The 461373-nt window shown below is 61.7% G+C and carries 389 protein-coding genes, 2 tRNA genes, 13 pseudogenes and 1 riboswitch (2 of these 405 cut by a window edge); of the genes and pseudogenes, 215 read left to right on the forward strand and 189 right to left on the reverse strand.

Translation table 11 applies throughout. The annotated features are described in order from the left end of the window. From hisC to B0G81_RS27415, 8 genes are all read right to left on the reverse strand, one after another. Nucleotides 1-591, reverse strand: the 5' portion of a protein-coding gene (hisC, locus tag B0G81_RS27380; RefSeq protein WP_134139489.1) for a histidinol-phosphate transaminase. 489 nt of this gene lie to the left of the window's left edge; 591 of the gene's 1080 nt are visible here — the first part of the coding sequence; the start codon lies at nucleotides 589-591; the stop codon falls past the left edge of the window. A gap of 70 nt (nucleotides 592-661) precedes the next feature. Further along, nucleotides 662-1264 (reverse strand): aminoacyl-tRNA hydrolase, encoded by a 603-nt coding sequence (gene pth / locus B0G81_RS27385; protein ID WP_134139492.1) that lies wholly within the window; start codon nucleotides 1262-1264, stop codon nucleotides 662-664. 151 nt (nucleotides 1265-1415) lie between these two features. Further along, complete coding sequence (locus B0G81_RS27390; RefSeq protein WP_106282125.1) at nucleotides 1416-2039, reverse strand: 50S ribosomal protein L25/general stress protein Ctc; 624 nt, start codon at nucleotides 2037-2039, stop codon at nucleotides 1416-1418. Between the two features lie 163 nt (nucleotides 2040-2202). Continuing rightward, nucleotides 2203-3159 carry a ribose-phosphate pyrophosphokinase gene (locus B0G81_RS27395; RefSeq protein ID WP_006048037.1) on the reverse strand — a complete coding sequence of 319 codons (957 nt, stop codon included), beginning with the start codon at nucleotides 3157-3159 and terminating at the stop codon, nucleotides 2203-2205. A 44-nt stretch (nucleotides 3160-3203) separates the two neighbouring features. After that, nucleotides 3204-3280 (reverse strand) — tRNA-Gln (locus B0G81_RS27400). Nucleotides 3281-3329: 49 nt separating this feature from the next. Continuing rightward, on the reverse strand, nucleotides 3330-4211 hold the full coding sequence (gene ispE / locus B0G81_RS27405) for a 4-(cytidine 5'-diphospho)-2-C-methyl-D-erythritol kinase (protein ID WP_134139494.1): 882 nt from the start codon (nucleotides 4209-4211) through the stop codon (nucleotides 3330-3332). A gap of 65 nt (nucleotides 4212-4276) precedes the next feature. Next, nucleotides 4277-4909, reverse strand: coding sequence for a lipoprotein insertase outer membrane protein LolB (gene lolB / locus B0G81_RS27410; RefSeq protein ID WP_116118910.1), 633 nt, complete (start codon nucleotides 4907-4909; stop codon nucleotides 4277-4279). Then, nucleotides 4909-6750 (reverse strand): tetratricopeptide repeat protein, encoded by a 1842-nt coding sequence (locus B0G81_RS27415; RefSeq protein WP_134139497.1) that lies wholly within the window; start codon nucleotides 6748-6750, stop codon nucleotides 4909-4911. Before B0G81_RS27415 ends, lolB begins: the two co-directional genes overlap by 1 nt. An 87-nt stretch (nucleotides 6751-6837) precedes the next feature. On the opposite strand from B0G81_RS27415, the gene mutM reads away from it, so the two are divergent. Beyond that, nucleotides 6838-7668 (forward strand): bifunctional DNA-formamidopyrimidine glycosylase/DNA-(apurinic or apyrimidinic site) lyase, encoded by an 831-nt coding sequence (gene mutM, locus B0G81_RS27420; RefSeq protein ID WP_012431652.1) that lies wholly within the window; start codon nucleotides 6838-6840, stop codon nucleotides 7666-7668. A 7-nt stretch (nucleotides 7669-7675) separates the two neighbouring features. After that, nucleotides 7676-8803 carry an A/G-specific adenine glycosylase gene (gene mutY / locus B0G81_RS27425; RefSeq protein WP_208328559.1) on the forward strand — a complete coding sequence of 376 codons (1128 nt, stop codon included), beginning with the start codon at nucleotides 7676-7678 and terminating at the stop codon, nucleotides 8801-8803. 29 nt (nucleotides 8804-8832) lie between these two features. Here mutY and B0G81_RS27430 read toward each other — a convergent pair whose 3' ends face one another. The 11 genes from B0G81_RS27430 to kdsD form a co-directional block, all read right to left on the reverse strand. Further along, complete coding sequence (locus tag B0G81_RS27430) at nucleotides 8833-9468, reverse strand: LON peptidase substrate-binding domain-containing protein (protein ID WP_012431654.1); 636 nt, start codon at nucleotides 9466-9468, stop codon at nucleotides 8833-8835. A gap of 39 nt (nucleotides 9469-9507) precedes the next feature. Further along, on the reverse strand, nucleotides 9508-10401 hold the full coding sequence (gene rapZ, locus B0G81_RS27435; protein WP_106282307.1) for an RNase adapter RapZ: 894 nt from the start codon (nucleotides 10399-10401) through the stop codon (nucleotides 9508-9510). A gap of 97 nt (nucleotides 10402-10498) precedes the next feature. After that, a complete protein-coding gene (hprK, locus tag B0G81_RS27440) occupies nucleotides 10499-11467 on the reverse strand; it encodes an HPr(Ser) kinase/phosphatase (RefSeq protein ID WP_012431656.1) in 969 nt (322 codons plus the stop codon). 127 nt (nucleotides 11468-11594) lie between these two features. After that, nucleotides 11595-12110 carry a PTS sugar transporter subunit IIA gene (locus tag B0G81_RS27445; RefSeq protein WP_106282115.1) on the reverse strand — a complete coding sequence of 172 codons (516 nt, stop codon included), beginning with the start codon at nucleotides 12108-12110 and terminating at the stop codon, nucleotides 11595-11597. Nucleotides 12111-12408: 298 nt separating this feature from the next. Beyond that, on the reverse strand, nucleotides 12409-12765 hold the full coding sequence (gene raiA, locus B0G81_RS27450) for a ribosome-associated translation inhibitor RaiA (RefSeq protein WP_106282113.1): 357 nt from the start codon (nucleotides 12763-12765) through the stop codon (nucleotides 12409-12411). 250 nt (nucleotides 12766-13015) lie between these two features. Continuing rightward, nucleotides 13016-14527 (reverse strand): RNA polymerase factor sigma-54, encoded by a 1512-nt coding sequence (locus B0G81_RS27455; RefSeq protein ID WP_116118913.1) that lies wholly within the window; start codon nucleotides 14525-14527, stop codon nucleotides 13016-13018. Nucleotides 14528-14714: 187 nt separating this feature from the next. Continuing rightward, the gene (gene lptB, locus B0G81_RS27460; RefSeq protein WP_106282109.1) at nucleotides 14715-15500 is read right to left on the reverse strand and encodes an LPS export ABC transporter ATP-binding protein; all 786 of its coding nucleotides are present in this window, start codon (nucleotides 15498-15500) and stop codon (nucleotides 14715-14717) included. Further along, complete coding sequence (gene lptA / locus B0G81_RS27465; protein WP_106282107.1) at nucleotides 15497-16168, reverse strand: lipopolysaccharide transport periplasmic protein LptA; 672 nt, start codon at nucleotides 16166-16168, stop codon at nucleotides 15497-15499. Before lptA ends, lptB begins: the two co-directional genes overlap by 4 nt. 20 nt (nucleotides 16169-16188) lie before the next feature. Beyond that, nucleotides 16189-16797 (reverse strand): LPS export ABC transporter periplasmic protein LptC, encoded by a 609-nt coding sequence (gene lptC, locus B0G81_RS27470; protein WP_012431662.1) that lies wholly within the window; start codon nucleotides 16795-16797, stop codon nucleotides 16189-16191. Further along, nucleotides 16794-17354: an HAD family hydrolase gene (locus B0G81_RS27475; protein ID WP_106282105.1), complete on the reverse strand. Its 561-nt coding sequence runs from the start codon at nucleotides 17352-17354 to the stop codon at nucleotides 16794-16796. Before B0G81_RS27475 ends, lptC begins: the two co-directional genes overlap by 4 nt. Further along, nucleotides 17354-18337, reverse strand: a complete 984-nt coding sequence (kdsD, locus tag B0G81_RS27480; protein WP_134139505.1) for an arabinose 5-phosphate isomerase KdsD — start codon at nucleotides 18335-18337, stop codon at nucleotides 17354-17356. Before kdsD ends, B0G81_RS27475 begins: the two co-directional genes overlap by 1 nt. A 161-nt stretch (nucleotides 18338-18498) precedes the next feature. Between kdsD and B0G81_RS27485 the strand changes: the two genes are divergently transcribed. From B0G81_RS27485 to purU, 5 genes are all read left to right on the forward strand, one after another. Then, nucleotides 18499-20502, forward strand: a complete 2004-nt coding sequence (locus tag B0G81_RS27485) for a cation:proton antiporter (RefSeq protein WP_121308610.1) — start codon at nucleotides 18499-18501, stop codon at nucleotides 20500-20502. A 90-nt stretch (nucleotides 20503-20592) separates the two neighbouring features. Then, nucleotides 20593-21159, forward strand: coding sequence for an adenine phosphoribosyltransferase (locus tag B0G81_RS27490; RefSeq protein WP_106282100.1), 567 nt, complete (start codon nucleotides 20593-20595; stop codon nucleotides 21157-21159). A gap of 55 nt (nucleotides 21160-21214) precedes the next feature. After that, nucleotides 21215-21829, forward strand: a complete 615-nt coding sequence (locus B0G81_RS27495) for a LysE family translocator (RefSeq protein ID WP_134139509.1) — start codon at nucleotides 21215-21217, stop codon at nucleotides 21827-21829. A 33-nt stretch (nucleotides 21830-21862) separates the two neighbouring features. Then, nucleotides 21863-22726 carry a DUF4743 domain-containing protein gene (locus tag B0G81_RS27500; protein ID WP_134139515.1) on the forward strand — a complete coding sequence of 288 codons (864 nt, stop codon included), beginning with the start codon at nucleotides 21863-21865 and terminating at the stop codon, nucleotides 22724-22726. 100 nt (nucleotides 22727-22826) lie between these two features. Continuing rightward, on the forward strand, nucleotides 22827-23696 hold the full coding sequence (gene purU / locus B0G81_RS27505; RefSeq protein ID WP_134139521.1) for a formyltetrahydrofolate deformylase: 870 nt from the start codon (nucleotides 22827-22829) through the stop codon (nucleotides 23694-23696). Nucleotides 23697-23777: 81 nt separating this feature from the next. On the opposite strand, the gene B0G81_RS27510 is transcribed toward purU, so the two are convergent. The 3 genes from B0G81_RS27510 to uvrA form a co-directional block, all read right to left on the reverse strand. Continuing rightward, the gene (locus B0G81_RS27510) at nucleotides 23778-25004 is read right to left on the reverse strand and encodes a PepSY-associated TM helix domain-containing protein (RefSeq protein ID WP_134139528.1); all 1227 of its coding nucleotides are present in this window, start codon (nucleotides 25002-25004) and stop codon (nucleotides 23778-23780) included. 186 nt (nucleotides 25005-25190) lie between these two features. Beyond that, a complete protein-coding gene (locus B0G81_RS27515; RefSeq protein WP_106282090.1) occupies nucleotides 25191-26276 on the reverse strand; it encodes an AI-2E family transporter in 1086 nt (361 codons plus the stop codon). Nucleotides 26277-26309: 33 nt separating this feature from the next. Continuing rightward, the gene (gene uvrA, locus B0G81_RS27520) at nucleotides 26310-29186 is read right to left on the reverse strand and encodes an excinuclease ABC subunit UvrA (RefSeq protein ID WP_106282088.1); all 2877 of its coding nucleotides are present in this window, start codon (nucleotides 29184-29186) and stop codon (nucleotides 26310-26312) included. Nucleotides 29187-29531: 345 nt separating this feature from the next. On the opposite strand from uvrA, the gene B0G81_RS27525 reads away from it, so the two are divergent. The 9 genes from B0G81_RS27525 to B0G81_RS27565 all read left to right on the forward strand — a co-directional run bounded on the left by B0G81_RS27525 (nucleotide 29532) and on the right by B0G81_RS27565 (nucleotide 39190). After that, on the forward strand, nucleotides 29532-30719 hold the full coding sequence (locus B0G81_RS27525; protein WP_166679064.1) for an MFS transporter: 1188 nt from the start codon (nucleotides 29532-29534) through the stop codon (nucleotides 30717-30719). 136 nt (nucleotides 30720-30855) lie between these two features. Next, nucleotides 30856-31395 carry a single-stranded DNA-binding protein gene (locus B0G81_RS27530; RefSeq protein WP_012431674.1) on the forward strand — a complete coding sequence of 180 codons (540 nt, stop codon included), beginning with the start codon at nucleotides 30856-30858 and terminating at the stop codon, nucleotides 31393-31395. Between the two features lie 295 nt (nucleotides 31396-31690). Then, nucleotides 31691-32191 carry a MaoC family dehydratase gene (locus B0G81_RS27535; RefSeq protein WP_012431675.1) on the forward strand — a complete coding sequence of 167 codons (501 nt, stop codon included), beginning with the start codon at nucleotides 31691-31693 and terminating at the stop codon, nucleotides 32189-32191. Nucleotides 32192-32334: 143 nt separating this feature from the next. Continuing rightward, nucleotides 32335-33765, forward strand: a complete 1431-nt coding sequence (locus tag B0G81_RS27540; RefSeq protein WP_134139533.1) for an MFS transporter — start codon at nucleotides 32335-32337, stop codon at nucleotides 33763-33765. 5 nt (nucleotides 33766-33770) lie between these two features. Then, nucleotides 33771-35183 (forward strand): MmgE/PrpD family protein, encoded by a 1413-nt coding sequence (locus B0G81_RS27545; RefSeq protein ID WP_134139536.1) that lies wholly within the window; start codon nucleotides 33771-33773, stop codon nucleotides 35181-35183. A 10-nt stretch (nucleotides 35184-35193) separates the two neighbouring features. Continuing rightward, complete coding sequence (locus B0G81_RS27550) at nucleotides 35194-36357, forward strand: acyl-CoA dehydrogenase family protein (RefSeq protein WP_134139538.1); 1164 nt, start codon at nucleotides 35194-35196, stop codon at nucleotides 36355-36357. Further along, on the forward strand, nucleotides 36354-37544 hold the full coding sequence (locus tag B0G81_RS27555) for a CoA transferase (RefSeq protein WP_134139543.1): 1191 nt from the start codon (nucleotides 36354-36356) through the stop codon (nucleotides 37542-37544). Before B0G81_RS27550 ends, B0G81_RS27555 begins: the two co-directional genes overlap by 4 nt. Nucleotides 37545-37590: 46 nt before the next feature. Further along, nucleotides 37591-38343 (forward strand): GntR family transcriptional regulator, encoded by a 753-nt coding sequence (locus B0G81_RS27560; RefSeq protein WP_106302037.1) that lies wholly within the window; start codon nucleotides 37591-37593, stop codon nucleotides 38341-38343. Nucleotides 38344-38377: 34 nt separating this feature from the next. Beyond that, the gene (locus B0G81_RS27565) at nucleotides 38378-39190 is read left to right on the forward strand and encodes a CoA ester lyase (protein ID WP_134139546.1); all 813 of its coding nucleotides are present in this window, start codon (nucleotides 38378-38380) and stop codon (nucleotides 39188-39190) included. A 14-nt stretch (nucleotides 39191-39204) separates the two neighbouring features. Here B0G81_RS27565 and B0G81_RS27570 read toward each other — a convergent pair whose 3' ends face one another. Next, complete coding sequence (locus B0G81_RS27570; RefSeq protein ID WP_106282072.1) at nucleotides 39205-40005, reverse strand: hypothetical protein; 801 nt, start codon at nucleotides 40003-40005, stop codon at nucleotides 39205-39207. Nucleotides 40006-40301: 296 nt separating this feature from the next. Between B0G81_RS27570 and B0G81_RS27575 the strand changes: the two genes are divergently transcribed. After that, the gene (locus B0G81_RS27575) at nucleotides 40302-41951 is read left to right on the forward strand and encodes a methyl-accepting chemotaxis protein (protein ID WP_134139549.1); all 1650 of its coding nucleotides are present in this window, start codon (nucleotides 40302-40304) and stop codon (nucleotides 41949-41951) included. A 142-nt stretch (nucleotides 41952-42093) separates the two neighbouring features. On the opposite strand, the gene B0G81_RS27580 is transcribed toward B0G81_RS27575, so the two are convergent. The 7 genes from B0G81_RS27580 to B0G81_RS27605 all read right to left on the reverse strand — a co-directional run bounded on the left by B0G81_RS27580 (nucleotide 42094) and on the right by B0G81_RS27605 (nucleotide 48747). Next, nucleotides 42094-42903, reverse strand: a complete 810-nt coding sequence (locus B0G81_RS27580; RefSeq protein ID WP_134139552.1) for a c-type cytochrome — start codon at nucleotides 42901-42903, stop codon at nucleotides 42094-42096. After that, nucleotides 42900-44525, reverse strand: a complete 1626-nt coding sequence (locus B0G81_RS27585; protein ID WP_134139554.1) for a b(o/a)3-type cytochrome-c oxidase subunit 1 — start codon at nucleotides 44523-44525, stop codon at nucleotides 42900-42902. Before B0G81_RS27585 ends, B0G81_RS27580 begins: the two co-directional genes overlap by 4 nt. After that, on the reverse strand, nucleotides 44512-45084 hold the full coding sequence (locus B0G81_RS27590; RefSeq protein WP_134139556.1) for a cytochrome C oxidase subunit II: 573 nt from the start codon (nucleotides 45082-45084) through the stop codon (nucleotides 44512-44514). Before B0G81_RS27590 ends, B0G81_RS27585 begins: the two co-directional genes overlap by 14 nt. Nucleotides 45085-45086: 2 nt before the next feature. Further along, nucleotides 45087-45260 (reverse strand): hypothetical protein, encoded by a 174-nt coding sequence (locus B0G81_RS43815; protein WP_166679065.1) that lies wholly within the window; start codon nucleotides 45258-45260, stop codon nucleotides 45087-45089. Nucleotides 45261-45284: 24 nt separating this feature from the next. Further along, nucleotides 45285-46661 carry a cytochrome c gene (locus B0G81_RS27595; RefSeq protein WP_208328560.1) on the reverse strand — a complete coding sequence of 459 codons (1377 nt, stop codon included), beginning with the start codon at nucleotides 46659-46661 and terminating at the stop codon, nucleotides 45285-45287. Continuing rightward, nucleotides 46658-47371 carry a c-type cytochrome gene (locus B0G81_RS27600; RefSeq protein ID WP_106282060.1) on the reverse strand — a complete coding sequence of 238 codons (714 nt, stop codon included), beginning with the start codon at nucleotides 47369-47371 and terminating at the stop codon, nucleotides 46658-46660. Before B0G81_RS27600 ends, B0G81_RS27595 begins: the two co-directional genes overlap by 4 nt. Before the next feature lie 488 nt (nucleotides 47372-47859). Continuing rightward, the gene (locus tag B0G81_RS27605; RefSeq protein WP_134139559.1) at nucleotides 47860-48747 is read right to left on the reverse strand and encodes a LysR family transcriptional regulator; all 888 of its coding nucleotides are present in this window, start codon (nucleotides 48745-48747) and stop codon (nucleotides 47860-47862) included. A gap of 95 nt (nucleotides 48748-48842) precedes the next feature. Between B0G81_RS27605 and B0G81_RS27610 the strand changes: the two genes are divergently transcribed. From B0G81_RS27610 to B0G81_RS27645, 8 genes are all read left to right on the forward strand, one after another. Then, a complete protein-coding gene (locus B0G81_RS27610; RefSeq protein ID WP_134139562.1) occupies nucleotides 48843-50159 on the forward strand; it encodes an MFS transporter in 1317 nt (438 codons plus the stop codon). 333 nt (nucleotides 50160-50492) lie between these two features. Continuing rightward, the gene (locus tag B0G81_RS27615) at nucleotides 50493-51185 is read left to right on the forward strand and encodes a response regulator transcription factor (RefSeq protein WP_166679066.1); all 693 of its coding nucleotides are present in this window, start codon (nucleotides 50493-50495) and stop codon (nucleotides 51183-51185) included. A 152-nt stretch (nucleotides 51186-51337) separates the two neighbouring features. Further along, entirely contained in the window at nucleotides 51338-52027 is a 690-nt protein-coding gene (locus B0G81_RS27620) for a response regulator transcription factor (protein WP_106282052.1), read from the forward strand. Nucleotides 52028-52145: 118 nt separating this feature from the next. Beyond that, complete coding sequence (locus B0G81_RS27625) at nucleotides 52146-52790, forward strand: response regulator transcription factor (protein ID WP_106282050.1); 645 nt, start codon at nucleotides 52146-52148, stop codon at nucleotides 52788-52790. Nucleotides 52791-53046: 256 nt separating this feature from the next. Continuing rightward, nucleotides 53047-53793, forward strand: a complete 747-nt coding sequence (gene aqpZ / locus B0G81_RS27630; protein WP_134139564.1) for an aquaporin Z — start codon at nucleotides 53047-53049, stop codon at nucleotides 53791-53793. Nucleotides 53794-53846: 53 nt separating this feature from the next. Continuing rightward, the gene (locus B0G81_RS27635) at nucleotides 53847-58289 is read left to right on the forward strand and encodes a transporter substrate-binding domain-containing protein (RefSeq protein ID WP_243856597.1); all 4443 of its coding nucleotides are present in this window, start codon (nucleotides 53847-53849) and stop codon (nucleotides 58287-58289) included. A gap of 502 nt (nucleotides 58290-58791) precedes the next feature. Continuing rightward, nucleotides 58792-59226 carry a CHRD domain-containing protein gene (locus tag B0G81_RS27640; protein ID WP_106282045.1) on the forward strand — a complete coding sequence of 145 codons (435 nt, stop codon included), beginning with the start codon at nucleotides 58792-58794 and terminating at the stop codon, nucleotides 59224-59226. 117 nt (nucleotides 59227-59343) lie between these two features. Beyond that, nucleotides 59344-60300 (forward strand): alpha/beta hydrolase, encoded by a 957-nt coding sequence (locus tag B0G81_RS27645; protein WP_134139573.1) that lies wholly within the window; start codon nucleotides 59344-59346, stop codon nucleotides 60298-60300. Here the strand turns inward: B0G81_RS27645 and B0G81_RS27650 are convergent. After that, entirely contained in the window at nucleotides 60270-61112 is an 843-nt protein-coding gene (locus B0G81_RS27650; protein ID WP_134143222.1) for an EcsC family protein, read from the reverse strand. The two genes, B0G81_RS27645 and B0G81_RS27650, sit on opposite strands and share 31 nt — an antisense overlap. 139 nt (nucleotides 61113-61251) lie before the next feature. Between B0G81_RS27650 and B0G81_RS27655 the strand changes: the two genes are divergently transcribed. Together B0G81_RS27655 and B0G81_RS27660 are read left to right on the forward strand one after the other, a co-directional pair. Next, the gene (locus B0G81_RS27655; protein ID WP_134139578.1) at nucleotides 61252-62847 is read left to right on the forward strand and encodes an MDR family MFS transporter; all 1596 of its coding nucleotides are present in this window, start codon (nucleotides 61252-61254) and stop codon (nucleotides 62845-62847) included. A 31-nt stretch (nucleotides 62848-62878) separates the two neighbouring features. Continuing rightward, a complete protein-coding gene (locus tag B0G81_RS27660; RefSeq protein WP_134139583.1) occupies nucleotides 62879-63379 on the forward strand; it encodes a MarR family winged helix-turn-helix transcriptional regulator in 501 nt (166 codons plus the stop codon). A gap of 118 nt (nucleotides 63380-63497) precedes the next feature. On the opposite strand, the gene B0G81_RS27665 is transcribed toward B0G81_RS27660, so the two are convergent. Beyond that, nucleotides 63498-64775: an amino acid deaminase gene (locus tag B0G81_RS27665; RefSeq protein WP_134139588.1), complete on the reverse strand. Its 1278-nt coding sequence runs from the start codon at nucleotides 64773-64775 to the stop codon at nucleotides 63498-63500. Nucleotides 64776-64921: 146 nt separating this feature from the next. Between B0G81_RS27665 and B0G81_RS27670 the strand changes: the two genes are divergently transcribed. From B0G81_RS27670 to B0G81_RS27690, 5 genes are all read left to right on the forward strand, one after another. Next, entirely contained in the window at nucleotides 64922-65812 is an 891-nt protein-coding gene (locus B0G81_RS27670) for a MurR/RpiR family transcriptional regulator (protein WP_134139591.1), read from the forward strand. A gap of 3 nt (nucleotides 65813-65815) precedes the next feature. Further along, a complete protein-coding gene (locus tag B0G81_RS27675) occupies nucleotides 65816-67297 on the forward strand; it encodes a D-aminoacylase (RefSeq protein ID WP_134139593.1) in 1482 nt (493 codons plus the stop codon). 74 nt (nucleotides 67298-67371) lie between these two features. Further along, a complete protein-coding gene (locus B0G81_RS27680) occupies nucleotides 67372-67752 on the forward strand; it encodes a RidA family protein (protein ID WP_134139598.1) in 381 nt (126 codons plus the stop codon). Nucleotides 67753-68425: 673 nt separating this feature from the next. Further along, complete coding sequence (locus B0G81_RS27685) at nucleotides 68426-69214, forward strand: hypothetical protein (protein ID WP_116118953.1); 789 nt, start codon at nucleotides 68426-68428, stop codon at nucleotides 69212-69214. A gap of 53 nt (nucleotides 69215-69267) precedes the next feature. Further along, nucleotides 69268-70200 carry a glycosyltransferase family 4 protein gene (locus B0G81_RS27690; protein ID WP_134139602.1) on the forward strand — a complete coding sequence of 311 codons (933 nt, stop codon included), beginning with the start codon at nucleotides 69268-69270 and terminating at the stop codon, nucleotides 70198-70200. Nucleotides 70201-70665: 465 nt separating this feature from the next. On the opposite strand, the gene queF is transcribed toward B0G81_RS27690, so the two are convergent. Genes queF through ilvA form a run of 3 tightly spaced genes read right to left on the reverse strand, consistent with a single transcriptional unit; the run spans nucleotide 70666 to nucleotide 73936 of the window. Further along, complete coding sequence (gene queF, locus B0G81_RS27695) at nucleotides 70666-71490, reverse strand: NADPH-dependent 7-cyano-7-deazaguanine reductase QueF (protein ID WP_134139607.1); 825 nt, start codon at nucleotides 71488-71490, stop codon at nucleotides 70666-70668. Then, the gene (locus B0G81_RS27700; RefSeq protein WP_134139611.1) at nucleotides 71487-72389 is read right to left on the reverse strand and encodes a 5'-nucleotidase; all 903 of its coding nucleotides are present in this window, start codon (nucleotides 72387-72389) and stop codon (nucleotides 71487-71489) included. Before B0G81_RS27700 ends, queF begins: the two co-directional genes overlap by 4 nt. A gap of 23 nt (nucleotides 72390-72412) precedes the next feature. After that, nucleotides 72413-73936 (reverse strand): threonine ammonia-lyase, biosynthetic, encoded by a 1524-nt coding sequence (gene ilvA, locus B0G81_RS27705; RefSeq protein ID WP_134139613.1) that lies wholly within the window; start codon nucleotides 73934-73936, stop codon nucleotides 72413-72415. 504 nt (nucleotides 73937-74440) lie between these two features. Between ilvA and B0G81_RS27715 the strand changes: the two genes are divergently transcribed. From B0G81_RS27715 to B0G81_RS27805, 19 genes and pseudogenes are all read left to right on the forward strand, one after another. Further along, nucleotides 74441-78535 carry an FAD/FMN-binding oxidoreductase gene (locus B0G81_RS27715; RefSeq protein ID WP_134139615.1) on the forward strand — a complete coding sequence of 1365 codons (4095 nt, stop codon included), beginning with the start codon at nucleotides 74441-74443 and terminating at the stop codon, nucleotides 78533-78535. A gap of 34 nt (nucleotides 78536-78569) precedes the next feature. Next, nucleotides 78570-78998 (forward strand): HIT family protein, encoded by a 429-nt coding sequence (locus tag B0G81_RS27720; RefSeq protein ID WP_106282021.1) that lies wholly within the window; start codon nucleotides 78570-78572, stop codon nucleotides 78996-78998. A gap of 86 nt (nucleotides 78999-79084) precedes the next feature. After that, nucleotides 79085-79498: a DUF971 domain-containing protein gene (locus B0G81_RS27725; protein ID WP_106282019.1), complete on the forward strand. Its 414-nt coding sequence runs from the start codon at nucleotides 79085-79087 to the stop codon at nucleotides 79496-79498. A gap of 67 nt (nucleotides 79499-79565) precedes the next feature. Further along, nucleotides 79566-80297: a bifunctional demethylmenaquinone methyltransferase/2-methoxy-6-polyprenyl-1,4-benzoquinol methylase UbiE gene (gene ubiE / locus B0G81_RS27730; protein ID WP_012431711.1), complete on the forward strand. Its 732-nt coding sequence runs from the start codon at nucleotides 79566-79568 to the stop codon at nucleotides 80295-80297. Nucleotides 80298-80334: 37 nt separating this feature from the next. Continuing rightward, nucleotides 80335-81327: a TIM44-like domain-containing protein gene (locus B0G81_RS27735; protein ID WP_134139617.1), complete on the forward strand. Its 993-nt coding sequence runs from the start codon at nucleotides 80335-80337 to the stop codon at nucleotides 81325-81327. A gap of 156 nt (nucleotides 81328-81483) precedes the next feature. Continuing rightward, a complete protein-coding gene (locus B0G81_RS27740; RefSeq protein WP_134139620.1) occupies nucleotides 81484-82128 on the forward strand; it encodes an SCP2 sterol-binding domain-containing protein in 645 nt (214 codons plus the stop codon). 15 nt (nucleotides 82129-82143) lie between these two features. Then, a complete protein-coding gene (gene ubiB / locus B0G81_RS27745; RefSeq protein WP_116118960.1) occupies nucleotides 82144-83721 on the forward strand; it encodes a ubiquinone biosynthesis regulatory protein kinase UbiB in 1578 nt (525 codons plus the stop codon). 24 nt (nucleotides 83722-83745) lie between these two features. Further along, nucleotides 83746-84369, forward strand: coding sequence for a methyltransferase domain-containing protein (locus B0G81_RS27750; RefSeq protein WP_134139623.1), 624 nt, complete (start codon nucleotides 83746-83748; stop codon nucleotides 84367-84369). 182 nt (nucleotides 84370-84551) lie between these two features. Continuing rightward, on the forward strand, nucleotides 84552-84929 hold the full coding sequence (locus tag B0G81_RS27755; RefSeq protein ID WP_134139625.1) for an FmdB family zinc ribbon protein: 378 nt from the start codon (nucleotides 84552-84554) through the stop codon (nucleotides 84927-84929). Between the two features lie 75 nt (nucleotides 84930-85004). Then, nucleotides 85005-85658, forward strand: a complete 654-nt coding sequence (locus tag B0G81_RS27760; protein ID WP_012431717.1) for a DUF502 domain-containing protein — start codon at nucleotides 85005-85007, stop codon at nucleotides 85656-85658. Nucleotides 85659-85721: 63 nt separating this feature from the next. Further along, a complete protein-coding gene (gene aspS, locus B0G81_RS27765) occupies nucleotides 85722-87521 on the forward strand; it encodes an aspartate--tRNA ligase (protein ID WP_106282010.1) in 1800 nt (599 codons plus the stop codon). Nucleotides 87522-87702: 181 nt separating this feature from the next. Continuing rightward, nucleotides 87703-88218 (forward strand): dihydroneopterin triphosphate diphosphatase, encoded by a 516-nt coding sequence (gene nudB / locus B0G81_RS27770; RefSeq protein ID WP_134143223.1) that lies wholly within the window; start codon nucleotides 87703-87705, stop codon nucleotides 88216-88218. Next, nucleotides 88215-89474, forward strand: a complete 1260-nt coding sequence (gene clsB / locus B0G81_RS27775; RefSeq protein ID WP_134139627.1) for a cardiolipin synthase ClsB — start codon at nucleotides 88215-88217, stop codon at nucleotides 89472-89474. Before nudB ends, clsB begins: the two co-directional genes overlap by 4 nt. A gap of 103 nt (nucleotides 89475-89577) precedes the next feature. Beyond that, nucleotides 89578-89880: pseudogene (locus tag B0G81_RS44810) on the forward strand (hypothetical protein); the annotation flags it as partial. Nucleotides 89881-90314: 434 nt separating this feature from the next. After that, a complete protein-coding gene (locus B0G81_RS27785; RefSeq protein ID WP_106282004.1) occupies nucleotides 90315-90914 on the forward strand; it encodes a TetR/AcrR family transcriptional regulator in 600 nt (199 codons plus the stop codon). A gap of 97 nt (nucleotides 90915-91011) precedes the next feature. After that, nucleotides 91012-92799 (forward strand): acyl-CoA dehydrogenase C-terminal domain-containing protein, encoded by a 1788-nt coding sequence (locus B0G81_RS27790; RefSeq protein WP_134139629.1) that lies wholly within the window; start codon nucleotides 91012-91014, stop codon nucleotides 92797-92799. 127 nt (nucleotides 92800-92926) lie between these two features. Beyond that, the gene (locus tag B0G81_RS27795) at nucleotides 92927-95362 is read left to right on the forward strand and encodes a 3-hydroxyacyl-CoA dehydrogenase/enoyl-CoA hydratase family protein (protein ID WP_134139632.1); all 2436 of its coding nucleotides are present in this window, start codon (nucleotides 92927-92929) and stop codon (nucleotides 95360-95362) included. Nucleotides 95363-95547: 185 nt separating this feature from the next. Beyond that, complete coding sequence (locus B0G81_RS27800; RefSeq protein ID WP_106281998.1) at nucleotides 95548-96747, forward strand: acetyl-CoA C-acyltransferase; 1200 nt, start codon at nucleotides 95548-95550, stop codon at nucleotides 96745-96747. A gap of 118 nt (nucleotides 96748-96865) precedes the next feature. Further along, nucleotides 96866-97636, forward strand: a complete 771-nt coding sequence (locus tag B0G81_RS27805; RefSeq protein ID WP_116142935.1) for an enoyl-CoA hydratase — start codon at nucleotides 96866-96868, stop codon at nucleotides 97634-97636. Nucleotides 97637-97768: 132 nt separating this feature from the next. Here the strand turns inward: B0G81_RS27805 and fdhD are convergent, their stop codons facing one another. Then, on the reverse strand, nucleotides 97769-98608 hold the full coding sequence (gene fdhD, locus B0G81_RS27810; RefSeq protein WP_134139634.1) for a formate dehydrogenase accessory sulfurtransferase FdhD: 840 nt from the start codon (nucleotides 98606-98608) through the stop codon (nucleotides 97769-97771). 146 nt (nucleotides 98609-98754) lie between these two features. On the opposite strand from fdhD, the gene B0G81_RS27815 reads away from it, so the two are divergent. Then, nucleotides 98755-99231, forward strand: a complete 477-nt coding sequence (locus tag B0G81_RS27815) for a nitrate reductase associated protein (protein WP_116142931.1) — start codon at nucleotides 98755-98757, stop codon at nucleotides 99229-99231. On the opposite strand, the gene B0G81_RS43820 is transcribed toward B0G81_RS27815, so the two are convergent. Beyond that, entirely contained in the window at nucleotides 99228-99392 is a 165-nt protein-coding gene (locus B0G81_RS43820) for a hypothetical protein (protein ID WP_166679067.1), read from the reverse strand. The two genes, B0G81_RS27815 and B0G81_RS43820, sit on opposite strands and share 4 nt — an antisense overlap. Between B0G81_RS43820 and B0G81_RS27820 the strand changes: the two genes are divergently transcribed. After that, nucleotides 99391-102507: an EAL domain-containing protein gene (locus B0G81_RS27820; RefSeq protein ID WP_134139636.1), complete on the forward strand. Its 3117-nt coding sequence runs from the start codon at nucleotides 99391-99393 to the stop codon at nucleotides 102505-102507. The genes B0G81_RS43820 and B0G81_RS27820 overlap by 2 nt on opposite strands. A 19-nt stretch (nucleotides 102508-102526) precedes the next feature. On the opposite strand, the gene B0G81_RS27825 is transcribed toward B0G81_RS27820, so the two are convergent. Then, nucleotides 102527-103141, reverse strand: coding sequence for a glutathione S-transferase N-terminal domain-containing protein (locus B0G81_RS27825; RefSeq protein WP_134139638.1), 615 nt, complete (start codon nucleotides 103139-103141; stop codon nucleotides 102527-102529). A gap of 160 nt (nucleotides 103142-103301) precedes the next feature. On the opposite strand from B0G81_RS27825, the gene B0G81_RS27830 reads away from it, so the two are divergent. Together B0G81_RS27830 and B0G81_RS27835 are read left to right on the forward strand one after the other, a co-directional pair. After that, the gene (locus B0G81_RS27830) at nucleotides 103302-104234 is read left to right on the forward strand and encodes a LysR substrate-binding domain-containing protein (RefSeq protein ID WP_134139641.1); all 933 of its coding nucleotides are present in this window, start codon (nucleotides 103302-103304) and stop codon (nucleotides 104232-104234) included. 192 nt (nucleotides 104235-104426) lie between these two features. Then, on the forward strand, nucleotides 104427-104762 hold the full coding sequence (locus B0G81_RS27835; protein WP_106281985.1) for a DUF4148 domain-containing protein: 336 nt from the start codon (nucleotides 104427-104429) through the stop codon (nucleotides 104760-104762). A 70-nt stretch (nucleotides 104763-104832) separates the two neighbouring features. Here B0G81_RS27835 and B0G81_RS27840 read toward each other — a convergent pair whose 3' ends face one another. Beyond that, a complete protein-coding gene (locus tag B0G81_RS27840; RefSeq protein ID WP_116118972.1) occupies nucleotides 104833-105228 on the reverse strand; it encodes an acyl-CoA thioesterase in 396 nt (131 codons plus the stop codon). A 285-nt stretch (nucleotides 105229-105513) separates the two neighbouring features. On the opposite strand from B0G81_RS27840, the gene B0G81_RS27845 reads away from it, so the two are divergent. Then, complete coding sequence (locus tag B0G81_RS27845) at nucleotides 105514-107403, forward strand: ABC transporter ATP-binding protein/permease (protein WP_134139644.1); 1890 nt, start codon at nucleotides 105514-105516, stop codon at nucleotides 107401-107403. Nucleotides 107404-107571: 168 nt separating this feature from the next. Here B0G81_RS27845 and murU read toward each other — a convergent pair whose 3' ends face one another. Both murU and B0G81_RS27860 read right to left on the reverse strand, forming a co-directional pair. After that, complete coding sequence (gene murU / locus B0G81_RS27855; RefSeq protein ID WP_134139647.1) at nucleotides 107572-108297, reverse strand: N-acetylmuramate alpha-1-phosphate uridylyltransferase MurU; 726 nt, start codon at nucleotides 108295-108297, stop codon at nucleotides 107572-107574. Between the two features lie 3 nt (nucleotides 108298-108300). Then, nucleotides 108301-109392, reverse strand: a complete 1092-nt coding sequence (locus tag B0G81_RS27860; protein ID WP_134139649.1) for a phosphotransferase — start codon at nucleotides 109390-109392, stop codon at nucleotides 108301-108303. Between the two features lie 223 nt (nucleotides 109393-109615). Here B0G81_RS27860 and B0G81_RS27865 point away from each other — a divergent pair, with 223 nt between their 5' ends. From B0G81_RS27865 to rsmA, 4 genes are all read left to right on the forward strand, one after another. Further along, a complete protein-coding gene (locus tag B0G81_RS27865; RefSeq protein ID WP_134139651.1) occupies nucleotides 109616-111982 on the forward strand; it encodes an LPS-assembly protein LptD in 2367 nt (788 codons plus the stop codon). Nucleotides 111983-112049: 67 nt separating this feature from the next. Beyond that, nucleotides 112050-113411 carry a peptidylprolyl isomerase gene (locus tag B0G81_RS27870; RefSeq protein ID WP_134139654.1) on the forward strand — a complete coding sequence of 454 codons (1362 nt, stop codon included), beginning with the start codon at nucleotides 112050-112052 and terminating at the stop codon, nucleotides 113409-113411. A gap of 5 nt (nucleotides 113412-113416) precedes the next feature. Next, a complete protein-coding gene (gene pdxA / locus B0G81_RS27875) occupies nucleotides 113417-114427 on the forward strand; it encodes a 4-hydroxythreonine-4-phosphate dehydrogenase PdxA (protein ID WP_134139658.1) in 1011 nt (336 codons plus the stop codon). A 146-nt stretch (nucleotides 114428-114573) separates the two neighbouring features. Continuing rightward, nucleotides 114574-115404, forward strand: a complete 831-nt coding sequence (rsmA, locus tag B0G81_RS27880; protein WP_012431739.1) for a 16S rRNA (adenine(1518)-N(6)/adenine(1519)-N(6))-dimethyltransferase RsmA — start codon at nucleotides 114574-114576, stop codon at nucleotides 115402-115404. Nucleotides 115405-115449: 45 nt separating this feature from the next. On the opposite strand, the gene B0G81_RS27885 is transcribed toward rsmA, so the two are convergent. Further along, complete coding sequence (locus tag B0G81_RS27885; protein ID WP_134139662.1) at nucleotides 115450-116385, reverse strand: DMT family transporter; 936 nt, start codon at nucleotides 116383-116385, stop codon at nucleotides 115450-115452. 259 nt (nucleotides 116386-116644) lie between these two features. Between B0G81_RS27885 and B0G81_RS27890 the strand changes: the two genes are divergently transcribed. The 3 genes from B0G81_RS27890 to B0G81_RS27900 all read left to right on the forward strand — a co-directional run bounded on the left by B0G81_RS27890 (nucleotide 116645) and on the right by B0G81_RS27900 (nucleotide 118665). Continuing rightward, the gene (locus B0G81_RS27890; protein ID WP_106281968.1) at nucleotides 116645-117766 is read left to right on the forward strand and encodes a porin; all 1122 of its coding nucleotides are present in this window, start codon (nucleotides 116645-116647) and stop codon (nucleotides 117764-117766) included. A gap of 87 nt (nucleotides 117767-117853) precedes the next feature. Continuing rightward, nucleotides 117854-118240: a lactoylglutathione lyase gene (gloA, locus tag B0G81_RS27895; protein ID WP_116118980.1), complete on the forward strand. Its 387-nt coding sequence runs from the start codon at nucleotides 117854-117856 to the stop codon at nucleotides 118238-118240. A 26-nt stretch (nucleotides 118241-118266) separates the two neighbouring features. Continuing rightward, on the forward strand, nucleotides 118267-118665 hold the full coding sequence (locus B0G81_RS27900) for a hypothetical protein (protein ID WP_121306646.1): 399 nt from the start codon (nucleotides 118267-118269) through the stop codon (nucleotides 118663-118665). Between the two features lie 82 nt (nucleotides 118666-118747). Here B0G81_RS27900 and B0G81_RS27905 read toward each other — a convergent pair whose 3' ends face one another. The 8 genes from B0G81_RS27905 to B0G81_RS27940 all read right to left on the reverse strand — a co-directional run bounded on the left by B0G81_RS27905 (nucleotide 118748) and on the right by B0G81_RS27940 (nucleotide 127910). After that, entirely contained in the window at nucleotides 118748-119650 is a 903-nt protein-coding gene (locus tag B0G81_RS27905; protein ID WP_134139664.1) for a SprT family zinc-dependent metalloprotease, read from the reverse strand. A gap of 44 nt (nucleotides 119651-119694) precedes the next feature. Then, on the reverse strand, nucleotides 119695-120453 hold the full coding sequence (locus tag B0G81_RS27910) for a lysophospholipid acyltransferase family protein (protein WP_106281961.1): 759 nt from the start codon (nucleotides 120451-120453) through the stop codon (nucleotides 119695-119697). A gap of 40 nt (nucleotides 120454-120493) precedes the next feature. Continuing rightward, a complete protein-coding gene (gmhB, locus tag B0G81_RS27915; protein WP_134139668.1) occupies nucleotides 120494-121048 on the reverse strand; it encodes a D-glycero-beta-D-manno-heptose 1,7-bisphosphate 7-phosphatase in 555 nt (184 codons plus the stop codon). Between the two features lie 10 nt (nucleotides 121049-121058). After that, nucleotides 121059-123158, reverse strand: coding sequence for a glycine--tRNA ligase subunit beta (gene glyS, locus B0G81_RS27920; protein WP_134139673.1), 2100 nt, complete (start codon nucleotides 123156-123158; stop codon nucleotides 121059-121061). A 15-nt stretch (nucleotides 123159-123173) separates the two neighbouring features. Beyond that, nucleotides 123174-124181 (reverse strand): glycine--tRNA ligase subunit alpha, encoded by a 1008-nt coding sequence (gene glyQ / locus B0G81_RS27925; protein WP_106282303.1) that lies wholly within the window; start codon nucleotides 124179-124181, stop codon nucleotides 123174-123176. 218 nt (nucleotides 124182-124399) lie between these two features. After that, nucleotides 124400-126010, reverse strand: coding sequence for an FMN-binding glutamate synthase family protein (locus B0G81_RS27930; RefSeq protein ID WP_134139674.1), 1611 nt, complete (start codon nucleotides 126008-126010; stop codon nucleotides 124400-124402). A gap of 216 nt (nucleotides 126011-126226) precedes the next feature. Continuing rightward, a complete protein-coding gene (mnmA, locus tag B0G81_RS27935; protein WP_134139676.1) occupies nucleotides 126227-127372 on the reverse strand; it encodes a tRNA 2-thiouridine(34) synthase MnmA in 1146 nt (381 codons plus the stop codon). Between the two features lie 58 nt (nucleotides 127373-127430). Continuing rightward, a complete protein-coding gene (locus tag B0G81_RS27940; RefSeq protein ID WP_134139678.1) occupies nucleotides 127431-127910 on the reverse strand; it encodes an NUDIX hydrolase in 480 nt (159 codons plus the stop codon). A 211-nt stretch (nucleotides 127911-128121) separates the two neighbouring features. On the opposite strand from B0G81_RS27940, the gene B0G81_RS27945 reads away from it, so the two are divergent. The 3 genes from B0G81_RS27945 to B0G81_RS27955 are packed head-to-tail and all read left to right on the forward strand — an operon-like array spanning nucleotide 128122 to nucleotide 131066. Further along, the gene (locus B0G81_RS27945; RefSeq protein ID WP_116118988.1) at nucleotides 128122-129264 is read left to right on the forward strand and encodes a Re/Si-specific NAD(P)(+) transhydrogenase subunit alpha; all 1143 of its coding nucleotides are present in this window, start codon (nucleotides 128122-128124) and stop codon (nucleotides 129262-129264) included. Nucleotides 129265-129279: 15 nt separating this feature from the next. Next, a complete protein-coding gene (locus B0G81_RS27950; protein ID WP_134139681.1) occupies nucleotides 129280-129612 on the forward strand; it encodes an NAD(P) transhydrogenase subunit alpha in 333 nt (110 codons plus the stop codon). Further along, nucleotides 129612-131066: an NAD(P)(+) transhydrogenase (Re/Si-specific) subunit beta gene (locus tag B0G81_RS27955; RefSeq protein ID WP_116118989.1), complete on the forward strand. Its 1455-nt coding sequence runs from the start codon at nucleotides 129612-129614 to the stop codon at nucleotides 131064-131066. The genes B0G81_RS27950 and B0G81_RS27955 overlap by 1 nt, the downstream gene beginning before the upstream one ends. 114 nt (nucleotides 131067-131180) lie before the next feature. Here B0G81_RS27955 and B0G81_RS27960 read toward each other — a convergent pair whose 3' ends face one another. Both B0G81_RS27960 and B0G81_RS27965 read right to left on the reverse strand, forming a co-directional pair. Further along, the gene (locus tag B0G81_RS27960; RefSeq protein WP_134139683.1) at nucleotides 131181-131921 is read right to left on the reverse strand and encodes a YafY family protein; all 741 of its coding nucleotides are present in this window, start codon (nucleotides 131919-131921) and stop codon (nucleotides 131181-131183) included. A 72-nt stretch (nucleotides 131922-131993) separates the two neighbouring features. Next, entirely contained in the window at nucleotides 131994-132377 is a 384-nt protein-coding gene (locus tag B0G81_RS27965) for a VOC family protein (RefSeq protein ID WP_134139685.1), read from the reverse strand. 397 nt (nucleotides 132378-132774) lie between these two features. On the opposite strand from B0G81_RS27965, the gene B0G81_RS27970 reads away from it, so the two are divergent. From B0G81_RS27970 to B0G81_RS27980, 3 genes are all read left to right on the forward strand, one after another. Beyond that, entirely contained in the window at nucleotides 132775-134193 is a 1419-nt protein-coding gene (locus B0G81_RS27970; protein WP_134139687.1) for a M23 family metallopeptidase, read from the forward strand. 440 nt (nucleotides 134194-134633) lie between these two features. Continuing rightward, nucleotides 134634-135137 carry a hypothetical protein gene (locus B0G81_RS27975; protein ID WP_134139691.1) on the forward strand — a complete coding sequence of 168 codons (504 nt, stop codon included), beginning with the start codon at nucleotides 134634-134636 and terminating at the stop codon, nucleotides 135135-135137. 198 nt (nucleotides 135138-135335) lie between these two features. Next, nucleotides 135336-135608 (forward strand): ClpX C4-type zinc finger protein, encoded by a 273-nt coding sequence (locus B0G81_RS27980; protein ID WP_134139694.1) that lies wholly within the window; start codon nucleotides 135336-135338, stop codon nucleotides 135606-135608. A 92-nt stretch (nucleotides 135609-135700) separates the two neighbouring features. Here the strand turns inward: B0G81_RS27980 and B0G81_RS27985 are convergent, their stop codons facing one another. The 6 genes from B0G81_RS27985 to B0G81_RS28010 form a co-directional block, all read right to left on the reverse strand. Further along, nucleotides 135701-136993, reverse strand: coding sequence for a class I SAM-dependent RNA methyltransferase (locus B0G81_RS27985; protein WP_134139697.1), 1293 nt, complete (start codon nucleotides 136991-136993; stop codon nucleotides 135701-135703). Between the two features lie 408 nt (nucleotides 136994-137401). Beyond that, on the reverse strand, nucleotides 137402-138319 hold the full coding sequence (locus B0G81_RS27990) for a hypothetical protein (protein ID WP_134139700.1): 918 nt from the start codon (nucleotides 138317-138319) through the stop codon (nucleotides 137402-137404). A 493-nt stretch (nucleotides 138320-138812) separates the two neighbouring features. Beyond that, nucleotides 138813-139544 carry a PqiC family protein gene (locus B0G81_RS27995; protein WP_134139703.1) on the reverse strand — a complete coding sequence of 244 codons (732 nt, stop codon included), beginning with the start codon at nucleotides 139542-139544 and terminating at the stop codon, nucleotides 138813-138815. Further along, the gene (locus tag B0G81_RS28000; protein WP_106281933.1) at nucleotides 139541-141199 is read right to left on the reverse strand and encodes an MlaD family protein; all 1659 of its coding nucleotides are present in this window, start codon (nucleotides 141197-141199) and stop codon (nucleotides 139541-139543) included. The genes B0G81_RS27995 and B0G81_RS28000 overlap by 4 nt, the downstream gene beginning before the upstream one ends. Further along, on the reverse strand, nucleotides 141192-141866 hold the full coding sequence (locus tag B0G81_RS28005) for a paraquat-inducible protein A (RefSeq protein ID WP_106281932.1): 675 nt from the start codon (nucleotides 141864-141866) through the stop codon (nucleotides 141192-141194). The genes B0G81_RS28000 and B0G81_RS28005 overlap by 8 nt, the downstream gene beginning before the upstream one ends. Before the next feature lie 7 nt (nucleotides 141867-141873). Continuing rightward, complete coding sequence (locus B0G81_RS28010) at nucleotides 141874-142659, reverse strand: paraquat-inducible protein A (protein WP_134139708.1); 786 nt, start codon at nucleotides 142657-142659, stop codon at nucleotides 141874-141876. A gap of 418 nt (nucleotides 142660-143077) precedes the next feature. Here B0G81_RS28010 and B0G81_RS28015 point away from each other — a divergent pair, with 418 nt between their 5' ends. The 4 genes from B0G81_RS28015 (at nucleotide 143078) to B0G81_RS28030 (ending at nucleotide 146402) form a co-directional block, all read left to right on the forward strand. After that, nucleotides 143078-143638 carry a cytochrome b gene (locus B0G81_RS28015; RefSeq protein WP_116118999.1) on the forward strand — a complete coding sequence of 187 codons (561 nt, stop codon included), beginning with the start codon at nucleotides 143078-143080 and terminating at the stop codon, nucleotides 143636-143638. An 8-nt stretch (nucleotides 143639-143646) separates the two neighbouring features. After that, complete coding sequence (locus B0G81_RS28020; RefSeq protein WP_116119000.1) at nucleotides 143647-144210, forward strand: YceI family protein; 564 nt, start codon at nucleotides 143647-143649, stop codon at nucleotides 144208-144210. Nucleotides 144211-144277: 67 nt separating this feature from the next. Next, on the forward strand, nucleotides 144278-144847 hold the full coding sequence (locus B0G81_RS28025) for a YceI family protein (protein ID WP_106281925.1): 570 nt from the start codon (nucleotides 144278-144280) through the stop codon (nucleotides 144845-144847). A 277-nt stretch (nucleotides 144848-145124) separates the two neighbouring features. After that, on the forward strand, nucleotides 145125-146402 hold the full coding sequence (locus tag B0G81_RS28030) for an MFS transporter (RefSeq protein ID WP_134139712.1): 1278 nt from the start codon (nucleotides 145125-145127) through the stop codon (nucleotides 146400-146402). 128 nt (nucleotides 146403-146530) lie between these two features. On the opposite strand, the gene secF is transcribed toward B0G81_RS28030, so the two are convergent. From secF to queA, 5 genes are all read right to left on the reverse strand, one after another. Next, nucleotides 146531-147481, reverse strand: a complete 951-nt coding sequence (gene secF / locus B0G81_RS28035; protein ID WP_134139717.1) for a protein translocase subunit SecF — start codon at nucleotides 147479-147481, stop codon at nucleotides 146531-146533. Between the two features lie 18 nt (nucleotides 147482-147499). Further along, complete coding sequence (secD, locus tag B0G81_RS28040; RefSeq protein ID WP_116142871.1) at nucleotides 147500-149566, reverse strand: protein translocase subunit SecD; 2067 nt, start codon at nucleotides 149564-149566, stop codon at nucleotides 147500-147502. A gap of 117 nt (nucleotides 149567-149683) precedes the next feature. Further along, nucleotides 149684-150013 (reverse strand): preprotein translocase subunit YajC, encoded by a 330-nt coding sequence (yajC, locus tag B0G81_RS28045; protein WP_007179286.1) that lies wholly within the window; start codon nucleotides 150011-150013, stop codon nucleotides 149684-149686. Nucleotides 150014-150222: 209 nt separating this feature from the next. Further along, nucleotides 150223-151437 (reverse strand): tRNA guanosine(34) transglycosylase Tgt, encoded by a 1215-nt coding sequence (tgt, locus tag B0G81_RS28050; protein ID WP_134139721.1) that lies wholly within the window; start codon nucleotides 151435-151437, stop codon nucleotides 150223-150225. A gap of 103 nt (nucleotides 151438-151540) precedes the next feature. After that, a complete protein-coding gene (gene queA, locus B0G81_RS28055; RefSeq protein ID WP_134139727.1) occupies nucleotides 151541-152599 on the reverse strand; it encodes a tRNA preQ1(34) S-adenosylmethionine ribosyltransferase-isomerase QueA in 1059 nt (352 codons plus the stop codon). Between the two features lie 147 nt (nucleotides 152600-152746). Here queA and recG point away from each other — a divergent pair, with 147 nt between their 5' ends. From recG to ubiA, 6 genes are all read left to right on the forward strand, one after another. Beyond that, entirely contained in the window at nucleotides 152747-155161 is a 2415-nt protein-coding gene (gene recG / locus B0G81_RS28060; protein WP_134139732.1) for an ATP-dependent DNA helicase RecG, read from the forward strand. A gap of 798 nt (nucleotides 155162-155959) precedes the next feature. Continuing rightward, the gene (locus tag B0G81_RS28070) at nucleotides 155960-156919 is read left to right on the forward strand and encodes a LysR substrate-binding domain-containing protein (protein WP_106284513.1); all 960 of its coding nucleotides are present in this window, start codon (nucleotides 155960-155962) and stop codon (nucleotides 156917-156919) included. Between the two features lie 395 nt (nucleotides 156920-157314). Beyond that, a complete protein-coding gene (locus tag B0G81_RS28080; RefSeq protein WP_134139739.1) occupies nucleotides 157315-158769 on the forward strand; it encodes a catalase in 1455 nt (484 codons plus the stop codon). Between the two features lie 85 nt (nucleotides 158770-158854). Then, on the forward strand, nucleotides 158855-159013 hold the full coding sequence (locus tag B0G81_RS43825; RefSeq protein WP_166679069.1) for a hypothetical protein: 159 nt from the start codon (nucleotides 158855-158857) through the stop codon (nucleotides 159011-159013). A 154-nt stretch (nucleotides 159014-159167) separates the two neighbouring features. Next, complete coding sequence (locus tag B0G81_RS28085; protein WP_106284510.1) at nucleotides 159168-159665, forward strand: Dps family protein; 498 nt, start codon at nucleotides 159168-159170, stop codon at nucleotides 159663-159665. A 207-nt stretch (nucleotides 159666-159872) separates the two neighbouring features. Continuing rightward, on the forward strand, nucleotides 159873-160736 hold the full coding sequence (gene ubiA, locus B0G81_RS28090; protein WP_134139743.1) for a 4-hydroxybenzoate octaprenyltransferase: 864 nt from the start codon (nucleotides 159873-159875) through the stop codon (nucleotides 160734-160736). Between the two features lie 87 nt (nucleotides 160737-160823). Here ubiA and proC read toward each other — a convergent pair whose 3' ends face one another. The 6 genes from proC to B0G81_RS28120 form a co-directional block, all read right to left on the reverse strand. After that, the gene (proC, locus tag B0G81_RS28095; protein WP_134139746.1) at nucleotides 160824-161639 is read right to left on the reverse strand and encodes a pyrroline-5-carboxylate reductase; all 816 of its coding nucleotides are present in this window, start codon (nucleotides 161637-161639) and stop codon (nucleotides 160824-160826) included. Between the two features lie 63 nt (nucleotides 161640-161702). Then, on the reverse strand, nucleotides 161703-162401 hold the full coding sequence (locus B0G81_RS28100; protein ID WP_134139748.1) for a YggS family pyridoxal phosphate-dependent enzyme: 699 nt from the start codon (nucleotides 162399-162401) through the stop codon (nucleotides 161703-161705). A 37-nt stretch (nucleotides 162402-162438) separates the two neighbouring features. Then, entirely contained in the window at nucleotides 162439-163665 is a 1227-nt protein-coding gene (glcF, locus tag B0G81_RS28105) for a glycolate oxidase subunit GlcF (RefSeq protein ID WP_116142857.1), read from the reverse strand. 8 nt (nucleotides 163666-163673) lie between these two features. Continuing rightward, entirely contained in the window at nucleotides 163674-164762 is a 1089-nt protein-coding gene (gene glcE / locus B0G81_RS28110; RefSeq protein ID WP_134139752.1) for a glycolate oxidase subunit GlcE, read from the reverse strand. Between the two features lie 151 nt (nucleotides 164763-164913). Beyond that, nucleotides 164914-166407, reverse strand: coding sequence for an FAD-linked oxidase C-terminal domain-containing protein (locus B0G81_RS28115; protein ID WP_116142853.1), 1494 nt, complete (start codon nucleotides 166405-166407; stop codon nucleotides 164914-164916). 71 nt (nucleotides 166408-166478) lie between these two features. Then, entirely contained in the window at nucleotides 166479-167894 is a 1416-nt protein-coding gene (locus B0G81_RS28120) for an FAD-linked oxidase C-terminal domain-containing protein (protein ID WP_134139754.1), read from the reverse strand. A gap of 213 nt (nucleotides 167895-168107) precedes the next feature. Here B0G81_RS28120 and B0G81_RS28125 point away from each other — a divergent pair, with 213 nt between their 5' ends. After that, a complete protein-coding gene (locus B0G81_RS28125) occupies nucleotides 168108-168662 on the forward strand; it encodes a cob(I)yrinic acid a,c-diamide adenosyltransferase (RefSeq protein WP_106284502.1) in 555 nt (184 codons plus the stop codon). 75 nt (nucleotides 168663-168737) lie between these two features. On the opposite strand, the gene B0G81_RS28130 is transcribed toward B0G81_RS28125, so the two are convergent. From B0G81_RS28130 to B0G81_RS28165, 6 genes are all read right to left on the reverse strand, one after another. Next, entirely contained in the window at nucleotides 168738-169070 is a 333-nt protein-coding gene (locus B0G81_RS28130; RefSeq protein WP_091796681.1) for an XRE family transcriptional regulator, read from the reverse strand. 2 nt (nucleotides 169071-169072) lie between these two features. Continuing rightward, nucleotides 169073-169411: a type II toxin-antitoxin system RelE/ParE family toxin gene (locus tag B0G81_RS28135; protein WP_116119010.1), complete on the reverse strand. Its 339-nt coding sequence runs from the start codon at nucleotides 169409-169411 to the stop codon at nucleotides 169073-169075. 191 nt (nucleotides 169412-169602) lie between these two features. After that, on the reverse strand, nucleotides 169603-170676 hold the full coding sequence (aroG, locus tag B0G81_RS28140; protein ID WP_012431785.1) for a 3-deoxy-7-phosphoheptulonate synthase AroG: 1074 nt from the start codon (nucleotides 170674-170676) through the stop codon (nucleotides 169603-169605). Nucleotides 170677-171054: 378 nt separating this feature from the next. Continuing rightward, nucleotides 171055-172521: a metalloprotease TldD gene (gene tldD / locus B0G81_RS28155; protein WP_106284500.1), complete on the reverse strand. Its 1467-nt coding sequence runs from the start codon at nucleotides 172519-172521 to the stop codon at nucleotides 171055-171057. A gap of 102 nt (nucleotides 172522-172623) precedes the next feature. Continuing rightward, nucleotides 172624-173475 (reverse strand): carbon-nitrogen hydrolase family protein, encoded by an 852-nt coding sequence (locus tag B0G81_RS28160; RefSeq protein ID WP_134139756.1) that lies wholly within the window; start codon nucleotides 173473-173475, stop codon nucleotides 172624-172626. A gap of 129 nt (nucleotides 173476-173604) precedes the next feature. Then, complete coding sequence (locus B0G81_RS28165) at nucleotides 173605-177795, reverse strand: YhdP family protein (protein ID WP_134139758.1); 4191 nt, start codon at nucleotides 177793-177795, stop codon at nucleotides 173605-173607. Between the two features lie 195 nt (nucleotides 177796-177990). Here B0G81_RS28165 and glnE point away from each other — a divergent pair, with 195 nt between their 5' ends. Then, complete coding sequence (glnE, locus tag B0G81_RS28170; RefSeq protein ID WP_134139761.1) at nucleotides 177991-180783, forward strand: bifunctional [glutamate--ammonia ligase]-adenylyl-L-tyrosine phosphorylase/[glutamate--ammonia-ligase] adenylyltransferase; 2793 nt, start codon at nucleotides 177991-177993, stop codon at nucleotides 180781-180783. A 138-nt stretch (nucleotides 180784-180921) separates the two neighbouring features. Here glnE and recN read toward each other — a convergent pair whose 3' ends face one another. Next, entirely contained in the window at nucleotides 180922-182592 is a 1671-nt protein-coding gene (gene recN / locus B0G81_RS28175; protein WP_134139763.1) for a DNA repair protein RecN, read from the reverse strand. A gap of 71 nt (nucleotides 182593-182663) precedes the next feature. After that, entirely contained in the window at nucleotides 182664-183566 is a 903-nt protein-coding gene (locus B0G81_RS28180; protein WP_106284495.1) for an NAD kinase, read from the reverse strand. A 330-nt stretch (nucleotides 183567-183896) separates the two neighbouring features. On the opposite strand from B0G81_RS28180, the gene hrcA reads away from it, so the two are divergent. The 3 genes from hrcA (at nucleotide 183897) to B0G81_RS28195 (ending at nucleotide 186588) form a co-directional block, all read left to right on the forward strand. Beyond that, nucleotides 183897-184916 carry a heat-inducible transcriptional repressor HrcA gene (gene hrcA / locus B0G81_RS28185; protein ID WP_106284494.1) on the forward strand — a complete coding sequence of 340 codons (1020 nt, stop codon included), beginning with the start codon at nucleotides 183897-183899 and terminating at the stop codon, nucleotides 184914-184916. A gap of 185 nt (nucleotides 184917-185101) precedes the next feature. After that, nucleotides 185102-186172, forward strand: a complete 1071-nt coding sequence (hemH, locus tag B0G81_RS28190; RefSeq protein ID WP_134139766.1) for a ferrochelatase — start codon at nucleotides 185102-185104, stop codon at nucleotides 186170-186172. An 8-nt stretch (nucleotides 186173-186180) separates the two neighbouring features. Continuing rightward, the gene (locus B0G81_RS28195; protein WP_106284492.1) at nucleotides 186181-186588 is read left to right on the forward strand and encodes an RNA-binding S4 domain-containing protein; all 408 of its coding nucleotides are present in this window, start codon (nucleotides 186181-186183) and stop codon (nucleotides 186586-186588) included. On the opposite strand, the gene B0G81_RS43830 is transcribed toward B0G81_RS28195, so the two are convergent. Next, entirely contained in the window at nucleotides 186560-186721 is a 162-nt protein-coding gene (locus tag B0G81_RS43830; RefSeq protein ID WP_012431795.1) for a hypothetical protein, read from the reverse strand. The two genes, B0G81_RS28195 and B0G81_RS43830, sit on opposite strands and share 29 nt — an antisense overlap. A 391-nt stretch (nucleotides 186722-187112) precedes the next feature. On the opposite strand from B0G81_RS43830, the gene grpE reads away from it, so the two are divergent. From grpE to pabB, 5 genes are all read left to right on the forward strand, one after another. Beyond that, a complete protein-coding gene (gene grpE / locus B0G81_RS28200) occupies nucleotides 187113-187697 on the forward strand; it encodes a nucleotide exchange factor GrpE (RefSeq protein ID WP_106284490.1) in 585 nt (194 codons plus the stop codon). Between the two features lie 45 nt (nucleotides 187698-187742). Continuing rightward, complete coding sequence (locus B0G81_RS44815) at nucleotides 187743-187898, forward strand: hypothetical protein (RefSeq protein ID WP_243856599.1); 156 nt, start codon at nucleotides 187743-187745, stop codon at nucleotides 187896-187898. A 280-nt stretch (nucleotides 187899-188178) separates the two neighbouring features. Then, the gene (dnaK, locus tag B0G81_RS28210) at nucleotides 188179-190131 is read left to right on the forward strand and encodes a molecular chaperone DnaK (RefSeq protein WP_106284489.1); all 1953 of its coding nucleotides are present in this window, start codon (nucleotides 188179-188181) and stop codon (nucleotides 190129-190131) included. 278 nt (nucleotides 190132-190409) lie between these two features. Continuing rightward, nucleotides 190410-191552 (forward strand): molecular chaperone DnaJ, encoded by a 1143-nt coding sequence (gene dnaJ, locus B0G81_RS28215; RefSeq protein WP_106284488.1) that lies wholly within the window; start codon nucleotides 190410-190412, stop codon nucleotides 191550-191552. A 25-nt stretch (nucleotides 191553-191577) separates the two neighbouring features. Next, nucleotides 191578-193494, forward strand: a complete 1917-nt coding sequence (gene pabB / locus B0G81_RS28220) for an aminodeoxychorismate synthase component I (RefSeq protein WP_134139768.1) — start codon at nucleotides 191578-191580, stop codon at nucleotides 193492-193494. A gap of 338 nt (nucleotides 193495-193832) precedes the next feature. On the opposite strand, the gene panB is transcribed toward pabB, so the two are convergent. From panB to B0G81_RS28255, 7 genes are all read right to left on the reverse strand, one after another. Continuing rightward, a complete protein-coding gene (panB, locus tag B0G81_RS28225) occupies nucleotides 193833-194648 on the reverse strand; it encodes a 3-methyl-2-oxobutanoate hydroxymethyltransferase (protein WP_106284486.1) in 816 nt (271 codons plus the stop codon). A gap of 39 nt (nucleotides 194649-194687) precedes the next feature. Then, nucleotides 194688-195368, reverse strand: coding sequence for a deoxynucleoside kinase (locus tag B0G81_RS28230; RefSeq protein ID WP_116119017.1), 681 nt, complete (start codon nucleotides 195366-195368; stop codon nucleotides 194688-194690). Next, nucleotides 195365-195913, reverse strand: coding sequence for a 2-amino-4-hydroxy-6-hydroxymethyldihydropteridine diphosphokinase (gene folK, locus B0G81_RS28235; RefSeq protein WP_106284484.1), 549 nt, complete (start codon nucleotides 195911-195913; stop codon nucleotides 195365-195367). The genes B0G81_RS28230 and folK overlap by 4 nt, the downstream gene beginning before the upstream one ends. A gap of 48 nt (nucleotides 195914-195961) precedes the next feature. Continuing rightward, nucleotides 195962-197551 carry a polynucleotide adenylyltransferase PcnB gene (gene pcnB, locus B0G81_RS28240; protein WP_116119018.1) on the reverse strand — a complete coding sequence of 530 codons (1590 nt, stop codon included), beginning with the start codon at nucleotides 197549-197551 and terminating at the stop codon, nucleotides 195962-195964. Further along, nucleotides 197548-198234 carry an HAD family hydrolase gene (locus B0G81_RS28245; RefSeq protein WP_116142833.1) on the reverse strand — a complete coding sequence of 229 codons (687 nt, stop codon included), beginning with the start codon at nucleotides 198232-198234 and terminating at the stop codon, nucleotides 197548-197550. The genes pcnB and B0G81_RS28245 overlap by 4 nt, the downstream gene beginning before the upstream one ends. After that, entirely contained in the window at nucleotides 198227-198997 is a 771-nt protein-coding gene (gene hda / locus B0G81_RS28250; RefSeq protein ID WP_134139771.1) for a DnaA regulatory inactivator Hda, read from the reverse strand. Before hda ends, B0G81_RS28245 begins: the two co-directional genes overlap by 8 nt. Nucleotides 198998-199069: 72 nt before the next feature. Then, entirely contained in the window at nucleotides 199070-200146 is a 1077-nt protein-coding gene (locus tag B0G81_RS28255) for an AI-2E family transporter (protein ID WP_134139774.1), read from the reverse strand. A 161-nt stretch (nucleotides 200147-200307) separates the two neighbouring features. Here B0G81_RS28255 and purM point away from each other — a divergent pair, with 161 nt between their 5' ends. Next, nucleotides 200308-201375 carry a phosphoribosylformylglycinamidine cyclo-ligase gene (gene purM / locus B0G81_RS28260; protein ID WP_134139777.1) on the forward strand — a complete coding sequence of 356 codons (1068 nt, stop codon included), beginning with the start codon at nucleotides 200308-200310 and terminating at the stop codon, nucleotides 201373-201375. A 71-nt stretch (nucleotides 201376-201446) separates the two neighbouring features. Here the strand turns inward: purM and miaA are convergent, their stop codons facing one another. Continuing rightward, complete coding sequence (miaA, locus tag B0G81_RS28265; RefSeq protein ID WP_134139780.1) at nucleotides 201447-202394, reverse strand: tRNA (adenosine(37)-N6)-dimethylallyltransferase MiaA; 948 nt, start codon at nucleotides 202392-202394, stop codon at nucleotides 201447-201449. Nucleotides 202395-202439: 45 nt separating this feature from the next. Beyond that, nucleotides 202440-204509 carry a DNA mismatch repair endonuclease MutL gene (mutL, locus tag B0G81_RS28270; protein ID WP_134139784.1) on the reverse strand — a complete coding sequence of 690 codons (2070 nt, stop codon included), beginning with the start codon at nucleotides 204507-204509 and terminating at the stop codon, nucleotides 202440-202442. A gap of 206 nt (nucleotides 204510-204715) precedes the next feature. Here mutL and B0G81_RS28275 point away from each other — a divergent pair, with 206 nt between their 5' ends. Next, complete coding sequence (locus B0G81_RS28275) at nucleotides 204716-205387, forward strand: DedA family protein (RefSeq protein ID WP_134139786.1); 672 nt, start codon at nucleotides 204716-204718, stop codon at nucleotides 205385-205387. 130 nt (nucleotides 205388-205517) lie between these two features. On the opposite strand, the gene B0G81_RS28280 is transcribed toward B0G81_RS28275, so the two are convergent. From B0G81_RS28280 to ydfG, 11 genes are all read right to left on the reverse strand, one after another. Beyond that, nucleotides 205518-206330: a mechanosensitive ion channel family protein gene (locus B0G81_RS28280; protein ID WP_134139788.1), complete on the reverse strand. Its 813-nt coding sequence runs from the start codon at nucleotides 206328-206330 to the stop codon at nucleotides 205518-205520. 233 nt (nucleotides 206331-206563) lie between these two features. Next, entirely contained in the window at nucleotides 206564-206929 is a 366-nt protein-coding gene (locus B0G81_RS28285; RefSeq protein ID WP_134139790.1) for a hypothetical protein, read from the reverse strand. A gap of 353 nt (nucleotides 206930-207282) precedes the next feature. Continuing rightward, nucleotides 207283-207358, reverse strand: a tRNA-Lys gene (locus tag B0G81_RS28290). A gap of 177 nt (nucleotides 207359-207535) precedes the next feature. Further along, entirely contained in the window at nucleotides 207536-208285 is a 750-nt protein-coding gene (gene ybgF, locus B0G81_RS28295; protein ID WP_106284476.1) for a tol-pal system protein YbgF, read from the reverse strand. Nucleotides 208286-208304: 19 nt separating this feature from the next. Beyond that, nucleotides 208305-208814, reverse strand: coding sequence for a peptidoglycan-associated lipoprotein Pal (gene pal / locus B0G81_RS28300; protein ID WP_012431817.1), 510 nt, complete (start codon nucleotides 208812-208814; stop codon nucleotides 208305-208307). Nucleotides 208815-208846: 32 nt separating this feature from the next. Then, nucleotides 208847-210139, reverse strand: coding sequence for a Tol-Pal system beta propeller repeat protein TolB (gene tolB, locus B0G81_RS28305; RefSeq protein ID WP_134139792.1), 1293 nt, complete (start codon nucleotides 210137-210139; stop codon nucleotides 208847-208849). 103 nt (nucleotides 210140-210242) lie between these two features. Next, nucleotides 210243-211277: a cell envelope integrity protein TolA gene (tolA, locus tag B0G81_RS28310; RefSeq protein WP_134139794.1), complete on the reverse strand. Its 1035-nt coding sequence runs from the start codon at nucleotides 211275-211277 to the stop codon at nucleotides 210243-210245. Continuing rightward, nucleotides 211274-211720, reverse strand: a complete 447-nt coding sequence (tolR, locus tag B0G81_RS28315) for a protein TolR (protein WP_012431820.1) — start codon at nucleotides 211718-211720, stop codon at nucleotides 211274-211276. Before tolR ends, tolA begins: the two co-directional genes overlap by 4 nt. A gap of 10 nt (nucleotides 211721-211730) precedes the next feature. Beyond that, entirely contained in the window at nucleotides 211731-212408 is a 678-nt protein-coding gene (gene tolQ, locus B0G81_RS28320; protein WP_007179119.1) for a protein TolQ, read from the reverse strand. Between the two features lie 155 nt (nucleotides 212409-212563). Further along, nucleotides 212564-213043 carry a tol-pal system-associated acyl-CoA thioesterase gene (gene ybgC / locus B0G81_RS28325; RefSeq protein ID WP_134139797.1) on the reverse strand — a complete coding sequence of 160 codons (480 nt, stop codon included), beginning with the start codon at nucleotides 213041-213043 and terminating at the stop codon, nucleotides 212564-212566. A gap of 70 nt (nucleotides 213044-213113) precedes the next feature. Then, nucleotides 213114-213860 carry a bifunctional NADP-dependent 3-hydroxy acid dehydrogenase/3-hydroxypropionate dehydrogenase YdfG gene (gene ydfG, locus B0G81_RS28330; RefSeq protein WP_116148669.1) on the reverse strand — a complete coding sequence of 249 codons (747 nt, stop codon included), beginning with the start codon at nucleotides 213858-213860 and terminating at the stop codon, nucleotides 213114-213116. Nucleotides 213861-214101: 241 nt separating this feature from the next. Beyond that, nucleotides 214102-214210: riboswitch (ZMP/ZTP riboswitch) on the forward strand. A gap of 166 nt (nucleotides 214211-214376) precedes the next feature. On the opposite strand from ydfG, the gene glyA reads away from it, so the two are divergent. The 7 genes and pseudogenes from glyA to B0G81_RS28370 all read left to right on the forward strand — a co-directional run bounded on the left by glyA (nucleotide 214377) and on the right by B0G81_RS28370 (nucleotide 219176). Next, the gene (gene glyA / locus B0G81_RS28340) at nucleotides 214377-215624 is read left to right on the forward strand and encodes a serine hydroxymethyltransferase (protein WP_012431824.1); all 1248 of its coding nucleotides are present in this window, start codon (nucleotides 214377-214379) and stop codon (nucleotides 215622-215624) included. 6 nt (nucleotides 215625-215630) lie between these two features. After that, a complete protein-coding gene (nrdR, locus tag B0G81_RS28345; protein ID WP_012431825.1) occupies nucleotides 215631-216113 on the forward strand; it encodes a transcriptional regulator NrdR in 483 nt (160 codons plus the stop codon). 204 nt (nucleotides 216114-216317) lie between these two features. Continuing rightward, nucleotides 216318-216878, forward strand: a complete 561-nt coding sequence (locus B0G81_RS28350; RefSeq protein ID WP_243856600.1) for a GspH/FimT family pseudopilin — start codon at nucleotides 216318-216320, stop codon at nucleotides 216876-216878. After that, nucleotides 216875-217321: a hypothetical protein gene (locus B0G81_RS28355; protein ID WP_134139801.1), complete on the forward strand. Its 447-nt coding sequence runs from the start codon at nucleotides 216875-216877 to the stop codon at nucleotides 217319-217321. The genes B0G81_RS28350 and B0G81_RS28355 overlap by 4 nt, the downstream gene beginning before the upstream one ends. Further along, the gene (locus tag B0G81_RS28360) at nucleotides 217318-218130 is read left to right on the forward strand and encodes a PilW family protein (protein ID WP_134139804.1); all 813 of its coding nucleotides are present in this window, start codon (nucleotides 217318-217320) and stop codon (nucleotides 218128-218130) included. Before B0G81_RS28355 ends, B0G81_RS28360 begins: the two co-directional genes overlap by 4 nt. Nucleotides 218131-218222: 92 nt before the next feature. Further along, a pseudogene (locus tag B0G81_RS28365) lies at nucleotides 218223-218737 on the forward strand (hypothetical protein). 10 nt (nucleotides 218738-218747) lie between these two features. Further along, the gene (locus tag B0G81_RS28370) at nucleotides 218748-219176 is read left to right on the forward strand and encodes a type IV pilin protein (RefSeq protein ID WP_134139807.1); all 429 of its coding nucleotides are present in this window, start codon (nucleotides 218748-218750) and stop codon (nucleotides 219174-219176) included. 48 nt (nucleotides 219177-219224) lie between these two features. Here the strand turns inward: B0G81_RS28370 and B0G81_RS28375 are convergent, their stop codons facing one another. The 4 genes from B0G81_RS28375 to B0G81_RS43835 form a co-directional block, all read right to left on the reverse strand. Further along, on the reverse strand, nucleotides 219225-219704 hold the full coding sequence (locus B0G81_RS28375) for a DUF3318 domain-containing protein (protein ID WP_134139815.1): 480 nt from the start codon (nucleotides 219702-219704) through the stop codon (nucleotides 219225-219227). A 120-nt stretch (nucleotides 219705-219824) separates the two neighbouring features. Next, entirely contained in the window at nucleotides 219825-220211 is a 387-nt protein-coding gene (locus B0G81_RS28380; RefSeq protein WP_106284466.1) for a phage holin family protein, read from the reverse strand. 132 nt (nucleotides 220212-220343) lie between these two features. Beyond that, complete coding sequence (locus B0G81_RS28385; protein ID WP_011486909.1) at nucleotides 220344-220646, reverse strand: DUF883 family protein; 303 nt, start codon at nucleotides 220644-220646, stop codon at nucleotides 220344-220346. Between the two features lie 18 nt (nucleotides 220647-220664). Further along, nucleotides 220665-220901, reverse strand: a complete 237-nt coding sequence (locus tag B0G81_RS43835; RefSeq protein WP_166679070.1) for a hypothetical protein — start codon at nucleotides 220899-220901, stop codon at nucleotides 220665-220667. An 87-nt stretch (nucleotides 220902-220988) separates the two neighbouring features. Between B0G81_RS43835 and B0G81_RS28390 the strand changes: the two genes are divergently transcribed. Beyond that, nucleotides 220989-221627, forward strand: coding sequence for a peroxiredoxin (locus tag B0G81_RS28390; protein WP_106284465.1), 639 nt, complete (start codon nucleotides 220989-220991; stop codon nucleotides 221625-221627). Between the two features lie 150 nt (nucleotides 221628-221777). Here the strand turns inward: B0G81_RS28390 and B0G81_RS28395 are convergent, their stop codons facing one another. Continuing rightward, a complete protein-coding gene (locus B0G81_RS28395) occupies nucleotides 221778-222968 on the reverse strand; it encodes an acyl-CoA dehydrogenase (RefSeq protein WP_134139818.1) in 1191 nt (396 codons plus the stop codon). Between the two features lie 104 nt (nucleotides 222969-223072). Here B0G81_RS28395 and B0G81_RS28400 point away from each other — a divergent pair, with 104 nt between their 5' ends. Then, a complete protein-coding gene (locus tag B0G81_RS28400; protein WP_134139821.1) occupies nucleotides 223073-223858 on the forward strand; it encodes an IclR family transcriptional regulator in 786 nt (261 codons plus the stop codon). Between the two features lie 40 nt (nucleotides 223859-223898). Here B0G81_RS28400 and B0G81_RS28405 read toward each other — a convergent pair whose 3' ends face one another. Next, complete coding sequence (locus tag B0G81_RS28405) at nucleotides 223899-224732, reverse strand: EAL domain-containing protein (RefSeq protein ID WP_106284462.1); 834 nt, start codon at nucleotides 224730-224732, stop codon at nucleotides 223899-223901. 356 nt (nucleotides 224733-225088) lie between these two features. Here B0G81_RS28405 and B0G81_RS28410 point away from each other — a divergent pair, with 356 nt between their 5' ends. The 3 genes from B0G81_RS28410 to fahA are packed head-to-tail and all read left to right on the forward strand — an operon-like array spanning nucleotide 225089 to nucleotide 229141. Continuing rightward, a complete protein-coding gene (locus B0G81_RS28410) occupies nucleotides 225089-226453 on the forward strand; it encodes an MFS transporter (protein ID WP_134139823.1) in 1365 nt (454 codons plus the stop codon). Between the two features lie 34 nt (nucleotides 226454-226487). Next, nucleotides 226488-227834, forward strand: a complete 1347-nt coding sequence (gene hmgA / locus B0G81_RS28415) for a homogentisate 1,2-dioxygenase (RefSeq protein WP_134139825.1) — start codon at nucleotides 226488-226490, stop codon at nucleotides 227832-227834. Beyond that, a complete protein-coding gene (fahA, locus tag B0G81_RS28420) occupies nucleotides 227831-229141 on the forward strand; it encodes a fumarylacetoacetase (RefSeq protein WP_134139828.1) in 1311 nt (436 codons plus the stop codon). Before hmgA ends, fahA begins: the two co-directional genes overlap by 4 nt. 145 nt (nucleotides 229142-229286) lie before the next feature. Here the strand turns inward: fahA and B0G81_RS28425 are convergent, their stop codons facing one another. From B0G81_RS28425 to B0G81_RS28440, 4 genes are all read right to left on the reverse strand, one after another. Then, complete coding sequence (locus B0G81_RS28425; RefSeq protein ID WP_106285464.1) at nucleotides 229287-230555, reverse strand: IS256 family transposase; 1269 nt, start codon at nucleotides 230553-230555, stop codon at nucleotides 229287-229289. A gap of 214 nt (nucleotides 230556-230769) precedes the next feature. Then, nucleotides 230770-231930 (reverse strand): MFS transporter, encoded by a 1161-nt coding sequence (locus B0G81_RS28430; protein ID WP_134139833.1) that lies wholly within the window; start codon nucleotides 231928-231930, stop codon nucleotides 230770-230772. Between the two features lie 73 nt (nucleotides 231931-232003). Beyond that, nucleotides 232004-233170, reverse strand: a complete 1167-nt coding sequence (locus tag B0G81_RS28435) for an MFS transporter (protein WP_134139835.1) — start codon at nucleotides 233168-233170, stop codon at nucleotides 232004-232006. A 185-nt stretch (nucleotides 233171-233355) separates the two neighbouring features. Then, entirely contained in the window at nucleotides 233356-234201 is an 846-nt protein-coding gene (locus tag B0G81_RS28440) for a crotonase/enoyl-CoA hydratase family protein (protein WP_134139838.1), read from the reverse strand. A gap of 92 nt (nucleotides 234202-234293) precedes the next feature. Here B0G81_RS28440 and B0G81_RS28445 point away from each other — a divergent pair, with 92 nt between their 5' ends. Beyond that, the gene (locus tag B0G81_RS28445; RefSeq protein ID WP_134139843.1) at nucleotides 234294-234908 is read left to right on the forward strand and encodes a hypothetical protein; all 615 of its coding nucleotides are present in this window, start codon (nucleotides 234294-234296) and stop codon (nucleotides 234906-234908) included. Here the strand turns inward: B0G81_RS28445 and B0G81_RS28450 are convergent. Beyond that, nucleotides 234905-235903: a 2-hydroxyacid dehydrogenase gene (locus B0G81_RS28450; protein ID WP_134139845.1), complete on the reverse strand. Its 999-nt coding sequence runs from the start codon at nucleotides 235901-235903 to the stop codon at nucleotides 234905-234907. The genes B0G81_RS28445 and B0G81_RS28450 overlap by 4 nt on opposite strands. A gap of 528 nt (nucleotides 235904-236431) precedes the next feature. Here B0G81_RS28450 and aspT (B0G81_RS28455) point away from each other — a divergent pair. The 4 genes from aspT (B0G81_RS28455) to B0G81_RS28470 all read left to right on the forward strand — a co-directional run bounded on the left by aspT (B0G81_RS28455) (nucleotide 236432) and on the right by B0G81_RS28470 (nucleotide 243078). Then, nucleotides 236432-238114, forward strand: a complete 1683-nt coding sequence (gene aspT / locus B0G81_RS28455) for an aspartate-alanine antiporter (RefSeq protein WP_134139848.1) — start codon at nucleotides 236432-236434, stop codon at nucleotides 238112-238114. Nucleotides 238115-238259: 145 nt separating this feature from the next. Next, nucleotides 238260-239942, forward strand: coding sequence for an aspartate-alanine antiporter (gene aspT, locus B0G81_RS28460; RefSeq protein ID WP_134139852.1), 1683 nt, complete (start codon nucleotides 238260-238262; stop codon nucleotides 239940-239942). A 92-nt stretch (nucleotides 239943-240034) separates the two neighbouring features. Continuing rightward, nucleotides 240035-241699, forward strand: coding sequence for a bifunctional aspartate transaminase/aspartate 4-decarboxylase (locus B0G81_RS28465; RefSeq protein WP_134139855.1), 1665 nt, complete (start codon nucleotides 240035-240037; stop codon nucleotides 241697-241699). A gap of 155 nt (nucleotides 241700-241854) precedes the next feature. Further along, on the forward strand, nucleotides 241855-243078 hold the full coding sequence (locus B0G81_RS28470) for an aminotransferase class V-fold PLP-dependent enzyme (RefSeq protein ID WP_134143224.1): 1224 nt from the start codon (nucleotides 241855-241857) through the stop codon (nucleotides 243076-243078). 31 nt (nucleotides 243079-243109) lie between these two features. On the opposite strand, the gene B0G81_RS28475 is transcribed toward B0G81_RS28470, so the two are convergent. From B0G81_RS28475 to B0G81_RS28485, 3 genes are all read right to left on the reverse strand, one after another. Beyond that, nucleotides 243110-244195, reverse strand: coding sequence for an acyltransferase (locus tag B0G81_RS28475; protein WP_134139859.1), 1086 nt, complete (start codon nucleotides 244193-244195; stop codon nucleotides 243110-243112). A gap of 53 nt (nucleotides 244196-244248) precedes the next feature. Beyond that, nucleotides 244249-245682 carry a sialate O-acetylesterase gene (locus B0G81_RS28480; RefSeq protein ID WP_243856601.1) on the reverse strand — a complete coding sequence of 478 codons (1434 nt, stop codon included), beginning with the start codon at nucleotides 245680-245682 and terminating at the stop codon, nucleotides 244249-244251. 684 nt (nucleotides 245683-246366) lie between these two features. Further along, nucleotides 246367-247578 carry an MFS transporter gene (locus B0G81_RS28485; RefSeq protein WP_116142797.1) on the reverse strand — a complete coding sequence of 404 codons (1212 nt, stop codon included), beginning with the start codon at nucleotides 247576-247578 and terminating at the stop codon, nucleotides 246367-246369. A 390-nt stretch (nucleotides 247579-247968) separates the two neighbouring features. Here B0G81_RS28485 and xdhA point away from each other — a divergent pair, with 390 nt between their 5' ends. From xdhA to xdhC, 3 genes are all read left to right on the forward strand, one after another. Further along, on the forward strand, nucleotides 247969-249492 hold the full coding sequence (gene xdhA, locus B0G81_RS28490) for a xanthine dehydrogenase small subunit (RefSeq protein WP_134139861.1): 1524 nt from the start codon (nucleotides 247969-247971) through the stop codon (nucleotides 249490-249492). 33 nt (nucleotides 249493-249525) lie between these two features. After that, nucleotides 249526-251892 (forward strand): xanthine dehydrogenase molybdopterin binding subunit, encoded by a 2367-nt coding sequence (xdhB, locus tag B0G81_RS28495; protein WP_134139863.1) that lies wholly within the window; start codon nucleotides 249526-249528, stop codon nucleotides 251890-251892. Between the two features lie 69 nt (nucleotides 251893-251961). Continuing rightward, on the forward strand, nucleotides 251962-252528 hold the full coding sequence (gene xdhC / locus B0G81_RS28500) for a xanthine dehydrogenase accessory protein XdhC (protein ID WP_243856603.1): 567 nt from the start codon (nucleotides 251962-251964) through the stop codon (nucleotides 252526-252528). A gap of 70 nt (nucleotides 252529-252598) precedes the next feature. Here the strand turns inward: xdhC and B0G81_RS28505 are convergent, their stop codons facing one another. The 3 genes from B0G81_RS28505 to B0G81_RS28515 form a co-directional block, all read right to left on the reverse strand. Next, nucleotides 252599-253579 carry a LysR substrate-binding domain-containing protein gene (locus B0G81_RS28505; protein WP_116142789.1) on the reverse strand — a complete coding sequence of 327 codons (981 nt, stop codon included), beginning with the start codon at nucleotides 253577-253579 and terminating at the stop codon, nucleotides 252599-252601. 269 nt (nucleotides 253580-253848) lie between these two features. Next, complete coding sequence (locus tag B0G81_RS28510; RefSeq protein WP_116119772.1) at nucleotides 253849-254499, reverse strand: 2-hydroxychromene-2-carboxylate isomerase; 651 nt, start codon at nucleotides 254497-254499, stop codon at nucleotides 253849-253851. Between the two features lie 93 nt (nucleotides 254500-254592). Next, the gene (locus tag B0G81_RS28515) at nucleotides 254593-256086 is read right to left on the reverse strand and encodes a TAXI family TRAP transporter solute-binding subunit (protein WP_134139866.1); all 1494 of its coding nucleotides are present in this window, start codon (nucleotides 256084-256086) and stop codon (nucleotides 254593-254595) included. 604 nt (nucleotides 256087-256690) lie between these two features. Between B0G81_RS28515 and B0G81_RS28520 the strand changes: the two genes are divergently transcribed. Both B0G81_RS28520 and B0G81_RS28525 read left to right on the forward strand, forming a co-directional pair. Then, on the forward strand, nucleotides 256691-257044 hold the full coding sequence (locus B0G81_RS28520) for a BON domain-containing protein (protein ID WP_106284445.1): 354 nt from the start codon (nucleotides 256691-256693) through the stop codon (nucleotides 257042-257044). A gap of 248 nt (nucleotides 257045-257292) precedes the next feature. Next, a complete protein-coding gene (locus B0G81_RS28525) occupies nucleotides 257293-257541 on the forward strand; it encodes a hypothetical protein (protein WP_116119050.1) in 249 nt (82 codons plus the stop codon). A 56-nt stretch (nucleotides 257542-257597) separates the two neighbouring features. On the opposite strand, the gene B0G81_RS28530 is transcribed toward B0G81_RS28525, so the two are convergent. Continuing rightward, nucleotides 257598-258386, reverse strand: a complete 789-nt coding sequence (locus tag B0G81_RS28530) for a sulfite exporter TauE/SafE family protein (RefSeq protein WP_106284443.1) — start codon at nucleotides 258384-258386, stop codon at nucleotides 257598-257600. 246 nt (nucleotides 258387-258632) lie between these two features. Then, on the reverse strand, nucleotides 258633-259280 hold the full coding sequence (locus tag B0G81_RS28535; protein WP_121306590.1) for a LysE family transporter: 648 nt from the start codon (nucleotides 259278-259280) through the stop codon (nucleotides 258633-258635). Between the two features lie 338 nt (nucleotides 259281-259618). Here B0G81_RS28535 and B0G81_RS28540 point away from each other — a divergent pair, with 338 nt between their 5' ends. The 4 genes from B0G81_RS28540 to B0G81_RS28555 all read left to right on the forward strand — a co-directional run bounded on the left by B0G81_RS28540 (nucleotide 259619) and on the right by B0G81_RS28555 (nucleotide 264522). After that, nucleotides 259619-260512 (forward strand): LysR family transcriptional regulator, encoded by an 894-nt coding sequence (locus B0G81_RS28540; RefSeq protein WP_134139869.1) that lies wholly within the window; start codon nucleotides 259619-259621, stop codon nucleotides 260510-260512. Nucleotides 260513-260748: 236 nt separating this feature from the next. After that, entirely contained in the window at nucleotides 260749-261726 is a 978-nt protein-coding gene (locus tag B0G81_RS28545; protein ID WP_134139872.1) for a hydroxymethylglutaryl-CoA lyase, read from the forward strand. Further along, nucleotides 261723-262964: a CaiB/BaiF CoA-transferase family protein gene (locus B0G81_RS28550; protein WP_134139875.1), complete on the forward strand. Its 1242-nt coding sequence runs from the start codon at nucleotides 261723-261725 to the stop codon at nucleotides 262962-262964. The genes B0G81_RS28545 and B0G81_RS28550 overlap by 4 nt, the downstream gene beginning before the upstream one ends. Before the next feature lie 73 nt (nucleotides 262965-263037). Then, nucleotides 263038-264522, forward strand: a complete 1485-nt coding sequence (locus B0G81_RS28555; RefSeq protein ID WP_106284436.1) for an MFS transporter — start codon at nucleotides 263038-263040, stop codon at nucleotides 264520-264522. 45 nt (nucleotides 264523-264567) lie between these two features. Here the strand turns inward: B0G81_RS28555 and B0G81_RS43840 are convergent, their stop codons facing one another. The 3 genes from B0G81_RS43840 to B0G81_RS28565 form a co-directional block, all read right to left on the reverse strand. Further along, nucleotides 264568-264708 (reverse strand): hypothetical protein, encoded by a 141-nt coding sequence (locus B0G81_RS43840; RefSeq protein WP_166679071.1) that lies wholly within the window; start codon nucleotides 264706-264708, stop codon nucleotides 264568-264570. A gap of 126 nt (nucleotides 264709-264834) precedes the next feature. Beyond that, complete coding sequence (locus B0G81_RS28560) at nucleotides 264835-265302, reverse strand: hypothetical protein (protein ID WP_134139877.1); 468 nt, start codon at nucleotides 265300-265302, stop codon at nucleotides 264835-264837. A gap of 257 nt (nucleotides 265303-265559) precedes the next feature. Further along, a complete protein-coding gene (locus B0G81_RS28565) occupies nucleotides 265560-267101 on the reverse strand; it encodes a hypothetical protein (RefSeq protein ID WP_243856605.1) in 1542 nt (513 codons plus the stop codon). On the opposite strand from B0G81_RS28565, the gene B0G81_RS44820 reads away from it, so the two are divergent. Continuing rightward, nucleotides 267076-267522 (forward strand): hypothetical protein, encoded by a 447-nt coding sequence (locus tag B0G81_RS44820; protein WP_243856607.1) that lies wholly within the window; start codon nucleotides 267076-267078, stop codon nucleotides 267520-267522. The two genes, B0G81_RS28565 and B0G81_RS44820, sit on opposite strands and share 26 nt — an antisense overlap. Nucleotides 267523-268355: 833 nt before the next feature. Further along, on the forward strand, nucleotides 268356-269441 hold the full coding sequence (locus B0G81_RS28570; RefSeq protein WP_134139881.1) for a glycosyltransferase family 4 protein: 1086 nt from the start codon (nucleotides 268356-268358) through the stop codon (nucleotides 269439-269441). A gap of 30 nt (nucleotides 269442-269471) precedes the next feature. Here B0G81_RS28570 and B0G81_RS44825 read toward each other — a convergent pair whose 3' ends face one another. After that, the gene (locus B0G81_RS44825) at nucleotides 269472-269996 is read right to left on the reverse strand and encodes a hypothetical protein (protein WP_243856608.1); all 525 of its coding nucleotides are present in this window, start codon (nucleotides 269994-269996) and stop codon (nucleotides 269472-269474) included. Beyond that, complete coding sequence (locus B0G81_RS44830; RefSeq protein ID WP_243856609.1) at nucleotides 269953-270372, reverse strand: hypothetical protein; 420 nt, start codon at nucleotides 270370-270372, stop codon at nucleotides 269953-269955. The genes B0G81_RS44825 and B0G81_RS44830 overlap by 44 nt, the downstream gene beginning before the upstream one ends. Between B0G81_RS44830 and B0G81_RS44835 the strand changes: the two genes are divergently transcribed. Further along, on the forward strand, nucleotides 270371-270583 hold the full coding sequence (locus B0G81_RS44835; RefSeq protein WP_243856611.1) for a hypothetical protein: 213 nt from the start codon (nucleotides 270371-270373) through the stop codon (nucleotides 270581-270583). The two genes, B0G81_RS44830 and B0G81_RS44835, sit on opposite strands and share 2 nt — an antisense overlap. Before the next feature lie 597 nt (nucleotides 270584-271180). Here B0G81_RS44835 and B0G81_RS43845 read toward each other — a convergent pair. Then, nucleotides 271181-271429 (reverse strand): hypothetical protein, encoded by a 249-nt coding sequence (locus B0G81_RS43845; RefSeq protein WP_166678905.1) that lies wholly within the window; start codon nucleotides 271427-271429, stop codon nucleotides 271181-271183. Between B0G81_RS43845 and B0G81_RS28580 the strand changes: the two genes are divergently transcribed. After that, nucleotides 271337-272422 carry a glycosyltransferase family 4 protein gene (locus B0G81_RS28580; protein WP_134139884.1) on the forward strand — a complete coding sequence of 362 codons (1086 nt, stop codon included), beginning with the start codon at nucleotides 271337-271339 and terminating at the stop codon, nucleotides 272420-272422. The two genes, B0G81_RS43845 and B0G81_RS28580, sit on opposite strands and share 93 nt — an antisense overlap. Before the next feature lie 30 nt (nucleotides 272423-272452). Here the strand turns inward: B0G81_RS28580 and B0G81_RS28585 are convergent, their stop codons facing one another. The 4 genes from B0G81_RS28585 to B0G81_RS28595 all read right to left on the reverse strand — a co-directional run bounded on the left by B0G81_RS28585 (nucleotide 272453) and on the right by B0G81_RS28595 (nucleotide 278023). After that, nucleotides 272453-274843 (reverse strand): PIG-L family deacetylase, encoded by a 2391-nt coding sequence (locus tag B0G81_RS28585; protein WP_134139886.1) that lies wholly within the window; start codon nucleotides 274841-274843, stop codon nucleotides 272453-272455. Nucleotides 274844-274973: 130 nt separating this feature from the next. After that, on the reverse strand, nucleotides 274974-275426 hold the full coding sequence (locus tag B0G81_RS28590; RefSeq protein WP_134143226.1) for a GDP-mannose mannosyl hydrolase: 453 nt from the start codon (nucleotides 275424-275426) through the stop codon (nucleotides 274974-274976). A 45-nt stretch (nucleotides 275427-275471) separates the two neighbouring features. After that, nucleotides 275472-275621 (reverse strand): hypothetical protein, encoded by a 150-nt coding sequence (locus B0G81_RS43850; RefSeq protein ID WP_166679073.1) that lies wholly within the window; start codon nucleotides 275619-275621, stop codon nucleotides 275472-275474. A 113-nt stretch (nucleotides 275622-275734) separates the two neighbouring features. Then, the gene (locus B0G81_RS28595) at nucleotides 275735-278023 is read right to left on the reverse strand and encodes a hypothetical protein (protein ID WP_134139890.1); all 2289 of its coding nucleotides are present in this window, start codon (nucleotides 278021-278023) and stop codon (nucleotides 275735-275737) included. Between the two features lie 802 nt (nucleotides 278024-278825). Between B0G81_RS28595 and B0G81_RS28600 the strand changes: the two genes are divergently transcribed. The 9 genes from B0G81_RS28600 to B0G81_RS28640 all read left to right on the forward strand — a co-directional run bounded on the left by B0G81_RS28600 (nucleotide 278826) and on the right by B0G81_RS28640 (nucleotide 291192). Further along, nucleotides 278826-279815, forward strand: a complete 990-nt coding sequence (locus B0G81_RS28600; RefSeq protein ID WP_134143227.1) for a helix-turn-helix domain-containing protein — start codon at nucleotides 278826-278828, stop codon at nucleotides 279813-279815. Nucleotides 279816-279898: 83 nt separating this feature from the next. After that, nucleotides 279899-281446, forward strand: coding sequence for a mannose-1-phosphate guanylyltransferase/mannose-6-phosphate isomerase (locus B0G81_RS28605; protein ID WP_134139894.1), 1548 nt, complete (start codon nucleotides 279899-279901; stop codon nucleotides 281444-281446). Nucleotides 281447-281499: 53 nt separating this feature from the next. Then, nucleotides 281500-282885, forward strand: a complete 1386-nt coding sequence (locus tag B0G81_RS28610) for an undecaprenyl-phosphate glucose phosphotransferase (RefSeq protein ID WP_134139898.1) — start codon at nucleotides 281500-281502, stop codon at nucleotides 282883-282885. 65 nt (nucleotides 282886-282950) lie between these two features. After that, nucleotides 282951-284090: a polysaccharide biosynthesis/export family protein gene (locus B0G81_RS28615; protein WP_134139900.1), complete on the forward strand. Its 1140-nt coding sequence runs from the start codon at nucleotides 282951-282953 to the stop codon at nucleotides 284088-284090. Nucleotides 284091-284139: 49 nt separating this feature from the next. After that, nucleotides 284140-286374, forward strand: coding sequence for a polysaccharide biosynthesis tyrosine autokinase (locus tag B0G81_RS28620; protein ID WP_116119064.1), 2235 nt, complete (start codon nucleotides 284140-284142; stop codon nucleotides 286372-286374). 88 nt (nucleotides 286375-286462) lie between these two features. After that, on the forward strand, nucleotides 286463-287581 hold the full coding sequence (gene gmd / locus B0G81_RS28625; RefSeq protein WP_106284425.1) for a GDP-mannose 4,6-dehydratase: 1119 nt from the start codon (nucleotides 286463-286465) through the stop codon (nucleotides 287579-287581). 5 nt (nucleotides 287582-287586) lie between these two features. Further along, nucleotides 287587-288546 carry a GDP-L-fucose synthase gene (locus B0G81_RS28630; protein ID WP_106284424.1) on the forward strand — a complete coding sequence of 320 codons (960 nt, stop codon included), beginning with the start codon at nucleotides 287587-287589 and terminating at the stop codon, nucleotides 288544-288546. A gap of 112 nt (nucleotides 288547-288658) precedes the next feature. Further along, the gene (locus B0G81_RS28635; RefSeq protein WP_134139902.1) at nucleotides 288659-289801 is read left to right on the forward strand and encodes a glycosyltransferase family 4 protein; all 1143 of its coding nucleotides are present in this window, start codon (nucleotides 288659-288661) and stop codon (nucleotides 289799-289801) included. A 56-nt stretch (nucleotides 289802-289857) separates the two neighbouring features. Continuing rightward, nucleotides 289858-291192: a glycosyltransferase WbuB gene (locus B0G81_RS28640; protein ID WP_134139906.1), complete on the forward strand. Its 1335-nt coding sequence runs from the start codon at nucleotides 289858-289860 to the stop codon at nucleotides 291190-291192. A gap of 31 nt (nucleotides 291193-291223) precedes the next feature. On the opposite strand, the gene B0G81_RS28645 is transcribed toward B0G81_RS28640, so the two are convergent. Continuing rightward, entirely contained in the window at nucleotides 291224-291736 is a 513-nt protein-coding gene (locus B0G81_RS28645; RefSeq protein ID WP_134139908.1) for a hypothetical protein, read from the reverse strand. Between the two features lie 185 nt (nucleotides 291737-291921). Between B0G81_RS28645 and B0G81_RS28650 the strand changes: the two genes are divergently transcribed. After that, nucleotides 291922-292542: a DapH/DapD/GlmU-related protein gene (locus tag B0G81_RS28650; RefSeq protein ID WP_134139911.1), complete on the forward strand. Its 621-nt coding sequence runs from the start codon at nucleotides 291922-291924 to the stop codon at nucleotides 292540-292542. A gap of 220 nt (nucleotides 292543-292762) precedes the next feature. Continuing rightward, nucleotides 292763-294502: a GMC family oxidoreductase gene (locus B0G81_RS28655; protein WP_134139913.1), complete on the forward strand. Its 1740-nt coding sequence runs from the start codon at nucleotides 292763-292765 to the stop codon at nucleotides 294500-294502. 102 nt (nucleotides 294503-294604) lie between these two features. Here the strand turns inward: B0G81_RS28655 and B0G81_RS28660 are convergent, their stop codons facing one another. Together B0G81_RS28660 and B0G81_RS28665 are read right to left on the reverse strand one after the other, a co-directional pair. Further along, on the reverse strand, nucleotides 294605-295825 hold the full coding sequence (locus B0G81_RS28660) for a glycosyltransferase (protein WP_134139916.1): 1221 nt from the start codon (nucleotides 295823-295825) through the stop codon (nucleotides 294605-294607). Beyond that, nucleotides 295822-297315, reverse strand: coding sequence for a hypothetical protein (locus B0G81_RS28665; RefSeq protein ID WP_134139921.1), 1494 nt, complete (start codon nucleotides 297313-297315; stop codon nucleotides 295822-295824). Before B0G81_RS28665 ends, B0G81_RS28660 begins: the two co-directional genes overlap by 4 nt. A gap of 285 nt (nucleotides 297316-297600) precedes the next feature. On the opposite strand from B0G81_RS28665, the gene B0G81_RS28670 reads away from it, so the two are divergent. Continuing rightward, nucleotides 297601-298755 carry an acyltransferase gene (locus B0G81_RS28670; RefSeq protein WP_134139951.1) on the forward strand — a complete coding sequence of 385 codons (1155 nt, stop codon included), beginning with the start codon at nucleotides 297601-297603 and terminating at the stop codon, nucleotides 298753-298755. A gap of 117 nt (nucleotides 298756-298872) precedes the next feature. Here B0G81_RS28670 and B0G81_RS28675 read toward each other — a convergent pair whose 3' ends face one another. Next, nucleotides 298873-300078 (reverse strand): glycosyltransferase, encoded by a 1206-nt coding sequence (locus tag B0G81_RS28675; protein WP_134139967.1) that lies wholly within the window; start codon nucleotides 300076-300078, stop codon nucleotides 298873-298875. 330 nt (nucleotides 300079-300408) lie between these two features. On the opposite strand from B0G81_RS28675, the gene B0G81_RS28680 reads away from it, so the two are divergent. Next, a complete protein-coding gene (locus B0G81_RS28680; protein ID WP_116148655.1) occupies nucleotides 300409-301662 on the forward strand; it encodes an oligosaccharide flippase family protein in 1254 nt (417 codons plus the stop codon). After that, nucleotides 301662-302735 carry a glycosyltransferase family 4 protein gene (locus B0G81_RS28685; protein WP_134139971.1) on the forward strand — a complete coding sequence of 358 codons (1074 nt, stop codon included), beginning with the start codon at nucleotides 301662-301664 and terminating at the stop codon, nucleotides 302733-302735. The genes B0G81_RS28680 and B0G81_RS28685 overlap by 1 nt, the downstream gene beginning before the upstream one ends. A 66-nt stretch (nucleotides 302736-302801) precedes the next feature. Here the strand turns inward: B0G81_RS28685 and B0G81_RS28690 are convergent, their stop codons facing one another. From B0G81_RS28690 to B0G81_RS28730, 9 genes are all read right to left on the reverse strand, one after another. After that, nucleotides 302802-303881 carry a hypothetical protein gene (locus B0G81_RS28690; RefSeq protein WP_279590501.1) on the reverse strand — a complete coding sequence of 360 codons (1080 nt, stop codon included), beginning with the start codon at nucleotides 303879-303881 and terminating at the stop codon, nucleotides 302802-302804. A 252-nt stretch (nucleotides 303882-304133) separates the two neighbouring features. Next, on the reverse strand, nucleotides 304134-304727 hold the full coding sequence (locus tag B0G81_RS44840; protein ID WP_134139974.1) for a hypothetical protein: 594 nt from the start codon (nucleotides 304725-304727) through the stop codon (nucleotides 304134-304136). 409 nt (nucleotides 304728-305136) lie between these two features. After that, nucleotides 305137-306927, reverse strand: coding sequence for a chloride channel protein (locus tag B0G81_RS28700; RefSeq protein WP_134139977.1), 1791 nt, complete (start codon nucleotides 306925-306927; stop codon nucleotides 305137-305139). 6 nt (nucleotides 306928-306933) lie between these two features. Then, complete coding sequence (locus tag B0G81_RS28705) at nucleotides 306934-307347, reverse strand: helix-turn-helix domain-containing protein (RefSeq protein WP_106284409.1); 414 nt, start codon at nucleotides 307345-307347, stop codon at nucleotides 306934-306936. 89 nt (nucleotides 307348-307436) lie between these two features. Then, nucleotides 307437-308603, reverse strand: a complete 1167-nt coding sequence (locus B0G81_RS28710; RefSeq protein ID WP_208328561.1) for an HPP family protein — start codon at nucleotides 308601-308603, stop codon at nucleotides 307437-307439. Nucleotides 308604-308797: 194 nt separating this feature from the next. After that, nucleotides 308798-310258 (reverse strand): efflux transporter outer membrane subunit, encoded by a 1461-nt coding sequence (locus tag B0G81_RS28715; protein WP_134139979.1) that lies wholly within the window; start codon nucleotides 310256-310258, stop codon nucleotides 308798-308800. A 12-nt stretch (nucleotides 310259-310270) separates the two neighbouring features. Next, nucleotides 310271-311413, reverse strand: coding sequence for an ABC transporter permease (locus B0G81_RS28720; RefSeq protein WP_134139982.1), 1143 nt, complete (start codon nucleotides 311411-311413; stop codon nucleotides 310271-310273). Further along, nucleotides 311410-312354: an ABC transporter ATP-binding protein gene (locus B0G81_RS28725; RefSeq protein WP_134139984.1), complete on the reverse strand. Its 945-nt coding sequence runs from the start codon at nucleotides 312352-312354 to the stop codon at nucleotides 311410-311412. Before B0G81_RS28725 ends, B0G81_RS28720 begins: the two co-directional genes overlap by 4 nt. Next, nucleotides 312351-313277 carry an HlyD family efflux transporter periplasmic adaptor subunit gene (locus B0G81_RS28730; RefSeq protein ID WP_243856799.1) on the reverse strand — a complete coding sequence of 309 codons (927 nt, stop codon included), beginning with the start codon at nucleotides 313275-313277 and terminating at the stop codon, nucleotides 312351-312353. Before B0G81_RS28730 ends, B0G81_RS28725 begins: the two co-directional genes overlap by 4 nt. Nucleotides 313278-313598: 321 nt before the next feature. On the opposite strand from B0G81_RS28730, the gene B0G81_RS28735 reads away from it, so the two are divergent. The 5 genes from B0G81_RS28735 (at nucleotide 313599) to B0G81_RS28760 (ending at nucleotide 319720) form a co-directional block, all read left to right on the forward strand. After that, nucleotides 313599-314285, forward strand: coding sequence for a CerR family C-terminal domain-containing protein (locus B0G81_RS28735; protein ID WP_134139989.1), 687 nt, complete (start codon nucleotides 313599-313601; stop codon nucleotides 314283-314285). A gap of 472 nt (nucleotides 314286-314757) precedes the next feature. Continuing rightward, nucleotides 314758-315042: a YtcA family lipoprotein gene (locus tag B0G81_RS28745; RefSeq protein ID WP_134139996.1), complete on the forward strand. Its 285-nt coding sequence runs from the start codon at nucleotides 314758-314760 to the stop codon at nucleotides 315040-315042. A gap of 19 nt (nucleotides 315043-315061) precedes the next feature. Beyond that, complete coding sequence (gene mdtN / locus B0G81_RS28750) at nucleotides 315062-316120, forward strand: multidrug transporter subunit MdtN (protein WP_134139999.1); 1059 nt, start codon at nucleotides 315062-315064, stop codon at nucleotides 316118-316120. A gap of 7 nt (nucleotides 316121-316127) precedes the next feature. Beyond that, entirely contained in the window at nucleotides 316128-318236 is a 2109-nt protein-coding gene (locus B0G81_RS28755; protein WP_134140002.1) for an FUSC family protein, read from the forward strand. Then, nucleotides 318233-319720, forward strand: a complete 1488-nt coding sequence (locus tag B0G81_RS28760; RefSeq protein WP_134140004.1) for an MdtP family multidrug efflux transporter outer membrane subunit — start codon at nucleotides 318233-318235, stop codon at nucleotides 319718-319720. Before B0G81_RS28755 ends, B0G81_RS28760 begins: the two co-directional genes overlap by 4 nt. 19 nt (nucleotides 319721-319739) lie before the next feature. Here the strand turns inward: B0G81_RS28760 and B0G81_RS28765 are convergent, their stop codons facing one another. Continuing rightward, entirely contained in the window at nucleotides 319740-320210 is a 471-nt protein-coding gene (locus B0G81_RS28765) for a hypothetical protein (protein ID WP_243856613.1), read from the reverse strand. 208 nt (nucleotides 320211-320418) lie between these two features. On the opposite strand from B0G81_RS28765, the gene B0G81_RS28770 reads away from it, so the two are divergent. Together B0G81_RS28770 and B0G81_RS28775 are read left to right on the forward strand one after the other, a co-directional pair. Then, on the forward strand, nucleotides 320419-320949 hold the full coding sequence (locus B0G81_RS28770; RefSeq protein WP_134143230.1) for an AraC family transcriptional regulator: 531 nt from the start codon (nucleotides 320419-320421) through the stop codon (nucleotides 320947-320949). After that, the gene (locus tag B0G81_RS28775) at nucleotides 320946-321362 is read left to right on the forward strand and encodes a VOC family protein (RefSeq protein WP_134140006.1); all 417 of its coding nucleotides are present in this window, start codon (nucleotides 320946-320948) and stop codon (nucleotides 321360-321362) included. The genes B0G81_RS28770 and B0G81_RS28775 overlap by 4 nt, the downstream gene beginning before the upstream one ends. Before the next feature lie 36 nt (nucleotides 321363-321398). Here the strand turns inward: B0G81_RS28775 and B0G81_RS28780 are convergent, their stop codons facing one another. Then, nucleotides 321399-322820, reverse strand: a complete 1422-nt coding sequence (locus B0G81_RS28780) for a UbiA family prenyltransferase (protein ID WP_134140010.1) — start codon at nucleotides 322818-322820, stop codon at nucleotides 321399-321401. Nucleotides 322821-323484: 664 nt separating this feature from the next. Here B0G81_RS28780 and B0G81_RS28785 point away from each other — a divergent pair. After that, nucleotides 323485-325083, forward strand: a complete 1599-nt coding sequence (locus tag B0G81_RS28785; protein WP_134140012.1) for a glycosyltransferase family 39 protein — start codon at nucleotides 323485-323487, stop codon at nucleotides 325081-325083. Between the two features lie 312 nt (nucleotides 325084-325395). Here B0G81_RS28785 and B0G81_RS28790 read toward each other — a convergent pair whose 3' ends face one another. From B0G81_RS28790 to B0G81_RS28810, 5 genes are all read right to left on the reverse strand, one after another. After that, on the reverse strand, nucleotides 325396-325800 hold the full coding sequence (locus B0G81_RS28790; protein WP_134140014.1) for a DUF2471 domain-containing protein: 405 nt from the start codon (nucleotides 325798-325800) through the stop codon (nucleotides 325396-325398). A gap of 38 nt (nucleotides 325801-325838) precedes the next feature. Beyond that, entirely contained in the window at nucleotides 325839-326120 is a 282-nt protein-coding gene (locus B0G81_RS28795) for a hypothetical protein (RefSeq protein ID WP_134140016.1), read from the reverse strand. A gap of 307 nt (nucleotides 326121-326427) precedes the next feature. After that, a complete protein-coding gene (locus tag B0G81_RS28800) occupies nucleotides 326428-327144 on the reverse strand; it encodes a transposase (protein ID WP_134140018.1) in 717 nt (238 codons plus the stop codon). Between the two features lie 430 nt (nucleotides 327145-327574). Continuing rightward, on the reverse strand, nucleotides 327575-328807 hold the full coding sequence (locus tag B0G81_RS28805) for an ABC transporter substrate-binding protein (RefSeq protein WP_243856800.1): 1233 nt from the start codon (nucleotides 328805-328807) through the stop codon (nucleotides 327575-327577). An 88-nt stretch (nucleotides 328808-328895) separates the two neighbouring features. Further along, entirely contained in the window at nucleotides 328896-330140 is a 1245-nt protein-coding gene (locus B0G81_RS28810) for a DUF1479 domain-containing protein (protein WP_134140021.1), read from the reverse strand. 94 nt (nucleotides 330141-330234) lie between these two features. On the opposite strand from B0G81_RS28810, the gene B0G81_RS28815 reads away from it, so the two are divergent. Then, nucleotides 330235-331191, forward strand: coding sequence for an AraC family transcriptional regulator (locus tag B0G81_RS28815; protein ID WP_134140023.1), 957 nt, complete (start codon nucleotides 330235-330237; stop codon nucleotides 331189-331191). Between the two features lie 212 nt (nucleotides 331192-331403). Here B0G81_RS28815 and B0G81_RS28820 read toward each other — a convergent pair whose 3' ends face one another. Then, a complete protein-coding gene (locus B0G81_RS28820; protein ID WP_134140025.1) occupies nucleotides 331404-331661 on the reverse strand; it encodes a DUF4148 domain-containing protein in 258 nt (85 codons plus the stop codon). Between the two features lie 138 nt (nucleotides 331662-331799). Further along, complete coding sequence (locus B0G81_RS28825) at nucleotides 331800-332744, reverse strand: LysR family transcriptional regulator (RefSeq protein ID WP_134140028.1); 945 nt, start codon at nucleotides 332742-332744, stop codon at nucleotides 331800-331802. 187 nt (nucleotides 332745-332931) lie between these two features. Between B0G81_RS28825 and B0G81_RS28830 the strand changes: the two genes are divergently transcribed. The 3 genes and pseudogenes from B0G81_RS28830 (at nucleotide 332932) to B0G81_RS28840 (ending at nucleotide 336793) form a co-directional block, all read left to right on the forward strand. Then, a complete protein-coding gene (locus B0G81_RS28830; protein WP_134143231.1) occupies nucleotides 332932-333855 on the forward strand; it encodes a dihydrodipicolinate synthase family protein in 924 nt (307 codons plus the stop codon). A 237-nt stretch (nucleotides 333856-334092) separates the two neighbouring features. Beyond that, a pseudogene (locus B0G81_RS28835) lies at nucleotides 334093-335534 on the forward strand (MFS transporter). Nucleotides 335535-335719: 185 nt separating this feature from the next. After that, nucleotides 335720-336793, forward strand: a complete 1074-nt coding sequence (locus tag B0G81_RS28840) for a porin (RefSeq protein ID WP_134140031.1) — start codon at nucleotides 335720-335722, stop codon at nucleotides 336791-336793. Between the two features lie 63 nt (nucleotides 336794-336856). Here B0G81_RS28840 and B0G81_RS44845 read toward each other — a convergent pair. After that, nucleotides 336857-336949 (reverse strand): annotated as a pseudogene (locus B0G81_RS44845) (chemotaxis protein CheW); the annotation flags it as partial. Between the two features lie 132 nt (nucleotides 336950-337081). Further along, the gene (locus B0G81_RS28850; RefSeq protein ID WP_134143232.1) at nucleotides 337082-338824 is read right to left on the reverse strand and encodes a methyl-accepting chemotaxis protein; all 1743 of its coding nucleotides are present in this window, start codon (nucleotides 338822-338824) and stop codon (nucleotides 337082-337084) included. Between the two features lie 824 nt (nucleotides 338825-339648). Between B0G81_RS28850 and B0G81_RS28855 the strand changes: the two genes are divergently transcribed. Next, nucleotides 339649-340158 (forward strand): GNAT family N-acetyltransferase, encoded by a 510-nt coding sequence (locus tag B0G81_RS28855; protein WP_134140034.1) that lies wholly within the window; start codon nucleotides 339649-339651, stop codon nucleotides 340156-340158. 84 nt (nucleotides 340159-340242) lie between these two features. Here B0G81_RS28855 and B0G81_RS28860 read toward each other — a convergent pair whose 3' ends face one another. Next, the gene (locus B0G81_RS28860) at nucleotides 340243-340821 is read right to left on the reverse strand and encodes a GNAT family N-acetyltransferase (RefSeq protein ID WP_134140037.1); all 579 of its coding nucleotides are present in this window, start codon (nucleotides 340819-340821) and stop codon (nucleotides 340243-340245) included. Between the two features lie 174 nt (nucleotides 340822-340995). On the opposite strand from B0G81_RS28860, the gene B0G81_RS43860 reads away from it, so the two are divergent. From B0G81_RS43860 to groL, 3 genes are all read left to right on the forward strand, one after another. Further along, entirely contained in the window at nucleotides 340996-341277 is a 282-nt protein-coding gene (locus B0G81_RS43860) for a hypothetical protein (RefSeq protein ID WP_166679076.1), read from the forward strand. A 492-nt stretch (nucleotides 341278-341769) separates the two neighbouring features. After that, nucleotides 341770-342060, forward strand: coding sequence for a co-chaperone GroES (groES, locus tag B0G81_RS28865; RefSeq protein WP_008923887.1), 291 nt, complete (start codon nucleotides 341770-341772; stop codon nucleotides 342058-342060). A gap of 55 nt (nucleotides 342061-342115) precedes the next feature. Next, the gene (gene groL / locus B0G81_RS28870; RefSeq protein ID WP_106286119.1) at nucleotides 342116-343756 is read left to right on the forward strand and encodes a chaperonin GroEL; all 1641 of its coding nucleotides are present in this window, start codon (nucleotides 342116-342118) and stop codon (nucleotides 343754-343756) included. 146 nt (nucleotides 343757-343902) lie between these two features. On the opposite strand, the gene cysC is transcribed toward groL, so the two are convergent. Both cysC and B0G81_RS28880 read right to left on the reverse strand, forming a co-directional pair. Then, nucleotides 343903-344514: an adenylyl-sulfate kinase gene (gene cysC, locus B0G81_RS28875; RefSeq protein WP_116119779.1), complete on the reverse strand. Its 612-nt coding sequence runs from the start codon at nucleotides 344512-344514 to the stop codon at nucleotides 343903-343905. Between the two features lie 355 nt (nucleotides 344515-344869). Then, the gene (locus B0G81_RS28880) at nucleotides 344870-345730 is read right to left on the reverse strand and encodes a hydroxymethylpyrimidine/phosphomethylpyrimidine kinase (RefSeq protein WP_106286118.1); all 861 of its coding nucleotides are present in this window, start codon (nucleotides 345728-345730) and stop codon (nucleotides 344870-344872) included. A gap of 290 nt (nucleotides 345731-346020) precedes the next feature. Here B0G81_RS28880 and B0G81_RS28885 point away from each other — a divergent pair, with 290 nt between their 5' ends. From B0G81_RS28885 to B0G81_RS28910, 6 genes are all read left to right on the forward strand, one after another. Further along, nucleotides 346021-346191, forward strand: a complete 171-nt coding sequence (locus tag B0G81_RS28885; protein ID WP_006047743.1) for a rubredoxin — start codon at nucleotides 346021-346023, stop codon at nucleotides 346189-346191. Nucleotides 346192-346457: 266 nt separating this feature from the next. Beyond that, nucleotides 346458-347870, forward strand: coding sequence for a hypothetical protein (locus B0G81_RS28890; RefSeq protein ID WP_134140039.1), 1413 nt, complete (start codon nucleotides 346458-346460; stop codon nucleotides 347868-347870). 261 nt (nucleotides 347871-348131) lie between these two features. Continuing rightward, nucleotides 348132-348710: a YqgE/AlgH family protein gene (locus tag B0G81_RS28895; protein ID WP_106286116.1), complete on the forward strand. Its 579-nt coding sequence runs from the start codon at nucleotides 348132-348134 to the stop codon at nucleotides 348708-348710. Beyond that, a complete protein-coding gene (gene ruvX, locus B0G81_RS28900) occupies nucleotides 348707-349147 on the forward strand; it encodes a Holliday junction resolvase RuvX (RefSeq protein WP_116119109.1) in 441 nt (146 codons plus the stop codon). The genes B0G81_RS28895 and ruvX overlap by 4 nt, the downstream gene beginning before the upstream one ends. Beyond that, nucleotides 349134-349685 carry a bifunctional pyr operon transcriptional regulator/uracil phosphoribosyltransferase PyrR gene (gene pyrR, locus B0G81_RS28905; RefSeq protein ID WP_134140042.1) on the forward strand — a complete coding sequence of 184 codons (552 nt, stop codon included), beginning with the start codon at nucleotides 349134-349136 and terminating at the stop codon, nucleotides 349683-349685. Before ruvX ends, pyrR begins: the two co-directional genes overlap by 14 nt. A gap of 194 nt (nucleotides 349686-349879) precedes the next feature. Continuing rightward, nucleotides 349880-350905 carry an aspartate carbamoyltransferase catalytic subunit gene (locus tag B0G81_RS28910; RefSeq protein ID WP_134140047.1) on the forward strand — a complete coding sequence of 342 codons (1026 nt, stop codon included), beginning with the start codon at nucleotides 349880-349882 and terminating at the stop codon, nucleotides 350903-350905. Between the two features lie 101 nt (nucleotides 350906-351006). Here B0G81_RS28910 and B0G81_RS28915 read toward each other — a convergent pair. Continuing rightward, a pseudogene (locus tag B0G81_RS28915) lies at nucleotides 351007-351393 on the reverse strand (transposase); the annotation flags it as partial. A 110-nt stretch (nucleotides 351394-351503) separates the two neighbouring features. Here B0G81_RS28915 and B0G81_RS28920 point away from each other — a divergent pair. The 3 genes from B0G81_RS28920 to B0G81_RS28930 all read left to right on the forward strand — a co-directional run bounded on the left by B0G81_RS28920 (nucleotide 351504) and on the right by B0G81_RS28930 (nucleotide 355006). Beyond that, nucleotides 351504-352799: an RNA-guided endonuclease TnpB family protein gene (locus tag B0G81_RS28920; protein WP_134140057.1), complete on the forward strand. Its 1296-nt coding sequence runs from the start codon at nucleotides 351504-351506 to the stop codon at nucleotides 352797-352799. Continuing rightward, a complete protein-coding gene (locus B0G81_RS28925; protein WP_134140061.1) occupies nucleotides 352796-354073 on the forward strand; it encodes a dihydroorotase in 1278 nt (425 codons plus the stop codon). Before B0G81_RS28920 ends, B0G81_RS28925 begins: the two co-directional genes overlap by 4 nt. 75 nt (nucleotides 354074-354148) lie before the next feature. Beyond that, nucleotides 354149-355006, forward strand: coding sequence for a lysophospholipid acyltransferase family protein (locus tag B0G81_RS28930; RefSeq protein ID WP_134140064.1), 858 nt, complete (start codon nucleotides 354149-354151; stop codon nucleotides 355004-355006). A 48-nt stretch (nucleotides 355007-355054) separates the two neighbouring features. On the opposite strand, the gene B0G81_RS28935 is transcribed toward B0G81_RS28930, so the two are convergent. After that, on the reverse strand, nucleotides 355055-355933 hold the full coding sequence (locus B0G81_RS28935; protein WP_134140067.1) for a symmetrical bis(5'-nucleosyl)-tetraphosphatase: 879 nt from the start codon (nucleotides 355931-355933) through the stop codon (nucleotides 355055-355057). A gap of 194 nt (nucleotides 355934-356127) precedes the next feature. On the opposite strand from B0G81_RS28935, the gene B0G81_RS28940 reads away from it, so the two are divergent. From B0G81_RS28940 to B0G81_RS28975, 8 genes are all read left to right on the forward strand, one after another. Next, complete coding sequence (locus B0G81_RS28940) at nucleotides 356128-357039, forward strand: GDP-mannose 4,6-dehydratase (protein ID WP_134140069.1); 912 nt, start codon at nucleotides 356128-356130, stop codon at nucleotides 357037-357039. Between the two features lie 467 nt (nucleotides 357040-357506). After that, nucleotides 357507-358568 (forward strand): dTDP-glucose 4,6-dehydratase, encoded by a 1062-nt coding sequence (gene rfbB, locus B0G81_RS28945; RefSeq protein ID WP_134140073.1) that lies wholly within the window; start codon nucleotides 357507-357509, stop codon nucleotides 358566-358568. Nucleotides 358569-358578: 10 nt separating this feature from the next. Further along, entirely contained in the window at nucleotides 358579-359472 is an 894-nt protein-coding gene (rfbA, locus tag B0G81_RS28950) for a glucose-1-phosphate thymidylyltransferase RfbA (RefSeq protein WP_134140078.1), read from the forward strand. Further along, nucleotides 359457-360008, forward strand: a complete 552-nt coding sequence (gene rfbC / locus B0G81_RS28955) for a dTDP-4-dehydrorhamnose 3,5-epimerase (RefSeq protein WP_134140083.1) — start codon at nucleotides 359457-359459, stop codon at nucleotides 360006-360008. Before rfbA (B0G81_RS28950) ends, rfbC begins: the two co-directional genes overlap by 16 nt. Then, nucleotides 360005-360910, forward strand: coding sequence for a dTDP-4-dehydrorhamnose reductase (gene rfbD, locus B0G81_RS28960; protein WP_134140087.1), 906 nt, complete (start codon nucleotides 360005-360007; stop codon nucleotides 360908-360910). Before rfbC ends, rfbD begins: the two co-directional genes overlap by 4 nt. A gap of 291 nt (nucleotides 360911-361201) precedes the next feature. Continuing rightward, the gene (locus tag B0G81_RS28965) at nucleotides 361202-362509 is read left to right on the forward strand and encodes a glycoside hydrolase family 99-like domain-containing protein (RefSeq protein ID WP_134140091.1); all 1308 of its coding nucleotides are present in this window, start codon (nucleotides 361202-361204) and stop codon (nucleotides 362507-362509) included. Next, nucleotides 362506-364209 carry a rhamnan synthesis F family protein gene (locus B0G81_RS28970; protein ID WP_134140092.1) on the forward strand — a complete coding sequence of 568 codons (1704 nt, stop codon included), beginning with the start codon at nucleotides 362506-362508 and terminating at the stop codon, nucleotides 364207-364209. Before B0G81_RS28965 ends, B0G81_RS28970 begins: the two co-directional genes overlap by 4 nt. Continuing rightward, complete coding sequence (locus B0G81_RS28975) at nucleotides 364206-365192, forward strand: glycosyltransferase family 2 protein (RefSeq protein ID WP_134140094.1); 987 nt, start codon at nucleotides 364206-364208, stop codon at nucleotides 365190-365192. Before B0G81_RS28970 ends, B0G81_RS28975 begins: the two co-directional genes overlap by 4 nt. A 129-nt stretch (nucleotides 365193-365321) precedes the next feature. Here the strand turns inward: B0G81_RS28975 and B0G81_RS28980 are convergent, their stop codons facing one another. The 3 genes from B0G81_RS28980 to B0G81_RS28990 all read right to left on the reverse strand — a co-directional run bounded on the left by B0G81_RS28980 (nucleotide 365322) and on the right by B0G81_RS28990 (nucleotide 368017). Then, nucleotides 365322-366065 carry an ABC transporter ATP-binding protein gene (locus tag B0G81_RS28980; protein ID WP_134140097.1) on the reverse strand — a complete coding sequence of 248 codons (744 nt, stop codon included), beginning with the start codon at nucleotides 366063-366065 and terminating at the stop codon, nucleotides 365322-365324. 21 nt (nucleotides 366066-366086) lie between these two features. Next, nucleotides 366087-366869: an ABC transporter permease gene (locus B0G81_RS28985; RefSeq protein WP_134140100.1), complete on the reverse strand. Its 783-nt coding sequence runs from the start codon at nucleotides 366867-366869 to the stop codon at nucleotides 366087-366089. 350 nt (nucleotides 366870-367219) lie between these two features. Beyond that, nucleotides 367220-368017: a sulfotransferase family 2 domain-containing protein gene (locus B0G81_RS28990; RefSeq protein ID WP_166679077.1), complete on the reverse strand. Its 798-nt coding sequence runs from the start codon at nucleotides 368015-368017 to the stop codon at nucleotides 367220-367222. A 244-nt stretch (nucleotides 368018-368261) separates the two neighbouring features. Here B0G81_RS28990 and B0G81_RS28995 point away from each other — a divergent pair, with 244 nt between their 5' ends. Then, nucleotides 368262-368501, forward strand: coding sequence for a hypothetical protein (locus B0G81_RS28995; RefSeq protein ID WP_134140109.1), 240 nt, complete (start codon nucleotides 368262-368264; stop codon nucleotides 368499-368501). A gap of 129 nt (nucleotides 368502-368630) precedes the next feature. Here the strand turns inward: B0G81_RS28995 and B0G81_RS29000 are convergent, their stop codons facing one another. Further along, on the reverse strand, nucleotides 368631-369824 hold the full coding sequence (locus tag B0G81_RS29000; protein WP_134140112.1) for a methyltransferase domain-containing protein: 1194 nt from the start codon (nucleotides 369822-369824) through the stop codon (nucleotides 368631-368633). A gap of 535 nt (nucleotides 369825-370359) precedes the next feature. Here B0G81_RS29000 and B0G81_RS29005 point away from each other — a divergent pair. After that, a complete protein-coding gene (locus tag B0G81_RS29005) occupies nucleotides 370360-371616 on the forward strand; it encodes a methyltransferase domain-containing protein (RefSeq protein WP_134140116.1) in 1257 nt (418 codons plus the stop codon). Nucleotides 371617-371708: 92 nt separating this feature from the next. On the opposite strand, the gene B0G81_RS29010 is transcribed toward B0G81_RS29005, so the two are convergent. The 9 genes from B0G81_RS29010 to B0G81_RS29050 all read right to left on the reverse strand — a co-directional run bounded on the left by B0G81_RS29010 (nucleotide 371709) and on the right by B0G81_RS29050 (nucleotide 388086). Continuing rightward, nucleotides 371709-374030, reverse strand: a complete 2322-nt coding sequence (locus B0G81_RS29010) for a hypothetical protein (protein ID WP_134140118.1) — start codon at nucleotides 374028-374030, stop codon at nucleotides 371709-371711. A 32-nt stretch (nucleotides 374031-374062) separates the two neighbouring features. Then, on the reverse strand, nucleotides 374063-379807 hold the full coding sequence (locus tag B0G81_RS29015) for a glycosyltransferase (protein WP_134140120.1): 5745 nt from the start codon (nucleotides 379805-379807) through the stop codon (nucleotides 374063-374065). 293 nt (nucleotides 379808-380100) lie between these two features. Next, nucleotides 380101-380526 carry a GtrA family protein gene (locus tag B0G81_RS29020; protein WP_134140122.1) on the reverse strand — a complete coding sequence of 142 codons (426 nt, stop codon included), beginning with the start codon at nucleotides 380524-380526 and terminating at the stop codon, nucleotides 380101-380103. Then, nucleotides 380523-381806, reverse strand: a complete 1284-nt coding sequence (locus tag B0G81_RS29025) for an NAD(P)/FAD-dependent oxidoreductase (protein ID WP_134140124.1) — start codon at nucleotides 381804-381806, stop codon at nucleotides 380523-380525. Before B0G81_RS29025 ends, B0G81_RS29020 begins: the two co-directional genes overlap by 4 nt. 13 nt (nucleotides 381807-381819) lie before the next feature. Further along, complete coding sequence (locus B0G81_RS29030; protein ID WP_106314766.1) at nucleotides 381820-382758, reverse strand: NAD-dependent epimerase/dehydratase family protein; 939 nt, start codon at nucleotides 382756-382758, stop codon at nucleotides 381820-381822. 115 nt (nucleotides 382759-382873) lie between these two features. Continuing rightward, nucleotides 382874-384589, reverse strand: a complete 1716-nt coding sequence (locus tag B0G81_RS29035; protein ID WP_134140126.1) for a hypothetical protein — start codon at nucleotides 384587-384589, stop codon at nucleotides 382874-382876. A 15-nt stretch (nucleotides 384590-384604) separates the two neighbouring features. Further along, the gene (locus B0G81_RS29040; protein ID WP_134140131.1) at nucleotides 384605-385345 is read right to left on the reverse strand and encodes an SDR family oxidoreductase; all 741 of its coding nucleotides are present in this window, start codon (nucleotides 385343-385345) and stop codon (nucleotides 384605-384607) included. After that, nucleotides 385342-386658: an FAD-binding oxidoreductase gene (locus B0G81_RS29045; protein ID WP_134140136.1), complete on the reverse strand. Its 1317-nt coding sequence runs from the start codon at nucleotides 386656-386658 to the stop codon at nucleotides 385342-385344. The genes B0G81_RS29040 and B0G81_RS29045 overlap by 4 nt, the downstream gene beginning before the upstream one ends. A gap of 3 nt (nucleotides 386659-386661) precedes the next feature. Continuing rightward, the gene (locus B0G81_RS29050) at nucleotides 386662-388086 is read right to left on the reverse strand and encodes a UbiA family prenyltransferase (RefSeq protein WP_134140140.1); all 1425 of its coding nucleotides are present in this window, start codon (nucleotides 388084-388086) and stop codon (nucleotides 386662-386664) included. Between the two features lie 364 nt (nucleotides 388087-388450). Here B0G81_RS29050 and B0G81_RS29055 point away from each other — a divergent pair, with 364 nt between their 5' ends. The 9 genes and pseudogenes from B0G81_RS29055 to B0G81_RS29090 all read left to right on the forward strand — a co-directional run. Next, entirely contained in the window at nucleotides 388451-389296 is an 846-nt protein-coding gene (locus B0G81_RS29055; RefSeq protein ID WP_134140143.1) for a glycosyltransferase family 2 protein, read from the forward strand. Beyond that, entirely contained in the window at nucleotides 389293-390249 is a 957-nt protein-coding gene (locus tag B0G81_RS29060; protein WP_134140145.1) for an SDR family oxidoreductase, read from the forward strand. The genes B0G81_RS29055 and B0G81_RS29060 overlap by 4 nt, the downstream gene beginning before the upstream one ends. A 7-nt stretch (nucleotides 390250-390256) precedes the next feature. Next, on the forward strand, nucleotides 390257-391288 hold the full coding sequence (locus tag B0G81_RS29065) for a glycosyltransferase family 4 protein (RefSeq protein WP_134140148.1): 1032 nt from the start codon (nucleotides 390257-390259) through the stop codon (nucleotides 391286-391288). 5 nt (nucleotides 391289-391293) lie between these two features. Continuing rightward, complete coding sequence (locus B0G81_RS29070) at nucleotides 391294-393171, forward strand: nucleoside-diphosphate sugar epimerase/dehydratase (protein WP_134140150.1); 1878 nt, start codon at nucleotides 391294-391296, stop codon at nucleotides 393169-393171. After that, entirely contained in the window at nucleotides 393172-393840 is a 669-nt protein-coding gene (wecB, locus tag B0G81_RS45430) for a UDP-N-acetylglucosamine 2-epimerase (non-hydrolyzing) (protein WP_279590503.1), read from the forward strand. It begins immediately after the preceding gene. Continuing rightward, on the forward strand, nucleotides 393794-394351 hold the full coding sequence (wecB, locus tag B0G81_RS45435) for a UDP-N-acetylglucosamine 2-epimerase (non-hydrolyzing) (protein WP_279590504.1): 558 nt from the start codon (nucleotides 393794-393796) through the stop codon (nucleotides 394349-394351). The genes wecB (B0G81_RS45430) and wecB (B0G81_RS45435) overlap by 47 nt, the downstream gene beginning before the upstream one ends. Nucleotides 394352-394510: 159 nt before the next feature. Continuing rightward, the gene (locus B0G81_RS29080; protein ID WP_243856616.1) at nucleotides 394511-394831 is read left to right on the forward strand and encodes a hypothetical protein; all 321 of its coding nucleotides are present in this window, start codon (nucleotides 394511-394513) and stop codon (nucleotides 394829-394831) included. A 65-nt stretch (nucleotides 394832-394896) separates the two neighbouring features. Then, nucleotides 394897-395625: pseudogene (locus B0G81_RS29085) on the forward strand (IS21 family transposase); the annotation flags it as partial. A gap of 27 nt (nucleotides 395626-395652) precedes the next feature. Next, nucleotides 395653-396147, forward strand: a pseudogene (locus tag B0G81_RS29090) (ATP-binding protein); the annotation flags it as partial. Between the two features lie 45 nt (nucleotides 396148-396192). Here the strand turns inward: B0G81_RS29090 and B0G81_RS45630 are convergent. Beyond that, nucleotides 396193-396405, reverse strand: a pseudogene (locus tag B0G81_RS45630) (integrase); the annotation flags it as partial. Between the two features lie 34 nt (nucleotides 396406-396439). On the opposite strand from B0G81_RS45630, the pseudogene B0G81_RS29100 reads away from it, so the two are divergent. Next, nucleotides 396440-396655: pseudogene (locus tag B0G81_RS29100) on the forward strand (tyrosine-type recombinase/integrase); the annotation flags it as partial. On the opposite strand, the gene B0G81_RS29105 reads toward B0G81_RS29100, so the two are convergent. After that, complete coding sequence (locus tag B0G81_RS29105) at nucleotides 396656-397330, reverse strand: tyrosine-type recombinase/integrase (RefSeq protein ID WP_208328562.1); 675 nt, start codon at nucleotides 397328-397330, stop codon at nucleotides 396656-396658. Between the two features lie 398 nt (nucleotides 397331-397728). Here B0G81_RS29105 and B0G81_RS29110 point away from each other — a divergent pair, with 398 nt between their 5' ends. The 7 genes and pseudogenes from B0G81_RS29110 to B0G81_RS29140 all read left to right on the forward strand — a co-directional run. Beyond that, on the forward strand, nucleotides 397729-398196 hold the full coding sequence (locus B0G81_RS29110) for a hypothetical protein (protein WP_243856618.1): 468 nt from the start codon (nucleotides 397729-397731) through the stop codon (nucleotides 398194-398196). Nucleotides 398197-398569: 373 nt separating this feature from the next. Continuing rightward, nucleotides 398570-398731 carry a hypothetical protein gene (locus B0G81_RS44175; RefSeq protein WP_208328563.1) on the forward strand — a complete coding sequence of 54 codons (162 nt, stop codon included), beginning with the start codon at nucleotides 398570-398572 and terminating at the stop codon, nucleotides 398729-398731. Next, a complete protein-coding gene (locus B0G81_RS29115) occupies nucleotides 398728-399318 on the forward strand; it encodes a hypothetical protein (protein ID WP_208328564.1) in 591 nt (196 codons plus the stop codon). Before B0G81_RS44175 ends, B0G81_RS29115 begins: the two co-directional genes overlap by 4 nt. A gap of 357 nt (nucleotides 399319-399675) precedes the next feature. Continuing rightward, entirely contained in the window at nucleotides 399676-400374 is a 699-nt protein-coding gene (locus B0G81_RS29125; RefSeq protein ID WP_243856620.1) for an NERD domain-containing protein, read from the forward strand. A gap of 512 nt (nucleotides 400375-400886) precedes the next feature. After that, nucleotides 400887-401354, forward strand: a complete 468-nt coding sequence (locus tag B0G81_RS29130) for a hypothetical protein (RefSeq protein WP_134140154.1) — start codon at nucleotides 400887-400889, stop codon at nucleotides 401352-401354. A gap of 1014 nt (nucleotides 401355-402368) precedes the next feature. Continuing rightward, the gene (locus B0G81_RS29135; RefSeq protein ID WP_243856622.1) at nucleotides 402369-403001 is read left to right on the forward strand and encodes a hypothetical protein; all 633 of its coding nucleotides are present in this window, start codon (nucleotides 402369-402371) and stop codon (nucleotides 402999-403001) included. 329 nt (nucleotides 403002-403330) lie between these two features. Then, nucleotides 403331-404086 (forward strand): annotated as a pseudogene (locus B0G81_RS29140) (IS5 family transposase); the annotation flags it as partial. Nucleotides 404087-404154: 68 nt separating this feature from the next. Here the strand turns inward: B0G81_RS29140 and B0G81_RS29145 are convergent. Then, nucleotides 404155-405741 carry a DDE-type integrase/transposase/recombinase gene (locus B0G81_RS29145; RefSeq protein WP_134140158.1) on the reverse strand — a complete coding sequence of 529 codons (1587 nt, stop codon included), beginning with the start codon at nucleotides 405739-405741 and terminating at the stop codon, nucleotides 404155-404157. 137 nt (nucleotides 405742-405878) lie between these two features. Here B0G81_RS29145 and B0G81_RS29150 point away from each other — a divergent pair. The 3 genes and pseudogenes from B0G81_RS29150 to B0G81_RS29160 all read left to right on the forward strand — a co-directional run. Continuing rightward, nucleotides 405879-406202 (forward strand): annotated as a pseudogene (locus tag B0G81_RS29150) (transposase); the annotation flags it as partial. A gap of 324 nt (nucleotides 406203-406526) precedes the next feature. After that, on the forward strand, nucleotides 406527-406718 hold the full coding sequence (locus B0G81_RS29155; RefSeq protein ID WP_134140161.1) for a hypothetical protein: 192 nt from the start codon (nucleotides 406527-406529) through the stop codon (nucleotides 406716-406718). A 1405-nt stretch (nucleotides 406719-408123) separates the two neighbouring features. Further along, nucleotides 408124-409148, forward strand: a pseudogene (locus B0G81_RS29160) (IS30 family transposase). 168 nt (nucleotides 409149-409316) lie between these two features. Here B0G81_RS29160 and B0G81_RS29165 read toward each other — a convergent pair. Both B0G81_RS29165 and B0G81_RS29170 read right to left on the reverse strand, forming a co-directional pair. Then, the gene (locus B0G81_RS29165) at nucleotides 409317-409685 is read right to left on the reverse strand and encodes a hypothetical protein (protein ID WP_134140164.1); all 369 of its coding nucleotides are present in this window, start codon (nucleotides 409683-409685) and stop codon (nucleotides 409317-409319) included. Nucleotides 409686-409694: 9 nt separating this feature from the next. After that, nucleotides 409695-410792 (reverse strand): integrase domain-containing protein, encoded by a 1098-nt coding sequence (locus tag B0G81_RS29170; RefSeq protein ID WP_134140168.1) that lies wholly within the window; start codon nucleotides 410790-410792, stop codon nucleotides 409695-409697. A gap of 2820 nt (nucleotides 410793-413612) precedes the next feature. On the opposite strand from B0G81_RS29170, the gene B0G81_RS44850 reads away from it, so the two are divergent. Continuing rightward, on the forward strand, nucleotides 413613-413831 hold the full coding sequence (locus B0G81_RS44850; RefSeq protein ID WP_243856819.1) for a hypothetical protein: 219 nt from the start codon (nucleotides 413613-413615) through the stop codon (nucleotides 413829-413831). After that, on the forward strand, nucleotides 413813-414202 hold the full coding sequence (locus B0G81_RS29180) for a nuclease-related domain-containing protein (RefSeq protein ID WP_243856801.1): 390 nt from the start codon (nucleotides 413813-413815) through the stop codon (nucleotides 414200-414202). Before B0G81_RS44850 ends, B0G81_RS29180 begins: the two co-directional genes overlap by 19 nt. 161 nt (nucleotides 414203-414363) lie before the next feature. Here B0G81_RS29180 and B0G81_RS29185 read toward each other — a convergent pair whose 3' ends face one another. Further along, nucleotides 414364-415464 (reverse strand): glycosyltransferase, encoded by a 1101-nt coding sequence (locus B0G81_RS29185; RefSeq protein WP_134140172.1) that lies wholly within the window; start codon nucleotides 415462-415464, stop codon nucleotides 414364-414366. Nucleotides 415465-415733: 269 nt separating this feature from the next. Between B0G81_RS29185 and B0G81_RS29190 the strand changes: the two genes are divergently transcribed. The 9 genes and pseudogenes from B0G81_RS29190 (at nucleotide 415734) to rfbA (B0G81_RS29225) (ending at nucleotide 424042) form a co-directional block, all read left to right on the forward strand. Next, entirely contained in the window at nucleotides 415734-417281 is a 1548-nt protein-coding gene (locus B0G81_RS29190) for a methyl-accepting chemotaxis protein (RefSeq protein WP_134140176.1), read from the forward strand. A 388-nt stretch (nucleotides 417282-417669) separates the two neighbouring features. Beyond that, nucleotides 417670-419157, forward strand: a complete 1488-nt coding sequence (locus tag B0G81_RS29195) for a hypothetical protein (RefSeq protein ID WP_134140178.1) — start codon at nucleotides 417670-417672, stop codon at nucleotides 419155-419157. Nucleotides 419158-419623: 466 nt separating this feature from the next. Continuing rightward, complete coding sequence (locus tag B0G81_RS29200; protein WP_134143237.1) at nucleotides 419624-420358, forward strand: Crp/Fnr family transcriptional regulator; 735 nt, start codon at nucleotides 419624-419626, stop codon at nucleotides 420356-420358. Nucleotides 420359-420483: 125 nt separating this feature from the next. Further along, nucleotides 420484-420702 (forward strand): hypothetical protein, encoded by a 219-nt coding sequence (locus B0G81_RS29205; RefSeq protein ID WP_134140182.1) that lies wholly within the window; start codon nucleotides 420484-420486, stop codon nucleotides 420700-420702. Continuing rightward, a complete protein-coding gene (locus tag B0G81_RS29210) occupies nucleotides 420699-421367 on the forward strand; it encodes a hypothetical protein (RefSeq protein WP_134140184.1) in 669 nt (222 codons plus the stop codon). The genes B0G81_RS29205 and B0G81_RS29210 overlap by 4 nt, the downstream gene beginning before the upstream one ends. A 3-nt stretch (nucleotides 421368-421370) precedes the next feature. After that, entirely contained in the window at nucleotides 421371-421571 is a 201-nt protein-coding gene (locus B0G81_RS29215; protein WP_134140186.1) for a hypothetical protein, read from the forward strand. Nucleotides 421572-422139: 568 nt separating this feature from the next. Next, complete coding sequence (locus tag B0G81_RS43865) at nucleotides 422140-422589, forward strand: hypothetical protein (protein WP_166678906.1); 450 nt, start codon at nucleotides 422140-422142, stop codon at nucleotides 422587-422589. Then, nucleotides 422537-423138: pseudogene (locus B0G81_RS29220) on the forward strand (GDP-mannose 4,6-dehydratase). The gene B0G81_RS43865 and the pseudogene B0G81_RS29220 overlap by 53 nt, the downstream one beginning before the upstream one ends. A 10-nt stretch (nucleotides 423139-423148) precedes the next feature. Then, on the forward strand, nucleotides 423149-424042 hold the full coding sequence (gene rfbA / locus B0G81_RS29225; protein ID WP_134140187.1) for a glucose-1-phosphate thymidylyltransferase RfbA: 894 nt from the start codon (nucleotides 423149-423151) through the stop codon (nucleotides 424040-424042). 370 nt (nucleotides 424043-424412) lie between these two features. On the opposite strand, the gene B0G81_RS29230 is transcribed toward rfbA (B0G81_RS29225), so the two are convergent. Beyond that, nucleotides 424413-425189: a class I SAM-dependent methyltransferase gene (locus tag B0G81_RS29230; protein ID WP_134140189.1), complete on the reverse strand. Its 777-nt coding sequence runs from the start codon at nucleotides 425187-425189 to the stop codon at nucleotides 424413-424415. A 711-nt stretch (nucleotides 425190-425900) separates the two neighbouring features. Between B0G81_RS29230 and B0G81_RS29235 the strand changes: the two genes are divergently transcribed. The 5 genes from B0G81_RS29235 (at nucleotide 425901) to B0G81_RS29255 (ending at nucleotide 431186) form a co-directional block, all read left to right on the forward strand. Next, nucleotides 425901-427391: an oligosaccharide flippase family protein gene (locus B0G81_RS29235; RefSeq protein WP_134140191.1), complete on the forward strand. Its 1491-nt coding sequence runs from the start codon at nucleotides 425901-425903 to the stop codon at nucleotides 427389-427391. A gap of 9 nt (nucleotides 427392-427400) precedes the next feature. Next, nucleotides 427401-428402, forward strand: coding sequence for a glycosyltransferase family 2 protein (locus B0G81_RS29240; protein WP_134140194.1), 1002 nt, complete (start codon nucleotides 427401-427403; stop codon nucleotides 428400-428402). After that, a complete protein-coding gene (locus B0G81_RS29245) occupies nucleotides 428399-429049 on the forward strand; it encodes an acyltransferase (protein ID WP_134140196.1) in 651 nt (216 codons plus the stop codon). The genes B0G81_RS29240 and B0G81_RS29245 overlap by 4 nt, the downstream gene beginning before the upstream one ends. Continuing rightward, complete coding sequence (locus B0G81_RS29250; protein WP_134140200.1) at nucleotides 429046-430200, forward strand: NAD-dependent epimerase/dehydratase family protein; 1155 nt, start codon at nucleotides 429046-429048, stop codon at nucleotides 430198-430200. The genes B0G81_RS29245 and B0G81_RS29250 overlap by 4 nt, the downstream gene beginning before the upstream one ends. 77 nt (nucleotides 430201-430277) lie before the next feature. Beyond that, the gene (locus tag B0G81_RS29255) at nucleotides 430278-431186 is read left to right on the forward strand and encodes a glycosyltransferase family 2 protein (protein ID WP_134140205.1); all 909 of its coding nucleotides are present in this window, start codon (nucleotides 430278-430280) and stop codon (nucleotides 431184-431186) included. On the opposite strand, the gene B0G81_RS29260 is transcribed toward B0G81_RS29255, so the two are convergent. The 3 genes from B0G81_RS29260 to B0G81_RS29270 form a co-directional block, all read right to left on the reverse strand. Further along, nucleotides 431149-432495 (reverse strand): hypothetical protein, encoded by a 1347-nt coding sequence (locus B0G81_RS29260; RefSeq protein ID WP_134140207.1) that lies wholly within the window; start codon nucleotides 432493-432495, stop codon nucleotides 431149-431151. The two genes, B0G81_RS29255 and B0G81_RS29260, sit on opposite strands and share 38 nt — an antisense overlap. A gap of 125 nt (nucleotides 432496-432620) precedes the next feature. Further along, the gene (rffA, locus tag B0G81_RS29265; RefSeq protein ID WP_134140211.1) at nucleotides 432621-433793 is read right to left on the reverse strand and encodes a dTDP-4-amino-4,6-dideoxygalactose transaminase; all 1173 of its coding nucleotides are present in this window, start codon (nucleotides 433791-433793) and stop codon (nucleotides 432621-432623) included. Between the two features lie 167 nt (nucleotides 433794-433960). Beyond that, complete coding sequence (locus B0G81_RS29270; RefSeq protein WP_134140213.1) at nucleotides 433961-436327, reverse strand: polysaccharide biosynthesis tyrosine autokinase; 2367 nt, start codon at nucleotides 436325-436327, stop codon at nucleotides 433961-433963. A 1052-nt stretch (nucleotides 436328-437379) separates the two neighbouring features. On the opposite strand from B0G81_RS29270, the gene B0G81_RS29275 reads away from it, so the two are divergent. The 3 genes from B0G81_RS29275 (at nucleotide 437380) to B0G81_RS29285 (ending at nucleotide 439526) form a co-directional block, all read left to right on the forward strand. Then, nucleotides 437380-437658 carry a hypothetical protein gene (locus tag B0G81_RS29275; RefSeq protein WP_134140215.1) on the forward strand — a complete coding sequence of 93 codons (279 nt, stop codon included), beginning with the start codon at nucleotides 437380-437382 and terminating at the stop codon, nucleotides 437656-437658. An 11-nt stretch (nucleotides 437659-437669) separates the two neighbouring features. Beyond that, a complete protein-coding gene (locus B0G81_RS29280; protein WP_243856624.1) occupies nucleotides 437670-438773 on the forward strand; it encodes a glycosyltransferase family 9 protein in 1104 nt (367 codons plus the stop codon). Nucleotides 438774-438851: 78 nt separating this feature from the next. Next, nucleotides 438852-439526, forward strand: coding sequence for a class I SAM-dependent methyltransferase (locus B0G81_RS29285; protein WP_134140217.1), 675 nt, complete (start codon nucleotides 438852-438854; stop codon nucleotides 439524-439526). A 156-nt stretch (nucleotides 439527-439682) separates the two neighbouring features. Here B0G81_RS29285 and B0G81_RS29290 read toward each other — a convergent pair whose 3' ends face one another. Continuing rightward, on the reverse strand, nucleotides 439683-440519 hold the full coding sequence (locus tag B0G81_RS29290) for an IS1595 family transposase (protein ID WP_134140221.1): 837 nt from the start codon (nucleotides 440517-440519) through the stop codon (nucleotides 439683-439685). Between the two features lie 625 nt (nucleotides 440520-441144). Between B0G81_RS29290 and B0G81_RS29295 the strand changes: the two genes are divergently transcribed. Next, entirely contained in the window at nucleotides 441145-442245 is a 1101-nt protein-coding gene (locus tag B0G81_RS29295) for an acyltransferase (protein WP_134140222.1), read from the forward strand. A 270-nt stretch (nucleotides 442246-442515) separates the two neighbouring features. Here the strand turns inward: B0G81_RS29295 and B0G81_RS29300 are convergent, their stop codons facing one another. After that, on the reverse strand, nucleotides 442516-443688 hold the full coding sequence (locus tag B0G81_RS29300; RefSeq protein ID WP_134140224.1) for a hypothetical protein: 1173 nt from the start codon (nucleotides 443686-443688) through the stop codon (nucleotides 442516-442518). Nucleotides 443689-444286: 598 nt separating this feature from the next. Between B0G81_RS29300 and B0G81_RS29305 the strand changes: the two genes are divergently transcribed. Then, nucleotides 444287-444679 (forward strand): hypothetical protein, encoded by a 393-nt coding sequence (locus B0G81_RS29305; protein ID WP_134140226.1) that lies wholly within the window; start codon nucleotides 444287-444289, stop codon nucleotides 444677-444679. Nucleotides 444680-446772: 2093 nt separating this feature from the next. On the opposite strand, the gene B0G81_RS29310 is transcribed toward B0G81_RS29305, so the two are convergent. The 8 genes from B0G81_RS29310 to B0G81_RS29345 all read right to left on the reverse strand — a co-directional run bounded on the left by B0G81_RS29310 (nucleotide 446773) and on the right by B0G81_RS29345 (nucleotide 456880). Further along, nucleotides 446773-447813 (reverse strand): hypothetical protein, encoded by a 1041-nt coding sequence (locus tag B0G81_RS29310; RefSeq protein ID WP_134140227.1) that lies wholly within the window; start codon nucleotides 447811-447813, stop codon nucleotides 446773-446775. Between the two features lie 181 nt (nucleotides 447814-447994). Beyond that, on the reverse strand, nucleotides 447995-449128 hold the full coding sequence (locus B0G81_RS29315) for an AGE family epimerase/isomerase (RefSeq protein WP_134140229.1): 1134 nt from the start codon (nucleotides 449126-449128) through the stop codon (nucleotides 447995-447997). Nucleotides 449129-449193: 65 nt separating this feature from the next. Next, nucleotides 449194-450489 carry a glycosyltransferase family 1 protein gene (locus B0G81_RS29320; RefSeq protein WP_243856626.1) on the reverse strand — a complete coding sequence of 432 codons (1296 nt, stop codon included), beginning with the start codon at nucleotides 450487-450489 and terminating at the stop codon, nucleotides 449194-449196. 247 nt (nucleotides 450490-450736) lie between these two features. Next, nucleotides 450737-451600 (reverse strand): sugar transferase, encoded by an 864-nt coding sequence (locus B0G81_RS29325; RefSeq protein ID WP_134143239.1) that lies wholly within the window; start codon nucleotides 451598-451600, stop codon nucleotides 450737-450739. A 967-nt stretch (nucleotides 451601-452567) separates the two neighbouring features. Further along, on the reverse strand, nucleotides 452568-453590 hold the full coding sequence (gene galE, locus B0G81_RS29330) for a UDP-glucose 4-epimerase GalE (protein WP_134140231.1): 1023 nt from the start codon (nucleotides 453588-453590) through the stop codon (nucleotides 452568-452570). 12 nt (nucleotides 453591-453602) lie between these two features. Further along, nucleotides 453603-454751 (reverse strand): glycosyltransferase family 4 protein, encoded by a 1149-nt coding sequence (locus tag B0G81_RS29335; protein ID WP_134140233.1) that lies wholly within the window; start codon nucleotides 454749-454751, stop codon nucleotides 453603-453605. 39 nt (nucleotides 454752-454790) lie between these two features. Beyond that, nucleotides 454791-455621, reverse strand: a complete 831-nt coding sequence (locus B0G81_RS29340) for a glycosyltransferase (protein WP_134140238.1) — start codon at nucleotides 455619-455621, stop codon at nucleotides 454791-454793. Then, a complete protein-coding gene (locus B0G81_RS29345; RefSeq protein ID WP_134143240.1) occupies nucleotides 455618-456880 on the reverse strand; it encodes an oligosaccharide flippase family protein in 1263 nt (420 codons plus the stop codon). Before B0G81_RS29345 ends, B0G81_RS29340 begins: the two co-directional genes overlap by 4 nt. Nucleotides 456881-457181: 301 nt before the next feature. Here B0G81_RS29345 and B0G81_RS29350 point away from each other — a divergent pair, with 301 nt between their 5' ends. From B0G81_RS29350 to waaA, 4 genes are all read left to right on the forward strand, one after another. Then, nucleotides 457182-458576, forward strand: a complete 1395-nt coding sequence (locus B0G81_RS29350) for a phosphomannomutase/phosphoglucomutase (RefSeq protein ID WP_106285874.1) — start codon at nucleotides 457182-457184, stop codon at nucleotides 458574-458576. A 212-nt stretch (nucleotides 458577-458788) separates the two neighbouring features. Next, entirely contained in the window at nucleotides 458789-459790 is a 1002-nt protein-coding gene (waaC, locus tag B0G81_RS29355) for a lipopolysaccharide heptosyltransferase I (RefSeq protein WP_134140241.1), read from the forward strand. 49 nt (nucleotides 459791-459839) lie between these two features. Then, entirely contained in the window at nucleotides 459840-460724 is an 885-nt protein-coding gene (locus B0G81_RS29360; RefSeq protein ID WP_106285876.1) for a Kdo hydroxylase family protein, read from the forward strand. Nucleotides 460725-460791: 67 nt separating this feature from the next. Continuing rightward, on the forward strand, nucleotides 460792-461373 hold the 5' portion of the coding sequence (gene waaA / locus B0G81_RS29365) for a lipid IV(A) 3-deoxy-D-manno-octulosonic acid transferase (RefSeq protein WP_134140245.1). The gene runs 732 nt beyond the window's last position; 582 of the gene's 1314 nt are visible here — the first part of the coding sequence; its start codon is at nucleotides 460792-460794; the stop codon falls past the right edge of the window.

The raw sequence follows: 461373 nt of genomic DNA on the forward strand, positions 1-461373 counted from the left end.
ACAGATGGCCGATTCGGCGCCGAAATCCACATAGGCTTCGTCGATCACCACGACGGAACCGGGATTGCTCGCCACCAGGCGCTCGATATCGGCGAGCGGCAGCGGACGGCCGGTCGGCGCATTCGGATTCGGAAACAGGATGCCGCCATTCGGCGACTTGTAGTCGTCGAGGTTGATCGCGAAGCTGTCGTCCAGCGGGATTGTCTGGTAGTCGACTTCGAAAAGTCGCGCATACGTCGGATAGAAGCTGTACGTGATGTCCGGAAACAGCAGGGGTTGGTCGTGCTTGAGCAAGGCCTGGAACGTGAGTGCGAGCACTTCGTCAGAGCCGTTGCCGGCAAACACCTGTTCCGCGCGGATGCCGTGGTACGCGGCCACCGTTTCGCGGAGCTTGTACGCAGTCGGATCGGGGTAGCGCCGCAGCGATTCGGCCGCGTCGCCCAGTTCCCGCCGGATCGCTTCGAGCACCCGCGGCGACGGCGGATACGGATTCTCGTTGGTATTCAGCTTGACCGGATGCGCGACCACGGGCTGTTCGCCCGGCACATACGGCGTCAGACGGTGAACGATGTCACTCCAATAGCGGCTCAAGCGGTTCTCCTCCCAAACAAGATCGTCGCTGTCGACGGCGTTATGGCAAGCTGGCTTCCAGCGAAACAGTCTACGGGTTGCGATGCAGTTGCATCATCGCGCGTTCCAGTTCGCCCTTGATGATTTGCGGCATGACGGCGAGCCCACGCTCGATCGACGCATCGATCACGTCCTGCTCTTCCCGGCGCGGCGGTTTCAGCACGTAGTTGGCTACGTCGGGCTTGGCACCGGCGCGCGCGCTCTCAGGAATCAGGTCGCGCGGATGGCCGATGCCGATCCGCAGCCGCCAATACTGCTGCGACGAAAGATGCGCGGTAATGTCCTTCAGCCCGTTGTGGCCGCCGCTGCCGCCGCCGAGCTTCAGCTTGATGCTGCCGGGCGGCATGTCGAGTTCGTCGTGCACGACCAGGATTTCGTCGGGGAGAATCTTGAAGAACTGCGCCACCGCCACGACCGATTGACCGGAGCGGTTCATATACGTCTGCGGTTCCAGCAGATGCACTTCCTCGCCGTGAAGCCGTGCCTTGGCATAGAAGCCGTGGAAACGCCGTTCGTCGCGCAGCGTCGCGCCTGCTTCGCGCGCCAGTTGATCGACCAGCCAGAAGCCGGCGTTGTGGCGCGTCGCGGTGTATTCGGCGCCCGGATTGCCGAGGCCGACGATCAGCTTGATCATGATTGCGTAGGTCCGTCTGGCCCGAAAGCTGAACGCAGCCGAGCCGAAAAAAACCGAAAAAAAAACCCGCCGGGGCGAACCTCGGCGGGTCACGTCGACCGTTTCATTCAAACGGATCGAGAGGATTTCTTGCTCTTTGCCTGAGGCGCCCTTAAGCAGCCGGCTTTTCGCCTTCGCCTTCAGCAGCAGCGGCGTCGCCTTCAGCGATTGCGCCAGCCGGGATCGTTGCAGCTGCGACCACCGGGTTTTCTGCTTCGACGTGAGCAACCAGCGACACACCTGCCGGCAACTTGATGTCTTTGGCGTGAACCGAGTGACCTGCTTCGATCGTCGCCAGATCAACTTCGAGGAATTCCGGCAGTGCCGACGGCAGGCACTCGATTTCGATTTCGTTGATGACGTGCGAGATCACCGCGCTCGACAGCTTCACTGCCGGGTTCGATTCCTGGTTCATGAAGTGCAGCGGCACCTTGGTGTGCAGCTTCTTCTTCGCGTCGACACGTTGGAAGTCCACGTGCAGCACGAGCTGACGGAACGGGTGGTATTGCACGTCGCGCAGCAGAACCTGTTGCGACTTGCCTGCCACTTCCAGATCGAGGATCGACGAGTGGAAAACTTCTTTCTTCAGCGCGTGCCACAGCGCGTTGTGGTCCAGTTCGACCAATTGCGTTTCAGCACCAGCGCCATATACGATGCCCGGGGTCTTGCCCGAGTTACGCAGGCGGCGGCTCGCACCCGTACCTTGCAAAGAACGCTCGAAAGCGACTACTTTCATTTTGAATCTCCAATGCACTGCCCGCGACCAGGCAGTAAAAACGGGGCCTCCAAGCCAGATGGCTGAGGCCCCAGAGCTGCGGCACGAACCTTCGTTCGTTCATGCCGATTGTGCAAAAGCGCAGCTTGCCGCCAGAAGCGGCGCACTGCGCCTTCGCAAATACTTAACTTTCAGCGAACAGCGACATGACCGAATCGCCGCGGCGAATCCGCGAGAACGTTTCGGCAAGCAGGCCGGCGCTGGTCAACGAACGGATCTTTGCGCACGAGCGGGCTTCTTCGCCGAGCGGGATCGTGTCCGTGACAACGAGTTCGTCGAGTGCGGAAGCCGCGATACGCTCGCCCGCGCCGCCCGACAGAACCGGGTGCGTGGCGTAAGCGAACACCTGCTTTGCGCCGCGTTCCTTCAAAACTTGTGCTGCCTTGCAGAGCGTGCCGGCGGTGTCGACCATGTCGTCCATGATCACGCAGGTACGGCCTTCGACTTCGCCGATGATGTTCATCACTTCGGCAACGTTCGCCTTCGGGCGGCGTTTGTCGATGATCGCGAGATCGCAATTCAGTTGCTTGGCCAATGCCCGGGCACGCACCACGCCGCCGACGTCCGGCGAAACGACCAGCAGGTTCTCGTAGTTCTGCTTGCGCAGATCGCCGAGCAGCACGGGCGTAGCGTAGATGTTGTCGACCGGAATGTCGAAGAAGCCTTGAATCTGGTCGGCGTGCAGATCCATCGTAATGATCCGCTCGACGCCGGCGATTTCCAGCATGTTCGCCACGATCTTCGCCGAGATGGCGACGCGCGCGGAACGCGGGCGGCGATCTTGACGAGCATAACCGAAGTAGGGGATGGCTGCGGTGATCCGGCCGGCGGATGCGCGCTTGAGCGCATCGACCATGATCATCAGTTCCATCAGGTTGTCGTTCGCCGGTGCGCACGTGGACTGCAGGACGAAGACATCCTTGCCACGCACGTTTTCCTGAATCTCGACCTGGATTTCACCGTCCGAGAAACGGCTAACCATTGCTTTGCCGAGGGGAATACCGAGGATTTTGACGACTTCCTGTGCAAGCGCGGGATTTGCGTTGCCAGTAAAAACCATCAGGCCGTCATGGCTGCTCATCGTGCACCTGCTTCAGGCTGGGGGCGAGGGAAATGCGAGAATTTTGGCAGGGGAGGAAGGAGTCGAACCTTCGAATGCCGGAATCAAAATCCGGTGCCTTAACCAACTTGGCGACTCCCCTACACTAACTTTGAGCTTCACCGAACGAGGAGCGTTCGACGAGGCAAAACTTATGACGCGAAAGTAAAGAGTGGATGCTGATCGAGACCTACGGTCACTGCGCTATTCCATTCGGCTGGCAGTTTGGCTTGCACCGCTTCTGCTTCAGCTTTACTTCGGAACGCGGCAAAAACACTCGCACCTGATCCAGACATCCGCGCTGGCGCGACGTTTTCAAACCATCGCAACACATGCGCTACTTCCGCGTATTTTCCTACGACAACCTGCTGCATATCATTGCGGCCGAAACTTTCTGGCCATTCAGTGTTGCAGCTAAGTTCTGCAGGAAAGTCCGTAATTGTGAGGGGTTTTGAATCTCTTGTCAACGCTTTTTCAGAGAAAATCGCTGCAGTCGGAACATGAACCCTCGGCGTCACTACTAGGAAATGGCGCGGCGGCAATTGTACAACGTCTAAAGCTTCTCCGACACCCTGGGCGAACGCATTTTTTCCGAAAACAAAAAACGGCACATCGGCGCCAAGTTTCAATGCCAGCGCCTGCAACTCCAGGCGAGGCAGATTGAGCTTCCACAAACGGTTCAGCGCGAGCAGCGTCGTCGCCGCATCAGAGCTGCCGCCGCCAAGGCCGGCGCCCATCGGTAGACGCTTGTCGATTTCGATATCGACGCCTTCAGGCGAGCCCGTATGCGCTTTGAGCAGCGTCGCGGCGCGTACAGTCAGGTCGTGTTCCGGCGGAACGTCGGCGATTTCGGTGCTGCGCGTGATGAGTCCGTCGTCACGTCGCGTGAAGTGCAGCGTGTCGCCCCAGTCGAGCAACTGGAAGACCGTTTGCAGCGTGTGATAGCCATCCGGCCGGCGGCCTGTGATGTGCAGGAAGAGGTTGAGTTTCGCTGGCGCGAGGCAATCGCGCAGCGAATCGGTCGTTTCAATCATGAGTCGAGGCTACATGCGCCAGATGGCGCCGAAGAAGCGGCAAGGTCGCGCGAGACGGCGCGAGGTCACTGATCCAGCACGAGCTTGATGTCGAGCGGCGGTTCCGAACGGCTCAGGTTGATGCGCTTCACACCAGTGGCGGGCGCGTCCGCATAAGCCAAATAGTCGATCGTCCAGCCGTCCTGTGTGATTTGCTTGAGCCGCGACGGTTGCTCGGGATCCTTCTCGGTCCTGGCGCGCGAAGTGGGCGCCGGCGACGGTTGCAGCCAATAGCGCAGTCCTTCGACCGGCAACGCGAAGCCGAGCGCATTCTGCATCAGCGTGGAGACGTTATCCGCGGTGAGCGGCTGGCGATTCGGCAGCTCCAGCGTTGCCGAAGCCGGCGACGACGTCACCACCGCCAGCGTCTGACCGAGCGGGTTGCGCAACTGGAGGGTCACGGTGTCGCCGGTTTCCTGCCACGTGAAGTTGCCGTAAGCGTTGCGCTGCTGGCCGTTCTGATCGTTGTACTGGACCGCGAAACGGCCCTGGTAAGCACGGCTCGTCTGCGCGGTGACGGAAGTCGCGGCATTCGACGTGGACGGCCCTTGCGGTTTGACCGATGCACAACCGGCCAGTGCGACGACCGCTGCCGCAGCGAAAGCGAACGCCGCGCTGCGCGGCGCCCGAGGAAAGTGAATCAAACGGGAAAGACGCATCAAAGATCGTTCACCTGAAGACGTTGGAGCGTTTTGACAAGCGTGTCGTTGTCCGGTTCGAGCTTGCGCGCATCGCGGAAAGCGGCGCGTGCCTGATCCTGATTGCCGGATTTCCATAGCACTTCGCCGAGGTGCGCACCGATTTCGGCGTTCGGCTGCATGTCGTACGCTTTGCGCAGCAGCTTGATTGCGTCCGAGGTGTTGCCCATCCGGTATTTGACCCAGCCGACGCTGTCCATGATGAACGCGTCGTTCGGCGCCAATGAGGATGCCTTCTCGACCAGCTTATCCGCTTCGGCGAGGCGCTGATTGCGATCGGCCAGCGAGTAGCCGAGCGCGTTATACGCTTGCGGATTGTCGGGCTGCGTCTGGATCAGCTTGCGCAACTGCGCTTCCATGACGTCGTAATGGCCGGTTTTCTCGGCGGACATCGCGTAGTCGTAGGTCAGATCGGGGTCGTCGGGAAATTGCGCCGTGGCTCGCTGCAGACGTGATTCAGCCTCCGGATAGCGCTTCGCGTCGAACAGGATCGCCGCATCGGTGCGGGAGATCAGCGCCTGGTCGCGCGGGTCCGGCGCCGGCAGGTTAGCCAGCAGCTTGCGTGCGTCGTCGGTCTTACCCTGCTTGGCGAGCAATTGCGCGCGCGTGATCTGCGCCGGCACATATTGCTGGCTCGACGGAGAGATCCTGTTCAGCCAGTCGCTCGCGGCCGCTTCATTCTTCTGCTCGAGCGACAGTTGCGCAAGGTAGATGTACGCCTGGCCCGGATCGGCGCCCTGCGTCTTTTCGGCTTGCTGGGCGTACTGCGTCAGGTAGGTTTGCGCGTCGGTGAAATTCTTCTGCTGGATCTTGATGAGCGCGAGCGCCATGAGCGGCGTCAGCTCGTTTGCGTTGTTCTTGTGCATGATCTCGAACTGCTTCTGCGCGTCGTCCAGACGGTCGCTCGCGAGATACATCTGCGCGAGCGCGAGACGCGCGTCATGCGATTTCGGATTCTGCTGCACGTACTTTTCGAGCGAAGCGATGCCTTCCTTGCGCTCTTCCGGGCCCATTTGCGACAGCGTCAGCGCTGCCGGCAAATAGTCGGGCTTGAGCGCGAGCGCCTGTTCGAGCGACTTGCGCGCGCCCGGTGCGTCGTCCGATACGAGTTGCTGGCGTGCGATCGCCAGTTGCGCTTCGGGCCGGTTCATGTCGTTCTTGAGCAGATCCTGCAACACGTGCAGGCCGCCGATCCGGTTCGGGCCGCGCGAGAGCAGCAACTGCAGCGCGAGGATCGCGCTGCCGCGATTGTCGGCGGGTACGCGCGCGAGTTCGCGGGCGAGGATGGGCGCCGCGTCGTCAGGTTTGCCGGACAACACGAGTAGCGATGCGTCGAGTTGCGCGGCGCGTTCCGAGTTCGGCGCATACTGCTGCCACAATTGCGCGGCGGCCAATGCGTCCGAGGGACTCTGCGCGGCCAGCGCGATCTCGGTGGCGCGCTGCGCCATGCGCGGATCGTGCGTGTCGCGCGCGAGCGCGAGGTAAGTCTGATAGGCGGGCGCCGGTTGGTCGCGCTGCAGCGCGACCTCGGCGGCGAGCACCTGGAATACGATCTGGCTCGTTAGCGGCACGCCGGGCAGGGACTTCTGGTCTTCCGCCGATGCCGGGCCGAGCGGATCCGGCAAGGTGACCGAGGTGTCATCCGAGTCCGGCGAGGGGTCCTGCGCGTAAGCGGGCACGGCCGCCAGTGCCCAGACTGCGAGCGCTGCCGCACCGAGCATCCGGCGAGCGGACACGGCGTGCGGTACGCGGAATGCGCTAGCCGGGCGCTTCAAAAACAGCTTCACGAAGGACAAGTTCATGGAAATCCGTTCAATGTTTCGGACGATTGTAACGCGCTCGCTACAATACGCGCACAACCACTCACGCAAGTTGCACACCAGTTAGACATGCCAGAGTTGCCAGAAGTTGAGGTTACCCGACGGGGAATCGAACCGTATGTGTCCGGGCGCAAGGTTGAGCGCGTGGATGTGCGCACGCCCGCATTGCGCTGGCCAATTCCGGCCGATCTTGCGAAAACCTTGCGCGGCCATGTGGTGCGCAAGGTCGAGCGGCGCGGCAAGTACCTGCTGTTCGAGATCGACGCGGGCTGGTTCATCGTGCATCTTGGCATGACTGGGACGCTGCGGGTGCTGCGTCACGTGCCGCATCCGCCGGCCGCGGCGAAGCACGATCACATCGACTGGATCTTCGACGAGTTCATTTTGCGCTATCGCGATCCGCGGCGCTTCGGCGCGGTGCTGTGGCACCCGCGCGAAGCCGGCGACGTGCTCGAGCATCCGTTGCTCGCGAGCCTCGGCGTCGAACCGTTTTCGCCCGCGTTCTCCGGCGCGCTGATGCACCGGCTCACGCGGGGCCGCAAAGTCTCGGTGAAGCAGGCGCTGCTGGCGGGCGAAATCGTGGTCGGCGTGGGCAATATCTACGCGTCGGAGAGCCTGTTTCGCGCCGGCATCCGGCCGACCACCGCGGCGGGCCGCGTCTCGCTCGTGCGCTACGAGTTGCTGGCCGACGCCGTGCGCGTGACGCTCGCCGCCGCCATCGAGAAGGGCGGCAGCACGTTGCGCGACTTCGTTGGCAGCAACGGCGAAAGCGGTTACTTCCAGCTCGATTATTTCGTCTATGATCGCGCCGGGCTGCCATGCCGCGTGTGTGGAACGCCGATCAAACAGATCGTGCAAGGGCAGCGTTCAACGTATTTCTGTCCCACCTGCCAGCGCTAAATCGCCGATGCCTTCTCGCTTAACTCCGCGTTCCACTTCGTCCGCCGCGCCGCAAGCGCCTGCTGTTCCAGTCATGTCTGATTTTTCCGCGCGTCTGATCGCGTGGCAGCGTCAGCATGGCCGGCATGATTTGCCGTGGCAGAACACGCGCGATCCGTATCGCATCTGGTTGTCGGAAATCATGCTGCAGCAGACGCAGGTGTCGACGGTGATTCCGTACTACGCGAAATTTCTCGCGCGTTTTCCGACCGTCGCCGCGCTCGCCGCCGCGCCGTCTGACGACGTGATGGCGTTGTGGGCCGGTCTTGGCTATTACACACGTGCGCGCAACCTGCATCGCTGCGCGCAAGTCGTGGTCGAGCAACATGGCGGTGCGTTTCCGGCATCGGTCGAGGAACTGGCGGAATTGCCGGGCATCGGCCGCTCGACGGCGGCGGCGATCGCGTCCTTCGCATTCGGCGCGCGCGCGACGATTCTCGACGGCAACGTGAAGCGCGTGCTGGCGCGCGTGTTCGGCGTCGAAGGTTTTCCCGGCGAAAAGAAAGTCGAAAACGCGATGTGGACGCTGGCGGAGTCACTGCTTCCGTCGAACGCATCGGATGCGGACGTCAGCGCGTACACGCAAGGCTTGATGGATCTCGGCGCGACGCTGTGCGTGCGCGGCAAGCCGGACTGCCTGCGCTGTCCGTTCGCCGCCGACTGCGTCGCCAACCTGACCGGACGTCAGCGCGTACTGCCCACGGCGCGTCCGAAAAAGACCGTGCCGACGCGCCGCACATGGATGCTGGTGCTGCGCGACGGCAACGCGGTGATGCTGGAGAAGCGCCCGCCGTCCGGTATCTGGGGCGGCTTGTGGAGCCTGCCCGAAGCCGCCGACGAAGCCGCGCTCGCCGAACGTGCGCGCGCTTTCGGTGGCGACGGTGCGGTCTCGCCGCTTGCGCCGCTCACGCATGTGTTCACGCATTTCAAACTGGATATCGAGCCGCGCGTCGCGGAACTGGATCGCGGAGTCGGCGCTTTGGCCACACTGGGCGATGCCGACACCGCGTGGGTCGCGCTCAGCGATCTCGATTCGTTCGGTGTTCCGGCGCCGGTGCGCAAACTGCTGGACGGGTTGCAAGGCTCGCTGATCTGATCAATCCGCCAGGGGCGCGGCGCCCGCCTTCAAAGTAACTGATGCTGCTGCATGTAATGATGAACCACGTCGATCCGCGCGCCGGCGTCCTGCAATTCCATCAGTTTCTGGCGAGCACGCAGAGCGATCGGCAGCACTTCGGCAAGACGGTTCGACACCCATGACGGATCTTCGAGTCTGAAGGGTTCCGCGAACGGCAGGCTGTCCGGATCGCGTTCGCGGATCGTCGCGATGATCCGTTCGAGCACTTCCGCGCATGCGCCGAATTTGGCCAATTGCTCGTTGCCTTCGAGCGGCATGTCCTCGCCGAGCGGCTCTGCCATGCCGACCAGCAATCCGCTCGATTCGACGCGATGCGACAGCAGACGAAAACGCCGCGTGCCGCGCGCGCGAATCAGCAGCATGCCGAAGGCTTCGACATCGCACTCGTCGATTTCAGCGAGACAGCCGATTGCTTCGGGCACCGAAGGCTCCTCTGCACGCGCCACTTCCGCGCCGCTTTTCAGCAGACATACACCGAACGGCGTTTTTTCACGCAGACAGTCGCGCGCCATGTCGAGATAGCGCGCTTCGAAAATCTTCAGCGGCAGCAGTCCGTCGGGAAACAGCACCGTATGCAGCGGAAACAGCGGCACATCGGCAAGCACAGTAGAAGTAGAAGACATGGCGCAACGCTTCGAGTTGAGGCCGCGCGATGCGGCCGGTTAAGCCACTAACTTCGATGATTCGCCGGCTTCGACCGGCGCATCGCGGTGCCGCACAATGACATTCGCCGACGCTGCAAGACGCGCGGCGAGCGTCTCCGCAATGAATACCGAGCGGTGCTGGCCGCCCGTGCAACCGATCGCGACGGTCAGATAACTGCGGTTGTCGTCGCGGAAATGCGGGAGCCACTTGGCGAGAAATTTTTCGATGTCGTCGATCATTTCGTGCACGACCGGCAACGCATCGAGAAAATCGATCACCGGTTTGTCGAGGCCGGTAAGCGGCCTCAATTCATGATCGTAGTACGGGTTCGGCAAGGTGCGCACGTCGAACACGAAATCCGCGTCGAGCGGCACGCCGCGTTTGAAACCGAACGACTCGAACATCAGCACGAGCCCTGAGTCTTTCTGCTCGATGAAGCGCTTGACCCACGCACGCAGCACGTTCGCGCGCAGATTGCTGGTGTCGATCTGATGGCCGAACTCCGCCAGACCCGCCACGAGTTCACGTTCGCGTTCGATTGCTTCGGCGAGCGAGGTGAGCAGGCCGACGTCGGCGTCGTGCGAAGTGGAACCGGACAGCGGATGGCGGCGGCGCGTTTCGGAGAAGCGTTGAATCAGCGACTGCGTGCTCGCGTTGAGGAACAGCACGCGCACGTCGTGGGCACGCGACAGGTCGCGGATCATGGCGGGCATTTCGTCGAGCGAGGCGCTCGAGCGCGCGTCGATCGCGACCGCGAGGCGGTCTTGCCCGTCCTCGGCGAGATAGGAGGCCAGTTGCGGCAGGAAGCGCGGCGGCAAGTTGTCGACGCAGTAATAGCCTGCGTCTTCAAGCGCGTTCAGGGCAACTGATTTGCCGGAGCCGGATATACCGGTGATCAGGATTATGCGCATGGAGTCGTCAAAACCGTACATTTCATCATAGCATCTGGTCCTCCCGCGCGTACCCGCGGCCTGCCGTTGACTGCGGATACGGCCGAGTCTTGCGGACTCAGATCAGTTTGCCGGGAAACTGGCTGTCGGGGTCTTGCATGGCGAGGCGCTGGCGATCCATGAAGTCGCGCAGCGTGTCGATGCCGCGCAGTTGCAGGATCGTGTTGCGCACGGCGGCTTCGACCAGTACGGCGAGGTTGCGGCCGGCCGCCACTTGAATCGTGACCTTGCTGATCGGCAGGCCGAGCACGTCGACGGTCTGGCTTTCCAGCGGCAGCCGCTGGAATTCGCCATCGGGACGGCGGACCAGTTGCACGATCAGCTTGAGCTTCATTTTCCGGCGCACCGCGGTTTCACCGAAAATCGTCTTGATGTCGAGCAGGCCGAGGCCGCGCACTTCCAGCAGGTTTTGCAGCAACGGCGGGCAGCGGCCTTCGACGAAATCGGGACCGAGGCGCACGAAATCGACCGCGTCGTCGGCAACGAGGCCGTGGCCGCGGCTGATCAGTTCCAGCCCGAGTTCGCTCTTGCCGAGGCCCGAGTCGCCGGTGAGCAGCACGCCCATGCCGAGAATGTCGAGAAACACGCCGTGCAACGTGGCACGCGGCGCGAGAATGCGCGACATGTAGAGGCGCAGGCTGTCAATCACCGCGGCGGCGGACATCGGCGTGGTGAACAGCGGCGTGGACGAGCGCGTGCAGCGCAGGACCAGTTCCGGCGGTGCGGCGACGCCGCCCGCCACCACCAGAAACGGCGGTTCCAACGCAATCAGCTCGGCCATGTGGCGCGAGCGGTCTTCGTCGGTTTGGCGCTTGTAGTAGTCGATTTCGGCGTCGCCGAGCACCTGGATCCGGTTCGGGTGGATCAAGTTCAAGTGGCCGACGAGATCGGCGCTCGACGTGGCATTGGCGACCGATTCCGAAGAAAAGCCGCGCTCCCAGCCTTCATGCCCCGTCAGCCAGCTGAGCTTCAGCATGGCCGCGTTATCGTCGAAAATGCTTTGGGCGTTGATGCTGGACGTATCCATGAGTCAGTGACTCCAGTGTGGGCCGCTTGCCGGACAAAGCAACGGCCGCGCTAGCGCGGGCCGGTTGCGTTGTCAGACTGTATCCGCACCTGCGCGGATCACCGGCGTGCGGATAACCGCCGATGCATCAAGGTTGCCACTGAGTGAGCAGGCGATGCAATGATTCGCGGTCTTCTTCCGTATGCAGGCGCTCGCGGGCTTCGCGATCGGACAGCAACTGCGCGATTTCCGAAAGGATTTCGAGGTGCTGTTGGGTGGCCTGTTCGGGCACGAGCAGGAAGATGAGCAACGAGACCGGCTGACCGTCGGGCGATTCGAAGGGGATGGCTTCGGCAAGACGGACGAACGCGGCGAGCGGCTGCTTCAAGCCTTTGATCCGGCCATGCGGAATCGCCACGCCTTCACCAAGGCCAGTCGATCCGAGGCGCTCGCGCGCGAACAGATTGTCAGTGACCGTGCTACGGGCGATGCCGTTCTGGTTCTCGAAGATCAGGCCCGCTTGCTCGAACACACGTTTCTTGCTGGTGACCGATAGTCCGACGACGACGTTCTCGAGGGGAAGAAATTTGGCTAAACGATTCATGTTGACAGGCGAAAACGTGGCCTGGGTTCTCCTCGCTGGGGCGTTTGAGTGGCGTTCCATTCGTTCGATGCTCACGGCGACATGCGTTGGAGTCCGAAAGCGCAGGACTCCGGCCGACCGACTTTCGCTTGAGCTTACCTGACCCCGATGGTAACCGGAACATTATAGAACAGGGTAGCCACGGATGGTGCGGCGGGCCATCAATGCGTATTGAGTTCTTTTGAAGCGTGGGCACAGGGTGCGATGCCGCGCGAAAAGCAGCGGCCGGAAACAAAAAACCGCCCGGGTCCGGGCGGTTTCGCTGGTTAAGGGAAGACGAAGAGCTAATGAAGAAACGAAAAGCGCCTTCTGGTTTCCCTTATTGCGGCGGCACGTCGAGTTGCGGCGCCGGTTGATACTTGATCGCCTCATGCGCATGGCCTTGCAGACGATCCTTATGGCGGATGACTTGCCGGTCAAGCTTGTCGATCATCAGATCGATCGCAGCGTACAGGTCGCTGTCACAGCTCTCGACAAAGATGTCCTTGCCCTTGAGATGCAGGTTGATTTCAACCTTTTGACGCTTTTCCTTTTCCTTGTGGTTGTCGACCGAGAGGACCACACTGCCGTCGATGACCTGATCAAAATGTCTTAGCACCCTATCCAGTTTGGTGATCACGTATTCGCGCAACGCAGGCGTTACTTCGAGGTGGTGTCCACTGATCTGCAGATTCATAGTGCTTCTCCAAGCTAATGGCCGCTTGGTCCGCACGATGACGAAGGTCCGGTCGATCTGTCGGCTTGCCTGAGTCGCCCCCCGGTGGCTGACTGCTGGCAGGTCGCATCGGCCGGCCTGTCCGCCAACTGCGGAGCGGCCGGTAAATGCCCGCCGCGGAAGGCGACGGGCTCAAGACAAACGCCGGGCCGCCCCAAGTTGTCTTGCCCCCTCGGGGGGGGCTGGCGCGAAGCGACAGCTTGGGGGCGCGCTACAGAGACTTGCGCAGGTTGACTGCCGGGATCTTGAGCGCTTCACGGTATTTCGCAACGGTACGCCGTGCGACCACGAAGCCCTGTTCCGCCAGCAGTTCGGCTATGCGACTGTCCGAAAGAGGAGATTTCGGGTTTTCCGCTCCTATCAGTTGCTTGATGAGCGCGCGGATCGCCGTTGAAGACGCCGCGCCGCCCGTGTCAGTCGAAACGTGTGATCCGAAGAAGTACTTAAATTCAAGCGTCCCGAATGGGGTCAGCATGTATTTACCGGTTGTCACACGCGAGACAGTTGACTCGTGTAGGCCGAGCGTATCAGCAATTTCCCGCAAAACCAAGGGGCGCATGGCAATTTCGCCGTGGACAAAAAAGCTCTTCTGACGTTCCACAATTGCCTGCGCCACGCGCAGAATCGTCTCAAAACGCTGCTGGATATTTTTGATCAGCCAACGCGCTTCCTGCAGTTGCTGGCGCAACGAACCACTGCCCGGATCGCCCCGGTTATTGCGCAGAATATTCGCGTACAGATGATTAATTCGCAGCTTCGGCACGACCTCCGGGTTCAGCTCGGCCTGCCAGCCCTGTGCCGTTTTGCGCACCATGATGTCCGGAACCACATAGTCCGCTTCGGCCTTGCCATAGGCGGCGCCCGGAAACGGTTCGAGCGAGCGGATCAGCACGTGCGCATCGCGCAGATCGTCGTCGTTGGCCTTCAGATGCTTGCGCAGTCGCGTGAAATCGCGCGCCGCGAGCAGTTCGAGATGGTGAGCGACGATGTCGAGCGCGAGCGTGCGTGTAGGCGAGCCATCGAGCCGCAATAATTGCAGCTTGAGACATTCCGACGCGGAGCGCGCACCGACCCCGGCCGGGTCGAAGCTATGCAGCAGCGCAAGCGCGGCGTTCATTTCGTCGAGGTCGACTTCGAGCTCTTCGGGCAGATCGGCCAGCACTTCTTCGAGCGTGGCAGCCAGGTAGCCGTCGTCGTCGAGCGATTCGATCAGGAACGTGATCAGCGCCCGGTCGCGCTGGCTTGCCTGGGTGACGCGCAATTGCGCCATCAGGTGATCGCGCAGCGAGGTGCTCGATTCATGGATTTGCAGCGGCGGCAGGTCGTCGTCGTCAGAGGCGTTGCCGGAGCGGCCGTAGTCGTCGAGATTCCATTGCGACGCGTCGCCGTTGCCGTCGCCCGCGAGGCCGTTGTATTCGTCGACGCCCTGAGGCTCACCGTTCTCGGCGCGCTCGCTGCTGGACGAGGACGACGTATTGCCGCCCATCTGGTCGGGCGGCGCGGAAGAGTTGGGCGCCTGCGCGATCAGCGAGCCGTCGGCCGCTACGCGCAACGGGCTCGCGATCCAGTCGTCCTCGTTTTCGAGGAGCGGATTCTGCGAGATCGCCATTGCAACTTCTTGCTGCAATTCGAGCGTAGACAGCTGAAGCAGCCGGATGGACTGCTGCAGCTGCGGCGTCAGCGCAAGATGCTGCGATAGGCGGAGTTGGAGGCTGGCTTTCATGGCAAGTTGAGATTCATTGTAGAGAGTTTGCCACGACCGCGATACCTTGCGACATTCGCAATTACGCATGCGCCAGTTTTGGGCGGCGACGGGCGCAAGACGGCCCGGCTCAAAAATGCGGATGTGCGGTTGCCGCATGGAGGGGCCGGCCGGTGCGCGCTCGCACGGCCGGTAATCCCTCATGCGCTTACATGCGGAAGTGCTCGCCCAGATAGACGCGCCGCACGCTTTCGTTTTCGATGATGTCGCTCGGCGCGCCGGCGGCCAGCACGCTGCCGTCGCTGATGATGTAGGCGTGATCGCAGATGCCGAGCGTTTCACGCACGTTGTGGTCGGTGATCAGCACGCCGATATTGCGCTGCTTCAGAAATTTAACGATCTTCTGAATTTCCAGCACGGCGATCGGGTCGACGCCCGCAAACGGTTCGTCGAGCAGAATAAAGCTCGGATTGGTAGCCAGCGCCCGGGCGATCTCGACCCGGCGACGCTCGCCGCCCGATAGCGAGAGCGCCGGATTTTCGCGCAAATGCGCAATCTGCAACTCGTCGAGCAAGGCTTCCGTGCGGCTCGTGATGGCGTCCTTGCTGAGCCGCGAGCCGTTGTCTTCGTGCTGCAATTCCAGCACCGCGCGAATGTTTTCTTCGACGCTCAGCTTGCGGAACACCGAAGCTTCCTGCGGCAGATACGACAAACCCAGCGAAGCGCGCTTATGAATCGGCAGCAGGCTGATCGACTTGCCGTCCAGATCGATCTCGCCCGCGTCGAGCGGCACGAGGCCGACGATCATATAGAACGAGGTGGTCTTGCCCGCGCCGTTGGGGCCGAGCAGACCGACTACTTCGCCGCTTTTCACGTCGAGCGACACGTCTTTGACGACCGTGCGCGAGCCGTAACGTTTCTTCAGGTTGCGCACCACCAGCGAACTGCTGGTGCCGGCCGGCTTGCGATTGGGGAGGGACGCTGAGGTGCTCACTGGTTCGGGGCTCCCTGGATCGTCGTGGACGGCGCAAGCGTGGCCGACGCACCGTTCAGCGGCGCTGCGCCGCCATTGCGCGGCGACAGCATGGCGCGCACGCGGCCAGTCGGGTTGCCCGGGCCGGCGACGTCCTTGCCCGCCTTCGCCGTATAGAAGTCGTTCTGGCCGTCGTACGTGACGACGCTGCCGTGCACCTGGTCCATCACCGTGGAGAGGCCTTGCAGGCGCTTCACGGTAGCGTTCGTGGTAAGCGTGGTCAGATCCTGCTTGCCGTCGTAGTCGATACGAACAGCCGTGCCTTCAATGTACTCGTCGAGGCCTTCGCGCTTCTGGCGGAAGTACGACAGATTGCCGCCGCTCGAAGTGCCGGTGGCGTACTGATAGCCCTGCGGGTCTTGCGTCACTTCGACACGGTCGGCCTTGATGACGATCGTGCCTTTGGTGGCGACCACATGGCCTGTGAAGATGTTGACCTGCTTCAGGTCGTCGTAAGTCATGTTGTCCGCTTCGATGTTCAGCGGCTTGTCCTTGTCGGCACGGTCGGCGTGCGCGAGCGGCGCGAAGCCGGCAAGCGGCAACGCGACGATCAGCGCAGCGAGTCCGGCGCGCCACGCGGACAGGGTGCGCGGGCGGCCGGTATCAAAACGGGGGAACGATTCGTTCATGCAGTCACGCCTGGAATGGATTACCCGGGTTGCTTGGGCGAGCTGCCGCCTGCTTCGGACGGGGCGATGTTGCCTTTCACGTTGCCGAACAGCTGCATCACCCGGGTGACGTTGTTGTAGTTCATGCCGCTGGCAGTCATCACCGACATGCCGCGCTGAAGTTTAACCGGCTTTTCAGTCTCGATCACATCGTCGTTGACCAGCACCCTAAAATGCTGCGAATCCGCTTGCATCTGCGGATCTCCGTAGCCGGGCGCCCGCACGATGCGTGCGTTGTCGTAAAGATCGACGATCGACGCGTCACCGTTCACCTTGCCGGTGTCGCCGGTTGCCGTAACGATCGGCTTGCCGGGCTGGAACGCGCGCATGGCCGGCTTGACCAGGTCGCTCAGCTCGTCGTCTTCGTAATGGATCAGCGACTGGGCGGTCAGCCGGTACTGGGTCGAGCCCGACTGATCGAGTTCGGAAACCGAGAAGTTGTCGGCGAAGTAGTCCGGCGTGTGCTCTTTGGGACGCACCACGCCTTCGTTCTGCCGGGGCAGGGTGGCTTGCAGCAGCCACCACGTGATACCGGCGAGCGCAGCCATGGCGACCAGCGGAATCAGTGACGTCAGGCGAAACTGGTTCATCCGACGAGGCCCCGCTGTTCGCCGCTACAGGCGGCCGCGAGCAGCGCTTCGTATTTGTGCTGCGCGCGCAGCAGCGTATCGACGACTTCACGCGCCGCGCCGTGGCCTCCGCGTGCCTCGCTGACCCAATGGGCCCGCGCGATCACCTCGGGATGCGAGTTGGCCGGCGCGGCCGCGAAGCCGACCTTCAGCATCACGGCGAGATCGACCCAGTCGTCGCCCATGTAGCCGCATTCTTCGGCGCTCAGGCCGGTTTGCTGCAACAGGTCCGCGAACGCCTGAGGTTTGTCCTGCACGCCCTGATAGACGTGCGTGACGTTCATTTCCTTCGCCCGTACCGCGACGATGCCCGACTTGCGCCCCGTGATGATCGCCGTCTCGATGCCGGCCTCGCGCAGCAGCTTCATGCCGTGGCCGTCCATCGAATGGAAGCCCTTCATCGTGTCGCCTTCCGCCGTGAACAGCAGGCCGCCGTCGGTGAGCACGCCGTCGACGTCGAAAATCATCAGCTTGACGCGGCTTGCGCGTTCGGTCGCGGTGGGCGGAGCAATGGCCATCAGATCACCTTCTTCGAGAACAGGTCGTGCATGTTGAGTGCGCCGATCAGCTTGCCTGCTTCGTCGACGACCAGCATCTGATTGATCCGGTGGCGCTCCATCAGTTCCACGGCTTCCACCGCGAGTTGATCCGGACCGATGGTGCGCGGGCCGGCGGTCATGACCGAGGCGATCGACAGTTCGCGGAAATCGCCGTCGCGTTCGAGCACGCGGCGCAGGTCGCCGTCGGTAAAGATGCCGGCGACGCGGTCATCCTGATCGACGATCGCGGTCATGCCCATACGCTTGGCGGTCAACTGAAACAGCGCGTCGCGCACGGTCGCGTCGGGCGTGACCTTCGGCACCTGATCGCCGGTACGCATGACGTCGCGGACATAAGTGAGCAGGCGCCGGCCGAGCGCGCCGCCCGGATGCGAGCGCGCGAAGTCGTCACGGCCGAAGCCGCGCGCATCGAGCACCGCGACCGCGAGCGCGTCGCCGAGCGCGAGCGCGGCGGTGGTGCTGGCGGTGGGCGCGAGATTCATCGGGCAGGCTTCTTTCGACACACCGGAATTCAGGTGCACGTCGGCCAGTTGTGCGAGACTCGATGACGGACGGCCCGTCATGGCAATCAGCTTCGCGCCGAGCCGCTTGATGAGCGGCAGGATCGCCACGAGTTCTTCGGTTTCACCGGAATTGGACAGCGCGAGGAACACGTCCTCGGCGGTGACCATGCCGAGGTCGCCGTGGCTGGCTTCAGCGGGATGCACGAAGAACGCCGGCGTGCCGGTGCTGGCGAGCGTGGCCGCGAGCTTGCGGGCCACGTGGCCGGATTTGCCGATGCCGGAAACGACCACGCGCCCGCGGCAACCCAGGATGAAGTCGACCGCCCCGACGAAACCATCGTCGAGTTGATCGCGAAGCGCGCGCACGGCGTCCGCTTCGATGTCGAGCACGTCGCGAGCGAGCGCGAGTGCCCGGTCGCCATTGATTTTCGCTATCATTCGCGAAGTATAGCAAAGGCGCCTGTTCGCCGCGCCGGGCCTGCTGTGCCGAGCCGCTGTCTTTATCGCTGCCTTTAACGGCCCCTCAACCTTGTCGCACGGCGTTTCTCGTGCGCGGTTCCGCTGACGAACGAGGACGCTTTACCGATGCGTTTTTGCCGATGATTTCCCCCCTCGAAATGACGCTGTTCCTGCTGCTGGCATCGGTGGCGGGCGTGGTGGTGTTTCGCTTTCTGAATCTTCCGCCGATGCTCGGCTATCTGACGGTGGGCATCGTCGTCGGTCCGCATGCGTTCGGTCTGATTCCCGACTCGGCGGGCGCGCAGAACCTGGCCGAGTTCGGCGTGGTGTTCCTGATGTTTTCGATCGGGCTGGAGTTCTCACTCGCCAAGCTGCGTTCGATGCGCCGCCTCGTGTTCGGCCTCGGCCTGTTGCAGGTGATCGGCACGATCGCGGTGGCGGTCTCGCTCGGCTTCGTGCTGGAGCGCTGGGTGCACATTACGTGGCAGGCGAGCGTGGCGCTGGGCGGCGCGCTCGCCATGTCGTCGACGGCGATCGTCAGCAAGATGCTGGCGGAGCGGCTCGAGATCGAGACTGAGCACGGCCGCAATATCTTCGGCGTGCTGCTGTTCCAGGATCTGGCGGTGGTGCCGCTGCTCATCGTCATCGCTGCGCTGGGTGGCAACTCCGAAGATCTCGTCAGTTCGCTCGGCGTGGCGGCCATCAAGATCGTCGTGGCGTTGTCGCTGCTGTTGATCGTGGGCCAGCGCTTCATGACGCGCTGGTTCAACGTGGTGGCGCGGCGCCGCTCGCAGGAACTGTTCATTCTCAATCTGTTGCTGGTGACGCTGGGTTGCGCGTTCATCACGGACAAGTTCGGTTTGTCGCTCGCGCTCGGCGCGTTCATCGCCGGCATGCTGATCGCCGAGACGCCGTACCGGCATCAGGTGGAAGAAGACATCAAGCCGTTTCGCGACGTGCTGCTCGGGCTCTTCTTTATCACCACCGGCATGCTGCTCAATCCGCGCGTGATCTGGGAGCATCCGCTGATCGTGCTCGGCTTTCTGGTCGGCCCGATTCTGCTGAAAGCGATCATGGTGACGGGCCTGTCGCGCCTGTTCGGCGCGTCGCCGGGTGTCGCGATGCGCACCGGCATCGGCCTCGCGCAAGCGGGCGAGTTCGGCTTCGTGCTGCTGAATCTGATTCTCGACAAGCATCTCGTCGACGCCACCCTGCTGCAGGCGATTCTCGCAGCCATGCTGCTGTCGATGCTGGCCGCGCCGTTCATGATCCAGAACGCGGACCGGATCGTGCTGCGGTTGTCGTCGACTGAATGGATGATGCAGTCGTTGCAAATGACGCGCATCGCCACGCAGAGTCTCAAACAAAGCGGTCACGTGATCATTTGCGGCTACGGCCGGGCCGGGCAGAATCTGGCGCGCATGCTGGAACATGAAGGTTTGTCGTACGTTGCGCTCGACCTCGATCCGGATCGTGTCGCGGCAGCCGCGGCGGCGGGTGAATCGGTCGTGTTCGGCGATGCTGGGCGGCGCGAGTCGCTGCTTGCAGCCGGTATCCATCGGGCGGCAACGATTGCGATCACCTATGCGAATACGCCGTCGGCATTGCGCGTGCTGCACAACATCCACGAACTGGAGCCGACGTTGCCGGTGATCGTTCGTACTGTCGACGACGCCGATCTGGAAAAACTGCTGGCAGCGGGCGCGACCGAGGTGATCCCGGAAATCGTCGAAGGCAGTCTGATGCTCGCTTCGCACACGCTCGTGGTGATGGGCGTGCCGATGCGGCGCGTGGTGCGTCGCGTGGAAGAGATGCGCGATGAACGCTACGCGCTGCTGCGCGGCTATTTCCACGGCGCCGACGACGTGGACGACGACGACGGCCACGAACAGGTGCGGCTACAATCGGTGCCGGTCGACGAAAACGCGGACGCGGTAGGCCGGACGCTCGCGGACCTGGGCCTGTTCGAGATCGGTGTCGAAGTGACGGCGATTCGCCGGCACGGCATTCGCGGCGTCGAGCCGGATCCGTCCACCAAGCTGCGCGCGAGCGACATCGTGGTGTTGCGCGGTTTGCCCGAACAGTTGGCGGAGGCCGAGGAACGGCTCTCGAAGCACCGGCGCGCAGGCGCCGCCGCGGCCTGAAATTTGCGCTCATGCCTGGCTAGGTGAGCCTGCCGGGCCGCCGCTCGTTTAGTTTTTCATCGGACCTGTCGAGGTCCATCCGGAGACATCATGTCCAACGCGCTCGCGAGCGCGCCGCTCGATGCGGCCGACTACATCAAAAGCCACATTCGCACGGTGCCCGACTGGCCGCAGCCGGGCGTGCAGTTTCGCGACATCACGCCGCTCCTGCAGGAGCCGAAGTCGCTGCGCGTGCTGATCGATCTGTTCGTGCAGCGTTATATCGACGCCGAGCTGGACTACATTGCCGGGCTGGACGCGCGCGGTTTCATCATCGGGCCGATTCTCGCGTATGAACTGAACCTCGGCTTCATTCCGATCCGCAAGGCGGGCAAACTGCCCTACAAGCGCGTCGCGCAATCGTACGAGCTCGAATACGGCACGGCGACCGTCGAGATTCATGAGGACGCCTGCAAGCCGGGCGACCGCGTCGTGATCATCGACGATCTGATCGCGACCGGCGGCACGATGATGGCCGGCAAGATGCTGCTCGAGCGCCTCGGCGCGGTTGTCGTGGAAGGCGCTGCGATCATCGATCTGCCCGAGCTCGGCGGTTCGAAGCTGCTCAGCGAGGGCGGCCTCGCGCTTTATACGGTGACCCGATTCGACGGTCATTGATCGCACGCGCCCAAGCCGCGGTGAACTTCTTCTCGTCCATAAGAAGGTAAGAACGATGCCCAACTTCCTGCTGTTTCTCGCCACATCGATCGCCATTACCATGGCGCCCGGCCCCGACAATCTGCAAGTGCTAGCACGCGGCATCTCACAGGGCCGCGCGGCGGGGCTCGTCGCGGCGCTCGGCTTTGCGGCCGGCATCACGTTTCACACGACGCTCGCCGCGCTCGGCGTGGCCGCGTTGCTGCGCTCGTCGCCGGTGGCCTTTGAAGTCATCAAACTGGCCGGCGCCGCGTATCTGATCTGGATCGGCATCAAGGCGCTGCGCAGCCAGGGTCTCGCGACCGCGCACGAGCGCCCGCCGCAGCCGTTGATGGCGGTGTTTCGCCAGAGTGTGCTCGGCAATCTCCTGAACCCGAAGGTGACGTTGTTCTTCGTGGTGTTCCTGCCGCAGTTCGTGCAGCCGCACGGCACGCAAAGCGTCACGCTGCAGATGCTCGAACTCGGCGTGTTGTTCATGCTGCAGACCGTGGTGGTGTTTTCGCTGTTCGGCGTGTGCGCGGGGATGATCGGCGGTTGGCTGAAACGCCGTCCGCGTGCCGGTGTGTGGCTCGATCGCCTGGCCGGCGCCACGTTCATCGCAATCGGGATTCGCGTAGCGTTGCGTGATTGATGGGATTGCGCGGACATTAGTTTGGAGCTTTAAATGACTTTGCCATGCATTACCGCCGCGCGCCGCTTCGACGTGCAGGCGCATGTGTCGTTCTGTATCGACGCCGAACAGGTCGGCTGGATCCGCACGGGCGATGTGCCATTGCTTGCGCGCTGGCCCGATGTGTTCGATATCGACAGCGGCCGTGTGACTCTGGCGCCCACATTCAATACGGTGGATTTGCGGAGCGCCGCGCTCGGTTCCGTGATCGGCGCGCTCGCCGCTGAAGACCGCATTCCGGGCTGGCGCAACGAGACCTACGCGATCCGCAATGCGTTCGATGCGCCGCCGCTCGCGTATATCGAGCGCGCGGCGTCGCGCTTCTTCGGAACGATGACCTACGCGGTGCATCTGAACGGCGTCGTAGAATACGCGGATAGCGGGGCGCCCCGTGGCGCGCCGCAATTGTGGATCGCGCGCCGCAGCGACACCAAGGCGACCGACCCGGGCATGCTCGACAATGTCGTGGCGGGCGGGATCGGCTGGGGCTTCGGCGTCGCGGAAACGATCGTCAAGGAATGCTGGGAAGAAGCCGGCATCCCCGAGGAGATCGCCACTCGCGCCGTGGCGGGGCGCACTGCGCATGTGCTGCAATCGTTGCCGGAAGGCACGCAGGCCGAACAGATTTTTATCTACGACCTCGCGCTGCCGGCCGATTTCGCGCCGCGCAATCAGGATGGCGAAGTGGGTGAACACCGGCTCGCGCGTATCGACGAAGCGGCGCGCTGGATCGAGGAGGGCGCGATGACCGTCGACGCGAGCCTGGCCACGCTGGATTGCCTGTTGCGCCGCCGCTGGATCGATGAAGACGCGTGTACCGGCATCGAGGCGTTGTTCGTGCCGCCGGTGTTCGCCTGAGCGCCGTATCGGTGCGCGTGCGACGACCATGCCGAAGCGCGCTGCGTCGAACCAGACACACCGAACAAACCACGCATTGAAGAAGGGAGTCACCCAGGTCATGTCGACCGATCACAGCTTTATCCTCAAACTGTCGTGCGCCGACCGGCCCGGCATCGTTCACGCCGTATCGGGCTTTCTGTTCGAGCGTGGCAGCAATATTCTCGACTCCGCGCAGTTCGGCGACAGCCGCACCGGCGAGTTCTTCATGCGCGTGCATTTTCAGCAGGTGGGCGGCGATCCGGGGCTGGAGGCGCTGCGCACCTCGTTTGCGACACTCGCCGGGCAGTTCGGTATGCGCTGGGAGATGCATGACGCGTCGGTGAAACCGCGCGTGGTGATCATGGTGTCGAAGATCGGCCATTGCCTGAACGATCTGCTGTTCCGCTACCGCACCGGCCAGCTGGGAATCGAGATTCCGGCGATCATCTCGAACCACAAGGAGTTCTATCAGCTCGCCGCCAGCTACGACATTCCGTTCCATCATTTCCCGCTGCTGGGCGCCACGCCCGACGCGAAGGCCGCGCAGGAAGCGCGCGTGCTCGAAGTGATCGACGAGCATCAAGCCGACCTGGTGGTGCTTGCGCGCTATATGCAGATTCTGTCGCCGAAGCTGTGCGAAGCGTTGGCCGGCCGCGCGATCAACATTCATCATTCGTTCCTGCCGAGCTTCAAGGGCGCGAAACCGTACTACCAGGCGTTCGATCGCGGCGTGAAACTGATCGGCGCGACCGCTCATTACGTGACGACGGATCTCGACGAAGGTCCGATCATCGAACAGGAAGTGGAGCGGGTCGACCACAGCATGACCCCGGAGCAACTTACGGCGATCGGCCGCGACGTGGAGTGCGTGACGCTGGCGCGTGCGGTGAAGTGGCACGTGGAGCATCGCGTCGTGTTGAACGGCAGCAAGTCGGTGGTGTTTCGCTAAGCGAAAAGCTGTTGCTAGCGGGCTCGGTAAGGAAGGCGGCGTCCGGATGATTCCGGCGCCGCCTTTTTGTTTGCCCGCATTTCAGGAGCGCGCCGCGGACCGGCCCGCTTCGCGCGCGAGACTGGCGTTCTGCGCCGAACGGCGGCGCGCGCTCAGCTTCTTCAGCCAGATTAGCAGCCCCGTCGCGCTCAGCACGGCGACCGCGAGGCCCACAGCGCTAATCAGAATCCGTCCGCCGAGACCGAGGATGCGTCCCGAATGCAGAGGGAATTGCACCTGCACGAAAATATCGCCCGCCGTGCCCCTGCCGGGGATCTGCGCGCCAAGTTGCTTGCCGGTGGCCGCGTCCCAATACATCCACGGAACGCCGAGGCCGAAGTCGCCATGATCGTTGCCGGTCGCGTAGAAACCGACGCCGTATGCATGGATGAATTCCGCGTAGTAGATGCCGCCCGGCGCGACGCCGAGGTTCTGCGCCTTGCCTGCCTGCTCGGCCAGTTGCACGATACGTTCGCGGCTCAACGCCTTGTCGCCGGGTTGCGGGGCGCGCAGAATTTCCGGGTTGTTGATCGGGTCCGGCGTGAGCTTCGAGAACAACGACACGATGGGGCGCACCACCGGCGCGGAGAGATTCATCGATACCGATGTCAGCGCAACGATCAACAGCAGTCCCCAGATCCACACGCCGCCCGAGCGGTGCAAATCGAACGTGAACGTATAGCCGCCGCGCCCGAGGCGAAACGCGAACGACTTGCGCCATGCCTTGACGCTCGGAAACGACAGCCACAACGCGATCATGCTGTCGAACAGCCAGATGATGCCGACGATCCCCATCAACCACGTGCCGATGTCCGCGCCGCCCGTAAACGGCAGTTGCAGCGTGTAGTGCAGCTTGTAAATGAACGGGATCAGATTGAGCCGCGCGAGCGAGGCGACGCCCCATTCGCGGCGCCCCTGGATCTCGCCGGTGGCGGGGTCGACGGCAATCTGATTGAAGTCGAGCGGGTAGGGCTTCCGGGTGCCCGGATCGGTTCTCGGCAGCACCATCATTTGCAGCGTATGGCCCGGCTCGGCGGCCAGCGGCAGATACGTCACCTGAAGACGCGAATCGACCGCTTCCACGCGACGCGCCAACTCCAGGCCCGACAGCGCCGGACCGGCGCTACGGGCTTTGAAGAAGGATGGGTTCAGTGCCGCATCGAGCTCATGGTCCCACGCGATGATCGCGCCAGTCAGGCCGGCGACGAACAGAAACAGCGCTGTGGCGACACCGAACCAGCGGTGCAGACGGACGAGCTGACGCCTCATAGGCGAGCCGTCGCGATGGAGCAGGGCTTGGAAAGGGGTGTCACGGCACAGGTTTGCGTAAATGGGAATTGTTCGCATCTTACGGGAGTGTTGCCGTGCGCCGCAAGTTTTCCGTAAACGTGCGACCAATGAAAAACGGCGCCGAAGCGCCGCTGTTTCCGTTCTGGTGGCGCGCTTCCCGCCGCCTCAAACCAACCGCAAGTAGATCAGTTCCCGCTTGATGTACGCATAGAAAATCGGTGCCGCGACCACGCCGGGAAGACCGAACGCGGCTTCCATGATGAGCATGGCGATCAGCAATTCCCACGCGCGCGCCTCGATCTGTCCGCCCACGATGCGCGCGTTCAGGAAGTACTCGAGCTTGTGAATCAGGATCAGGAACACGAGCGACATGACCGCTGCGGGAAAGCTCACCGAGAGCGCCACCGCGACGATGATCGTGTTCGAGATCAGATTGCCGATCACCGGCAGCAAGCCGACGATGAACGTGACCAGCACCAGCGTCTTCGACAACGGCAGCGTGTCGTGGAAGATCGGCAGAATCACCAGCAGGAAAATGCCGGTGAAGGCCGCGTTGATCGCCGAGATCTTTACCTGGGCGAACACGATGCGGCGAAACGCGTCGGCGAAACGTGTCACGCGTGTGACGAACGCCGTGGATAGCGGCAGCCGCTGCATATGCTTCTGCGCGCCGACCGCGATGATCGCGCCGATGATCATGCCGATCAGGATATGCGTGAACGCGCGCGCCGCGGTTTTGCCGCTTTGCTGCAGCATGTTGGCGTGCGTCTGCATCAGCTCCGCCGCCTTGGTTTTCATCTGTTCGGTATCGACCGGCAGATAGTTGGCGACGAATTGCGGAATCCGGCCGCGCGCCTGGTCGATCAGCTGCATGGCCTGGTCGAGCAGCTTCTGCACGCTCGGCACGTCGTTCTCGAAATGCTCGATGATGCCGAGCGTGAGCCCCGTCAACGCGCCCACGATCACCGTGGCCAGGAACACCACCGCGAGCCAACGCGCCCGCTTGCTCGACATGTGGCGCTCGATGCGCGGCGCGATGGTGTGAACCAGTTGGAACACCAGCAGCCCGGCGAGCAACGCGCCGAGCAGCCGGAGTTCGATAACCGCCCACATGCCGAACAGCATCACGATATAACTGCCGATTTCAACCGCCGACAGCTTCGGCAGGCTCATGTCGCTCGTCAGCCTGACCGGGCGTGGGCGTAGGTCCTGCACTTGCCCGTCGTCGCGCGCCTGATTCCGCTTGGCCATGGCTTATTCCGTCTCCAACCGAGTTGTGCCGCGTTACTTACTTTTACTGGCCGCGCGTTTCAGCAGAGGCGCCAGGTACTTGCCGGTAAAACTTGCCTTTGACTTCGCAACTTGTTCCGGCGTGCCTTGGGCGATGATCTGCCCGCCGCCCGCTCCGCCTTCCGGACCGAGATCGATGACCCAGTCCGCAGTCTTAATTACATCGAGATTATGCTCGATGATCACGACGGTATTACCCTGGTCGCGTAATCGATGAATCACTTCGAGCAACAAGGCGATGTCATGAAAGTGCAAGCCGGTGGTCGGCTCATCAAGTATGTATAGCGTGCGACCCGTATCACGCTTGCTCAGTTCCAAAGATAGTTTGACCCGCTGCGCCTCGCCGCCCGACAGGGTAGTCGCCGACTGGCCCAGCCGGATATAACCCAGACCCACGTCCAGCAAGGTTTTCAGCTTGCGCGCAACGACCGGCACCGGCTTGAAGAACTCATAGGCGTTCTCCACCGTCATGTCGAGCACTTCGCTGATGTTCTTGCCTTTGTACTGCACGTCCAGCGTTTCGCGGTTGTAGCGCTTGCCGTGACAGACGTCGCACGGCACGTACACATCGGGCAGGAAGTGCATCTCGACTTTCAGCACGCCGTCGCCCTGGCAGGACTCGCAGCGGCCGCCCTTCACGTTGAACGAGAAGCGGCCGGCTTCATAGCCGCGTTCCTTCGCCGCGGGCACGCCCGCGAACAGTTCGCGGATCGGCGTGAAGAGGCCCGTGTAGGTGGCCGGGTTCGAGCGCGGCGTGCGGCCGATCGGCGACTGGTCGACGTTGATGACCTTGTCGAAGTGCTCGAGGCCTTCGATCGATTCATACGGCGCCGGCTCCGTGGCCGAGCCGTACAGGTGATGCGCGACCGCGTGATACAGCGTGTCGTTGATCAGCGTGGACTTGCCCGAACCGGACACGCCGGTCACGCAGGTGAGCAGGCCGACCGGCAGATCCAGCGACACGTGCTGCAGATTGTTGCCGTACGCCTCGACGATTCGCAGGCGCTTATCGTCGGGCTCCTTGCGTTCGTCGGGGAATTCGATGTTGCGCGCGCCGGACATGTACTGCCCGGTCATCGACGCCGCGTTCGCCTGCACCTGCTTGGGCGTGCCCTCGGCGATCACCATGCCGCCGTGTTCGCCCGCGCCCGGCCCCATGTCGACCACGTAGTCGGCCATGCGGATCATGTCTTCATCGTGTTCGACGACGATCACCGAGTTGCCGAGGTCGCGCAGATGCTTGAGCGTGGCGATCAGCCGGTCGTTATCGCGCTGATGCAGGCCGATGGACGGCTCGTCCAGCACGTACATCACGCCGGTCAGGCCCGAGCCGATCTGCGACGCGAGGCGAATGCGCTGCGCCTCGCCACCCGACAGCGTCTCCGCGCTCCGTTCGAGCGACAGATAATCGAGCCCGACGTTGTTCAGGAACATCAAGCGCGCGACGATTTCCTTGACCACCTTGTCGGCGATTTCGCGCTTCGAGCCTTCCAGACGCAGCGTCTGGAAATAGCCGAGCGCGTCGCGCAGCGGCCAGCCGCTGATTTCGAAGATGCCGCGCGCGTCGCCGTCCGTGCCGATCCGCACGAAGCGCGCTTCGCGCCGCAGCCGCGTGCCGGCGCAGGCCGGGCAGGGCTGATTGTTCTGATACTTGGCGAGTTCTTCGCGCACCGCGACCGAATCGGTCTCGCGGTAACGCCGCTCCAGGTTCGGGATGATCCCTTCGAATACATGCTCGCGCACCGAAGTACGGCCACGTTCGTTGATGTACGAGAACGGGATCTCCTGCTTGCCCGAACCGAACAGCAGGATCTTGCGGACTTTCTCCGGCAAGTCTTCGACGGCCGTGTCGATGTCGAACTCGTAGAACGCCGCGAGACTCTGCAGCATCTGGAAGTAGAACTGATTGCGCCGGTCCCAGCCCTTCACGGCGCCCGCCGCGAGCGACAGCGACGGATGCGCGACCACCCGCTTCGGATCGAAGAAAGTGATCTGGCCGAGGCCGTCGCATTCCGGGCATGCGCCCATCGGATTGTTGAACGAGAAGAGGCGCGGCTCCAGCTCCTGCAGCGAGTACGAGCAGATCGGGCAGGCGAACTTCGAGCTGAACAGATGCTCCTTGTCCGTATCCATTTCGAGCGCGATCGCGCGGCCGTCGGCGAGACGCAGCGCCGTTTCGAACGATTCGGCGAGACGCTGCTTCATGTCGGGGCGCACTTTCAGGCGGTCCACGACCACGTCGATGGTGTGCTTGTCGTTCTTCTTCAGCTTCGGCAGCGAGTCGACTTCATAGATCTTCGCGACGCCTTCATTGGCGGTGCCGCCGCCGGAGCGCACGCGGAAGCGGATAAAGCCTTGCGCCTGCATTTCCTCGAACAGTTCGACGTGCTCGCCTTTGCGATTCGCCACGACGGGCGCGAGGATCATCAGCTTCGTTTCTTCCGGCAACGCGAGCGCGGCGTCGACCATCTGCGAGACGCTTTGCGCTTCCAGCGGAATTTCGTGGTCCGGACAGTAAGGCGTGCCGACCCGTGCGAACAACAGGCGCAGGTAGTCGTGAATCTCGGTGACGGTGCCGACCGTGGAACGCGGATTGTGCGAGGTCGCCTTCTGTTCGATCGAGATCGCCGGCGACAGGCCTTCGATCAGATCGACGTCCGGTTTCTCCATCAGTTGCAGGAACTGGCGTGCGTAGGCGGAGAGACTTTCGACGTAGCGCCGTTGTCCTTCCGCGTAAAGCGTGTCGAACGCCAGCGACGATTTGCCCGAGCCTGAAAGGCCCGTGATGACAACGAGCTTGTGACGGGGTAAATCGAGGTTGACGTTCTTCAGGTTGTGGGTACGAGCCCCACGAATACGGATTTGTTCCACGGATTTATTCCATGAACTGGCGGAAAGAGGAAGAGGCTAAACCTGCTACTATAACGACTTTTCAAGACCGCCGTTACGGCTTCCTGACAGCCTGAAGAGGCGTCGAGGCGTGCTGTAAGGCAGCGGTCCAGCGCCGCGGGGAAGACGTCTAACTTGGGGCCATTTTCCGCGAGTACAAGGCAACACGAGGCACCGCGAGGCGCCAGCGGGAATGCAGGAAGGCTGTCGGCTTGAACGCCGCGGCGCTGCCGGCCCGCCGTCTTGCGGCAAGCCTCGCGGGCGTGGCCGCTCCGCCGCTGTGCCTGTCCGCGGTGTGCCGCCCAGCTCAATCTACGAACGCTCCCGATGTCCAATCCGTCCGCCATTTCCTCACGCATGAGCGCGCCTGAACTGCGCGCGACCGTGTCGCTCGCCGCCATCTTTGCGCTGCGCATGCTCGGTCTCTTCATGATCATGCCGGTGTTCTCGATCTACGCGAAGACCATCCCCGGCGGCGACAACGTGCTGCTGGTGGGTATCGCGCTCGGCGCATACGGCGTGACGCAGTCCATGCTGTACATCTTTTACGGTTGGGTTTCCGACAAGGTCGGCCGCAAACCGGTCATTGCGACCGGTTTGCTGATTTTCGCGCTCGGCAGCTTCGTCGCGGCGGGCGCGCACGACATGACGTGGATCATCGTCGGGCGGGTGATTCAGGGCATGGGCGCGGTGTCGTCGGCGGTGATCGCGTTTATCGCCGACCTGACCTCCGAGGAACATCGCACCAAGGCCATGGCGATGGTGGGCGGCAGCATCGGCGTGTCGTTCGCGGTCGCGATCGTCGGTGCGCCGATCGTGTTCCAGTGGGTCGGCATGAGCGGGCTGTTTACGCTGGTCGGCATCTTCTCGATTCTGGCGATCGGCGTGGTGCTGTGGATCGTGCCCGATGCGCCGAAACCGGTGCACGTGCGCGCGCCGTTCGCCGAAGTGCTGCACAACGTCGAGCTGCTGCGTCTGAACTTCGGCGTGCTGGTCCTGCATGCCACGCAAACCGCACTGTTCCTCGTCGTGCCGCGTATTCTCGAAGCGGGCGGCCTGCCGGTCGCGTCGCACTGGAAAGTGTATTTGCCGGTCATGGGCCTTTCGTTCGTGATGATGGTGCCCGCGATCATCGCCGCCGAAAAGCGCGGCAAGATGAAAATCGTGCTGCTTTCCGCGATCGGTCTTATCCTGATCGGACAGTTGTTATTGGGCGTCGCTGCGCATACGATTCTGAGTGTGGCGGCGATCCTTTTTGTGTACTTTTTGGGCTTCAATATTCTTGAGGCTTCGCAGCCTTCGCTGGTGTCGAAACTGGCGCCGGGAACCCGCAAGGGCGCGGCGGCCGGCGTGTACAACACCACACAGTCGATCGGTCTTGCGCTGGGCGGTGTGGTCGGCGGTTGGCTGCTGAAAGTGGATGGTCAGAGCGCTGTCTTTTTTACGTGTTCGGGGCTCGTCTTGTGCTGGCTTATAATCGCCGCAAAGATGAAACAGCCGCCGCGCAAAGCGTAATACGGCGCATCCCGAACTCACCCAGAACTCACCCGGCGGCGGGCAGAGGCGCAGTTCCGGTCTCGGGCCTGCCGGCCCTGAAACGCGAAACCGTGTATTGCCGCGCCGTCCGTAACGGAATCAACAGGAGAAACTCATGGCATCCGTGAACAAGGTCATTCTCGTCGGCAATCTCGGAGCCGATCCGGAAGTCCGTTATCTGCCGAGCGGCGACGCAGTGGCGAACATCCGCCTTGCAACGACGGATCGGTACAAGGACAAGGCGTCGGGCGAAATGAAGGAAGCGACCGAATGGCACCGCGTGTCGTTCTTCGGCCGCCTCGCGGAAATCGTCTCCGAATATCTGAAGAAGGGTTCGTCGGTGTACCTGGAAGGGCGCATCCGCACCCGTAAGTGGCAGGCGCAAGACGGCACCGACCGTTACTCGACGGAAATCGTCGCCGAACAGATGCAAATGCTGGGCGGTCGCGGCGGTTCGATGGGCGGCGGTGGCGACGAAGGCGGCTACAGCCGCGGCGAACCGTCGGAACGTAGTGGCGGTGGCGGTGGCGGCGGCCGCGCAGTGTCGGGCGGCGGTGCGCGTGGCGGCAGCGGTGGTGGCGGTGGCGGCGCGAGCCGTCCGAGCGCGCCGGCTGGCGGCGGGTTTGATGAGATGGATGACGATATTCCGTTCTGATTCATCCGCACTCGCGCAGAACTGATGCAATGAACCCCGCTCAAGCAGCGGGTTTTTTTATTTGCACGTCGCTTGGTCAACTCTGACGTAGACCCGTCGCCTCCGTCCCTGACCACTTGCCAGGGATAAACCTGGTCACGAGCACTGGCGTGCCTCAGCGGCTCATTTACGCCAATTGCGCGCCGACTCCAAGAATACCGCCTTGACATTCCCCCCTCCGACGACAATACTCAAACCACACTTTGTACGGACAAAGTAACAAAGACAAATAAGTCACTCGAAACAGGAGACAGGCATGGAGTCCGACGTCGCAGTCAAAAACCGCATTCGCGCCAGCTACGGCCGCTACCTCGAAGATTTTCAGGTGGGCGACATCTACGAACACCGCCCCGGGCGCACTATTACCGAAGCCGACAACATCCACTTCTCGCTGCTGACGATGAACTTCCATCCGATGCACTGCGACGCCGCCTACGCCGCCAAAAGCGAGTTCGGCCGCCTGCTCGTCAATAGCGGTCTGACGGTTGCCGTGGTGCTGGGTCTGTCGGTAAACGACGTGAGCGGCAAGGCGATCGCCAACCTCGGTTGGAAAGAGATTCGTCTGACCGGCCCGGTGTTTTGCGGCGACACGATCTATGCGGAATCCGAAGTGCTCGAAAAGCGCGAGTCGAAGTCGCGTCCGGGGCAGGGCATCGTCACCGTGCAGACCCGCGCGTTCAAGCAGGACGGCACGCCGATCATGGATTTCGTACGCAGCGCCTTGGTGCCGGCGCGCGGGCACGGAGTGGGCGATTGATTGACGCGTCATCCGGCGTGAACCGCCACATGTTCGGGCCGAGGGCCCGCCCAGTCTAAGAACGACCAGCAGCAAAACAGCGCATATCTGCCAGCAAGAGCAGTCAGCGCGTGGATTCCGGCGACGTCCGAACAGGCGTCGCGATGCGGCGGGCGCCAACGCAGCCGCACGCACACAAGGAGACAAAGGTGGCTATCGGTATCGTCAACTCGGGCGCGCGACTCGATCGCCTGCCCATCGCGTCCTTTCATTGGAAGGTCCTCGGGCTCATCAGCGCGGGCGCCTTTCTTGACGCCTTCGACATCTATCTCGCGGCCGGTGCGCTCGGCGCAATGGTGAAAGCGGGCTTCTCGGATCTGAAGCTGAACGCGTTGTTCATCTCGGTGACCTTTCTCGGCATGCTGATCGGCGCGGGCTTTGCCGGCTATCTCGGCGACCGCTTCGGCCGCCGCTCGTCATATCAGACGAACCTGCTGATCTTCGGCATTGCGTCGATTGCCGCGTGTTTCGTGCCGAATATGATGTGGCTGATCGTATTGCGGCTGATCATGGGCGTCGGCCTCGGCGCCGAACTGGTGGTCGCGGCAGGCACTCTATGTGAATTCATCCCGCCCGCATCACGCGGACGCTGGACCGCCTTGCTCGCGCTCATCATCAATTCCGGATTGCTGGTGTCGACGGCGGTGGGTTACGTCGTGATTCCGCATCTCGGCTGGCGTTATATGTTCGCCATTGCCGGAGTCGGCGCGATCATCGTGTGGGTGCTGCGGCATCGGATGCCGGAGTCGCCGCGCTGGCTCGAATCGGTTGGACGCAGTGAAGAAGCCGAGGCGACTGTCTCCGCTATCGAACACGAGGTGCAGCGTCAGCGAGGTCCGTTGCCGCCTGTCGAACGCACCGAAAGTCTCGAAGTGCCGAAAGCACTGTTCTCCGCATTGTTCTCACACGCCATGCTCGGCCGCACGCTGGTTGCGATTCTCACTGCAGTCGCCGTGAATATTTCGGTGTACGGTTTTGTTGCATGGCTGCCGACCTTCTTCGTCAAGGAAGGCCTCACCATTGTGCAATCGCTAGGCTTCACGACGCTGATGGCGTTCGGCGCGCCGGGCGGCGCACTGGTCGGCTTCTTCTGCGCGGACCGGATCGGACGGGCGCGTGGCCTCGTGATCTTCGCGATCGCCACGATCGTGGTCGGCTTCATCTATCCGAACATGCATGCGGGCTGGGCGATCAGCAGCGTCGGCTTCGTGTTGATCACCTGCATCTATACGGTCACCACGCTGGGCTTGTTCGCCTACATCCCGGAACTGTTTCCGACTGAACTGCGCCTGCGCGGCACCGGCACGGCGGGCGTATGCGGCCGCGCCGCCTCCATGAGCACGCCGTATCTGGCGGTGCTGCTCTACAACTCGTTCGGCGTGTCCGGCGTGCTGGCCATGGTGAGCAGCGTGCTCGCGTTGCTGGTGTTCGGGATTCTGCTGCTGCGTGTGGAAACCAACCAGCATGCGCTCGAACGGATCTCGCCGAGCCTCGAAACCGACTCTGATTCGCTACCCGCTACCCAGCAAGGTTAAAGCTCATGACTTCACTCGCTTCCTCCGTCACGCTGTCCGATCAATACGCGCGCTTCGGCCTGGGCTTGCAATTGAGCGACGTACCGCGCGCCGTGCAAACCCGCGCGAAGCATCTGATTCTCGACGCCGTCGGCATTGCATTCGCGTCGCGCGGTTATCCGTATGCGGATGTTTCGCTTGCCGCGTTCTCGGAGCTCGGCAGCGGCGCTTCACCCGTCATCGGCTATGGCCGGCGACTCGACTTGCGTGATTCCGCGATGATGAACGGCGTGCTGATTCACGGTCTCGACTTCGACGACACGCATTCACGCGGCGTCATTCACTCGACCACCAGCGCATTGCCCTGCGTGCTCGCGCTCGCCGACCGCGACGGCGTGAGCGGCGCGGACCTGCTGGCCGCGTACATCGTCGCCATGGAAGTGTCGACGCGTGTGGCATCGGCGGCGAAGGGCGGATTCCACGACGCCGGGTTTCATCCGACGGGTCTGGTCGGCGCATTCGGCTGCGCGGTCGCCGCATCCAGATTGCTGCAACTCGACGAAGCCCGCATGGCGCACGCACAAGGCATCGTTCTTTCGATGGCCGCCGGCAGCCTCGAATTCCTCGAAGACGGCGCGTGGACCAAGCGTGCTCATCCCGGTTTCGCGGCCGCCTCGGCTATCACTGCCGCGACGCTCGCGAAGCACGGCTTCACCGGCCCGCGTCTGGCCTATGAAGGACGCTTCGGCCTCTACGCCAGCCACCTCGGTAAGCCGCTCGACGCGGCCGATCGTGAACTCGCCACAGAAGGGCTCGGCAGCGCCTGGCAGATCGACGAAGTGGCGATCAAACCGCTGCCCGCATGCCACTTCACGCATGCAGTCGCCGACGCGGCGATCGCGCTAAATCGCGAACATCGTTTCTCGGCAGAAAAGCTCGACTCGATCAAACGCGTGATCGCCAACGTACCGCGCGGCACGGTCGAAATCGTGTGCGAACCGGTCGATGCGAAGCGCAAACCGGTCACCGCCTACGACGCGCAATTCAGCGTGCCGTACATCGTCGCCACCGCGTTGCTCAAAGGCCGCTTCACGCTCGACGAACTCGAACCGGCCGCGCTCGCCGACCCCGCGGTGCTCGCACTTGCCGCAAAAGTCGACTATGAAATCGACCCCGACACGACCTTCCCGCGCCATTACACGGGCGAAGTCGTGGTGGAACGCAGCGACGGCTCGCGCGTCGCGCATCGCGAGGCGATCAATCGCGGCTGCGCGGACCGGCCCGTCAGCAACGACGACATCGTCGCCAAGTTCTACGCGAACGCGCAGCGCAGCGTCTCGCGCAGCGCCGCCGAACAGATCGCCCAAGCCGTATTGCAACTCGACGAACAGCCGGCCCGCGCGCTCGCCGATACGCTTGCCGGACACACTGCATCCTAAGGACGTCATCATGACCGCAACAGAACTCGACACGCTGGAAAACGATCAACTGATTCTCGACATGCTGGACCGGTTTCTCGAAACCGAGGTGCGTCCTTATGTTCACCAACTCGATCACGACGATATCTATCCAGCGGAGATCGTCGAGAAGATGAAGGAGATGGGTCTGTTCGGCTGCATCATCGATCCCGAGTATGGCGGGCTGGGTCTGTCGACTCGGACCTACGCGCAGATCGTCGCGCGCATCTCGCGGGTGTGGATGTCGGTGAGCGGCATCATCAATTCGCATCTGATTCTCGCCATGCTGGTGCAACGCAACGGCACGCCCGAGCAGAAGAGCAAATATCTGCCGAAGTTCGCCACCGGCGAGTGGCGCGGCGGCATCGGCCTCACCGAGCCCGATTGCGGCACCGATCTGCAAGCCATTCGCACGACGGCCAAACGCGTCGGCGACGAGTACATCGTGAACGGCAACAAGACGTGGATCACCAACAGCAAGCACGGCAACACGCTGGCGCTGCTGGTGAAGACGGATACGACGGCGCAGCCGCGTCACCGAGGGATGAGTTTGTTGCTGGTGCAGAAAGGACCGGGATTCGAGGTCAGCCGTCAACTCGAAAAGCTCGGCTACAAAGGCATCGATACGTGCGAGTTGTCTTTCAACGACTATCACGTGTCCACGGATGCGCTGATTGGCGGCGTGGAAGGAAAGGGCCTGCAACAGATACTCGGCGGCCTCGAACTCGGCCGTATCAACGTCGCGGCGCGCGGCGTCGGCGTCGCGCAAGCCGCGCTCGATGAATCGGTCAGCTATTCGCAGCAGCGCAAAACCTTCGGCAAACCGATCTGCGAACACCAGGCGATCCAGCTGAAGCTCGGCGAAATGGCGACGCGTGTCGAAGCAGGACGTCTGCTCGTCGACGCCGCCGCGAAGAAGTACGACCGCGGCGAGCGCTGTGACATGGAAGCGGGCATGGCGAAATACTTCGCCACCGAAGCTGCGTTGGAAAACAGCGTCGAGGCCATGCGCATTCACGGCGCGTATGGTTATTCGAAGGAGTACAACGTCGAGCGCCTGTATCGCGACGCGCCGCTTCTTACGATCGGTGAAGGCACCAACGAGATGCAACGCATCATCATCGCCAAGCAATTGATCGAACGGAGCCCGGTATGAGTTTGCCTCTCTCAGGCGTGCGCGTGCTCGCCATCGAACAGTACGGCGCCGGGCCTTTCGCCACTCAACATCTCGCGGACCTTGGTGCGGAGATCATCAAGATCGAGCATCCGAGCAATGGCGGCGACGTCGGCCGCGCGGTGGGCCCGTATTTCTTCGGCGAGGGCGATAGCCACTTCTTCGAGGCGTTCAATCGGAACAAGTGCAGTCTCACGCTCGATCTGAAGAAGCCCGAAGCGCGCGCGGTGCTGCTCGACCTCGTCGCGAAAAGCGACGCCGTGTTCAACAATTTGCGCGGCGATCTGCCGGCAAAACTCGGGCTCACTTACGCGCAACTTTGCGAGGCGAATCCGAAGATCGTTTGCGGGCATCTGTCCGCTTATGGACGAACTGGCAGCCGCGCGGCATGGCCGGGCTACGACTATCTGATGCAAGCCGAGGCGGGCTATCTGTCAGTCACCGGCGAACCCGACAGTCCGCCGGCGCGCTTCGGCCTGTCGATCATCGATCTGATGACCGGCACGACGGCGGCGATGGCACTGCTCGCCGGCCTCGTCGATGCGAAGACGTCGGGCAAAGGGCGCGACATCGACGTGAGTCTCTTCGACGTCGCGCTGCATAACCTCGCCTATGTCGCGACGTGGTATCTGAACGGCGGTGTGGTGACGGGGCGCGAGAACCGCTCGTCGCACCCGTCGCTCACGCCGAGCCAGTTGTACAAAACGCAGGACGGCTGGATCTTCCTGATGTGCAACAAGGAGAAGTTCTGGGGCGTGCTCGCCGAAGTGATCGACAAGCCGTCGTGGGTGACCGATCCGCGCTTTTGTAACTTCCAGGCGCGTCTCGCGAATCGCGATCTGGTGCAGACCGAACTCGACGCAGTGCTTTCGACGGCGACCACGGCGCAATGGCTCGAACGCTTCGGCGGCCGCGTCCCGGCCGCGCCGGTGTTCAACGTCAAGGAGGCGCTGGAGAATCCCTTCGTCGCCGAACGCGAATGCGTGGTGGATGCCGAGCATCCGCGCTTCGGCAAGGTGCACGGCGTGGCCGCGCCGGTGCGGGTCGACGAGCCGCTGCCGACGCGTGCGGCGCCGGATCTCGGGCAAGACACGCAGCGTCTGCTCGACGAACTGGGCTACGGCGCGGAAAGGATCGCTTTGCTGAGGGAGGCGGGTGTGGTGCAATAAGGCCGGGCGGGCAACCGTCCGCCCTCTCACTTTTTTGCACATCCAGATGGCCACGACAGTCCTTGGGCAACAGCCGCGTTACATGCAGCTGGCACAGACGCTCCTGAACGAGATTCAGGGCGGACAGTTTCCCATCGGCACGTTGCTGCCGACCGAGTTCGAACTGTGCGAGCAGTTCGGCGCGAGCCGCTTCACCGTGCGGCAGGCGATCAAGCAATTGGAGCAGCGCGGTCTGGTGGACCGGCGGCCCGGCATCGGCACCCGCGTGAAAGCCACGCAGAGCGAGACCGCGTACCGTCAGGTGATGGAGCGCCTGAGCGATCTGCACCGTTATACGACCGACACGGAGTTGGAGATCGCGTCGACGCAGACAGTGGAGATCGACGACCCGGATCTGATCGAGCGGCTCGGCGCGAAGCCGGGCGAAACCTGGCTGCTGGCCGAGGGCATTCGTCTGTCGCCGGAGAGTGTTGAGCCGATCTGCCACACCGAGGTGTATATCCACCCGGCGTTTCGCTCGTTGACGGGCCTGAGCGGCCGGACGCATGTGCCGATCTACACGATGATCGAAAAGCAGTTCGGTGAGCAGATCACCGAAGTACAGCAGGAAATCCGCGCGGTGGCGCTGCCGGCGAAGCTGGCGCAGCGTTTGAACGCGAAGCCGCGTTCGCCGGCGCTGTGGTTATGCCGGCGCTATCTGAACCGGCGCGCGCAGGTGGTCGAGCTGACGATCAGCGTGCATCCGGCGGATCGCTACAGTTATTCCGAAACATTTCAACGCGACTGGCACGCGAACTAGCAACATCGCGCCGCGTGCCGTTCAGGAGAAGAACATGGACGCACGCAGTTATCTGTTCGTGCCGGGCGACCGCCCCGAGCGGTTCAGCAAGGCACTCGACACGGGCGCCGACGCGGTGGTGATCGATCTCGAAGACGCGGTCGTACCGGCGGCCAAGCAGGCCGCGCGCGAAGGCCTGCAACGCTGGCTATCGACGGCGGACCTTACGCGGCTGATCGTCCGCGTCAATGCAGTAGGCACGCCGTGGCATATCGATGACGTGGACATGGTGCGCGCGTCCGGCGTTTCCACGATGATGCTGCCGAAGTCGGACAGCGCGCAGCAACTCGCCGATGTCGCCGCTCGGCTGCCATCGCAGATGCGAATCGTGGCGCTGATCGAAACCGTGACGGGCGTAGTGGCAATGCGGGAAATTGCCGGCGCGCCGTCGGTCATGCGGCTCGCTTTCGGCACGGTGGACTTTTGCGGCGATGCCGGCATTGAAGGGCTCGGCGTGGAACTGAACTACGTGCGCTCGCAGATGGTCATCGAATCGCGCTACGCGGGTCTGCCCGCGCCGATCGACGGTGTGACGCTGGAACTCGACGATCTCGCGCGCCTGACGGAGCATGTGGCCGCTGCGCGGCGCTTCGGCTTCGGCGGCAAGCTGTGCATTCACCCGCGACAGGTGGACCCGGTCAACAGCGGCTTCGCACCGAGCGAAGACGAGCGACGCTGGGCATCACGCGTTCTGGCGGCTTCTCGCGAGCATCCGCAAGGCGCGTTCGCGGTGGATGGCAAACTGGTCGACCGGCCGGTCATCGAACGGGCGCGGCGGATTGCGGAGTTCGACGCGCTCGTCCCGTGACGCCCGCGCGACGCTCACCGCCTCAAATGATCCAGCGCGTCCCTCAACGGCGCGCTGGAGATGACGATCGGCCCCGTAAACGGCGTATCCAGATCCACAATCACGTAGATCGCCGAAGCAATCGACACCGCGCCGAGCGAAATCGTGACCAATGCCAACGCGTTGCGCGGCGCGATCAGGCCGAAACTCAGAAAGATCACACCCAGCCAGAACGTCAAGGTCTTGAGAAAAGGCTGGGAAATCGAACTGTGCGCTTCCTCGATGAGCTTCCACCGCGCATCCACGACGCGCCGGTATTGCTTCAGCCCGTCATCGAGCGCGCGCTGCCGTAACGGGTCGGGCGTCCGCAGCGCCCGCAACTCGCGGCCCACGGCGCTCAGCATGTCGCCGAGCCGCACGCTCTCCAGTTTCTGCGAGTTGTTTTGCGACCCTATGTCTTTCGGATAGTCGCCAGTGGGCGGCGTTTCGGCAGGCCACGTGGATGCGATCGCCGCAGCGGTGTACTGGCGCAACAAATGCCGGGCCGGCTCGGTTTCCGTGCCGTAATCGCGCAGGGTAGTGTCGAACTCGATCAGATCGGCCGCGTAGGCGCGCAAGTCGTTCGAGGCGGTGTCGAAGCTGGATTTCGCGGACGCCGTCATCAAGCCGAGTACCAGCGCGGCGAACGTCACCAGCATGCCGATCACCAGTTGGATCAACTGCACCGTCTCGTGCGCCTTGTGCTCCTCGGGCAGGAGGGGGCGCACGCACACCCCGGCCGCGGTCACGACGAGCAGAAGAACAAAAACCACGACCGCCGAGCCTATTTCCGACATCGCCGTGCTCCGTGGACACATCCCGCCACTTTCCATCAAGCGCCGCCCGGCGAGAAGCCGGGTAGTCCCGCAATGCCCAGTGCGAATCACCCTTCATATGCACCCGTATGTTGATGTAGCGCAAGCCCATGCGCCAGCCACCATAAAGTTTTTTGCGATTGAGCCGTAGTCCTTATATGTGGCGTTCGCTTAAATTTAGACAAGAGTTGCGGACCTGGCCGAACGGGCTTGGGCGCAGCAGCGTGGCCGAGGCATTACTGAACATCCGGTCAGGCAGCCCAACGGAGACAAGCCCGATGTTGAAAAATCTGTCGATTCGCACCTGCCTCACCCTGATGATCGTGTTCTTCGGCGTCGTGCTGCTGTTCGGCGCCGCCGCCGGCTTGCTGTCGCTGCGTTCGAGCAATGCTTCGCTGCAGCAGATGTACACCGTGGACACGCCCGCTGTCGCCGACCTCGAAGGCAGCGCCGGGCAGTTGTTGCGCCTGCGTCTCGCGCTGGCGACATACGCATCGCTGGTCGACCTGAACGATCAGGACGGCGCGAATGCCGTGCTCAAGCGTTTTGATCAGTACCAGAAAGCCTCCAACGACCGCCTTGCCCACTATCTGAGCCGCGCGAGCACGGACGCCGACGAACAACGCCTCATCAAGGACATGCAGGACAAGCGCGACACCTTCCTACACGAAGGCATCGATCCGGCGCTCGCCGCGCTCAAGTCCGGCGACAAGACGACCTTCCAGCAATTGCAGGCGCACAAGCTGCCGTCGCTCTACAGCGCGTACGAAAAGGCGATGCTTACGCTCGAACAGTTGCAACTCGATCACGGTGCGCAACGCTATCAGGACGCGCAGGATCTGTTCTACGCGATCTGCATTGCAGTGGCGATCGGCATGGCGGCATCGCTGCTGGGTGCATGGATCGGCCGCGCTGTGCTGGTGCGTGCCATTGTCCGTCCGGTCGACGCGACCATCGCCCAGTTTCAGCGCATCGCCAATGGCGACCTGACCGGCCAGATCGTCGTGGGCAGCCATAACGAAATGGGCCGTCTCGCGGCCGCGCTGCGCAAGATGCAGGAATCGCTGATCGCGACGGTGAACTCGGTGCGTCAAGGCACGGAATCCATCGATACCGGCGTGAGCGAGATTGCCGCGGGTAATACCGATCTGTCGCAACGTACCGAGGAACAGGCCGCGTCGCTCGAAGAAACGGCGGCGAGCATCGAACAGCTCACCTCGACGGTCAAGCAGACGGCGGACAACGCGAAGCAGGCCAGTTCGCTCGCGCAGGGCGCGTCCACGCTGGCCGCGCAAGGCGGCGATCTGACGGAGCAGGTGGTGGGCACGATGCATGGCATCGTCGACGATTCGCGACGGATTGCCGACATTGTCGGCGTGATCGAAGGGATCGCGTTTCAGACCAATATTCTGGCGCTGAACGCCGCGGTTGAAGCAGCGCGCGCCGGCGAGCAGGGGCGCGGCTTCGCGGTGGTGGCGAGCGAAGTGCGCTCGCTCGCGCAACGCAGCGCGGCGGCAGCCAAGGAGATTAAGGGCTTGATCGACGAATCGACGGCCCGTGTGCAGGCTGGCTCGCAACTGGTGCAACGCTCGGGTTCGACGATGACCGAGATCGTCGGCGCGATTGCGCGCGTGAGTTCGATCATGGGTGAAATCGCGGCGGCTGCTCTGGAGCAAAGCACGGGCATCGATCAGGTCAATCTCGCGGTCGCGCAGATGGACGAGGTGACGCAGCAAAACGCCGCGCTGGTGGAGCAGGCAGCGGCTGCCGCGAGTTCGCTGGAGGAGCAGGCGCGGCGGTTGACTTCTGCTGTCTCTGTGTTCCAGACCGGCAGCGGTGCGGCGTCTTCGTCCTCGTTTGCCGGGCGGCGCGGCAGTTCGGCTGCTACGCCGAACACGGCCGGTGCAGGCGAACTTGCGACGGCTTAGCATCGGCGGTTGCTTTACGCCGCGGCCTGATGAGTCTTCGGGACAAGCCGCACCGGGGATGGCGACGGCTTAACGTCGGTGGTGGTGACGCGACGGCGCACGGAGTCTTCGCGACAAACCACGTCGCGCGCACAATCGACCGTTACTGCGTGGCCGCATAATATTTCGCCACGCTGTCGATCTCCGCGGGCGTCATTTGGCGCGCCACGTTACGCATCTGTTCATTGATATCGTTGCGCCGCGCGCCGGAAGCAAAGGCGCGCATCTGCGCGGCGAGATAAATCGACGACTGCCCACCGAGCCACGGCGCCGCGCCCTTGCGATCAAGTTGTCCGTGACACGCGGCGCAAGGCGCGATATTGCGCTGCGGATCGCCCTGCATGGCGAGTTTCACCGCGTTCGCATCCGGTCCCACGCCAGTGGGCAGGGTTTCCGCCGCGGGCGCTCTCGGCAGCGACGCGTAGTAAGCCGCCAGATCGTGCAGATCCTGATCGCTGCGCGCGGCGATGATCGGTTGCATGATCGCGTTCTGGCGCACGCCGTTCTGGTAGTCGCGCAATTCTTTGTAGACCACATCGGCATATTGGCCGGCCAACGCCGGCGCGGTCACCTGCACCGTGCCGAGTACGCCGTGGCACATCGAGCAATTCTGCGTCGCGATCGTCGCGCCACGGCCGATCGAATTCGCGTCGGCCCGCACGCGCCGCAACGGCGGTAGGACCACGACGTCGCTAGGCGCCGGGCCGGCGAGATTGCTGCCGCCATACCAGCTCGACGGCGCACCCGCGGCGCTGCAGATCGTCGCCCACAAGCCGCGATCGCCGAACGACTGGCTTGCCGATGGCAGCCAGATGAAGCCGATCAGTATTCCCACGACAGCAATCGCAATCGTGCCGCCCACGCTCACGGTGAACCATGGGTTGCGCAAGCTGAAGACGCGTTCCTGATTCATCGCTGCGCTCCGACGACGACTGCCGGCACGGAGGTCTGCGGCAATCTGAGCAACTGCACGATCGGCACGCTGTAGTTGACGACTGTGAGTCCGATCATCAACGCCACCCACAAGCCGAAGCTATTGAGCGCGGCCGGTACGCGGTCCACCGGTTGCGCCGCGCTCGCAAAGCGGAAGACCTGCTGCTGAACCAGTGGACCGAATTGCGACTTCACGAGGATGTAGACGAACAGCACGCCGGACGCCAAGAGAATCAATCCGCCCACCGCCGACATGCCGACCCAGAACGCCTGGGACTGCAAGCCGAGAGCGTTGTAATCGTAGTAGGCCATGCGGCGCGGCGCGCCGAGCAGGCCGACGTAATGCCACGGCAGCGTCACCACCATCATGCCGATGAACCACAGCCACAGCTGCGTGCGCACCAGCTTCACCGACACGATCGCGCGGCCGGTCAGTTGCGGCCACAGTTCATAGGCAATCGCGAAGTACATGATGACGATCGCGCCGCCGAAAATCAGATGAAAGTGCCCGGTCACCCACTGCGTGTTGTGCACGGTCGAGTTCAACTGATAGCTCATGTTGATCAACCCGCCCGCGCCGCCGAGACCGAGCATCACGAATGAAAACGCGATCACGAGCATCATGGGGTTCTGCCAGGGCAAGGCGGTCAGCCAGCCGAATGCGCCCTTGCCGCCGCGCAATCTGCCGGCGATTTCGACCGACGCGCAAATCGTGAACACCGTCAGCAGTGTCGGCACCGACACCATGCCGGTGAACACGGCATGCAGGAATTTGAAGCCGGAGCCGACCTGCGGATCGGCGAACAGATGGTGGATGCCGATCGGCATGGCGAAGACGAGGAACAGGATGAACGACACGCGCGCCATCGAATCGCTGTAGAGCCGTCCGCCGATCGCGCGCGGCACCAGCGTGTAGTAGGCGATATAAGCGGGAATCAACCAGAAGTAGACGATCGCGTGCAGCGTCCACGAGAACAGGATGCGCGAGAGGCCGGCGTCGATCGTGTTCGTCAGGCCGAATGCGACCGGCAGGATCTGGAACAGGATCTCCAGCGCCGCGCCGACGGCGGTCCATGCCCACAGATACGCGCCCGCCACGTTGGCGAACATGGCGAGCGGCACCGGCTTGCCGGGATTGGCGCGTTTCCAGATGCGCAGATTCACATGCATCAGCGCGACCCAGATCCACGAGCCGACCACTACCAGCACCACGCCGAGGTAATAGAACGGGCTGCCGATCATCGGCGGATAGAAGGTGTAGAGCACCGAGGCCCGGCCAAGCGCCACGGGCACCGACGCCATCACCGCGCCGACCGCCAGCATGATGAACGCGGCCCACGCCCATTTGAGACCGACGAGACGCTGCGCGAGCGCGAGTTCGACGATCGCGTAGCCGAAGCCCATCGACACGAGTGTGGGCATGACGTACGCCATGACGGTGCCGTGCGCGGTCACCGAGCGATAGTAGAGCTCGGGGTCGCCGACCCACGGCATGAGCGGGCTGCGCACCAGCATCTGCCAGGCGCCGAGCAGCAGCGCGATCAGAAACGCAATGAAGGCGAGCCAGAAATGCGCGAGAACGAGTCGCTTAGCGTGAAACACAGCTCAGCCTCCGTGATTGTCGGGCCTGCTCGAAGAAGGTGGCTTTGTCGATGACTTTCACATGTGCCCACATGGTCTGATGGCCGAAGCCGCAGAACTCGTGGCACGGCATGGTGTGATCTGCGGGCGCGTCGAAACGCGTGTTGAGCGTGGCGACGTAGCCGGGCACGACCATCGTGTTGATGTTGGTGTCGGTGACGAGCAGGCCGTGCACGACGTCGGCGCTGGTGGTGCGGATCGTGACCGGCGTGTCGGCGGGCACCAGCAGGCATTGCGGCGTGAACGAATACTGCTGCGCGATAAAGCGCACGACCACCGAGCCGTCCGGCTCGACCGCGCTGCCGAGATTGTCTTCGACGAATTCGCCGGACAGTTGCAGGCGCGATGGATCGATCGTTTCGACACGCGAGGGCGGCATCATCGCCCAATGCAGCCCGGAGAACACGATGACCGCTAGCATCAGCACGATCAGCGCGACAGCGAAAATCGCCCAGCGTCGTTCGGCGCGTAAGGCTACCGCGTGGCCGCCGCCCGGTTGATGATTGGAATCGGTCGACATGATCAGTGAACGACGCCGCGCGGCAGAAACACGACGAAGTAGAAGCCGAACCAGATCGCCATGACGATCAGCGTGGCGACACCGGCCACGGCGATCGCGCCATGCGGGCCGGCCGCGACGACGCGTTCCACTTCGTTATCGGTCGGCGGCGCGCTGCGGGTATCGTTCGCTTCCATCTAAAGGTTCTCCAATGCAGCGCATCAATGCAGCGGGGCGTTGCGCAACTCGTTGACCTGGCGGGACGTCACGGGCTGGCCGTGATTGCCCCACGCAGTGCGGATATAGGTGACCACGGCGGCGGCGTCGGTGTCGTTCAGTTCCTGCCCGAAAGGCGGCATGCCGTACGGTTCCGGATTGCGCATGGTGCCCGGCGGGAATCCACCGTTCAGCACAATGCGGATCGGATTGACCGCGGAGTCCATTTCGATCGACTGGTTGCCGGCGAGCGGCGGGTAATGCTGCAACTTCCCTTCGCCTTTCGCGCCGTGGCAGAGCGCGCATTTGTCGGCATAGATCTTTTCGCCGAGCGCGAACACGTTGGTATTGGTAGGCGCCGACGGCCCGGACTTGCGGCCGCTCTTGTCCGGCAAGGTCTTCAGATAAACGGCCATCGCCTTGACGTCTTCTTCCGTCATGTACTGAAGGCTGTGGTACGTGACTTCGGCCATTGGCCCGTACACGGCGCCGCGATCGGAAATGCCCGCTTGCAGCAGATCGACGATGTCCTTGATGCTCCAGTCGCCGAGGCCGCCGTCCTTGTCCGAGGTCAGCGACGGCGCGTACCAGTTCTGCACCGGAATCAGTCCACCCGCGAACTGCTCGCTTTGCGACGATCCGCCGAGCATGTTGATCTTGGTGTGGCACATCGTGCAGTGCCCGAGCCCTTCGACCAGATACGCGCCGCGGTTCCATTCGACGGATCTGGTCGGATCGGGCTGGAACTCGCCCTCGCGGAAATACAGCGTACGCCAGCCATAGAGCAGCTTGCGCTGGTTGAACGGGAAGCGAAGCGTGTGCTTGCGGTTCGGCTCGCGGACCGGGGTGACCGTCTTCAGAAACGCGAAGATCGCGTCCGAGTCTTCACGCGTGACCTTGGTGTATTGCGCGATCGGCATGGCCGGGTAGATCAGCGTGCCGTCCGGCGTGCGGCCGGTGCGCATCATCTTGAAGAAGGCGTCCTGACTCCACGTGCCGATGCCGAACTGGGCGTCCGGCGTGATGTTCGGCGAGTACAGCGTGCCGAACGGCGTTTCCATCGCCAGGCCGCCGGCGAACAGTTTGCCGCGCGGCGCCGTGTGACAGGCGACGCAGTCGCCGGCGCGCGCAAGATACTCGCCGCGTTTGACGATGTCGGGGCGCGTGTCGGCGCCCGGCGCGGATGTCGTGGCGGTTTCGGCGGCGCGTGCTTCGGCGATCAGCAGCGGTGTAGGCGACGCACGCAGAAGCGCGGCGCTGCCGGCCACGATCAGGCCGCCAACCAGCAGACCGGATACGAGCGATGCGGGCGCGCCAAGGCGCTTCATCACGGCAATCAAAGCGGCGCGAAAAGTGCCCGGAGAGCGGAAGGTCGGCTTCATTGCGGTTGGCTCCCGCAGGCGAGAGGCAGCCGTTCCGCGGACGCCGGTGCGGGCCGCGGATCGGCCGGACGCGGCTGACGCGCAAGCCAGCTCGATACCGCGGTGATGTCTTTGTCGGTCAGCTTGACCGCGATCGAATGCATGCAGTCCGGCGCCAACGCGTGCCGCGTGCCCGAGCGCCAGGTGCCCATCTGTCCGGCGATATAACTCGCGTGCAGACCGAGCAGGCCGGGAATGCCAGGTTGCGTGCCGGTCATGCGCGCGCCATGGCATGCAATGCATGCCGGTATCTTGCGGGCCGGATCGCCCTGCGTGACGAGGCGCCGTCCGGCGGCGAGCACGGCAGGCGCAACGTTGCTTTGATCGGCATTGGGGTAGGGCGGTTGCAGATCGGCGAAATACTGGCTGATCTTGCGAAGGTAGTCGTCGGGCAGGAACGCGAGCAGATAGCCCATTGGCGGATAGGTGCGGCCGCCGTCGCGGAACGCGGTCAACTGATTGAACAGATAGTCGGCCGGTTTGCCGGCAATGCGCGGAAAGTAATCGTTGTTCAGGCCTTGGCCCTGCACGCCATGACACGAGGTGCAGGCGCGCACACGCTCGTCCATGGCCGATGGCATGGCGCCGGACGCGTCGGCGGCGAATGCCACGCCGCTCCACATGACGTAAAGCGCAAACAGAACCGACGATCCGATAGTTCGACGATGCACGCCAGGCCTCGATTGGGGAACGTTCTTTGTTCTCGATTATCTCTCGCGCATTCGCACGTGGATTCGCATGCGAAGCCGACAGATGATCTATGTCCACTCTGCCGATATTTTTCTTGTATAGCGACTGCAAGAACAGCAAATCGAAACGGACTTGTTCTGGACGGCGAGTGATGATTCGCTACGGCGATGCGATTGCTTTATATAAACAACGATCTGCCTGAATGCGCCGGTGGGTGGCGGCTTTCGGGCTGCGGGAATAACGCTTGAAACGTTCAGCAGCGTGTATGAGGTTGCAGGAATTTAGTCGAAGCGTCAATAGCAAACACAAGCTCGTTCGACGGGATACCTGATCATGATAGGCGTCGATTAGAGGGCTTTCAACATTTCCCGCGCGGGTCGCCTCGTCCGCCGACGTTATCGTGCGAATGTGATTGTTTGATGATGAGCCACGAGCGTCTGCGAGACGGTGTGAGCCCATCATCCATGAGTCAACTGAAAAGTGCCTTCAAGGCCATGCGAGCATTGCTGACGAGTTCGGTTTCGCCGATTCGCCCAGGCAACAGATGAAACTCGACGGCGGGCAATGCGGGCAAGCCCACGCTCGCCGGACAGGCCACTACGCCGCCGCCAATCGACGATTCGTTCAGGCAGGAAATGCCGAGCCCCGCCTTCAGCGCGAGTTGCAAACCGGCCACGCCCGATGCGGAGTGCGATACCACATACGGCACCTTGTGCTCGTCCAGCAGCTTCACGACGAAGCGCTGCAACTGGCAGCTCGACGGCAGCAATACGAGTGAATAGGGCGTGGACGGCCGCGGACCCGAATCGGCCGCGCTGACCCACAGCAGTTTCTCGCGCCGCACAACCGTGCTTTGCGCGCCGGCGCGCCGGCCCGCGGCGCGCGTGTTGTCCGCCATGAGCCGCAGTGAGAGCCCGATGTCGAACGACGCATCGTCGCCCGCATTGCTGTCGATCACCGCGCTCGGCTGCACGGTGACGTGCAGCTTCAGGCGCGGGTGTTGTTCCGAGAACGTCTTGAGAATGCGCGCGATGTCGTGCGGACGGTAGTAGTCCGTGATGGCGATACGCAATTCGCCGTCGAGCGAGCGCCCTTGCAGGTCTTCGAACGCAGCTTCGCTCATGGCGATGATGCGCCGCGCGTGGTCGAGCAGCCGGCTGCCGGCCGGCGTGGCGCTCACGCCCTGCTTGCTGCGCACGAACAGCGGCTGGCCGGCGCGCTCCTCGAGTTTCTTCAGCTGCTCGCTCACGGAGGACTGCGACAGGAATACCCGCTCCGCGCCGGCCGAAACGCTGCCCGATTCGGCGACGGCGACGAAGGTCCGCAACTGCGTCAGGTCAAATCCACGTTGGCTCATGATTCGGCATATCCGATGGAAGTCATCTGAATTTCCGGCTTTTCCGATGGAAAGCTCAGCCGTAGGATACCCCCAGATTCTTTGCGGAGGGTGTCATGGGAAGCGAAACAATTGCGGGCTTAGGGTTATCCGGCGGGCGAACGGCAAGTCATCGGTGGAAAGTGCTGGGTGTCGGCTTCGCCGCGAACGCGAGCTTTTCGGCCGCCTTCTCGGGGATTCCGACGACAGCGGTTTTCTTGCGCTCGGGGTATCACCTCGGCAATGAGGGGCTGGGCCTCGTGCTCGGCATGCTCGGCCTCGGCATCGCGGTCAGCGAATTGCCGTGGGGGCTCTTGACCGACCGCTGGGGCGACCGGCGCGTCCTGCTGCTCGGACTGCTTTCGACCGCGGCCGCACTGGCCGGCCTGGCGCTGTTCGTCGTGCCGTCCGGTGCGCACGTGCCAGGTGTGATGGCGCTTGCGCTCGGCCTGTTGCTGGTCGGACTGCTCGGCGGCAGCGTCAACGGTTCGAGCGGCCGCGCGGTGATGGCGTGGTTTCGCGAGGGCGAGCGCGGTCTGGCCATGAGTATTCGCCAGACCGCAGTGCCAGCGGGCGGCGGCCTCGGCGCATTGCTGCTGCCGGTGCTCGCGTCGCGCTTCGGTTTCGCGAGCGCCTATGGCGTGCTGGCGCTCGCCTGCGCGATCACGGCGGGGTTTGCGTGGCGCTGGTTGCACGAACCTTCTCATACCGGAGCGGATGGTGCCCGTGAAGTCCGCGACACGGCCGCGGCGAGCGGTGTGCCCGCCAGGGTCTCGCCGTTGCGCGACATCGGCATCTGGCGCGTGGCGCTCGGCGCCGGCGCGTTGTGCGTGCCGCAACTCGCCGTGGTGACGTTCGGCACCGTGTTTCTCCACGATTTCAGCCGCGCCGGCGTGCTGGCGATCAGCGTGACGATGGCCGCGGTGCAAACGGGGGCCGCGATCGCGCGGGTCTGGAGCGGCGGCTGGACCGACCGGCGCGGCAACCGGCGCCGCTACATGCGCGCCTGTAGTCTGCTGACGGCGGTGCTGTTCGCTTCGCTCGCGCTGCTGACGGGTCTCGCCCACATGCATCACACAGCGATGACGGTCGTGTTCGCAGTGATGGTCGTGCTGGGCGGCGTGAGCGCGTCGGCATGGCACGGCGTGGCGTTCACGGAACTTGCCACGCTAGCAGGGACGAGCCGTGCGGGCACCGCGCTCGCGATCGGCAACACCTGTGTGTTCCTTGCGCTGTTCCTGACGCCGCTAGCGATTCCGCCGCTGTTGTCGATAGGTTCGTGGCCGATGGTATGGGCCGTGACCAGTGTATGCGCGCTGATCGCGTTGCCGGTGTTCCCGCGCGCGGCGCGAGAAACCAAAGTGAGGACGGCGCGCGCTTGCGACGCAACCTGACGAGCCGTAGCACCGGTTGTTGGCCATGCGAAGGGCGGGCGCGGCGGGTTCCTCAAGCAGTTTGGGTGAGACGGGGCATCGGAATTCCGCGGCGAATGATCGAGTCGCCAAGTTCCGCCGAAAATACGCGGCTCAAAAGACGAATTATTCATTTCGCGTATTTAGCTTTTCTTCTTCTGATAGATCCGCGATGGGCTATTAGTTTCTGTGCAGGATTCGGAGCGCTCCGATTTTCGTAATGTTTCGGCGGTGATTTTATGGCTGCCTTGGCGCGCTGTGCGTTGCCAAGCCGGCCGTTAAGGCAGACGTAGAGTCGTTCGGATTTTTCTGCGTATGCGCATTCACTCCTACAACAAACGAGAGAAAATCCTGGTGAATATTCGAATTATCCTGGCGGACGATCATCCATTCGTTCTCCTTGGCGTCCGTGCCGCCTTGGAAATGGAGGCCGGCGTCACCGTCGTCGATCAGGCGACGAATCCTGTTTCGCTGATCGAACGCCTGCGGAGCACGCCCTGCGATTTGCTCGTCACCGATCTCTCGATGCCGGATCTTTCGTTCGCCGTGAACGACGGCTTCAATCTCGTGCGACGAATCCGCTGTGGCTGGCCGCACTTGCGCGTCGTGGTGATGACAACTCTGACAAACCCCGCGATTCTTCGCGCCATCGTGTCGGACGGCGCCGTCAGCATGGTCGGCAAAGCTGAGTCGATGGACGAGCTCCGGCAGGCGATCATGGTGGCTCGAGATGGTCACGCGTACCTCGGCCGTTCCATCATCGAAGCGCTAGCCCGTCCACACGATCCCGAATATGAACCACCGCCAACGCCGCGTTTAACGGGCAAACAGCTCGAAGTCGTCAGGCTGCTGGTAAGCGGCCAGTCGATCTCTGAGATTGCGACCGCGCTCGGCTGTGATCGGCGCACGGTCACGCGGCAAAAGCGCGAGGCCATGGCAAAACTGGGAGTCACCAATGATCCCGGTCTTTTCTCTTACGTGCGCGCCTATGGAATTCTTAATTTTTAATCGCATATCTAAGTAATTTATTTTTCGAATTAACCGAGGTTGTTTCGGAGCGATCTTATGGTTATTCTCGAAGAAGTATTTAATGATCGCGAGAAGAGCCGTCTTGTTCGTAGAGAGGCAGCAGTCAATTTAGGACGGAGGAGAAATAGAAGATGCGCGACACCGCTGAGGTAAGCACACCCGTTCGCGCGATCATCGCGGACGATCATCCATTGGTGCTGCTGGCGATCGAAAACCTGATGAACGGCTACCCGAATATGGAGATCGTCGGCCGTGCAGCCGACGCCACCGAACTCTTCGCGGAAATCGATCGCTGTTCATGCGACCTGGTGCTCATGGATCTCTACATGCCGGGCGGCTCGGATGGCGACGGACTGGAAGTCGTCAGGCAGTTCAAGACACGGTACCCGGACATCGCGCTCGTCGTACTTACCATGGAAACCGAGGCGACCGAACTTCAAAAGGTGATTTCACTCGGCGTCGAGGGACTAATGAGCAAGCGCGATCGGATCGACCTGATTCACGTGGCCGTCATCACCGCGCTGGCGCGCGAGCGTTATGTCGGGCCCGCGGTGCGTGCATTGATCGCCGACGCAACGGTGACCCAACGGCTAGATTATGTGCGCAAGATTCTCTCGCGCCGCGAACTCGAAGTGTTCACTCAATATGCATCAGGGTACGGCGTGACGGAGATCGCCGCGCGTTTGGAGCGCAGCGTCAAAACGATCAGCGCACAGAAGTGCACTGCCATGCGCAAGCTGGCTCTGCGCAGCGACGCGGAATTGTTTCGTTTTGCCGTCGAGTATGGTGTGATCCCTGAGGAACCCATGCCGAAGCGGTGATGAGCCGCTGATAAGTCAGTGACGTGCCGCGCCGTCGCGCGGCGAATAGAAGATGCATTGGCATCGCCTGGGGAAGCACACCGTGTGCAGGGCATGTCAGTCGATAAGACAACAGAAAATGAGACAGAAGATCCGCGTCATCATCGCAGACGATCACGACTGCGTTCGCGTCGGCGTCAAGCGCGTGTTGCAAGCCGCGCCGAACATCGAATGTGTCGGCGAAGCGGCCGACACGCACGAACTGGCGGAATTACTAGACGCCTGCTCGTGCGACGTCGTCGTTTCCGATATCAGCATGCCGGGCATTCATGGTGGCAGCAACGCGGTGTCGTTTCTGCGCCGCTTGCTGCGGGGCCAGTCGCATCCATGCGTCGTGGTCCTCACCATGATCTGCCACGCACATATGCTGTCCGGGCTCTTGCATATCGGCGTGAGCGGAATCGTCGATAAACGCGAGACTGTCACTGCATTGATCGACGCGATCGAGGCCGCTTTTGCGGGGCACATCTATCTGTCGGAACACGCGCGGGTCGCGATCGACGCGGCCGACGCGCCGCCGCAACTGCGCGCCGGCATGCTGAGCGCACGCGAGTGGGAAGTGTTCCAGCTTTATGTGCAAGGTCTTGCCGTCCATGAAATCGCGGTGCGGCTGCAGCGCAGCGGCAAGACCATCAGTACGCAAAAACGTAGTGCCATGCGCAAGCTCGGGCTGGAAACCGAAGCCGACCTGATCGACTACGCGCGGCAGATCGGATTGACCTGATCTGATATCTGGTGGGCATATTGCATTTCGCCGTCGGCAAATGATTTTGGAGAACCAGGAATTTAGGAGTGTTCTGATTGGTTGCGGGAGGTTGCCGTCTCATAGTTCTGAATTCACTACGGCTTTATTCCGTGCTCTCCTGATGAAAGCAGTCGTTTCGTCAAGCTGAGCGATGCCCGGGCCGTGAGAATACAGGCAGATTTGTGGCGGCAATCGTGCAATGCCGTCTGCCTGGCGGACAGAACCAGGAGGCGGCATGGATGCGTTAGGTAAGCGGTTGTTGGTCGAGGGTGTCGGAACGGCGTGGCTGGTGTTCGTCGGCTGCGGCAGCATCGTATTGAACGTCGGTGTGATCCAGCAGGCGTGCGGCGTGCTGGAAGTGGCATTGGCATTCGGCCTCGCCCTCGCTACAGCCACCTATTGCTTCGGCGCCGTGTCCGGCGGTCATTTCAATCCCGCTGTCACCGTAGGTTTCACGGTCGCGCAACGTTTTCCGGTCAGGGATCTGCTCCCCTACATCGCGTCGCAAATTCTCGGTGCGATCGTTGCCGCCGCGCTACTGCTTTACGTGGCGGGCGGGCGTCCCGGGTTCGATCTGGGCGTGAGCGAGTTCGCGGCAAACGGCTTCGGCGACCATTCTCCCGCCGACTATCAGATGCATTCGGCGCTGGCCATCGAGTTCGTGCTGGCCTTCGGTTTTGTCACGGCGAGCCTGTTGGTCGCCCACAGGCGAGACATGGCGCCGATCGCGCCGCTGGTCGTCGGCGTCTGCCTGGTGCTGGTCTATCTGGTGTCGATTCCGGTTACCAACGGCTCGGTCAATCCCGCGCGCTCCACGTCCCAGGCGTTGTTCGTCGGCGACTGGGCGCTGGACCAGCTTTGGCTGTTCTGGGCTGCGCCTCTGTCGGGCGGTGTCATGGCCGGGGCGCTGTTCTCGTTTCTGCACGGCAAGGCTGACGACGCTGCCGCTACGCTCGCCGACGGGCGCGGCGAAGTCGCCTGAGTGTCGCCGGTGCCATCATCGTGTCCGCCGTTAATTCCGTGTCGGGCGTTGCAATGAGGCGTTTGCTTGAACGCCTCTCGCTGTGTCTGTTCGCCTGGCTCTTTGTCGTGGCCGCGCAAACAACAGCCGTTGCCCAATCGTTCGACAATCGCTCGAACGCTCAGCTTGTCGCCAACTTTCCCGCGAAACTAACCGTCGGCGTTCTCGCTAACAGTTGGCTGCCGTTCGACGCGATGCAAGACGGTCAACTCACCGGCATGAGCGTCGACTATCTGCGCGCCGTTGTCGGGCCGAACGTGGTCATCGAAGCCAAGGTCTTTCCGGACCTGACGCAATTGCTCGCGGCCGCCTGCGCCGGACATGTCGATTTGATGATGAGCCTTGCCCGCACACCTGAGCGCGAGCGGTGCCTGAGTTTTACCGCGCCTTATTTCCGTTCTTCCTCGTCGGTCGTGGTGCGCCGGGACAGCAACAGTTATGCGAACCCCGCCCAGTTAGCGGGAGCGCGCATCGCAATAGAAAAAGGCTTTGCGCTCGAGCGTGTGACACGCGAGCGCTTCCCACGCGCCCAGATCGTCACGTTTTCCGTGACGCGCGAGGCACTCGCCGCCGTGATCCAGGGCGACGCGGACGTTTATCTCGGCTTCACTACCGCCGTGCAATATGCATTGTCCACCGACGAGTTTCGGGGCTTGCGAGTGGCGTTCGAGGAAAACGCCAAAACCGCCAATTTGCGCTTCGCGGTGCCGCGGAACCAGACTGCATTGCGGGACAAACTTGATCAGGCGCTCGCGTCGATGAACCCGGCCGACGATGCGGCTATCCGCGCGCGCTGGCTATCCGGCAACTTCGACGCGAAGCCTTTGCCCACCGTGCCGAGTCTCGCGCTGACGCCGCAAGAGCAGGCGTGGCTTAGTTCGCTGCCGCCGTTGCAGGTCGGTTTCGATAACAATTGGGCGCCTTTCAGTTACGTCGACGGTTCTGGCCGGCCCGCGGGCATTGCCGCCGACTATCTGACGTATCTGAGTCGCACGCTCGGCGTCGTGTTCAATCGCGCCGACACGGCTGACTGGCCCGCTGCGATCGAAGCATTTCAGCGCGGCGAACTTGCGATCCTCGCCACTGCTTCGAGTCACGATCCCCGCCTTTCGAAGGCGCGGCACACCAGTGCGTACGAGCACTACCCGCTGGTGCTCATCGGGCGAGAGGACGAACCGGCGGCTCGCTCGCTGAACGATTTTGCGTCACGCCGCATCGTCGTTTCGTCGCATGTCGGCGGGTCGGTTACGCTCCCATTCCAGCGAATTCCGCAGGACCACGTGGTAGTTGCGCCCAGTCTCGACGACGCCCTCAAGATGGTTGAGTCCGGCGAGGCGGACGTTCTGGTGGGCAACGTGGCCGCCGCCGATATCCTGCTCAAGCAACGGTACAGCGGTGTCCTCAAGATTCTCGGCACGGTTGGCGATTCCGACGCGCTCGACTTTGCCGTACGTCCGGACCTGAGCCCACTCGCCGGGTTGATCGACCGTGCGCTGCTCGCAATGCCGCCCGCGCAAAAGCAACGCATCCGACAGAAGTGGGTCACCGGCAATGCACCGGGGTCCGGCACGTGGAGCGTGACCGCGGTGCGTCTGCTGCCGGTGCTGATCGGCGTCTGCGTCGTGCTGCTGATCACCCTGCGTGCCTATCTGTTGCTGCAGCGCGAAGTCAGGTTGCGCAAGACAACGGAGCGGGAACTGGAACTGCAACTGAACTTCCAGGAAACCTTGATGAAGACGGTGCCCTATCCGCTCGTCGCCAAGGATCTCGATGGCCGCTATATCGCAGTCAACGAAGCCTATGAGCAAGCCTGTGGATTGGGCCGCGAGGCGATCGTCGGACGGACCACCTTGGAGGTGCAAACGTGGGGCGAGGCCAACAGTCGCATCCTGGACGAGATGACCCGCGAAATGCTGAGCGGCGGCGAGACTGCGCAGGTGGAGTTGCAGTTCGAGCGCGACGCGGGCAATGTGCGGCATGGCCTTTTCTGGACCCGTATCTGTCGCCGCAGTGACGGTCAACCGGCTTGCGTGCTCGGCACGATGGTCGATATCACCGATATCCGGCGCGCCGAAATGCGTGCGCGCGAGACCGAGCGGCGCCTCTTCGACGTGACGCGCTCACTGCCGGCCGTGGTATTTCAACTGCGCCGCACCGCGGATGGCACGTATTCGTTTCCGTATATCGGCGGTGACACGCGTCATCTGCTGGGCGTGCGAGACGGTTCGCAGAGCAGCAGCGATCACGTCGATTTCCAGCGCGTGTGCGAGGAGGATAGGGCGTTCGTGCTGGCTGAACTCGAACGCTCGGCGCACTGCGAAACGCCCGTGAACATGGAGTTTCGTTTCGCCGGCGACGAGGACGTCAAATGGGCGCGAGCCGAGCTGGTGCCGCGCCGCGAATCGGACGGAAGCGTTGTGTGGAGCGGTTACTGGGTGGATGCCAGCATGGAGCACGCACGCTCCGACGAGCTTGCGCGAGCGCGCGATCTTGCCGAAGCGGCCTCGCGCGCCAAAGACGACTTCTTTGCCATGATGAGCCATGAAATCCGCACGCCGATGAATGGCGTGCTCGGTCTCGTGGAAGTGCTGGAGCGCACGCCGCTCAATGCAGACCAGGGCGAAATGCTGGGCATGATCCACGAGTCGGCGGGCGCGCTGCTACAGATCCTCGACGACCTGCTTGACTATTCGAAAATCGAAGCCGGGCGGCTGACCATCGAGGCCGAAGCCATCGATATACGCGAACTGGTGGACAACGCTGTCGGCTTGCTGGCTGGCCGCGCCCATGAAAAGGGCCTGAAAGTGCGCGTGGATATCGGATCGGACGTCGCCGCCACACTGCGCGGCGACAGCGTCCGGTTGCGACAGATTCTCTTCAACCTGCTAGGCAATGCGATCAAATTTACGCCGCAGGGCGAGGTCGACGTGTGCGTGTCGGTCGTCGCGCAAGACGACGGCATTCAGACGCTCGAAATGATCGTAGAGGACACCGGGATCGGCATCGCGCCCGAGGTGCAGGCCAAGTTGTTCGAGCCGTTCGTGCAGGCGGAATCGTCCACCACACGCCGTTTCGGCGGCACGGGCCTCGGCTTGACGATCTGTCGCAAGCTGATCGACCTCATGAACGGCTCGCTCAAGTTGCGCAGCGAACCGGGTAGCGGCACGCGCATGACCGTGCGGCTCGCCATGCCTATCGAGACGCAGCGCTATTCGGTCAACGGCTTGCGCGGCAAACGCGGAATCGTGGCAACCGGCGAGGCGCGCGTCGCGCAGGCCCTGATGCACTTTGGCGAGGCGCTCGGACTCGAGTTGCGCCGCGTCCCGCCTGACGCGCCGGAGCTGCGCGATCGCGCCGCACTCGCCGAAATCGATCTACTGTTCGTGAGCGAAAATGTGGCCTTGCCGGCGGACATCAGGCCGCGCACGCGCGTCATCAGTCTGACCGAGAAGCCCAAGCCGACGGGCTACCGCATTCTCGACGACAACGTGCGCGTCAGCGTCAATCCCATTTCGTGGCGCGGCCTCGGCGCCGCGTGTGCCGCTGCGATGACGGGCCTGCCGTCCGTGGCGCCGCGGTCGGCAGGCATGCCGCGTACGCCGGAAAGCGGCGCTTCGCCCCCAGATCGTGAGCGGGCCATTGCCAGCGGCCGGCTGATCCTCGTCGCAGAAGATCATCCGGTCAATCAGGAGTTGATCCGTCATCAGCTCGCGTTGCTCGGTTTTGCCTGCGACGTGGCGAACGACGGCGCCGAGGCGCTGGCGGCTTTGGAGCATACGAGTTACGGCTGTCTGATCACGGATTGCCACATGCCGAACGTATCTGGTTACGAACTCACTCGCCGTATTCGTGAAAGTGAGCAGGACGGCGCGTATCGCCTGCCGATTCTGGGTATCACGGCGAACACCGCGCCCGAAGACCTGAATCTTTGCCGCGACGCCGGCATGGACGATAGCCTCGTGAAGCCGACCCGGCTCGCCACGCTGCGTGATTATCTGAGCCGCTGGTTCGGCACTGACAGCGCGTGGCAAGCCGCGCCTTCGGAGGCCGTCAGCACGCCGGCGGTTGCCGTGCCGGATGTGCGTGGCGGCGCGGGATCGTTCGTGCCGGTCGACCTCGGGCACATGACACAACTGTGGGGCAGCGAGTCGACGGTCAAGGCTTTACTCGACTCGTTCGTGTCGTCCGTGCGCGAGGACGTGCAGTCGTTGTCGCCGTTGCTCGAGCGCGTGGAGTCGGAGCATATCGAGCTGGAAAGGGTGCGCGAATGGCTTCATCGCGTGGCGGGGGCGGCGAGCGTCCTGCAATATCCGCCGCTGCTCACCGCACTCGAAGACTATCGCCGCGAAATCACCATCAAACCGCCGGAACGTGTGCGCGACGACGGAATGCTGTTAATCGACAAGTGCAATGCCATGCTGGACGGAATCGAACAGCAGGCCGCGTTGCTCGTATAAGTACGCTCCACGCATGTGTGCGCGTCGAAGCGAGCGCGCCTCTGCGGACGAGAGCGTGACAGATTGGCCAACCAGACAACCAGACCAACAGACGAAAAAAAACGCGGCCGAAGCCGCGTTAAAGATTTGGAGACTTCCCTCGATGAAGGAGTCACTTCTCGCAAGCAGAAGCATAACCGGGATGTTGCGGTTCATTCATTACAAAATTCGCAATTAACTGTTTGAGTAAATCGATTAAAACGTCGCCGGGACGCGCCCTGAGCGATATCTCAGGCACGTCGGTGCGCCTGAAACACCCAGGGAATCACTACGGACACCTACAAACTCGCCACGCGCTCCAGCGCACCTGAAAGCAGGTGCACTGAGCGAAAGTGACCGAAAAAACCACGCAACGGCCGCGCGCGCTCCACCACAAACAGATTCGGCGGATTTGCACTAGTATGTGGTGGCTTCGCGCGCGGCCGAGTGTCGGTGCGGCGGGGCTTCAAGTCCGGAGAAGACCATGACTGCGCTTCGAAAAGTGAATCTTGCAGTGGTGTTGTGGGCGTTGGCGTCGGGTGTCGCCTTCGCGGATACGGTGGCACTGAAGGCGGATCTGGAGCCTTCGAGCGAGGTGCCGCCTCGCGTGAGCCACGGGCACGGTATGCTGGACGCCACCTTCGACACGTCGACGAAATCCCTGCAATGGACGGTCAGCTATGAAGGCTTGAGCGGCCCGGCAACCGCCGCGCATTTCCACGGACCCGCGCCGGTGGGCCAGAATGCCAAGGTTCAGGTGCCGATCGACAAGGGCGCGCTCGCCAGCCCGATCAAGGGCTCAGCGGCGCTGACCGAACAGCAGGTGACCGATCTGATGGCGGGCCAGTGGTACTTCAACGTCCATACCGCGCAGAACCCGATGGGTGAAATTCGCGGGCAGGTTTTGCCGGCGAACTAGGCGAGCGGAAAGCCTGATCCGGCGGCTCCGACGTTTTTAAGATTAGAAGCCGCCATCCACCGGCGCAGCCGCGAACGCACGTAACATGACAGGACACAATCGAAGGAGCGTGTCCCGATGAGTTGGCAAAGCGCACTCGCGTGCTGGTATCTGCGCAGGCAGTTTCGACCGGAAACCCTCAAGCCACGCATCAATGTCGAACGAGCGCGCGCGCTGAGCGCCAAGCGCGTCTGGTCGCCACGGGTGCCGGCTGGCTGGCGTCTGCGGGAGCTGTACGGCGCGGACGATTCGCCGTTGCGCGGCGAGTGGATCGAGCGCGCCGACCGTGCGCTAGCCACGAACGCCGGGCCGACCGTTCTGTATTGCCACGGCGGCGGCTATTACTTCTGCTCACCGCGTACCCATCGGTCGATCGTGTTCGGTCTGGCGGCGCGTGCCGATGCACCGGTTTTTTCCCTCGACTACCGTCTTGCGCCCGAGCACCGCTTCCCGGCGGCGCTCGATGACGCGACCGCAGCCTACCGTCAGTTGATCGCCGACGGCATCGCGCCCGAGTCGATCGTCATCGCGGGCGATTCGGCGGGCGGCGGTCTTGCGCTTGCCACGCTGGTGGCGCTACGCGATGCGGGCGATCCCGCGCCGGCAGGCGGCCTGCTGTTCTCGCCCTGGACCGATCTCGCCGCGACCGGCGTCAGCATCCGCACCAACGACGGTCTCGATCCCATGTTCAGCGGCTCCGCGATCGCCCGGGCGGGGAAGCTGTATCTCGGCGACACGCCGCCCACGCATCCCTACGCGTCTCCCGTCTATGCGGACCTGCACGGCTTGCCGCAGCTCTTCATCATGGCAGGCAGCACTGAAGTCTTACTCGACGACTCGCAACGCGTGGCCGACAACGCGCGCGCGGCGGGCGTCGACTGCGAACTCGAAGTGTGGAACAAGATGCCGCACGTCTGGCCGATCTTCGCGCCGTTCATCCCCGAAGGAAATCGCGCGCTCGACCGCGCCGCCGCCTTCGTGCGGCGCGTGACGAACCGCGCGGCTCAGCCGTCGAGCGCGATGTCGATCGTCTGATAGGCGGCCTCGACCGTCGCCTGGCCGTATTGCCGTTCCAGCCGACGCACGGTGAAATGACCGTGCGCGACCTGCTGGAAGTGGTCGATGAACACCGTATTGACCATCGCGCCGAGCACCGCGCCGATCGCCGGAATCGACTTTGCGGCGATCTGTTCGCTGACCTGCACGGAGAAGCGCGCGGCGATCGTGTTGAGCAGGCGCAACAAGGCCGCGGAACCGTGCGCGGTGAAGCCCTTGGTGGCGATTTCGGATGACGCTTTCGACACCGCCTGCGCGAGCGCGCCGCGCATGATGAAGTAGCCGAAGTCGGCGTCGTCGTCGGCTTTTGACGTGCCGCCCATGCCGAGCACCGTCAGACATTGCAGCTGCGTGTCGATCGCCGTCAGATCCTCGCCCTCGCTGCGCGCGATGTCGCAGATCGAGCGGAACATCAGCGTGGTCGTAACGGGCAGTTCGACGGGCAGCGCGAACAGTCCGAATGCGCCGCCGGCCGCGCCGGTGGTCGCCACGGCAAACTTGTGCAGCAAGTTGCTCGGCTTGTCGGGCACCGCCAACGCAGTCGCGCCGTCCCGTGTCCCCAGCGTGCGCAGCGCGATCGACAGGCACTTGCGTAGCGCCAGTTCCGTCGCGTCGGTGACTTTTTCGTTGGCGAACGCGGGCATGCGCGCGAGCAGTTTCTCCAGCGGCGCGCCGACGATGCTCGCCAGCTTCATCGCCAGAGCGGGGCTCTCCAGTTCGTGTTTTGCGTGGCGCAGCGCCTTCAGGTCGTCGTCCGATAACGATTGTATTGCGAGCGAACTCGGCTCCATGTGCCTCCCTGGCGTCATGTGATTTTCCTTTCTTCAGTCGATTGTCGGTGCGGCAAAGCCAGCAGCCCGTCCCGATTAGAGCGTCGCAGCGTGGTATGATTCCCAATCGTTTGACGTGTCAACTGTTGCGCTATCAAAAATGGCTGTCCATACTGCGGCCCACCACTCGAGTGGGCAAGTTTTACCGTTCCGTGAGTCGCTTCTGGCGATGCTCGGCATCTCCTTCGTCACGATGCTGGTCGCACTCGACCAGACCGTGGTCGGCACGGCGCTTCCCACCATCGTCGCCGAACTCAAGGGTTTCGAATTGTATGCGTGGGTTGCCACGTCGTATCTGCTGACCTCGGTGATTACCGTGCCGATTTTCGGCCGGCTCGGCGATTACTACGGGCGCAAGCCGTTCGTGATTGCGTCGATCGTTGTGTTCACGGGCGCCTCCGTGCTGTGCGGCGCGGCCAACAACATGCTGTTCCTCGTGCTCGCGCGCGGCCTGCAAGGCATCGGCGGCGGCATGCTGGTCGGCACTGCGTTCGCCTGTATTCCTGATCTGTTTCCCGACTCGGTCGTGCGCCTGCGCTGGCAGGTGCTGATGAGTTCGGCGTTCGGCATCGCGAATGCGGTGGGGCCGTCGCTCGGCGGGTTCCTCACGCAGTATTACGGCTGGCGCTCGGTTTTCTACGTGAATCTGCCGGTCGGTCTCCTCTCGCTGTTTTTTGTCTGGCGCTTCCTGCCGCATCTGCGTCATGTCGAACACGAAGGCAAGATGCGGCTCGACTGGCCTGGCGCCGTGCTGATCGCCGTGGCACTCGGCTCGCTGCAACTATTCGTCGAGTTGCTGCCGAAGCATGGCGTGACATTGAGCGCGGCCGCATTGCTCGCGCTGAGCGTCGCGTCGGCTTACGCGTTGTGGCAGTGGGAAAAGCGCTGCCCGACGGCGATCCTGCCGGTCGACATGTTCCGCAACCGTAGTCTCGCCGCGCTCTTCACGCTCGCCGTGTTGGGCGGCTTTTCGATGTTCTCGCTGCTGTTCTACGCGCCGTTGCTGTTTCAAGGCGGCTTCGGCATGTCGCCGAAGGAAGCGGGTCTCGTCATCACGCCGCTGGTCGTGTTCATCACCATCGGCAGTATTGCCAACGGGCGCATCGTCTCACGGGTGCGCAACCCGAATCTGATGCTGTATATCGGCTTTGCGCTGCTCGCACTTGCGTGCCTCGGCGTGGTCGTTGCGACACGCGCCATGCCGCAATGGCTTCTGATGTCGTTCATGATCGTCGGCGGATTGGGACTCGGTTTCGTCATGCCGAACCTGACGATTTTCGCGCAGCAAACGGCGGGCCGCGAACACCTTGGTATCGCGACGGCGCTGTTGCAGTCGCTGCGGATGATCGGCGGCATGATCGGCACGGCGCTGACCGGCACACTGGTCAGCCATATGTACTCGAGCGGTGTGCGCAATACGTTGGAGAACGATCACGCGTCGCAATGGTTCGCGGACCTCGGCGATCCGCAAATCCTCATCAATCGGGACGCGCAAACGACTTTGCTCGACCAGTTGGCGCACGCTGGCCATAACGGCGCGATGCTGCTCGAGAGCGCGCGCGAAGCGCTCGTGTCGGCGATTCATTTGGGGCTCGCCATGGCGGCCATTATCGCGGTGGTATCGGTCTGGCAAAGCCGCCGCGTGCCGCCGATCAAACTTCAGCGCAAGCTCGAGCCCGTGATTCACGCGGACTGATTTTTTAGACTTACCGTTTTACTGATAGATCATGGAAGAACAGGACCGCGTCGCCGTCATGCAGCAATTCGGCCGCACATATCGGGCGTTCATGTCGGCTTTCGAGGCGCATGTCGGCCATCCGTTGCCGCGCTGGCGCATTCTGCTCGCGCTGCACGAGCAGGCCGGCGAGTCGTCGCAGAAGCGGCTGGTGGAGCGCTTGCGCGTCGATCCGGGCGCGTTGACACGGCAGTTGAAAACGCTGGAAGGTTTGGGCTGGATTGCTCGCAGCATGGATGCGCGCGACAACCGCGTGACCAACGTGCGGTTGACGGAGGCGGGACATTCTGCGACCGAAGCCAGCTTGCCGCGTCGCAACGCGTTTCTGCACGACACGATCGCCGTGCTGCCGGACGAAGCGCTGAACGCGCTGTCCGGTGCGTTGAAGATGCTTGAGGCGAGAATCGGCGAAGTGGCGGCTGCCGCTGGCGCAGCCGAGGCTGCCGAGCAAACCCGCCCGACAGCGGGCGATGAAGCGCCGCGCCAGGCCTGATTTGCTGGACGCGGCTGAACCCGGTAGGTGCGGCGGAGCGAGGCAAAAAAATCACGCGTTCCGCAACACCACGAAAGGCGCGCCTCGCTTCCCGAGAAAGCGCCCTTCGCGAAGCCAATCAGAAAAACGTTTCGATCACTTCCTTCACGCGATACGCCGGATCGACCACCAGCACCTGACGCCACTTGTCGAACGTCAGACACGGGTGCGAGATGTCGAACGCGATCATGTCGCCCACTTTCAGGTCAGCGCCTGCCGGAATCCGCAGATACGCGTGCTGATCCATCAATCCGAAAATCTCCCAGCCTTCGCTCGCCGCGATATCGCGTGGCGCTTCGTTGCCCGGACGATAGTGGCGCGCCGGTTCCGGCATGCCCGCATCGAATGCGGAATCGCGCTTGCCGAGACCGATGATCGCGCGATCCGGCTCAGGAATCGACTGCACATACGCCCACAATTGCAGCGCCGGGAGCAGCCCTTCGCCCATTTTCTTCGCGACCGGATTACGCGCGAAGATTTCCGTCTGCGCCTTGCGATAAATGCCGACGTCGTGCGTCAGATAACAACCTGGACGCAGCACGACCTCGACCTTGCCGGTCTCCGAGGCCTTCACGAATTCTTCCGCGACCACGTCGTACCAGGCCGAACCTGCGCCTGACAACACGGCCGGCGTACGCGCAAACCGGCCCTGCTCGACGAGTTCGCGCGTAACCGCGACCGCGCTTTGCAGGAACTCGCGCACTTCGTGTTCTTCCTTGAGTACGCCTTCATACAACTCGACGCCGGCGAGCTTCAGCGTGTCCGGATAGCGTGCAATCGCCTCCAGCACCGCATTGCGCTGCGCCACGTCGCGCACGCCCGTGCGGCCGCCCGGCACGCCGAGTTCGAGCAGCACCTGCAACTGCTTGTTCACCGACTTGAAAAACTCGCCCAACTGTTGGACGCCTTCCACTGAATCGACGAGGCAGAAGAATTCGAAATCCGGATCGCTCAGCAACTCTGCGACCATCATCATGTTGTGACGGCCGACCAGCTGGTTGGCCATGAGAACACGCGACACGCCGCCGTGATAGGCCGCGCGCACCTGATGTGCGGTGGCGAGCGTGATGCCCCACGCGCCGTTTTCGAGCTGACGGCGAAACAGCTGCGGCGCCATGGTCGTCTTGCCGTGCGGCGCGAGCTTGACGCCGTATTCCGCCACGAATGCCTGCATCCACTTGAGGTTGTGTTCCACGCGGTCCGCGTACAGCACGGCGGCCGGCAGGCTCACGTCTTCGTTCAGCAGGTTCCACTCGAGGCGCGTGGCATCCGTGAGTTGGATGCTGGTGCCCGGAACCATGCCCAAGCCCTTGCTATAAGGATCAATCGTTGCGCCCTGATAGTTTGTAACTTTCATGTCTCCTTGCTCCATCGTCCAGTTAAATTGAATCAAATTTGACTTTACCATGTTACCGAAAGTACGATGGGTGGAGAAATGTTATTTAGTACCACGGTTCGCTGCGGGCGCGTTACAGGCCTTCACGCGGCCACCCACAGTCCGCAATGAATCTAACCGCCGAACCGCTGGCTTTCGACATCGTCGCGCGCATTGCCGAATGCGCGCCGGAACTGCGCTCGGCCGAACGCAAGGTCGCCGCGCTGATTCTCGACGACCTGACGGGCGCTTCGCGCGCCAGCATCGGCGCGCTCGCGCAGCGGGCGGAGGTGAGCGTCGCGACCGTGACGCGCTTCGCCAAAGCCGTGGGTTGCCGCGATGTCCGCGAACTCAAACTGCGGCTTGCGCAGGCGGCCGCCGTCGGTCAGCGCTTCCTGCAGCCCGGCGGCCCGAGCGACGCGCCCGAGCCGATCGCGACTCGCGTGTTCGACGAATTGCAGACCGCGCTGGCGCATAACCATCAATTGCTGCGCCAGGCGCCGCTCGGCGACGCGGCGGCTGCTTTGCGCGGCGCGCGCATGATCTACGTGTTCGGCATGGGCGGCGGCTCGACCGCGCTCGCCGACGAAATGCGCTTCCGGCTCGTGCGCCTGGGCCGGCCTGTCGCGACCTATCAGGACGGCTTGCTGCAACGCATGGTTGCCAGCACCGTGTCGCGCGAATGCGTGGTGATCGCGCTGTCTACTACCGGGCGCGTGCCCGAGATGGTCGAGAACTGCAAGATCGCGCGCAGTTATGGCGCAACGGTGATCGCGCTGACCGCGCCGGCTTCGCCGCTCGCGCGCCTGGCCGATTGGGTGATCCCGATCGTCGCTTTTGAGACCGATTTCATTTACAAGCCGTCGTCGTCGCGTTACGCGATGATGATGGCGCTCGATGTGCTCGTCACCGAACTTGCCGTCAGTCAGAGTGACGAGAGCCGCGAATTGCTGCGCCGCATGAAGCACGCACTCGACACGCACCGCGGCGGCGGCGATCGACAACCGTTAGGAGACTGATCCATGCACTCGCATCCCGAAGCCGCTGATACGCTGATCGTCGGCGCGCAACTGTATGACGGCACGGGCGCGCCGCCTGTCGAACGCGATGTCGCGGTTCGCGACGGCCGCATCGTCGCGATCGGCAACCTGTCGAACTGGCTCGCCGAAGAAGTGATCGAGGCTGAAGGCCGCGCGTTGGCGCCGGGTTTTATCGACGTTCACACGCACGACGACACGCACGTGATCCGCTCGCCGCAAATGCTGCCGAAGATCACGCAAGGCGTGACGACGGTGATCGTCGGCAATTGCGGCATCAGCGCGTCGCCGGTTGCGCTGAAGGGCGATCCGCCCGATCCGATGAACCTGCTCGGCGAGCGCGACGCATTCCAGTATCCGACCTTCGCCGCATATGTCGAAGCGGTGAACGCGGCGCGGCCCGCGGTGAATGTCGGCGCGCTGATTGGGCATACCGCGTTGCGCAGCAACCAGATGGACCGGCTCGACCGCGCGGCGACGCCGCAGGAAATCGACGGCATGCGCGCGCAACTCGAAGAAGCATTGGCCAATGGTGCGCTGGGTCTGAGTTCAGGGCTCGCATACGGCTCGGCGTTCTCAGCGCCGACCGAAGAAGTGATGGCATTGGCCGAACCGCTCGCCGCAGCCGGCGCGTTGTACACCACGCACATGCGCACCGAATTCGACGCGATTCTCGATGCCATGGACGAGGCGTATCGCGTGGGCCGTCACGCACACGTGCCGGTGGTGATTTCGCATCTGAAGTGCGCGGGTCCGTCGAACTGGGGACGCAGCGAAGAAGTGCTGAAGTCGCTCGAAGGCGCGAGCCGCCTGCAGCCGATCGGTTGCGATTGCTATCCGTACAACCGCAGTTCGTCGACGCTCGATGTGAAGCAGATCACGGGCGATATCGACATCATGATTACGTGGTCGGAGCCGCATCCGGAGATGGCGGGCAAGCTCGTGAAGGAGATTGCGGCGGAGTGGGGCGTCTCGCAGCAGGAAGCGGGCAAGCGCTTGCAACCGGCGGGCGCGGTGTATCACAACATGTCGGAAGACGACGTGCGGCGCATCCTCTCGCATCCCGCGACCATGGTCGGCTCGGATGGCTTGCCGAACGATCCGCTGCCGCATCCGCGCTTATGGGGCGCATTTCCGCGCGTGCTCGGCCACTATGCGCGCGACGCGGGCTTGCTGCCGCTCGAAGAGGCGGTGCGCAAGATGACCAGTTTGTCGGCGCGTCGCTATGGACTCACGCAACGCGGCGAGGTGCATATCGGTTACCACGCCGATCTGGTTTTATTCGACCCGGCCAAGGTGCGCGACGTGGCGACGTTCGAGAACCCGCAACAGGCCGCCGATGGCATCGATGCGGTGTGGGTGAACGGCGTGTTGACGTATCGCAATGGCGAAGTGACGGGCGATCGCGCCGGCCATTTCGTGGCGCGCGGCGCGGCGTCGAAGGGCGACGCGCACGGCGCGTTCTGATTGTTCAACCGATTGACTGCGGCGCGCGCGGCACTTCTGCCGAACGCGTGCCGGACTTTTTAAGGAGTGTAGTGATGAAGCGATATGGTGTTGAAGGCGGCAAGGGAACGGGCGGTCAGCATATGCCGTTTGCACGCGCAGTCGAAGCGGACGGCTGGCTGTTCGTGTCCGGACAGACGCCGATGGAAAACGGCGAAGTGATCAACGGTGGCATCGTCGAACAGTCGCACAAGGCGATTCAGAACGTGTTCGCGATTCTGAAGGAAGCCGGCTACGGCGCGGAAGATGTGGTCCGCTGCGGCGTGTGGCTGGATGACCCGCGTGACTTCGCGTCGTTCAACAAGGTGTTCCGCGAGTACTTCGGCGACAATCCGCCGGCACGTGCATGTGTGGTTTCTTCGATGGTGATCGATTGCCGCGTCGAAGTGGATTGTGTAGCTTACAAGAAGCCTTGATGTGAGTGAGCGTCGGCCAGGTTGAAGTGGTCGGCGCTTGTCGACGTTTTGCCGTTGCTGGTTGAGCAATGCCGCCTCGAAAGATTGATGCTTCTGCTTCTGAACCGTCTCCCGTTCGTCGAGAAGCGTCTGCGGGAATTTTCTATTTAGCCCCGCGAAAATTCACATTCTCTGCGCCGGCAGCCATGGCACTGCCGAAGTCGCGACGTCCCCGCCAATCCCGGATTTTCCTCCTTGTTCCGAATGTGATCCTTGACGCTTTGTCGATAGGACAAACGCCGTCATTCCGTCGGAATTTTCCCGCGCTCATATTCCCTGTGCTGTCGTTTGATCGAAACGACTGGCGTCTGAACTAGTCGGTCTTTCACCTCAAATTTTCTCATTGAGGAAGCTTGCTAAGCAGTCGCGTCTTGTTGCGCAATCGCGTTGCCGCGCCGCAAGTGGGTGTCGACGATAAGCCTGTCGCAAACGCGCAATCCACAAGGCCCGCATGTTGTCCGGCGGCGAAAACGAATCACATCGAACAAGACAACGCTCACCACCGAATTGCGTCTTTAAAAGTGAGATGAGCCGCGGCGCAACTCGTTTAATCTTACGGGTTAGCCGCGTACGCAACCACGCTGCGGCGCGCGCCACACGCCAAACACATCACCCTTTGCAAAGAGATCCCCCAATGCTCGCTCCCTCCGCTCTCGGCGACATGCGCCCGCTCTTCATGACGCCATGCTACGGCGGCACCGTCACCTCGAATTTCGTCAACAGCATGTTGGCTCTCAACAATGCTTTGTGGCAGAACGGCATGCAAGGCGGCGTGCGGATTCGCTCCGGCGAGAGCCTGATCACGCGTGCTCGCAATGAGGCCGTCGCGGAGTTTCTGGCCGACCCGCACTACACTCACCTTTTCTGGATCGACGCCGACATCGGCTTCTCGGTCGATCAGGCGATGCGTCTGCTTCTCGCCGATCACGATGTTGTCGCCGGTGTCTATCCGATCAAGCGCTTCGATTGGCCGGACACGTTGCCTGCCGGCTTGACGCGAGCGGAGTTCGCCGCGCGCTATCTGCGTTATCCGGTCAATGTTCACGACAACGTGTCGTCGGAAATCGATGCGGAAGGCTTCATGGAAGTCAGCGAAGCACCGACCGGCTTCATGTGCATCAAGCGCGAAGCATTCACGCGGATGATCGAGGTTCTTCCCGAACTCCAGTACGTGCCGGACGGCCCGCCTGACTCGCCGCTGCGCAATCTTTGCTATCGCTTTTTCGACGTCATGGTGGAGCCGCACACGAACCGCTATCTGTCGGAAGACTATGCGTTCTGTCGTCGCTGGCGTGATATCGGCGGCCGGATTTTTGTCGATACGCAATCGCAGCTTTCGCATCAGGGCATTTACACCTATCACGGTGATTTCGGCGCGTCGCTGGCGGCGAGCCCGATGACGGCGGTCGGCGGTCAGATTTGACGCGCTCATTTGTGTGAACTTGCGGACGCACTCTCGATACGACGATCTCAACGATGGAAACCAACGAACTCAGCGCCCGTGCCTTGGGCGGCACGGAGGCCATGCTCGCGGCGCTGCATGCGCGGCTCGATCCGGAGTTGGCGCGCCACTTCCAGATCATTCCGTCGCGCGCCCGCCAACTGGCTGCGGATCGCAAGCGCATTTTCTGGCTGCACGACACGCCGAGCGAAGAAGAGGCGAAATTTCTCGCGTCGCCGGATAACCTCGCGCGGTTCGACGGACTCGTTTGCGTCTCGCACTATCAGGCCTGTCTCTACAATCTGATCCCGCAGGTTCCCTATCGCAAAATGGTTGTCTTGCAGAATGCAATCGAGCCCTTCGGCGCGTATCGTCCGCGTCGCGGCGCAACGATCCGGCTTATCTATCACACGACGCCCCACCGCGGACTCGAGATTCTCGTACCGGTGTTCGAGCATCTCGCGAAGGTGCATCCGGACATCGAACTCGACGTATTTTCAAGCTTCAATATTTATGGCTGGGCGCAACGCGATGAACCGTATCGACAACTGTTCGACCGCTGCCGCGCTCATCCGCGAATTCGCTATCACGGCGCGCAGCCGAATCACGTAGTACGGGAAACGCTTCGTGATTGCGACATTTTTGCGTATCCGAGTATCTGGCCGGAGACGAGTTGTGTCGCGGCCATCGAGGCGCTGTCGTCAGGTTGTCTGGTCATTTGCCCGGCCTATGGCGCATTGCCTGAAACCTGCGCGAATTTCGCATCGCTTTATCCGTTCACCGAAGATCGGCAAAGCCATGCCGAGCGCTTTTGCCTCGCACTGGATGCGGCGATCCGCGCGGTCAAGCGACGCGCGCATGAAGACGCGACGGCGCGCTCGTTTCAGGTCGATTACTTCAACAGGTTTTATTCATGGGATCGACGCATCACGGAATGGAACGCGTACTTGCGCGGACTTTTGTCGTAGAGCCAGCATTCGATCAGACCGTTTCCGCGTCTTTCTAGGTGCAGCACGACGAAGCAGCGCCTTGAGATTAAACAATCATCGTCCTGTACTGCCTTCGCCTCTTCTGTGCTTGTTTGAAAAATGAGCAGTACTTGAAGGACTTTCACCTTGCCGAAAACCCACCTCGCCTCTCATAATCTCTACAAGGCCGCGCTCTCCGCCTATCTGGTAGATCACCATACGCAAGGCTCCACTCTCTGCAAACGGGCACTCGCCGGAACTCGTTGCGCGATCCAACGAGCAGTATGTAGATTGCAGTGAGTCTGGCTCGCGACCGAACGCGACCGCACGCACTGCGTTCGGACTTACGCGGGCACATGGAGCGCTCTGCGCTGATAGACGGCGCGCTTCACGAGAGGAATGGAAGCGGCAATCGCGCAGATGTGGGCCGCGTAATGCCACGCGGCGTAAAAACGATCCGCTTGCTTACTGCCGCGCCAGTCTAAAATTATCCGGCATAGCCAAATTGTAATTCGTGCGGAACGGATTAATATCCAGCCCCCCCCGCCGCGTATAACGCGCATACACCGCGAGCTTGACCGGTTTGCAAGCCTTCAGCACATCGAGAAAGATCTTCTCGACGCACTGCTCGTGAAACCCAGTGTGATTCCGGTACGAGATGATGTAGCGCAGCAGGCCCGCGTGATCGATCTGCGGACCCACGTAATGAATCTGCACGCTGCCCCAGTCGGGCTGCCCCGTCACCGGACAATTCGATTTCAGCAAGTTGGAGAACACTGTTTCTTCGACCGGCGCTTCATCCAGCGCCGCTTTCAACAACGACGCGTCCGGCTGATAAATGTCGGTATCCAGATCCAGCCGATCCAGCGACAAACCCTCGAATTCTTCCATCTGCAATTTGCCGAACTCATACGGCGCAGCCAGATGAACCGACACAGTCGCGCCGCACGACGCGGACACATCACGCTTGATCGTGTCGCGCACCGCGTCCATCGACTCGAACGCGGTCTGCGCGAATGAGCCGAGATACAGCTTGAACGACTTCGACTCGACGATATTCGGCGAATCCGCCGGCACGAAGAACGTCGCCACCGCGATCTGCGGCTTGCCGCGCGCGTTCAGCCACGACAACTCATACGCATTCCAGATGTCCGTGCCGAAGAACGGCAATTGCGCGCCGATGCCGATCGCCTCGCGCGCATTTTTTCGCGCGATCGGAAACAGCAGCGACGCGTCGTACTGTTCGGTGTAAGTGGAGGCCTTACCCAGCGGTGATTGTTCGGGTGTCATGATGCGTTCACAATGCCACTCAGCACGTGCCCCGTCGCCGTCACGACGCGGGCCGATTCGCAGTGGCCAATTTGGTCGTCGAAGAAAAAGTCCGGCTCGAACTCGCGCAGAAATGCGCTCTTGTCGAGGCCGCCGAGGAACATCGCTTCGTCGATTTCGATGTTCCACGCCATCAAGGTGCGGATCGCGCGCTCATGCGCGGGCGCCGAACGCGCCGTGACCAATGCCGTACGAATATGCATCGGCGCGGCTTCGTCCGCGAGTTTTTGCAGCCGGTGCAGCGCTTCGAGCAACGGCTTCAACGGACCGTCCGCGAGCGGCAGATCCTTGTTGTGAGTCTCGTGGCCGACAAACGCGCGCAGCCCATCCTTCTGGAACACGCGCTCGGCTTCGTCGGAAAACAGCACGGCGTCGCCGTCGAAGGCGATGCGGATTTCGTCCGGATACTTGCTCGCCATTTTCGCCGATTCGGGCAACACGCGCGCGGCGGGAAATCCGGCGGCAAGCGCGTCGCGCACGTCCTGCTGGTTCGCGGACAGAAACAGCGACGCGTTCAGCGGCTTCAGGTAGCCGAACGGCGCGCGTCCGCGCGTGAAAACCCCGCGCTCGATGGCAAGCCCATGTTCCCGGCACGAATGAAACGCGCGCAGTCCGCTGATCGGATCGCTGCGCGAGAGGATCACCACTTCGACGCGATGGCCTCCCGCGTTCAAGGCCAGCAGCTTGCGGATCAACGGAAACGCCACGCCCGGTTTGGCGGGCACGGTCAGGCGATCGCGCTGCAACGCTTCATAGGTCTGCAGATCGCCTTCCTCGTACACGCGGTTCTCTTCCTCGAAGTCGAACAGCGCGCGCGACGAGATTGCCACCACCAGTTTGTCGACGAGCGAGAGAGCCATCTGCGTGTTTCAGTCCTGAGTAATCAAGCGAGGAATAAGCGATATACCGGGTTCCGCGTCTCTTCCCAGTTCGGATAACCAAGCGTGGCGAGGAACTGGTTGAACACCGCGTTCTCGCTTTCGGGCACCTGGATGCCGACCAGAATCGAGCTGTAGTCCGCGCCCTGGTTACGGTAGTGAAACAGGCTGATATTCCAGTTCGGCGCCATCGACGAAAGGAATTTCATCAGCGCGCCCGGCCGCTCGGGGAACTCGAAACGGAACAGACGTTCGTCATGTGCCAGAGGCGATCGGCCGCCGACCATGTAGCGGATGTGCTGCTTGGAGAGTTCATCGAACGTCAGATCGACGGTGGCGAAGCCGTGCGCCTCAAACGCGCCCGCGATCTGCGCCGACTCGCTGCGATTCCTGATCTGCACGCCCACGAAGATATGGGCGGAGTTCGCATCCGCAATCCGGTAGTTGAATTCGGTGACGCTGCGCGTGCCGACCAGTTCGCAGAAGCGGCGGAAACTGCCGCGCTCTTCGGGGATTGTCACGGCGAACACTGCTTCGCGCGCTTCACCGACTTCCGCGCGTTCGGCCACGAAGCGCATGCGGTCGAAGTTCATGTTCGCCCCCGACGTGATTGCGATCAGCGTCTGGTTCTCGATGCCTTCGCGCTCCGCATACTGCTTCGCGCCGGCCACGGCCAACGAGCCCGCGGGTTCGAGCACGCTGCGGGTGTCCTGGAAGACGTCCTTGATCGCGGCGCAGAGCGCGTCGGTATTCACGAGCAGCACGTCGTCGAGATATTCGCTGCACAGGCGGAAGGTTTCTTCGCCGACCAGTTTCACCGCCGTGCCGTCCGAGAACAGACCGACTTCGTTCAGCGTGACACGCTCACCGGCTTTCAAAGACGCGGCCATCGCGCACGAATCATCGGTCTGCACACCGATCACCTTGATCTCCGGGCGCACCGATTTGACGTACGCGGCCACGCCCGCCGCCAGTCCACCGCCGCCGATCGGCACAAAAATCGCGTGAATCGGCCCCTGGTGCTGGCTGAGAATCTCCATCGCGACGGTGCCCTGTCCGGCGATCACATACGGATCGTCGAACGGATGCACGAAGGTCAGGCCGCGCTCTTCCTGCAGCTTGACTGCGTGCTCATACGCGTCGCTATACGACTCGCCGAACTGCACCACTTCGACGGTCGGGCCGCCGTGCGCGCGCACTGCATCAACCTTCACCTGCGGCGTGGTCACCGGCACCACGATGATCGCCTTCACGCCCATGCGCGCCGCCGACAACGCCACGCCCTGCGCATGATTGCCCGCCGACGCCGTAATCACCCCGCGCTCCAGCGCTTCAGAAGGAATATGCGCCATCTTGTTGTACGCGCCGCGCACCTTGAACGAGAACACCGGCTGGTTGTCCTCGCGCTTCAGATAGACCGGATTGCGCAGACGCGCCGACAGATTCGGCGCGCGTTCGAGTTCGGTCTCGCGGGCCACGTCGTACACGCGCGCGGTCAGGGTTTTTTTCAGGTAGTCGTGGGAAGCCATGCGGGTGGCGCGGAGCGCTTGGTGAGACGGGAAAGGGTCAATGATAGCGCCAACGGTGTAGGCTCAGGCTCTCGGCATATGCACTGAAGCAGGGTCGCACTGCGCCGCCCGACCGTTCGGTTGGTCATTCCGGCGTGGCGCCGCCGCCGTACGATTTGCCATGAAAGTGCGCAAACCCCCGCCGCTGTTCCGACTTCAGCCGTCAACGCGTGGCGGAATGATGCGGTAGAATTCCATTTTGGAATAAGGATCGGAAGATGCACTGGCAGCCTCGGATCGCCCACTTGATGCCCGCCCCGCGTGAGTGTTGCCCCGCGGCGGAGCGTCACGTCCGCCACGCACGATCGTGTAGTTATATCTGAGCGCCGCGAGGCGACCGGCGTGGGTTTGGCCGTCGGTCGAGCTTCGCTCCCCTAGAAGATTTCCAGCATTGCGCGCCACGCGCACCGTCAGCCGACGCCTCATCGATGAGCGCGCCGGGCTGGCCTACCGAGTCGTCCGAACATGAACGCACCTCAAGTTTTCGATCCGCACGGGGCCGCCGCAGCGGTAGCCGCCGATCCCGAAGCGCGTCTGCGCGAAATTCCCTACAACTACACGTCGTTTTCCGATCGCGAAATCGTCATCCGCCTGCTCGGCGACGAAGCCTGGGCGGTGCTTGCCGAATTGCGCGCGGAACGCCGCACCGGCCGCTCGGCGCGGATGCTGTACGAAGTGCTCGGCGACATCTGGGTGGTGCGCCGCAATCCTTACCTGCAAGACGACCTGCTCGACAATCCAAAGCGTCGCGCGATGCTGATCGAGGCCTTGCATCACCGTTTGAGCGAGATCGAGAAGCGCCGTCGCGCCGATCTGACCGAGCACGGCGATGAAGCGGGCGTGGACCGCGCCGCGCGCGTCGAAACGCTGGTGCAGGCCGCGCGCCGCGCCGTCGACGAATTCGCCAGCGAATTCCAGAAAACCTACGATCTGCGCAAGCGCGCGACCAAGGTGCTGGGCAAGGTCACGGAAAAGGACAACATCAAGTTCGACGGCCTGTCGCGCGTCTCGCACGTGACCGACGCGACCGACTGGCGTGTGGAATACCCGTTCGTCGTGCTGACGCCGGATACCGAAGCCGAAATCGCCGGCATGATCAAGGCGTGTTTCGAGCTCGGGCTGACCGTGATTCCGCGCGGAGGCGGCACGGGCTACACCGGCGGCGCGGTGCCGCTCACGCCGTTCTCGGCCGTCATCAACACTGAAAAGCTCGAACAGCTCGGCGCGGTGGAAATGACCGAACTGCCGGGCGTCGACCGTAAAGTCGCGACGATTTTCTCCGGCGCGGGCGTGGTCACGCGCCGCGTGACCGAAGCGGCCGAGCAGGCGGGTTTCGTGTTCGCCGTCGATCCGACCTCGCTGGATGCGTCCTGCGTGGGCGGCAACGTCGCGATGAACGCGGGCGGCAAGAAAGCGGTGCTGTGGGGCACGGCGCTCGACAACCTCGCCTGGTGGCGCATGGTCGACCCGGAAGGGAACTGGCTCGAAGTCACGCGCCTCGACCACAACATGGGCAAGATTCACGACATCGAAGTCGCGCGTTTCGAGCTCAAATGGTTCGACGGCAACTACGCGCCGGGCGAAAAGCTGCTGCGCACGGAGGCGCTCGACATCAAGGGCCGCGTGTTCCGTAAGGAAGGTCTCGGAAAGGACGTCACCGACAAATTCCTCGCCGGTCTGCCGGGCGTGCAGAAAGAAGGCTGCGACGGGCTCATCACGTCCGCGCGCTGGGTGCTGCACAAGATGCCGGCGCACACGCGCACCGTCTGCCTCGAATTCTTCGGCCAGGCGCGCGACGCGATTCCGAGCATCGTCGAAATCAAGGATTACCTGTTCGAGACCTCGAAGCAGGGCGGCGCGATTCTCGCCGGCCTCGAGCATCTGGACGAGCGCTATCTGCGCGCGGTCGGCTACGCGACCAAGAGCAAGCGCAACGCGTTTCCGAAGATGGTGCTGATCGGCGACATCGTCGGCGATGACGCGGACGCGGTCGCGCAGGCCACGTCGGAAGTGGTGCGCATGGCCAACGGCAAGAGCGGCGAAGGCTTCGTCGCGGTCAATGCCGAGGCGCGCAAGCGTTTCTGGCTCGACCGCAGCCGCACGGCGGCGATCGCGAAGCACACCAACGCCTTCAAGATCAACGAAGACGTGGTGATTCCGCTCGACCGCATGGGCGAGTACACGGACGGCATCGAGCGCATCAACATCGAGCTGTCGATCAAGAACAAGCTGCAGCTGGTCGACGCGCTCGAAGCGTTCTTCAAGGGCGGCAAGCTGCCGCTCGGCAAGAGCGACGACGCCAACGAGATTCCGAGCGCCGAACTGCTCGAAGACCGCGTGCAGCAAGCGCTCGATCTGCTCAAGCGTGTGCGCACGCGCTGGGAATTCCTGCGCGACAAGCTCGATCTGTCCTTGCGCGAGGCGCAGCACTATCTGGTCGGCCTCGGCTACGAAGCGATGGCGGAAAAATTCGCCGACCGCGTCGACGCACAGCCCGACGCCAACGTATTTCACGTCACGCAGGACCGCACGATCCGCGTGTCGTGGAAGCAGGAAATCCGCGCCGAACTGCGGCAGATTTTCAACGGCGGCGAGTTCAAGCCGATCCTCGACGAAGCCCAGGCGATCCACAAGCAGGTGCTGCGCGGACGCGTGTTCGTCGCGCTGCACATGCACGCGGGCGACGGCAACGTGCACACGAACCTGCCGGTCAACTCCGACAACTACGAGATGCTGCAGGACGCCCACACGGCGGTCGCGCGCATCATGAAGCTCGCGCGTTCGCTCGACGGCGTGATTTCCGGCGAGCACGGCATCGGCATCACCAAGCTCGAATTCCTGACGGAAGACGAGATCAGCGAATTCCGCCAGTACAAGCAACGCGTCGATCCGCATGGCCGCTTCAACGCGGGCAAGCTGCTCGAAGGCGCCGACCTGCGCAATGCCTACACGCCGAGCTTCGGCCTGATGGGTTATGAATCGCTGATCATGCAGCAGTCGGACATCGGCGCGATTTCCGAGTCGATCAAGGACTGCTTGCGCTGCGGCAAGTGCAAGCCGGTGTGCGCGACCCACGTGCCGCGCGCGAACCTGTTGTACAGCCCGCGCAACAAAATCTTGGCCACCTCGCTGCTGGTCGAGGCGTTCCTGTACGAGGAGCAGACCCGCCGCGGCGTGTCGATCAAACACTGGGACGAGTTCAACGACGTCGCGGATCACTGCACCGTCTGTCACAAATGCGTGACGCCGTGCCCGGTCAAGATCGACTTCGGCGACGTGACCATGAACATGCGCAACCTGCTGCGCAAGATGGGCAAGAAGAAGTTCAATCCGGGCAACGCGGCCGGCATGTTCTTCCTCAATGCGACCAATCCGCAGACCATCAACCTCGCGCGCACCGCGATGATGGGCATCGGCTACAAGGCGCAGCGCCTCGGCAACGACGTGCTGAAGAAGTTCGCGAAGAAGCAGACGGCGCACCCGCCGGCAACCGTCGGCAAGCCGCCGGTCACGCAGCAGGTGATCCACTTCATGAACAAGAAGATGCCGGGCAACCTGCCGAAGAAGACCGCGCGCGCGTTGCTCGATATCGAAGACAACAAGATCGTCCCGATCATCCGCAATCCGAAGACGACTACCGCCGACACGGAAGCGGTGTTCTACTTCCCGGGCTGCGGTTCCGAGCGGCTGTTCTCGCAGGTCGGTCTCGCCACGCAAGCCATGCTGTGGGAAGCGGGCGTGCAAACCGTGCTGCCGCCGGGCTACCTGTGCTGCGGCTATCCGCAACGCGGTTCGGGCCAGTACGACAAGGCCGAGCAGATCGTCACGGATAACCGCGTGCTGTTCCACCGCGTCGCCAACACGCTCAACTACCTCGATATCAAGACCGTGGTGGTGTCGTGCGGCACGTGTTACGACCAACTCGCCGGCTACGAATTCGAGAAAATCTTCCCGGGCTGCCGGATCATCGACATCCACGAGTTTCTGCTGGAGAAAGGCATGAAGCTCGACGGCGTGAACGGCGTGCGCTACATGTACCACGACCCGTGCCACACGCCGATCAAGACGATGGACCCCGTCAAGCTCGTCAATCAGTTGATGGGCTCGGAGAAGGACGGCTACAAGATCGAGAAGAACGACCGCTGCTGTGGTGAATCTGGCACGCTCGCGGTCACGCGTCCTGACATTTCGACACAGGTCCGCTTCCGCAAGGAAGAGGAGATTCGCAAGGGTGCGGCGAAGCTGCGCGGCATTCCTTTGGTGGCCGAAGCGGGCGCGAACGGGATCAATCCGGCCAATGCCTCGGCCGGCTCGGCGGGCGCGCCGGAGGGCTCCGTGCTCAAGGCCGGCGACGGCCCGCAGCCGAAGGGCGCCACCGACGTGAAGATCCTCACGAGCTGCCCGTCCTGCCTGCAAGGGCTGTCGCGTTACAACGAAGACGCGGGCATCGAGGCGGACTACATCGTCGTCGAGATGGCACGTCACGTGCTCGGTGAAGACTGGATGGTCGACTACGTGCAGCGTGCGAACAATGGCGGAATCGAGCGCGTGCTGGTTTAATGGCACGACTGACGATTTTTGCCTGAGGCCGACGATGGAATGCGTTTTTTGCCGTGAAGATGGCGGCGATGTGCTGTGGCACGACGACACCTTGCGTGTCGTACTCGCCGATGAACACGATTACCCGGGCTTTTGCCGGGTCATCTGGAATGAACATGTGGCCGAGTTTTCCGACCTCGATGGAGACGACCGGGATCGCGTGATGAAGGCCGTGTATGCGGTCGAGCGCGCGATCCGGCGCATCCTGCAGCCGGTCAAGGTGAACCTGGCGAGCCTTGGCAACCAGGTGCCGCACGTGCACTGGCATGTGATTCCGCGTTTTTCGAACGACGCTCATTTTCCGCTGCCCATCTGGGCGCCGCGCCAGCGCACGGTGTCCGAAGCCATGCTGTCGTCGCGCCGCGCGCAAGCCACCTTGCTGCGCGAAGCGGTGCGGCAGGAAATCGAACAGGCGCTGGCTTGAGTTCGAGCGCTCCCGAACCTGTCGCGTTCGCGCCGGGCCCGCGAAAGGGCAAGAAGAATTGAGGCGGCGTTCTCTATGAGGTCAACATGAGTGGACTAACTCCCGATACGCCAGTGCCGACCGGCGTGGTCGTGCATTCCAAATCGCGTGTGCTCGAATTGCAGTACGCAAACGGCGAATCTTATCGACTGCCGTTCGAACTGCTGCGCGTGTATTCGCCGTCGGCGGAAGTGATGGGCCACGGGCCCGGCCAGGAAACGTTGCAGACCGGCAAGCGCGAAGTGACGATCACCATGATCGAAGGCGTCGGCAACTACGCGCTGCAGCCGACTTTCTCGGACGGACACGCCACCGGCATCTATTCGTGGGACCTGCTGTACGACATGGCCGTGCGCCAGGATGAACTCTGGCGCGACTATCTCGCCAAACTTCAGGCGGCCGGCGTCGACCGCGATACGCCGATGGTTCAGGCCGGCGCTGCGCACGGCCACTGTCACTGATACGATTCGCCCCGAACGCCGCACTGATGCGGCGCAACATTTCAGAATACGCGAAAGGACGAGCGCGATGAGCAAAACCCACTTCGGCTTTCAATCGGTCGACGAACAGGACAAGGCGCAGAAGGTGGCGGGCGTGTTCCACTCGGTTGCCGCCAACTACGACTTGATGAACGACCTGATGTCGGGCGGGTTGCACCGCGCGTGGAAGATGTTCACGATCGCCCAGGCCAACGTGCGGCCGGGCTACAAGGTGCTCGACATTGCGGGCGGCACCGGCGATCTGTCGAAGGCGTTCGCGAAGCAGGCGGGCGACACCGGTGAAGTCTGGCACACCGACATCAATGAATCGATGCTGCGCGTGGGCCGCGACCGTCTGCTGGATAAGGGCGTGATCACGCCGGCGCTGCTTTGCGACGCTGAGAAAATCCCCTTTCCGGACAATTACTTCGACGTAGTGACGGTGGCATTCGGCTTGCGCAACATGACTCACAAGGACGTGGCGCTGGCGGAAATGCGGCGCGTGCTGAAACCGGCGGGGCGTCTGCTGGTGCTGGAATTTTCGAAGGTATGGGATCCGCTCAAGAAGGTCTACGACGTCTATTCTTTTAAGGTGTTGCCGTGGTTGGGCGAACGCTTTGCGAAAGATGCCGAGAGCTATCAATACCTCGCCGAATCGATCCGGATGCATCCGGACCAGGAAACTTTGAAAACAATGATGGAACAAGCGGGTCTCGACGGCGTCAAATATTACAATTTGTCAGCTGGCGTGGTAGCTTTACATGTGGGGACCAAATACTAGGGTTCCTAACCCATCGATTTTTAAAGGAAAGTACGAAATGTCCGATTCAGGTGTGTTATCTCCCCGTAAGGTTGGGCGGTCGCTGGTGAGAAGAATCGGACTGATCGCGATGGTCGGTCTGATCATGGCCGGCTCCCTCGCTTCGCTCAATGCGGAAGCTCGCCGCATGGGCGGTGGCCGTAGCATTGGCCGTCAGTCGAACAGCGTGACGCAGCAGTCCGCGCCGTCGCAACCTTCCCAAAGCAATCAGGCCATGCAGCAGCGTGCGCAGCCCGCTCCGGCGCCCGCGCCGACTCCGGCCGCGCAGCCTAACCGGTCGCGCTGGCTCGGGCCGATTGCCGGTCTGGCGGCCGGTCTCGGCATCGCCGCGTTGCTGTCGCACTTTGGCCTGGGCGGCGCGTTCGCCGGCGCCATGGCCAACATCATCGTGATTGCGATCATCGCCATGATCGGCATCTGGCTGATCCGCCGCTTCATGGGCCGCAAGCGTGACTCCGCGCAACCTGCTTACGCGGGCAATTCGCCGTCGCTGAATTCGGGCGGCACCGGCTATTCGCAGGAACCGCGTTATAGCGCGCCGCCGTCCGGCTCGTACCTCGAACCGCAAGGCAATCCGCTCACCACGCCGACCATCAACGCCGCGCCTGTGGTGCCGGCCGGCTTCGACTCGGAAGCCTTCCTGCGCAACGCCAAGGTCTACTTCGTGCGTCTGCAAGCCGCATGGGACGCCGGCAACATGGACGACATCCGCGAATTCACCACGCCGGAAATGTTCGCCGAGGTGAAGGTCGATCTGTCTTCGCGTGGCGCCGAGAGAAATCAGACTGACGTCGTTCAACTGAACGCCGAACTGCTGGGCGTGGAAGAGCGCGCGAACGAATACTTCGCCAGCGTGCGCTTCTCGGGCCTGATTCGCGAGGCACCGGGCGCGGCGGCGGAGCCGTTCGTCGAAGTCTGGAACCTGTCGAAGGCGAATCGCCCCGGCGAAGGCTGGCTGCTGGCCGGCATCCAGCAGGTCGCGCAGCACTGAAGCGGCGGTGCGACAGGGGCCGCGTGACGCAGCAGCGCCTTCTGGATTCGCACCGTACGTTGGCCGTTCGGCATAGCAGGCCGCGAAGCGAACGGACGTTACAATAGGAACCCGCGCGGGCACCTCGCTCGCGCGGGTTTTTTCTTGCCACTTTCAATGACCCTCGCCGCCAAGCCCTTCGCTGCTGCTGTCAATCATCTGCTCGCCCGCGAATCGTGGGCTCGTGAGCGCCTCGCCCCCTACGCGGGCAAGACCGCGAGACTGTCCTGTCCGCCGGTCGTGCTGATGCTGCTGGTGCAACCGGACGGCTATCTGAGCGCGGTCGCGGCCACCGAGGCGCAGCAGTTCGACGTGACCATTTCGGTGTCGTCTGACGCGCTGCCCGCCTTCGTACAAGGCGGCCAGGCGGCGGTAATGAAGCATGTCAAGATCGAAGGCGACGCCGAATTCGCCACCGTGATCGCCAAGCTCGCGGAACATCTGCGCTGGGAGCCGGAAGAAGATCTGGCCAGGTTCATCGGCGACGGTCCGGCGTGGCGTGTAGCCTCGGTGGTGCGCACGGTCGGCGAACACGTGCAGCGCACCGGGCGCAACCTGCTCGACACCGCCGCCGAATATCTGCTCGACGAGAATCCGCAGCTGGTGCGCCGCGCCGCGCTGGAGGACTTCAACGTAGAACTGGCCCGCGCGCGCGACGCACTGGCGCGCGTGGAAAAACGCCTCGAGCGTCTTGAACAGAAGGTCGAAGCCCGCGGCGCCGATGCGCCGGGCGGCGCCGCCACGTCGCGCGGCACGCGCTAGTCACCGGGCACAACTATGCGTTTTCTGCGTTTCCTCAAGATTTTCTTTACGGTCATCCGCTTCGGTCTCGATGAGATGATGCTCAGCCGCGTCAACGACCGGCGCGTGCGTTTGCTGCTGCGTATCACCACGATCGGCCGCAAGTTCGACGCGCCGCCGGGCGTGCGTCTGCGGCTCGCGCTGGAAAGCCTCGGGCCGATCTTCGTGAAGTTCGGGCAGGTGTTGTCGACGCGGCGCGATCTGCTGCCGGTCGATATCGCCGACGAGCTCGCCAAGCTCCAGGATCAGGTGCCGCCGTTTGAATCCGCGGTGGCGATCCGGCTGGTGGAGAACGCGCTCGGCGCACCGGTCGACGTGCTGTTCGACGACTTCGAGCGGGTGCCGGTGGCGAGCGCCTCGATCGCGCAGGTGCACTTCGCCACGGTGAAGGCGGGGCAGCACGCCGGCAAGGCGGTGGCCGTGAAGGTACTGCGCCCGAACATGCTGCCCGTGATCGATTCCGATCTCGCCCTGCTGCGCGACATCGCCGTATGGGCTGAGCGGTTGTGGGCCGACGGCAAGCGTCTGAAGCCGCGCGAGGTGGTCGCCGAATTCGACAAATACCTGCACGACGAACTCGACCTGATGCGCGAAGCGGCCAACGGCAGCCAGTTGCGGCGCAATTTTGCCGGGCTCGATCTGCTGCTGGTGCCGGAAATGTACTGGGAGTTCTGCACGCCTACGGTGCTGGTCATGGAGCGCATGGTCGGCGTGCCGATCAGCCAGGTGGAGACGCTGCGCGCGGCTGGCGTGGACATTCCCAAGCTGGCGCGCGAAGGCGTCGAAATCTTCTTCACCCAGGTGTTCCGCGACGGCTTTTTCCACGCCGACATGCACCCGGGCAACATTCAGGTGAGTCTCGATCCGAAGCACTTCGGCCGCTATATCGCGCTCGACTTCGGCATCATCGGCGCGCTGTCGGACTTCGATAAGAACTACCTCGCGCAGAACTTCCTCGCGTTCTTCAAGCGCGATTACCATCGCGTCGCCACGCTGCATCTGGAGTCGGGCTGGGTGCCGCCGACTACCCGCGTCGAAGAACTCGAGAGTGCCATCCGCGCGGTTTGCGAGCCGTACTTCGATCGCGCGCTGAAGGATATTTCGCTCGGCCAGGTGCTGATGCGCCTGTTCTCGACCTCGCGCCGCTTCAATGTCGAGATTCAGCCGCAGCTGGTGCTGCTGCAAAAGACCATGCTGAACGTGGAAGGGCTCGGTCGGTCGCTCGATCCCGAACTGGATCTGTGGAAGACGGCCAAGCCTTACCTCGAACGCTGGATGAACGAACAGATCGGCCTGCGCGGCTGGTACGAGCGTCTGAAGATCGAGGCGCCGCAGTGGAGCAAGACGCTGCCGCAGTTGCCGCGCCTGATTCATCACGTGCTGGCCGAGCGCCACGACAACAAGCGCGGCGCGAACGACGACATGATTCGCCAGATTCTGCTCGAGCAGAAGCGCACCAACCGGCTGTTGCAAGGCTTGCTGCTGTTCGGTGTGGCGGTCGGCGTCGGTGCGGTGCTGACGCGGGTGTTTCTGGTGCTTGCTTACGGCGGTTGATTGCGATCCCCTGCGAGGTAATTGATGAGCGACCCGACCCAACCTTCCGCGCCTGAATTTGAGAGCCGCGATCCCAACTCGCCTGAGTTCTGGGACGAGCGTTTCGAGCGCGGTTTCATGCCGTGGGATCAGGCGGGCGTGCCGTCCGCGTTTGAGTCGTTCGCCGCGCGCCAACCAGGCGCCGCCGTGCTGATTCCAGGTTGCGGCAGCGCGTACGAAGCGGTCTGGCTGGCCGGGCACGGCTACCCGGTCCGGGCGATCGACTTTTCACCGGCTGCGGTTGCGGCGGCGCATGAGCAACTGGGCGCACAGCATGCGCATCTGGTGGAGCAGGCGGACTTCTTTACGTACAAGCCGCCTTTCGCACCCGCCTGGATTTACGAGCGCGCGTTTCTCTGCGCGCTGCCGCTCGCGCACCGCATCGACTACGCACGAAGAATGGCTGAGCTGTTACCCGCTGGCGGCTTGCTCGCGGGGTTCTTTTTTATCGGCGCGACGCCGAAAGGGCCGCCGTTCGGCATCGAGCGCGCGGAACTCGACGCGCTGCTCACGCCGCACTTCGAGCTGATCGAAGACGAGCCCGTGCACGACTCGATTGCCGTCTTCGCGGGACGTGAGCGCTGGCTAACCTGGCGTCGCCGCGTTTGACCGCGCGGCTGTCGCGCCTGGCGGCGGCGCCCGCCGCACTTGATTCGACTACCGCCGCCCCCATTTAACGCACCGGCGCCTGCGTCGGGCGCTTGTCCCCAAAATCCGGGGGGAAGATATCGTTTGCGGCTATAATTCAAGGCTTTGCAAGCGTTTGCCAGATTTCAGTAGGGAAAAAGATCATGCCGATCTACGCTTATCGTTGCGAGTCATGCGGCTTCGGGAAGGACGTGCTTCAGAAGATCAGCGACCCGCAGTTAACGCAGTGTCCCGAGTGCGGGAAAGACACATTTCGCAAGCAGGTCACCGCTGCCGGGTTCCAGTTGAAGGGCTCCGGCTGGTACGTGACCGATTTTCGCGGCGGCAATGGCGGCGCGAGCGCGCCGGCCAAGCCCGACGGCAACGGCGCCTCGAATGGCGCCTCCGGCGAGAACGCGAGCGCCAGTAACGGCGCTACGCAAACCGACGCGGCGCCGGCCAGCAACACGGCTGCGACGCCCTCCGCGCCTGCTGCCGCACCGGCCGCTTCGGCGAGTTCGAGCGGTTCCGGCAGCACCTAGTCGCACTGCCGCCCTCCGGGGCGGCGCACATGCCGCGCCTTGGGCTTCGGCCCGCGCGGCTTTCTGGCGGTACACATGACGACGAAAAAAACGACACTCAAATCGGTGTTCCTGACTGGCCTGCTGGTGCTGGTGCCTCTGGCCATCACACTGTGGGTGCTCGGACTGATCATCGGCACGATGGACCAGACGCTGCTTCTGCTGCCGCGCGCGTGGCAGCCGGAGCGCCTGTTCGGCTTTCGCCTGCCCGGCCTCGGTGCAGTGCTCACGCTCGCCTTCATCTTTGTCGTTGGACTGTTGACGCAAAACTTCATTGGGCAGAAGCTCGTGAAGTGGTGGGAAGTCGTGGTCGCACACATTCCGGTGGTCGGCCCGATCTACACCAGCGTCAAGCAGGTGTCCGATACCCTGCTGTCGAGCAGCGGCAATGCGTTTCGCAAGGCGCTCCTGATCGAGTACCCGCGCCGCGGCTCCTATACGATTGCGTTTCTGACCGGCATTCCGGGCGGCGACGTCATCAACCACCTGAAAGAAGATCACGTCAGCGTGTATGTGCCGACTACGCCGAATCCAACCTCCGGCTTCTTCCTGATGGTGCCCAAGAGCGAAGTGATCGAGCTCGACATGACGGTCGACGCTGCGCTCAAGTACATCGTCTCGATGGGCGTCGTGGCGCCGTCCGCGCCCCCGGCGCCGGTGCGCCGCACGACAGTCGAGCCTCCGCTGTAACGCGGCGCGTAGCGTTTCCATGCCACGCGCCGTTCAACCAATGCAAAACGAAAGACAAACATCATGTCGATGAGATCTCAATACTGCGGTCTGGTGACCGAAGAACTGCTGGGCCAATCCGTCTCGCTGTGCGGCTGGGTGAGTCGCCGCCGCGACCATGGCGGCGTCATCTTCATCGACCTGCGCGATCGCGAAGGCCTCGTCCAGGTCGTCTGCGACCCGGACCGCGCGGAGATGTTCAAGGCGGCCGAAGGCGTGCGCAACGAGTTCTGCCTGCAGATCAAGGGCGTGGTTCGCGGCCGTCCGGAAGGCACCACGAACGCCGCGCTCAAGAGCGGCAAGATCGAAGTGCTGTGCCACGAGCTGATCGTGCTGAACCCGTCGATCACGCCGCCGTTCCAGCTCGACGACGACAACCTGTCGGAAACCACGCGTCTCACGCATCGCGTGCTGGACCTGCGCCGTCCGCAGATGCAGCACAACCTGCGTCTGCGCTACCGCGTCGCGATCGAGGCGCGCAAGTACCTCGACTCGCTCGGCTTTATCGACATTGAAACGCCGATGCTGACCAAGAGCACGCCGGAAGGCGCGCGCGACTACCTCGTGCCGTCGCGTACGAACCCGGGCCAGTTCTTCGCGCTTCCGCAATCGCCGCAACTGTTCAAGCAGCTGCTGATGGTGGCGAACTTCGATCGCTACTACCAGATCGTCAAGTGCTTCCGCGACGAAGACCTGCGTGCCGACCGTCAGCCGGAATTCACGCAGATCGACTGCGAAACCTCGTTCCTGTCGGAACAGGAAATTCGCGATCTGTTCGAAGACATGATCCGTCATGTGTTCAAGGAAACGATCGGCGTCACGCTGGACGAGAAATTCCCGGTCATGCTGTATTCGGAAGCCATGCGCCGTTTCGGTTCGGACAAGCCGGACCTGCGCGTGAAGCTCGAATTCACCGACCTGACCGATGCGGTCCGCGACGTCGACTTCAAGGTGTTCAGCACGCCGGCCAACACGAAAGACGGCCGTGTCGCGGCGATTCGCGTGCCGAAGGGCGGCGAACTCTCGCGTGGCGACATCGACAGCTACACGGAATTCGTGCGCATCTATGGCGCGAAGGGCCTCGCGTGGATCAAGGTCAACGAAGTCGCGAAGGGCCGTGACGGTCTGCAAAGCCCGATCGTCAAGAACCTGCACGACGAAGCGGTCAAGGCGATCATCGAGCGCACCGGCGCGCAAGACGGCGACATCATTTTCTTCGCGGCGGATCGCGCGAAGGTAGTGAACGACAGCCTCGGCGCACTGCGTCTGAAGATCGGCCATTCGGAATTCGGCAAGGCCAATGGCCTCGTCGAGAGCGGTTGGAAGCCGTTGTGGGTGGTCGACTTCCCGATGTTCGAATACGACGAGGAAGACAACCGCTACGTCGCCGCGCATCACCCGTTCACGAGCCCGAAAGACGAGCACCTCGAGTATCTGGAAACGGATCCGGCGCGCTGCCTCGCGAAGGCCTACGACATGGTGCTGAACGGCTGGGAAATCGGCGGCGGTTCGGTGCGTATCCACCGTGAAGAAGTGCAGAGCAAGGTGTTCCGCGCGCTGAAGATCAACGCAGAAGAAGCGCAAGCCAAGTTCGGCTTCCTGCTCGACGCGCTGCAATACGGCGCGCCGCCGCACGGCGGTATCGCATTCGGTCTGGACCGCATCGTTACGATGATGGCCGGCGCCGACTCGATCCGCGACGTGATCGCGTTCCCGAAGACGCAGCGCGCGCAGTGTCTGCTCACGCAGGCGCCGAGCGAAGTGGACGAGCGCCAGTTGCGCGAACTGCACATCCGTCTGCGTCAGCCGGAACCGAAGGTGTAATGGCTTGAGTCCAGTCAGTGCTGTCTGAAAACGACAGCCGGCGCAACCGGAAAAGGCGCGATCACCATGTGTGATGCGCCTTTTTCGTTTTTTGCGTTACAGTCGATGCAACTGCGTTCGACCGCTTCCTGGTCCGATCTCCGACATGTACCGCGCAAGCATTGCGCCCAGTTTTCACGCCATGCCGAAACCGCCGAAGATTCCGCAATCCGTACTCGTCATCATTCATACGCCCGCGCTCGACGTGCTGCTGATCGAGCGTGCCGATCACGCCGGGTTCTGGCAGTCGGTCACGGGCTCCAAAGACCGGCTCGATGAGCCGCTCGCCGAGACGGCGGCGCGCGAAGTCGCCGAAGAGACCGGCATTGTGGTGGGCGGTGCGCATGTGCCGCACAACGCGTTGTTCGACTGGCAATATTCGATCGAATACGAGATCTACCCGGAGTTCCGCCATCGCTATGCCGAAGGCGTGATCCATAACACCGAGCATTGGTTCAGCTTGCAGGTGCCCGAGCAACTCGAGGTCACGCTCGCACCGCGCGAGCACACCGCGTTTCTGTGGCTGCCGTATGACGAGGCGGCGTCGCGCTGTTTTTCGTCGTCGAATGCCGATGCGATCCTGCAGTTGCCTAAAAGGTTGCATGAGCGGCTCAGTGGGCGTGCTGTCGTTGGGCATCCCACGGAGCGTGGCCGGTGAGCGTCGGCGGCGCGCGCCGCTTCGCCCGACTGCGGCAATCGCTGCTCGGCCGCCGCTATTGGCAGCGTTATCGGTTCACCAGCGGCAACGACGTCAAGCTGCTGCGTTCTGGCGACGAGTTCTTCAGCGCTCTGATCGCTCGTGTGGATGCCGCGCAGAGCGACGTCGTGCTCGAAACTTATATCTTCTGCCATGACGACGCCGGGAAGGCGGTGAGCGCGGCGCTGCTGCGTGCGGCCGCGCGTGGCGTGAAGGTGCGCGTGATCACCGACGGCATCGGCACCGCGCGTTTGCCGCTGTTCGACGAGTGGTCCGTCGCCGGCATCGAGCATCGCATCTACAACCCGCATCTGTTCGGCCGCTTCGGCTTTTCACGCACGCATCGCAAACTGGCGGTGATCGACGATCAGTTCGCGTACTGCGGCGGGATCAATATCGTCGACGACTACGAGAACAATGGCGAGAAGCTGCCGTACCGGCGCTGGGACTTCGCGGTCGAATTACATGGACCGGTGGTGGCCGATATCCGCCAGGCGTTCGAGGTGCAATGGCGGCGGATTCGGCTCGGGCATCGGCCGATCGAGTCGATGGAGCCGGATCTCGGGCCGAAGACCACCGCCTCGCTGGGCAGTCTGCGTCGTCGCCGCCGGCGTCGAAACGAGGAATTGTGGGCGGGCGGCCAGCCTTGCGTGGCGTTCGTCGCGCGCGACAACCTGATCAACCGGCGAGCTATCGAGAAAGCGTATCTGGTCGCGATTGGCCAGGCGCGCAACGAGGTGCTGCTCGCCAATCCGTATTTCATGCCGGGCCGCAAGCTGCGGCGGGCGCTGGTGTTCGCGGCGCGACGCGGCGTCGTGGTGAAGCTGATTATCGGGCGCAAGGAATTCAAGGCGCTCGATTACGCGGTGCCGTTTCTGTATCGCGCGCTGCTCAGGGCCGGCGTGCAGATCGCCGAGTACGAGAAAACGCTGCTGCATGGCAAGGTCGCGGTGGTGGATTCGAACTGGGCAACGGTCGGCTCGTCGAACCTCGACGCGCTGAGCCTGATGCTCAACAACGAAGCCAATGTGGTGCTGGTGAACGACCCGTCGATCGACGCACTGCGCGAGGCGATCCTCGTCGCCTTCAAGGACTCGCGCCGTATCGACGAAGCGCGTTACGACGCCCGGCCGGCCGGCGAACGTGCGCTCAACTGGCTTGCCTACACGACCTATCGGGCCGTGATGAAGGTGCTGACGGTGGGCGGGTACGACTGACTTGCGGCGATGCGCTTGTGAACAATGCCGCGGCACGAAGCGGCCTAGTTGCAATGCTTGGGCCCCGTTGCTCTGGACGCCGCCGTCCGATGCGACTGATCGACTGACCGATTGGACAGACGAAATTACTGACTTCGCGGATACCGCGTCATTGATCGACAACCTCGATCTGGTGATTTCCGTCGCGACCTCGGTTGCGCGTCTTGCGGCGGCAATGGGCAAACCGGTCTGACTGCTCAACCGTTTCGCGGGATGTTAGCGCTGGGTTGTATGGTCAAGACCACAGCCCGTGGTATCCCGGATTGCGTCTTTTCATCCAGCCGCAGGTGGCTATTGGAACGACGTGCTGGCGCGCGTTGCCAAGGTGCTTGAGCCAACTTTCCCGGCGCACGAGAACGCGTCCTGACCCTGTCCTCTTTCTTCCTGCCTGTGCCGATCGAACAAGCCCAAGCGGACCGCCGCACGGCGTCAACGCCCTGTCGGGCTTGCGTCTCGAGGAACGATCGACACACGTTCCAACGCGCAATGCGCGCCGTCGCGAGCGGTCTCCCCATACCCGCGATACGCCAAACGCTTCTGCATTCGCACCGACTTGCTGCATCATGTCGGCCCGGCTGCGTGGATCAGAGAAAGCGTGCACTTAGACGAGCGAACTCTCTCAAAGGCAAACTTAAGGCAAACGCCTCTAAAAAATCTCATTCCTCCGATTGACGGATGCCGCAGAATTGAAACCAGGTTAGAAACCGGTTTCTAATAAAGTCCTTGTTTCGCGGACGGCAGCACTCAATAATAGTACGGCCGTTCGATTTTCTTTCGGTCACATTAGAACGGTAAAAAGCTATGCGAAAAGGCGAACAGACGCGAGCCGCAATTCTCGATGCAGCACTTGACCTGGCAAGCCGCGACGGACTGGAAGGTCTGACCATCGGGCTGCTGGCCGAGCGCATGCAGATGAGCAAAAGCGGGGTGTTCGCGCATTTCGGGTCGCGCGAGGATTTGCAGGTCGAAGTCGTGCGCGAATATCACCGTCGTTTCGAAGACGAGGTGTTTTTCCCGAGTTTGCGCGAGCCGCGTGGATTGCCGCGCTTGCGCGCGATGATTTCCCGCTGGATCGAGAAACGCATTCAGGAAGTCACCACCGGCTGCATCTACATCAGCGGCGCCGTCGAATACGACGATCGCGCGGATAACCCGGTGCGTGAGCAACTGGTGTCGAGCGTGACGGTCTGGCGTGCCGCGCTCACGCGGGCGATTTCGCAGGCAATGGAAGAAGGGCATCTGCGTGCCGACACCGATCCGCAACTGATGCTGTTCGAACTGTACAGCTTCACCCTCGGTCTGCATCACGACGCGCGCTTCCTGCACTTGCCGGATGCGGTGCGTCTCACGTGGGCCGCGCTGGAAAAATTGATTGTTTCGTATCAAAGCGAAAGCCGTTAGCAGCGTCGCCGCCAATCCGGCGGATTCAGCGGCGCAGAAAGTTCCGATCCACGGACTCAGCTAACGGCCTGGCTTCTTGTCAAACTTGGAGAGAGTCATGGGACAGTACGCCGCGCCGCTGCGCGACATGCAATTCGTGTTGCACGAACTGCTTAACGTCGAAGCCGAAATCAAGCAGATGCCGAAGCACGCGGATCTCGATACCGACACGATCAACGCGGTGCTCGAAGAGGCCGGCAAGTTCTGCTCCGAAGTATTGTTCCCGCTTAATCACAGCGGCGATCAGGAAGGCTGCACGTATGTCGGCGACGGCGTCGTGACCACGCCGAAAGGCTTCAAGGAAGCCTACGCACAATACGTCGAAGCCGGCTGGCCCGCGCTGGGCTGCGATCCGGAATACGGCGGCCAGGGCCTGCCCGCGTTCGTCAACAACGCGCTGTATGAAATGCTGAACTCGGCGAATCAGGCGTGGACCATGTACCCGGGGCTCTCGCACGGCGCGTACGAATGTCTGCATACACATGGCACGCCGGAGTTGCAGCAACGCTATCTGCCGAAGCTGGTGGCGGGCGTCTGGACCGGCACGATGTGTCTGACGGAGCCGCATTGCGGCACCGACCTCGGCATTCTGCGCACCAAGGCCGAACCGAACAGCGACGGCTCTTACGCGATCAGCGGCACGAAGATTTTCATCTCCAGCGGCGAACACGACCTCGCGGAGAACATCGTTCACCTGGTGCTCGCGCGTCTGCCGGATGCGCCCAAGGGCACCAAGGGCATTTCGCTGTTCATCGTGCCGAAGTTCGTGCCGAACGAAGCGGGCGAACCGGGCGAGCGCAACGGCGTGAAGTGCGGCTCCATCGAACACAAGATGGGCATTCACGGCAACGCGACCTGCGTGATCAATCTCGACAACGCCAGGGGCTGGCTCGTCGGCGAGCCGAACAAAGGCTTGAACGCGATGTTCGTGATGATGAACGCCGCGCGTCTGGGCGTCGGCATGCAGAGCCTGGGCCTGACCGAAATCGGTTACCAGAATTCGCTGACGTACGCGAAAGAGCGTCTGCAGATGCGTTCGCTGACCGGCCCGAAGGCGCCGGAAAAGGCGGCCGACCCGATCATCGTGCATCCGGACGTGCGCCGCATGCTGCTCACGCAGAAGGCCTACGCCGAAGCCGCGCGCGCGTTCTCGTACTGGTCGGCGCTGCATATCGACAAGGAACTGTCGCACGCTGACGAATCCGTGCGCAAGGAAGCCGCCGACCTCGTCGCGCTGCTCACGCCGATCCTGAAGGCGTTCCTGTCGGACAACGCGTTCGAGAGCACCAACCACGCCATGCAGATCTACGGCGGCCACGGCTTCATCGCCGAATGGGGCATGGAGCAGTACGTGCGCGACGCGCGCATCAACATGATCTACGAAGGCACCAACGCGATTCAGGCGCTCGACCTGCTCGGCCGCAAGATTCTCGGCGACATGGGCGCGAAGATGAAGAAGTTCGGCAAGCTGGTGTCCGATTTCGTCGAAGCCGAAGGCGTGAAGCCGGAAATGCAGGAGTTCATCAACCCGCTCGCCGACATCGGCGAAAAGGTGCAGAAGCTGACCATGGAAATCGGCATGAAGGCCATGCAGAACCCGGACGAAGTCGGCGCCGCCGCCGTGCCGTATCTGCGCACCGTCGGCCACCTGGTGTTCTCGTACTTCTGGGCCCGCATGGCGCGCGTCGCGCTGGACAAGGAAGCTTCAGGCGATCCGTTCTACAAGGCCAAGCTCGCCACGGCGCGCTTCTACTTCGCGAAGCTGTTGCCGGAAACGGCGATGACGATCCGTCAGGCGCGCGCGGGTTCGAAGTCGCTGATGGACGTCGAAGAAGCGCTGTTCTAAGCCCCGGCTTCAGGCAAACATCAAGGCAGGCGCCGCGCGTGTCGAACCCGCGGCGCTTCCCGTCAGCCACACATCGCGAAGCGTCCATGAAGCTTCGCGACATCGCATAACTCCCCGGAGGAACGACGTGAGCAATCTGATCATTCGCAAGGTAGCCGTGCTCGGCGCCGGCGTGATGGGCGCGCAGATCGCCGCGCACCTGATCAACGCCAAGGTGCCCGTGCTGCTGTTCGACTTGCCCGCCAAAGAAGGCCCGAAGAACGCGATCGCGCTGAAGGCGATCGAGAATCTGAAGAAGCTATCGCCGGCGCCGTTCGGCGTGAAGGACGACGCGCAATACATCCAGCCCGCGAATTACGACGACGACATCGAAAAGCTCGCCGAATGCGATCTCGTGATCGAAGCGATTGCCGAGCGCATGGACTGGAAGCACGACCTGTACAAGAAGGTCGCGCCGCATCTCGCGCCGAACGCGATTTTCGCGACCAACACGTCGGGTCTGTCGATCACCGCGCTGTCGGAAGGTTTCTCGGATGAACTGAAGGCGCGCTTCTGCGGCGTGCACTTCTTCAATCCGCCTCGTTATATGCACCTGGTCGAGTTGATCCCGACCGCGACCACGCGCCCGGCAATCCTCGATCAACTCGAGTCGTTCCTGACCAGCGTGGTCGGCAAGGGCGTCGTGCGTGCGAAAGACACGCCGAACTTCATCGCTAACCGTGTCGGCATTTTCTCGATCCTCGCCGTCGTGACCGAAGCCGCAAAATTCGGCCTGCGTTTCGACGAAGTGGACGACCTGACCGGTGCGCGTTTGGGCCGTGCGAAGTCGGCCACGTTCCGTACCGCCGACGTGGTCGGTCTGGACACGATGGCGCACGTCATCAAGACGATGCAGGACACGCTGAAGGACGATCCCTTCTTCCCGGTCTACGAAACGCCGGCCGTGCTCGCTGAACTCGTAAAGAAGGGCGCGCTGGGTCAGAAGACCGGCGGCGGCTTCTACAAGAAAGAAGGCAAGGCGATCAAGGTGCTCGACGCGAAGACCGGCGAGTACGTCGACGGCGGCGCGAAGGCGGACGAACTGGTCGGCCGCATTCTGAAGCGCCCGCCGGCGGAGCGTCTGAAGCTGCTGCGCGAATCGCAGCATCCGCAGGCGCAATTCCTGTGGGCAATTTTCCGCGACGTGTACCACTACATCGGCGTGCACCTGGAATCGATCGCGGATAACGCGCGCGATGTCGATCTGGCGATCCGTTGGGGCTTCGGCTGGAACGAAGGTCCGTTCGAAGGCTGGCAGACGGCCGGCTGGAAACAGGTCGCCGAATGGGTGCAGAAAGATATCGCGGCGGGTAAGGCGCTCTCGAACGTGCCGCTGCCGTCGTGGGTGCTCGAAGGGCCGGTCGCCGAGCAGGGCGGCGTGCATACGAACGAAGGTTCGTGGTCGCCGGCTTCGAAGGCGTTCGTACCGCGCTCGTCGCTGTCGGTGTACGACAAGCAGGTGTTCCGTGCGCCGCTGGTCGGCGAAACCAAGGCTGATCCGAAGACCTATGGCAAGACGCTGTTCGAAACCGACGCCGTGCGTGCATGGGTCGACGACCGCGCGGGCGAGAACGACGTCCTGATCGTGTCGTTCAAGAGCAAGATGAATACGATAGGACCGTCGGTGATCGACGGTCTGACGCAGGCGATCGAGCTGGCCGAAAAGGACTACAAGGGTCTGGTGGTGTGGCAGCCGACGTCGCTGAAACTCGGCACGCCGGGTGGTCCGTTCTCCGCCGGCGCCAATCTCGAAGAAGCCATGCCCGCGTTCATGATGGGCGGCGCGAAGGGCATCGAGCCGTTCGTGAAGAAATTCCAGCAAGGCATGCTGCGCGTGAAGTACGCGAGCGTGCCGGTCATCTCGGCCGTGTCGGGCATCGCGCTCGGCGGTGGCTGCGAACTGGCGCTGCACAGCGCGAAGCGGGTCGCGCACATCGAAAGCTATTTCGGTTTGGTGGAAGTCGGCGTGGGTCTCGTGCCGGCTGGCGGCGGCCTGAAGGAAGCGGCGCTGCGCGCGGCGGAAGCGGCGACGCAGGTGGGCGCAACCAACGACCTGCTCAAATTCGTGCAGAAGTCGTTCGAAAACGCGGCGATGGCGAAGGTTTCGGCCTCCGCGCTCGACGCCCGCGCGATGGGCTACCTGAAGCCGTCGGACACGATTGTCTTCAACGTGTTCGAACTGCTCGACGTGGCGAAGAAGGAAGCGCGCGCGTTGTCGTCAGCGGGTTATCGTCCGCCGTTGCGCGTTACGCAAGTGCCGGTGGCCGGGCGTTCGGCGATCGCGACCATCAAGGCGTCGCTCGTCAACATGCGCGATGGCCGATTCATCAGCGAGCACGATTTCCTGATCGCGAGCCGTATCGCGGAAGCGGTGTGCGGCGGTGATGTCGAAGCGGGCAGTCTGGTCGATGAAGAATGGCTGCTGCAACTCGAGCGTCGTGCGTTCGTCGATCTGCTCGGCACGCAAAAGACGCAGGAACGGATCATGGGCATGCTGCAGACCGGCAAGCCGGTGCGCAACTAAGCGACGAGCCCGCACTATGTACTTGGGGCGGGAGTAAGTGCTAAAGCGCTAACTGCCGTCGACCGCGATGAGACTGCATGGGACGGCAGTAAGCGCTGAAGCGCTAACTGCTGTCGACCGCGATGAGACTGCATGGGACGGCAGTAAGCGCTAAAGCGCTAACTGCCGTCGACAAAGGAGATTCAATGGCAAAGCAATTGCAAGACGCATACATCGTCGCCGCGAGCCGCACGCCGATCGGCAAGGCGCCGCGTGGGATGTTCAAGAACACGCGCCCCGACGAACTGCTGGTGCACGCGCTCAAGTCGGCCGTGGCGCAAGTGCCCGGCCTCGATACGAAAGTGATCGAAGACGCGATCATCGGCTGCGCGATTCCGGAAGCGGAACAAGGCCTGAACGTCGCGCGCATGGGGGCGCTGCTTGCCGGCCTGCCGAATAGCGTCGGCGGCGTGACGGTGAACCGCTTCTGCGCATCGGGCCTGACCGCGCTCGCCATGGCCGCCGACCGCATCCGCGTCGGTGAGTCGGACGCGATGATCGCGGGCGGCTGCGAATCCATGAGCATGGTGCCGATGATGGGCAACAAGCCGTCCATGTCGCCGCATATCTTCGATCGCAATGAAGACATCGGCATCGCCTACGGTATGGGCCTGACGGCGGAGAAGGTCGCCGAACGCTGGAAGATCAGCCGCGAAGCACAAGACGCGTTTTCGGTGGAATCGCATCGCCGCGCCATCGCCGCGCAGCAAGCCGGCGAGTTCAACGACGAAATCGCTGCATACACCATCACCGAGCGCTTCCCCGATCTCGCCACCGGCGAAGTCCGCGTGAAGACCCGCGAAGTGTCGCTCGACGAAGGTCCGCGCGCGGAAACGTCGCTCGAAGGTCTCGCCAAGCTGCGCGCGGTGTTCGCCAACAAGGGTTCGGTGACGGCGGGCAACAGCTCGCAGACCTCGGACGGCGCGGGCGCGTTGATCGTGGTGTCGGAAAAGATGCTGAAGGAATTCAACCTCACGCCGCTCGCGCGTTTCGTCAGCTTCGCCGTGCGCGGCGTGCCGCCGGAAATCATGGGCATCGGTCCGAAGGAAGCGATTCCGGCCGCGCTGAAAGCCGCCGGCCTGAAGATCGACGACCTCGACTGGATCGAGCTGAACGAAGCATTCGCCGCGCAATCGCTGGCGGTGATTCAGGACCTCGGTCTCGATCCGGCGAAGATCAACCCGCTCGGCGGCGCGATCGCCCTCGGCCACCCGCTGGGTGCGACGGGCGCGATTCGTGCGTCGACCGTGGTGCATGGCTTGCGCCGCCGTAACTACAAGTACGGCATGGTGACGATGTGCGTCGGCACGGGCATGGGCGCGGCGGGCATCATCGAGCGCCTGTGACCGTGTTCACCCCGCTGTTCGCTTCGGTCCTCGCGCGTACGCGTTGAGGACCACAGAACGGTTCGCAGACCATCCGGCTTGCGAACCGTTCTTACATTCTCAGCAGGAGTACGAGGAGATGACGATGGATATTCTGGTCGAGCGCGCCGACGGCGTGCTGACGATGGCCTTCAACCGGCCCGACAAGAAAAACGCGATTACGGCCGCCATGTATCAGACGATGGCCGACGCGCTGGTCGAAGCGCAAGGCGACGCCGCCGTGCGGGCGATCCTGATTCGCGGCAGCGCCGGCATTTTCAGCGCCGGCAACGATCTCGACGATTTCATGAAGACGCCGCCGATGGGCGAACACGCGCCGGTGTTTCAGTTCCTGCGCGCGATCAGCTCGGCGGAGAAGCCGGTGGTGGCGTCGGTGGCGGGCCCGGCGGTCGGCATCGGCACGACCCTGCTGCTGCATTGCGACCTGGTCTACGCGGCCGATACCGCGAGCTTCTCGCTGCCGTTCACGCAACTCGGTTTGTGTCCGGAAGCGGCGTCGAGTCTGCTGTTGCAGCGTATCGCCGGCTATCAGGCGGCGGCGGAGAAACTATTGCTCGGCGAAGCGTTTGACGCCGCCGAGGCCCAACGCATGGGTTTCGTGAATCGCGTGCTGCCCGCCGCCGAAGTCGATGCGTTTGCGGCTTCGCAGGCCGCGAAGCTGGCCGCGTTGCCGGCTTCGTCGCTGCGCGTGACGAAGAGCTTGATGAAGCGCGCCAGCCACCAGGAACTGCAAACGCAGATGTCCGAAGAAGCCGTGCATTTCGGCAAGATGCTGCTCGCGCCCGAAGCACGTGAGGCGTTCAAGGCGTTCTTCGAGAAGCGCAAGCCGGACTTCCGGCAATTCGATTGAGCGACGTGCGGGGTGTTCCAGGCACTTCCGGCGTGCGAGCGCTCCGGCGTTGAAGGGAGTTGCCCGCTCGCCGCTTCGAGCTTCAGCGCGTCAGGATGTTGGCGCGCATGAATGTTCAGGCGCGTTGGCCGCTCAAGGCTGCGTCGACTGCAACGTATCGTAGTCAACGTAGCTTGTCTCGCGGCAGAAGCTGACCAGCCGCACACCCGCCTTGCGCGCAATCGCAATCGCCAGCGACGACGGCGCCGAGATCGTGGCGACCATCGGCACGTCGACGCGCGCGGCCTTGCGCACCAGCTCGTAGCTCGCGCGGCTCGACAGAAACACAAAACCGTCCTTGGTATCCACGCGGTCGAGCACCAACTGGCCAATCAGCTTGTCGAGCGCATTGTGGCGGCCGACGTCCTCGAACGCGTAGCGGATCGCGCCCGCGGCGTCGCACCACGCGGCGGCATGCAGGCCGCCGGTCAGGCGCGTCAACGCCTGATGCTCGGGCAGATCGCGGGCGGCGCGCGCGATTGCGTCCGGCGCGAGCCGCTGCAGAAAGCCGGTATCCGGCACACGCTCCGGCTGCAGATCCAGCAAATCGATGCTTTCGATGCCGCAAACACCGCATCCGGTGCGCCCGGCGAGCGCGCGGCGCTTCTCCTTCAGCGCGACGAAGGCCTGTTGCACCACTTGCAACTGCACTTCGGCATGCGGCAATTCGCCGTCGTCATGCAGTTCCACCTCGATGTCCTGAATGTCGCTGCCACGCTCCACGATCCCTTCCGAAATCGCGAATCCAACCGCGAACGCTTCCAGATCGCGCGGCGTGCACATCATCACCGCATGCGAAATGCCGTTGAAGACGAGCGCGACCGGCCATTCCTGACCGACATGGTCGATGACGGTTTCGACCGCCGCGCCGCGATGCCGGTGCACCTGGCGCTCTACCGCGCCCGGCTGCCCGGCTGTTTCCAGTTCGTTCAAGCTAGTTCACTCCTTTGTCATGCCGCGCGCGCGAGCGGTTGACGGCCCGCAGGGTGCCGCCAGCCATGCCGCCGTCGCGCGAATAAGGTTCTAAAATACCCCAAGCTGGGCTTGCGTGTTGCCGGCCATTCAGGAGGGACTCAATCATGGGACTCAACGAAGCACCGCTTCTGTTCAACTTCGAGGTCGCGTCTTCGGAGAATTTCACTTACATCCCGATGTCCGTGCGCTTCAATCTCGACCGGTTCGGGCTGCGCATTTCGCTCGATCAATGGCAGACGCTGCCGCTCGAAGACCGCAAGCTGCTGGCGCGTTTCCCGGTCGAGGAAGACGCGGAAATCGAGCCGAATTTCGATCATGCCCTGTTCGAAATGCTGCGCACCCACGCGAACATCGAGCCGGAGTGGTTCACACCCGAGGAAGCGCCGGCCTGGCGCCGCACCGACAGCGTGCCGGAGGGTATCGCGCATCAGGCGCAACTGGCCGGTCTCGCCGCGCCGGGCGTCGCCCAGTGGGCCGAACTTGATCCGTTCAAGCGCTACGTGCTCGCCAAGCTGTCGCGCAAGCAGGAGGCCAACCACGACTTCGTCCCGGCCATGAAGGAGTTCGGCGCGGCCGGCTAGGCGCTGCCGGCCAGGTTTTTTTCACTCACTACCCTCAATCTGTTCCGAACCCTGCCGTTATCCATGGGTTGGCGCGTAAAGAAACTCGTATCGATGCGGCCCGACGCATCGGCCGCGACCGCGCGCTCCCGCCCGCAGAACGATTGACGTTCGGAACCCATGACTCCTTTTCTATCGAAGCGGCTGCTGATCAATCTGGCGGTCGTTGCCGCGGCGATCGGCGCGAACGCGTTCGTCGCCTATACGCAGATTTGCGGCCAACGCGACGTTGACGCGCGCATGCTGCGTTCGACGAGCGTGCGCCAGCACCTCGACGCCTACCATACGGCGCTCGACGGCGGGCTAGGCGCGCTCGGCCGCTTCGAGGCGTCGGGCGAGTCGGCGCCGGCCAGCGCGGCCGCCGCAGCCGCCATGGCGACAACGCTCGCGGGTCTGGAGCACGACCTGCGCAATGAACTGGCCGGCGAACCCGCCATGCTCGGCGCGCTCGCGAAGCTGAGCGCGGACAGCCACGCGCTGCAACACGACATCGACGACGCGTTGCTCAGGAGCGCCAGTGCCGGCCCGGACGCCTCGCACGCGTGGGCGGCCTCGACCTATACCCATCTCGGGCTCGGCCTGGATCGAGTCGAAGCCGGCCTCGCAGCACTGCGCGGCGCGGAGAACCGCGCGTTGCAGGCGTCGCTCGCGGCATCGGCGAGCGAAACGCAGCGGGCGATGTTCCTGCTGATCGTGACCATGCTGGGCGGCAGCGTGCTGCTGATCTTCACGTTCGGCGCGCGCGAAAACAGCGCCCGCGAGAAGCTGCGCAGCGTGCGCGCGCTCGGCCGCCACGACGAACGCTTTCGCGGCCTGTTCGACGACCATCCGGTGCCGATGTATATCTTCGATCGCGAGACGCTGCGCTTTCTCGCCGTCAACGCGGCCGCGATCCAGCAATACGGCTACACCGAAAGCGAATTTCTCGGCATGACCGTTCGCGCGATCCGCCCGAGCGGCGAAATCTCGCGCCTCGAAACGCATATGCAGCGCAGCGACGCGGGCCAGCACGGCCGCACCATGGCGGGCATCTGGCATCACCGGCGCAAGGACGGCTCGACGATCAGCGCTGACATTTCGTATCACGCGCTGAACTTCATGGGCCGCGCCGCGTTCTTCGTGCTCGCCGACGACGTTACCGACCAGATCAACGCCGAAGCCGAAGCGCAGCGTTCGAACCAGATGCTCGAAGCGGTGATCGACAATATTCCGCAGCGCATTTTCTGGAAGGACATGCAGTCGCGCTATCTCGGCTGCAACATGGCGTTCGCGCGCGATGCCGGGCTCGCGTATCCGGAGCAGGTAGTCGGCAAGAGCGACGCCGACATGCCGTGGCGCGATTTCTCGACGCTGCTGAGCGACCACGACAAGGAGGTCGTGAGCACCGGTGTGCCGAAGATGAACTTCGAGCTCGATCTGGTGATCGACGGCGTGCACCGCACGACCGTCACGAGCAAGCTGCCGTTCACCGACGGCGACGGCCGCGTGATCGGCGTGCTCGGTTCCTACACGGACATCACCGAGCGCAAGCGCGCCGATCTTGCCTTGCGCCTGCAAAGCCGCGCGCTCGATGCCAGCGTCAACGCGATTCTGATCACCGCGCCGTCGCCGACCGGCAATCTGATCGAATACGTGAATCCGGCGTTCATGCGCATTACCGGCTACGACCCGGCCGAGGTGATCGGCCACGATTGCCGTGTCCTGCAACGCGAAGATCGCGACCAGGAAGGCGTCGCGCTGATCCGTCAGGCGCTCGCGGCGAACCGCGAGGTCAGCGCGGTGGTGCGCAACTATCGCAAGGATGGCGCGCTGTTCTGGAATCAGCTCTTCATCGCGCCGGTGCCGAATCAGGACGGCATGATCACGCATCACATCGGCGTGATCAACGACGTGACCGATCTGATGCGCTATCAGGAACAGCTCGAATACCAGGCCAACTACGACAGCCTCACGCGTCTGCCGAACCGCAACCTGCTGCGCGACCGTTTGCAGCATGCGTTGATCGTCGCGCAACGGCATCACAAGGGCGTCGCAGTCGTTTTCATGGATCTGGACGGCTTCAAGAACGTCAACGACAGTCTCGGCCATAGCGTCGGCGACCGGCTGCTCAGCGTGGTCGCCGAACGTCTCGCGCGCTGCACGCGCACGAGCGATACGGTGGCGCGGCACGGCGGCGACGAGTTCGTGATCGTGATGACCGACACCGTCGACGAACAGTCGCTGATCGCCTGGATGGAGCGCGTGCGCGCGTCGATCTCCGAGCCGGTCTGGCTCGACGGCACCGAACTGTATGTGGGTTGCAGCATGGGCGCGAGCCTGTTCCCGCAAGACGGCGAAGACGCCGAGACGCTGATGAAGAAGGCCGACGTCGCGATGTATCGCGCCAAGGACATGGGTCGCAACACGTTCCAGTTCTATCAGCCGGAGATGAACGCGAGCGCGGGCGCGCGCCTGAATCTCGAACGGCGTCTGCGCCGCGCGTTGCGTGACAACGAGTTCCTGCTGCACTACCAGCCGCAAGTGGATATTGAAAGTGGCCAGATCGTCGGCACCGAGGCGCTGGTGCGCTGGCGCGATCCGGAAGTCGGACTGGTGCCGCCGTCGTCGTTCATTCCGGTTGCGGAAGAAAGCGGGCTGATCGGGCCGCTTTCGGAATGGGTGCTGCGCGAAGCGTGCCGCCAGAACAAGGCCTGGCAGGACGAAGGCTTGCCGCCGGCGCGTGTGTCGGTGAATCTGTCGGCGCGCGTGTTCCAGCAGCGCGACATCGCCAAGCTGGTCATGCAGGTGCTGGCCGAGACCGGTCTTGAGCCGCGATACCTCGAACTCGAACTGACCGAAAGCACCATCATGCGCAATGCGGAAGAAGCGGTGTCGATGCTCAACGAGCTGCACGCGCTCGGCATCGGTCTTGCCATCGACGACTTCGGCACCGGCTATTCGAGCCTCAGCTATCTGAAGCGCTTCCCGGTGGACCGCCTGAAGATCGACCGCTCATTCGTCTCCGACATCGGCGTGTCCGCCGACGACGAGACGATCACCTCGGCGATCATCGCGCTTGCGCATTCGCTGAAGTTGCAGGTGATCGCCGAAGGCGTGGAGACGTCCGCGCAACTCGACTTCCTCAAAGAGCGCGCGTGCGATGAGATGCAGGGGTTCTACTTCGCGAAGCCCTTATCGACGGACGCGATTTCCGAACTGCTGCAAGGTGGCGTGGGGCGCGAGCTGGCGATGGTTTGAGCCGTTCGCGCCGCGGTGCTCACTGCGCCGGCGTGCTGAGGAAAACCGGCAGACCTTCAGCCAGTTCGGAGAATGACTGCAGGAACGGATGCGCCGTCTTGCTGACCGTCCCCGGCAGCATCATCTGCGTGAAGTGCCAGGCGACTGCCACGGTGACGTCGGCGGCGTCGAACTGATCGGTTTCGATGGGCAGCGCCGCTGCCGCAAGCTCGCGTTCGAGTTCGGCGTAAGCGGCGAACAACTGCGTGCTCACGCGATCCAGCCAGGGCTCATGCTGCTTTTCCGCCGGCCGCAGATTACGTTCGTAGACGATCTGCACGGTCTTCTCGCACGCGGCGAGCGCAAGGCCGGTGAGGCGGGCGGCGCGCAAGGCGGTGTCGGGACGCGTCGGGAAAAGCCGCTGGTTCGGCCCGGCGAGCGTGGCGAGGTACTGGAGAATCACCGTCGAGTCCATCACGGTCTGGCCGTTGTCGGCGATCAGCGTGGGCGCCTTGACAACGGGATTAATTTTCGCGAACTGGTCGTAGGTGCTGAACACCGAGATCGACTCGTGCTCGAATTCGAGCTTCAACAATTTGAGGCAGATAGCGACCCGGCGTACGTAGGGCGAATCCAGCATTCCGATCAGTTTCATCTCATTCCCGTTAGAACATCTATCATGGCGCGCCCGAGCTCCTCATGGCCGTGCAGTTCCGCTTCGGGCCTGGGTCAGGGCACATCGAACTGATAGGTTAAGCATCTCCGCGGTGCAAAAAAAGCGACAATTAACGACGATTTGCGTCAGAATTTCTTACATGAAACCGATCCCGCCTTTGACCGCGCTGCGCTGCTTTGAGGCCGTCGCCCGTTTGGGCGGCGTGACGCAGGCCGCGCGCGAATTGCATGTCACGCACTCGGCGGTGAGTCAGCAGATCAAGGTGCTGGAAGATTCGATGGGCGTCGCGCTGTTCGTGCGGGAGGCGCGCGGGCTGCGGTTGACCGAGGAGGGGCGGCTTTACGCGCTCGACATCCGCATGGCGTTGCGCGACATCAGCCATGCGACGCGACGCGCGCAGGCGCGCCCGCACGAAAGCGAACTGGTGATCAGCACCTTGCCGTCGTTCGCGCAGCATTGGCTCGTGCCGCGTCTCGCCAGTTTTCGCGACGCGCATCCGTACTACCGGATTCGCCTGCAGACGAGCTTGCAGGTCGAGGATTTCCGCCAGGGCGCGAGCGATATCGGCATCCGCATGGGGCAGGGGCATTGGCCCAACGTCGCGCAACAGAAGCTGTTCGACGACGAGATGGTCGTGGTGGCCGCGCCGCATTTCACGCTAGCGCCGCATGGCCGCTTGCCTTTGAGCGCAGCAGAAGTGCTGGCCTGTCCGCTGATCTCGAGTCCCGATACGCCGTGGCACGACTGGTGTCAGGCGGCGCAGGTGGCGAAGCCGGCCGAGGGAGCCGTAGTGCTGTCGGCGAACGATTCGAATATCGTGATCGGCGCCGTGCTGCAGGGCCAGGGCGTCGCGCTCGAGCGGCGCAGCCTGGTTGCGTATGCGCTGGCGCGCGGCGAACTGGTGCAGATCACCGATATCCGCGTGCCGTACCGTTATCCCTATTGGCTGGTCTGGCCGCAACGCGAAATGCTCAATGCCTCGCAGGCGCATTTCGCACAGTGGATCGAAGGGCAGGTCGACGCCTATCTGCGCAGCAGCGGCGCGCCAGCCGCAGCGATGCGTGCGGGTTAGCCCGTATTCATTCGCATAAACCGTTTTGCGCGGGGTTTGGGTCGGCTATATTCGTGGTTCCCATCTCAGACCGCGCTGGGAACCACGAAGCACGATTCATGTGGCGTTGCGCCCGATTTTCGCTGCTTGCACTGAGTCATGGGCGTTGCGCCGTCGACTATCCCAATCTGAATGATCTGACTGGAGAGAACAATGACGTCGTCACCTGCAAAGAAACTGTCTGTGTTGCTGGCATCGGTTGTACTGAGCGTGGCTTGCGCCGCGCCGGCGTTCGCGCAAAGCGGCGGCGGTGGCGGTCCGGCGGGGAACGACTCTGACGCGGCGGTTCCGTCGGCCGCATCGAAAGCGGCGCCGTCCACCAAAGCTCAGCGCAAGGCCGAGCGCAAGCAGGCGCGGGCGAAGAAAAACGCCGAGTTGAAGAAGTTGGAGGCCAACGGCTATCAGCCGTCGAGCACCGATCCGAACTATCCGAACGACATTCAGAAAGCGCAGAAGAAGGCGGGAATTGGCCAGGCAGCGAGCCAGTGACCCGGTACTACGGTTGAGAACGAACGAGGCGCCGCGGCGCCTCATTTTTTATTGTGCGCAGTCAGGGCGCTCAGTCCAGCACCGGCAGCGCGCGCGGACGCCGGTCGCTATCCGTGGCGACGTAGGTCAGCGTGGCTTCGGTGACCTTCACGAGATCTTCGGTCAGGCTCATGCGCTGCGCGTAGACCTCGACCGCCACGGTGACGGACGTGTTGCCCGTCTTGACGATGTCCGCGTAGAAACTCAGCAGATCGCCGACGAACACCGGCTGCTTGAACACGAACGAATTGACCGCAATGGTCGCCACCCGCCCGTTGGCGCGGCGGCTTGCCGGAATCGAGCCGGCAATGTCCACTTGCGCCATGATCCAGCCGCCGAACACGTCGCCGTGGACGTTCGCGTCCGAAGGCTGCGGCACGACGCGCAGCGCGCAGTGCTTTTGCGGGAGTTGAAGAATATCGGTCATTGGGGGCACTCTTGGGAAACGTGTTGGCTCGGTCGCCTCGACCGGCACGCGGGGCATTTCACGACAACGGTGTGGCACGCACCGCGCGGCCAACGTGCCGCCCACGGCGGGCCAACCCATGAAAAGCGGCGCCAGCCGGCTTCTGCGACAATAGAAAGATCAGGAATTGTACGGGAAAGCGCCCAGCGAGGTCGCGCGACAAAAAGCAGTGTGCCGGGCAGGCATGCCGCGGTCGGCGCGCCGCTGCGAACTCCGGCATTTCCACACTCTCCCCAGTCGATCCCCATGCGCCGCACGCCCTCGTCCGAACCTTCCCCGATCTCTACCCAGCCGCGCAACGACTGGCAGACGATCCTCTCGCTGCTGCCGTATCTCGCCACGTATAAATGGCGCGTCGGCTTTGCGCTGAGCTGCCTGATCGGCGCGAAGGTCGCCAATCTCGGCGTGCCGATCGTGATGAAGCGGATCGTCGACGGCCTCGCCTCGGTGCAGCACCTCACCGCGCTCGGCCGCGCGCACGATTCGCCGGGCATCGTGCTGCTGGGCGGCATCGGCCTGCTGGTGGTCGCGTATGCGGTGGTGCGGTTGTCCACGTCGCTCTTCACCGAACTGCGCGAGATTCTGTTTTCGAAGGTAACCGAAAGCGCGGTGCGACAACTCGCGCTGAAAGTGTTCCGCCATCTGCATGCGCTGTCATTGCGCTTTCACCTCGAACGGCAGACGGGCGGCATGTCGCGCGATATCGAACGCGGTACGCGCGGCATCACGCAACTGATCTCGTATTCGCTGTACAGCATTCTGCCGACGCTCGTCGAAGTAGGGCTCGTGCTCGGCTTTTTCGTCGTCAAGTACGAGGCGTATTACGCGGTGGTCACGTTCATTGCGCTGGCCGTGTATATCGTCTTCACGGTGAAGGTCACGGAGTGGCGCACGCATTTTCGCCGCACCATGAACGATCTCGATTCGAAGGCGAATTCACGCGCGATCGATTCGCTGCTGAACTACGAGACGGTCAAGTACTTCGGCAACGAAGAGTGGGAAGCGAGCCGCTACGACGAAAACCTCAAGCGCTATCGCACGGCGGCGATCAAGTCGCAGCGCTCGCTGTCGGCGCTGAACTTCGGGCAGCAGGCGATCATCGGCACCGGGCTCGTGTTCATTCTGTGGCGCGCCACGCAAGGTGTGATGGCCGGGCGTCTCACGCTTGGCGATCTGGTGCTGATCAACACCTTCATGCTGCAGCTTTATATTCCGCTGAATTTTCTCGGCGTGGTGTATCGCGAGTTGAAGCAGAGCCTCACCGATATGGACCGCATGTTCACGCTGCTCGGCGCCGCGCAGGAAGTGCCCGATCTCGAGGGCGCTCCCGCGCTGCGCGTGAGCGGTGCGCAGGTGCGCTTCGAGCGGGTGAACTTCGCGTACGAACCGGCGCGGCAGATTCTGCACGACGTGAGCTTTACGATTCCCGCCGGTACCACGACCGCGGTGGTTGGCCATAGCGGTTCGGGCAAATCGACTCTCGCGCGGTTGATGTTCCGCTTCTACGATCTGGACCGCGCGACGGGCGGTGCCATCACCATCGACGGTCAGGATATTCGCGACGTCGCGCAGGATTCGCTGCGCGCGTCGATCGGCATCGTGCCGCAGGATACGGTGCTGTTCAACGATTCGATCTACTACAACATCGCGTACGGACGGCCCTCCGCGACACGCGACGAAGTGATCGCGGCGGCGCGCGCGGCGCATATTCACGAATTCATCGAAGGGCTGCCGAAGGGCTATGACACGCCGGTCGGCGAGCGCGGCTTGAAGCTGTCCGGCGGTGAAAAGCAGCGCGTGGCGATTGCACGTACCATCCTCAAGAACCCGCCGATCCTGTTGTTCGACGAAGCGACCTCGGCACTCGATTCTCGTTCCGAGCGCGCCATTCAGCACGAGCTCGATCAGATCGCCCGCGAGCGCACGACGTTGATCATCGCGCACCGGCTTTCGACAGTGGTGCACGCGCAGCAGATCATCGTGATGGACAAAGGGCGGATCGTCGAGCGCGGCACGCATGCGGAACTGCTGCGCGCGAACGGCCTGTTCGCGCAGATGTGGGCGTTGCAGCAGCAACGCGCGGCGGAAGCGCCGGAGGCAGTGGAAACGGTGGGTGAGGGGGGCGGCGGGCGATAAATTTGCGCGGCGATTTTTCGCGTTGTCTCGTGCAATGCTGCGCGAAACTCTTGCGCCGAACGCCGAACGCCGAACGCCGAACGCCGAACGCCGAACGCCGAACGCCGAACGCCGAACGCCGAACGCCGAACGCCGAACGCCGAACGCCGAACGCCGAACGCCGAACGCCTAGCGCCCGCCGTCTGACACGCGCAAACGCTGATCCAGTTCACCCAACTGCGCCGGCGTGCCGACGTTCTCCCACAAACCCTCGTACAACTCACCGCTGGCGAGCCCTCGTGCAATCGTGTCGCGATAGTACGGCGTGAGCGCGCGTCGCGTGCCGCTCGGCAGATCGCGGAACATGCGCGTGTCGTAGAGCCCGATATTGCCGAACGTGAAGCGCGGCTGGGCGTCGAGCGAGAGCACGCCGTCCACCAGACCAAAGTCGCCGTTCGGATGAAACGCCGGGTTCGGCACCATCACCAGATGCATGCCCGGCTCGGGCAAGGCCAGCAATCTTTCGGCGTGCGCATTCAGCGTCGCGTAATCGAAGTCGGCGTAAACGTCGCCGCTGACCGCGACGAACACTTCGCTCGCGCCGTCATCTTCAAGCAGCGGCAACGCCTGCACGATGCCGCCCGCGGTCTCCAGCGCCTCGCGTTCCGCCGAATAGCGCAACTGGACTTGCCAGCGCGAACCGTCGCCGAGGGTGGCTTCGATCTGCTCGCCGAGCCATGCGTGGTTGATCACAATGGTGCGAAAGCCCGCCTGCGCGAGCCGTTCGATCTGCCACACGATCAGCGGCTTGCCGCCCACGTCGAGCAAAGGCTTGGGGCATGTGTCGGTCAACGGACGCATGCGCTCGCCGCGACCGGCGGCGAAAATCATCGCTTTCTTCAGGGACATCGTCATCGGTCAGAAGGTGTAGCCGACTTCGTTCGCGCGGCCTTCGAGATCGTCGAGGAGCTTCGCGAACGGACGCAGCGGGGCATAGCGCTCGGCGACCTTGCGCGCGTAGCCGATGAAACGCGGCAGGTCTTTCATGTAGTGCGGCTTACCGTCGCGATAGTTGATCCGGCAAAACAGGCCCAGCACCTTGATGTGCCGTTGCAGGCCCATCCATTCGATCTGGCGGTAGAACTCGCCGAAATCGGGATCGACCGGCAGGCCGGCTTTTTTCGCCCGTTCCCAGTAGTACACGAAGCAATCCAGCTCGAACTCTTCGTCCCAGCTCAGGAACGCGTCGCGCAACAGCGAGGCGACGTCGTAAGTGATCGGGCCGTACACCGCGTCCTGGAAGTCCAGCACGCCGGGGTTCACCGGATTCGGTTCGGCGGCGATCATCAGATTGCGCGGCATGAAGTCGCGCAGCATGAACACTTGCGGCTGCGCGCGGGCGCTCGCGATCAGCAGCGCAAAGGTGCGATCGAGCACGCCACGGATTTTTTCGTCCGCTTGTTCGTCCGTCCCGCGGCCCAGATGGCGGCCGAGGAACCACTCCGGCATCAACTCCATCTCGCGGCGCAGGAAGGCTTCGTCGAACGGCGGCAGTACGTCTTCGCGCGAGGTGAGTTGCCAGCGGATCAGCGCGTCGAGCGCGTCGCGCATCAGCGAGCGGGCGCGACGCGGGTCGTCCGCGTTCTGCGCTTCGGTCAGCGCGCCGAGGTACGAGGCCGTGCCCAGATCGGTGACGAGCATGAAGCCGGCCTCGAAATCGACCTCCAGCACGCGCGGCACGTGCACGTCGGCGGACGCGAGCAACTGCGCGACCTGCACGAATTCGCGGCACTTTTCGGGTGGCGGGGCGTCGACGGCGATCAGCGTGCCGTTGCTTTCGCCTTCCGCCGCCTTACCGGCGAGCCGGAAATAGCGGCGAAAACTGGCGTCGGACGAAGCCGGAACAAGTGTGTCGAGCTCGAGCGAATAACGCGCCGCGTGGCCTTTCAGCCAGGCTTTGAGCAGGTCGAGACGGGTATCGGTGGAGTCTTGGAATGGGGGCAGCGTCATGAAAACCGGCGGCAAATTCAGAGGGGCAACGTCTTGCCATATAATACCCCACGACTTTTTTGACGCGGCTCACGCCAGCTTTTCGCGTATTCCGCTTTACCGCCCGCATCATCGTTCAACAGATTGTAAATATTGATGTGCAGCCGACTGTCACGGTCGGGATGTGCAGGCGGTGGACCGTGACTGCAGATGCTGACGGACGAGCCGATTCGCCAAACGATACATGCCGCCTAGACAGCTTTCCCAAACGACTCCCTCTTGTGCTGTTGTGCCGCGCAAAAGGCGGCTCGTCGCGGCGTTGATCGCCGTTCCGGGCCTGATGCCCGCGCTTGCGCACGCCCAGCTGGTGGGGGAAGCCGCGCAGCCGCAACCTATCGACGCGCCCTGGGGCATGCAACTCGCCCCGCAGCTTGAAGACCATCCGTTGCAGACGGGCCAGAAGCCAGCCACGTTCGTGCTCGGCGACGCGACCACCGGCACCAGCGACCAGGACATGGCCGCCAAGGGCTCGGCCGAGGTGCGCCGCAATACGGTCGTGATCAAGGCCGACGCGCTGCACTACGACCAGGACACGGACATGGCCGATGCGTACGGCCAGGTCCACGTGGTCAACAACGGCAGTTCGTTCGTCGGCCCGGAAGCGCACATGCGCGTGGATTCGAGCGAAGGTTTCATGACCGCGCCGAAGTACCACTTCAACGTGACGGGCGGCTCGGGCAGCGCGGAGCGCGTCGACCTGCTCGACAACGAGCGCTCGGTGTTCACGAAGGGCACCTACACGGCCTGCGCGTGCGCGGACGATCCGGCCTGGTACATCCGGGGCAGCGAGTTCGATTTCGACACCGGCGCGGACGAAGGCGTCGCCCACAACGGCGTGCTGTTCTTCCAGGGCGTGCCGGTGTTCGCTTCGCCCTGGCTGTCGTTTCCGCTTTCGGGCGAGCGGCGCAGCGGGGTTCTGCCGCCCACGTTCTCGCTGAGTTCGTCGAACGGCTTCGAACTGTCGGTGCCGTATTACTTCAATATCGCGCCGAATCGCGATCTGACGGTGACGCCGCGTGTGATCTCCAAGCGCGGCGTGCAGTTGCAGTCCACGTTCCGTTATCTGTCGCCCACGTATTCCGGCTCGATCACCGGCGAGTTCCTGCCGGACGACCATCTGACCAAGACCAACCGCTACGCGCTGTATATCCAGCACAACCAGAACTTCGGCAACGGGTTCGGCGGCTACATTTACTACAACAAGGTTTCGGACAACACGTATCCGGAAGACCTGTCGTCGTCGGTCAGTCAGTTCATGAACGGTACCCAGCTCCTGTATCAACAGGAAGCCGGGTTGACCTACAGCAACGGTCCGTGGTCTGTGCTCGCGCGTGAACAGCACTGGCAGACGCTGGCGCCTTCAACGGCGCCGTACGGCCGCGAGCCGCAGTTGAACGTGAAGTACGCGAAGTACAACGTCGGCGGCTTCGACTACGGCGCGGAAGCCGACTACACGAATTTCAGCATCACCACCGCGGACAAGACCGAAGGTCAGCGGGTGATGTTCAACCCGTACCTTGCGTATTCCGTGGTCGGGCCGGGTTACTTCGTCACGCCAAAGGTGCAGTGGCACTTCGCGTCGTACAACCTGCGCAATATTCACGACGACGTGCCGATCGGCACGCCGAAGAACTTCACCGAATCGATCCCGACGTTCACCTTCGACACGGGCCTGATCTTCGACCGTTCGGTGCGCATCTTCGGCCAGGATTACATCCAGACGCTCGAGCCGCGCCTGTATTACGTGTACACGCCGTATCGCAATCAGGAGTCCGCGCCGCTGTTCGACACCGCCGACTCCGACTTCGGCCTGGCGGAAATCTTCACGCCGAACACCTTCGTCGGCAATGACCGGATCGCCGACGCGAACCGCCTGACGGCCGCTCTCACCACGCGCTTCATCGACGCGGCCACGGGCGACGAGCGGGCGCGTTTCGTGATCGCGCAGCAGTACTATTTCCAGGACCAGCGCGTCACGCTGCAGCCTACGCAGACCAGCACGCAGGCCACGCATTCGGACCTGATCGCGGGTGCGTCGTTCAAGCTCGGCGCCGGTTTCGCTTCGGAAACGGCGTTCCAATATAATGCCGACAACAACCAGTTGGTGAAGACGAGCATCGGCTTCGGGTTCAGTCCCGCCACCGGCAAGGTGATCAACGTCGGGTACCGTTACACCCGCGCGAACACCACGCTGGACAACCAGCCGATCAATCAGGTGCTGATCTCGGGGCAATGGCCGCTCACGCATCGGGTGTTTGGCGTGGGCCGCTTCAATTACGACCTGGGCGGCCACCGCATCGTCGACGGTCTGGTCGGCCTGCAGTACGACGCCGATTGCTGGACGCTCGGCGCCGGGATCCAACGCTACGCGAACGGTCTGAACACCTCGGGGCAGAATCAGTCGAGCACGCGGTTCCTCGCGCAGTTGACGTTCAAGGGCTTGTCGAGCGTCGACAACGGGCTGATGAGCGCATTCCGCGCCAGCGTGGCGGGCTATACGCCGTTGCCGCCGCCGCCGCCGCCGGAATCGCGTTTCACCAATTACGAATGACGCTCGCCCGATCATTTATAAAGTGCGAAAAGACGGGCCAGGCGCGCCCGACATCATTGGAGTATCTGTGGCAATCATGAAAAAGCTTCGCTTGGCAACGCTTGCGGCCGGTCTGGCCGCCGCGGCGTCTTTCCTGTCGGTCGCGCCGGTGCAGGCGCAGGCGCTGGGCGGCAGTAGCGGCCAGACGGTCGACACCATTGCCGCAGTGGTCAACAACGGTGTCATCACGCGGCGCGAACTCGACGAACGCATGAGCCTGATCACCCGCCGCCTGAACCAGCAGAACGCGCCGGTCCCGCCCATGGACCAGTTGCGTCAGCAGGTGCTCAACCAGATGGTGCTGGAACGCATCCAGTTGCAGAAGGCGAAAGAAGACAACATCAACATCGACGACGCCACCGTGCAGAAAACGCTCGAACGGCTGGCCGCGGCGAACAACCTGTCGCTCGACGTGTACCGCTCGCGCATCGAGGCGCAAGGGGTGCCCTGGAGCACGTTCACCAGCGACGCGCGCACTGAACTCACGCTCTCGCGCCTGCGCGAGAAGGAAGTGGACAGCAAGGTCACGGTGTCGGACGCCGAAGTCGCGAACTACATCGCCAGTCAGCGTGGCCCGAACGCCGGCGCGACGAGCGACCTGCATCTGCAGCACATTTTCCTGAAGGCGCCGTTGAACGCGTCGGAGACGGATATCGAAGCGGCGCAGCAGAAGGCCCAGGCGTTGCTCGCCGAAGCCAGGGGCGGCGCCAATTTCGACAAGCTGGCGAAGTCGAATTCGCAGGCGCCGGATGCATCGAAAGGCGGCGATATCGGTTTCGTTTCGCCGTCCAAGCTGCCGGCTGAAGTCGTCAAGGCTGTCTCGACGATGCGTCCCGGCGAAGTCAGTCCGGATCTGATCCGCACCAACGACGGTTTCGAAATCGTGCGTCTGGTCGATCGCCGTGCGGGTCAGGGCACCAGCTCGGACGCACCGAAGCTCGTGCAAACGCATGTGCGCCACATTCTGCTGCGCGTCGGCGACGGCATGTCGGAACCGCAGGCGCGTCAGAAACTGCTTGAAATCAAGAAAGAAATCGCTGCAGGCGGCGACTTCTCGAAATTCGCGCATACTTACTCGCAAGACGGTTCGTCGTCGCAAGGCGGCGACCTCGGCTGGATCAGCCCGGGCGAGACGGTGCCGGAATTCGAGCGCGCCATGAACAACCTGCAGGACGGCCAGATCAGCGATCCGGTCCGCAGCGAATACGGCTATCACCTGATTCAGGTGCTGGGCCGCCGCGAATCCGAGGGTTCGGTTTCGCAGCAGATGGATCTGGCGCGCCAGGCCATCGGTCAGCGCAAGGCGGAACAGGCCTACGCCGACTGGTTGCGCGAACTGCGCGACACCGCGTATGTGGAAGTGAAGCCCACTCTGTCGAGCACGCAATAACCGTCATGACAAGCGCCACCCAGTCCGCCCGCCCACCGTTGCAGATCGCGATCACGACCGGCGAGCCCGCCGGCGTCGGTCTGGAATTGACGGTGCAGGCGCTGGCGGGCGCGGCGGCGCATTGGCCCCACGCGCAGTTCACCGTGCTGGGCGACGCCGACCTGCTCGCCGAACGCGCGCGCGTCGTGGGCGTGGACTGGAGCGCGCTGGTGGCGGACGGCAAGCGCGTGCGCCTGCAGCACCGGCCGCTCGGAGCGCCCGCCGTTGCGGGCAAGCTCAACGCGGCCAACGGCCGCTACGTGCTCGACCTGCTCGACAGCGCGATCGACGGCGCGGTAGCCGGCACGTTCGACGCGATCGTCACCGCGCCGCTGCAAAAGAGCACCATCAACGATGCCGGCGTGCCGTTCACCGGTCACACCGAATATCTGGCCGAGCGCACGCATACGCCGCGCGTGGTGATGATGCTGGCCGGCACGGGCAAGCGGCCGTTGCGGGTCGCACTGGCGACCACGCATCTGCCGCTCAAGGATGTGTCCGCCGCGTTGTCCATCGAAGGTATTGTCGAGACGCTGCGCATTATCGATCACGATTTGCGGCATCACTTCGGCTTGCCGGCGCCGCGCATCCTCGTGACGGGGCTGAATCCGCACGCGGGCGAGAACGGCTATCTGGGCCGCGAGGAAATCGAGGTCATCACGCCGGCGCTGAAGCTCGCGGAGGCTCAAGGCATCGACGCGCGCGGTCCGTACCCGGCCGACACGCTGTTCCAGCCGCGCTATCTGGATGAGGCCGACTGCGTGCTGGCTATGTTCCACGACCAGGGCCTGCCGGTGTTGAAGTACGCCACGTTCGGCGAAGGCATCAATGTCACGCTCGGTTTGCCGATCATCCGCACCTCGGTCGATCACGGCACCGCGCTCGATCTGGCCGGCACGGGCCGTGCCGACGCGGGCAGTCTGATCGCCGCGATCGAGACGGCGGTGTCGATGGCGCAGCACCGCCGCGCGGGCTGATTCGGCGCTGTCGCGCGGCCTGTGCGCGGCGTCTCGCTGGTATCCTGCCGCTAGCTATGTGTGCGGCATGGCGAGCGCGTCGAGCAAGTGCTCGCCGCTCAGCCAGTTCCTTTTCTTAAGCAGTTCTCTTTCTTAGCGTTTCTTCGATGTCCACCAGCAGACAGCAACAGGGCCGGCACCAAGGTCATATCGCGCGCAAGCGTTTCGGTCAGAACTTTCTGGTCGACATGGGCGTGATCGATTCGATCGTCGATGTCATCCGGCCGCAACGCGGCGAGCGTATGGTCGAGATCGGGCCGGGACTCGGTGCGCTCACCGAACCGTTGATCGAGCGTCTGGCCACGCCGGAAGCGCCCTTGCACGCCGTCGAACTGGACCGTGATCTGATTGGCCGTCTGAAGACGAAATTCGGCGGCCTGCTCGAACTGCACGCCGGCGACGCGCTCGCGTTCGACTTCGGCTCGCTGGCCGCGCCAGGCGAGAAAGCGTCGCTGCGCATTGTCGGCAACCTGCCGTACAACATTTCGAGCCCGCTGCTGTTTCATCTGACGTCGTTCGCGCACCGCGTGATCGATCAGCACTTCATGTTGCAGAACGAAGTGGTCGAGCGGATGGTGGCGGAGCCGGGCACCAAGGCGTTCAGCCGTCTCTCGGTGATGCTGCAATACCGCTACGTGATCGACAAGCAACTCGACGTGCCGCCCGAAGCATTCAACCCGCCGCCAAAAGTGGATTCGGCGATCGTACGGATGATCCCGTACGAGCTGCACGAGTTGGCGCCGGTGGACGAGCGCGTGCTCGGCGAAGTGGTGACGGCCGCGTTCTCGCAGCGTCGCAAGATGTTGCGCAACACGCTCGCCGCGTATCGTGATTCGGTGGATTTCGAGGCGCTTGGGTTCGACCTGCAACGCCGCGCCGAAGACGTGCCGGTCGACGAATACGTGCGGGTGGCGCAGATCGTGGCGGCCAAAGCCTAGGCCTTGGCGGAGTAGCGAGACTGCGGTCTCGAATGACGCGATGCTCTAGCCCGTCACGCGCTTCGCCGGTGCGTTGACCAGCGCAATGCCGGTCAACACCAGCACCGCGGCCATGAGAAAGCGCAGACTGAACGACTCGCCGAGCAGCAGTACGCCGAAGGTCACGCCGAACAGCGGCGTGAGAAACGAGAACACCGACAGGCGCGACGCGATATAGCGCGTCAGCAACCAGAACCACAGCAGATAGCTGACGAACGCCACGATCACCGCCTGATAAGCGAGGCTCACCACGGTCAGCGGCGTGACGGTTTCGACATGTGCCTGGCCGAGTCCGAGCGCAAGCGCGAGCAGCACCACCGCCGACACCACCAGTTGATAAAACAGCGTCTTGCTGGCGCTCGATTGAGCGAGCCGCGTGGCGCGCACCACCACGGTTGTCGCGGCCCACGTGATGCCGCCCAGCACCCCAAGCGCGTCGCCCGCGACACCCGCGAGCAATGAGCCGCCGGCGGTGCGGCCGTGCAGGAACCCGTCCGCGAAGGCGAGCGAGATGCCTGCGAACGCCACAACGATACCGGCCCACTGAATCCGCCGCATGCGCTCGCCGTCGACGAACCAGTGCAGGCCAAGCGCCGTGAAGCAAGGTGCGGTGTACAGAAAGACCGCCATGCGCGACGCGCTGGTCAGCGTCAGGCCGAGAAAAATGCACACGAACTCGCCCGCGAACAGCACGCCCGCGAGCAGGCCGGCGCCCAAGGTGCCGTCGTCGCGAAAGAGCGGCGTGCCGCGTGAGCGCGCCCAGGCCCACACCAGCACCGACGCAATCGCCGAACGCAGGCCGGCCTGGAAGACCGGCGGCACTGTCGCATTGGTGCTTTTGATCGCGACTTGCTGGAGGCCCCAGATCGCGCACAGGCCGATCATCAGCAGGATGGCGAAGCTATCCGGGGCGCGGCGTGCGGGCAGGGCGGAGGTGCTCATGGGCGGTGTCGAGTCGGAAACAGCTCGTACGATAGCAAACCTGCCCAAGCCGCCCGCCGATGACCCCATTGGCTACGCGTGCTTCTTTCAGCCCGCAAGCGAGGCCGCAAGCGTTTTTGCCGACTTAACAACACCTGCGTCAGACTAATTTCGCACGGCCCGCGTTTCGCGCTAAGGTTCTGCCACTAACGTTTTGTCAGGGAAATTCCAAGCAGACGAACCCGATCCGCGCGACGCGGAGCCTGTACGAGGAGAAGCTATGAAGAACGTAGGCAGGTGGGCAGCGGTCGCGGTACCCGCGGCATTGGCGTCGTTGGGGTGTCAGTGGGCGCACGCGCAATCCAGCGTGACGCTGTACGGCGTGGTCGACGAAAGCGTGCGCTACCTGACTCACGTCAACAAGGCCGGCGATTCGTCGATCGGACTCGGCACGGGCGGCATGACGCAAAGTCGCTGGGGGCTGAAGGGCGTCGAGGATCTCGGCGGCGGCTGGTCTACTTTCTTCAAGCTCGAAAACCGCATCTACATCAACAGCGGCCAAAGCGATCCCACGCTGCCGTTCTTCAATGAAGCACAGGTCGGCGTGCGATCGGATTCATACGGCCAGATCATCCTCGGGCGGCAGTACAACGTCGTGATCGAAGGGGTCACGGTGGCCGGCTACGGCAGCAATTGGTGGATCCCGTACGACTTCAGTTTTCAACCTGAAATCACCATGACGGGCGGCATCTGGACCAGTAACCAGGTGCAATATCAGGCGAGATATAACGGCTTCACATTCGCGGCCGGCTACGCATTCGGCGGCAACGCGGGCAATTCTTATGGCAGTCAGATCGGCGCGGCCGCGGCTTATAAGCCGGTAGGCGGTCCATTCAGCCTCGGCGGCGCGTACGAAGTGTCGAAAGATTCGGTCAACGGCGCGGCCGCGAAGACATGGACATTCGGCGGCGCGTACACGTGGAATCTGACGCGATTTTCCGCCGGCTACATCGTCAATCAGAACGACGCGGGCTTTTCGAATTTTGCCAACGGGCCATTTACCGCGCCTGTGCTGGCGGCGCTCAAGTACACGGACTTCGCGCGGCGCCGCATGATCATGGGCGGCATCTCGCAGCAGGTCAGCAATAAATGGCACTTCGCCGCGAACGTCTGGCGCACCTTGCAGGACGGCAAGTCCGCCGCGCAGGACGGCTCGGCCTGGCAATATCAACTGGTCGCCGACTACAACCTGTCCCGCCGCACCGACGTCTACGTGGAAGGCGATTATTCGCTGTACCGCGGCGGTCTGATCGGTGCGCAACTGCAGGGCGTCAACGGCGTGGGGCTCGCGCAGAAGGGCTCGCAGATCGGCCTGATGGCAGGCTTGCGGCATCAGTTCTGAGTACTGATTCAAAGTGGCGCGCCCTGCAACGCCGCGGGATTCCGGGTACATTGACGGTCTCGTTACCACGCAACAGGGAGTGCACAAATGCGCCTGCTTCACACCATGCTTCGGGTCGGCGACCTGGACCGTTCGATTGCCTTCTACACCGAATTGCTCGGCATGAAACTGCTGCGCCGCGAAGACTATCCGGACGGCAAATTCACGCTGGCATTCGTCGGTTACGAAGATGAACGCGACGGCACCGTGCTCGAACTCACCCATAACTGGGACACGCCTTCGTATGATCTCGGCACCGGCTTTGGCCACCTCGCCGTCGAAGTGGAAGACGCCTACGCCGCCTGTGACAAGATCAAGGCACAAGGCGGCACGGTCGTGCGCGAAGCCGGCCCGATGAAACACGGCACGACCGTGATCGCTTTCGTCACAGACCCGGACGGCTACAAGATCGAGTTCATCCAGAAGAAGAAATAAGGCCGGCGGCAGGGCGAGGTCAAAGAATGAATAACATCAATCCCTACTTCAAGGAACTCGACGAGATCCACGTCGAAATTCAGGCCCTGTTCGACGGTTCCGCCGATGAAGGCGCGCTGCAGCGAATCATGGCGCGCTTCGCTCCGCAATTCACGCTGGTCATGACGTCGGGCGTCGCACTGGATCACGCCGGCGTGCGCGAGATTTTCTCGAAGCTGCACGGCGCGCGTCCAGGCTCGCAAATCACGATCCGCGACAGGGAGATCGTCGCCGAATATCCGTCCGGGGCGGTGTTGAAATATCGCGAGTATCAGCGCGACAGTTCCGGCAACGCGAACGTGCGGCGCTCCACGGCGGTGATGGATCTCGACGCGCACGGCAAGGTGACGTGGCGTCATCTGCAGGAAACCTTGTGCTCAGAATGAGCTGAAGTGTGTGACAAACCGGCGCTTCGGTTTGAAATCGAAGCGCCGGTTTTCAAGGCGTGAAAAAGGCGTGAAAAAGGCGTTAAAGCGTAGGCAGCATTTCCGGCGGATGCGACTTCAGCGTCTGCCGCGCTTCGCGAAACTCCGGAAAAATCGATTCCACTGTTTGCCAGAAGCGCGGGCTGTGATTCATTTCACGCAGATGCGCGAGTTCGTGCGCGACGACGTAATCGATGATGGAAAGCGGGAAGTGGATCAGCCGCCAGTTCAGGCGAATCTTGCCGTCACTCGAACAACTGCCCCAACGCGTCGCCGCTGACGAGAGCGCGTACGCGCGATAGTTTACGCCCAGTTTCTCCGCGTAAATCGCGAGGCGCTCGCCGAATAGCCGCTTCGCCTCACCCTGCAGCCAGCCTTGCACGCGATCCTTGATCTGCTGCGGATCCGCCTGCAAGGGCAGCGGCACTTGCAGCGCTGCCTCTTGTGCGCTGAACGCGAGCATGCCTTGCGGCGCGCCGAGTTTCACTCGCACGGGCTGACCGAGATACGGCACTTCGGCGCCATCTTTCCAATCGACCTTCGGCAACGCGCGTTGTTCGACACGCGTCTGCCACTCGATCAGTTTCGTGAAAATCCAGCGCTGCTTTTCGGTGATCGCGGTTTCGATATCGGCGAGCGTGACCCAGCGCGGCGCGGTGATCGTGAGACCCGTGCTGTCGATCGCGAAACCGATCGAGCGGCGCGCCGAACGCTTGAGGGCATAGTGGAGCGTGCGTGAGCCGATCGCGAGACTGCGCAGCTTGCTGCCATCCGGCGCAAGCGGCACGGCCGGCTGCTGGCCGCCTGGCGAGTTCTGCGAAGCGCCCGGCGTCGGTGCGGAAGGTGACGGGGACGACGACGTCGACCCCGGCTCGGCGAAGAGCGGGAGATCGAGTTGCCGGTTATCGAGCGCCGCAGCGGGCTGCGGCGTAGGAAACTTCTGCATCGGATTCGGCTTCGCGCAAATACGCCTTCGAGGGCGTGGGCGCGTCAGATTGGTGCGGCGGCGGAACTGCTTTCCGCCGCGCGGTACGCAGTAGGATCGATGCGACGCATTTCAGCTTCGATCCACTGTTCGACGCGCGTGTTCACTTCATCGGGCGTGAGCCCCGTCGTCTCGATCGGCTTGCCGATCGACACTGTGACTATACCCGCATATTTGAGAAACGAGTTGCGAGGCCACACACGTCCTGCGTTGTGCGCGATCGGCACGACCGGCGCGCCGGTGGCCGTCGCGAAACGCGCACCGCCGGTTTTGTACTTTCCTTGCTTGCCGGTGGGCGTGCGCGTGCCTTCCGGAAACATGATGACCCAGGCGCCTTCGGCCATGCGCGCATTGCCTTGCCTGATCACCGACTCGAACGCGTACTTGCCTTCCTTGCGATCGATATGAACCATCTTCAGCATGCCGAGCGCCCAACCGAAGAAAGGCACGTACAGCAGCTCGCGCTTGAACACGTAGCACAGCGGCCGAGGCATCAACGCCGGAAATGCCAGCGTTTCCCAGGCCGATTGATGCTTGGAGAGCAGTACGGCGGGACCATCGGGCAGATTCTCGAAGCCTTCGATGTTGTAGCGGATACCGTTGAGCCAGCGCACCGTATGCAGCGTCGCGCGGCACCAGCCGGCCGCCATCCAGTAGCGGTTGTCGGCGCGCATGAACGGGAATGCGATGAAGCATGCAGTCGCGTACGGCACCGTGAACAGAACGAAATAGATCAGCAGAAGCAAAGAACGAATGAAGCGCATCGGCGTGGTCAGTGAGGGTTGGGGACGCGCGCGGCGCGCGTCACTCTTGGGCGTCGGCGAGGAAGTCGAGCGCGAAGGCACGCAGGTCGTCGTGGACGATCGTACCGTTGGGCAAGCCGCCGGCATCCAGCGTTTTGCGGCCCTTGCCGGTCAGCACCAGATGAGGCGGATGGCCGAGCGACGCGCCTGCTTGCAGATCGCGCAGAGAGTCGCCGACCACCGGCGTGTGCTCCGGATCGACCTCGAAACGCTCGTTGATCATCTTCAGCATGCCGGGCTTCGGCTTGCGGCACTCGCAGTGATCTTCCGACGTATGCGGGCAGAAGAACACCGCGTCGATGCGCCCGCCGACCGCCGCCGCCATGCGATGCATCTTCAGATGCATCGCGTTGAGCGCGTTCATATCGAACAGGCCGCGGCCGATGCCCGACTGATTGGTGGCGATCGCCACGCGATAGCCGGCCTGGTTCAGACGCGCGATGGCTTCGAGCGAACCGGGCAGCGCCACCCATTCGTCCGGCGACTTGATGAACGCGTCGGAGTCGACGTTGATCACGCCGTCGCGGTCGAGGATCACCACTTTTTTTGTCGGCATGGCTGGGGGCTCAGGCGGCGAGTCGGGAAATGTCGGCGACGCAATTCATCTGCTGATGCAGTGCGCCGAGCAAGCCCAAACGGTTGGCGCGCAACGCCGGATCTTCGGCATTGACCATCACGTCGTTGAAGAATGTGTCGACCGGTTCGCGCAACGCGGCGAGCGCGGTTAGCGCGCCCGTGTAGTCGCGTGCGGCAAGTTGCGATTGCACACGCGGCGCGACCTGTTCGAGTTGCGCGTGAAGGGCTTTTTCCGCCGCCTCGACGAGCAGCGTGACCTGCACGCCGCCGGTCGCCGCGCCTTCCGACTTCTTCAAAATGTTCGAGATGCGCTTGTTGGCCGCCGCGAGCGAGGCCGCTTCCGGCAACGCCGCGAATTCACGCACGGCATCCAGCCGCGCGACGATGTCGTCGAGACGCGTGGGGTTCAGCGCCAGCACCGCGTCGATTTCGCCCGGCGCGTAGCCGCGTTCGCGCAGCAGGCCGCGCAGACGGTCCATGCTGAACTCGTAAATGGCTTGCGTCGAATCGGTCACGTTCGGCACTGCGGCGAATTGCGCATAAGCGGTGCGCAGCAGTTCGACGAGATCGACCGGCAGTTGCTTCTCCACCAGAATGCGCAGCACGCCGAGCGCGTGACGACGCAACGCGAACGGGTCTTTCTCGCCGGTGGGTTGCAGGCCGATGCCCCAGATGCCGACCAGCGTTTCAAGCTTGTCGGCCAGCGCGACGACGGTGCCGGTCGCGGTGGCCGGCAATGCATCGCCTGAGAAACGCGGCTGATAATGTTCCGAGCACGCGAGCGCGACTTCTTCCGGCTCGCCGTCGTGGCGGGCGTAGTACGTGCCCATGGTGCCTTGCAACTCGGGGAATTCGCCCACCATGTCGGTGATCAGGTCGGCCTTGGCCAGACGCGCGGCGCGCTTCGCGAGCGCCACGTCCGCGCCGATCAGTTCGGCAATCGCACCGGCCAGCGCTTCCACTCGCTCCACGCGTTGCAGCGCCGAGCCCAGCTTGTTGTGATACACGACGTTCGCGAGCAGCGGCACGCGATCCGCGAGCGGCTTCTTCTTGTCCTGCTCGAAGAAGAACTTCGCGTCCGCCAGACGCGGACGCACCACGCGTTCGTTGCCTTCGACGATATCGCCCGGCGTGGACGTTTCGATGTTCGACACGATCAGGAAGCGCGAGCGCAGCTTGCCGTTCGCATCGGTCAACGCGAAATATTTCTGGTTGGTCTGCATGGTGAGGATCAGGCATTCCTGCGGCACTTGCAGGAACTCCTCCTCGAAACGGCACGCGTACACCACCGGCCATTCGACCAGCGACGTCACTTCGTCCAGCAGCGATTCCGGCATCACCACCTGATCGCCGTCGGCTTGCGCGAGCAGTTGCGTGCGGATGGTTTCCTTGCGGTCGGCGAAATTCGCCACCACGTGGCCTTTGTGCAGCAGCGTTTCGGCGTACGAGTCCGCATGCTGGATCTGCACGAAACCTTCGGACAGGAAACGATGGCCGAGCGTGGTGTCGTCGGCGTCGATGCCGAGCGCGCTCACCGGCGCGACCTGTTCGCCATGCAGCGCGGTCAGCCGATGCGCCGGACGCACGAACTGCACGTTGGTGCCGTCCGGGCGCTGATACGTCATGAACTTCGGGATCGGCAGCTTGGTGAGCGTTTCGTCGAGCGCGCTTTGCAGGCCGTCGGCGAGCGTGGCACCGGGTGCGGCATAGCGCAGGAAGAAGGCCTCGGCCTTGCCGTCCTGCGCGCGCTCCAGGTCGTTCACCGAAAAATCGGGGAAGCCGAGCGCGGCGAGTTTCTTGGCGAGCGGCGCGGTGGGCTGGCCGTCTTTATCCAGCGCGACGGAAACCGGCAGCACTTTCTCGCGTACGTGTTTTTCCGGCGCGACCGCGCGCACGTTCTTGATCGTGACAGCGAGGCGGCGCGGCGTGGCATAACGTTCGAACGACAGTTCGCCTTCGACCAGGTCGCGCGCCGCGAGGCGCTGCGCAATGCCTTCCGCGAAGGCGTCGCCGAGACGCGCGAGCGCTTTCGGCGGCAGTTCTTCGGTCAGCAGTTCGACGAGCAGGGTAGCTTGGTGGGGTTGAGTCATTTCTTGATGTTCTCGTCAGTCCGGATCGATCTTGCGTTCGACTTTCAGCGGCGGCGCCCAGGCGGGCATCGCGGCGTCCTGCTCGTCGGTCGTGAGGCCGGGCACGCCGTGCACCGGATTGCCGAGCATCGGGAAGCCGAGCTTTTCTCGCGAATCGTAGTAGGCCTGCGCGACCAGCTTCGACAGCGCGCGAATGCGGCCGATGTATGCCGCGCGCTCCGTGACCGAGATGGCGCCGCGCGCATCGAGCAGGTTGAACGTGTGGCCGGCCTTTAGCACGAGCTCATAGGCGGGCAACGCGATCTGCGCTTCGATCATGCGCTTCGCTTCGGCCTCGTAGCTGTTGAAGATCGAAAACAGCAGTTCGACGTTCGCGTATTCGAAGTTGTAGGTGGACTGTTCGACTTCGTTCTGGTGGTACACGTCGCCGTAAGTGAGGCGACGCAGTTCCGGGCCGTTCGGGCCTTGCTCTTCCCACTCGGTCCAGACGAGGTCATAGACGTTCTCGACCTTCTGCAGATACATGGCGAGACGTTCCAGCCCGTACGTGATTTCGCCGAGCACCGGCTTGCAATCCAGACCGCCCACTTGCTGGAAGTACGTGAACTGGGTCACTTCCATACCGTTCAGCCACACTTCCCAACCCAGACCCCAGGCGCCGAGCGTGGGATTTTCCCAGTCGTCCTCGACGAAGCGCACGTCGTTCTGCTTCAGGTCGAAGCCGAGAGCTTCGAGCGAGCCGAGGTACAGTTCGAGGATATTTTCCGGCGCCGGCTTGAGCACCACCTGGTACTGATAGTAATGCTGCAGACGGTTCGGGTTCTCGCCGTAGCGGCCGTCTTTCGGACGGCGCGACGGTTGCACGTACGCGGCGCGCCACGGCTCGGGGCCGACCGCGCGCAGGAACGTATGGACGTGGGACGTGCCCGCGCCGACTTCCATGTCGATCGGCTGGAGCAACGCGCAACCCTGCTTGTCCCAATAGGACTGCATTGTCAGGATGATTTGCTGAAACGTGAGCATGAAGTGCCTTTCGGGCATGAGGCCGCGCCGTGAGCGCCGAAGCGCGCGGGGCTGGCCGTGGAGCGAAGTGCTAAACCGTAGATTTTAACGGAAAGGGAGGGGGGTGTCCGTTTTGCGGGGTCGGACGGGAGTTCAAGCGTGCTCCAGCCGGCAAAGGGCCGCGCGTGGCGGCCCTTCGTCTTCGGTCGTGCGTCTTGCAGGCCATGTCGGCCGCCGGCTCAGGTCGCCGCCAACTCCACCTTCGGCGAGAACGAATCGCTCTGCGCCATCGGCCAGTACTTCTCAAATAACGAGTAGCGATGGTTGCCGTTGAGCAGATCGTCCGGTTCGAGATACTTCAGCAGTTCCGACATCAACCGCACTTCATGCGACGACACGCGCCGCACGATGTGATGCGCGCGCAGTTCCGCCGGATGCTTCAGCCCCGCAGCCTGAATGATCTCCTTCAGCGCGTGCAGCGTGTTGTGATGGAAGTTGAACACGCGGTCGGACTTGTCGAGAACCGCCAGCGCGCGCTGGCGCACCGGGTCCTGCGTCGCGACGCCGGTCGGGCAGCGCCCCGTGTGGCAGGTCTGCGCCTGGATGCAGCCGACCGCGAACATGAAGCCGCGCGCCGCGTTGACCCAATCCGCGCCGATCGCGAGCGTCCTGGTGATGTCGAAAGCGGTGATCATCTTCCCGCTCGCGCCGATACGAATACGTTGCCGCAAGCCGATGCCGACTAGCGTGTTGTGCACCAGCAGCAGACCCTCTTGCAACGGCACGCCGACGTGATCGGTGAATTCGAGCGGCGCCGCGCCCGTGCCGCCTTCCGCGCCGTCCACGACAATGAAGTCCGGCAGGATGCCCGTCTCCAGCATCGCCTTGGCAATGCCGAAGAACTCCCACGGATGTCCGATACACAGCTTGAAGCCGGTCGGCTTGCCACCCGACAGCGTGCGCAGCCGGTCGACGAATTCGAGCAGGCCGCGCGGCGTCGAGAACTCGGAGTGCGTGGCCGGTGAGATGCAGTCGCGGCCCATCGGCACGCCGCGCGTCTCCGCGATTTCCGGGGTGATCTTGGCGGCCGGCAGCACGCCGCCGTGACCTGGCTTCGCGCCTTGCGAGAGCTTCACCTCGATCATCTTCACTTGCGGCTCGGCCGCCTGCTTCGCGAACTTCTCCGCGCTGAAGCTGCCGTCGTCGTTGCGGCAGCCGAAATAGCCCGAAGCGATTTCCCAGATGATGTCGCCGCCGTGCTCGCGGTGATACTTCGACATGGAGCCTTCGCCGGTGTCGTGCGCGAAATTGCCTTTCTTCGCGCCGAGGTTCAGCGCCATGATCGCGTTCGCCGACAGCGAGCCGAAGCTCATCGCCGAGACATTGAAGATCGACATGGAATAAGGCTGCGCGCGATCCGGTCCGACGACGATGCGGAAGTCGTGATTCTCGAGCGTGGTCGGCGCGAGCGAGTGGCTGATCCATTCGTGCGCGGTGGCTTTGACGTCGAGCTCGGTGCCGTACGGGCGGCTGTCGACGTCGTTCTTCGCGCGCTGATAGACGATGCTGCGCTGGGCGCGTGAGAACGGTTTTTCGTCGGTGTCGCCTTCGACGAAATACTGGCGGATTTCCGGGCGGATGAATTCGAACAGAAAGCGGAAGTGGCCCCACAGCGGATAGTTGCGCAGGATCGCGTGGCGCTGCTGCGTCAGGTCGAACAGGCCGAGCGCGACCAGCGCAAGCGGCACGATGATCCAGAACCATGAGATGTGATGCGTGTCGGCCAACGCCGCGCAGACAGCGAACAGCACGGCTGCGCACCACATGGCCAGATAACGTCGAGAAAACATGGGAACTCCAGTGCAGTGAGGATCGTCACGGCGGGATCGCCAGCGCTGCCGGCACAGACGGAATCCGCCGCGAAGGAAAACGAACGACTGCTTGTTATGGTGAAGCTAGTTGCGGCAGGAAGAGCGAGCGCGTGGATGCCACGCGCCGCGCAGGTCGAAACGTGAAGTTGCGACGTGTGGCGCCACGCTGTGTTGCCGCGCGATCGGACGCGAAGCTCAACGGGCGTTCAGCAACGCCGCTTTTTGCGGCTCGCGCGCGACCGGCTGTCCGGTGACCGCATGTTCGATGATGCCGCCGCCGAGGCACACGTCGCCATCGTAGAGCACCGCAGATTGCCCCGGTGTGACAGCCCATTGCGCCGCGTCGAAATTCAGCTCGAAGAGACCTTCGCCGCTGCCCGCGCTGCTAAACGTGCACGGCGCATCCGCTTGCCGGTAACGGGTCTTCGCGGCGCACGCGAAACCGTCCGCCGGCGGCTCGCCCGCCACCCAGCTCGTGTTGCCTGCGGACAGCGTATGGCTGAGCAGCCACGAGTGATCGTGGCCTTGGGCGACATACAGCGTGTTCGACGGAACGTCCTTGCCGGCCACGAACCACGGCTCGCCGCTGCCGTCCTTGCTACCGCCGAGGCCGATGCCCTTGCGCTGGCCGAACGTGTAGAACGCGAGGCCGATGTGTTCGCCGACCACTTTGCCGTCGGTGGTTTTCATCGGGCCGGGCTTGGTCGGCAGATAGCGGTTCAGAAAGTCGCGGAACGGCCGTTCGCCGATAAAGCAGATGCCGGTCGAGTCTTTCTTCTTCGCATTGGGCAACGCGATCTGCTCGGCAATTTCGCGTACTTTGGTTTTCGGAATCTCGCCGAGCGGAAACAGCGTCTTCGACAACTGCGCCTGATTCAACCGATGCAAAAAATACGACTGGTCTTTCGTATGGTCGAACGCCTTCAGCAGCTCGAAGCGGCCGTTGTTCTCGCGCACGCGCGCGTAGTGGCCGGTCGCGATGGTCTCCGCGCCGAGCGACATGGCGTGATCGAGGAACGCCTTGAACTTGATTTCGGCGTTGCAGAGCACGTCCGGATTCGGCGTGCGGCCGGCCGAGTATTCGCGCAGGAATTCGGCGAACACGCGGTCCTTGTATTCCGAGGCGAAGTTGACCGCTTCGACGTCGATGCCGATCAGGTCCGCCACCGAAACCACGTCGATCCAGTCCTGCCGCGTCGAGCAGTATTCGCTGTCGTCGTCGTCTTCCCAGTTTTTCATGAACAGGCCGACCACGTCGTAGCCCTGTTCCTTCAGCAGCCATGCGGTAACAGACGAATCGACGCCGCCCGACATGCCTACTACGACTTTCTGCTTGCTCATAAGATGCTCACTGGGTGCTGCGTGACTTCATGGATCGTGGGTTGGCCGCGCGTTGCGGCTATCTTTTCGGCCCGACCGAATGCGTGTGCACGAAGTCGAGCGGGAAACGCCGGCCCGCGAGGTAATCGTCGAGACATTGCATGACGAGCGGCGTGCGGTGCCGTTCCGGACAGGCGCGCAATTCGTCGGCGCTCATCCACAACGCGCGGACGATGTCGGGGTCGAGGGCGCGCTCTGGATCAGCTTCGCCGCCCACGCCGCAATAGGTGAAGCGCAGGTAGGTGACGCCCTCGCTGCCGGGCCGCTCGAAATGGGTCATATACATGCCCACCAGCGCCTCGGGCGCAAACGGATGGGCCGTTTCCTCAAGCGTTTCGCGGATCACCGCTTCCACCAGCGTCTCGCCCGCTTCCAGATGGCCGGCGGGCTGGTTCAGGCGCAGGCCGTCAACGGTATGTTCCTCCACCACGAGAAAGCGCCCGTCACGCTCGACGATGGCCGCTACGGTGACGTGCGGCAGCCAGGTTTCCGGTTTCATGGGTGCGCATTTTACCGGTTATGGGCCTCGCCTGCCGGGAAGCGGGCGGCGCGCGGTCTGGCCGACCCCGTCCGCCGGGCACCCCCGGATTGTCCCCGATTTCTGCGCACCCCCCTCTTTCGGTTAAAGTGAGGCGTTAGCCGTTGCACCTGCAAGCCGGCGTGCCTCGTCGGCCGATCTGTCGTAAAACAGGAAGTCGAGGAGGAACAAGATGCACATCGGAGTGCCAGCCGAGACGCGCGCGCACGAAACCCGCGTCGCCGCGACGCCCGAAACGGTCAAGAAGTATGTGACCCAGGGCCACCGGGTCACGATCCAGAGCGGCGCCGGCACCGGCGCCAGCTTTCCAGACGATGCCTTTACGGCCGCCGGCGCGGAGATCGTCGACGCGGCGACCGCTTTCGGCGCCGATCTCGTCCTGAAGGTCCAGTCGCCGACCGATGCCGAGTTGCCGCTGCTTAAACGCGGCGCGACGCTGGTCGGCATGCTCGATCCGTTTAATACCGAAAACTCATCAAAGCTGGCAGCGGCGGGCGTCACGGCGTTCGCTTTAGAGGCCGCGCCGCGCACCACGCGCGCACAGAGCCTCGATGTTTTGAGCTCGCAGGCGAATATCGCGGGGTACAAGGCGGTTCTACTGGCCGCCACGCTTTATCCGCGCTTCATGCCGATGCTGATGACCGCCGCCGGCACCGTGAAGGCGGCCCGCGTGCTGATTCTCGGCGCAGGTGTGGCCGGTTTGCAGGCGATTGCGACCGCCAAGCGCCTGGGCGCGGTGATCGAAGCCTCCGATGTGCGTCCTGCCGTAAAAGAGCAGATCGAATCGCTCGGCGCCAAGTTTCTCGACGTGCCCTACGAAACCGACGAGGAACGCGAAGCCGCGCAAGGCGTCGGCGGCTATGCACGGCCGATGCCGCCTTCCTGGCTCACGCGTCAGTCCGCGCTGGTCCACGAACGCGCCAAACAGGCCGACGTGGTGATTTCCACCGCCCTGATCCCGGGACGCGCGGCACCGACGCTGATCTCGGTCGACACCGTGCAGGCGATGAAACCCGGCTCGGTGCTGGTCGACCTCGCAGCCGGACGCGGTGCTGAATACGAAGGCCAGCGCGGCGGCAACTGTCCGCTCACCGAGACGGACAAGGTTGTCATCAAGCACGGCGTGACGATCGTCGGTTATACGAATCTGGCCTCGATGGTGCCTGCCGACGCGTCGTCGCTCTACGCACGCAACCTGCTCGACTTCCTCAAGCTGATCATCACGAAGGAAGGCGCCCTGAACATCGATCTCGCGGACGATATCGTCGCGGCCACGTTGCTGGCCCGTGACGGCGAAGTCACGCGCAAGGCCTAAGAGGAGAGTGCGGACATGGAAGTCATCAACCACACCGTCATCAATCTGATCATCTTCGTGCTGGCGATCTACGTCGGCTACCACGTGGTCTGGAACGTCACGCCCGCGCTGCACACGCCGCTGATGGCGGTGACCAATGCGATCTCGGCGATTGTGATCGTCGGCGCGATGCTGGCCGCGGGGCTCACTTTGGGCACACCCGGCAAGTTCTTCGGCACGCTCGCGGTCGCGCTCGCGGCAGTGAACGTGTTCGGCGGCTTTCTCGTCACCCGGCGAATGCTGGAGATGTTCCGCAAGAAAGAGCCGAGGAAGCTGATCGCAGACAAATCGGCCAAGGAGAACGCGTAATGAGTCTGAACGTCGTCACGCTGCTTTATCTGGTCGCGTCGGTCTGCTTCATTCAGGCGCTCAAGGGGCTGTCGAATCCGAAGACGGCGCGCATCGGCAACACTTTCGGCATGGCGGGGATGGCGATCGCGATCCTCACGACCATCGCGCTGATTGTCAGGCAGGCTAATGGGCTCGGTTCGAATCTCGGATTGGGGCTGGGTCTGCTGCTGGTTGCGCTGGTGGTCGGCGGTGCGGTCGGCGCGTTCGTCGCGGCTCGCGTCGAGATGACCAAGATGCCGGAACTGGTCGCGGCCATGCACTCGCTGATCGGTCTTGCCGCTGTGTGTATTGCGTATGCGGTGGTGTCTGAGCCGGCCGCGTTCGGTCTTGTTGATCCGGAGAACACCGCGCCAGGCTTCCTGCCTTACGGCAATCGCGTCGAGCTGTTCATTGGCACGTTCGTCGGCGCGATTACGTTCTCGGGTTCGGTGATTGCGTTCGGCAAGCTGTCGGGCAAGTACAAGTTCCGGCTGTTCCAGGGCGCACCGGTCGTGTACGCCGGACAGCATCTGATCAACCTGCTGCTTGCGCTCGCGATGCTCGGCTTCGGCGTGATCTTCTTCCTCACGCAATCTTGGCTGCCGTTCATCATCATGACGCTGATCGCGTTCGTGCTCGGCGTGCTGATCATCATTCCGATCGGCGGCGCGGATATGCCGGTGGTGGTGTCGATGCTGAACTCGTACTCGGGCTGGGCGGCGGCGGGCATCGGCTTCTCGCTGAACAATCCGATGCTGATCATCGCGGGCTCGCTGGTGGGCTCGTCGGGTGCGATTCTGTCGTACATCATGTGCCGTGCGATGAACCGCTCGTTCTTCAACGTGATTCTCGGTGGCTTCGGCAATGAGCCGGGCGCGGCTGCGGCGGGCGGGTCGGCGGAGCAGCGTCCGGTGAAATCCGGCTCCGCGGATGATGCGTCGTTCATGCTCGGCAATGCTGAAACCGTGGTGATCGTGCCGGGTTATGGTCTGGCCGTCGCGCGCGCACAGCACGCGTTGAAGGAGTTGACCGACAAGCTGGTGGAGAAGGGCATCGAGGTGAAGTACGCGATTCACCCTGTGGCTGGACGGATGCCGGGTCACATGAACGTGCTGCTCGCCGAAGCCGAAGTGCCGTACGACATGGTCTACGAAATGGACGACATCAACGGCGAGTTTGGTCAGGTCGATGTAGTGCTGGTGCTCGGCGCGAACGACGTGGTGAACCCGGCGGCGAAGACCGATCCGAAGTCGGCGATTGCGGGTATGCCGATCATCGAGGCGTACAAGGCGCGCACGGTGATCGTCAACAAGCGCTCGATGGCCGCAGGCTACGCCGGGCTCGACAACGACCTGTTCTACATGGACAAGACGATGATGGTGTTCGGCGATGCGAAGAAGGTGATCGAAGATATGGTGAAAGCGGTGGAATAACCGCATGCTCAAAGTTCGCGGCCCGCCTTGCAAGCGGCCGCGAACCGCTGGCTTGTCTGCTGGAATCCTCGCGCTCAAAGGCGGTTTGGTCTCCACCGGTTCGATACAGCGGCCCTATCGCGGCTTCGCATTCACATGCCGCAACAGGTCTGCAAGCCGCCTTCCTTCCTGATCCGGATACTGTTCGAGCAGCTGAAGATTCTCGATCTTCTCCAGCCCGAAATTGCGGAAATCGCCGCGCAATTCACACCACGCTCCAAGCGTCCAGCGCGCGCCCCAATAGGCGAGAGCGAGCGGCCAGACGCGGCGCTCGGTCGCCGCGCCGTTCATATCGACGTAGGCAAAGCTCACCACATGCCGCGTGTCGATCGCGCGGTGCAGCGCGTCGAGCTGCGCGGAAAAATCCCCTTTGATGTGAAACGACGGCGCGAAGACGGCGAGCCTTTCCAATGCCGCGCGCTTGTCGGCGGGCATGGCCGAGGCGATCTTGGCGAGCGCCCCGCGCGCGCCGCCCGCAAAGCCGGCGCCGCCCCACGATTCGAGCATGCGCGCGCCCGCAGCGAGCGCGGCCAGTTCGTCGGCGGTGAAGGTGAGCGGCGGCAGGCTTGCCGTGCGGCTCAGCCGGTAGCCGATGCCGGCCTCGCCTTCGATCGGCACCCCTGACAGTTGCAGGTCGCGCACGTCGCGATAGACCGTGCGCAGCGAGATGTGCAGCCAGTCGGCAAGTTGTTGCGCGGTGGTCAGCCGCCGTCCGCGCAGCAGTTCGGCGATCTGAAACAGGCGGTCGGCGCGGCGCGTCATCGTGGGCGTCTTGTAGAAGAGGACGGGGACAGTTCCGCGATGATAGCGCCGCATGCCGCGCTCCGGTCGGCGTTCGCGCGCGGGCGCTCAGCCACCGCGGCGCACGAACGTGGTGTTGCGTTGCGTTTAGCCGTTGGTCTGCGAATGCAGGCCGAGGCGGTTGCCTTCCGTGTCGGTGAAGAACGCGATATAGCCGATGTCTTGCGGCAGCTTGATCACCGGGCCGTCGGTCTTGCCGCCGGCTTGCTCGACGCGCGCGAGGGCGGCGTCGACGGTCGGCTGCGCGTTCAGATAGACGAGCACGCCGTCGCCGGCGGGCGTCATCGACGGACTATGGACGATCGCGCCGCCGGTGGCCGGTTCCTCGTAGCCGAACACGGCGATCGGCTGGCCGCCGATTTCCTGGACATTCAGTTTGATGTCGAGCGCCGCTTCATAGAAACGGACGGCGCGATCGAAATCGACGGACGGAATCTCGAACCACGCAACAACTTTGGATGATGCGGACATGTCACTCTCCTATGGATGGCGGTAAGCCGTGCAAAGCGCCGGATGGCGTGAGAAGGAGTGTGCGGGGGTGCTACTGACAGCGTGGTGTCAGTAGGAGATGGCAGGAGCGATGAACGCGGCGGTGACTAGTCCGATGGAGAAACGGCTTTCTCCCCAGTAGCGCACGCCACATCAGCAAAGCGCGGTTGTTCGTCGCGCTGCCCGCTTTTAGGACGAATGCCATGTTTTTTGTAAAAGCCTACCGGTAACCTGACTGCTTCTGTTGTCGGGCTGTGCTCTCCGATGCCGCAACCTTCCCTGGTTGCAAGCTCATCTGTTCCGCACCATTTCCAGGTGTCAACGCACCTTCGTTCAAGCCCGCGGCGTTCTGTTTTCAACCGCGAGATTCCTACGTGATGTGGTTTTTCTACGTAACATCCTCGCGCGCGAGCAGGTCAACTCCATTGACATGAGCCATGCGGCTCACGTCAAACGCAAATTCCCGCTGGTTGCATCCGCGAGTGCTGTCTTGCTCGGCGGCACCATGGTCGTGTTGGGCGCGCCTGTCGCGTCGGGTGCTGCGGCGAAGACGCTCCGCCAGGCCGCATCGGCCGGTACGGAAGGTTTTGCAGTGGAGCGGGACATGCTGGGCGCGCATCCGTTTTTGTCGAACCGTACCGCGGTCCCGGCGCCGCTTGCCCGCGCTCTGGTTCAATCCGGTGGCACTCAAACACGGCCTCTCATAGAAGCCGATTTGCATGCAAAGCCAGCCTTCGTGTTATCGCCAGGCGAGTCCGTTCTCGTATCGATTTGCCGCGCGAAACCGGGCATGTGCGATCCGCATGTGGCTGGTGTGGCAACGGCCACGGCGGTCATACATGGATGGGCAGGGCGGGTTGTAGTGCAGCCGACGAGGCCGGGCGCTCAGAGCATTGCCGACGTCAGCGGCGGCACGCTTTCCGCAGCAAGCTCGCTCGTGATGCCGACTGCCGATGTCGGCACCTACACCGGCCAGATCAAGGGCAGTTTGCACGATACGTGGGTGGCAGCCGGACTGCCTCCGGATCTGATCGCGCAACTGCGGCGGATCTTTGCGGGACGCCTCGACGAGTCGACTCGTGCTCAGCCGGGTGACGGCTATCGCATCGTCTATGGACCTACGGGCAGCGCTGGAACCGCCTCACAACGCAAGCGTGTGAGTGCCGTCGAAATCACCTTGGCAGGACACACGTACAGCGCGGTCTGGTTCGTGGCGCCAGGGCACACGGATGGCGATTATTTTTCGTTCGATGGCGCGCGCCTCGCGGCGCAGCCCTTCGCGATGCCGCTGAACTATGTCCGCATCAGTTCGCCTTTCGGTTATCGCATTCACCCGGTGACGGGCGAGCATTTGTTCCATACCGGCGTGGACTTGACCGCGCACGTGGGTACGCCGGTCGTTGCCGCATCTGCGGGGACGGTGCAATTCATCGGCGCCGATGGCAGCGGCTACGGCAAGCACGTGGTGTTGCGCCACGCGCAGGGTTATACGACGTACTATGCGCATCTTTCAGCCTTCTCCAGTGGTTTGCGAGTTGGCTCGCACGTGAGTGAAGGGCAGCAACTGGGTGCAGTGGGACAGACCGGCGTGACGACCGGTCCACATCTGCATTTCGAGGTGCGGCTGAACAACGAGCCAACCGATCCACTCAAGTTGACGAGCCGTTTCAGTGCGGCTCCGTTAGCGGCTCGTGATCGCGCGGCTTTCGATCGTGTTGCAGGCATTGCGCGAGAGCAGTTGGCGTCGCTGCCTGCTGCGACACGTAGCGCATCGATCGCACCGCCTGCGCGCGGATAATGCAGAAGTGCTGATCATCCGCAGTGCCTTGCAGTGGAGATGCGTTTGCGCGCAGCGACACGCCGCTGCGTGTTCGACGCTGCCTGCTTAAAAAACGCCCGACTACGGCGGGCGCAATTCGTTCGCGACCAATGGATGACGGCGCTCGGGGAAGCGCCTGATCGCGTTACGAGGAGCACGGTTTTCGGCTCATCCAAATTCAGAGTACTCACTGACTGATCGAAAAGCAATCAAGTGCGCAAACAGTTTGCAGACCGATCTTTGGACATTTCTTTACGGCGATTTTCATTCAGCCGCTAATCGCGTTCACCGTACTTGTGGGCTCTTCGCTATCACACAGTCCATTCAATTTACAATCACTTCTTTTCTGCATACGATAATTACGGTAGCTTCCTATTTGCGGATTGTTTCAAACGCGAAACAGCGTGAGGTGCCGAAAAATGATGAATACCCCAGCGCACGTCTTTAGATCGATTCTCACGAGCGGCGCGCAATTCGAGGAGTACGTCGACCGGATCGGACGTCCGCGATTCGCCATCAGTATTGACGGAGACGAAACCGCGGCATCCCTCGCGCAGTCGGACGAATGGTTGTTCGCCGACGATATCGATTGCCTCATGCACGCGTTCCTCGACTGCGATAAAGGCGCACGGCAGGTACTTCTGGAAACGATGTTCAATAACGCCTGGCGATACGGCTTCGTCGCCCTATGCGCGAATCGTTACGACAGCTTCATTGAAGAATGGAAGGCGGACGACGACAAAAACGCTCGCCCCGATCACTACCGCGCACAGAAATATTTCGGCGTAATCGTCGACGCCGGAGAGATCGGCTTTAGCAACGCGCCATTGCAGTACTGGGTGTTCATCGGCAGTACGAGTGGGTGTTCATCGGCAGTACGAGTGGTTGTATCACCGCTGAACAGCTTCACGGCACAGGCCTGACCTACAAGGGATTGATTGGTCAGCTCTGCGTAATCAACGGGCTCTGCGAAGTCGAACGAATCGGCAATCATCGGCTCGCGGAGCGCAGCGCCGCGTAGTCTTTCAGCGTCGAACGCGCGAGTGCGATTTCACGTCTCGCGGAACCCGCACTGCAGGCTCGCGTGGCGGTGGAGTGCACCTCTTACACGGTGAACGAATATGAAAACCTGCGACGGGAAGTGGGTGTGCAACTTTTGCGGATCGGATGAGTGCGAAGCCATGACGATCATCATCGGACCGAAAAATGTAGCGATCTGCGGAGCATGCATCGAGATCTGCATGAAGGCCATGGGCGCACGGCAACGTCACAGTGCCGCCGCCGTCGCGTCGGTTGCCGCCGTGCTCGCCATTGCGACGGCGCGTGCTACGAAGGAACTCGCGTCAAGAGCCGAGCAACGCGCCAAATCCGCTCGACGACAGGGAAAATCATGACGCGGAGTCGGCACGATCGCGCGACGATCGGTGCTCGACCACGACCCCGCGTCCACCACGTTCCAGGTTTTACGATGAGCGATTGACCGGCCTCAAGCCGCCGGCGTATCGCTTTGCGGACGCTGCCGCACACTGCCAGCGATCAGATCGAAGCGGAACAGCCGGCATTCGAGCGCGCCGTTAAAGAGCGGCGTCTTGGTCGATTCACGCAGACGCAACTGACCCGGCAGCTTGCGGTCCGACGTCAGGATGAACGCGTGCCAACCGGTGAAACGCTGCTTGAGCGCATCGCCAAGCGACTGGAAAAATTCGCTGTCCGGCGCTTCTTCCTGAACGCGGCGAAAGCCCTCGTCTTCGCGGTTCTCACGATTGCCACGGCCTTCGCGAAGCTCGCCGCGAGCATTGCGCCCGCGCACTTCGATCCGTTCGCCATACGGTGGATTGGCGACGAGAATACCCGCATCGGAGGTCGGCGGCGTCATGCCGCGCGCGTCGACCTGTTTGAGCGGAATGTTCGGCAAGCCGGCGCGCTGGAAGTTGGCGCGCGCCTTGTCGAGCATGTCGCCGGAAATATCGCTGCCGAAGATTTGCAGATCGGCGCGCGAATTGCGCGCGGCGTGCTTGGCGTCGAGCGCGGCGGCCTTCAGCGTTTGCCAGGTTCTGGCTTCGAACTGCTTGAGCTTCTCGAAGCCGAAGCGGCGTTCCGCGCCCGGCGCGATATTCAACGCCACTTGCGCCGCTTCCGCGAGGAAGGTGCCGCTGCCGCACATCGGGTCGTACAGCGGCGTGCCCGCGGTCCAGCCGGTCAGGCGCAGAATGCCCGCGGCCAGATTCTCGCGCAGCGGCGCCGCGCCCTTGTCGAGCCGCCAGCCGCGCTTGAACAGCGGGTCACCCGAGGTGTCGAGGTACAGCGTGCAGTCGGTGGCCGTAAGAAAGGCGAACACGCGCACGTCGGGCATGGCGGTGTCGATGTTCGGACGCGCCCCGCTCACTTCGCGCAGACGATCGCAGATCGCATCCTTGACGCGCAGCGTCGTGAATTCGAGGCTGCGCAGCGGCGATTTGATCGCGGTGACGTCCACGCGCAGCGTTTCATTCGCCGAGAACCATTGTTCCCAACGCTGCTCGACCGCAAGCGCATACACGTCCTGTTCACTGCGATACGGGCGGTGCGCGATCTTCAGCAGCACGCGGCTCGCGAGGCGCGAATACAGGTTGGCGGCCATGCCGGCAGCCCAGCCTCCGCGGAAATGCACGCCGCCCGGCACTTGTGTGCCGGCCGTGAACGGCGCGCCGTTCAGGTGTTTCGCAGCTATTTCGGCGAGTTCGGCCGCGAGCGAGGCTTCAAGGCCGCGTGGGCAAGGGAGGAAGAAATCGAAGGACATTGAGGTTGCCGGAAGGCGTTGGATAAGGCGCTATTGTACGCGGTCGGGGTGGGCCGCCATGCGCGATGTCCTGGGTGGCATGCGGCGGCGCGTCGGTCGCCGCGCATAAAGCAGAGCGCGAAGGTCAGGGGTATCGCAGCGGGCGCCCGTCATGCGCCAAAATCCACGGCCGGAGAGCAGCGGCTGTTCAGGGGGAACAGGGCGACGTTGTGGAACACGGTCGGTGCGCCATAGGGAGCCGACCCGAGCGGCGTCAGACGATAGCGGCCGATCTGCAGGGTATCCCGCGCCAAGGTCTGATTTGTTGACGATGACGAAAGTCATCGTGTCGTGGGCGCCTAACCAATTGAGTTTTGCCCGGCTGCCGCGGTTGTCTGGCTATCGCTTGTCGGCAAGCGTGAGCATCGATCATGGTCGGCTCGCTAATGAGGATGGCCGCGCCTTTACTAAAACTAGATGCGGGTTCACGGCGCGGTCGCGCCGCGTGCCGTTTCGCCTTCCTTCGTGTTGGAGCGTCCGTTCATCGCTCTCCATCCGCAACAAGTCGTTGCCGGACACGGACTTGATCTGGTTCGTCGCGGCAATGCCCCTTCTGCGGAAAGGCCGGTCTGCGCACTCCGGGTTTGCGGGCACAGACACGCGCGCCGCGCGGGCCTGGTTCATGAGCAGGCACAGCGCCTCGGCCGGTGTCGCATCCGTTGCCGGCATTTCAATCTTGGGCAGTTGCACGAGCCGGCGCCACGCGGACGGAAACGCACGGCTGAACAGGAAACACAATGCCCGGGCGTTGAGCGGGTGATGACGGCCGCGCTCCCATTCCCTGCGCAACAGCACGATCACGCTGGTGCGCAGGGCAGTGTGCGACGCGCGTTTCTTCAGTAATTCACGCCGGACCGCGAGATCTTCCGCACACAGAACCGCTACGCCGACGACATCGGCATTCAGGCTTGCCCGTTCGGCCACCGTTCCGCAGCGCATGTTGAGCAGCGTATGGCCGCCGCGCGTCAGACGGATGGTCTCGAAGCGCACGTTGTCATCCAGTTGCGCCTTGAAGGGAAGGCCGGCGCATTCCGCCTGAGCATCGCACTCGCGAAGGATCACGGCGCGCACCGCGCACGCGGCGTTACTCTCCAGCAGCGCGAGATGCTGCGACAAAGCCGGGTGCATGCTTCGCAGCCACGCTACATGTTCGATCACGCCGAAGCCGGGCGTGCGGAGCAGACCGCTGACAAAGAAGAATCGCAAGGCACCTCGACTGTCTGAAAAGGCCAGACCGTAGACGACGATGCGAGGCATCGGCGGCAGAGCATGTGCGCGGTGACGCATGATCGTCTCCAGCGAAGCGGTTTTAAACGTCTGAATATTCTCAGATTAGGCTAAGACCCAAAACGCGGCCATTCAATCGGTAAAAAGTACGCTTCATAAATGTAATAAAAGTAATTGGTACCTAGGCGACGGCATGAATGATCGGGACTGCACTCGGCTGGTGCTTATAGGTGAGCAGAATCGACGCACTTTTTGCAGCGGCTCGATTCGGAAAATGTGACTTGAGGCATCCGTCACCGGTGGCGGCATCGAATAGCCGCCGCGTGAACGGGATCGGAACCAACTCGCATAGGCGTGTCGGAAGCGGTCTCGACGCGCGCGCGGCAACCGGACACGGCGTTGCTGGCGGGCAAAAGCTGGAGAAGGGGAGCTACATTCGCGGCGGGCGCGGAAGACCGCAAGAAGCGCCGCCGTCTACGAACCTGTGAAAGCCCGTGATCGCGCCTTGCGCGCCACGGGCAATAGGCAACGGCGTTGCACCGTGCCCGATCGATCAAGCGCCGGTCGCCGCGCTGCCGGCGCTCGGCGGACACGGCGGCGCGGACGCAACCGCGCCCTTCGTCGTCGCATTCCCTCGGGCCTGCGCAGCCGACGCCGCCATGGCCCGCACCGCCGAAGCCACTTGCGCGGAGATCTCCTGCAACGCCTTCCGGTGCCCGTCCACCAGCGCGTCATATCCGCCGCTGACCGGCTCGCTCACCACGCTGCGGCAAGTCATCACCGTCGTGCTCCGCACGGCCCGCACGCTCCACACCGCATCGATCAACGCATGCGAACCGGGCCATGACTCGAAGCGCTGCACATTCATGCTGACGCGATACACCGGCGTCGAATCCGGATACGCCGTGCCGTACACGTCGATGGTGCCCAATTGCTCCGTCAGATTCGTCGACAGCGCGCGACGGATTTCGTCGCCGGGCAAGGAAGCCCAGCGGTCCTGCTCGAGCACCTGAACCTGCGTCGGCCCCGTTTGCACGACGAGTTGATTCTTGGTCACCTGCGGCGGCACGTCGATCGGCGCGACTTCGATCAGCCATGCCGGCGCCGCGGTGGTCTGCGCGCTGACCGGCGCAGCCGATCCGGCGGCACTGTCGGCGCCGAGCGTATAGAAGCGGCTTGCTGGCGACGAGCACGCGGCGAGCGCTGCCATACCGGCCAGCGCGCCTGCAATGACAGCGCCGCGCACGAGCCCGCGCGGCGGGCGGGGGAGCCGGGCAAACATCATGGTTTATCTCCTGTTTTACCGCGCAACAGCGATTCGGGATGACGCTCCAGATAATCCGACAGCGCATTCAGCGATTGCAACGTGCGCGTCAATTCCTGCAACGCCTGATGAACATCGGACTGCAACGGCGAGTCCTGCTGCAACGTCGCTTCGGCCGAACCGAAGGTTTGCTTGGCCGCCGCGAGCGTGTCGCGAGCCTGCGGCACGACTTCCTTGTCGAGTCGCGTGAAGAGTTGATCGGCGTTCTTCAGCGCGCTGTTCAGGTTGTTGCCGATCTGATCGAACGGCACCGCGTCGAGCTTCTTCGCAATGTCGGCGACCTGAAGTTGCAACTCGTCGAGCGTGTTCGGAATCGTCGGCAGTTCGAGCGGATCCTTTGTTACGTCGACGGTTGCCGGCGGCGCCTTCGGGAAGATATCCACCGCCACGTACAACTGGCTCGTAATCAGGTTGCCCGTGCGCAACTGGCCACGCAGACCATGTTTGACAAGCGCTTGCAGCATGGTTTGCCCCGCCATGCTGCCCGGTGCGGGCGCGGTTTCGCGGAAGCGCTTGCCGAGACGGTCGGGGTACAGGTTCATCGTCACCGGCATGGTGAAGCTGCGCGTCTTCGGATCGTAGTCGATGCCGATGTTGGTCACCTGGCCCAGCACGATGCCGCGGAAATCGACCGGTGCGCCGATCGACAAGCCACGCAGCGACTGGTTGAAGTTCATCACCACACGCAACGGCACGCCGTCCGGATCGCGCATCGCATCCGCTTCGTCCGAGCCGAGGCGGAACGTCATATTGTTCGGCGCCTGCGCGCCCACGCCCTGACCCGGCGGCGACTGGAACGACAAGCCGCCCACGATCACCGTGGCAAGCGATTGCGTATTCAGCTTGAAGCCGCTGGAATCGAGCCGCAGATCGACGCCGCTCGCATGCCACCAGCGCGAATTGGTGCCGACGTACTGGTCGAACGGCGCCGATACGAACACCTGCATGGTCACGCCGGTGCCGTCCTTGTCGAGCGAGAAGCCGACCACCTGGCCGACCTGGACGCGCCGGTAAAAGATCGGCGAGCCGATGTCGATCGAGCCGAGCGAGTCGCCGTGCAGCACGAACTGGTGGCCCTTCTGACCGCCGGTAATAGGCGGCGGCGTTTCCAGGCCGACAAAATTCTTCTCACTATCCGGCGAGTGCCCGGCGTCTGCCCCAATGTACGCGCCCGAGAGCAGCGTGGTGAGGCCCGACACGCCGCTCGCGCCTACACGCGGCCGCACCACCCAGAAACGCGAGTCCTTGACCGCGAAGTCTTCGCCTTCCTTGGTCAACTGCACCTGCACGAGCACGTGGGACAGATCTTTCGACAGCGTGATGGTCTTCACCGAGCCGACGTCGACATCCTTGTACTTCACCTTGGTCTTGCCGGGTTCGAGACCTTCGGCGCTCACGAAGCTGATCGTGATGGTCGGGCCTTTCTCGGTCACCGACTTGATCACGAGCGCGATACCGATCAGCGCGGCGATCAGCGGAATCACCCAGACGAGCGAAGGCAGCCAGCGGCTGCGCGGCTCAATTTCAGGGTCCGGGAGTTGGGGCGGCAGCTTCGGTCCGTTCGAATCGTTGCGCGGCGCATCGGAGGCGGGCGTCGGTTCTTGCGGGCTAGTCATGTTTGAGGTCCTGAGGTTTTTGGGTACTGCCCTTCGCGCTGCCTTCCACGCTGCCTTCCACACTATCCCAGATGAGCCGTGGATCGAATTGCATGGAGGCCATCATGGTCAGAATCACGACTGAGCCGAAGGCGATCGCCCCGGGGCCGGCCGTGATGACGGCAAGCGATTTGAAGCGCACCAGCGCGACAGTCAGTGTGACGACGAACACGTCGAGCATCGACCAGCGCCCGATCCGTTCGACCATCCGGTATAGCGTGGTGCGCTGCTCGGGCCGCCAGCGCGACCGACGCTGCGCTGTGACGGTCAGCAGCACGAGCACGCTCAGCTTGAGCATCGGCACCATGATGCTGGCGATGAACACGATCACCGCGAGCGGCCAGTCGCCCGAGGTCCAGAAATAGACGACGCCGCTCATGATGGTGTCGTCTTCGGAACCGAGCAGCGACGAGGTGTGCATCACCGGCAGCAGATTCGCGGGAATATACAGGAGTGCCGCGGCGATCAGCAGCGCCCACGTGCGCATCAGGCTGTCAGGGTTGCGCGAGTGCAGGCGCGAGCCGCACCGTGCGCAGTGCTGCGGCGTGACGGAGCGGATGCGCGGTTCGACGCGTCCGCATGCGTGGCAACTAAGCAGGCCGGCGCGTCTTGCGGTGACGTATTTCATCGCGCGCTCATCCTCGACGTGGCGTCGGCGGCACTGGCGGCGTGCCCGGCGGCAAGCCGGACGGTGCAGTGCGCACGTCAGGTGTCGCGGCGGTGTGTACTTCGGCCGGCGCGGGCGGGCCGGCGATCGAACTGACGGCGGCCGCCGCGCTATCGGCGGAGGTACGCGGCAGTGGGCGCTGGCTGCGGCCGCCGAGTTCGTCGGCGAGGTCCCACAGAATGCGTGGATCGAATGTGACCACCACCGCGAACATCAGCGTGAGCACGCCGAACGCGAACAGCGCCGCTTCGGGAATCACGCGCGCGAGACTGACCATCTTCACGATCGTGATCAGAACGCCGAGCATGAACACTTCGATCATGCCCCACGGGCGCACGAACTGAATGGCGCGCAGCACCTGATTGAAGGCGGGCGGCACATAACCCGCGCGCAGCGGGATCAGCACATAGAGCAGGGCAAGGAGCTCAGTCAGCGGAAACAGAATGGTCGAGCAGAACACCATGACCGCGACGATCTGCATGTCTTCGCCCCACAACGCGACGAGCGCGCCGAACAACGTGGTCTGCGAGGTGATGCCATTGGTTTCGAGTTCGACGATCGGGAAGCCCTGCGCGATCAGGAAAGTGATCAGCGCGCCCAGCGTCATTGCGCTGATGGCGTCGAGCTTGCGGGCCACGCCGCTGTAGAGCGTCGCCCCGCAACGCGGACAGCGCGCGACCGTGCGCCCGACAAGCCGCGGCTTGCGGAACAGCGTATCGCATTCATGGCACGCAATCAGGTTGTCATGGTCCATAGAGCAAGGGGCCGACGGTGTGAGGGGAGGCGTGCAATGCCCGTTCTATGGCAGGTCTGATAAAAAGGTGGAGCAATAGTACCAAAACGCGCCCGGACGTCGCACGGACCGTCGCATGGGCTGCGGACCGCGGGCGGGGCGGCCTGTTCAGCTGACAGTTGATCCTACATGCAATCGGTATAACTCTGACAGCCTCCGTCCCCAATTGTTCAATGCCGGCGACGTGGGCGAAGGAACTGCCGATCCGCGGTGCGCCAGCGGCCCGCAGCCAGTTTTTTCCGGTTGGGGTAGCATGGCCGCCTTGGCGCGTGCCGCAACTGGCATGGTCCCGTGATACGCGTCGATGCCATGTGCATCGAACGCTGGAATAGCAGTGCGGGCTGCGCCGTTAACCTCTCTTAGCTTGCGTTGACCTGTCATGGCACTCAATCCTTCGTTCGCCAGCCGCGAGTCGTACACGCGGACTGCCATCGCCCTGCATTGGCTGATCGCGCTGCTGATCGTGTGCGGCTTCGCGCTCGGCTGGGTGATGACCGATATTCCCGGCTTCACGCCCACCAAGCTGAAGTACTTCTCGTGGCACAAATGGATCGGCGTGACCGTGTTCGTGCTCGCCGTCCTGCGCATTCTGTGGCGCGCCACGCATGCGGCTCCCGTGATGCCGCGCCGCATGCCGGTCTGGCAGCGCGGCGCGGCGCATCTCGTGCACCTGCTGCTGTATGCGCTGATGATCGCGATTCCCGCCTCGGGCTATCTGTACAGCTCGGCGGCCAACATCCCGGTGGTGTACCTCGGGCTGATTCCGCTGCCGCGCCTGATCGCGCCGGATCCGCATCTCAAGGAACTGCTGAAGAACGTGCATATCACGTTGAATTACACCTTGCTCGTGCTGGTCGCGTTGCACGTTGTGGCCGCGCTCAAGCATCAATGGCTGGACCGCGACGGCCTGCTCTCACGCATGCTCCCTTTCCTCAAATAAGGACAACCATGAAGGTTTCGTTTTATCGCTACATGCTCGCCGCGTTCGCCGCGGCCTCGCTGACGGTGGCAGGCAGCGCCTTGGCGCAAGTCGACGTCGCGAAGAGTTCGGTGACGGCCACCTCGAAGCAGATGAACGTGCCGGTGGAAGGCAAGTTCGGCAAGTTCACCGCGCAGATCAAGTTCGATCCGGCAAAACCGGCCGACGGCACCGCGCAGCTCAGCATCGACGTGGCCAGCTACGATCTCGGCGACGAAAGCTACAACGACCAGGTGCGCGGCAAGGACTGGTTCGACGCGAAGACCTATCCGAGCGCCACGTTCGTCTCGAGCGCGATCGCGCCGGCCGGCGGCAACCAGTTCAAGGTGACGGGCAAGCTGACCATCAAGGGCAAGTCGCAGACGGTGGTGGTGCCGGTGACGGTGACCCAGCAGGGCGCCGTGCAAACCTTCGACGGTTCACTGCCGATCAAGCGCTCGCAATTCGATATAGGCACCGGGGAATGGAAAGACACCTCGGTAGTCGCCGACGAAGTGGTCATCAAATTTCATATCGTTGCAGCACATAAGTGATGGTCGCCGCGCTGTTCGGGCGCGGCAGCTTTCTTCGAGAACCTAGGAGCGTGAATTGAAAACATCCATGTTGATCGCCGTCGGCGCGCTGGCTTCGACTTTTTCGTTCGGCGCGTTCGCGGCCGCCGATACCTATCAGCTCGACCCCACCCACACGTATCCGAGCTTCGAGGCGGATCACTTCGGCGGCATGTCGGTGTGGCGCGGCAAATTCACCAAAAGCTCGGGCACGGTCACGCTCGACCGCGCGGCGAAAACCGGCACGGTAGACGTGACGGTCGATCCCGCGTCGATCGATACGGGCAACGGCAAGCTCGACGAGCACTTGAAGTCGAACGAGTTCTTCGACGTCGCCAAGTATCCGTCGGCGACTTATAAGGGCACCGATATCAAGTTCGACGGCGACAAGCCGGTCGAAGTGGTCGGCAGCCTGACCATGCACGGCGTCACCAAGCCGCTCAATCTGAAGATCGAGTCGTTCAAGTGTATGCAGCATCCGGTGCTCAAGCGCGAAGTGTGCGGCGTGGAAGCGAGCGCGCATTTCAGCCGCGCCGATTACGGCATGGATTTCGGCTCCAAGTACGGCTTCAGCATGGACACCAAGCTGCATATTCAATCCGAAGGCATCAAGCAATAAGCGCTTTCATGGGCGTTTGATTCAAGGTCTTCAATCGCGTCGCCGTTGCGTCGCAACAAAAAACCGTTTCGTTCGCTTTCGCGACGAAGCGGTTTTTTGTTGACCATTTGAAACGCTGAAAGCCTTACGCAGCGGCATCGCGCAATTCCGCACTCGCGCCGGTTTATTTTTTCGGGTACATAGAGCGCAGGCACCGTACTGGTTGTGCGCGCATCCAGTCGGGCGTTTGAGGCGTAATGCCGACATGAATAATATTTCGCGCGAATCGGAGATCTGCATGAACGCAACGACAGCAGCAAGCCTGGCGGGGAGCCGGCAGAATTCGTGGCGCGCGGTGGTCGCGGCCTCGATCGGCAACGCGCTGGAATGGTTCGATCTGGTGGTGTACGGTTTTTTCGCGGTGATCATCGCGAAGCTGTTTTTCCCGGCCGGTAACGACACGGTCTCGCTGCTCCTCACGCTCGGCACGTTCGGCGTGTCGTTCTTCATGCGGCCGCTCGGCGCGATCGTGATCGGCGCGTATGCCGACCGCGCCGGCCGCAAGGCGGCGCTCACGCTCTCGATCCTGCTGATGATGGGCGGCACGCTGATCATCGCGATTCTGCCAACCTATCAAAGTATCGGCCTCGCCGCGCCCGTGATCCTCGTGCTGGCGCGTCTGATGCAAGGTTTCTCGGCGGGCGGCGAATTCGGCAGCGCCACCGCGTTTCTCGCGGAACACGTGCCGGGCCGGCGCGGCTTTTTTGCGAGCTGGCAGGTGGCGAGCCAGGGGCTGACCACGCTGCTTGCCGCCGGTTTTGGCGTACTGCTCACCGGCAAGCTCTCGCCGGAACAGATGGGTGCCTGGGGTTGGCGCGTGCCGTTCATCTTCGGTCTGCTGATCGGTCCGGTCGCGTGGTACATCCGCACGAAGCTCGACGAGACGCCCGAGTTTCTCGCGGCCGAAACCACCGAGACGCCGCTGCGCGATACCTTCACGGGTCAGAAATTGCGCCTGCTGATCGCGATTGGCGTGGTCGTGCTCGGCACGGTGTCGACGTATCTTGTGCTGTTCATGCCGACGTTCGGCGTCAAGCAGTTGGGGCTGGCGCCTTCCGTCGCGTTCGCGGCGATTGCGCTGACCGGCTTGATTCAGATGGTGTTCTCGCCGCTGATCGGCCATCTGTCTGACCGGCATGGGCGCACCACGATCATGCTGATCTCGGCGCTGCTGCTGCTTGTGCTCATCTATCCGGCCTTCGTGTACCTGGTTGCGCATCCGACTTTCGGCACCTTGATTGCCATGCAGATCGTGTTCGGCTTTCTGATGACCGGTTACTTCGCGGCGCTGCCAGGCCTGCTTTCGGAGATGTTCCCGGTGCAAACGCGTACCACCGGCATGTCGCTGGCTTATAACATTGCCGTGACGATCTTCGGCGGCTTCGGGCCGTTCATCATCGCGTGGCTGATCAGCGCGACGGGCTCGAAGGCCGCGCCGAGTTACTACCTGATTTTCGCCGCGCTCGTGAGTCTTGTCGCACTGATGGCGGCGCGTCGCAAGCTTGGTTTTCGCTGAAGCGGGCGCTGTGCCGTCTCGCTCCGGTATAGGGTGGCGCGACGACGAAGAAGGGCGGCGGTAAACGCAAAAGGCCGGCTCGTGATGAACCGGCCTTTTGCATTGCGAGGTCTGAAACTACAACAGGATCAGACTTGCGCGCCTGCGTTCGGATCGTCCGCGTCGGTGCGGTCCTTCCTGTCCTTGACCAGATCTTCGCGCTTCACGCCGAACCACATGGCGAGCGCCGCGGCGACGAACACCGACGAGTAGATACCGAACAGAATACCGACCGTCAGCGCCAAGGCGAAGTAGTGCAGCGTCGGGCCGCCGAACAGGAACATCGACAGCACCATCATCTGCGTACAGCCGTGGGTGATGATGGTTCGCGACATCGTGCTGGTGATCGCGTGATTGATCACCTCGATCACGGTCAGCTTGCGCTCGCGGCGGAAGGTCTCACGAATCCGGTCGAAGATAACCACCGACTCGTTCACCGAATAGCCGAGTACGGCGAGCACCGCGGCCAGCACGGACAGCGAGAACTCCCACTGGAAGAACGCGAAGAAGCCGAGAATGATGATCACGTCGTGCAAGTTCGCGATCACGCCGGCCACCGCGTACTTCCATTCGAAGCGGAACGACAGGTAGATCACGATGCCGACCACCACACAAGCGAGCGCGAGCAGACCGTCGGTGGCGAGTTCCTTGCCGACCTGCGGGCCCACGAACTCGACGCGTTGCAATTGCACTTGCGGTGTGTCGGCCTTCAGCGCGGTCATCACCTGATCGCTCTGTTGCGCGGACGTGTAGCCCTGTTTGAGCGGCAGGCGGATCAGCACGTCGCGCGAGGTGCCGAAGTTCTGCACCTGAGCGTCGGCGTAACCGAGCTTGCCCAGCGTGGCGCGCACCGGTTCGAGCGGCGCGGCGCCCGGATACTGCACTTCGACAACCGTGCCGCCGGTGAACTCCACCGACAGATGCAGCCCGCGATGCAGCAGGAAAAACACAGCGGCAAGGAACGTCAGCAGCGAGATCGCGTTGAAAATCAACGCGCGCTGCATGAACGGAATGTCTTTGCGGAAACGGAAAAATTCCATGGTCTTGTTCTCCGGGACTCAGCGGGACGAACCCGGTTTCTGCGGCGTGCTCGATGAACCCGGCGACGAACCCGGCGCATTGCGGCGGCGCACGGTCGGCTTGCCGGCGCGTGCCTGCGCGACGGCGGCCCTGGCCTTCGACGGCTTGGCGGCGACCGCGGCAACGGCTTGCGCCGTGTCGGTCGCGGCGTCTTCGCTGCCGAGGTAAGCAGCCGAGCCTGCCGGCGCCGTCTCCGGACGCCACACCTGGCCGATAGCCAGCGACTTCAGCTTCTTCTTGCCGCCGTACCAAAGATTGACGATGCCGCGCGAGAAGAACACGGCCGAGAACATCGACGTCAGAATGCCGATACAGTGCACGATCGCAAAGCCGCGCACCGGGCCGGAGCCGAATGCGAGCAGCGCGATACCGGCGATCAGCGTGGTGACGTTCGAGTCGAGAATCGTCGCCCAGGCGTGCGCGTAGCCGTTCTGGATGGCCAGTTGCGGCGGCGCGCCGTTGCGCAGTTCTTCACGCACGCGTTCGTTGATCAGCACGTTCGCGTCGATCGCCATACCGAGCGCGAGCGCGATAGCGGCGATACCCGGCAAGGTGAGCGTGGCTTGCAGCATGGACAGCACGGCGATCAGCAGCAGCAGGTTGACCGACAGGCCGATCATGGAGATCACGCCGAACAGCATGTAGTACGCGATCATGAAGACGGCGATCGCCGCGAAGCCCCACACCACCGAGTGGAAGCCCTTCTTGATGTTGTCCGCGCCGAGGCTCGGGCCGATCGTGCGTTCTTCGATGATGTCCATCGGCGCGGCCAGCGAACCGGCGCGCAGCAGCAGCGCGAGGTCGGCGGCGCCTTGCGGCGTGGCCTGGCCGGTGATCTGGAAGCGGTCGCCCAGTTCCGACTGGATCGTTGCCACCGTCAGCACTTCGCCCTTGCCCTTTTCGAACAGCACCATGGCCATCGGCTTGCCGATGTTGTCGCGCGAGATGCTGGCCACCGCGCGGCCGCCGGCCGAATCCAGACGGATGTTGACCGAAGGGCGTTGATGTTCGTCGAAGCCCGCCGACGCGTCGATGATCCGGTCGCCCGTGAAGATGATCTGCTTGCGCAGCAGCACCGGCGTCTGGTTGCCTTGCGTGAACAGTTCGTCGCCCGGCGGCACCGGATCGGACGGATTCGGATGCGTGTTGACCGGATCGGCGAGGCGCGCTTCGAGCGTTGCCGTGCGGCCGATGATGTCCTTCGCCTTCGCCGTGTCCTGCACGCCCGGCAGTTCGACCACGATGCGGTCGGCGCCTTGCTGCTGGATCACCGGCTCGGCCACGCCGAGTTCGTTCACGCGGTTGTGCAGCGTAGTGATGTTCTGCTTGAGCGCGGCGTCCTGCACGGCTTTCTGCACTGCCGGCGTGAACGTGCCGACCAGTTGCACGCCGCCGTCCGGGCCGGCTTGCGAGGCCCACTGGAGTTCGGCGATGCCGCGGCTCAGTTGCTTCGACGCGTTGTCCGCCGTGGCCTGGTCGGCGAAATTGATCACCACCGACTGGTTCACGCGGTTCACGCCGCCGTCGCGGATGTTCTTGTCACGCAGCAGCGTGCGCGCGTCCGAAGCGTCCGAATCGAGCTTTTTGTTCAGCGCGCCGGCCATGTCGACCTGCAGCAGGAAGTGGACGCCGCCGCGCAGATCGAGACCGAGGTACATCGGCAGCGCGTGCAGGGCGGTCAGCCAGCGCGGCGACGCGCTTTGCAGATTCAGCGCGACGATGTACTGCGGGTCGGTCGGATCGCTGTTCAGCGACTTCTGCAGCAGGTCTTTCACGCGCAGTTGCGTGTCGGTGTCCGGCAGACGCACGCGGATGTTCGCGTTGGTCGCCGAGTTGTCGAACGTGACGTCGTCCGGCTTGATCTGATTCGCGGCGAGCGCGGCTTCGACAGCCGACAGCGTGGTCGAGTCGAGCTTGACCGTTGCCTTGCCGCTCGACACCTGCACCGCCGGCGCTTCGCCGAACAGGTTGGGCAGCGTGTACACGAGGCCGATGACCAGAGCCACCAGCATCACGGCGTATTTCCAGAGGGGGTAACGATTCATGAGTGGTCCAACGGGAAGGTTGGCTTGGAAGCGATGCGTCCGGCGATGAGCGCGGGCGGTTCACGGTGTGCTGCGTGGACCGCCGGCGAGGCCGCGCCGGACGCGAGAGATTCGGCCTTACAGCGACTTGATCGTGCCCTTCGGGAGAATCGTCGTAACCGACGCTTTTTGCACGGTGATTTCCGTGCCTTCCGAGATTTCGACGCCGACGTAGGCTTCGCCCACCTTGGTCACCTTGCCGACGATGCCGCCATTCGTCACCACTTCATCGCCCTTGGCCATCGCGGCGAGCATGTTGCGATGTTCCTTCTGGCGCTTCATTTGCGGGCGAATCATGATGAAGTACAGCACGCCGAACATCAGGATCAGCGGCAGGAAGCTCATCAGGTTCGATTCAATGCCACCTGTTGCTGTGCCTTGGGCGAAGGCATTGGAAATGAACGACACGTTGGTCTCTCCGTTATAAGTCAAAACGATCAAAAAAATCAGCCGGTTATTCTACCACCGGCCCGACGCGCGTCGGCGCGGCGAATCGGCTTTGGGATCAACCGTTTAAAGCCTGCTTTGCCGTTTTTACCGCCGCCAGCGAAAGACAATTGTAAGGTTTTCCCGGCGAGGTGGACGGATTCTTCGGCTGAATCCGTTGTCCCGCGCCGTTACGGCGCCTCGGCGGTGCCGCGCGCGCGGTTCTCGTGAAAGCGTTTGCGGAAAGCCTCGAACATTTTCGCGTCGATCGCGTCGCGGATTTCCTGCATCAGCTCGAGGTAGTAGTGCAGATTGTGGATCGTGTTCAACTGCGCAGCGAGGATCTCCCCTACTCGATGCAGATGATGCAGATAGCCGCGAGTGAAATTTCGGCAGGTGTAGCAGCCGCACTGCTCGTCGAGCGGGCGCAGCGAATTTTTATGCGCCGCGTTGCGGATCTTCACGTCGCCGAAACGCGTGAACAGCCAGCCGTTGCGCGCGTTGCGGGTCGGCATCACGCAATCGAACATGTCGACGCCGGCGGCCACGCCCGCCACCAGATCTTCCGGCGTGCCCACACCCATCAGGTAGTGCGGCTTGTTGGCCGGCAACTTGGGGCCGATGTGGTTCAGCACGCGCATCATGTCTTCCTTCGGCTCGCCGACCGACAGACCGCCGATCGCGAGACCATGGAAATCCTTCTCGGCGAGGCCTGCCAGCGACTCTTCGCGCAAGTCCTCGAACATGCCGCCTTGCACGATGCCGAACAGCGCGTTGGGATTGCCCAGCCGCCTGAATTCGTCGATGGAGCGCTGCGCCCAGCGCATTGACATGCGCATCGAATCGGCCGCTTCCTTGTGCGAGGTCGGCACGTTATTGGTCGCGTACGGCGTGCATTCGTCGAACTGCATGACGATGTCGGAGTTCAGCACTTTCTGGATCTGCATGGACACTTCGGGCGACAGAAACAGTTTGTCGCCGTTGATCGGCGACGCGAACGTGACGCCATCTTCGGTGATCTTGCGCAGATCGCCTAGTGAGAACACCTGGAAGCCGCCCGAGTCGGTGAGGATCGGCTTTTTCCAGCCCATGAAGCCGTGCAGACCGCCGTGCGCCTCGATCGTTTCGAGGCCCGGGCGCAGCCACAGGTGGAAGGTGTTGCCGAGGATGATCTGCGCGTGCATTTCTTTGAGCTCGCGCGGCTGCACAGCCTTCACGGTGCCGTAGGTGCCGACGGGCATGAAGATCGGCGTTTCCACCACGCCGTGGTTCAACGTGACGCGGCCGCGGCGAGCCAGGCCGTCGACGCCGAGCAGTTCGAAATTGAGGCCGTTTTCCGGGCGAACGTGATCGCCGAGGTAAGCGCCATGGTCGGCGCGCGTGCTAACGGATTGACCGTTGGTCATGAAATAACTCCTGTGCTACCGGAAAACAGTCCGGCGCAAATATTGAGCGCCGGCGGAAACGTTCGCGGCGGCTTGGAACTGCGAAAAATCTCGTGGACGTCGATCAGACGTCGCGCCGCGTGAGCAGCATCGCGTCGCCGTAGCTGAAGAAGCGGTAACGCTGCTCGATCGCATGGCGATAGGTTTCGCGAATCGTCTCGACGCCCGCGAAAGCCGACACGAGCATCAGCAGCGTGGATTTCGGCAAATGGAAATTGGTGACGAGCCGGTCGACCACGCGGAATTTATAGCCCGGCGTGATGAAAATGTCGGTTTCCGTGCTGGCTGCGGCCAACGGGCGACCTGCGGCTTCGGCGTCGCGCGCGGCGGCTTCGAGCGCGCGCATCGAGGTCGTGCCCACCGCGATCACGCGGTTGCCGCGCGCGCGCGTCGCCGCGATCTTGTCAGCGAGCGATTGCGGCAAGTGATACCACTCGCTGTGCATCTTGTGCTCGGCGAGATTCTCGACCCGCACCGGCTGGAACGTGCCCGCGCCGACGTGCAGCGTCAGCGTCGCGCGTTCCACGCCTTTTTCGTCGAGGCGGGCCAGCAGCGTGTTGTCGAAATGCAGGCCGGCCGTGGGCGCAGCGACGGCGCCGGGATTCTGCGCGAACACCGTTTGATAGCGGGTTTCATCGGTCGAGTCGGGATCGTGCTCGATGTACGGCGGCAACGGCAGCCGGCCGAACTGCTCGATCAGCGTCAGACAATCGTCGGGGAAATGCAGCGTGTAGAACGGCTCGACGCGCTCGCCGACCGTGACGTCGAATGCATCCGCCAGCCGGATCGTGGTGCCCGGCTGCGGGCTCTTGCTCGCGCGGATCTGCGCGAGCGCCGTGCGCTCGCCGGTGAGGCGCTCTACCAGCACTTCGATCTTGCCGCCACTGGCCTTCTGGCCGAGGAAGCGCGCCTTCAGGACTTTGGTATCGTTGAAGACCAGCAGATCGCCGGCCGTGATGCATTCGGGCAACTCGGCGAAACGGCGGTCGATCAGGCGCGCGGGGCCGGTGGCGTCGGCCGGGTGATCCACTTCGAGCAGGCGGCTGGCGCTGCGCTCGGGCAGCGCGACTTGCGCGATCAGCTCGGGAGGCAGATCGAAATCGAAATCGGAAAGCGTCAACATACGAACGACTGGAAGCGAAATGAACTGAATTGAGCCGAAGCCGGAGCCGGGCGGCTATGATTGCGGGACGCCAGAGCGGCCCGCCAGCCCGCGCGCTGTATGGCGCCGAACCCTTTGACAGCCGATATTGTACTTGCGAAGCAGCCCATGCCATTGTCCGACCGCCGATCGCCCTCCGTTACCGATGAAGTGAGCGCCGAACCCAGGCGCCGCGTCTCGCGCGGCAAGGCGGTGGCGGGGGTGAGCGACGCGGGCCAGGGTGTTGGCGCGGACGTTGGGTTGAGCGCTGGAAAAGCCGCGCGACAAAGTGACGAGTCGGATGGCAAGCCCGTTGGCGATGTTGGCGGCAAACGCGCCGGCGAGCCCGCTGGAACATCTGTCGGCGAGCGCGTCGATGGCCTTGCGGATCCATCCGGCGACAGGCCCGCCGGCAAGCCCGGCCCCAAGGTTGCCGCAAAATCCGCAGCGAAGTCCGGCGCGAAATCCGCCTCCAAACCCACGGACAAAACCGCCGACAAGCTCACCAAACTCGGCCTGACGCGCGACATCGACCTCGTGCTGCATTTGCCAATGCGCTACGAGGACGAAACCTCGCTGACGCCGATCGGGCATCTGCTGCCGGGCGGCGTTGCGCAAACCGAAGGCGTGGTGTTCGACAACGAGATCGCCTATCGTCCACGCCGTCAGTTGTTGGTGAAACTGCGCGACGACACCGGCGACGAACTCGTGCTGCGCTTTCTGAATTTCTACGGCTCCCAGGTCAAGCAGATGGCGATCGGCGCGCGGCTGCGGGTGCGCGGCGACGTGCGCGGCGGTTTCTTCGGCATGGAGATGGTGCATCCGGCCGTGCGCGTGGTCGACGAAGACACGCCGCTGCCGCAGGCGCTGACGCCCGTGTATCCCAGCACCGCGGGCGTGACGCAGGCGTATCTGCGCAAATCCATCGACAACGCGCTGTCGCGCACGTCGCTGCCGGAGCTGCTGCCGGAGTCGGTCGCGCGGACGTTTATGGAACCGCTCGGCGTGCCGTCGCTGATGGACGCCGTGCGCACGCTGCATCATCCGGGCGTTCAGTCCGATGAGACCGCGTTGATCGACGGCACGCATCCCGCGTGGGTGCGTATCAAATTCGAGGAATTGCTCGCGCAGCAGATGTCGCTCAAGCGCGCGCACGACGAACGCCGCACCCGCGCGGCGCCGGCCATGCCGCGCCGCAAGCTGGGCGACGAATCCGCGCTGGTGGCGCGTCTGCTGAAGGCGCTGCCGTTTTCGCTGACGGCGGCGCAGGAGCGCGTAGGCGGCGAGATCGCGCTTGATTTGACGCAGCCTCATCCAATGCAGCGGCTTTTGCAGGGGGACGTCGGAAGCGGTAAGACGATCGTCGCCGCGCTGGCCGCGGCGCAGGCCATCGACGCCGGCTACCAGGCCGCGCTCATGGCGCCGACGGAAATCCTCGCCGAACAGCACGCGCGCAAACTGCGCGGCTGGTTGGAGCCGCTCGGCGTGAGCGTCGCGTGGCTGGCCGGCAGTCTGAAGGCCAAGGAAAAGCGCGCCGCGATCGAAGCCGCGGCGCTCGGCACCGCGCAACTCGTGATCGGCACGCACGCGATCATTCAGGACGCGGTCGAGTTCGCGCGCCTCGGGCTGGTGATCGTCGACGAACAGCACCGCTTCGGTGTCGCGCAGCGGCTCGCTCTGCGCGCCAAGGCACTGAACGCCGCCGATGGCGCGCGCAACTTCCAGCCGCATCAACTGATGATGTCGGCGACGCCGATTCCGCGCACGCTCGCGATGACCTATTACGCCGACCTCGACGTCTCGACCATTGACGAATTGCCGCCCGGGCGCACGCCGATCCTGACCAAGCTGGTGTCCGATGCACGGCGCGAGGAGGTGATCGGACGCGTGCGCGAGGCTGCGTTGACGGGGCGCCAGGTGTACTGGGTGTGTCCGTTGATCGAGGAAAGCGAGACCTTGCAGTTGCAGACCGCCGTCGAGACGTATGAGACGCTGGTGGCCGCGTTGCCCGAACTGAATGTCGGTCTCGTGCATGGGCGGCTTGCGCCGGCTGAAAAGGCCGCCGTGATGGATGCGTTCACGCGTAACGAGGTGCAGTTGCTGGTGGCGACGACGGTGATCGAAGTGGGTGTTGATGTGCCGAATGCGTCGTTGATGGTGATCGAGCATGCGGAGCGGTTTGGGCTTGCGCAGTTGCATCAGTTGCGGGGACGGGTGGGGCGCGGGAGTGCGGCTTCGGTTTGCGTATTGCTCTATACCGGGCCTTTGTCGATGACTGCGCGGGCGCGGCTTCAGACAATGCGGGAGACGACTGACGGATTTGAGATCGCCAGACGGGATCTCGAGATTCGTGGGCCGGGGGAGTTTTTAGGGGCGCGGCAGTCGGGCGCGGCGATGTTGAGGTTTGCTGATCTTCAGAATGATCAATGGTTGATTGAGCCTGCGCGGGAGGCTGCGGCGGTTTTGCTTGAGAAGTTTCCCGAGGTCGTGTTGCAGCATCTGGCGCGCTGGCTTGGCGCGCGGGAGCAGTTTTTGAAGGCTTGAAGGAGGGTTTTTTTGCCTGCTCGGCGGTTTTGTGGTGTTGGCCTTTCCTTGGCTTGTTAGTGGTCTATTAGCGTCGCCCCTGTGCGGGGCGGCACCTACTTTCTTTGCCGCGGCAAAGAAAGTAGGCAAAGAAAGCCGCTTCACACCGCCAGCTCATAAGCGGGTCTCCTGGCTTGGAGAGGGCAGTGGTGTATCTGGAATCCGTGTTCTCGCACATTTCGCCTTGGTGACAAGGCAGTCATTCTTCCGGCGGCGCTGCGCGCGCCGTGGCGGTACTTCATCGACAGTGGATTGGTCCGGGCACCCACCTGCGCTCGCTTTCCACGCGGGCCACCGCGTACCGATGCAGCCAAGCAATCCAACCATCCCGCCGGGATTCGCCGAGGCGAAGCCGACGGCCCCCTTCGCGTAATCGAAAGCCGGCTTTTCAAGCGGACCGCTCCGGCGAGCACGTAGTGCGAGGCGGGACGTATGACTGCTTTGTCACTTGCGGGGAATGTGCGAGACGGCGGATTCCAGATGCACCACTGCCCCCTCCAAGCCGAGGGACCCGCTTACGAGCTGGCGGTGTGAAGCGGCTTTCTTTGCCTACTTTCTTTGCCGCGGCAAAGAAAGTAGGTGCCGCCCCGCACAGGGGCAACGCTAATAGACCACAAAGAATTCAAGGAAAGGCCAACCAACAAGAAAGCCCCACCAAACCCTCAGCGCCCCGCGCAAATAACCCCAAACAGTTGGCGAACCGACCCTATAGGTGTATAACTAGAACCTATCGAATTCACCGCACTGATTGGTCCCCTAATGACGCTCACCGAATTGAAATACATCGTCGCGGTTGCCCGCGAGCGGCACTTCGGCCGGGCCGCCGAAGCGTGTTTCGTCAGCCAGCCGACGCTGTCGGTGGCAATCAAAAAGCTCGAAGACGAACTGAACGTGCAGATCTTCGAGCGCGGCACCAGCGAAGTGAGCGTCACGCCGATCGGCGAACAGATCGTCACGCAAGCGCAACGCGTTCTCGAACAGACGCTCGCCATCAAGGAAATCGCGAAACAGGGCAAAGACCCGCTGGTCGGGCCACTGCGGCTTGGCGTCATCTACACGATCGGGCCGTACCTGCTGCCCACGCTCGTCAAGCAGATGATCAAGCGCGTCCCACAAATGCCCTTGATGCTGCAGGAAAATTACACGCTCAAGCTGATCGAACTGCTCAAGCAAGGCGAAATCGATGTCGCCATCATGGCGCTGCCGTTTCCGGAAACCGGCCTGATGCTGCGCCCGCTATACGACGAGCCTTTCGTGGTTGCCTTGCCGTCCGGGCACGCCTGGGAAAACCGCCCGAAAATCGATGCTGACGATCTCAAGCAGGAAACCATGCTGCTGCTCGGCAGCGGTCACTGCTTCCGCGATCATGTGCTGGGCGTCTGCCCGGAACTGATGCGCTTTTCGCAAAACGCGGACGGCATCCAGAAAACCTTTGAAGGGTCCTCGCTGGAAACCATCCGCCACATGGTGGCGAGCGGTGTCGGCATTACCGTGCTGCCGCGCATGTCGGTGCATGAAGTCAAGCCGCACGCCGGCGGCATCGATTCGGGGCTGCTGAGCTACGTCGCTTTCGACGAGCCCGTGCCGGATCGCCGCGTCGTGCTGGCCTGGCGCAAGAGCTTCACGCGCATGCCCGCCATTGAGGCCATTTGCGACGCTATCAACTCCTGTGATCTGGCGGGCGTCAAGAAGCTCGATTTGCCGGTCGCGGTCAACTAGACAGATGCCCCACGAAGCCCGGCTCGCTGCGTAAGCCCAGCGACCGGCTTGGCGCCCATGCAAGGCGCCGACAGCCGCCAGGCCTATCGAATAGATAAAATTAATCAAACACGATATTTCGATAGTATTGTTATAGTTTCCTCCACGGATCGCCCGATCCCAAAGACCCCGGAGGAAATCATGACGCAATCCAAGCCGCGACAAGTCCAAGTCCTCGTCCCTCGGACGGCCGTTGCGCCGCGCCGTTTTGCCGCCTCAATGCTCAGCGCGCGCACTGTCATGTTTTTCCTGCTGGTCGATCGGGCCTTGTCCGCTTAGCGCATGAGCCTCTGGCCTCAGCGTGCCGCGTCGTGCCCCCACAATCTGTTTCGATAAAAGCCAACCAGGAGTCACGCATGTCCGAACGTAAGCTCACCAGTGCCGCCGGCGCACCCGTCGCCGACAACCAGAATTCGATGACCGCGAGCGCGCGCGGCCCGGTTGTTCTGCAAGATGTCTGGCTGGTCGAAAAACTCGCCCACTTCGATCGTGAAGTGATTCCGGAACGCCGCGTTCACGCCAAAGGTTCAGGTGCGTTCGGCACGTTGAAGGTCACGCACGACATCTCGCGCTACACGAAGGCCAAGGTGTTCGCGCAAGTCGGCAAGGAAACGCCGCTCTTCATGCGCTTTTCGACGGTCGCGGGCGAGCGCGGCGCAGCCGACGCCGAACGCGACGTGCGCGGTTTCTCGATCAAGTTCTACACGGAAGAAGGCAACTGGGATGTGGTCGGCAATAACACGCCGGTATTCTTTATCCGCGATCCGCTGAAGTTTCCGGACTTCATCCACACGCAAAAGCGCGACCCTTACACCAACATGCGCAGCAATGTCGCCGCGTGGGATTTCTGGTCGCGTCATCCGGAATCGCTGCATCAAGTGACGATTCTGATGAGCGACCGCGGCATTCCGCAGAATTACCGTCAGATGCACGGCTTCGGCTCGCACACGTATTCGTTTATCAACGCCGCCAATGAGCGTTTCTGGGTGAAGTTCCACTTCAAATCGATGCAAGGCATTGAGAACTTCACCGATGCCGAAGCGGCACAAGTCGTTGCGCAAGACCGGGAAAGCGCGCAACGCGATCTGGTCGGCAACATCGACGCGGGCAATTTCCCGAAGTGGCGCTTCGCCATTCAGGTGATGCCGGAAGCAGAGGCCGTCACGTATCGCTTCAACCCGTTCGACATCACGAAAGTCTGGTCGCAGAAGGACTATCCGTTGATCGACGTCGGCACGATCGAGTTAAATCGCAACGCACAGAATTACTTTGCCGACGTGGAGCAGGCGGCGTTCACGCCCGCCAATGTGGTGCCGGGTATCGGCTTCTCGCCGGACCGTCTGTTGCAGGGCCGTCTGTTCTCATACGGCGATACGCAGCGCTATCGACTCGGGATCAATCACCATCAGATTCCGGTGAATGCAGCGCGCGTCCCGAGCCCGCATTCGTTCCATCGCGACGGTGCGATGCGCACCGACGGCAACCTCGGCGGCAACGTGAATTACGAGCCGAACCGCTTCGGCGACTTCGCGCAGGACGCCAACGCAGCCGAACCGCCTCTCGCGGCGGGCACGGTGGATCGCTACGAGCATCGGCTGGACGACGACTACTACACGCAGCCGGGTATGTTGTTTGCGATCTTCGATACGGCTCAGCGCGAGCGTCTGTTCGGCAACATCGCACGCCATATCAACGGTGTGCCGCAAGAAATCGTCGCACGTCAGATCGAGCATTTCCGTCGCGCGGATCCGGCTTACGCGCAAGGCGTGATCGCCGCGATGGCCGACCTCGCGGAACGCAACAGGCAATAAGCAGTAATCGCGCAGTTGAAGTCATGCAGTAGAGCGGGCGCATTTGCGTTCCGCTAGTACCGATACGAATCGAAGGAGCACGATCATGATGCAGATGATGACGACCATGGCAGGCGGCACGTCAGCCGCAAACAGCGCGCAACGGCATGCATGGGTCGCGCGCCGGGCGGTGGGCTTTGCGATCTTCGCGAGCGGAGTGGCCGTGATCGTCGCGCAGGCTCTGCAACACGCGCTCGGCGGTTGATGGAAGCCGCCGCCGTGGACGCGGCAAGTGGCCACGCGTCATACGAACGCAGCAGTTTTCCAGGCTAAACTGTCGAGCGTTCGAGCTGTCGAGTTTGCTATCCGCAGACCGTCACTTTGCCGACCGGTTCGTATCACTCTTCAAAGGAGTCGTCATGGCCAAAAAAGAAGCCACAGCAGCCGTACAGCACGTCAATATCGGGATCAGCGACAAAGATCGCAAAAAGATTGCAGAAGGTCTGTCGCGCCTGCTCGCCGACACCTACACGCTGTATTTGAAGACCCATAACTTCCACTGGAACGTGACGGGTCCGATGTTCAACACGCTGCACCTCATGTTCGAAACGCAATACAACGAACTGGCATTGGCGGTCGATTCGATCGCTGAACGGATTCGCGCGCTGGGTGTGCATGCGCCGGGCAGCTACAAGGAATTCGCCAAGCTGTCGTCGATTCCGGAAGCGGACGGCGTGCCGGCCGCGGAAGAAATGATCCGCCAACTGGTGGAAGGTCAGGAAGCTGTCGTGCGTACCGCGCGCGCAATTTTCCCGTCGACGGAAGCCGCCAACGACGAACCGACGGCCGACCTGCTGACGCAACGCATGCAAACGCACGAAAAGACCGCGTGGATGCTGCGCTCCATGCTGGCTTGAGTATCTGCACGCACGGCGCCACGTTTCGGCGCCGGCGTTGAAGTTGAAGTTAAAGTTGAATGCGACTCCAACAAAGCCTCCCTGCGCGGGAGGCTTTGTTTTTTTTCAGCGCCGTCGGCTTTATCCGCCTTGCCAGCCCGAAAGCGGGCCGCCTTCCGCATCCCGTAAAATAGCCGCACCGTCTTCGCAAATTCACAGAATCCGCCCATGTTCGCCCGACTTCCCCTGTATCTGCGCCTCGTGCGCATGGACAAGCCGATCGGCAGCCTGCTGCTGCTGTGGCCGACGCTCAACGCGCTGTGGATTGCTTCCGACGGTCATCCCACGTGGCCGCTGTTGGTGATTTTCACGGTGGGCACGGTGCTGATGCGCTCGGCGGGTTGCGCGATCAACGACTACGCGGATCGCGACTTCGATCGCTACGTCAAGCGCACGGAGAATCGGCCGATTACGTCGGGCAAGATCAAGGCATGGGAAGCGGTGGCGCTGGCGGCCGCGCTGTCGTTGCTGGCGTTTCTGTTGATACTGCCGCTCAATACGCTGACCAAAGAGTTGTCCGTGGCGGCGCTTTTCGTCGCCGGTTCGTATCCGTTCACCAAGCGGTTTTTTGCGATTCCGCAGGCGTATTTAGGGATCGCGTTCGGCTTCGGCATTCCGATGGCGTTCGCCGCGATTCAGGGCCACGTGCCGCTGCTCGCATGGGTGATGCTGCTGGCCAACGTGTTCTGGTCGGTGGCGTACGACACCGAATACGCGATGGTCGACCGTGACGACGACATCAAGATCGGCATCCGCACGTCGGCGCTGACATTCGGCCGCTTCGACGTGGCCGCGATCATGCTCTGCTATGCGGCGACGCTGGGGATTTACGTCTGGATCGGCGTACTGCTCGGCTTTGGCGTGCTGTACTGGCTGGGATGGGCGGCGGCCGCCGGCTGCGCGGTCTATCACTACACGCTGATTCGCAATCGCGAACGGATGGCGTGCTTTGCCGCGTTCCGGCATAACAACTGGTTGGGCGGCGCGCTGTTTGTCGGCATCGCCGCGCATTACGCGGCGGGCTCGTTTTAAGTTTTTTCGCGTGGCGTCGAGGCGGGTTCCGCGCTGCTGTTCAGCAGGCGCCACCTGTGGCTCGAATCGTGGCGCCGCCGAACATCCTCACTGCTTGCCGAACTCGTCGCCCATTTCCTTCGCGCGGGCATCCGCGGCAAGCGCACCGCGCACGATCGCATCCTTAACGCCGCTCGCCTCGAACGACGCCAGCGCCGCCGCAGTCGTCCCGCCTTTGGACGTCACGCGTTCGCGCAACACACTCGGCGGCTCGTCGGAATTCGCTGCCAGTTGCGCCGCGCCGGTGAAGGTCGCCACCGCCAGCGCGCGGCCTTGCGCTTCATCCATGCCGAGTTGGCGCGCGGCTTCCTGCAACGCCTCGATGAAATAGAACACGTAGGCCGGCCCGCTGCCCGAGATCGCGGTGACGGCGTCGATCTTCGCTTCGTCGTCGAACCAGACGGTTTCGCCCACCGCGCCCAGAACTTGCGACGCGAGCGCGCGGCCCGCTTCGTCGACGCTGCCGGTCGCGACCAGTCCGGTCACGCCCATGCCGATCAGCGCCGGCGTATTCGGCATGACACGCACGATACGGTTGTGACCATTCAGCCAGCGCGACATGTCGTCCATGCGAATGCCGGCGACGATGCTCACGGCCAGTTGCGACGCATTCAGATGCGGCGCCAGCGCCTCGGCGACGCTCTTCAGGATCTGCGGCTTCACCGCCAGCACGACGGCGTCGTACGCGGCGAGCGCGGCATCCGCGGCGGCGCCGGTCTTGATGCCGAATTGCTGCTCATTGCGCTTGCGCGCGTCTTCGTTGGGGTCGATTGCGTAGAGGTCAGCGGGCGCGACGCCACGCTTGATGAGGCCGCCGATCAACGCGGCGGCCATGTTGCCACCGCCGATAAAAGCAATTTTCATGATGTTCCGAATGAAGCGCCGAGTGCCGTGAAGAGCCTAAAGAGCCTGATAGGCCCGAACAAGTCAGTTAGAGTAATCTCGCGCGCCGAAGATGGCGGTGCCGACGCGCACGATCGTCGCGCCTTCCAGCACGGCAGCCTCCAGATCGCTCGACATGCCCATGGACAGCGTGTCGAGTTCGAGACCGTCGTTGCACAGACGCTCGAACAGTTCGCGCAAATGCCGATGCGGCACACGCTGTTCGTCGATGCCGCCGGCCGGCTCGGGAATCGCCATCAGGCCGCGCAAATTCAGCTTCGGCAGCGCGGCGATCGCCTGGGCGACTTCCACCGCCTCGGGAATGCTCACGCCGCTCTTCGACGCCTCGCCGCTGATGTTGACTTGCAAGCACACGTTGAGCGGCGGCAAATTGTCGGGACGCTGCTCCGAGAGCCGCTGCGCGATCTTCAACCTATCGACTGAGTGCACCCAGTCGAACCGCTCGGCGACCGGCCGTGTCTTGTTCGATTGCAACGGACCGATGAAATGCCATTCGAGCGTGGCGCGCAGATCGGCGAGCGCCTCGATCTTGGTGAGGGCTTCCTGCACGTAGTTTTCACCGAACGCGCGCTGGCCGGCGGCGTAGGCTGCGCGCACGTCTTCGGCGGGGAAGGTCTTGGAGACCGCGAGCAGATGGACCGAGCGCGTATCGCGTCCGGCCACGTGCGCGGCCATGGCGATGCGCTGCTGCACCGCCTCGAGGTTGTGAATCAGATCGGGCATGTCGGAACCGGAAGTCCAGCGAAAGTCGATAATCCGATTATACGGACAGCATGTGCTCGACCAGTTCGATCCAGTGCGCGACCGGTGTCGAGGTGCCGCTTTGCAGATGCGCAATGCAGCCGACGTTCGCCGACACGATCACCTGCGGCTCCTGCGCCTGCAGCCGATCGAGCTTCTGATCGCGCAGCGCGTACGAGAGCTTGGGTTGCGTCAGCGAGTAGGTGCCGGCCGAGCCGCAGCATAGGTGACTGTCGGCGGGCAGACGCACCTCGACGCCCAGCGCGGTCAGCAGATGCTCGACCTTGCCGCGAATCTGCTGGCCATGCTGCAACGTGCAGGGCGGATGAAAGGCCACCGTATGAACCGAGCGGCGGCGCGTGACCGAGACCAATGCTTCTTCGAACTCCGGCAGGATTTCCGCGACGTCGCGCGTCAATTCCACCACGCGGCGGGCCTTTTCCGCATACGCCGGATCGTGCCGCAACAGGTGCGCGTATTCCTTGACCGTCGCGCCGCAACCGGACGCGTTCATCACGATCGCTTCCACGCCCTGTTCGACGTAGGGCCACCATGCGTCGATGTTGGCGCGCAGATCGTCGAGCGCGTCGTCGTTGTAGCCCAGATGCAGACGGATCGCGCCGCAGCAGCCGGCATCCGGCGCGATCAGCGTTTCCACGCCGAGCGCGTCGAATACGCGCGCGGTGGCGATGTTCACGTTCGGCATCATCGACGGCTGCACGCAACCCGCGAGCATCAGCATCTTGCGCGGATGTTTCGCCGTCGGCCATTCGAGCGGACGCTGCCGCGCGGGCACCTTGTCGCGCAGTTTCTTGGGCAGCAACGGACGAAAGTGCTGGCCGATCCGCATGGTCGGCGTGAACAGCGCGCTGTTCGGCACAAAGCTCGCGAGCATCCGGCGCACCAGCCGTTGACCGAGCGGGCGCGTGACTTTCTCTTCGGTGAGCTTGCGGCCGATTTCCACCAGCCGGCCATATTGCACGCCGGATGGGCACGTCGATTCGCAATTGCGGCAGGTCAGGCAGCGGTCGAGATGGACTTGCGTGCTGCGCGTGACCGGCGCGCCTTCGACCATCTGCTTGATCAGATAGATGCGTCCGCGTGGGCCGTCGAGTTCGTCGCCGAGTATCTGATAGGTCGGGCAGGTGGCCGTGCAGAAACCGCAATGCACGCAATTGCGCAGGATGCCGTCGGCTTCGTCGCCATCGGGCGTGTTGCGAATGAAGTCCGCGAGGTTGGTTTGCATCGCGTCGCTCAGAAGTCGGGGTAGAGACGGCCGCGATTGAAGATGCGGGCCGGGTCGAAAGCGGTTTTCAGGCCGCGATGGATTTTCATCAGCGGCGCGGGAAGCGGCGTGAACACACCGGCGCCGCGGTCGTAGCCGTGGCCGGTGCGGAAGATCGTGGCATGGCCGCCGGCCTGTTTGGCGCTGATGCGCACGGTTTGCGCGTCGGTGTCGGTGATCCACCAGCGCTGGCCGCCGCCCCACTCCATGAGTTGCGCACCGGGCAATTGCAGCGGCTCCGTAATTGAAGGCAGTGCAAGGCGCCACAGCGCGGACCGCGGCGGGATGGCGGCGAAGAACGAGTCGGTCTGTTCGCGCAGGCCGGCCCAGAAGCGTTCGGCTTCCACGGCATCGACCACTTCGCCGCCGAGCGCCATTTTCGCCGACTTGACCGCGGCCTCGGCGCCGGCAAGGCGCAAGACCAGCGTGCCATGACGCCACGCGCTCGCGGTAATCGGCAGCGGGCGGCCGGCCCATTCGTTGAGCTTACGGACTGCGTCGGTGCCGTTCATGTCGAATTTGAGCGTGGCTTCGGCCTGCGGCAGCGGCAGCACCTTGATCGACAGTTCGAGGATCAATCCCAGCGTGCCGAGCGAGCCGGCCATCAGGCGCGAGACGTCATAGCCGGCGACGTTCTTCACCACCTGGCCGCCGAAATGCAGCTTCTGGCCCTGACCGTTCATGATCACGGCGCCGAGCACGAAGTCGCGCGCCGCGCCGGCCGACGGGCGGCGCGGACCGGCGATGCCCGCCGCGATGCAGCCGCCGAAGGTGGCCTGCGCCCCGAAGTGCGGCGGTTCGAAGGCGAGCATCTGATGATGCTCGGCGAGCGCGGCCTCGATCTCCAGCAGGGGCGTGCCCGCGCGTGCGGTGATGACCAGCTCCGCCGGATCGTACGCAATGATGCCGCGATAAGCGCGCGTGTCGAGGATGTCACCTTCCAGCGTCTGACCGTACCAGTCTTTGGTGCCGCCGCCACGGATGCGCAACGCGCGCCCCTCGGCGCTGGCCGAACGCACACGCTCCGACCACACGGCGACGATGTCGTCCTCTTCCATGGTGTCCTGCTTCGTTGTGTTTCGTTTGATTGTACCGGGCAGGGGCTGGCTGGCAACCAGGAGCGGACCCGCATCGGGTAATCAGGGTGAGAGCAGGAAAAACGGCGCCCACGCGGCTTATGCGCGATGCGTGGGCGGAACGTGTACTGCGTTAGAACCGCGGCAGCTCAGGATGCGGCAGCAAGCCGCCGCGCACATGCATCTTGCCGTACTCGGCGCAACGCGCTCGCGTGGGAATACCTTTGTCGGGGTTGAGCAGACCGGGCGCGTCGAAGGCTCGCTTGACCGCGTGGAAGGTATCCCGCTCTTCCGGCGAAAACTGCACGCACATCGAATTGATCTTCTCGATGCCCACACCGTGCTCGCCGGTCACTGTGCCGCCCAGTTCGACGCACGCTTCGAGGATGTCGGAACCGAACGCTTCCGCCCGGTGCCACTCGTCCAGGTCGTTGCCGTTGAACAGGATCAGCGGATGCATGTTGCCGTCTCCCGCGTGGAAGACGTTGATGCAGCGCAGGTTGTAGGTCTTCTCCATCGCCTCGATGCGCGCCAGCAGCGGCCCGATACTGCGGCGCGGCACGGTGCCGTCCATGCAGTAATAGTCGGGTGAAATGCGGCCGGCGGCCGGGAATGCGTTCTTGCGCCCCGACCAGAAGCGCAGCCGTTCGTTCTCCGAGCGGGAAATCTGAATGCGGGTGGCGCCCTGCTCACGCAGCACAGCGGTCATGCGCACGATTTCATCCGCGACTTCTTCGGGCGTGCCGTCCGATTCGCACAGCAGGATCGCCGCCGCGTCGAGATCGTAGCCCGCGTGGACAAATTCCTCGACGGCGCGCGTGGCCGGCTTGTCCATCATCTCCAGACCGGCAGGGATGATGCCCGCCGCAATGATGCCGGCGACCGCGTCGCCGCCTTTCACGACGTCGTCGAAACTGGCCATGATGACCTGCGCTGTTTGCGGCTTCGGGATCAGCTTGACCGTGACTTCGGTGACGATCGCAAACATGCCTTCGCTGCCGATCAGCACCGCCAGCAGATCGAGACCGGGCGCATCGGGGCCGAGCGAGCCGAACTCGACGATGTCGCCTTCCATGGTGACGGCGCGCACGCGCAACACGTTATGCACCGTGAGACCGTATTTGAGGCAGTGAACACCGCCGGAATTCTCCGAGACATTGCCGCCGATGGTGCAGGCGATCTGCGACGACGGGTCCGGCGCGTAATACAAACCGTAAGGTGCGGCGGCTTCGGAGATAGACAGGTTGCGCACACCCGGTTGCACCGTGGCGGTCCGCGCGTATGAATCGACTTCGACGATCTTGCGAAAGCGCGCGAGCGATACCACCACGCCGTGACGGATCGGCATGGCGCCGCCGGACAGCCCGGTGCCCGCGCCACGCGGCACGATCGGCACGTCGAGACGGTGGCAGATCTGAACGATGCGCTGCACCTGCGATTCCGTCTCCGGCAACGCGACCGCAAGCGGCAGACGCCGGTAAGCAGCGAGGCCGTCGCATTCGTAGGCGACGGTGTCTTCTTCGCGAAACAGCAAACAATGGGTCGGCAGTACAGCCATCAACGCCTGCACGACTTCGCGCTGGCGCTGGGCGAGTACTTCGGCCGTCAGTTCAGCGGGTGCGTTCATGTGACTTGTCTCCTCGTGCCCTTCAAGTCCGACGCGGCTGGCTTTCTAGCGCCGCCGCGCCTGAATACGGGTCATGCCGCCCAGGTGAAGATCTTGCCCGGGTTCATCAGATTGCGCGGATCGAGTGCGTGTTTGATGGAGCGCATGGTATCGACCGCGACTTCACCGTGCTCTTCGAGCAGGAAGCCCATCTTGTGCAGGCCGACGCCATGCTCGCCCGTGCAGGTGCCGTCCATGCGCAGCGCGCGCTGCACGATACGATGGTTCAGACGTTCGGCTTCGACGAGTTCTTCCGGTTTGTTGGGATCGATCAGGATCGCGACGTGGAAGTTGCCGTCGCCCACGTGGCCGACGATCGGGCAGGGCAGCGGCGACGCTTTCAGATCCTGTTCCGTTTCCTCCACGCATTCCGCGAGGCGCGAGATCGGCACGCAGACGTCGGTGGTGACCGCGCGGCAGCCGGGCTTCAGTTGCAGCATGGCGAAATAGGCATTGTGGCGCGCGTTCCACAGACGGCTGCGATCTTCCGGACGGGTTGCCCATTCGAAGCCTTCGCCGGCATTCTGCGCGGCGATTTCCTGGACCAGTTCCGCTTGCTCTTTCACGCCGGCCTCGGTGCCATGGAATTCGAAGAACAACGTGGGCGCTTCACGCAGCGTCAGATTCGAATGACGATTGATCGAACGGATGGCGAGCGAATCGACGAACTCGACGCGCGCAACCGGTACACCCATCTGGATCGTTTCAATCACCGCGCGCACCGCGGCGCCCATGGACGGGAACGCGCACACCGCCGCCGACACCGCTTCGGGTTGCGGATACAGGCGCACGGTGATTTCCGTGATCACGCCGAGCGTGCCTTCCGAGCCGACGAACATGCGCGTGAGGTCGTAACCCGCAGACGATTTGCGAGCGCGCGTGCCGGTTTTGATCACGCGGCCGTCGGCCAGCACCACGGTCAGCCCAAGCACGTTCTCGCGCATCGTGCCGTAACGCACGGCGTTGGTGCCCGACGCGCGCGTGGCCGACATGCCGCCGATGCTCGCGTCCGCGCCAGGGTCGATCGGGAAGAACAGGCCCGTGTCGCGCAAAGCTTCGTTCAACTGCTTGCGCGAGATGCCGGGCTCGACGGTAACGGTCAGGTCTTCGGCGTTGATCGACAACACCCGGTTCATTTCCGACAGATCGATCGAGACGCCGCCTTGCACGGCGAGCAGATGCCCTTCAAGCGACGAACCGTTGCCGTAAGGGATGATCGGCACGTTGTACTGGCCGCACAGTTTGACGACCGTTTGCACGTCTTCGGTTGTACGCGCGAAGACGACGGCGTCTGGCAGTTGCGGGTCGAACGGCGATTCGTCGCGGCCATGATGGGCGCGCACGGCTTCGGATACGGACACGCGATCGGCAAAGACGGCTTTGAGCGCGTTGAGCAGCTCGGCGGGAAACGGTCGGCGCAGCGGGGCCGGCGGCACGGGATGATTCACGCATGTCTCCTAATATTTGGGGCGGAGCTGGTTTGCAGCATGTGTTTCATTTTACGCCGATCGCCCGCGGGCCGGCGTTGCAGCCGGCCCGCGCTTCTATAATGGCGGCGACTTCATGATGCGCGCAATATGGATAAACGCGGTGCTTCGATAGGCTGCTTCGGGCCATGGCGGATTGCGTGGCGCATCGTCACTGAATGCATGGGAGAAAGCATGGGCAACCGTTTGAGCAAGATCGCGACCCGCACGGGCGACGACGGCACCACCGGTCTCGGCGACGGCAGCCGTGTGCGCAAAGACAGCGCGCGCATTGCCGCGATCGGCGACGTGGACGAACTCAACTCGAACCTCGGCGTGCTGCTGTGTGAAAGCTTGCCGGACAACGTGCGGGCAGCGCTCTTAGCGATCCAGCATGATCTGTTCGACCTTGGCGGCGAACTGTGCATTCCTGGCCACACGATGATCACCGACCGGCAACTCGCCCAACTCGATGACTGGCTTGCCGACTACAACGCGGCTCTGCCGCCGCTGAAGGAGTTTATTCTGCCCGGCGGCTCGCGCGCGGCCTCGCTCGCGCATGTGTGCCGCACCGTATGCCGCCGTGCCGAACGGGCGATTGTTGCGCTGGGTGAGCACGAGACCATCAACGCCGCGCCGCGTCAGTATGTGAACCGGCTTTCCGATCTGCTGTTCGTGCTCGCGCGCGTGCTCAATCGTGCGGACGGCGGCACCGACGTGCTCTGGCAACACGAGCGTAACGCTGGCTAAAGACCTGCCGGTGCCAATACACGTATGACCGCGCGATGACGCATGCAGCGTCACGCGCGTGACGAGCCCGACACGTTAGCCGACCGCCAGCGTGACCGGCTTGCCAATCCGGCTCATCATTTCCACCAGCGTGTCGATGGTGAACTTGGTCGTCTTCTTGTTGACCACGTCGGACACGCGCGGGCGCGACACCATCAGAATCTCAGCCGCCTCGGCCTGCTTCAGATGATGCTGCTCAATCCACGTGGACAGTTCTGTCATGAGCTGTTCCTTGAGCAGCCGCGTGTCGTTGATCTGCTTTTGCGACGCGGCGTGCAGGCGCTTTGCCTCTTCAGCGGAAAAGCCGAGTTCGAGGAACAGATTGGCGCCCGGCCTGGTGACGTGACGAATTTTGGTGTCGATCGTCATTGTTAAGTTTTCCTATCGTTAATGATGGCGCGATATCGCGTTTCGGCGATCTTCCTGTCGTGCGGACCCAGCTTTTGCGTCTTCTTCTGGAAGCAATGCAGCACGTATAGCGCTTCCACAAACTTGGTCACGTACATGACGCGAAAAATACCGTCCGCTTCCCTGAGGCGAATCTCGCGCGTTCCGGGGCCGATCGAGTCAAACGGTTTCCAGTCGTCTGGGTCGAGACCTGCCTGAATCTTGCCGAGTTGGAACCCGGCTTGACGACGCATCTCTTCGGGAAAGGCGAGTAAGTCGTGATAGCTGGAGCCTAGCCAGCGAACTTCTTTTTCCTGCTCCATAGCCACCTTTCATGTACAAAATCTTATACGTAACATTCACCCCGGTCAAGTCGTATTCGACCCGGCCATGAGTTGTTACGGTACAGAGGCGGTTAAAGGAGCACCATTCGTCCGTTCGGCTAACAAAAAACCCGGCTCATCCATCGAGCCGGGTTTTCCGGGGTATCCACTGCTGCAATCAACGCGGGCTTTTAGTTGCCGCTGCCGCGTGCCACACGGCGTTGCTTGACTGCGTCGGCGAGGCCTTCGAGTACGGCAACGCTTTCGTCCCAGCCGATGCACGCGTCGGTGATGCTCTGGCCGTACGTCAGCGCGCAGCCTTCCTGCAGATCCTGGCGGCCCGCCACCAGATGCGATTCCACCATCACGCCGACAATCCGTTCGTCGCCCGAAGCAATCTGGCGGCCAATATCCGCGCACACCGGAATCTGATTCTCGTGCTTCTTCGAACTGTTCGCGTGGCTCGCGTCGATCATCAGACGCGCGGCAAGACCCGCCTTGCCGATGTCCGCGCACGCGGCGTTGACGCTGTCCGCGTCGTAGTTCGGCGTCTTGCCGCCACGCAGAATGATGTGGCAATCCTCATTGCCCGCGGTCGAGACGATCGCCGAGTGGCCGCCCTTGGTGACCGACAGGAAATGGTGCGGCTGCGAAGCGGCCTTGATTGCGTCGACGGCGATCTTGACGTTGCCGTCCGTGCCGTTCTTGAAGCCGACCGGGCACGACAGGCCCGAAGCCAGTTCGCGATGCACTTGCGATTCGGTGGTGCGCGCGCCGATCGCACCCCACGAGATCAGATCGGCAATGTACTGCGGGCTGATCATGTCGAGGTATTCGGTGCCGGCCGGCAGGCCGAGTTCGTTGATGCGCAGCAGCAGCTCGCGCGCGGTGCGCAAGCCGTCGTTGATCTTGAAGCTGTTGTCCATATGCGGGTCGTTGATGAGACCCTTCCACCCCACCGTTGTGCGCGGCTTTTCGAAGTACACGCGCATTACGATTTCGAGCTCGCCGGCGAAGCGCTTGCGCTGCTCGATGAGACGCCCCGCGTATTCCATCGCCGCCTTGGTGTCGTGGATCGAGCACGGTCCGATGATCACGATGAGTCGGTCTTCCATGCCATGCAGAATGCGATGCATCGCGGTGCGCGAGTTGTAGATCACGTCGGACACCGTTTCGTCGCAAGCGAATTCGCGGATCAGGTGAGCCGGCGGCGTGAGTTCTTTCAATTCGCGGATGCGGACATCGTCGGTGTTGTGCGGGGGCATCTTGTTCTCCAATCGGTTCGTAGCGTGTTCGCGCGGGCAATCAGGTTTGCGATGAAGCAGCAATGCCAGAGCGTACGATCATCAAAATTAAAGTTTCAAAGGCATGAGGCGAAAAAAAACCGCCAGGCTGGCTGGCGGTTTTTCGGGAATTCTAGGTGTCCTGCGTGCACTAACACCCCTCTCGATCCGCCAGCGGTCTGAGATGCCAAAAAAAGTAAAAATAAAACTTGGCGGACATGACGAATGAGGTCGCAGGTCAAAAAGGGTGAGTGACTTTATAACCCGGGCAGGCGGCGCTTGCAAGCTGCGGGGTGCAAAAATGCGGAAAATCCGCATACTTCGCGCGATGTATGCACGAAGTATGCGTTTGCTGCGAATTCAGGCGGTGCCACCCACGGTCATCTTCTCAATGCGCAACGTAGGTTGGCCGACGCCCACCGGCACGCTTTGGCCTTCCTTGCCGCACACGCCGACGCCCGAATCGAGCTTCATGTCGTTGCCGATCATGGTCACGTATTTCAGCGACTCCGGGCCGCTGCCGATCAGCGTCGCGCCCTTCACCGGGTACGTGACCTTGCCGTTTTCGATCATGTACGCCTCGGAGGCCGAGAACACGAACTTGCCGTTGGTGATGTCGACCTGGCCGCCGCCGAAGTTCACCGCATACAGACCGTTCTTCACGGAGGCGAGGATTTCCTGCGGGTCCTTGTCGCCGTTCAGCATGTACGTGTTGGTCATGCGCGGCATCGGCAACGCCGCGTAGGACTCACGCCGAGCATTGCCTGTGACCGGCATCTTCATCAGACGCGCATTCAGCGTGTCCTGGATGTAGCCCTTCAGGATGCCGTCTTCGATCAGCGTGGTGCACTGGGTCGGATTGCCTTCGTCGTCGATATTGAGCGAGCCGCGGCGATTCGGCAGCGTGCCGTCATCCACCACGGTGACGCCCTTGGCGGCGACCTGTTCGCCGATGCGCCCCGCGAATGCCGACGAACCCTTGCGGTTGAAGTCGCCTTCCAGACCGTGACCGATCGCCTCGTGCAGCAGCACGCCGGGCCAGCCCGGTCCAAGCACGACGGTCATCGCGCCGGCCGGTGCCGGACGAGCGTCGAGGTTCACCAGCGCCGCATGGACTGCGTCGTCCACATAGCCCGACAGTATGTCGTCGGTGAAATAGCCGTAGTCGAAGCGGCCACCGCCGCCGCCGCTGCCGATTTCGCGGCGGCCGTTCTGTTCGGCGATCACGGTGACCGACACGCGCACGAGCGGACGAATATCGGCCGCGAAGCCGCCGTCGCTGCGCGCGACCAGCACCACGTCGTATTCACCGGCGAGGCCGGCCATGACTTGCTGGATGCGCGGATCGCGGCCGCGCGCCATCTTTTCGATGCGCTCCAGCAGTTTGACCTTCGCGGTTGCGTCGAGCGAATGCAGCGGATCGGCGGGCAGGTACAGATCGCGTCCCGCAATGCCGGTCAGCGACGACGCCACCTTGATCTTCTGCTTGCCGCCGCCGGCCTTGCCGATCGCGCGCGTGGCGATGGCCGCCTGGCGGATCGCTTCGGGCGACAGGTCGTCCGAATAGGCGAAAGCCGTGCGGTCGCCCGACACGGCGCGCACGCCGACGCCCTGGTCGATGCTGAAGCTGCCGGATTTCACAATGCCTTCTTCGAGACTCCACGCTTCGCTGCGCGTGTACTGGAAGTACAGGTCCGCGTAATCGATCTTGTGCGTGAAGATTTCGGCGAGCGTGCGGGTGAGCAGGGCTTCGTCGAGACCGTAGGGCGTCAGGAGGATGTCCTTGGCGGTGGCGAGATTACGGATACCGGGTTCGATGATGTTCATGCGAAGTATGTTCTGCTCGATACGAAGGATTCGGTTAGCGCCTCTGACACACACTATATGAGTCGGGGGCGCCGCAGTTTCAATGTCACGCGAAAGGTTGGATCAACTGAGCACGCGATGACGCCAGGCGGGCAAACTCTGTCGCACTTCGTCGATCCGCGCACGCTCGAGATTGCCGGCGACCACGCCTGCACCCTCGTCGCGCACCGCGACGATTTCGCCCCATGGGTCGATCAGCATGCTATGACCCCACGTGCGGCGGCCATTTTCATGTTTGCCACCTTGCGCCGCGGCCAGCACGTAACACTGGTTTTCGACCGCGCGGGCGCGCAGCAGCATCTCCCAGTGCGCGCGGCCGGTGGTGTAAGTGAACGCCGACGGCACCACGATCAGCGCGCAGTCGCCCATGCGCCGGTACAGCTCCGGAAAGCGCAGATCGTAGCAGACCGACAGGCCGACGCGGCCGAACGGCGCCTCGAAGGTGCGAACCTCGCCGCCGGGGCAGATGGTGCGCGCCTCGTCGAACGACTCCTCGCCCTTTTCGAAGTTGAACAGATGGATCTTGTCGTAACGCGCAGCCTCGTTGCCCTGCGGGTCGAACACCAGCGTGGTGTTCAGCACGCGCGAGGCTTCAGGCGACATCAACGGCAGCGTGCCGCCGATCACCCAGACCTGGTGGCGGCGCGCGGCCTCGGAGAGAAAGCGTTGGATGGGACCGTCCTGATAGGGCTCGCGCACGGCCAGCTTGTCCGTGTCCTTGAAGCCCATGAAGCAGAAGTATTCAGGCAGCAGGACGAGTTGCGCACCGTCGGCGACGGCTTCCGCGATGAGGCGCCCGGCTTCGGCGAGATTGCGCTCGCGATCCGGTGTGCTCACCATTTGCAACGCCGCGACCCGGAAAGCCCTTTCCAGAGAACCGCTGGAGACGGTTGAAGAGACGTGTGTTTCGCTCATGAGCGTTTCGAAAAACTCCCGGCAAGACGGCGGCGCGAACCGCCGACGCCGCATACGTCGTTCAAGGCTGGCTAGGGCCGCCGGCGCGCCACGGCGCCTGTCCGACCAAACAAAGGGCCAGATACAGGCTCAGTTCGCCTCCACGGTCGAAGCCGGAACGTCCATCTTACCGCGATCGCTCTTCACCCGCTCAACGTGCGGTTTCGACCACGAGCCGGTGATGGCGTAGTCGCGCGCGAACGCATGCGAGACGGTCTGGCTAAAGGCAACATCGGCCATCAGCGCGCCCAGTCCGAGCAGCGGATTGATGACCGCCGCGGCGATCACGCCGGCGCCGGCGCTGATGGTCGGTACGACATGCACGCGCAGATCCTGGGTCTCCTGAGCGAGATCGACCGAGCCCTTCATCTCGGCGCGCGCCGGTGCGGTCACCAACTCGAAGTTCTCGGTGCGGCCAATGCCGTTGCGAATCTGCGCGGTGCCGGTGACATGCTCGAACGGCAAGCCTTCGCCGATCACGTCGTGGAAATTCAGCGTCGCGAAGCGAGCGAGGCTTTGCAGGCTCAGCACGCCCAGCAGTTTGGCGACGCCTGGATCGACCTTGAGAATCTGACCGTGGCGCAGATCGACGGCCAGATTGCCGTTGAAGGTCGGATAGTCGATCCTGGTCGGGCCGCCTTGCCACACCACCTTGCCCGACAGCGAGCCGGCGCCTGCCTTGAGCGTGCGCGGTTGACCGAAGCGCTCGAGCAACGCGCCGGCGTCCTTGATGTCGAGCTTGAAATCGAACACGGTGCGGCGCGGCGTGGCTTCACCGGCGCTGTTGCCGAGTTCGGTCGAAGTGCGCCAGTTCGCGGTGGCGGTGAGCGTCGCGGCGGAGTTCGTGATGTCGAGCTTGTCGAGTTGCCAGACCGGCACGCCGTCTTCGTCGAAGTTGTGCGCGTCGACTTCGAGGCGTCCGATGTTGCGGTCGCGCACGATCAACTCGTTGACCACCAGATCGATAGACGGCATGTTCTGCGCCGGCGCCGAGATCGCCTGGCCGAGCAGGTCCTTGTCGGTGGCCGACGGAATCACCAGGCGGGCGAAGCGCGCCTGCAGCGTGCCCGGCGATTCTTTCGTCGCGCCCGGCAGCCACGACACGTGGCCCGACACCTGGTTCGAAGCGATGTTCGCCTGCCACGTGCGGTCCGCATGCGACGCGCCGACGATCACACTGTCCCAATGGCGCTTGAGCAGCGTCAGCGTGCCGACGTGCAGCGCGAACCGGCTCGGCAGGAATTGTGTGACGGTCGGGTTCGGCGCGACTGGCGTCGCCGCGGCGGAGGCGGGCGCTTCTTTACTGCGCATCTGTGCGATCAGCGCGCGCCAGGCGTCCGCGTCGAATGTGTCCAGATCGACGGCGGCGATCACGCCTTCGGACGGCAAGTCGGCCGGTTTGTTGACGCCGACCGCGCCGCGCACGACTGTCGGCGCGGTTTTCGGCTGATAACGCAGCAGATAGGTAGCGGCGACCGGGCCGAAAGTGAGATCGGCGCGCTGCAGTCCCGCTTCGCCCGGCGTGGCGGACGGGCTGACGGCGAAACGCAGCGGCATCGGCGTGCCCACCGGCTTGTTGAACGGCGCGGGGAAGTCGAGCGCGAGGCCGGTCAGATCGGAGTTCGCTCTCACTTCGGGCAACCGTCCTTTGGCGCCGCGCACGTTGAGCGCGTAAGGCGCGCTGCCGCTCATGCGCGTCAGCACCTGCGCGGCCGGGCCATGCAGATTGAGGCCGCGCGCCGCGTCGACAGCGATATGGCCGCCCAGGTCGAGCGCATAGGTGCCGTCCTGCTTCAAGCCGCCGTTCGCATGCAAGTCGCCGCCGAGGAATTGCCCGGAGAGCCGGTCCACCTGTGCCGTGTGCTCGGTGAAATGCACCTTCCCCTTGAGTTGCGACAGCGGCGGCGCATTGTCGACGCTCAAGCGGTTGTTCTGGAAGCCGACCGCGCCTTCCACGGCAACGTGCGGCTTCGGCGTGCGCGGCACCGTGAGCTGCAGCGCCAGAGACGCCGGCCCTTCGGCGCGCACCTTCTCGGTTTCATGCTTCGCCATGATGCCGAGCGAACTGGCGTTCACATAGTCGAGCATGTCGGCGAGCGGGCCGTGGGCGTCGCCCTTGATGACGAGGCTCGACGCTCTGGTGCCGAGATCGTCGATCCTGCCGCTGACGCCCATCAGCGCAACCTGCTTGTAATGCGCCCGGTCGATGTCGAAGCGCAGCACGTTCTGCTTGAGCTCGAACACGCCGTCGATGCCGTCGAGCGCCGGCCACACGTTCGGCGTGCCATTCCTCATCTTGCGCGGCGGGAAGGGCGTCGGATCGAACTTGCCGCCCTTGAACGGCGCAACGATATGGAACAGCCCGGCGTCCGGATCGCGCGAATAAGGAAACTTGGTCAGATCGCCGTGAATCTCGATGGCCGCGCCGTGTGACATACCGGCCTGCAAGCCGTGGCCGAGATAGATGCGCAGCTTCTCGCTAATGCTGGTGGGCAGATAGCGGACGATACGCGCCACCTGTGCGCGCTGGAAGTCGGCTTTCAGATCGAGCGAGCCGCGTCCATGGCCGGGATTGCTGTAGTCGGCGGAGGCGGTGGCCGCGACGTCGGCGTTCGAGACGCCGAAATCGGCCAGCTTCACGGTGAAGGCCGGGCGGTTTTCGCCCGGCTTCTTCGGCGTGATGGTCCAGTCGGCGCGGCCATGCAGATAGTCGAGCTTCAGCCGCGGATCGTCGAACACGCCCGGCAGGGTGATGGCGACATTGGAGGTGTCGAGCAGAGCGGTGCCGCGGGTCTCGTCGGCATCCACCTTGCCCCACAGATTCTCGATGCCGGGAATGCCTGCGCGCGGGTGGTTCCGCAGCGTGAGCCCCGGCGGCGGTTCCTGAGCGGCGACGCTGATACCCTGTAGATCGCCCTTGAAACGATAATGCTCGATCGGTTCGGCGCCGCTCGGGTAACGGTCGCTGCCTGCTTCGCCGGATTCCGGCTTGCCGCGCTCGACTTCGATCACATAGTTGGCGACCAGACCGCGCGGACTGAAACGCACGAGATTGTTCAGCAGGCGTCGCGGCAGCGGCAACGCGCGGCTGAATTCGGCGAGGATGCCCAGGTCGACGCGGTCGCCGCTTACGCTGACGAGTTGCCCGTGCTGCTGCGAGGCGGTCCGGTAGCGCCCATTGAGCGTGGCGAACGCGAGCGTGCGGGTGAGCGGCGTGCCGTCGTCGAGCGGCGGCTGGCCGAGTTCGGCATGCAGATCGGTCAGTTGCAGTTTGTAGTCGCTCTGGTCCGCTTCGAGACGCCACGAAAAATTGGCGACCGGCACCAGCAGCTTCGGCTGGGTCGGCCGCACCCGCAGGGCGACGTCGGTGCCGGCGAGTTGGCCGCCCGCCGACGTCATGCGCCCGTCGGCGAAGTCGATCCAGATGGCGTTGTCGATACGGCCGGCAAACGTCTCGATCGGGAAATTGACGTAGCGCGCGAGCGTCGGCAGATCGACCGGGCCAGTCGACACGTACACCTGGCCGGTCCAGTTGATCGGCTTGCCGATCGCGGAGAGCGGCGCGTGTTTGAAGCGCGTGCGGAAATCGAGTGGGCCGTGCAGGACCTGGCCGTCGGCAGGTGCCTGCAGCGCGAGCCGGTGATCGTATCCGTCGTTGAGGATCGCGATACGTATATCGCGCAGCGCCAGCTCGGGCGCGTCATGTTGCGCATCGCGCCAGCGCAGCGCGCCGCCGCGCACTACGATCGCCTGCTGACGCAGAAGCCAGGTGGATAACGTGTCGTTGCCGCTGTGACGAGTCGGCACCGGCACGCCCGCCACCGAGAGCACGCCGTCGCTGCTGCGCGACACCAGCACGTCCGGCTGATCGACAATCAGACTGGAGAGCGCGGGATGAAACTGCCAGAGCGACCGCCACGAGAGCGTGGCGGTGGCGTGCGGGATCGTCAGCGCGGCTTTGCCTTCGTGATCGCGGATCACCAGGTCGGTGACGTCGAGGCCCGGCTGGAAGCCGCTCCAGTGGGGCGCGAGCTTGCCGATGGTGAACTGCGTATGCAGCTTTTCGGAAACGGTCGCTTCGATGCGCGGCCGGAATGAGTCCACGCGCGGCAGCACCACATAGCGCAAGCCGAGCAACAGACCCATCGCAATGAAGTACAGGACGAGCGCGAGCACGAGAACCACGTGCAGGATCCGACGCAGCACGACGTGGTCGCTTCCGCTCACAGGCCGGACCTGCACGGTTTCGTGCGGGTCGGCGGATTCGTTTCGCTCGGACATGCTGCGGCGGGTGGGCGTATGGTAGTTTTGCGAATTAACGACGAAATGTAACACACGGGAAAGCGTAGGCGGACCTCCTGCAAACCCTGTCTGCATGCCGTCTTGCGACTTGCGGGAGGCGGCCGCGACCGCCGCAACCGTGTATTACTGCGAACTGAACCACGCTGATCAAGCAACGAGCGAGCCAGACCTTTGATGACTGACGCCACTTTCCTGAGTTCCAACTATTCACACTACGCGGCGCGCGCTGCGGCTGCCCGTCCGCAACTCGTGGCGCGGGTCGCGGCGCTTGCGTCCGAGCCGCTGACGCGCGAGCGTATCGACGCCCGTTTCGACGCTTTGTGCGCCGAGGCGGCCGGCGCAACCGACGCGCCGCTAAACGAAGATGCACTCAAACGGGCCTTGCGCCAATTGCGCACCGAGGTCTTTTGCGCCGTGATGGAGCGTGATCTGGCGGGCGAGGCGGATGTTGCGGAAGTGACCGGCGCGATGACCCACCTCGCGGAGACGACGATCCAGCGCGCGCTCGCCGTCCTGTCGGCGGAACTCGAAACGCTATACGGCGAGCCGCGCGGGCCGCAAGGCGAACGGCTCTCGCTCGGCGTGGTGGGCATGGGCAAGCTCGGCGGGCGCGAACTGAACGTGTCGTCGGATATCGACCTGATCTTTATTTATGAAGAGGACGGCGAGACCGCGGGCGGCCAGCGTTCGCCGATCGCCGCGCAGGACTTTTTCACACGCCTCGGCAAGCGCCTGATCGGCGCCCTCGCCGAAATAACCGGCGACGGCTACGTGTTTCGGGTCGATATGCGGCTGCGGCCGAACGGCGACTCCGGGCCGCTCGTGTGCAGTCTCGGCATGCTCGAAGAGTATTTCTACGTGCAAGGCCGAGAGTGGGAGCGCTACGCGTGGATCAAAGGGCGCCTCGTGTCCGAAGGCGCGAGCGATGCGGCGCAACGGCTGCAGAAGCAGCTCGACGCGATCGTCACGCCGTTCGTCTACCGCCGCTATCTCGACTTCGGCGTGATCAGCGCGATTCGTGCGCTGCATCTGCAGATTCGCCAGGAGGCGCAGCGGCGCGCGTCGATGCGGCCCGACAAGGCCGACGACATCAAGCTCGGGCGCGGCGGCATCCGCGAAATCGAATTCAGCGCGCAGGTGTTCCAGTTGATCCGTGGCGGCCAGGACGCCGGCTTCCGCGTGCGGCCGACACTGGCGGTGCTGCGTCACGCGGCCACGCATGGGCTTCTCGACACGTCGGTTTGCGTGAAGCTCTCGCAGGCCTATCGTTTCCTGCGCGAACTCGAGCACCGGCTGCAATACCGCAACGACGCGCAGACCCATGCGATGCCGGTCGATCCGGAGGAACGATCGGCGCTCGCCCACGCGATGGGCTGCGACGACTACGCCTCACTAATGACGAAGCTGGACGCCCATCGCGAATTCGTCGAACAGCAGTTCGACCAGATTTTCGCTGACAAAGTGAACGGCCGCGATGGCTGTGGCGCACCCGAAGACGGCGCCGCCGCATGGGTCTGGAGCAGCGCGCTCGCCGACGACAGCGCCGACGAAGCCCTGCGGGCGCGCCTCGTCGAACTCGGCGTGGCCGAGCCCGGCGAACTGCTCGCGCGGCTGCGCGCGATCTGGCAGTCGTCGCGTTACGCGGGGCTTGCCGAGCGCAGCCGGCAACGTTTCGACATCGTCGCGCAACGGGCGCTCGAAGCCGCCCGCACGTTGGAGCCCGCGGAGCGCCGCGCCGATACCGTGGCGCGCTTCTTCGACCTGCTCGAAGCGGTGAGCCGGCGCGGCGCGTATCTCGCCCTGCTGACCGAATATCCGCAAGCGCTGCATCGTGTGCTGTCAGTGCTTGGCGCTTCGCGTTGGGCGGCGGGCTATCTGATCCGCCACCCCCAATTGCTGGACGAATTGCTGGACGATGAAGCGATCAATAGTCCGTTCGACTGGCCCGAGTTCAAGCGCACGCTGCGCCTGCGTCTGGCCGCGGCGGACGGCGTCGAGCAGCAGATGGATCTGCTACGCCATGCCCACCAGGCCGAGGTGTTTCGCATTCTGTTAATCGATCTGGCCGGCAAGCTGAGTGTCGAGCACGTGAGCGACCGGCTGTCCGAACTCGCCGACGCCGTGCTCGACGTCACGCTGCAGGCCGTCTGGAACCAGTTGCCGAAACGCCACCGCGACGTGCCGCGTTTCGCGGTGATTGCGTACGGCAAGCTGGGCGGCAAGGAACTGGGTTACGCGTCCGACCTCGACCTCATCTTCCTCTACGACGACCCCGACGATGCCGCAGCCGACGTCTATTCAACCTACACCCGTCGCCTGATTACCTGGCTGACAACCGCGACCGGCGCCGGCACATTGTTCGACGTCGACTTGCGTTTGCGGCCGAACGGCGAGTCAGGTCTGCTTGTCACGGATCTGGACGCGTTCCGCCGTTACCAGTTGCGCGAGGGCGACGCCGCCAATACGGCGTGGGTCTGGGAGCACCAGGCGTTGAGCCGCGCGCGCTACTGCGCGGGCGACGCCGAGATCGGCGCCAAGTTCGAGGCGATCCGCGAACAGGTGCTGACCACGCCGCGCGAAGCGGCGCCGCTCATGAAAGAGATCGTCGAGATGCGCGCGCGCGTCGAAGCCGGGCATCTGAACCACACGGCGCTGTTCGACCTGAAGCACGATAGCGGCGGGATGGTGGATATCGAATTCACCGTGCAGTACTGGGTGTTGCTGCACGCGGCGAGCGATCCGGAACTGATCCGCAATACCGGCAACATCGCGTTGCTGCGGGAAGTGTCGCGCTTCGGCCTGATGAGCGAGGCGGAAGCGGAGACGGTCGGCGCGGCGTATCGCACATACCGCAAGTTGCAGCACCAACTGCGGCTGGATGGAATGGAGAAGGCGCGGGTCGAGCCGGCGCTGGTGGCTAAGGAGCGCGAAGCGGTGCTGGGCTTGTGGAAACGCGTGTTTGGCTGAGGGTTGATCGCAGGTTCGCAGTTTGCGCGAGCGGGTTGTGCAGCTCGATGCTTTGAATGGCGGTGTGAGCGAACTCGTGGCGTTCGCTCTCCGAAACGGCATGTAGGGTGGCGAGGACATCCACCCGCCAACGAACAGCTACGCCGCCAGCATTTCCTTCGCATGCTTGCGCGTGGTCGGCGTGATCTCCAAACCGCCGAGCATGCGCGCGACTTCTTCGACGCGGCTCGCCTTGTCGAGCGAGGTCACGCTGCTGACCGTGCCGCCCTTGCCGTTGCCCGCTTTCGCCACCTGGAAGTGGTGGTCGCCGCGCGCGGCCACTTGCGGCAAGTGCGTCACGCACAACACCTGACGCTGCTGGCCGAGCTGATGCAGAAGCCGCCCGACCACTTCGGCGACGCCCCCGCCGATGCCCGTGTCCACTTCGTCGAAGATCAGCGTGGGTGTCGGGCTGGCGGCGCTGGCAATGACCGCGAGCGCGAGGCTGATCCGCGCCAGTTCCCCGCCTGAGGCGACTTTCGCGAGCGGCCGCAGCGGCACGCCGGCATGACCGGCGACGCGGAACTCGACCTGTTCGAGCCCATGTGCGCCGCCTTCGGGCAGCGGCACCAATGCGACTTCGAAGCTGCCGCCTTTCATCGACAGTTCCTGCATGCCGGTTGTGACCGCCGTGCCCAGCGCCTTGCCGGCCTTGGCGCGCGCCTTCGAAAGTTTCTTCGCTTCGGTCAGGAAGGCTTCCTTGGCCTTGGCTTCGGCGGCATGCAGGCTGTCGAGGTCGGCGGCCGCGTCGAGCGCGGCCAGTTGCGCGCTACGCGCCTCGTGTTCCTCAGGCAGCGTTTCCGGCTGCAGACGAAACTTGCGCGCCGCCGAGTGCAAAGCGTCGAGACGCTTTTCGACTTGCGCCAGCCGGTCCGGATCGAGTTCGAGCTTTTGCGCATAGTGGCTCAGCGAATAAGCCGCTTCCTGCAACTGGATTTCGGCGGGTTCCAGCGCGGCCAGCACGTCGTTCAAAGCCGGGTCGATCTCCGCCAGGTCGCGCACCTTCGAGACAATCGAGGCAAGATGCGTAATCATCGCCTCGTCCGATTCGGACAACGCGCCGAGCGCGCCTTGCACACCGTCGATCAGATTGGCCGAATGCGACAGCCGCCGGTGCTCGGCGTTGACTTCTTCCCACTCGCCCGGTTGCGGCGCGAGCTTGTCCAGTTCAGTGAGTTGCCAGGCGAGACGCTCGCGTTCGAGTTGCAGTTCACGGTCGCGCGTTTGCGCGTGCTCGACCGCCTGAATCTTCTCGCGCCACGCGCGCCATGCCCGTGTGACGCTTGCCGCGGTGTCCGACAGGCCCGCGTGGGTGTCGAACAGTTCGCGCTGCGCGTCGGGACGCATCAGTAATTGGTGCGCGTGCTGCCCATGAATATCCACCAGCATTTCGCCGACCTCGCGCAACTGCGCGAGCGTCGCCGCGGTGCCGTTGATAAAGGCCCGCGAGCGGCCGTTGGCATCCACCACGCGCCGCAGCATGACCGTGCCGCCATGATGGCCGTCGTCGCCGGTCGTGCCGAGCGCCTGCTCGTCGAGCCATTGCTCGACCTGCGCATGAGTCTCGAATTCCGCGGTGATGTCGGCGCGGCTTTCGCCGGTGCGCACGACGTTCGCATCGGCGCGGGCGCCGAGCGCGAGCGCCAGCGCGTCGATCAGGATCGACTTGCCGGCGCCGGTTTCGCCGGAGAAAACAGTAAAGCCGCTGTCGAATTCGAGATCGAGCGCGGCGACGATGACGAAGTCGCGTATCGAGAGGTGGCGAAGCATGGAGGTCGTCTGGTGAGCTTGATGTTCGGGTTTCGGCCGCGGCGGCGTTCGCGTTCCGGATTTCTTGCCGCTCAGGGCTTGGGATCTTCTTCGTGCGACGGGTATTCGTTCCAGTGCAGCTTCTTGCGCAACGTGGTGAAGAAGCTGTAGCCGACCGGATGCAGCATGGGCACCGTATGACGCGAGCGACGCACTTCGATCGTGTCGCCCAGTTCGAGCGAGGTGAACGACTGCATGTCGAAATTGACGTTCACTTCGCGCCCGGAAACGATCTGGATGCTCACCTTCGAGTCGTCCGGCAGCACGATCGGCCGGTTCGACAGCGCGTGCGGCGCGATCGGCACCAGCACGATACCTTGCAATTGCGGATGCAGAATCGGCCCTTGCGACGACAGCGCATAAGCGGTCGAACCGGTCGGCGTCGCCACGATCAGGCCGTCCGAGCGCTGGTTGTACATGAAGCGGCCGTCCACCGAGACATGCAGCTCCGCCATGCCCGAGAAGCCGCTGCGGTTGACCACCACGTCGTTGAAGGCGAGCGCGTGATAGATCGGATTGCCGCCGCGCATGATGCGCGCTTCGAGCAGCACGCGTTCCTCGCGCTCGAAATTGCCCGACAGCATTTGCGGCACGATCTCGCGCATGTCGGAGATCGGGATGTCGGTAATGAAGCCGAGCCGCCCGTGGTTGATGCCGATCAACGGCGTGCGATATGGCGCCAGCTGGCGGCCGATGCCGAGCATGGTGCCGTCGCCGCCCAGCACGACCGCAACGTCGGCGCGCGCGCCGATCTCGGCGGGACGCAGCGCCGGATAGTCGGTCACGCCGATCTCCGCGGCGGTGTCGGCTTCGAATACGATCTCGAAGCCGCGCTTCGCGATGCACGAGGCGAGCGCGGTCAACGGCTCGGCGATGCCCGGCGTGTTGTTGCGCCCGACGAGCGCGACGGTCTTGAACTGGCTGGTCACTTGCATGCCGGCATTACACCATAGGTAGGGCCTGAAAAGAACCGCAGACAGACCCGGTAGCGGGCCGGCGCGCGCGGGCTGTCAGCGCATCTCGCGATTATCGTTAGAATGGTGAAGCCTTGATGACACGTACGCCGGTTAAAGTGCGGCGGGGCGCCGGCAGCCGGGCCGCCCAGAAGGTGGCTCGCAAGGCGGTCGGCAAAGCGCCGGGCGGAACGCCGGCTCGCAGGCCGGACCGAAGGCAGAGCGCCGCTTTGGCAAACGGCGGCGCGTTCGTCAGGGATGGGCGCCCCTAGCGCTCGCGGTAGTCGTGCCATTGAGCTAAAATTTTCCCTCATGCTAGATCCTCGCGCACAAACCCTCCTCAAAACGCTGATCGAGCGCTACATCGCCGAAGGTCAGCCGGTCGGCTCGCGCACGTTGTCGCGCTATTCGGGCCTCGAACTGAGTCCCGCAACGATCCGCAACGTGATGTCCGACCTCGAGGATCTGGGGCTCGTGATCAGTCCGCATACTTCCGCGGGCCGCATTCCCACACCGCGCGGTTACCGCCTGTTCGTGGACACCATGCTCACTGTGGAGTCCGCCGCGGACGAAGAAGCCGTGACGCGTACGGTCAAGACTACGCTGCAGGCAGGCGAGCCGCAGAAAATCGTTGCGGCGGCGGCCAGCGTGCTGTCCAACCTGTCGCAGTTCGCCGGGGTGGTGCTCACGCCGCGGCGCAGCCACGTGTTCAAGCAGATCGAGTTCATGCGTTTGTCGGACAAGCGCATTCTGCTGATCATCGTGACGCCGGAAGGCGATGTGCAGAACCGCATCATGGCGACTCAGCGCGACTTCTCGCCCTCGCAACTGGTCGAAGCCTCCAACTACATCAACGCGCACTTCGCGGGCCTTTCGTTCGACGACGTGCGGCGCCGTCTGCGCGAAGAAATCGACGAACTGCGCGGCGACATGACCACACTCATGCACGCCGCCGTCACGGCCAGCACGGACGAATCGGACACGGGCGAAACCGTGCTGATTTCCGGCGAGCGCAATCTGCTCGAAGTGGCCGACCTTTCGTCGGACATGGCGCGCTTGCGCAAGCTGTTCGATGTGTTCGATCAAAAAACCAGTCTCCTTCAGTTGCTCGACGTGTCGAGTCACGCGGCGGGCGTGCAGATTTTCATCGGCGGCGAGTCGAATCTCGTACCGATCGAGGAAATGAGCGTTGTCACCGCGCCGTACGAGGTGAACGGCAAGATCGTCGGCACGCTCGGCGTGATCGGGCCGACCCGCATGGCCTACAACCGCGTGATCCCGATCGTGGATATCACCGCGCGCCTGCTCTCGCTGACCCTCAGCCAGCAGTAGGCGGCTTCGACTCCCGACCGCAGCCGCGGCTGGCTCCTGCTCCTGCTGCAAATAATGCGTGACGGCGCGCGGCTTGCCAATTGGCCGAATGGCCAGGGGTGTCCGGCGGACCGGTGCGTGAACCGCGCCGCTATAATGAATCCCACCTGAACTGACTCTCCGCCAACACCGGTGCTTTGCTGCCTATGCGCTTCGACCTCGAGCGGCCCTCACAAAACGCAACATCACACCGTGTCGCCGTGCTGCTGATCAATCTCGGCACACCCGACGCGCCGACGCCGCGCGCGGTACGCCGCTATCTCGCGCAGTTTCTGTCCGATCCGCGCGTAGTCGAAATTCCGGCGCTGCTCTGGCAGATCATCCTGCGGTTGCTGATTTTGCCGATTCGGGGCGTCGCCTCCGCCAAGAAGTACGCTGCAGTGTGGATGCCGGAGGGCTCGCCGCTGCGCGTTCATACGGAAAAGCAGGTGGAAGGCCTGCGCCATCTGTTGCAACTGAATGACTACACGGTGCTGGTCGATTACGCGATGCGCTATGGCACGCCGGGTATCCCGGCCATGCTGAACCAGCTCAAGCTGGCGGGCGCCGAGCGCGTGCTGTTGATGCCCATGTATCCGCAGTACTCGTCCTCGACCACCGCCACCGCGTTCGACGACGCCTTTTCGGCGCTCAGGCGTATGCGCAATCAGCCGGAAATTCGCACGGTGCGCCAGTACGCCGATCATCCGGCCTACATTGCGGCGCTTGCCGCCCAGGTGCATCACTACTGGCATCAGCACGGCCGGCCGGATTTCGCCGCGGGCGACAAGCTGGTGCTGAGTTTCCACGGGGTGCCCAAGCGCACGCTGGATCTCGGCGACCCTTACCACGAGCAATGCCAGCAAACCGGCGCGCTGCTGATGCAGGCGCTCGAACTGACGCAGGTGGAATGCCGTATCACGTTCCAGTCGCGCTTTGGCAGGGCCGAATGGTTGCAGCCATACACGGCGCCCACGTTGAAGGAACTGGGTGCGGCGGGCGTGCGGCGCGCCGACGTGTTTTGTCCGGGCTTCACGGCTGATTGCCTTGAAACGATCGAAGAAATCGGCATGGAGGTGCGCGACGAATTCCTCCATGCAGGCGGCAAGGATTTCCATCGCATTCCTTGCCTGAATGCCTCGCAGGCGTGGATTGCCGCGCTCGGCGAAATCGTTGCGCAGAACCTGCAAGGCTGGCCTGTGCAGGCGTTGCCGGTGCCGCATACGACAGGAGCTTGAACAGGCTCATGAACTACAGCATTGCAACAGACGCGGGCGCGAAGCTGCGCATCGACAAATGGCTTTGGGCGGCGCGCTTCTTCAAGACGCGCTCGCTCGCGGCGGACGCTGTCGAAAAGGGACACGTGCGCATTGGCGGTGCCGGCGTCAAGCCGGCTAAAGACGTGCGGGTCGGCGACCTGGTCGAAATCGAGATCGAGCGAATTGTCTGGCAGGTGGAAGTGCTGGGCGTGTGCGACGTGCGCGGCCCGGCGAGCGTGGCGCAAACGCTTTATGCGGAAACCGAAGAGAGCAAGGTGAAGCGGCAGGTCGAACAGGAGCGGCGCAAGACGTACCGTGAACCGGCGGCCGCCTTACACGGCCGGCCGACCAAACGCGACAGGCGCACTATCGACAAACTTTCAGGTGGGGGTTGAACAGCTGTTCCATGGTCGCGTGCACGCCGCCGTATTCGGTAGTGTGGTCGTTGACGGCCCCGGACATGCAGATGGTCGTGGTGCCCGCAATCAGAACCAATGCGACCACCGAGATTGCAAAGGTCAGTTTCACGGTACTCCCCTCAGGAAGGTTCAGGATAAAGACGGGCGAATCAGGTGGGAATTGCAATAAATCGGAAAGGTTTACGTCAGATTAGGGTTAACGCGTCTTTTCCGATGCTTTAATGGAGCATAGGCCACTTGCCGATCGCACTCAATCTCAATCTGATTGCGCAGCAAAAATGGTTGTAACCGGGCATTTCCGCCACCCATCCCTGGTGCGAAAAGATCCGGGAGAACCGCTTGAAATGGTTGGTCCCGGCCTCATCTGCCGTTTTGATTTGCGGTGACTCGCGAAGTTGTCTGTCGCGATTTTGCAACGCACAAACCGCGCCAGGTTTGATGTGTTGCCTGCCACCGCTGGCTTTTACCTCGCTTTCACCCATTTAACGACTTTCAGCGACATGGAAAACACGCAAGAGAACCCGACGAGCCAGAATCCCACGCCCGCCGACGAAACCGCGCGCCAGGCCGCCGAGGCCGCAGCACCCCAGCAGGAAGCGGCGGCCAACGCCGCGACCGATTCGCCGGTCAATGCAGAGCAGACGGCCTTGGCCGAAGCTGAAGCGAAGATCGCCGAGTTGCAGGAGAGTTTCCTGCGGGCCAAGGCTGAGACCGAAAACGTCCGCCGCCGCGCTCAGGAAGACGTCGCCAAGGCGCACAAGTTTGCTATCGAGAGCTTCGCTGAGCATCTGCTGCCGGTGATCGACAGTCTCGAGGCAGCGGTCGCCCACTCGTCCGACGATCTGCAGAAGGTGCGCGAAGGCGTCGAACTCACGCTGCGTCAGCTCACCGGCGCGCTCGAGAAGGGCCGCGTCGTCGCCCTGAATCCGGTTGGCGAGAAGTTCGACCCGCACCGTCATCAGGCCATTTCCATGGTGCCGGCCGAGCAGGAGCCGAACACCGTGGTGGCCGTGCTGCAGAAGGGCTTCGTGATTGCCGATCGCGTACTGCGTCCGGCGCTCGTGACCGTCGCAGCACCGAAGTAAACGCCACAGGGCGAGGCAAGCCGTTTCGTCCGGCAGGTGGCCGCCATGGCTGACCTTCCCGTCGATGCTACCGCGCTCGGCCTCAATGGTGTCGCAGCAACGTTTGACGGGCATCCCGACCCGGGTCGGCGCTTCATTGTGCAAGGCATGCCAACGGGGTTCTTCTACCGCGGCAAGCGGGCCCGGCTGGCGAGGCCTTGAGGCTTAAGGAATTCGTAGTCGCGTTTCGCGGCCGCACCAGAGAAGATTCGGGCGGGCAAAACGGCCGACGCCACGAGCGGCGCTCAGGCCGATGGAACAAATTTGGGCAAAAGTTCGCCCGATTGAAAAAAATTAAAGACCGCATCGTAAAAAGAGGTCTTGAAAACGATGCGGACGCACTTATGTTGAGTGCAGGTATGAATTGAGAGCGGATCGCCTTACCGCCAGCAGGGCGAACAAGGCGATTCCCGCAGCGATCAAAGTTAGGAGATTGGAAAAAATGGGCAAAATCATCGGCATCGACCTCGGCACGACCAACTCGTGTGTGGCGATCATGGAAGGCAATTCGGTCAAGGTGATCGAGAATTCGGAAGGCGCGCGCACCACGCCGTCGATCATCGCTTACATGGAAGACGGCGAAATTCTCGTCGGCGCGCCTGCGAAGCGTCAGTCGGTCACGAACCCGAAGAACACGCTGTACGCGGTCAAGCGCCTGATCGGCCGCCGCTTCGAAGAAAAAGAAGTTCAGAAAGACATCGCGCTGATGCCGTACAAGATCATGAAAGCCGATAACGGCGACGCATGGATCGAAGTGCGCGATCAGAAGCTCGCGCCGCCGCAAATCTCGGCGGAAACGCTGCGCAAGATGAAGAAGACCGCTGAAGATTATCTCGGCGAGCCGGTCACCGAAGCCGTGATCACGGTTCCCGCGTACTTCAACGACAGCCAGCGTCAGGCTACCAAAGATGCGGGCCGCATCGCCGGTCTGGAAGTGAAGCGCATCATCAACGAACCGACCGCAGCCGCTCTGGCGTTCGGTCTGGACAAGGCCGAAAAGGGCGACCGCAAGATCGCGGTGTATGACCTGGGCGGCGGTACGTTCGACGTGTCGATCATTGAAATCGCTGACGTCGACGGCGAAATGCAGTTCGAAGTGCTCTCCACGAACGGCGATACGTTCCTGGGCGGCGAAGACTTCGACCAGCGCATCATCGATTACATCATTGCCGAGTTCAAGAAGGAACAGGGCGTCGATCTGTCGAAAGACGTGCTCGCGCTGCAACGCCTGAAGGAATCGGCTGAAAAGGCGAAGATCGAACTGTCGTCGAGCCAGCAAACCGAAATCAACCTGCCGTACATCACGGCCGACGCGTCGGGTCCGAAGCACTTGAACCTGAAAATCACGCGCGCCAAGCTGGAAGCGCTGGTTGAAGAACTGATCGAACGCACGATCGAGCCGTGCCGCGTGGCGATCAAGGACGCGGGCGTGAAGGTCGGCGAAATCGACGACGTGATTCTGGTCGGCGGTATGACTCGCATGCCGAAGGTGCAGGAAAAGGTCAAGGAGTTCTTCGGCAAGGATCCGCGCCGTGACGTGAACCCGGACGAAGCCGTGGCCGTGGGCGCCGCGATTCAAGGTCAGGTTCTGTCGGGCGACCGTAAAGACGTTCTGCTGCTCGACGTGACCCCGCTGTCGCTCGGCATCGAAACGCTCGGCGGCGTGATGACGAAGATGATCAACAAGAACACCACGATCCCGACCAAGCACGCACAGGTCTACTCGACGGCTGACGACAATCAGGGCGCCGTGACGATCAAGGTGTTCCAGGGCGAACGCGAAATGGCGGCCGGCAACAAGCTGCTGGGCGAGTTCAATCTGGAAGGCATTCCGCCGGCACCGCGCGGCACGCCGCAGATCGAAGTGAGCTTCGACATCGACGCGAACGGCATTCTGCACGTCGGCGCGAAAGACAAGGCGACCGGCAAGGAAAACCGCATCACGATCAAGGCGAACTCGGGTCTGTCCGAAGCCGAAATCGAGAAGATGGTGAAGGACGCCGAAGCGAACGCTGAAGAAGACCACAAGCTGCGTGAACTGGCCGATGCCCGCAATCAGGGCGACGCGCTGGTCCACAGCACGAAGAAGGCGCTCACCGAATACGGCGACAAGCTGGAAGCTGCCGAGAAGGAAAAGATCGAAGCCGCGCTGAAGGACCTCGAAGAAACGCTGAAGAGCGGTTCGAGCGACAAGGCCGCGATCGAAGCCAAGATCGAAGTGGTTGCCACCGCCTCGCAGAAGATGGGCGAGAAGATGTACGCCGACATGCAGGCCGCGCAAGGCGCGGAAGCGGCGGCAGCGGGCGCGGCAGGCGCGGGTGCAACGGCTGGTGGCGCAAGCCAGCAGCAGGACGACGTGGTCGACGCCGAGTTCAAGGAAGTCAAGAAAGACTAAAGCCAGGTCGTCTTTCGACCGTAAAGCCGCACACAGCCTTGTGTGCGGCCCGGCTGCACCGAGACTGCGCCTGCTTTGTCAAACGGCGGGACAGCAAACGTGCAAGAGCGGTTATCTCGCCTGGCGAGCCTTTTAGGCTCTCCGGGCACATTTGTTTTATGGAGGGCGTTGTTTTGGAGCCGCATTCAGGCGGCGTGAAACAGCGGCCGGACGAGTCGTGAGACTCCAGCATTCAAGAGGAGCCACCGTGCGCATTGCGCGAGTGGCGTTGAACCGATATGGCGAAACGGGATTACTACGAGGTTCTGGGCGTCGCAAAGAACGCGAGCGACGACGAAATCAAGAAGGCTTATCGCAAGCTTGCGATGAAGCATCACCCCGACCGCAATCCGGGCAACAAGGATGCGGAAGGGCATTTCAAAGAGGTGAAGGAAGCCTATGAAATGCTCTCGGACTCGCAAAAGCGTGCCGCGTACGATCAGTACGGCCACGCGGGCGTCGATCCGAACATGGGCGGTGCCGGGGCGCAAGGCTTCGGCGGTTTTGCCGACGCATTCGGCGATATTTTCGGCGACATCTTCGGCCAGGCGGCCGGTGGCGCCGCACGCGGCGGCGGCGGCCGCGCCGGTCCGCAGGTGTATCGCGGCGCCGACTTGCGCTACAGCATGGAAATCACGCTGGAGCAGGCCGCACACGGTTACGACACGCAGATTCGCGTGCCAAGCTGGGTCTCGTGCGAAATCTGCCATGGTTCGGGCGCCAAACCCGGCACCAAGCCGGAAACCTGCCCGACCTGCAGCGGTTCGGGTTCGGTGCGGATGTCGCAAGGCTTTTTCAGCATTCAGCAAACCTGCCCGAAGTGTCACGGCACCGGCACCTACATTCCTGACCCGTGCGCGCACTGCCACGGCGCGGGCAAGGTGAAGGAAACCAAGACGCTGGAAGTGAAGATCCCGGCAGGTATCGACGACGGCATGCGGATCCGTTCCGCCGGCAACGGCGAGCCGGGTATCAACGGCGGTCCGTCGGGCGATCTGTACGTCGAGATTCACATCAAGCAGCACTCGGTGTTCGAGCGCGACGGCGACGATCTGCATTGCCAGATGCCGATTCCGTTCACCACTGCGGCGCTCGGCGGCGAAATCGAAGTGCCGACGCTCGCGGGCCGCGCTAGCTTTACCGTGCCGGAAGGCACGCAGTCGGGCAAGACGTTCCGTCTGCGTGGCAAGGGCATCAAGGGGCTGCGTTCGAGCATTGCCGGCGATCTGTACGTGCACGTGCAAGTCGAAACGCCGGTCAAACTCACCGAGCCGCAACGCGATCTGCTCAAGCAGTTTGAAAAGGCGCTGGTCGAGGGCGGCTCGCGGCATAGCCCGCAAAGCAAGAGCTGGTTCGACCGGGTGAAGAGCTTCTTCGATTAACGGCGGTTTGAAGTTGGTGGTAGGTATGACGGCAGATGAGCGCGGCGCGGTTTTCGCGTTGCTCGACGATTGCGACGCCACGGCGGCGCGCCGTTCGAGTCGTCTGTACACGGGTTTTGTGCATGAACGGGTATGTGCGAACGCCGCACAGCTCGAAGCCGTGTGCGAAACCGTGGCCACGGAGACGCGGCGTGGTTTGCACGCCGTCGTGCTCGCCGACTATGAGTTCGGCCGGAATCTTCTCGACTCGAAAGCACACCGGTCTCTGAAAACGCAGCGCGGCGATGCCACGCTGCGTTTTTTATTGTTCGAACGTTGCGAGAAGCTCAGTCGTGAAGAGGTCGACGCGTGGCTCATGGCGCGCGATGAAGGCGCGGCTGAGCCGTCGGTGGCGGGTACGGCCAACGTGCGCGCAAGCGTCGACCCCGAGCAGTTCAACGCGGCGATCAACGCGATTCACGCGGCCCTGCGCGCGGGCGATTCCTATCAGGTCAACTACACGTATCGGCTCGGCTTCGATGTATTCGGCTCGCCGGCCGCGCTGTATCGGCGGTTGAGGGCGCGTCAGCCGGTGCCGTTTGGCGCGCTGATCTCGCTGCCTGACGACGGGTGGGTGCTGTCGTGCTCACCGGAACTCTTCATCGAAAAGCACGGCGCGATGTTGCGTGCGCGGCCGATGAAAGGCACGGCCCCGCGCTCGGACGATCCCGCGGCGGACCGGCGCGCTGCGGAATTCCTCGGCAACGATCCGAAGAATCGCGCCGAAAACGTGATGATCGTCGATTTGTTGCGCAATGATCTGTCGCGGGTGGCGCGAACGGGTTCGGTGAAGGTGCCGGCGCTATTCTCGGTCGAACCGTATGCGTCGGTGTGGCAAATGACCTCGACGGTGGAGGCGACGCTCAAGCCCGCCACGTCGTTCGCCCAGACGTTGCGCGCGCTGTTCCCCTGCGGCTCGATCACCGGCGCGCCGAAGCATCGTACGATGCAGTTGATCGATGAACTCGAGAGCACGCCGCGCGGGCTCTATACCGGCGCGCTTGGTTGGCTGGACGCGCCTTCAGCGGCTGCCAGCAAAACTGACGCAGCCGCGCCTCCTGCAAACCAGTCCGACTGCGGCGACTTCTGCCTGTCCGTCGCGATTCGCACGCTGACGTTGAGCCCGTCGAAGCAAACCAGCCAACTGGAAGGCAAGATGGGGGTCGGCGCGGGTATCGTGCTCGACAGCGTCGCCGCCGACGAATACGCGGAGTGCCAATTGAAGGCCAGCTTTCTGACCGGCGCCGAGCCGGGTTTCGAGCTTTTCGAAACGATGTATGCGACGCGCGAAGAGGGCGTTCGGCATCTGTCGCGCCATCTCGCGCGACTCTCGTCGAGCGCCGCGACGCTCGGCTTCAAACTCGACGACACAAACGTCATTAGCGCGGAGATCGCGGCGAAGTGCGCATCGCTACCCGGGCACACACCGCATCGCATGCGGCTTGCGCTGAGCAAAAACGGCACGATCCAGATCACGGCTGCGGTGTTGACGCCGTTAGCCGGATCGACCGTCGGCGTGCTGCTCGGACCCGACCACGGATTCCCGGCAACCGACGCCGCAGACCCGCTGCTGCACCACAAAACCACGCGCCGCGCCGACTACGATCGCGGCTGGCGCGAAGCCGAAGCAAGGGGCGCATTCGACACGCTGTTCTTCAACGCGCAAGGCGAGTTGACCGAAGGTGGCCGCTCGAATGTTTTTGTGAAACTGGCTGGACGCTGGTGGACGCCGTCGCTTGCGTCGGGCGTGCTGCCCGGCGTGATGCGCGGCGTTCTGCTTGATGACGCTTCGGAGCTACAGGCGGGCGAACGTGTGCTGACCCGGACCGATCTTCAAAATGCCGAAGCGCTAATGGTGTGCAATGCACTGCGAGGCGCAGTTCCGGCGCGAATCGTGGACTGATAGAGGCGAGAGCGCGAAGCCTCTAACGGCGACAAACAAAACGCGGCGTAGGGCCGCGGGCCGCGCCTCAACTATGAAATACACGCAACAACCGAGACATCAAGACGCTCAACCGCGCGTGCCAAGTGGATTCGCGCACGTCATGCGGCACGGTGGCGTGGTCGCGGATTCCCGCGACGTCGATCAGACAAAAAGGGCTCATGGTGGTCTCTCCTCGGCTCGCGGCCAGGCCGCATAAACAAGACGAAGATAGACCACCGGCTTTGCATGCGATATCGGAGAGGTCTCAAAACGGACTCGAAGATGCCCGTTCTACCGCATTCTCTATCGCTTGAAACTCAGAAAGTATGCTCCGGGCCGGGAAACGAACCATCCTTCACCGCCGCCACATACGCTTCCACAGCCGCCAGAATACTCGGCTGCCCTTGCATGAAATCCTTCACGAAGCGCGGCCGTTTGCCGGGGAAAATGCCCAGCATGTCGTGCAGCACCAGCACCTGACCTGAGCAGTCCAGGCCCGCGCCGATGCCGATCGTCGGAATACGCAATTGCTTCGTGACGTCGCTTGCGAGCAGTGTCGGAATCGCTTCCATCACGATCAATTGCGCGCCGGCCTGCTGCACGGCGAGCGAGTCGCGCATCAATTGCGTAGCGCCCGCTTCGGTTTTGCCTTGCACCTTGAAGCCGCCGAACGCATGCACGGATTGCGGCGTCAGACCGACGTGCGCGCACACGGGAATCGAGCGCTCCACCAGGAAGCGCACCGTGTCCGCGAGCCATTCGCCGCCCTCGAGTTTCACCATCTGCGCGCCGGCGCGCATCAACTCCACCGAGCTTCTGAACGCGTCTTCCCGCGTGCCGTAGGAGCCGAACGGCAAGTCGGCCACGATCAGCGCCGCGGGCCGCGCGCGCGCCACGCTAGCCGTGTGGTACGCGATGTCGGCGAGCGCCACGGGCAGCGTGGTGGTCTGGCCTTGCAGCACATTGCCGAGCGAATCGCCGATCAACAGCACGTCGACGCCCGCGCGATCCAGCAGCGCGGCGAAGCTCGCGTCGTAGCAGGTGAGCATGGCGATTTTTTCGCCGGCATCGCGCATTGCCTGCAGTTTCGGCACGGTGACGGCGTTCCGGCTCGCTTCCTGCAAATAGGTCATGGGGTCAATCCGTTGAGAAAAGAGAGGTGGCTGCGCCGCTTACAGCGACGTGCCTTTGACAAAGAATTCCTTGCGGCCGCGCATGGTTTCGATGCGTTCGGCGAGTAGCGCAAGGTCCGCGTCCGAGTCGAGCGGATTCAGGTGTTCGGCGTTGACCGTCAGCACCGGCGTGCGGTCGTAGTGATAGAAAAACTCGTTGTACGCGTCGCACAGGGCGTGCAGATACGCGTCGGAAATCTGCAGTTCCATCGGCACCGCGCGCTTCTGGATGCGCGCGAACAGCACTTCCGGGCTCGCCTGCAGATACACCACGAAGTCTGGAGCCGGCGCGCTGACATCGATCCGCGCAGCGAGCGCGCGATACAACTGCCACTCGTCTTCCTGCAGCGTCAGACGCGCGAAGATGTCGTTCTTCTGCGTCATGAAATCGGCGACTAGCGGCGTGCCCGATACGTGCGCCGCGCTCACGTCCTGAGCTTGCTGCGCGCGCTGCAAGGCGAAGTGCAATTGCGTGGGCAACGCGTACCGCGCGGTGTCGCGATAAAAGCGTTCGAGAAAGGGATTGTCCTGCGGCCGTTCGAACAGTTCCTGCATCGACCAGCGTTGCGCGAGGCGTCGTGCGAGGGAGGTCTTGCCGACGCCGATCGGCCCTTCGATCGCGAGATAGCCGAACGGAGGCCGCAGTTGCGGCGCGGTGACGGTGAGCGGCGTTGAATTCATTCGCAACGGCCTTTAGGAGCGGTGCTCTTGCCTGCGACCAATGCATTGAGCATGGGACATTGGCAAGGCCCTTTCACTTTCTCGATGCGCTGATCGCTCACACGGCTGAGCAGCGCTTCCGCGCGGCCGTGTTGCGGGATCACGAGTGCGGGATCGATCTCGACGAGCGGCACCAGCGCGAAAGCGCGTTCGATCAAACGCGGGTGCGGCACGATCAGATCGGCTTCGTCGATCGATTGATCGCCGAACAGCAGGATGTCCAGGTCGAGCGTGCGCGGCGCATTGCGAAACGGCCGCTCGCGCCCGAACTGATGCTCGATCTTGTGGCAGAGCGCAAGCAGATGCCGCACGGGGAGCGTCGTCTCGATCTGCACGACGCAGTTGAAATAATCGTCGCCGCCCGCGTCGATCGGGGCAGTGCGATACAGGCTCGACTTGGCGAGCACGGTGATGGTGTGCTGTTGTGCGAGGCACACCACCGCGTCTTTCAGGGTCTGGCGCGCGTCCCCGAGATTCGCGCCGAGGCCGAGATAAGCAACCGTCATGGCATAACTTCCTGCAACTATCGTTCGACGGCAACAGCGAACGCTATATCAGTCTTCGTGCGAGCCGTCATGGCCTGCGTCGTCGGCTGTGCGTTCGGCTGGCGTGCCGCCCTCCAATCCGTCCCCCGGCTTGCGGTTTCTACCGCTACTGCTGCGCCGCCGTCGTTTTCTGGGGCTTCGGTCCTTCCCGCCTTGCGTGAGCAATGCCTCACGCGCGGCGATGTCTCCTTCTATGAACTCCGTCCACCACGCACCGACCGACTCATCGAGTTCGCCCGATTCGCAGCGCAACAGGAGGAAATCATACCCCGCTCTAAATCTTTGGTGTTCCAGCAGCTTCAGCGCACTTCTTCCCGAGCGTTTTTCGAGGCGCAGCTGCAGGCCCCAGATCTCGCGCATATCCGACGAGAAGCGCTTGTGGATCGCGAGTTTCTCCGTTTGCATGTCGAGGACGTCGTCCATCGCGCGATGTAGTGCGGGCACCGGATATTCGCCGTTCGCTTCAAATTTTTGCCAGCGCTGCTGTACGTCGTGCCACAACAGCGTAGCGAACAGGAAGCCCGGCGAAACCGGCTTGCCGGCGCGCACGCGGGCATCCGTATTGTTCAGCGCGAGCGTGATGAATTTTTCGCCGATGGGCTGCTCGAGCACCACGTCGAGCAAGGGCAGCAGGCCATGATGCAGGCCTTCCTGACGCAGGCGTTTCAAGCACGCGAGCGCATGGCCCGACAGCATCAGCTTGAGCATCTCGTCGAACAGACGCGCCGCGGGCACGTTGTTGATCAGATCGGCCATGTTGGCGATCGGCTCGCGGGTGCTGTCCTCGATCTCGAAGTCGAGCTTCGCGGCGAAACGCACCACGCGCAGCATGCGCACCGGATCTTCACGATAACGCGTGGCCGGGTCGCCGATCATGCGCAACAGACGCGCGCGCATGTCGGCCATGCCGTTGTGATAGTCCAGCACGGTTTGCGTGGCCGGATCGTAGTACATCGCGTTGATCGTGAAGTCGCGGCGCGTGGCGTCTTCGTGCTGCTCGCCCCACACGTTGTCGCGCAGCACGCGGCCGCTTGCGTCCACCGCGTGGGTGCGGCGGTCGAGTTCGTCGCGCTTCAGGCGGCGCGCCGGAGGCGCGTCGGCCGCGGGCGGATCGACCAGCGCGCGGAATGTCGACGTCTCGATAATTTCCTGACCGAACTGCACGTGCACGATCTGAAACCGCCGGCCGATGATGCGCGCGCGGCGGAACAGCTTCTGCACCTGTTCGGGCGTGGCATCCGTGGCGACGTCGAAGTCTTTCGGCTTGATGCCGAGCAGCAGATCGCGCACCGCGCCGCCGACGATGAACGCGCGGTGCCCCGCCTGTTGCAGACCTTCGGTCACGCGAATCGCGTTTCTCGAGATCAGCGCCTGGTCGATGCCGTGCACGTCGTGCGGAATGATGACCGGCACGTCCGGATCGCGCACGGTTTTCACGGGCGCGGCGGAGCGAGCGGGCTTGCGGCGGGCTTTACTCGCGCTCGACGTTGTGCGCGCCGGGGCGCTGCCGGTTTCGTCTGCTTCGGCTTCGGCGGGCAGGCTCTCGTCAGCGGGCGCTGAATCCTGGCCGAATAGTTTGCGGATAAATTTTTTGATCACGAGGGTTGGAAGAGTTCGAGGATGCGCCAGCCTTTGGCCTGCGCATGGGCGCGCAATGTGTCGTCGGGATTCGTAGCGATTGGGTCGGTGACTTTTTCGAGCAGCGGAATGTCGTTGTGCGAGTCGCTATAGAAAAAGCTGTGCTCGAAGTCGCTCCACGTCTTGCCGAGCGAGGCGAGCCACGCTTCGGTGCGCACGATCTTGCCTTCCTTGTAGCTGGGCGTGCCGGTGGGGCGGCCGGTGTATGGCGAATGCCGCTCGCCGTCGACGGTTTCCGCTTCGCAGGCGATCAGCGCGTCGACCCCGAATGCCTGGGCGATCGGGCGGGTGATGAATTCGTTGGTGGCGGTCACCACGCAGCACAGGTCGCCGGCTTCGCGGTGCTGCTTCACCAGTTCCAGCGCGACGGGAAAAATGGCCGGCTTGATGACTTCGTGCATGTACTGCGCGTGAAAGTCGGCGAGTTGCGCGCGCGTGTACTTCGACAGCGGCGTGAGCATCGCGATCAGATAGGCGTGAATGTCGAGCTTGCCGGCTTTGTAGTCGGCGAAAAAGCGGTCGTTTTCACGAGCGAAATTTTCGGCGTCGACCATGCCGTGTTTCACCATGAAGCGGCCCCATTCGTGGTCGCTGTCGGTGGGGATGAGCGTGTGGTCGAGATCGAAGAGTGCGAGGTTAGCCATGGGGGCCTATTTTACTTGAAGCGGCGGACGACGCGGATGAGGCCGCCGAGCTCGGGCCGCCGCGCCGTTCTTCGACGTCGGGCGAAGCGAGCATGGTACGCAATAGCGGCAGCGTGACCGCGCGTTTCTGTTCGAGCGAGAAGCGGTCGAGCGCGTCGAGCAGCGCCATCAAACTGGGCATGTCGCGCCGAAAATGCGTGAGCAGGTAGGCCGGCACGTCGTCGGCCAGCATGATGCCGCGCTCGCGCGCCGCGTGTTTGAGCACTGCGGCCTTGCCTTCGTCCGGCAGCGGCGCGAGATGGAACACGAGGCCCCAGCCGAGGCGCGTGCGCAAATCCTCGCGCACCGTCATGCCGATCGGCGGCGCGTTGCCCGCGGCGACCAATGCGCTGGTGGGATGCGCGCGCACTTCGTTGAACAGATTGAAGACGGCGATCTGCTGCGCGGCCGAGAGGCCGTCGCAATCGTCGATCGCATAGAGCGCGACGCGCGGGTCGAAGCTGAACGCGGCGAGGCTGCTTTGCGGACCGGCGAAACGCGCGTGCCCCGGCGACGCTTCGTGCACGAGCGCCTGCAACAGATGCGTGCGGCCGCTGCCGGACTCGCCCCACACGTAGAACGTGCGATCGGCGACCGGCCCGGCTGCGAGCGCGTTCTCGAGCTCGCGCAGGCGCGTGACCAGCTCAGCGTTGGCGCCGGCGAAGAAATTGTCGAATGTCGATGGCGGCGGGGTGCCGAGATCGAGCGTCAGTTGACGAAGCACAGTAGGTGGATGCCGAAAAGGAGGCTTGGGCCGCAAATGGCCGTATGACGGGCCGAAATAGTCAAGGATCAGTCAGTTGTTATAAAGCGTGCTCGTCAGATAGCTTTGCCGCAACTCGCGCACGGCGACCGACAGAATCGCGCTGACCGGCAACGCAAGCAATACGCCGAAAAAGCCGAACAGCTGCCCGAACGCGAGCAACGCGAAAATCACCGCGAGCGGGTGCAGTCCGATCCGTTCGCCCACCAGCCGCGGCGTGAGAAAAAAGCTCTCCAGGATCTGGCCGACGCCATAAATCAGCGCGACCGCGCCGAAGCCGTACCAGTCGCCGAATTGCAGCAGTGCCGCGAGCAGCGCGAGCGCAAGGCCGGTTGCAAAACCGATGTACGGGATGAACACCGCGAGTCCCGTAAAAATACCGACCGGCAACGCGATCTCGAAGCGCGCGATAGTCAGCGCCACCGCGTAAAACACCGCCAGCACGCCCATCACGAGTAACTGGCCACGCAGGTATTGCGACAGCATCTGGTCCATGTCACGCGCCAGTTGCAGCGTCTTGTCGAGCCAGCGGCGCGGCACGACAACCTGCGCACGCGCGAGCATGCGGTTCCAGTCGTACAGCAGATAGAACAGCACGAGCGGCACCAGCACCACGTTGCCGACCACCGTCATCATCAGGTTGCTGCTCGTGCGGATGTAGGTCCACGCGTAAACCGCAACGGTTTGCGCGCTGCCTTCCAATTGCCCCATGACGAGATCGCGCAGACTGGCGAAATCGAGCGAATCGGCGAGTCCCAGCATGGCCAGCTTGGGTTGCAGCCAGGCGTTCACGTGTGCAAAGAATACAGGCACTTGTTGTTTGAGCTGCGGCGCTTCTTTCTGGATGACCGCCAGAACCAGCAGCACGAGCAGCGTCATCACGAGCGTGAACAGCAGCATCATCAGCAAGGCGGCCAGACTGCGCGGCACGCGCCGCCGCACCATCCACGCCACGCCAGGCTGCAGAATGTACGCGAGAATCGCGCCGAGCAGAAATGGCGTGAGAACCGGACTCAGCAGCCAGAGCAAAATGCCGACGCCGAGCGCGATAGCCAGCCAGATAAAGGCGCGGCGCTGAACAGGCGTCAGTATCGAAGAGTTCTCTTGCAAGGTTTGTTTCCCAGGTGTCGTCGCGACCGGATCATTGAGGGTGATGCAAATTCCAGCCAGTCGGCCGGCAACTCTGTATGGGGCCGGAGTAAGCGCTGAAGCGCCAACTCCGGGCCGGCATCGGGTAAAATCGCATTTTACCGACCTTCGAGCTCTTCCCCATGAATCAACCGAAATCCGCCCCGAATTCAACTGATTCGGCCCAAGGTCTGTCGTATCGCGACGCCGGCGTGGACATCGACGCGGGCGATGCCCTGGTCGACGCGATCAAGCCATTTGCCAAAAAGACGATGCGCGACGGCGTGCTGGGCGGCATCGGCGGGTTCGGCGCGCTGTTCGAAGTGCCGAAGAAATACAAGGAACCGGTGCTGGTGTCCGGCACCGACGGCGTCGGCACCAAGCTGCGTCTCGCGTTTCAACTGAACAAACACGACACCGTCGGCCAGGATCTGGTGGCGATGAGCGTGAACGACATTCTCGTACAAGGTGCCGAGCCGCTGTTTTTCCTCGACTATTTCGCCTGCGGCAAGCTGGACGTCGGCACGGCGGCAACGGTCGTGAAGGGTATCGCGCACGGCTGCGAACTGTCGGGCTGCGCGCTGATCGGCGGCGAGACGGCGGAAATGCCGGGCATGTATCCCGACGGCGAGTACGATCTGGCCGGTTTCGCGGTCGGCGCGGTTGAAAAGAGCAAGATTATCGACGGCAGCACCATCGCGCCCGGAGACGTGGTTCTGGGGCTGGCGTCGAGCGGCATCCATTCGAATGGGTTTTCGCTGGTGCGCAAGATCATCGAGCGCGCGCAGCCGGATCTGAACGCGGATTTCGACGGCCGTTCGCTCGCCGACGCGTTGATGGCGCCCACGCATATTTATGTGAAGCCGCTGCTGGCGCTGATGCAGCAGATCGCCGTCAAGGGCATGGCGCACATCACGGGTGGCGGACTTGTCGAGAACATTCCGCGCGTGTTGCGTGAAGGCTTGACGGCTGAACTGGATCACCGTGGCTGGCCGTTGCCGCCGCTGTTCTCATGGCTGCAAAAGCACGGCGGCGTGGCGGATGCGGAAATGCATCGCGTGTTCAACTGCGGTATCGGTATGGCCGTGGTTGTATCGGCTGTTGATGCCGATGCGGCAATCGGTCTGCTGTCGGCTGCCGGCGAGCAGGTCTGGAAGATCGGCGTGATTCGCGAAAGCGCGGCCGGTGAAGCTCAGACCGTCGTGGTCTAAAAGGCTTGCGAGACCGCGCGGCGCGCGACTAGCCGGCGCCGCGCGGTTCAAAGCTTTCACGAATCAAAGTTTCAAAGCAACGCTTCAATCGCCTCAAGCACCCGTGCCGTCGCGTGCGGATCGCAGCAATCCACCACCACCCGCTCTGGCATGCTTCGCAGCCATGTGAGTTGCCGCTTGCACAACTGGCGCGTCGCGAAGACGCCTTTGTCGCGCATGGTCGAATAGTCGACGGCGCCGTCCAGATACTCCCAGACTTGCCGGTAGCCCACGCAACGCATGGACGGCATCTCGGGCAATAAGTCGCCGCGTTCGCGCAACTTCACCACTTCATCGACGAAACCGCCGGCTAGCATCGCATCGAAGCGCTTCTCGATGCGCGTATGCAGCACGCTGCGATCGGACGGCTCCAGTGCAATCGGCACGAAGCGCCACGCGGCCGCGGCGTCGTCCTGTGGGGCGGGCGCGGCCAGTAAAGCGGACATGGCCTGTCCAGTCAGAATGAAAATTTCGAGCGCACGCTGAATCCGTTGCGAATCGTTCGGCGCCAGCCGCGCGGCCGTCTCAGGATCGATCACGGCAAGCCGTGCATGCAGGGCGGGCCAGCCTTCGCGTGCGGCCTCGGCGTCGAGCGTGGCGCGCACATCCGCGTCGGCGGTGGGCAGATCGTTGAGCCCCTGCGTGAGCGCCTTGTAGTACAGCATGGTCCCGCCCACCAGCAACGGCAGCCGGCCGCGCGCGTGAATCTCGCCGGTCAGCCGTAAAGTGTCGGCGCGAAATTGCGCGGCGGAATAGGCGTCGGTGGGATCGATGATATCGATCAGATGATGCGGCGCCGCCGCGCGTTCTTCAGCGGTCGGCTTGGCCGTGCCGATATCCATCTCGCGATAGACCAGCGCCGAATCGACACTGATGATTTCCACCGGGCGCCGCGCGGCGAGCGCCAGCGCGGCAGCCGTTTTGCCGGATGCGGTCGGGCCCAGCAGACACGGCACGACCGTGGGTATGCGCCACGTCATGTGCGCGGTCATGGGCAAGCGGTTGCGGGTCGAAGCGGCGTCACGTCATTGACCACGCATGAACAGCCGATCGAGATCGGACAGCGTCAACTGATACCACGTGGGACGCCCGTGATTGCATTGATCGGCGCGCTCGGTGGCTTCCATCTGACGCAGCAGCGCGTTCATTTCATCGAGCGTCAAACGACGATTCGCGCGCACCGCGTGATGGCAGGCGAGCGTGCCGAGCATCTCGTGCTGACGTTCGGTCAACACGCGCGAGCCGCCGAACGCATGCAGGTCGGCGAGAACCGCGCGCGCCAGCGCTTGCAGATCGGCGTCTTTCAGCAGCGCCGGCACGGCGCGGATCGCGAGCGTAGTGGGCGACAGCACGGCGAGGTCGAAACCGAGCGCATCCAGCGTGTCGCGTTCTTCTTCGACAGTGCCGATTTCGATCGGGTCCGCCTGCATCGATTGCGGGATCAGCAGCGGCTGCACGGCAATCGTGCGATCGGCCAGCGCGTTCTTGAACTGCTCGTACAGAATGCGCTCGTGCGCGGCGTGCATGTCGACGATTACCAGACCGTGCGCGTTCTGCGCCAGCACATAGATGCCATGAATCTGGCCGAGGGCGAAGCCGAGCGGCTGCTCATCGGCGGCATGGAACGTGGGCGCCGGATAAGGCGCGGACGCGTTGTACGGCGATGGCGATTCGGCGGCCGAATCGCGCGCCTCGAACAGCGTGGCGCCTTCAGCCGTACCGGCGTTGGTGTCTTTGCGACCGAAGAGCGCGTCGTAAAACGCGAGCGGTTGCGCGACCGGCAGCGTGCCCTGCGTCATGCGCGCCTGGCGCGTCCACGTGTTGCCTGGCTGCTGCGACGACGAGCCGAAGCCGCCGCCCGATGCGCCACCTAAGCCGCCGCCGAGGCCGCCCACGCGGTTGCCCGCACCGAAAGCGACGCCGCCGATGCCCGCGCCACCCAACGGCGTTGCGCCAAACGAAGCCGGTCCGCCAACGGAAGGCTCGAGATGTGCCGCATGCCCGCCCGCCGTCGTTTCCGGCGATGCGCCCGCATGCCGCGCTAGCGCGCGCTGCACGGCGTGGAAGACGAACTGGTGGATCGAGCGCGAATCGCGGAATCGCACTTCGATCTTCGACGGATGCACGTTCACGTCGACCGCCTCAGGCGGCAGATCGAGGAACAGCACATAGGATGGATAGCGCTCGCCGTGCAGGACATCTTCATAAGCGGCGCGCACGGCGTGCGTGAGCAGCTTGTCGCGCACAAAGCGGCCGTTGACGAAGAAATACTGCTGATCGGCGCGCCCGCGGCTCGCGGTCGGCAAACCCGCGCAACCGTACACGGCCAGCGGTCCGGCGGATTCGTCGAGCGGCAAATGGGCTGTTGCGAACGTTTCGCCGAGAATCTTCGCGACCCGCACTGGCGGCTCGCTGGCGTTCCAGTGCTCGACCGCCTTGCCGTTATGCAGCACCGAAATCGCGACATCCGGCCGCGCCAGCGCCGCGCGGCGAATCTGTTCGAGACAATGGCCGAGTTCGGTCTGCTCGCTCTTCAGAAATTTGCGGCGCGCCGGCGTGTTGAAGTACAACTCGCGGACTTCGATTGTGGTGCCCTGAGTGCCGGCCGCGGGGCTCAGCACGCCGGTTTCCGCATCAACCCGCACCGCGTGCGCCGCGTGCGCCGCGTCGGCCGTGCGGCTCGTGATGGTCATCTGCGCAACCGAGGCAATCGAGGCCAGCGCCTCGCCACGAAACCCCAGCGTGGCGACCGCTTCCAGTTCGGCAAGCGAGCGGATTTTGCTGGTGGCGTGGCGCATCAGGGCGAGCACGAGTTCGTTCTCAGGGATGCCGCAGCCGTCGTCGGTGATCGAGATGCGCTTGACGCCGCCTTCGTCGAGCAGGATGCGCAGCGACTGCGCGCCCGCATCGAGTGCATTTTCCAGCAATTCCTTGACGACCGAGGCCGGCCGCTCGACCACTTCGCCGGCGGCGATCTGGCTGATCAGCTGATCGGGAAGGGGCTGGATCGCGCGTAACGGGCGTGGGCCGGGCGCCGCGGCGGCAATCGCGGGCGCGGCGTCGAGGCCGGCAGGCGTTTCGGAGAATTCGGACATGGCGAAATTATAGCGATTCAGCGCGGCAAGCCTGCGGCGCGCGCAAGCACATCGACATCCGGGAGATTTTTAATTGTGGCCGGGCACTTTCTGTATCATGACGCGGTCAATTTCCGGCGGCGAGTGAGCGCTGGCCGCCATCGCTAACAGGCCTGGTCACACGGCTGTTCTTGCCATCGTCATATTCGCTTCATAAAGGATTCTCTTTGGACACGTTGCTACATTTCGTCAACCTTGTCTTGCACATCGACAAGTTCCTCGGAGACTTCATTCATGTCTACGGCGCCTGGGTCTACGCAGTGCTGTTTCTGATCGTGTTCTGCGAAACCGGGCTCGTGGTCCTGCCGTTTCTGCCGGGCGATTCGCTGCTGTTCATCGGCGGCGCTTTTTGCGCGACCGGCGAGATGAACATTGGTTTGCTGATCGTTTTGCTGCTCGTGGCGGCCATCGCCGGCAATACCGTCAACTATATGATCGGGCGGGCCATTGGGCCGCGGGTGTTCAATTCGCACATTCCTTTTCTCGAACGCTTTCTCGATCGCAGCGCGCTGCAGAAGACGCACAATTTCTACGAGAAGCATGGCGGCAAAACCATCGTGCTGGCGCGTTTCATTCCGGTGGTGCGGACCTTCGCGCCCTTCGTTGCGGGTGCATCGGAAATGACCGTGAGCCGGTTCCAGTTGTTCAACTTTGCCGGCGCATTCTTCTGGGTGTTGCTGCTGACGTTGCTCGGCTACTTCTTCGGCAACATTCCGTTTATCCGTCAGTATCTGAATGTGATCGTGCTGGTGGGCATCGGCGCGGCGGTCGTGCCTGTCGTGCTCGGAGCGGTGTGGAAGATGATGCGCAAGAACACGTCGAATCCGAGCAGCCGCTGAGGTTTTTGTCCCAGAGGTATCCGGATGAAAACGGCGTCGCGAATTTCGCGGCGCCGTTTTTTTTTGGTGCTTGTGAATCTTGTGAATCTAACAATTGGCGACACGAGCCATTCACGCGGCTCGACGATGCTCAGGTCACCGCACGCGGCGCCAGCGGCGTTTCCGGCGTCGGGTAGCCGGCTTCCTTGAACGTCTGGATGATCGCGCGATTGGTGTCGAAGTAGACCTGCCAATAGTGCTCATTGCTCGTGTAGGGCCGCACACAAAGCAGGGGGCCTTCCGGCGTGAAGGTCAATACTTCGATGTCCGGCGCGGGACTCTCGGCCACGTTCGGAATCTGCGTGACGGCCGCCTTCAACCGGTTCATCGCGTCCGTCGGATCGACGCCGTTGGCGATCTTCGCCGTCAACTCGACGCGCCGCACCGGGAGAATGCTGTAGTTCGAGATGGTGTCGGAAAAGATCTTGTTATTGCCGACGATGGTGGTCACGTTATCCGGCGTCACGATGGTCGTGCCGAATAGACCCAACTCCGAAACCGTGCCGGTGACGCCGCCCGCCGTGACGAAATCGCCGACCTTGAACGGACGCAATACCTGCATGAATACGCCCGCCGCGAAGTGGGCGAGCAGACCGCCCCAGGCCGTGCCGATCGCGAGGCCGAGGCCAGCGAGCAGCGCGGCGAACGACGTCGTCTGGACACCGAACACCTGCAGGATCGCGAGGATCAGCAGCAGGTTCAGCAGTGCGCCCAGAATCGAGCCGAGGTAATGCGCCAGCGTGGGATCGACCCGGCCGTTGCGCGCGAGCACTTTGCGCAGTAGTCCGATAATCAGACCGATGAGCCACCGGCCGACGATCCAAAGGACGATTGCTCCGACAACCTTGGTGCCGAGGTCGATGCCTCGGGTCATGATGAACACGCGTACGGTTTCGAGATCCAAGATGTTCCTCGTTGGGTGAGTTGCCTTCGACTGATTGAACTGCGGTGGTGCAATACAGCGGCAAATGCCCGGCGACGGGCGCAAACGGTAACTCAGGTAACACTCGGTCTTCGGACGTTATAGGCGACGGCGCGGGCATCCGCAAGGACCGTTCCAGTGGCTGATATGGCGTGTCTGGCGGGAAAAGCAGGCGATTCAGCGCACGCGTTCATTGCGTTGACGACTGTCGTGCCTTACATCGGCAGATTCGATTTCGAATACGGCGAAGTGTGGATGACGAGCGGCTTGTCGGCGCCGACTTTCGCGCGGCGTGCAGCGCGACGCCAGGTGAGAGCCACGATGATCGCGAGCAGGTATGCGCCGCTGCGCTCGAAAAACGCAGTCGATGTGCTGAACTGACCGTAGCGACTCTGCGAATCGGCGAACACTAAAAAGGTCAGCGCAGCATCGAGCAGGCATGCGGCCGATGCCAGCGCGGCGAATATATGCGAGCCATTGAGCGACGCGCCTGGGACGAAGCGGTTGCACAGGTGACAGACGGCCAGCACGAAGGCAAGCAGAGCCAGGTTCGAGAACAGATCGAACAGAAAATTAGTCATATGGGTGAAATGAAAGCGCAGGGGGCTGCGGCGTTGCCAAAGCGTCTGCTCACGCAGAGTCGCAGCGTGTTTCGCTGGACCGGCGGCGATCATTGCACGTCTTTATGTCTCAATAAATGTTCAGTTCGGAGTCCGTTGTTTCCTGTCTGTGGCAATAGCGTTGGCGCGGGAAAACGCCGGTCGTGCTGTGGGAAATGGTGGTGAGTGTTGCGGGAAAGGTCTGCAGCTAGATCGGTGAATATATGTCGCTATGATATAAATTTCGCGAGCGGTCTCGCGGGATTGCATTGCGCAACCCGAGCCGCAAAAAGAAAAGGGCTCGCACGCTAATGCGTGCAAGCCCTTGAATCTTTTGGTAGGCCGTACGGGATTCGAACCTGTGACCAACGGATTAAAAGTCCGCTGCTCTACCAGCTGAGCTAACGACCCAAAAGAGAAGCGAAATTATAGCGATAGCTTCGGCGCGCTGTCAACCCATCGCACCGATCCGCATTTCAAATAGTGAAAAGCCCGGGCAGACCGCCCGGGCTTTTCAGCGAGAGGCGCGCGTGGCTATGACGTCGGTCACTGCGCGTTACTGCCAACTACTCGAGTAATACCACCAAACTACTTGATCTGCGACAGTTTGCTCTGTGCCGACTGCGCGACGTCCGAGCCGCCATATTGCGCGACGATCTGCTCCAGCGTCTTCTTGGCCGCAGCCTTCTGACCTTGCTCGAGCTGATTGTTAGCAATTGCCAGCAGCGCTTCCGGCGCCCGCGGATGCTGCGGATATTTCTGCACCACACCCTGCCAGGTTGCCGTCGAACCCTTGTAGTCGCGCAGTGCATACAGCGCGTTGCCGAGCCAGTACTGCGCGGTCGGCTGATATGGGCTGTTCGGGAACTTGGAGATGAAAGCGCGGAACGATGCCGCCGCATTCTTGAAGTCGCCGTTGCGGAATTGCTGTGAAGCCGCGTTGAACGAATCGGTCTCACCCGGCTGCACCTCGCCCTGGACGCCGTCCACCGTCTGCTGCTGCGGCTCGAATTTCTTCAGGCGCGTGTCCAGATCGGTGTAGTAGTCCTTTTGCTGCTTCTGCACGGTGGCGAGCTGGTTGGCCATGTCCTCGTTCTGCCCACGCAGCGTCGCGACCTGCTGATTCAACTGGTCGAGACGGTTGGACTGATCGAGGATGGTGCGCTGCGCGGCCGACAACTGACTCGACAGGCTATCGGTCTTCGAACGCAGATCGAGAATAGCCTGACGGGCCTGATCGTCGTCGAAGATGCCCGCATGCGCAGGCACGGCCGCGAAGGCCGTGCCCGCGACGCAGGCCGCTGCGGCAAAGCGCAGCCAGGAGAAACGATGCGTCATTCGGCTCATCACCCGTTACTTACTGTTGGTACACGAGGTCGGCGCGGCGGTTTTGTGCCCACGACGATTCGTCATGACCCGTAGCTTGCGGCTTTTCCTTGCCGAGGCTCACGGCTTCCATTTGCGAGTCCGTCACGCCCATCAGCGACAGCGAACGGCGCACGGCTTCAGCACGCTTCTGGCCGAGTGCCAGGTTGTACTCGCTGGTGCCGCGTTCGTCGGTGTTGCCCTGGATCAGGACGTGGCGTTGCGGATGGCTCTTCAGGTATTGCGCGTGTTGTTGCAGCAGCGATTGATAGTCGTCCTTGACCGAGTAGCTGTCGAAGTCGAAGTAGATGCTGCGCTTGGCGAGCGGGCTGTTCGGATCGTTCAGCGGGTCGACATTGACCGTTGCGACGTCGTTCGGGTTCGGCTGCGCCGAAACCGTGCCACCCTTGTTAGCGTTTTCATCGAGCTTGACGCCCGAGTGACATGCTGCCAGTGCACCGACCATCAATACGGCGAAAGCGAAGCGAAGTTTTGACATCATTTGAGTACTCTCCTTGTGTTATTGCATCAACGTTATTGCATAAACGGGCCCCAGGATGGCTCGCGTACGCTGCCACCCTGAACGGACAGGACCTGCCGAGTGCGACCGTCGGTCGATACTGCGGCCAACACGCCACGGCCGTTCACCTGTGTGGCGTAAAGAATGTACTGACCGTTCGCCGCGAAGCTCGGCGATTCGTCATGTGTCGTGTCCGTCAGGCCTGTGGCGGTGTTGCCCTGCAGGTCCTGGATATACAGCTTGAACCCGCCGCCGACGCGCGAGATATAAGCGAGCTGTTTGCCGTCCGGGCTCACGCGCGGGCTCGTGTTGTAGCTGCCCGTGAACGTGACGCGTTGCGCGGCGCCGGCGTTTTCACCTTGCGCCGGCATCTTGTAGATCTGCGGCTGGCCGCCACGGTCGCTGGTGAAGTAGATCGACTGGCCGTCAGGCGAGAAGCACGGTTCGGTGTCGATCGAGCTGCCTTGCGTGAGACGGCGCAGCCCGCTGCCGTCCGCGTTGACGGCGAAAATCTGCGTGTTGCCGGTGCGCGAGAGCGCGACGGCTAGCGTGCGTCCGTCCGGCGACCATGCCGGCGCACTGTTGTTACCCTTCTGGTCCGACACGACGATACGGCGGCCCGTGGGCAGATCGTGGATGTAGACGATCGGCTTCTTCTTTTCGAACGAGACGTAAGCGACCTTGGTGCCGTCAGGCGACCATGCCGGCGAGATGATCGGCTCGGGGCTCGACAGCGCGATATGCGCGTCCTGGCCGTCCGAATCGGAGATCTGCAATTGATAACGGCCGCCCGTTTTGATGACGTACGACAGGCGCGTGGCGAACACGCCGCGGCCACCCATCAGCTTCGCGTAGATGTAGTCCGCGACCTTGTGCGCGCTCATGCGCAAGCCGCTTTCCGGGCTCACCAGCACGAGGCCGCCGAGGCTTTCGCCCTTGACGGTGTCGTACAGCTTGAAGCGCACTTCGTACTGGCCGTTCGGCAGACGGTTCACGCTGCCCGACACGAACGCGTTAGCGCCTTTGGCCTTCCAACTGCCGAGGTCGACGGAATCCGTTTCGGCGACCGGCGTGGAGCCCGCGTCGATGTTCGTGAATTTGCCGCTGCGTTGGAGATCCTGACGCACGATCGTGCTGACTTGCTGCGGCGAGTTCGCTTCATTGGCGAAGTTTGCCGTTGCGATTGGAAACTGGGTGGACCCGACGCCTGTCACGAGGACTGTTAGTTCCGCGTGTGCAGCGCCTCCGACGGCAATAAGGCACGACGCCACGAGTGTCCGTAGGCCTAGCTTGGTCATCAAACTCATGCTGTATGGGTTCCCAAAAAAACAAAATTTGAACATTTATCGACAGCTGAAAGACTGTGGAACGCCGGATTCGTTCCCATGCATACGGCTCAAGTGCCCGCAACTACCCCGCAGGCACCATTCTTATCGTAAAGCTTGCAGGTGTCTTTCCATCCGTGTCCTGTGGCAACGGGTCGGACTGCCGAACTGCGCGGAGTGCTGCGGCGTCCCATTCGGGGTTGCCGCTGCTTCGCTTGATTGCTGCGCTAAGGATGGTGCCGGACGGAGCACAACGCACAGATATCTCGGTTGCAAGTCCTTCGGTCGGCCCTGACCAGATGACGTTCGGATGAACGCGTCGTTGTACCTTATCGTTAAACCCCGGCGACGCCGCCGTGCCACCCGAGCCGCTGCCCGTGCCGCTCTTGCCCAGCCCGTCGCTGGTGGTCGAGCCGGTGCCACCGGTCGCGAGGCCTTGCATTTGCGCGAGTCGTGCGCGACGTTCGGCATCCAGCTTCTTCGCTTGCGCCGCGGCGTCGGCTTGCGCTTTGGCCTTCGCGGCTTTCTGCGCGTCGGCTTTTTTCTGCGCTTCGGCCTCGGCCTGCTTCTGCTGTTCCTGCTGCTGCTCTTTCAGCTGCTGTTCTTTCAACTGCTGCTGCTTTTGCTGCTCAGCCAATTGCTGTTGCTTCTGCTTGTCGGCCTGCTGTTGCTGCTGCTTCTGTTTGGCTGCCGCGGCTTTCTGCGCGGCGAGTTGCGCCGCCTGCTCCGCAGCAAGTTGTTGCTGACGCTTCGCCTCGGCTTCCTGCTGCGCCTGCAGTTTCTGCTGACGTTGCTGTTCAGCCAACTGCGCCTCGCGAGCCGCTTCCTGCTGCTGACGTTTCTTTTCCTGCAGCGCGATGTCGGCCTGTTCGTCTCGCACCGGCGGGGCAGGGGCCGCGGGCACGGGCACAGGCGGCGGCACGGGACGCGGGATCGCCGTATCCGGCACTTCTGTCCACAGCTCCGCTTCCGCGCCTTCGGGAGTACTGTTTTGCCACTGAATGCCGTGGTACAGGAAGAACCCGAGCAGCGCGTGCATCACCAGCGCGAATGCAAAGGCTCGCCCGGTGCCGCGTTCACGCGGTGGCTGGAGCGGGTATTCGGAATTCTTGCGGATCATTGCGATTTGACGAGCAATCCAACGCGCTTGACGCCGCGAGCTTTCAGTTCGGACATCACGTTCATTACGACTTCGTACTTGACGGTCTTGTCGGCGGCGATCACGACGGGCTGATCAGGATGCGATTGCGCGCGATCGGCGATGAAGCCGTTCAGATCGGCTTTCGTCATGTTCTCCTGCTGTTGCGCACCCGAATCATCCTTGTACTTGACGCTCATGTTGCCGTCCGCGCGAATGTTCACGATCACGGGCGGCGTTTGCTGCTGCGGCGCGGCGCCGCCGACGGTCGGCAGATTGACGATCGACGGGGCCACGAGCGGCGCGGTCACCATGAAGATCACGAGCAGCACGAGCATCACGTCGATGTACGGCACGACGTTGATGTCGGCCATCGCGCGGCGCGAGCGGCTGCCGCGCATGCTGGAGGAGCGAGAGCCTGCCATCGTGGACTCCTTACTGTGCCTGACGCTGCAGGATGTTCGAGAACTCTTCGATGAAGGTTTCGAAGCGGATTGCCAGGCGGTCGATATCGTGCGCGTAACGGTTGTAGGCAACCACGGCCGGAATCGCGGCGAACAGGCCGATCGCGGTGGCGGTCAGCGCTTCGGCAATGCCCGGCGCGACGTTGGCGAGCGTGGCCTGCTGCACGTTGGCGAGGCCGCGGAACGCATTCATGATCCCCCACACCGTGCCGAACAGACCGATATACGGGCTGACCGAACCGACCGACGCGAGAAACGCGAGATTGGCTTCGAGCACGTCCATTTCACGCTGGAACGCGGCACGCATGGCGCGCCGTGCGCCGTCGAGAATCGCGCCCGGATCGTTCAGGCGCTTTTCCTTGCCTTTCAGGAATTCACGCATGCCGGACTCGAAAATCCGTTCCAGTGCGCCGATGGTGTGCCGGTTGTTCGCGGCGCTTTGATAAAGCGCCTGCAGGTCGCCGCCCGACCAGAAATCGCGTTCGAAACGCTCAGTTTGCGCCCGCGCCCGGCGGATCGCAAACCACTTGCGGAAGATGAAAGTCCACGACAGCAGCGACAGCAACAGCAGCAGAGCCATGACAGCCTGCGCCAGCAGGCTTGCGTTGAGTACGAGTGAAACGATCGACAGATCTTGTGTAGTGTTCATAAAGGTTCGTTTTAACGTCCCGGAAGGGGGCGTCCGGCTGCAAGGCCACTCGAAGCTTGCCGTGAGCAAAACGGAAGCATCGGCGATATTGCAAGCCGAACCATGCTTTGTGTTGCTTGATCGTTACGAGTTCACTGGCCCCATAACAACGGGGTTCAGTCTTTATCCGTTGACACGCCGGGCTCGCTCGCGCCCGGCCCACGCCGCAAGGCAGCGAGAACCGGCGAAGGAATCGCGGTCGGCCGCAGCGCAATGCGGTCCACGCAGCCGACCCGGATGGAACCGGTAGCAAGCAGCGTGCCGTCCCGCCACGCTTCCTGCGCGAAATCGACCGACGCTCTGCCGAGCCGCTCGATCCGGCTGACCACGTTGACCATGTCGTCTAGCCGGGCCGGCGCCCGATAATCGACCGCCGTGCTGCGGACGATGAAAATCGCGCCCGCTTCGTCCGCGAGCCGATTCTGGTCGACACCGCACGCGCGCAGCCACTCGGTGCGCGCACGTTCGAAAAATTTTAGGTAATTCGCGTAAAACACGATGCCGCCGGCGTCGGTATCTTCGTAGTACACCCGGATTGGCCACGTGTGGCCGATTTCCTCGCCGGGCTGGCTGGTCGACATATTCATGCGGCGCATTTTACCGGAACGCACACCCGCAGGTCTGTTTCAAGATGTGCGCCCCGTCCGGCGGGCTTCAGCCGGGATTTCAGCCGCGATGGACGGACAATGCGGAGAACGATTGCGCCACCGGCATCAGTTCGATCGTGTTGATGTTGACGTGCGCCGGGCGCGTGGCGATCCAGTAGATCGAGTCGGCGATGTCTTCAGGCGTCAGCGGCTGCACGTTTTCGTACATTTTGCCGGCCTTCGCGTCGTCGCCGCGAAAACGCACGTTCGAGAATTCGGTGCCGCCGCACAGGCCCGGCTCGACGTTCGTCACCCGCAGTGCGGTGCCGGCGACATCGGCGCGCAGATTCAGGCTGAACTGATGCACGAACGCCTTTGTGGCCCCGTAGACGTTGCCGCCTGCGTACGGCCAGCTGCCGGCTGCCGAGCCGAGATTGAAAATGTGGCCGCGATTGCGCTCCACCATGCCGGGCAGGAGGGCATGCGTGACTTGAACGAGCCCTGTGCAATTGGTCTCGATCATGGTGTTCCATTCGTCGAGATTCGCTTTCTGCGCCGGTTCGATGCCGAGGGCAAGGCCGGCATTGTTGACCAGCACGTCGACGGCGGCGAAATCGGCCGGCAGCGAGGCCGGCACGGCTTCGACGGCGACGCGGTCGCGCACGTCGAGCTCGTACGGCAAAAGCGCGTCGCCGAGTTCGTCGGCGAGTTCTTGCAGGCGGTCCTTGCGGCGAGCAGTGGCGACGACGCGATGGCCGCCTTTGACGAAGGCGCGAGCGATGGCGGCGCCGAATCCCGCGGACGCTCCGGTGACGAACACGATCATTGCAGTGGTTCCCAGGCTGGTAGGAGAGAAAGGCCCCAAGCCTACTTCCATTGTGGCGCTGCGGCAAGGATGAACCAGCCGTACGAGAGGCCGCGGCAAGGACGCGCCGCGAGTCTCTGCGGGGTTTTCCTCAGACGTTTGTGCGCCGCATGAGACGGCTCTGGAGGCCGCCTGGCGGGCACCCGCGGGAGTGGCCGGAACCCGGTTGCCTATTCGATCCGCTTCCAATAAACTAACGCGCTCATCCCTGCGTGACTGGCGATAGAACCGGTTCAAGCAACCGGGTTCAAGGTGGAACAACCCACCGTGAAGCGCGGGGTGCCGTTTTGCCGTTCGCCTGGGCAGCCGTGATCCGCGCGCATTGATCTGCGCTGACGGTGGCTGTCCTGCCTCGCGTGTGCGGCGACTCTCCATCCGCCACGTCAGGGCTGGCCCAGCCGCCAGCAGCGCTGCGTACCCTCTACGCAAGATTCGGCGCACGATCCGGTCAACCTGAACACATTCAACGGAATCCGTATGTTTGACAGAGCCCAAAGCACCATCGCCAACGTCGATCCTGAACTCTGGAAGGTCATCGAGCAGGAAAACCGCCGTCAGGAAGAGCATATCGAACTGATCGCGTCGGAAAACTACACGAGCCCGGCTGTCATGGCTGCACAAGGCTCGCAACTCACGAACAAGTACGCTGAAGGGTACCCGGGCAAGCGCTATTACGGCGGCTGCGAGTACGTCGACGTCGCCGAGCAGCTGGCGATCGACCGCGTGAAGCAACTGTTCGGCGCCGAAGCCGCGAACGTGCAGCCGAACTCCGGCTCGCAGGCCAACCAGGGCGTGTTTTTCGCCATGCTCAAGCCGGGCGACACGATCATGGGCATGAGCCTCGCGCACGGTGGCCACCTGACGCACGGTTCGCCGGTCAACATGTCGGGCAAGTGGTTCAACGTGGTCAGCTATGGTCTGAACGAAGCCGAAGACATCGACTACGACGCCGCGGAGAAACTCGCTCAGGAACACAAGCCGAAGCTGATCGTGGCGGGGGCGTCCGCGTTTTCGCTGCGTATCGATTTCGAACGCATGTCGAAAATCGCCAAGTCGGTCGGCGCGTACTTCATGGTCGACATGGCCCATTACGCCGGTCTGATCGCCGCAGGTGTTTATCCGAACCCGGTGCCGCACGCCGATTTTGTCACCACCACCACGCACAAGAGCCTGCGTGGCCCGCGCGGCGGCGTGATTCTGATGAAGGCCGAGTTCGAAAAACAGATCAACTCGGCGATTTTCCCAGGCATTCAAGGCGGTCCGCTCATGCATGTGATCGCCGGCAAGGCTGTCGCGTTCAAGGAAGCCCTGTCGCCGGAATTCAAGGCATACCAGCAGCAAGTCGTCGAAAACGCGCGCGTGCTCGCTGAGACGCTGGTCAAGCGCGGTCTTCGCATCGTGTCGGGCCGCACCGAAAGCCACGTCATGCTCGTCGACCTGCGTGCGAAGAAGATCACCGGCAAGGCTGCGGAAGCCGCGCTGGGCGCTGCTCACATCACGGTCAACAAGAACGCGATCCCGAACGATCCGGAAAAGCCGTTCGTGACGAGCGGCGTGCGTCTCGGCTCGCCGGCCATGACCACGCGCGGCTTCGGCGTCAAGGAAGCGGAGCAGGTGGGTAACCTGATCGCCGACGTGCTCGACAATCCGGAAGACGCCGCCACGATCGAACGCGTGCGCGGGCAAGTCGCTGAGCTGACGCAGCGCTTCCCCGTTTACCGCTAAGCCGCCATGCATTGCCCCTTCTGCCGTCACGCCGATACGCAGGTCGTCGACTCGCGCGTATCCGAAGACGGCGCGACGATTCGCCGGCGCCGCCGCTGCCCGGCCTGCGACAAACGTTTTACGACGTATGAGCGGGTCGAGCTGGCGTTGCCGTCGGTCGTCAAGAAGGATGGTAGCCGTACTGAATTCGACCGCCGCAAGATCGTCGCGAGCATGCAACTGGCGCTGCGCAAGCGCCCGGTGGCAGCGGACGCGATCGACGCCGCGGTCGCCCGCATCGAGTATCTGTTGCTCGGCAGCGGCGAGCGCGAAGTGCGCAGCGAGCGCCTGGGCGAGCTCGTGATGAATGAATTGCGTGCGCTCGATACCATTGCCTACGTTCGTTTTGCTTCCGTCTACCGGCGCTTTGAAGACGTTTCCGAATTCGAAGACGTGATCGAAGAATTTCGCCGCGCCTCTTCTCCTCCCAAGCCTTCCCGCAAGCGCTGAACGCGGTCGCATCGCGCGTTGCGTTTGAATTCCCGTTCTGTTCCGCGTTGTTTCGCGCATCCGTATCTCCCGCTGCCGTAATGGTTCGTCGCGTGCATTTTTGCGCGGAATAGCGTCTGAGTGCCACCTGGCCGTTCGGCCGATTGTTGGACGATTTGCAAACGGCTAGATTGGCTGCATTCTTCGAATCGATCAGGGATGCAGATGAATCGGAACGCAGTCCGTCCGCCGCGATATCGTGGCTTCACGCTTGTCGAAACACTGGCTGTTATCGCGCTGCTGGCCGTGGTCGCTGTGATGGCCACGCCGTCATTCGTATCGTGGCACGTGCGAGACCAGGTCGACGCCCGCGCGAAGGCGCTTGCCTCGACGCTCGCTTATGCGCGCAGTGAAGCCTTACGCCGAGGCGCACGAGTCACCGTATGCCGCATCGACGCAGCGCGGCATTGTCTTGCCGCGGGGCAACCGTGCGGCAACGGCGTCGCTGACTGGTCGTGCGGTTGGGCCGTGCTGGCCGAACGGGGCGGCACGCTATCGCTATTACGTGCGCAGCCTCTGCTTGCGGCCGTGAGCATCGCCGGCACGCAGACGAATCTCACGTTCACGCCGCCGGCGGGCCAATTGATCGGCACCTTTCGCAGTTTCGATATCGCGCCGCGTGCACCCTCGAAGGCGACACAAGGAGACAAGTGGCGTCGCTGCATTCGCATTGCGGCGGGCGGCCGCGCGCGGATCGTTGAGGGCGCATGTGGAGCCGCGTCATGAGCCGATATCCGCAGAGTCCGCACCCGCGCTGCCGCGAGTTCAGGTGGGTCGGCAGTTCATTGATCGAAGTCATGCTGGCTGTCGCGTTGATTGCCGTCACGGCGCTCGGTTTGATCGCCGGCCAGTTATGGACCGCGCGCGAGGCCCGCGCGATGTCCCTGCGCGAACATGCTGCCTGGATAGCCGATTCCGTCGCGGAGGCCATGTGCGCTCCCACTTCGGGCGACTCCGCAACCAGACAATGGAGCGCGCGTGCAGCGAAACTTTTGCCGCATGGCGAAGCCTCGGTGAGTGGCATCGGGGGCGTGTCCGCTGCGCGCGTGACATGGGCATCGCTGCGCGACTTGCCACATTCCGACGATGTGATCGACAAGCCCGCGCCTTGCGGCGGAGCGGATCTGCCCGTGGGCTCTTCATGCGTCGTGCTGGCGTTTGCGAAATGACGCGGCGTTCGAACCCTGCTCACGGCCATACCTTGATCGAATTCGTGATCGCGATGGCGTTGGGGCTGCTGGTGACCGCGGGTGCCGTCTCGCTCTACCGGACGCAGCGGAGCGCATTCGAACGCGCGAGCGATGCGATGCGGATTCGCGAAGCCGGTCTGACTGCGCTCACGCTGATCGGCCCGCAATTGCAAATGGCCGGCTTCGTACCCGCGGACATCGCGCGGTACAACAGTCCGCCGCCGATGTTCGGATGTTCGGGCGGCCGCCCGGTCGGCGCCGACGATAGCCTCGCCTGCGAGACCTTGCCCAGTCACTCGGACGGCGTCGCGGTCCGTTATGTGGGGGACAACGTCTCCACGTGGCCATCGACCAGCGGGCAAACGACCGACTGTCTCGGTCAGGCCGTCCCTGGCGGCAGCGCCGCGCTCGGCGACCAGGGCGTGCCAGTCGTCAACCGGTACTTCGCGAGGGTCAGCGGTTCGACCGGTGAGCCGGAACTTTATTGCGAGGGCAACGGCAAGCCGGGGTCCGCGCAGCCGCTGGTAGAAGGCATCGAGCGCTTGCGGATCAAGTACTGGCTGGCTGGCGGGCTGACCGCAATCGACGCGTCGGCGGTGACGGCCGATCAATGGGCGAAGATCGTCGCCGTCGATCTTTGCGTGCTCGTACGCGGCATGCCGCAGGGGCAACAGCGTGCGCGCTATGTCGATTGCGATGGCGTAAGTGCTCTCGGTGCGGATTCACGACCGCGCCAGGCGTTCTCGCGGCGTGTTGCGATACGCAATCACGTGGAGGATTCGCTGTGACGAAACCACGAATGGGAAATCCGCCGTGCAGGACCGAGGGGAGGTGCATGAGACGTCACGGTCAGTCGGCAAACCTGGCAAACCTCAGCCGAATGTGGCGCACCGTGCCGCGCACCAGCCAACGGGGTGTGGTGCTGCCTATCGTCCTGCTGATTTCATCAATGATGCTGGTCACTTCAGCAGCCTGGTTCGAAACGTCACTGGCGGCTGCGCGCGGCACCATCAACGTTCGCGAGTACTTGCAGGCCTTTCATGCCGCGGATTCGGCGCTGACTTTATGCGCCCGCAGTGTCATCGCGGCCGCGAGCACGCAGTCCGCAGCACCGCTGCCGGTCGCATCCGGCGTGCCGGCGCAATGGAAACTCGCAGCGGCATTCGAAGCAGGAGCCGTCACGCCCGTGCCCGAATGGCCAGGATCGCTGCGCGCACCGCAATGTCTGATCGAGGCCTGGCGTCTCGCCACTCGTGCCAATGCGCGCGCGTATTTATTAACTTCGCGCGGTTTCGGCCCGCCGGCGAATCGCAGGTATGGCTGCAAATGGAACTGGTGGTCGATGGAGAGAAGATCGAACGTCATTGGCGCCGCGTTGCCGCCAGGCCCTTTTGACGGAGGCGACATGAAGTCGCATGCATCCGGATTCACGCTGCTCGAGTTGATGATCACCTTGGCGATCGCCGCCACGCTGGCCGTCTTTGCCGTGCCTTCGTATCGCAGCCATGTTGCGCGAACCCATCGAATCGACGCGGCGTCCGCGCTCTATCGGGCGGCTCAATTCATTGAAGGAGCAGCAAACGACAACGCACCAACATTGCCCCCGGGCCTCGATCAGGCGCCGCAATTCGGCACGGCTGTCTATCGCCTGCACGTACTGCCTGCGGACGATGCAAACGGTGGCTATGCGATCGAGGCAACGCCGAGTGAAGCCGGGCCGATGCACGACGACACGTGCGGCATTTTCACGCTCGATGCGACAGGACTGCGTGGCAACAAACCCGCGGCAACCGCCTCGACAGCCGCCAGCGGCGACTGCTGGAATACGAGCTAGCAAACCGAACCGAGCTGAACCGAGGCGGAACGCCGCGCGGTGTTTCCCTCAGTCTCGACTATCCGCCGACTCAACGTTGCCGCCCGATGACGCCGCTGAATCCCGCTTCATCTGCTGCCAGATCCGATAGGCTTCCCACGCGGCAAGCCCAACGCTGCCCCACTTGAGCACCGGTTTGGCGCCGGCTACGACGGTTGTGCGCAGCGGCTTGGCAAGCACGATCGAGGCGATCGAACTGATAAGCGGATACTGCTTGAGGAGGGCGCCGACGCTGCCCGCGTTAAGAAAACTCGCCTTCGAGCCTTTACCAACGCGCATGCCGCCGAAGCCCGGCAAAATGAATTTGAGCCAGCTGAAGTGCGTGACCGCTTGCCGCAACTCGATGGTCGCCTGAGCGAGTTCCATGCGCTCGACGTCCGCGCGGACCAGCAGCAACTCCTTGCGCAGTGCGCGCAAATGCGGTGCGCTCAGATCTTTGGCCTGGTGGCGCTTGTTACGGAACGCGGTATCGGAATGGATCTGGCTCATGGCGTGTCGACGGCAGTGAAGGTGGAGCAACGGAACGGCGCTGCAATTCGCGCAAGGCTGTTAGGCAAGACGCAGAACCAAAGACGCGAGGCGCGATGTCACGCCGCAGCGTCTTCCGGGTCACGGTTTGCGGAACACGTCGCGGTCTTTTTCAAACTCTGCGAGGGTCGCCTCGAACACCATTGGCGCGTTGCGCAAACCACTGCGCGCTTTCAGCGCACAGGCTAATCCCGCGATCGCGTAGACCGCGGTGATGCCTGCCAGCGCCTGCCAGCGGTAGGTGTCCCAGAACGCGATGGCGATCAGCGCAGTCAGCGCGATCAAGGCCATGGTGGCGAGCATCATCGCGGCAAGGCCGAGGAACAGTACGGCGAGCAAACGGTCCTTTTCTTCGGCGAGTTCGATGCCGACCAGTTCCAGCCGCGTCTGCAGAATGGCAAACACGGAACCGATTATGCGGCGCAACGGACTATGTTCTCCGCGCTGCGATTGTGTTTCGATCGTCATGGCTGTGGGCGTTGCGCGTGAAGGTCTAACCGGCGCGCGCGCGCGCCAGAAGAAGCGGACCGGTAAGGCGTGCGCCGGTCAACTCGGTTCGCTGGTGCGCCGGACGAAAACCGCCCGGCGGCATCGCCAGTGTTATTTGCGGTTGATCAATAGCCCAAGCAGCACACCGGCGCCGGCGGCAATGCCGATGGATGCCCACGGATGCTCGTGCACGTAGTCGTCCGTGGCGCGGGCCGCCTTCTTGCCTTTTTCGACCACCACGACCTGAACGTCGGCCGCCTTTTCCCTCGCTTGTTTCAGGCGCGTCAGCGCCGTTTCCCGCAATTCGGAAGCGCGCTCGCCGGTGGCGCTCGCGGCCTGTTTCAGCAGATCTTCAGCGTCCGCGAGGACGGTTTTGATATCCGACATCAATCTCTCCTTGTTGATTTCCGACATTGACAGCTCCCCTTCGTCTCACGCCACGCGTGAATCGTAACCAAAGAAACGGCCGCTGGCGAGCACAGGGCCCGGTTGGTTGGCAAGATCGCACGAACCGTTCCCGCTTGAAGCATAGCCACAAACAACGCCGTCGCCACACAACGTGTAGACGAAGTTTGCTTGAGATGGAGTTGATCTGTCCCGCAAAGTTTCCTCCAAATCGGTGAAAATTACAAAAACGCATAAAGTAGTGACGCGATGTTGGTTCGTCATACACCGTCACTTCCGTATGCTTTATCGTTGCGGGGCGCCGCGCGTGAACGCTCGCGCGGCAATGTCCAAACCTACAGGAGATGCACAATGAGTCTACGTCTTGGCGATATCGCACCGGATTTCGAGCAGCAGTCGAGTGTCGGCCCGATCAAATTCCACGAATGGCTGGGCGATAGTTGGGGCGTGTTGTTCTCGCATCCGGCCGACTTCACACCGGTCTGCACGACCGAACTCGGCTTGACCGCCAAGCTGGCCGACGAGTTCGACAAGCGCAATGTGAAGACCATCGCGTTGTCGGTCGACAGCGCCGAGTCGCACAAAGAGTGGATCAAAGACATTAACGAGACTCAAGCCGCCAGCGTCGGCTTCCCGATTCTCGCGGACGGCGATCGCAAGGTTGCCGAGCTGTACGACATGATTCATCCGAACGCCAATGAGACGCTCACGGTGCGTTCGCTGTTCGTGATCGACCCGAAGAAGAAGGTGCGTCTGATCATTACCTATCCGGCGAGCACTGGCCGCAACTTCGACGAAGTACTGCGCGTGATCGATTCGCTGCAACTCACCGACAGCCACTCGGTCGCCACGCCGGGCAACTGGAAGCAGGGCGATGACGTGGTTATCGTCCCGTCGCTGAAGGACGAGGAAGTTATCAAGCAGAAATTCCCGAAGGGCTACAAGGCGCTGCGTCCGTATCTGCGCATGACGCCGCAGCCGAACAAGTAAGCGGCTGATGCGCTACGAAGCGAGCCACTAACCGCGGCACGCCGGGTCGAATGAAAAAAAGCCAGTTCACGAGTGAACTGGCTTTTTTATCGTGCTGCGCAAACCCGCGGCAATCGGAGCAACCCGCGCGATTCGCGCTTCAGAAAACCTTCAGAAAAAAGCCTGAATGCCGGTTTGCGCGCGCCCCAGAATCAGCGCATGAATGTCGTGCGTGCCTTCATAGGTGTTCACCACTTCCAGATTCACCAGATGCCGCGCGATGCCGAACTCGTCCGAGATGCCGTTGCCGCCGAGCATGTCGCGCGCGAGCCGTGCAATGTCCAGCGCCTTGCCGCATGAATTGCGCTTCATGATCGAGGTGATCTCGACGGCCGCGGTGCCTTCGTCCTTCATGCGGCCGAGACGCAGCACGCCTTGCAGACCGAGCGTGATTTCGGTCTGCATGTCAGCGAGCTTCTTCTGGATCAACTGGTTCGCGGCAAGCGGCCGGCCGAACTGCTTGCGATCCAGCACGTACTGACGCGCGGTGTGCCAGCATGATTCAGCCGCACCGAGCGCGCCCCAGGCGATGCCATAGCGCGCGGAATTCAGGCACGTGAAGGGGCCGCGCAAGCCGCTGACTTCGGGGAAACGGTTCTCCTCCGGCACGAACACTTCGTCGAGCACGATCTCGCCGGTGATCGACGCGCGCAGACCCACCTTGCTGTGGATGGTGGGCGCCGACAGTCCCTTCCAGCCCTTCTCGAGAATGAAGCCGCGGATCGCGTCCTTGCCGTTTTCCTCGAGCTTCGCCCACACGACGAACACGTCGGCGATCGGCGAATTGGTGATCCACATCTTCGAGCCCGACAACGAATAGCCGCCGTCGACCTTCTTGGCCCGCGTGACCATGCTGCCCGGATCGGAGCCGTGATTCGGCTCCGTCAAGCCGAAGCAGCCGATCCATTCGCCGGTGGCGAGCTTCGGCAGGTATTTCTGTTTCTGCGCTTCCGAGCCGAATTCATAGATCGGCACCATGACCAGCGACGACTGCACGGACATCATCGACCGATAGCCGGAATCCACGCGTTCCACTTCACGCGCGATCAAGCCGTACGCCACGTAGTTCAGACCGGGGCCGCCGTATTGCTCAGGAATGGTCGGGCCGAGCAGGCCGAGTTCGCCCATCTCGCGAAAGATCTCGATGTCGGTCTTCTCATGACGGAACGCTTCGAGCACGCGCGGCTGCAGCTTGTCTTGCGAGTAAGCCGCGGCGGCGTCGCGCACCATGCGTTCGTCTTCGGTGAGCTGCTGATCCAGCAGCAACGGGTCTTCCCAGTGAAACTGCGCGGCCTCGGCCATGGCTTATCTCCTGATTCCTTGCTTGACGGAAACGTGTTTGCGCTTGACTTGAGTTCCGCTATGCGAAACAATGTTTTGCAAACCACGTCCGAGTGTATCACCCCATGACGCCGACATCTACTCTCTCCGAATCGCTCGACGAGCGCAAATTTGTCGTCGCGCTGGCACGCGGGCTGGATTTGTTGCGCGCGTTCAAGCCGGGCGAAACGATGCTCGGCAATCGCGATTTCGTCGAACGCACGGGTTTGCCGAAGGCGACCGTCAACCGTCTTGCCTACACGCTGACCGTGCTCGGTTATCTGCGTCTCGACGAAACGCTGGGCAAATACGCGCTCGACGCCGGCGTGTTGTCGCTCGGTTTCGCGCTGCTCTCGGGTACGGACACGCTCGAACTCGCGCGCCCGCACATGCGCGTATTCGCACGCGACGTAGGCGCGGCAGTTTCGCTCGGTTGCCGCGACGGGCTCGACATGATTTATCTGGAGACGATCCGCAGCGAAACCGCGTTGACGCTCGGGCTGGCATCCGGTTCGAAACTGTCTATGCTGACGAGTTCGATGGGCCGCGCCTATCTGGCCGTGCAACCGCTCGACGTGCGCGCCGCGTTATTGGCGGAATTGAAAAAGGCGGCCGGCAAGGCAGGCGCCGAACTGGTCGCCGACGCCGAGCAGGAAATCGCCGCCTTCGCCGAGCAGCGTTGCTGCTACTCGTTCCGCGCGTGGCATGACGACGTCAACGCGGTGGCGGTGCCGTTTCGCGAGCCGCGCGAAGGGCGCTGGCTGGTGCTGAGTTGCAGCGGGCCGGCTTCGTCGATGGGAGAGGATGTGTTTCGTGACAACGTCGCGCCACGGCTCTTGGCGCTTGCGCGGCGTTTAGGCGATACCGGTTGAAGTGGGCGGCGCGTGTCAACGCACCGGGCCAACCCGCAACTCAAACGGCCCGGTCGTGATAATGCGCATTGAACAATGGCCCTTGCACGAAGCGCACGTCGTACTGCTGCAACGCCTCGAACTGCGCTTCATCCACCACACGGTTGAAGATCAGCGGAATTCGCAACCGGCCTGCATAACCCACTAACGGTTTAACGGTGGCATCGCGCAAAGCGGTCCCTGCATCCATCTTGAGAAAGTCGAGCCGCGCTGTCTCCGACACCGACAGAATCTGCCCCGCGTTGGACAGATTGCCCGCCACCTTGAAGCCGTAGTGCTGGTAGCTCTTGGTCAGATAGCCGAGAAAAGTCTTGTGCGCGACCGCCGCTGCGGGCAACTCGATCACCACCCGCGACGGGTTCAATCCGAACGACACCAGCACGCTCGAAAAATGCCGCCCGTGGTCGTACTTCACGCTCTTGAGCAGCCGCTCGTGCACGCGCAGAAAGAGCAGCCCATGCCGCTGGGCGCCAAAGAAATTGATGGCGTGCAGCGCACGCGACATGCGGTCGAGCGCGACCAACTCCTGATCGTCGGCGATGCGGTCGAACGGATCGAACACGTCGAACGGCGCCGCGTCGACCTGGTGCGTGACGGCCTGGAAGCCAAGTTCATCGCCGAAACGGTCCACGCCCTCGACCCCCGACGAAAGCGACTGCGCCAACGCATGCACGCTGATATCGAAGATCGGCTCATACGCGCTGGCGAGTTCGAACCCGTCGAATTGCGCCAGCGCGACGTCGTGATGCAGGCCTTGCCCCATCACCAGATGCTCGCCAAGAAACGGATGGTCGGCGGAGCGGGCAATGAGGTTGGGGATGGTCGGCGGGATCATGTAGACGTATGGATGGCGATAGTGAGGCGCTCGGCGCGGGGCAACGCGACGCGATTGCCGCATTCATTGATGGTAGCAGTCCGCACCGTGCTTACATGAACAAATTGCTCATAACGTTATCCGCCGAACGCTTGTGCCGACGCGCGGTCCGGGGATTTCGGGCGGCGTTTCAGGGTTTACGTTGATTTCACTATTCGTAACTAGTTTTACTATACGTAAATTGCAATGCGGTTGTGATGGCGGATAGGTCATGTCGTCCGCGCAGTTCATGCGCCGATCACAGACGCTTGCGGGCGGTGTTCAATCCCGCTGCCACCAACGAACGTTCCATCCAGTCAGCATCAGGAGACGACCCAATGAGCGCGAACCCGGCCGCGGCCGCCGTCAATGTGATCGAGGTCGAGCACGTGCTCGGCGAAACGCATCACCCGGCATTCCAGTTGCTTCTGCTCGCGCTATGCGGGTTGTGCCTCGTGATCGACGGTTTCGACGCGCAGGCGATGGGCTACGTCGCGCCGAGCGTGATCGGCGAATGGCACGTGTCGAAGGCGGCGCTCGGTCCGGTGTTCAGCGCGAGCCTGTTCGGCATGCTGCTCGGCGCGCTCGGGCTGTCGGTGCTGGCGGACCGCATCGGGCGCCGTCCGGTGCTGATCGGTTCGACCTTCTTCTTCGCGCTGTCGATGCTGGCCACGCCCTTCGTCACCACGATTCCCGCTTTGATCGCGCTGCGCTTCATCACCGGTCTCGGGCTCGGCTGCATCATGCCGAACGCGATGGCGCTGGTGGGTGAATTCTCGACCCCCGCGCATCGCGTCAAGCGCATGATGCTGGTGTCGTGCGGCTTCACGCTGGGCGCGGCGCTCGGCGGGTTCATCAGCGCAGCGCTGATTCCGGCTTATGGCTGGCGCGCGGTGTTCTGGGTGGGCGGCGCGGTGCCGCTGTTACTCGCGTTGGCAATGCTTGTTGCGTTGCCGGAGTCGCTGCAATTCCTCGTTCTCAAAGGACGCAGCGAGCGTGCATTGCGTTGGCTCGCGAAGTTCAACCCGGCGCTGCCGATCGACGCGAACACGCGCCTCGTCGTGTGTGAAAAGGGTAACGGCGGCGCGCCGGTCGCCGAACTGTTCCGCGCCGGCCGCGGTCCGGTCACCTTGATTTTGTGGGCGATCAGCTTCATGAACCTGATCGATCTGTACTTTCTGTCGAACTGGCTGCCTACCGTGATGCGCGATGCCGGCTATTCGCCGAGCACGGCGGTGATCGTCGGAACCGTGTTGCAGACGGGCGGCGTGGTCGGCACCTTGCTGCTCGGCTGGTTCATCGAACGGTTTGGTTTTGTGCGCGTGCTGTTCGTGTGTTTCGCGGGCGCGGCGCTGGCGGTCGGCACGATCGGCACCGTGGCGCATGCGTTGCCGTGGCTGTTGCTGGTGGTGTTCGCGGGCGGCTTCTGCGTGGTCGGCGGACAACCGGCGGTCAATGCGCTGGCCGGTCATTTTTATCCGACCGCGCTGCGTTCGACAGGCATAGGCTGGAGCCTCGGCATCGGCCGGATCGGCTCGGTGATCGGACCGCTGATCGGCGGTCAATTGATCGCACTGAACTGGTCGAACGCCGCGCTGTTCCATGCGGCGGCCCTGCCGGTGCTGTGCTCCGCGCTGCTGGTGATCGCGCTGGCCGCCGCCACACGCGAACGCGGCCGGCCGTCCGAGCCGCGGACCGCATGAAATGACGAGATCGAGTATCAACGGAGAACCTAGCATGGATACCCAAACCCGTACGCCGCACACAGGCAACTCGCGGCTCGAAATCGAGCCCGGTTATCAGTCGGGCTTCGCAAACGAATTCGCCACGGAGGCCTTGCCGGGTGCGTTGCCGCAAGGCCGCAATTCGCCGCAGCGCGCGGCTTATGGGCTATATGCCGAACAACTGTCGGGCACGGCCTTCACCGCGCCGCGTGGCCATAATCGCCGTTCGTGGTTGTACCGGATTCGTCCGGCGGCGGTGCATATGCCGTTCACGCAACTGCCTTCGGAGCGGCTCGTCGCGAACTTTGCCGAGGTGCCGCCGACGCCGCCCAACCAGTTGCGCTGGGACGCGTTGCCGATGCCGGCCGAGCCGACCGACTTCATCGACGGCTGGGTGACGATGGCGGGCAACGGCGCGGCGGAATCGATGAGCGGCTGCGCGATCCACCTGTACGCGGCGAACCGCTCGATGCAGGACCGCTTCTTCTATACCGCCGACGGCGAATTGCTGATCGTGCCGCAGGAAGGACGTCTGCACATCGCGACCGAGCTTGGCAAGCTCGACGTCGAGCCATTCGAAATCGCGGTGATTCCGCGCGGCGTGCGCTTCGCGGTGAGCCTGCCGGATGGCGTGGCGCGCGGCTACATCTGCGAGAACTTCGGGGCGTTGTTCCGTCTGCCGGATCTTGGTCCGATCGGCTCGAACGGCCTCGCCAATCCGCGTGATTTCCTCACGCCGCACGCGGCCTATGAAGACCGTGAGGGCGACTTCGAACTGGTCGCCAAGATGAACGGCAACCTGTGGCGCGCGGACATCGGCCACTCGCCGCTCGACGTGGTCGCGTGGCACGGCAACTACGCGCCGTACAAGTACGATCTGCGCCGCTTCAACACGATCGGCTCGATCAGCTTCGACCATCCGGATCCGTCGATCTTCCTCGTGCTGCAATCGCAAACCGATACGACGGGCGTCGATAGCATTGACTTCGTGATTTTCCCGCCGCGCTGGCTTGCCGCCGAAGATACGTTCCGCCCGCCATGGTTCCATCGCAACGTGGCGAGCGAGTTCATGGGCCTCGTGCACGGCGTGTACGACGCCAAGGCCGAAGGCTTTGTGCCGGGCGGCGCGAGCCTGCATAACTGCATGTCGGGTCATGGCCCGGATGCGGAGACGTTCGAGAAAGCCTCGCACAGCGATACGTCGACGCCGAAGAAAGTCGGCGACACGATGGCCTTCATGTTCGAAACCCGCACGCTGATCAAGCCGACGCGCTTCGCGCTCGAAACCGCGCAATTGCAGGCGCATTACTACGAGTGCTGGCAAGGTCTCACGAAACATTTCAACCCGGAGCAACGATGAACGCATTGAGCGATCTTCAGGCGACGCTCGATCCGTCGCGCAAGAGTTGGGTCGAGTCGGCCAACGATTCGGCCAATGACTTTTCGATTCAGAACCTGCCGTTCGGTATTTTTAGCGACGACCTGAATGCGACGCGCCGCGTAGGCGTCGCGATCGGCGGCAGCATCGTCGACCTGGCCGCGCTCGAAAGCGCGGGTCTGTTGAGCGTGCCTTCGTCGAATGCCGGCGACAGCGTGTTCGTGCGCGACGCGCTGAACGATTTCATCGCACTCGGTCGTGACGCATGGCGCGGCGTGCGCATTCAGCTGAGCAAGCTGCTGTCACGCGATAACGCGACGTTGCGCGACGACGCCGAATTGCGTAGCCGCGCGCTGATCCGCCAGGCCGATGCGCAATTGCATCTACCGGTGCAGATTCCAGGCTACACCGATTTCTATTCGTCGAAGGAGCACGCGACGAACGTCGGCTCGATGTTCCGCGATCCTAAGAATGCGCTGCTGCCGAACTGGTCGGAGATGCCGATCGGTTACAACGGACGCGCGTCGTCGGTGGTGGTGAGCGGCACGCCGGTGCGTCGTCCTAATGGGCAGTTGAAGTTGCCGGATCAGGATCGTCCTGTGTTCGACGCGTGTCGCAAGCTGGATATCGAACTGGAAACCGGCTTCGTAATCGGCGCGGGCAATGCATTGGGTGAGCCGGTGGCGTGCGCGGATGCCGAAGCGCATATCTTCGGTATGGTGCTGTTGAATGACTGGAGCGCGCGCGATATCCAGCAGTGGGAATACGTGCCGCTCGGACCGTTCAATTCGAAGACCTTCGCGACCACGATCTCGCCGTGGATCGTGACGCTCGACGCGCTCGAACCGTTCCGCGTTGCGCAGCCGGCGCAGGAACCGCAGCCGCTCGCGTATCTGCGTCATCAAGGCGACCATGCGTTCGATATCACGCTGGAAGTGACGCTGCGCCCGCAGCAGGCGAAAGAGGCGAGCACGATCTCGCGAACCAACTTCAAGCACATGTACTGGACGATGGCGCAGCAGCTCGCGCATCACACGGTATCGGGCTGCAATACGCGCGTGGGCGATCTGATGGGCTCGGGCACGATCAGCGGATCGACGGAGGATTCGTTCGGCAGCCTGCTGGAGTTGACGTGGAACGGCAAGAACCCGCTGGAGTTGCAGGAAGGCGGCACGCGCAGTTTTATCGAAGACGGCGATGAGTTGACGCTCGCCGGTTGGTGCCAGGGTGAGGGTTATCGTGTCGGTTTCGGCGCGTGTGTCGGGGAGATTCTGCCGGCGTTGAAGTAAGGCTGTTATAGCGGGCGAGGCGCCGCAACGTGCATAACAAAAACGGGGAAGCCACAAGCAATGGCTTCCCCGTTTTGTTTTTCACGCGTCATCTTGCGCGGCGGGAGGTGTCAGAAATTTCGTGTGCTGAGGCCGGTTAAAAATCTCAGCTGATGGCGGCGGTGAATCGCTCACCGAACAGAATGGCGAACTGATTGACAGCTTGCCGCCAGGTGATAGGCGGCATCTTCCAATCCTTTTCAATGTTGCGCAAGGCCAGATACAGCAGTTTGCTGGCGGCTTCGTCGCTCGGGAAGTGGCCACGATTCTTGACGATCTTGCGCAACTGCATGTGCATGCTCTCGATGGCGTTGGTCGTATAAACGATTCGACGCACCTCGTGAGGATAGGCAAAGAAGGGAATCACCTGCTCCCATTGGCGTTGCCACATGGCCGGGACGGTAGGGAATTTGCGACCCCATTCGCTTTGCGCAAAGGCCTCGAGCGCCGCGGCCGCCGCTTCAGCCGAGGCGGCCTGATAGATCGGCCTGAGCGCGGTAGCCAGCGGCTTACGGTCCTTCCAGCTCGCCAGATTCAGCGAATTACGGATCAGATGCACGATGCAGGTCTGGATCTGCGCGGCCGGAAACACCGCCTCGATGGCCTCCGGGAACCCACGCAGGCCGTCGACCACCGCAATCAGGATGTCGTGCAAACCGCGATTCTTCAACTCGTTGAAAACCTTCAGCCAGAACTTGGCGCCTTCGGTTTGTTCGATCCACAAGCCCAGCACTTCCTTGCGGCCGTCAGCCCGAATGCCCAGCGCCAGGTACACCGCCTTGTTCCTGACCGTGCCCTCGTCGCGGATCTTCAGTCGAAGTGCGTCGAAATACACAATCGGATACATCGCCTCGAGCGGGCGTTGTTGCCACTGCTCGACCTCAGCCAGCACCTCGTCGGTGACCGTGGAAATCAGATCGGGCGACACTTCCAGGCCGTACAGCTCCAGCAGGTGAGCCTGGATCTCGCGTACGCTCATGCCGCGCGCGTACATGCTGATGACGTGGTCGTCGAATCCCGCCAGCCGGCGCTGGTACTTGCCGACCAGTTGCGGCTCGAACGTCGCCTGCCGGTCTCGCGGGATATCCAGCGTCAGTTCGCCGTTGGGTGTGAGCACTGTCTTGCGGCTCGTACCGTTGCGGTGGTTGCCGGCGCTGCCTTGCTCCGCCTCGCTCTCCAGGTGATGCGTCAGCTCCGCGGCCAACATGCGCTCAGCCAGTTGCTTCTTCAGTTGCCCGGCCAGGCCCGATTCCCCGAGAACCGACTCGGCGTTCCTGTTCTGCACCTGCGCCAGCAGTTGATCGATCAGCTCATCGGGGAACAGCTTCGGCGCCTTCGGGTTCTTGCTCTTCTTGGTCACTGTTGTTTCGGTCATTGGACGTTATTTCCGTTATCGTCTCATGACCTCGACACACTAAAAATCTGACAGGCTCGCGCGGCGCCAGAGTCTGTTGATCGACCCGCGATGCGCGATCCGCACTCGCGCCTCTCTCCAAGCCGCAACGACAAACGCCAAATCAGCGGGGAGCAGCACGTCCGCCGTCGCATCGTTGCCGGCGCCGCGGCGCCGCACCAAGGTCAGCAGCCGATCAACCCGCAATCCGCACCGGCACCCGCCGTCTCTCCCACCAAACCGCCACCAGAAATGCCAACGCTGCGACGAGCAGCACACCGACCATCGCGTCATTCCCGACGCCCTTCATCAGCGCACCAGCCGCCAGCGGCCCACCGAAACTCGCCGCGCTCCACGACGCGCCCACCAGCGAACTCGCCGAGACCAGCGCGACACCGCGAAAGCGTTCACCACAGGCAACCAGCGACAGCGTATAAATCGCGCCCGCCGCCGCGCCGAGCACATACAGTAGTGGCCAGCACAGCCACGGTGAGGTGATCGCCCACGGCAGCAAGGGCAGCAGCGCGACAACGATCACACCGCAACCGATATGCACGCGTTCACGTCCGAGCCGGTCAGCCAGCCAGCCGATCGGGAATTGCATTGTAGTATCGCCGAGCAGCAGTGCCGACGCGAACAGCACGGCCACCTCGCTCGTGATGCCGTGCGACATCGCGAAGAGCGGCAGCAGCGAGAGCGCGATCGTGTCGAACAACGCGAAGAAGCCGGTGCCGATCGCGAGCGCCGGCATCAGCGGCAAAACATGACGCCAACTGCCGTGCGCCGCGTGCTCATCCTCGGACGCTTGCGGGGTCTTGCGAATCGTGGCGAGCATCGGCAGTGCCAGCAGAAAGATCGCGCCGCAAATCAGGAAGCGCCATTGCGTGAAGCCGGCGATCTGACTCACCAGCACCGGACCGGCCATCTGGAACAGCGTGAAGTTGGTCGCGTAAATGGCGATGACGCGGCCGCGCGTGGCATCGTCGGCCAATTGATTGACCCAGGCTTCGCCGATCGTGAAGAGGAGCATCAACGCGGCGCCGCACAGCACGCGCAGCACGGCCCACAGCCACAGGTTCGAGGTGAGTTGCATCAGCGCGGTGGCGAACGCCACCACCAGCACGGCGCCGACGATCACCTGGCGGCCGCCGAAACGCGCCGCGATCCATCCCGCGAGCGGCACGATGACGAGCCCACCGCCCGCTTGCGCGGCGCTCAGCAGGCCGACCACATCGGTGCCGTAGCCGGCTTGCGTGAGCGCGAGGGCGGTGAGGGGAAGCGTCGCGCCGCTGCCGAGTCCGACGACGGCGACGCTCAGGATCAAAGCGAGGAAATCGCGAGTGAAGATGACTTTCATCGGCCGAGATGCTACTACGGCCGTGAGTCAACCGCACCTGTGCGCGGCTTGGGAGGAGTGCGGAGAAGGGCGCTTAGCCCGCCATCGCCATGCGTTGTGCGCGCCGGTCGATTGACACCGACCACAGCGTCAGCACCAGCGCGCCGATCGACGTCGCCACGCCGACCCACGGCAGTGTCGTGAGCGGAGCGCCCGCGCCGATCGCCATGCCGCCGAGCCAGGCGCCCGTCGCATTGCCGAGGTTGAAGGCGCCTTGATTCAACGTTGAAGCCAGATTCGGCGCATGGCTCGCGCGGTCGACGATCAGCATTTGCAGCGGCGGCACGATCGCGAAGGCCAGAATGCCCCACACGAAAATCGTGATCATTGCCGGGATCTCCGCATGCATGGTGCCGGCGAAGATGGTCAGAATCACGACGATCGCCAACAGGAACGCCACCAGCGAAGGCATCAGCCGCCAGTCGGCGAGCTTGCCACCGAGCGTGCTGCCCACCGTCAGGCCGAGGCCGAACAGCAGCAGTACAAGCGTGACCGCGTGCGGCGTAAAGCCGGTCACGTCTTCGAGAATCGGCGTGATGTACGTGAAGGTGGAAAAGAGGCTCGCCGACGCGAGCACGCTGATGCCGAGCACCATCAGCACCTGCGGGTTCTTCAGCACGCTGAATTCGCGCACGAGGCTAGCCTTCTGCATTTCGATCTTCGCCGGCAGGCACACGGCGAGCGCGGCCGCCGCGACGACGCCGATACCCGTCACCGCCCAGAACGTGGCACGCCAGCCCACCGCCTGGCCGAGCGCGGTGCCGAGCGGCACGCCCAGCACGTTGGCAAGCGTGAGGCCCGTGAACATCAACGCGATGGCTTGCGCGCGGCGGTTCGGCGCGACGAGGCCGGCGGCCACCACGGAGCCGATGCCGAAGAACGCGCCATGGCAGAACGCCGTCACGATGCGTGCGGCCATCAGCACCGCGTAGCCCGGCGCCACCGCGCACAGGAGATTGCCGACGATGAACACGCCGATCAGGCTCATCAGCGCCTTCTTGCGCGGCATGTTGGCGACCGCGATGGCGACGATCGGCGCGCCGATGGTCACGCCGAGCGCATACGCCGACACCAGCATGCCGGCCGCCGGGATCGACACGGACAGGTCGCGCGCGACGTCGGGCAACAACCCCATGATTACGAATTCGGTGGTACCGATTCCAAACGCGGCAACGGCGAGGGCAAGCAGAGGTAAAGGCATCGTGAAGGAGCGCGAATCGGCGCGACAGGAGGCGTCGCGCGGCCGGCGCGCGTTTTCGGGGCGAAAACGCGTGCGCCGTACAGGGGTAAAACAGTAGGGGATTCTACCTAAGTCAAAACGGGCTTGCTGATCGTCAATGCCGGTGTTGTTTTTTGCTGATAGGTGCGCCGGCCCTCGTCGCGTGTCTAATGTTTGCCGCCGCTGCCGTCTCCGCTACCGCCGTCGCCGCGTCGCGTCTCGTCATGACGACCGGCGCCGCTGGTGAATTGCGCCGCGCCCGCCACGCCTTCGTCGAAAACCGCCTGGTAGCCGCCGGCGCCTTCGCGGCGCAATGCTTCGACGAGATCGTCGAGCACGCTGTTTTCCAGCACCGAACGACGATCGGCGAGCAACGCAGCCTGCGGAAATGCAGCCAGTTCGGCGGCCAGCTGTTCGGCCGCCGCGCGTGCGGTGCCTTTCGGTACGACGCGATTGGCGAGGCCGAAGCTGAGCGCTTCCTGCGCGTTCACCGCGCGGCCGGTCAGGATCAGGTCCAGCGCACGTGACAGTCCGATCAAGCGCGGTAAGCGGATCGTACCGCCATCGATCAGCGGAATTCCGACGCGCCGGCAGAATACGCCGAGCACCGCGTCGTCCTCGACGACTCTGAGATCGCACAGCGCCGCCAGCTCCAGTCCGCCCGCCACCGCATAGCCGGCAATCGCGGCAATCACCGGCTTGCTGAAGCTCGTCCGAGTCGGTCCCATCGGACCCGGGCCGCTGCCGTCGGCGTGCAGCTCGTTGCGTCGAGTGTCGTCGGCGAGAGCGGTCAGGTCCGCGCCCGCGCAAAAGGTGCCGCCCGCGCCGAACAGCACCGCCGCGCGCCACGCGGGCTCCGCCTCGAAGCGGGCAAACGCGGCGCTCAGCGCCTCGGCGACAGGACGATCCACAGCATTTCGACGCGCCGGACGCTCAAGGACGATCGTGGCCACGCCGATATCCCGATCAGCTTCGATGCGCACGTGGTCATTGAAATTTTGCGTGGTTATCATCGTTGTCACCGTAGAAGTCATCAGCGTCTGCCCGCTTGTTGCGGGGTTGTGAGCAGTGTGCTCATGCAGAGTAATTAATACCGTGGCCTGTCATGCTTCTTACACAATCGGCTCGTAGCGTAAGCGCTCTCCTAACGCGCTGGCGCCTGTTCGCCAGCTTATCGAGCCTGCCTTTGCCCTTGTCCAATTCATCGTCAGCCGCCGCGCCGGCTTGTGCCGAAACGGTCTGGACCGTGCCTCTGCAAGAGCATCCATGGTACGACCATGTGCGCCTGAAACGCGTATTCGTCACGGACGGCACGCGGCATCAGGTCGTACTCGTCGACGTGCGTAAGCTGCTCGCGTGCGCCGATCGCGACAATACCGATTACGTGCTGAAGCCGGTCGCCGAATGGCATTCGGGCAAGGTGCGCGGCATTCGCGAGTTTCTCGATCCGGAGAATCCGCGTATTCCGCAGATGCCGTACGTGACCATCTCGACGCGTCGCGCGCCGGGTGTGCTGGGCTGGTTCGGACTGGAACGCGAAGGCGTGGTGGCGTTTCGCAACGGCCAGCATCGTGCGCGCTATCTTGCCGATGCGGGCGCGCGCTGGTTTCCGGTCGAAGTGCACGAGCGCGAGGCGACCTTGCTGCGCGAACTCTGCGGCGCCGCGGACGACGCGCGCACCGTGGTCCGCGCGACGCCGCTGAACACCGGCGGCGTCTAGGCAGGCGCGCGCACCACATTGCGCGGCGTGCCGGCCTGCCACGCCGCGACGTTGTCCAGCGTGGTCAGGGCGATCTCGTTCATCGCCTCGCGCGTGAAGAACGCCTGATGCGCGGTGACGATCACGTTCGGGAACATCAACAGACGCGCAAGCACATCGTCCTGCAACGGCAGGTTCGAGTGATCCTCGAAGAACAGGCCTCCTTCTTCCTCGTACACATCGAGCCCGAGGTGGCCGAGTCGGCCATCTTTCAGGGCGCCAATCAGCGCATTGCTTTCGACGAGGCCGCCACGGCCGGTATTGATCAGCATCGCGCCGCGCTTCATCTTGGCGAGCGCGGGGCCGTCGATGAGATGGTACGTGTCCGGCACCAGTGGGCAATGCAGGCTGACCACGTCGGCTTCGGCGAGCAGCGTGTCGAGCGGCACGTAGCGCGCGCCGAGCGCGAGCAGGTCGTCGGCGGGCTTGCCGGGATCGTAGGCGAGCACCTGCATGCCGAAGCCCGCCATGATGCGCCCGAATACGCGGCCGATCATGCCGGTGCCGATCACACCCACGGTCTTGCCATGCAGGTCGAAACCGAGCAGACCGTGCAGCGAAAAGTCGCCTTCGCGCGTGCGTGCGACGGCGCGCGGCAGCCGCCGGTTCAGCGCAAGAATCAAGCCGACCGCATGTTCGGCCACTGCGTGCGGCGAATAGGCCGGCACCCGCGCGACCGGGATGCCGAGACGCTCGGCCGCGGCCAGATCGACGTGATTGAAGCCCGCCGAACGCAGCGCGATCATGCGCGTGCCGCCGGCATGAAGCCGCTCCAGTACCGCCGCGTCGACGTTGTCGTTGACGAACGGACACACCACGTCGTAGCCCTGCGCGAGAATGGCCGTCCCGCTGTCGAGGTGCGACTCCTGGCAGTGCAGTTCATAGCGATGCGTGGCATTGGCTTCGGTGAACGTGTCGCGGTCGTATTGGCGGCTGCTGAACAGGATCATGCGCATGTGGACTCCGAAGAATGCGTGCCGGCGCTAATAGAGAAACGGACTCAGGGCGCGGCGGACGAGCGCTCCAGTATAGGTTAGCCATGCGGACGCACTGCATTGCAATCCATCCGCGTTTGCTAAAAATCATTCTTTTGCGAAGTCAAACGAAACGCGAGTTAAAAAATAATATTGACAGCCACACAAAATTACAATATTTATTAAAAAAGCGGTTCCAAAAATGCATGTTCACTCATGCTGTAATAAATTGGCCATCAGCAGACGATGTCTTTTTCAAGGCGCAAGGCAACTTCGCGAGGAAAGAGTGACTGTCGAGCTATCGGAAGACCGTTTCAATGCGTGCCGCTGCAGTGCGGCAAATCAGCTCGGGCGCGACGCGCGTCATTTTACTGCCATAAATTAAATTTTCACTCAATCGCGATGCTGATTGAGTGATGCGTGCGTCAAATCGCGACGAATTAATTCACTCGAGTTCTTCAAGTGGTTATTCAGTCTCCTGCTAATAAACCCGTCAATGGGCGAGTCAACATGATCGGTGAATTGCTGAGATCTCAGCCGGAGATCGCGCTGTTCGCAAGTCTCGCAATTGGATATTTCATTGGTTCGTTCCGCATCGGTCCGATTCAGCTCGGCGGCGTGTGCGGCACGCTGATCGTCGCGTTGCTGTTAGGCCAGACCGGCGCGCGCATCGCCCCCGATCTGAAGAACATCGCTTTCGCGCTGTTCATCTTCGCGCTGGGCTTTACCGGCGGGCCGCAGTTCTTTGCCAACATTGGCCGCGGCTGGCGCTATGGGTTGCTGTCGGTGGTCGAGATCGTGTCGGTGCTGGTGCTGATCATGATCGCGGTGGCCGTCATGCGGCTCGATGCCGGCACTGCGGCCGGTCTGCTGGCCGGCGCCGCGACGGAATCCGCCGTGATCGGCACGGCGTCCGAGGCGATCGCCAAGCTCGGCTTCGGCGACGCGGAAACGGTACGCCTGCAGGCCAATATCGTGACCGCGTACAGCGTGAGCTACCTGTTCGGCCTGATCACCGTCGTGCTTTTTACGAGCCAGTTCGCGCCGCTGCTGCTGCGCGTCAATCTGCGCGACGAAGCCGAGCGCGTGTGGCGCAAGCTCGGCGGCGAAGGCTCGTTCGGCGAGGGTCAGCGCGCGGCAGCGCCCGCGCTGGTGGGGCGGGCGTTTCTCGTCGGCGCGGCGGCTGGCGCGACGATCCGGGCGTTCGAACAGCAGTACGGCTTCAACCTGACAGTCGAGCGCGTGCGGCGCAACGGCGCGAACCTGCCGGCCGAACCGCAACTGACCCTCGCGCCCCACGACGTCATTCTGCTGGCGGGGCGGCGTGAAGCGATCGTGGCGGCCGCCGCCAGTCTCGGCGACGAAGTGGGCGGCGCGGACTTCGGCCTCGTGATCGCCGAACAGGTCGATGTGGTGCTGACGCGCCGCGATCTGCATGGCCGGACCATCGCTCAGGTGCGCGAACAGGCCACGCCGGAAAACGGCCGGGGCATCTACATCGCGGCGGTCACGCGGCTCGAAACCACGGTGCCGGCGCTGCCCGGCACCGAACTGAACCGCGGCGACGTACTGACGCTGGTGGGCGCCAAGGCCGATGTCGAACGCGGTGCGCAGCGTTTGGGCTACATGCTCGTCGCGACGCAGAAGACCGACTTCGTCTATCTGGCTCTGGGCGTGCTGGTCGGTATGGCGATCGGCCATCTTGGCGGACGGGTGGGCGGCGTCTCGGTCGCGCTCGGCACCGGTGGCGGTTGTTTGCTGTCGGGGCTGCTGTTCGGCTGGATCCGTTCGCGGTATCCGCTGATCGGTTCGCTGCCTTCGGCGGCCGCGCAAATCCTCAAGGACTTCGGTCTCGCCACTTTCATCGCGGCAGTCGGGCTGTCGGCGGGACCGGACGCCATCAAACTGGTGCGTGAATACGGTCTCGCGTTGCCGGTGGCCGGGATTCTGATGGTGCTCGTGCCGGGACTGCTGTCGTTATGGATCGGCCGCATGTTCCTCAAGCTCGAGGCGCCCATGCTGCTCGGCGCGATTGCGGGCCAGCAATGCAGCACGCCCGCGATCAGCGCACTCGTGGGCGTCACGGGAAATTCCACACCCGTGATCGGCTACACGATCACGTATGCACTCTCGAACATTCTGTTGCCGCTGATGGGGCCGGTCGTAGTCGGCCTCGCCGGGAAATTCCATTAGGCGGCAGATGTGCCGGACGTGGCGCGCCGTGCCACGTTCGGTCGATGCAGCAGGCGGCGTGCGGCGCGCGACTCGATGGCGCTCCCTGTACGCAAGGAGCACCCAGTAAAGTACTCAGGATCGCAAACTATCCAGCGAGGGCACGATGGACTGGCTACATCACATCTTTCAGAAATCACCCGAGATTGCGCTGTTTCTGTCGCTCGCAGTCGGCTACTTCATCGGGCAGATCAACTTCGGCAAATTCCAGTTGGGCGGCGTGGGCGGGTCGCTGCTGGCCGCGGTCGTGATCAGTCAGGCAGGCGTGACGATCGATAACGGCGTGAAGGCGGTCATGTTCGCCGTCTTCATCTACGCGGTCGGCTATGACTCCGGGCCCGGGTTCTTCAACTCGTTGAACCGCAAGACGCTGCGCGAGATCGCGATGGCCGTGTTTCTGGCGGTTAGCGCGCTAGTCACCGTGGTCATCTGCGCGAAGCTGTTCCACCTGAACAAGGGACTCGCCGCCGGGCTCGCGGGCGGCGCGCTGACGCAATCGGCGATTATCGGCACGGCGGGCGACGCGATCGCGCGTCTCGGCTTGCCCGCCGATCAGGTCAAGTCGCTGCAATCGGACGTGGCGATCGCTTACGCGGTGACCTACGTGTTCGGCTCGCTGGGCGCGATCATCGTGTGCGTGAATATCCTGCCTAAATTCATGGGCCAAAGTTTGCGCGACGCCTCGATCCAGGCGGAACGCGAGTTGACGTCAGGCGCGCCGTCTATCGCGCCGGGGCAGCTCTCGGCGTTGCCCGAGATGGTCGGCCGCGCGTACAAGATCGATGTCAGCGCCGGCAAAACGGTGAAGGACGTCGAAACCCAGCACCAGGACCTTTTGACGATCGAGCGGATCAAGCGCGACGGCCATCAACTCGACCCGGCGCCCGACCTCGTATTGAAGCCCGATGATGTGGTGTTGGTGGTGGGCCGCCGCGAGGGCGTGGTCGCGTTCGGCGCGAGCGGCGGCGAGGTGGCCACCGTCGAGGACGTCGGCGTCGTCATGCAGACACGTCAAGGCGTGTTCACGCGCAAGGGCATGAATCACACCACGATCGCCGCCGCGCGAGAATTGTTGGACCGCGATATGCGTCATGGTGTCTACATCCAGGGTATTTCGCGCGCCGGTCAGCCGCTGCCGATCCTGCCGGAAACCCAACTGGAGCACGGCGACGTCCTCACCTTCTACGGGTCGCCGAAAGACACCAAGCGCGCCGTCGACATCGCCGGCTACGAGCTGCCCTACAGCATCAAAACCGACTTCATCTACATGGGCGTCGGCCTCGTGCTCGGTTTGCTGATCGGGTTGATCGTCATCAACGTCGGCGGCATTCCGCTCACGCTCGGCTCGGGCGGCGGCTGTCTGCTGGCCGGCCTGCTGTTCGGCTGGATGCGCGGCAAGCATCCCATGTACGGCGTGATGCCGTCGGCGGCTTCGCGGCTGCTGCAGGATTTCGGTCTCGCGGCGTTCGTGGTGGTGGTGGGACTCAACTCCGGCTTGCAGGCCGTGGTGACGGTCAAGCAGCTCGGCATCACGATTTTCCTGCTCGGCGTGTTCGTCACGCTGTTTCCGCTGTTGCTCACCATGCTGTTCGGCCGCTATGTGCTGAAGTACAACAACGCAGCCATTCTGGCCGGCGCGCTGGCCGGCTCGCGCAGCGCGAATCCCGCATTCGGCGGCGTGCTCGACAAGGCGGAAAGCGCCGTGCCGACCGTGCCGTTCGCGATCACGTACGCCATCGCCAACGTCGCGCTGACGCTGCTCGGGCCGCTCGTGGTCGGGCTCGTCTAGCGCGGGCATCCATCGATCTCTCTTGCGCCGGCGCTCATCGGGCGATCATCGCCGCGCCGGCGTCTTTCACTTGACTCATTGGAGAACGCATCATGGCAAAAGACAAGGGCGACAAGAAGCACGCAGATATGGCACAAGCAGGCATGGCCGCGCTCAGCCCGTTCGAATTGAAGGACGAACTGATCAAGGCGGCCGGTGGCGGCGCCGTGGAGCGGCCCGCCAATGCGGCGATGCTCAACGCCGGCCGCGGCAACCCCAATTTTCTGGCGACGATTCCGCGCCACGGCTTCTGGCAACTCGGCCTCTTTGCGATGCGCGAATCGGAGCGCTCGTTTGCCTACATGCCGGAAGGCGTGGGCGGCTTTCCGCGACGCGAGGGCCTCGAAGAACGCTTCGATCTGTTCTTGCGCGAAAACAGGGGCGTGCCGGGCGTCGACTTCCTGCGCGGCGCCGTGTCGTACGTGCGCGACCAGTTGGGATACTCGGCGGCCGACTTCCTGTATGAAATGTGCGAAGGCATTCTCGCGTCGAACTATCCGGTGCCGGACCGCATGCTCAAGCTGTCCGAACTGATCGTCGGGCAGTATCTGCGCAAGGAGATGATCGGCGATCATCCTTTTGTCGGCGAGTTCGACGTGTTCGCGGTGGAAGGCGGCACGGCGGCGATGACGTACATCTTCAACTCGATGCGCGAGAACCATCTGATCAAGGAGGGCGACACGATCGCGCTCGGCATGCCGATTTTCACGCCGTACATCGAGATTCCGCGACTGAACGACTACAGGCTCAACGTGGTGAATCTCGAAGCCGACGTCGCGAACGGCTGGCAGTATTCGAAGAAGGAACTCGACAAGTTGCGCGATCCGAAGGTGAAGGCGTTCTTCCTCGTGAATCCGAGCAATCCGCCTTCGGTGAAGATCGATGACGAAAGCCTTCAATACATCGCCGACATCGTCAAGGAACGGCCCGATCTGATCCTGCTCACCGACGACGTGTACGGCACCTTCGCCGACAACTTCGTATCGCTATTCGCGCTCGCGCCGAAGAACACCATTCTCGTGTACTCGTACTCGAAGTACTTCGGCGCGACCGGCTGGCGTCTGGGCACCATCGCGACGCACCGCGACAACGTGCTCGACAAACTGATCGCCGACTTGCCGAAGGACGCGAAGAAGCAGTTGCACGAGCGTTACGAGTCGATCACGACGGAGCCGGACAAGCTCAAGTTCATCGATCGCCTCGTGGCCGACAGCCGCACCGTCGCGCTGAATCACACGGCGGGTTTGTCGACGCCGCAGCAGGTGCAGATGGTGCTGTTTTCGCTGTTCTCGCTGATGGACACGCCGGACGCATACAAGAACGCGTTGAAGCGGCTGATCCGCAAGCGCAAGCAGGCGCTCTACGAAGAGGTCGGCATTTCGTTCGCGGACGACGATCCTAACCAGGTCGATTACTACACGATTCTCGACGTCGAATTCTTCGGCGAGCGGATGTTCGGACGCGAATTCGTCGACTGGTTGTTGAAGAATGCCGAGCCTTCCGAGTTGCTGTTCCGGCTCGCGCGCGAAGCTCGCGTCGTGCTGTTGCCGGGCCGTGGCTTCGGCACGCAGCATCCGTCGGGGCGTGTGTCGCTGGCGAACCTCAACGAGTCCGACTACCGGCAGATCGGTCGCGCCGTGCGCAAGTTGATGGAAGACTATGTGGAGCGTTTCAATGCGGCGACCGGCAAGAAACTCGACAAGACGAAGGTGAAGTAACGGCGCGGCTCGCCGCGTTGCCTCGCTAACAGGCATAGTCAAAAAACTTGCGCAATCGCGCGGATCGGTGAATGATCGAACAGGCGGCCTCGTCAGCGTCCATGCTGGCGGGGCCGTTTGCTCCTTTGCGTCCTGACCTTCACGTACCGATCACCATGCCGACTTCATCATTCACCTCCGCATCTTCCGCAGTGCCCTGTCCGGTTGTCGAGTCGCTCGACGCCATTCTTCCCGAAGAGCCGCTCCTGATGATGGGCGCCGGCCCCGTGCCGATTCCCGCGGCGGTGGCCAAGGCGAACGCGATTGTGATCAATCACCTGGGCGGCACGATGGTGAAGGTGATCGGGCAGGTGAAGTCGATGGCGCGCTATGTGTTCCAGACGAACTCGAAATGGGTGCTGGGCGTGGCCGGACCGGGATCGGCCGCGATGGAGATGGCGATCTCGAACCTCGCGTGGGAAGGTACGCGGGTGCTTTCCATCAAGAATGGTTTCTTCAGCGAGCGGATGGCGGAGATGGGGCGGCGCGTCGGCGCGCGGGTTAGCACGCTCGATGTCGCCGATCGCGCGGTGGCAAGTCTTGAGGAGATTGCCGGGGCGATTCGGCGCGAGCGTCCCGAGATCGTAACGGTGGTGCAGGGGGAAACGTCGAATACGGTGTGGAATTATCACCTGAAGGAGATCGCCGCGTTGGCGAAGGCCGCTGGCGCGTTGGTGATCGTCGATGCGGTGTGTACGTTGAGTACGATGCCGCTGGAGATGGATGCTTGGGGGATCGATGCGGTGATTACGGGTGGGCAGAAGGGGTTGTCGTCGATTCCTGGGGTGTCGTTGATCGCGTTTTCCGATGCGGCCTGGGCGCGCGTGAAAGGGCGCACGGCGCCGAATGCGCATTGGTGTCTTGATGCTTCACTCGCGGAGAATTTTTGGCATAACGCGGGGTATCACTATACGGCGCCGGTTTCTGGCGTTCTGGCTTTGCATGAAGCTTTGAGGCTTGTTTGTGCTGAGACGCTGGAGAAGCGGTTCGCACGGCATTTGAAGTGTTCGTTGGCGCTGCAGGATGGCGTCGCTGCGATGGGGTTGCGGTTGTACACGCCGAAAGCTTGCCGGTTGAATTCCGTAGTTGGGATCGAGGTGCCCGAGGGGTTCAGTCCCGCGGATGTCTGTTCGCATATCTCGCGGATGCATCAAGTGGAGATTTCCGGTTCGTTTGGATTGCCAATTGTTCGTATCGGGCAGATGGGCGAGCAGTGTCGGGAACACAATCTGTTTCGCACGGTGCATGCGCTTGGCAGGACGATGGTCGATCTCGGCGTGAAGGTCGATTTGCCTGCGGGCGTTGCGGCTTTGGAGCGAGGGTTGTCGGGCGGTAAGTAGGACGCCGACACGACTGTGACTATGGCCGAAGTCACGTACCTGACTTGACGGTTTTTTCAGGACTATGCGCGACGGCACTTGCGGACGCGGTGCCTTCGTTCCGCACTTCTATAGGTTCCTCGAAGCCGACCCAATGCGCGATGCCAAGGCGCTTCGTCGTGAGCCAGATCGCTATCGGTAACGCCAACCCGGTCGCACTGCCGAGCACAAAGTGAACCACGGGCTGGCTGATGTGAAAGGCCAGCAACGCGTTCCAGACCACAGCGGTAGCGAGCACGTGCAGCAAATACACCGGCTTCCACGCTGAGCCAAGCGAGACGATCCAGCGCGACCTTCGCCATATCGGCAGGCACCTTCCGATCGAAATGGCCGCTACGATACCGAGAAAACTCGCCAGCAGCGAATACAAGTCGAGGTCGTGGCCGGCACGTTGCCCCATGAATGCGACAACTGCAAAGGCAATGGTCGTGACCCACGCAAGGTGGACGCCGGCAGCATGGCCGCCTTGCCGGTCAGGCCGGGAACCGAGCAGTACGCCGGGCAGAAAGAAGACCAGGCCCCAGCATGTCATCGTGACGATGCCCCAGCGGCTCCGCGTCGCGATTGCGGCGCATACAATGAACATCGCGACAAGCAGGCAGCGGTTCGGCACCGTCAACGCCGATCGGACCTTCGTGGACCGTGGCCATACCGTGATGCAAGCGACGATCTGGCAGATGAACAGCGCGTATAGGAACCAGAATTGACCGCCGGGCACTAATGCCAAGCGAGTCAACTCAAACTGCTGGCCGGCGTAGTCTTTATAGTCGGCCACGAGCCATTCAAAAGCCATCTGCAATATCGACCAGAGCAGATATGGGTAGAGCACGCCTACGGCTATGTATTTCAGCAGGTCCGCGCGCGAGCGTTGTAAATACCCTACCGTACTCATGCCGAGGAGGAAGAAGGCAGTCGGGTATCCCAACGCGTTTGCGGCGTACCGAAGAATCTTCAGAACGCTAGACACGTGCCCGTCCTGCAGAAATCCGGCATCGCCGAGCCGGCCAATTACCTCGGCGCAAACGATCGCGATGATTGAAATGGCCAGGCAGCCTCTGACGCGCTCGTTCTTCACCATTGCCTCGTTCCGGTTCATGTTTGCGCTTGATGCCGCCGGCCGTTCACGATGTGCTAAAGCGATACATCGAAAATCACGCACCAGTTGTCGAGGCGCATCGATTCACGTCCGTCGTTGAAGCGGATCGCGTCGCCCTGCGAATCGCGCAGATTGCCGCGCGGACCATAGCGGCTGCCCGCGATGCCCGCACCATTGAATGCGTATTCGACGTGCGTACCCGCGGGGATCGGCGATTGCGCGATGATTTCCACCTCGTCGGCTCCCGTGATCGCTACTGAACGGATCGGCAGTAGAGCGCCGGAAGGTAGACGCAACGAGAAGCCATAATCCGAATTGCCGGCAACCTGCGTCGTATCCCATTTGAGCGGCGGCGCGGGAACATTGAAGCGCAGCGTGGCCGTCGTGCCGTCGCGTTGCCAGCTCAGCGGCTCGAGAGGCTTCCATGTGGCACGGTCGATCAGAATCCGCTTCAGCACCAAGCCGTAATAAGCGCCCATCCATTCGGTGCTGCGATTGTCGGTGTGTCCGCCATCGATGTAGCGAAAGAGATACATGGACACAGCCAGATGAATGTGCGGATCTTCGTGGCTGGCTTGCAGCAGAGCGAGCGCGATATGCGGATAGCGCTGGTCGAAACGGCGATGCGTGGCCAACTGATAGGTGATCATTTCGACGTCCTGCTTCTGTCCGGTCATCGCCTTCGCGTCCCGGTCGACGTCGGCGCGCAGCGTCCGCAGCTTCGCCACGTAAGTCGGAATGGAGGTCTGGCTGGAATCGTCAGCTTCCCCTTGCGTCCACGTGATGGCGCCGATGCCGTATGTTTTGCCTTCGGCGTCAGCAAGCCGCTTTGCCTGAGCGATGTCGCGCAGCAACTGCGAGTAATAGCGTCCAGGCTCCGACAGCGTCGCAATAGCCATCGATCCTTCACCGGGCGCAGAGCCAACGAACCGATAGGGGATGTCCGCATGATTTTGCAGGTTCTCCTGTTCGATCAGTTGCATGGCCATATTCAGCGTGCCGCTGGTCGGTGTCTCGGCCTTGTCGCCCCATTGAGTCTCGACTAACGGGACGAACTGTTTGTAGGCGACCTCGACGTTTCCGCTTTGAATGCTGTCTTGAACCCGCACGCCGCCATTGAAGCGCAACGAAGAATAGCGTTGGTGGGTGGACAGCACAGGCCGGTTATAGAAGCCCTGACTGAGCGACTGACCGTAGCTGATGACGTGGGTAATATCCCACGGCGCAGCGCCATGCGGAATCCATGCCGAGTAAGCCGGCTCGATGCGACCGTCGCCAGAGCCGGGCTGCGTAGCGTCGAAGATAGTCGTCGTAGCCAACGCGCTTACGGCCGACACCTTCTGCACTGCCCAAGTATTAGCCGACGATGTGAGCGTGAAGCGAATCTGACTACCCGGTCTTCCGTCGACGTTTTGCACGACCACGCTTGCCTGGTTGCCATCGACTTGCGTGCTGTAAGTTTCGGGCATCGCGGTCAAACGATCGCAGGCGGTGGCCGTCGATATATGTAAGAGCTGCTGGAACAGACTTTTCACAGCCGCGAGCGCGACGGCGTCGGCTCCGCAGGTCGAACGGTTATATCGCCACAGGGGATCGAAATTGTCTCTCCATGCGTGCACTGCGCTGTCGACGCGATGATCTTCTGAGGAGACGGCCGCACGATTACCTTGCTGCGAACATGCGCAGCACACGATTGCCAACAGGACGGGGTAAACGAAACGCATTGCATCATCCTTATCGTTCATCTGCGCCGGACGATTGTAGGGGGAACGATATAAGCGTTATGTGCGACCTCGCACGAAAGCGGAGGCATCGAACATAGGGAGGACGCGCAGCGAAGACGTCCAGACGTCTAATGAAGTAAACGCCAGAGAACAAGATATCAGACCGCGCCAGAAGCGACCGCGCAGCGCAAGTCGAGAGGTATGACTGTTGTGTCCACAGGAGCGGAATGTGCGAGAGCACAGATTCCAGATGCACCACTAGCGAGGGCGGCGCAGGGGCCCGCTTATGAGCTAGCAGTGTGAAACGGCTTTCTTTGCCTACTTTCTTTGCGCGGCGGCAAAGAAAGTAGGTGCCTGCCCCGCACAGGGGCGACGCTAATAAACCGCCGAGAATTCAAGGAAAGGCCAAAACCGAAAGAACCCAAACCCTCACAACGCCGCAGGCAAATTAGTCACCTTAGCATTCCGAAGATAAAGCAAAGTAGACAACCCCACCCCCGCAGCAGCCGCAACAGCGGCAAAGAGGAACACCGACCCATACCCAAACTCCCCAGCGATATACCCGGCCAGCGGCCCAGTAATCCCAAGCGAGAGATCCAGAAACACGGAATAAGCCGACAAAGCCGCTCCCCGGCTAGCCGGCGGCACGAGCCCCACAGCCTCGACCCCGAGTGCCGGAAACACCAACGCAAATCCGAACCCGGTCAAAGCCGCGCCGGCGAGCGCAATATGAGGCTCAGGCGCCAGCCACAACATCAACAACCCGGCACACTCAAACGAAAACGAAGCAATCGCGACCCGAAACCCGCCGTAGGTCTTGATCGTATTGGCAAACAACAACCGTGCGCCAATAAACAGCGTCCCGAACACCGTCAACGACAAAGCGGCATTCGGCCAATGCCTGGCCGCATAAAACAGCGTGATAAAAGTAGCGATCGACCCAAACCCGGCTGAACCGAGCGCCAACCCAATCCCGTGCGGCAACACCCGCGTGAACACACTCCGATACGACATGCGCTCGCCATGCACAATCGGCACCGGCGCGATCGGACGAGCCAGATAAAAACCAAGCGCCGCGAGCAGAACCACCAGAATCCCCAACGCGGCAAACCCAACCGTATGCTCGATCGCCACGCCCAGCGGCGCGCCGACGGCCAGCGCGCCGTATGTCGCGATACCGTTCCACGAGATCACCCGCGCATTGTTGCTGGTGCCAACCCTGCCGATGCCCCACAGAATCGCACCCGTGCCGCAAAGACTCTCACCGAAGCCCAACACAAGACGGCTACAGACCAGAAGCCCAAGACTCACCACCGGCCAGCGCCCGCACAGCACAGCCAGCAGCAACAAAACCCCGCTCGCGCCACAACCCAGCAAACCGATCGTCACAGTCCGCTTCGGCCCCAACGTATCGGCAGAACGGCCGGCGAGCGGCCGCGACGCCAACGTCGCCAGATATTGCACGCTGATCGCCGCACCCGCCAGCACAGCGCTGTAACCCAGGTCGTCGTGGACATAGCCTGGCAGCACCGCGAGCGGAATTCCGATCGTCAGATAGCAAAGAAACGTGAAAAAGACGACTGGAATGATCTGCATGGTCGTCGCGAATTCGCTACGAGGTGTCGCTGAGTCGGTGGACATGGGGAAAACGAGACTTGAAATCGGCGGGAAGGCGTGATTTTCCCATGGAACCGATTCTCTTGCAGGACTTGCTTAATAATTCGTCGGACGAAAATCCGTTTCGGGACCCATATAGTGGTCCGTTTCCGCATCGTCAGTGCCTAATTTTTGAGCGAAGCTAGCCAATGGGCCCTCGCCGATTCTGTCCGTTATGCAGCATAAAATACAAAAATACAGCGAAACGTCACGATCACCATGAGCCAACCGCCTCCCAAATCCATCTCGATATCTTTTCGCGGATATGTCCCGCATGCGATCCGGGCTATGGGTTGTATTTATTGACGGTGATAGTTTTCGAACCATCGCTGCCGCACGTCCCAACGGACACAGAACATTCGAGAGTAACGAGACATGACTGAGCCGATTCGCTTCTACCACCGCAACGCGATCCGCGAGATCAAGGACGCGCCCGTCACCCGCACCGTCCTGCAATATCTGCGCGAAGACGCGCATTGCACCGGCACCAAGGAAGGCTGTGCGGAAGGCGATTGCGGCGCGTGCACGGTCGTGGTCGGCGAGCGCAACGCGGCGGGTGGCGTCGATTTCAAGGCGGTCAACGCCTGCATCCAGTTCGTGCCGACGCTCGACGGCAAAGCGCTCTACACCGTCGAAGACCTGCGCCAGCCGGACGGCTCGCTGCATCCGGTGCAGGAAGCGATGGTGGAGTGCCACGGCTCGCAGTGCGGTTTCTGCACGCCAGGCTTCATCATGTCGATGTGGTCGCTGTACGAAAGGCACGGCCACGAACATAGCTGCGCGAACAAGACCGTCCCGTCGCGCGACACGATCAGCAACGCGCTGACCGGCAACCTGTGCCGCTGCACGGGCTATCGTCCGATCGTCGACGCCGCCGTGCGCATGTTCGAAGCGCCCGCGCCGAAAGCGCCGGTCAACATCGAAGCGCTGTCGAAAACGCTCGCTACGCTCGAGCGCAAGGACACCTTCCACTATCAGCACGCCGGCCAGCAATTCGACGCGCCGCGCACGGTTGAAGCGCTTGCCAAGATCAAGGAAGCCGCACCGGCCACGCGTATTCTCGCCGGCAGCACCGACATCGGCCTGTGGGTCACCAAGATGATGCGAGATCTCGGCAACATCGTGTACGTCGGGCAGATCGCCGAGTTGCAAAAGCTCGAAACCAACGACGAATGGATCGAAATCGGCGCCGGCGTGAGCGTCGAAAAGGCCTACACGGAAATCATCAAGCAGTACCCGGAACTGTTCGAAATGCAGCAGCGCTTCGCGTCGCTGCCGATTCGTAACGCCGGTACGCTCGGCGGCAATATCGCCAACGGTTCGCCGATCGGTGATTCGATGCCCGGCCTGATCGCCCTCGGCGCGCGCGTGATCGTGCGCGGCGGCGAGATCGAACGTGAAATGCCGCTCGAAGACCTGTACCTCGCGTATCAGAAGAAGGACATGGCGGAGCATGAGTTCGTCGTCGGTCTGAAAGTGCCGTCACGCACCGGCGTGCGTCAGAATCTGCAGTTCCGCTCTTACAAACTCTCGAAGCGTTTCGATTCGGATATCTCGGCCGTATGCGCCGCGTTCTCGTTCATCGCGGACGGCAACCTGATCCGCGAACCGCGCATCGCGTTCGGCGGCATGGCGGCCACGTGCAAACGCGCGACGCACGCGGAAGCCGTGCTGCGCGACGCCGAGTGGCACGAAGCCACGGCGCAAGCCGCGATGCTCGCGCTCGGCAACGACTACGCGCCGCTCTCGGACATGCGCGCGACCAGCAACTATCGCCTCGAATCGGCGAAGAACACGCTGTACCGCTTCTGGCTCGAAACGCGGCCGAACAATCCGCTGCCCAAGAGCGCGCTGGATGTGCGCGCGGTCGCCGCGGCGTGCGCGCCCGCAGGCGTCTAAGCCGAAGCCCAACGGATACGGAGAACACACACAATGAATCAGCACGCCGAACCGTTCCTGAAAGACCTCAAGGAGCTCGACGACTTCACCCAGGTCCACGTCTCGCGTCCGCACGAGTCCGCGCATCTGCACGTGAGCGGCCGCGCGACCTACACGGACGACATTCCGACGCTCGCCGGCACGCTGCACGCCGCGCTCGGTTTGTCGTCGAAAGCGCACGCGAAGATCGTCTCGATCTCGCTCGACAAGGTGCGCGCCACGCCGGGCGTGGTCGCGATCTTTACCGCCGACGATATCCCGGGCGTCAACGACGTCGGCCCGATCGTCCACGGCGACGATCCGATTCTGGCCGATGGCCTCGTGCAATACATCGGCCAGCCGATCTTTATCGTGGTCGCGACGTCGCACGACACCGCGCGTCTCGCCGCGCGCCGCGCCGAAATCGTCTACGAGGAACTGCCCGCGATTCTCACCGCGCAACAGGCGCGCGCTGCAAACCAGCACGTCCTGCCGCCGATGAAACTCGCGCGCGGTAAAGCGGACACGAAGATCGCCCGCGCCGCGCGTCGCGAAGCCGGTGAAATGCTGCTCGGCGGACAGGAGCAGTTCTATCTGGAAGGCCAGATTTCGTACGCGGTGCCCAAGGACGACGACGGCATGCACGTCTACTGTTCGACGCAGCACCCGACCGAAATGCAGCACATGGTCGCGCACGCATTGGGCGTAGCGTCTCACAACGTGCTGATCGAATGCCGCCGCATGGGCGGCGGCTTCGGCGGCAAGGAATCGCAATCGGGTCTGTTCGCGTGCTGCGCCGCGCTCGCCGCATGGAAGCTGCTGTGCCCGGTGAAACTGCGTCCGGACCGCGACGACGACATGATGGTCACGGGCAAACGTCACGACTTCCACTACACGTATGAAGTCGGCTACGACGACCAGGGCGTGATCGACGGTGTCACGGTCGACATGACCTCGCGCTGCGGCTTCTCCGCCGACCTGTCCGGTCCGGTGATGACGCGCGCGCTGTGCCACTTCGACAACGCGTACTGGCTCTCCGACGTGACGATCGACGGCTTCTGCGGCAAGACCAACACGCAGTCGAATACGGCGTTCCGCGGCTTCGGCGGTCCGCAAGGCGCGTTCGCGATCGAATACATCATGGACAACGTCGCGCGCTCGGTGGGTGAAGACTCGCTCGACGTGCGCCGTCGCAATCTCTACGGCAAGACCGAACGCAACCAGACGCCGTACGGCCAGATCGTCGAAGATAACGTTATCCACGAATTGATCGACGAACTCGAAGCGACCAGCGAATACCGCGCGCGTCGCGCGGCGATCAACGAGTTCAACGCGAACAACGAAATCCTGAAGAAGGGCATGGCGTTGACGCCGGTCAAGTTCGGCATCGCGTTCAACGTGACCCACTTCAACCAGGCCGGCGCGCTCGTGCACATCTACACCGACGGTTCGGTGCTGGTGAATCACGGCGGTACCGAAATGGGCCAGGGCTTGAACACGAAGGTCGCGCAAGTGGTCGCGCATGAACTGGGCATCGGCTTCAACCGCATTCGTGTCACGGCGACCGACACCAGCAAGATCGCCAACACGTCGGCGACGGCGGCATCCACAGGCTCCGATCTGAACGGCAAGGCCGCGCAGGACGCCGCCCGTCAGTTGCGTGAGCGTCTGTCGGCATTTGCCGCCGAGCGTTTCGGCGCGGGAAATGTGAGCGCGTCGGAAGTGCGTTTCATGCATGACCGCGTGGTGGTCGGCGACGCAATCGTGCCGTTCGAAGAATTGATCGCGAAGGCTTACATCGCGCGTATTCAACTCTGGTCGGACGGTTTCTACGCGACGCCGAAGCTCTACTGGGATCAATCGAAGCTGCAAGGCCGGCCGTTCTACTACTACTCGTACGGCGCGGCCGTGTCTGAAGTGGTGATCGATACGCTGACCGGCGAAATGCGCGTGCTGCGCGCGGACGCATTGCACGACGTGGGCGCTTCGTTGAACCCGGCGCTCGACGTCGGCCAGGTGGAAGGCGCGTTCATTCAAGGCATGGGCTGGCTCACGACCGAAGAACTGTGGTGGAACGCGGGCGGCAAGCTGATGACGCATGCGCCGTCCACCTACAAGATTCCGACCGTCAACGATACGCCACCCGACTTCCGTGTGCGTCTCTTCAAGAACCGCAATGCGGAGGACAGCATCCATCGTTCGAAGGCAACCGGCGAGCCGCCGCTGCTGCTGCCGTTCTCGGTGTTCTTCGCCGTGCGCGATGCGGTGTCGGCGGTCGGCGGCCATAAGGTCAATCCGCTGCTGAACGCGCCCGCGACCAGCGAGGAAATTCTCAAGGCGGTCGGCGCGGTGCGGGCCGCAACCGCAGCGGCGCGTCAATGAGCGTGGCCGTAGCGTAGCAATGAGCCGGGAAAGAAGCACGTGAACAACACACTCACTGGAATGATCGCCATGAACGATTTTTCATCCGTTCAGATCGGCCGACGCAGCGCCGTGCAGATGCCGCGTCCTGCACCGATGCATATCGTGCTGTTCGGCGCGGGGCACGTCGGGCATGCGCTCATCAAGCTGCTCGGCAGCTTGCCGTGTGTGGTCCAGTGGGTCGACGAACGCGACGAACTGTTCCCGGACGAAACGCCCGCCAACGTGCAAGTCGAAGCGACCGATACGCCGGACGCGATCGTCGATACGGCGCCGCCCGGCGCCTACTTTCTCGTCATGACGCATAACCACGCGCTCGATTTCTCGCTCGCCGCGCGCATCATGCGGCGGCGCGATTTCACCTACTTCGGCATGATCGGCTCGAAGACGAAGCGCGTGAAATTCGAGCGTCGTCTACTCGATCGTGGCGTGGATCTGGACCGGCTGGTGGAGATGACGTGTCCGATCGGCGTGGCCGGTATCGTCGACAAGGCGCCTTCGGCGATCGCCGTGGCGGTGTGCGCGGAGTTGCTGCAGATTCGCACGCGGCAGATTGTGGCGCAACCCGCGACGCGGCGACTCTGCGCGAGTGTCTGATGTCTGAGCAATAGATTGAACCAGAATGAGGCGCTCGAGCGGCGTCCTTCGAACTGCAAACTCAAAAACGTCAGCCCGTTGCGGCTGACGTTTCTTTTTTGGGCGCCCGCTTCGCACGCCGCACCTTCCGCGCGACCAGCGTGTCCGACACTTGAGACATGAGCGTACGCAGCCAGCCGACATCGCTCGGCCGGTCCGGCTGCGGATGCCACAACTGATAGCACTTGATGCGCGGAAACGGAATCGGCACATCGACCACGGCGAGCGGCAACATGTCCGCGTAGTGCATCGCGAAGCGGCGCGTCGTCGTGAAGATCAGATCGGATTGCAGCAGCGTCTGCGGCACCAGCCCGAAGTAGGGCAGCGTGGCAACGATGCGGCGCTCGGCGCGCGCCCGTGCGAAGCCGATGTCGATGGCGCCGCCGCTCGCGCCGCTATACGGCGTTGGCGCGAGATGCGGCGCGGCGAGATACGCTTCGCGCGTCAACGGCATGCGCGTCAGCGGATGATCGGCGCGCATCATGCACACCACGGTGTCGGAGAACAGATCGCTGCGCTCGAAACGCGGCTCGGGCTTCGGCCAATTGCCGATCACGAGATCGAGTTCGCCGGCGTCGAGCGCGGCGGAATAATCGAGCAAAGGGCTGAGCGAACCGATCTCGAGCCGCGCATGCGGCGCCGCCTCGCGAAACTGCGCGATCACGGTCGGCATGAAGAAGTCGTTCAGATAGTCCGGCGCGGCCACGCGAAACGTGCGGCGCGAGCGGCCGGGATCGAAGTCGCCGTGCGGCGTCGCGACGAAGTCCACTTCGCGCAGCACGCGTTGGGCGGAAGCCAGCAGCGATTCGCCATATTCGGTCGGCACCATGCCCGACTTGCCGCGCACGAGGATCGGGTCGTTCAGCGTTTCGCGCAGTTTGCGCAGCGCAGTGCTGATGGCAGGCTGGGTCTGATTCAGACGCAATGCGGTCTGCGTGACGCTGCGCTCGACCAGCAGCGTGCGCAGCACGCGCACGAGCCAGATATCGAGGGAAGCGGCGGTGTCGTCCATGGTTTAAGCAAGGCGGGGCAAACGAATCGGATCCGGTGAGGCGCCGCACGCAGCCACCCGCGGGAACCTCGCAAGCGCGCAGCGCCAACGCGCACGGCGCGAAGGTCATAACCTTAGGCCCGTTTGCGGTGTAGCGGCATAGCGGGCCCGGTATGGCCGGCATCAGCAGGGCTGTTTTGTCGAGACAAAGCCGCGCAAGCGTGCGACGTAAGCGAGCCACGTAAGCGCCGTGCCGCGCGCGTTTTGTCCGCTTTACATTGACGTATCGCCTACGTTTGAATGTCCGCGAGCCCCGACGGCAGCGAACTGATCCGTTTGACTTCCTTCGATTCGAGCCAGTTCGGCGTGCGCGCACAGTACAGCACCATGGGCAACGCGTCCTCACCCCAGAACAATTGATCGTTCAGGAAGAAGGTCGGCACGCCGTAGACGCCCAGGCCGATCGCATCCGCCGTGTTGCGCTGCAATTGCTCGAGCACCGCTGCGCTTTTGATGATCTCCGGACCGTCGGGCATGCCGACGCGGTCGCACAACTCAGCAAAGGCTGCTTCGGTGGATGGATCACGGCCTTCACGCCAGATGAAACGAAAGATCTCGCGCACGAAGTTGACGTCGCCCTTCGCCGCGGTGGCGAGCAGCAACGGCTTCATGGAATCGAAGGGATGCGCCGGCGGCATCTTGTATGGAATGCCGAGTTGCTCCGCGCGAAACAGCGCGTGCCGGTACAGGAAGGTGCGTTTCGAGGGCACCCCATAAGCCGGCCGCTGTCCCCAGTGACGATACAGATCGTTCAGGACCACCGGCGTGAACACGAAGTCGAAGCCCGGCCATTTGTCGTGTTGCTCTAGCAACAGGTAGGTAAACGGCGAGACAAAGTCGTAAAACCACAGCGGTTGCCTGGCGTCGATGCCAACGGTCATAAATGTCTCCCGAAATGCCTGTTCCGCACGGCGCGTCTGCTGCACCGTCGGAATTGTAATGATCTTACGCGGTGCAGCCGCGGCTTGCACCCGTCAATATGTTTTGGCGTTGCCTTCGTCGCTGCCGCCGCGCGTTTCGCCGATTTCGGCCGCTTCGTTCGCGGTGGGCGGCTTGGGCTCCGCACCACGCTCGTCCGAATCGTTCTGCGTGCTTTCCGCTGCGTTGGCGGCGTCGTCGCGCTGGGCGTCACGAGCTTGCATGAGCCGCTGGCGAACGAAGCCGATATGCTCGCGCAGCACGTAGAACTGATCCGCATAGGCGAGCGGCATCTTCAGACCGTTGACGGACTCCTCGATCGCGTCGAGCCGCTCGATCAGCGAGGCACGCTCGCTCGGCGAATGATCGCTGAGCGCGCTGCGTTCGATCGCGATCAGCGCGCCGTACCAGCGGTAAATGCGCGACTTCACCCGCCATGCATAGAGCGAGGGCACGAGGCGCAGGGCCGGCACCAGCAACACGATCAGCGGCACTACGACCACCAGCAGCCGGTCGGCGAGACTCGCGAGCCAGAACGGCAGGATGCGGTAGAGGAAGCTCTTGCCTGACTTGTAGTAGCGGGCGGCGTCGTCGCTGATCGGGAAATCGTGCGCGCGCGGCGCGGGGAATTCGCCGGCGCGCTGCATGATGTTCGCCTTGCCGTGCACCTCGCGGGCCGCTTCGATCAGCAGATCGGAAAGCGCGGGATGCAGCGAGTCGCGCGCCACCAGCTCGGCGGTCGGCGCCACCATGTGAATCGGCGCGGATGGCAGGTTCTTGCCGAGGTCGAACGCGCCCATCGGCATTTCGAGTTGCGTCAGGTAGGGAAAGCGGCGCGTGTAGGCGTCGGCCTGCGAGAAATCGTAGAACTGCACGTTCGGCGTGCGGTACAGCTTGCCCATCACCGCGGGTTGCGCCGAATCGCCGGCGAGGAAGGCTGCGTCGACCTTGCCGGTGACGAGTGCCTCGGCGGCGTCGTCGCCGGAGAGCGGCAGCAGTTTGGTCGCGCCGCCCGGCACGATGCCGTTGGCCTTGAGCAGCGCGAGCGCCAGTTCGCGCGTGCCGCTGCCTTCGGCGCCGACCGCGAGCCGCTCGCCCTTGAACTCGGAAAGCCGCGTGACAGTCGGTCCGTGATAGAAGATCGCGAGCGGCACATAGGCCACGCTGCCGAGCGACATCAGCCCGTCAGCCGCCGGGCCGGGCGCGACGCCGTCCTGCACGAAGGCGACATCGACGTTCGACGTCGGGTCCGACAGCCGCTTGAGATTCTGCAACGAGCCTTCCGACGGCAGCACCTTCAGCGTGATGCGGTTGCGCGCGAGAATCGTCTTGTACTTTTGCGCCGCGGTCCAGAAGGTGCTGCCTTCGGGGCCGGCGCTGATGGTCAGCGTGCTGGGCGGCGCGGGCTGGATCAGCCGCACGGCGACCCAGATCGCGACGGCGGCGATCAGCAGGATCGGTCCGAACGAGACGGCGAGATCGCGCCAGGAGATCGCGACGAAACGGGCGACGAGTCGGGGAGGGCTTTTGCGGCCGGTGGCTGGCTTCATCGGATGACGTGACGGCTACGGTCGAAAGTGAACAGGGGCGGCGCTCTGGCGGCGCGCAAGCCGGGCGAAGCACTCGCGCCGGCCCGCTTGCCGTGAGTGGCGCGCAAGCCGCGCGGCAGCGCGCGTCGCGCCGATGGTACCTGAGATTCACCGCCCGGCGAAACGCGTGGCGGCCGGCGGCGCCGACAAACCCGTAACAAATCGTGAACGTGGCATGACAGCCTGCGCGCCTGACGCGATTCGCATCTTAAGCGTCTCGAGTATGACTAAACCCGTCTAAACCCTTTGCGCTTCTGGCCCGGCTAGATTAAATTGTGCATCGCTGCCGCGAACGGATGTTTGCGCGGCGCGACCCGGCACGACACACAAGAACCGGGCGCGTCGGCGGACCTCGCGGCTTGCCGGTTTTCGTACCGCACTGCATGCCCCGTCATCGCGGGCGGCAACGGCAATCGGCCTCTCTCGCCTCTCGCACATCGTGTTACTGCCATAGTCGGCCGTTTGCCGGCCGCGCCTTGTCGCGCGCGCCTGGCATGGCCGCCGGAAGTCGTAACGAAGCCGCTTGTAGATGCGGTCCAATGTGAAGCAAAGGAGAAGAAAAGCTATGAAATCGGTCGGTTTTCTGAAAACGCTGGGTTCGGTTGTGGCAATGGTGGTGGCGTGCAATGTGTACGCTCAGGCAAGCGACGCAACGGCAACCGGCACGATGGCCGCGCCCGCTGCGAGCGCCAAGTCGACCAAGAAGGCGAACAGCCAGCTGGGCCGCAAGGTGCGTAGCGCGCTGGCCAAGACACAAGGTGTCGACGTGTCGAACATCGCCGTGCGTGCTCGTGGCGGCGCGGTGACGCTGACGGGTTCGGTGCCTGACCAAGGCCAGATCGACGCTGCCGGCCAGGCTGCCAAGGGCGTCGCCGGCGTGACGTCGGTGTCGAACAAGCTGACCGTTGTGCAGCAGTAAGCAGGCTGCGGCAACTGGCGCGGACGGCTCACGCCGTCATGCGCCAGTGTGAGGCAGGCGTGCACCAGGGTTCCGGCAAAAAACCGGAGCCTTTTTTATTTTATCTGGCGATTATTGAAGCGGCGATGATAGGGCTTAGCCGTTTCGAACTGAACGGCGGCACGGCCACGGTCCGTCTGTGCGCTGTGACACACTGCCGACGCACTTCAGAGCGTACTGTGAGGCGTTGGGAACCGGAGTCAAACGCCATGGAAACCCCGCTTTTGCGTTATACCGATCTACCCATCGGCGATCGGGCGGCTTTCGAACTGGTGTGCGCGCGGCACGGTTTCGCGCCGGCCCATTTCGACATCAGTGCCTGCGCGGATCCGGGCGATGTGGCGCACGAGCGTCTCGTCACCGTGCGGCGCGGCGGCTGGGCGCAGTCCTATCACGATCGTCACGGTCAATGGATCCGGCAGTTCGAGTCCGATCTGACCTGCCGGTTCTTCAAGTAGCCGCGGGACTTTCGCGTTGCCGCGCGTCGATTTGCTCGTTTCGGCGTCAGCCGGTTTCAGGCCAGCACGAGGCGCACGCCGACCAGCGTGAGCGTGGCGGCGAGCAGGTTGCGCAGCAGCGCGTCCGGCGCGCGCGAGGACAGATAGCTGCCGATCGCGATGCCCGGCAGCGATCCCACCAGCAACGACAGCAGCATCGACCAGTCGACCGAACCCAGCAGCCAATGGCCCGCGCCCGCCAGCAGGGTGAGCGGCACCGCGTGCGCGATGTCCGAGCCGACGATGCGCGTGGTGGGCAGCAGCGGATAGAGCAGCAGCAACACCGTCACGCCGATCGCGCCCGCCCCGACCGAAGTCAGCGACACCAGCACGCCGAGCACCGCGCCGGTCAGCATGGTGAGCGCGAGCGTGCGTCCCTGACTCGGCGTGCGCAGTTTGCGCGCGCCGAGTGCCGCGAGTTGCGGACGAAACACCAGCGCCACCGCCGTCACCAGCAATGCCACGCCGAGCACGACCTGGATCAATCGGCTGGCGCCGGGCGTGTCCATCCCATAACGATGCAGCAGGATCAGCGTGATGGTGGCCGCCGGCACGCTGCCGGCGGCGAGGCGCAGCGTGACCTGCCAGTCGACGGAGCCCTTTAGGCCGTGCACCAGCGTGCCGGTCGCCTTGGTCGCCGCCGCGTACAGCAGGTCGGTGCCGACCGCGGTGGCCGGATGCACGTTGAACAGCAGGACGAGGATCGGCGTCATCAGCGAGCCGCCGCCGACGCCCGTCAATCCGACCAGAAAGCCGACAAACAGGCCGGAGATGGAGTACAGCAGATCGATGTGGGGAAGTGCCATTGAGCGGACCGCTAACGGTCGGGTGGGTTGGACGGGTTATAGGCGGCAAGGCCGGCGCGCCGGCCTTCGACAGTCGATGGAGGGCGGCGGGAGGGCCGCCGCGGCGCGGCGAAAGCCGCTATTGTCGCAAAACCGCTGCGTTTGCGTATGAAGCGATGCGCGTACGGTCGATCAACGTTGGCATGTTGGGCCGGCTCACGGCTCGTGGCTTTCGGTGCAGGCGTACGGCGATGTGTTGTCGCTCGCTCAAAGCGCCCGGCGAATTTCCACGACGCCGAACGCCGCCAGCGTGAACCCGACAATCCGGTCGATGGCCACGCGCAGTTTGCTGCCAATCGCATGGCGCGCGAGCGACACCACGGTCACGAGAAAACACCACCACGCGATCGAGCCGCAAAACACGCCGCCTACCGTGGTCAGCGCAACGCTCGATGAAAACGCGCCGCGCGGGGCGAGCGTGGTGAACAGCGCGGCGAACATGATGACCGTTTGCGGATTGGTCAGCGTGAGCAGCAAGGAACTCGCGTACGCGCGCAGTGCACCGGCGCGGCCCACCTGCGCGAGTTTGCCGTTGCCTTCGCCGTTGCCGTTCGGCGCATCGGCGGGCGCTTTTTGCAGCAGCGTGCGCACACCCAGATACAACAGGAACAACCCGGCCAGCAGATGCAAGGGGCGGTCGTACGCGAGCATGAATTGCGAAATGCTGACGAGGCCGAGCGCCGCGATCAGACCATAGGCGGCGTCGCCGGTTGCGATGCCGAAACCGATGGCAAGCCCGGCCTGCGGACCGCCGGTCAGCGTGCGGCGGATGCACAGCATACCCATCGGGCCGACCGGCGCGGCAATCGCGAGGCCGACGCCCGCGGCGGTGAGGAAGAGACTGGTGGTGGACATGGCTATCTCTGGTTGATTGTTCTGGTTCGTGCCGCGATTCGCTCGCTGTGCAAAGGTTCGCGGCCGGCAAGGCCCTCAGGATAGCCAGACCGGAAATGCCGGGCAAGTGCCGATGTGATTGCAGGTTGAAGCGAGACGGGTCGTCTAAGCGGCTTGCATGACCAAGTGATCCATGCGCCGGCTCGGCTGAAACAATCCCGGCAACCCAGGCAACCCAGGCAACCCAGGCACCCCAGGCACCCCAGGCAACTCCCGCGGTGGATACCCTGGGATGGCCTCGGCCGCCGTCGTCGTCGGGCATAATTTTCCCACTTCAAACCTTGGGAGCACGCCCGCTCATGTGGCAGATCGATCAGGTGACCTTGCGCTTGTTCATTGCCGTCTGCGAGGAAGGTACGATCGCGCGCGCGGCCGAACGCGAGTTCATCGCGCCGTCTGCGGTCAGCAAGCGGCTCGCCGATCTCGAGGCGCTGGTCGACGTCGCGTTGCTGTCGCGCAGCCAGCGCGGCGTGCGCGCGACCGCCGCGGGCGAGGCGCTGCTGCGGCATGCGCGGCTCATCATGCGCAGCCACGAACGCCTGCAGGCCGAACTCAGCGAATACGCAGCCGGCGCGCGCGGCCATGTGCGCGTGCTGGCGAACGTGTCGTCGATGGTCGAGTTTCTGCCTGAGGCGCTCTCGGCGTTTCTGAAAGCGAACCCGCGAATTCGCGTGGACGTCGAAGAGCGCGTCAGCGCGGAGATCGTGCGAGGGTTGGAAGAGGGCGTCGCCGATCTCGGCATTTGCCGCGACGCGGTGCCGCTGGGCAGTCTCGACGTCGTGCCCTATCGCTCCGATCATCTCGCGCTGATCGTGCCGCGCAATCATCCGCTCGCGGGCGAGGCCGCGATCAGCTTCGAGCAGACGCTGGCGTTCGACCACCTCGGACTCTCGTCGAATGCATCGGTGAACGCGCTGATGCAGCGCATCGCGGTGGAGAAGGGCCACGAACTCAACTATCGCACCTACGTGTCGACGTTCGACGCCGCCTATCGTTTCATCCAGGCCGGCCTCGCCGTGGCGATCCTGCCGCGCGAAGCGCTGCCCCGCCATGCCGCCGACGAATACGGCATCATCGCCGTGCCCTTGCGCGAAGCCTGGGCCGAACGGCGCTTCGTGATTTGCATGCGCGACCGCCAGGCGCTGACGCTCGCCGCGTCGCATCTGCTCGATCATCTGTTGAACGCGGTGTGAGGCGAAGCCCGCGGACCCAGCGGCGATCCGCGCATCAAGGCCCTCTGAAAAGCCCTTAAGGGTTTCCCCTTTGCGACGGCTCACGCCCGTCCCGCTTGCCTGAGCCGTCATCGCGAGCGGCGATGGAGTGCGTCGCCAACGCAGACTTTCGCGCACGCCGATGCGCGGGCACGCTGTCACTCAGTTGCTTCATCTCCCCGCATTCTCCGCGGCATTCAAGACCGGGATTCAAGACCATGAGTGACATCCAGGAGCGCGTCGTCGTGACCGAAGTCGGTATGCGAGACGGTCTGCAAAGCATCGCCCGCACGATGCCCACCGAGTTCAAACGGCGCTGGATCGACGCCGCCTATGCGGCCGGCTTGCGCCATATGGAAGTCGCCTCGTTCGTGCCGGCGAAGCTGCTGCCGCAGATGGCCGACGCCGACGAAGTCATCGCCCACGCGCTCGCCTACGACGATCTGATCGTGACGGCGCTGGTGCCGAACGTGAAGGGTGCGCAGCGCGCGCTCGAATCCGGCGTGCACCGGATCGTCGCGCCGATTTCGGTGAGCACCGCGCATAGCCTCGCGAACGTCCGTAAGACGCCGGCCGAGATGATCGAGGCCTTCGCGGCGATGCGCGAGTTGATCGACGGCGCGTCGAAAGCGGGCGCGCGGCGCGTCGAATTGATCGCCGGGTTATCGACGGTGTTCGGTTGCACGCTGCAAGGGGCGGTGCCGTACGCGGATATCGCCGCGATCGCCCGCGCCGCGGCGCAAGCGGGCGCCGATGTGATCGCGCTCGGCGACACCACAGGCGAAGCGACGCCGCGCCAGGTCGGCGAGATCATCGAACTGGTGCGCGACGTCGTGGGCGGCAAGCTGCGCTCGCTGCATTTCCACGACACGCGCGGTCTCGGTCTCGCCAACACGCTGGTCGCGCTGCAACACGGCATCCGCGAATTCGACGCGTCGCTTGCGGGGCTCGGTGGCTGTCCGCATGCGCCGGGCGCGACAGGCAACGTCAACACCGAAGACCTTGTGTTCATGCTCGACAGCATGGGCTATGAGACCGGCATTGACCTCGACCGTCTGCTCGCGTCGCGCGCCGTGCTCGCCGACGCATTGCCCGGCGAACCGCTGTACGGCTATCTGGCGCGCGCCGGCTTGCCCAAACAGTTCAGCGCCGCCCGTCAACGTTTCGAATCCTCCGACTCGCAGGTACTGCAATGAATCCGCTTTCTTCTCCTCCTTTTTCTTCGGCGCCGCAGCCGCAGTCTGGCGCGCTGCCGCTCGCGGGCATTCGCGTGGTCGAGTTGTCGCATATGGTGATGGGCCCGACCTGCGGGATGATTCTCGGCGACCTCGGCGCCGAAGTGATCAAGGTCGAACCGCCGCGCGGCGACGGCACGCGTCGTTTGCTCGGCACCGGCGCGGGCTTTTTTCGCACCTTCAATCGCAACAAGAAAAGCGTGGCGCTCGACCTCGATAGCGAAGCGGGACTGGCCGCGCTGCACAAGCTGGTCGATACCGCCGATGTGTTCGTCGAGAACTTCAAGCCCGGCCGCATGGCGAGCCTCGGTCTCGATTACGCCTCGCTGCGCGAGCGCAATCCGAAGCTTATCTACGTCTCGCACAAAGGCTTTCTGAACGGTCCCTACGAACACCGTCTCGCGCTCGACGAAGTCGTGCAGATGATGGCCGGCCTCGCTTATATGACGGGACCGGTGGGCCGCCCGCTACGCGCGGGCAGTTCGGTCAACGACATCATGGGCGGCATGTTCGGCGCGATCGGCGTGCTCGCCGCCTTGCACGAACGGCACGCGAGCGGCTGCGGCAAGGAGGTGCAGAGCGCGCTGTTCGAGAACTGCGTGCTGCTCTCCGCGCAGCACATGCAGCAGTTCGCCGCGACCGGCGTGCCCGCCGCGCCGATGCCCGAGCGCATCAGCGCATGGGCCGTGTACGACGTGTTCACGCTCGCCAACGAAGAGCAGATGTTTATCGCCGCGACCGGCGACGGTCAGTGGCGCGCGCTGTGCGCGATTCTCGGCCGGGCGGATCTGCTGGCCGACCCGCGCCTCACCACCAACAACGACCGCGTGCAGGCGCGCGAATGGTTGCTGCGGACGCTCGGCGAAACGCTGCGGCAGTTCGAAGGCGCGGCACTGGTGCCGCAGTTCGAGCGTGACCACATTCCGTTCGCGTCGATCACGAAACCCGAAGAGCTGTTCGACGATCCGCATCTGAACGAGAGCGGCGGTCTCGCTCGCCTGACGCTCGACGACGGCAGCGAAACCGCCATGCCGCTGCTGCCGATTTCACTCGACGGTGCGCGTCTGCAACCGCGTCAACCGATCGCGAAGATTGGCGAGCACACCGCGCAAGTGCTACGCGATCTGGGCTACGACGAAGCGCAGATCGCGGTGTTGAACGGCGGCTCGAATCAGATGCCGCGTGAAGCCGCTGCCTGAGCGCTGTGCTCGACGCATCGAACGTAGTCAAATCAATCTCATCCGGCGCAAGACCGGACCAAGGAGACAGACGATGAAGTCGTCGAATCAAGCGGTGTATGCAACGGCGGTCGGCGATGCCGGCGCGCTCGGTGGATTGCCCTCTGGCGCGGGCGCATCCGCGAATGGCCTTGCCGACGAAATCGCGCGGGACGGTGCGCGCATTTCCGCGCGGCTCGACCGGCTGCCGGCCACGCGTTCTATCTGGAAGCTGGTGATGCTGCTGAGCCTCGGGCTCTTCTTCGAACTGTATGACCTGATGTTCTCCGGTTACATCGCACCGGGACTCGTGCGCAGCGGCATTCTCACCGCGACGACACACGGGTTGTTCGGCACGAGCGGTGTGGCGAGTTTCATTGCGGCGTTGTTCGCGGGTCTGTTCATCGGCACGGCCGCGTGCGGGTTTCTCGCCGATCGTTTCGGCCGTCGAGCGATCTTCACGTGGTCGCTGCTCTGGTACACGGCGGCCAACATCATCATGGCGTTCCAGGATACGGCGCTTGGGCTCAATCTATGGCGTTTCATCGCGGGAATCGGGATTGGCGTGGAGATCGTCACGATCGGCACGTACATCTCCGAACTCGTGCCGAAGCATGTGCGCGGCCGGGCGTCGGCATGTGCGCAGGCAGTCGGGTTTTGCGCGGTGCCGATTGTCGCGTTTCTCTCGTATCTGCTGGTGCCGCATCGTTACTTCGGTATGGATGGCTGGCGTCTGGTCGTGCTGACCGGCGTGGTCGGCGCGATCGTGGTGTGGTGGATTCGCCTGCGTTTGCCGGAGAGCCCGCGTTGGCTCGCGCAGAAAGGCCGGATCGACGAAGCGGACGCGATCATGACGCGGCTGGAAGCACGCGTCGAGCGTGAATACGGACGGCCGCTGCCGGAACCGGCGTTGCCCGAACCGGTGCGCGCACGGGCGGCGTTTCGCGATCTGCTGGTGCCCCCGTATCGCAGGCGCACGTTGATGCTGATCGTCTTTCACGTATTTCAGACGATGGGGTATTACGGCTTCGCGAACTGGATTCCGACCTTGCTGATCAAACAGGGCATTACGGTGACGACGAGTCTGATGTACGCGAGCATCATCGCGATTGCCGCGCCGCTCGGACCATTGCTGGGCTTGCTGATTGCCGACCGCTTCGAGCGTAAGACGGTGATCGTCTGCATGGCGGCGGTGAACGTGGTGTGCGGCCTGGCGTTCAGCCAGGCGCGCGAGACGGTCTTGCTGGTGAGCCTTGGCGTGTGTCTCGTGCTAGCGGGAAATATTATTTCGTATAGCTATCACGCGTATCAGGCCGAGTTGTTTCCGACCAGTATCCGGGCGCGGGCTGTGGGATTCGTTTATTCGTGGAGCCGGATTTCGGCGATGTTCTCCGCGTTCGTGATCGCGGGATGTTTGAGCCGCTTTGGCGTGGACGGCGTGTTCGTGTTTATTTCCGGAGCGATGGCAGTGGTGATGCTGGCCATTGGAATGCTCGGGCCGAAGACACGTGACGTGGCGCTGGAGGATATTTCGAAGTAATTCGCTGATGAGAATGCCCGCCTGTGTGTGGCGGGCTTGCTTGCTTTAGTGCTTCTTCTGCGTTGCTGACACGCTCGGTGCTACGCGGATCGGCGGCGCGCCGGATGGCGAAGTGGCGGGTTGGGGTTTCTTCGCCTGCTTCGGTTTCTTGACTTCGCGGTTACTGCGCATTTGACCTTTTGCCATGATGGACTCCCCAATTGGCGGTTTTTGCTCTACATACGAGCAATACGCTAGTGTGCGCCTGTTTTAGCACTTTATGTTGGGGTTTCTGTTTTCAGGGCGCTTGCCTGGCTTGGGTCGCAGCGAAACTTACATCAGGCCCAGCAGCCTGGCTGGCGCGCAAGTCACGCAAGAAATCTGGCCGGTTTTTTCCAGTGCGATGAAAGCAATTGCCAGCGACACGAGAATAATCGACGCGACGGCGAATATCTGTTTCTTGCGCGAGCGTCGCGAAACGGCGTCGGCAGCGGCCGCCCTCTCGGGCACGGCAGCCACGGTCTGCTCCGCTACTGCGGGCTCCGCATGCAGCGCGTCGACATCCTTGACGAGTTCCGAGAGCACGCCCAGTTTTTTGCCCACAATCTTTCGCTTGAGATGGACGCGCTTGAGTTCGCTCTCGAGTTCGGTGAAATACGACTCCAGCGAATTCGATTCGGCTTTCAACCGTTCGAGCATCGACGATACGTCTTCGGCTGCTTCAGGTGTGGGGAGGGGAATGTTGTGATTCCAGCTTTCAGCGATCGGATTTCTGTAGTTCATCTGGTAGGTGTTGCTCACGTCTTACCTCGCCCGCTGAGATTACTGGCCTATCGACCGTTAAAAGGAATAGTGGATTGTAGGCAGCCCAAACTTGCTTAGCTATAAGACAAATCTCAAGGTATTGGTGCGATCCTGCGACATCGTGGCTCGTTTTCGATACCGGCCTTGCGGTGCCTGTTTCGAACGGTCAAAAAAAGAACGTCAGCCGGCCCATGAGCCGGCTGACGTTTTCATGTCCGCCGAGTACCCGAATCCGGGTCTGTCAAACGCGCGCCTTACATAGCGGCGTAACCCACCGGCGTCGTCGCGTTGGCCTTGGCGACCGACGCATTGTTCGACACCACATACACCGGCGATTCGGTCAGGTTGAGCGTCAGCACACCATTGCTGTAGTTCGCATTGGTTGCGTTGCCCATCATGTCCACCACCTTCACGGTGCCGCTCGTGCCCGGCGCGTCGACGTTGAGGCTGTACGCAACGCTATAGGTCGAGCTGAAGCCCGCGCTCGCGCTCCACACGTTATTGTTGTGCGCCCACAAGGCGGTGACGACCGCGCCGTTGCCCACTTGCTGGAACGCGTAGGCGTAGACGCCGGTGGGCGTGCCGTTCACCGGACCGAGTGTGGTGGTGCCATCGAGCGTGTGCGTCATCGCGCTGATCGCCATGGCGACCGGCTTCGGACTGATATTGGTCGCGCCGTACGCGCCTTGCGCATCGCTCAGGTCAAAGAAGGTGCCGTAGCCGACTTCGTCCGGATAGTCCGCGCCGTAGAACACGTAGGTCTGATCCGCGCCTTCGCCGAGCGTGATGATGTGCATGCGCGCCGCGACCGCCGCTTGTGCGTACAACACGTTCGCGGTCGGATAGTTCGGACCGTACGACGTGCCGAGGTCGTAGCTGATGCCCGCTTCCGTCGAGAACAGATGCATGCCGGTCCGATAGTCGCTGGCCATTTCCGCGCGCAGGTTGCGCATCTGGCCGCGCAATGAACCGTCGGCGGTGGACGGGTCGCTGTCGTAGCGCTCAGGCGGATGCGACGGCGACGTGCCCGCGTCGTAGTAACCATGCGTGGCGACCGCGTCGATGTATTGGCCGAAGCCGAGCGACGCGAGGCGCTTCAGGTGCGAAGTGGTCAGGCTCGGAAATGCATCGGCCGGGCCCATCACCATCGCGTGCGGGTCGGTCGAATGAATGCCCTGGTAGGCCGCCTGGTACAACGCGACAAAGTTGGCGTCAGTGTCGGTCCACATCTGGTTCGGTTCCCACGTCACCTGATAGTAGTTCGCCGACTGGGTCGGGAAGTACGCGGCGCGAATCGCGTTCGATTCCGTGCCGACACGGCTCATATAGCTCTGGTAGTACGACATGTCGGTCGGCAGCCTCGTGTCGTCCTGGAAGGCGCCGGTGCTGCTCGCCCACGCGGGAATGCCGTCGAGGCGGATCAGGCGCATCACGTTGCCGCTCTTGTAGAACGAGTCGAGATTATTCGCCGACGGGTTGAACGTGTTCGGTCCGTTCGGTTCCGTGCTGGATAGCTGGCGATCGTCGATGGTCGACGAAATGCCCAGCGCGGCGAGCAGCGGACCGTTGTCGTTCGCGCCCTGCATGCCGAAGCGATGCTGCTCCTGGCGCGCATACGTCACGGCCGGAACGACGCCGGACAGGTTCGGCGTCACGCCGAAGCTGGCGATGCCGACCGGACGCGTGCCGGCTTGCGGCAACTGTCCGCCGTTCTTGGCCAGCGTGCCCGTCGCCGCGAAATAGCCGGCGAGTGTCGAGGTGCAATCGAACGTGATGGTTTTCGCGCCGCTCGGCACGGCGGTGCTGCCGCTCGCGGCGACGCGGCCGAGCGTGTCGGTGACGGCCCAGTTCAGCGTGTCCGCGCTCGGCGCGTTGGTGTTGAAGACGAGCTGGAAGGTGCTGCCGGACGCGAAGATGCGCGTGCCGTCGGCGCTCGGCGTATCGGCCGAGATCGTTGCGCTGCCCGAGCCGCCCGACGTGGTCGGCGAGGCGCAGCTCATCGCCGCGGTGGCGCCCGTGGCGCTCAATGCAGCGGTGCCGGTGCTGGCGTTGCCGGCGGCGGAGGTGCTGGCGGAACTGCTTGAACCGCTGGTGCCGCCGGACTGGGCTGCCGCGGTGCTGGCGGCGCCGTTACTGCCGCCGCCACCGCCGCCGCATCCGGCGAGCGCGAGAGAGAGTGTCGAGAGTAGGAGTAGTCGTGATTTCATCAATCTGTAAGCAATGCGTTAGCTGATCGTGCGTCTACGTCCTCGCGCAAAGCGCGTTGGGGAGGTCGAGCGAACAGCGGGGTTCATTTGCAAGCCAGCCGATGACCGAGGCTTCGACACTGGCGTCCTGAGTGCGCAGCGTCGTGACTGCGCGAGGGTGATGCCTTCCCGGGATGCCGGCTCCGAAGCGCTTCTGTGCAAGAAGCGTTTGTCATACGAAACCGCACCGCTGACATGAGCGGGTTTTGGCGGAATCGGACGACCGGGGAAAGTACGACGAAAACGGCCAGCCTATTGAGGAGTGCGCGATTCAGATCGCAGCACGTGAAGTCACCGCGCGAGCGGACGAATTTTTTACTGTCCGTAGGCTGGAACAGCTCAGTTTGGGAAGAATCGACCGCAACGATACGCATTAGTATGCTTAAAAGACGTAACGAGTCGTTACGTATGAACATTGATGCAGTACTAATTGCTTTGTTCGTACGAACATATCTGTCAGGCAAGACTAGTATTTATCCGCCACATCGAATTAGGGTCGTAAAAATTTGAAACGGATGCCTAACTATCCGGCGAGATCAATCGACTGAGAAATGGGCGTTAGCGCTCATTGGTCAGCCGAAAAGCTCTTAGGGTTGGCGTAAAAGTGCTGGACCTTGGGTGTAAGGTTTCTTCGCGACATGGACTTCGCAGCGGAACTGTCGCTGTTTTACGAAAGCATTGATGCGCTCCGAAAAGCGGAACGCGCCAACCACGATGTTGGATGCCGGCGTTATTTTGCGTCTGCAATAACGGGGGCGGCATCCCTCCGCTGCGCAAAAAGGCGGTTATCCAGAGAGATAGATCGTGAGGATTCTTCAACTGGTTCATGCACCGCGTTTGTCCGGGGCGGAAGTACTCGTAAAGGGATTGGCCATTCATCATCAGCGCGGCGGCCATGAGGTCTGCATGACATCGCTGCTCCCGGAGCAGGAGGATTTCGCCGCCATTCACGCGGAACTTCAGGCGGCCGGCGTCACGTGTCTGTTTCCCGAGGTTCGCTACGGCAGGGTGGGAAAGCTGCTGCACCTGTATCGCGTGGTGCGGCGGTTCCGGCCGGATTTCATCGTCGCTCATGCCACGCTTGCCGCGCTGTACGTGCGCCTTCTGCCGGTCCATACGCCGATTGCGTGGGTCATGCATTCCGGCGTCAACGATTTCGAGAACGGCGCGCTCAAGCGGGCCGAACGCCTGCTCTCACGGCGGGCGAGAGCCATCATCGGCGTGTCGCAGCAGAATATCGACGACTACCTTCGGGAGATTGGCCGGCATCCCTCCATGGTCGTGATTCCGAATGGCGTGGATGCGCAATTGTTCTCGGAAGGCAACGATGTCGCCGCGCCGGACATCGGCATGCACCCGAAGCAGATCGTCCAGCTCGGCCGCTATATCGAAGGCAAGAGCCAGCTGGACACGATCCGCGCATTCGAACGCGTGCTGCAATCGGAGCCGGAGGCGCGTCTGCTGTTGTGCGGCGTCGTCGAAGATCTCGACTATCACCGGGCGGTGCTGTCGCTGGTTCGTCAGCTCGGCCTGGAAAACAGGGTGACGGTGGGCGGGCCGCGTTCCGACGTCGCCGCGATTCTGCGCGCCTCGCGGGTCTTCGCGATGCCGTCGCGTTTCGAAGCACAGAGCATTGGTTTTCTCGAGGCGCTTGCGTCGGGCATTCCAGTCGTGGCGAGCCGGATTCCCTCGTTCGGTTTTGCGAGCGCGTTCGCCGGCGTCAGCCTGGTCGATACGACCGACGCCGAAGCCTACGGCCGCGCGTTGTTGCACGCGCTCGACACGCCGCGCGCGAACCGGCAGCTGGCCGGCTACACGCTGCACGACACCGCGGATCGTTACATGACGATCGCGCGGAAGTTTGTTCACCCGCTGCAGGTTTCGGCCTGAGGTCGATCGGACCGGCCGTCTTGCGTAACGTTACTGCGCGAGCCGGTCGATTCGCACCGTCTCCGAGAAAAGCCCCGGCAGTTTGCCGAGTTCCTGAGCTTCGCCCAGCGCCAGGCCGTTCCCGGATGGATAGCGCGTGATTGACGGCGCGCCGCCGGTGAAATAGAAATCGCCGAGGGTCGCGTCGGTCCGGCGAAACAGCACGAGTGCCGTCCCATGTTCCGCCTTGTACATGGCGATGAAATTCGCGTCGGTGTCGCGCCATGGCAGACCGCCGTCGGCGTCCGGTTCCCACGTCACCTGATAGTAGTTCGCCGATTGGGTCGGGAAGTACGCGGCGCGAATCGCGTTCGATTCCGTGCCGACACGGCTCATATAGCTCTGGCAGTACGAAATATCGGTCGGCAGCGTCATGTCGTCCTGGAACGCGCCGGTGCTGCTCGCCCAGGCGGGAATGCCGTCGAGGCGGATCAGACGCATCACGTTGCCGCTCTTGTAGAACGAATCGAGATTATTGGCCGACGGGTTGAACGTGTTCGGGCCGTTCGGTTCCATGGTGGAGAGCGCCGGACAGGTTCGCCGTCACACCGAAGCTCGCGATGCCGACCGGACGCGTGCCGGCTTGCGGCAACTGACCGCCGTTCTTCGCGAGCGTGCCCGTCGCCGCGAAATAGCCGGCGAGCGTCGAGGTGCAATTGAACGTGATGGTCTTCGCGCCGCTCGGCACGGCGGTGCTGCCGCTTGCGGCGACACGGCCGAGCGTGTCCGTGACGGCCCAGTTCAGCGTGTCCGCGCTCGGCGCGTTGGTGTTGAAGACGAGCTGGAAGGTGCTGCCGGACGCGAAGATGCGCGTGTTGTCGGCGCTTGGCGTATCGGCGGAGATCGTTGCGCTGCCCGAGCCGCCCGACGTGGTGGGCGAGGCGCAGCTCATGGCCGCGGTGTTGCCTGCGGCGTTCAGCGCAGCGGTGCCGGTGCTGGCGTTGCCAGCGGCGGACGTGCTGGCCGAACTGTTTGGGCCGGCGGTGCCGGCTTGGGCTGCCGCGGTGCTGGCGGCGCCGTTACTGCCGCCGCCACCGCCGCATCCGGCGAGTGCCAGGGAGAGTGTCGAAAGAAGGAGTAGTTGTGATTTCATCAATCTGTAAGCAATGCGTTAGCTGATCATGGGTCGACGTCCTCGCGCAAAGCGCGTTGGGAGGTCGGGTGAACAGCGGGGTTCATTTGCAAGCCAGCCGATGACCGAGGCTTCGACACTGGCGTCCTGAGTGCGCAGCTTCGCGGCTGCGCGAGGGTGATGCCTTCCCGGGATGCCGGCCCCGAAGCGCTTCTCTGCGGAGAAACGTTCGTCATACGAAACCCACCGCTGACACGAGCGGATTTGGCGGAATCGGACGACCGGGGAAGGTACGACGAAAACGGCCAGCGTGTTGAGGAACAGCGCGATTCAGATCGCAGTACGTGAATTCATGGCTGGGCCAATGAATTTTTTACTGTCCTGCAAGCTAGACAAGCCGATTTGGGAAGAATCGACCGCAACGATACGCATTAGTATGCTTAAAAGAAGTAACGAGTCGTTACGTATGAACATTAATGCAGTACTAATTGCTTTGATCGCACGAAAATATCCGTCAGGCGAAACCAGTATTTTTCCGCCATGAAGAATTGGGGTCTTATTTATTTGAAATGGATGCCTAACTATCTGGCGCGGCTAATCGACTCAGAAATGGGCGCTAGGGAAACGCCTATTTATTCAGCTCGGAGGTGATCGCTGGCGTAGCTGAGGACGTTAAGAAGGAACGCGCCATACGATGTTGGATGCCGACGTTATTTGGGGTCTGCAATAACGGGGGCGGCATCCCTCCGCTGCGCAAAAGGGCGGTTATCCAGAGAGATAAATCGTGAGAATTCTTCAACTGGTTCATGCACCGCGTCTGTCCGGCGCAGAAGTACTCGTAAAGGGATTGGCCATTCATCATCAGCGCGGTGGCCATGAGGTCTGCATGACATCGCTGCTTCCGGAGCAGGACGATTTCGCCGCCATTCATGCAGAACTTCAGGCAGCCGGCGTCACGTGTCTGTTTCCCGAGGTTCGCTACGGCAGGGTGGGAAAGCTGCTGCACCTGTATCGCGTGGTGCGACGGTTCCGGCCCGATTTCATCGTCGCTCATGCCACGCTTGCCGCGCTGTACGTGCGCCTTCTGCCGGTCCATACGCCGATTGCGTGGGTCATGCATTCCGGCGTCAACGATTTCGAGAACGGCGCGCTCAAGCGGGCCGAACGCCTGCTCTCACGGCGGGCGAGAGCCATCATCGGCGTGTCGCAGCAGAATATCGACGACTACCTTCGGGAGATTGGCCGGCATCCCTCCATGGTCGTGATTCCGAATGGCGTGGATGCGCAATTGTTCTCGGAAGGCAACGATGTCGCCGCGCCGGACATCGGCATGCACCCGAAGCAGATCGTCCAGCTCGGCCGCTATATCGAAGGCAAGAGCCAGCTGGACACGATCCGCGCATTCGAACGCGTGCTGCAATCGGAGCCGGAGGCGCGTCTGCTGTTGTGCGGCGTCGTCGAAGATCTCGACTATCACCGGGCGGTGCTGTCGCTGGTTCGTCAGCTCGGCCTGGAAAACAGGGTGACGGTGGGCGGGCCGCGTTCCGACGTCGCCGCGATTCTGCGCGCCTCGCGGGTCTTCGCGATGCCGTCGCGTTTCGAAGCACAGAGCATTGGTTTTCTCGAGGCGCTTGCGTCGGGCATTCCAGTCGTGGCGAGCCGGATTCCCTCGTTCGGTTTTGCGAGCGCGTTCGCCGGCGTCAGCCTGGTCGATACGACCGACGCCGAAGCCTACGGCCGCGCGTTGTTGCACGCGCTCGACACGCCGCGCGCGAACCGGCAGCTGGCCGGCTACACGCTGCACGACACCGCGGATCGTTACATGACGATCGCGCGGAAGTTTGTTCACCCGCTGCAGGTTTCGGCCTGAGGTCGATCGGACCGGCCGTCTTGCGTAACGTTACTGCGCGAGCCGGTCGATTCGCACCGTCTCCGAGAAAAGCCCCGGCAGTTTGCCGAGTTCCTGAGCTTCGCCCAGCGCCAGGCCGTTCCCGGATGGATAGCGCGTGATTGACGGCGCGCCGCCGGTGAAATAGAAATCGCCGAGGGTCGCGTCGGTCCGGCGAAACAGCACGAGTGCCGCCCCCCGTTTGTCACGCACGAATTCCGGAAACACGTCCGACCACGACATGCCGTGCAATGTCGCCGCCTGGGCCGGCGCGCTCGCCGCGCCGCTCAGGTCGAGCGTGGCGACGTTGATCATGGCTTCTTCGCTCGATTCGTCCAGATGCGGCGTCAGCAGAATCAGCGTGTTGCCGTCGCGGCCATGCACGGCGCCCATTGTCACTTTCACGAAGCCGGGGGCAAAAGTCGCCGGCAACACGTTGCGCTCGCCGACGCTCATGCGCGTGCCCTCGTTGGCGATCGGCGTGATCGCGAGGCGTCCGTCGGCGCCCTCGACCGCGACCAGTGATGCGCGCGAGCCGGCCGTTTCGCGTGTCAGCAAATTGACGTTCTGCGGCAGATTTCTGGCCTGCGCCCAGAGCACCGGCGCCGATCCCATTGAGATGCCCGATCCTTGCGCAGATGTCATCCATAGATCGAGCCCGCTGTCGGGTCGCTTCTGCGCGATTAGCACGCTGGCTCGTCCGGTGCCGGTAAAGTTCGCCGCCACATATTGCTGCGTCAGTTCCGCCCTGAACGCGTTGCTCGTCTGCAGCCAGAGGCGTGGAGTCTCGAACGATTCGCCGGTACTGCGAAGCAACCAGAACGCGGTCCCGCCCTGGCGCGCCGCGACGATCATCAGATCCGCCTTGCCGTCGCCGTCGAAATCACCGAGCAGGAAGCGCACGCTGTCGAAGCACAGTTTGTCGCCGGCGCAACTCGGCGCGCTCGCCAGGGGATCGAAGGGGACGGTGCTCGCGTACCACAGCGCGGGCGCCGACGCCTTGGTGAGCGACGCGGCATACACGTTGAATCCCGGACCGTCGTGTTGCCGCTGCACGTACACCACAGACTGTTCGCCCGAGCCGGCGATGTCGCCGACCATCGCCGCGGCGAGCCTCAGGTCGTTCGCCTGCGTGTGCTGCGTGGTGGCCCAGCGGTAGCGCGTGGTGAGGGCGGTGCAGCCCCGCATGGTGAGCTTGCCGTCGTTTTCGCCGAGACAATGCCGCATTGGCGTATAGACGAGGCCGAAGTCCCACGGCGTCCAGCTTTGCGCCACGTCCCATTGATCGCAAGTCTCCGCGACCAGGTAGCCGTCGCGCTCGGCGATACATTGCGAGGTCGCGACGCTCACGAGCGCGGCGTTGCGCGTATTGCCGGGATACACTGTCAGCGGATCCCATCGCCATTGCTGCGCGGACGAGTCCGTGCACGCGGCGAGCGCCGGCGCGCGGCCTGGTCCCGCGGAAGTCAGGCAGCGGCTCGCCGCCGCGTTGAACAGCTGGATCGGATGAGACACGAAATCAGGCACGCGGCGATCGGTGCGATCGTCAACCACATAGCGGCGCGAAATCCAGTTGCCGTCCCACTGAAACTCGCCGAATACGTGGGACGACTCGCTGCCGTCGATGGAAAAATAGCTGGCGACGATGTCGCGCTTGCGCTGCACTTCGGCAGCGGGAAGATTACCGGGCCAGCCGCCGGTCGGATAGGTGACGTGGTAGACGATCGGCACGCCTTTGCCGAGTGTCTGCGCGACGTGGCGAGTAATACGCGCGGAATAGATATGATCGGGATGCTCGATAAACGGCACGGTGTCCGGATTGAGCGTGTAGATCAGCGTCGCCGGCGCGAGCATCGCTTTTAAAGTAGCCGACAAGGAATCGCGATCGTATTTCACGCGCACGGAGCCGTCCGCGTTCATCGGATACGTGGAGATCGTGGCGTGTTGTTCCCACAACAGGCCGAGCGGTACGCGGCCGCCGCGCACGGCGCCGCCGGGCAGGCGAAGTTCGAGCAGGCGCACTTGCGGCCTGGCCTTCAGCACCATCTGATGCACGAGCTTGCCGGCAATCGTAACGTTTGATTCGAGCCACTCGTCGGGCACGCCGGCCATGCGCGCGTAAGCGAGGCGTGAGGCCCGCTCGCGGGTTTGAACGTACGCGAAATCCGCCCCGTTGGCACCGCCGATCAGATGCACCGTGGTGATGCACCAGCCCGCGTCGAGACGCTCGCTGATGGCGGGGTCTACGAAGAGCAGATCGTCGTCGAGGTGCGCGACTACCGTGACCAGTGTGCCGGGGCCGCACTCGACCGCGTGCGCCGCGCCCGGCAGGAAGGCGAAGAAGAGAACCGCGAGAAAAGCAAAGAATGCATCGCGAACGAGCGGGCTTGCCGATAATCGCATAGTGATTCGAACTCTGACGGTGAGCTCGCATCATACTGCGGCGGCCATGACCGGCACGTTGCCGAACTCACAGTCCGTCGCAAATCGCGCTCCGGCGCGGGTTCAGCCTCGTGCGACGGCTGCGGCTGCGTTAGAGGAAGTAGGCTTTGGTGTTGTCGTGGACGTCCGCGCGCGCGAGCAGTTCCGAAGCCGCAAGCCAGAGATATTCGCTGTGCTGCTCGGGCCGTCCGAGCGGCGCGGTGCCCGGGAGCGTGAGCGAATAGGCGAGCACGATGTAATGCGTCGACACGTCCGGCTCGCCCGCGAAATTGTCGCTGTAGTGATGCTCGAACACGCCTTCGAAGCGCGCCGTCGAGCGCGCCAGTTTCGCGACCCCCAGCTCGGCGTCGGCGATGCGGGCAAACGCGGCGTCGAGTGTTTCGTCTTTGTGGATGCGGCCGCCGGGAACGAACCAGGTGCCACGGGCAGGGCGGTTGCGGCGGCGTCCGACCAGCACGCGCCCTTGCGTATCGCTGACGATCAGATCGAACGCGACCAGAGGCGTGAGGCGGACCACGTCCATGAAATCGATCTCGGTCAGCAGCATGTCATCTCCCGCGTTTCTCGCGCCGGTTGAACGCGTCATCAGCTAGTAGTCGCGATGGTGATCATCGTGTCGCGTGAGCCGGCCCGAGACGCTCGTCAGAAAAAGCGCGAGCACAATCGCGCCGATCGTCGCGAAGAGAAACGCGCCGATCAACGCGGCCAGTATCAGCGTCATCCATGCAAGGCCGTTCATGTCTCGGCTCCGGCGTGTTGGTAGGCATGCTAACGTGCATCCGCTTGCATACTATGTGCGCCAGTCGCCGCAGAGGCTGTCCCATCACGCCGAAGTATCGGCACATCGCGCCGCTAATGCGCCACGTAACCCTCGGGCGTGGTGACAGCCTCCTTGAAGACGTCGGCGTTGCCGGAAACGACATAGACCGGCGCGGGCGAGAGTTTCAGGTTAGCCACGCCGTCGCGGTACGGCAAGCTCGTCGCGTTGCCCATCATGTCGAACACCGTCACTTCGCCGGCCGTGCCCGGCGCATCGACTCGCAGACGGTAGTCCACGCTGCGACTCGCGTCGAAGCCGCTTTGGGCGTTCCACTTGTCGTTGTCGTGCGTCCATAGCGCGGTCACGATCTTGCCGCCGCCGAGCCGGCGGAACGCGTAGGCGTAGACGTCTTTAGGCAGATCCTTGAGCGGTCCGAGCGTGTCGGTGCCGTCTATGATCCGCGTCATTGCCGCCACCGCGAGCGCCGCGGGTTTCGGGCTGATGCGGGCCGGACCGTAGGTGCCCTTCGGATGATCGAGCTCGAAGAAAATCCCGTAGCCGGGCGCGGCGTCCGGCATATCCGCCAGATAGAACACGTAGGTCATGTCGGCGCCTTCGCCGAGCAAAATCAGATGCGTGCGCGCCGTCACCGCAGCCTGTGCGTACAGCACGTTCGCGCCTGGATAGTTCTTCCCATAGGACTGCCCGATGTCGTAGCTGATGCCGGTTTCGGTCACGAAGAGCGGTGCGCCGGGCTTCAGGTACAGACGCATTTCGTGGCGCAGCGCGCGCATTGCGGAGGGCAGCGCGCCCGGCACGGTGCCCTGATTGCCGGTATCCGCGACGCGCTCGGGCGGGTGCGAGGGCGTGGTACCGATGTCGTAGTAACCGTGAATCGTCATGCCATCCATATAGCGGCCGATGCCTTGCGGGCCAAGCTTGCGCATCCACGTGACATTACCCTGCACTGACGAATAGGTGGGACCCATGACCACCGCATGCGGATCCGTCTGATGGATGCCTTCCCAGACGGCCTTATACATGGCGATGAAATTCGCATCCGTATCGCGCCACGGCAGACCGCCGTCCGCGTCCGGTTCCCACGTCACCTGATAGTAGTTGTCGCGCTGTTTGGGAAAGTAAGTCGTGCGCACGCGATTCGACTCGGCGCCCACCTTGGCCATGTAGTCCTTCATCTGCGCGAGCGATTTCGGCGCATAGCTGTGCGTCTCGGTCTTCGTGGGACTCGCCCACTGCGGAATGCCGTCGAGCTGGATCAACCGTAGCAGGTCGCCGCTCCGGAAGAACGGCGTGAGCTGTTTGCTGGCGGGCTCGAACGTGCCCGCTTGTTTCGGCTCCTCCATATACCAGTTGCGATTGTCATTGACCCATGTGAGGCCGAGCGCGGTATAGACCGGCCGGTAGCCGTCGCCGTCACAGCAGTGTTGCCCCGGCGCAAGATAAGCCGCGCCCTGTCCGCCGAAGCGGTGCAGATCTTCATACGGAAAACGCACGACGGGTAACGCAGCGGACGCATCGGGCAGCACGCCGAATGTCGCGATACCCGCGGGGCGCGTGCCGCGCGAATCGAGCTGACCATGGGCGCGTTCCAGCGACGCGGACACCGCGAAGTAGCCTGCCACGCTGGACGCGCAACTCAACGTGGACAGCGTCGCACCTGCCGCAACGGGAAAGCGTCCGCTGGCCCGCACGGCATTCCACGTGTCGCGTATCTGCCAATTGAGCGTGTCGCCTTGCATCGGCCGCGTGGCGAAAACCAGCGCGAACGGTTTGTTCACGGCGAACAGGCGCGTGCCGTCGCTGGGCGTATCGGCTTCGAGCAGATCGCCATTCGCGGCAACAGGTACTTGCGATGAAGGCGACGAGCAACGCAGCCCTTGTCCGGGCGGCGCCTTCAGGTTCGTGGGCGCGGCAGATTGCATTGCCGCACCCGGCGCTGCGTCGGGCTTTGCGACAGGCGCCGGCGCGTTGCTCGCCACCGTCGGTGCCATCGCGCAACGTTTCTCCACCCCGGGTGCAGGATCGCCGAATACGCCGTTATTGCACTCCGCACTGGTCGAGAACGTTTTGACGACGTGTCGCTCCGGCGTGCCATACAGCACGTCGCGCGTGCCGTTGAAGCGGCACGTGCCGTACTCCGCCGCGCACGGCGTCCACTTCCTGCCGTCTGCGGTGAATGGGCCATTGCTCACACCATTCGCCTGCGGCGCAGCATCGGCGGCCATGCATCGGCCGGCCGCGACGCCAAGCAGAATGACGGCCACTGCCGAGATAGCGAGGGCCATTTCCTGCCGTACTCCGCCGCCGGTAAAGGTGCCGTCGCGGCTTCGCGGCGCGCGCTGTTCGCGTACATTCGACATGTGCTCCCCGTGTCGTTCGCTGTCCTTCCAAGGCCACAGACGCGTCGCCCAATTACTAGTTCACCAGGTCAGAGCCGCCTCGTGTGACACCTTTGTGCAATGTGTTGCGGAAACCGCATAGTGTATTTCCGCACACCGCTGGCGGAAATAGTCCGGTCCCGTCTCGACACATTCCGCCATTGGCCCGTCTATTGCCGTGCGACCTAAAGGTATCTTATTTGTGTGTTTCAGGTTTGAAACATTAATCGTCACGTTTATATGCGTGCGATCCAATAACAACCAAGTAAATAATTTTGTCGAACTCTCAAGTGTTTATATTGGTTGTTCGTTTTACTTATTGCCATCCCCGCGCATATATCGTCAGAAGAAACCATAGTGGGCACGGGCTGCGGCAGACGTCGGGATTGTAAAGCCGGTTGCACTCATTCTGACGCCCTGATGGGAAAAAGTCACTTCAAATCCACTTCGCGATGGATAGATCAAATTGTAACTGCGCCGTTTTCGAGTAGTCGTGGTGTGTGCGGTGGCGTACGAAATGGCGTTTTTATTTGCATTAACATTCGCAGAATGCAAATTCATTCCTATGCGGAATCGGCAATTAATTCGTTGAAAAGACGGCGGTTGCGGGGTTGTTCCGAAAATCCCTGGTTGGTCACCCTGTCCATACGCCAACATGTCTGCGCTTTCGGTCATGGCGGCTAAGTGCTTGAAGGGCGGTGACTATGATGCGCTGCACAGAGGATGGCCTCTTTGCGGCCTTCCAAGGTGAAAAGTAGATCCGTTTTCTGGTGAGAGGATGACTATGACCTGCGCGAGTCTCGAGTCCGCAATGCTGCGCTGGGTGCACGCTCCGAGCAAGGGTATGCGTCGCATCGCGATACTGATGTTCAACGACTGCTCGCTGCAGGGAGCAGGGGTTGTCGCCGAGGTGTTCCAGGCAGCCAACGAAATGGCTTCGTCCGGCTCGGGCGGTTGGTTATACGACGTTTCGTTCCTGTCGGCCGACGGCGGCATGGTGACTTCGTCGTCCGCGCTGCGGGTCTGGACCGACGGGCTCGATGCGCGGCATTACGGCGGTTTCGACGCGTTGTATGTCGCGGGTGGCAAAGGCGCATTGGCTGCCGCCAACGACGAACGCCTGATTGCGTGGCTGCGCCGTGTGCGCCGCAATACCGGCATGATCCGGCCGATCGCGGAAGGTCGCGCGTTGCTCGAGGCGGCGTTCGTGCCCGACAACCACGAGCTTGGCGATGCGCATGTGCAGTCGGCGCCGACGCCGGCGCGCCAGCCCGAGCAGACGGCCGATGCGGGCGATCGTCTCGAATCGATGCGAAGCGCGCTCGCCATGATCAAGCGCGATCTCGGCGGCGCCACCGCACGTACCGTCGCCGAGCGGCTGCTGGCGGACTCATGCTCGAATCTCGCGCCGCTGCTCGGCGAAGACGGCGGCCTGAGTCCTGGCGACAAGGTGCGCGCGGCAGCTCGCTGGCTGCAAGAGAATTGCCAGCAGGCGATTTCGATTGCCGACGCGGCGCAGTTCGCCGCGATGAGCGAGCGCAACTTTCTGCGCCGCTTCAAGATGGAAATGGGCATTACGCCCTCGAGTTTTCTGTTGCACGAGCGCCTTGCGGTGACCTGCAGCCTGTTGACCGAATCGGAATTGCCGGTCGACAAGATAGCCCGCCGCACAGGCATGGGCAATGGCGATCGACTCGCGAAAGTGTTTCGTAAGCGGATGAGAATTTCGCCGACCGAATTTCGGATTCAAAGTCGCCGACTAGTCGGCGAATAGCGACGGGGCCAGCCGGCGGGCCGTGGCAACACGGCATCCGGTCCGTACTTCCATCGACTTTGGGAATTATAAGGAATGCGAATATGTTGACTCAGGGAGCTGTAGGCGCCGCGTCGGCCGACACGCACACTGCGGGTGCCGCGACGGCGGGCGCGGGTTCCAAGCGTATCGTTCCAGTCATTCTGGCGGGCGGTTCCGGCACGCGCCTGTGGCCGGTATCGCGGGAAAACTATCCGAAGCAACTGATCGACGTCGTCGGTTCCGACTCGCTGCTGCAAGCTACCGCGCGGCGCATGGACGGCTTTCCGGCCGGCTGGAGCGTGGATGCCTCGCCGATCATCGTATGCGGCGAAGAACATCGCTTCGTGATCGCAGAACAACTTCATGAAAATGGCGTCGATGCTCGTCTTATTGTCGAGCCCGCTCGTCGCGATACGGCGCCCGCATTGACGCTGGCGGCGTCGCTGGCGTGCTCGGGCGGCCGCGACGCGATTCTCGTCGTCATGCCGGCGGATCATTCGATCGCCGACGTGCCCGCCTTGCAGGCCGCGCTGGAACTCGCAGCGCGCTATGCCGAGCAGGGTTCAATCGCGACACTGGGCGTGCCGCCCACGCGCCCCGACACCGGCTTTGGTTATATCCGCGTCGGCGCCGAACTGGCGGGCGGCGGCCATGCGATCGACGGTTTCGTCGAAAAGCCCGCGGAAGAACTCGCGGCGAAGTACGTGGCGGCGGGCATGTACTGGTGGAACAGCGGCATCTTCATCGTCCGCGCCAGCGTGTGGCTCGACACGTTGAAGCGTCTGCAACCGGACATGCACTCCGCCTGCGAACGCGCATTCACGGGCGGCCGCATGGACGGTGCGTATTTCCGGCCGCTGGTCGATGCATTTCTCAGTGCGCCCGCCAACTCGATCGACTACGCGGTGATGGAGCGCCTCACCGAGACAGCCGGCCCCGAAACACCGGACAGCGCGCCGGCGACGCCGGCAGGCGTCGTGATCGGACTGAATGCCGGCTGGTCGGACCTGGGTTCCTGGGACGCCGTGTGGGCCGCGATGGAGAAGGACGCCAACGGCAACGCAGGACGCGGCCGGGTGACCTTCGAAGGGGCGGTCTCGAGCTATGCGCATTCGGAAGGCCGGCTGGTTGCCTGTGTCGGCACCACCAACGTCGTGGTGGTCGAAACCGCAGACGCGGTGCTGGTGGTCGACCGCTCGCACGTGCAAGACGTGAAGGGGCTGGTGTCGCGTATCAAGGCGCAGCACGCGCCGGAGGCCGACGCGCACCGCAAGGTGCGCCGTCCTTGGGGTTTCTACGATTCGATCGACCATGGCGAGCGTTTCCAGGTCAAGCGCATCGTGGTGACGCCGGGCGCGCAACTGTCGTTGCAATTGCATCACCACCGCGCGGAACACTGGGTCGTCGTGCGCGGCACGGCGCTCGTCACACGCGGCGAAGAGCAGTTTCTGTTGAGCGAAAACGAATCGACCTATATCCCGCTCGGCATCAAGCACCGGCTCGAAAACCCGGGCAAGGTGCCGCTCGAAATCATTGAAATCCAGTCAGGCGCTTATCTCGGCGAAGACGACATTGTGAGGTTCAACGACAACTACGGCCGCTGCTCCTAAACAGCACGCCGGACTCAACTGCGGACAAGAACGGCAAGAACGAGGTGACCAGAATGCGCAAGTTTCAGGATTTGCTCGCGCGAGTTTTCGATGTTGCATTGGTATTGGTGGGTGCGGCGGTGGCGTCGCAGATCCGCTTTGACTACCTCGCTCAATCCGGATTCTATTGGGCCCTCGTGATGTTTTCCGCCGCTTTCGCGTTGGCTATCTTTCCGGCGTTCGGCGTCTACGAATCATGGCGCGGCCGCTCCAAGCTGGTGCTGGCCGGCCAGGTGTCGCTCGCGTGGCTGATGGTGCAGGTCAGCGCGCTCGTGCTGATGTATTCGCTGCATCGTATCGACTTCGTGTCACGGCTGTGGTTCTCATACTGGACGGCGGTGACGGGCGGCCTGCTGATCGCGTACCGCCTGATGACGCACGCCGTATTGGCGAGGGCACGCAGCGCGGGACTGAATCTGCATCAGGTCGCGATTGTGGGCAGCGGCTCGCAGTGCGACGCGATCATTCGCCGGATCAACGCCGCGCCGACTACCGGTTTTCGCGCCACGGCCGTGTACAACGCGCGTCCGGATGTGTCGCCGGTCGCGAGCCCCGGAGTGCCGGTGTTCGACACGGTCGACGCGCTGGCCGGCTACATGCGGACCAACGACGTCCACGAACTGTGGCTGATGCTGTCGCTTTCCGAAGAGCCGCTGATCTGTTCGCTGGTCAGCGAATTCCGCGACGACCTGGTGAACATCCGTTTCATGCCGGACGTGCGCAGCCTCGCGCTATTCGAGGGCAGCGGCGTGATCGATCTGCTCGGCGTGCCGGCGATCAATCTGGTGGCTTCGCCGCTGTCCGCGAACTCGATGCTGAAGAAGGAAATCTTCGACCGCCTGTTCGCCTTGACCGCCTTGATCGCGCTCGCACCGATCATGCTCGTCATCGCGATCGCGGTGAAGCTGTCCTCGCGCGGTCCGGTTCTCTTCAAACAGAAACGCAAAGGCGCCGACGGTCACGTGTTCACGATCTATAAGTTCCGTTCTATGCGGTTGCACACGGAGCAAAAAGGCACCGTCAGGCAAGCTACGCGTAACGATCCGCGAGTCACGAAAGTGGGCGCCTTCCTGCGCCGCACGAGCCTCGACGAATTGCCTCAATTCTTTAACGTGTTGCGTGGCGACATGTCGGTCGTAGGACCGCGTCCCCATGCACTCGAGCACGACGACCTCTATCAGAAAGTGGTCGCGGGCTATATCAATCGCTACCGCATAAAACCGGGGATCACGGGGTGGGCACAGATCAACGGTTTTCGTGGCGAAACCGACCGCATCGAGAAGATGGAACGTCGCGTCGAACATGACCTGTATTACCTGGGCCATTGGTCGTTCGCGCTCGACATGCGGATTATCGGCGCGACGATAGTCGCCGGACTGGTGCATCGAAACGCTTATTAGTTGTTAACAAAACGCTGCGCGCTTCGTCCCTTGAGGAAAAACGCCGTGGCACAAGGAGGAACATCATGAGCTCGCTTGGTCTACGCACGGGAAGTCTCCTGGTTTTCGCTACGGCAACACTGCTTTCTGGATGCGGAATCGCGCCCGGCCAGCGGATGATCACACCGGCCGCCATTCAGGACACCGGTGGTGATTACAGTACTGAGCCGTCGCAGCAACAGCAGATTCCGATTACCGATATCAATCTCTCGCTGCTGCGCAAGATGAACCAGGCGCAAACGGCGTCGACGCTGCCGCCGGCAACGACCGCGCTGTTCGGCAAGCCGACCGCTTACAAGGTCGGCCCCGGCGACGTGCTGCAGATCGTCGTGTGGGATCACCCGGAACTCGCGGCCGCGCTCGGCCAGCCGCAGCAGAACGCGAAAACGTCGGACGCCGCAGCCGGCTTCCTGATCGACGAAAACGGCGACGTGCAGTTCCCGTATGCCGGTACGGTACATGTGGCCGGCAAGGACGCCACGACGATCCAGAAGGAGCTCTACAAGCGTCTGAGCAAGGTGTACCAGAAGCCGGAAGTGACGGTGCGGGTGGCCTCGTTCCGCGCGCAGCAGGTTTATATCGACGGCGAAGTGCGCACGCCTGGCGCATTGTCGGTCACCGACATTCCGATGTCGCTGACGAACGCGATCGGCCAGGCTGGCGGCCTCAGCGCCAATGCGGATCGCAGCCGCGTGGTGTTGCTCCGCAACGGCGTGCCGTATCAGTTGAACGTGGACGACCTGATCAAGCGCGGCCGCAATCCGTCGGACATCTACCTGCAACCGGGCGACGTGCTGCGGGTGGCGTCGCGTGAAGACAGCGGTGTCTACGTGATGGGCGAAGTCAACAAGCCGGCGACCATCCTGCCGATGCGCAACGGTTCGTTGACGCTTTCGCAGGCAATCTCCGACAGCGGCAGCTTCGACTCGAACACGGCCGCGGCGCGGCAACTGTTCGTGATCCGCAACTCGACGAGTGAAACGCCTGAGGTGTACCACCTCGACGCGACCTCGCCGGTGTCGATGGTGCTCGCGAATCAGTTCGAACTGCAGCCGAAAGACGTGGTGTATGTCGGTCAAGGCGGGCTGGTCCGCTTCAACCGTGTGTTGAACCTGCTGCTGCCGGCGATCAACGCGGCTGTAACGGGCGCCGTTCTCGCGAAATAGTAACCGCACAGTGTGAACTTGAACCTCCGGACCTTGTTGGGTGAAGAAAATGGCAATCAACTTTGAAAACCGTTACACCGACGTGTCCGGTCCGGACGAGCTTCACCTGTCGGACTATCTGCGCACGATCGTGCGAGGTTGGCGAACGATCGTCGTGGTGACGCTGATCGCGCTCGCGCTGGGATGCGCGTACGCTTTCCTCGCGCCGCCGACGTACCGCGCGGATGTTCTGTTTCACGTAGAGGACAAGACGGCGAATGCCAATGCGAACGGCAAGGATTCCTTGCCGCCGCTCACCGGCATGTTCGATACCAAGCCTTCGACGGCGGCGGAGATCGAGTTGCTGAAGTCGCGGCTCGTCACGGAAGAGACCGTCAAGAAACTGCACCTCGATATCACGGCTGCGCCGCGCTATTTTCCGGTTATCGGCGGAATGATTGCGGGGTTGGTGAACGGGCAATGGGGCTTCAAGTTGCCGCAGTTCATCAACCTGTCCGGCTATGCATGGGGTGACGAGAGCATTTCGGTGTCGCAGTTCGACACCTCGAAGGAAATGTACGACACGACCTTCACGCTGATTTCCGGCAGTGACGGGTCGTACGTGCTGCGGGACAAGAACGGTATTGCGATCCTGTCGGGGAAAGTCGGCGAAACCGTGGAAACGGATACGGCCGACGGCCCGATCACGCTGCGCGTCGATAAGCTGGTCGGCCCTGCCGGCTCGCGTTTCGAATTGCAGCGCGCCTCGACCTTAAGCACCGTGGACCGTTTACAAAAGGCTTTGCTGGTGCAGGAGACCACGCTGCAATCCGGCGTGATCCGCGCGAGTCTGGAAGGCGGCGACGCCGGCTTGACGGCGGCGATCGTCAACAGCATGGCGCGCGAGTTCGTGCGTCAGGATGTGGAGAGCCGTTCGACCGAAGCCGAGCATATGCTGGCCTTCCTCGATCAGCAACTGCCGGGCTTGCGCAAGGAGCTCGACGACGCCGAGCAACGCTACAACAAGTTCCGCAACACGCATGGCACGGTCGACCTGGGCGAAGAAAGCCGCCTGCTGCTGCAACAGATCGTCGATAACAAAACCAAGCTGATGGATCTGCAGCAGCAACGCGCGGAGATGTCGCAACGCTTCACGGCGAATCACCCGGCGGTGGCCTCGCTCGACGCGCAGATCGCCGCATTGCAAGGCGCCGCGGCCAACATGAACCGCAGCGTGGCGGTGATGCCGGATACGGAGCAGACCGCCTTGCGTCTGCTGCGCGACGTGCACGTCGATACGGAGCTGTACACCAATCTGCTGAACAGCGCGCAGCAACTGCGCGTGGCGAAGGCGGGACAGGTGGGCAACGTGCGCGTGGTCGATTTCGCCGAAGCGCCTGATGAACCCGTGCGGCCGAAGCGCGTGATCGCGATCCTGATCGCGCTCGGCGGCGGCCTCGTGCTCGGCATTCTGCTGACCTTCTTCAAGCGCGCGATGTACGGCGGCGTGGAACGTCCGGACGAACTCGAAGGCATGCTCGGCGTGCCGGTGTTCGCCGTGGTGCCGCGCAGCCAGACGCAGTTGAAGCTGCAGGAAAACGTCATGCTGCGCCGTCGCGGGCTGCATGTGCTGGCGCAGCAGGCGCCCGAAGACATCGCCGTGGAAGGCGTGCGCAATCTGCGCACCTCGCTGCAGCTCTCGCTCGATCACGCCGAGAACAACGTGGTGATGATCACCGGTTCGCGGCCCGATTCCGGCAAGTCGTTCCTGTCGGTGAATCTGGCGGCGCTGGTGGCGTCGGCGAACAAGCGCGTGCTGATTATCGACGGCGATATGCGGCGCGGCGACGTGCATTCGCATTTCGGTGTCGCGCATCAGCCGGGTCTGTCCGACGTGCTGAGCGGCGGCGACCTGAGTTCGATGATTCAGCGCGATGTGCTGCCGGGTCTCGACGTGCTTGCCAAGGGCACGCTGCCCTCGCATCCGGCCGAACTGCTGATGAGCAAACGCTTCGAGACGATGCTCGAAGAACTGAAGTCGCACTACGACCTCGTGATCGTCGACACGCCGCCGGTTCTCGCGGTGACCGACTCGACGGTGATCGGCAAGTATGCGGGCACGACGCTGCTGGTGGTGCGCCACGGCCGCCATCCGCTCAACGAAGTCATGGAGACGGCCAAGCGGCTGCGCAATGGCGGCGTGGGGCTCAGAGGCGTTCTGTTGACCGATGTGCCGCAGGAAGGTGCGTTCCTCGGCTCGGGCTATCAGGGCGGCTACTACGGCTACGACAGCATTGCCGGTTGAGGCAGCGGCCGACGGCCGGCGGCGCAACACAGCCGCGCAGCCAGGCTTCCGGCACTCGGATTGCACAGGTTAACGAGGAGAAGGCTCCATGAAACGTAAGGTCGCGCTGATCACCGGCATCACTGGACAGGACGGGTCGTATCTGGCGGAACTGCTGCTCGCCAAGGATTACGACGTACACGGCATCAAACGCAGGTCATCCCTGTTCAACACAGACCGGATCGATCATCTTTACCGCGATCCCCACGATCCGGACCAGCGCCTCTTTCTGCACCACGCGGATCTGACCGACTCGACCAGCATTCTGCGCGTCATCCAGCGCGTCGAGCCGGACGAGATTTATAACCTCGCCGCGCAGAGCCACGTCGCGGTGTCGTTCGAGGAGCCGGAATACACCGCCAACGCGGACGGCCTCGGCGCCTTGCGGATTCTCGAAGCGATCCGCATTCTCGGCTTGCAGGAAAAAACGCGCTTCTACCAGGCCTCGACCTCGGAGCTATACGGTCTCGTGCAGCAGGTGCCGCAGTCGGAGACTACGCCGTTCTATCCGCGCAGCCCATATGCCGTCGCCAAGCTGTTTGCGTACTGGACCACCGTCAATTATCGTGAGGCTTACGGTCTCTATGCGTGCAACGGGATTCTGTTCAATCACGAATCGCCGGTGCGCGGCGAGACGTTCGTGACGCGCAAGATCACGCGCGCCGTCGCGCGTATCGCGGTGGGCATGCAGAAGACCCTGTATCTCGGCAATCTGTCGGCGCTGCGCGACTGGGGTCACGCGCGCGACTACGTGGAGATGCAATGGCGCATGCTGCAACAGGAGCAGCCGGAGGATTACGTGATCGCCACCGGCGTGCAGTACAGCGTGCGTCAGTTCGTGCAGCACGCCGCCGCTGAACTGGGCGTCACCGTGCGTTTCGAAGGCACCGGCGTGGACGAAATCGGTATCGTCGAAAAGGTGGAAGGGCGCGAGATCAGGATGTCGCCGGGCGACGTGATCGTGCGGGTCGATCCGCGCTACTTCCGGCCCGCCGAGGTCGAGACGCTGCTCGGCGATCCGTCGAAGGCGCATGCGAAGCTCGGCTGGCAGCCGACCACCTCGTTCGCCTCGCTCGTCAAGGAAATGGTGCGCTCTGACTATCAGATCGCTCGACGTGACGCGCTTGTCACGCTGGCCGGATTCACGGCGCTGGAACATCACGAGTAACGGCGATGAACAAACAAGCACGCATCTTCGTCGCGGGCCACCGTGGCATGGTCGGCTCCGCGCTGGTCAGGCGTCTTGCCGCCGAGGGATATCAGAACGTGATTACCCGCTCGCGCAAGGAACTCGATCTCACGGATCAGGCGGCCGTGAACCGCTTCTTCGAAAGCGAAAAGATCGACGTGGTGCTGCTCGCGGCCGCGCGCGTGGGCGGCATTCTCGCGAACGCGACGCAGCCGGGTGAGTTCATCTACGAAAACCTGGTGATTGAAACCAACGTGATCCACGCCGCGTATCGCGCCAAGGTCGAGCGGCTGGTGTTCTTCGGTTCGTCGTGCATCTATCCGAAGCAATGTCCGCAGCCGATCCGCGAGGAGTATCTGCTGACCTCGCCGCTGGAGCCGACCAACGACGCCTATGCGATCGCGAAGATCGCCGGCGTGAAGCTGTGCGAAGCGTACAACCGCGAGTACAACACGCAGTACGTCGCGTTGATGCCGACCAATCTGTACGGCCCGAACGACAACTACGATCTGAAGAGCAGCCACGTGTTGCCGGCGCTGCTGCGCAAGGCGCACGAAGCGAAGCTGAACGGCGACGCCGCCTTGACGGTGTGGGGATCGGGCACGCCGCTGCGCGAGTTCCTGCATGTCGACGACCTTGCCGCGGCCACGCTGTTCGTGCTCGAGCACAACGTGACGGAAGGCCTCTTCAACGTCGGCGTGGGCGAGGATCTGTCGATTCGCGAGCTGGCCGAATGCATCTGCAAGGTGGTCGGCTTCGAAGGCGAACTCGTGTTCGACGCTTCGAAACCCGACGGCACGCCGCGCAAGCTGCTCGACGTTTCACGCCTGACGCAAATGGGCTGGCAGGCCACGATCGGCCTCGCCGACGGCATTGCCTCCACCTATCGTGACTTCGTCGAATCACACGCTGGTTCGACGCCCGCCGCCGCCATCGAAGCGTAGGCGCGTGGACGGCCGCCACAGCGCGGCTTTGGATTGACGGACCAAAGGGGACGCTGTGCCTGCGCAGAATGCGCAATGCACGCAGGACGATATTTCTAGGAGTGGCATAAAAATGACAGCGTCAGTCACGATCTTCCACAACGTCGTGTGGTCGCGCCACAAGGGTGTCGTGTTTTCCGCCTTGCACAACATTTCGGCTTCCGGAGCGATTCGCTATTCGATGGTGCAGATCGCCGATACCGAGCACGACCGCGTCGGCTTTTCCGACGTCGATTATTCGTTTCACCGCTATCCGATGCAAAAGCTGTTCGACGGCTGCTACGAAGACGTGCCGACCCTGAAGCTGATCGCCCGGCTCACATGGGAAGTGCTGCGCACCAAGTCGGATCTGATCGTGCTGCCGGGCTATCACCGCCCGGAATACTGGGCGATGCTCGCGGCGTGCATCGTGACCGGCAAACGGCGCGCGGTGTTCTGCGATTCGACCGCGCGCGACCGGCCCAAAAAGTTGCTGACGTCGATTCCGAAGCGCGTGTTTTTCGCGCTGTGCGACGGCTATTTCGGTTTCGGCGAGCGCAGCCGCGAGTATCTGCTGTCGCTCGGCGCGAAGCGCGACAAGATTTTCGTGCCGTGTCAGGCGGCGGCAATGCCCGGTTCGTTTTCGCCGGAACGTGCGCTGGTCGAGCGGGTCGCCGCTCGCGCGGGTAATCCGCCGGTGTTTCTGTTCGTGGGGCGTTTGTCCGAAGAGAAAGGCATCGGCACGCTGATCGACGCGTTCGCCGGATTGCGGCGGCGGATTCCGGCGGCGAAGCTGCGCATTGTCGGCACCGGCCCGATGAGCGACGCGTTGCATGCGAAGGTGGCCGAGCTCGAACTCGGCGACGCGGTGACCTTCGTCGGCAGTCTGCAGGACGAGCCGCTGATGCGGGAATATTACGGCGCCACCTGCATGGTGCTGCCGAGTTACAGCGAACCGTGGGGACTCGTGGTCAACGAGGCGCTCGCGCATGGCTGCCCCGCCGTGGTCAGCGAAAGTTGCGGCTGCGTGCCGGAACTGGTGATCGACGGAGTGAGCGGCTATGCATTTACAGCGGGCGACGTCGCCGGCCTGCAGCGCACCATGCTCAAGGCCATGGAGGCGTTCGCCGACGCGGGCGGCACCGCGCGCCGCTGCATGGATGTGATTCGCCGTTTCGATCCGCCTTCCGCGGCTGCCAACATCGCCCGCGGCTGCGCTTTGATGTTGAGCGACTGAGCCGCTCCGCACAACCAGGCCGCGCCACAACGCCCTTACTCGCTCCGGCAGTCACGATGAAGATACTGATCTACGGCATCAACTATGCGCCTGAGCTGACGGGAGTGGGCAAGTACACGGCGGAAATGGCCGTGCTGCTGGCGAGCCGCGGACATGACGTGCGCGTGGTGTGCGCGCCGCCGTACTACCCGGAGTGGCGTGTCGGCGAGGGCTACGCGTCGTGGCGCTATCAGCACGAAACGCGCGACGGCGTGGCGATCTGGCGCGCGCCGCTGTGGGTGCCCGCGCGTCCGAGCGGCCTGAAGCGCATGCTGCATCTGGCGAGCTTCGCGGCGACCTCGCTGCCGCTTCTTGTGCGGCACGTGCTGTGGCGCCCGCACGCGGTCATGCTGATCGCGCCGACCTTGATGTGCGCGCCGGGCGGGCTGATGCTCGCACGCATCACGCGCGCGCGCGCCTGGTTGCATATTCAGGACTATGAGGTCGATGCGGCATTCGATCTGGGCTTGCTGAAAAGCTCATTCGCGGCCCGCATGGCACGCCGGGTGGAAAGCACTTTGCTGCGGCGCTTCGACGCCGTGTCTTCGATCACGCGGCAGATGAGCGAGCGCGCGACGACCAAGGGCGTCGACGCATCAAAGGTTGTCTGTCTGCCCAATTGGGTCGACGTGGCGACGATTTTTCCGCTTACGCGGCCGAGCGAATTCCGGCGCCTGCTGGGGATTCCTGACGACCAGAAAGTGGTTCTGTACTCCGGCAACATGGGCGCGAAGCAGGGCATCGAAACGCTCGCCGATGCGGCGGTCGCGCTCGCCGCGCGCACGGATCTCACCTTCGTGTTCTGCGGCAGCGGCGCGGCGAAAGAGGGGCTGCGCGAACGCTGCTCGGGACTGACGAATTGCGTGTTCCTGCCGCTGCAACCGTTGGACCGTCTGAACGAACTGCTCAACCTCGCCGATATTCACGTGCTGCCGCAACGCGGCGACGCGGCCGACCTCGTCATGCCGTCCAAGCTCACCGGCATGTTCGCGAGCGGACGCGCGACCGTGGCGATGGCGCGTCGCGGCACGGCGCTCTACGAAGCCGTGGCGCCGCGCGGCGTGGTCGTGCCACCGGACAACCTGAAAGCGCTGACGGCGGCGATCACGGCGCTGGCGAACGACACGGAACGACGTGCGGCACTCGGCAAAGCGGCGCGTGCTTATGCGGAGCGCACGCTCTCGCCGGAGTCGACGATTCGCACCTTCGAGGAACGGCTCGCGATGCTGTTGCGTGAGTTGGGAGGCAAACGCGAGAAAGGCGGCACGCCGTCTTTCGGCGCGCGGCCTTCAGGTGCTGTGGCGAGGCGCCGGCGAAAACCGGCTACCGCGGAGGAAGCCGCGCCGGATTGATCCGGCCCGCGGCGGTGTCATGAAGACGATATCACCAGGGAGAGCGGTAGACGCCCTGCTTGCCGGCGTAGGGGTCGGTGTAGGTGGTTCTCGTGGCGCCTTGGGGCGTCAGACCGGCGGCCGCGTTCGGACGTCCCGGCTGGCCGGCCACACGCACCTGGCCATCGGCCGCAGCCGGCGCTTTGCCCTTGCCCTTGGCTTTGCCTTTGCCGACCGCTGGCTGCGCGGCCTGGTCGCCGCCCAACACCGTCATGCGTTGCGTGTCGAGCAGCGCCGCGCGTTGAGCGTCGTTCGTATCGCCTTGCGCGCCGTCGGTGCTGTAGGGGTTCGGGGAGCCGAGCAACGCCTGCTCGCTACTGCGATGCGCGGCGCGCCGGTTGGCCGGAAGCTGTGCATTGAGACCGTAGCCGTTGGCCGCTGTCGCCGCGGGCGGGAGGGCGGGCGCCGCGTTATTGGGCGCGGCGTTCTGCGCGAAGGCCGGCACCGCCAACGATGCGATCGCGAGAAGCGTCCAGCTAGCAGTGTGTCGAAGCGAGGTGATCATCTGATTCCCCAAGGAAATGCTGTCGGGATAAAGCTATCGTGCGCCAACCACTACGCGCGTAGCCGCCAAAACGCTTGCCTGCACAGCCACCGCGTGAAGCCGGGCCAGGCGCCGCAACATAATGTAAGAGATTTGCCTGGCATGCCTGCCTATGTTTACCACTGTTCGTGGTTCGGAGAAAGCTGATGGGTAACGTAGCCGACGATCCTCACGTCGGGCGCATGCTGCCGGCCGAGGGCGCGCGCGAGAGCGGCCGCGTGATCGATCTGTCGCAGGCCGGAAAAGGAAACTATCAGGCGAGCCGCGGCGCGCTGGTCGAGCTCGTCTGGTTCGCGCTGGAAGCCTGCGTGATCAACAACAAACTACTGCCGTTCTCCGGTGTGCGCGTGGCGTTGCTGCGTCTGTTCGGCGCGAAGATCGGTACAGGTTGCCGATTCGTGCATCCGCTGCGCGTGAAGGCGCCGTGGAATCTCGAAGTGGGCGACAACTGCTGGTTCGGTGTCGATGTTTGGATCTACAACCAGACGCTGATTCGTATCGGCTCGAACGTGTGCATTTCTCAGGGCACGTTTCTCACCGCGGGATCGCACGATATGAGCACCACCATGGATCTGCATGTCGCGCCGATCATCATCGAGGACGGCGTGTGGATCACTTCGAAGTGCGTGGTGCAAATGGGCGTGACGATCGGCCGTTCGGCGGTCGTGACGCCTTTGTCGGTCGTGCATCGTTCGCTGGAAGCGGAGGGCGTGTACGGCGGCAATCCTTGCCGTTTTATCAGGAAACGGTTCGACTCCGTGACCTGAACCACAGACATAAAGCCACAGCGTTTGTACGCTGAGGACGCCGAGGTCGTTTTGCCGGAATGCCGGCCGTTGCAATGGGATTGACGCACTGCGTGATGAACGGCATTCGCGGCGGCACCCTTGCAAGTTCCGGCCGTGACGTCTGCGTGGTCTGGTTGCCGGCTCCGCCTGGCGAACCGCACCGCGCCCAGGAAATGCGTGAAGCAGATGGGAGTAGCGGATGTTCATCGATACACGTACTGTTGAACAGAACACCGTCGTCGAGACGACGATCTGCATCATCGGCGGAGGCGTCGCGGGCATCACGCTCGCGCTGGAAATGTCGAGGGCGGGCATCGACGCCTGCATGCTCGAAAGCGGTGGTTTTGGACCTGACGACGCAACTCGCGACCTCTATCGCGGCGAGAACATCGGGCTTCCCTATACGTTCGCGGACGGCTCGCGCAGCCGCTATTTCGGCGGTAGCAGCAACTGCTGGGGCGGCTGGTGCCGCCCGCTCGATCCCTGGGACTTCGAAAAGCGTGACTGGATTCCGCACAGCGGCTGGCCGTTCGGTCTCGATGAACTGGCGCCTTACTATGCACGCACGCATGAACTGCTGAAGCTCGGCCCGCAGAATTTCGACCCCGCTTACTGGGAGCGCGAGATCGGGCGTCAGGACGTGCGCCGCTTGCCGCTCGCCACTGGCGACATGCGCGATACCGTTGCGCAGTTCAGTCCGCCGGTTCGCTTCGGCAAGGTGTATCGCGACGAACTGTCGCATTCGACGCGGGTGCGCGTGTTCCTTCATGCGAACGTGCTCAGTATCGACGCCGATGCGCAAGGCACGACGATTTCCAGACTGAAGGTGGGCACCATCAGCGGCCGCGCGATAACGGTGACCGCGAAAATCTTCGTGCTGGCCACGGGCGGCATTGAAAACGCGCGCCTGCTGCTGGCATCGAACAACGTGCAGGCCGCCGGGCTCGGCAATGCCAACGATCTGGTCGGCCGCTATTTCATGGATCACCCGCGCATGATGTCGGGCAAGGTGCGCTTCCGTCCTGGCATCGCGCGCAACAAGCTGTACGACATCAAGTACCACTACCAGAACGTGGCTGTCTCGGCGCACGGCACGAAGATATCGTCCCAGTTCGCGCCGAAGCAGGAGTGGATGGAACGCGAAAAGCTGCTCAATTCACGCGTGTGGCTCTACTCGAAATGGTACGGCGAGGGCAGCGCGGGTTCCGAAGCATTGATCCGTTTCAAGGAAGCGCTGATGGGCAAGGACCAGCCGGGCCGCAGCGTGAAACGCGACATCGAGACCATGATCGCGCACCCGCTGCATACCGTCGGCTTTGGTTTGACGCGGCTGTTGCAATGGCCCGCGTTGATCACCGACGTCACGCTGCAGGCTATCGTCGAGGCGGTGCCCAATCCTGATAGCCGCGTGACCTTGTCGGCCGACAAGCGCGACCACTTCGGCATGCCGCGCGTGCGGGTGGAGTGGCGCCTCGGCGACCAGGTGCAGCGCACTTTCGACAAGACCTTCCAGTTGCTCGCGAAGGAGTTGCAGATGGCGAACGTCGCGGACGTCACGCTCGATGAACCGCTCGAAGGCCGCACGTGGCCGGCGAAGCTCGAAGGCACGTGGCACCACATGGGCACCACGCGCATGCACGATTCGCCTCGCGAGGGCGTGGTCGATCGCGACTGCAAGGTGCACGGCATCAGCAATCTGTACATTGGCGGCAGCTCGGTGTTTCCGACCGTCGGCGCCAATTTCCCGACCATCACGATTGCCGCGCTGTCGTTGCGTCTCGCCGGCCATCTGATGCGGCAACTCAATGTGCCGGACGCCGTCGGCAGTACGCGAGTTGATGCGGCGAACAGCCCCACCATGTCACTTCACACACCGTCTCAGGTCGATACGTTGCCGATCGCGGCCTCGACCTTGACACCCTTGATGAAAGAGCAGTGAACGTGTGATCAGGACAAGCGAAGATGGCGCGCACAAGGCGCGCCATCTTCGCTTTTGGGTTGCCGGTTCGAGAGTTTTCCGCCTGGCGAGAGACGGCGCGCGTCAGTGGGTTGGCTGAGTCGTTTCGCGCAGCGTGGTGAGCGTGCTGTCGTTGTTGCGCGCGTCGTCGTGGCCGCCCCTGGCTTCGAGCAGAGCGGTCAGGGCGCTGACCATAGTCTCGACACGGAAGCGCGCGTTGAAGGTCTCGGCCGCCTGCGCGCGCATCGCCGCGCGAGCCGCGTCGTCCAGTTCGAGCCAGCGCGTCAGATTCTTTTCCGTACCGTCGACGGTATCCGCGGCCACCATCCCCGCGCCGTCCGCTTCGATTTCGCGCCACACGTTGACTTTATCGGAGATCAGCGCCGGCAATCCGCAGCCCAGCGCCTCGGCCACCGCCACGCCGAAATTCTCCTGATGCGACGGCAGAACGAACACGTCGCTCGCATGAAAAGCGCCCCACTTGAGTTCGCCCTGAAGCATGCCCGGCAGACTCACGCGATGCGCGATGCCGGCCGCCTGCGCCTGGGTACGCAGCGTCGAGGCCCAGCCGGTTTCATCCGGACCGGCGATCACGAGGTGCAGCGCCGGATCGCGACCGGCAATGCGTGCGAAAGCATCGATCAGCAGATCGCAGCCTTTCTTCGCGTGGACGCGGCCGAGAAACAGCACGATGCGTTTGCCGCGCAGGCTCGGTATGGCTTGCAGGAACGCTTCGCGCAGCGGCGCCGCTTCGAGTTGCGGCACCGTCGTGCCGAACGGCACGATCCGTTCATGCACGCGGTACAGCCAGAACGACTTCCGCGCGCGCGTGCGTTCTTCCTCAGTCGTGAAGATGACAGCGCGCGCGTCGCGCAGTACGCGATACTCCGCCCACGGCCAATACAGCCATTTCTTCAGATGCTTGAGCGGGTAAGCCTCCTTGAACCACGGGTCCAGCATGCCGTGCACATACACGTAGTACGGCACTTCGCTCCTGTGCAGCGCTTTCCATGCCGCGAAGCCGTGGTATTGCCACAGGCCGTGCACGATCACCGCGTCATAGCGCTTCGCGTTGGCGGCGAGCCACGGCGCGAGGCGTTCGCTGAAGCTGTAGCGGCCTTTGGTCGGGCCGAAGACATGGACCGGAAAGGGGAAGGACGCAAGAAAGGCGTCGCGGGGGGCGTCGCAAGTCGCCACTTCGATCTCGTGGCCGGCTTCGCGCATTGCCAGGCCGCTGCGGCGAACGCCTTCAACGGGACCGCCGGCGCGGGGGTCGACGCTTGCTAGCAGGTGGAGGATCTTCATCGGGCGATATTCGGTCGGTTGGAGCGATGTCTGGGCGGCGAATGCGGGACGAGGGCGCCGAACTGGCCGGTTTCGGATGCGGAACTCGCGGTGCGTGACATGCCGAGTGTCGACGGGAGGTCGGCGCGGCCCATGCCCGGCTGGATCCGGCCGGGCAACTCCGGCATCGCTTCCGGACGCACAGACGGCGGGCTACGGAAGCGCCGTGCGCGGGCCGGCAGCGCACGCTGCAAACGCGCGTGCGTGGCGATCATCAGGCCAAGCGCGACGCCGAAAATCAGCCCGGAAAAACGCGGCCCGAGTGGATTGCCGCCGATCGACGTGGCCGGCAACGCGGCAAACAGCATGATGGCGCGCCCGAGCACCGGCAGCATCGGCGCGTCGGGCACGACCGAGCGCCAGTAGCGATACGAGAAGAAGCAGACCGCCAGCGCGGCGAGCGTGGCCAACGGCATGCCAATGCCGAACAGGAGTCCGCCCGCGAACAACTGATAGACCCAGAAGTTGTGGCCCGCAGCCCATTCGTTGATCGCGTAAAAGTCTTTCTCGCTGATCTGGCCGGCAAGGTCAGGCAGATAGACCGGCGAGTAGCGGTAGTAGTGGCCGTAGCCTTCGCCGAACAGCAAGGTCGTCGGGTCCGCGGTCACCTGATCGTACTGGTCGCGCATTTCCGCGAGACGCGTGATCGTGGTCGGATCCTTGCCGGAGCGGGTTTCTTCGGAGAAGAAGATGCGCTGCGCCCAGTGCTCGGCGACGGTCGGGAAAGCCAGGGCCGCGGCGCCGGCCACGCCGGCGAGCACCGCGCCAATGATCACAGTGCGGCTCATCGCGCGCCAGATATGCCGGATCGACGGCGCGCTCAGCCCCATCGCGATCAGGAATAGCAGCACCGTGCCAACCATCACGCTGCGCGTCACGCTCAGCAATTCGATGATCACGCTCAAGGCGAAAATCGATACCGTGAAAAGCGAATAACGCTTTGCCACGATGAATTCGTGCAGCAATACGCCTTGCAGACCCAGCAACGTCACGGAGAGGATACGGAAGCGCACGTCGTCGAGACCGCCGCCCGTGGCCATGCCGTAGACCAGGGTGAACAGCAGGCTGATGACGTTCGCGACAAACAGGGCTTTTTCGAACTGGGCGATGCGAAACTCGCTCCACGGGCGGCACGCCACGAGATAGCCCAGCATGAAGAGAATGAACGGCAGCAACACGCGCAAATAGTTGCCGGTGTCGTTATCCTGAACCAGCTGCGCGACGATGCTGCCGAACACGCACAGGATCACGCTCCACGTGACGATCGAGCGCAGCCGCGAGCGTTCATGAAAACGCGGCGCGATGAGAAGGAGAGCAATACCCGCGGCGATCGCCGGCAGGACGAAGATGAACTGCGCAAAGTGACCCGTATTCGCGTCCGTCGCCTTATAGTCGAAAGCAAGCGGCAGCAGAAAAAACCATATCCAGGGCGTTGCATACTGATGGCGCATTAACGATTTCCTCCCCGTCGCCGTAGATTCGCCGCGGTCTATAGCGGACGGTCTCGCATCGGGTTATTTTGAAGGAATCGCTACGCCTGTTAGTTGGCTGGGCCGCATTCGTCGAACAATGCCTGGGTTTAGGCGTTAGCGGAAAGCGTAAGCTCTGCAAGACGCGCGCACACTTGCGCAGGTTGTCGGTGAATGCCTTGAAGTTGGCGCGCACGCACGCTTGCCGACACCGAATATGCAAAAAGGGCCGCGTGCCTTGCGAGAGAGACGACAGAGGGGAACAGCATGAAGTTATTCGGCGGGGCGGGACCCGCAAAAGCCGGACGGGCGATCGAGCTCGACTTCGTCCGCGGCATCGCCATCATCATGGTGATGGGCTTTCACTTTCATGCGGTTCATACCGGCAATTACCTCATCCAGATTATTGAGTACCCACTGAAGAGTTTCGGCCGCGAAGGCGTGAACCTGTTCTTCACGTTGAGCGGCTTTCTGGTGGGCGGCCTGCTGCTTCGACAGTACGCCGAAACCGGCCACGTCGATGCCCGGCGCTTTATCATCCGGCGGATTTTCCGCATCTGGCCCGCGTATTACGTGCTGATCGCCTTCCATGTGCTGGCCGGACGCCACCCGTGGAATACCTTCCTCGTCCAGAACCTGACGCACTTGCAGAACTACCTGGGCACGTCGATTACGCAGACCTGGAGCCTCGCCGTTGAAGAACACTTTTATCTGGTGCTGCCGGCGCTTCTGCTGATGTTCTCGCGCTGGCGTCTCGGCGCGTGGACGATCGTCAGCGTGCTCACCGGCATCTGCGCGGTGGTGCTCACGGCGCGCTGCTTCGCGGTGGCGGGCGGCAATCTCGACGGCGCCTTTGCTTACACGCAATACCGCATCGACAGCCTGCTGGTGGGCGTGATTCTTTCCGCGATCTACTGGATGAAACCCGGCATCTATCATCAACTCGCCAGGCGCAAGTGGCTGCTGATTTTTAGCGTCGTCCTGCTCTGTGCATGGCTCGCATTCGCCACCAAAAACCTCGCACTGGACGAAAGCATCGGCTACACGATCCAGGCGCTCGGATTCGCCGCGCTGATCGTGCTGGTGCTCGAATACTCGGGATCGTTGCGTACGTCGTGGATTTATCGTGGCGTGGCGTGGATCGGCCTGTATTCGTACGGTATTTACTTGTGGCATTCGCTCGCGCTCGCGCCCGGCGACATGCTGATCCGGAAAGCGACCGCGCTGGGTCTCACGCCGAGTCTGATCTGGGTCGTCGCGATCGCGACGCAGTTTGCGATCGCGATCGCAATCGGCTATGTGACCACGCGCGCCATCGAGTATCCGTTCCTGCTGATGCGCAATGCGCTGTTCCCCGAAAAGCGCAGCAGCTCGGTGCGCGAGGAAGTGCCCGCCGCTGCCGCCGGTGGGCAGTTATCCTGAGCATGCAAGAGCATGCGGCCGCTTACTCGCGTATGCGGCCGTCAGCCGACGTCACATGTGACGAGGCGTCCATCGCACTGATGGACGCCTCGTTTTTTTGAAGAACCCGTTGCGCAATCAAGCCATCTGTTGCAGCAAGGTCTGCTTGAATTGCCCGAGCGTATGTCGTGACAGCAGGTCTTCACGCGCGGAGGGCATGGCCTGAGCGGTGTGCGGCCAGGACGTCATGGCTTCGGTGATCGCACGGCCGATCGACGCGGAACTCAGGTCGCTCAGAATCGGCCCCAGTTCGCAACGCCGGCTGAACCAGCCGATCAAACCGTCTTCAGTTGCGATCACCGGCTTGCCGAAACGGTAGGCCTGGACCAGCACGCCACTCATGCCGTAGTGCCCCTTATAGCCGAGCCAGACCGCGTCGCACGCGGAGAACAGATCGCGCTCCATGTCGTTGGAAATGAAGGCGTCGAGTACCAGCGGCGCGGGATTGAGGCTGCGCACGTGATTGCGCATGAAATGACGCGTGCCCGCATCCTGCTCGCCAGCGACGATCAGCGTGGGCGCATGCTCGAGACGCGTCAGCGCATGCACCAGTTCGTAGATGCCCTTGCGTTCCGTGATCGCGCCGTACACCAGCAGATAGCGCTGCTCGGGATCGAGCCCCAGACGCTCGCGGGCCAGCACGGGGTTTTCCGCGTGCTCATCGGGAAACGGGTCGGCCACGTAGGCGATCGCCGCGCTGTGCTTCGACGGGCTGCGCGCCGACCATTCCGGCAAGGTCGGATCGATCGTCAGCAGCGTGCGCAGGCCGGTGGTGCGGATCGCGCGCTTGAAGAGCAGCGCCTTGATCGCATTGACGACCGGACGATCGGGCGCCTTGATGCCGACCTTGTGATGATGGAATGTGGAGCGCATGGTGATGCCGATCCATGGCGTCTTGCCGAAAGGCGAGCCGAGAAAAGGCAGCGAATAGAAAAAGTAATCGACGTAGGGGACGACCACGAGCCGGATCGACTGCATGCGGGTGATGATCGTATGCACGCGCTTGAAATAGCGGTGGAAGCGCCAGTATTCGTTGGGGTCGGGCAGGCGGTTGCGGGGCCGCTCCTCCGGATCGACGAAAGCGATCTGCTGATCCGGGCGGTTGGCGGCGGTGATCTGTCTTGCGAGCCGGTGGTCTTCGTTGGCGCACTCGGTCACGAGCATGCACGGATAGCCGGCGTCCGCACAGGCCTGCATGATCCACTCGGCGTATCGCCAGCGGTGGCCGGTGAGATTCGGTTCCACGATCAGGACGTAGTCTTGTTCCATTGCGTCGGTAACCATTTGCGTTGCTGAAATAAGTACCCGAGCGCCGCTTCTCGCATGGCGCTGGCTGAACAACGTTAGCATCGTCGGAATCCGTGTAACTACTAATTTGTCCGGCTTTGTGGTTCAGCGTACTAGGGGCCGTCGCCTTAGGCCGAACCGGCCTAGCTGATGGCGGTTGTGGGCGATTCTCTCGCGGTATGGTCGTGTATGAAATTCGACGAAAAAACTCGCCAGCTTGCTGGCGCAACCTAACAAATCATGCGCTGGCGGCGTTCGCAGGGCGATCCACGAAATCGCTCTGCGCGCGGCGGATTCAACGGCGCTCCGATTCGACGGAGAGATAGCTTGCGGGCGATCAGGCTTCCGGCGTTCTCGGTGGCGGGCAGCTTCGGCGCGAGTGCGGCGACGTGGGTCCTGCTCCAGCAGTTCGCCGTGCGTGGACTTGTAGCGATCAAATTTCTTGCGATTGGCCGGATGCTCGGACCGGCGGCAATCGGTAGCGTGAGCGTGGCTCTGCTCGCGGTGGCGATTGCCGAAGCGCTGTCCGATACCGGCCTCGCGCAAGCGGTCATTCAAGGCGAACATCCACCGTCGCGCTCGCAACTCGGCGCGGTGTGGACCACATTGACGGCGCGAGGCGTGCTCATCTCGCTGCTGCTGGTCGCGCTCGCCCCACTGCTGAGCAGCCAGTTCCACCTGAACGGCTCGCTGATCCTGATCCAGCTCGCGGCGCTGCTGCCGTTGCTGCGCGGTCTGGCGTCGCCGGCTTATTACGTGGTGCAGCGCGAGCGGCGCTTCCAGCACATCGCGGGCGTGGAGGTGGCGGCGTCATTCGTCGATTGCGCGGTCGGACTGGCACTTGCGTATTTCGGCGCTGGCGCGTCGTCGGTACTGATCGGCCTCGTAGCCGGCGAGAGTCTGAAAAGCTCCTTAACCTGGGCGACCATGAAACCGCGTCCGCCGATCCGCGCCGTGTGGTCGGGGATCGGTCACTATGTCGGGTTCAGCCGCTGGATCTGGGCCAGTAGCGTGATCAATCTGCTGCTCAATCAGTTCGACAAGGTGGTGGTCGGCAAACTGCTCGGGCCGGCGCAACTGGGCAGCTATCAGATGTCGTCGCGGCTCGCGCAGATGCTGCTCGCCGACGCCGCGATAGCCATGTCGCAATACCTCTTTCCGACCTTCGCGGCGCATCATCGCCACAGTCCGCAGTCGGCCTCGCGCATCATCAAGATTTATTTGCTGGTGATCGCGCTCGGGCTCGCGGCTTTCGTCACGTTGCTCAGGCTGATCGCCGAGCCGCTCTTCTCGCTGATTCTCGGCGCCGCATGGCTGCCGGCGGTGCCGCTCTTCAGGATCCTGGTGATCAACATGGCGATCGGCGCGTTGATCGCCGTGCTCGTAGCCTATCTGCGCGCAGTGGGCGACGCGAAGGCGACCGTGCATGCGTCGGCGATTCAGGTGGTGGTGCTGCTGTTGAGCGCGCCGCCCGCGGTGCACTATTGGGGCGTGACAGGCATTGCGTGGTCCATGACGCTCGGCCTTGGCTGCGCCGCCGCGTGGATGCTGTTCAGGACGTTGACGGCAAGGACGTCGTGATGCGCGTCTTTCACCTGGTTCTTGCGCCGCGTCTGTCAGGAGCAGAAGTTCTGGCCAGGGACCTTGCGCTCGATCAGTGCGCCGAGGGCATGGCGGTGTGTGTGGCTTCGCTGTTGCCGGCGCATGCCGATTTTGCACCCTTGCAGAACGAGTTGGAAAGCCACGGCGTGCAGTGCTTCTTTCCAGAGCTGCGTCATCGTTCGTTCATCAAGCTGTGCCATTTGTTCGGTGCGGTGCGGCGTTTTCATCCGGATGTGATCTTTGCGCACGCGACCATTCCGTCGTTTTACGCGCGCGCGTTGCCGCTGCGTGTGCCGGTGGTCTACGTCATGCATTCGGCGACCAACGACTTCGAGCGCCCGCTGTTCAGGCGCATCGAACATGTTCTGTCGGGACGCGCGCGAATGGTGATCGGTGTGTCCGAGCAGGGCGTGACGGATTACGTGCAGGCCATCGGGCCGCATCCTTCGATGACCGTGGTGCCGAACGGCGTGGATCTCGCACGCTTCGCATTCACCGACGGCGTGGAACGCGACGGCCGCGCGCCGCAGGTGGTGCAGATCGGCCGGTACGCGGCAGTGAAGAATCAACTGCTGACGGTGCGGGCTTTCAGCGAAGTACTCAAGCGCGAGAAAGACGCGCGGCTCGTGTTGTACGGCGTGATCGAAGACACCGATTACTGGCGCGCGGTCATCGCGCTGGCGCAGACGTTGGGCATCTCGGAGCGTGTCGCGGTGGCGGGCCCGCGCACCGATGTCGCCACGGTGCTGTCGGAGTCGAACGTGTTCGTCATGCCGTCGCAATCCGAGGCGCACAGCGTGGCGTTTCTCGAGGCACTCGCTTCCGGCGTGCCGATCGTCGCGAGCAAGATCCCGGCTTTCGCTTTCGCGAGCGGATTTCCGGGCGTCCAACTGGTCGATACCGCCAATGTGCAGTGCTATGCCGAGGCGGTGATCGTTGCGTTAGGGCAGGCGCGGGCGCAACGCTCGCTGGCCGGCCTGACGCTCAGGGATACCGCCGACCGCTATCGCGCGATCGCGCATCAGGTGGGTCTGGCCGTGTCGGCCCGCTAGCGCGGCGCAGGGCGCGCCTGTTCCTGTTGTCACGCATTGATTGCCCGCCGCGCGCGGACGCTGACATCAATGATGGGTGCTCACGTCACGCGTCTCGGGCGCCGGCTCGGGTGCGGGCTCCGCGGGCGGCGGAATCTGGAGTTCCGTTTCGCGCTGCGCGAGTGTCACGAGACGCTGTGCTTCCTTGCTGCTCGAATCGATCTGCAGCGCCGTGCCGGCATTGTGCGAGACGCATGTCCATCGCGCGATATATCCGCAGCCTCTTGCGAGGCTCAGTAGTGCGTCGCGCTGCTGTTCGCGCGTGCTCAGCATGGAGCGCAGGTTCAACGCGTCGCGATTGTCCGGTTGCGCGGCGATGACCGCCGCAAGGCGCGCCCGGGTCGCCGACAGGTTGTTCCGCTGCAGATTGGCCCGTGCGGCTTTGAGATGCCGCGACACATCGGCGCGCGGTTGTTCCGGTGGATTGACTGACTGTCCGCCCGGATTGCGCTTCGCCTCGGGTTCCACGGATGCGACCCGGCGCGAGAGCGGCGGCGAAGCGGCTGGCGGCGCAATCGGTGGCGCAATCGGCGGCGAACGCACGGGAGCGGACCGCACGGCGGCGACGGTCGTGGCAGTCGTGGCGCGCGGTGCGACGACTGCCACGGCAGGTTTCTGCGCGACGGCAGGCGGCGCGGTAGCGGGCGTCTGAGCGACGACCGTGGCCGGCTTCTGTGCGACGACGGTGGCCGGTTTCTGGGTGACGGCAGCGGCGGGTTTCTGGACGGTGACGGCGGCAGGCTTCTGAACGGCGACAATCGCGGACTTCTGCTGTGCGGCAGGCGTGGGCCGCTGCGCGACGGTGGCCGCCGGCTTCTGCGGAATGGCGACGAGCGGCGCGACATTTTGTGTCCGCACCTTGCCGGACACCGCGATTGGCGTGCCGACATTCGAGTCGTTGCTGTGGATGAAACCCAGGTACACGGCGGAGGTCACCACCAGCACCGACGCGCCCAGCACGAGGGGCTGGCGCAGCCGCTGATAGGCGGATACGGCGACCTCGGGCTTCTCGACGAACTCGTAGGGATTGACCAATGCGCGCGAGGACGGATTCCAGATTTTGCGTGCCGGCAGACGGCTGTCGACGAGCGGCTGCGAGTCGTCCAATTGACCGTTCAGCGGGACTTTCAGCGAGGCAGGTGGCGCCGGACGCGCGCCGAACGAATCGGCCGGACGCCGATGGCACGAAGGACAGGGCGTGAAGCGACCGGCTAGCGGGACACCGCAACGCCCGCATCGGAAGGGATCGTGCTGATCGGAAGTAAAGTCGCTAAGCATCGCCGTGTCGCAAAGGGGCGTCGAATGCCGGCGCCACAATCAGAAAAAAACAAGGCACCGTAACGAGGCTTGCAAGCAGGGTTACTGTGCGACTACGTAACCCCGCGCTTGCATGCACGCGCCATACGCGGCCCAGTACTGTGTCATGGGCGGCTCGGGCGCCGGCAGAGGCGGCAGCTTCACGCTGGACGCCGCAGCCGTCTGCGCCGCGCTCGCGGCTGCCGTTTCCGAGGCGCTGTTGCCCGCGGTCGTCGCCGATCCCACCGTGGCGGCCGTAGTCGTGGTGTCCGCCGATGTCGCGCTCGCCGCCGTGGCGGCCGAAGCCCCCTTCGCTGTCGCCGCCGTGGTTGCTACGGGCGCACTCGCGCCCGGCGCGGCGGCGGCCGGCATGCTCTCGCCGATTGGCGCGGACGAGAAGGTGCTGGGCGGCAACGGCGGCCGCGACGGCGCGCCGGTCGACGAAGTCTTGGTGGCAGCCGGTTTGCGCGGTGGAATCTGCGGCTCGCGGACGATGTTGACCTTGGTCTGTTTGTTCGCCGTCGCATAGCACATCGCGGAATCGACGCTGCGCTGATAAGGGCTTTGACTTCGGATTGGATAGGTGAGCGGCTGCCATGCGAAAGCAGCACTGCTAAACACCAATAGCGTCAGTAGGGTATATGTTTTGATTTGCATCGCAGTCTCTCCCGCAGCGATGTTTCGCCTTTCGTAGGCAATGGCGCTTCGCGGTGTGTTCTATGCCTGCTAATTTTGCCGCTGGACGGCGGCTCATTACCGCGAAGGCTGCTTTGGTGAGCGTAACACCCTGTATTGTCAACGCAATACACTGGCATAGCGCGCGAAACCGCCATCCTGCAGTCGAATCAAGACAGATCGACGAGAAGTGGCGGAAAACGTAGGGGTATCCCCAGGCGATGCGGCCGTGCCGGTGTTGAATGCGCAGGCGCTTCTCCGTGCATGGCAAGGAGTCGGACATGAGGAAATGGCCGTACTGCTATCGGATGCTGTTGGCGGTGGCATCCGTGTCGCCTCCGGATGCGCCTCTGGGAAGGGGCACGGAAGAATCGCTTGCCGATCGCGCGGCTTACGGAACCGGCGGGAAGTGCCGCTTGCCGGTGTGCACCCGCAAACGCCGGAAGCGCTCTTTCTTGTGCTCTTCGTCGAAATGAGCAAGAGACGGTTTGATCAGATCGCTGCGCGACACAATCCCGATTAATTGCAACGTGGTGGAATCCGCAACCACGGGCAAACGTTCGAGACCGTGCACCGCAAGCCGTGTTGCGACGAGACGGCACGTTTCACCGGGCAGCGCGAAAGTGGCCGAACGGTGTCGCAATACGTCGGCGAGTTGCGAGTCGAGCGTACTGTGCGCGTCGCCACCGCGGATTGTCTCCAGCATCGCGCGATCGACGACGCCCACCAGCGCGCCCTGATGCACGACCGGATACGCGCGATGTGTCTGCGTCGCGCCGAAGTACGTTGTTAGCGCTTCTGCCACGGACATGCTGCCACCGATCGTCTTGACCGCGCGCGACATCACCTCGTCGACATGGTGGCGCTCCAGTGGATCGACGCCGTATTCGCGGTAAATGTGATAACCGCGCCGGGCAATTTTCTCGGTCATGATGGAGCGCTTCATGACGACCGTTGCGAACCCATGCGCGATCAGTGTCGCGGCGAGCAGCGGCAGCAGCGCGTTACTGTCGTGCGTGAGGCCGAATGCGAACACGATGGCGGTCAACGGCGCGCCCAACGTGGCGCCGAGCGTGGCCGCCATGCAGACGAGCGGCCACAGCGCGGGTTCGCCGCCCGGCAGCACGTGGCCGAGCAGGACGCCGAGTCCCGCGCCCAGCATGAGCAGCGGAGCAAGGACGCCGCCCGAGGTACCCGAGCCGAGCGCGACGACCCAGATGACCGCCTTCACGATGAGGATCGCCAGCGCGATCTGGATGGCAATGTGCTGATGCAGCAGATCGCCGATCACGTCGTAACCGACGCCCAGCGCGCGCGGTTCGAGAAAGCCGCCAATGCCGACGACAAGTCCGCCGAGCGCGGGCCACCACATCCAGTGGATTGGCAGCTTGCCGAACAGGTCCTCGACTTTATAAAGTGCGGCCGACAAGCCCGAGGCGAGCGCACCGGACAGCAAGCCGGCGATGACGCAGGACAGCAGCGACAGCGCGCCGGGCGGCGCCGTTTCAAGCGGAAAGAGCGGGCCGGTGCCGAACAACGCCGCACGCGCAAAACCCGCGACGGCACATGCCAGCGCGACCGGCAGAAAACTGCGCGGGCGCCATTCGAACAACAGCAGTTCGACCGCCAGCAGCACGGCAGCCACTGGCGTGCCGAAGACCGCCGTCATGCCCGCCGCCGCGCCGGCCACCAGCAGCGTCTTGCGCTCCGCGGACGTGACCTTCACACACTGCGCGATCAGCGACCCGAGCGCTCCGCCTGTCATGATGATCGGGCCTTCCGCGCCGAACGGGCCGCCGCTGCCGATCACGATGCCTGACGAGAGCGGTTTGAGAATCGCCACCTTCGGCGACATGCGGCTCTTGCCGAACAGGATGGCTTCAATCGCTTCGGGAATGCCGTGACCGCGAATCTTCTCAGAGCCGTAGCGCGCCATGAGACCGACGATCAAGCCGCCGATCACAGGGATGACCACCACCCACACACCCAATGTATTGACGGCCGGTGAGCGGTCCGCAAACGAAAACTGCTGGAAGAAAAACAGATTGGTGAACAGATGAATCAGGCTCAGCAGCACGAACGCCGCGAGCGTGCTGAGCACGCCGATTGCCGCGGCGAGCGCGGAAATTCCAGGAAGCCTCGCGTTGATGGAAAAATCGCGCTTATGGGTATCGAGACTCATGGCGACTCAAATATCGATCTGGGGGACGCTAAACGCGCCTTTGAGCGACTTCAATTCGGCACGATGCATTTCGGCGAGACGGGCGAGCACCTGCTCGCCGGCCTTCAGCAAATGAACCTCGACCTGGCGGCGATCCGTCTCGCTGACTTTTCTGCGCACCAGATCGAGCGCCTCGCAGCGGGACACGAGCGCAACCACGCCGTGATGCTGCGCCTGCAGCCGTTCCGCAAGTTCGCCGACGGTGGCCCAGTCGCGCTCCGGATAACCCTTGATGTGCAGAAGCAGCAGATACTGCAATGGCGTGATGCCTTCGCCCTGAGCAGCCTGCTCGGAAAAACGCTCGAAGCGCCGCATCTGATAGCGAAACTCGGACAGTTGCTCGAAGTTCGCCTTGGTCAAACCGCGCGTGAGTGTTTTCATCGAAGTGCCGTGCAGGAAGAGATAAAGCGCGAATTATATCATGACGTGATATGTATGTCCGTGCTCGATCCCGGTGTCGGTGACAGTGGCTATGCCGCGGTTCGATGCCTGGCGTAAGCCTGGCGATACAGTCCCGCGATGAGATCGGCCTGCGTGATCATGCCGGCTAGCCGCTGTTGCGAGTCCAGGACCGGAATATGGTGGTGCCCGTAGTTCGCGAACACCGGCACCAGTTCGACGATGGGCGTCGTTCCTTCGACTGTCTGAACGTCCACGTTCATCAGTGCGCCGACGAGCGCCGCCGGAGTGACACTGCGCCTGAACCAGCGCTGGAAGGGAGAACTCAGGCCGGGCGCTTTGCCGAACGCCCGTTTGCCGACGAGGTCGGCGCGGGTCACGATGCCGATCACGTGTTGCTTCTCGTCAGTGACCGGGAGTGCCTTGATATGACGCCGTTTCAACAGACTCCATGCGGCGGAAGCACGCGTGCTCGCCGACACGGCGACGAGCGAGCGCGACATGATGTCCGCGCAGGTCAGTTCATTGAACGTGCGCGCGTAGGCCTGTAGCTGAACATCACGCAGCAGGGATTCCAGATCGTCCGTATCGATGTCGAGTAATTCGCCGCGCCGGTTCAGCACTGCTTCGAGGTCCGCCCGCGTGAAACCTTCGCTCGACGCCGAAGTCGACGCTCCCGCGCCTTTGACCGAACTCGCCTGGGCGACGTGGGGGTATCGGTGTCCGGTAGCGGCGTGATAGACGATGGCGGCGCATAGCAGCGTCACCGACTGGATCGCAATCGGCTCGGCCACAAAGCGATAGCCCAGCGCATGCACCGCCGGACCGCCAAGAACCGCGGTCAGCGCAACCGCGCCTGACGGCGGGTGAACACAGCGCAGCGCAAACATCGCGCAGATCGCGAACGCGACGGCCAAAGCGGCGGCGCCCACCGGATCGCCGATCCAGCTTGCACAGGCCACGCCGACCGTAGCGGAGACGATATTGCCGCCGATAATCGACCAAGGTTGCGCAAGCGGACTGGCTGGCACCGCGAACAGCAGCACGGCCGAAGCGCCCATTGGCGCGACTAGCAGCGGAATATTCGCCGCAGGTCCGAGAAGCACGTGCATGGTCCCGCCGGTAAACGCAATCCCAAGCAATGCGCCGAGACACGATCTCAGGCGTTCTGGCCATCGGACAGCCATGGGATGGGGGGCGAAGCTGGCGATCCAGCGGATGAAAGCGTTGCGGGACAAGGTTCGAATAGGAAAATGGAAGGCAGTGTCAGATTAGAGGAGGCCGCACATTACGGCCAAATCCCAAGGAAACGAAAGAACGCATCATCATGATTATATTTCATTGTGATATAAAACCGCGTTGCGGGTTGCCGCACCGCAGCAGAAGCGGGCGGCGGCCGAGGGTCCGGCCTGGTCCGCGGGTTCTTCCGCCGTTACCGCGTGCTTCCTAAGGTCAAGTCGGATTCGTTGCTGCCCAGCGATTGAAATAGCGCGGCCGTATCGCTTAACCGGGCCGCCTGCGCGCGCGTCTGATCGAGAGCGGTCTGCCACGCCTGACGTTGCGTGTCGAGCAAGCTGAACTGGCTGACGCCACCCGCCGAATACTGCGCACGCGCAATGTCGAGGTTCGCTTGAGCCTGCCGGGCGGCGTCGTCGCGAGCTTGCAGTTCGTGCGCGTCGTTACGCAACGCCGTCAGCGCGTCTGCAACCTGTTGCAAGGCCTGAAGCACCGTTTGCTGATAGCTCGCGAACGCAGCGTCATAGGCCGCCTGGGCGGCGCGCTTCTTCGCATGCAGCTCGCCACCACGAAAAATGGGCTGGGTCAGATTCAGGCCGATATTCCAGATATTCAGGCCATTCACAATGTCCTGGACACTCGTACGTTCAGAGCCGATTCCCGCCGACAGCGAAAACTGCGGGTACAGGTTCGCTGTCGCGACACCGACGTTCGCGCTGGCCTGGTGCAGTAGCGCTTCAGAGGCGCGAATGTCAGGGCGTTGCCGTGCGAGTGACGAAGGCAGCGTGACCGGTATCTCATTCGGCAGATGAAGCGAGTCCAGCGTGAGCCGATCGAACTCCGCTTTGGACGGCACGTCGCCCACCAGGATCGCCAGTTGATGATCCGCTTGCGCGAGCTGTGTGGCGAGCGGCGGCAGCGACGCGCGCGTTTGCGCAAGCAGCGTGCGCTGGCTGTTTACGTCGAGTTGCGACACGCCACCGGCGGCGAGGCGTGCTTCCATGATGCCGAGTTGCTGCGCCTGCGCGTCGGCGAGGCGTTGTGTCAGCAAGACCTGCCGCTGCAATGAAGCGCGCTGCACCGCCGTCGATACGACATTGCCCGCAATGGACAAGCGCGCTGCCTCCAATTGGAACGCCTCGTAGTCGACCTGCGCCAGCGTGGCTTCGAGCGCCCGGCGATTGCCGCCGAAAACGTCGAATGTATACGCCACCGTCACCGACGCATTGAATAGCGAAAACGGCCCCGGGTTCTCGACATGCGGGATGCCGAAAGCCGCGAGATCGACCTGTTGACGCGTTCCGGAAATCTTCGCGTCGACGCTCGGAAATCGTGTCGCGCCCGACTGCGCATTGTAGTTTTCGCGCGCCTCGATCAGCTTTGCGCGGGCTTGCGCCAGCGAAGGGATTCGACTCAGCGCCTGATCGACCAGACGGTCTAGTTCGGCCGAGTGAAATTGGCGCCACCACAGCGGCAGCGGCGCATCCGCCGTTGTGAAGGTTTGGGCGGAACCCTCGGTGCCGTCGGTCGATACTGTGCGTGCCGGCTCGGCCTTGTGCGTGTAGGTTTGCGTGTCCGGTGCCGCGGGCGCGTGAAAGTCGGGTCCCACTGCGCAGCCGCACAGCACGAGTGAACAGAGGAAAGCAAGTGGCTTCATGATCGTGTTTTCCTAGTCGAGCGTGCGCCGGTAGAAGCGCAATGCAATAGCCATGACGATCGCGGTAAACAGCGCCATTGGCCACACAGAGGGCCACAGGTCGACCCAGCCATTGCCCTTGAGCAGGATGCCGCGAATCAGCCGGTTGAAATAGGTCAGCGGCAGGAGGTTGCCGATAAACCGCGCCCACGCCGGCATGCCCGCGAAAGGGAACATGAAGCCCGAGAGCAGGATGTTGGGCAAGAAGTAGAAGACAGTCAGCTGCATCGCCTGCAACTGGTTCTGTGCGAGCGAAGAAAGCGTGATGCCCACCGTCAGATTCGCAGCAATGAAAAGCAGCGCCGAGAGATAGATGGCCAATGCGCTGCCGACAAATGGGACGTGGAAAACGTAACGTGTCGCGGCAAGAATGATCGACGCCTGAATGAGCCCGATGACGACATAGGGCACGATTTTGCCGGTCATCACTTCGATTGGCAGAACGGGAGTGGCGAGCAGGTTTTCCATCGTGCCGCGCTCGCGTTCGCGGGTCACGGCGAGGCCGGTCATCATGACGAGCGTCATGGTGAGGATCACGCCCATCAACCCGGGCACCACGTTGTATTGCGTCACGCCTTCGGGGTTGTAGAGGTTGTGAACCTGCACGTCGAAGGCGTTTTGCGTGCCGTTCAGATGTGCGAGCGGACCCGTGAGATCTTTATCCGCGACCGGTTGGACGAGTTTCGGCAGCGCGCCGACGGCGGTGTTCGTCGCGGTGGGATCGGTCGCGTCGGCTTCGACCAGCAGCGACGGATGCTCGCCACGCAGCAGTTTGCGCGAGAAATCTACGGGCACATTCAGCACGAATTGCACCTTGCCTTGGGCGAGCGCGCGGCGCCCGGCCTCTTCGTCAGGCAAGATTCCGACGATGTCGAAATAGGCCGAGTTCGTCATCGCCGCAACGAAGCTGCGGGAAAACTCGCTCTGGTCGTGGAGGATAACGGCTGTCGGCAGATGCTTCGGGTCCGTATTGATCGCGAAGCCGAACAGTGCAAGCTGGACGATCGGCAGTCCGACAATCATGCCGAACGTGACGCGGTCGCGCCTTAACTGAAGAAACTCCTTGAGGACGATGCTCCACCAGCGTGTCAGAGAGAAGACGGTGCGATTGCTCATGACGGCGCTCCGAAGTTGTCCTTCGAATGGCTCATCAGATAGATGAATACGTCCTCGAGTCCCGTGCCGATTGGTTCGATGCGCAGCGAGGTTCCGGCAACCGCGTGCCGCACCGCGGTTTCGAGCGCCTCGTGGTCGCGCCCGCTGACGTGCAGCGCTGAACCGAACACGACGGTCTGGTCCACGCCGGGCGTCGTGCGAAGCTGCTCGGATAGTTTGCTCAGGTGTTCGCCGTGGATGGACCACGTCGACAGACCTTCTGATTCGATCACCTCACTCGCGGTGCCGCGCGCGAGCATCTTCCCGTAAGCGATATAAGCGAGCTTGTGACAGCGTTCCGCTTCGTCCATGTAGTGAGTACTGACGAGCACGGATATGCCGGTGGCGGCGAGGCGATGCAATTCTTCCCAGAAGTCGCGCCGTGCAGTGGGGTCCACGCCGGCGGTGGGCTCATCGAGCAGCAGCAATTTTGGCTCGTGCAACATACAGGCGGCCAGCGCGAGCCGCTGCTTCCAGCCGCCCGATAGCGAACCGGTCAACTGGTTCGCGCGTGTCTGCAGGCCGAGCGATTCCAGCGAGCGATCCACCGCTTCTCGCCGGTTGCGCATCTGATAGATGCGCGCGACAAAGTCGAGATTCTCGCGGATGGTCAGGTCTTCCCAGTAGGAAAAGCGCTGGGTCATGTACCCGACATTGCGTTTGATCTGTTCGCTCTCACGCACGATGTCGTAGCCGAGGCAGGTGCCGCTGCCCGAATCCGGTGTGAGCAATCCGCACATGAGGCGGATGGAGGTCGTCTTGCCGCTGCCGTTCGGCCCGAGAAAGCCGAAGATTTCACCACGGCCGACCTGCAACGAGACGTTGTTGACAACGTGCTTGTTACCGAAGCGCTTGTTCAGGTCATGCACGTCGATCACGTACTGGTGGGCGTCGTCGTTCATTGCAGCACCACTGAGACAGGTTGGCCCGGATGAAGCTTCGTTGCGTCCGCAACCGACGGGTGGGCTTCGACCATGAACACGAGCTTGGCGCGGCTCTCGTTGCTATAGATGACGGGCGGCGTGTATTCGGCCTGATTCGACACATAAGTGATCTTCGCGGGCACGTCGGCCGCGCAACCGTCGCAGTGCAGCGTCACGCCGCGATTGAGCGCCAGTTGCCCGACGATCGTTTCCGGAACGAAGAATCGCACCTTGATGTTCTGCGGCGGCAGCATCTGGACGACCGGACTGCCGGCCGCCACCCATTCACCCTGGCGATAGAGCGTGTCATAGACAAGGCCTTCCGATGGGGCGGCGACGCGTTTCTGATCGAGTTTCCATTGGGCCTGCGCGACAGCGGCATCGGCGGCGGCTACTTGTGCCTCCTGTCCGACGATCTGTTGTGAACGGGCGGGTAGGCGAGCCACGTCGACCTGATGGGTCAGTTCCCGAACCTGCGCGGCGGTCGAGTCGGCGTTGGCGCGCGAGTCGTCGAGTTGACCCTTTGCGATGCCACCTGCGCGGTATTGGGCCTCGTCGCGTGTTAGTTGCAGCGCGGCTTTGCGGGCGTTGGCAATGGCCTCCGCCAGTTGCGCGCGATTGACGTCGACCTCGGGCACGCGCTTGCCGGTCCGGATGTCGGCGAGCTGGGCGCGGGCCGCCGCGAATTGCTGCTGCGCCTGGACGAGTGCGTGGGCTTCGTCGTCAGACTCAAGGGAAAATAACGAGGCATTCGCCTTGACCGTTTGTCCGCGAGAGACGGATAGCGTCGTAAGCTTGCCGGCCTGTGTTGAGCCGAGATAGACGAACTCACCTTCGACGTAGCCCTGATAGGTTGCCGTTTCGTGCCGTGAACAGGCTGATAGCAGGGCGAGAAGCAGCATTGAAAGTGCGGTCCCGGCAAATCGTTGCGCTCGCCTGGAGCTGGATGGAACTTCCATTGAGAGGCGTTTATTTAGTGAGTAATACATAATTAAAATCCTATGGAGCCGCGATTCGGCACACCAGGCGGATCGAGTCAGCACGACGGGCAGCACGCGATGAGTTCGATCTGCGGTCCCCGCGAGGGCGATCCGGCTGCCATGGTGACTCGGCCTTCCATGCCGGCGCGTCCGTTCGCGGACCGGACGCAGATGAAGTAGAATGGATACTATGCGAATTTGAATTCAAATTCAAAGTATTTTTAGGAATGTAAGCCTTCGACCATGCCGACCAGTCCGAGAAAAACAGCCGCGACGCAGCCTAAGCGGGTCTCACGCCCCGACGGCGCGGCGACCCGTCAGCACCTGCTCGCGACTGCGGGCCAGGTGTTCGCCGAACGCGGTTTCGCGGATGCCACCAGCAAGGAAATTTGCCAGCGCGCGGGCACACCGATGGCGTCGGTGAACTATCACTTTGGCAGCAGGGAGGCGCTCTACGAAGCGGCGCTCGTCGAGGCGCACCGGCAAGTCGTGGGTCTTGACGAGTTAGCGGCGCTTGCCGCGAGCCTCGACGACCCCAGGGATCAGTTGCGTGCCATCCTTTGCCGTTTCGTCGGTCTTTCAACGAGCGCGGGCACGCCTTGGGGCTTCATGCTGATGTTGCGCGAAGTGCTGTCGCCATCGAAAGCCATCCCGGCGCTCATCGAAAAAGCAGTGCGTCCGAAAGCAGCATTCCTGCTCAAGGTGATCGGCGAAGTGCTGGGGCTGGACCCGACCACGCCCGTGGTTCAGCGGGCTGTGATGTTTACGGTGTTGCCCTGCATCGCCATGATGATCGCGCCCAAGCAGATGCAGTCTGCGCTATTGCCTGCTGCCGCAAAGGACAAGGACGCACTTGCAGAGGATTTTGTGCGATTCGTGCTGGCAGGGCTCGATGCGATCGCAGTCGCTTATCGTTCAGAAGCCAGGTGAAACCGGCATTTTAGACAGTCTCCTCCATGGGAGTAGTTTCCATGACGGTAGCCAGAATCATCGCTTCGACATTTGGTGGCGCAGGTCGAGCGCGCCTCGGTCGATGCACGGCATCGCCTCTTGCAATCCTTTGGCTGCTCAACGCCGAGTTTGACTAGGAAGCAGAACGATCGCAACATGTCATATTCATATAGTCCGGGATGCCTGTTCGGCGTTATTGTGTCGATTTGGTGCGCCCGTCATCTGTCGGCGGGCGGACCCACGGGCTAGAACCTTGCAAATGCGCCGTGGGTTTTTTCAGACGATCTTGAATGACGGCGCGCTGTTGGAGATGTAAGGCAAGCGGCGGCTCGCTAGTGCGCCCGAAGCCGTTTTCCTTGCTGCCCACCACCCGAATCCGGGGCGAGAGGCATCGGCATATCTGCAAGGTGAGACATTGATTTCAACCACAGAGTCGACTTTGAAACGACACATGCCACCAGCCAGAGGCAGATATTCAAAGCGTGCGATCGGCGCGGCCGCGATTGCCGCGATTCCAATTACAGGGTGTACAAACTCGCCGTCCATCGGGGTGCTTGGCGCATACTTTCCCGACTGGTTGTTCTGCATTGTCGCGGGCGTCGTGCTCACGGTCGTCATCTATCTGATTCTCAAGCGCTTGCAGGCCGACCATCTGATTGGACCTTCCGCCGTCGTGTATCCCACGCTTGTCGCTTTGCTTGCGCTCGTTGTCTGGTTGATCTTCTTCCAACATTGAATCTTTGTCGGGTGGATGAATGGCGACTCCAGCCAGCAAGACATCGAAAAGAAAATGGCCGGCCATCGTGATCGTCGTGGTGACGCTGTTGCTGCTCGTCTATGTGATCCGGCAGTGGGACCGCACCCCTCGCACCGACGACGCTTATGTCTACGCGGACACGATCGACGTCGTGCCGGAGGTCAACGGCCGCATCGTCGAACTGGCCGTACGGGACAACCAGGCGGTGAAGCAGGGCGATCTGTTGTTCCGTATCGACCCGCGTCCGTATCAGGATGCGCTCGCGCGGGGCAACGCGTCGCTCGTCGCGCTCGATCGCCAGATCGAGCTGACTCAACGTACGGTCAACGCGCAGCAGTACAACGCGCAGTCGGTGCGTGCGGCGGTCGAGCGCGCGAGAGCCGCGGCCGGGCAGGCATCCGATACGCTGCACCGCATGGAGCCGCTGTTGTCGCACGGTTATGTGTCGGCGGAAGATGTCGACCGTGCGCGCACCGCGCAACGCGCCACGCAGGCCGAACTCAGCGCCGCGCAACTGCAGGCGCAGCAGGCGGCAGCGGCTGTGAGCGGAGTCGATGCGCTGGTCGCGCAACGTGCCGTCGTCATGGCGGAGATCGCGACTGCCGAACTGAACCTCGAGTATGCAACGGTGCGCGCACCGTTCGATGGACGCATCGTGTCTTTGAAGACGTCGACCGGGCAGTTTGCCACGGCGCTCAAACCCGTCTTCACTTTGATCGACACGCGCCACTGGTACGTAGTCGCGAACTTTCGCGAAACCGAACTCAAGGGCGTCAGGCCGGGTACGCCAGCCACTGTGTACCTGATGAGCGATACGGGCCAGCGTTTCCAGGGCACCGTCGATTCGATCAGCTACGGCATCGCGCCCGATGAAGCCGGCCTTGCATTGCCGGGCGGATTGCCACGCATTCAACGCACGCTCAATTGGGTGCATGTATCGCAGCGCTTCCCGGTGAAGATCCTCATCGACAAACCGAACCCGGAACTGTTCCGCGTCGGGACATCCGCGGTGGCCGTGCTGGAACCCGGGCGCGGCAACGACGGCGAGCGCCATTGAGGAGCCCATGACCGCCGCCGACTACCTGCCCGTTTCGCTGCGCGACGCAGGCGCTTTCCTCAGGCGCGAGCTTGCGCCTTTCCCCGGGCGTCTGAACGTGATGCTGCGCTGCATGCTGACGAGCGCCATTGTGATCGTCGTGTCGAATACGCTCGAGGTGCCGGAGCTCGCGCTGTCGCTGCTGGTGGTGTTCTATGTCACGCAGTCGAACGTGGTGGTCACGCGGCTGGTCGGCGTGATGTTCATGGTCGGATCGACGCTCGCCATCGGCCTGTCGATCCTGCTGCTGAAATTTACATTCGACTATCCGTTGCTGCGCATCGTCATCGCGAGCCTGCTATTCCTGGGCAGCGTGTACCTGCTGCGGGTGCTCAAGATTGGCATCGTGTTCTTCATCGTCGCGATCATTGTGATTTACGTGCAGAGCTTCGTCGACCGGACCGATCAGGCCGACCTGCTGATCCGCGCGGTGTTATGGGTGTGGGTCGCCGTCAACTATCCGATCGCGCTGACGCTCGTGGTCAATACGCTTTTGTTGCCCGTCGAGCCGCAATTGCAGCTCAAGGCGGAAATCCATCGGCAACTGGCAGAGCTGGACGCGCGCCTGACGCAACTGATCGACGGCGGCACGAGCGCCGCGCCGATCACGCTGGCGGCCGTTCAGCAAGGCGCGCTCACGCTGCAGAAGTTGCTGCGGTTCACAACAATGCGTGATGCGCACTATCGCGAACATCAGGCGTCGCAGCTTGCATGCATTGCGACCGTGTCGCGGCTTTATCACGGAGCGAGTGAGCTTCCGCTGAATTGGCCGCGCGCGTCAGCCGCGCAGCTGGCGATGTTGCGCGAGTTGCGTGCGAACTGCCATGCGCTCGACCAGGCGGTCATGACCGGCGAGCCCTATCGCTATTTGAGCACGGCGACACCTGGAGAGCGCAACGCCGCCGACACGATTCCTGCTGCTGCCGAATCGCAGCGGGCGCTGCGCGCATTCGCCGACCTGGCTGCGAGCGACCCGGCATCCGGCAAGCCGCCCGCGAGTGAGCCGATGATTGCGCCGGACGCATGGACCAATCCCGCCTACATGCGCTTTTCGCTGAAGACCTTGCTCGCCGTTCTGGTCTGCTACGTGTTCTACAACGCCGTGGACTGGCAGGGCATCCACACGATCATGCTGACCTGCGTGATCGTCGCGCTGCCGAGCCTCGGCGCATCGGCGCAGCGCGCGTTGCTGCGGGTGGCCGGTGCTGCCATCGGAAGCGCGCTGGCGCTGTTCATGGTCGTGTTCGTCGTTCCTCATCTCGACGACATTGTCGGTCTGCTGCTGATGACGCTGCCTGTCGTCGCGTTCGGAGCATGGATTTCGGCTGGTTCGGAACGGATCGGCTACGCGGGCGTACAGCTCATCTTCACCTTCTCGCTCGCCTTGTTCGAACAGTTTGGCCCAACCGTCAATCTCACTGAAATACGCGACCGGCTGGTTGGCATTCTGCTGGGCGTCGGTGTGGCGACCTTCGTGCAGATGTCGTTCTGGCGCGAGGGTGAGGGCGACGTGCTGCGGCTGAAGCTCGCTACCCTGTTGCGCACGATCGCCGCACAGGTGCGCCCGCCGCAGGTCGGCGAAGAGCAGGCGGATGAGTTGCCTTATGCTCAGCGGCAGTTGCAGGCGTGGGCCGTGCTGACCGATTGCGAGACGACGCTCTCGCGAGTCGCGCTCGAACCCGGCTGGCAGGAAAGCGAGCAGTCGCAACTGACACTGCGCGCGCAAACGGTCCTGGCGCAGGGGCGCGAGATCATGCTGGCGGGTGACGCGTTGCGCAACACGTTGGTGGCTCAAGCGGGCTTGTCGAGCTCACACACCATGGACGCAGTGCGCGCAGCCCAGCAACAGGCCGGCACCGAACTCAACCGGTACGCGGATGAGCTGGCAGCCAACCCACCCGATGCGCGCGCGCCGCGCCGTATCGAGATCGCTGCGCAAGCGGGCGAACCGGCTCAGCCTGCCGATCAGTCGCTCATCACCGCAGCGGACGAACTGTTGCGGCAGATCGGGGGCTTGCCGGACTGGCGCGTCGAGGCACCGGTCGCGGCGCGCGCGTCAGCGGCGGTACGAGCATGAAAGCGCGACCGGTTTTGTGCGATCGGCGATGGCGTCGCGGCGTGTTTTGCCTCGCGTGGCTATCGTCCGTGCTGTCGGGTTGCGCGCTGATTCATCACAACGGCACGCCCCGTTCCGAGATCGCGCCCGAGCAGATCAATCTCGCGGACGACATTCATCTCGCACGCGACGGCTGGCCCGCCGCGCGCTGGTGGACGCGCTATCACGACGCGCAACTCGACGCGCTGATCGATCAGGCGCTCGCCGACGCGCCGACGATGGTGATCGCGCGCACGCGCGTCGCGCAGGCGAAGTCGGACGTGGAACTGACCAAAGCAGGATCCAACCTTCAGGTGGCCGCGCTGGCGTCGCTGGATCGCGAGCATATTTCCGCGAACGGTTTTCTCGGCCCGTTCGCGAAGAACGCTCCGGCTGCGGGGCTGACTGGACCGTGGTACACCGAGGGCGTCGTCGGACTGGGCGCAAGCCTGGATATCGACATCTGGGGCAAGCAACGCGCGGAAGTCGCCGCGTCGCTGGGTGTGAGCAACGCGCGGCTCGCCGAGACATCCGCTGTCGAACTCGAAATCTCGACGGATGTCGCGCAGCTTTACTACGGTATTCAAACGACTTATCAGCTGATCGATCTGCTGAGCGACTCGCATGAGGTCGCGGCGTTCGCGGTGCAAGCACACGAAGCGCGTGCGGCGCGGGGCCTCGAAGCCCGCACCCAGTCCGAAGAAGCACGCGCGCAGCAGTTGGCCATCGAGCAGCAGATCGTGTCGGCACAAGGGCAGATCAAGCAACTTCGCGAATCGATGCGGGCACTCGTCGGCGCCGGACCCGCTGGCCTGCCCACGATCGAACCCGTCGCGCTGCCCCGTTCGCAGGCGGCCTTGCCGGCGACGCTGTCGTACGAACTGCTGGCCCGGCGGCCCGATCTGCAGGCAATGCGATGGTATGTCGAGGCGTCGTTCGACAAGATCGATGCGGCAAAGGCGGCGTTTTATCCGAGCTTCGACATCAAGGCATTTTTCGGCTTCAACGCTTTGCACCTCGCCGATCTCTTCACGCATGCGAGCCAGCAGATCAACCTGATTCCGGGCCTGTATCTGCCGATTTTCGACGGCGGCAGACTCAATGCGAACCTGAGCGGTGCGCGCGCGGGGAGCAACCTGTTGATCGAGCAGTACAACCAGGCCGTTCTCAACGCCGTCCGCGATGTCGCGCAGACGGGCAGCCGTCTGCAGTCTCTCGATGCGCAGAAGGCTTTGCAGAAGCAGCGGATCGAATCGGTTACATTCACGAGGGACAGTGTGGAAGCCTATTATCAACGCGGACTCACGAGCCGGCTCGCGGCGCTCGAAGCGCGCCAGCCGGTGATCGCGGAACAGGTCGCCCTGCTTACGCTCAATGGCCAAGTGCTCAGTCAGGAGATTGCTTTGGCGAAGGCGCTCGGCGGCGGTTATCTCGCCGATCCGCCTGTTGAACTGAAGCCGCGCTAAACCGCGTGGGCTATGCCGCTCAGAGCTGTTGTGATCGCAGCGATGCGAATTCCGCGCGGCACACGTCGCCGAACTTGCCGAGAATGTCGATCGAGCCATCCGCGAGCATCTCGCGAATCTCGATGAAAGACTTGTCTGGCGCGAGATAGGTGTCCACGATCTTGCGTCCGATCACGTCGGCTTCGTCCGCGACTTCGAGGGACGACCGGAGGCGCATGCGGCTGATCTCCGCGTAGAGGTTGCCCAGGCCGGCGAGATCGGGTTCCTTGTGTTGCAGCGCGTGCACATAGCAATTCGTCGCTTGCTCGATGAACGCTTTGTACAGTTCCTGCCGCCACGCGAGATCATGCGCTAGCCACTCCGCGCGAACCTGGGTGCGTTGGGTCAGCCAGGAGGCGAGAACCGAAGTCAAGCCGCCGATCGCGGCGCCGACAAGGGCAGCGAGGGCAGAGATAGCCGATGCGTTCATGGACTGTTCTCGCGTTGTCATTCAGCTATCCATAGTAATGCAGTGGTGTGTAATTTTGGGGTCGGTCGGTACCGCGCGGAACGCGATGACGACTGAAGCTGCGCAAAGGCATGCCTTGGCAAAGGCCGACGGCCGCCGCACGCGTCGAAAGCCGGCTGCTGGGAGTCCGGCGCGCTAGAATCGACCGTGCACCGCGCTCGCAACGAAGGATGGCGACAGAATGACGCTCATGGCCGAACCTAAACAACCACGCACCTCGTCTCCGGCGCCGTCGGGCATCGACCCGTTGCAGGCGCCGGCGCTGTTGCGTCGCCTGCTGCGCGCCAAAGACCGAATGGACGCTGCCTCGCACGAGGCCTGGCCCGTCGAACGATTGGCTGCGGTTAGTGGCGTCTCCGAGGCTCATTTCGCGCGCTCGTTCAAGCAGGCATTCGGCATCCCGCCGCATCGGTACCTGCTGACGCGGCGCATCGAGCAAGCCAATACCCTGCTGCGCGACACTGCGCTCAGCATTACGGAAATTGCCTTCGCCACCGGCTGGGAGAGCCTGGGCACCTTCGGCCGCATCTTCCGCGACATTAACGGTCGGAGCCCGAGCGCCATGCGCCGGGAAGCGCAGGCCGCCGTGCAGCAGATCGACCGCGTACCCGCTTGCGTTCTGAAGGCCGCTCAGCGTCCCGATCTCACCATCGCAGTTTTGGAGAAGCGCCGCCGCGCGGCCAAAGGTACATTGCGGCCATCAACCAAGGAGGTGTCATGAACCAGGGTATCAGTGTGGTGGGCTTGTACGTCGACGATCAGGACGAAGCGCTGGAATTCTACGTCGGCAAACTCGGATTCCGCGTCCATACGGACGTGGTGAACGGCGCCTACCGGTGGCTGACAGTCCAGCATCCGGACCAGCCTTCGTTCCAGCTCGGGCTGTTCAGACCCGGTCCGCCCATCCACGACGATGCCACCGCGCAGACTCTGCGCGCGATGGTCGCGAAGGGCGCCATGCCGCCACTCGTCCTGCTGGTGTCCGATTGCCGCGCGAGCTATGCGCGGCTAAAGGAAAGTGGCGTGGAATTCACCCAGGAGCCGGTGGACCGCTACGGCAGCGTCGACGCTGGGTTTCGCGACCCCGCCGGTAATGGGTGGAAGATGATTCAGGAGCCGCGGAGCACGACGTGAGTAGTCATTCAAACGTTGTTGCGGATCGGATATGGCTTAGATCGCCATCCAGAACACGACGCCGCACAACGCAATGACCACCAGACTGGTTAAATCGCGCGCTGCAAACACGATCGGATCATCGCGCATGTTGCCGCGATGCGTAATGATCCAGATACGGCTGATCCAATACAGGAGTAGTGGGCAGGAAAGCCATATCACTTGGGGATGCCTGTAAAGTATGGTGGTGTCGTGGTCCTGGATATAAAGTGCGAGCACCAGCACGGCTACAAACCCGGAAGCTGCACCGAGCGAGGAAAGCAGTGGCAGGTCGCTTGCCAGATAGCCACGCCCACGCACATTCGCACGGCCGTCCTTTTGCATCGCATAAAGCTCAGCGTAACGCTTGACGAGCGCGAGGCTCAGGAAGATGAACATGGAAAACGCCAGCAGCCAGAATGTCAGATGCACGCCGATCGCGGTCACGCCGGCAATGATCCGCGTCGTGTATAGGGCCGCCAGCACGACCACGTCGACGATGACCTGCCGCTTCAGCGCCAGCGAATAGGCGAGTGTGAGCACGTAGTACGCGAGCATCACTACGCAAAAGCGCCAAGGAAGGAAAACCCACGCGACGGCGAACGAAACAGCGAGCAGCGCTGGAAAAAGCAAAACGCCCAATAGGAGCGGCATCGCGCCCGATGCGAGCGGACGACGGCACTTGACCGGATGATGCCGGTCATCTTCCAGATCCAACAAGTCATTGAGCAGATACACGCTCGACGCGCACATGCCGAACACAAGGAAGGCCACCAGCGCAAGCGCTACGAGGGGTAATGAAGCGATGTGGTGGCCGGCAAGTAGCGGGACAAAGATCAACAGATTCTTGAGCCACTGGTGAAGGCGCAACGACTTAGCACATACCTTCAACGGTGGAGAACGATTTTCGAATACGCGCTCCACGTTGCCATGCTTGCGCGCGGCGCGCTCTACGCCCATAAGAGGATTGACCACATAGGCCCGGTCTGCTGCCTGCCATACAGAGATGTCGTCGTGTGAGTTGCCCACGTAGTCAAAGCCTTTTTCGCCATATTCGGCGACCAGCGTATCGCGTTTGACATACGCGGACCGGCTCAGTTGCTCGCTATTGGCAAAGACCTTATCGAAGATTCCAAGGTGTTCCGCGATGCGCGCGGCCACATGCTCGTGGCTTGTCGTAGCGAGTGCTAGTGTGCGACCGGCGGCCCGCTGCCCACTCAGCCAGTCGATGACCTGTTTGTCATAAGGCAGCACGGTGACATCGAGATTGGCGTTTTCCTCGAGACGCGACTTCAGCGCGGACTTGCCACCGATGGCGAACCAATTGAATGGCTGATATAAGCGGTGAGGAGCCGATCTAAAAAATGCAAAGCCGCACTCGACGAGGACGTCCGAGTGAAGCAGGGTGCCATCCAGATTCACGACGATAGGTATGCTCATGCGATCGACCAGTCAAACTAGAAGCGGCTAAATGCGGAAACCGCGTACAGGTCTCAGCGTCGGCACGCAAGTTAACTGCGCGTTGCCTCCGCTCCCATTTGTACCGTTTGTCGCTCGAGCCTGTATCTATTTCGGTCGGGAACTCCAACAGACGTCCCGTCAACGGAGCGGACAAAGTGTCCGACGCAAAAAATCAAAGTTCTGTGGGGTAGCACTCAGTTGAGTAAGATAAATGCGATCCTTCTTGCTGCACAGGCAGATGAAAGTGTGATAGATAGGCACCTGTCTACCATAAATGGTTTGGCAGAAAGGCCTATTCACCTCCGATCAATACCTCCAGATGCACGTTATGTGCGTCAAGTAACATACGTGCAGGGCGGCCAAAGCGAATACTCGGGTTGACATTCGCCGGCGTCTCGTCGAGACGGCCACGGCCTTGTTTCAGAGGTGTTCCGCGTTCGCTGCGCTGCCGTTCAATTCGAATCCAGCAAGAGCGCGACCGTGGCCTTGCCGGCTACTAACTACTTCATTTAAAAAGTTTCACCTCCTGTTCCTGTTGACGCGTCATCGCGCGCCGGTCGTCTTGAAGCAGCCATGCGACGAGCGCCCCGCTACCAATAGATTCGACCCATTTTTAACCTGCGACACGGAGAAGGACACACATATGGAACCTCTCACGACAGGTGCGACTTCGTCCTTTCCGTCTGCAGATGCTGCCGCGCGTTCCAATGCAATGCGTGATGGCTCATTTACCCAGACGCAGTTCGTGCCGATCGCGATGGTGATCTTCGCGGTCGCATTCATCCTCCGCGCGTTCCATCTCGATTATCTGTCGCTGTGGAACGATGAGATTTTTTCGCGCTACTACTACGATCTGTTCGGTCCCGAATTCCTGCTTACGACCGGGATGACAATCGAGCCGACTCCACCGCTGTACTATTTCGTGCTGCAAGGCTGGATGGGCTTATTCGGCCATAGCGCCATCGCGTTGCGCTCGTTGTCGGTGCTTGCTTCGCTCATTGTGCTCCCGCTCGTCTATGCGATAGCCCGCGAAGTGTCCACGCGCAACGTGGCGTTGGTTGCGGCCGCGCTGTTCGCCGTGTCGCCGATGTCGATATTTTTCGCGCAGGAAGCACGCGTCTACACAATGACCGCCATTCCCGCTTCACTGATGCTTCTCGGCATCGCGCGTTGTCTACGCACTGGGCGCGTGGCCGACCTCGTGCTCTACGGAGCCGGTGCCGTGTTCGCCATGTACAGTCATGCGACGCTCACGTTCATGGTGGCCGCCTGCAACATTGTGGTGATCGCGTATTTGCTGCTGGCGCCGTCGCGCGAACGTCGCCTCGCGCCACGCGACTGGATCCTGACCAACATCGCCGTGGCTCTGTTTGCTGTGCCGCTCGCGTTTTCAATGCTCTCTAACGTAAGTCATAACGCTGGCGGCTTGAACTGGATTCCGCCGCTATCCATGCGCGACGTGATCGTTCACCTAACCGCGCTCGTGAGCGGGATGATCACGCCACCGCGTTTCCCCGGCGTCGAATTGACGGTGCTGTTACTGCTCGTGCTTGGTATCGCGATCGCGATGTCCAAGATGCCGCGTCGCACTCTCGCGGTGCTCGTGGCTATTCCGCTGATGTATTTCGCCCTCGTGGTGATGGTCAGTCTGAAGCAGACTATTCTGCTGCCCCGCGTTCTGTGCTGGGTCACCGTGCCGCTTTGCGCTGCCCTCGCGTATGCGGTCACGGCCCCATCGCGTGCGCGTTTGGCGGCGCGCGTGATGTTGGTGTTGACGTTCGGCGCGGGCCTTTATTATCAGTTGGCCTTCGCGGACGGCGCCAAATCCGCCTATCGCCAGGTCTTCGCTCAGGCACGCCCCGGCCTGTTGCAGGCCGATGAAGTGGTGATCACGCCTTATACGTCGCCATTGCCGCTGATGTACTACGCGCCAGGGGCCGATCATTTTCGCAAGTGGCGCGATCCACGGGTGGGTGGGATAGAGCCGGTGCAGATTCCGGAGCGTCTGGGCATTCCGGCCATCGACGTGCGGCAGGTGAGCGCTGACATCAAGTCCGGCAAGTCGGTATGGCTCGTCGCGGATTCGCCTGACTCGAAGTTCCTGCCGCAATTGCTGACTATCGCGCCACCGCCGGAACGCAGCTATGAATCGATGTGTCACGATCTGGCGCAGGGCGTCGACCAGCCGTCATCATGCATTGTCGTGTACGGCTGGAATGTCGATCGGCAGTCGATGAAGTGAGCGCGTGAGGCGATGCCCCCCAGTTCGAAGTCCTGCATGGGAGTGCGCTACGCAGTTCGGTGACGGGTCAACGATGTGAATGGTGCGAAGAAGCGCCGTTTGCAGCTACTGACTCCATGTGGGTTTCGAATTGCCTGAAACCTGACGCGTTTCCTTGCCCGGCGATGCGGCTTGGGCGGGAGTTGTCTTGGACTCGGCGTGAATGGGTGGCGACCCGGCGCAACCCCGGAGTTCCGACTTCAATGAACAAAGTCCAAGTTAAGCGTATCTCGCGTCAAGACTCACTTAATTTTGAATTGGTCACGCCACGCATCAGTCCTGAGTGGGCATATCAGTAGCGTCGGCCTGTACCAGTGCGCGCACAAGCAGGTACACGGCTGGCAGGTTGTCGTCGTCACGCCGCCAGTCGACGGGTTCGTCGAGATCCATCCCGGACAACCGGCTGTCCTCAAACCGGACGAACGTCGAACGTACGATCTCGTTGTGCCTCGCCAGGAAGCCCCGATTCTCAAAGACCTGTTCGTCGATTGCGAGCAGCGTGCGCCAAGTCGGCAATCGCGCGCTGTTTGAGTAACGGCGACGACCAGTATCGAGGTGACGACCTGCGACCGTGGCAATGATCTGCTGCAGATCGAGCGACGCGCTGCGGAGTGCGCGTTCGAGGGCGGCAGGGTTGAAGTCGTGGACTTCCATATCGGGAGTAGCGTCGATAACCATATTGTTATTTCCCTGAGGACTCGCATTAACTCGCAGCATTAAAGTCGATGCTTCAACAACGCCCGGTTTCGCTGTGCCAACAACTCGCGGATCTGGGCTAGATAGTTATCGCCGACCGTGCAGTCTTCAACAGGCCGGCTATGTTGATGAGGCGTTGGCGGACGCACGCCGAGATAGCGGCACACGGCGGACACGTACGGTTTGCCGTTGCCCCCAAGATGTCGCGCCGCAGTGGCCACGCGCACGTCTCCAACATGCTTGCGTAACCACGCGAGCGTTTCGCGGTCACCGTCGTTCAAGATGCGGATGAGTTGATTCATGACCGATCCTGTATATAAAAACAGTACTGTAAATTTATACAGTATTTGACCAGGATGCAAGTCAATTCGCAGGATGTCGGACTTTGCGGAGGAGAGGAGGACGATTGAAGTGGGCGCGCAGTCGCGGTCGGGCACGCCGAGGGGGCTGACGACGCGCCTCGGCTCGATCATCTGGCGCGAGATGAGCGTTTATAAAGTCCAGCGAGCGTGACGTTGGAGGCGCAACTATTGTGGCGTTATCACCAAATGTGGGCATGCAGGAACGCCCACACTGCCATGAGCGTTCCTACCCACGACGATTTATCGATTAACCCACGTGTTCGAGGGCGCGCGTCGTCTGAACTTTGCGCGGCCGGTCACGCAGCAGCAGGGGCATCAAACGTCGATTGGCTGTCTGCGCCGCCCACTCGCAATATGTGGCGCTGCCGAGCACCCAGCCCTTGAGCGTCGACTGCATCAGGTTATCGACATCGCGTTCGTCGAGGGCCTGTGCGCCGAGATCGCGGTAAGCCTGCTGGCGCTCGGACTGCGTATGGCCGAGCGCCCGGTAGAGCGGATGATCCTTGATGAAGCTATCGACACGCAGCCCGACGTGGTGCGCGTAGCTCGACCACCGGTAGTTTCCCGGCTCGCCCACAACGCGGTTGCGCACCGGCGCATGATCGATGACCTGGCTCGCGAGCAGGAAATAGCGGTCGGGCTCGATCACGGTCGCCCGGTACTCGCCGCGCCACACCGTACCGCGGCGTCCATGGCGTCGGTTGAAGGTCTCGATATAGCGACGGCCGATCGCCTGCATCGCCATGCCTACGCTCGACTCGTACGAAGGGGTGACGAGCAGCTGTACCGCGTCAGGCATGAGTACCCACGCGTGGACGGCCAGATCGGCGACGCGCACTGCGTCTGCCAGGCAGGCGAGGAAGTACCGGTAGTCGCCTTCGTCCAGGAATGCAGGCCCTGTGAGCCCCTGCAGGATAACGTGCTGTGGTTGGTCTGGGACGTAGTGCCGTGCAAGCCGTGTCATGCTGAATTAAGCGGAAATCCGATGTGAGAAAACGATCCGACAGGTATCGGGCGCGTGGCATAGCGTAACGTGCGCATCGGAAGAAATTCTATCGGTCATGTGCGTGCGTTTGCGTCACGAACAGGGCTTTTTTATGGCTTCTTTTCGTTGATTTGCCGGTCGCAGCAGCATCTTTTTATGTCACCGCTGAATGCAGCGCCGCGCTATACGTCTCCGGCCGCTCCGGTTGTGTCATCCGGCGCTAAATACGTGTCAGGCTGCACAACAGTGCGGTGGTTGAGGGAATCTCCAAAGAAAAGAAGCCCGCGCGAATGGCGGGCTGAATCCACATCATGGAGACATGGAGGAGACGTTCATAAAGGTCACCCCATATCCTCGAATGACCTTGCATGACCATTTGATTTTCTCAAGGTGGCCCGGAAGCTCGTACCTATTTGATCTTCGCTGCAGCGGCGACTTTGCGCACCGCCTCTTGCGGGTCTTCATTCGAGTTCATGAAACCCGTCACGACATCGGTAATCGCGCCTTCGGTGGCTGAGGACTGAACATCACCAAACGCGAACGACGGAAAGAACGTGTTGGATTTGATTGTGGTTTGCGCGTCTGCGTACGACTTCCTGGCGCAAGCGTCGAATTTGTCCATTGCAACATCCTGCCTCACCGGAATGGAACCCTTGTAAAGACTGAATTGCTCCTGGAAGGCGGGGGACATGATTGTCCTGGCCAACGCAAGCTGTCCAGGCGTCGCTTCTTTCTTGCCGTTCTGCTGGAAAAACACGAACGAATCTACTGTGTAAGTGAAAGCGTTCGACGTACCGGGCGCAGCCGCGCAGATATAGTCAACGTCGCCCTTCTTGTTCGCATTGGCGAACTCACCTTTCGCCCAGTCCCCCATGAATTGCATCCCGCCCGATCCGTTGATGACCATGGCGGTCGCGAGATTCCAGTCGCGACCAGTCGAGCCTTTGTCGAAGTAACCCTGTATCTTCCGGACAGTCTGGAACACCTGCAACATCTGGGGCGAAGTGAGTGTTTTCTGGTCGAGATCGATCATGGCCTTGCGATAGAAATCCGCACCCTGAGAAAGTACGACCGTCTCCCAGATGGTCATGTCTTGCCAAGGCTGGCCGCCACGCGCGACGGGCGTAATGCCCGCAGCCCGGAACCTGTCGGCTAGCGCGAAGAACTCGGGCCATGTCGTCGGTGGCTTGCCGCCCACTTTGTCGAGGGCGGCTTTGTTGATCCACAGCCAGTTGATTCGGTGGACCGAGAATGGCGCGGCCACGTAGTGGCCTTTCGACATCATGGTCTTGTTGATCTGCGCTGGCAGCTGCGCTTTCCAGTCGGTCGCGGACTTGTCTATATCGACCAGCACACCTTGATCAGCCCAGTCCTGTATCAAGGGTCCTTTGATCTGCGCAGCCGACGGCGCGTTGCCGGACATGACCTGCGTCTTCAACGCCGTCATGGCAGCCGCACCGGCTCCTCCGGCTACGGCGAAGTCTTTCCACTCGTAACCCTGTTTATTCATGTCGTCCTTAAGCACTCTGATCGCCTTCGATTCACCGCCCGAGGTCCACCAATGCAATACCGAAAGCGACTCGGCTGCACTGGCGACCTGTGTGCTTGTAGCGAGCGCCGCTGCGACAATTGCAGCTGACATGAGTGTTCTGTTCATTGCTGTCTCCGTTAATTTTCTTTATGAATCACCAGACAGGCTCACGCCGCGAAGGCGTGCGCCAGGGTAGCGCTTACAGGTCGAAACCGAGTTGGGCTTTACCGAGCGGTGTCAGATCTTCGATGGTTGCGCGTCCCACGAAGTCGACTTCGAAATGGTCAGTGGGGAAGTCAGGCGGACTCTTGCCCTCAAGGAAGCTAGGCAACTGGCGCTTGAGGTATTCGTCGTTCTTGGCACACGCGGGCGCCGACGCGATATACATCACGTTGCTGTAGCCTGCGCCGCGGTGCGCGTCTTCCACTGCGTGGATCACGTCGCTGTGCCAGAACACGGTGTCGCCCGCCTGCATGTGGGGAATTGATGAAAGAGCGTCGAAAAGCGGCGCATGAAATTCCGGCTTGATGGAAAGCGCGCGGCCTGGCATCGCGCCGCACAGGTCGTCGTCGGCGACATCGTCCTGAAGGGCGCGCAACAGGATATAGGCCATCGAATTCGCAATCGGTACGAGTTGCAACGTGCCGTCCCCGGGACCTTGCGGCGTCAGTGCGGTCCAGCCCTGAAACGTGCGGAACATCGAACATACGGCGGGCGACGCAATCTCCTCTACGTCCGGCCGGAATGCAGCGTCGAACGGATCATATCGACGCCAGTTGCCGTCGAAAACATGCCGGTACACCTTGCGGAAATTCGCCTCGATCCACCGCTCGACCGAGCCGCCGTCGCAGTGCGCGGACAAGCCCAATGACTCGGAACCAGGCGGCCGTCGACGCATCCGGTCCGCGTAAACCGGCACCCGCTCTGGATCGAAATGGACCCGGCCTTCACTCTCATTGCGCCATAACCGGTTCAGAAAGACACGGGCCGCAGTCAGCGACGGCGCCTGGCGTGCGAGGACCTGCGGCTTTGACCAGTACACGCCGTAAATCTGTGGTTTGCTCGACGCGAGCTGGCCAAAGTATTTGTCCTCGGCGCGGTTCTGCAGGCGCGTATCCAGGTCGTTGCGTTCGACGTAGTCTGCAATGTCGCGGTCCCACCCTTCCACCAGAGTGCGGTCGAATACATTGCGGATCACACACGCGCCACGCGTTTTGACGAGCTCGATCTGCTCGGCGCTCACGCGCTGCTCCGCGATGTCGGAAAACTGGATTTCGGGGATCACGTTTTCGCCGCGCTTGCGTTGCGCGGCAATTCTGCTGGCTTCGGCTCGGATTGTTTCATCCACCTCGGCGAAAACATCACGATAGTTCGGAAGTCGTGCGCGAAGCTCCTGCTTGGCCTGCCGGATGGCTGCCGGCAGATCGTCGATGATGAGTGCCATGTCGTCTCCTTGTGGGTTCTGCTATGTCCGCAGGATAGGCCGACCGCATCCACAAAAGTGATACCATTCAGACAATTTCTTTGCGCCTTCTGCCATGAAACCAGCGTACGAACATGTCGAATTTGGCGACGACTGCTCGGTCCGGGTTTACCATCGGCGTCTGCCGCGCATTCCGTTCGAATGGCACCATCATCCCGAGTACGAACTGACCTTGACGTTGAACAGTCAGGGCAAGCGTTATATCGGGGATTCGATTGCAGACTATGTAGAGGAAGACCTGGTTCTCGTGCCGCCGAATCTTCCTCATACGTGGGCGTCGAACCGCTCGATTGACGCCGCGTCCCCTCAGGTTGCGATCGTGATCTGGTTCGGCGGCGACTGGGCGCGGCGGCTGGCGGATGTCTGTCCGGAATATGCGCCTTTGCGTAACCTGCTACGGCGGGCGGCATGCGGGCTGGCATTCGGTCCGGAGGTCGGCGTCGCCATGCACGGCCAGCTCGACAATCTGCTGTCCAGCGCGCCGCGACAACGCCTTGCGATCGTGCTGAACGTTTTGTGCGCGCTAGCGGAAGCACCCGGTGAGCCGCTCGCTTCGCCCGCGGCATTTAGCAACCGGACTGAGGGCCCTTCAGGCCACGAACCCGAGCGTATCAATCGCGTGCTTTCGATGATCGATTCGCGCTTCGCCGAGCCGCTGCGTTTATCCGAACTTTGCGAGGCTGCGAACGTGTCGGAGCGTTCTCTGGCGCGCTACTTCGAGCAGCACATTGGAGAGAGCGTCGGCCGATATATCGCGCGGGTCAGAATTGGACACGCGTGCCGGATGCTCGCGCATACCTCCACGCCTGTTTCCGTCGTTGCAGCCCGGTCTGGATTTCCGAACGTCGCCAACTTCAACCGACAGTTCAAGGCGTTGAAAGAACTCACACCCGCTGCTTACCGCAGGCAGTTCGCGGCTCGCGATATCGCCGAAACAGAGACCGGTCCGCGGATCAACGAACGCTCGCCTTCGTTGCAACGGAACCCGCGACTAGCGAAATCCGTTGCGTAACGCCGGCGAGCGGCTGGGCGCTGAAATATTCGCTAGAGAACGACGCTGCGGTATTCCATTGGGTCGCGGCGGTAGGCTCGAAGACGGTAGGAGATAGTGATGCGCGCGCCGTGCAGTCCTCGACAGGCCGCCATTTTGCAAACCGACCGCGGCCCACAAGGCAGCCGAGCGCAACGATGGGTGCCCGCTTGGGCCGTAAAAGCGTAAAAGGTTTACCGTTGCTGCGTGGCCGACTGATTCGCAGCCTGGCGTTGCGATGCCATCCGGTCAGCTTGCAATCGAGCTTCAACGTTGTTCAGCCTGGTCGGGTAATCCACATCGTCAGGGATAGGGTTGTACCCAGCGCGTTCGAGGTCAGCAAGTTCCGCGCGTACTTGTGCTCGGGTTACCGGAGCGTCGGTTTGGGCAAACGAAGCTATTGGCGAAGAGGCGAGCAACGCGAACGCGGTCGCAAGGACAATCTTTTTCATCACACACCTATGGGGGCAGTGTTCGGCCGTTGCGGCAAGAACCCGAAGAAGTATAGCTGCCGAAATATAGTTAGTTACCCTCAAAAAAACAAAAGTGAATTGCGAAACGCAATTTCTGCGCGTCGGATTTTCAGCCCTTCAAATGGAGCGTAAAAACGCTGCGGACACGCCCCGCTGGAGGTCGGATGAAAGGTTCCGCGAACGCGCTATTTCCTTGGTGAGTTGCATGACCGTGCGGCAAGCAAGTGTCAGTTCGCCGTGGGGCGACATGGCAAGCGCAATGAAGCGAGACACTGTAGGCTCGACCACCATCGACGCCTGCAGCCGGCACTCCTTTTCAAGGTTGGCAATCGCGTAAGGTCCGAGCAACGCATAGACGCCGCCATCGGCAACGATATGCGCCTGCAGACTCAAAGAGTCCGCTTCCGCCGCAAAGTTCAGGGAGATCCGGTGTTCACCGGCAATTTGCTCGAGTCGGTCGCGCCAGCTGTTGGGGCGGCAGAAAGAGACTAGCGGAATCCCATCGAGCTTTGAAAAAGCAATCGTAGGCTGCTTTAACAGAGGATCGCCCTCTGCGCCGACCAGGTAAGTTGCGGCCTCAACCAGATACTCGTCACCGTTTTTCGGCGTCGGACTGTTTCGAAAGAGGATTGCGATGTCGACGCTGCCGTTTTCCAACCACGTTTCCAGCAACGCACCTTGACCTTCGCGAACCTGTAGTTGCACCAGGGGATAACGTTCTCGAAGGCGATGGTAAAGGGTGCTGACAAGCGGATGCGCGGTCGAGGGCAGAATCCCAATCCTGACTACGCCGATCGGCTCTCCCGCCGTACTGCGGATGTCGTTTGACAACTGTTCCGTACTGGCCAGCCATACCCTCACGCGCGGGGCGATACGCGCTCCCAACTCGGTCAATACCACGCCTCTTCCGGTTCGCTGAAACAAACGGCCGCCGCAGTACTGCTCAAGCTCAACAATCTGGCGGCTGATATGCGGCTGACTTGTCCCATAGGCAACCGCGGCCTTGCTCAGGCTCCCGAGTTCCGCGGCGTCGATAAACAGCTTCCAGGCAGCGTAGTCCACCGCTAGGCCCCTCGATGAGATATGTCAAATCAGTATAGCTGAAATGTGCGGTTAGACAGTTCTCGCATGAGCCGTCCATCCCTACACTGCAACGCATGCACCGTTGTTCCGGCTTGAAGCGAAACGAGCAGCGGGCTCTCCTCTGCGGAAAGAGGAGCCGAAAAAGCTCAATTTGGATGGAGACGTCATGAAAGCGATCGATCTGCGCGGTTTGGTCCCGGCACCCGTTACACCCTTCACCCGCGACGGAGCGGTGGACCACGCAGCAATTCAACGGCTGGGTTCCTGGCTCGGCGGCATCGAGGGAGTTAAAGGTCTGACGGTTCTTGGCCACGCTGGCGAAGGTACGTTCCTCACACAGAAAGAACAGGCCGAAGTTATTCAAAGCTTCGTGAAGTCCGTTGACGGCAAGATCCCGGTCATCGCCGGCATCACGCTGGAAGGCACCGAAGTGGCCGTTGAAGAAGCGAAGCGTGCCGTGGAAGCCGGCGCGTCGGCCGGTCTGGTGTACCCGTCGCACGGCTGGCTGCGCTTCGGTTATCAGAAGGGCGCACCGCAAGACCGCTACCGCGCCATCTACGAAGGCAGCGGCCTGCCGCTCATCCTGTTCCAGTACCAGGATGCCACCAAGGCGACCTACAACCTCGAAACACAACTGGAAATCGCCGCGCAGCCTGGCGTATTCGCGATGAAGAACGGCGTGCGCAACATGCGCCGCTGGGACGTGGAGATTCCCATCATTCGCCGCGAGCGCCCGGAACTGCAAGTCCTGACCTGCCACGACGAATATCTGCTCCATACGATGTTCGACGTTGACGGTGCACTCGTCGGCTACGGCGGCCTGGCTCCCGAGCCGCTCATCGAACTGATCAAAGCGGGCAAGGCGAAAGACTACCAGGCAGCTCGCGCGATCCATGATCGCCTTCTGCCCGTGACTCGCAGCGTGTACCACCGTGGCTCGCACATGGAAGGCACCGTTGCACTCAAGCACGGTCTCGTTGCCCGAGGCATCCTCGAGCACGCCACGGTGCGCTCGCCGTTGCTGCCGCTCGCGGAAGGCGCGGACGTTGAGATCACTGACGCGCTCCGTTCGGCGGGCCTCGTCGACTGACGAGGGAACTGTGCACCAATAGCCCTATGACGATAGCGAAGCGATGTACCGCTTCGCTGTCAGCGTTAGCAAATAACGGCGACGCGCGAAACCTCGTTCCGCGAGTCGCCCATAACAGGATCGGGAAACGACCAAAAAAGCTCCGACGTCGCGACACAATAAGAGAGAAACGCGATCGGTGCTTCAAAACAAGAACAAGACCGAGGGTCCATAAAATGCAGCTTTACAGGAGACAGCATGAACACCCATTCGACCGCCTACGGTGTGGGCATTGGTCAACCACAGAGCGAAACACGCGCGGTCAGCGAGCAGCTGCGTGCGGCGAACCTGCTGTTCCGCATCGAGAACGTACCGTTCTGCCGGTGGCACACCAAGGCACGCATCGTCATGGGCAGCGCGACCCTCTTTGACGCGTTTGACGCCTTGTCGCTTGCTTTTGTGCTTCCGGTGCTCGTCGGCCTCTGGCATCTTTCTCCCGGCCAGATTGGCGCGCTGATTGCCGCCGGCTATCTCGGCCAGGTCGTAGGTGCGTTGGTGTTCGGTTGGCTTGCCGAGCGCCTTGGCCGGGTGCCGAGCGCCACGATAGCGGTCGGTGCCATGTCCGCAATGAGCATCGTATGCGCCTTCACCGGCAACTTGCCTATGCTATTTTTGATGCGCTTCCTGCAAGGTATTGGAGTGGGCGGAGAAGTGCCCGTGGCCGCCACTTACATTAACGAACTTTCTCAAGCCCATGGCCGAGGGCGCTTCTTCATCCTGTACGAACTCATTTTTCCGCTGGGTCTTCTTGCGGCCGCGCAACTCGGTGCGTTCATCGTCCCCCGCTTCGGCTGGGAGTATATGTTCCTCATCGGCGGGATTCCGGGCATCGCCGTAGCGATCCTGATCGCCCGCCTTCCGGAATCGCCGCGCTGGCTCATTGCAAGGGGGCGTTTCGATAAGGCGGAACGAATCATCGAGCGTCTGGAGGCAAGCACGACGAAGCGCAGCCTCGACACACAAACGCAGAGGGCCGAAGTCGACGAGCGCGTTGTGACCCTTCTGAACGGACTCCAGTCGAAGAAGAAAGGAACCTGGAAAGAACTCTTCTCCCCGTTCTACAGAGGACGCACCGTTGTCGTGTGGTTGCTCTGGGCGAGCTCTTATTTTGTGGAAAATGGCATTAACAACTGGCTGCCCAGCCTCTACAGGACGGTCTACCATCTGCCGCTGCAAGAGTCGCTTCACATGGCGTCAATCTCGAATGTACTTAGCACGTGCGGGGTGCTTGCCTGCGCGTTACTGATAGACCGTGTAGGGCGCCGCCGCTGGGCAATGGCTTGTTTCATCATCAGCGCAATACTGCTCGCCGCTCTGGGCATTCATGGAGCTGGCAGCGCATGGTCAGTGATGCTCCTGGGATCGTCGGCCTACGCCGTGATAGCAACCACGACTGTCCTTCTGTACCTTTACACCCCTGAAATCTATCCGACCCGGATGCGCGCCATCGGCACTGGTCTCGCGACTTCCTGGTTGCGAGCGGCCTCTGCTGCAGCGCCTGCGATCGTCGGTGTCGTATTGACAGGGAAAGGTATCGCTGCGGTATTCGTCATGTTTGCCGTGGTCAGTGCAGTGGGCTTTTCGTCGCCGCGCGAATGGTGGAGACGACCAATCGCGCTCTCGAAGAGATCTCCCCGTAGCCTCTGGATCGCTGTGACTCCTTCTCCGGATATGACTCCAGGGAAGGAGCCGGCTGGCGCGTAATACCGTTAGCTTTGCCGACATGATTGCGACACGCGCCAGCGCTCCAGGCCGGCCCATCAGTAGTACTCAGTGCTGACGCACGAAAAAATCATTCGAAAAAATATGAATGGAGACAACCGAAATGAAAAAGGCACAACGGGCAATGGCCAGCTCTCCCGCGCGGAGAATTGTTGGTACGCTTGGACTTACAGCGCTTTTCTGCTCAGTTTTAGCATTGACTTCTGTCTGCGCCCGCGCAGATAGCGGCTCGCAGGTCCAACTTTATGGCCTCATCGGCACCTATGTCGGGAGTGTCAAACGCAGCGACACGCCGCAATCTGCGGTACTGATGGGGAGCGGCGGACTCACCACTTCCTTCTGGGGAATCCGCGGCAACGAAGACCTTGGCGGCGGCGTCAGTGCCATCTTCGCCCTCGAGAGCTTCTTCCAGCCTCAAAACGGCGCGCAGGGTCGCAATGCGACGGACCCGTTCTGGTCACGCAATGCGTACGTGGGATTTAAAGGCGACTTCGGCCAATTAACGTTGGGACGGCACAGAAACCCGACCTATACGGCAGAGTCCCTCGTCAATCCATTCGGATCATCTGTCGTCTTTTCTCCGCTCGTTGTCCAGACATTCGTGGCCAATTATAGCGGCACGATCATCGGAGATACGGTGTGGAATAACACGGCCAAGTACACGACCCCGGACTTTAAAGGTTTCGGTGCAACGGTAATCTACGGCCTGGGTGGCGTCGCGGGTTCGCCCGGCATTGGTAACCTCGGCGTTCACTTGAATTATCAAGGTCACGGTCTCACGGCAGTGCTGTCCGGCCAGCGCGTGCGGTACACCGCGGCAGGGCCGGTGGGAGCGCAGTATGCCTATCTCGCGGGCGCGGCGTACGATTTCAAAGTCGTGACGCTGTACGGAGCGTGGGCGATGACGAGTGACGTGAGTACGCCTACAGGCAGCCACACTTACGAAGCCGGTTTGTCGATCCCGTTCTCGCCCGCTGACTTCCTGCTTGCGGAGTGGGCACGCACACAACGGTCAGGGCCCACGCATACGACCAACACCCTTCGAAACACTGCCGCTCTCGGTTACGATCATCTGTTGTCCAAGCGGACGGACATTTACGCGATTTACTCCATTGACAAGCTGAGCGACCATCCCATCGGCAACACATTTGCCGTCGGCATTCGACACACGTTCTAGAAAGCGTTCGCTTCTTTGTGGTCGCTTCCCGTCGCCGAAAAAGCTCGGCGGTGAAGAGGGGTTAGGCGCATCATACGAGCGGATCTCCTGGACCTGCAGAATGTCTACGCCGTACTCTTCCGCGCCCACGCGGAAAATCAGGAATCCTCCGGCCAGGTGCGATGCCGCCTCCGCCTGATCGGGATTCGCCGCGGCCGCATGCGCGGCGGTGAATCTCGCGGGAATAGCGGCGTGAGCCCTTTCCATTGTTTCTATGGCGGGCTCCGTCGATTGTGTCGTTCAAGCAACTCAGAACGAGTCCCAGCCTTCGCTGTTGACAGCCGTTGCGCTGGCACCTGCCAGGCGAGGCACTGCGACTGGCCGGACGGGCGTTGCAGCCTTCCTCGTCGCCGGCCGCGCTGCGCGGGTTGCCGGGACGGTTGACGGGTTGGCGGATCCGCCCGTTGCACGCGCAGCGGCCTGGGAATCCAGACGGAAGAACGCAATCGCCTGGTTCAACTGCCGCCCCTGATCCTCGAGTGATTTCGATGCGGCTGCCGCTTCCTCCACCAGCGCGGCGTTCTGCTGCGTGACCTCGTCCATCTGCGTGATCGCCTGGCTGACCTGCTCAATGCCCCGGCTCTGTTCGGTCGACGCAGCGGCGATTTCGCCCATGATGTCGGTCACACGCGCCACGGCCTGCGTGACCTCGGACATCGTCTTCCCCGCCTCATTCGCAAGCGACGAGCCATTCTGGATCTTCTGCACAGAGGCGTTGATCAGATCCTTGATTTCCTTTGCCGCGCTGGACGAGCGCTGGGCGAGGCTGCGCACTTCGCTTGCGACCACCGCGAACCCGCGTCCCTGCTCGCCCGCACGGGCTGCTTCCACCGCCGCATTCAGCGCGAGGATGTTGGTCTGGAAAGCAATCCCTTCAATGATTCCTGTGATATCCGCGATCTTGGTGGAACTCGTGCTGATCTCGCCCATCGTATCGACCACCTGACTGACAACCTCATTCCCCCGTCCCGCCACTTCGGACGCATTGGCCGAGAGTGAACTCGCCTGCTGGGCGTTTTCGGCATTCTGCTTCACGGTTGATGTCAGCTCTTCCATGCTCGCAGCGGTTTCCTGCAGTGAAGCCGCTTGCTGTTCCGTGCGGGAAGAAAGATCGACGTTGCCAGACGCGATCTGGCTCGAACCGGTGCCAATGCTGTCCGCAGAGGCGCGAACCTGACCGATCAGGCGCACGAGGCTTGCCTGCATCTCGCCCATCGAGGCCAGCACGCTCCCGGCAGGCGCATTGTTCGCCCCCGGCACGGGGCTCAGATCCCCACCAGCCACGCGCTGGGTGACTTCGCCCAGTACGGCCGGCTCCGCGCCGAGAGCACGCGTCAAACTGCGGGTAATCAGCACACCAGCCAGCGCCGCGGACAAAGCGGCCGCCAGGCAAATGGCGATCAGCACATTCCGTTGGCTGGCGTAGTGCTCGGCCGCTTCCTGTACCAACTGCGACTCAACGCTTTTGGCGTAGTCCGCGTAAGCCTGCGTCGCCTTGACCAATGCAGCGAGCAGGGGCCGGCATTCGTCATTCATCTTCGTGATGGCTGCGTCATGCTTGCCGTTCAAAGCAAGGTCTACGATAGCCGACGCAACCGGTCCGTAAAGCGATTCGACACGATTGATCTCGGCCACGAGCTCGCGCGCCTGAGGGGTCACGTCGCTCGCATTGGCGACCATCTCGTTTAGCTTTCGAAGGCGGCTGGCGACGGTTTCGTGGGCCTGCGTCACCGCAGCTTTTTCAATCGCCAGATCCTCCGGCTTCGTCACCAGCACCAGATTGCGAGCGGCGATAGCGCGTTGATCAACCGCGGTCCGAACGCCCACGACCATGTCTCCGCGGGCGTTGACGCCTGAGACGTAACCTGAGAACTGGTCATTGGAATCGCTCAATGCCTTTAACGAAATGCCTGAGACCACAAGAACCAGCGCGGCTAGTACGCCGAACGCCCACGTGAGTCTGGCTTTCACTGACAGCTGATTAAAGTTCATGTTTCGATTCCACTGAAAGCGTAGTAAATAAGGACGATGGCGGATCGCTGCCTCGCTAACGCCCTGGAAGATGCTGGAGTGCGGGGTGTTCTTGTTCAACGGATGAATCAGTCGCCCGCATCAGGTACTACGGCTATAAGGCAAAGATCCTGAAGGGCGAGGTTCCCCAGGTAGCGACTCGCAAACGTTCTCGCGCTATTGTTTTTTTAAATGAAGGAAGCATCTTGTTAGGCTCACAGGCGACAGTAAGCGGGTGGATTTTTGTCTGATGATTAATCTGAGTGACTGCAGGCCGCCATCCGTTCATAAGCTGTACCAACGAAATGAACTATCGACGGCTTTGAATGGACGCGATCGAGGAAATGGGAAGCGTCGGGCGTCTCTTTCGAGCCTCCTAACTGCCGTTCCTTTCGTGACTCGACTGACCGGATTGGGTTGGTTGCGGTGCTCCGCGCGATATGCAGTTTGAAAGTTCTCGCACGCGTCGGGATCGGGGAGAGTTCGGCCAGGAAACGTCGGTCGGCTACCGTGTGTCGATCATCGACAATTCGCAATAGCGGGCGGTGCTCGTTTCGCCTCCCCCTGGAAGTCAGCCCGGCCGCCGAACCACATCGGTCAGTTCACAAATTAAATTTAATGTGCCAATATCGGCCAAATGGAACTCCGTAACGTATCGATTCGGTCTCGTCATTGTCACGGTCGCAAACTTTTGCGCCGCGGTTCGTTACGTCCTCAGCATCGAATTCGACCTCGTCGGTCAAACTCCATGTGCAACGACCAAGGCGCCTAAGGCGCCTTTTTTATTTCTCTCCTAAGAGCTGACGATGACCCTCCCGATAAGCTATCGACGCGCGACCATCGAAGATGTTTTGACAATCTGCGAATTGGGTCAAATCTTGAATGCGGGCCACCACTTGGCACGCCCCGACATCTACGCAGATGCCACCACAGAATTCGGCCGGGACAAACCGCACTGGCTCTCCAGCCTGCAAGGAGAAGATCGAGCAACGTTCCTTGCTGAGCTTGGCAGCAAAGCCGTCGGCTTCATTACGATTCAGGTGGTGAAGCCGATAAGCCCGTTATTGCAGCCGATCGTCGCTGGTCGCATCGGCTCCGTCGCAGTCTCAGAACAAATCAGAGGACGCGGGGTCGGCAGCTCTCTTATCAAACTCGCGGAAGAGTGGGCACGGAACCAAGGTGCCACGGACATCAGACTAGCCGTTTGGGAATTTAACGAACAGGCGGTCAATCTGTATCAGGAACTTGGCTACGAGATTCGCGCGTTCGAGATGGGAAAGCGGATTCGGACCTTGGTGGATGTTCCGAACGCATGAGCCTGCGACCGGCGACCCCTAACGGCACCGGGTGCTTTAAGCCTGCGGAAGTCGAAAGGTCGGAGCGAAGGCTGCAAGACTGGTTTAACGTTCTGGAATTTGGTTGATTAGCGATGTGAGCACGTGGTCTGCCCATACCCCGTTGATCCTTAGATAGGACCGAGCCAAGCCTTCACGCTCGAACCCTAGCCGTTTTAATAGTTGTTCGCTACGAAAATTTTCGGGCCTGAAATTCGCCATTATTCTGTGCAACCCAATTTCGTCAAAGATATAAGTAATGGCAGACGTCAATGCTTCGCGCATGAGGCCTTGTCCTTCAAACCGCTCTGCAAGCGAAAATCCAAGATGACATGCCTGAAAGGGCCCGCGCACGATGTTCGTGAAGTTGCAATCACCGACTATTTCGCCGGTTCCCAACGAAATGAGAAGGAGATGCACCGCGACTCCCGAGCTGTTGTTATGCGCCACTGTCGACAGCCGTAGGCAAACCGAATCAGTGTCGAAGAAGCTTTCGTCTCGAAGCGGTTCCCAAGGCTGTAGGTGAGCGCGATTTTCAATGGAGTATTCCCGCAACTCATGCGTGAACTGCTCGCATGCCGGCACGAGTTTCAGGCGTGCCGTTGAAATTTCCCGCGGTAGTACGTCGATGTGAACACTCGTCACTGGGGCTCTCCGTTGAAAACGCGGGAGAGTATGTTTAGTCAGAAATTCTTCGTCAACAATTCGACTGGCGACACGTGATTCAATGTCCGCTCTGGGAAAAGCCAAGAGCGCTGTCTGTCAACGGCCGCGATATACGAAGCCGACTCATGGATTGACTCCTCAAGGGATCAATCATTGACGGTCTCCAGAACGGCCACGCGTTTTACTACTCGACCGACCTCTCAATTTCCGGCCTCGAAAATTTTGCCATCGAGCGATGACGAACTGGTGACGCACATGAATGAAAGGCGCGGCCACAACCTGTTCCACCTGTCCGAATTTGCGGCAATAGTGAGTTTGCCCAGCTCAACGGGGAAGCGTGATGCTGGTGAATCGTTTGAAGCCGCTATGGAAGAGGTGGTGAAGCGGGCTTGTACAGCGACTCCTTTACGCCGTCGTTATCGCATGGCCAGGTGATGAATTGATCGAGCATCTGAATCCAGCGCGGCTGCACGACGAGAGCGACAGGGTGGCGTCGCGGGCTGCATGATGTTTTTCGAATTCCCAGAACATGGCCGAAGAGTACGATCTTTTCTGGGGGTTTACCCTTGAGCGAATATTGAGCACTAGGTTTTGCGAGGCGGCTTCGTCAGAAACGGCTAGGTTTCGTAGCAGCGTGCACAACCCGTGCATACGGCGGCTCCGGTTCTAACTCGTTGTTTTTTATGGGAAGTGCGAGCCCTAGCGGTGTTCGGACACAAGTCGTGAGTTCAAACTTCGGCGAACAAAGTTCAAAGTTAAGCGAATCTCCACACGAATCTTGATAACCGCACCATCCCTTCTTGAATTTGTCACCACCCGTCCATATAATTAGCACTCGCTGCACGAGAGTGCTAACAACATCGCCGGTTGGCTCCGCCAGCCGGGTTTTCTCAGCGTTCTTCAGTCTCAATCAAGAGAGGAGTATGTATGAACCTTCGTCCTTTGCATGATCGCGTGATCGTCAAACGTCTGGATCAAGAAACCAAGACCGCGTCGGGCATCGTGATCCCCGAAGCCGCAGCAGAAAAGCCGGATCAAGGCGAAATTCTGGCAGTCGGCCCGGGTAAGCGTGACGACAAGGGCGCGGCAATCGCGCTCGACGTGAAGGTGGGTGACCGCGTTCTGTTCGGCAAGTACGCAGGCCAGACCGTTAAGGTCGACGGCAACGAACTGCTCGTGATGCGCGAAGAAGACATCATGGCCGTGGTGCAGAAGTAAGCGACAAGTCGCTGCTTTTCCCGGTCGTATCTTAAAGAATTCAAGGAGTTAGAAGATGGCAGCTAAAGACGTCGTATTCGGTGATTCCGCCCGTGCCAAGATGGTTGAAGGCGTGAATATCCTCGCGAACGCTGTGAAGGTCACGCTGGGCCCGAAGGGTCGCAACGTTGTCCTGGAACGCAGCTTCGGCGGCCCGACGGTCACGAAGGACGGTGTGTCGGTCGCGAAAGAGATCGAATTGAAAGACAAGCTCCAGAACATGGGCGCGCAAATGGTCAAGGAAGTGGCTTCCAAGACCAGCGACAACGCAGGTGACGGCACCACGACCGCAACGGTCCTGGCTCAGTCGATCGTCCGCGAAGGCATGAAGTATGTTGCATCGGGCATGAACCCGATGGACCTGAAGCGCGGTATCGACAAGGCTGTGACGGCCGCAATCGAAGAACTGCGCAAGATCAGCAAGCCGTGCACGACCAACAAGGAAATCGCACAAGTCGGCGCGATTTCGGCAAACAGCGACTCGTCGATCGGCGATCGTATCGCTGAAGCGATGGACAAGGTCGGCAAGGAGGGCGTCATCACGGTTGAAGACGGCAAGTCGCTGCAAGACGAGCTGGACGTGGTCGAAGGTATGCAATTCGACCGCGGCTACCTGTCGCCGTACTTCATCAACAACCCGGACAAGCAAGTCGCCGTGCTCGAAAACCCGTTCGTGCTGCTGCACGACAAGAAGGTGTCGAACATCCGTGATCTGCTGCCGGTACTGGAACAGGTCGCCAAGGCTGGCCGTCCGCTGCTGATCATCGCGGAAGACGTCGAAGGCGAAGCGCTGGCTACGCTGGTGGTGAACAACATCCGCGGCATCCTGAAGACTGTTGCTGTCAAGGCTCCGGGCTTCGGCGATCGTCGTAAGGCCATGCTGGAAGACATCGCGATCCTGACGGGCGGTCAAGTCATCGCTGAAGAAACCGGCCTGACGCTCGAAAAGGCAACGCTGGCTGAACTGGGTCAAGCGAAGCGTATCGAAGTGGGCAAGGAAAACACCACGATCATCGACGGCGCTGGCGAAGCAGCCACCATCGAAGCACGTGTGAAGCAGGTTCGCACGCAAATCGAAGAAGCAACGTCGGACTACGACCGTGAAAAGCTGCAGGAGCGCGTTGCCAAGCTGGCAGGCGGTGTTGCGGTGATCAAGGTCGGCGCTGCGACCGAAGTCGAAATGAAGGAAAAGAAGGCACGTGTCGAAGACGCACTGCACGCAACGCGCGCAGCTGTGGAAGAAGGCATCGTGGCTGGCGGCGGCGTCGCGCTGATCCGTGCACGTACGGCAATCGCCGGCCTGAAGGGCGCTAACGCCGATCAGGACGCAGGTATCAAGATCGTGCTGCGCGCGATGGAAGAGCCGCTGCGCCAGATCGTCACGAACGGTGGCGAAGAAGCCAGCGTCGTGGTGGCAGCTGTTGCTGCTGGCCAAGGCAACTATGGCTACAACGCAGCAACCGGCGAGTACGTCGACCTGGTCGACGCTGGTGTTGTCGACCCGACGAAGGTGACGCGCACGGCGCTGCAAAACGCAGCTTCGGTCGCTGGCCTGCTGTTGACGACCGACGCAGCTGTTTGCGAACTGCCGAAGGAAGATGCTCCGATGGGCGGTGGTATGCCCGGCGGCATGGGCGGCATGGGCATGGACATGTAATTTCGATTGGGCCTCGTCTGGAGGCTCAGTTGGAAGCACATGGGGAAGTGCGCCGCCAAGCGTGCTTCCCAAACGAAAAAACCCGCAGAAATGCGGGTTTTTTTAGTTTAAGAAGTTATGGGGTGAGGCGATCTTGCATACGTTCCTTAAACAGGATTCGCCAAACCATTCTCACGCAAATAGGCCAATATATTCGCGACGCTCTCCGCCGGTGTCTGAATCGCGGTATCTATTTTCAGCTCAGGATCCGCTGGGGCTTCATAGGGCGCCGATACCCCGGTAAACGAAGCGATTTCTCCAGCTTGGGCTTTGGCATAGAGACCTTTCGGGTCACGGCGCGCGCATGCTTCGACAGAGGCGGAGAGATAGGTTTCGATGAATTTGCCGGTGCCAATAATGCCGCGCGCCATTGCTCTGTCCTCGCACATAGGTGAGATAAGAGCTGTGATGACGATGAGACCTGCGTCGTTCATTAATTGGGCTACGTGCGCCACTCGGCGAATATTTTCGCGTCGATCTCTTTTGTCGAAAGTTAGGTCGCACGCCAAGCCGTGACGAATATTGTCGCCATCAAGCACATAGCACGCATGGCCCAAAGATAAGAGTTGTCGCTCGAGTTGGAATGCGATGGTTGACTTTCCCGCTGCCGATAAACCGGTGAGCCAGATTGTGAGCGGCTCTTGGCGGAATATTTGCGCTCTGTCGCGAACGGTCACTTCGCCGTGAAATTGGTGCAGCAAAACGCGCGACGATCCCATAGTGGTTTCCCCCATTTCAGCCGTATTGTGCGCGCTGTGGCGTGATTGCTGCTTTTCGCCGGCGGTCTAGTACATATACGCTCATGGCGGGCAGGGCTTCCGAAGCATCCACGGGCAATAGAACTTGAACGGGGCAGGCACGCGCTATTATGACAAAATTACGAAACGTAAGTCTAGCCCACCGATGGCTCTCGCGTTGTAACCTTTAATTACACGTTCAAGCATGCGTTGACGCCAAAAACGGTGCGCGGCCGCAACTCAGAGTTTCGAAAGGAAAAACCGCAGAAATGCGGGTTTTTTCGCAGACTGCCTGCTAGCCGCTTGGCAGTTGTACAGACGCCTCCTCGGAGGAAATTCAGTGCCGCGCTTCACCCGGCGCCGCGTCCTTGCCGGCTGCCGGCGGCGTTTCGTCGTCGGCACTGCGCGCCCAGAAGAACCGGTCCGGCATATACGCGCCCATGCCCGGCCGGAACGCGTTGCGCACAGCCTGGTACAAATACTCCTGCGCCTCGCGCACCGCCTCGGCGGGATCCTGGCCGTTGGCGAGCAACGCGGCGATCGCCGCGCCCAACGTATCCGTCAAGCCCATGATCCGATGGCTGCCACGGTCCCACATGTCCTGACGCAACTGGCCGTCTTCGCTGAAAAGCGTATTGACGTGCCGGTGCGTGCCGGTTTCCGTCGACAGAATGTATTCGCAGCCTTGCGACAGCAGATGCGAGATGGCGGCGTCGAGGCTGGGCGCTTCGGCGTCGCCGTCCGGTTGGGCAAGCGCGAGCAGTGTTGCCGAATCGGCGACCAGCAACGTGGTTTGCGGCGCGAGCAGGTCGGCGATCGCTTCGCGCAGTTCGTCGGCGGACAGCACGTGCTCGTCGTCGAGCGTGAAATCGGGGGCGAGAATCAGTGGAATGTCGTCGTAATCGGCGACGACTTCGGCAATCGCGCTCACCACTTCCGCGCGAGTGCAGGCGCCGACCTTGAACGCGGCGATCGGCATGTCTTCGAGCAGCATCCGCGCCTGGGTCGCGACCACTTCGGGGTCAAGCCCGGTGACTTCGTCGCAGCTCGCCGAGTCGCGCACGGTGTAGCCCGTGAGCACAGAGACGCCATGGCAACCCATGCTGGCAAGAGTCATCAGGTCGGCTTGCAGGCCAGAGCCGCCGGTGGGATCGGAAAGGCCGAAGGTGAGGACGATCGGAGGCGTGTCGCTGGGCATGAAGATGTGCGGAAAGGAGCTAAATTTAGGCGCAGAGAGTGCGCAATCGACTCAATTATGCGGCCTAAACCGTCCCGAGGGCGTTTTTTCGCATCTCGCGATGCGCCGCAGCCGGCAAGCGTGAGGCCGGCGCGCGGCACGACGTCGCAACCGCTGCGCGGGGCGACGCAACTGCATAGCCAAAGGCCGTCGCACCCTACGATTACGCGTGTCTGATTGCTAGGCATTGGGGCGGCAACACGGTACCATCATGGCTCCCGTTTCCCCGGACTCTACGACGCGACACAAGAATGGAATATCAAAGCTGGATGTGCCTGATTTGCGGCTGGATTTACGACGAAGAAGCCGGTTTGCCGGACGAAGGCATTGCGCCGGGCACGCGCTGGGAAGACGTCCCCATTAACTGGACCTGCCCGGAGTGCGGCGCGCGTAAGGAAGACTTCGAGATGGTCCAGATCTGAAGTCCGGGAGCAGTCGGCACGCCGGCTGCGGGCTGTGCCGCATGCCTGCGGCGCGGCGCTGGCATGATGTTTCGCGGCCGGCGCGCCGCGCCGGATCGAACGCACACGGTAGGTTCTGAAGTTTGCCCCAACGCGTCGACGCGGAACGTCCTCGGCCGCGCCGTGTCGCAACGTTAGTCTGTCATTGTCCTGTCGCCGGTTCGCGCGTTAGCCGATCAGTCTGCGTGCGGCGAGGCGACGGCCCGTCAGCTTCGTGTCGCCTGCCCATGACTCCTCAATCCGCTGCACCCGTTTCCTTTGATGCCTTGCCGAATCCGCGCGGCGGCGCCGTGCGCCCCGCCGAGCTTGCGCTGGCCGAGGCGCTGCTGGCGTTCGAACAGCACAGCGAGAGCACGTCGGCGCTGCTGCGTGCGTCGCATGCATTGCGCGGGGCCGGCTGGCTGAGCGCTCAGCGTTTCGCTGACGCATTGGTGCGGGTTTCGCCGCTGGTCGAGGGCGACCCGGTCGACGCGTTGAGCGCGCGCCCCGTGTTCGGCGCGGCGTTGCGCGGCTTCCGCGCCGCGCTCGAGCGTCACAACTTGCGCGAGCTGTCCTGCTCGCCGGTCCTGTTCGATCATTACCGGGCGCTCGGCACGCATCTGTCGGAGCACACACCGGGTTCCACCATCGCCTTCGAAGATCTCGCGTTGACCGCGCGGCCGGTGCCGCCGGTCTCGCTGCACACGCAGCCCGCCGATCAACTGGCGTATCTGCGCGCGCGCTACGAACGCGCGCTGCTGCCGGTGCTGCGCTCGCAGGCCAACACCGGCAGTGCGGCGGCGCTGGCCGTCACCAACGCGGCGCTCGACGAACTGGACGCTGTCTTCGGCGAACTCGCCGGCCCGGACCCCTACGATTTCTGGCGACTCGCCAAGGCTTGCGCCAAGGCGTTGCGAGTCAGCGGCCGCGCCACGGGCGAGACCGACGCGCGGCGTTTTTACGCCCGTTGCAACCTCGCGCTCGCCGATCACGCGCGCGGCATCGAGCTTGCGCCGCGCTCACTCGTGCGCGCAACGCTTGCGCTGCTGTGGCGCGACTACGCGCTGTTCGGCGCCGCCGCGGAAGACGCCGACCAGGTGGAAGTGCTGCACGACTACGGCTTGACGGTCGACTGGCACGTCGCGGGCACCCAGGCGTCCGAAATGCTTTGGGAAGCGGGCGCCGTGCAGGCCCAGGCGATCAGCGCCAGCCGTAGCGCATTGACGCGCGAATTGGGCGTGCTGGCCGTGAATGTGAACGCCTACGAAGATTTTCTGCAAACGGCGGACGCATCGATCTCCGCGTTGACCGAGCATGCCCGTGCAGCGGACCAGCCGGAGAAAGCCGATCCGAGCGAAGCGCTGCAGGCGGGCGACGCCGCCTACCGGCTCGGCTCCGCCGCGTGTGCGCTGGGCCTCGGCCACGTGGCGCTGCTGGCCGATGCGCTGGGGCTCGCGTGGCGCCGTCGCGCGCATGCCGGCGTATCGACGCCCGCGGTGCGCGCGCACGTGATCGTCGGCGCCCCGGCGGCGAGCACGCTCGAGCAGGCCGCCGAAGCCTTGCGCGCCACGCTGCACAAGGTCGCCGCGGGCGTCGCGCCGCCCGGCGCCGGCACCGCGCTGGCCGCCTTGACGCGCTCGATCGAGCAGGGTGGCGCGTGAGTCATCGGCGCGCCGGGTCGTGGGGCGCGCCGGTCCGTCTGTCGCCGGGTCGTCACGGGTCGCGGTGAAGCGACGCGGCCGCACGCCACGCAACACGCGTGCCGCGACACAGCGGGAACCTGCACGGTGGCGAGCGCCCGCGTGCGTGATAGAGTGCAACTTGATTCGCCGTCGATGGCTCGCGGCACGCTTCATGGCACACATCGCGGTCCCACGCTCAAAGCCCCGCCATCCTGCATCGTCTTTGCTAAAATCCGAACTATGTCCAAGAGTACCGATCGCATCAATCTGACCAACCAGTTCCTGATCGCCATGCCGAACATGGCGGATCCGACGTTTTCGGGAACGGTGGTCTACCTTTGCGATCACAGCGAGCGCGGTGCGCTCGGCCTCGTGATCAACCGGCCGACCGATATCGACCTGCAAGCGCTCTTCAGTCGCATCGATCTCAAGCTCGAGATCGAACCCCTTCTCCATGTGCCCGTTTATTTCGGCGGCCCGGTGCAAACGGAGCGCGGCTTTGTGCTGCACGATCCGAAAGACGGCAACGCGTACACGTCGTCCATGTCGGTGCCGGGCGGTCTCGAGATGACCACGTCGAAAGACGTGCTCGAAGCCGTGGCGAGCGGTACGGGTCCCGAGCGTTTCCTCCTCACGCTCGGCCATGCCGGCTGGGGCGCGGGTCAGCTCGAAGAAGAGATTTCGAAGAACGGTTGGCTGACGGTCGAAGCCGACCCGAAAATCATCTTCGACGTACCTGCCGAAGAACGTCTCGAAGCCGCGTTGGCTCTTCTCGGCATCAACCTGTCGATGCTGTCTGGCGAGGCGGGTCACGCATGAGTCTGCCGGCCGGACGTGAGGCGACGCTGCTTGCGTTCGACTACGGTGAAAAACGCATCGGCGTGGCGGTCGGCAATTCGCTGACGCGTCGCGCACGGCCGCTCGTGATCGTGCAGAACCGCAGCCGCGAATATCGGTTCGAGGCAGTCGGCAAGCTGATCGCCGAATGGAAACCGAACGCGCTCGTGGTCGGTTTGCCATTGCATCCGGACGGCACGCCGCACGAAATGACGCAACTCGCGAAACGCTTCGGCAATCAGCTGAATGGCCGCTTCAATCTGCCCGTCACGTGGATCGACGAACGCTATTCGTCGGTCGAGGCGAAGGCGGAAATCCGCGCCGGCAACGGCCGCGCCGACATGCTCGACGCCGAAGCCGCCAGCATCATCCTCCAGCAATATCTAGACGGACTTTCCGACGATCATGAGTTCCATTGACGCCGAAGCGCTTTATCGCGCGTTGCTCGAGCAGATTCGCGCGGTGTATGGCGACCAGCTCGGCGCCGGAAAAGACGCCGCCGAGGGCGCCGTGCTGGCCGGCATCTACAGCGGCGGCGCGTGGCTTGCCGAACGGCTGGCGCGCGACCTGAACCTGCCGAGTTTCGGCGTGGTGAACGTCGCGCTGCATCGCGACGATTACGCGAAAAAAGGGCTGCACTCGCAGGCAAGCCCGACCTCGCTGCCGTTTTCGGTCGACGGCCGCCGTATCGTGCTGGTCGACGACGTTCTCTACACCGGCCGCACGATTCGCGCGGCGCTCAACGAGCTGTACGACTACGGCCGCCCGGCATCAGTTGAACTGGCGGTCCTGGCCGATCGCGGTGGACGTGAATTGCCGGTTGCGGCACGCTTTGTCGGCGGCGTGGTGGACATTCCCGCCGACGCCACGCTGGTGCTGGCCCGCACGGAACGCGACGAAGCAGGCGGCGCATCCGCGCAGCGTTTCACTTTTCACACTGAAGCACGCGTCGATTGAACGGGGCGCGATGTGCGAGGCGCGCAGCGGTTCCGGCGCAATCGGCGCATGGCATCGAGCCATCGCGCGCCGCGCAAGAGAGATTTATCGAGCCGTTCGCCGCAGCTAAACGCGCGAAAGCCGGCCCGGGATCGTCACACGCAGTCCGCATCGACACCGATCACGTCGAAGTCTGTATTTGAAGCAGGTACATCATGACCATCGCCACCCAGGCTCCCAAGGATTCCGCCGATAGCGCCACCGAGCGCTTCCGTTACGGCTTCCTCAAGGGCAACCCGCAGCTCACGAAGAACGGCGAGCTCAAACATCTGTTGTCGATCGAGGGCTTGCCGAAGGCGATCGTCAATCACATTCTCGACACCGCCGACCAGTTCGTCAGCGTGACCGATCGCGAAGTGAAGAAGGTGCCGCTGTTGCGCGGCAAGTCGGTGTTCAACCTGTTCTTCGAGAACTCGACGCGCACCCGCACCACCTTCGAGATCGCCGCGACGCGTCTGTCGGCGGACGTGCTGAATCTGAATATCAACGCGTCGTCGACCAGCAAGGGCGAGTCGCTGCTCGACACGATCAACAACCTCTCGGCGATGCATGCCGATATGTTCGTCGTGCGCCATGCATCGAGCGGCGCGCCGTATCTGATCGCCCAGCATTGCGCGCCGCACGTGCACGTGATCAACGCCGGCGACGGCCGTCATGCGCACCCCACGCAGGGGCTGCTCGACATGTACACCATCCGCCACTACAAGAAGGACTTCACGAAGCTGCGCGTGGCGATCGTCGGCGACATTCTGCACTCGCGCGTCGCGCGCTCGGACATTCACGCGCTGACCACGCTCGGCGTGCCGGAAGTGCGCGCGATCGGTCCGCGCACGCTGTTGCCGGGCGGCCTGGAACAGATGGGCGTACGCGTGTTTCACAACCTCGACGAAGGCCTGAAAGACGTCGACGTGATCATCATGCTGCGTCTGCAGAACGAACGGATGAGCGGCGCGTTGCTGCCGTCGGCGCAGGAGTATTTCAAGAGCTGGGGCTTGACGCCCGAGCGTCTCGCGCTCGCCGCGCTCGACGCGATCGTGATGCACCCCGGCCCGATGAATCGCGGCGTCGAAATCGATTCGCAAGTGGCCGACGGTCCGCAATCGGTGATTCTGAATCAGGTGACTTTCGGTATCGCGGTGCGCATGGCGGTGATGGGGATCGTGGCCGGCAATAACGACTAAGCACGACCAGGGTAGCGCATGAACTATTGCAAGCGCATTCCCTCTTGGGGCAGCCGGTTCGCTTGCAAACCCGTAGGCGAAGCCGAGCGAAAGGAGGGAGTCTAGCGGGCAAGTTTGTTTTTTGCCTTTGCGGCTGACTTCCGGGCGTGCTCCGCAGTGCCCTGCGCGTCAACGTAAGCGCGCACCGCTTCCAGTGTGGTGCCCCCCAGCGCTGCCGACAAATTGGGCGCGGCCCCAAAAAACAATGGTTTCTGGTAGAACGGCGCAAGGTGGTCGGCAATCCTTTTTCGTGCGCGCCGTGCGCTCGCCGTCTTCAGGCTGTTTATCAGCGCGGATATATCCAGCGCCGGATGGATATCGATCAGTAAGTGCACGTTGTCCGGTTCGCCGCCGGAATCGATGAGTTTGTAGAGCCACTCGGCGAGGGTTTTGCCGAACGCCGTTTCCAGATACGCGAGCAGTTCCGGCGACAACATTTTGCGCCTGTATTCGTCACAAAAGCGGCGCGTAGTTTAAGGTTGTAAACAGCATGGGAGTTAGATCTGTTAGTGTTTTCCACCTCTGCGCCCTAACCGTTTACTCGTCCTGATTTGGCACTATGGAACGCCGCAAAGTCACCTTCAATCTTTATCCCAACGCCACGCAGGCCGAGCGCCTGTCGGACTGGATTCGCTTGCACTGTGAGTTATACAACGCGGCGCTTGAGGAGCGAATCGACGCCTATCGGAAGACCGGCAAGTCGATCAGCTATTACGAGCAGCAAAACGTGTTGCCGGCGATCAAAGCCGATCGTCCAGAGTTCGTCGAATTAGGCAGTCACGCCCTTCAGCAGACACTGCGCAGACTGGACCTGGCCTTTCAGGCGTTCTTTCGCCGCGTCAAGGCTGGGCGGACGCCGGGCTTTCCGCGCTTCAAAGCCAGCAAACGGTTTTCTGGCTTCTGCTATCCGGACGCGGCCGGCTGGAAACTCATGCAGTCCGGCACGCGCGGCGCAACGATTCGAATAGGCAGCGGCAAGGACGCGATGTCGATCCGCGCACGCGGCCGGCATCGCTTTGGCGACGGCGCGAAGCCCAACGATCTCACGATCATGCGCAAGAACGGCGAGTGGTTCGCGTCCGTCACGCTGCGCGTATCGGCGTCGGCTTGCGCTCGCATGCGGAATGGTGAAGACCATCGCGGCGTTGACTTCGGCATCAACGATTGGGCCACGTTCGACAACGGCGAGACGATCGCCAATCCGCGATTCATCCGCAACAAATTGTCATGGATGGCGGAGCTGCAGCGACAGCAGGCGAGGAAGAAGCGCGGATCTATCCGCTATAAGCGGCTTGTCAGGCAAGTGGCGATGCTTCACGAGCGGATCGGCAACCTGCGCCGTGAGTTCCTGCACACGACGACATCGCGCATGGTCGCGTCGTGCGCAGTGCTCGCCACGGAAGAATTGCGCACGCAGAACATGAGCCGTTCAGCAAGGAGCACGCAGGCCAAACCCGGCCGGACGGTCAGGCAAAAGGCCGGACTCAATCGCGAGATTCTGTCGGCCGGATTGAGCATGGCGCATAACATGCTCGCGTACAAAGCGGTAGAGGCTGGTACGCGACTGCATGTGTCGAACACACGCCAGTTAAAACCATCGCAGCGCTGCGCCGCATGCTGGGAGGTCGTGCCCAAAACGCTCGCGCAACGTGTGCATGAGTGTCCGCATTGCGGCCACACGGCACCACGCGATCAAAATGCGGCATCGGTCGTGCTGATCGACGCGCACACGCCTGGGACGGGCGTGACGGCGAGACCCAAACCTCTGTCGCGGCAACGCGTCAAGTCAAAGTCTATGACCCGTGAAACCCCTGATACAGTGTCGCAAAACGCTTATCAGAGGGAGAGTTCATGATTCATATTCAAGGCGGCACGCTGATCGATCCGGTAGCGGGCACCGAACAGCAGCAGGACATTTTTATCGCTGCGGGCAAGATCGCCGCCATCGGCAACGCGCCCGCGGATTTCCACCCGGAGAAGACGATTGACGCCCAAGGTCTCTGCGTCGCGCCCGGTCTGGTCGACCTATCGGCGCGGTTGCGCGAGCCGGGCTACGAACACAAGGCGACGCTCGAATCCGAAATGGCCGCCGCGCTCGCGGGCGGCGTGACGAGCCTCGTCTGCCCGCCGGACACCGATCCGACGCTCGATGAACCGGGCCTCGTCGAGATGCTCAAGTTCCGTGCACGCAATCTGGACCAGGCGCATGTGTATCCGCTCGGCGCGCTGACGGTCGGCCTCAAGGGGCAGGTCATCACGGAGATGGTCGAGTTGACCGAAGCGGGCTGCATCGGCTTTTCGCAGGCCGACGTGCCGGTGGTCGATACGCAGGTGCTGATGCGCGCGCTGCAATACGCGAACACCTACGGCTATACCGTGTGGCTGCGTCCCGTGGACGCCTATCTCGGCAAAGGCGGCGTGGCCGCGAGCGGCGCGCTGGCGTCGCGGCTGGGGCTCTCGGGCGTGCCGGTGTCGGCGGAGACCATCGCGTTGCATACCATTTTCGAACTGGTGCGTGTGACAGGCGCGCGGGTGCATCTGTCGCATGTGTCGTCGGCGGCGGGCATTGCGCTGATGCGCGCGGCGAAGGCTGAAGGCCTGCCGGTGTCGTGCGACGTCACCGTGAATCACGTGCATCTGATCGACCTCGACATCGGCTATTTCGACGCGCAGTTCCGGCTCGATCCGCCGCTGCGTCAACAGCGCGATCGCGAAGCGATCCGCGCGGGTCTGGTCGACGGCACGATCGACGCGATCTGCTCGGACCACACGCCGGTCGACGACGACGAAAAGCTGCTGCCGTTCGCCGAGGCTACCCCCGGTGCGACCGGGCTGGAGCTGTTTCTGTCGCTGACGGTGAAGTGGGCCGACGAAGCACGCGTGCCGCTTGCGAAGGCGCTGAACCGCATCACCACGGCGCCGGCCAACGTGCTCAAACTGGACGCGGCCGGCCGTATCGCCGCGGGCGGCGTGGCCGATCTCTGCGTGTTCGACCGCAACGCGCATTGGCGCGTCGAGCCGCGTGCGCTGAAGAGCCAAGGGCATAACACACCGTTCCTCGGTTACGAACTGCCGGCGCGCGTGCGTGCAACCATCGTGTCCGGGCATGTCGCATTCGAACAGCGTTGATCGCCGCGGTGTTGCCACGCTCATCGTCCCGCTCATAGGCCAACCCTTACTGGCCCAATCAGGAACGCTCCGACCATGAAGCTCGCGTTACGCAAGGCCCGTCTCGTCGTTCATCTGCTGCACGGCATGTGGATCGTGGCGACGCGCTTTCCCAAAGCAAGCGCCGAGGTGCGTCACACGCTCAATCGCGAATGGTCGCTGAAGATGCTGCGCCTGTGCGGTATGCGGCTCGTCGTGCATAACGACAGCGCGCGGCTCGATCGCGGTGCGCTGGTGGTCGCCAATCACATTTCGTGGATCGACATCTATGTGATCAACGCGTGGCGGCCCACGCCGTTCGTCTCGAAGGCCGAGATCCGGCAATGGCCGGTGGTCGGCTGGCTCGCGCAGCAACTGGACACGGTGTTCATTCAGCGCGAAAAGCGCAGCGACGCCAGGCGGATCATGCATGAACTGTCCGACCGCCTAAGCGCGGGCGAACTGATGTGCGTGTTTCCCGAAGGCACCACCTCCAACGGGCTCGCGCTGCGGCCGTTTCACGCGAATATGTTTCAGGCGGCCGTGTCGGCGTCGGCGCCGGTGCAGCCGCTGTGCATGATGTATGAGGACGCGCAGGGCCGGCAATCCACGGCGCCCGCCTATATAGACGATCTGTCGCTCGCCGATTCGCTGAATTTGCTGCTGAGCGGCGGACCGCTCACCGCGCATATCTATGTCTGCGCACCGCTCGCGCCCGGCGCCGACCGGCGCACATTGGCGGCGGAAGCGGAAGGCGTGATTGCGGCCGCATTGCGGGAGATGCAAAGCGGCGCCGCGATGACGGGCGCGGTGATGGCGGAGCGGCCCGCTACGTCCGCCGCAGCGGCAAAGCTAATTGAAGAACCTGTTGAAGAACCGGCCGATCAGGTCGACCGGTCAGGGCGTTCGGCCTGAAATTCGGCCTACGGTCGATCCGACATGCGACCGGGCCGCCGTGGCGGCTTAATTGCCGCCGGCCGCAGCGCGGCAGTTCTCGCACTCGACCTGTGTCAGCGTACGCTCCGCGGGCCGTCGCGCGAGACGCACGGCGGAGAGTTGTTCGCCCCACACGCAGCCTGAATCGAGGCCGATCAGGTTGTCACGCAGAATCAGCCCGAGCGCGGCCCAATGACCGAACACCACGGTCACGTCGGCGGTCTTGCGCGATGGGACATCGAACCACGGCATGCAACCCGACGGGGCCGCATTCAGGCCGCCGCTGCTGCTGAAATCCATGGTGCCTTCGGCGGTGCAGAAGCGGATGCGCGTCAACGCGCTGCACGTCAAACGCAGCCGCTCGATGCCTTTCAGTCCCGGTTTCCAACGATTCGGCTCGTTGCCGTACAAACCGGCGAGCGTCTCCTTCCAGTTCGGCGCACGCAGGGCGCGCTGCAATTCGTCCGCGAGTTCGAGCGTCAGATTCACGTCCCACTGGGGCAGCACGCCCGCGTGGACCATCAGCATGCCGTTGTCGAAGTGAGCGATGGGACGGTGGCGGATCCATTCGAGCAGGTCGGCGGAATCCGGCGCGGCGAGAATCTCGTCGATCGTGTCGCCTTTCTTCGACTTGCGAATCCCCGCCGACACCGACAGCAGATGCAGATCGTGATTGCCCAGCACCGGCACTGCCTGATCGCCGAGCGCGATGACGTCGCGCAACGTGGCCAGCGACTCGGTGCCGCGGTTGATTAGGTCGCCCGCGAACCACAGCGGCGTGCCGGCCGGCGGCGCAGCCTTGGCCAGCAGTTGCTGGAACGGCGTGCGGCAGCCTTGCAGATCGCCGAAGGCGAGCGGGAGTAGGGGCGGATCGGAAAGCGCGGGAGACGTAGTGGCGGGTGTCATCGGGGAAATGAGTGCGGTTTGATACACGCTGTTACGCACGCGGCGTGCCGCGTTGCGCAATGCAACATATTAGCGTGACATAATAGCCCGTTTGAAGGCTGGGTATCGGGTCAAGGCGCCGCTGGCAAGCGGCCTGGCGCAGGGCGCCCAAGATATTGCGACACAACAGGATGACTTTCATGAACGGAGAAAGCATGTCGTCTTTTCATGCAGAGCAACCTATTCGTACGCTCGTCACCGGGGCGAGCGGCTTCACTGGCCGCTATCTGGTCGACAACCTGCTCGGGCGCGGCCACACCGTGATCAAAACGGTCGCGGGGCGCGACGAGGCGGAAACGCCGACGCGCCTGCGGCTCGACATCACGTCACCGGACGCCTGCCGGCGCGTGATCGAAATCGCGCGGCCCGACTACATCGTCCACCTCGCTGCGGTCAGCTTCGTGGGCCATAACGATCCGCTCGACTTTTACCGCGTCAACGTGATCGGCACGCTGAATCTGCTGGAGGCGTGCGCCGCTGTCGGTCATACGCCGCGCAAGCTGCTGATCGCGAGCAGCGCGAACGTGTACGGCAACGTGACGAGCGCAGCGATCGACGAGAGCTTTCCGGTCACGCCGGTCAATCACTACGCCGCCAGCAAGGCGGCGATGGAAACGATGGTACGGACGTGGTTCGACCGCCTGCCGATTCTGATCGTGCGACCGTTCAACTATACCGGCCGCGGCCAGGCGTCCAACTTCCTCGTGCCCAAGATCGTCGAGCACTTTGCGCGCCGCGAACCGTCGATCGAACTCGGCAATATCGACGTGGCGCGCGATTTCTCCGACGTGCGCTATGTGGCAAGCGCATACGAAGCCTTGCTCGATTCCGAGGCCGCCTCGGAAACCGTCAATGTCTGCACCGGCACGCCCTTTACATTGCGCGAAATTCTTTCTGCGGCGAGTGATCTGACCGGGCACGAACTCGAGATTCAGATCAATCCCGCCTTCGTGCGGCAAACCGATGTGAAGATGCTGGCCGGTTCGCCCACCAAGCTGCGCACGCTCGTGCCGAAAGTCGAGGCGATTCCATTCATGGATACGCTGCGTTGGATGCTGGCGGCATAATCGGCCGCATTTGCGCGGCGATCCGCCATCTGTTTGGGTCATGGTGACGCGCGACTTTTCGTTCGCGTATAAACAACCATAATGCGCCGCATCGCAGGCTGATTTGATCAGACGTATGCGGCGTTTGCCCCCGTTTTTCCCCGTGCATTACGCTGAATCAGACCGCCAGCCGTTTCATCGGCGCGGCGCTCCGTCATGCTTGCGACCGCTCACAGCGACATGCGACATGAAAGTGACGGCCGAATTAACTGATGGAAACCAAACTTGTCAAGCTGTTTCAAGTTGTTAGGGTTCTAGTATTTGCCTTGGGCGGCTTTATAATCGGGGCTTCATAAGATTGGCGTTTGAGCGTCCGTCCGCAGAGCGCGGGGCGGCGGCGGGCGTCGACAAGATTACGACACCACAACGCGTGGTAGCAGGTTGGTCCATTTACTTTGACCTGCCACCATCATCTGGAAGGGAATTTCATGATTCTGGTAACGGGCGGCGCCGGTTTTATCGGCGCCAATTTCGTGCTCGACTGGCTCAATGTGTCGGACGAAGCTGTACTGAACGTGGACAAGCTGACGTACGCCGGCAATCTGGGTACGCTCAAGTCGCAACAAAACAATCCGAAGCACATTTTCGTGCGCGCGGATATCTGCGATCGCGCTGCGCTCGACGCGCTCTTCGCGGAGCACAAGCCGCGTGCCGTACTGCATTTCGCCGCCGAGAGCCACGTGGACCGTTCGATTCATGGCCCGGCTGATTTCGTGCAAACGAACGTGGTGGGCACCTTCACGCTGCTGGAAGCGGCCCGTCAGTACTGGACTGCGCTCGGCGAGGCCGACAAGGCCGCGTTCCGCTTTCTGCACGTTTCCACCGACGAAGTGTTCGGCTCGCTCTCCGCAACCGATCCGCAATTCTCCGAGACCACGCCGTACGCGCCGAACAGTCCTTACTCGGCCACCAAGGCGGGTTCCGATCATCTGGTGCGCGCCTACCATCATACGTACGGTCTGCCCGTGCTCACCACGAACTGCTCGAACAACTACGGCCCGTACCAGTTCCCCGAGAAACTGATTCCGCTGATGATCGCCAACGCACTCGGCGGCAAGCCGCTGCCGGTGTATGGCGACGGCCAGAACGTGCGCGACTGGCTGTATGTCGGCGACCACTGCAGCGCGATCCGCGAAGTACTCGCACGCGGCACGCCGGGTGAGACGTACAACATCGGCGGCTGGAACGAGAAGAAGAACCTCGACGTGGTCCACACGCTGTGCGACCTGCTCGATCAGTTGCGTCCGAAGGCGGGCGCGTCGTACCGCGATCAGATCACGTATGTGAAGGATCGTCCGGGCCACGACCGCCGTTATGCGATCGACGCGCGCAAGCTCGAACGCGAACTCGGCTGGAAGCCGGCGGAAACGTTCGAAACGGGTCTCGCGAAAACGGTCCAGTGGTATCTGGACAACCAGGAATGGTCGGACGAGGTCGCCTCCGGCGACTATCGCAAGTGGGTTGAGACCAACTACGCGCAGCGCGCGTAAGGGCACGGCAATGGCGCGCAAAGGCATTATTCTCGCGGGCGGTTCGGGCACACGCCTGTATCCGATCACGCACGTGGTTTCCAAGCAGCTGCTGCCGGTCTACGACAAGCCGATGATCTACTACCCGCTGTCCACGCTGATGGTGGCGGGTATTCGCGATGTGCTGATCATCTCCACGCCGCAGGACACGCCGCGCTTCGAAGCGATGCTCGGTGACGGCAGCCAGTGGGGCATGAATATCCAGTACGCGGTTCAGCCTTCGCCGGATGGGCTCGCGCAGGCGTTCATCATCGGCCGGGATTTTGTGGGCAACGATCCGTCGGCGCTGATTCTCGGCGACAACATTTTCTACGGCCACGATCTCGCGAAGCAGCTCGAGCGTGCCAACCAGAAAGCCGATGGCGCCACGGTCTTCGCGTACCACGTGCACGATCCCGAACGTTATGGCGTGGTCGAATTCGACAGGCAGTTCCGCGCGCTGTCGATCGAAGAGAAGCCGGTCAAACCACGTTCGAACTACGCGGTCACGGGTCTGTATTTCTACGACAGGCAGGTCTGCGACATTGCCGCGGACATCAAGCCGTCGTCGCGTGGCGAGCTCGAAATCACGGACGTCAACTCGCGATATCTCGCCAACGCCGCGCTCAATGTCGAGATCATGGGTCGTGGTTTCGCGTGGCTCGATACCGGCACGCATGATTCGCTGATCGAAGCCGCCACTTTCATTGCGACGCTGCAGAAGCGTCAGGGGCTGGTGGTGGCATGTCCGGAAGAGATTGCTTACCGGCAACATTGGATTGATGGCGAGAAACTGGCTGCGCTGGCCAAGCCGCTCGCGAAGAACGCTTACGGGCAGTATCTGCAAAACCTTCTTACGGACCAAGTTGCATGGCCATCCAAGTAACCGCTACGGCGCTGCCGGAAGTCAAGATCATCGAGCCGAAGGTGTTCGGTGATGCGCGAGGCTTCTTCTTCGAGAGCTTTAACGGCCGTGAGTTTGCCGAGCACGTTGAGGCGGGTGTGGAGTTTGTGCAGGACAACCATTCGCGTTCGGCGAAAGGCGTGCTGCGCGGCCTGCATTATCAGATTGAACACCCGCAGGGCAAGCTAGTGCGCGTGGTGGAAGGCGAAGTGTTCGACGTGGCGGTTGATATCCGCAAGAGCTCACCGAATTTCGGCAAGTGGGTGGGGGTGACGCTGTCAGTGGAGAATCATCGGCAACTATGGGTGCCACCGGGCTTTGCGCATGGTTTTGTGGTGCTGTCCGAATCGGCGCAGTTTTTATACAAGACGACCGACTACTGGTTTCCTGAGCATGAACGCTCTCTGCTCTGGAACGATCCTCAAGTGGGCATCAAATGGCCGTTCGAAGGTGAACCGCTGCTCGCTGTGAAGGATGCGGCGGCGAAGACCCTGGATCAAATTGAGGTGTTCGAATGAGGGTTCTCATCTCCGGATGTGACGGTCAGGTGGGCTGGGAGTTGCAGCGTAGTATGTCCGTCCTCGGCGAAGTATTCGCGTTCAACCGCGAGCAGATGGACCTTTCTCCGCCTGGCAAAGCAGCGGCCGTGGTCGCGCGCATTGCACCGGATGTGGTCGTCAACGCGGCAGCTTACACGGCAGTAGACAAGGCTGAGAGCGAGGAAGCGCTGGCGACCCGAATTAATGGAGAGGCAGTTGGGGAGTTGGCGCGGGCGGCGCGCGACGTCAATGCGTTGCTCGTGCACTACTCCACCGACTACGTCTTTGACGGCAGCAAGGAAGAGGCTTACACGGAACTAGATGCAACCGCGCCTTTAAGCGCCTATGGCCGTGGCAAACTCGTTGGCGAGCGCGCAATTGCCGATGTTGGCGGTGACTGGCTGACGTTTAGAACCACGTGGGTGTACGGGGTACGCGGAAGGAACTTTTTGCGTACGATGTTGCGGCTTGCCGCGACGCGCGAAGAACTTAGTGTTGTCGGAGACCAATATGGCGCGCCGACTTCCGCTCGCATGATTGCAGACGCCACCTCGCAAATCGTCGCTCAATCGATGAGGGAGCGCCAGACCGGTAGATTCGATAGCGGTTTGTTCAATCTGACTGCGGCGGATTCGACAACATGGCATGGGTTCGCAGAGGCAATCATTGATGCCGCTCGTTCATATCAGCCATCCAGCGTGGTCACGACGCGGATCAAGTCAATCTCTACGTCGGAATACCCGACTCCGGCTCGTCGCCCCCGTAATTCATTGCTCGACAATAGCGCGCTGGTGGGCCGGTTCGTTGTTCATCGGCCGAATTGGCGTGTTGCGATGCAGTATGTTCTGGACGACTTGTTCGCAGCAACCGCGCCTTTGTAGGCCGTCCGGCTGCTGCTGGCCCAAGCCAATCGAGTGTCCGACGTCGGACGTGTTGCCGTGCTGAACGGTCCTGCGTCCACTACACACCACGCTTGCGGTCACATCCGCACGAACGTAGCGTACAAGACACTGATCACGGTGCTGTAAGTGGCACTAGGCTTCGGGTTCTCTATAGCGTTATCGTGCGTGCAAGGCCATCGCCCAAAGTCAGTTACCCCGATAGAAGTTGCTGAGGTTGGCAGCATCGATAGTGCATCGAACTCGTTGTCACGTTGTAGGTACACAAAAAATATGCCAAAGATCAAGCCGATTGCCTTTTATCTTCCGCAGTTCCATCCCGTTCGAGAGAACTCGGAATGGTGGGGGCCGGGGTTCACCGAATGGACCAACGTAGCTAAAGGAAAGCCGAATTTCGTCGGGCACTACCAACCGCACATTCCACGTGACCTCGGTTTTTACGATTTGCGAATCGTCGATACCATGCGGCAGCAGGCAGAGTACGCGGCGCTTTATGGCGTGCACGGGTTTTGTTTCTACTATTACTGGTTCAACGGTCGCCGCATTCTTGAACTACCGCTGAATAATTTTCTCGCTAGCGACATCGAGTTTCCGTTCTGCGTATGTTGGGCCAACGAGAACTGGACGCGCACTTGGGACGGCTTGGAGAAGAATGTTCTCTTGGAGCAGATTCACAGCGACGACGAGGACCGGCACTTCATTGAGGATCTAATTCCCACGCTGAAGGATCGCCGCGCGATTAAGGTGGACGGCAAGCCGATGCTGCTCGTCTATCGCGCCGACCTCTTTCCTGATGCCAGAAAAACCGTACAACGATGGCGAGAAGTGGCCAGGAGCCACGGGATTCCGGACCTTCATCTCTGCGCCGTCCAGTTTTACGGTATCGAGGATCCGCGCGAGTGGGGGTTTGACGCTGCAGTCGAGTTTCCGCCCCACACGTTCATTGGCTCGGAAAATAAGCCGGACAAACTCCCTGAAATACTGAACGATGATTTCGTCGGTGGCCTGGTGGATTATCGGAAAATCATTGCGCAATCCTTGGAGCGCACCACTAAGGATTATCAGTGGTATCGCGGCATCATCCCCTCGTGGGACAACACGGCGCGGCGCCAGAATAATCCGCATACCGTGATTTATTCCTCGCCAGAGTTGTATCGATTCTGGCTCGATCATCTTGTGCAGTTCACGCGTGTCAGCAATGATGATGAGCATCAGTTTCTCTTTATCAATGCTTGGAACGAGTGGGGGGAAGGCTGTCACCTGGAGCCAGATCTGAAGCACGGCCTTGCTTATCTCGAAGCCACCAAGGCTGCCGTGGACGGCATTGGTGACGCACGGCGGATATTGATGTCGGATCCACAGTTGGCACGACTTATCGGAGAGGATGGGCTGGCACATTTGCTTGAGCAAAAGGCCAGTCTCGAGCGCGACCTGATCCTGAGCGCGGCGGAGTCCAGGAAAAAGATGAAGCGTGAGGAAACCGCAACTGCGCGCCGCATTCGCCACCGTGTGGCAAACATGCTGGTGCGGTGTCCTCGCCTATACCGCGTGGTGCGCGGCTTGTCCAGGATCGTTAAATGACGCGGGTGAAGCGCATCGCTGTCATGGCGCATTTCGACCCGGCGGGCGATATGCCCGTACGAACACAACGACTGATCCGTCAACTGCTAGATGTTGTAGACCGGCTCGTTATAGTTTCGACGGGCCTGCGTCCGGATGCGTTCGAGCCAAATGATTCGCGTATTACGGTGATTTTACGCCAGAACGTGGGCTATGATTTCTACTCGTTGAAAGTAGGCATTGAATCTATTCTGGATCTCTGGGCGTACGACGAGTTAATTGTTGCGAACGACAGTATTTACATGTTCCGGGACCACGGATTCAAGGACGTATTCGAGCGTATGGCCGGCGCGAATTGCGATATGTGGGCAATGACTGTCTCGCGTCAGATCGCGCCTCATGCGCAGTCGTATTTCATCGTATTCAGGAAGTCGCTGATCTTGACGCGAGCGTTTGCCCGGTTCTGGCGTGACGTGCGCGTCCTCGACAGCAAATGGGAGATCATTCTTAACTACGAAGTTGGGATGACGCAGCAGTTTATCGCCCAAGGTGCGCGTGTCGAGTCTGCGTTCAAACCGACATTTCTCGACTACGTGAACATCGCGTGGCGTCTGGCTGGCCGTCGCAGGCAGATCCAACCCTTCCAGTTCCTGGTTGAGTTGTTGCATTGGCGTCGTGTGAAAGCGTCGAATCTCACGCACTATCTGTGGGACAAGGTGGCCTTGCAGCTTGGCTTTCTCAAATGCGAGGTGCTACGCGACAATCCCAATAAGCTCCGAATGCACGGCCTTGCCTCGGTGGTCGGGGTCGAGCACGTCGCAGAAATCGAAACGGAAATGGAGCGTATGCGCGTTGGCCGGCCCGCTCCGGTTGCGCTGGGCAGCGGCGGCGCTGCGAATCCAGTTAGTATTCTGCTCCCCGAGTTTCAACTTCGGTCGATCATTCCAGCGGATCTCCGGGCGGAATGCGCGATCGTTGTCCACCTCTATCACGTCGATCTGGCAGACGAGATCGGGGATTATCTCGATAACGTCATCGCACCGGTCGACGTTTTTGTCTCGGTAAAGAACGTCCAGGATTACTACGAGGCCAAGCGCGTTTTCGATGAACGAGGTCGTAAGGTTTTCCTGTACGTGCATGAAAACATCGGTCGCGATGTTGGCCCGTTTATCAGCTTGCTCAATTCCGGGTTGTTGAGCCGCTATCTGTGTGTCTGCAAAATTCACTCTAAGAAGAGTGTCTACAGTGATAAGGGACATTCATGGCGTGACAGTCTGTTCAATAGCCTGCTGGGCAACTCGTACCGGGTATTCAAGATCGTCGAGGCGTTTCGGCAGAATCCGGCGTGTGGCATCATCGGTCCGGACGATGCATTTGTTACGCATCCGCGCTTTTGGGGGGGCAATGAGGCACGGTTGCGCATTCTCGCTGCCCGCGTAGGTGTGCCGGATGAAGAAGTGTCGTTGGGTTTTTTCGCTGGGACGATGTTCTGGTTTCGTCCTGCGGCGCTCGATGGGATACGTGCACTGAATGTACAACTATCGGACTTCGAACCGGAGGCCGGACAACGCGATGCTACGCTCGCGCATGTGCTCGAGCGAGCGTTCTCTCTCGCCGCGCGCCATCTAGGCTTTTATAGTGCATCGACGGCAGCACTTGACCGTCCGCTTGACCCCGCCCAGTTTTCGAATCGAGGCGTGATGGTCCTGGACGCACAATGAGCGGTTTGACCAAGGCTCCGGCGGCAGCGGAGAAAGCGTCGAATGCCCCAGGCGGGAAAGCCGTTGTTTCGAGCGTCGGCGCCGTGATTGTGACTTACCGACCTGACATTGCGAAACTCGCGCGTGTAATCGAGTCGATTGTGCCGCAAGTGGACCGTGTGATTGTGGTCGACAACGGATCACCTCAAACACTCACGCTGCAGATAAACGAACTTTGCGTGAAGCACGAAGCCAGTCTCCTTGAGCAGTCTTCGAACGTGGGGATCGCGGCTGCACAGAACCGAGGCATAGAGGCGTTGTTGGCCCAGCAATACGACTACGTTTTGCTTCTGGATCACGATAGTGTGCCAGCTGATGAAATGGTCGGCGAGCTGGTGCGAGCGGACACCGCGCTACGTTCGCAGGGCCATTCAGTAGGTGCAGTGGGGCCGGTTTGTGAAGACTTCCGAACGGGTTCGCAATGGCCGTTTATCCGTCTGGAGCACGGCGTTGTTCGACGCGTTGCGTGTTCGCAGGCATGCCCGCTGGTCAGAACGGATTTCCTGATTGCCTCAGGCTCTTTAATTCACCATTCGGTTTTCCGTGTGGTCGGCCTGATGAACGAAGCATTCTTCATTGATCACGTCGACACCGAATGGTGTTTGCGAGCCAGCGCTGCAGGACTTTCGATGTTTGGGGTTTGCGCGGCCCGCCTCGACCATGAGCTTGGTGATCGCATCGTGCGGCTCTGGTTCTTCCGTTGGCGAGAGGTGCCGGTGCATACGCCGGTCCGCATGTATTATATGTTCCGCAACACGATCCGGATGCTCGCCGGGACGCCGATGCGCTGGAGTTGGCGAGTGGCGCACACCTTTCGGCTGGTCCAGTTCGTATTCTTCTACAGTGTGCTCGTTGCGCCGCGTAAGACCTATTCCAAGGCAATGTTTTTGGGTGTACTGGATGCAGTCCAGCAGCGGATGTATGCGATCAGGAGATCGCTCTAAACATTTGCCGGGGTGTCCCGATCCGTCCAAAAGTATAAAAGTCCGCACGCGGACTTTTATACTGGGCATCGTCTACAGCGGACTGAAGCGAGCGCCTTTATGCTTGTAGACGGCTCTGTCCTTGCGTGTCTAACGTGCTTCGTAACCTGCGATGACTTCCTCGACAGGCCCGAACATCCGAACCTGACCTTTCTCCAGCCACAAGGCCTTATTGCACGTTCTGCGAATTACATCGTTTGAGTGCATTGCCAACACAACGATTTCGGCGCGATTGTGCAGGTCATCTAGTCGCACGCTGGCCTTCTCCTGGAATGAAGCATCGCCTACGCCGATAACCTCGTCGAGAAGAAGAATCTCTGCATCCACTGCTGTGGCGACTGCGAATGCCAGACGCATGCGCATCCCGCTGGAATACGTTCGAAGCGGTAAGTCCAGATAGTCACCGAGATCGGTGAATTCGGCGATATCGTCCTGCTTCGCGCGGATTTCCGAGTCGGTCATCCCAAGCAACAGACCTCGCAAGCGAATGTTCTGACGCCCTGTAGAGTTGTCATCCATACCCAGACTAATGTCGAGCAGCGGCACTGCTTTACCTTCCTTTCGGATGGTGCCTGCAGTAGGGCTGTAAATACCGGCTAGGAGTCGAAGCAGCGTCGATTTCCCGGCTCCGTTCGGACCGATGAGACCTACGCGGTCGCCGGCATCTAGCCGTAGGTCCACGTTATCCAACGCGCGTACGACAACGACCCCGTCAGTGCCTTCCGCAATGCGATTGCGTCTGCCCATGCGAAGCACTTGCTTTTTCAGCGAGCGCCCCTGTACGTCAAAGATCGGCAGATCCAGTCCCACATTTTCAAGCTCGATATAAGTCATTTTGCCTTGTTCAAACTTCTATTAAACCCAGTAAGGAATCCGCTTCAGATATCGTCCGGTGACCCACAACGCTGCGATCCATCCGACGATTGCCATGCCGCCGGTTACCAGCCAGGTCATCATTGAGGGTATATCCCCAATAAGCGGGCCCCGCACGAGTTCAAGCAGGTATGCGAGTGGATTGAGCGTGACAATCCACGAGAATCTGCTTAATGAATGTGGCCGATACATAATCGGCGTAATATAGAACGCGACCTGAAGCAATGCACCGATAATTTGCGGCAAATCCCGGAATCGCGCTGACAGGAGCCCCGCTATCATCGCGATCCACGTCGCGTTTAGAATATAAAGCGCCAGTGCCGGGATAAAGAAGGCGAGCGCAAGCCAGCTTTTGACGCCAAATATCACCAGCAACAGAACGATAATGATGAGGTTGTGGGCAAATATGACGAGGTTGCGCCATACAATCTGCAAAACAAACAAAATCTTAGGAGTCGCGGCCTGCCGAATGTACGCGGAGCTGTTTATGTAAACCGTACTGCCTTCATTGGTGATCTGAGCAAAAAGGGTCCACATGACCAGACCGACACTCAGAAACGGCAAATACTCCTTAAGGTTCATGCCGAACAAAGTGCCATACACCGCGCCGATCGAGCCGATCATTACTGCCATACTAATTGTCAGCCAAAAGGGACCAACGGATGATCTAGCGTAGCGCTGACGGATTTCAAGCCAGCCCAGCAACATCCAGAGTCGCCATGAAAACAGACTTTCTCGAAAATCGGCTATTGCAATTGAAAACATAGATTGATGTTTAGTATGAGCGACGGGGAATACGTTCAACGGCGCGAAAACCGGGTTGCCAACGATACACAGACCACGGACGTTTCGCGTGTTCGCGACCGACAAATCCGTAACTCTACCATGGTGGGCGGCCCCTGGCGGTGTAACAATTGTAGCGTTGACCTGAGTGGTCGAAGCGCTGAATGTTCTTCAAATTCAAGGCGTAAGCGGGCTGGTGGGACTTCGATGCGGCAAGCGTGGCCGTCGGGAAACATGCTTGGGCGAGGTCGACGGCGGCCCTCCGCAGAACGAGGCGACGTTCTTTAGGGACGAAGGGCCGGCATGCCGATTTACGCCAAACCACCGTTGTTTCAAGCGCCAACAATGCCGCGATAGAGTCTCCGAATGAGGGAAAAGGAATTCCTTTTTTGGATCGTTGGCCTGTTTTTCTCTCGGAGCGCGTGTTCGTATAACCGCTGGTCGGCTTCGACATACCTCGAAAGAACGCGCTTTACGTCCGGAAGTCGATGGTCCACGATCCGTTCAGACGGCGATGCGTTCAGGTGGGAGAGCTTTGGCGCTGAGTGGAATTCTAGGATTTGGAAGAGCGTATCCATGTCAGCCTGTAGCGTCTCTGAAAACCCGAAAAAGTCTAGCTCCCCCATGTTCTGGATGGCAAGGTCCGCGAGCTCGCGGTTGCTCTTGTGAACGACTCCCTGTTGCCTGAACGCAAGCATCTCGGTTTGAAGGTTAATGATGCGCAAGGCGGAATCGCGAGGAAGCTCTGCAAGGTATCGGTCGATCGACTTCGCACTCGATAAATCGGTTTTCGCAAGCGGACGGATTCTTGCCTGAATGTTCGCAGGGAAGGCTTCGAGCTCTTGCTGGAACTGCGGCAGGTTGTAGTGATCGATCCACATGAGATGCGAGGCGATTTGTCGGATTGGGTCCCTAAGAAACGTGAACAGGAATGCATCGCGCGTCGCGTCGCCGAAATAGATATGTCCAGAGATAAAACGCCTTTGAGCGAAGCCATCGTCGGTCATTTTCTCGCTAAATATGGTGCACTGATTTGCGCCAAGCTGCTCGACGAAGGCTTCGCCAATTGAAACTCCAGCAGTCTTGGGTATATGCAGAAACCCGATCCGAGATGAAGTCTTTTTTTGCATTACAGAATTTGCGTGAATGGCAGGTGGCATAGGCAGTCGACAGATACTGACACGCGGCAGCAGATCGCGTCCGTTGAGCTCCCGCCGCGTTCCTGATTCGGATGGGGCGCGCCTTACGGGATGCTCGTCGCAGGCGATTACGGGTCGTGCTCGACAGGGAGCCGCACGATCGGATTTTACCAGAGGGCCTTGATGGCGATCACTTCAACCGGCCGGCCGAAGAGCGGACGTTGCCAAAGAAGCGGTGAAGGTTCGTCCTGATAGTCCCGAACGAGTTGTCACCATCAGAAGCATTGGCCCGTTTTTGGCTGCCCGTCTTGATCGCATGAATATCAGCACCGAAATCTCGCGCGAAATTGCATCGACTGGTTTGCTGCGTAACAACGCGGGCGAGCTCCTTTTTCCAATTGCCCGCGATTGCTTCACTCCGCCGGCCGCGCCGGGGGCGCTTTCGCGCAGCCAGTCGGCCGATCCGGCCCTGTAGGCGGCGGAGGATTTTGACGGAGCCACCGCTATTGCCATTTGCGCAACGGTATCCTCAACGGTATCCTATGAGCGCTTTCCTGACCAACGCGGCGCTCTTGCAGAAAAAATTGCCTTTGATCGGGAAACCCTATCTGGCGCCTTTCCGAACAGCGCTGGAAACCACCCGCAACAACGCGGTTAAACGCCAACTAGTCGATTCACGCATTGCGCGTAAGTCCGATTCCGCGCGCTTCGCTCGGAAGGTGATTGCTTCAATGGCTTCATGAGTCAACAGCTTCGCCTTGAGCAGGTCTGCTTCTCGTTGTCGGTATCCGGCGAGTTCAGCTTCCAGCGAGACAATCCTTTCCCGGGCGGAAGCGACTTCCGACTGCGTGAAAACCAGTTCTGACCGCATCGAAATCAGTTCCGATTTCGTCGAGTCGAGTTCCGACTGCAAGTCGCGAACTCTCGGTGCCGTGATGCTCGCCTCGTCGTTCATGCGCAAAAGCAACTGAGTCCTGCGCTTGTAGAAATTCTCTTCCTCCGCGAGGAAGTTTTCACCATTACGCAGATGGACAAAAAATTCACCTTCAGCTGGCTCTATTTCAACGACCTCAAATTTGGTCAACTTGAGAAACGACAAATCCTGCAGAATCAATTCAAACGCGGCAGGAGTAAATGTCCAGCAATGTGCATCGCGATAGCTCTCGTCCCCGCTGCGGACCCGTTTTTGCCAAAGTTCGAACTCGATGCGTAGGTGCTCAAAAGGGATGATCTCGCGGGGGTCCAACGCAAATGGAAACACCACTTGCTGGCCCGACTTTTCCAGCCGACGTGCATGCAACGAACAATGCTCGAATATCTGAGCGTTCGTCGGGCGGGAGCGCTTTTCAAAAAAAGCCGCTAGCATCTCCGCAGTAGTGCTGCTTGGTCGAAAATAATCAAAGCAGCCCCGCCGGTCTGGCACGATCATGCTGAGATAACCACCCGGCTTCAGAACCTGCTCACATCCCTGCAAAAATGTAATAGGGTCTGGGCTATGCTCTAAATTGTGCGATGAAACAATATAGTCAAATTTCCCAGTCTCGCCCCGAGCCGCGACTAGTTGCGCAATCGATGTCGAGGATCCCACCATGTCCACATCTTCGATGTTGCGGGCGATCTCGCGCGAGATTGTCGGATCCTGCTCGGCCCGCGCGCGCAGCGTCGGAGCGTCGAATACGTCCAAGGTCAGGCAGTTGTATCCAAGACGCTTCGGCGCGATACCGTTATACCAAGCGCCGATTTCTATGCCGTGCTCTTCTTTGGTGATATGGCGCGTGATGCTCTCATGGCGACCCATCAATCCCTCTCAGAACGTAAGTATTTGAGACCGGTTGTGACAGATACTACAGCTTTTTTCAACGGATTTGCCGATGCCAGCATTATTCAGCCTCAAGGGCCAGGCAGGCAAATCCTGCTGGTGGTTTTGTTCAGCCGGTGCCGGCTACGGTCCCAAAACGCCGAGAATACAACGGTCGGTATGGTTAGAGGCTTTTGATGCCCGCGCGATCCCCGCAGCCCAGTCCTGCCGGATCCGCATTTAACTCCAGCACCGTGGACGCCATTGTCCGTGACGCACGATCTGCAACCTGGTCCGTCGCACCAAACCCTCGCGCCTGTTGTCACCGAAAGCCTCTCCAGTTGGTCTGGATTCCCTGAAATTCTGACGAACTATGCAATTCCGTTAGCCGTCGGTGTACGGTCTATACTCCCGGCCTCAGTTCCAGTAGCGTGAGGGTTGGACGTTGTCTGGATTACCGCATCGCCATTGTTCGCAAAATGGATAGTAGTCCTACAGGAATTGCCTTCGCCGATATCCCTCTGATCCATTGCAAATGGGCTTTCAGCAGTCTATTTATCGAACAGGAACTGCCGAAATCAGATTTGGTCCGCTGACTTTCGCGCGGCTGGTAGGAATTTTCGCAACAGATTCGCAACTTCTGATAGGATTTTCCCATCTCCTTGCTCTTGGTCAAAAGATGAATATCCGCGACAAAATTCGGTCGGGCATCGATATTGCTAACGTCTCCGTGATGGAGATCGGGCCTCTGTATCGTCCTTTCATTCTCAAATCTGAAGGGAATGTCGTTTATGTCGATCACACCGACACGCAAGCGTTGAGATTAAAATACAAGGATGACCCGAAGTTCGACGTGGCGGACATTGTGGAAGTTGACGCGATATGGGGGCACCAGTCTCTCCTAGAATGTCTGGGCGGAAAGAAGGTCGACTACGTCATCGCGTCGCATGTCATCGAGCATGTTCCTGATTTGATCACTTGGCTTGGTGAGCTCGGGTCGGTCTTGCGCGAAGGTGGCGAGATCAGGCTGGTGATACCTGATAAGCGCTACACATTCGACTACACGCGACGCGTGAGCCAACTCCCAGAGATAATTGAAGCTTACCTGCGGCGAACACGCCGACCTCTACCGTGGAATATTCTCGACCACGTCTTGAATGTGCGCCAGGTCGACACGGGCGCTGCATGGAAGGGACCGCTTACGTTGGATATGGTCCCGTTGGCACATCCGTTTGAGATGGCGATTGCAGTCGCTAAAGACGCGATATTTTCGGAGAACTACCATGATGTTCACTGCTGGGTTTTCACGCCGCAAAGTTTCGCTCAGACGATGTGCGCTCTCGCAAAGCAGGGGCTCATTGATTTGAGATGCGAAGAATTCGGTGATACACCGCACAACAGCCTCGAGTTCGTCGTTTTCACACGCCCCTCCCTCGATCGTGCGGCCATCATTGACAGCTGGAAGGCAATGGCAGCTTCCGTGAGAACCAAGCTTCCTGGATCAGAGGAGGAGCGAACCGAAAAGTTCAAGGAGGCCAATCAGGATCTCCTGATGACGGTTGACCGTTTGGAAAGCAAGCTAACCGAGACGGAGAACAAACTAACCGAAACGGTCGGAGAACTGAGGAATGCCGAAGAGAGACTGTCGCACGTAACGCGTGCTTTGTTCGATTTCGAAGTTTCAGCGTCAAAACTCCGGACCGAATTGGACGAGGTCAGAGCGTCCAGTTCATGGAGGATTACAGCGCCGGTTCGCAGGATCGTACAATCCTTCCGAAGAGGTTCTCGCTGATTGAACGGGACAAGTTGGCAAATAGGGTGGAGACAAAATCCATCTTGCGGTTTGTTGCAGCTACCATGGCTTACCTTCTTGACCCCCGTCTCTCATTCGCGGTAGATGCTCAGTACCTTCTGGCCGCAAACGACCAATTGGTTACCATCTCTCTGCGCGATCTGAATTTGATAGGTACCGTGGAGACTGTTTGCATCCACGATTGCTTCATACCCAAGGTCGCTACCATCTTTGCGGTGGTAGGCTGCAGCCACGTCGTCGCGTGCGATTTTCCTCGCTGGATACATGCGAACGTCACCATCCGGCGCAGTTATCGCAATTTGAACGCCAGTATTTGCCTTGTCTTGAGTGTTGGAGAGCATCGCCCAGCCGCGAATACGCCAGAGGGGCGATACGGAACGCGCCGTCGTACCCACATCAACGCCGTTCAATGCTTCAATGTTGCAGTCGCCACCAACAGGCAGTGTCGACAGACTGTGCGCGGGCTCGCTCTGCGCCATCAGGAGGCGATCTGCGCTTTCGCTCGTTGGGAATGGCAGCCTAGTGAGCGATACGCTGTACGTCTTGCTCCAGAGGAGACGCGTCCCGGACGTGCCGAGCAGTCCGACGGAAATCGGATATCGGCCTTCGAGCAATTCGGGCGCACGGGTAGACTGAAGCGCAACGAAGTCTTCGGCGGAGGAAATCACCGGGGACAGAAGGAAGCCGGTTCGCGCGATGCTCGGAATCATCCGATAGGTCGCCGACGTTCGATTGGCGAATCCGACGCTAATGTAGAGCGGTGGATCTTTATACACGGCGGCGAGCAACCGTCCAAGCAACGTCGGTTTGACGTCTAGGTATGCCCAGATCGGGCGCCCCGTATGAGTAATCGGAATTGATGATCCGACGCTGGCCGTTTCCCACTTTTCCGCAGGCCCGGCGTCAACAGAGACGGGCCGCGCGCGCTTCCGAAGCTCAGCGTAAATGCCGACCAAGCCGACAGGTTCGTACTTGCCAAGCAGAAGCGGCCAACTAGCCGAATCCTCGAGTGATGGAAATCGTTGATCTATCGAGTCTATGCCAAAAAATATAGTCTCAGGTGGAGACAGTTCGAGATGTCGTCGATTAGCCGCCAAGAGCTGATTGTTGTACGCGGAATAGCTCTGCATGATAGGACGAGGCGACCACGTCATATCGGTCGCCAGCAGTGCTGACAGGGCCGATGGATACAAATCGACAGTCCCTAACCGGGACGGTAGCGGCAGCGTGAGGCGTATCGCTCTATTGGCGTCCTCAAAGTGGCGTCGTAGTTCGCCAGGCGTTTTTACTCGCGCCGCAGCGGCGTAAGTGGCGTCATATATCTGAGTTGAGACGCGTTCGATTGAGTCCCACGGAGAGACTGAGAGATAGGAGTTTGCGATAGCGAGCCATCCCAATATGCCGAGCACAACGCCGGCAAGGCCGGCAAATGTATCGTTTCTCAAAAAAAGCACGTATCCAATCAGGGTTAGAGCACTTGCCGCAATGAGAGCGTGCCCATCGTGCCTGACGAAACCGGCCTTGAAGCACAACAGCAGCATGACCGCAACGGCCGCAACCACACGCCAACGGTTGCCGTTGACTGGGCGGAGCCAAAGCGCAAGCAATAGAAGCGCTACCAACCCATACACCTTGAGGTCGCTTACATTGCCGGAGGCCGACATGGCTTCCGTATAGCCCGACACAATCGGGCCTTGGGCAATGAAGAAATTAGGCAGAGCTGTGATGGGCTGGCCCGCAGCCACCCAAGAGAGACAAACGAAAATGACTGGGACCAGCATGGTCGCCATAGCTTCTGCGCGTGAGCGATTCCATGTCGCTAATACAGCGAGCACAATACAACCTGCAACGAACGGGGTGAAGGTTCCCTTGATCAGTGGCAACGCACCGCAAGCCATCGTGGACAACGTCAGCACAACGAGCCTAATCGTCCCCCCTTCATGCTGTTTCTCCGCGGCGCAGAGCATCACCAGTGGGAGCGTCATGAAGATCGCGTCACGCAGCCAGAATTGAGTCAGCAGGATCGGGAATATGACGAGCCAGCCGCGGCGGCGGGGGGCGCAAATGTAAGTTAAAGCTCCAAACAGCCCCGCCGCAATCAGCGCTGAATAGAAGAGCATGGGCCCGTCGGTTGCCGGGTGATATTGCCTCGAGTAGACCGAGGCCAACGGGCCGAACGTAAAAACGATGTCCTTGCCAATCACCATGTGCTTTGCCACAGCCGTGTTCATGGCGTACTGCCATGACGAATCGATATCTGGCTGCGGCATCGCTGGCCCGAACGGAACAAATAGGATCAGCGTTAAGACGAACGCTATAGCGGTCAGAAGCGGAGCAATTGCCGTTTCTAGCACCGCGCGGGGTACAATGGCTTTCAGGTTGCGGTCAAGCATCGTGGTGGTCTCACCCGTAGTCTTTACGGTCGTTAAAGTAACTTTGCTTCGACAAGAGGGGAATAAGCGATCCTTAGGCCTCTAACCTGTACTTCCTTCGTGAGCGCCTGTGCGACACCGGTTTCGTAAACGTCTTCCGTTGAGACACACTGAAGCAGTTCCCTTCTGCAGAAGAAGAACCCCTCCGGCACATCAACCGCCGTCTGCGGCTTCAAAGCCAAGGCAAACGGCCCAGGATCGTCACGCCGCATACCCCGACCTGACCAAAGATTCGCTTGAGGTTCGCAGGACGCAATCACGCGATTCGAGCTTGAAAGCACACGTCCGCTCACAAGCGCTACATCCGGATGCATCTCGAAGAGCCGCATTGCCTCCCAGGCTGCTGCCTCGGATAGTTGATATTGCTCGTCTATCCAGAGGACATACGGTTCCGTCAAAGCGTTGATAGCATTGACGAGCTCTGCCCAATCGGCGTTCGTGTTGAGCCGAACTTGCCAAGGGATGAGTGAGTCTTTCGATTCAGCGGCCTCAGCGTCTAAATTCGCTTTGCCTACCTTGATGCCGGCAATCGATAGTGGATCATGCGGCAACCGTAAGATGCCGTACTGTTCCGCGCCTCGATCAATTGGAAAGACATCAACTGCATAGAGGCTAGGATTCGGTTGACTGTCAACCGATCGTTGGAGAACGTGTTTGACCGAGTTAATCGATCCGATGTTTACGGTGCCGCTGTTGCTCGACGAGGTCGCGTGTGCGCGCCAGTGATAGAGCACGTGTGGGATATGAGCGATGCGTTCGCCGGCGTCCGCGAAGCGAGTGACAGAATCCCAATCGTGACAAAATTCCGCTCCTTTGTCGCAATAGACATTTAGCGCGAGCGCACGTTCACGTTGGAACGCACATGCGTGCCATACATAAGAGTCAGCCCGATTCAGCACCGGGTCGAAATCAGCGCGCCTCAAATGGTCGTCGAGGTAATCGTCGTGCTGAATATCTTCGTCCGAAAATACGAACGACGGCTTGTCTGTGGCGTTCAGTGCTTCTGCCATCAACTCAAGCGCGTCGACCGTTAGGAGATCATCAGCGTCCATGGGAATGATGAAATCCGCTGTTGCCCGCTCGAGACAATAACGAAGACCGCCAACAATCCCGAGCGCCTCTGACTTGTAGGCGCGGATTCTGGAGTCGCTTGCAACCAGTTCATCAAGGATCTGTCTGGCATCCTCCGGGATGGGACCGTTCTCAAGGATGATCCACTCGCTGAACGGCAATGTTTGACCTAGAACGGACTCGGCGGTCTTTCGGAAAAGCTTTGCCGGTGAACGGCTATATAGCAATGTCAACAACGCGAACTTCGCCTCTACCTTATCGCGCGACAATGCGGCTAACCTCCGGCTGATCAGATCGGAGTGAAAGGTTTCGTTCCAAGACAACTCGACATGAGCCAAGCGTTTGCTTTCCTGCTCTCTCCGTATTGCTAACGAAGTCCCGCTGAAGGCCCGATGGCTATCGAGATCAAGTCGCCGCGAAAAAGTCGAGTTGTCGATGACGAGATCCGGGAATGCTTTACGGAAGGCGAGGGCCTCGTTCTGCGCAACCGCTGTAGGTCGATACATGCTTTCGGCAAAGAAGAACGGTGTGTATACGACGCGTTGGTTGCGTCGCCGCGCGGCTGCGCCGAGCCAGATTCCGAGGTGCTCGAGTTCTATGCCGGTCCCCACCAGTGCCGCAAGCACCTCGCGCAACAGTTCTGTCCTGACTACGCAATGCTGCGCCGAAACTGCGCTCACCGAGTGTGGTTTCCACATCTGGCAGAAATAGCCAGAGTCTGCGACGTTCCGTGTCGCGTTGGGCGAATCGAATCCGTTTCCGAAGCCGAAATAGACGTCGGCGGCGACGATTTCGTGTCCGAACTTGAATCGGCCACCAACAACCGCGGTGTCGGGGAAAAGCTCGAAAAGCATTTGAGCGTCCTGTTGCCACGTTCCATCTGCGACCCTGACATCAGGTGATTGCAAATGAACGAACGGCGCACGTACTTGCTCAATTGACCGCAGTAGCCGAGCAACGGGGTCTTCTCCAAACGGTCCGCCTGAGGCCGATGCCTCTATTGGTGAGGGACTGTCGCCTAGCAAAACCGTGATGATCGAAGGTTTCGATGCGTTCGAGTCGCGTACGATACGCCAGTCCGGCGTGCCGTCGAACATGGGCGAAAGCTCCACGCGATACCAGTCCGGATGCTCACTGTGCTTTACCAGTTTGCCAATGACGTGGGACTGGGACGAATAGATATAGCTCTTGCTATGGATGTCTCCCGCCGTGGATCGTGCGTGCATCCGCCACGTGTAGAGAACCTCAGGGATGTGATAAGGCGTGTGTCCCGCGAGCCAGAATCGCATAAACGTATCCCAGTCGTGGCTGCCCTCCGGTACATGGTCCGTATATGCGCCATGCCGAAGTGCGAGAGTGCGGTCGATCGCGCAAAGATGCGAAATGTAGCAAGAGTGCGCAAACAGCACTGGGTCCCAGTCCGGCTTGTAATACGGATCGCGATACGACGTTTCGTCACATTTGTCCTCGTCGGTGTAAGCCAGGGCGGGGTAGCCAGCCGCCTTAAGAGATGACGTCAACACGCGAACGCAGTCCGATGCAATCAGATCGTCAGCGTCTAGCGGCACCACGTAACGATTTTTTGCCGCCTCGAGGCAGGCACGCAGACCGCCGACAATGCCCAGATTCTTCTCAACCCGGATAAGCCGCACGCAGGGATGAGCGGCAAGCTCGTCGAGCAACTGGTTGACGTCCTCACGTGTTGGGGCATTATCGAGAAGGATCCATTCAAATCCTGCTTCGCAGTCTTGTGAAAACACCGAGTCTGCGAGGGCCCTGACGAAAGCAGGATCGGTATTCCAAACCGGGGTGAGGAAACTGATGAGCCCCGGCTCAGCGTCGGTATAGAGCGTGCGCCGATCGGCGATTTGCGCGTAGCGGATAACCTCATACGCGGTAGTGGGCCAACGGTCAGACCCGGCGACACGATTGGGGTACGCGATGTTTTTGTCGCCGCCCGCCATCGGTGGCGCACCCAGCAATTCGAGAACGGCATTACGCAATTGCGGCATGACCGACGCCAGGCTCTCATCCCAGGTTTCCGGCAGTCCAAACGCATCGGTCGATCGACCAGAACCCGTTTCGCATCGTTGGACTGCTTGCACCAGACCGTTCGCGATAGACTCGACCGTGGCGTCCACTGCAATGATGTTCCCAGAGATCTGGGCGAGGCGCTCGGCTGTCTTGTTCGCGTAGCACGTCGTGACGACGGGTTTTCCGCAGGCGGCCATTTCGAGCGGCGGGTAACTCGGGTGAGGAGAGAGCATAAGTGATAGAAGCACGTCGCTCTCTCGCATCTGCCGGGCATATCCTTCGAATCCTAGCCACGGAGCGGGAACCAGAACACCTCCATGCCCAAGGGGCACAGGTTCGAACTTCTCACCCATGCCAACGAATTCCCACTCGGCGGCGTTCAATGCGCCATCAGCCAGCAACTTTTGTAACGCTGCAACTCCCATCTCGTACAGGTTGCGCAAACCATTGGTTGGGCGCGCATAAAAAAGCAGGCGGCGCTTTGCAGACCTGCATTCGCTTTGGTCGTCGAAATAGAATTGCGTTTTGTCGACCGCCGGCTCGAATGCAAGCGTGCGGCGTGCGAAGTCCAGATCGGAAAAACGACCCACTTGATGGGAGACAAGATACTCCGCGAGTAGCGACGTGTTGACCACTGGCACGATGTCCAGGCGATACGTCTCCTCGGCCAAGGCGTATTGGGTCGACGCAGGATGCAGAATCGGTTCGTAATCCTGGATGAGATAGACGAACTTCTCATGGCGCGTATGCCTGATGGCGTACTTTGCCATTTGGGCCGTCCACCATGCGGTTGCCATGAAGAGATCGTTCTCGCCGATCTTGAAGGCAATGTTTCTGTCCGATGCGTCGACGAGTTCGACATTGTCGAGCGCTTTCGCTGTGCCGGCTAGAGCTTGTGCATGAGCCCAAAACGGCGCCGGGTTTGCATCGATGGGGGCGTTTGTGCTTACAAACCGAACGGGTATGCCGAGAGCAGCCAAGCGGTAAGCGATGCTGATCGCGGTGTTTGGGCCACCGGACATGTGTTTCATGGCGAGGCCTGGCACGAGCACATTGAGCCTAGGCCGCATGGCCAGCGACCGATCAAGTTCAATGTTCAACGGGTCGAACCAAGGTAGTAAGCCCACCGGCGGTGTATAGGACCCGGACCTGCTTGTCGGCGCGATTTCCTGCGATTCGACGACGAGGCTACGTGGCAACTGAGCGTCCGGCAACGGAACATCTGGCACCGGCGCGACAACGATAGGGCGGGGGCGAATTTGTTCCGCAATTGTCCTGACGGCTGCGCTCTTTCGCAATAGCCTCCAGATCGCACGACCCGGCAGGCTGTGACGAAATGCCAGCAGCCAGTCCCCGTCCTGAACTCTGCCAGCCGTCAAACGGAAACACGCGCTGCGGCGAGCTCGCCTCAAAATCCGTGCAACTATGACAAGTGGATTGCGTCGCATCCACTTATGGAGATCTGCTAGAGCCTGGCTTATATGTGCGAACTCCGCCTCTCTGGTGGCGGCTGACCTGCTTGACGCGTCGAGTTTCCCTTCAAGTTGAGCGGTCAGTTCCTCAAGCCGTTTTTTTTCACCGTCTAGCTCGGCGACTGATCTACTGGCTTCCTCAAGGGCCTTACGCGTGGATTCCATTTCAACCGCGGCTTTAGCTGCGGTCTCTGCTGCGCGTTGTAACTCGGCTCCAAACGGAATGCGCAGTTCCTGTGTGACAGCGTCCTGAATCGCAACCGTTTGACGGAGATCGTCGATAAGCGGCTGCAAAATTCGCTCTCGTGCCAGCTGCATATCTTCGCGAAAGGCGGGCAGCGCGGTAGCAAATCCAAGCAACGATTCGTCCGCCGAACACCTTGGAGCCTCGTCACGCAGTTTTCCCAAAGCGTTCCTGATCTGCTCCGTATCCGCGTTGTCGCGAGTCGCAATGAAGAACTCCCTATAGTGGCGCCCGTCGGACTGGAGCAGAGGCGCCGTGGCATTGATCTTCGCGTTAAAGCCGTCCTTTTGTACCGAATCGCCGAAATCGTACGCGTAGATAAGATCGACGATGCTGAACAGAAGCCAGTGGTCAAGCGGCGCGTTTGGTATCGATGCGACATTCCAACCTTCGTCGTGCAAGGTCTCGTTAACCTCGGCGAGGGTGGGTAGTCCAAGCAGTGCATGCTCAAGGAGAAATGCTTCGTCTTTGTCCGCGAGCTGGCGCACCGTCTCATTCAGAACTTTCTCGGCGTCGGCCGCGCCGTAGTCGGCGACCGGACAGCACAGAATTACTCCCTGGCGAGCCACTCGCCGGCACTCTGCGATCAACGCGGCGCGATGGTCTGACGGCACGTGCTCGAGAACCTCAAGGGCCATGACGACATCGAACGACTGATCTGGAAACGGCAATGGAGCGCCGGGATCCAATACGACAATGTCACTTTCACCAAAATCACTCACGTCCGCGCGAGTGATCTGGACACACTCGCCGAGAAACGTTGAACTCAGTTTCGATGCCCCGCAACCGACGTCTAAAATTGAAAGCTTATCGGCGTAACTAGAGGGGAAGGCCGCACTGACCAGGCGCTGAAGTAGCGAGTAACGCTGGAAAATGTCGTATTGGAACGCATAAAGGTCGGAGCGAATGTTCGACATGTCGTAAATTATCAGATTGACCGGATTCCGACTCGATTTGCCGCAGCATACGCTGCGCTTTGTTTCTTATCGGAACCTACGGGTTTGAGCAAACGCTAGCTTGCCGTGCCTCAAAGCGGCGGGCAAGCACAATAATGTCTGGAATGGAGTCGGCTGTCGATGCGACGCGGCGGCCGCCGCGTCGGGGGCGCCTGAATTGTCCAAGCCAAAAGGCGGGGGCTCCGTTGCGGTAGAAAAGTGACATTTGTTTCATCCTTGGGTTGGGCTATTCGGCCGGAAACCGATCAATGTGACTAATGCTTAAAACTCCACCTCTTATGCCCCACATAAGAAGTGAACACCGGTACCGCAACTCCAACCGCATGCGCAGCGTCTCTTATATGCCACGTGAACCCCATGCGCGGAAACACGTAATACGCGAGCCCAACGCTCACCACCCACGTCTGCACGACAGCCACCAGATTCACTAGCGTAAAGAAGAACACCGACCGCCCCGTCGACTGCGTGCTCTTCGTGAACACGAACAGCTTCGCGAGAATGAAAGCGGTGATCATCCCGGTGATATACGCGACGACAATGGCGGCCGGGTAGGGCATCCACTTGTTGTAGACAATCCGGCTGCCCCAATTGACCGCCGCGGCAAAGCCGCCGGTCAACAGGAATAGCAGAAAGCTCTTCGAGACGAAGGTACGCTTGGCGAGTGCATGAACCCGGGTCATATCATCTTCGCCATCTTGCGCGATAGCCCGATACTCTCCGAGATGCCACGGTCTTCCGGGTAGTAGTAAGACGTATCGGCCACGAGCAGGCCTTCCACCGGCAACTGGATCGGCGGCAGGCGGTCGAGATAACCCGGTTCGCAAATCGGTTGCGCGAAGCGATACCGGCTCGCGCGCACGTCGATGAAATCGTCAGGCTTCAATGCCGGGTTGATTTTCATCAGATAGCGTTTCACTTTGTCGATGAACGCCGAATCCGGTTCCTGGTACTTCGGATGTTCGCCCGGAATATAGAACGGCACGTAGACGACGTGATGATCGAGCGGCCGCAGATTCGTGTATTCGACAATGCCCGGAATGTCCATCTCCGGATCGTTGGTGTTCAGCCAGAAGTTTTCGGTTACCGGTTTCTTCAGCTTCGCGATAATGCACACCACGGCCACGTTCTTGACGCTGCGGAATGCGTCGAGAATCTCCGTGGGCAGATCAGGCATCACGCGCGGCACATAGGGCAACGGAATCGTGCTGATGACCTTGTCGAACGGCAGGAACTCACCGCCGGCTTCGATACCCTTGATTTTACCGTTCTCGATCACGACCTTCTGCGCGGGTGTGCCAAGACGAAACTCGCCGCCGTTGGTCTCGATATAACGGCGCATGCCTTCCAGCAACGTATCCGAACCGCCTTCCAGATAGCCGAGCTTTTCGTGAAAGAGGTTGTAGCGCGAGCGGCCGATCCGGCGAATACGACTCCAGATCCACGCTGCGGAAAGGTTGTACGCATAGTCGTAGAACTTGTAGTCGAACAGACGCCGCCACAGCACTTCCCACGCCTCTTCACCAATCCAGCGGCGAATCCAGCCGGTTGCCTCGACGTGATCGAGCGGCTTCCAGTCGTTGCGCTTGGTCGACAGAAAAGCGTGCAAGCCATAGCGGAATTTGGCTTGCAGGCTGAGCCCCTTGAACTTCAGGAGCGCCATCGGGTTGCCCCACGGCTGCACGCGGCCTTGATAGAAGTAGCCCATCTTCGTTTCGCGCCACTGCATTTTCTCTTCGATGCCGAGCTCGCGCAGCACCTCGAAGAAAGCGTGATCGGAGATCGCGTGAAAATGATAGTAACGCTCGATGGAGAGGCCGCCGAAGTCGAAGCACGCGGCCATCCCGCCAACCCGGTCGTCAGCTTCGAAAATGACTGGCTTGCGCCCGTCCTTGACGAGCTGGTAGGCGGCGCCCAAACCCATCGGTCCGGCGCCGAGTACTGCAATGCGTTGTTCGCTCATAACGTGGCTTGGCTCAAAATTCCAGTGCGATGTGGCTATACGTCGGGTCGTTGAAGGTCTCGTCCATGGCCTTTGCGAACGGCGTAGCGCGGATCTTGAAGATGCCTTCCCAATCGATCACTTCGAATTCGTCACCGGCCGTCAATGCTTTGAGTTGGTCTGCGGTGAACGGCGGGTTCTTGTCAAAGATGGCATACACCTTCAGCAGCACATAGAAGAGACCATACGGAATTCGCACGATCGCGCACGGTGCGCGAGTGGCGCGCTTGATCTGGCGGATGATGTCGATATAGTCCACGCGTTCGAGGCCGGTGATATTGAACGACTGGCCCTTGATGCGCGACTCGATGCAACTGATGATCACATTGCAGAAGTCGCCCACATAGAGCGGCTGACGCATGTATTTGCCGCTGCCGGGAATCGGGAACACCGGCACGCGATGCATGAAGCGCGACAGCCAGCCGAGATGCTTGCGGTCGAACCAGCCGAACATCAGCGTGGGCCGCAATACCACGCATTCGATGCCCGAGGCGTGTACGATCTCTTCCTGCTCGCGTTTCGTCTCGGTATAGAAATCCTCGCCCACGGAATTCACCACCGAGGAACTGATGTGCACCGTGTACGGAATCTGGTTGCGCTTGATCACGTCGAGCACATTTCGCGTCGACGTGATGTTGTTGCGAATGAACGGTTCGATGGTCGGAGCGCCGATCTGCGCCTGCAGCATCACGACGAGATCCGCGCCTTCGAAGTGCTGCTCCCAACCGCCCGGTTCGGCCAGGTCGGCATAAATTGCCGTGACGTCAGGATGGACCTTGCGAAGCACTTCCAGGTTGGCCTTGTGCTTGTCGATCACGACCAGATTGTCGTAACCGCGCGCTTTGAGGCGCGCAACGAGGTTCTGGCCGACAAGGCCGGCGCCGCCTGGAAGAAGGATGCGGGTTTGGTTCATGCGTTAACTCTTTGAATGGGGCGTTCAGCAACTTTGTAAGGGCTAGATGATACTAGCAAGCCGAGGCGTCTCCAGAAACGGCCTGGAAACCGCCTGCGGCCGCTGCGGGCAGTGTTTATTGAATGGTCGCTGCGGCAGGCAATACTGCGGGCATCGGTTTTTCGGCTTGCAGCGCGCAATACGCACCGGTGGCAGTTTGTCCATCGACTCGTATGCCGCCGCTCGCCGGTGCCTTGAAAAAGGCCGTCCAGCCGCTGTATCGGGCGCTTCGTCCGAATACGTTGCGAACGTCGCCTCGCTCGCCGCCTACGACGCCGGTGCCAAGCGTCATACCGGTGGCGTCGGTAACGACGATTGCGCGTGGCGTGCGCTTGTCTGCCTGATCGTAAATCCAACCCGTCGCGCGATATATGCCGGGGCTCGTCGTCGCGGAGATGTCGTCGATGCTGCCGGCGCAGGGCGAGGGCGCGTTGACCTGGCTCGGCGGCACCAGATAGTCGGGCTGATCGGGCGCGAATATGGACAGGTGTTCCGCCTCGGCTTGCCGCGCGATGTTCGGCAGAGCATCAGGAAACGGATAGACCGGGCGGATGATCTCAGGATCATAGACATGAGCCCGCAGCGCGAGGCCGGCAACGAAACGTGCGTAAGTCTCGTCACGATCCGCCCGTACGAAGTAGCGTTGACCCGACGCGACGGCCAGGGTGGCGAGTGCGGCGACGAAGACGGCACGCCTCAATTGTTCCGGTGTGCGGCTGTTCAGCGCAGCAAAGAGGATCAGCGCGAGCCAGCCCATCAGCGAGGCGGTCGTATAGCGGGAAGCCAGCGCTGTCTCCAGGCCGAACCAAAGCCGCCCGCTCGCCGTCAGCAACGCATTGCCCGCGATGAACAAGGCAAAGACGAGTAGGGCCACCCCTTGCGGACGATCGGCACCGGCACGCAAGAGTCTGAAGCAGTTTGCCGCGAGCGCCGCCAACACCAGAATACCCGCGACGTAGGCGCCCGCGAGGCCGGTCCTGATCTGAAAGGCCGGGGAACCCAGATAGAGCAGTACGTAGCGAATCGCGGCAATCGGATGTTCGCGCACGCCGGCGAGCAGATTGCCGCTGCTACCCGGCTTGTGCCAGTCGATGAAATAGGCAAGCCATACGGCAACGGTCACGATCACGATTGCCAGCAGTTCGCGCGGTTTCAGCCGCACGTAAAGTGCCTGCACGATAAGCGCGGGAAGCACCAGTACGCCGCTCGACATCGAGTATGCCGCGAGCCACGCACTGACTAACGCCGCCGTCAGCCAGCCGAGCCGTTTGGCCTGTTCGCCGCCGGCATTGGTTTCGGCGGTACGATCGATTGAATGGAACGCGAGCAGCGCAAAGAGATAAACGGCAAACCACTGGCTTTGAAATCCCCACGCGAAGTTTTCCCGCTGCATCCACGAGAAGGCGAATACGAGGATTACGCCGGCCAGTCCGAAGCGCGTCTGCCGCGAAAGAGTGGGGCGGTAGTGGATCGTAATGCGGAAAAAAGCCGCCGCAAGCGCACCCGCGAGCACCAGATTGGAAATGAGGGGAAAGACATTTCGGCTGCCGAAATAACGGATGTCGGCGAAAAATATCAATCGCGAGAAAGTCAGGCGATGTTCGTTATGCTGTTCGAAAAACGCGTGCCAGGGATCTTGCGCGGCGCGCATATAGAAGCCGATGGAGCCGTCCCACGAATCGCCGTACGGCAACGGCGAAAAGTGCTGCCACACCGCGAAAACCGTTGTTGCGAGCGTGATGACGCCTAGCGCCAATACCGCGTAGTTGCCAAGAGTTTCTCGCCGACTCATCGTCCCGGTTTCCCTTTACAGGGACGCGCGCTTGAACAGGAAGCGCGGCACCGAGCGGATGATCAGCATGATGATCGCCCAGAACCAGCGCGTATACAGCACGTCCTTGCGCTTGTCGACGGCGCGCATGATGTCGCTCGCCACCTGATCGGGCGTCGCGACAAGCGGGCCGGGCAAGGGCAAACCGGCTGTCATCGGCGTCGCCACGAAGCCCGGCTTGATGGTCAGAACGTGGACGCCGGCTTTGAATAGCCGTGCATTCAGTCCCTCGCAGAACGCGGAAAGCGCGGCCTTCGCGCTGCCGTACAGATAGTTCGAGGGCCGGCCGCGATCGCCCGCCACCGACGAGATGACCGCCAGTGCACCGCGTTTTTGCGCTTCCAGGATATTGGCAATCGGCGTCAGCAGCGCGATAACAGAAACGGCGTTCGTGTTGAATTCACGCACGGCCACCGCGGGGTCCGCCTGGCACGCGGCCTGGTCCGGCAAGGTGCCGGGCGCGACCAGCACGACATCGAGCGCGCCGAGTTCTTTCTGGCACTCTTCGAGCATGCCCGCATGCAGATCCAGGCGATCGATATCGAGTTGATGGCAGGCTGCCAGTTGCGCGCCGCGCGCGGTCAGATCGGCGGCCACCTGCTGGAGGCGTTCGCCGTTGCGGGCAACCAGGAAAAAACGTGCGCCCTGGGTGGCCCATTGACGTGCACAGGCGATGGCGATCGCCGACGTGGCACCGACGATAAGAATGTTTTTCATGTTCGTGTGGTCCGTTCCCAGAAACGCGAGAGTAGCGCGGGGTCGCGCAGCGCTTCGAGTTGCTGCCATTGAGGGTAAGCGGCGCGAAAGTCGGCGCCGGGCATGTGCGCGTCTTTGGCCGGATAGATCCGGCCGCCGGCTTCGCGCACGATGGCATCGAGATTCGCAAAGAGCCGGGTATTCAATGCGTCGCGCTGCGGGAAATCGAGAGCGAGGGACGTGCCTTCCATCGGAAACGATAAGAGGCCCGGCGAACGCAAATCACCGCAGCGTTTCAATACGGCGAGAAATGAGCCCGTGCCGCTTTCGGCAATCGCGTCGAGAATCGCGCGGGTCGCGTCGCGCGCCGTGGCCGGCGGCACCACGCATTGGTATTGCTGAAAGCCCGCGCGCCCGTAGATTCGATTCCATTCCAGCAAGCTGTCCAGCGGGTAGAAGTAGGCGTCGTAACCGACCTGCGCGACGACTTCGCCGTGCTGCTGCTTCTGATAGTAGAGTTCGTTGAACGCGCGCAACGTGAAGCGGTTGAACACCGGAATCGGCAGCGTGAAGGGGACCGTGCGCTTCTTTCGCCGCGTGACTTCGAGCGGTCCGTCCGTCGCATGGTCGCCGGCCATGAAGATGCCGCGACCCAGCGCCGAGCCGCGACTTTGGCAATCCACCCATGCCACGCTGTATTCATGCAACGGGTCGAGCTTTTCCGACAGCGCGAAGAACTCGTCCAGATCGCCGAAGCGGATGCTGGTCATGTCGATCAGGCTCGAGCGGATCGGCATCAACTGAATCTCCGCCCACAGGATCAGCCCGGTCAGCCCAAGGCCGCCGATCGTGGCGGCGAAAAATTCGGCTTGCTCGTCGGGCGAGCATTCGAACTGCGAGCCGTCGCTGCGCGCCAGCGCGAAGCGGCGCACATGCCGGCCGAAGGTGCCGCGCACATGGTGATTCTTGCCGTGGACGTCGTTGGCAATCGCTCCGCCTAAAGTCGCGTATTTCGTGCCGGGTGTGACCGGCAGCATCCAGCCGCGTGGAATCGCGACGTCGAGTATTTGCTCGAGCGTGACGCCGGGTTCCGCGCGCAAGACACCGGTTTGCCAGTCGGCGGCAATCAGCCGGTCGAGCGGCAGCGTTTGCACGACATGGCCGGAGGCGGCGAGGCAACTGTCGCCGTAGCTGCGGCCATTGCCGAAGGCGAGCGTGGTGCCGTGTTCCCCGGCCGCGTCCGACCACGTGGCGCGCGCGGCATCACGCCATGCGATCGCATGCGCTTCCTGCGGTATTGGCGGGTAACGTCCCCATGACAGAACTCGACTCATCGCCTAGATCGCGGCCCAGAAAATCAGGCCGCACAGCACGACGACTGCGAGGCTGACCCGATCGCGCGCCGCGAAGACAATCGGATCGTCGTGCATCAGACCGCGATGCGCGATGATCCAGGTGCGGCTGACCCAATAGAGCAGCAGCGGACAGGCGAGCCAGATGACTTGCGGATGGCGGTACATGCCGGCGGTTTTCGCGTCCTGGATATAGAGCGCAAGCACGAGCACGGCCAGATAGCCGGACGAGGTCCCAAGCGATGAGATGAGCGACAGGTCGCTCGCCACATAGCCGCGCCCGCGCGTCTTGACGAGGCCGCGCGCTTTCATCGAGTGCAGTTCGGCGTAGCGCTTGACGAGCGCGAGGCTGAGGAAGATGAACATCGAGAAGGCGAGCAGCCAGAAGGTCAGTTGCGCGCCGACCGCCGCCGTTCCGGCGATGATGCGCATCGTGTACAGCATGGCCAGCACTACCACGTCGACCATCACCTGGCGCTTCAGAAACGTTGAGTACGCGAGCGTCAATACGTAATAGCCGAACAGCGCCGCGGAGAATTGCCATGGCAGGAAAAGCCACGCCGTGACGAACGCGACCACCAGCAAGACAGGAAAGAGCGCGAGTCCCCATGTGAGCGGCAGCGCGCCGGAAGCAAGCGGACGTTTGCGTTTGACGGGGTGATGACGGTCGTCTTCGAGATCGAGCAGGTCGTTGAGCAGATAGACACTCGAGGCGCACAATCCGAACGTGAGAAACGCCAACAGCGCAGCGAGCGTCAGTTCAGGCGAAGACAGCTTATGTGCGGCCAGGAGCGGCAAGAAGATCAAAAGGTTCTTCAGCCACTGGTGCAGGCGCAAGGATTTGGCCCATGTCTTGACGGCGGGTGGACGTGATTCGATCACCCGCTCCACATTGCCGATCTTGCGGGCCGCGCGTTCCACCCCGTTGGAGGGATTCACCACGTACGCGCGGTCGGCGGATTGCCAGACTGCCAGGTCGTCGTGCGAATTGCCGGCGTAGTCGAAGCCTTTTTCGCCGTACTCGGCGACCAGCGTATCGCGCTTGTTGTGAGCGGACAGGTTGATGCTGCCGTTCGTTGCGAACGTCCTGTCGAAAATGCCGAGATGGGTGGAGATGGCCTGCGCGTAACGTTCGTGGCTTGCCGTGGCCAGCACCAGCGAGCGGCCGGCGTCCCGTTCAACTTTCAGCCATTGCAGGACCGTGGCGTCGTAGGGCAGCACGGCCACGTCCACGTTCGTCGCGTCGGCGAGGCGCGCTTTCAAACCCGGCTTGCCGCCGCGCGCGAGCCACAGCAGCGGCTCATAAAAGCGTTGCGGGGCTGCCTTCAGATAGGCAAATCCAGACTCGATCAGGATGTCTGAGCGAATCAATGTGCCATCGAGGTCGACGACGAGTGGTCTGCTGCGCATTCGTTCTGCCCTGAGGGCGGTTGTCAGATTTGTTGAGCGGACGGCCGCCGTCTGTGGCGCTGCGCTGAAGCCCGAATTTCGTCCGATTGCGAACGGCCGGAGTTCGGCGGCGTTACTTTACTATTCCGCGATAATGCGCACAACCTTACAGGCGAAGTGCCTGATTCTGAGGCAAGAATGCCGAATCAAAACATAATAAATACGTTTAACGGAATCGTATCGGGCGTAACAATGGGAAAGACGGGTTGCCGAACTGCGAAAATTTGAGCAAACTTCGGGTTTGTTGCGTCTACGCAACGTAGGTTGTCGAAGCGCCCACCCAATGTGCTCACCGAAGTGCCCAAGATAAGGCACGCAGTTCTACATGAAAGAAACGCGCACTCTGCATCCCCTCTCCGACGGGTTGTCCGTATCGGTGGTGGTCTATCACCCGGATACAGAACAGTTGGTATCCACGCTCACGGGCCTCGCCGTCGCGTGCGACGCGCTGCACATCAGCCGGCCCGAACTCCCAGTGACGCTATATCTGGTGGACAACGGCGGCCTGCCCGACATCCCGGCAACGCTAGAGGAACTGCGGGCTGGCGGCATCCTGTGTACGATCATCGCCGGACAGGGAAACGTAGGCTACGGTAGGGGCCACAATCTGGCAATCGAAAGCAGCGCCAGCCGCTATCACCTGGTGCTGAATCCCGACATCGATCTGGCAAGCGACGCGCTTCGCGAAGCGCTCGATTTTTTCGATGCACACCCTGAAGCGGGCCTCATCACGCCATGGATCGGTGACGAGCATGGCGAGCAACAGTTCTTGTGCAGACGTTACCCCACTTTGCTCGACCTGTTTGTACGCGGCTTCTTGCCCTCGGGAGTGCGTCGGCTGTTTGTGCGCCGACTCGCACACTACGAGATGCGCGACCGGATCAATGCGCGCGACACAGTGTGGGATCCGCCGATCGTCAGCGGCTGTTTCATGCTGTTCCGCATGGCGGTCCTGAAGCAACTGGCGGGCTTCGACGTCCGTTATTTCCTTTACTTCGAAGACTATGATTTGAGTCTTCGCGCGCATGACGTCACCCGCGTCGTCTACGCGCCCGCGGTGCGCGTGTTGCATCACGGCGGCGGTGCGGCGCGCAAAGGCTCTGTGCATATCCGCATGTTCATGTCTTCGGCGTACAAGTTCTTCGACCGGTTCGGCTGGAAGTGGCTATGAGCCGGGTGCTCGTTACGGGGGCCAACGGCTTTGTCGGCCGCGCGCTGTGCCGCGCGTTGCGCGACTCCGGCAACACGGTCACCGGCCTTGTACGGCGGGAGATGCAGCGCGAACACGGTGTGGACGAATGGGTCGACCCCAGCGTGAATTTCGCGGGCATCGACGCAGGTTGGCCTGCAGCATTGCAAGTGGATTGCGTCGTGCACCTGGCGGCGCGTGTGCATGTCATGCTCGAGGACGCCACCGATCCGGAGGCTGCTTTCCAGGCGACCAATGTCGAGGGCACGCTGCGTGTCGCGCGCGCCGCGTGGCGGCACGGCGTGCGGCGCTTTGTCTTCGTCAGCAGCATCAAGGCGATGACCGAAGCCGATTCGGGCCGCTCAGTGCGCGAAGACGATTCCCCGGCGCCGCAAGATCCGTACGGTCGCTCGAAACGCGCAGCCGAAGAAGCGCTGATCCGCCTAGGTGCGCAGACTGGTCTCGAGATCGTGATCGTGCGCCCGCCGCTGGTTTACGGTCCGGACGTGCGGGCCAATTTCCTGAGCCTGATGAACGCCGTATGGAAAGGCGTGCCGCTGCCGCTCGGCGCGCTTCGTGCAAGACGCAGCCTCATCTACGTCGACAATCTCGCGGACGCTTTAGTGCATTGCGCGACCGACGCGCGCGCGGCCCAGCAGTGCTTCCACGTCGCGGACAACGAGGCGTTGACGATCGCCGAACTGGCGCGCGCGCTTGGCCGCCACCTTGACCGGCCCGCGCGTTTGCTGCCTGTGCCCGCGAGCTGGCTGCGCCTCGCCGGCCGCCTGACGGGGCGCACGGCGCAAGTAGACCGGCTGGTCGGCTCATTGCAACTCGACACCAGCCGGATTCGTACGGTGCTGGGCTGGCAGGCGCCGCATTCCACCGAAGAAGGGCTGGCCGCGACAGCCCACTGGTACCGATCCACGCATTGAGGCACGCATGCTGATGTCCCATTCCACGATGCCGGACTGGACGACCGTGATCCTGATCGCGCTCGGCTCCGCTTGTGCCTGCGCGGCGATCCTGTGGACGCTGCTCAGGACCGGCCTCGCGTGGCGTCTGGCCACCGACATTCCCAATGACCGCTCGTTGCACACACGGCCCACGCCGCGGGTGGGCGGTTGGGGCATCGTTCCGGTGGCGGTCGTGGCGACGCTTGTCGTCGCGCCACACCTCTGGCTTGCCGCGCTGTGCGCCGCGGTGCTGGCGGCGGTCTCGCAGATCGACGACCGGCGCGGACTGCCCGCGCGGGTCAGGTTTGCGGCGCACCTGGCCGCGGTGGCAATTTTCGTCTGGGCGCACCCCGCGCCGGCGCCGCTCTGGCTGCTGGCGGCCCTGTCGTTTTTACTGCTCTGGCTGGTCAATCTTTACAATTTTATGGACGGCGCGGACGGCCTGGCCGGCGGCATGACGCTGTTCGGCTTCGCGGGCTACGCCGCCGGGGCCGCGCTCACCGCGCATCCGTCGCCGGAACTTACGTGGGCGTCGGCTGCGGTGGCGGGTGCCGCCGCGGGCTTTCTAATCTTCAACTTCCACCCGGCAAAAATCTTCCTCGGCGACGCCGGGTCGATTCCGCTCGGCTTCCTGGCGGGCGCTTTCGGCTATTGGGGCTGGAGCGACGGCGTCTGGCCGATCTGGTTTCCGGCGCTGGTGTTTTCGCCGTTTATCGGCGACGCGTCGGTCACACTGCTGCGGCGGCTCCTGCGCGGCGAGAAAATCTGGCAGGCGCACCGCGAGCACTACTACCAACGCATGGTCCAGTACGGGCTCGGGCATTCGAAGACGGCCATCCTATGGTATGCAGCAATGGCGGCTGGTATAATACTTGCTGTCGTGTCGCTTGGCTGGCCTTCAGCGCTTCAATGGTGTAGCGTGGGTGCATGGGTGATCGTACTGGTATTGATGGGTATCGGAGTCGATTCACGCTGGCGTCGATTCCGGATAGCAGTTTCCGAACAACCTGAGGTGTGACGCCGATGCTTCGACACAAAGCCTCATGGCTATCATTTAGCGCTTTCGCCTTCGACCTTTGCGCAGTCGCGGGCACCTGGCTCGCGGCATATCTGATCCGCTTCAATGGCTACGTTCCGGTCGAGTTCTGGTCCGGCGCCGTCCGAACCCTCATCTGGGTGCTCCCCGTCTACGGTGTGATGTTCCGCATCTTCGGCCTCTATCGGGGCATGTGGGTGTTTGCGAGCCTGCCGGACCTGATGCGCATCGCCAAGGCCGTGCTGGCCGGCGCATTCGTGATGATGATGGTGGCCGTCATGGCCCAGCCGCATCCCATCATTCCGCGCTCCGTACTCGCTGTTTCCCCGCTTCTGTTGTTCCTCGCCATGGGCGGCTCGCGCGCGCTCTATCGCGCCTCCAAGGAGTTCTATCTGTACGGCGGCCTCGTCGGACAAGGCAAGCCGGTGGTGGTGCTCGGCGCGGGCAACGCGGGCGCGAGCCTCGCCCGTGAGCTGTCGCGGTCGAGCGAATGGCGGCTGGTGGGCCTGCTCGACGACGACCCCGCGAAGCAGGGCCGCGAAATTTACGGCTACAAGGTGTGGGGGCCGATCAGCGACCTGCAGCACTGGGCTTCGGACATGAAGGTCGAGCACGCGATCATCGCCATTCCGTCGGCGTCGGTCGATGCGCAGCGTCGCGTGGCAACGCTGTGCGTGCGCGCCGGCGTGCGGGCCATGGTGCTGCCCGCGCTGACCACGCTGACGCAAGGCGAAGCGTTCCTGTCGCGCGTGCGTCAGATCGATCTGGAAGATCTGCTGGGCCGCGAGCCGGTGCGCATCGACATGCCGCACGTCGAAGCGCTGTTGAGCGGCCGCGTGGTGATGGTGACCGGCGCGGGCGGCTCGATCGGCTCGGAGTTGTGCCGCCAGATTCTGCGCTTCGAACCCGCGCAGTTGATCGCCTTCGATCTGTCCGAATACGCGATGTACCGTCTCACGGAAGAACTGCATGACCGCTTTCCGAAGCTCTCCGTGGTGCCGGTGATTGGCGACGCCAAAGATTCCTTGCTGCTCGACCAGGTGCTGTCGCGCTATACGCCGCACATTCTCTTTCACGCCGCGGCCTACAAGCATGTGCCGCTGATGGAGGAGTTGAACGCATGGCAGGCGGTGCGCAACAACGTGCTGGGCACATACCGTGTCGCACGCGCGGCGATTCGTCACGACGTGAAGCATTTCGTACTGATCTCCACCGACAAGGCGGTGAACCCGACCAATGTGATGGGCGCGAGCAAGCGCCTCGCGGAGATGGCTTGTCAGGCGCTGCAGCAGACCAGCACGCGTACGCAGTTCGAAACGGTGCGCTTCGGCAACGTGCTCGGCAGCGCGGGCAGCGTGATTCCCAAGTTTCAACAACAGATCGCGAAGGGTGGGCCGGTCACGGTCACGCATCCGGAGATCACGCGCTTTTTCATGACGATCCCCGAAGCCTCGCAACTCGTGCTGCAAGCGTCGAGCATGGGGCACGGCGGTGAGATCTTCATTCTCGACATGGGCGAGCCGGTCAAGATCGTCGATCTCGCGCGCGACCTGATTCGCCTGTATGGCTTCAGCGAGGAACACATCCGCATTGTGTTCACGGGCCTGCGTCCGGGCGAGAAGCTCTACGAGGAACTGCTGGCCGACGATGAAGCCACCACGCGCACCCCGCATCCGAAGCTGCGCATCGCGCAGGCGCGTGAAGCGCCCGACAATCTCCTCGACGAACTTCTGCCGTGGCTGATGCAGCATCGTGTGCCGAGCGACCAAGAAGTGCGCCGCGATCTGCGGCGCTGGGTGCCGGAGTATCAGCCGGCCGCCGCGCCGGCGTTGCATAGCGTGGCGCCAGCAACACGGGCTTTGTGAATGATAAAGAAAAAAATTGTAGTGTTTGCTGGCACCAGGCCGGAAGCAATCAAGGTTATTTCAGTCGTGCGGGCGTTGCGCGCGGCGCACAAACACTTTGACGTTTGCCTGTGTTCGGTCGGGCAACATCGTGAGATGTTGATGCAGGCCTTCGCAGACTTTGGCGTGACGCCGGACGCGAGCCTCGACGTGATGTCGCAGAATCAGACGCTGGCGGGTTTGAGTGCCAGGCTGTTCACTGCGATCGACGAGTTTCTCGCTACGCAGTCCCCGGATATCGTTCTCGTCCAGGGCGACACGATGACGGTTCAGGTCGCAGCCTTGGCGGCGTTCTACCGGCGCATTCGCGTTGGGCACATCGAGGCTGGACTGCGCAGCCATGACATGGTCGCACCCTTCCCGGAGGAGCTGAATCGACGTGTGGCCTCGCTTGTAAGCGATGTGCACTTTGCGCCCACGGAACTGTCGAAAAGCAATCTGCTCGCCGAGCAGGTGCCCGCGGAGCGTATTTTCGTCACTGGCAATACGGTCGTCGACGCGCTGTACCTGATGCTCGAACGCCTGAAACGGGAACATGTCGCGCTGCCGGGTCGAAGCAGCGCTCGCGGAAGGTCGGCGAATCGTGCTGGTGACCGGGCATCGCCGCGAGAGCTTCGGGCCGGGCTTTGAGAACATCTGCACCGCGCTGCGGAAAATCGCCGAGACGCATCCGGATGCGCGCATCATTTATCCGGTGCACATGAATCCCAAGGTTCGGGAAGTGGTGAACCGCGTGTTGAGCAATCAGGCGAGCATTTATCTGGAAGAGCCGCTGACCTACAAGCCGTTTCTGCGGCTCATGGCGGCAAGTCACATCATCCTGACCGACTCGGGTGGTATTCAGGAAGAAGGGCCGGCGCTGGGCAAACCGGTTCTGGTGATGCGTGACGTGACCGAACGGCCGGAAGGTGTCATGTCGGGCGTCAATAAACTCGTCGGAACGGATGTGAATGCGATCGTCGGCGAGACCACGCGTCTGCTCAATGACAAGGGCGCCTATCAGGCCATGTCGGCGGGAAAAAATCCCTTCGGCGACGGGACGGCGGGCGAACAGATCGTTGTCATCCTGAAGTGCATGTTTGGGCTGGACCGAAACGCGCCAGCGAAAACGCGGCCCGCGGCCGCCATGCCGTCTGGTTAAGCGGCCGAATGGCATTTCCGTTTTTGGCGCAAATCGGTTGCAGACGGGATGTGGCGACGTTAACTTTCATCGCCTCCGCGCCTGCTCGTCCAATCACAGCCGCCGCTTGAATGGGCTCGGCTGGGCGAGCATCTGCCGTACGAATGGATCGAGTATGCAGTGAAGGCCAGTGGCAGTGCCAGTGTGCATCGGCGTCGGCTATCCGCACCGCGGGTTGTACGGCTGGTGATTGCGCTGGCGTTAAACCGGCACCAGTCGATCAATTGGACCTTGCGCTACCCGCAGCCGATGTGTCATCTGTCAATAACAGCGCCGTCGCCCAGGCGCGGCAGCACATCTCCGCGTCCCCCGTGGCGTGGTCGTTTCACGAATCGGCCGCAAACTGGGTTGCGCAAGATAAGGCGAACCACCACTTCAAGCGGTTCGTGCTTGTTTACGCCGACCGAAAATTCAGCCACATGTAGGGATCGGGCCGACTGAAAACTGGGCCGGGCAATCAACCTATCCTGCTAGTTTTTCTGGCAGGGTGTTTGGGGGTGATCCCGATGACGATGATTGGCAAGGTGCGGCGGATGTTCCACCGCCAGACAAGTCGGTACGCGAGATAGCGCGTCTCACAAGCCTGTCGCGCAACACGATTAGTAAATATCTGAACATGGATGTTCAGGAGGAGCCGAAGTATCAGCGGCGCTCGCAGCCGACCCGGTTGACGCCGTTTCATGAGGTGCTGGTGCAGGCGCTCAATGTCGACGCTCGGCGACCGAAGAAGGAGCGGCGCACCGCCTGGATGCTGTTCCGGGAGATCAAGGGCGACGGCTACAACGGCTGTTACTCGCGGGTCACCGATTTCATCCGGGCCTGGCGGCAAAGTGAAGGCAAGGCATCGACTGGCCGACGAAGGACTGGTGCGATACGAGTGGCAGCACTATATCCCGCTGATCCAGCGCAAGCCTGGCGCGCTGCGCAACGGTGCGCCGTTCCAGGATATGCCCGAGCCGCTGCAACGCCTGCGTCGGGCGTTACTACGCGAGCCAGGTGGTGACCGGGTAATGGCGAAGGTTCTGGCACTGGTCCCGGAAAGCGGTCTGGATGCCATCGTGGTTGCAGTCGAACTCGCATTGGAGCAGGCGCCGCCCTCCGGGCGCGTGAGCGTGGAGCATGTGGTGAACGTGTTGTCGCGCATGCGCAGCGTGCAGATGCCGCCGAAGATCGATACTGCGCTGCAACTGACGACACCGCCGTTGGCCGACACATCGCGCTACGACGGGCTGCGCCCGCGCTGCAACAGCCGGAGGCCGGTCATGCGTGATCTGATCGTCGAAACCAAACACTTGCGGCTGCAGGGCATGGCTGCCGGCTGGGCCGAACTGCTCGAACAGGTGAATGTTGAGGCGGCGTCTTCGCAATGGCTGCTCGAACGGCTGTTGCAGGCCGAGGTCGCGGATCGGGCCGTGCGTTCGGTCAGCCACCAGATGAACGCGGCCAAGTTCCCGGTGCATCGCGACATCGCCGGCTTCGACTTCGATGGCTCGCCGGTCGACCGCCAGCTCGTCAAGCAACTGGCCGGCATGACGTTCACCGAAGGCGCGCACAACCTGGTTCTGGTCGGCGGCCCGGGCTCGGGCAAGACGCATCTGGCGACCGCCATCGGCGTGTCCGGCATCATGCACCACGGCAAACGAGTGCGCTTCTACTCCACCGTGGATCTGACCAACGCACTGGAGCAGGAGAAGGCGCAGGGACGCGCCGGGAGGATCGCGGCGAACCTGCTGCGCCTCGACCTGGTCATTCTGGACATTACGTCGTATCGGTTCCGGCCTCGACCACTCCACATAACTTCCTCATAACCGCTTCAACCATTCGATCACGCTGACGCCGACTTTAGCTCCACCTACGGCGGGCGGAGCTAAGGCTTCCGTGAACACCTGAGTGAGCGCTTGACGCTTGAGGTCGAGATCGGCGCGTGCATACTTCATCGTGGTGTTCAGCGTCGCATGTCCGAGCCATTGGCTGATTGTCGCGCAGTCGACGCCAGCCTTCAGTAGGCAAATCGCTGTCGTGTGCCGCTAATATCGTGCAAGATATAAGCGCCACTCGACCGGGACTCATCTGCTGCAATCAGGAGTTGACCTGAGTGTCATCGCACTGTGGCTTGGACACGAAAGCCCGGCCACAACTCACATGTACGTCGAGGCCAATCTCGCGATGAAGGAGCGCGCGCTCAATGCTTTGCAGCCACCTCACAGTAAAAACCCGCGGTATCGACCGCCCGACCGGCTGATGCAGTTCCTTGAAAGCCTGTAATTATGCGCAGAATCCACGCCACGACCTCACTGCATAGCCAATCGCAGCACGGCGATCGGGTGTTCGTGACGTGGAGCTGAACATAATCGCGAGATCGTCATAATTGCCGCCTTTGCCGTGCAGCCGTACTTGATAGGGTGGCTCCGTCCTTACATCGCTCAGCTTGAGATCGAGCACTTCCTGAACACGAGCACCGGTGTTGAGCATCAGCGCGAATAACGCATAGTCGCGTCGGCCTACCTCGGTTGAGCGGTCGATCTGCCGAAGCAGTGTCTCGACTTCCGCCGCCTCGAGATACTCGATCGACGCATTGCGACCTCCCCGTTTGAACGGAAGACCGAGCACGCGCTGCAACTCTGCGAGATGCTCGGGCGACTCGCTCGCGAGGAAGCGCGCAAACGTATGAAGTGCGGCCAGCCGCGCATTGCGCGTGGAGATGCCATTGTGGCGCTCGACCTCGAGGAATGCGAGGAAGCGCGTCACATGTTCGGCGGTGAAGGCTTCGAGGCCAAGGTCTTCGAGGCGCCGATTGCTGTCGTTGGACACGAAACGCAGGAAGAAGACCAATGCGTCCCGGTAACTGCGGATGGTGTGCCGGCTCGAAACGTCGAACGTGCGAGAGAGGTTTCGGGAGGCATCAAGGCTGCTCTTAAGCGTCAGCGGTTCGCGTAGCACGTGTACACGTATAACGCGTTAAAAATCCTGGACGGCCGGACTGGAGATAACCCATTGATCGGAAACGGGAAACGGTGGCGGCCGGCGATCACCAGTTATAGACCAAGGGAATAATGGGTGATTCACGTGTACAACCGGTAACACAGGGCCTTCGGTGGTTTCCTCGGAATGATGCGCGAAATTGATGGCCTTTTCGCATCTAGACCCGTAACGCGTTACACGGCAGCGCTTGGAGAGGCGTAAAGCGCCAACGACGTGTTGCTGAAAAGGCAGTTGAATATCTGTGCCTTTCGCCTCAAAAGCCTGGTTAGAAATTGTTTCAATGGTAGCCATTCATCAAGGGTTGCCATGCGCATTTTCAGGAACAAGCGGCAGGCCGCGCTATCCACGGCCCCGGCATGTATGCCGAGGAAGATCCATCGAAAGTCATTTTCGAGACGAGCACGCGGCTTAAGGTCGAGAGCAATCGCTGGATTTTCATCGCGTTCGCCTCGGCTGCCGTTGCTGCAGGGGGTCTGGACTCGACAGCCGCCGTCGTCGGTTACGCGCGTAGTCGGTGTGTCGGCGGACGCGAGCGGTCATCCCGTAGTCACCGAGCTCATCGCCTACAAGCCAGATTCGCAAGCTGTGCGCACGAGCATGCGCGACATGGCGGTGCGCTGGTTCACAATCGAGCCGGTGCTGATCGACAGCCTGACGACGTCGCGCATGTCGTCAAACATCACTCGAAGGCCCAGATGATTGGGGCTGCAACCGACCAGTTCAAAAGCTGGCTGCGCGATGACGCCCCTTTCCAGCAGATCACCGCAAATCCCAAGCTGATCCGCGAAGTGAATATGCGCAACATCGCGCTGCTTGAAGATTAGACAGTTCTCGTTGAGTTCACAACGACGACCTCGCAGGCGGGCGCGACCGGCAAGCCCGACGTGAAGTCGTATGCGCTGACGCTTCGCTACAGATCGTGGCGCCAATCGCCGACGCGGCACTCACCGCAAATCCTTTCGCCATTACATTCCGTTTTTCCGCCTTGAGCGGACCTGTGGAGGTTGACCAGGATGACCTCCCGATATCACCGTCCGACGCTCGGCGTTCTCGTTCTGCTTGCGGCGACGGCATTGCAAATGACGGCGGCGAATGCCAAAAAACCTGCTGACGCTAACTCGTTCAACGCAGCGATGATTGCGGGAGAACCGCCTCGCACTGATTGGTCCGCGACCCAGTCTGGAGACGACGCGTCCGATGAGTGCAACGTTGCCGCTTGCGCAGATGGCCAAGTCGCTGGTCCCGCAAGGTTGGAGCGGCTCGGCGCAAAAAGACGTCGACCTGACGAATGCGCAGAGCTTTGCAACCCGAGACGGCGAGAACTGGATGCAGTCGCTCGACCGCCTGCTGGGGCAGTGAATCTCTACGCTGACGTCGATTTCACCGCGCACCACGTGACGTTGTGTCGCGCGGCCGCCAAATCGACCGGGGTGAACTATGTGGCAAGCGCCGCGCCTGTGCAGTCTGCGATGGAAACAGCGGCAGCAAGCGTGTTGCCCGCGTCGGGAGTAGTCGTCAGCGCGGGCGACAAAGTGCAGCCGCAGGACGGTGGTCTCGCCGCCAGGTTCGGTGCGCTAGCGATCCGGGACGGCGAAGACACGCACATTCAGATCCGCTTCTCACAAAGGCCTGCAAAAGAGCTCGTCTTTCGGGGCATGGAGGGGTACTCCCTCAAGCCAAACTGGGACGACTCAAGCAATGTCGTGACGATTAACCGGGCGGACCGGTTTGTTGTGTCCAATGGCTCCGACAGCGTTGAAGTGGCGCGCGTTGCCGGCCTCATCTACGGATTTGACGCGAGGAACACCGCAGGCCTTGAAGCCGTGTTCGACAAGGAAGGATCGACGTACTTCAAATTTGCCGACACGGTCGGCAACATGAAGGTCGCCCTCGGGCCGCTGCCTGCGAGGCGACGGTACGTTTTTTCTTCATTGGCATATCCATGACTTTTACCTCTCGTGATATGCCCCGCCAGCAAAATCACGGATAGGTTCCTTTCTGATAATACAGGATGTTCGCCGACGTTTTCACGCTCAGCCTTGTAGTCGCAGGCATTGCATCTCCATGAATTTCTGCTTTCCAACAATGCACCGGTTGCAATCCGCCGCCGTTCTTCCCCAATCCTGCCTCCTTCGCATACGTCATACCGACAATCCGGTTTGGCTTAGGTTTGAGCTCCCGCGCATTGCGGAATAAACGCTCAAATGCTGCCTCGGTGCAAGTTGACCCGGCCAACGTGCAGGCATCCCGATGCCCCTCTCGTCGTGCCATTACCTTGACTTCTACCCGTAACTGGCAAGCTCATGGCATCGATACTGCAGCCAACAAAAGGAGAATATATGGGAAAAGCTAAGGCGTTGTTTTCTCCTGCGCGCGAGAACGCATTCGATATTGCTGTATGCCCCGAGAGACCAACAACGGGTTCTAGGCGGCTGGACGATGATCGCGCCGGATGGATGGCGCAGCGACGTCGGCTATGTTCTCCGTTAGCGAAACGTGTTTCTTCGGTGCTAAGGGCGATGACCGACAGTGCGTTCGTTATACGCCGTGGAGTCCTGTTGGAGCACGCGCCAGGCACGCGCAATCCCGTAACGTGGGTGGATTGCCTTGCTGTCTCCGCGTTCGGAGCGTTTGCCATCAATCGATACGACTGGATGGGCACGGTAAGATGCTCAGCGAATGCGGATGAGCTTCTTTTGCATGAAAAGCTCGGCATTGTTTCCGTCCAGACATCTCCATTGCGCAGGGCAAAGCCCGCGCTGCGACACTTGCGCGTGACACTCGGCGCCTACAATTGCCCTGTTGAATGCGTTGCCGTATTTTCTGCCTTGCATTGTGTGCTCGACCCCGCGTTACCGGAAACTATCCTTCAAGAGGTTGAGTTGCATCATTTTATGCGAACGCGGTTGCAGCGTTTTCGCGAACAGCACTCCCAATATCTTGACACCGACAGAATATCCGCGCATTTGCAATCGTGTTGCGCGGATTGGGGAAAGATCTGAGGCTGCCAGACGTTGCTCAGGGCAATGGGGAGCAAATGTGCTGGACGTGTCCGCCAACGCTGAACGGACGTTGCGGGCACCAACATAAAACCAGCAAATCTTCCGGTCCGGTCGATTTCGCCCGAGTAAAACGCCCGATGATTGTATCGGTCGTTGTACCGAGCATGCCGGAAGCGACAACTGCTATTCCATTGACTGAGGAAAGACCCCTATTTTTCTTAGCTTTCTGCGTGGAGCGTCATGTGCAGGGCGCTAAAGTTCCCTTACACACCGCGTTTTCAACGCATCGACTGGAACGGATCGTACGATTCTTGGAAGACCTTTTCTCTCTTGCCACCAATGTTGGATGTAGACCTCGACTCGGCGACCGACCTATGTTTGTTAGAGGTTGCAACTTTTGGCCGTCGGAAAGTGGCTGCTTCTTATGACGTGGCACTTTATTCTGTTTTTTTAAGCGTCTTAGGCGGTTGGCTTTACGAAAAATCCTACAACCATTTAATAGCGGGGTAGCCATGAAGTTAATAGATGTTGAAGTGTCTTATGACGGTGGGACCATACTTACTGATCGTGTTCTACTAAACACCGAATCAGCGCAGGTTACGTTGCCACCACGCTTGTCATTGCTTTTGGAGGTCCTGGACCAATGCGATCGGCAAAAATTATTCATTGCTGAGTGCGGTGGCGATCGATTTGCGGTGAAGCACGATTCCGGGCGCGGGTATTTCATCGATTTCAACGCCGTTGTTCGTACGAGGGGCTTTAACGTCGCGCGGTTTTTCCGTCAGTCCGCTGGCCAACGAAAACTTAACGGGCGATTTGCATATATGCTTAGCGCCTTGGCTTTAATTGGAGCATGTTTGGAAATTGCAACCGCTCCCACGCTGAGCGTGAAATCTCTTGGCGAACCCATCGCCCTTTGTTTTTTGTCAATAGTACTTCTGGTTGTTGGGCATCGATGCTTTGCTGTTGAAAGCTTGTGAACGTGCGCGCCGCAGTCGGTCGATACCGCAGCGGCGCTGACACGCAGGGGGAAGGCAGCGATGCCAGACTGATCGATGGTCACAGTACCGCGCCTTCCTGGGCGGCATCGTGACCATCCTCCCGCATATTTAGTCCCCGCCGCGGTGTGCCAGAGCCTGGTGTGCACTATTTCAGGAGGTCGCCAATTGCATTGCGGCGAACTGACGTGGCCTCGCATGGGAGAACTGCAATTGCGTATTGAACATGACAGCACGAAGAGAGAGGCATCGTCTCGGACGGTCAATAACTGGGCTAACACTCATTGTCCTCCCGTACAAACCGCTGCCACCTTTTAGTCGACGTGACAGCAACCGGTTGCGTGACAGCCTTCATTCATCAAGTGAAAAATTGCGGTGGTAAAAAGCGGATTCAACGACAAGAAAAGTGCTATCACGATCACCGTTTGGCTTGCGATTTGACATTTCAATGCGCAGCCTTCGATCACGCCGATTTGAGTAGAAAACCTGATCGTGGCTTCGATTGTGCACCTTGTCGAAAGTAGTTCTGAGAGGAGTCTGGGTGTAGAGGTGCTACCGTTGGAGTCCACCTGCATCAGGTTGGTTTTACTCGAGTCGGGCTTCTGGCATAACGGGCTGACGTAGCTAACGTCCGCGTGAAACGCGAACACTTTGTCAATGACAAAAAACCGGCAAATACCAGTTTGATAAAGGAATCCATGCCTGATTCAAGTAAGTGACACGACCGCGAGCTGAGGCCGCTTTGAGCCTGTAGGCAACAAAACTGTGGTGGCGCGGCAGGATCTGGGCTATTGATCGATAAGCCGCGAATAGTTTCCTTCGTCTGCTATAGATGAAGTGATGTCTAGCAAGCTGGGGTCGCTAAGTCCATGTCGTGACTGCGTCGGTTTCGTAGGTCGCATTTTCTGTTCGTCGATGGTGCGCGCAACGATGATAAACGGCGCACCGACAAGAAGTCGCCGCGTTGCGCCGCATTGATCTCTCATCGATTAAAAAATGAAAACAAATATGCATGTTGTATATGATTACCGGTACGTAATTGCGTGCAGCAGTCTGCCGGGCGAATTCAAGCGCGAATTTCGCAAGCTTGTTAGGGGCAAAGTCAACTGGAAGTATGATCGGCGAACTGGCACCAGTTACCCAGTGTCGCCCGAAACACAATGCCGTCGCGTGGCGGAACTTCTGGATGGCTTTGAGGCGTTGCGCGCTGGTGGTTTCGCTCCGCAAACGCCGTGGCACTTTCAGGGTAAGCATTTAAGCTATCTTATTGCTCAGTGGTCGGCGCAGGAACCAGGCTGGTACGACCTAGCCAAACTCGTACATTGGCGACAGTTTCTGCTTTGGATCAAAAAGCGCACACTCCTTGCGCTGCTGAATTCTACTGCGAGAGCAGATGCATCGTGTGACCGCAATGCACCCCGTAAGGTCGCCGTTGTGCAGGCCTGGCGCGGGGCAGCTATCCCCGTGCTCACATATGACAAGGCGCTGTCGGCGTTGACGGAACATCGCGGCAATCTGCGCAAGGCGGCGCGCGTGCTTGGTACGACACCGCGTGCTGTCGCTCAGGCCTTCACCGAAGACCGTCCATCAGAAAAGCAGCTTCCTGCTGGTATTCGGATCTTGAAGTGATCCTTGACTTCACATAGGACTAGATGCGCTGGTTTCACCAAAATTACATCGGAGAAACCACAACGTCTTCGCAACTGCTAGCGTTCGGCGCCTTGTCGCTTTGGGCATACCTAAACCGCAAACGTAAGCGCTACCTTGATCACGAAGCCCCTTGGCTCGGGCGTCTTCACCTCTGCGGCCCAACAGAGAAGGGGAGAGGCTGGCGATCTGCACCGGCACCTCGCTCGCTTTGCGGCTCTAACAGGTTGCGGAAATACCTCGCGCGGAAGTCATCGCGACGGATAGTAAAAGCGTTGATATGAGAAGCTCACCCGACCCCCAAGGAGATCATGCGCGGCGCCGACACGTTCACCGAAAGTCTGTTTTCCGTGCGCAAGCTGGACGATTTCGTTCCGGACTCGCATCCGCTGCGCTCGATTCGCGTCATGGCGAATGAGGCGCTGGCGAAGATGGACCGGTTGTTCGCCGGAATGTATGAGGCTGACATCAAGGGCGGCCGGCCAAGCATCGCGCCAGAGAAACTGCTGCGGGCGATGCTGCTGCAGGTGCTGTACAGCATCAGGTCCGAACGCCAGCTCATGGAGCAAACGCAATACAACCTGCTTTTTCGATGGTTTATCGGCCTGTCGATGGACGATCCAGTCTGGGTGCCGACGGTGTTCACGAAGAACCGCGAACGTTTAATCCGGCACGACGCGGTGGTCGAATTCTTCAACGAAGTGCTGGCCATCGCGCAGAAGAAGAACTGGTTGTCGGGCGAGCACTTCAGCGTGGATGGCACGTTGATCCAGGCGTGGGCGGGGCACAAGAGCTTTGTGCGCAAGGACAGTGACGACAGCGATGACGACGGTGGCAGTGGCGACGGCGGCTTCAGGGGTAGCAGGCGAAGCAACGACACGCACGAATCCAGTACCGATCCCGATGCACGGCTTTACCGCAAGGGCAAGACAGCTAGCGAACTGCGTTACATGGGCCACACGCTGACTGACAACCGTCATGGACTGGTGGTCAACGCCCGCGTGAGTCGTGCTGACGGGCATGCCGAACGTGAAGCGGCCAAGGTCATGATCAACGATGCGCGGCAAACTAGACAGCGTCAAGCAGCGCGGCCGGTCAGCGACAACTATTTTGGCCGGTGCCTCACGGGATGATGTTACTCCCGGGTAGTTGTCACAGTCCGAATGTTTTGCGATGACGGCTGGCGCTGCGTAGCGGCGCCAGCCGTCATCGCGTCGGCATCGCCGAGGATCCGCGTCACCAGTTCTCTGGCACGATTCGATCGCCATACCTTCACGCGGCGCTGCAAGGTGCGCAACTGCGCGCCGGAATACATGGTGGGAGCCATCGAAGTGAGGCGCTCATGGAGCTTTTGCGCGGTAATGCCGGGCTCCGATTCGAGCCACTGCTGTATCTTCGGCCATGTATGCTCAAACGGATCTTCCCGGGTGCGCCAGTCATGTGGGACGCGCGTTTTTCGATGATGCGTCGGTCGGACCTCTCCGGCCTGCCACGCCGTTCCAAGACTCGCCAGGAAATCCGCGAGTGGAACTTGATCAGGTGTTTTTGTCTTCGTCGGCCCCGCCCCGGAAACACTGCATTCAGCGACGCGCTGTTGGGCTTCGCGCATTCGACGTAAGAGATCCAGCGGGTCGAGCGCTCTGAACTGGGCACGCAGTCTGCGTTTGGTTGCCTCCGACACCGAAGCAGAACGCAGCACGCGCTCGAGCGGCGTCAAGGGCGCCTCATAGCGCTTCGTCACCCTCGCGCCGTGACGTGTCTTCGATTTCAGCTTGAATGACGGCTGGAAGAAGTTGATGTACAGCCGCGACACCTCGTAGAGGGAAGCAAGGGTTGCCGTGGCTTCGAGGCCGCGTAGCCTGCCATAGCCAACGAGCCGGCGCACGATGGCACCATTCTTTTGCTCGACCCACGCCTGATCGTTTTTCTTGTAGGCACGTGAGCGCGTCAGTTCGATGCCCGTTGCCTTGCAGAAGTCGAGCATGGCCGCGTTCATGAAGGCAGTATCGTTATCGCAATCCAGACCACGCAGCGGAAACGGTAAGGCACGGCTAACACGCTCGATGTGCTCGAGAACGAACGCCCCACTGCGATACGGCATGGTCAGGCATTCGGTCCAGCCGGTCGCAATATCTGTCATCACGAAGCTGTGCACGAAGTCGCCATCGATCTTGGTGCCACCACAATGCTCGACGAAATCGACCTCGAGGTAGCCGGGCAACGGATCGTTCCAGTCAGAGAACGTGCGGATCGGCACCGCACGGCGAATCGCATTGCCGATTCCGCCGGCGCGCCGGCGCTGGCCGGAGAAGGCCTGTTCGCGCACGTCGCGCAGCAGCCGGTCAATGGTAGCGGCGCTGATCTGCTCGAGCCGTTGGCGCACGTCCTTCGATAGCGACAGGTGACCATGCCGTGTCATCGAGTCGATCAGCGTCGGGATGAGCGCCTTCAGCCGCTTGCCGCAGATCCGGTCGGCAGCCTCCCACAGCGTGATCAGCGCCGCGCGCACTTCGTCGCCATAGCGTCGCTGCGGCCCTGGCTTCGCCCTTTGCGGCTGCGGCTCCCCGCACAGCACCCGGATCGCGTGCTTACGGTGATAGCCCGTCAATTCAATGAATTCGTCCAGGATCTGGCGTTTCTCCGTCCGGTCAGATCGTCGATACCGCTCGCCAACCGCCTCAGTCAATTCCCGTCGTGTTGTCATGCTGAGCCGCCTCGTCATAAGTCGTCCCCGCCAGTATTCTGACGGGTAACAAATTACATGAGGCAACAGGTACCGCCCGGTAGCAAAAATCTTGAGTCAATGCGCCGGCCGAGATAATTGTCGCCGCCCAGCAAACGGCGCGCGATGCGGCTGCGCAAATCACGCTGGGTGCGGACAAGGGTTACGACGCGCAGGAATTCATCGAAGCGTGCCAGCAGATGAAGGTCACGCCGCACGTGGCACAGAACACCTCGGGTCGTCGTTCAGCTGTGGCCGATGCCATCGCGCACAGCGTGGGCTATGCGATATCGCAGCAAAAGCGCAAGCTGATCGAACAAGGTTTCGGGTGGGCGAAGACCGTCGGGCGCATGCGTCAGGTGATGGTGCGTGGGTTGCAGAAAGTCGACCAGATGTTCGTGTTGAACATGGCGGCCTACAACCTCGTGCGCATGCGCTCTCTGGGACAGGTCCGTCCGTAGTAGCCGAAATCGCGGTAACGGAGCGAAAAATGCGCCTCAAGCCGTCGAAAATGGAGTTGAATTGGCGCTGAAATTTCGCAATGCAGAAAATCTGCGGCGGTAACCGCCCAGCGAGATGGACGTTGCTTCTGCCGGGGTGTATTTCCGCAGCCTGCTAAGCCTTCAGTTCTTCCGAGCGTCGAGCTTCATCCACATCGCTCGGGATATAGCGGTTCCAAAACTTTGTGCCAGGGTGGTGTCACGGTGAAATCGGGCATAATATCTGGCACGGGCCATTGTCATGCGGCGAGATTTGACTGGGCCAGCGCAATAGAGAGGAAAATAATGGAATGGGTTGATGCAGAAACGGATCCGCCGAGCATATACAAAGATTACGTTTGCCTGGCGCAAGGAAGAATCACTATGGCGGCATTCCGCGAGTATATCTACGACGTGAAGCGACCGAATTGGAGCGTCGATGGCGTGACGCATTACCTCAAGGACGTACCGCCATTTCCGGAGGGAGCTGGCGAGTAACGCGCAAACCCTGCGTCACGACGCAGCAGAAGATAGGGGCTGACTTGCTGGAATCGTTGAGTTGCAATAGACCACCCTTCTATAAGCAGGCAGGTGTGAAGGCGTTTCCCGAGTCAATTGCACCTGTCGTATTCTCCGGCTCTTGACACCAGGGCACCATTGCCGGCGGGAAATTGAGGTCGCATTTAAGGCAAGCCAGGCGTGAATGTGGCCTCTATCGATATTAGGTGCGTCGCTTGGAGTGCCAGCTACCGTCACATCACGCCAGCTTTGCTAGCGCACATGACCCAATTCGCCCCCGACACGCGGAATGGTAGCGAGCAAAGTCGATCACAGGTCTTCAACTAGCAAATCGAGCATGGGAGTGCGTCGCCCCTCGCTATGATCCGACTTGCCTGGGGGGTTTTAATCCACCGCTGCGTGCTCACGGCTGGTTTCGGTTGCTTCTGAAGGGGGCTGGCAAACAATTTCGACGATTGCAAGACTTTGCTCTCAACCCGATACGGAAGCAAGCGGCGCATCGCGAATACCTACAGACTGAGATCAGGCATCTCAGTACAGAAGCGACTTCTCGCAAACTGCCAGCCAGTAATATTCCGAGCAACACTTGGCGTTGGCTCTATTCCTGTAATTTAATAATGATCAGAGTCTTGCTGCGGGACATGTACCATTCGCACGAAGCTGGACTCGCAGGATTATCCGGCGCATCGTGCTCACGCTGCTGGACTGGAAATGGCTGGCCCAGCAGATGCCGGGGTCGCTCAGACGCATGTACCCCGATGGTCTTTCCCGGCAGTTTCCCAAGACACCATCTAGACGGCTATCTACGCGCGCCATAGGGGAACTGCGTCGCGAGCTCGTCACCTGCCTGCGGCACCATCGCACCCATCGCATGCTGCCAAGGAGGGTCACGCCCCTGACAGATTCCCAATACGGTGCCCATCCGTGTGCGCCAGCCGGAAGTGGAAGGATTGCGCGACGCTATGACATTGCCGGCCGATTTCGTCAACAGTGCGAAGAGTGCGTCTCTGTCAGCGTGCTGGCCGAACGCCCCGGCCGTCTGGTCCTCATGGACAATGCATCCCCCGGTTCCGCGCTCAAGGGCTTCTCTGCCAACCTCAACTCATCGCTGCACCACTGCGGCGGAGTTCCGCGAACGATCAGGGCAGGGAGATGTCGCGCAACGCAGGAGTTTACCTCCACTATTGATGCAAAGGTCTGCATAAGTAATCCTAACAATAAATCAAAGTACGGGGCAAATACAGAGCGCCACCGGCCTGCTGCGCCGGTATCTGCTCAAGTGTACTGACCTCTTGCTCTGCAGGCGGGGTGACCTCGATGACACCGCCGATAGCTTGGCGGCCTCAAATCTGAAGCGCAACACCGTTTCGTATAAGGTGTTGCGATGCATGAAAGAACTCAGTACCAGCAACTTCAACCTGAAGAGCGTCTCATCATTGCAAGCCTGCATCGGCAGGGTTCGAGTATGCGGGCCATGGCCCGCATACTCGGGCGCTAACACCAGCCACCGTTAGCCGTGAACTGACGCGAAACAGCTCTCCTGCAGGCTACGCATCGGTGCCGGCTGAAGCGCTCAGCGCCGCGCGCCGCGGCGCGGGCCGCCGTCCCACAAAGCTTGGCCTGCAAAGCGTCTGCTGGCGTATCGTTCTCACCCTGCTCGAGTGGAAATGGTCACCCCAGCAGATATCGGGCACACTGAAGCGCATGTATCCGACCGACCCGACCCAGCAGGTTTCGCACGAAACCATCTACACGGCCATCTATGCCCAGCCGCGTGGCGAACTGCGCCGTCAGCTCATTGCCTGCCTGCGCCATGGCCACAGCACGCGTATGCCGCGTACACGGGGCACTGACCGGCGTGGGCAGATTCCCGACATGGTCAGCATTCATGTGCGGCCGCCCGAAATCGAAGACCGGCTGCTGCCTGGACACTGGGAAGGCGACTTCATCAAGGGCGCTGGCAACCAGTCCTCAGTCGGCGTGCTGGTCGAACGGACCAGCCGCCTTGTGCTGCTCGCAAAGATGGAAGACGCTACCGCAGCTTCAGCGCTGGCGGGCTTCTCTGCCAAACTCAATTCGATTGTCGCGCCGCTGCGCCAGAGCTTCACCTACGACCAGGGCAAAGAAATGTCGCGCCACAAAGAACTCGCTGCCGCAACCGGTGTGAACGTGTACTTCTGCGACCCGCACAGTCCCTGGCAACGCGGCACTTGCGAAAACACCAACGGGCTGCTGCGACAGTATCTGCCCAAAGGCACCGACCTCTCGGTCTACAGTCAGGACGAACTCGACGCCATCGCCGACAGTCTGAACAGTCGACCTCGTGCCACTCACAACTTCCATTCACCGTTCGAGGTCTTCGCCGCCACCCTCGCATCAACAAGCCAACCTCAAGGCTCTAAACATTAATCCCGCTGTTGCGCTTCACCCTTGAAACCGCCCTTCAATAGCCGGCCTCGTACCACGGATGAATTCCGTTCGCCGTTCGAAGTCTTCGCCGGCATGTTTGAACTTGCGTCTCGCTCTGGCGCCTCCGTTTACCAAGCTCCGTGTTGCGCTTCACCTTTGAGGCCGCCGTCAGATACAAAGCTTTTTTGCGAACCGATACTTACCCTTCTCATCATTGGCAAGCCGATGCCGCTTAACGCGAACACTAAGCTCACTTAGCTGGTTGTGAAGGAAACCGGATTCCAGTAGTACCATCCTGATGCAGGTGATTTCCAGCAGAAGTAACTCAACATCAAGGCATTGCTTGGAGCGCGCTTCGACAAAGCCTGCAAGCAACGGCACATCCAGGTCCCGTAGCCGTAGTGGATACGACGAGTTCGGAGCAATGGATTGTTCAAATTCGTGCCAAACCTTGGCCATGATGGCGCGCATCATGTCGTTGGATCCGATCTTGTCGGCGCAACGGCTGACTTGCTCTAGGAATGAGGAATCGGACATGGAAGTCTCTCAGGTGTTAGAAGAATGCTCTTCGATTAGTGCGTCGTCTGCCCAACATGCCAAACCGTGCGCCCCGTCGGGTCGGCCGATAGGATAGCCGCTTAGCGTGCCATGTTGACGTTTTGCCATAAGGCGCGCTGTCGCCCGCGGTAGTTTGCTCGGCGGGCGGCGACGATCGGCATCGATATTTTGCAGCGATATATGCCCCTCGAATCTCCCTCTGATCGGCTGGCAGTAGTGTCCAAGAATCATCTGGATGCGGGTAGGGCCGTGTCCAAGCGATTCGCTTAGTTCCACAAGAACCTCATAGGGGGGCATTTCTGCCTCCAGCATTTCGAGCGCACTCTTGAGCGCATACGTGTAACGAAGCGAATGAAAGCTGGTTGGCCCGACCATACCAGCCCGGCGCAGCAATGCTTTGAGTCGATTCATCGCAGATTTGAGCGTCTTGCCATTGCCAGTAATCAATTCGAGATTGTGTTCGCGAGCGTACGCGAGCGCGGAACGGATTGCTTCGATCGTCCGCGGGCGCTCGCTCTCGATGATCCGCACTTGCCTCGGCCTTGCGTTTTTCGAGCCACGCATCAGCGGAAGCGTGGGATCGCCGCGCACGAGTGCGTCAAGCCACATCCTGAGATCGCGCGCACACATCAGCGCCTCCTTGCGTCGGAGTCCGAGATGCAGTGCAAGCGATATCATGTGCATAAGCCCTTGGTCTATTTGCTTCGCTCTGCAGATCAAATCGTCAATTTCGGTCGGGTTCATGGCCCGTTTTGTTCCTTTCCGTACTCGTCGAACGAGTTGAAGTTCCTTGTTGTTGCACACCTCGTCAATGTTCCGGCCGGCATGGCGCGATGTGACACGAACAGCTGAAAATATATTCGCGAGGGTGCCCGCTGTTTTGCCCTGCGCCACACAGTATTGGGCGTAGGCATGAATCACCCATTCCGGAATTTCACTGACCGATGCGCGTAGTTCCCCCACCTGCTTGGCAAAGCGCAAAAGGCCTGTTGTATCGAACCGCCTGTTCTGCTGTGTTGCAAAGCTGCCGCCAGCTTTTTTGCTGCTTACGGCGGAATCGTGTATGGCCTTCGACATCATGCTCATTAGCTAGCTCCTGGCTGTCACCCGCATGTCAACTCATGTTCGCCCGCGGGGAAGGCGAACACGGCCCCAAGTCACGATGAGCTCGTGAACGATCCGGAATAAGTCGGAAGTCTGCAATGACGGGCCGGGCAGGGGCGGGGCGAGGGCGTCGTAAGCGATTGAATTCGGGGAGAGGGCCGGGTAATGCGTTGAGCTGTGGGATCCGGTTACGGATAGGCCTTTGGTGTAAGGAGGTTTTGGATGGAAGGCGGAAGCCCGCGAGGAGAAGTTGCGTTAATGCGGGAGCGGTGAGCGGGGGTGTCTGACAAAGACGCCCCTTCTGCACCCGTTGTGGGAACAGGCGCCGCGATTGGATCGCTTGCGGGCCTTCATCCGGAGATGAGTGGATCGCAAGGTTTGTCTTGATGGATGCCGCGCTGTATGTCGCAAAGGGAAGATACTTCCCCGACATCGGGAAGGCATTGGCGGCATGGCCGCGTCATGAGCACCGCTCGTATTTGCGGCGTAGGCGTCAGGGAAGAGGTCCCTGCTAGGTTGAAAAGACACGGTTGCACGGAGTTTCCGTTGGCGAGCGGTCACTTGCCGCACAGACGACAAGTGGTTGCGACGCGACTGCGAATGCCGGCCTAAAGGAGTGAGAGAGTCACCATGCGAATGACGCTGGGAACTTCTTGCTTTGGGAAAAGTTGTGGCTCTGATTGAGCCGAGAACGCCCGATTCATGCTGATGCTGCCAACACGAACTTCGCAAAGTGCTTTGCTTCGTTCGTAATAGCGAGGCCGAGCAACGCTTGTATAGAAATTGGGCGAAAAAGCCCCCAAACCCCCGGCAAGGGGTGTAACGGTCGATGCTCGTGACGTGAGCGAACGGTACTGCAATCATTAGAACATAACTGCAGCGATTGAAAAAGGGGGGGCGCCGATTTCGCGCAAAGCGGAAGTGGCCCGCAGCCTAAGCAACGTTTTCGAGTGATCTGTGATACAGCGCTGTGTGGTGTCCTTCGATCGCAAACCGTGCCCCGGTCGGCGACCGCGTTGGGCGGCGCTTTCTGGCGCGCCGGCTTGCCTGATCGACGGGCTGGAGGCGTAAGTCACTGCGAACGGGGGCGAACGAGAATCTGTTGTCCGGTTAGCGCAGATCTCAGCAACCATTGAGCAGGATCGTAGTCACTCGGTGACAGCCGCTTGTCTTAGTGCGGTTATCGGTGGGAATAGTTGGGCGCTACGCTCGACGCGAACAGCGTGGCCGCATCCGCGAAGTGCTCCAGCGAGAAAGGGGCAGATCCGTGCAGTGCCCTAAAAGTCGTTCCTCCCGCGCGGCAGCAAAGTTGAATATCGCAGGGCACGTGAACGTCAGTGCTTTCGCGCTCAGATGGTTAGCGTCTGGAACAGGTTGATTCGCGTGCCGGCCAGCGGGCCGTCGGCGCATGCTGCCGTGCGAAATCCCGGGCACCGATGGTATCGCCGCAATGTGGTCAGCGCACTCCTCTCTCGGGCGAAGCGACGACCGATGAACATCGTGCAATCAGCTGCTTGCACCGTTGGCGCGTTCTACGGTCCATCATCTGTGTGATTCACATACTTGATCCAACGTGTTCCCCAAAAACATTAAATTGAGTACAGGTGACGGTCTGCGATGTCCATGCTGCTTCTCCGCTGTTTCGGTGTGTCCGGCATAGCGTGCGTACCGTGAGCCGCGGGCGTACCAGCGGCGCGGGTGTATGTCCATGCCTGCGTCCACGACGCATCGATATTGAACTGCCGTAGCCGCCCGTATTTTTTGATAGGCCTGTCGGCAGAGCCGTTCGCCCGTACGTCTCCGGTTTGCTCGCTGAATACTGTACGTGCTGGATGGCACAGCCCCCGGCGGTCGGTCAAATTCCCCTGGGTATGGTCACTTCAAATTCCCCCATCTGACGGCCGTCCCTGTCGAGGCGGCGTGCTGCGTCGGCTGTTCCAACTTCATCTCTGACTGCGCCTCGATGGTGGCTAGGCATCATCTGCAATTTTCCTTGCCCGTGGCGCGCGCGGCCCGAAAAATAGCGCACTCAAACGGCAGCGCGCTTGCCACGCCGCTGAACGCGGTCGACGCCGGCGCCGCGTCGACCAAGTCACGGACTCAATACCAGGAAAACGAACATGTACGTTCTTTACGTCTGGACGGTACGTTGCGTGCCACACGCTGCCGCATGAATTCAGGCGGAAATTCCACAGGCTTGTCTGGGCCGAGTCACGTCGCCGTACGATTGGCGCACTTGAGCCACGGATCCTGTGCCGGCCGAGACACAATGTCGGCGGGTGGCGGAGATATTTGCGGATTTTGAGGCGCTGCGCGCCGGAGGGTATGCTTTACAAACACCTTGGACTTCGGCAGCAAGCATTTGCGGGTTCTCATCAATCGCCGGTCCACGCAGCGGCTGACATTTGAATAGGCGTGCGAGAGACTCGAGCATTGGCGCCGGTTTTGCGATGGATCAGAAAAGCGTCAGCTCATGGCTTTACTCGGCGCGCCTCTCGCCGTGGTTGCGTCGAGTGTCGAGAGTAGACATGTCCGATGCGCGTTCGCGGCAGCCTACTCGCGGCCAAACGTACCGATGCTCGCAAGCGACAAGGCCATAGAGGCACTCACGTAACATCATGGCGACTTGCAAGGCGGCACGCGCGCGGGGACAACTACACATTTCTGTCTGTGAGATCCTGAACGAAGGTCGACCGCGAGAAAGGCGGCTTCCCTCCCGGGCTCACCATCCTGATCTGATGCTTGACGTCCCGTGGCGCTCTGTACGCTGGGTTCACCTACATAAACAAAGGAGAAGCCAGTATGCTGATTCAGACGATCGTCGGGCTCGCGAGTGCAGCGCTGTATGCCTATCTGAACTTTAGCGATAAACATTCGGCTGATAAGGAAGTTCGAGAAACACAGGTGGCCTTTGCCCAGAGGCAGGGGGAAGAAGGAGAGAGGGAGGTGTCAGCCGAGCTACGCTGGCACTCACGCGTTTGTGCGGCGAGAACTGGGCAGTATTGGATGGTCTCGTTCTGATTCATGCACCGCGGAGCGCCTTTCCGACTGCTGGAATCGATCATCTGGCGATTACGCCGTTCGGAGTCTTCGTGGTCGAAACAAAGCATTGGGCTGGTCTAGTCACACACGGTGAGACCGACGACACGTTGACGCTCAGGACGGTTGAAGGACGGCGGTTCACGCGCACCTCGCCAATGAAGCAGAATGCGGCTACGGTGCGGTTTTTGCGCAAACTGCTTCCGCCGCGGCTGTGGATCGTCGAAGGGCTCGGTGTTTTTTCGCATGAAACGGCAATGGTGGCCCCCCGCTTCCAGCGGCGTTGTTTGAACGTAGCGAACTTTACCGGCACCTGCGGGTGCGCCAGCAGCAGTTTGCGCGCACGGGGATAGGGCGCCTGCCCGTTCGCACGATAGTTGACGCGATTTTGCAGCATGCAGACATGCGCCCCGAGGCTCTAGTTGAACACCGGCAGCGCATCCAGGAGGGCCGCTTGCGCGACAAAGGCTAAGACGGGTCTAACACTACTGATACGAGAAGGGGAAATCGGCGCTCACCGTTTCCCCTTCCTGACCACCATCCAGCGTGGCGACTTGAATCGCACGATACTCACGTAGAGCCACACATACGTCGCGGCGAACACCACCACGAAACAGAACAGATGCAGCGTATGCCGCCAGAACAGCGTGGCGGGCACGACCGCGATCAGACACAGCAGCCACAAATACGGCGACGTCAGCGAGTTACGCCGCGTCAATTCGCGCGCGGTACGTGTGCCGACCGCCCAGCGCATGAGCCGTTTGTACACCAGCATATGCAGATGCACGCCGTCCGGAATGCCCGGCGACATGCCGCGAATGAATTTCTTCCGGTAGATCGAGAAGCAGGTCTCGAAGATCGGATACATGAACAGCAGCACGGGATACCACGCTGACACGTTGCGATTGCGCATCACCAGCATGATCGACAGCTCGGCCAGCATGAAGCCGATGAAATACGCGCCGCCGTCGCCAAGAAAGATCAGCCCCGCCGGGAAATTCCAGATGAAGAAGCCGAGCACCGCGCCCATCATCATGAACGAGGCGGACAGCACGATCGGATCGGACACCTGGAACGCCACGTAGGCGAGCGAGGCGAACATCATGAACGCGACCATCGACGCCAGTCCGTTGAAGCCGTCGATGATATTGATCGCGTTGGCGAGCGCGGCCACCGCCAGCACGGTGACCGCGCACGAGATCACCGCGTACGAGAGCAGGAAGTCGAGCGGCGGCACGCTGATGCGCGTCACGGCGATGTCCAGCAGGAAATAGGCGAGCGCGGCCGCCGCCATCGTGCAGACCAGCCTTGCAAGCGGCGACACGCGCTTGGTCAGGTCTTCGACCAGTCCAGAGCCAAAGGCCGGCATGCCGCACGCAATCAGCCCGAGAATGCCGCCCGACACGGCGGGATACGCGTGATGCAACTGCACGGCGGAGACGATCAGCCCGAGCAGAATGCCGGCCCCGCCGATACGCGGCACCGGGCGCACATGGAATTTCTGCACGCCGGCCAGATCGGTGTCGGTGGAGAATTTTTCATGCAGATGCGCGTAGCGCACGATCAACAGCGTGATCAGCAGTGAAACGAGAAAGCCGAGCGCAAAACTAAGCATGAAAGTGGGCCTGAGCGAAGACGCCGAATTATACAAACGAAACGCACCATGCCCGGAAAAGCAGCGGTGCCGCGTGGTTGTCCGAAGATCCCAGATAGTGAGGTGAAAGTCGCTCGCAAACGCCCGCCAGTCATGGATTCCACCTATTTAGCAGCGGCCGTGCGAGGTCGTTAACCTGGATGCGGCGAAGAGTAAGTCATGCGCAAAAAAAGACGCGCACGGCTGCCAACCCGTTTCGCCGCCGATCGGCAAGACGTTCCGGAGACCCAATGCTAAATAACATCACAATTCGTGGCGGCCTGACGCTGGTGATCAGCGTATTCGTCGCTTTCCTGCTGACAGTGATCGGTGTCGGCTATGGCGCGCTCAAGCTCGCCAACAGCAGCCTCGACGACACACAGCGTAGTGCGGCGGCGTTGTCGCATTTGAAGGCGAGCTCCGAGAAGCTGCTGCAAGTGCAACTCGCGCTGGGCTCGTATCAGACGCTCTTTAGCGTCGGCAAGCAGACCGACGACCTGCTGCCGGCCGCGCACAAGGTGCTGGTCGAATCGAACAAAGACTTCCGCAATTACATGGCCGGCCCATTTGCGGACGATAACGAGCAGAAGCTCGCACAGGCTGTGGAGCAGGCGCGCAGCGCGCTGGTCGACAAGGCGATCGAGCCGGAATTCAAGGCTCTTGCGGACTTCGATTTCAATACCTTCCGCAATATTCAGGGCGAGACAGCGAACAGTTTTTACGCCACTTATTCGAAAGCGATCGACGCGCTCGAACGCTCGCGCATCGACAGCCAGCATCAGCAAGCACAAACGGCCGCGCAGCGCTTCCAGATCGCGACGCTGCTGTTCGCCGCGATCGGCGCCATCGCGCTCGTGATCGGCGTGGCCGCGCGCATCGGTTTGTCAGTGGCGTTGATCAAGCCGGTCAACGCCACCGTCAAGCATTTCGAGCGCATCGCCGCCGGCGATCTGACCGTCGCCATCAAGATCAAATCGCGCAACGAGATGGGCCAATTGCTGGGCGCGTTGACGAAGATGCGCGACGGGCTCGTCGAGACCGTGTCGAAAGTGCGCGGCAGCACGACGGCGATTACTCAGGGGGCCAATGAGATTGCGTCGGGCAACGCGGATCTGTCCTCGCGCACCGAGCAGCAGGCTGCGGCGCTTCAGCAGACCGCCGCGAGCATGGAGCAGTTGTCGGCCACGGTGAAACAGAACGCGGACAACGCGAAGCAGGCTAACCGTCTCGCCCATGGCGCGCTCGACACGGTCACGCGTGGCGGCAAAGTGGTGTCGCGTGTCACTGAGACGATGGATGGGATCAGCGAGTCGTCGCGCAAGGTGACGGAAATCATCGGCATGATCGAGGGGATTGCGTTTCAGACCAACATTCTCGCATTGAACGCGGCAGTGGAAGCAGCGCGCGCCGGCGAGCAGGGGCGCGGGTTCGCCGTGGTGGCTTCGGAAGTGCGCAGCCTCGCTCAGCGCTCGGGCGCGGCGGCGAAGGAAATCAAGGAGTTGATTGGTGAGTCGGCCGCCAAGGTTCAGGAGGGCGCCTCTCTCGTGTCCGACGCGCAGAAGACGATTCACGAAGCGATGAGCGCCGTCGAGCGTGTGACCGGCGTGATGAACGAGATCGAGGCGTCCGCGCTCGAACAGAGCGACGGTATCGAACAGGTCAACAAGGCCGTCTCGCAGATCGACGAGGTCACGCAACACAATGCGGCACTTGTGGAAGAAGCCGCTGCAGCGGCGAAATCGCTGGAAGAGCAGGCGACGATTTTGCGGGATGCGGTGGCGGTGTTCCAGATGGCGTAATGGCGTAGGGGCGTGCGCTCGCCTCGTTGGTGAGCGCCGTTTTTCAGCGGGCATCAAGCGGAAATTTAATTCAGACATCCAAATTGTTAGATTTTGTAAAATCAGCGTATAGGTGTAACCATTCAGCTTGCTGAGTGGTATGTCGATTGCTAGTTACAGGCATTTTTGCCGACGCCATCGCGGTCCGGAAAATCCTTCCGTACAGCAGAATATTTTGCAATGAAGCCTTACAGTAAGGTTCCGAAATATTGTCCGTGCGCGAGCGCACAGAGTGATGCTTCGCTTTAAAGGATATTGTGTGTTGAATCCGATTCGAGGAGTGTCCTTGAGGCCGGCAGCGCACAGGGTGCACATCATTCACAGCGGACAACTATCGAGCCACAAAGTCATGCAGAGGTCCTCAGCGGTAGAGCCGGATAATTCCGGCAGCGTACCAAGCGATTACTCGTGTGTGCTGTGCGGCGCCGGTCCGGCAGGAATGGGCTTCCTGTTCTACGCGTTCAAGAACGGCAAGCTGGCAGAGGTGGCCAGAAACGGCTTGTTGATCATCGACAGACGCATGCGCTTCGGAGCAGGCAAACTCGGTGACTATGTGAACGTCACAGGCAACTCGGTCGCCAAGTCTTTCCTTGCGTGTCTCGAGCACGAACGCTTCGACGAGGTGTTCGGCGATCTGCGCGAATACAACGAGTTGCATAAAAAAATGGCCGCCGACCCCTACGGTGCGCCGTTGCTCTCGGAGGTCGGCGAACTGCTCACGCTGGCGGCCGAGCGACTCATCGCCCACCTCGTCGAACATTTCGACGTCGATGTACTGCGCGGACACGAAATCGATGCGATTCGCCACAGCCAGGACGGCCGCTTCGAAATCGCTTATCACGACACGCGCAGACCGGCGGCACGCCGGACGGTGATCAGCGACACCGTCGTGATGAATCTCGGCGGAACGCAGCGCGTTGAAGAGGTCGATGATCTGTGCCGCACGCTAGATATTCCATTGCCGGGCAACAACGTCATCACTTGCACCTCGGATGAACTGCTTCGCCTCACTAGCACGCAACTGGTCGACACCTTCGCGCCTATGTTTGTCCCTGCCACAGCCGGGCATGCGAACCGGATCACCATTATCGGCGGCTCGCACAGCGCGTTCACAATGACCGAGCGTCTTGCAACTGACCTTGGTGGCGCCGGGCTCGATGAAATCGCCATCATTCACCGCTCGCCGATCCGCTTGTTTTTCGAAACCGAGGAGGAAGCGCGTGCATGGGGATATACGGTCGATCCAGTCAACGACATTTGCCCGATCACGCGGCGCGTCAATCGTTCGAGCGGTCTGCGCTACCGCGCATTTGAGATCGCATGCTCGGTGATGTCGTACGGCCGGGTCGCGGGAACGACGCCGCGTATCGAATTGATCGATGCCGCCAGCGGCGAAGCGGAACGCGCCCGTGCCGCCACCAGTCTCGCGCAGTCATGTGGCGTGGTTCATAGCGCCGGCTACGGGCCCAGCATGTCCGCACTGGTCGACCATCGAGGGGCGGAGATTCCTCTGCAGTTCCGTCAGGGCGGCATCGAGGTCGACAAGTTCGGCCGTCCGTTCGACATCAGCGGTAACGTGATACGCGGACTCTTCACGTTTGGGCTGGGTTCCGGCTTTCGGCCCGACCCGGAGATTGGGAGCGAGGCCGCATTCACCGGACGAATCCATGGCGTCTGGATCTTTCACCATGAAATCGGCAAGCGGATTCTGACCGGAGTTCTGAAAGCGCTGGCCGAGAGGGTCGTTACGCAGGAAGCAGAAATGGTCGCGACCGCGGATGACGACACACCTGCTGGCGGCCGGCCACGTCGCGGTCGAGCGGACCATCGCCGCTAACGGACGGGCAACCCTGACCACACGCCAGTCCGACGTACCGATTCGAGACGCCGAGGCAATGCATCTCGACCGCTTTATCTCGTCCCATAGACATCCTTAATAAGCCGGACATGTTGCAGTTTCACACTATCAGCTGTTGACACTTCTGCTACTGTGGGCTCTTTTCGATCTGAAGCAAAGTGACGTTTGCGTCCAGCGCTTCACCGAACGCTAGACGCAAATAAGTCCTCTTAAATCCGACGATCGTACGGGCTATTCCGCCAGGATTATTGGCGCGACCTTCTTCGGCGGCTACGCTGCTGCGACATCGAACGCAACGCGATGACCAATGCGAAGCTTTGATCGTCTCCATTACCGTTTCTGTTTGCCGACCGCGCGAATGAGGGCAATGCGTCTTCATTGACTCCTCGATTCGAGCGAGGCCTGCCATACCAAGGCGGGCTGCGATACTTACGTGAGGGAAATGATGACGACATTTCAGTCATACCGCCGTGGCAACCGTCTGTTCGAGGCCCTCCCAACGCATGAATGGGAGGCGCTGCTTCCTCATCTTGAACTCGTCGAATTGAGTCCGGGGCAACTTCTGTCGAAATCCGGCGAACTCATACGAACCGTCTATTTTCCGGCCACAGCGATCGTGTCTCTGCTGCAGACCATGGAGAACGGCAGCTCGGTGGAAATCGCCGCGATCGGCAGGGATGGCACGACCGGCGTACCGATCCTGACAGGCGGCGACACGATGCCAGCCAGCGTTCAGGCTCAATGCCGCGGTTTTGCTTATCGAATCAGCGCTACAGCACTGCGCGAAGCATTGCGCAATTGCGCAACGCTGCGCTCATCGATGCTGCTGTTCATGCAGGCTCTCCTCACCCAGGTCGCACAGACTGCGGCGTGCAACAGGCTGCATCGTCTGGACGAGCAACTGTGCCGGTGGCTGCTGGTCGATATCGATCGTTCTGGCACCAGTGATTTGCAAGTCACGCAGCAAGTCATTGCCGACATGCTCGGTGTGCGCCGTGAAGGCGTGACCGAGGCGTCCGGCAAGCTTTGCGACGCCGATCTCATCCATCACAGTCGTGGCCGTGTCCGGATCCTTGACCGGACCGGACTCGAGGCGCGCTCATGCGAATGTTATGAGATCGTGAAACGCGAATTCGACCGGTTATTGCCGGGTACCAACGTGATGGAAGCGACTCGCTGACGGTGGGTATATCCGCAAGCCGAATCGACAGTTGCGGCGCGTAGCGATGCATTTGTGTGTTTGCGTACATTGCCCGAGACTCTACGAAGATAAACTGCGGCGACAATCCGTCTTGAGGAACCCTGATGCCGACAGCGGAAAGAGTTGGGTTACCGAATGCGGTCCGGGCGACGACCTCCGGTGGCCGCTACGCCTTCATCGACATCCTCCGTGGCGTGGCTGCGCTCCTCGTGATTTTCCAGCATGGCGGCGAGGGCGCGGGCTGGTTCTCGATCACAACAGGTTTTGGTCGGCGTTCTGACATTTTTTCTTGTCAGTGGATTTGTCATTCCACTGAGTCTTGAACGCGCAAATGCACTGGGTAGATTCTGGAAGCATCGTATTTTTCGGATTTATCCGCTTTACCTCGCGGTATTCACGTTTGAATTCGGGCTTTATCTTCGGATACGGTGCTTATCCCCCAGGCTCGGTACATAGTTTCGGCTATTTTTCTCTGTTGCGCCTCTTCTTCGTTCAGGACTACGCGCATCTACCCAACTTCGTTAGTGCGTCGTGGACGCTATCCATGGAGTTCGCTTGGTATATCCTGCTGTCGTTGGCGTTTGCAGTGCGGGTGAATCGACGCAGCGTCTTGCTGACTGTGCTCACGGTAGCCGCGTTGCTCGCATTGTCCGTGGCATCATACGTTTTGCACGTGCGGATACCGCTTGGCCGCTTCCGCATCATGGCGACTTGTGTCGTAGGTTTGCTGTTTTATCGTCGGCATACGCGTGAACTCGACCCGCGGGCGTTTCTGATTCTGGTGGGCTCGATTATCCTTGCGATCGTTCCAGCACTTTACGTAGGATTTGGCGTGTTTCAACGCCCGGACGTCGCGACAGTCCAGTCTGTGTTCATTTCGTGGGGTGTCGCCTACCTGCTGTTCATCGGCTGTTATGCAGCACGCGCGCGAGCGATCATGCAAGTCAAGCCGCTGCTAAGTCTCGGGACAATAAGCTATTCGCTGTAACTGGTGCACCCGACTGTCCAGAATCTGATTGCACTGGCCAATATCGAAGGCTGGGCGCATCTGGCGATACTGTGGCCGGCAACCTTGGTACTCTCGTATCTGACGTATCGGTACATCGAGAAGCCTGCGATCGACTACTCGCGGCGCATGGAGCGGAAGAAAACGCGTATGGAGATAAAAGGTCAGGCGCTCGCCAACGATTGAACACTATGCGCGGTCTCACCGGAGGTCAGTAATCGTCTGCTTTGTTGTCAAACTGCCATTCCGCGGCGGCCCGCAGTTCTAACCCCGCGTCGCATTACATCCGCACTATCGCCGACCCTGCCATGGTCGCATACGTGGCGGGCTCCACGTCGTCAACTCGAACCGGCGTGGTCATACGTGTGCTGCTAGGGAGTCCGGTGCGGCGCTATAGGCGTCTGCTTCAGTTGTCGCCGTTTTCGCCTGGTCGCGATTCCAGTAAAGTATGATGTTTGGCGCGACGATCACCGCGTTTTACCGTCGCTGCTGGCTCTGTGTCTTTTCGGCAATTGGCCTAGCGGGCTTCACGCGGCGATTTCGGTAAATCGCGGAAGAGGTGAATCGTTATAAATCCAATCTCGCCTCAATTCAAAGGACCAGGTAAATGTTGAGCGTTTTGACACATTTCTTATGCTTCATATTCGGCGTGGTCATTGGGGTTTTCGTATGCGCATTATGTGTCGCACGTTCCAGAACGCCACGAGACGATAAATGACTTTTTCTTCGGGACGCGCAGGCATCCGGCGTCCCGATGCGCATCGGCAGCATGCATCTGCCGCAAACTTTGAAGGCCGCGGCGATCATCTCCAAGACGCAGCCGAGGCTCTCAGCAAAAGAAATATCAGGCCATCAGCAATACGGCCGAACTACGTCAACGCGGATGCTGCAAGCGTTGCCCGACCGCGTGAAGCTCCCTCCTTACGCCCCGTTAACGCAGGCGAAAGCGTGTATGTTGCTTTCCGCACTGAATCGAGATCCCTGGAACCCTACACTGGGACGGCTGCATCTGTCCGCGGCGATGGAGGACGCGAGGGAACGCTATACCAAAGCGCTTACCGGCGTCTCTGAACGCATTATTCAACGGATGTCAGCCAGATTCCAATCGACCCTCCGCGCAACGGCGCGAAGGCGGCTTCCAAAGGGCTTCCGTGATCTTGGTGACAGGCAGCGCCGGTTTTATCGGCGCCAACTTTGTGCTTGACTGGTTGCAAGTCTGCGATGAACCCGTGGTGAATGTCGACAAGCTCACCTATGCGAGCAATCTGCGCACGCACGTTGAAGTCTCTGCAACACAATCCGCTGCATATTTCGTATGCGCCGACATATGCGATCGCACCGCATTGGACGAATTTCTCGCCGAATACAAGCCACGCGCGGTCATCCATCTGGCTACGAAGTGCTCGCGCGCGGCACGCCTGGCGAGACGTACAACGTCGGCGGCTGGAATGAGAAGAAGAACCTCGAGGTCGTCCATACGCTGTGCGACCTGCTCGACCAGTTGCGCCCGAAGACGGGCGCGTCGTACCGCGATCAGATCACCTATGTGAAGGATCGTCCCGGCCACGACCGCCGTTATGCAATCGATGCGCGCAAGCTCGAACGCGAACTCGGCTGGAAGCCTGCGGAAACGTTCGAAACGGGTCTCGCGAAAACGGTCCAGTGGTATCTGGACAATCAGGAATGGTCGGACGAGGTCGCCTCCGGCGACTATCGCAAGTGGGTTGAGACCAACTACGCGCAGCGCGCGTAAAGGCACGGCAATGGCGCGCAAAGGCATTATTCTCGCGGGCGGATCGGGCACACGCCTGTATCCGATCACGCATGTGGTCTCCAAACAGTTGCTGCCCGTCTATGACAAGCCGATGATCTACTACCCGCTGTCCACGCTGATGGTGGCGGGCATTCGCGATGTGCTGATCATTTCGACGCCGCAGGACACGCCGCGTTTCGAGGCGATGCTGGGCGACGGCAGCCAGTGGGGCATGAATATCCAGTACGCGGTTCAGCCTTCGCCGGACGGACTCGCGCAGGCGTTCATCATCGGCCGCGATTTCGTGGGCAATGATCCGTCGGCGCTGATTCTGGGCGACAACATTTTCTACGGCCACGATCTCGCGAAACAGCTTGAACGCGCCAACGAGAAAGCGGAAGGCGCCACGGTCTTCGCCTATCACGTGCATGATCCGGACCGTTACGGCGTGGTCGAATTCGACCGCCAGTTCCGCGCGCTGTCGATCGAAGAGAAGCCGACCCAGCCGCGTTCGAATTACGCGGTAACAGGCCTTTATTTCTACGACAGGCAGGTGTGCGACATCGCGGCGGACATCAAGCCGTCGCCGCGTGGCGAACTCGAAATCACCGACGTCAACTCGCGTTATCTCACCAACGGCGCGCTCAATGTCGAGATCATGGGGCGTGGCTATGCGTGGCTCGATACCGGCACGCACGATTCGCTGATCGAAGCGGCGACGTTCATTGCGACGCTGCAGAAGCGTCAGGGTTTGGTAGTGGCGTGCCCGGAGGAGATTGCATTCCGCCGACAGTGGATCGACGAGGAGAAATTGCTTCAACTCGCAAAACCGCTCGCCAAGAATGCGTACGGCCAGTACCTGCTCAATCTTCCGATGGATCAGGTGGCATGGCCAACGCGCTAACAAGATTTATGTTCGAGCGGTGTGAAGTGGCTCGCTGTCTTCATGCGATAGTCGATATGCAAAGCGTTGGACATGCGCCATGAACCGAATCCCTGCATCAGTTTGCATTCCTTACCCGATCATTCTGTTCGACACGCCGACCGCCGCCATTTTATGCGACAATCCATCCTCCTTCGCAGGTTCGAGAATGTCGCTGGCATATGTTGCCGGGCTGTCTGTGGAACGGTATGGGCGAACCCATTGGCCCGGCTTGTGTTGACGGGCCAACCCCAAAGCGATGTACAGCACCAACCGCAACTAAGCGGTCCGTTGGGTAGCTGAGTTGGAGCGGCCCACGACTCCCGATGAATGTGGATCAGGCATGTGAGGTTCAGAAAATGGGCGTCGCTTCTTTCCTGAAAAAGAGAAATGCTCCCAGGTGCCCGTCGTGATCTGAAAATCGAATATGAACGCGGTGACATCCGTGTTTCTGCAGAATAAGCAGCAACTTATTGACGTCGTACTCATTCATCTGCATCAGGGGATATCCAAACTGACGACGCTGGGCAAGGTTGGCGAAATTGTGAACTAAAGGAATGGCTGCACGGACCCTTCTATATACGCGTTTCCACGCGGGACCTGGAGATGCATAGGTGAAGTGGAGTGCGCCGATGCCGCCATCTGTCAGGTGAGAGATCATCTCCATTAGAATGGCTTCCCCCCGATTCGTGGGAATGTGCTGGAACACGATGAACGAGTGAATGAAGTCAAAGCTTCCATTCAGGTTCATAAGGCGGTCGTCTGATTCGAGCAGATCGACGTTGTCGAGCCCGGATCGCTGACAATTTTTCTTCGCCTCTACAAGCATTGAATCAGACACATCAAGCCCTACGACGCGATCAATTCGCCGCGCAAGCGGTATCGTGATGCGTCCGACGCCGCATCCGAAATCCAACGCACGGTGGGGCTCAAAATTGGCATCCAGCTCTTTCTCAATGATTGAAAAACACTGGGTGACATGCACCTCCCCAGAAGAAAAAAAATCGTCGCGCGCGGTCTGGTCGGTGTTGCCCCCTTTAAAGCGATCGTGAGATAACACGCCATAATACGGATCGCTAGCTCCAAATTTCTCCCATTCTCGGTCAGTACTTACCATTCTTTTCAGCATAGGAATTTACTCAGACGGTTGGGTGATGGCCTAGCGCGCAGCCACACTAGGGACACATTGTTTGGATGTCTCAGCCGAAGGGATTGCTCTTTGTTTTTCCCAAGGCTAGCACAGAAGTTGGGAATCGCGAGGCTGATGCGATGAATGCGTCGTTGTTATCGACGCCGTCTGTCCGCTTTCGCACACTTGCGGTAGCTCCAGGCACATTTGAGGCTCTGCCCGTGCCCCCGCTACGATCCTAACTCTCTCGCTATCTTCATGCGATAGCCCATACGCAAAGCGTTGAACGTGCGCCGCCGCACATTTAATTTGAAACTGGACAGGTACGCTTTAACGCATGGGCCCTAGGGAGTCTAGCGCTTGCCGGCTGTGTTCAAGTGTTCATCTGCGCGGTCTGCACATGGGTTGAGAGGGCTTTGCCGATCGATACTCGCGATTTACCCCAGACCGCATCAAGAAGCCCGCCAATAGGTCGAGTTCGCCGGGGGTGTGTTTCGAATCGCCGATGCGTATGTGGCCAATCTGAATCGCCAATCCGGTGAGGGCCGGCCGGAAAGATAGTGGAATCTTTCGGTCGCTTAACAGATCACGCGCTTGTCTTAAGACAAGTTCGCGACGAATTGACATCAGCGAGGACTCAATTCGATGTTCGCGATACCTCTGGCGGCGCCCGCAGTCCTTACCTAATTCACTGGCAGACCAGACCGCGCGATGTTGAGAAGAAGCCTGCTCGCAAATTTCGTTGGCCAAATGGTGACCGTATCGCTCGGTATCGTCATGGTGCCAATTTACGTGCGTCATCTCGGAGTAGAAGCGTATGGGCTGATTGCCATCAACACCGTGCTTCTCGCATGGGTTCTCATTCTCGACTTTGGACTTTCGCCGACGTTGTGCCGCGAGTTAGGCAGCCTTCGTGCCGGCACCGGTTCGAAAGACGAGGTGGGACTACTACTGGAATCGCTGGAAAAACTGATTCTCTGCATAAGCGTACTCCTGTTCGCCTTCTCGATCTTCGCGGCGCCGTATTTTGCCGAGCGGTGGCTGAACGCCTCTACATTGCCGCCAAGCGAGATCCGCACGGCGTTTGTGCTGATGATGCTGACGGCTATCGCGCGCTGGCTTTCCGCGCTGTATCGAGGCGGCGTGGTCGGTATCGATCGGCAGGTCGCGCTCAATGTCATCGGCGTTACTTTTGCCGTGATACGCAATGTGCTCGTTGTGCCGGTCATCATGATCTGGCCACACGTCGAATTTTTCTTTGTCTGGCAACTTCTGGCCATTGTCACAGAGGCCGCCGCCATGCGTATCCTGCTTGGCCGCGCGATCGATATACCGTTCGTGTCGACGCGTTTTTCATGGAAGGTACTGTCGTCGCGCGCGAAGCTGTCGCTTTCAATTGCATTGTCTGCGTTGATCTGGGCGTGCACTGCGCAGCTCGACAAAATCGTGCTTTCAAAGGCGCTGCCGCTGGCGGATTTTGCCGTGTTCAGCATGTCAACGCTGCTTGCGAGCGGCATCGTGTTGCTAGCTAATCCCATTCAGCAAGCCTTCATTCCGCGCTTGAACGCCGAGACCTTCGGCGGTGGCGAGCGGATTCGTCAGATGTATGCGCTCGCCACCGAGGTGACGTCATTGGCGGTCATTCCCGTTGCAGCCGTGTTCGCCTTCGCGCCCGAAGCAGTGCTTCGGTTATGGTCCGCGAGCGCGCCGGTGTCGCCCGCGGCATTGCGAACAATGCAATGCTACGCGGTCGGAAACGCCTGTTCGGCGCTGGCGTCGCTCGCGTTCTTCGTGCAGTACGCAAGGGGGGACCTGTCGCTGCATTTGAAAGGCAACATTGGCTTCCTCATTTTCTTTGCGCCCGCGGTTGTGTACGGCGGCATTCATCTCGGCGCGGTCGGTGCTGCCTATGCGTGGCTTGGGATGAATGTTCTGCTCCTAGTCGGCTGGGTAGCGATCGTACATCGGAAGTTTATGGCTGGAATCAATGCTGGCTGGTATCGAGGGGTCGCCGTGCGCGTCGCCGCGGTGATACCTGTCGGCCTATTGGTGAGCCATCTGGACTTGACCACATCGTCGCGTATGGGTCTTTTCTTTGTCCTGTCGGGCACGTGGCTTGCCATGGTCGCCCTGACCATCGCGGTTTCGCCGATCGTTCAGCGAAAGGCTCGCCACCTGGCGGGGCGGCTGGCCCTCAACTGAGAAAACAGCATGGATACAACTCTTCGGAATCCGCTCCACGAGCAAGCTGCGCCTATGCTGTCGGTCATTGTGCTTTGTTATCGGCAAGGCGAATACGTTGGCGCGTGTATTCAAAGCGTGCTCGACCAGAAGCTCGACGTGCCGCTCGAAGTGATCGTGGGTGACGACAATTCACCCGATAATTCTCTCGAAGTCATCGAGTCGTTTCGACTGCGCTATCCGGATGTGATCAAGGTAGTTGCGCACGAAAAGAACGTTGGTTTCTCGGCTAACTTCGCAGATACGATTGCTGCCGCGAGGGGCGAATATATCGCCAACATTGACGGCGATGATGTGATGTCGCCCGGCAAGCTGCAACGTCAGATCGATTTTCTGAGATCTCACCCGGAATGCGGTCTCGTCGTGCACAAGATGCGCACGGTCGACCAAGATACGTTGGAGACCGTGTCGTATCCGCTGTCGAAAAATAAACCGGCAACGTTCGACGCCGAGTATCTCACCAAGAACGGTCCGTTCTTTTTCCACAGCTCGGAAATGTACCGGGCGCGCTTACGCCGCCGCCATCCGGTCGACGTCGGTCTCAAGTCAGTGGCCGACGTGGCCCATCTGTTGCAGGTCCTGATGGGTTCGCAAGGCTGCTATCTCGACGAAGAGTTTGGACTATACCGCGTCAATCGAACGGGTATGACTTCCATGCGCATCAACAATCCCGCGCGCCATATGGGATGCCTGAACGACGCGATCCAGACCTGCCAGATCGCGGCCGATCTCGGCGTGGCGAGCGACGCTGTCAACCAGGGGCGAGCAAAATTCTATCTGACCTCGGCCATCTTTTTTCTGGAGAACGGGCACGAGGATAGTTTCGAGAACTGCATCGAATCAAGCTGGCGCGCGGCACGAATCGGTTTGAAACAGACGGCTCTGTACGCCATGCGCCGCTGGCCTCGTACGTTGCGAGCTGTCTATACGCGGCTCAAGCAGATCGCCGGACGACAACGGGTCAACGCATGAGCACGACCGTCGAGGAGAACGAACGGCCTGACACCAGGAAAGTGAGGCTGCTCGACTTATGCTACCGGGGATCTTTAGCCTGGTGTCGGCTCAAGACGCGCCTGTGGTACGCGCATGTGTTCCGGTCGGTCGGTGCGAAAACGACGATTTTTCGTCCCATGCTGCTCGTCAACGTGCATCACGCGTCGATCGGCGAGAGCGTGCTGATTCGGCCGGGCGCGCGCATCCAGTTGATCGTGACCGACGCGGCTGCGCCACCGCGGCTCACGATTGGAAGCCGGGTCAATATCGAGCAGAACGTTCACATCGTCTGCGGTTCGTCGATCGAGATCGGTGACGACGTAACCATTACCGGGAACGTTGCCATTGTCGACGTCGAGCATCCGCATGAGGACGTCAACGACAAGACACGCATTGGCGATCGTATTCGCACCGGAGGCAATTACGTGCTGATCGGGCAGGGCTCATTCATTGGATTCAACGCAGTCATTTTGCCCAACGTGAAGATCGGCCGTCACGCTGTCGTGGGTGCTCTTTCGGTGGTCACCCGCGACGTTCCCGACTATTGCGTGGTCATAGGAAACCCGGCGCAGATCGTGAAGCGCTACAACTTCGAAACGAAATGTTGGGAACGGGAGAAGAAATGAAAGTCCTGATTACGGGTGGCGCCGGCTTTATCGGTTCGAGTCTGGCGCACCAACTCTGCGCAAACAATGCCGAAGTCACTGTGCTCGATAACCTCTCCCCCCAGATTCACGGGGAAGATCCCAGCGTCACGTCCGCAATCTTCGCTTCGTTGCCGGAAAGCGTGCAGTTCGTGAAGGGGTCGGTGACCGATCGGGCCGTCCTCGAACGCGTTATGCAAGGGCAGGACGCGATCGTTCATCTTGCGGCCGAGACGGGTACCGGCCAGTCGATGTACGAGGTGGACCGTTATGTCGACGTGAACGTGCATGGCACAGCGCTGATTCTGGACATACTGGTGAAGAATAGCCGCAATACCGTGCGCAAAATGGTCGTTGCTTCGTCGCGCGCGATTTACGGCGAAGGCAAGTACCGTTCGCCGGCCGCGGGGATTCTCTATCCCGGCCCGCGGAAGGAAAAAGATATGCTCGGAGGCCAGTTCGAGCATCTCTGCCCGGTAAGCGGCGAAGCGATGGAATGCGTGCCGACCGACGAGGAATCGAAAATCCATCCGACGTCGCTTTATGGCATTACCAAGCAGACTCAGGAGCAGATGGTGATGACGACCTGCCGTTCTATCGGCATCGATGCGTCGGCGCTGCGTTATCAGAATGTCTACGGTCCGGGGCAGTCGTTATCCAACCCTTACACGGGAATTCTCTCGATCTTTTCGACGCGCATCAAGAACGGCAATCCGATCAATATCTTCGAGGATGGCCTGGAAAGCCGCGACTTCGTGTACATCGATGACGTGGTCGATGCGACCTACGCAGCGCTCACGAACGCCAACGCCGCGGACAACGTGTTCGGCATCGGCTCGGGCGCGCGCACGTCCGTCATGGACGTTGCAGCGACACTGTGCAAGGTGTACGTCAGCGATGTCAGCGTCACTGTAACGGGCGCATTCCGCCTAGGCGATGTGCGCCATGTCTATGCGGATTTGACCAAGGCAAGAGACATGCTCGGATTCGAGCCCAAGGTTTCGTTCAGCGAAGGTATTGCGCGGTTTGCCCGATGGGTCGACCAGCAGCAGGTTATGGCCGATACCTACGAGAAAAGCATTGCCGAAATGCGGGAGAAGGGGCTCTACAAAGGCTGTGAACGCGCGGCCTGATACGCGCAACGACGCCCCTCACCCGTGACGGAGGCGGCCGCGAGGGCTGCCTCCGCAACTCATTTGAAGGACGCGATATGTCAACGAGATATGGGTCGCCGCTGATCGGGATTGTCACCGTGCTGTATCACTCCGATTCCGTGCTTCCTGATTTTTTCAGGAGTCTCGCCATTCAGCGCGATGCGAATTTCAAGCTATACGTGATCGACAACAGTGAGAAGGATACGGGAAGTGCAATATCGCGCGAACTCGCGGCTCTCCACGGTATCCACGCTGACATCGTGTTCAATAACGACAACGTCGGTGTTGCCCGCGGCAACAATCAAGGCATAGAGATGGCGCTCGCGGACGGATGTGATTACGTTCTTCTGGCCAATAACGACACCGATTTTCCGGATCCCGACGTGATCGCTGGACTGGTACGGCACACCGAAGAGGCGGGCGCGCTGGCCGCCGTGCCCAAAATCACGTATCACGGCACCAACCGGATATGGTGTGCAGGCGGGCGGTTCTCGCCGCTGACCGCCACCACGCCCCACGTGGGCGATCAGATGGAAGATCGCGGACAGTTCGACCAGGAAGTGTTTACAGAATATGCACCCACCTGCTTTATGTTGCTGCACACGAGCATTTTCCGGACGGTCGGAATGATGGACGAAAAGTACTTCGTCTATTACGACGACAGCGATTTCGTTTGGCGTATGAAGAATGCCGGTATCGGGCTGCTGTACGCGCCGACATCTTGCGTCGCTCACAAGGTGGCGGTGTCAACCGGCGGCAATGAGAGTCCCTTCAGCCTGTTCTATACGGCGCGCAATCGCGTCTATTTCAGCCGCAAGCACCTAGCCCCCGCGCATCGTGCGGTCGCGATTGCTTATGCAGTCGTCACGTTGACGGTCAAATGCGTGAAGTTTTCGCCGGCGGCCAGGTCGAGTGTGTTCAAAGGACTTAAAGCCGGCTTCTCGTTGTCAGTCGCCGATCATTGACGGAAGAAGGACTGTCCGGCAGCGCGCCCTTACTTTGGCGTGCTGCCAATTTCAACATACGAACCCGGGCGTAGGCGATGGCGACGAAAGTCCACGGCGCGAGATAGGAGAACTCCGGAACGGCGACCATCATCATTACCCATGTTGTGACGCAGCACTGCCGCAATGCCATTCCCTCCGTCGACCAGTCGAGCCTGAAGGCCGGGTACAGAATCAGCATGCTCACGAGGATGAGCCCCATGACCCCCGTGTTGACGAGCAAGGTGGAGAAAAGATCGGTCGATCGTATATAGCCGAAGCCGATCCCGAATAATTGGTTAGCGAGCGATCCCCCTGCCCAAATGTCCAGCGAAGCATGGAAGAAGTCTGATCTCTCGGCGCCCGACACGTTGCGCCCGTCCGCCTTGTCGATGATCATCTGTTGAAAGAGATCGGCAATATAGTCCCTTGCCAGATATGCCACGACAAAAAGCATCAGCGCGCCGACCATGGCCTTAACCGGGTGGAAGCCGATCTTTCTTATGCGAATGAGAAAGTAGACCACGTAACCGATGAAAGCCGTCGACGAAGTACTCATGACGAGCGAGGCGCCGATGATCCACACCGGTAGGCGGCGCTTCGACGTCGCGTTGAAGTAGACCCAGAATGGGAACATCGATAAGGCATACATCGACGGTTCACCGGTCAGGCTTTTCAGCCGTTGTATAACGTAACCGTGAATGGCAACCATTTGGAGGGAACTGCCGTTCACCTGTTCGTCCCCTGCTGCGTCACCATTTCGAAACTCGGCGCCGAAAGACCGGTTGGAAATAAAGTCACCGGGCTGACCTGTCACGTTGAAGTAGATCACTTCATAGATGCCGTATGCGGCGAAAATAGCTGCCGAGGCAAGCAGCCACTGTTGCCACGACGGTTTGTAGAAAATATAAACATACGCTGCATAGAGCACGACAGCGAGGAGATAGATCGTCTGTGTGAATAAGCTCTTTCTCAGGATGAAGGTCAAGACATCGGTGTCGTCGATTAGCCTGACTTTTGTAAAATCAGGCTCGTAGGGGGCAACGGTGTCAGCGAGTTGAGACGTCAGAAGGAAGAATGCCCACACCGACGCCACGACGATCAGGAATGTGATATAACGTGTGCGCGAAGCGCCGCCCCACGCCAATGCCAGCGGCAATGAAAGAAAACACATGATGTAGCCGATCGTCGTCCCTTGGACCGAGGGCATGATCAGTACCGACGTCACGGGCACAGCGAATATCCACACGAAAAAATACAGATCGGCGTGCGAGGAAATGCTCTGTTTCATGGGTTTCCAGAGGAAGCTTGCAAACCGGTGCAGAAAGCGGAAGCGAATGATATCCGGGCCGCGAGACGAAGACCGCTTCGTATGCGCCCGGATGCTGCTCACGCGTGCCTGTGCAGGAGGCGGGCCTAGTTCAAAAGCGTGCTAAAAATATCGACCACGCGCAACTGCTGCGTTTCGGTCAGGCCGGCCCAGAGGGGAAGGCGGATCAGGCGTTTCGACTGGTTGATGGTCACCTCCAGCGAGCCGCCAATTTTGCCGTACCGTTGGCCACCGGGAGATGAATGAAGCGGAACATAGTGAAACACCGAGCCGATTTCCTGCCTTCTGTACTCGTCGAGTATGCGTTGCCGCACGCCTTCATCTTCAACGAGCACGTAGTACATGTGTCCGTTGTGCTGGCATTCTTTCGGTATCACAGGGCGGCGAAGCGCGCCATTGCGTTCGAACGGCTCGAGAAATACGTGATATTGCTCCCAACTCGCAAGGCGGTCTTGCGTAATCTTTTCAGCGCCTTCCAACTGAGCCCAAAGATAAGCAGCGATCAGCTCGCTCGGCAAGAACGAGGAGCCGACTTCCTGCCAGGTGTATTTGTCGACTTCTCCACGAAGGAAGCGGCTACGGTCAGTGCCTTTCTCGCGGATGATTTCGGCGCGCCTCGTGAGGCTTGGATCATTGACCAGCAGGGCGCCACCCTCGCCTGAGATGATATTTTTGGTTTCGTGAAAGCTGTACGCGCCAAGGTCGCCAATGGAACCCAGACCGCGACCCTTGTAGGTGGCCATGACGCCCTGCGCCGCATCTTCCACGACTTTGAGTCCGTGGCGTTGGGCAATAGACATGATCGTGTCCATCTCGCATGCCACCCCGGCGTAATGCACCGGGACGATTGCGCGGGTACGCGGCGTGATGGCTGCTTCGATCACCCGCTCGTCGAGATTCATGGTGTCTTCGCGGACATCCACGAAAACAGGTACGCCGCCGCGTAGGACGAATGCATTCGCCGTCGAGACGAACGTGTATGAAGGCATGATGATCTCGTCGCCGGGTTGGGTATCCAGCAACAGAACCGCCATTTCGAGCGCGGCTGTGCAGGAGTGAGTCAGCAATGCCTTGCTGGAACCGCTTCTTTCCTGCAGCCACTTGTTGCAACGTCCCGTGAAGGAACCGTCGCCAGCAAGCTTCTTGTTAAAGTGCGTTTCCGCAATGTACTTCAATTCATTGCCGGTCGTGGCAGGTGTATTGAAGGGAATGCGGTTCTGGTTTACCTCGATTCCAATTTGCGGCGTAGATCGGCTCATGAATAGTTCACCCCACATGATCGAGAATCAATGATTCTCGCTACGACACAGAGTTGAATCTCAAAGCTGCCCGGCTTCGAGATCCCGCTTTCCGGCGAACTCGCCAGGTGTTTCAATGAACAAGCTGCGCGAACGCGCTTGTCGTAGACCCCAACTGCTCTTTAGCTTTAGACCTCGTCCGTTTCGGTGAGTGTGCGCGTGTACTGCGCGGCCTGCTCATAGCTTCTCCAGTTGCTGGCCCGCTTGGGTATCGCGTTGAAGACCGATCCGAGAAGCCGCCCTCCCGCGCGCCGTAGCTTTTTGACTGTTTCGGAAATCTCGTCTTCGCTTTGCATGCCGGAGCGAAGCACGAGGACGGTCGCGCCCGCATGGGGGGCCATGATCGCGGCGTCGGTCACGACCAGGAACGGCGGGGTGTCGACGATGACGAGGTCGACTTGCTCGCTTAATTGATCAACGACCTGCTTGAAGTCGTGCATCATCAACAGCTCTGACGGGTTGGTCGGATAGGCGCCGCACGAAATGAAGGAGAGGCCGCGAACACCAACGGAACGGACTGCATCCGTGCTGAGGAGTTTGCCTTGGAGAACTTCGGACAGGCCACCGCGATTGGATTGCTTGAAGAAAGAGGCGAGATTGCCGCGGCGCATGTCGGCATCGATGAGCAGGACGCGCAAGCCGACTTCCGTCAGAAGAATGGAAAGGTTCGCTGCAACAAAGCTCTTTCCGGTGGACGGGCTCGGACCGGTCAGCATCACGATGTTGTTCTTTTTGTTCAGACGATCGCGACATACCTGCGTGCGAACTTCGCGAAGCGCTTCGACTGACGGCTCATGAGGAAGCCGACTGGCGAGAATTCGAGCGCCAGCCGCGCGGCTTAAGCCTGCGGAAAAAGCAGCTCTCGACGACGGTGAGTCGAGCGGCTCCATCGTTAACGAATTAGGATCGGGCAAGCCCGGTGCGCCGTCATCGTGCCCGGATAGCGCTTGCTGCGAGGGCTGGACCGATGTTTCATTCTCCAGTTGAGCCTGTTGCCGGCTGAACAGCACTTCGCCGAGGACCGGCACGTCCAGCCGCCGTTCGACAAAGAGCGGGTCGGTGACACCGGTCGTCGCATAACGTCGTAGCACGATGAAGAATGCGCCGATGAAAAAGCCCAGGCCGCAGCCCGCGACTATCACCAACGGGCGGTTCGGCTTAAGCGGCCGATACGGCTGCAGCGCTTCGTCGACAACGTGGGCGCCACCGGTCGCGCTTGCGCGGCGCACGGAGAGCTCCTCAGCTTTGCTGACCATACCCAGATAGATGGTCTCCGCCACTTTTGCATCGCGGGTCAGTTCAGCATTTCGCCGCTCGGAGGTCGGCATGCTGACGAAGCGCGAGTCGAAGACACGTCTTGCTTCGGCCAACTGGGCAAGTTGCGCGTCGATTGTCTTGACCTGCTGGCTGTTCGGCGTGAAGAGCGACGCTGCTTGCGTGCGCTGCAGTTGCAGGGCCGACGTACGCTGCTGGAGCTCGATGCTTCCCTGCAGATAGGATTGCGCTTCAGTTGTTGGCCGCATTGTCTCGGTCGACGATTGATAGTCGCTCAGCGCCTGTTCAGCGCTCGTGAGATCGCGTTTGAGCCGCGGTAACTCGCCCTGAATGAATTCGAGCGTCTTTGTGTCGTTGAGTTGACGGCTCGAGATCGACGACGTGATGTACTGCTGAGCAACCGCGTTCGCGACCTGAGCGGTCAAAACCCGGTCTTTCGAGGCAAAGGAGATCTGTACGATTCCCGTGTCTTTGGTCACTTCAGCGACCTTGAGTTGACGACGCAGTCCATCGATTGCATCCAGCGTGTTTCGATGAGTTACGGTGAACTGGGTACCGGGCCTGGCGGCGAGTTCCTTGACTGTGATCGATAGCCCATCCGGCATGGTCGCAGGCTTGCCTGTTTCTCCATGCAGCAGGCGATCTCCATTGGGCGTGCGAAGCTCGTACTGTCCCTTGTCGAGCGCGGTCAGTACGAGAGGTTTTTCCTCAAGATAAGCGGGCACGTTGAGCGACGGTATCTTGAGCGTTTCTCCGCCCCATGCAAACGAACTCAGTCCGAACCACGGCTTCGAAGGATGACCCGGATAGGCGAATTGCTCGGCGACACGTCCGAGGATCGGGAAGGTATGCGGCACGACCTCGACATCGAACTGAAATTGGCGAACCACCGGCTCCAACACCGAACGGCTCTGCATGACCGAAACTTCAGCGGCGGTCGCTTGCGTGCTCTGTTGTTGCTGGGCCATACCATCCTGGCGAGATATGCCGAGAGCATTCGGATCGGGCGGAGCGGGCGGGTCCACGCGCACGACGACGTCGGCGGAATATGTCGGCGCCGAAAGGAAGGCGTATGCGGTCGCCAGGGTTGTAGCGCCGGCGATGAATGCCAGAAGTATCCAGATATGATCCCGTAACAGATGAAGCATGTCGCGCAACGAAAAGTTACCCGCTCCGTTGCCTGCGCGAGACGATCCTGCATTGAAAATATGCGTGTTCAAAGGCGCCATCTCCAGGATTCGGGGGTAACAAGCTTCTCGAGGGGCGACAAGCGTCGCCGCGTCGATCATTGGATACCGGCCCTTGGGACTCGCTTGGGGCCGAGACTGGTACATGGGTTCATATTGGTTCGACGAATCGCTGGCTCGGATTCCATGTCGTTGCCTGGTCCGCCACTCACCGATTCGCCGCAGCCCGCGTCCATCGACGCGACTCTGAGCAAGTGTGTTATGAATACCGCCTTTGCCACTTCGGAGTCTGTGGGTTAGCGCACGTTGCGCTACGCTTGTGCGGTTGAAGTGGGTGAATACCCGGTGGGCGAACGTGGCAGTTCTTTTTGCCAGTAGTGGTTCGGCAGAATTGACGGTAGTGCCCGTCTTATTTACCTGTGTTGGATAATCTACCAATACGAACAGTGAAAAGTCTGACGGAAATACCCGGTCCGGCGGTGGTCTTGGCACTCGAGCGGCAGCATTAGCCGCACACCGTTATTTCCTGATGCGCGTATTTTAGATACGTGACCTCTACGTCGACCCTTCGCCTCCGAAGAAGTGTTGCTGAGCGTGGCACTGCATTGATCAATCGTCCGCCGTCGATCAATTCTACGATGCGACTTGCCAATGCATTGAAATCGATCGACTTTTCTTGATGATTATTTCGGTTACCGAACCTTTACTGCCGATTACGCGGACATTTGAACGTTCGCTTCCGCACAGACACCGGCCGTTCCTGCGCGGATGATGCAGTTGCTTCATTGACCATTGCGGACCGCCATGCTCGACGCCATCGATAGTCGCGACCTGCTCAGGCGTGTGAATGCCTCCAAGCTATCGCCGGATCTGCTGTACGGGGTTGACGCTGGGCGACCAGAGAGGCAGTGGTGGCTAGCCGAGAATGATACTTGTCGAGTCCCAACCAGCTAACGGGAGTACACCGTCAATGAGTAAATTGGGGGGATAAGCGAACAACGGTACAGCGGCAACGTTGGGCAGCCTGGATTACCTGATCCAGCGCGAATGCCCGTCAGTTCATCCAGCAGACGATCGAGGCGGAATTGGCGACATTGCTCGAGCAGTACGGGAACGCGAATACACGTGGCGATAAATGCACGGTGGTACGTAACGGGCATCAGCCCGAGCGTGAAATCCTTGCACACGTGGCGGCGGAGGATCCGAGGGTACGCGGCCACTTGTGTTCTCGCTCGACGCTCAACTCGAATAAATTGCCGCGGTATGTCCGCGTGACCATCGGATTTACACCGGGAGGCAAGAAGCAGCGCGTGGCGATCGCCGACGGGTATCGAGAATCACAAGAATCCTTCGTTGAAGTGTAGCTGGACTTGAAATGAAAAATGAGCGTGGACAGAACCTTCTGAAGCGCATCGACCTTATTGTCGGTGGCGCTTTCTTGTACGCGTTAGGGGCGTTTCGTAAGAAAAGACGTCTGCCAAAGGACTGCGCGACGGTAGGAATTTTCGCCTTTGCTGCAATCGGCGATTCGATTTTGTCGTCGATAATTATTTCCGAATTGAGGAAGTTGAAAAATTTTTCGAGCGTAGTGATATTTGCATCACGAAGCAACGCGCGCATTTATGATCTGTTCGACGGCCTTGACGAAGTAGTAGTCGTCCCTTTGACCAGCCCGTTCGAAGCGATCAGGGAAATAAGGAAATACGAAGTTGATCTCTTAATCGACACTTCGCAATGGCCGAGGATTTCCGCCATATTGTCAGCTTTTATGAGGGCGAAATTTACAATTGGATTTAAAACCGAGAACCAATTCCGCCATTATGCTTATGATGCCAGCGTTGAGCATTGCGACGGCATTCATGAGTTAAATAATTTCAGAAACCTGTTGCGTCCTTTGGGGATTGAGTCGACGGAATATCCGCGAATAACGAAAGATGTTCACCCCCCCGGCTTGCCTTTCGTCATTGGCGATAAATACATCGTTTTTCACCCTTGGGCCTCCGGAACAAACTTTGCAATGCGCGAATGGCCCATGGAGTGCTGGCGCAATCTTGCAGGTATGCTGATTGAGAACGGGTATGCGATCGTCATAACCGGTGGTCCGGAAGATTCCATGCGCGCTCAACAATTGGTTGACCTGATCGGCAGCCAGAAGGTCATAAGCGTGGCGGCCAAGGTGAGTTTAACTGACGTGGTCGGAATAGTGAGGCAGGCAGAATGCATAATCTGTGTCAATACCGGAATCATGCATTTATCTGCCATGCTGGATACCCCAATGATCAGTCTGCACGGTCCCACGAATCCGTTTCGTTGGGGCCCCGTCAATAAAGAGCTTGGCGTAGTTGCGGTGTCCAGGCGGGAAGGTGGAATGTTCCTGAACCTCGGATTTGAATATCCCAGAAATGCAAAGTACGTGATGGAGAAAATCAGCGTCGCTTCTGTTGCCGACGTTTTGAGTGAAGTTTATTCGATCATGTAGCCGCCATGACAGGAAACGTCGCACTGACACGCGGCGGCGCTTGGTGCATTTAATCTATCCACTACGCTGAACGCTGAAATGAATACAAGAAACTTTTTGAAAAAGATTTTGCGCCCCAATGGCAAAATGCATTTCTTGTCGCAACTTCAACAAAACGCTTCAATACTTGACGTTGGTTGCGGAAATAACTCCCCCTTTGACACAAAAAACATACTCCCTAACTCACACTACACAGGGTTAGACATAGGTGATTACAATCAGATCAAGCCCAACAAGGCAGACAGCTATATTTTAAGCACCCCCGAGAATTTCTCAAATGAGATATCCATGTTCACTAATGAATTCGATGCTGTAATCTCAGCGCACAACATTGAACATTGTGATGACAGACTTGGAACATTTCAAGCAATGTTGAAGTCATTGAAGCCGGGTGGGAAAATATTCTTGTCATTCCCCTGTGAGCAGAGCAAATTTTTCCCAAAGAGAGCGGGGACACTCAACTATTACGACGACCCAACCCATAAATATAGCCCACCAGATTTTGATAGTTTTCTAGTGACGCTGAAAGATTATAACTTTCAAATTATATTTGCCACAAAAAACTACAAATCGACCTCACTATGGGTGCTTGGCTTATTAATAGAGCCGATTTCAAAGATACGCAACAGAGTTATGCTTGGCACTTGGGAATTCTACGGCTTTGAATCCATCATCATCGCAAAAAAACTCAAACCAACTCGACAGCAGCTTTAGGCATGCTGGACACAACTCAATCAATCCTCGGAACTTAAGAAGAGCTACATTGACGGCTTTGGAGGCGAATGCCTTGTGTGGCTTGGGTTGGAGCGGTCGAGGTCGGCTACGGTCGGGCATGACGTGAATGACATTGTCGGCGGCTGGGGTGTCCATTTAACCGTAGTCAGCGTTTTGCCGCCACGGGCGGCTCGGCGAAGGTCGCTGCAAGCTGGGCGGATGTCCGCGTCGCCTCGGCGGCTTGGGGTGAACAGTCTTTGGGCTCTGGCTCATAACAAGGTCGTGGTCACGAACCGGTCCATGGGCGACAGCAAGCTCCAGGATCCGGTAGAACAGCATCCCTCGGCTACTCGAGCGGCGGCGGTTGAAACGGAACACGAACTCGTCTAGGTAACTGGGCAAGTGTGCAGAATCCACCGCTCCCTGGTGGGTGCCGAGTAGCCATCGTTTTGCAAGGGAGGCTATTCGATGCACACCTGGCAGAAGTTCTCCGGGGTCATCGCCTCGCGCCGACGTGGCCCGCTGGCGACGGCGGTCATGGATGTACCCATTCTTCTGCAACCACCGGTAACCCTGCCAGGCATCGGTGATGACCGTCGCCCCCGGCGCGACGTTATCCAATACAAAGGAGCGAAGCGATTCTGAGGAGGCATCCGCCACAGGCGCCATTCGACAGCGCCCGAATCCCTTCGGTTCCACGATCTCGATCGCGATACACGTCAGGATCTTCTTCCCTTTGGCACGGCCTCCCGAAAGTCCGGGTTCTTTGCCTCCGATGTAGGTTTCGTCCACCTCTACCTTCCCGCAAAGGCGCTCCCGATCGGGGCGAATCAGCACAGACCGCAGGCGATGAAGGATAGCCCACACTATCTGGTAGGAGCCGATCTCGAGGGTCCGCTTCAAACCCAGCGCCGAGATCCCGTCTTTGCCGGTAGCAAGATGCCAACAGACCGAAAAGCAGACCGTAAGGGGAGTACGGGTCCGGTCAAAGATGGCTTGAGTTGCCGGTTTACCCGGTCCAGCGGGCGCGGCGCGCTCCTATCGGAGTCGTCGTGCGAACCGGCTTGCCGGGAACCGCACCACGCAGGCCTTGCAACTTCAGCAACGCCCGACCGTGCAGCGTGCCACCGCGTCGGTAGTTGAGACCATAGATCCCATGTGCGTGCGTTGCCGCACAAATGGTTTATCGCGGGCGCCGTAGAGTCTTGAAATCCGCCTGCGGCGGTACAGCTTGCGCGTCGAACGGTTTGCTTGCTGATCGTCTTGATACGCTGCGTGTATGTTAAAGGCGCGGCGTTGGGACGACCGCTCTTGCCGAGCATGCAGGCGTAAAGGATTGTTGAGACGCGGACCTAACGAACTCCATTCGTCATAGCACAGTGTGCACCTGGATGATTGTAGCGATTCGCGCTGAAGCTGAGTGCGTGTTTTCTGCCGACGAGAGTGTTGGTGATGCGTCGCCGATGGTTTGCCGCGCGCGCCCATAGCAGGCGAAACAACATATCGACGTTACAGATCCGAAGGAAGTGCTTCATTTGCAGGCCAGCAGGGCAACGGTATCAAAAAAGTTGTTTTCAGCTATTAACGTCATCTGTTTTTTTCCGTGAGGCGATCGCTAATGCAGCTTCTCTCAACTGATAGCAACCCTTCGCGCCAAAGCAGCGTTTCTCATTCGAAGGACAATTTTGATGCAATACGCTTATTCGCAGCTGTCGTTGTCGTATACGGTCACGCGTTTGCGCTGACCGGAACGGCCGTCCCAACAATATTTGGACACCCGGTATCGGCCATTGCAGTTAAGGTCTTTTTTATCATTAGTGGCTATCTGGTGATCGAAAGCTGGAGACGCGATCCTTCGGTCTTGCGTTATCTGTCGCGCAGGTCCTTACGGATTTTTCCGGGCCTTGTAGTTTGCACGCTTCTGAGCGCATTCTTGCTCGGGCCTCTCGCCACCAGTCTACCGCTCAGTGAGTACTTCACGTCGCCTCTGCTGACTCGCTATCTTCGGGCCATAATTCTACGGCCGCAAACGCTGCTGCCAGGCGTTTTCGAGCACAACATCTATCCGAATGCCGTTAACGGCTCGTTGTGGACCTTACCGGTCGAGTTCGCGATGTACGTCGTATCACCGCTGCTCGTGCTTTGGGGAAGAGGGCAGAAAACCCGCATTATCCTTGGATGTCTCAGCTTATGCGGACTCGCTTTGTACGTAGTTCACTTCGCGAAGCCTGACTTGGGCGTTCATGGTCAAGCTATCTCAGATGCCTTAGATGTGGCACCGTATTTTCTCTTGGGTGCGACGTGGCGAATCGCCGCGCCACGAGCAGTCTTTAACGCTCAAATCGCTCTGTTCGCACTGTTCCTGCTTCCACTCGTCCCGGCAGGCCCACAATACGAAATAGGACTCTACCTTGTATTGCCGTACGCGATTTTGTCGTTCTCTCTTGCCAAGCCGGCGCTACTGAGGTCGGCGGGCCGCTTCGGCGATTTTTCGTACGGGGTCTACATTTATGGCTTTCCGATCCAACAGACCATGGCCTTATTCTTTCACACTCAAGGCCAACCATTCTTGAATTTTGGCCTGTCGCTCGTGCCGACGCTCGTACTTTCCGCGCTATCCTGGCGCATTGTCGAAAAACCGTTCCTCTCCCTTAAGCCGCGCCGCCAAACTTCCGTGAAGAGCGTCGTGTCGAGCGAGACAGCCAGTGGGGCGGTTTGATCCTAACCTCGGGCGCGTCATGACAATTTGGTAGCGGCTCACGACTCACCACCGGAGCCGGTGCCAACGAACAAATAATTGCGCGGCCATGCTGCTTGACGCTTATCTAGCGGTGCTCGTGGATCATTCGGACTGTCCGTTCACGGGTTTCCGGCGAATTTCCTGGTGGCTTCTTCCTGACGTTTTCCATAGCTCCTGTTTCTCAAGATCGGGAGCGCCCGGAAAACCCAGGGCGGTTCAGTCGGCGGAACCGCCTTGGGAATCAGGCTGTCAAGGCGCAGGATTCGATGCAACGGCGGTGGTCATCGCTGCCGCACGACCAGCGTTGCCTACGCCGGGCGAGCTATACAAGCCCATATAGAAGCCGTTCATATTCTGGAAATTGTAGAGCTCGTACCAGTCAACGCCGATGATGTTGTAGGTCTTGGCATTGCTGGCATACTCGGCGAGGTTCGAAGCAACGTACGCGTTGTATTTGGAATTCGACACGCTGGTTTGCACACCGATCTCCGACAACAGGATCGGGAGGTTGAACAAGGATTTGATGACCGCCAGAGTGTTGACGCCACCTGCGTTCTGGATGTCTCCAAAGTCGTAGTACCAGTGATAGTTCGTGATATCCCAGGTCGCGGTCGGATGCCCGGTCGACCCATCCGGCGCTTCACCTTTCCACAGGCCTTCGAGCATGCCGTAGTGCAGCCAACCTACACTCGGGCTGGCAATGAGGGTTTGCTTGGTCGTATCTACGGCGCGGAACCCCGCGTAGAAACCGCGCACAGCACCGCGAAACGCTGGCCACTGACTGTTCGAAGTTGCCCATTCGGTGACGTCCTGACCACCATATGAGGGGCCATTCTTGAAGTACATGTTCTCCGGTTCGTTCATCATCTCGATCACAGCAACCTTGCCGGCAAGTTGACCGGCCACGGTCTTGCCGTAGGCGTAGTACTGGTTGTAAGCGGTCGTTTCGTCGGTGGTCGTCGGGAAGACATTGAAGACCGGCTGGATTTTGATAGGCGCGAACGAACTCACCTGACTGGCCATTTCCGCCGTATCGGCGGTGCTGTAGCAGTCCTGGCGGATCGACGTGACGCCCATTGCCTTCATGTCAGCGACCTGTTGCGGGATGTTCGACGAGTAGACGCCCCCTTGAATATAGTGCCCATTGACCCCGTAGAACGGGACGGAGGAAGGCGTCGTGGGTGTGGAGGGCGACGAGCCGCTCGACGAGCTGCTGCTCGGCGAACTCGATGATGGCTTCCCCGGGTTCTTTCCGCCACCGTGTTGACGGTTTGCGACCGCAGCAGCGTCTGCCGGGTCGGATGACCCACCACCGCAAGCGGTCAAGGCAGCACTGGCTGATACCAGCAGCATTGTGAGCGTCAAAAGTCGAATTCTCAAAACGTAGCTCCAAGTAGATGAAAATGAAAATAATTGCGTCATACCGACCATCCAATAAATAGCACTGCTTATTAGCTGTAAGCGACCATCAGCGCGACATGAGCGGGCGGGCTTCAAATCCGAAGTGCAGCACCTGTTTCGTATAAGGTGTTGCGATGAACGAATGAGCTCAGAGCGCCGGCAACTGCAACCTGAGGAGCGTCTGACCATTGCAAGCCAGCAGTTGCAGGGTTTGGGTGTCCGGACCATGACCCTGATACTCGGACGCTTGCGCGTCACAGTAAGCCGTTAATTCACGCAAATCAGTTATCCTAATTGATGCCAATGCCTTCCGGCTGAGGTGCTCAATGCCGCCGGCGCAGCGGATTTCGCACGAAGCCACCTACGTCCCGATGGAAATCCCTCGGAGTACGGCCGTCCAGGTACAGCCGCGCGGCGAGCTGTGCCGTCATCGTTGCCTGCCGGCGCGATGGTCATAACACGCGCATGCCGCACACACGCGGCACAGACCGCCGCGGCCAGACTTCCGGCAGGATCAGTATTCATGTGCGGCCGCCCGAAATAAAAGACAGGCTGCTGCACGGTTACAAGGAAGCGACTAAATCAGGGGCACGGGCAACCAGTCATCGGGAGGTGCTCTGTGCGAACGGCGTACCGCTTCGTGGTACTAACGAAGGCGAAAAATGTCGCGGCCGCTTGGGTGCTTGCCGGCTTCTCCATCAAACTCAATCCGATCGCCGGGCCTTTACGACAACGTTTCACCTGCGATCAGGGAAACGTTGTCGCGACGTCGAACACACCGCTGCGACCGACGTGGCACGTCTATTCCTGCGACTCTCGCCGCCCTTGGCAATACGGCGCGCGCAAACACCGACGGACCGCTGCGCCAATGCCCGCCCAAAGAGACCTATCGATCTACGGTCAGGAAGATCTCGACACCATCGCCGACAACCTGTCTTCGCTGCGATGCTTACCGCAGCAGGCCGATCTCACCGTTCCAAACATTAAATCCGCGACTGCTCCTCACCTTTGAAACCGCTATACGAACCCGTCGACTCGACAGTGATCGAGGCGATTCCCTCGCCTCGCGAATCGGGTTCGAAACCAAAAAAACCGGTTGAACCGCGGACTTGCTTCGCGATCCGAAGCGGTCAAAGACGCGATGCGTCGGAATTTGGCGCGTGCCGCTCGCCCACCAGTCCCGCTTTGCACCAGAAGAACGAGCTACCGCAGGCAGCAACGACCGATGTAACTGTTACAGAGCGTGCCATCCCGGATCGGGTCGTCGGTATTAGTTACAGAAGTTTCTAGGCAGACGAATTATAAACGTTTCATTCGTGTAACGTGCCCAGCTCGACGGAGATAAGTGACAATTACGAAAAATTTCACTCGGACTTGTCAGAAGATTTTCCAAATCGGAGCGAATGGGAAATCTCTACCTCGTCACGAGCAGGAAAACGTAAATGTTTGATTTGTCTGCATATTAAGAAACGAAGTGCACGGGATGTCATAATGAATTTTTTACATTAGTAGTACAAATTGACTGATGAGTTCCATCCGTCCCTTAAAATAAGCCAAACCGGAAATCTGAATGAAAAATGCAGAAATGGTGTCGCATCCTTTTTATTAGATATTCAAGACATTCTGAGGAACAAAACAGCTGAAAATCCGCGAGCGCGGTAACATGATTGGCGGCGTCGGCGCGTCGAGATCTCGCGCATTTTTTTTCGCATCACGAGCTATATCGGCGTCCCTACAGGAGTCGACCAAAAGTACGGCAATACCACCGACACAGCATTGCTCGCACGGGCGATCAGCGGTAGACACGCGTGGCTTGGAAGCACGGCATGCCACGGCAGTCGCAATTCGATCAACAGCATGAAGATCAATGCGACGGAGGCCAGCAGATACGTCGACTGCCGTGACCGCAGCTCGCCATGCAAGCACCCTCAGCAACACGCCGTGCATAGGCAAGCGCCGCCATCAGCATCAGCAGACAGTCGGCATGTGCTCCACATTGGCAGCAATGCTCCCGCAGTGCTTGCACTTATCAGGTTGCCCAATGAGAGGCAACGCCGCCGAACATCCCAACAGGTGGCGTTTCCGGCAACAGCAGGACAGAGTTCGGCATTGTCAGAAGCGGCACGAGCGACGTCACGATCGCCATCTCCGTCGCGGTACGTTTTTCGCTGGTCCATAGGAGAGGCGTGCAGTCTAAGCTCGCTTCCGAGCGCCGGACGATGTGACCTGTGCTGGGGATCGACTCGCGCGCTCCGCGATCACGCGATTGAGGTACTGGAAGTCAATCGTCTCGACCGCGCGATGCACCGATCTAAAGAAATGTCGGATCTCACTGATGCCGAGAGCGCCGCGCATGCAGCCTTTCCCGGACGAGCTGTGGTTATCCTCACGGAGCGGTCCAGTGCCGCGGAGGCTGCGTGCCGTCTCCGTAACAGGACGCAGTGCGGTTGAGGCGAAGACACAGGCTGTTAATCAACCGCGAGCCTTACTGGTGAGCGCGCCTCAGAATGTCCGTGATCGTCTTCTGATGTGAAAACGGGGAATACATCGAAGGTTGCCCGTGGCTCTTCATTGGGAACCCCCCACGTTGCCGACGCAGACGACCACGCGGCGGTCGCTGGTCGACGTTGGCGAATGAGGTCAAAGCGCTAGACGCCATGCTCGATAGCCTGATTAACCAGCGTGCCAGGCGAGGGCGCTGATCAACTGATACGTTGGCTCGTGTCTGGGCGTGACCATTGAATGGGAATCAGGGATTCCGTCGAGTAGGCCGCGAAATCTCAATTGATATGGATACCTATGCGATAGGTGCGGTGATGAGGAGGAATCGCACGCGGCACCCGAGAAATTGTGGGCGCAAATGGTGAATTTGATGAAAGCGACTAGCTCGAGTGAGACGAAAATAAACATCCTGCAACCCTGCACACGGCCGCTCAGGCCTTTAGCCGGCGCTCCAGCAGGTTTGGGAATTTGGGAGATGGCCGTAGGAGCAAGATGAAGGCGGAGCGGAAGGTCCCGCGCGCGTTCAAGGCTAGCACTAGATCGCGGAACCGTCTGATAATTCCCGGCCGCGAATGAATCCCTTGGCGCCCCGAAATCAGGCTGTCAAGGTGCGGGATTTGCTGCGACGGCGCTGGCCATAGCGGTCGCACGACCCGTGTTGACCACGCCGGGCGATCTATACAGGCCCATATAAAAGCCGTCGATATCCTGAAAATTATAAAGCTCGTACCAGTCAACGCCGACGATGTTGTAGGTCTTGGCTTTGCTGGCGTATTCGGCAAAGCTCGAAGCCAGGTACGAGTTATAAACGGAACTCGATACGCGCTTTTGTACGCCGATCTCTGTCAACATGATCGGGAGGTTGAACAAGGATCTGATGGCCGCCAAGGTGTTGACGCCTCTAGCATCTTCGATGTCTCCAAAGTCGTGGTACCAGTGATAGTTCGTGATATCCCAGGTCGCGGTCGGATGCCCGGTCGACCCATCCGGCGCTTCGCCTTTCCACAGGCCTTCGAGCATGCCGTAGTGCAGCCAACCTACACTCGGGCTGGCAATGAGGGTTTGCTTGGTCGTATCTACGGCGCGGAACCCCGCGTAGAAACCGCGCACAGCACCGCGAAACGCTGGCCACTGACTGTTCGAAGTTGCCCATTCGGTGACGTCCTGGCCGCCGTATGAGGGGCCATTCTTGAAGTACATGTTCTCCGGTTCGTTCATCATCTCGATCACAGCAACCTTGCCGGCAAGTTGACCGGCCACGGTCTTGCCGTAGGCGTAGTACTGGTTGTAAGCGGTCGTTTCGTCGGTGGTCGTCGGGAAGACATTGAAGACCGGCTGGATTTTGATAGGCGCGAACGAAGTCACCAGACTGGCCATTTTCGCCGTATCGGCGGTGCTGTAGCAGTCCTGGCGGATCGACGTGATCCCCATCGCCCGCATGTCAGCGACCTGTTGCGGGATGTTCGCAGAGTAGACGCCCCCTTGAACATAATGCCCGTTGACACCGTAAAACGGGATGCGTCCAGCCGTGCTGACCTGTGGCCCCTTCGGGCCGTCACGGTTACGGGCGCCATCAAAGTGCGCCGTCAGGGTAGCACTGGCTGAGGCAAGCAAGACAATCAGCACCATCAGTCGAAGTTTCAACACATAGCTCCAATCAGGTAAAGCTGCTGAACAGGATGCTTGCCATATGAGCGCGTATGCATCCGTTCGTTTGCGATCGATGGACACGATGACGACGAGTAACATCTGGAGAAACGAATCGGGAACTGGCTCAGGGCGCGCAAGTTGAGCGAGTGCAGGCCTTAATCTTCTCAGACTGCGGTCAAGCCGCAGCCATGTTGCGAGCAACGCGAGCCTCAGCCGGTAGCGCGGCGTAAGCGGTGGCGAGGTGATAGGGCGTAGTCGACGGCATGTCGGCGCGCGACACATCGCCCGCGGCCGTCTTGCATTCGAACCAGCCTTGCGCGTGCAGAAACCGCTGGCGGAAGTGCTCGATCTGCCCGGGCAGCACGGCGCGCGCCGCGTCGTCGTCGCGAGTGGCGAGTGCGCGCAGATATTCGCTTTGCGCCCAGATCCGCTGAGTGGCATCCTTTACGCGACCGGCTTCGTCGAGCGACGCGCACACGCTGCCGGTGACCGGATCCACGCCATGTTGCTGCGCAAACTGAAACGCGCGCGAGAGCGCGCCGTCGAGACCCGATCCAGCCAGTAGCGCGCCCGCTTGCCTGACCAACCAGAACCATTCGAACTGATGGCCGGGTTCCAGGCGGTTGTCATCGGCACCCAACGGTAGTTCCGCGATACAGCCGGTCGGCGCATGAACAAAGGTGCGTTCGATGGCATCGGCCAGCGTGCGCAACGCGGAATCGAAAGCACTGTCCTGGGTCACCTCGCGTGCGGCGAGCCACCCTTCGGTGAGATGCATCAACGGGTTTTGCACCGGCGTGCCGGTCACTGCCGAAAAATCCACATCGAGCGCTGCGTTGAATAATCCATGCTGCGCGGCAAAACGCGTTTCGATCAGTGCTGAGGTGCTATGGACGAGGTCGAGCGCATCGCGATTGTCGAAGCGTGCCGCATATGCAGCGCACGCGAAGACCAGGAAGGCGTGCGTATAGAGATCCTTTGTAGTATCGAGCGGCGCACCTTGTGCATCAACGCTGTAGAACCAGCCTCCGCGCTGCTCGTCCTGAAAGTAGTGCAGCAGGGCTTCGAACAGCATATGGGCATGGGCTGCTTCGCCGGCTTGCGAGAAAACGAACAACTGCCGCGCGCACGCCATCGCGCGATAACGTTCAACCGGCATCGGAAGGTGTTCCGCGTCAGCGCTGACGGCCTCGTAGGGCAGATGCATCGCGGTATTGAAGCCCGGCCCGCGCCAGATCGGCAAGACGACGCGTGCGAAGTGATCTCGTAGCGTGGCGGCAAGGGTGATCGTGGAGGCGGGCGTATTCATGCTGCAAATCTCCTTCGATAAGGTCCTGGTTGAGATATTGGGACGTGCACCCTGCTGCGATCGCGCTAAACGCGTGATGCTGCGGATCGCACGTGAACTGGGCGAGCCACTCCGCTCGCGAGCTCACGCTCCAGAACATCGAGCAATTGATGTGCAGACCGTTCCCACCGGAAGCCACGAGCATGGTCCCTTCCGCGTTCGCGCCAGGTTTCGCGCGCAGCGGCGTCGGCCATCATCTGCGTTACCTTGTCGACGATGTCGTCGACCGAATGCGCGTCACAGTACATTGCAGCATTGCCGCATACCTCAGGAAGCGAAGCCTCACGTGACACGATGACTGGACATCCACAAGACATCGCTTCAAGCGGCGGCAATCCGAAGCCCTCGTATAGCGAAGGAAACAGAAAGCAGGCTGCATGCTCATACAGTGCTCTCAATTCGCCGTCCGATACGAATCCTGCGGGGATGATGTTTTTCGACAAGTTGTAACCCACCTTTGCCTGCGATTTGAAGACCCGCAAATCGCATCCACCAACGACAACAAACTTCAGGTCATGGCGCTCACTTAGGCGCTCCATCGCGGCAACGATGCGTGGAAGGTTCTTTCCTGCCGAGAGACTTCCGACAGCGAGCACGTAACCATCGTTCTGCAGATTCAACCGCGACAGAATCGCTGGGTCCGGTGCGATCTTTTCAAAGTGGTCCACGCCATTCAGGACCACCGAGATGCGCGACCCGTCGATGCCAAGGCGCTCGATGATTCGTGTCTTCGAGAATTCCGACACCGTCAGGATGTGACTGGCGTTGCGCTTGAGCAGCAAAAACGCCACGCGATACCAGAGCCTGTACTTCCACGAGTAATTTTCCGGGAGATCGTAGATCGCCACGTCATGCATCATCACGACCTGGCGGCGAGCAAACAAGGGGCCCATATTGCAAAGGCTGAGAAGCGTTCGGCCGCCAATCGCGAATGGCAGCGCCAGTTGCTCCCACAACGAACCCTTCAACCATCGGCCGATCATTTTTGCTTTCGGCAACATAACGTCGGTTCTTGCGTTCGCAGGAATCAACACGAGCAGGTCGGTTTCCTCGGGAAACAGACGCTGGAACGCGATCGCCAGTTCATATCCGACACGTTGCACCCCTGTTATGCGTTGAGACGCAAACTTGCCGTTGATTGCAAACCCGGCAGAGGGACCTCGCCACTGAGAGTCTCGCGCCGGGCTGGTGTCGGCTGGCAACGCGGTCTGAACGGGGGGCTCTTCCCGGCGCACGTTGGACCGCTCCGCTAATTGTTTCATCAGATATCGCTCCGGTATGCCTTTCGAGGTGAGCATCGAGAAGGCGCTGTCAGCCAGCACGAACGTTCACCGCTCGGCCTTCATGTGAAATTGCCGCAACGCGACGTTCGGGGGAGAGAGAAGGTAATTTGGCGGTGTTTCGCTACGCCGTGAGTATTCGACGCAGACTTCGTGGCTCTCACTGGCAAGACGATTTGAAAGCATGCACGCCACGGAGAGCGTGACTGTAGAAGCCGATTTGACGACGTGAACAATTTGCATAGGCACTCCATACGGATTACTTTGCTGTGCCGGGCGTGCACGATGTTCAATACGCCCCGCTTCCGTCGAAGACCACTTTGAATGTTCTCAGCAGAATGCTGATGTCGAGCAGCGTCGATCGTTCTTTCACGTACGAGACGTCCAGTGCGATTCTCGTTGCATAGTCAACATTATTCCGTCCGCTGACTTGCCACAATCCTGTCACGCCGGGCCTGACCGACAGGTAATAGCGGGCGTCGGGGCCATACTTGTCCAGCTCCTTGGTGACGATGGGGCGAGGGCCGACGAGACTCATGTCGCCGCGAAGAACATTCCAGAGTTGAGGCAGTTCATCAAGGCTCGTCTTGCGCAGAAACCGGCCGACGGCGGTGACCCGCACATCGTTCTTAAGCTTGAAATCGCGATTCCATTCTTCACGCGCGTTGGCGTCGGTGGCAAGGAGTTCGGCGAGAACGACCTCGGCTTTCGGCACCATGGAGCGGAACTTGAAACAGCGAAACGGTCGTCCGCCTCTTCCGACGCGCGGGTGCCCAAAGAAAGCCGACCCTCCGTCGCTCACCACGACGCAACCTACTATGAGAAAAATCGGCAGCAGTACAAGGAGCAACGCAGATGCGCCGAAAATATCGAAAACGCGTTTCGTGAAGTCACCTTTTGCGGAGGGAATGCCAAGTTCGTTCGCCGCCGACGACGTACGGCAAGCCGTGGAATTTGCGGTGGTGTCCGCTGACACGTCCGCAGAAAAGGACTCGTCACTGCGGCTGTATTCCAAGGCGCTATCCATATTCGAAGCCGAAAAGCCGAGGGCGCCCAATTCAGGATGGTCGGCGTGCGAATGACCTTCGTAGCGGGTATCGAAAGGATGGGCGTCCTTTGACGCTGATTCCGATACCTTGCCGACTAAAGCCATTGCTGCCCCCGGTTCGAAGTTCGTTGACGAGTACATCACTGTTCGGCATTGCAGATCGCGCCGGTTGTTTCAATCGTTTTGGCACAGCGTTTGCAGCATCAGACGATTGCGGCGGACAACTCGAGATAGGAAGCAGGCATATAGCAATATTTTATGGCTATAAAAATTACTTTAGATAAACAGTCAGTAAAGCACAATAAAACTGACTAAAACAAACGTCGACTTTCGAGAAGGGGCGCGCTAGCAGCTTGCGAAGCACCGCATTCCCCGTCAATTCAAACCCTAGTTGTTTAAATAGAAAGTATAGCTTGATGATTCGGCGTCCGTTTGTGGACAAGTCGTAAAATGCCGATGTCTTGGCCGACTCAGAAAGATATGCCAAATAGTGTCGCAATACATCTGGCGGTCACCGTCGGCACTACGAAAGTGTTGATCGTTGTCAAAATCCGATTGTCTCTACCGAAGCCGGATGCGATAGATAAACCGGCTTCACGTGGGCGGCACCCTGTTGCCATTTCCGCATCGGACCAAGGTGGCGAGCGATCAATAGCTACCTGCCCGCTCCGTGTTGGGTCGAGCATCTGTAGACGTAGAGTATCCGTACGAATGCCGCTACTCCGTTCGGTACAGCACACAAAGCTCGGTTAGGGCATGCTTCGATCTCCGCATCCATGTGTATGATGAAAGCGGCTCGTCGCGCACACGCCGGGTCGCGACCAGATCAGTGTGGATTGCCGCCGCGATGCATTGCGCGCTGTTTCCGGATTTCGGCCGAGCCTGTGACGTTAGATTGGTTGGCTTAACTGTGTTGGCTAGCCTGCCAGACGAGTGTTCGATTTCGCACAGAATAGGCCAGGTCTTTCATCTGGCTTGTCAAATCGAATTAGAACGTTGAAGGGAAGCGCAATCGACGGCGGCAAAACCCCTGCCTGGCGGCTTCTTCGCGCCGCCGTCGACTTCATTCAACTCACGCGAATCCTTGCGGATTCGTGGACTGCCAGCGCCAGTGATCCGCGCACATCCGCTCGATGCCGAACTGCGCGCGCCAGCCGATAATCTTCTCTGCCGCGGCCGGGTCCGCAAAACACGAAGCAACGTCGCCTGGCCGGCGCGCCACGATCTCGTACGGCACCGGCTTGCCCGATGCTTTCTCGAATGAACGCACCACATCCAGCACGCTATAGCCCTGACCTGTGCCGAGGTTCACCACGAAACTGGCATCGCGCTTGACCAGCGCATCGAGCGCGGCCAGATGTCCGCGCGCCAGATCGACGACGTGGATATAGTCGCGCACGCCGGTGCCGTCAGGCGTCTCATAGTCGCCGCCGAACACGCGCAGCTTCTCGAGCTTGCCGACCGCCACTTGCGCGACATACGGCATCAGGTTGTTCGGAATGCCGGCGGGATCTTCGCCGATCAGGCCGCTCTCGTGCGCGCCGACCGGATTGAAGTAACGCAGCGTGGCAATGCGCCAAGACGGATCGGCCAGTTCCAGGTCGCGCAGCACCTGCTCGGCGATCAGCTTCGACTGGCCGTAGGGATTGGTGGCCGACAGCGGGAACGACTCGTCGATCGGCGAGCTCTTCGGCACGCCGTACACGGTCGCCGACGAACTGAACACGAACTGCTTGACGTTACGGTCGCGCATCACGCCGAGCAAGGTCAGCAGGCTGCCGACGTTGTTGCTGTAGTACTCGATCGGCTTGGCCACAGACTCGCCCACGGCCTTCAGCGCGGCAAAGTGAATGGCGCCCGTGATCGGATGCGCGTCGAAAATACGGTTGAGCGCAGCTTCGTCGCGTGCATCGGCTTCGTAGAAGGTCACCGCCTTGCCGGTGATCTTTTCCACGCGCCGCAGCGATTCGCGGTTGCTGTTCACGAGATTGTCGATTACCACGACGTCGTAACCGCCGTTCAGCAGTTCGACACAGGTGTGCGAGCCGATAAAACCCGCGCCGCCCGTTACCAGAATCGTGCCCTTCGTGGTCATGCTGTTGCTCCGTTAAAGTAAAACGCCCGTCATTTTCTGCACCAGGTCCTTATACGTTTCGACGACCACCCGTTCGTCGAATTCTTCCGCGACTTTCTTCCGGCCGCGTTCCGCCATGGCCCGCCGCTGCGCGCTGCTCATGTCGAGCATGCGTGCCAGCGCGGCCGCAAGGCTTTCTGCATTGCGCACTTCGCACAGCAATCCGTTGACGCCGTCCGCCACCACCTCGCGGCAGCCGGGCACGTCGGTGGCGACGATCGGCCGGCCTATCGCCGAGGCTTCCATCAGCGTACGCGGCACGCCTTCGCGATACGACGGCAGGACCACGCAATCCGCCTCGGCGATCAAAGGTCGCACGTCGTGCGCCTCGCCAAGATACTCGATGATGCCTTCCCGCTCCCATGCCGCCACTTCCTCGCGCGTGATCGCGCTGGGATTGTCGACGCCGACCGGGCCGAGCAACTGGAACCGCGCGTGCGGGTAACGTTCACGCAAGCGTCGCGCGGCGTCGACATATTCGCCCACGCCCTTGTCCCACAGCAGCCGCCCGATCAGCACGAAGCGGTAATCGGTGCGCTCGGGCAGTGGCGTGAAGGCGAACTGCACGAGGTCGACGCCTTCGCCATGCAAGAGCCGCGCACGCTCAGGATGCACTAACAAATTCTGTTCGACAAACGCCGCTTGATCGTCGCGATTCAAAAACCATATTTCGCGCGGGAAACGGAACGCAAAACGATACAGTTTTTTGGCCACCTGAGCGGCGCGGCTATGCTGGATGAACACGTAACCCAGTCCCGTTGTGACCGCAACCGACTGCACGCCCGCCAGCTTCGCGGCGATCGAACCGTAGATATTCGGCTTGATCGTGTAGTGGAACACCACGTGCGGACGGATCGACCGGTAGTGCCGGTAGAGCGCGTACAGTGTGCGCAGGTCGTCGCGTGGACTGGTGCTTTTCGAGGCGACCGGCAAGTCGATGCAGCGGCAGCCCATGGCGGTGAGCAGTTCGAACGTGCGGTCGCGCGGCGCGACGATCGTCACGTCGACGCCGCGTCCGACCAGCATACGGATCAGCCCTTGCCGATAGGTATAGATTGCCCAGGCGGTGTTACAGACGAGTGTAATGCGCAACGCGGGCGTCGACTTCAAGGCAGGCTTCATGCGGGAACGAGCTCGGCGGTGAATGGGATGGTGAATGATTTAATGGCTCGCGCGCGGCGTGAGCAGGCTGCGCTTGATCCGCTGCAGTGCGCCGTAGGGTGTCACCAGATGCAGCAGATTTTTGGCGAGGCCCAGCCAGTCGTACAGATTGGCGGCGTTGAAGTAGCGCAGCTGCAGGCGCAGCGTCGAACTCACCTGGCGGCGCCGCCGGGTCGCGCTGATGCCGCCTTCGTTCAGTTCGTAGTAGAGCCCGAGCTCGGGCAGGTTCGCGCAGTCGTAGCGTTCCATCAGACGTACGAACAGATCGAGATCTTCGGCGGAACGGTACTCGGCGCGGTAGTTGCCGACCGCGCGCACGGCGTCGAGACGCAGCATCATCGAAGGATGCGCAAGGCATGAGCGGAAGAAGCGCAGGCGGCGGATCGCGTTCGGTTCGGCGGGCGGCGTCAGCATGAAGAGCGGCTTGCCTTCGCGCGTGACGACTTGCGTCCACATGCCGAGCCCTGCCACGCGCGGATGCGATTCCATGAACCTGCGCTGTTTGGCGAGCCGCTGCGGCACGCTGCGGTCGCCCGCATCGATGCGCGCCGCGTAGCGAAAGCCGCGCTGGGCAAGCGCGTCGATGCCGGTTTGCAACGCGCGTTCGATCCCGCCGTTCTGCGCCATGCGCAACACTTCGATCGTCATATTGGCGATGGCCGGCGCGACGATCGGCGGCGTGCTGCCGTCGTCGACGATCAGCACGTGCACCGGCGCGCTTTCACTGAACGACGCCAGCGTGAGGTCGACATCGGTCTGGCCGTTATAGGCGGGAATCAACACCGCGACATCGTCGAGGGTCATTTGCGCGGTGGCGGGTGAGTTCGTCATGGGCGCAATTTGAAACGAATGTAATAAAGATTAACCGAGGCGGCAGCCAGGTATCCCGCGGCGAGGCCCATGAGTGCGCCATAGGCGCCAAAGCGCGGAATGGCCAGCAGATTGACCACGAACGCAACGGCCAGCGCCAGCAGCCACTTGGCGAGCAGGACGAATTTGGCCTGATATTTCAACACGATGAGATTGCCGATCGCCTCGATGCCGGCGGGTACCGACAGCCACACGGCCCAGCGGAAGATCTCGATCGCGCCTTCGAACTGCGGCCCGAACACGCGGCGGATGATCAGCCCGGCCAGCAGATCCAGCACGATCGCGCCACTCACCATCAGCACAGCAGTCATGGCCGTGAGCCGCCACATATTGCGGCGCAATTGGGCGGCGTCCTGCACGCGGTAGACGAAGGCGGGCGCAATGGTCTGCGCGAGCATCAGCGCGAGCGTGATCCAGTTTTCGTTCAACTGCTGGGCGGCGGAATAGCGTCCGAGATCGGCGAAGGAAATCGTCCGTTCGAGCATCAGCCGGTCCAGTTTCAGGAACAGGTACATACCGATCAGGCCGAGCCAGAACACCGTGCCGGCGCTCGCGAAGTGCCTGAAGAGCGAACGGTCGAGACGCCAGCCGAGCTTGCCGCCATGCCGGCGCACGTAATAGACCAGTAGGACTGCGCCGATGGCGGCCGATTCGAGCGCCCACAGCCAGCCGAAACGCGCGGGCGCGGCTGCGGCGCGCACCAGCAGATAGACCAGCGCGGCCTTCAGCACCGCGGTGCTCATGCTGGTGAGCAATTGCGGCTTGCTATAGGTCATGCTCTGCAGCCACGCGTTGACCACGCCGACGAACGGTTCGCGAAACAGCATGGTGACGGCAAGGCCGGCGAGCATGGCGCCGACCAGCGGTTCGAAGAAATGCAAGGCGATGCCGAGCCAGGTCAGCAGCAAAGCGGCCACAGAGACGGAAATGCGCAGCGCGAAAGCGCTGCCGAGCACCGTGCCGAGCTGCGCCGGCGGCCGATTGACGATGGTAGGCACCAGAATCTCTGCGCCGCACACCCAGGTAATGGGCGAGAGCACCAGCAGCAGCGTGTTCGCGTATTGCCATTTGCCGAACGTGTCCGGCCCGAAGTAGCGCGCCAGCATGCCGCTGATCACGATCGCCACGCCGATCTGCGTGAGCCGCTCCAGCCCGAGCCAGACGATATTCGTGAAGGCGCGCGTGACGTCCGGATTGGCGAAGCGCTTGAGCGTCAGCATCCGCTGGCCGCTCGCCAGTCCACTTGCGCTGAGCGTGCCGACCATGCGTGCGGCGCCGCAAGCATGAGCGGCACGCATGACCCGTGCGGCACAGGGCGCGCGTTTGCCCAACCCGCCGACGGTCGCGGCAACTTTACATTTGGAGGGCGTCTAAGCATTAGAATGGTGCTATAAGGCTGGTCCGAAAAGCGCAATTATAAGTTGGAACCGGATCGCTTCCGGCAAGGGCGCATCGCTGTGTTTTACCGATTCATCGGCGGTGCGCCGGTCAAATTTCTCCATTGCACGCAAGTGAGCCAACATGATCTCCAAATCTATTTTCAAGGCGTATGACATTCGCGGTGTAATCGGCAAGACGCTCGACGCCGATGCAGCACGTTCGATCGGCCGCGCGTTCGGCAGCGAAGTGCGGGCCCAGGGCGGCGACGCCGTCGTGGTCGCGCGTGACGGGCGCCTGTCGGGTCCCGAGTTGGTCCAGGCTTTGTCGGACGGCCTGCGTGAAGCCGGCGTCGATGTGGTCAATGTGGGCATGGTGCCCACACCGGTCGGCTACTTCGCGGCCAGCGTGCCGTTGCAGCTCGACGGCGGCGAGCGCCGCGTCGATTCGTGCATCGTGGTTACGGGTAGCCATAATCCGCCCGACTACAACGGCTTCAAGATGGTCCTGCGCGGCGCGGCGATTTACGGCGAGCAGATTCTCGCGCTGCATCAGCGCATCGTCGACGAGAACTTCTCGGCGGGCAGCGGCACGTACACGGAGTACGACATCGCCGACGCCTATCTGGATCGCATCACGAGCGACATCAAGCTCGCGCGTCCCATGAAGATCGTGGTCGATACCGGCAACGGCGTGGCCGGCGGCCTTGCGCCCAAGTTGTTCAAGAAGCTCGGCTGCGAACTGGTCGAACTGTTCACCGAGATCGACGGCAACTTCCCGAACCATCACCCGGACCCGGCTCACCCGGAAAACCTGCAGGACGTGATCCGCGCGCTGAAGGAAACGGACGCCGAAATCGGCTTCGCGTTCGACGGCGACGGCGACCGCCTCGGCGTGGTCACCAAAGACGGCCAGATCATCTATCCGGACCGTCAACTCATGCTGTTCGCCGAAGAAGTGCTGTCGCGCAACAAGGGCGCGCAGATCATTTACGACGTGAAGTGCACGCGTAACCTCGCCAAGTGGGTCAAGGACAAGGGCGGCGAGCCGCTCATGTGGAAGACCGGCCACTCGCTCGTCAAAGCGAAGCTGCGCGAAACCGGCGCCCCGCTGGCCGGCGAAATGAGCGGCCACGTGTTCTTCAAGGATCGCTGGTACGGTTTCGACGACGGCCTGTACACGGGAGCGCGTCTGCTCGAAATCCTCACGCGTGTGGAAGACCCGAGCAAGCTGCTGAACTCGCTGCCGAACTCGAACTCGACGCCGGAACTGCAACTGAAGCTTGAAGAAGGCGAAAACTTCGAACTCATCGCGCGTCTGCAGAAAAACGCACAATTCACCGGCGCGGACGACGTCGTGAAGATCGACGGCCTGCGCGTCGAGTATCCGGACGGTTTCGGTCTCGCTCGCTCGTCGAACACCACGCCGGTCGTGGTGATGCGCTTCGAAGCCGATAACGACGCGGCGCTCAGGCGCATCCAGGAAGACTTCCGCCGGGTGATCATGGCGGAAAAGCCGGACGCGAAGCTGCCGTTCTAAACGCATGAGCGGCGCCGCGGTTCGGTTCGAATCGCGGTGGCCGTCGAACGCGGCGCGGGTTTCTCTTACCGCGCCGCGTTTTTTCATGCGGTGTGCATGCAACGCGCTAGAATTGCCGTCCTCATGAGAAACGGCTGAGTGTTTCAGGTTTTCTCATGCCCTTTGGGGCTCTCTCAACGCATCTTCGGGCCGGATAGCCGGTTTTCCCACTCTTGAGCGTGCAAAAGATACTGATCGTGAGGGTGTCGTCGCTGGGCGACGTCGTTCACAACATGCCGGTGATCGCCGATATCCGACGCCGCCATCCCGAGGCCCAGATCGACTGGCTCGTCGAAGAAAGCTTCGTGGGGCTCGTGCAACTCGTGAGCGGCGTGCACCGGGCGATTCCCGTGTCGCTGCGGCGCTGGCGCAAGCGCATTCTGTCGGTCGACAACTGGCGCGAGATCGGCGCATTTCGCCGCGCGCTCGCCGCCGAACACTACGACCTCGTGATCGACTGCCAGGGGCTCATCAAGACCGCGTGGGTCGCGAGCATGGCGCGCGGCACGCTGGTCGGTCTCGGGAACCGCACCGACGGCGCGGGCTTCGAATGGCCGGTGCGCTTTTTCTACGACAAGCGCGTGCCGATCGAACCGCGCACCCACGTGGTCGAGCGTACGCGTCAACTGGTGGCCGCGGCGTTGAACGACCCGCCGCCGCAGCCCACCGACGACATCGACTTCGGCATCGACACCGGGCGCGCTGCGCTGGCCTTGTCGGAGGCGAATCTGAACTTGCCGGTGCCGTACGTCGTGTTCGTGCACGCCACTTCGCGCGCCGACAAGCAGTGGCCCGACACGGCATGGATCGAGTTGGGGCAGTCTTTGGTGCGGCGCGGCGCGTCGATCGTGCTGCCCTGGGGCAGCGAAGAGGAGCGCGCGACCAGCGAGCGTCTGGCGAAAGAGTTCGGCGCCGCGGCCATCGTGCCGCCCCGGCTCTCGTTGCCCGCGGTGGTCGGCCTGATCGAAGGCGCGGCCGCCACCGTCGGTGTTGACACAGGTCTGGTTCACATCGCCGCGGCGCTGAAGCGACCGACGGTCGAGTTGTACAATTTCGCCACTGCGTGGCGTACTGGCGGCTACTGGTCGCCGAACGTCGTCAATCTCGGCACGGCCGGACAGCCGCCCACGCTGCAACAGGTGAAGTCGGCACTCGCGGGCTTCGGCCTGCTATGACCCGTCCGGGGCGCTCCGCCTTGCGCTCCAACCGTTTTCAAGGGCGACCATGAACGAAACCCAGATCATCGAAGTAGCGAACGCCGACTGGCACGGGCGCAACCTGTCCGTGCCGCGCGAAACGCTGCTTGCCGGCGTCGAACGCGGCAAAGTGCTGTATTTCCCCAATCTGCGCTTCGCGATCGAAGGCGGCGAACAGGCGCTGCTCGACCCCGCGCTCGCCGATCCGAACCGCAAGAACATCAGCCTCGAACCCAATGGCGGCGCGCTGCACGGCGTGGCCGGCGACGCCGTCACGCAATCCGCCGTGCGTGCGTTGATCGCGCGTTATCAGACCAATGCGCGCACGCTGGTCGACGGACTCTTTCCCGAATACAACGGCAGGTTGCGCGTGGCGCCGACCAGCCTGCGGCTGCATCAGGTGGAAACACGCGAGACGTCATGGCGCAAAGACGATAGCCGTCTGCATGTGGACGCCTTTCCTTCCCGGCCGAACTACGGCGAGCGTATTCTGCGCGTGTTCACCAACGTCAATCCGCACGGCGCGCCGCGTGTGTGGCGCGTCGGCGAACCGTTCGAGGACATGGCCAAACGTTTCCTGCCGCGCATCAAGCCGCAAATGCCGGGCGCCGCATGGCTGCTGAACCTGCTGCACGTGACCAAATCGCCGCGAAGCGAGTACGACCATTTGATGCTGCATCTGCACGACGGCATGAAAGCCGATCTTGACTATCAGAAGTCGAGCCCGCAGGAGACCATGCCGTTTCCGCCCGGCAGCGTCTGGGTGTGTTTCTCGGATCAGACTTCGCACGCGGTGATGTCCGGCCAGTTCATGCTGGAGCAGACTTTCTTCCTGCCGGTCAAGGCGATGGCGCAGCCGGAATGCGCGCCACTCGGAATTCTCGAGCGCCTGAAGGGCAGGGCGCTGGTTTGAGCGCCGCGTTCCATTTGCCGGTTTCGCTCGATGGATTGGCTCGTCGCTTCAGGCAGGCGGAGCGCCGATGCTGAGGGCGATCTATCGCGCGCTCTGGTGGATCGTCGCGCCGCTGGCTGTGTTGCGCCTGTTGATCCGCTCGCGCAAGGAACGCGGCTATCGCGAGCATATCGGTGAGCGCTTCGGTTATTCGCGCGGCCGGTTGCCCGAAGACAATGCGCCGCTAATCTGGGTGCACGCGGTGTCGGTGGGCGAGACGCGCGCCGCGCAACCGCTGATCGATGCGCTGATCAAGGCGCGTCCCGACGCGCGCATTCTGTTGACGCACATGACGCCCAGCGGGCGCGCCACCGGCGAGGAGATTTTCGGCGACCGGGTCTTGCGCAGCTATCTGCCGTACGACATGCCGCACGCCGTGCAGCGGTTTTTGCGGGCATGGCGGCCTTCGCTCGGTCTGGTAATGGAAACCGAAGTGTGGCCCACGCTGATCGACGAGTGCCGTCGCGCGGACGTGCCGCTGGTGTTGACTAATGCGCGGATGTCGGCGCGCTCGTATAAGCGCGCGGCGAAGTTCGGCAGCGCGACCAAGGACGTGTTCGGCGGCTTTGCGCGTGTGCTGGCCCAGAGTCCGTCGGATGCCGAGCGGCTG

This window comes from Paraburkholderia sp. BL6665CI2N2 (assembly GCF_004366535.1).
In the GTDB taxonomy this organism is placed as follows: domain Bacteria; phylum Pseudomonadota; class Gammaproteobacteria; order Burkholderiales; family Burkholderiaceae; genus Paraburkholderia.

What these genes read in the sequence shown, in the direction of transcription:
- pth (WP_134139492.1), bottom strand. Translation starts at nt 1,264, where the DNA reads ATGATCAAGCTGATCGTCGGCCTCGGCAATCCGGGCGCCGAATACACC.
- B0G81_RS27390 (WP_106282125.1), bottom strand. Translation starts at nt 2,039, where the DNA reads ATGAAAGTAGTCGCTTTCGAGCGTTCTTTGCAAGGTACGGGTGCGAGC.
- B0G81_RS27395 (WP_006048037.1), bottom strand. Translation starts at nt 3,159, where the DNA reads ATGAGCAGCCATGACGGCCTGATGGTTTTTACTGGCAACGCAAATCCC.
- ispE (WP_134139494.1), bottom strand. Translation starts at nt 4,211, where the DNA reads ATGATTGAAACGACCGATTCGCTGCGCGATTGCCTCGCGCCAGCGAAA.
- lolB (WP_116118910.1), bottom strand. Translation starts at nt 4,909, where the DNA reads ATGCGTCTTTCCCGTTTGATTCACTTTCCTCGGGCGCCGCGCAGCGCG.
- B0G81_RS27415 (WP_134139497.1), bottom strand. Translation starts at nt 6,750, where the DNA reads ATGAACTTGTCCTTCGTGAAGCTGTTTTTGAAGCGCCCGGCTAGCGCA.
- mutM (WP_012431652.1), top strand. Translation starts at nt 6,838, where the DNA reads ATGCCAGAGTTGCCAGAAGTTGAGGTTACCCGACGGGGAATCGAACCG.
- mutY (WP_208328559.1), top strand. Translation starts at nt 7,676, where the DNA reads ATGCCTTCTCGCTTAACTCCGCGTTCCACTTCGTCCGCCGCGCCGCAA.
- B0G81_RS27430 (WP_012431654.1), bottom strand. Translation starts at nt 9,468, where the DNA reads ATGTCTTCTACTTCTACTGTGCTTGCCGATGTGCCGCTGTTTCCGCTG.
- rapZ (WP_106282307.1), bottom strand. Translation starts at nt 10,401, where the DNA reads ATGCGCATAATCCTGATCACCGGTATATCCGGCTCCGGCAAATCAGTT.
- hprK (WP_012431656.1), bottom strand. Translation starts at nt 11,467, where the DNA reads ATGGATACGTCCAGCATCAACGCCCAAAGCATTTTCGACGATAACGCG.
- B0G81_RS27445 (WP_106282115.1), bottom strand. Translation starts at nt 12,110, where the DNA reads ATGGAACGCCACTCAAACGCCCCAGCGAGGAGAACCCAGGCCACGTTT.
- raiA (WP_106282113.1), bottom strand. Translation starts at nt 12,765, where the DNA reads ATGAATCTGCAGATCAGTGGACACCACCTCGAAGTAACGCCTGCGTTG.
- B0G81_RS27455 (WP_116118913.1), bottom strand. Translation starts at nt 14,527, where the DNA reads ATGAAAGCCAGCCTCCAACTCCGCCTATCGCAGCATCTTGCGCTGACG.
- lptA (WP_106282107.1), bottom strand. Translation starts at nt 16,168, where the DNA reads ATGAACGAATCGTTCCCCCGTTTTGATACCGGCCGCCCGCGCACCCTG.
- lptC (WP_012431662.1), bottom strand. Translation starts at nt 16,797, where the DNA reads ATGAACCAGTTTCGCCTGACGTCACTGATTCCGCTGGTCGCCATGGCT.
- B0G81_RS27475 (WP_106282105.1), bottom strand. Translation starts at nt 17,354, where the DNA reads ATGGCCATTGCTCCGCCCACCGCGACCGAACGCGCAAGCCGCGTCAAG.
- kdsD (WP_134139505.1), bottom strand. Translation starts at nt 18,337, where the DNA reads ATGATAGCGAAAATCAATGGCGACCGGGCACTCGCGCTCGCTCGCGAC.
- B0G81_RS27485 (WP_121308610.1), top strand. Translation starts at nt 18,499, where the DNA reads ATGATTTCCCCCCTCGAAATGACGCTGTTCCTGCTGCTGGCATCGGTG.
- B0G81_RS27490 (WP_106282100.1), top strand. Translation starts at nt 20,593, where the DNA reads ATGTCCAACGCGCTCGCGAGCGCGCCGCTCGATGCGGCCGACTACATC.
- B0G81_RS27495 (WP_134139509.1), top strand. Translation starts at nt 21,215, where the DNA reads ATGCCCAACTTCCTGCTGTTTCTCGCCACATCGATCGCCATTACCATG.
- B0G81_RS27500 (WP_134139515.1), top strand. Translation starts at nt 21,863, where the DNA reads ATGACTTTGCCATGCATTACCGCCGCGCGCCGCTTCGACGTGCAGGCG.
- purU (WP_134139521.1), top strand. Translation starts at nt 22,827, where the DNA reads ATGTCGACCGATCACAGCTTTATCCTCAAACTGTCGTGCGCCGACCGG.
- B0G81_RS27510 (WP_134139528.1), bottom strand. Translation starts at nt 25,004, where the DNA reads ATGAGGCGTCAGCTCGTCCGTCTGCACCGCTGGTTCGGTGTCGCCACA.
- B0G81_RS27515 (WP_106282090.1), bottom strand. Translation starts at nt 26,276, where the DNA reads ATGGCCAAGCGGAATCAGGCGCGCGACGACGGGCAAGTGCAGGACCTA.
- B0G81_RS27525 (WP_166679064.1), top strand. Translation starts at nt 29,532, where the DNA reads ATGTCCAATCCGTCCGCCATTTCCTCACGCATGAGCGCGCCTGAACTG.
- B0G81_RS27530 (WP_012431674.1), top strand. Translation starts at nt 30,856, where the DNA reads ATGGCATCCGTGAACAAGGTCATTCTCGTCGGCAATCTCGGAGCCGAT.
- B0G81_RS27535 (WP_012431675.1), top strand. Translation starts at nt 31,691, where the DNA reads ATGGAGTCCGACGTCGCAGTCAAAAACCGCATTCGCGCCAGCTACGGC.
- B0G81_RS27540 (WP_134139533.1), top strand. Translation starts at nt 32,335, where the DNA reads ATGCGGCGGGCGCCAACGCAGCCGCACGCACACAAGGAGACAAAGGTG.
- B0G81_RS27545 (WP_134139536.1), top strand. Translation starts at nt 33,771, where the DNA reads ATGACTTCACTCGCTTCCTCCGTCACGCTGTCCGATCAATACGCGCGC.
- B0G81_RS27550 (WP_134139538.1), top strand. Translation starts at nt 35,194, where the DNA reads ATGACCGCAACAGAACTCGACACGCTGGAAAACGATCAACTGATTCTC.
- B0G81_RS27555 (WP_134139543.1), top strand. Translation starts at nt 36,354, where the DNA reads ATGAGTTTGCCTCTCTCAGGCGTGCGCGTGCTCGCCATCGAACAGTAC.
- B0G81_RS27560 (WP_106302037.1), top strand. Translation starts at nt 37,591, where the DNA reads ATGGCCACGACAGTCCTTGGGCAACAGCCGCGTTACATGCAGCTGGCA.
- B0G81_RS27565 (WP_134139546.1), top strand. Translation starts at nt 38,378, where the DNA reads ATGGACGCACGCAGTTATCTGTTCGTGCCGGGCGACCGCCCCGAGCGG.
- B0G81_RS27570 (WP_106282072.1), bottom strand. Translation starts at nt 40,005, where the DNA reads ATGTCGGAAATAGGCTCGGCGGTCGTGGTTTTTGTTCTTCTGCTCGTC.
- B0G81_RS27575 (WP_134139549.1), top strand. Translation starts at nt 40,302, where the DNA reads ATGTTGAAAAATCTGTCGATTCGCACCTGCCTCACCCTGATGATCGTG.
- B0G81_RS27580 (WP_134139552.1), bottom strand. Translation starts at nt 42,903, where the DNA reads ATGAATCAGGAACGCGTCTTCAGCTTGCGCAACCCATGGTTCACCGTG.
- B0G81_RS27590 (WP_134139556.1), bottom strand. Translation starts at nt 45,084, where the DNA reads ATGTCGACCGATTCCAATCATCAACCGGGCGGCGGCCACGCGGTAGCC.
- B0G81_RS43815 (WP_166679065.1), bottom strand. Translation starts at nt 45,260, where the DNA reads ATGGAAGCGAACGATACCCGCAGCGCGCCGCCGACCGATAACGAAGTG.
- B0G81_RS27595 (WP_208328560.1), bottom strand. Translation starts at nt 46,661, where the DNA reads ATGAAGCCGACCTTCCGCTCTCCGGGCACTTTTCGCGCCGCTTTGATT.
- B0G81_RS27605 (WP_134139559.1), bottom strand. Translation starts at nt 48,747, where the DNA reads ATGAGCCAACGTGGATTTGACCTGACGCAGTTGCGGACCTTCGTCGCC.
- B0G81_RS27610 (WP_134139562.1), top strand. Translation starts at nt 48,843, where the DNA reads ATGGGAAGCGAAACAATTGCGGGCTTAGGGTTATCCGGCGGGCGAACG.
- B0G81_RS27615 (WP_166679066.1), top strand. Translation starts at nt 50,493, where the DNA reads ATGCGCATTCACTCCTACAACAAACGAGAGAAAATCCTGGTGAATATT.
- B0G81_RS27620 (WP_106282052.1), top strand. Translation starts at nt 51,338, where the DNA reads ATGCGCGACACCGCTGAGGTAAGCACACCCGTTCGCGCGATCATCGCG.
- B0G81_RS27625 (WP_106282050.1), top strand. Translation starts at nt 52,146, where the DNA reads ATGAGACAGAAGATCCGCGTCATCATCGCAGACGATCACGACTGCGTT.
- aqpZ (WP_134139564.1), top strand. Translation starts at nt 53,047, where the DNA reads ATGGATGCGTTAGGTAAGCGGTTGTTGGTCGAGGGTGTCGGAACGGCG.
- B0G81_RS27635 (WP_243856597.1), top strand. Translation starts at nt 53,847, where the DNA reads ATGAGGCGTTTGCTTGAACGCCTCTCGCTGTGTCTGTTCGCCTGGCTC.
- B0G81_RS27640 (WP_106282045.1), top strand. Translation starts at nt 58,792, where the DNA reads ATGACTGCGCTTCGAAAAGTGAATCTTGCAGTGGTGTTGTGGGCGTTG.
- B0G81_RS27645 (WP_134139573.1), top strand. Translation starts at nt 59,344, where the DNA reads ATGAGTTGGCAAAGCGCACTCGCGTGCTGGTATCTGCGCAGGCAGTTT.
- B0G81_RS27650 (WP_134143222.1), bottom strand. Translation starts at nt 61,112, where the DNA reads ATGGAGCCGAGTTCGCTCGCAATACAATCGTTATCGGACGACGACCTG.
- B0G81_RS27655 (WP_134139578.1), top strand. Translation starts at nt 61,252, where the DNA reads ATGGCTGTCCATACTGCGGCCCACCACTCGAGTGGGCAAGTTTTACCG.
- B0G81_RS27660 (WP_134139583.1), top strand. Translation starts at nt 62,879, where the DNA reads ATGGAAGAACAGGACCGCGTCGCCGTCATGCAGCAATTCGGCCGCACA.
- B0G81_RS27665 (WP_134139588.1), bottom strand. Translation starts at nt 64,775, where the DNA reads ATGAAAGTTACAAACTATCAGGGCGCAACGATTGATCCTTATAGCAAG.
- B0G81_RS27670 (WP_134139591.1), top strand. Translation starts at nt 64,922, where the DNA reads ATGAATCTAACCGCCGAACCGCTGGCTTTCGACATCGTCGCGCGCATT.
- B0G81_RS27675 (WP_134139593.1), top strand. Translation starts at nt 65,816, where the DNA reads ATGCACTCGCATCCCGAAGCCGCTGATACGCTGATCGTCGGCGCGCAA.
- B0G81_RS27680 (WP_134139598.1), top strand. Translation starts at nt 67,372, where the DNA reads ATGAAGCGATATGGTGTTGAAGGCGGCAAGGGAACGGGCGGTCAGCAT.
- B0G81_RS27685 (WP_116118953.1), top strand. Translation starts at nt 68,426, where the DNA reads ATGCTCGCTCCCTCCGCTCTCGGCGACATGCGCCCGCTCTTCATGACG.
- B0G81_RS27690 (WP_134139602.1), top strand. Translation starts at nt 69,268, where the DNA reads ATGGAAACCAACGAACTCAGCGCCCGTGCCTTGGGCGGCACGGAGGCC.
- queF (WP_134139607.1), bottom strand. Translation starts at nt 71,490, where the DNA reads ATGACACCCGAACAATCACCGCTGGGTAAGGCCTCCACTTACACCGAA.
- B0G81_RS27700 (WP_134139611.1), bottom strand. Translation starts at nt 72,389, where the DNA reads ATGGCTCTCTCGCTCGTCGACAAACTGGTGGTGGCAATCTCGTCGCGC.
- ilvA (WP_134139613.1), bottom strand. Translation starts at nt 73,936, where the DNA reads ATGGCTTCCCACGACTACCTGAAAAAAACCCTGACCGCGCGCGTGTAC.
- B0G81_RS27715 (WP_134139615.1), top strand. Translation starts at nt 74,441, where the DNA reads ATGAACGCACCTCAAGTTTTCGATCCGCACGGGGCCGCCGCAGCGGTA.
- B0G81_RS27720 (WP_106282021.1), top strand. Translation starts at nt 78,570, where the DNA reads ATGGAATGCGTTTTTTGCCGTGAAGATGGCGGCGATGTGCTGTGGCAC.
- B0G81_RS27725 (WP_106282019.1), top strand. Translation starts at nt 79,085, where the DNA reads ATGAGTGGACTAACTCCCGATACGCCAGTGCCGACCGGCGTGGTCGTG.
- ubiE (WP_012431711.1), top strand. Translation starts at nt 79,566, where the DNA reads ATGAGCAAAACCCACTTCGGCTTTCAATCGGTCGACGAACAGGACAAG.
- B0G81_RS27735 (WP_134139617.1), top strand. Translation starts at nt 80,335, where the DNA reads ATGTCCGATTCAGGTGTGTTATCTCCCCGTAAGGTTGGGCGGTCGCTG.
- B0G81_RS27740 (WP_134139620.1), top strand. Translation starts at nt 81,484, where the DNA reads ATGACCCTCGCCGCCAAGCCCTTCGCTGCTGCTGTCAATCATCTGCTC.
- ubiB (WP_116118960.1), top strand. Translation starts at nt 82,144, where the DNA reads ATGCGTTTTCTGCGTTTCCTCAAGATTTTCTTTACGGTCATCCGCTTC.
- B0G81_RS27750 (WP_134139623.1), top strand. Translation starts at nt 83,746, where the DNA reads ATGAGCGACCCGACCCAACCTTCCGCGCCTGAATTTGAGAGCCGCGAT.
- B0G81_RS27755 (WP_134139625.1), top strand. Translation starts at nt 84,552, where the DNA reads ATGCCGATCTACGCTTATCGTTGCGAGTCATGCGGCTTCGGGAAGGAC.
- B0G81_RS27760 (WP_012431717.1), top strand. Translation starts at nt 85,005, where the DNA reads ATGACGACGAAAAAAACGACACTCAAATCGGTGTTCCTGACTGGCCTG.
- aspS (WP_106282010.1), top strand. Translation starts at nt 85,722, where the DNA reads ATGTCGATGAGATCTCAATACTGCGGTCTGGTGACCGAAGAACTGCTG.
- nudB (WP_134143223.1), top strand. Translation starts at nt 87,703, where the DNA reads ATGCCGAAACCGCCGAAGATTCCGCAATCCGTACTCGTCATCATTCAT.
- B0G81_RS27785 (WP_106282004.1), top strand. Translation starts at nt 90,315, where the DNA reads ATGCGAAAAGGCGAACAGACGCGAGCCGCAATTCTCGATGCAGCACTT.
- B0G81_RS27790 (WP_134139629.1), top strand. Translation starts at nt 91,012, where the DNA reads ATGGGACAGTACGCCGCGCCGCTGCGCGACATGCAATTCGTGTTGCAC.
- B0G81_RS27800 (WP_106281998.1), top strand. Translation starts at nt 95,548, where the DNA reads ATGGCAAAGCAATTGCAAGACGCATACATCGTCGCCGCGAGCCGCACG.
- B0G81_RS27805 (WP_116142935.1), top strand. Translation starts at nt 96,866, where the DNA reads ATGACGATGGATATTCTGGTCGAGCGCGCCGACGGCGTGCTGACGATG.
- B0G81_RS27815 (WP_116142931.1), top strand. Translation starts at nt 98,755, where the DNA reads ATGGGACTCAACGAAGCACCGCTTCTGTTCAACTTCGAGGTCGCGTCT.
- B0G81_RS27820 (WP_134139636.1), top strand. Translation starts at nt 99,391, where the DNA reads ATGACTCCTTTTCTATCGAAGCGGCTGCTGATCAATCTGGCGGTCGTT.
- B0G81_RS43820 (WP_166679067.1), bottom strand. Translation starts at nt 99,392, where the DNA reads ATGGGTTCCGAACGTCAATCGTTCTGCGGGCGGGAGCGCGCGGTCGCG.
- B0G81_RS27825 (WP_134139638.1), bottom strand. Translation starts at nt 103,141, where the DNA reads ATGAAACTGATCGGAATGCTGGATTCGCCCTACGTACGCCGGGTCGCT.
- B0G81_RS27830 (WP_134139641.1), top strand. Translation starts at nt 103,302, where the DNA reads ATGAAACCGATCCCGCCTTTGACCGCGCTGCGCTGCTTTGAGGCCGTC.
- B0G81_RS27835 (WP_106281985.1), top strand. Translation starts at nt 104,427, where the DNA reads ATGACGTCGTCACCTGCAAAGAAACTGTCTGTGTTGCTGGCATCGGTT.
- B0G81_RS27840 (WP_116118972.1), bottom strand. Translation starts at nt 105,228, where the DNA reads ATGACCGATATTCTTCAACTCCCGCAAAAGCACTGCGCGCTGCGCGTC.
- B0G81_RS27845 (WP_134139644.1), top strand. Translation starts at nt 105,514, where the DNA reads ATGCGCCGCACGCCCTCGTCCGAACCTTCCCCGATCTCTACCCAGCCG.
- murU (WP_134139647.1), bottom strand. Translation starts at nt 108,297, where the DNA reads ATGACGATGTCCCTGAAGAAAGCGATGATTTTCGCCGCCGGTCGCGGC.
- B0G81_RS27860 (WP_134139649.1), bottom strand. Translation starts at nt 109,392, where the DNA reads ATGACGCTGCCCCCATTCCAAGACTCCACCGATACCCGTCTCGACCTG.
- B0G81_RS27865 (WP_134139651.1), top strand. Translation starts at nt 109,616, where the DNA reads ATGCCGCCTAGACAGCTTTCCCAAACGACTCCCTCTTGTGCTGTTGTG.
- pdxA (WP_134139658.1), top strand. Translation starts at nt 113,417, where the DNA reads ATGACAAGCGCCACCCAGTCCGCCCGCCCACCGTTGCAGATCGCGATC.
- rsmA (WP_012431739.1), top strand. Translation starts at nt 114,574, where the DNA reads ATGTCCACCAGCAGACAGCAACAGGGCCGGCACCAAGGTCATATCGCG.
- B0G81_RS27885 (WP_134139662.1), bottom strand. Translation starts at nt 116,385, where the DNA reads ATGAGCACCTCCGCCCTGCCCGCACGCCGCGCCCCGGATAGCTTCGCC.
- B0G81_RS27890 (WP_106281968.1), top strand. Translation starts at nt 116,645, where the DNA reads ATGAAGAACGTAGGCAGGTGGGCAGCGGTCGCGGTACCCGCGGCATTG.
- gloA (WP_116118980.1), top strand. Translation starts at nt 117,854, where the DNA reads ATGCGCCTGCTTCACACCATGCTTCGGGTCGGCGACCTGGACCGTTCG.
- B0G81_RS27900 (WP_121306646.1), top strand. Translation starts at nt 118,267, where the DNA reads ATGAATAACATCAATCCCTACTTCAAGGAACTCGACGAGATCCACGTC.
- B0G81_RS27905 (WP_134139664.1), bottom strand. Translation starts at nt 119,650, where the DNA reads ATGCAGAAGTTTCCTACGCCGCAGCCCGCTGCGGCGCTCGATAACCGG.
- B0G81_RS27910 (WP_106281961.1), bottom strand. Translation starts at nt 120,453, where the DNA reads ATGCGCTTCATTCGTTCTTTGCTTCTGCTGATCTATTTCGTTCTGTTC.
- gmhB (WP_134139668.1), bottom strand. Translation starts at nt 121,048, where the DNA reads ATGCCGACAAAAAAAGTGGTGATCCTCGACCGCGACGGCGTGATCAAC.
- glyS (WP_134139673.1), bottom strand. Translation starts at nt 123,158, where the DNA reads ATGACTCAACCCCACCAAGCTACCCTGCTCGTCGAACTGCTGACCGAA.
- glyQ (WP_106282303.1), bottom strand. Translation starts at nt 124,181, where the DNA reads ATGCTCACGTTTCAGCAAATCATCCTGACAATGCAGTCCTATTGGGAC.
- B0G81_RS27930 (WP_134139674.1), bottom strand. Translation starts at nt 126,010, where the DNA reads ATGTTTTCTCGACGTTATCTGGCCATGTGGTGCGCAGCCGTGCTGTTC.
- mnmA (WP_134139676.1), bottom strand. Translation starts at nt 127,372, where the DNA reads ATGAGCAAGCAGAAAGTCGTAGTAGGCATGTCGGGCGGCGTCGATTCG.
- B0G81_RS27940 (WP_134139678.1), bottom strand. Translation starts at nt 127,910, where the DNA reads ATGAAACCGGAAACCTGGCTGCCGCACGTCACCGTAGCGGCCATCGTC.
- B0G81_RS27945 (WP_116118988.1), top strand. Translation starts at nt 128,122, where the DNA reads ATGCACATCGGAGTGCCAGCCGAGACGCGCGCGCACGAAACCCGCGTC.
- B0G81_RS27950 (WP_134139681.1), top strand. Translation starts at nt 129,280, where the DNA reads ATGGAAGTCATCAACCACACCGTCATCAATCTGATCATCTTCGTGCTG.
- B0G81_RS27955 (WP_116118989.1), top strand. Translation starts at nt 129,612, where the DNA reads ATGAGTCTGAACGTCGTCACGCTGCTTTATCTGGTCGCGTCGGTCTGC.
- B0G81_RS27960 (WP_134139683.1), bottom strand. Translation starts at nt 131,921, where the DNA reads ATGCGGCGCTATCATCGCGGAACTGTCCCCGTCCTCTTCTACAAGACG.
- B0G81_RS27965 (WP_134139685.1), bottom strand. Translation starts at nt 132,377, where the DNA reads ATGTCCGCATCATCCAAAGTTGTTGCGTGGTTCGAGATTCCGTCCGTC.
- B0G81_RS27975 (WP_134139691.1), top strand. Translation starts at nt 134,634, where the DNA reads ATGATGAATACCCCAGCGCACGTCTTTAGATCGATTCTCACGAGCGGC.
- B0G81_RS27980 (WP_134139694.1), top strand. Translation starts at nt 135,336, where the DNA reads ATGAAAACCTGCGACGGGAAGTGGGTGTGCAACTTTTGCGGATCGGAT.
- B0G81_RS27985 (WP_134139697.1), bottom strand. Translation starts at nt 136,993, where the DNA reads ATGTCCTTCGATTTCTTCCTCCCTTGCCCACGCGGCCTTGAAGCCTCG.
- B0G81_RS27990 (WP_134139700.1), bottom strand. Translation starts at nt 138,319, where the DNA reads ATGCGTCACCGCGCACATGCTCTGCCGCCGATGCCTCGCATCGTCGTC.
- B0G81_RS27995 (WP_134139703.1), bottom strand. Translation starts at nt 139,544, where the DNA reads ATGATGTTTGCCCGGCTCCCCCGCCCGCCGCGCGGGCTCGTGCGCGGC.
- B0G81_RS28000 (WP_106281933.1), bottom strand. Translation starts at nt 141,199, where the DNA reads ATGACTAGCCCGCAAGAACCGACGCCCGCCTCCGATGCGCCGCGCAAC.
- B0G81_RS28005 (WP_106281932.1), bottom strand. Translation starts at nt 141,866, where the DNA reads ATGAAATACGTCACCGCAAGACGCGCCGGCCTGCTTAGTTGCCACGCA.
- B0G81_RS28010 (WP_134139708.1), bottom strand. Translation starts at nt 142,659, where the DNA reads ATGGACCATGACAACCTGATTGCGTGCCATGAATGCGATACGCTGTTC.
- B0G81_RS28015 (WP_116118999.1), top strand. Translation starts at nt 143,078, where the DNA reads ATGGCACTCAATCCTTCGTTCGCCAGCCGCGAGTCGTACACGCGGACT.
- B0G81_RS28020 (WP_116119000.1), top strand. Translation starts at nt 143,647, where the DNA reads ATGAAGGTTTCGTTTTATCGCTACATGCTCGCCGCGTTCGCCGCGGCC.
- B0G81_RS28025 (WP_106281925.1), top strand. Translation starts at nt 144,278, where the DNA reads ATGTTGATCGCCGTCGGCGCGCTGGCTTCGACTTTTTCGTTCGGCGCG.
- B0G81_RS28030 (WP_134139712.1), top strand. Translation starts at nt 145,125, where the DNA reads ATGAACGCAACGACAGCAGCAAGCCTGGCGGGGAGCCGGCAGAATTCG.
- secF (WP_134139717.1), bottom strand. Translation starts at nt 147,481, where the DNA reads ATGGAATTTTTCCGTTTCCGCAAAGACATTCCGTTCATGCAGCGCGCG.
- secD (WP_116142871.1), bottom strand. Translation starts at nt 149,566, where the DNA reads ATGAATCGTTACCCCCTCTGGAAATACGCCGTGATGCTGGTGGCTCTG.
- tgt (WP_134139721.1), bottom strand. Translation starts at nt 151,437, where the DNA reads ATGACCAACGGTCAATCCGTTAGCACGCGCGCCGACCATGGCGCTTAC.
- queA (WP_134139727.1), bottom strand. Translation starts at nt 152,599, where the DNA reads ATGTTGACGCTTTCCGATTTCGATTTCGATCTGCCTCCCGAGCTGATC.
- recG (WP_134139732.1), top strand. Translation starts at nt 152,747, where the DNA reads ATGCCATTGTCCGACCGCCGATCGCCCTCCGTTACCGATGAAGTGAGC.
- B0G81_RS28070 (WP_106284513.1), top strand. Translation starts at nt 155,960, where the DNA reads ATGACGCTCACCGAATTGAAATACATCGTCGCGGTTGCCCGCGAGCGG.
- B0G81_RS28080 (WP_134139739.1), top strand. Translation starts at nt 157,315, where the DNA reads ATGTCCGAACGTAAGCTCACCAGTGCCGCCGGCGCACCCGTCGCCGAC.
- B0G81_RS43825 (WP_166679069.1), top strand. Translation starts at nt 158,855, where the DNA reads ATGATGCAGATGATGACGACCATGGCAGGCGGCACGTCAGCCGCAAAC.
- B0G81_RS28085 (WP_106284510.1), top strand. Translation starts at nt 159,168, where the DNA reads ATGGCCAAAAAAGAAGCCACAGCAGCCGTACAGCACGTCAATATCGGG.
- ubiA (WP_134139743.1), top strand. Translation starts at nt 159,873, where the DNA reads ATGTTCGCCCGACTTCCCCTGTATCTGCGCCTCGTGCGCATGGACAAG.
- proC (WP_134139746.1), bottom strand. Translation starts at nt 161,639, where the DNA reads ATGAAAATTGCTTTTATCGGCGGTGGCAACATGGCCGCCGCGTTGATC.
- B0G81_RS28100 (WP_134139748.1), bottom strand. Translation starts at nt 162,401, where the DNA reads ATGCCCGATCTGATTCACAACCTCGAGGCGGTGCAGCAGCGCATCGCC.
- glcF (WP_116142857.1), bottom strand. Translation starts at nt 163,665, where the DNA reads ATGCAAACCAACCTCGCGGACTTCATTCGCAACACGCCCGATGGCGAC.
- glcE (WP_134139752.1), bottom strand. Translation starts at nt 164,762, where the DNA reads ATGGAAGAGGACGACATCGTCGCCGTGTGGTCGGAGCGTGTGCGTTCG.
- B0G81_RS28115 (WP_116142853.1), bottom strand. Translation starts at nt 166,407, where the DNA reads ATGAACGCACCCGCTGAACTGACGGCCGAAGTACTCGCCCAGCGCCAG.
- B0G81_RS28125 (WP_106284502.1), top strand. Translation starts at nt 168,108, where the DNA reads ATGGGCAACCGTTTGAGCAAGATCGCGACCCGCACGGGCGACGACGGC.
- B0G81_RS28130 (WP_091796681.1), bottom strand. Translation starts at nt 169,070, where the DNA reads ATGACGATCGACACCAAAATTCGTCACGTCACCAGGCCGGGCGCCAAT.
- B0G81_RS28135 (WP_116119010.1), bottom strand. Translation starts at nt 169,411, where the DNA reads ATGGAGCAGGAAAAAGAAGTTCGCTGGCTAGGCTCCAGCTATCACGAC.
- aroG (WP_012431785.1), bottom strand. Translation starts at nt 170,676, where the DNA reads ATGCCCCCGCACAACACCGACGATGTCCGCATCCGCGAATTGAAAGAA.
- tldD (WP_106284500.1), bottom strand. Translation starts at nt 172,521, where the DNA reads ATGAACATCATCGAACCCGGTATCCGTAATCTCGCCACCGCCAAGGAC.
- B0G81_RS28160 (WP_134139756.1), bottom strand. Translation starts at nt 173,475, where the DNA reads ATGAGCGAAACACACGTCTCTTCAACCGTCTCCAGCGGTTCTCTGGAA.
- B0G81_RS28165 (WP_134139758.1), bottom strand. Translation starts at nt 177,795, where the DNA reads ATGTCCGAGCGAAACGAATCCGCCGACCCGCACGAAACCGTGCAGGTC.
- glnE (WP_134139761.1), top strand. Translation starts at nt 177,991, where the DNA reads ATGACTGACGCCACTTTCCTGAGTTCCAACTATTCACACTACGCGGCG.
- recN (WP_134139763.1), bottom strand. Translation starts at nt 182,592, where the DNA reads ATGCTTCGCCACCTCTCGATACGCGACTTCGTCATCGTCGCCGCGCTC.
- B0G81_RS28180 (WP_106284495.1), bottom strand. Translation starts at nt 183,566, where the DNA reads ATGCAAGTGACCAGCCAGTTCAAGACCGTCGCGCTCGTCGGGCGCAAC.
- hrcA (WP_106284494.1), top strand. Translation starts at nt 183,897, where the DNA reads ATGCTAGATCCTCGCGCACAAACCCTCCTCAAAACGCTGATCGAGCGC.
- hemH (WP_134139766.1), top strand. Translation starts at nt 185,102, where the DNA reads ATGCGCTTCGACCTCGAGCGGCCCTCACAAAACGCAACATCACACCGT.
- B0G81_RS28195 (WP_106284492.1), top strand. Translation starts at nt 186,181, where the DNA reads ATGAACTACAGCATTGCAACAGACGCGGGCGCGAAGCTGCGCATCGAC.
- grpE (WP_106284490.1), top strand. Translation starts at nt 187,113, where the DNA reads ATGGAAAACACGCAAGAGAACCCGACGAGCCAGAATCCCACGCCCGCC.
- B0G81_RS44815 (WP_243856599.1), top strand. Translation starts at nt 187,743, where the DNA reads ATGGCTGACCTTCCCGTCGATGCTACCGCGCTCGGCCTCAATGGTGTC.
- dnaK (WP_106284489.1), top strand. Translation starts at nt 188,179, where the DNA reads ATGGGCAAAATCATCGGCATCGACCTCGGCACGACCAACTCGTGTGTG.
- dnaJ (WP_106284488.1), top strand. Translation starts at nt 190,410, where the DNA reads ATGGCGAAACGGGATTACTACGAGGTTCTGGGCGTCGCAAAGAACGCG.
- pabB (WP_134139768.1), top strand. Translation starts at nt 191,578, where the DNA reads ATGACGGCAGATGAGCGCGGCGCGGTTTTCGCGTTGCTCGACGATTGC.
- panB (WP_106284486.1), bottom strand. Translation starts at nt 194,648, where the DNA reads ATGACCTATTTGCAGGAAGCGAGCCGGAACGCCGTCACCGTGCCGAAA.
- B0G81_RS28230 (WP_116119017.1), bottom strand. Translation starts at nt 195,368, where the DNA reads ATGAATTCAACGCCGCTCACCGTCACCGCGCCGCAACTGCGGCCTCCG.
- folK (WP_106284484.1), bottom strand. Translation starts at nt 195,913, where the DNA reads ATGACGGTTGCTTATCTCGGCCTCGGCGCGAATCTCGGGGACGCGCGC.
- B0G81_RS28245 (WP_116142833.1), bottom strand. Translation starts at nt 198,234, where the DNA reads ATGGCTAACCTCGCACTCTTCGATCTCGACCACACGCTCATCCCCACC.
- purM (WP_134139777.1), top strand. Translation starts at nt 200,308, where the DNA reads ATGAATCAACCGAAATCCGCCCCGAATTCAACTGATTCGGCCCAAGGT.
- miaA (WP_134139780.1), bottom strand. Translation starts at nt 202,394, where the DNA reads ATGACGTGGCGCATACCCACGGTCGTGCCGTGTCTGCTGGGCCCGACC.
- mutL (WP_134139784.1), bottom strand. Translation starts at nt 204,509, where the DNA reads ATGTCCGAATTCTCCGAAACGCCTGCCGGCCTCGACGCCGCGCCCGCG.
- B0G81_RS28285 (WP_134139790.1), bottom strand. Translation starts at nt 206,929, where the DNA reads ATGACTAATTTTCTGTTCGATCTGTTCTCGAACCTGGCTCTGCTTGCC.
- ybgF (WP_106284476.1), bottom strand. Translation starts at nt 208,285, where the DNA reads ATGACGCATCGTTTCTCCTGGCTGCGCTTTGCCGCAGCGGCCTGCGTC.
- pal (WP_012431817.1), bottom strand. Translation starts at nt 208,814, where the DNA reads ATGATGTCAAAACTTCGCTTCGCTTTCGCCGTATTGATGGTCGGTGCA.
- tolB (WP_134139792.1), bottom strand. Translation starts at nt 210,139, where the DNA reads ATGAGTTTGATGACCAAGCTAGGCCTACGGACACTCGTGGCGTCGTGC.
- tolA (WP_134139794.1), bottom strand. Translation starts at nt 211,277, where the DNA reads ATGATCCGCAAGAATTCCGAATACCCGCTCCAGCCACCGCGTGAACGC.
- tolR (WP_012431820.1), bottom strand. Translation starts at nt 211,720, where the DNA reads ATGGCAGGCTCTCGCTCCTCCAGCATGCGCGGCAGCCGCTCGCGCCGC.
- tolQ (WP_007179119.1), bottom strand. Translation starts at nt 212,408, where the DNA reads ATGAACACTACACAAGATCTGTCGATCGTTTCACTCGTACTCAACGCA.
- ybgC (WP_134139797.1), bottom strand. Translation starts at nt 213,043, where the DNA reads ATGCGCCGCATGAATATGTCGACCAGCCAGCCCGGCGAGGAAATCGGC.
- ydfG (WP_116148669.1), bottom strand. Translation starts at nt 213,860, where the DNA reads ATGATCGTGTTCGTCACCGGAGCGTCCGCGGGATTCGGCGCCGCCATC.
- glyA (WP_012431824.1), top strand. Translation starts at nt 214,377, where the DNA reads ATGTTTGACAGAGCCCAAAGCACCATCGCCAACGTCGATCCTGAACTC.
- nrdR (WP_012431825.1), top strand. Translation starts at nt 215,631, where the DNA reads ATGCATTGCCCCTTCTGCCGTCACGCCGATACGCAGGTCGTCGACTCG.
- B0G81_RS28350 (WP_243856600.1), top strand. Translation starts at nt 216,318, where the DNA reads ATGAATCGGAACGCAGTCCGTCCGCCGCGATATCGTGGCTTCACGCTT.
- B0G81_RS28355 (WP_134139801.1), top strand. Translation starts at nt 216,875, where the DNA reads ATGAGCCGATATCCGCAGAGTCCGCACCCGCGCTGCCGCGAGTTCAGG.
- B0G81_RS28360 (WP_134139804.1), top strand. Translation starts at nt 217,318, where the DNA reads ATGACGCGGCGTTCGAACCCTGCTCACGGCCATACCTTGATCGAATTC.
- B0G81_RS28370 (WP_134139807.1), top strand. Translation starts at nt 218,748, where the DNA reads ATGAAGTCGCATGCATCCGGATTCACGCTGCTCGAGTTGATGATCACC.
- B0G81_RS28375 (WP_134139815.1), bottom strand. Translation starts at nt 219,704, where the DNA reads ATGAGCCAGATCCATTCCGATACCGCGTTCCGTAACAAGCGCCACCAG.
- B0G81_RS28380 (WP_106284466.1), bottom strand. Translation starts at nt 220,211, where the DNA reads ATGACGATCGAAACACAATCGCAGCGCGGAGAACATAGTCCGTTGCGC.
- B0G81_RS28385 (WP_011486909.1), bottom strand. Translation starts at nt 220,646, where the DNA reads ATGTCGGAAATCAACAAGGAGAGATTGATGTCGGATATCAAAACCGTC.
- B0G81_RS43835 (WP_166679070.1), bottom strand. Translation starts at nt 220,901, where the DNA reads ATGACGAACCAACATCGCGTCACTACTTTATGCGTTTTTGTAATTTTC.
- B0G81_RS28390 (WP_106284465.1), top strand. Translation starts at nt 220,989, where the DNA reads ATGAGTCTACGTCTTGGCGATATCGCACCGGATTTCGAGCAGCAGTCG.
- B0G81_RS28395 (WP_134139818.1), bottom strand. Translation starts at nt 222,968, where the DNA reads ATGGCCGAGGCCGCGCAGTTTCACTGGGAAGACCCGTTGCTGCTGGAT.
- B0G81_RS28400 (WP_134139821.1), top strand. Translation starts at nt 223,073, where the DNA reads ATGACGCCGACATCTACTCTCTCCGAATCGCTCGACGAGCGCAAATTT.
- B0G81_RS28405 (WP_106284462.1), bottom strand. Translation starts at nt 224,732, where the DNA reads ATGATCCCGCCGACCATCCCCAACCTCATTGCCCGCTCCGCCGACCAT.
- B0G81_RS28410 (WP_134139823.1), top strand. Translation starts at nt 225,089, where the DNA reads ATGAGCGCGAACCCGGCCGCGGCCGCCGTCAATGTGATCGAGGTCGAG.
- hmgA (WP_134139825.1), top strand. Translation starts at nt 226,488, where the DNA reads ATGGATACCCAAACCCGTACGCCGCACACAGGCAACTCGCGGCTCGAA.
- fahA (WP_134139828.1), top strand. Translation starts at nt 227,831, where the DNA reads ATGAACGCATTGAGCGATCTTCAGGCGACGCTCGATCCGTCGCGCAAG.
- B0G81_RS28425 (WP_106285464.1), bottom strand. Translation starts at nt 230,555, where the DNA reads ATGACCGAAACAACAGTGACCAAGAAGAGCAAGAACCCGAAGGCGCCG.
- B0G81_RS28430 (WP_134139833.1), bottom strand. Translation starts at nt 231,930, where the DNA reads ATGAAAGTCATCTTCACTCGCGATTTCCTCGCTTTGATCCTGAGCGTC.
- B0G81_RS28435 (WP_134139835.1), bottom strand. Translation starts at nt 233,170, where the DNA reads ATGCCTTTACCTCTGCTTGCCCTCGCCGTTGCCGCGTTTGGAATCGGT.
- B0G81_RS28440 (WP_134139838.1), bottom strand. Translation starts at nt 234,201, where the DNA reads ATGATAACCACGCAAAATTTCAATGACCACGTGCGCATCGAAGCTGAT.
- B0G81_RS28445 (WP_134139843.1), top strand. Translation starts at nt 234,294, where the DNA reads ATGCTTCTTACACAATCGGCTCGTAGCGTAAGCGCTCTCCTAACGCGC.
- B0G81_RS28450 (WP_134139845.1), bottom strand. Translation starts at nt 235,903, where the DNA reads ATGCGCATGATCCTGTTCAGCAGCCGCCAATACGACCGCGACACGTTC.
- aspT (WP_134139848.1), top strand. Translation starts at nt 236,432, where the DNA reads ATGATCGGTGAATTGCTGAGATCTCAGCCGGAGATCGCGCTGTTCGCA.
- aspT (WP_134139852.1), top strand. Translation starts at nt 238,260, where the DNA reads ATGGACTGGCTACATCACATCTTTCAGAAATCACCCGAGATTGCGCTG.
- B0G81_RS28465 (WP_134139855.1), top strand. Translation starts at nt 240,035, where the DNA reads ATGGCAAAAGACAAGGGCGACAAGAAGCACGCAGATATGGCACAAGCA.
- B0G81_RS28470 (WP_134143224.1), top strand. Translation starts at nt 241,855, where the DNA reads ATGCCGACTTCATCATTCACCTCCGCATCTTCCGCAGTGCCCTGTCCG.
- B0G81_RS28475 (WP_134139859.1), bottom strand. Translation starts at nt 244,195, where the DNA reads ATGGTGAAGAACGAGCGCGTCAGAGGCTGCCTGGCCATTTCAATCATC.
- B0G81_RS28480 (WP_243856601.1), bottom strand. Translation starts at nt 245,682, where the DNA reads ATGCCCGAAACTTACAGCACGCAAGTCGATGGCAACCAGGCAAGCGTG.
- B0G81_RS28485 (WP_116142797.1), bottom strand. Translation starts at nt 247,578, where the DNA reads ATGTCCACCGACTCAGCGACACCTCGTAGCGAATTCGCGACGACCATG.
- xdhA (WP_134139861.1), top strand. Translation starts at nt 247,969, where the DNA reads ATGACTGAGCCGATTCGCTTCTACCACCGCAACGCGATCCGCGAGATC.
- xdhB (WP_134139863.1), top strand. Translation starts at nt 249,526, where the DNA reads ATGAATCAGCACGCCGAACCGTTCCTGAAAGACCTCAAGGAGCTCGAC.
- xdhC (WP_243856603.1), top strand. Translation starts at nt 251,962, where the DNA reads ATGAACGATTTTTCATCCGTTCAGATCGGCCGACGCAGCGCCGTGCAG.
- B0G81_RS28505 (WP_116142789.1), bottom strand. Translation starts at nt 253,579, where the DNA reads ATGGACGACACCGCCGCTTCCCTCGATATCTGGCTCGTGCGCGTGCTG.
- B0G81_RS28510 (WP_116119772.1), bottom strand. Translation starts at nt 254,499, where the DNA reads ATGACCGTTGGCATCGACGCCAGGCAACCGCTGTGGTTTTACGACTTT.
- B0G81_RS28515 (WP_134139866.1), bottom strand. Translation starts at nt 256,086, where the DNA reads ATGAAGCCAGCCACCGGCCGCAAAAGCCCTCCCCGACTCGTCGCCCGT.
- B0G81_RS28520 (WP_106284445.1), top strand. Translation starts at nt 256,691, where the DNA reads ATGAAATCGGTCGGTTTTCTGAAAACGCTGGGTTCGGTTGTGGCAATG.
- B0G81_RS28525 (WP_116119050.1), top strand. Translation starts at nt 257,293, where the DNA reads ATGGAAACCCCGCTTTTGCGTTATACCGATCTACCCATCGGCGATCGG.
- B0G81_RS28530 (WP_106284443.1), bottom strand. Translation starts at nt 258,386, where the DNA reads ATGGCACTTCCCCACATCGATCTGCTGTACTCCATCTCCGGCCTGTTT.
- B0G81_RS28535 (WP_121306590.1), bottom strand. Translation starts at nt 259,280, where the DNA reads ATGTCCACCACCAGTCTCTTCCTCACCGCCGCGGGCGTCGGCCTCGCG.
- B0G81_RS28540 (WP_134139869.1), top strand. Translation starts at nt 259,619, where the DNA reads ATGTGGCAGATCGATCAGGTGACCTTGCGCTTGTTCATTGCCGTCTGC.
- B0G81_RS28545 (WP_134139872.1), top strand. Translation starts at nt 260,749, where the DNA reads ATGAGTGACATCCAGGAGCGCGTCGTCGTGACCGAAGTCGGTATGCGA.
- B0G81_RS28550 (WP_134139875.1), top strand. Translation starts at nt 261,723, where the DNA reads ATGAATCCGCTTTCTTCTCCTCCTTTTTCTTCGGCGCCGCAGCCGCAG.
- B0G81_RS28555 (WP_106284436.1), top strand. Translation starts at nt 263,038, where the DNA reads ATGAAGTCGTCGAATCAAGCGGTGTATGCAACGGCGGTCGGCGATGCC.
- B0G81_RS43840 (WP_166679071.1), bottom strand. Translation starts at nt 264,708, where the DNA reads ATGGCAAAAGGTCAAATGCGCAGTAACCGCGAAGTCAAGAAACCGAAG.
- B0G81_RS44825 (WP_243856608.1), bottom strand. Translation starts at nt 269,996, where the DNA reads ATGGAACCGAACGGCCCGAACACGTTCAACCCGTCGGCCAATAATCTC.
- B0G81_RS44835 (WP_243856611.1), top strand. Translation starts at nt 270,371, where the DNA reads ATGGCCGCGGTGTTGCCTGCGGCGTTCAGCGCAGCGGTGCCGGTGCTG.
- B0G81_RS44830 (WP_243856609.1), bottom strand. Translation starts at nt 270,372, where the DNA reads ATGAGCTGCGCCTCGCCCACCACGTCGGGCGGCTCGGGCAGCGCAACG.
- B0G81_RS43845 (WP_166678905.1), bottom strand. Translation starts at nt 271,429, where the DNA reads ATGGCCACCGCGCTGATGATGAATGGCCAATCCCTTTACGAGTACTTC.
- B0G81_RS28585 (WP_134139886.1), bottom strand. Translation starts at nt 274,843, where the DNA reads ATGCGATTATCGGCAAGCCCGCTCGTTCGCGATGCATTCTTTGCTTTT.
- B0G81_RS43850 (WP_166679073.1), bottom strand. Translation starts at nt 275,621, where the DNA reads ATGAACGGCCTTGCATGGATGACGCTGATACTGGCCGCGTTGATCGGC.
- B0G81_RS28595 (WP_134139890.1), bottom strand. Translation starts at nt 278,023, where the DNA reads ATGTCGAATGTACGCGAACAGCGCGCGCCGCGAAGCCGCGACGGCACC.
- B0G81_RS28600 (WP_134143227.1), top strand. Translation starts at nt 278,826, where the DNA reads ATGACCTGCGCGAGTCTCGAGTCCGCAATGCTGCGCTGGGTGCACGCT.
- B0G81_RS28605 (WP_134139894.1), top strand. Translation starts at nt 279,899, where the DNA reads ATGTTGACTCAGGGAGCTGTAGGCGCCGCGTCGGCCGACACGCACACT.
- B0G81_RS28610 (WP_134139898.1), top strand. Translation starts at nt 281,500, where the DNA reads ATGCGCAAGTTTCAGGATTTGCTCGCGCGAGTTTTCGATGTTGCATTG.
- B0G81_RS28615 (WP_134139900.1), top strand. Translation starts at nt 282,951, where the DNA reads ATGAGCTCGCTTGGTCTACGCACGGGAAGTCTCCTGGTTTTCGCTACG.
- B0G81_RS28620 (WP_116119064.1), top strand. Translation starts at nt 284,140, where the DNA reads ATGGCAATCAACTTTGAAAACCGTTACACCGACGTGTCCGGTCCGGAC.
- gmd (WP_106284425.1), top strand. Translation starts at nt 286,463, where the DNA reads ATGAAACGTAAGGTCGCGCTGATCACCGGCATCACTGGACAGGACGGG.
- B0G81_RS28630 (WP_106284424.1), top strand. Translation starts at nt 287,587, where the DNA reads ATGAACAAACAAGCACGCATCTTCGTCGCGGGCCACCGTGGCATGGTC.
- B0G81_RS28635 (WP_134139902.1), top strand. Translation starts at nt 288,659, where the DNA reads ATGACAGCGTCAGTCACGATCTTCCACAACGTCGTGTGGTCGCGCCAC.
- B0G81_RS28640 (WP_134139906.1), top strand. Translation starts at nt 289,858, where the DNA reads ATGAAGATACTGATCTACGGCATCAACTATGCGCCTGAGCTGACGGGA.
- B0G81_RS28645 (WP_134139908.1), bottom strand. Translation starts at nt 291,736, where the DNA reads ATGATCACCTCGCTTCGACACACTGCTAGCTGGACGCTTCTCGCGATC.
- B0G81_RS28650 (WP_134139911.1), top strand. Translation starts at nt 291,922, where the DNA reads ATGGGTAACGTAGCCGACGATCCTCACGTCGGGCGCATGCTGCCGGCC.
- B0G81_RS28655 (WP_134139913.1), top strand. Translation starts at nt 292,763, where the DNA reads ATGTTCATCGATACACGTACTGTTGAACAGAACACCGTCGTCGAGACG.
- B0G81_RS28660 (WP_134139916.1), bottom strand. Translation starts at nt 295,825, where the DNA reads ATGAAGATCCTCCACCTGCTAGCAAGCGTCGACCCCCGCGCCGGCGGT.
- B0G81_RS28665 (WP_134139921.1), bottom strand. Translation starts at nt 297,315, where the DNA reads ATGCGCCATCAGTATGCAACGCCCTGGATATGGTTTTTTCTGCTGCCG.
- B0G81_RS28670 (WP_134139951.1), top strand. Translation starts at nt 297,601, where the DNA reads ATGAAGTTATTCGGCGGGGCGGGACCCGCAAAAGCCGGACGGGCGATC.
- B0G81_RS28675 (WP_134139967.1), bottom strand. Translation starts at nt 300,078, where the DNA reads ATGGTTACCGACGCAATGGAACAAGACTACGTCCTGATCGTGGAACCG.
- B0G81_RS28685 (WP_134139971.1), top strand. Translation starts at nt 301,662, where the DNA reads ATGCGCGTCTTTCACCTGGTTCTTGCGCCGCGTCTGTCAGGAGCAGAA.
- B0G81_RS44840 (WP_134139974.1), bottom strand. Translation starts at nt 304,727, where the DNA reads ATGCAAATCAAAACATATACCCTACTGACGCTATTGGTGTTTAGCAGT.
- B0G81_RS28700 (WP_134139977.1), bottom strand. Translation starts at nt 306,927, where the DNA reads ATGAGTCTCGATACCCATAAGCGCGATTTTTCCATCAACGCGAGGCTT.
- B0G81_RS28705 (WP_106284409.1), bottom strand. Translation starts at nt 307,347, where the DNA reads ATGAAAACACTCACGCGCGGTTTGACCAAGGCGAACTTCGAGCAACTG.
- B0G81_RS28715 (WP_134139979.1), bottom strand. Translation starts at nt 310,258, where the DNA reads ATGAAGCCACTTGCTTTCCTCTGTTCACTCGTGCTGTGCGGCTGCGCA.
- B0G81_RS28720 (WP_134139982.1), bottom strand. Translation starts at nt 311,413, where the DNA reads ATGAGCAATCGCACCGTCTTCTCTCTGACACGCTGGTGGAGCATCGTC.
- B0G81_RS28725 (WP_134139984.1), bottom strand. Translation starts at nt 312,354, where the DNA reads ATGAACGACGACGCCCACCAGTACGTGATCGACGTGCATGACCTGAAC.
- B0G81_RS28730 (WP_243856799.1), bottom strand. Translation starts at nt 313,277, where the DNA reads ATGCTGCTTCTCGCCCTGCTATCAGCCTGTTCACGGCACGAAACGGCA.
- B0G81_RS28735 (WP_134139989.1), top strand. Translation starts at nt 313,599, where the DNA reads ATGCCGACCAGTCCGAGAAAAACAGCCGCGACGCAGCCTAAGCGGGTC.
- B0G81_RS28745 (WP_134139996.1), top strand. Translation starts at nt 314,758, where the DNA reads ATGCCACCAGCCAGAGGCAGATATTCAAAGCGTGCGATCGGCGCGGCC.
- mdtN (WP_134139999.1), top strand. Translation starts at nt 315,062, where the DNA reads ATGGCGACTCCAGCCAGCAAGACATCGAAAAGAAAATGGCCGGCCATC.
- B0G81_RS28755 (WP_134140002.1), top strand. Translation starts at nt 316,128, where the DNA reads ATGACCGCCGCCGACTACCTGCCCGTTTCGCTGCGCGACGCAGGCGCT.
- B0G81_RS28760 (WP_134140004.1), top strand. Translation starts at nt 318,233, where the DNA reads ATGAAAGCGCGACCGGTTTTGTGCGATCGGCGATGGCGTCGCGGCGTG.
- B0G81_RS28765 (WP_243856613.1), bottom strand. Translation starts at nt 320,210, where the DNA reads ATGACAACGCGAGAACAGTCCATGAACGCATCGGCTATCTCTGCCCTC.
- B0G81_RS28770 (WP_134143230.1), top strand. Translation starts at nt 320,419, where the DNA reads ATGGCCGAACCTAAACAACCACGCACCTCGTCTCCGGCGCCGTCGGGC.
- B0G81_RS28775 (WP_134140006.1), top strand. Translation starts at nt 320,946, where the DNA reads ATGAACCAGGGTATCAGTGTGGTGGGCTTGTACGTCGACGATCAGGAC.
- B0G81_RS28780 (WP_134140010.1), bottom strand. Translation starts at nt 322,820, where the DNA reads ATGAGCATACCTATCGTCGTGAATCTGGATGGCACCCTGCTTCACTCG.
- B0G81_RS28785 (WP_134140012.1), top strand. Translation starts at nt 323,485, where the DNA reads ATGGAACCTCTCACGACAGGTGCGACTTCGTCCTTTCCGTCTGCAGAT.
- B0G81_RS28790 (WP_134140014.1), bottom strand. Translation starts at nt 325,800, where the DNA reads ATGGTTATCGACGCTACTCCCGATATGGAAGTCCACGACTTCAACCCT.
- B0G81_RS28795 (WP_134140016.1), bottom strand. Translation starts at nt 326,120, where the DNA reads ATGAATCAACTCATCCGCATCTTGAACGACGGTGACCGCGAAACGCTC.
- B0G81_RS28800 (WP_134140018.1), bottom strand. Translation starts at nt 327,144, where the DNA reads ATGACACGGCTTGCACGGCACTACGTCCCAGACCAACCACAGCACGTT.
- B0G81_RS28805 (WP_243856800.1), bottom strand. Translation starts at nt 328,807, where the DNA reads ATGTCAGCTGCAATTGTCGCAGCGGCGCTCGCTACAAGCACACAGGTC.
- B0G81_RS28810 (WP_134140021.1), bottom strand. Translation starts at nt 330,140, where the DNA reads ATGGCACTCATCATCGACGATCTGCCGGCAGCCATCCGGCAGGCCAAG.
- B0G81_RS28815 (WP_134140023.1), top strand. Translation starts at nt 330,235, where the DNA reads ATGAAACCAGCGTACGAACATGTCGAATTTGGCGACGACTGCTCGGTC.
- B0G81_RS28820 (WP_134140025.1), bottom strand. Translation starts at nt 331,661, where the DNA reads ATGAAAAAGATTGTCCTTGCGACCGCGTTCGCGTTGCTCGCCTCTTCG.
- B0G81_RS28830 (WP_134143231.1), top strand. Translation starts at nt 332,932, where the DNA reads ATGAAAGCGATCGATCTGCGCGGTTTGGTCCCGGCACCCGTTACACCC.
- B0G81_RS28840 (WP_134140031.1), top strand. Translation starts at nt 335,720, where the DNA reads ATGAAAAAGGCACAACGGGCAATGGCCAGCTCTCCCGCGCGGAGAATT.
- B0G81_RS28850 (WP_134143232.1), bottom strand. Translation starts at nt 338,824, where the DNA reads ATGAACTTTAATCAGCTGTCAGTGAAAGCCAGACTCACGTGGGCGTTC.
- B0G81_RS28855 (WP_134140034.1), top strand. Translation starts at nt 339,649, where the DNA reads ATGACCCTCCCGATAAGCTATCGACGCGCGACCATCGAAGATGTTTTG.
- groES (WP_008923887.1), top strand. Translation starts at nt 341,770, where the DNA reads ATGAACCTTCGTCCTTTGCATGATCGCGTGATCGTCAAACGTCTGGAT.
- groL (WP_106286119.1), top strand. Translation starts at nt 342,116, where the DNA reads ATGGCAGCTAAAGACGTCGTATTCGGTGATTCCGCCCGTGCCAAGATG.
- cysC (WP_116119779.1), bottom strand. Translation starts at nt 344,514, where the DNA reads ATGGGATCGTCGCGCGTTTTGCTGCACCAATTTCACGGCGAAGTGACC.
- B0G81_RS28880 (WP_106286118.1), bottom strand. Translation starts at nt 345,730, where the DNA reads ATGCCCAGCGACACGCCTCCGATCGTCCTCACCTTCGGCCTTTCCGAT.
- B0G81_RS28885 (WP_006047743.1), top strand. Translation starts at nt 346,021, where the DNA reads ATGGAATATCAAAGCTGGATGTGCCTGATTTGCGGCTGGATTTACGAC.
- B0G81_RS28890 (WP_134140039.1), top strand. Translation starts at nt 346,458, where the DNA reads ATGACTCCTCAATCCGCTGCACCCGTTTCCTTTGATGCCTTGCCGAAT.
- B0G81_RS28895 (WP_106286116.1), top strand. Translation starts at nt 348,132, where the DNA reads ATGTCCAAGAGTACCGATCGCATCAATCTGACCAACCAGTTCCTGATC.
- ruvX (WP_116119109.1), top strand. Translation starts at nt 348,707, where the DNA reads ATGAGTCTGCCGGCCGGACGTGAGGCGACGCTGCTTGCGTTCGACTAC.
- pyrR (WP_134140042.1), top strand. Translation starts at nt 349,134, where the DNA reads ATGAGTTCCATTGACGCCGAAGCGCTTTATCGCGCGTTGCTCGAGCAG.
- B0G81_RS28910 (WP_134140047.1), top strand. Translation starts at nt 349,880, where the DNA reads ATGACCATCGCCACCCAGGCTCCCAAGGATTCCGCCGATAGCGCCACC.
- B0G81_RS28920 (WP_134140057.1), top strand. Translation starts at nt 351,504, where the DNA reads ATGGAACGCCGCAAAGTCACCTTCAATCTTTATCCCAACGCCACGCAG.
- B0G81_RS28925 (WP_134140061.1), top strand. Translation starts at nt 352,796, where the DNA reads ATGATTCATATTCAAGGCGGCACGCTGATCGATCCGGTAGCGGGCACC.
- B0G81_RS28930 (WP_134140064.1), top strand. Translation starts at nt 354,149, where the DNA reads ATGAAGCTCGCGTTACGCAAGGCCCGTCTCGTCGTTCATCTGCTGCAC.
- B0G81_RS28935 (WP_134140067.1), bottom strand. Translation starts at nt 355,933, where the DNA reads ATGACACCCGCCACTACGTCTCCCGCGCTTTCCGATCCGCCCCTACTC.
- B0G81_RS28940 (WP_134140069.1), top strand. Translation starts at nt 356,128, where the DNA reads ATGTCGTCTTTTCATGCAGAGCAACCTATTCGTACGCTCGTCACCGGG.
- rfbB (WP_134140073.1), top strand. Translation starts at nt 357,507, where the DNA reads ATGATTCTGGTAACGGGCGGCGCCGGTTTTATCGGCGCCAATTTCGTG.
- rfbA (WP_134140078.1), top strand. Translation starts at nt 358,579, where the DNA reads ATGGCGCGCAAAGGCATTATTCTCGCGGGCGGTTCGGGCACACGCCTG.
- rfbC (WP_134140083.1), top strand. Translation starts at nt 359,457, where the DNA reads ATGGCCATCCAAGTAACCGCTACGGCGCTGCCGGAAGTCAAGATCATC.
- rfbD (WP_134140087.1), top strand. Translation starts at nt 360,005, where the DNA reads ATGAGGGTTCTCATCTCCGGATGTGACGGTCAGGTGGGCTGGGAGTTG.
- B0G81_RS28965 (WP_134140091.1), top strand. Translation starts at nt 361,202, where the DNA reads ATGCCAAAGATCAAGCCGATTGCCTTTTATCTTCCGCAGTTCCATCCC.
- B0G81_RS28970 (WP_134140092.1), top strand. Translation starts at nt 362,506, where the DNA reads ATGACGCGGGTGAAGCGCATCGCTGTCATGGCGCATTTCGACCCGGCG.
- B0G81_RS28975 (WP_134140094.1), top strand. Translation starts at nt 364,206, where the DNA reads ATGAGCGGTTTGACCAAGGCTCCGGCGGCAGCGGAGAAAGCGTCGAAT.
- B0G81_RS28980 (WP_134140097.1), bottom strand. Translation starts at nt 366,065, where the DNA reads ATGACTTATATCGAGCTTGAAAATGTGGGACTGGATCTGCCGATCTTT.
- B0G81_RS28985 (WP_134140100.1), bottom strand. Translation starts at nt 366,869, where the DNA reads ATGTTTTCAATTGCAATAGCCGATTTTCGAGAAAGTCTGTTTTCATGG.
- B0G81_RS28990 (WP_166679077.1), bottom strand. Translation starts at nt 368,017, where the DNA reads ATGCAAAAAAAGACTTCATCTCGGATCGGGTTTCTGCATATACCCAAG.
- B0G81_RS29000 (WP_134140112.1), bottom strand. Translation starts at nt 369,824, where the DNA reads ATGGGTCGCCATGAGAGCATCACGCGCCATATCACCAAAGAAGAGCAC.
- B0G81_RS29005 (WP_134140116.1), top strand. Translation starts at nt 370,360, where the DNA reads ATGGGCTTTCAGCAGTCTATTTATCGAACAGGAACTGCCGAAATCAGA.
- B0G81_RS29010 (WP_134140118.1), bottom strand. Translation starts at nt 374,030, where the DNA reads ATGCTTGACCGCAACCTGAAAGCCATTGTACCCCGCGCGGTGCTAGAA.
- B0G81_RS29015 (WP_134140120.1), bottom strand. Translation starts at nt 379,807, where the DNA reads ATGTCGAACATTCGCTCCGACCTTTATGCGTTCCAATACGACATTTTC.
- B0G81_RS29020 (WP_134140122.1), bottom strand. Translation starts at nt 380,526, where the DNA reads ATGACCCGGGTTCATGCACTCGCCAAGCGTACCTTCGTCTCGAAGAGC.
- B0G81_RS29025 (WP_134140124.1), bottom strand. Translation starts at nt 381,806, where the DNA reads ATGAGCGAACAACGCATTGCAGTACTCGGCGCCGGACCGATGGGTTTG.
- B0G81_RS29030 (WP_106314766.1), bottom strand. Translation starts at nt 382,758, where the DNA reads ATGAACCAAACCCGCATCCTTCTTCCAGGCGGCGCCGGCCTTGTCGGC.
- B0G81_RS29035 (WP_134140126.1), bottom strand. Translation starts at nt 384,589, where the DNA reads ATGAGTCGGCGAGAAACTCTTGGCAACTACGCGGTATTGGCGCTAGGC.
- B0G81_RS29040 (WP_134140131.1), bottom strand. Translation starts at nt 385,345, where the DNA reads ATGAAAAACATTCTTATCGTCGGTGCCACGTCGGCGATCGCCATCGCC.
- B0G81_RS29045 (WP_134140136.1), bottom strand. Translation starts at nt 386,658, where the DNA reads ATGAGTCGAGTTCTGTCATGGGGACGTTACCCGCCAATACCGCAGGAA.
- B0G81_RS29050 (WP_134140140.1), bottom strand. Translation starts at nt 388,086, where the DNA reads ATGCGCAGCAGACCACTCGTCGTCGACCTCGATGGCACATTGATTCGC.
- B0G81_RS29055 (WP_134140143.1), top strand. Translation starts at nt 388,451, where the DNA reads ATGAAAGAAACGCGCACTCTGCATCCCCTCTCCGACGGGTTGTCCGTA.
- B0G81_RS29060 (WP_134140145.1), top strand. Translation starts at nt 389,293, where the DNA reads ATGAGCCGGGTGCTCGTTACGGGGGCCAACGGCTTTGTCGGCCGCGCG.
- B0G81_RS29065 (WP_134140148.1), top strand. Translation starts at nt 390,257, where the DNA reads ATGCTGATGTCCCATTCCACGATGCCGGACTGGACGACCGTGATCCTG.
- B0G81_RS29070 (WP_134140150.1), top strand. Translation starts at nt 391,294, where the DNA reads ATGCTTCGACACAAAGCCTCATGGCTATCATTTAGCGCTTTCGCCTTC.
- wecB (WP_279590503.1), top strand. Translation starts at nt 393,172, where the DNA reads ATGATAAAGAAAAAAATTGTAGTGTTTGCTGGCACCAGGCCGGAAGCA.
- B0G81_RS29110 (WP_243856618.1), top strand. Translation starts at nt 397,729, where the DNA reads ATGTATGCCGAGGAAGATCCATCGAAAGTCATTTTCGAGACGAGCACG.
- B0G81_RS44175 (WP_208328563.1), top strand. Translation starts at nt 398,570, where the DNA reads ATGAGTGCAACGTTGCCGCTTGCGCAGATGGCCAAGTCGCTGGTCCCG.
- B0G81_RS29125 (WP_243856620.1), top strand. Translation starts at nt 399,676, where the DNA reads ATGGCATCGATACTGCAGCCAACAAAAGGAGAATATATGGGAAAAGCT.
- B0G81_RS29130 (WP_134140154.1), top strand. Translation starts at nt 400,887, where the DNA reads ATGAAGTTAATAGATGTTGAAGTGTCTTATGACGGTGGGACCATACTT.
- B0G81_RS29135 (WP_243856622.1), top strand. Translation starts at nt 402,369, where the DNA reads ATGAAAACAAATATGCATGTTGTATATGATTACCGGTACGTAATTGCG.
- B0G81_RS29145 (WP_134140158.1), bottom strand. Translation starts at nt 405,741, where the DNA reads ATGACGAGGCGGCTCAGCATGACAACACGACGGGAATTGACTGAGGCG.
- B0G81_RS29155 (WP_134140161.1), top strand. Translation starts at nt 406,527, where the DNA reads ATGGAATGGGTTGATGCAGAAACGGATCCGCCGAGCATATACAAAGAT.
- B0G81_RS29165 (WP_134140164.1), bottom strand. Translation starts at nt 409,685, where the DNA reads ATGTCCGATTCCTCATTCCTAGAGCAAGTCAGCCGTTGCGCCGACAAG.
- B0G81_RS29170 (WP_134140168.1), bottom strand. Translation starts at nt 410,792, where the DNA reads ATGAGCATGATGTCGAAGGCCATACACGATTCCGCCGTAAGCAGCAAA.
- B0G81_RS44850 (WP_243856819.1), top strand. Translation starts at nt 413,613, where the DNA reads ATGCTGATTCAGACGATCGTCGGGCTCGCGAGTGCAGCGCTGTATGCC.
- B0G81_RS29185 (WP_134140172.1), bottom strand. Translation starts at nt 415,464, where the DNA reads ATGCTTAGTTTTGCGCTCGGCTTTCTCGTTTCACTGCTGATCACGCTG.
- B0G81_RS29190 (WP_134140176.1), top strand. Translation starts at nt 415,734, where the DNA reads ATGCTAAATAACATCACAATTCGTGGCGGCCTGACGCTGGTGATCAGC.
- B0G81_RS29195 (WP_134140178.1), top strand. Translation starts at nt 417,670, where the DNA reads ATGCAGAGGTCCTCAGCGGTAGAGCCGGATAATTCCGGCAGCGTACCA.
- B0G81_RS29200 (WP_134143237.1), top strand. Translation starts at nt 419,624, where the DNA reads ATGACGACATTTCAGTCATACCGCCGTGGCAACCGTCTGTTCGAGGCC.
- B0G81_RS29205 (WP_134140182.1), top strand. Translation starts at nt 420,484, where the DNA reads ATGCCGACAGCGGAAAGAGTTGGGTTACCGAATGCGGTCCGGGCGACG.
- B0G81_RS43865 (WP_166678906.1), top strand. Translation starts at nt 422,140, where the DNA reads ATGCGCATCGGCAGCATGCATCTGCCGCAAACTTTGAAGGCCGCGGCG.
- rfbA (WP_134140187.1), top strand. Translation starts at nt 423,149, where the DNA reads ATGGCGCGCAAAGGCATTATTCTCGCGGGCGGATCGGGCACACGCCTG.
- B0G81_RS29230 (WP_134140189.1), bottom strand. Translation starts at nt 425,189, where the DNA reads ATGCTGAAAAGAATGGTAAGTACTGACCGAGAATGGGAGAAATTTGGA.
- B0G81_RS29235 (WP_134140191.1), top strand. Translation starts at nt 425,901, where the DNA reads ATGTTGAGAAGAAGCCTGCTCGCAAATTTCGTTGGCCAAATGGTGACC.
- B0G81_RS29240 (WP_134140194.1), top strand. Translation starts at nt 427,401, where the DNA reads ATGGATACAACTCTTCGGAATCCGCTCCACGAGCAAGCTGCGCCTATG.
- B0G81_RS29245 (WP_134140196.1), top strand. Translation starts at nt 428,399, where the DNA reads ATGAGCACGACCGTCGAGGAGAACGAACGGCCTGACACCAGGAAAGTG.
- B0G81_RS29250 (WP_134140200.1), top strand. Translation starts at nt 429,046, where the DNA reads ATGAAAGTCCTGATTACGGGTGGCGCCGGCTTTATCGGTTCGAGTCTG.
- B0G81_RS29255 (WP_134140205.1), top strand. Translation starts at nt 430,278, where the DNA reads ATGTCAACGAGATATGGGTCGCCGCTGATCGGGATTGTCACCGTGCTG.
- B0G81_RS29260 (WP_134140207.1), bottom strand. Translation starts at nt 432,495, where the DNA reads ATGAAACAGAGCATTTCCTCGCACGCCGATCTGTATTTTTTCGTGTGG.
- rffA (WP_134140211.1), bottom strand. Translation starts at nt 433,793, where the DNA reads ATGAGCCGATCTACGCCGCAAATTGGAATCGAGGTAAACCAGAACCGC.
- B0G81_RS29280 (WP_243856624.1), top strand. Translation starts at nt 437,670, where the DNA reads ATGAAAAATGAGCGTGGACAGAACCTTCTGAAGCGCATCGACCTTATT.
- B0G81_RS29285 (WP_134140217.1), top strand. Translation starts at nt 438,852, where the DNA reads ATGAATACAAGAAACTTTTTGAAAAAGATTTTGCGCCCCAATGGCAAA.
- B0G81_RS29295 (WP_134140222.1), top strand. Translation starts at nt 441,145, where the DNA reads ATGCAGCTTCTCTCAACTGATAGCAACCCTTCGCGCCAAAGCAGCGTT.
- B0G81_RS29300 (WP_134140224.1), bottom strand. Translation starts at nt 443,688, where the DNA reads ATGACGCAATTATTTTCATTTTCATCTACTTGGAGCTACGTTTTGAGA.
- B0G81_RS29315 (WP_134140229.1), bottom strand. Translation starts at nt 449,128, where the DNA reads ATGAATACGCCCGCCTCCACGATCACCCTTGCCGCCACGCTACGAGAT.
- B0G81_RS29325 (WP_134143239.1), bottom strand. Translation starts at nt 451,600, where the DNA reads ATGGCTTTAGTCGGCAAGGTATCGGAATCAGCGTCAAAGGACGCCCAT.
- galE (WP_134140231.1), bottom strand. Translation starts at nt 453,590, where the DNA reads ATGACCACGAAGGGCACGATTCTGGTAACGGGCGGCGCGGGTTTTATC.
- B0G81_RS29335 (WP_134140233.1), bottom strand. Translation starts at nt 454,751, where the DNA reads ATGAAGCCTGCCTTGAAGTCGACGCCCGCGTTGCGCATTACACTCGTC.
- B0G81_RS29340 (WP_134140238.1), bottom strand. Translation starts at nt 455,621, where the DNA reads ATGACGAACTCACCCGCCACCGCGCAAATGACCCTCGACGATGTCGCG.
- B0G81_RS29345 (WP_134143240.1), bottom strand. Translation starts at nt 456,880, where the DNA reads ATGCTGACGCTCAAGCGCTTCGCCAATCCGGACGTCACGCGCGCCTTC.
- B0G81_RS29350 (WP_106285874.1), top strand. Translation starts at nt 457,182, where the DNA reads ATGATCTCCAAATCTATTTTCAAGGCGTATGACATTCGCGGTGTAATC.
- B0G81_RS29360 (WP_106285876.1), top strand. Translation starts at nt 459,840, where the DNA reads ATGAACGAAACCCAGATCATCGAAGTAGCGAACGCCGACTGGCACGGG.